A 461,373-nucleotide genomic window follows, 5' to 3' on the forward strand; every position below is an offset into this window, starting at 1 on the left:
GTGCTGTGGAGGCCGTGTGAACGGTAGAGCAGACACCCGCAGAAAGCCAAGCGATCATCGGTTGCCGCGCGTCGGCAGGACGCGGTGTGGCCAAAGAATGGTCGAATGGCAGGCAGAACTGGGCAGTGATGCAGGCAATGTGATTGATGATGGTCGTCAGGTATGGGTGATTGGCGCGAGGGCAACCAATTTGGTACGTGTCGAGGTGGTTGTGCCCCACGCTGCTCCATCCCGAACCAGGCCGTGAACGCGACACACACCGAGGCTACTGCAGCACCCGCTGTGGGAACGTAGGGGGATGCGTACCATTCCACGATAGACTCCGTTGGTTTTCCAACGGAGTCTTCTTTTTGGTTAAGCTAAATCTAAAATATGCTCTAAACCACGTTTCAAGCCTACAAATGTATTAACCTTGCGAATCGCCAATAACGCGCCATCAACATATGGCTCTGCTCCATTGCCTGCTTCATGGCGCAAAATGAGCTTTTGGTCGGGCATGCCAAAAATTGCTTCAATGCTAATCACGTAGCCTGGCAGGCGCACCGAATGTACTTGTTGCTCAGCCATGCGCGCTCCTCGGGTTGCTTGCTCGCCTACAATCTCTTCGGTTGGCACGGTTTGGGCTGAAGCACGCACTTGGCCTAAGCGAAAGGCTAGTTCTCGGGCTGTGCCGCTTGGCGCATCGATTTTCTTGTCGCTGGCGTAATCAATAATTTCGCTATGCGCAATGTAGCGGGCTGCAATCGAGGCAAATTTTTGCAAAAGCACCACGGTGAGCGCAAAATTGCCAACCGCCAACACGCCACGTTGAGCTTTCAAGGCAGCTTCGTTGATTGTGGCATAAGCAGCATCATCTAAGCCCGATGTGCCAATCACCACATGCGCGCCATGGGCCAAGGCTTGCAACACGTTATCGAGCGCCACCACTGGCTTGGTGTATTCAACGAACACATCGCAGAGCTGGCTCAGCGCCTCGCTGGCCGTAGCAAACACTGGACAATCCAGCGCAGGCTGATTCAACACAGCCCCCAATTGCTGGCCTGCATGGCTGCGTGAAACTGCTGCTACCAAGCTTAAATCATTGGTTTTGGCTAGGCCTTGGGCCAACGCCGAGCCAGCCCAGCCGGTTGCTCCTGCTAAACAGACACGAATCGACATAAGCATTCTCCTATTGAATTGGTGTGATTCAATAATACAAGTTAAATGAAAACCCCTGCTGTTCAGTTGAACAACAGGGGTTTTGTGTTGCCGAACGGGCTGGATTAGAAATCCATGCCGCCCATGCCACCCATACCGCCACCAGGAGCTGGGGCAGCTTCCTTTTCAGGAATATCGGCGACCAAGGCATCGGTCGTCAAGATCATCGAGGCAATCGAGACGGCATTTTGCAAGGCCGAACGGGTTACCTTGGCTGGGTCGATGATACCCATTTCAACCATTGAGCCATATTCGCCAGTGATGACGTTGTAGCCAAGGGTTGAGTCGGCTTGATCTTTTTGCAAGCGGCGTACGGTGTCGATAATTACGGCACCATCTTCGCCTGCGTTGCGAGCCAATTGGCGAATTGGTTCTTCCAAGGCGCGGCGCAAGATCAAGATTGCAGCTTTTTCGTCTTGGTTCGCTGGCTCAACGCTATCCAACGCTGGCAATACGCTCAACAAGGCAATCCCGCCACCAGGCACGATACCTTCTTCAACTGCTGCACGAGCGGTTGAGAGCGCATCTTCGACGCGATGCTTGCGTTCTTTCAATTCTGGCTCGGTTGCAGCACCAACCTTGAGCACTGCTACGCCACCGGCCAATTTGGCCAAGCGTTCTTGCAGTTTTTCGCGATCGAAATCGCTGGTGGTGGTTTCAATTTGAGCACGAATTTGTTCGATCCGAGCCTTGATTGCTTCTTCGTCGCCGCGGCCTTCGATAACCGTGGTTTCGTCTTTGTTGGCAATCACGCGGCGAGCGCGGCCCAAATCTTCGACCGTGGCGCTGTCAAGCTTGCGGCCAATTTCTTCGCTGATAACCGTACCACCGGTGAGGATGGCGATGTCTTGCAACATGGCTTTGCGGCGATCGCCGAAGCCAGGAGCTTTGATTGCCAACACGTTGATCGTGCCGCGCAATTTGTTCAACACGAGGGTTGGCAAGGCTTCGCCGTCGATGTCTTCAGCGATAATTACGAAGTTCTTGGTGAATTGCAAGACCTTTTCGAGCACTGGCAAGATTTCTTGGATCGAGCTGATCTTCTTGTCGGTGATCAAAATGTAGGGGTCTTCCAAATCTGATTCCATGCGGTCGCTGTTGGTGACGAAGTAGGCTGAGATGTAGCCACGATCGAATTGCATACCTTCGGTATACTCGGTTTCGTAGCCCAAGCCTTTGCCTTCTTCAACGGTGATAACGCCGTCTTTGCCAACTTTGTCCATCACTTCAGCAATCAAATCGCCAATTGACGAATCGGCAGCTGAGATGGTAGCAACGCTTGAGATGTCGGTGCGATCGTTGACTGGCTTGGCCAAATCGCGGATTGCTTGCAACAACACGGCGGTGCCTTTATCCAAGCCACGCTTGATCATCATCGAGTTAGCGCCAGCAGCCACTTGACGCAAGCCTTCGTGGACAATTGCTTGGGCCAAAACGGTAGCGGTGGTGGTACCGTCACCAGCAACGTCGTTGGTTTTGGTTGCAGCTTCAACCAACAAACGTGCACCCATGTTTTCAAATGGGTCTTTCAATTCGATTTCTTTAGCAACGGTAACGCCGTCGTGGGTTACGGTTGGTGAGCCGAATTTTTTATCGATAGCGACGTTGCGACCGCGTGGGCCCAAGGTCGTCTTAACTGCATCTGCAACCACGTCCACGCCACGTTTGAGGGCGCGGCGGGCATCTTCATTAAAAGCAACTTGCTTTGCCATTGTTAAATAATCCTCCTAAGAAGCGTCGCGAATTAGCCTTAGCCTTGAACGACGGCCAAAATATCTTTTTCAGCCAAAATCAAATAATCTTCGTCGTCCAACTTGATCTCGGTGCCAGCATACTTGGCAAACAACACGCTATCGCCAACTTGCACTGCAACTGGCACACGCTTGCCGTTATCATCCAACTTGCCTTCACCAACAGCCACAACGACACCTTCTTGAGGTTTTTCTTTGCTCGCTGTGTCGGGCAGGAACAAGCCACTCTTGGTTTTTTCTTCTTTGGCTTGAGGCTTGATCACCACACGATCGGCCAAGGGGCGAATCCGGAAATCAGACATGATACTGTGTCCTCCTTAGTTGACCATTTAGCAATCTACTGTGATGAGTGCTAAATCCGAGTGTTAGTGTATGTCGTTCCGTTAAGCTTGTCAAGGCTTGGCTTATCACTCTAACCACGAGAGTGCTAAATCGATTTAGCTCATTCTGAAGCCCAAAAAGCCGATTGCTTGCGCCAAAATGCTCAGTTAAGCGATTGTTAGAATTAAGCAAAATCTTGCTAAAAGTGCTGGTTTCTTGGCCATTTGTTACTTTTCAGCGCTTGCTAACGATATTCTAGGCGTAAGGCCATGGCAATTCAAACCACAAGGAGGCTGACGATATGGCATTGATTCATCGCTTGGTTGCTGAGCGCACGCCATTCGATCAGCAAACGCTGGAGGATCATCGTGATGTGGCGTTGGCGGTGGCGGGCGATCATGAGGCTTTTGTACGCTTGTACCAACGCTATATCACGCCGGTCTATCGCTTTCTTGTGGCACGTTTGCAACAGCACCACGATGCAGAAGAAGTGGCGGCGTTGGCGTTTGAGCGCGCTTGGCAAAGCCTTGGCCAATTCAAGCCCAATGGTCCATTCGTCGGCTGGTTGTTTACGATTGTGCGCCGCTGTTTAGCCGATTTTTATCGGCGCGGCCAACGCCGCCAGCAGCAAACCCCACTATCTGATGACCTTGCCAGCCAGCAATTATCGCCCGAATTGGCCATGTTGGCGCTTGAACAACAAGCCTTGTTGCAGCAAGCTGTGGCCCAACTTAATCCTGAACAGCAGGAGTTGCTTCAACTGCGCTTTTTTGCCCAACTGCCTTATGCAACGATTGCCCAAATTGTCGGCAAACGTGAGGCTGCGGTCAAAATCGCCGCCTATCGCGCGCTTGAACAACTCAAACGGAGGCTCGCCGATGACCAATAATCTCGATCTTGACCAAGCCTTGGCTGAGCTAGAAAACGGCGTGCTTGGTCAACAGCTCAACGGGCAAGCCCAGCGGTTTAGCCCAGCACCAGCAACGATTCAACGAATTCAGGCTGGACTCCAGCCACCAGTAAAGCGAGGAAATAGCATGCAAGCATTCTTTCAACGTCGTCCAGGGCGGGCTTTGGCCATGGCTGTCTGTAGCGTCGCGGTCGGTTTGGGCTTGATTTTTGGCCTGAATCAACCAACCCGTAGCGTTTCAGCAGCCGAGTTGCTGCAACGGGCAGAAACTTTTGCTAGCCAGCCAATTGTGGCCAATGGCAAGGCCCGGCATATTGCAATTGAGATTGCAACCACAAGCAGTGATGGCCAAATTGACGAATATTATCGCGATGAAATTTGGCTGGTGCAAGGCCAATCGCATATATTGCTCTATCAGCCAGCCCGTCAATCATTAAATGGCCAACCAGTCGGATATCAAATGGGGCCAACGATTGTCGATGAAAACTACTTTTGGAATTACAATGCCCAGGATAATACCTCGGTCAAAGCGCCGTTCGATGAATGTTCGTTGAGCTTGGAACAATGGGTAGGCGAAGGAGCTTTTGGCTCTGACAGTAATTTTCCCAATGCTACAATTTTGCGCAGCGAAGAAATTGACGGTCGTCAACTGACGGTAGTTGATCTTGGTGGCGATATGGGGATTGCCTGGATCGATGCCAATACTGGCCAGATTTGGAAATTTACCAGTAGCCAGACCTACGAAGGCATAACAACCGAAACCTTGGTGCAATTTGTGGTCGATGAAACGGTTGAATTGAATGCATTACCTGCTGAATGGCAAACCTACACCGCTCCCGCTGGCAGCCCGATCATCGAGCAAAGCACGCCATACTGTATCTATGGCTAGCTTTCGAGCGATTCTAGGCGTAGCACCGTCGCGCCTTGATCGTTAACTTCGACAATCATCACCGCGCAGCCTGCCTCAATTGCTCGGCCACCAATTGCTCGGGCATTGATGCGGGCTGCGCCTTTTTGATGTTCATAGGCGACCACCCCAAAGCCTTCTGCTGGCAGCGCTTCGACCACTACGCCCAGATGGCCGATTGGCCCAACTTTGCTGGCGGCTGAACCAGCCTGCTGCACAATTCGGCGCTCGATAAGCATGCGATAGAGCAATAAGCCAACTGCCAAGCCACCAGCCAGCGCAATCAGGCCGCTAAGCCACCAATTAACTCCAGCTTCACGCGCGAGCAAGCCCACGCCTGCTGCGCTAATCAGCCAACTGGCCAACACCAACGGCTGAATAAACAACCAGCGCGATGAGCGTTGCATGTGTTCGAGCGAAGGCCAGAGCGCTTGGCGGCGAGCCTTGGTGATGATGATAATCAGCAAACCCAAGCCAAATGCTGCCAGATAAAACCATTGATCAAGCGTCAAAGCGAGCGATCCTTTCCGCAATTAATCAGCAAGTTGTGCCCGACCTGTTGCAAGCCAGCGGGCTAGATTTTCGCGCCCGTTGTGGCGAGCAGTAGCGGCGGCCTCGTGCCACGCATAGCCAATCGCATACTGCTCAACTTGCCAACCATGGGCGTTGCGTTCAACGATCGCATAGCGCGCATGCGGGCTGCCTGCTTGCATAACGTGAGGGTACGGTAGGTCATCATTATACGCGGGAATGCCAACACTGCCTGGATTGACGATCAGCTGGCCATTGCTCAGCTGCACAGTGCGGGCGATATGGCTATGGCCACAGACGATCAGCGATTGGCTAACGCCTTGAATTGCGACGCGAATTGCTGCCTCTGAATGCAACTGCACACCCTGCGGCGTAACATGCTCCAGCAAATAAGCGGTATCACTGCTTGGTGTCCCGTGACAACAAAACATATCATCAACAATTGCCGTGGCTGGCTGGTTGGCAAGCCAATTGCGCTCGTTGGGACCTAAATCGGCCTGCACAAAGCGATAACTGAGGTTTTGTTGCACTATTGGAATTTCTTCGAACAAGATGCGATCTTGGTTGCCGCTAATTGAGATTGTGGCGATTTGCGCCAGTTGTTCAGCGCACCAGCGTGGTTGCAGCACGCTATACACGCTATCGCCAAGATTGATTATCTGATCAACTGTGCGTTGCGCAAGATCAGCCAAAACTGCGGCTAAGGCCAAACGATTGCCATGAACATCGGCCAAAAGTGCCCAACGTGGCATACTCAATACTCCAATTTGATTGGATCGTTTGCTGATAGGCTCTGATTATAGCCGAGATAGGATGTTTGGTTAGCAGCTTGCGGGGCGGGTGTAGCCGCGATTGAGCCAATTGATGATTGTGCCGCTTTGGTAGAGTTCAAGGCACGAAAGGCTGCCGAGGTCGAATTTCCACTGCCAGTAGAGGTTAAGCGGCGTTTGAAATAAGTGGCAGCATAAGACTTGCAGGCTGGTGGCATGGGCAACCAGTAGGACACAGCGTCCAGCGTATTGCGCAATGAGATCATTGGTGGCTGCTTGAACCCGCTCGGCGACAGCTAAGAGGGTTTCGCCTTGGGGGGCGGGAATATGCAGCGGGTCGGCCCAATGCGCGCGAGCTTGCTCAGGATGTTGATCTAAAACTTGGCGATAGGTCAGGCCTTCCCATTCGCCATGATCAATTTCACGCCAACGGGGGTCGCTTTTGGCGTGAACTGTGGGCAGCGCACGCGCCAGCGTTTCAGCTGTACGGCGTGCGCCACTGTGAAGCACAATTTCTGGAGTTTCCTCGTTGAGCCATTGCCCAAGCAGCAATGCTTGAGTGTGGCCGCGCTCGCTAAGCCCTTCATCAGCGCGACCTTGGTAGCGTCCCGCTTCATTCCAGGCGGTCGCACCATGACGGGCAAGCAGCAAACGCAGGCCACGTGGATCGGCCATGTTACTTGACGCGCTCCAAGATTGCACGCATCCGAGGGATACATTGCTCGACATCGGCGACTGAAACTGCGCCAACCGAGAGCCGCATCCAGCCGGTTTCTTGGCGTAAGCCAAAGGCTTGGAATGGCACCAAGGCCACACCTGCTTGCTCCAGCAAAATATCGCCAATTTGGGCGTTGCTGGTAATCGGCACACCATCGAGGCTCTTGCCAACCAAATCGAATTGGGTTGAAAGATAAATTGCGCCTTGGGGTGCAATCGCATCAACTGGCAAGCCCGCAGCCTTCATTTCTTGGACTGCGTTGTAGATCAAATTCAAACGGGCGCGAACTTCGTTATGCATATTGGCATAGAAGTCGTCGAGCACATTGTCTGAATTCAAAATATGCGCCGTGGCTTCTTGCTCTGGGTGAGGAGCCCACGCACCAACGTGATTCAAGAAAGCTTTGATCCGATCGGTGATGTGGGGTGGTGCTACAACCCAGCCAACCCGCAAGCCGGTCGCTGCCCACGATTTAGAAATCCCATCGATGAAAATCGTATAGGCAGCCATTTCGGACATTACTTCGACTGGCGTAACGTGGCGAATATCGCCAAGCTGCAATTCCCAATAAATTTGATCGTAAACCAAATAGAGCAAACGCAAGCCAAGCTCTTTGCGGCGCGTATTTTCATTCACAATCAATTCGCTGATTTTGCGCAATTCCTCTGGCGAGATCATCGTGCCAGCTGGGTTGAGCGGCGAGTTGATCGAGATTAAGCGTGCTTCTTGGATGAATGGCTCAAGCAAGGCAGCGGTTGGCAAAAAGCCATCTTCTGGGCGGGTTGGAACCTCAATCGCCTTTGAGCCACACAAATAGGCATAGTGATTGTTGTTCCACGACGGCACTGGGTAAATCACCGTTTCGCCTGGATCAATCAAGACACCATAAGCGGCGTAGATGCCGGGGCGAGCGCCAGAAATGATCTGAATGCTTTCTAATGGATAGCGCAGCCCCAACCGCTTTTCGTAGTGGGCAAGCACTGCTTTGCGCAATGCCAACACCCCTTCGGCGGGCGGGTAGTTGGTGCGGCCAGCGCTATACGATTCAATCGCTGCATCGCGCAACGCTTCAGGAATAGGAAACTGTGAAGGCGCAAAATCACCGACGGTGAAATTACAGACTGTGCGGCCTTGGGCTTGCAACGTGCGGACATTACCGGCAATTCGCAAAATTTCAGAACCAACCATGCCACGCGCCATTGCGGAGATCGATTGGCTGCTCAGTTCAGTTGATGTTGGCTCGAAATATTCAGCTGCATCAACCGTTTCAATCAGTGTCATTGCTACACTCCTCGATGTTTGGGAGGAACAGTTTGGCTTGCGGGACGATTTCGCGTCCCTAAGTATAGCAGATGTGCTACGGATACAATCAGCGACAACTTTGTGAACTAACATAGGACAAATCGGCGATTGTTCTATGGAGGCTATAGGCTATGGGCTATGGGCTATCGGATTGATCTGCGAAGCGCACGAATTCGCTCTTTCATCCCTCATCTCTCATCCTTCATCCTTAATCCTTCATTGCTCTGCGCCTCTGCGTTAAATGCCGATTCACGCAGATTGAAACCGCGAAGGACGCGAAGGGCCCGAAGGCTATTTTAGCCACAGATTGCACAGATTATTCAGATTATTGTTCCGATAGCCCGCAGCCATGCTTTCTCTGCGCCTCTGCGTTAAATGCCCATCCAGCAAGAACCGCAACGCCCCGATAGCCAAAAGCCCATAGCCTATAGCCTAACCCCCGATCCCCAATCCCCAACCCCAATTCCTACTTATACCGATCGTAATACTTGGCCCGATACGGTGAGCGCAGTAATGCTAAGCCATCTTTGAGCCGAAAACTGATTGCTCGCAAGCCCATTTTGAGGCTGGTTGGCAAGCGGCGACGCAGCGGCGTTGTGAGGCGGCTGACCAACGATGGTCGGCGTGAGCTTATACCAGCCTGCCAAACACTCACATAATCGCTTTGTTGCACTTTGAGGCGTTCGATTGGCGTAGCGCTGATTCGTTTGGCTTGAACCAATAAAAAGGCTGGACGGCGATTTTGCAACGTAACCCGCCCGCCAACTGCCTTGGGGTCGTGCACCCGATACCACGGTGCATGCGGATACATTTCGAAAACATACATTTTTTCCAGCTGATAGCCATTTTCAGGGGTCAGAATGCGCCAAAATAACTCTGGCGAAAATTGATAAAAGCCATGCCCTGCCATATTGTTGCACGGCGCAATCGCCAGAAAATGACCACCTTCAGCAACCATATTTAAGCTATTTTGCAGCGCGATTGGCAGATTGAAGATATGTTCAAGCGTGCCACCATCAATCACGCTGCTAAATCGGCCATGCAACTCAGCAGGAATTGGCTGATTCAGATCGTGCAAAATCGTTGCTGATTCATAAGCGGAAAAATCGATTGAATCGGCGCTGCTGGCCCCAAGATAATGCAGCAGCGGTTCGGCAAAAAGCGGCTCGCCATCAACTGCATCGCGGGTGAGCGTTTGGGCCACAATCAGCGGTAGCGTCTCACCTACTTCGGCAAAAACTTTTTGTAAATCGTACACCCCAAGGTGCATCCCCTGACGACCTAGGGTTAAACTCTGTTTAAACTGGACACCAGTACTTCGGGCTTCCAAAAGGAAGCGAATAGTATTAGTTTCAAATCCCATAAAAGCTCCATAGCCAGGGCGAAAACCATCGCCTATAATGATCCTAATCAGCGGAGGTTGCCTATGTCACAGCTTGCCGATCATACCATGCTCTTGGAAAGTCCGATCGCCAACGACTCATATAGCCAAGTTGCGGTCAAGCTCACTGGCTCGGATACTGATGGCGCGTTTTCCTTAGTTGAATATACCAGCTTGCCGGGAACCGGCGTTATGCAACATATGCATACGCGCGAAGATAAAACCTTTATTATTCAAGCTGGAATTTTTGAGTTTTGGATCAATGGCCAGACAATTATTGCCAAGCAGGGAGCCACGGTTGATCTGCCCATGGGTGTGCGCCATTCGTTTCGCACCCTTGGAACCAGTCCCTGTGTTGCATTAATAGTTGCGGCTCCGGCAGGTTTCGAATACTATTTCCATGATTTCAGCGATGCCATTCAACAATTTGGTTTGCCACTGCCTGCTGCTGCCTTAACGCAGTTGAATCAGGCCTATGGGATTATTTTTGAAGAATAAGGATTCGTCAATATGCCCCAATTGCCAATCCTAGCGCGGGATCGGCGGCGATTGCAGATCGCTGGCTGGTTGCTTGGCGCTGGGTTAACTGTGCCTTTGCTGCTTTGGTGGACGTTTCCTGCAACCTCGCTCGCCCCAATTCCGCCAACCGCAACGCCGCAAATCGTCCGGGTTGGTGCAACCCTCGATGAGCCGATTCCTGCCGATTGGCAAGCGCCGGTGTTGAATCCTGAACTTGAAGCTCAAGCCTTGGCTATTCCCGAAACCTTGCCATTAACCAGCAGTTTGTTGGCTGAGCCAATTTCTGCCGATACAGTTTTTACTACCACGATTGCTGGTTTGGTCGCAAGCGATGAATTGAATTTGCGCGATGGCCCAAGTGTCGATTATTTGCCCATGGCGATTTTGCCCAACACAACGCCGCTAACCGTAGTTGGCCGCTTTGAGGGTTGGCTGCAAGTGGTCACGCCACAACGGGCTTTGGGCTGGGTTGATGATAGTTATGTGGCCTTGGCTAGCTCGGCCCAAGCCTTGCCCCAAATCGCTGAGCACGCCGACCCAAATCCGGCTTTGCTAGCCGAACTGAATGTCGAGCGGGCCAATGTGCGGGTTGCGCCGCAAACCGGCTCGGAGATCATAACCACCTTGGGCGCTGAGCAAGGCCAGGTTAATTTGCTGCAACAACGTGCTGGCTGGTTCAATGTGCGCACCAACACTGGCACTGAGGGCTGGGTTTCGGCTGAACTTTTACAAGCAGATGATTATATTTTGCGCCGCGTGCCAACCTTGAGTGCCTCGCCCAATGCGCTTGAAGCAGTACGCTTGGCGAGCAAATATATTGGCTATCCCTATGTTTGGGGTGGCGAGACTCCGCGCGGCGGCTTCGATTGCTCAGGTTTGGTGTTGTATGTCTATGGCAAATTGGGCATCGATATGCCGCACAGCGCCGCCGAACAATGGACTGGCGGCTATGGTCAAAAAATTACCAGCCAACACGATTTAGTGCCCGGCGATATTGTCTTTTTCAAAAATACCTATAAAAAAGGTGTGAGCCACGTTGGCATTTATGCTGGCAATGGCAACGTCATTCAGGCGCTCTCCGAAAATTTGGGCATTCGGGTTTCCGATTTATCCAATAGCTATTGGAATAGCCGCTTCGTTGGCGCAATTCGGCCATTTCCCTAGTGCATGGCCGATTGCAAATCGCGGTAGATAGCCACATGTTCGAACACAATGCCCAAGTTGACCAAGGCTTGGGCCACTTCAGGCCGCACACCAATCAAGGCCACCTTGGCTCCCAGCAATTGTGCCGAATCAACCAAGCGCAATAAACCAGTTGCCACATCGTTATCAAACCACGAAAGCCCCGTCACATCGAGCAATAAGCGTTGAGCACGCCGCTGTTGAATTTCGCCCAGTGCAATCACCTGTAAATCGCGCAAGCGTTCGCTATCAAGCGTTCCAACAATTGGCAACACCAGCGTATCGCCGCTGACTGGCAGCACTGGCACGCTGAGTTCGCGAATTGTTTGGCGTTGCTGCTCAATTTGGGCCACATAGGCTGCTTGTTCTTGATTCCGTTGTTGTAATTCGATCAGCGTATGTTGCAATTGCTCTGTGCGCTGACCAACTTGTTGCTCTAACGAAGCTCGCGATTCTTCCAGCGAATAATTAATTCGTTTGACTTCGCGTACGGTCAAATTCAAGCGTCGATGAAAACTAAATAATAATGAGATAATCATGGTCACAATCGGCGTTCCCGAGGTAATCATAATCAGCAAGACATTAATTTTGGGATAATTATATTGATCATTGAAAATAAATCCCAAGAATGTGACAATGATAACCGAAATCCATGCCACAATGCTAATTTGTTTGAGATGATGGCTATTGACAAATTGTACAGCAATAATCAACATCAAAAAAACATATAAAACACTGAGTGGCCATTCGATTGGGTTGAAAAAAGTAATGATCATTGGTAATACAGTACAACCAATAATCATCAGATAGATACTTCGCTTAATTTGATTACGCCGGGCAAAAAAGCGTCCAGCAATAAAAAATAAGCCTTGAAAAAGCACTGCAAAGCCACTTAGCGGAATTTTTGACTGCATGATAAAATCCGATGCATCGGGGATGATCACCGTCAGCGTCGCGCCAATCAATAACCCGACATAAATCGCGATGGCAGTTAACCCCAAATAACGGCCTAAACGCAGGTGATCAGGCTGTTGATCGGGATCAACGGTGCGAGTGCTTTGCATAGATTCGGTTCCTTTAGCAACACAGTAGTGCTATTGTATCAAATTTTGGTCACTTGCAGACATAACAAAAAGGCAGCCAAGCTTGGCTGCCTTGCATCACTTTATTCGTGACTGAAATCATTCTTTGTTGCCAAACAGCCCGCCGAGTAAGCCCTTGGCTTTGTCGGCCACATCCATCACGTTTTCGCCAGTCAGAAAGCTTTCGACTTGACCGCGCAAACCTTCTGGCAATTTGTCGCCCAAAAAGCCTTTGACCACTTCAACTGCCTTGTTGGCTTGTTCTTCGCTTAAGTTGGCCTTTTGGACAAGTTGGGCAATTAATTCTTTCATTGGTCACTCCTACGCTTCAAAAATCCTAACACTCAGAGTGTAGGCTCAAAAGTTTACCTCAACGTTAACGAATGGTTAGAAAGCCTTGGCTTTGGCTCGTTCACGGCCATACACCAGAATATCATCAAGAAAGCGCGAAGGATTGCGGGTGTTGCGCTGGCGTTTTTTGGCATGCGAAAGGTACAATTGTTCGCCAGCCCGCGTCAAAGCGACATAACACAAGCGCCGTTCTTCTTCAACGCCGCCTGCCTCAACCAACGAGCGTTCGTGGGGCAGCGTGCCTTCTTCTAAGCCCGCCACATAAACTATTGGCCATTCCAAGCCTTTGGCTCCATGAATCGTTAGCAGTTGTACTGCATCGCGCTCATCTTTATCCTCAACGTTGGTGAGCAAGGCAATTTCTTGCAAAAATGCCGCCAGGTTGGTATGTTCGCCTGCTGCCACCCGCAACTCTTCCAAGTGGGCGAGGGCATCGCTGCGATCAGGATCTTTCCAATCCTTTTCGATCATGGCTTGGTAGCCGCTTTCTTGCAATACTGTTTGTAGCAAGCCCTCTGGCGGGTAGGTTCCGCTAGCCAATTTGCGCCAACGATAGATTTTGCGTGCCCAATCGCTGACTGCTTGGCTCGCCCGATCGCTGAGTCCTTCCCAAGCTTCGCGCTTCAAAATCGCTTCGCCAAGCGGTAAGCCCAAGGCTGCGGCTTTGCTGGTGAGATGAGCAATTGTGTTGGCGCTAATTCCACGGGCTGGCACATTGATAATTCGATTCATGCTCAGGCTGTCGCTGGGATTTGCAATGATGCGCAAGAAGGCCAAGGCATCGCGAATCACCCGCCGATCGTAAAAGCCTGCTTGGCCTTTGAGCGAATAGGGAATGCGTGCTTGGCGCAATGCAGTTTCCAGCCCCCGGCTCATATGCCGCGAGCGATAGAGAATTGCAATATCTTTGCTGCGGCGGCCTGTGCTAAGCAAATTGCCAATTGATTTGGCGATTGCATCGGCTTCGGCGCGGTCGTCGGCGGCTTCGTTAATTACCAAGGCTGGCACTGGCGGCGAACGGCGGGCTGCTTTCAACGTGAGCGCTGGCACAGCCACCGAATGGCGCATCACAGCGTAGGCTGCATCAAGAATCTCTTGGCGCGAACGATAATTGGTCAGCAACTCAACGACCTGCGCTTCGGGAAAATCGCGGGTAAAGCGATTGATAATCGTGTAATCGGCGTTGCGAAAGCCATAGATCGATTGTTGGGCATCGCCGACCGCAAATAATGAGCGCGGACGCTTGCCAACTGGCCGCGAAAGCAACTCAAGCAAGGCATATTGCGCCGAATCAGTATCTTGATATTCGTCGACCAGCACATGCGCCCAGCGCGATTGCACTTCATCGAGCACATCGTGATGTTCAAACAGCAGCTTGTAGGTCATCACAATCATGTCATCGAAATCGACGGCATTCGAGCGCTCAAGCTGGCGTTGATAAGTTCGATAAATCGCCGCTGCATACTGGCTGAGCGGATCGTTAGCCATCTGACGGGCAAGAGTTGGCGGCTGCATGCGGCTTTTGAAGCGCGAAATCAAATTCAGCACTTGCGGCGCTTCAAGATCATGCGGCATACGACCGGTGTAGCTATCCATAGCTTGTTGAACGAGTTGCAACTGCTCGTCGCCAGCATAGATTGTAAAATTGGCGGTGTAATTGCGAATGCGCCCAGTAATATGCTGGCGCAGCAATTTGCCACAGATGGCGTGAAAAGTTCCGGCGGTGAGGCCACGGCTACGTTTGCCCAGCAAATCGCGCAAACGGGTGCGCAGTTCGCTGGCCGCTTTGTTGGTAAACGTCACCGAAACGATCGAATCGGAGCTTGCGCCCTGTTCGATCAGATAGGCGATGCGGTAGGTGAGGACACGGGTTTTACCGCTGCCTGCGCCAGCCTTGACCAAAACAGGCCCCAGCTGCGCCATAACCGCCGCCCGTTGTTCGCTATTGAGAGTATCAAACATAGTTTTTACGGAAGGATGAAGGATGAATTATGAAGGATGAATAGTTGATAACCTTGTTTCATCCCTCATCCCTCATCCCTCATCTTTCGCTATTGAGAGTATCAAACATAGTTTTGGGAAAGGATGAAGGATGAATTATGAAGGATGAGTAATTGATTACCCTTTTCATACTTCATCCCTCATAATTCATCCTTCTATAAAGCGAATGCGGAGGCTATCGCCGATGCCAACGCCGAGCATGCGGGCGGCATTGCCGTTGCGCACCGCCAACTCAAGCCGTTCGCTGGAGCCGAAGAGCGCCATCACCATGCCCCATTCGCTATCGGCATAGGTGCGGCAAATTCGGCCAATTCGCTGATCGAGAATGCCGATTTCAACTTGCTCGATGCTGCCATGCTGGGCAATAAAATCGCGGGTAATGTTGGTAATACAATTACCAAAATTATCAACGTGGATGATTCGACCTTCCCATGCATCATCAAGGCGATGGCGTGGCTCGGCTAGTGGCAATTCGACCAATTCAGCCAATGGATTGCCAAGTTCTTCGGCTTTCAACCCTTTGGAAAGATGGGCCGCAACTGGGGCGAAAATATCGCGGCCATGGAAGGTTGCGCTCACTTTGGGCAACCACCAGCGCTTATCGCTCAGTTCGATCAATTTTAATTGCTCGCGGCCAAATTCTGCTACAAGGTCTTTCCACACATACGAAAGCACCCCGTTATCGGGAGCCACAAAGGCCCAACGTGGCGAACACAACGCCACGGCCTTGCGATCGCCGCCCACCCCTGGATCAACAATTACCAAGTGGACAGTGCCATCGGGAAAATAACGATAGCCTGTATGCAATAAATAGGCTGCTTGGGCAATCCGCTGCGCATCAATTTCATGCGTCACATCGATCAACGTAGCCTGCGGATTAACCGAGAGAATCACTCCTTTAAGCACAGCGCTATACGCATCAACACTGCCAAAATCGGTAGTTAGGGTTAAGATTCCATTCGGTTGCATATACTCCCGCCTATAGTTTGCGTAGGTCAATTGTTGTTAACGCCGTTTAGTATACGAGAATGCGTAGCGAAAGGCAAAGTAAAGGCAAAAGTCAAAGGGCAAAAATCAAAAGCCAAAAATTGAAACCACGAAGCACGCGAAGATCGCGAAGGTTAAGTTTTTAGCCACAGATTATGTTTGATTCTGTTCCCAAAGCCGATAGCCCAAAGCCAGTATTCCTCTGCGCCTCTGCGTTAAAAATTTGATCCAAGAAGGACACGAAGCGCACGAAGGATGGAACCGCGAAGCGCGCGAAGGGAAATTAGTTCTAGGCTTTGGACTTTTGCCTTCTGCCTTCTGACTTTTGCCTTCTGATTTTTGCCTTCTGATTTTTGCCTTTTGACTTTTATGCTATCCTACTCTCCAGAAAGTATGGGCTGGTTGTGACTGAGGATAATCATGACACTACGTGAGCATGTTGCATTAAGTGTTGCGCAATTAGCGCAATGGGCAAGCCGCCAGTTTGGCTTTGGCGGCGGCACAAATTTACCTGGTCGAATTGCGCGCCGGGTTGCGCCCGACGTATTGCGGCATCAGGCGCAGCGGCTCAATGGCGGCGTGATGCTTATTTCCGGTACGAACGGCAAAACTACGACCAGCCGCATGATCGCGGCAATTTGCAGCCAACAAGGCCAGCCTGCATTACATAATCGGGCTGGAGCCAATTTGATCACTGGGCTAACCGCTGCCACCCTCGATCTAGGCATTTGGGGCGCGCCGCAGTATAACCGTGCTTTGTTCGAGGTTGATGAGGCCCATTTGCCTGCCGCAATTGCTGAAACCCAGCCGCGAGTGGTTTTGCTGCTCAATCTCTTTCGCGATCAGCTTGATCGCTATGGCGAGGTTGATACGCTGGCCGCCAAATGGCAAAAAGTGCTTGCAACGCTGCCGAGCACCAGCACCGTCGTGTTGAACGCCGACGATCCGGCAATCGCCGATTTGGCAACTGGCTTGCAAGCCAAGGTGCTTTTTTATGGCCTCGAAGATACGCGCCATGGCAACGATGCGCTGCGCCATGCCGCCGATTCAATTTTCTGTCGCCGTTGTGGCCAGCCCTATAGCTATGATCCTGCCTATTATGGCCATATCGGGCGTTATTATTGCCCAGCCTGCGGTCATCGCCGGCCAGAGCCGCACATTGTGCTGCGCCAATTGGAGCTTGATGGCACGCGCGGCAGTACCTTGCGCGTCGTGTTGAATCAAGCCCAAGGCCAGCAAGCGCTCGAATTAAACTTGCCTTTGCCTGGACTCTACAATGCGCTCAATGCCTTAGCAGCGATTGCCGCCACCAGCGCCTTGGATGTGCCGTTGCCAATTATTCGCGCGGCCTTGGAGCAATTTAGCGCCGCCTTCGGGCGGATCGAACGCTTTGACTATCAGCAAAAACAGGTTTTGATGGCCTTGATTAAAAATCCGATTGGGGCAAGCGAAACTGTGCGCATGATTACCAGCGGGAGCCAAGCACCGCTTAACTTGATGATTGCGATTAACGATAAAATTGCCGATGGTACTGATGTTTCATGGCTTTGGGATGCAGATTTTGAAGCGTTGGCCGGCCATACCCAAAAAATTGTGGTGAGTGGTACGCGGGCGGCAGATATGGCCAATCGCTTGAAATATGCTGGGATTGACCAGCAGCAAATCCATGTCGAGCCAGATTTGGCGCAAGCCTTTGATCTAGCAATTGCCAACGACACAGCTTTGACGATGCTGCCAACCTACACGGCCATGCTCGAAATGCGCGAGGTCTTGGTCGATCGCGGTGTGCTCAAGCCATTTTGGGAAAGCTAATATCTGGGGGAATGCAGATGTCTGAACAAGTTAATTGTGTAATTATCCGGCCCAACGAACAACATGGGTTTGCTGGCAAACAAGGGCTGAACTATTTTGCTGGCATTGCCGCCGAAACCGCAGGCTCGCAGGCGCTGTGTATGCATATGCTGCGCATGCCTGCTGGCGCACGCGCCAAAGCGCATCACCACGAAAGCCACGAAACCGCAATTTATATGCTGAGCGGTACGGTCGAAATGTATTATGGCCAGCAGTTGGAGCGCCATGCGGTCGTGCATGCTGGCGAATATGTCTATATTCCCGCTGGCATGCCGCACTTTCCCTTCAACCCATATGCCGAAGAAGCAGTGGCGATTATTGCGCGCACCGACCCCAACGAGCAAGAAAGCGTCGTGCTACGCCCAGATTTGGATGCGTTGCGGGCGTAGGGTTTCTAACCACGAAGGACACGAAGCGCACGAAGTAAGGCTATACGGTATAGGCTCTAGGTGTAATGATTCATTGGATTGACAACGAGTGGCATTCCCTCACCCCCCAGCCCCTCTCCTTACAAGGGTAGGTTTTGAGCGATTGGTCGGCAGTGGAACGTTCCCTCACCCCCCAACCCCCTCTCCCACTGAACGCGGGCGAGGAGGAGCCGACCATTGTTCGCCAAGGAATTGGGGAAGAACCAGCGCGTTAAAGCCCCTCGCCCGCGCCACGGGAGAGGGGTTGGGGTGAGGGGATCTTAACAACCTACCCTTGTAAGCAGCCCCTCTCCCACTGAACGCGGGCGAGGGGAGCAGCGGTTTTTACCGACGCATTGTGCAAGAACCACGGCATCAAATCCCCTCTCCCACTGAACGCGGGCGAGGAGGAGTATCCGTTTTCACCACGCAGTGCGGCAGAACCACGGGATTAAAGCCCCTCGCCCGCTCCGTGGGAGAGGGGTTGGGGTGAGGGGATCATGCTATAGGAGCTTCCGACCAAAAACCAAAAGCCTCTAATCCCTGATCTCTGATCATTTTACTTTCATCCCTCATCCTTCATCCTTCGTTGCTCTATGCTCTATGCTCTATGCTCTCACTCAGCCTTTAATCATAAACGTGCCATACATATCGCTTTGATCATCGTCTGCTTGGCGGTCGCCTTCGATAATCCATGTGCCATCAATTTCGTTCCATTCGGAGAGCCGCTGAAAGCCTGGCTCAAGCAACGTCCATGGCGCGATAAACTGGTTGATTTGGGCAACGGTGCGGGGATAGATTGGGCTGCCCATGGCCTGATAGCGAGCCAGTAATTCTTGTAATTTGGGGTTGGGATTTGCTGGTAGCGTTAGCCACGAGATGGCGAGTTGCGAGCCAGCACTACACCATTCGTATAAACGTTGTAATGTTTGGCGCAACACCTGATCATCCAAAAAATAGGAAACCCCAATGATACAGATGGCCAACTTGCGTTCGCCAGCAAAATGTTGATCGGCTTGGGCCAAAATCGATTCAAGCTCAGCAATATCGGCGTGATGATAAATAACCCGAGGATTGTTGCCGATAATTTCACGCGCATAGGCGACGGTGGCCTGATCATAATCGTTGTAAAGCACCAAGGCATCGGGGCGAATTTCGTGAATGTAGCCTTGGGTGGGCAAGCCGCTGGCCAAATCAAGATAGCGAGTAAAGCCCACATCAGCCAAGCGATTGATCGCAATATCCAAAAACCAACGATTTAAGCGCGCACCATTTTCAATCGTTGGAATCATCTGCACCAAGCGTTCTGCAGCCACCCGATCAACCGCAAAGTTGTGGCTACCACCCAACAAATAATCGTAAATTCGGCCAGCATTTGGTTGCGATGGATCAAATTCCACGGCCAGCACTCCTCAACCTATAGCCTGTTTTTATTCTTATGGTTTGCTAAACTGATAAACATTAAAAATATTAAATAGATTTTAGTGCGAAATGCTGCGCTTTTCAATAGAATTATTGTACTATTTTGGCCGTATCCGCTTGCTTAATCCGAAAGCTATCGATCATGCCAAAGGCGAGCCATGTGACCATAGCAATGTCGCTGGAGAAATAGCCTTGATCAACCCCGCCATGCAGCCAGCCTGCCAATAAGGCGGCAATCGCGGCGAGTGCCAACCAGCGTTCCGGCTGATCGCTATGCCAAATCTGCCAACTGCGCCGCACGCTGCGCCACGCCAAACTGGCAAAAATAATTAAGCCTCCAATTCCAACCCGCAACCATAGATCGAGCAACAAATTATGTGGATGGGCTGTGTTGCGCTCGGCAAGGTCGTTGGCAAGCGCTGGCTCAATGTAGCCACGATTATATTGGGGGTTGAAATAGAAATAAAATTGATCAAGCCCAATGCCCAAAATTGGATGGTCGGCGATCATCGCTGTTGCTGAACGCCAAATGCTCAAGCGTGCCGAGCTTGAATCGCCTGTTACGCTCAGGCGTTCAGGCCCGCTCAACGACGAATAGAGCAACAACCCACCAAGCACCACGCTCGTGATTAGCGGCAGCCACCAACGCCGTGGCAAGCAACTCAGGCCAATCAGCACCAACGCTACGGCAAAACGCGCGCCCTTGGAATAGGTCAGCATCAGGCTGAGCACCAATAAACTGCTGGCCCCAAGATAGAGCACCGACCACGCCGCCGTTTGCCAGCTGCGCTTGCGCCAAAATTGCCAGAGTGTCCAAGCAGCAGCCACAACCGCCAACATACTCGCGCGATCCATCCAGAGTGCCAAATTGTTGGGGTGGCAATAGACTGATGAGGTACGTTTGGTGCCGCCAGAATCAACGATCAAATCGCTAAAACACATACCCGTGCCATCAATTGGAGTCCAATCGAGGTCGCGCCATTGCAAAATGCCAATTACTGCCACGATTGCGCTGCCAGCAAGCAAGCCCCAAAGTAGCCAGCGCCGCACGGGGTAGCGTGGTTGCCAATAGAGAATCAAGCCATACAACAGCAATGGCTCGACGATCATCCAGCGCCATTCGCGCCATGCCTCTGCTTGGCCTTCGGGCACGGCCAACGTTGCAGCAAATGTCGCAATCAGCAGCCAAGCCAAGGGCAGCAGCAGCATGCGCCAATGTTCGCGCCACCAAACTCGCCATGCACTGCGCCCACGCAGCAAACGCCAACCAAGATCGAGCGCGGTTACACCTAAAACAACCAGCAACAGTAGTTCGTGCAATGGAAAATATTTGCCATTGATAAACGGAAAGTCGCCATCCCAAAAGCCACGCGAGCGATAGTTGAAAGGAATTGTTGCGGCTACGCCAGCCAAGCCAATTTCTGGCCGCAGCCAAGCAAGTGCCGCAAAAAGCGCCAGCAACGCCAGCGCAAAAAGCAAATTGTGCGCAGCAGCTTCATCGATGCCAACCAAGGGCGCAAAGCGTTTTGGTCGATACAAAGCCAAAATTGCTAACGTCGCGATGCCGCTAACCCCGACAGTTGCCAATGGATGCCAACGCCAACGTGCAAGCATCATACAGTTCTCTTTCGTACTAGGACGCTCCAAAAACGCTTCAATGCTAGTAACAAGCCGAGCCAAAGCCCAAATGGAATGCTGGCCCAAAGCCACCACCACGCTCGTTGGCGGCTAATCGTGAGTGTTTGCCACTCGCCGCGAATCCGCAGCTGATGCTGGCCTAGTTCGCCCTCAAAGGATTGGGTTGTAAGCACTTTGCCATCAACTTCTAGCTCAATTGGGCCTGTACTTTCGACGCTCAGCCGTTCGCCCCACCAATTTGCCACATACACGTCGCTGTTTTGCCACAGCAAATCAGTTGGCTGATAGCGGCCAATGCCCAATTGCGGCGCTTGATTCAGATATGATTTAACGGCGCTATAGGCTGGCAGTTCAGTCCAATCGCTCTTGAGCAAGGCAAAATGAATCGTTGGATCTTCGGGCGAGAAGCCAACCCCAGGCCGCAAAAACCAAATATTCATCGCGCCAAGCCATGGCCATTCTTGGCGTGCTCGTTGCAAATATTCAACCAGATATTGGGCTTTTTGTTCTTCACTGACTGGCGCGCCGTATTGGGTCGCTACTGGTGAGCTGTTCCAGCCAAATTCGCTAATCCAAACCGCTTTATGCTCGTCGCCATAGCGCTCCATTACTTCGCGTAGTAACACCACCCGTGTCACATCGGTGCGCGAATCGAGCGGACGTTGCCAAAGCTTATCGCGCTTCAACGAACCATCGGGGTTGAGCACTGGGCGTACATAGCGATTTTCGGTTGCTGGCTGGCCAAGGCCATAGCCCTGAGCACTAAAAATATCAAAATAGGCAGCCCCGCCTCGCTCGTAGATTTGGGCCAAAAATTCGAGATCGTTCTTGGCTTGCCAATCGAAGCCATCAGCAGGCGTAAGGCTCGGGAAAATAATGATTGCATCGGGGTTGGCAGCTTTGGCGCGGGTATAGCCAAGTTTCAATAATTCGATAAATTCAGCAGGATTGGGATCGGCCCAATTCCACTCGTGGCCATAATTTGGCTCGTTCCAAATCTGAAAAAAGCGCACTTTGCCACGATAGCGCTCAACCACGGCATTTACATAATCGCCATAATCTGCATAATTGTCGGGCGGGCCGGTCGAGCCAGGGTCTTGCTCGCGTTTGGCGACGCGAAAACTCTCCATCGGCAGGTTTTGGCGTGCCCAGCTTGGCGGGCGGTCAAGTCGCACGATCAATTGCAAATTGCGGGCTTGGGCCGCTGCCACAATCCCATCGTATTTGGTCCAAGCTGAGATTGCATCGTTTTGATCAACCGTGCCATCGCCATTGTAATCGTGGCGATAATCGCGAAAATCGTTTTTGGCGTGAATCTCAATATCTTCCCAAGGAAACTGGACGCGCAGCCAATAAAAGCCAGCAGCTTTGGCTGTATCGAGGGTGCGCGAAATCACCTCAGGTGCTTCGAGGTGCAAACTGGGCAAATTCACGCCGCCTTGCGGCACATTGGCCCAAGCAATTGGCTGATCAACGTGCGTACTTACGCCGCGCCATTGCTCATTTTCAAGCCACGACCAAGCGGCGAGGCTGCCTGCGCAAACCCCAACGATGAGAAGCCAAAAGAGTGGTTGGAATCGAAAAAATGTGCTTCGTTGCATAGCGCAGGCCATTATCAACCAGCGGTGCAGGCTTGTCAAAAGCCTAAAAACAAAAAATCACCGCCAAAACGGTGATTGGTGGTCGGGGCGAGAGGATTCGAACCTCCGACCTCAGCGTCCCGAACGCTGTGCTCTACCGGGCTGAGCCACGCCCCGACAACGCTAAAATGATACACCATGGCTTGGCTGTTGTCAAAGCTACGCTAGGGCGTTTGTTTCAAAATTGTTACGCTGGTCAGCGAGAACATAGAACATAGAGCATAGAACATACGATCTGCATTGGAGCTGGTTTTGATCCACGAAGCGCACAACGAGTACGAAGGACGAGCAACCACGAAGAACGCGAAGATCGCGAAGATTAATTTTTTGGCACAGATTATGTCGTCATAGCCCATAGCCTATAGCTGTAATGGTTCATCAGGTTAACCGAGGCTTGATCCCCTCACCCCAACCCCTCTCCCACGTGGCGGGCGAGGGGCTTTAACGCCGTGGTTCTGCCGCACTGCATGGTTAAACGGATGCTCCCCCTCGCCCGCGTTCTCGTGGGAGAGGGGGCTGGGGGTGAGGGAACATGGGTGCCAATCCAATGTACCAGTACAGCTATGCTCTATGTTCGATGTTCTGCTTTCATCCCTCATCCTTTGATTCCTCTGCGCCTCTACGTTCTATGCTCTATGTTCTATGTTCTATGTTCTATGTTCTGCCTTCATCCTTTGGTTTCTCTGCGCCTCTGCGTTAAATTTTGACTTCTGACTTTTGATTTTTGCCTTCATCCTTCTATAAAAGTCCTTTGATCTCCTCGGCGGCTTTGCGGGTCATGCCGGGCACGGCGGCTAGTTCCTCGATACTGGCGTTGCGAATCCCATCGAGCGAGCCAAAGGCGTTGATCAAGGCTTTTTTGCGTTTAGGGCCGATGCCTGGAATATCTTCCATCGTCGAGCGCAGCATACCTTTTGTGCGCAATTTGCGGTGATAGCTAATCGCAAACCGGTGGGCTTCTTCGTCGATGCGCTGTACAAGATGCAAGCCAGGATCGTTTTGGGCAAAGGCGATTGGCACGCGCTGGCCGGGTTTGACCAAGCCAAACGGCAAGTGGCCTTTGGTATCACCCTTGACCAAGCCAACCACTGGAATATGCTCGAAGCCCGCTGCGGCCAAGGTTTTGGCGGCGGCATTCACTTGGCCAATCCCACCGTCGATCAAAATCAGATCAGGCAGAATTGTCCAAGTTTCGTCGTTGCTCGCTGGCTCGGCGCTTGGTTGCTCTACTGGCTCTGGATCTTCGCTTTGGCCTGTATCATCGGCGCGAGCAAAGCGGCGTTGCAGCACTTCGCTGAGCGAGGCCACATCGTTTGCACCTTCGACGGTTTTGATTTTGAAGCGGCGATAGTGCTTTTTGGCTGGCTCACCCTGCTCGAACACCACCATACTCCCCACCGAGTTGGTGCCTTGGGTATTCGAAATGTCGTAGCATTCGATGCGTTGCGGCAATTCAGCCAAATTCAAGACATCGCGCAATCGGCTTAATCCAGCTGTCGCTCGTTGTTCGGCGTTGAGCCATTGCAAGCGCAGCTGATCGAGGGTTTGGCTGGCGTTGCGGGCTGCCAAATCGACCAAATCTTTCTTATCGCCACGGCGTGGCACTTGCAAACTGACCTTGTGCCCGCCCTTGCTTTCCAGCCATTGCTCGATAATTTGGGTTTCTTCGGGATAATCGGGCAACAGAATATTGGGCGGAATATCGGCAGCTGCATCATAAAATTGGGTTAAAAATGAACTCATCAAGGCTTCTGGATGTTCTTCCTCGGTGCCTTGCAGGGTAAACGGCTCCGAGCCAATCAGTTTGCCCCCGCGAATATAGAAAACTTGGACGACTGCTTTGCCTTCATCGCGGGCAAAGGCAATTACATCTTGGTCGCTGGCGGCAGTGTTCAGCACCTTTTGGCGCTCCATCACGCGCTCAACCGCCTTAATTTGATCGCGCACATAGGCCGCGCGCTCGAATTGCAAATCTTCGGCGGCTTGGTTCATTTTCACTTTGAGGTCGCGCAAAATTGCTTCGGGCTTGCCGCTTAAAAATAACCGCACTTGATTAATCGCTGTGCTATATTCTTCGCTGGTGCAGTTATTGGCACATGGCCCAAGACAGCGTTTAATATCATAATACATACAAGCTCGGTTCATTCGGGCATGCTTTTTAAACATATCATCGTTACATAAACGAAACGCAAATAATTTATTTAATAATTCAATTGTTGCATAGACGCTGCTAGCTTTGGCAAATGGCCCAAAATAAATTCCGCCATCTTCGAGCACTTTGCGCACGCGCAGCACTCGTGGCCATTCTTCCTTGGTAATTTTAATATAGGGATAGCTTTTATCATCTTTGAGCAACACATTGTAGCGTGGGCGGTGCTTTTTGATCAGATTCATTTCTAAAAGCAAGGCTTCTAGTTCGGTGTCGGTGGTAATAAATTCAAAATCGGCAATATTTTGCACCAAACGGCGGGTTTTGCTGGTCAGGCCGCGCGGCGCACCAAAATACGAACGCACCCGATCGCGCAGGCTTTTGGATTTGCCCACGTAAATGATTGTATTGGCTTGGTCGCGATAGATATACACGCCTGGGGCGAGCGGCAAATTGCGTAAGCGCTCTTCAAACAGCGCATGATTGGCAATATTGGTATGGGATAAATCTGGCATTTTCGCACCTCTGTGCTAATTATACCGCATCTTTGCTGAACATGTTAAAAGCCGACTAGCTTGCTCTGCTAGTCGGCTCGGGCCTGAAAATTTATACCTTTAGCAATTCGCCAAAATCGCCACGGCCATTGCCTAAACCAGAGATCGAATAGCCCGAAACGCCAAATTTGGCCCACGCGCCGCTGGCCGGAAAGAAGGGCCGAATTTTACGGGTGATGCCGACTGTGCCAGCAAAGCGCGCCGGAATTCGATACAGTTCTTGCTCGTGCACAACTAGCACATCGAAATTCATGCCTACATTAAAGCCATTGATTTTCTTGGGAATGCCTTCGAAGCTCAGTAGCAAGCGGCCTTGTTGATCGGCGCTAATCCGGTCGCGGCTGGGATTCGTCCATGAAATGCGGGCTAATTCTTTGGGCAAGTGCCAAATGTTGCGCCCGCCAGCCACCGATTCATCCAAGTCGACGACCAGGCCATGAATCCAAATCGCAGGACGCGGGCCAAGTTTGAGCACCAAACCACAGGCAGCCTCGCCATAATGCAAGGTCGAGCCTGTGCCATATTGACCAACCAACGAAAATCCCAAACTGCGGCCTGCTGGCAGCCAGAGTGGCTTAAGCGGCGCTGGCAGCAAGTCGGCGACGGCGTTGCGTTTGACTGGATGCACACACCAAACCCATGTTCCTTGCATGACCCATGGTGCTGGCGGATAGCTGGTTGTGGCAGCAATACGGTCGGCTTCGACCGTCGAATCGTAGAGGGCGGACACAGTTATACCTCATAATGCGCCAAGCAGCGCAGCAAATGGATTATCGGTATCATCATCGGGATCATCAGCCACAGTTTGACGCTTGATCGGTAGTGGACTGGGCACTTCCTCATCATCATCAAGCGCCCAATCGAGATGCAACGGGCGATCGCCAGCCATCGCAACTAATTGATCGAGGCTAAAACGCCGAATGCTAATCTGATCTGGCCATTGTTGGGCTTGTTCAGGATGTTCAATCAGGTGGAAGCGACTTTGATTGCCAATAATATCAGCGATGGTTGGTGGTGGTGTATGCGGGGCATCGGGGCTACGCATCAACGCTTGCACGGCCTCTGCATCAGGAATGCCAGTATCGACCAATAACAACGTCGTATAGACCCGAGGAATAATTAATTGCAGAGCTGCGCGAATGTCGTGAAGTTGGGTTGCTGCTTTGCGAATGGTATGGGCTGAACGACTGGCCTTGACCTCAAACACATGCACGCTACGCCCAACCTCCACCAAGGCATCAATTTCGCGATATTTACGAATAGTTTGGCGACCACTGCGCTCGTCGTATTCGAGAATTCGGCGCTCGGAAAGCGCTTGACCCTGCGCTGTGAGCCATTCGCGCAGCAACTGTTCGGCCTCGCCACCAAACAAATCGCGCTGGCGCGGTGGCCGAGTTGCCCGCTGATTCTCACGAGCAATCGTCATCTGTTCAACAAACGCCCGATAATGCGGGTCGTCGAAGGTTGTGAGTCGAGCACGTACAAATCGCACAGTTGCAATCCCCCACTAAACTATCTGTATGCTACCACATTAAAGAAGGGATGAAGGATGAAGAATAGAACATAGAGCAAAGAACATAGAACATAGGAACGGATGAAGGATGAGGGATGAACAGCAAAAGTCAAAAAAGAACAGAGAACAGAGGAATTGGGGATTGGGAGCGATGGATTAGGCTATTGGCTCTTGAATTGGGGTAATTTCAACGAATTCCCGGTGCCACATTCCAATAGCCTAATCGTCCTTCGTGCCCTTCGTGGATCAAAACTTAAATAGGCGTGGTTTGCTCTAGGCAGCGTCTGTGTTGAGCGTTGGCCGCACTTCAGGCTCGCGAGTTTCCTCTACGACAACCGGTTTGCTGGCGCTTTTCAACGACATTGGATGTTCAACCAAAACAAACAATAGCGCTCCGCTGACCAGCGTTACCCCAAACATGAGCGGCAAGATCAACCAAAAGAACCAGCCACCAGTCGGCGTAGCGGGCATAAATTTTTGCAACAGCATAAAGCCTGCATGCAAGCTCAAACCATGAACCAAATAGTAGGAATAGCTCATATTGCCCAGCCAGCGCAAGGGAGTCCACGAAAGCGCTTGTTTGAGCCACGATTCAGCTTGGCTGAAACAATGCCAGCATGCCAGCAAAAAGCCGCTGAAAATCAGGCTAAAGCGAATCGCATTGCCAATCATGCCGCTGAGCGGTAGTAATGGTGCGCACGTGCCAACAAGCAACCCAAGCAAGCCAAGCCAGGCTGTAGGAGTATAATTGCGCTTCGATTCCAACAACTCATGTAGCAAAATTCCAGCAATAAACATTGCGAGCTTCAACGGGCCTTGCCAAATAATACAGATGGCGGCCAAGATGACCCCAACAATGCTGAAGAAGCCGATCCTCCATTGGGACGTTTTAGCGCGCAAGCCAATTGCCAGCACGATCAATGGCATAATGAGGTAGTAAAAAACCTCGTAGCTAAGCGACCATGCCACCGTAATCATTGGTTCAATCGGCAGCATTCCAGGCAAAAAGAGTAAGTTTTGAATGAAATAGAGCGTTGCAGCAGCAATTCCGCTTGGAATCTTACTTTCAGCAGGAAAAATAATCGATAAGCCAAGATAAGCCATGAAGATTACGAAAAATGTTGGATAAATGCGCCGGATGCGTCGGCCAATAAAACTACCATACGCTTGCTGGCGTTTCATCAACGAGGCATAGATTAAGTACCCACTGAGCACGAAAAATAAATCTACACCCGTATTGCCAACCATTCCAAAGGCATTATTAACGATTGCGGTTGGGCTATCATTGAACAACCACGCTTGGATTGAACTCCGAAAATGAACTAAGAACACAAGAAAAACTGCAATTCCCCGCAAGCCTTCCATGGAGCGCAGATTGGTGCCGGCTAGGCCACGAGCTAGCTCAAAGCGCTGCCTAAGATATTCCATAAGTCCTCCTCAGCAAAATTCGCCAGCCTTATTATATCCCCACGCTTAAAAACAGTTTACTTAGAATTACTGCCATAGAGTTGCAACAATACTCCAGATTTTAATAGGTAGGTGAGGATCACAAGTTGCGATTGATACGAACCAGTATAGTAGAGTTTAATCAAATTATCAACAAGCTAGTATCAATAAAAAAGCAACTTTATTATCAATAAATAAAGCTGCCTCCTTACACTATTATTGCTAAAATTATATTTAGTATATAAATCATCATTTGGCTGTTTCCAAGCATTAAATCGCAGCAACAATGCTAAGTTTTGTACCAATTATGATTAATTGGCTTGAATAACAATGCTTGTTTGGTTTAAGGGTGTAATAATTAATGATATTTAAGAATTATGGCTGGATTTGATGAACTCAATTCCAAGTGTATACGAAAAGGCAGTTGCAGCAAGCTCCAGCAGCACAAGCACCTGTTTCTTGCCACTTTAGCAGAGTCATAGCAGCGTTGCAATTAAATTACTCTGGTTCTGATAGTACTTTTGGTTGGAATTGCTGGTGAATTTCTTGGGTATGTTGGCCTAGTAATGGTGGAGCCAAACGGATACTTGCGGGGGTTGCTGAGAATTTAAAGGGTATACCCAACAGTTTTAAATCGCCAATCGTTGGGTGATCTACGCGTACCACCATCTCACGAGCCAACACCTGCGGATCGTTCAAAACCTGGCCAACACTGCGCACAGCGCCAACCGGAATGTCTGCTGCTTGAATCAATTTAACCCATTCAGCGCTTGGTTTTTGGCCAAACTGCTGATTAAGTAAGGCTACCAATTCGCTGCGGTGTTGCACGCGCTGCGGGTTGGTGCTAAAACGTGGGTCGTCTGCCCAAGCTGGTTGTTCTAAAACAGCGCACAAACGTTGCCATTGGCGATCGTTGCCAACTGCCAGCGCAAACGCACCATCGCTGGCCTCAAAGCTTTGGTACGGCACAATCGTCGGGTGCGCATTGCCATAGCGGGTTGGCTCCTCGCCCGTGATCAGGTAGGCGCTGCCAACATTTGCTAGCCAAGCTACCTGCGATTCCAACAACGAAATATCAATATGTTGGCCAAGCCCGGTGCGTTCGCGGGCATACAAGGCCGCCAAAATTGCGTTGCTTGCCAACATTCCGGTGGTTAAATCGACGACCGCCACCCCAACTTTGCTAGCCTCACCAGCGGCAGGCCCCGTGATGCTCATCAAGCCTGCGGTTGCTTGCACAATAAAATCGTAGCCCGGTAGCTCCGCTTCAGGGCCAGTTGTGCCCATGCCGCTAATTGTCAGTGTGATTAAACGGGGATTTTGCGCCCGCAAATTGGCTAAGCTCAAGCCAAAGCGTTCGAGCGTGCCCGGGCGAAAATTTTCGACCAATATATCTGCTTGGCTGGCAATGGTGCGAATCAAGGCTGCATCGGCGGCGGTTTTGAGGTCGGCAACCAACGAGCGTTTATTGCGATTGACCGCCAAATAATAGGCGCTTTCGCCAGCAACAAATGGCGGCCCCCAGCGCCGAGTATCATCACCTTGTGGCGCTTCGACTTTGATCACATTCGCCCCAAGATCACCAAGAATCATGGTGCAATACGGGCCTGCCAGCACTCGTGAGAGATCGAGCACTAACAAGCCTTCGAGTGGAGAACTCAGCATTGAGCAGTACCATTAACTAGAGAAAGCAGCAGCTTCCTTAGGCGAATTATGCAGTACAACCATACAATGAGCTGGTATTTTGAGCAAATGCTGGACTTAGAGGGTTGGATTGGCTTGGTTATCGAAATGCTCAGGCAAAAATCATCAATAAACAGCGTGCCAATTCGCGAGAAGCTGGGGTACACTTAATACTGTTTCAACTCTGGATAGGAGTGGTGTGTTATGATCGATTTTACGCCATTGAAGGACGGTACACAAACCTTGGGCGAGCTTGGGGCCAGCCTAAGCAAGCAAGATCTGTGGGATGCAACCGATGAGATGATTGGCGATCTGCTGAGTTTATTAACCGATGCAGTTGACGCTGATATTGTTTTCGTCCCATCCGATCCCAAGGCGAACGATCCTGGGGCTTCTGAGGAAGAACGGGATATGGCTTGGACGTTTGGCCATTTGATTTGCCATATCACCGCTGGCAACGAAGAGGCAGCCTTGACATCTTTGGCGATGGCTTCGGGTATTTTGCCCAACGAACGCTTGCGCTATGAAATGCCATGGCGCGATTTGCAAACCGTTGAGCAAGCCCGCCAACGACTGGAAGAAAGCCGCCGCATGTGCCTCAGTATGCTCGATGCATGGCCCGACCAGCCGCATCTTGAAATTAGCCAAGTGATCTACGAGGGGTGGGGGACGCTCAACGCCCATGGCCGCTACTTCCTTGGCTTAAAACATACCAACGATCACGTTGAGCAGTTTCACGAAACGATGCGCCAAGCCAAAGCCGCCCGCAGCTAGGATTATCTGTTCCCTCACCCCCCAGCCCCCTCTCCCACTGAACGCGGGCGAGGGGGAGCCGAGATTATCTGTTCCCTCACCCCAGCCCCCTCTCCCACTGCACGCGGGCGAGGGGGAGCACCCGTTTTCACCACCAATCATGCAACAACCACAGCATGAAAGCCCCTCGCCCGCCGCAGTGGGAGAGGGGTTGGGGTGAGGGGATCTTAACGACCGACCCTTGTACGAGATTCCTCTCTTACTGCACGCGGGCGAGGGGGAGCCGAAAAACGAACAATCCTGCTTTTATACGCGGGCTGAGGCTAAATCTACGGCGAATTTAGCTCAATAATCACAACAATGCACCAAGGACACATCGCAATTAAGCTGATGTGTCCTTGCTGTTTAACCCCTGAACTGTCCCTTTGGAACATAATCATGCGACCAAAGTCGGATATTGTTATGCACATTTTAGCATATACTATATAGTCTGCTGGTTCGGGATAACCAACACAAAGGAGGCATGCGTGAAGCATCTAGATCAGTATCGACGATTACTGGCCCACTTAAAGCCCTACCCTAGGCAAGTGTTCTATGCCTATGGCTCAACTCTGTTGGCGGTCGGCTTAAACATTGCAATTCCCCAATTGCTCAAACAAGCAATTGACGAAGGGATTGCTAGCGGCTCAAGTCGGGCCTTGTTGATTACTGCGCTCATTATTTTGGGCGTGGCAGTTGTGAGGGTTATTTTCGGCTTTGCTCAACGCTATTATAGCGAGTGGCTGAGCTTTCGCGTGGCCTACGATTTGCGCAATCGTTTTTACGATGCGATTCAACGGCTGCCGTTTTCGTTCCACGATCGCTCACAAACTGGCGATTTGATGAGTCGTGCGACGAGCGATATTACCGAAACTGAGCGCTTTGTCGGGGTTGGGCTACTTGAACTTAGCTCGACTATGCTTTTGCTTTTCGGGATTATCGTGGCCATGATTGTTGAGGATTTAACCTTGACTGGCTTGGCACTTTTGCCCTTGCCCGTGCTGCTCTACGCCACAATTCGCTTTGGCAACACCGTCGAGCCGCTGTTTACCAAAATTCAAGAGCAAATGGGCAAGCTCTCGACGATGATGCAAGAAAGCCTAACGGGCATTCGTGTGGTCAAAGCCTTTGCCCGCGAGCCATATGAACTAGAAAAATTTGATCGTGATAATGGCGAGTGGTATAACCGTCGTTTTGCCGTCATTCGCATTTGGGGCAATAGCTGGCCCTTTTTCAACTTTTTGGTCGCCATCAGCGTGATTATTTTGCTCTGGATTGGCGGCCCGCAAGCAATTGATGGCAAGATTACGGTTGGCTCGTTATTCGCCATGATCAGCTATGTGTTGTTGTTGAACAACCCCGTGCAACGCTTGGGCTTTACGGTCAACTTGGCTGCGACGGCGGTTGCTAGCTCGGCCCGCGTGTTTGAAATTATCGATACCTACGATGAACTGGCCGATAAAACCGCTGCTCAGGGCTTGGAGCATGTGCAAGGCCACGTCAAGTTTGAGCAGGTGTCGTTTGCCTATCGCGAAGGTGGCCGCCCAACTTTGCACGATGTTTCGTTTGAGGCCAAACCGGGCCAAGTGATCGCCTTGATGGGGCCAACTGGCTCTGGCAAGAGCACAATCACCAACCTGATTCCACGCTTCTACGACCCAATTGAAGGTCGGGTGTTGGTCGATGGCCACGATGTGCGCGATTTGGCAATTAAAAGTTTGCGTGAACAAATTGGGATTGTGCTGCAAGATTCATTCTTATTCAGCTCAAGCATTGCCGACAACATTCGCTACGGGCGGCCCGATGCTAGCGACGAAGAGGTGATTGTAGCGGCCAAAGCAGCCCGCGCCCACGATTTTATTCTCAATTTCAGCGAAGGCTACCAAACCAAAGTTGGCGAGCGTGGCGTGACGCTTTCTGGTGGTCAACGCCAGCGCATCGCAATTGCCCGCGCCTTGTTGCTCAACCCACGGATTTTGATTTTGGATGATTCAACATCGAGCGTGGATACCGAAACCGAGCACTTGATTCAACAAGCACTCGACCAATTGATGCAAGGTCGCACGACCTTTGTGATTGCCCAACGCTTGTTGACGCTCAAAAATGCCGACCAAATTTTGGTGCTCGATGCTGGTAAGGTGGTGCAACACGGCACACACGAACAATTATTGGCCCAATCTGGCCTGTATCGCACCATCTACGATCTGCAACTCAAAGATCAAGAGGAAAGCCTTGTCGAAGAACAAAGAGCATAGAACATAGAACATAAGGGTACGTTTTGATCCACGAAGGACACAAAGAGCACGAAGTAGCGATGGCTCAAGGACAAAGAATAATATTTTTAAACCTAGTCCCTGCTGTCTAGCTCTTGATCCCTTTTGATTTTTGACTTCTGCCTTTTGATATTATGGGGTTTTCCATGACAACCAAAGCTTTAGCGCCGTCGCGCAAGCGCGATGATGAAATAGAAAAAAAGGTCGCCGATTTATTGCCCAAGGACGATGAAAATAGCTTGGGCAAGGCTTACGATCCGCGTTTGATGCGTCGGTTATTGGCTTTTATCGTGCCCTACAAACGCACCATGACCGCCGCAATTGTGCTGATGATTATTGGCACAGTGCTGTCGGTCGTTTCGCCGTGGGTGATTGGTCAAGCAATTGACGTGGGCATCAAGGCCAAATCGCTCAATTCGCTCTACACGTGGACAATTATTTTTGCGGTGGTTTCGTTGGGCGAATGGCTCTCGAACCGCTCGCGGATTCACTTGTTGGCGATTGTCGGCACGGGCGTGGTGGCTGATGTCCGTTCAGCGCTGTTTCGCCATTTGCAGCGTTTATCGCTCAATTTCTACAATCGCTACAGCGTTGGTCGCTTGATGAGCCGCCTCATTTCCGATGTTGATGTGTTGCAAGATTTCGTTACCTGGTCGATTACTGGGCTAACCCGCGCAACCTTCTCATTGGTGGGCATTACGCTGGCCATGCTCTGGCTCAACTGGAAATTGGCGCTGGTAACCTTTGCCGTGCTGCCAATTATGGTCATCGTGACCAACTACTGGCGGGTGCGGGTGCGCCAAGCCTATCGCTCAACCCGCGAACGAATCGCCTTGATTAACGGCTATTTGAACGAATCGATCTCAGGCATTCGCGTGACCAAAAGTTTTGTGCGTGAAGAGGCCAACGGCGAGCACTTCGACGATCTCAATCGCTCGTATTTCAATGCCAACACCAGCGCCGCGCGCTTGGCCGCGACCTTCTTCCCTGCCGTCGATTTTATGGGTTCGTTAGCAACAGCCTTGGTGGTGGGCGTTGGTGGTTGGTTAGTGGTCGGCGATGAGCTAACGCCTGGGGTTTTAGTGGCGTTTGTCTTGTATGTCAGCCGCTTTTTCGACCCAATTTTGGAATTGGCGCAACGCTACAACACCTTTCAATCGACCATGGCCTCATCGGAGCGCATGTTTGCCTTGCTTGATACCGAGCCGGATATGCTTGACGCGCCGAATGCCAAAATCTTGCCAGCAGTACGTGGCCATGTGATGTTTGACCATGTATCGTTTGGCTATGCTGATGGCGAGCCAGTGTTGCGTGATGTGACCCTCGAAGCCCAGCCAGGCGAGACGATTGCCTTGGTTGGCGAAACTGGCGCTGGCAAAAGCACAATCATTCGTTTGCTTGGGCGCTTCTTCGATGTAACCGATGGCGCGGTGTTGGTCGATGGCCATGATATTCGCGACGTAACCCAAGCGAGCTTGCGCCAACAATTGGGGATTGTGTTGCAAGATACTTTCCTCTTTGGTGGTAGCATTAGCGACAATATTCGTTATGGCCGCTTGGATGCCAGCGATGAGGCTGTGATTGCCGCCGCCAAAGCAGTTGGTGCCCACGAATTTATCGAGCGCATGCCCGAAGGCTACAACACCGATGTTGGCGAAAATGGGGTGAACTTGAGCGTTGGCCAACGCCAAATTCTCTCATTTGCCCGCGCCTTGTTGGCCGACCCACGCTTGCTGATTTTGGATGAAGCGACCAGCAGCGTTGATACCACGACCGAGCGCCAAATTCAGGCCGCTTTGGATACGCTGATGCGGGGCCGAACCAGCTTTGTGATTGCCCACCGTTTGAGCACCATCACCAGCGCCAACAAAATTGTGGTGCTTGATCGCGGCCAGATTAGCGAAATGGGCACCCATGCCGAGTTGCTAGCCCGCAAAGGCCGTTACTACAACCTTTACACCATGCAATGGAGCAAAGGCAACGGCACGATTGGCGAGTAAGAGCATAGAACATAGAACATAGAGCAGAGAACATAGGGGACGCTAGAGAATTTCGGTTCTCAGTGTCCCTTCTATTGATCCACGAAGCGCACAAAGATCACGAAGAACGGGAACCGCGAAGGACGCGAAGATCACGAAGATGGGTTATTGGCTATTGGAGGTTCCAACTCATCCGCGATAGCCGATAGCCATCAGCCATCGTTTCTCTGCGCCTCTGCGTTAAAATCCTTGCCTCTGAACCACGAAGCGCACGAAGAACGATTTTTTTGCCACAGATTGGCACAGATTATTGAGATTATTATTCTGCTAGCCCATAGCCATCGTTTCTCTGCGCCTCTGCGTTAAATGCCGATTCAAGCAATAACCGCAATGCCCCCGTTAGCCAAAAGCCAAAAGCCTATAGCCATACATGCTCTGCGCCTTTTGAAGTGTGCTACTTGCTGGTTGGTGTAACTGCAACTGGTGTGATTTTGGTGGGCATTGCTGGAATACTTGAATCAGTGGGATCAAGCCATTGGCGGGTTTCAAGGTTGAAGATAAAGCGTTGCGGTGGGCTTGCCCGATTTTTCAAATACACCAATGGCCATGCTGCTGATTCAACCATAATAAGGCCTAGTGGTTGCTCAGTATGGTATTCCTGCCTCCGCAGTTCTGCGATTGTTAATGAAGGGCCAGAGGCAAAGACAAGCAGAATCCCTTGATCCGGTTCCGCACTGAGCGCCCCCGTAAAAAGATAATAATAAATATGCTTCGCAGTGTCATTTACAATCCAACAGTTGCCGCGAATTGTATCTGATCCATGGTTGCATTCAAAAACTTGCCCTTCGACCGGAAGCGGTTCTGGGGTTGGGCTATAGCCTAATGCCATCTCTGTTGCAAATGCGCTTCTGCGAGGTGAAAGCGTTGAAATAATGCTCGATGTTGGGAATTCGCCTCCAGCATACACGGTTGCTAGATCCCATGCCCACTGAGTTTGATCGGCAAAGAATTGCTTCTCTTTGTTATTAAGCGCAGTAATTTGATCGATGTGATATTGGGTTGCAAGCACAGCGCTGGTTGCGGTCTTCCCAGGGCTTAATTGAATTGCTGTGGTTGCACTGCTAGAAAATGCGAATACTGCGGCTCGTGTAATGCTTATAAGATCGGCTGGGCCACCCGAAGATTGAGCCGTACTCTCATCCATCGTCAACTGCGTTCGGCCACAACTGACCGCCGCCAGCGCCACGATCAGTAATCCGATTAATCTGCGATAGGTCATCTTGATCCTCTCCCATACATAGCTTAAAGAACGATTGCAACCACGAAGGGGGATTAGGCTATTGGCTATTGGAGGTTCCAACTCATCCACGATAGCCCATAGCCATCAGCCATACATTTGCTGCGCCTCTGTGTTAAAGTGCTCTTGCTTCTCTTTCCTGAAATCTGACTCCTGAAACATATTTTGACTATTGCTTGCAGGTGCTTATTTTTTGATCGGTCTGGTTTTGGTTTCAAGCGTTGGCGTAATTGGCAGTTTGCTTACCGTAAATTCTATAAGCCTACTATTAATTTTCCATGCGGTTGTATTGCTGGCTGGCGCGCCAATAATCACCAATTCGTGGAAGCCTGCTTGCGGCACCCACTTTTCTCCTGGCTCGATAAAGGTATAGGGTGGCGTATGATCAATTCGATGAGGGGACTCGTTATCAAGCAGAAAGGTGACATGGCCAATCGTCGGAGGATTTGTATGTACTTGAAGATTAAAATGCTTGGTTGGTAATGAATCAAGGATAATAATTGCCGGATTGGGCATGGGATCAAAGCCGGGAATCGGCAGGTTGGTATCGCCGTCAAGCAAACTCACCCCTACAATCTCGATGCTTGGGGCAATTGTCGGAATGATCAGCGTTGGCCAAATAGTGGTGGTTGGATTGAGCATAATTGGCGTGCCATTGAGATCAGTCCATTGATAGGTTTCTAGATTGAAGAGTGCTTCAAAATGCACCCCCACCGAAATCACCAGCGATGGCAGCATTTCCCTCACAATCGTCAAGCCACCTAAATCAACGGGGAAATGAAATTTATTGATATACTCACCATTTTTGTAAACAGTCAGATAGCCAGATACAATCGCATAATTCGCAGGTTTATGAATGACTCCGTTGCCTTCAACGAAAACATCAGTACCATTAACTAAGCCATGCCAGCAATTAATGATAAATCCTGGCGGGCCAGGTTCTGCGATATAGTTCTTGCATTCTTTTTGGGCAAAAAGCCGATATTCTTCGGTTGGCGTGTTTGCGATTGGTTGGTAAGTGACGAATGGCGATGGCGTATTGAGGCTGGTTGGTGTGGTATTTTGGTCTAAACTGGTTTGATTGCGGCTACAACTCACTGCTAGCAATCCAACCAACAGCAATCCAATCAGCAACAGATAGCGCATGGTAAACCCTCTCAACATTGCTCAATCAACAAAGGGGATGGTGTTAGCGATTGAACGTGGTACTAGCCTAAATCGTAGACCCAAGGCCAATCAATGATAATTGGCTGAGAATGAGCTTACAGTGAGCGATGAAGCGCACAAGAATTGCTTTTTTGATCCACGAAGAACGGGAACCGCGAAGGGCGCGAAGATCACGAAGGCTGAGTTTTTTGCCACAGATTGCCCAGATTAGCTTGATTATTGTTCCGATAGCCAATAGCTGTATTGGTACATGAGGTTAACCATGGCCTGATCCCCTCATCCCATCGGATGGGCGAGGGGCTTTAACGTTGTGGTTCTTGCGCAATACGTCGGTAAAAACCCGTGCTCCCCTCGCCCGCGTTCAGTGGGAGAGGGGTTGGGGGTGAGGGCATGACGCTGGTTGCCAACCCAATAAACCATTACATATAGCCCATAGCCATCGTTTCTCTGCGCCGCTGCGTTAAGAAACCCATCTCCAGTCCTAATTACCGATCCCAACACCTATGCTCTATGTTCTATGTTCTATGCTCTATGTTCTTTTTGCCTTCATCCCTCATCCTTTCCTCTGTTCTATACTCTTTTTTGCCTTCTGACTTTTGCCTTTTGACTTTTGACTTCATCCCTCATCCTTCATCCCTAAATTTAAGCTACTATTAGCACCTAAGCTGATTTGCGAGGTAGTATGCGAAATTTGATTCTCAAGCTCATTGCCCAATTCTATTTCATTCGGCCAGCCAAAAACCGTACCTATGGCGATTATGAGAAGCTTTTGACCGAAAGCGGTACAGCGATTGAACAGCGCACGAATAACGCCAGCGATCTGCCTGAAAATCGCCAACAACTGCGACATATTATCGGCATCGAACGCTGGGGCGCGCAGCGGCTCAAGGTCTGTTTTGGCGAGCCATTTAATCGCGATGAATACGAGGCCTATGCGCCAGCAGAAGATCGCTCATGGCCGCAATTGTTGGCCGATTTCAAGGCCACCCGCCAAGAAACGATTGCCTTGGCCAAACGTTTTGCACTTGAACAACCAAGCAGCGATGTGGTTGAACACAACGATTTTGGCCCGCTTAATGCCCGTACATGGCTGCAATATCTCTATTCGCACGCCGATAAAGAGGCCAAACGCTTGCGCTAAACCGTCAGCCTGAAGCCGCTCGCAAAAAACATGCAGATTGCTAAAATCTGCTACCATAAAGCGCCATTGCCTGCGATGGCGTTTTGTTGTGCCAACCAACCCTCATCGCTATGCCGCGTGCGTTTGGCATGGCTCAAGGAGTAGCGTGTGAAATTATTTAAAGCGAAAGCACCAATGCGGATTGGTTTTTTTGGTGGGGGCACTGATGTTAGCCCCTATGCAGAAGAACATGGCGGCAAGGTGCTCAATTGTACGATTGATAAATATGTGCGCTGTATGCTCAAGCCCACTGATCAGCCTGGCATCACGATTCGCTCGCTCGATTTGAGTGCGGTCAGTCGGGCGATGACTGGGCGCGAATGGTCTGGCAAGCTCTCGTTGCCCCAAGCGGTGATCGATGCCCACCCTGAAATCAGCGGCGTTGAAATTACCATGTTCAGCGACGTACCGCCAGGCTCAGGCTTGGGTTCATCATCGGCTTTGGTGGTGAGCATGCTCAAATTGCTCGACACCGCCTATAACCTCAAGCTCGATGCCTATGAAATGGCCGAATTGGCTTATCGGATCGAACGGGTTGATTTGGGGATTCCAGGCGGTCGTCAAGACCAATATACGGCGGTATTTGGTGGCATGGCGGTGCAGCACTTTGGCGGGCCACAGGTTATTATCGAGCGCGTTGCAACCAACGAAGATGCCTTGTTGGAATTAGAATCGTGCTTGATCATTGGCTATGTGCGCGATCGTAAGCTGCTGACCCATAATTTGGTGCAAGACCAAGTGCGGCGCGTGACCGAAGGAGAAACCTTGCGCCTGCACGATGAAACCAAAGCTATGGTTGACGAAGGCGCGAAGCTTTTGCGCCGTGGCCAAATCAAAGAATTTGGCAAATTGCTGCACCACGCTTGGGAAATTAAAAAAGCCTTTTCACCGCATATTGCGCCACCGATTGTCAACGAAATTTACGATCTTGCGCTACGCCAAGGTGCGTGGGGCGGCAAATTGTCGGGCGCTGGTGGCGGTGGCTTTATGTGCTTCTGCGTGCCATTCAGCAAGCGGCTGCAACTTGAGGCGGCCTTGATTGAAGCTGGTGTGACCGTGCGCCCGTTCTCGTTTACCAAGCAAGGCGTGCATGCTTGGAGCGTCGAAGAAGACGATTAATACTTACAGCCCAAGCGACAATGGATTCGTGTTGCTTGGGCTGTAATGAAATAAAAGTTTAGCCTGATCCTCTTTATGTTTTGAACTTCGCTTTGTTCAGTAGGAGGAATGTATGCAGCATGTACGACGTTGGTGTTCGGCGGTCGGCCTGTTGGCTCTAGCACTTTCCCCAATTATTGCCCAAGCCCAAGAACCACAAGCGATTTCCGCGAAGAATCAATTCAACCCGCCCGCCCATGATCCATTCGGCGTAACGACGATCAACCAAACAAATCCCAAAAGCTCGGAAACGCCAGATATTTATGGCGCTTTAGCTAGCGGCAGCGCTGCCCAATGTGGCAGTGGGATTGCCAACTGGACGACAACCTCCGCTGCGTTGATTCCAATCGTTAGTTGTAGTTTGACCTTCTCTGAGCCTGGTTTTGTCTATCTGGCTGCTTCGGCCTCGCTGGGCATTGCGAGCGAGAGTAGCAGTTATGAAGCGCTTTTTCGGCTGGGAGCCGATAGCATTAGCGGCGATCCTGGCACTGATCGTTGGGTCAATATCTATACCGACAGTAGCGATGGCACCGATAAAAACTTAGCGGTTTCCAAGATTGTTGGGGTTACCGCAGGCACCCACACCTTCTACTTTCTTGGCTCGCGCTTCTCAGCCAGCGGTACGGTCAATCTTTATAATCCAATTTTGAGTGTACTCTATTTTCCAAATTCAAGCCCGATTAAAGCCTGTAACGCCAACCTCAATGGCAACTGGACAACCAGCAGCGAGACCTTAACCGAAATTAACAGTTGTAGCTTGAATTTACCTCAAGCTGGCCATGTTTACATGAACGCCAATGCCTCTGCTTCGTTTGTCAATCAAGCTTACGAAGTTGAAACGCGACTCGCGATTGATACGACCAACGTCGCTGGCAGCTATCGCTGGACAAATATTGAGGCCGATACTGGCGATGGGACTGATGAATCGGTGGCTACCAGCCAGCTCATGCCCGTTACCAGCGGTACGCATACGTTTAAGTATTTGGCAGGGCGCAGCACGGGCACAGGCACCGTTAATCTCTTTGATCCTTCATTGAGTATCATTTACTTTCCAGCAGGAGCAGTTACTGCCCTGCGTTGTGGTCAAGGCGGCGCTGGCAGCTGGAGCAGTGCGGTAAGCACATTTTCGCCCTTGGCTTCGTGTAGCATGCAAACTGGTAATGGGGTTGTATTTATGGATGGCAATGCCTCAGCTGGATTAAACGCTCCAACCGATGCTGCTTGGGAAGGCTTGTTCCGCTTCAGTATTGATGGGATTGGCCTAGCCAACACCGATCGCTGGCTTAATGTCTATCCTGATAGTGGCGACGGCACTGATCGGGTGATCAACAGCCAAGGCTTAGCCTTGCTTCCCCAAGGTGTGCATAGTTTCGCCTTTACTGGCCGCCGCTATGCAGGCACTGGTACTGTCCATGTATTTCGGCCAGCGCTGATCGTGCTGGCATCACCAACCAAGATTTTCATCCCAGCGGCAATTAAATAACAAGCGACTAAAAGTAAAACGGCTGAGGTGGTTGCCTCAGCCGTTTTTGTGTGTTTATTCGTCGTCAGCGTCGAAGGTGTTACTATCGCTGCTGGTTTCGTCTTCTGGTGGCGGGAAGTAAATAACTGCCGCTTCCTCGACGAGGAAATCTTGCTCTTCGGCCAATTCGCCCAGCAAATAGCTGCGGGTTGCTGGCCGTTGGACATTGACCCCCAAGAACAGATCATCGATGCTTAGCTCGAAGCCAGCGCGATCGCCTGGACGAGGTTGTCCAACTTGCTCCAACACATAGCCAGCGGTTGTGGCTAAGCGGCGGCGTTCGCCCGAAGTCAAGACCTTCATGTTTTTGAGCCGTGGCAAGCGCTCTTGGCTGGCAATCAAATCGTTATCAGCATCGCAGTAGAAATTGTGCTTAACGAAGGCGTAGCGGCCTTTTTTATCGTCTTGTTGCAACAATTTCACTTCAGCGCCGCTGGTTTCTTCGTATTGCAGCGTCCAAACACTTGGGTCATCGGTTGCCGAAAGCGTAATCAACGCGCCAGGCACCAAATGTTCCTTGAAGAAATCTTCGAGGCCATGCAGCCAGCCACCGCGGTTGGCGGTTGGGTAGCGCAATTCAGCCAAGTAGAAACTATAGTGCTGTGGTGATTCGATCCGCAAAATAGCCGTGCGTTGTTCTGGCAATAATGGTTGTGGCAACAACGCCTTCAAGGCTGCATCGTAGGGCAATACGCCGTATTCCCATTCGAAGAAGCTCAAGAAGCGGCTAAGTTGGCGATTTTGCTTAATATCATCGGCGCTGGTTTGGCTCAAGCTATCATCGAATTGCGGAGTTTCTTCGAGGAAGCTATAGAACTGACCAAGCTCGCTGGTTTTCAAGCGTTTGGTGCCAACTGCTGGCAAGCCTTTGGCGCTCCACAAGCGTGCGCCTTGCACCCCAACAAACTCGAAATCTTTTTCGCGATTCAGCCGATAGTTCAAAGCAAAGCGGAAGGTTACATAATCGTTATCGCGGGGATTTCGATAGTAAACATCGCTCAAAATTGACGTATCGGGCATTGGCTCGCCTTGCTCCACGATATACTCGCGGATGCGGCGCAAATCGCCTTTGCTGAGGGTTGGGATATTTTCTTCAGCAAAATATTCATCGCCAAAGGCCACAATCCGGCGCAATGGGTCATTATCGATTGCTTGCGATAAGGCTGCTTGAATCGTATTGCCATGATCGGCCAAAATTGCTTCGACTGATTGGGCAAAATCAAGCGCCTCGCCGTTTGGCAGCACCAACGAAGTTGCGTTGGCAACCGGAGCTGGAGCTGGCTTTTCAACAACGATTGTTGGCGCAACCGCAACTGGCGCAGCTTCGACTGGTGCAACAACTTCTTCGAAAGCTTCATCCTCATCAGCGTCAACATTGGTGCTAGCCAAAGCTGGGGCGACTGGATTGATAATTTCGCCTTCTTCGCCAGTGGTTGGCGAGCGTTGCTGCCAATAATCCGAGATAAATACTGGCTCAATCGTGGTTAAAGCAGGGCGAGTACGGGTAATCACCACGCTCAAATCATCGATTGGCAAGGGATTTTCTGGCTCGTGCAGCCGTTTGGCAAAGCTATGGCGTGTATCGATTTGAGGCTCGGTGTAGTAGCCGAGGCGGGTCGTGGCATACACCACTTGCTCGCCCTCGTCAATGCGCCGAAAAATTTGGCTATTGGCTTCAAGGGCGGCGCTAATGCTGGCTTCTAAGGCACTGGCATCAACCCCATCTTGGCTCGCGATAAACGCGGCAAGATTGGCTACCGTTTGGCGAACCGGAACATTTTCGGGAAAAAAGGCACTTTGCAGCATCATCACATTGAAGGCACGCTCAGCCAGCGTTTGCTGCTCGCTGCTACCATTCCATGTTGGTTGAGCCGGTGCATTGGTTGGACTACTCATCGCCCTTCCTCCTCAACCACCAGCGAGCGCAAAATTTCGACATATTTCGCGGTGATCGCTTCTAACGTTTGAGGCTGGTTGGATGTCCGCAACCATTGGATCAGACGTTCCAAGCCAGTTTCACCGAGTCGAATTGATTTAACATCAATTGGCATATCGGTCTGTGTTCTCCACCAAGCCCCAAATAGCTAGGGCATGGTTCTAATAAAGAGTCATTACAGTAGGCGCAAATGGTTATGACCCCATCTTGGCGATGCGGTAACGGCTATTATACCATACAACCGCTGATTGCATGCGCAATCAAGCCAATCTCAAGCTTAAGGGTTGATTTTAAGAGCCCCTCACCCCAACCCCTCTCCCACGTCGCGGGCGAGGGGCTTTAAACGCGTGGTTCTGTAGCAACGTGTGGTGCATGCCCTCACCCCAACCCCTCTCCCGTGGCGCGGGCGAGGGGCTTTAAACGCGTGGTTCTGCGGCAACGTGTGGTAAAAACCAGTCGATTCCCCTCACCCCAACCCCTCTCCCACGGCGCGGGCGAGGGGCTTTAACGCCGTGGTTCTTGCACAATACGTCGGTAAAAACCAGTGCTCCCCCTCGCCCGCGTTCAGTGGGAGAGGGGGTTGGGGGGTGAGGGAACGCTCCTCGTTGCTAATCCAATAAACCATTCCATCTATGTCCTTTGCTCTATGCTCTCTGTTCTTTGCTCTCATCCTTGAGGATGGATTGCGCGTAGAATGAAACTGAATCGCATTCAGGAGTTCGCGCTATGAGAATTGTTAAACGGATTGCCCTTGGTTTGCTGACGATCGTTGTACTTTTTGGGCTGGGCTTTGTGTTTTGGGCAAGCATGGCCGCTGAACCAATGCCTACCGCAACTGCGGCATTAGTTTCGGATCAAAATGTCACCGTCACCCAAGGCGATTGGCTGGTTTTTGAGCCAACCACTGCGCCCACAACTGGCTTTGTTTTTTACCCTGGGGCGCGAGTTGAAGCCGCTGCCTATGCGCCAATGGCTCACGAATTGGCGCAAAATGGCTATTTGGTGGTGATTGTGCCAATGCCGCTGAATATGGCAATTTTTGGCGCGAATCGCGCCGATGCGGTGCTTGCAGCCTATCCCCAAATTGAACATTGGGCGATTGGCGGGCATTCGTTGGGCGGGGCGATGGCTGCCAAATATAGCCATGAGCATGGCGAGGCCATCGATGGCCTGATTCTTTTGGCTGCTTACCCCACCGCCTCGAACAATTTGGCTGATCGCCAGCTGGCAAGCACCATGATTTACGCCAGCAACGATGGCTTGGCAACCTTGGCCGATATTGACGCAGCCCGCCCATTAATGCCTGCCACAACCACATGGGTCGAAATTCAGGGCGGTAATCATGCCCAATTTGGTTGGTATGGCGAGCAAGCAGGTGATCTGCCAGCCACAATCGACCATGCGGAGCAGCACAAACAAACCGTGCAAGCTGCGCTAGACGTACTCCAACAACTTGATCAATAATGCTGCACCATCTTGAATAGGTTGGCTGATTGCATGGATGAGCGTTTTCGTTGGTGGCCGACAAGCAGTCGCTATCGACTCATATTAATTCTTTTGCTGGTTGGAGCGGCGGCGGTGCGGTTGGCCTTATGGCTCTTGCCAAGCCATCAACCAGCTAATGACGAAGTTGAATATCTTGCGGTCGCCCGCGATTTGTTGGCTGGCAATGGCTGGCGTTTTTACGATTCGTATCCATGGTTGCGTGCGCCGCTGTACCCATTGTATTTGGCTGCAACCCTCTGGTTGAGCAATAACGATCCCCAAATTGCCCTCTTGTTTAATATCGGGTTGAGCGTATTGCACGTGTGGTTGCTGTGGTTGCTTGGGCGCGAATGGGCTGGCGATCATGCCCACGCCGAAAAAGTGGGCCTTTGGACAGCTGGCTTGGCAAGCGGTTTGCTGACCTTCGCCACCTTTGCCAATTTATGGATGAGCGAAACGCTGTGGAATGTGCTATGGGCCAGCAGTTTGTTGCTGATTTTGCGTTGGCAGCGCAGCAAGCAATTGCGCTTTGCCATGCTCGCAGGCTTGACAATTGGCCTAACAATTTTGACCCGCTCGTTGCCACTGGCCTTTTTGCCAGTACTGATTGGCTGGATGTGGTGGAATTGGCGGGGTTGGCGCAGTGTGCAGCATGGCTTGGCCTTGGGCTTGGTCGCCTGTGCGGTTATTGCGCCATGGTCGCTGCGCAATTGGCTAGCCTATGGTCGCCTGATTACGGTCGAAACCGGCTTTGCCTATAATCTTTGGGCCTTCAGCGAGCCGCCGCTTGAGCTAAGCGAAATCAACACCATCCTTGCTGCCATTCCGAATCCTGCTGAACGCGCCGATTATGCTTCGGCCCGTGGTCGCGAGTTGTTGGCTGCTGACCCGAGTATTTTGGCCCGCAAGCCATGGACAAACACCGTTTATCTATGGCGTATCAAACCAATTGAAGATCGCTTTCTGCAAGCCAATTATTATAGCGATGTGGCCTTGCCCTACCTCCTTGTGGCTTTAATTTTCGATGATTTTTGGTATATCGCTTGTGTAATTTTGGCGCTGTGGGGCTTTGCACGTGCGCCGCGTGATGCGCGTTGGTGGTTGGGATTGCTGTGGGTTGGCTATATCGTTGGTAGCACAATGTTTACCCATGGCGAGGCCCGTTATCGCCAGTTTTTCTGGCCAATTATGCTGATGTATGCAGCGTTTTGCTTGGCAAAATTACGCATCAATACGCCAATTTGGCAGCGTTTGGCTGCAACTGCGCTTGGGTTAATTATTGGTTGGGTGATTATCGATCATTCGCCGTGGCAATTGCTGCAACAACAAGTTCAGCGTGGTTGGTGGGATTGGCGTGCAGATCAAGCGCTGGCTGCTGGCGATTTGCCTCAAGCAGAAGCCGCTAGTTTAAAGGCCCTCAGCATTTTGCCCTCAGCAGATAGTTGGTTGGCTTTTGCCGCAATCAAAGCGCAATTTGGCCAACCAGATGCAGCCCTCGAAGCCTATCTTGCCGCAACCAATCACAATCACGATTATCCCTTGGCCTACTATCGCCTAGGTCAATATTTGCTTGAACGGGGCGATCAAACTGCTGCCAGCGAAGCATGGGCCAATCAATATGTTGATAGCAGCAGCTTGTTGGCGACCGCATGGCAGGCAGCCGATCGGCCAGCAGAGCATTGGATTGATGTGGGCGCTGGTGTGGATATTGGCTTAATTGACGGCTTTTATCCCGCTGAAATCTTGGCCGAAAGCACTGCCCGCTGGTCGATGGCCAAGGCCAAGCTTCGTTTGCCAGCTGGTAAAGCAACAATGTTACGCTTACGCTTGTCTAATCCACGGCCTGTTGAGGCTCCAGCGGCAAAGCTGCAAATTTGTGTTGCAGCGGCCCAATGTGTGCAGGTCGATGGGCTTGGAGCTGAGTGGCGAGTGCTGCAGATACCACTCGCTGCCAGCCAGCATGAACGGCACATTGAAATTTTGGCCCAACCATGGGAACCTGCGAGCGACCAACGTCAGCTTGGGATTGTGCTTGATTGGGTCGAAGTAGTGAGGTAACGATGCGGCGCTTTTGGTTAATTGGGCTTGGCTTGGGGTTGATATTGGTAACGGTACTGTTCGCACGGCCACTGAGCCAACGAGCATTCGTGCCAATCGCCCAGCGCAATGCGTGGTGGCAACCAGCGGTCAATTCGACCATGCAACTGCAATTTAGTGGCATGCCGCTTGATCTTTCGCATGCGGTAACTGTGTATGATCTGGATTTGTTTGATACGAGCAGCGCAACTGTGAGCCAATTGCAGAGCCAAGGTCACAAAGTTGTGTGCTATATCAATGTTGGCGCGTGGGAAGATTGGCGATCTGATGCCAATGCTTTTCCGAGCAGCGTGTTGGGCAACGATTATGAAGGCTGGCTTGGTGAAAAATGGCTTGATATTCGCCAAATTGAGCTGCTTGCGCCGATTATGCGGGCACGAATGGACGAATGCAAAAGCAAAGGCTTTGATGGTATCGAGCCGGATAATATTAATGGCTACCAAAACCCAACTGGCTTTCCCCTGACCGCCAACGATCAATTGGTCTATAATCGCTGGTTGGCCAACGAAGCCCATAGCCATGGCTTATCGATTGGCCTCAAAAACGATTCCGAGCAAGTTGACGAGTTGTTGGCATACTACGATTGGGCCTTAACCGAGGATTGTTTTGATCAAGGTTGGTGTGGCGAATTAAGCCCATTTATTGCTGCTGGCAAGCCAGTTTTTGCGATTGAATATACTGATACTGGGGCGCAAACCAGCCAATTTTGCCCCCAAGCCCGCCAATTGGGCATTAATGCCATGCTCAAACATCGTGAGCTTGATGCCTATCGTGTTGGCTGTGAGCAATAACAACAATGCGGGATGAAGTATGCATCTTCATCCCGCATTATTATTTATTTTAGCCGCGTTCGTCTTTGCCAGTTTCAAGGTCGCCAGTTGCCACCATCAGGCCCAGCCACAGGCCACGGGCAAAGCGATAGAAGATAATATGAAAAATCGACATGACAACCAACAAGGCCAATAAGCCCATCATCAGCTGGTCGCTGGCATAAATCACCAAGAAAATGCCGCCAATAAAGCCCAAAAAGATGGTGAGCACAATATTAATGCCCATTGCGCCAGTGCTTTGGTTACCCGTGGCTTCGTAGCCAACGCCGCAAACGCTACAGTTTGGGTGAATATCGTAATAACTGCGAAACAGCTTACCCTTGCCGCACAACGGGCAACGCCCAATAAACCCACGCAGCATTGCTAAAAGAAAGTTTCCCATGATGTTCCTTACTGATGTGACAACGCTGGCACATCGTCCACTACAAAACTCCAGTTAAGCGCATTATACGCCCCAAACTGCGAGCAAAAACCTAAAAATCTAGTCTAAAACGACTGATCCTATTTAGCATATGTGATTCTTGGGCGTTGTCTATCGAGTTTAGAGCTGAGTTGATCCACGAAGGGCACGAAGGGACACGAAGCACGGAAACCGCGAAGGCCGCGAAGATCACGAAGAACGTTTTTAACCACAGATTGCCCAGATTATTTTTGATTATTTGCTGATAGCCCATAGCCAACCCCAATCCCCAATTACCGATCCCCAGCGCCTATGTTCTATGTGTAATGGTTCATTGCGTTAACTACCGATTTCCCCTCACCCACTAACCCCCTCTCCCGCCCGCGAGGCGAGGGGGAACCACGAAAACAGTGCTCCCCTCGCCCGCGTTCAGTGGGAGAGGGGCTGGGGGTGAGGGCATGAATCTCGTTGCCAATCCCCAGCCCCCAACAGCCGATCCCCAACGCCTATGTTCTATGTTCTGTAACCCGCTGCATCAGCCCAGTAATGCGTTGGATGCTGCGGCGCTGGGCAATGGCAAACTCGACAGCCTGCCAATCGCCAGTCAAAATCACCAATTGGCGGGCGCGGGTAATTGCCGTATATAGCAAAGGTCGATTGAGCAGCACATTGTAATAACGCAACATTGGCACAATCACCACAGGGTATTCCGAACCTTGGGCTTTATGCACGCTAATCGCATAGGCCAAGGCCACTTCATCAAATTCATTCCATTTATAAACCACCGTGCGCGTATCATCAAAATAGACGCTGACGGTGCGTTGATCGTGGTCGATTGTTTGAATTAGCCCTAAATCGCCGTTGCTGACATCGAGATCATAGTTGTTGCGGGTCTGTATCACCCTATCGCCTTCGCGAAATAGCGTTCCCGCAAGGGTTGCTTCGTGGAGATTTGGCTTGGCCGGATTGAGCGCAGCTTGGAGTTGGCTATTGAGTTCGAGCACACCCGCTGCGCCGCGATGGGTTGCCGCCAATACTTGAATATCGCGCAAGGGATCGAATTGGGGAAATTGGCGCGGAATGCGAGTTGTCAACAACTCAACAATCATCGCGCTACATTCGGCGGGGTTGCTGCGCGGAAACCAATAAAAATCGCCGCGATTGACGCTCGGCATTTGACCTTGGTTGATCGCATGGGCATTGGTGATAATTTGGCTATCGGCGGCTTGGCGAAAAATCGTATCCAAATGCACGGTGGTAATGCTGTTGCTCGCCAATAAATCGCGCAACACCGCGCCCGCCCCAACCGCTGGCAATTGATCGGGGTCGCCAACCAAAAGCAAATGCGTGGTTGGAGCCAAGGCCTTAACTACATGATGCGCCAACAAAATGTCAAGCATCGAGGTTTCGTCAATCACCACCAAATCGGCGGCTAAGGGATTGTGCTCATTGCGGCCCCAGCGATCGTTGCCAGCGCCGCCAGCATATTCCAAGGTGCGGTGCAGCGTGGCGGCAGGATGATTGGTTGTTTCGCTGAGGCGGCGGGCAGCGCGACCAGTGGGCGCGGCCAAAATTGTGCGCAAACCTACCTGTTGCAACAAAGCCAAAATCGCCTGCACCGTCGTTGTTTTGCCAGTGCCAGGCCCACCAGTCAGCAACACCACTTTTGAGCGCAACACGGCCAACACTGCTTCTGCTTGGCGTTGGCTCAAATCGAAATTGGCATTATGCAATTGGCGCAGAATAATTGCATCGCTTTGCTGCTTGAAACGCAGTTGAATTGCGCTGGGCAATTCCTGCAAACGCCGTAGGTTGGCGGCCAATTCAGTTTCGGCATGATAATAGGCTGGCAAATAAACCAAATCGCCATCAAGCACCAACAAGACTGATTCAGTTGCGAGCGTCAATTGTTCAGCAATCACGCTCCGCGGTAATTCCAAAATCGCCTGAGTTTGCTCGATTAATGTTGTTTGGGGCAGGGCACAATGGCCTTCGCTATTGGCAACCGTGCCAAGTGTATAGCGCAAGCCAGCAATCACCCGACTTGGCGCATCACGGGCTACGCCCAAGGCTTGGGCAATTTGGTCGGCGGTTGGAAAGCCAATGCCTTCGATCTCCAAGGCTAGCCGATAGGGGTCGTATTGCACGATTTGGCTGGCTTGCTCGCCGTAATGGCGGAAAATCCGCAGCGCCAAACCTGTGGTCAGCCCAACTGCTTGGCCTAATTCCAACAAGGCCTTGATTGAGCGTTGCTCCTGCCACGCGGCGATAATTGCAGCGATTTTCTTGGTGCCCAAGCCTTTGACTTCGCGCAAGCGTTCGGGGGTTTGGTCGAGCACATCGAGGGTTGTTTCGCCAAAGGTATCGGCAATGCGTTGGGCATTAACTGGGCCGATGCCTGGCAACAAGCCAGAGGCCAAGTAGCGCACAATACTTTCGTTGCCGGTTGGGCGGGTGGTCTGATAGCTACTGACTTCAAATTGTCGCCCGTGAGTGCGATGCTCAGTCCATTCGCCTTCGAGTTGTAAACTTTCGCCCACTTGCACATCGGGCAAGCGCCCAACAACCGTGATGACGCTGCGCTGACCCTGGGCTTTCAAACGCGCCACGGTATATCCCGTTTCTTCCGAGCGATAGGTGATGCGTTCTAAGTTGCCAGTTAGTTGCGCCATAGTAAAGTCAAAAGCAAAGATCAAAAGTCAGAAGTCAAAAAGTTGAAACCGCTAAGAGCACGAAGAGCGCGAAGGGTCGTGTGGCTATAGGCTATAGGCTGTAGGCTATTGAATTCAGCAATCATTTATCATCATATGTTCCGATTGCCAATAGCCATCGTTTCTCTGCGCCTCTGCGTTAAATAATCCGACTCCTAAGTCAAAGGTCAACAGTTGAAACCGCGAAGAGCACGAAGGCTGTTTTTAGCCACAGATTGCTTTGATTATGTTCTATGTGTACTGGTACATCAGGTTAACCACCGCCTGATCCCCTCACCCCAACCCCTCTCCCATCCGCTGGGCGAGGGGCTTTCATCCCGCGGTTCTGCCGCACGGCGTGGTGAAAACAGGTGCTCCCCCTCGCCCGCGTCCAGTGGGAGAGGGGGCTGGGGGGTGAGGGGACACGATTGCCAATCCAATGAACCAGTACACATAGCCTATAGCCTGAATCCTGACCCCTCGCCCCCCAGCCCCTCTATCCCAATCCCCAACTCCTATGCTCTATGCTCTTCATCCCTCGTACTTCATCCTTTTCTCTGTATCCCCAACGCCTATGCTCTATGTTCTATGCTCTATGTTCTTACTTCTTCGGTACTTGCACCGTCCACAATTGGCCGCCAAATGGCTCGCTGAGCAATTCGATGGTCAACGTATTGGCATTTGAATTGACTGAGCGTGGAATCGTTGCCGTGCCAGTGCTCATTTTGCCGTTGCGCACGCGGATGGTTTGGCGTTCTTCGCGCAAACGATAGACAATGCCGCTGGTATCGCTGACCGCAATATTATTATTCGTCAGGCCCAATTGCACGATGCCCGGGGTGGTATTGCGCACACTCCAATGCAGCACAATCTGATCGGCGCAAAATTGCACCCGATCAAGGGTTACTGCCACATAAGCCTCTTCGCTGGCACGACTATCGATCGTATACCATTGATAGGAAACCGGATCGCGGGCTTTGCGAATGGTCTGGCCAAAGGTCGTAATACAGCCGCTTGGGGTTGGCGAAGCCGCCGGAACCGGAATCGTACCATAGATCTCGGGCGTTGGCGCATTTGAGATAATCGTAATGTTGCGGCCCTGCACCAGCACCAAAATCAACAAGAGCGAGATAACCGCCCAACCCAACACATTAAAGCGGGTGCGTAGCGAACTATCGCGCACCCGTTGTTGCCATGTTTTGGGCAATGCTGGCTCGACGATTGGCTCGGGCACAACAATTGGCTCGGGCACGACGACTGGCGGCGGCGGATCAGAGGGTGTATCATCCCACGCTGGCATAACCCCAGCCACCAATTGATTAACTTCTTCCCAGATCGAGCAATTCAGCAAGCGTGGAATTTTGAGCATTTCCTCGTCGGTGAAGCTAATTTCGTCGGTGCGCTCAGTGACCAAGTGGGTTGGTAATTCATCCAAGCCTTTAACATTTACCCGCCAATCGAGATTAATTTCCGAGCCGCGCTCCAAAATAGGCGAGATTACGATCAGGCGCTTACACGCCCGAAAATCGGTTTGGCTGGCCTTTTGCTCCGACATAATCTCGTGCTGATGGTCGTGCAAGAAATTCCGCACCGCATAGTAATAGGCAATCACTTGATTGTAGGGATTTTTGCGGCCTTGATTGAGCCATTTGACCGAACCTGAGCTACTGACAACCTTCCAGCGGCCATTGACCGAACCATAAACCTTGCCATCGCAGTGCTTCATTTCGACAATAAAGACTGCATCGTTCTTCAACACCACAAGGTCAATGGTATGGCCACCGACGCTAAAATTCGCCAGCATGACGTATAGGCCTTCCAAGCGGTCGAGACCGTTGGCTAAGGCAATAATTGCTTTGCGCTCATTGGGGTGTTCGGGCTTTTCGCCAATCCAAACTTGAACGGCCACGGGTACGCTCCCTAGCCAAAAAAGAGCTAATTCTGTGCTTATATTATCATTGTTTCGCTGCTGCGTGCATTGACGAATTGTTAAAAATAGTTGAAAAAGCAAAAGTATGCAATAATGGATTGGATTTTTGATTCACGCTGATGTGGAAAAAGCAACATGTTAATTACGATTGATATTGGCAATACGAATAGCAAAATCGCTGCATGGGATGGCGATCAGATGGTGGCGCATTGGCGTTTATCGACCCAACGCCAAAAATTAACCGATGAATATGCGGTTTTGGTGCGCAGTTTGTTTGAACTGCGGGGCATCTCGATTAATCAGATTGAGGGTTGCGCAATTTCGTGCGTTGTGCCGCCATTAACCAGTGTTTTTAGCGAATTGAGCCGCACCTATTTGAATGTTGATCCAGTGGTCATTGGCCCAGGCATCAAAACTGGCATGCGTTTGTTGATCGATACGCCACGCGAATTGGGCGCTGATCGGGTTGCCAACTCGGTCGCAGCCTTTCGCCGCTACGGCGGGCCAGTGATTGCGATTGCCTTTGGCACGGCAACCGCATTTGATGTGATTTCTGCGGAAGGCGATTATATTGGCGGGGCAATTGCACCAGGCATTGGCATCTCTGCTGATGCACTGTTTCGAGCTGCGGCCAAGCTCTATCACGTCGAATTAGCTCGCCCGCCGCGCGTGATTGGCAAAAACACCTCGCACTATATGCAATCGGGGATTGTTTTGGGCTATGCTGGGTTGGTTGAAGGCTTGATCACCCGCATGTGGCAGGAGTTGGGTGCGCGTGGTACGGTGGTGGCAACTGGCGGCCAGGCAGAAGTAATTGCTGATATTATCGCGAGCGAAACCCATGTGATCGACCATGTTGACCCATGGCTGACCCACGAAGGCCTGAAGATGATTCACGCCATGAATCGCCAATAATTGAGGTTCCCTCACCCCCCAGCCCCCTCTCCCACTGAACGCGGGCGAGGGGGAGCACCCGTTTTTACCACCAATCATGCAAAAACCACGGGATTAAAGCCCCTCGCCCGCTCTGTGGGAGAGGGGTTGGGGTGAGGGGATCAGCCTATGGCAGCACCAAAGAACTAAAAGCCCCTCGCCCGCTCTGTGGGAGAGGGGGTTGGGGTGAGGGGATCAGTCTATGGCAGGACGAAAGAACCAAAAGCCCCTCGCCCGCTCAGTGGGAGAGGGGTTGGGGTGAGGGGATCAGCTTATGGTAGAACCACGGCGTTAAAGCCCCTCGCCCGCTCAGTGGGAGAGGGGTTGGGGTGTGGGAATCTTAACCTCTAGCTGTGACGTTCGGCGTAGGCAATGCCTGCTTGCAAGGTTGCCTCAACCACCAAACTATTGAAATTCATGCCGGTGGAAACTAAGGCTTGAGCAACTTCTGGCCGAATGCCAACCAGCATTGGCTCACTACCCAACAGCCGCACGCTATCGATCAGCTCTGAGAAGGCTTGGCTGACCAGATTGTCGATCACTGGCACGCCCGTGACATCGATAATAATCCAGCGTGGGCGGTCGCTTGAGATGCGGCCAAGGACGTTGGTTTGCAAGGTTTTTAGCCGTTGCGGGCCGAGTTCGCCAATCAATGGCACAACCAACATGCGCTTGCCAACAGGCAAAATTGGCACACTCATCGAGCGAATAATTGCCCGTTGATTTTGAATCGTTTCAAGTTGCGCGGCTGCATCGCTGCGGGCTGTTTCGGCCTCGTTGCGCGCTTGATCGACGCGTTCAACCTGATCGCGTAATGCTTGCTGCTCGCTGTTGATACTATCGAGCAAATGGTTGAAGGCCACCACCACATCGCCAATTTCATCGAGGCGCTTGACCTCAGCTCGCTGCTGATAATTGCCAGCAGCGACGGTTTGGGCGGTTTGTTGTAAGGCGCGAATTGGCTTGAACACCATATATTGGAATAAAGCCATCAGCCCAATCAGCGCTAAAACGGCAATTATCCCAAGCACGTTCATATAGCGCAAGGGGTTGTTGGAGATATTGGCGCGGCGTTGAACGCCCTCATCGGTGACTAAATCGCGGTAGGCTTTGAAGCGGGTATCGAAGGATAAATTCAAATCGCGCACTTGGTCGAAGCGGCGCTCGATCACGCGGGGGTCGTCTGTAGAAGCTTTGTCGATAAAGAGTTGGGTATCTTCAATAATTGATTGCACCGAGCGGCGTAGCGCAACATACGATTCTTGAGTTGGCTGGTTGGTATCGCCAGTTAAGCCATCCATTACGCCAATCAGGCGTTCAGTTTCACGCACCCAGCCCGTGCGCGAGAGCAAGTATTGATCGTCGTTGGTTTGTAAAAAGGCAAGCGTATTTTGGGTAACGCCTTGGGCGCTGGTTTGCAAACGCAATAATGAATCGAGCTGCGGAATCGTTTGATCGATCAGCGACTCGACATCAGTTCGATACTTGCCCAGTGACCAGCGCGCAATAACATTGGCACTGCCCACCACAATCACAAGGATGATCAGGCCCAAGCCAAAACGTTGACGAATCGATGAACGCATAATGCCTCAGTGTAAATAGTGTTGATACGATCAATGCGATTATGCTGTTGTTGATTCGTTGAGCGTTGCAATAAATGGCTTATAACACCATTTGGGCAGCCCGCCCCGCAACCAGGAAGCAAAACAGCGCAACGGCGACTGTCCAACCGACCCCACCCAAAACTGCTCCGACGCGTGCACCGACGCTTGGTCGGGCTTCAATTAAGCGTGGAATAATTTCTTTGGTCAGGGTGCGATAGCCTGTCGCTAATAAAACGGCTCCAAGCACAAGATGCGCCAAGCCAAAGCCTAAAATGCCCAGATTGCCAATCAGCTGCATATTGTGTCGTCTCCTTTGTCGATCAAGGATGCTGCCTCTCTATTCTACGGGAGAACTGCCCGACCTGCAACTAATTGAGCAGCAAAAACACGATAAATCCAGCAACTAGGGTCGGTATTACTTGACGGCTATACCAGGCCACAATAATCGCAACTGCCCCAGCAGCCATTTTGGGATTAATCAGATCAATTTGTTTATTGCTGATCGCTAAATCACTAGCAATAATCGCCGCCAACACTGCCGCTGGCACAAAGCGCAGGCCGCGCTGAACGATCGTTGGAAAGTCGGCGTTATTGACTAGCCCAATGAACGAATAGCGAATAGCAAAGGTGATCACGCCAATCACCACAATCGTGAGCCACAGACTCATGCTTGCTTCCCTTCAATCGCTAAGCCAACCCCAATGCCCACGACTGCCGCTGCCATTAAATCGAGTTTGTAAGGCAAGCCGGATGCAAGCACTGCTACGCTTGCTCCAGTTATCGCCGCCGCAATCAGTGCTTTATCACGCAAGATTGGGATCAAAATGCCAATAAATGTTAAGGCTGCGGCAATATCCAAGACTGGCATGGGCGGAAGTTGGCTGCCAACCAAAATGCCAATTGCGGTGCTGACTTGCCATGAGATCCAGAGCATAAAGCCAGCTCCAAAAAAGAACCAATGGCCATGCTCAGGGTCGTTACGTTCTTGATAGTTGGTAATCGCTACCGCATAGGCCTCATCGGTCAGCAAATAGGCCAACAGCACCTTCCACCAACGGCTGAGCGGTTGTACATATGGCGCAAGCGAGGCGCTATACAAGGCATGGCGCAAATTGACCACCGTCGATGTGAGAATAATCGCCAGATTGGGTGCGAATGAGCCAAACATTTGAGCAATAATCATCTGCGAGGAGCCGCCAAATACGATCGTCGACATGGCTTGAATGAACCATGGCGATAAGCCAAGTTTTAATGCAGTAACCCCATAAATAATTCCAAACGGAATTCCGCCCATAATAATTGGTAGCTCGGCTTTGGCTCCGGCCAACCAAGCTCGGTACTTTGGCTGCATGCAGGGTTCCTTAGCTAAAAAAAGAAGCAGGCTGGTCGCACAGCCTGCTCACCAATTGCCTAAACGCTTAGAGACTTTGCAAAAACGCTTTGACTCCTTGGCTGGCTAGCTCTGGCTGCTCGATGAAATAGCAATGACCGCTCCCAGGAATTAACTGGAATTCTGCATGAGGCAGCAAATATGCCAGCAATCGCCCGTTGCCAATCGGTACCAAGGCATCGGCATCGCCATGTTGCACCAGCGTCGGGTGCTGAAGCTTAGGCAGGCGCTCGATTGTGCTGTGGTTCATAATCGCGCTCCATTGGCCCATAAAGCCATGCGCTGGGCCATGATTGCGCATCCCAACCTCAATATATTCCTCGATTAGCTCGGGATGGGCAGCAACAAAGGCAGGAGCGAAATTAAAGCGTACGCTATCTTGCATCACTTGCTCGGCGCTTTTTTGGGTTCCGCTGAGCATCAATTCCAACACCCACGCCTCTGGGGCAAGGTTGCTGGCTTCGGCCTGAAACTCGGCGGGCAGAGTTGGAATCGCGCTTGGGTCGTTGGTGTAATGCGAGAGCGTGCATCCCAACACCAAGCCTTGTACCCGCTCAGGGTAATTCAACGCCACATGTTGGGCAATCATGCCACCCATTGAAACACCCCAAACGTGGGCGCGCTCGATGCCAAGATGATCAAGCAAGCCAATTGCATCGGCGGCAAAATGCTCCATGCTATAGGCGGTGAAATCGGTTGGGGCAGTGGTTTGGCCAACCCCACGATTATCATAATAAATCACTTGAAAATGGTCAGTTAAAAATGGCAATTCTTTGCGCCAGCCGTCGAGCGTGCCGCCCAAACCCATAATTAACAGTAAGGGTGCGCCAGTTCCAGCGACTTCATAATTGAGTGTAATGCCATTAATTGCAGCCTGTGGCATGCCAAGATACCTCCAAAAAATTCACTAAGCCACTGAGCGTTCCATGATGATTCGCAGCCACGCCAATAAGCCAAATTCAATTGCCGTCATGACGCAGGCAACCATGGCTGGGCGGGCCAGTTGGGTCAAGCGCACAACTGTATTTTCGCTGCGGGTAATCATCGCAATAATCATAATATTGACGATAAACATCACGCTGAGAATGCCCACCGTGCTGAAGATTGCCAAAGGATAGGCGATAAATGGCGAGGCCAGTTGGGTCAGCACAAACAGACAAACCGCTACCGCCACCAAAATCGCGTAATCGCGCCAACCACTAATAATTTGTTGGTCGGTACGGGCGTTGGCACGCACGCTAATGTTGAAGGCAAATAAGATCATCGTGCCCATGCTAATGCCCATCGCCAAGCCAGAGAGAATCCGCAAGATTGGCTGCGGCGTGTAGAGATTGTAGTTGCCAATATCAAGCAGCAGCGAGTTAAAGCCATCGCTGCCCATCCAGCCGACGCTCAGAATCAGCACGATGCCAATTGCCAATGGTGGCAATTTGGCGGCTCGGCCACGGCCCATGGCAACCAAGGTGATAATCGTCGCCAAGAAACCGCTATATAAGCCAGTATTGCGCTGACAGAGCGGCATCATCGTGCCGCCGAGGCTCAGCGTATGTTCCTTGGAGCAAACGCCATGCACCACCCAGCTGAGTTTTTCGGTGAAACCGCCTGGAATCAAAAACAGGCCAGCGATGGTCAAGGTCAACAATACGCCGAGCAAGCCCCACAAAGCTGGGCGTTCGTCGCGCTCTGGCAGCGGTTTTGGCTTCCGCGCCTCTTGCACAATGACTTCGCGCTCGGCTTTGTGGGCTTCAACTTGTTGCTTGGCCTTTTCAAGCACTAACCGATTGAGATCACGCTCATTCATGATCGGGCTTACTCCTGCTACTTGGGGTTTGGTTTCAGCGCTTAGGGTTGCCCAAAATCGCTGATCAGCTTATTGGCTTGCGAGCGGCTGATGGCTCCGACATGGATTTTTTGCACCAGCCCATCGCGATCGATAAAGTAGGTTGTGGGCAGATAATTGACATTAAAGGCTTTGCTAATGCTGCCATCGTGATCGAGTGGCAATACATAGCTTACCCCAACTTCGCTGGCAAAACGCTGCACAACCTCGGCATTTTCATCTTTGTTCACACCAATAAAGACCACATCTTGGCGTTCGCGGGCAATTGCCTCGAAATCAGGCATTTCGGTGCGGCATGGCACGCAGGTGGTTTGCCAAAAATTGAGCACCACGACTTTGCCGCGAAAATCGCTAAGCGTGACTTTTTTGCCTGCTTGCTCATAGCTCAGCTCGGGAATTTGCTCGCCAATTTGCACTGTGCCTTCGGCCAAACTTAAATTTTGGGCGAGGCTTACGGCTGAGGCTGGCAGGCTTTGTGCTGTGGAGTTGGTTTGACTGGCACATGCAGCCAGCAAGCATACAATTAATCCAAATGAGGCTAAACGGCCTAGCATGGTTAAACTCCTTGATTTGGGCTAGGTTGGGAGTGAAGTGACGCACGAATTTGGGTCTCATTAAACGGATAGTACCAAAATTGGGCTGCAATTTGCAGCACAGGTATCTTATACTTATAACGCTCATACACCGTTATCTCATCGAGAATATTGATACAGACCAGCCGAGCCTGAAACTCGTGGGCTAGTGGTTCTAGCCAATGCTCGGCTTCGTCGCATAAATGACACCCTGGACGCATATAAAGTTGCCAATCCATAATGACCCTCCTAGCATGCTATTGTACCGCGTCCACGATCAACGAGTGTATTGTTTTGGAAGGAGCTTGCTCATGCCCCCGATTGACGTTCGTGGTCGTAGTTTGATGTACGACGATACTGGTGATGGCGAGGTCGTGCTGTGTATCCATGGCTTCCCGTTCAACCGCTCGATGTGGGATGAAGCCCGCATGGCTTTAGCCAGTCGCTATCGAGTGCTTAGCCCCGACCTGCGCGGCTTTGGCGAATCAAGTGGCAGCGATAGTTGGACGCTCGACGATCAGGCCAACGATTTGATCGAATTATTGGATCGCTTGGGCATCGATCGCGCTGCGGTGCTGGGTTTATCAATGGGTGGCTATATTGCTTTGAATTTGGCGCGGCGCTATCCCGAGCATTTGTGGGCAATGGTGTTGATTGATACCAAAGCCACATCCGACAACTACGAAGCCAAGCAAAATCGGCTTAAAACTGCTGAGACCGCTCTCCGCGAAGGCGCTGCGCCGATTGCTGCCCAAATGTTGCCCAAATTGCTTAGCCCAGCCAACGCCGAAGATCAGCGTTTGGTTGAACGACTCAACAGTATGATGCTCACGACCAATCCCAAAACGATTGCCAACGCCGCCCATGCGATGGCTAGTCGCCCCGACTCAACCCAATATCTTTCGACGATGGCGATGCCAAGCTTAGTGATTGTTGGCAACGACGACCAAATTACCACGCCCCACGATGCCCATGCGATGGTGAATGCCTTGCCTCACGCCAGCTTGGTCACAATTCCCAATGCTGGGCATATGAGCGTGCTGGAGCAACCAGAAATTGCCTATGGCGCAATTCGGGCCTTTTTGGAGCAAGCCCAAAATGCTTGATTGGCAATTTGCTTAGATCTATAATCAACAAATTGGATTATAGCTATCTAAGGAGTTGTGCTCATGGATTTGGGCAAGCTATCGCGCCGCCAATTTTTAGGGGCCTCTGGCATTCTAGCGGTAGGGTTGTTGGCTGGTTGCGGGGCCGAAGAAACGCTGATGCCTGCGGCAACGACTGAGCCAGTTGAATTTAACGCCGATAGTGCATTCCAACTGCTCAAAGATGGCAATGCCCGTTTTGTTGCCAATCGCACAATTGATCCCAATCAAGATGCCAATCGCCGCAGCACCACGGCCAAAGGCCAAAAACCGTTTGCCACGATTGTTGGCTGCGTCGATTCACGGGTTGGGCCAGAAGTGGTGTTCGACCGCGGGATTGGCGACTTGTTGGTGGTGCGTACGGCGGGCCATGTGATTGATGCGGTCGAAATTGGCAGCATCGAGTTTGGGGTTGCCGAGTTGGGCACGCCGCTGGTGCTGGTGTTGGGCCATGAAAAATGTGGCGCAGTCAATGCCACGATCGAATCGATCGAAAGCAACACCCCAGCGCCCGACCAAATTGTTTCGATTGTTGAGCATATTCGCCCAGCGTATGATGCCGTCACCGCCGCCGGCCATGAATCTGGTGATTTGCTTGATGCAGTGGTGCGCGAAAATACCAAATTGACCGTTGCTGCCCTGAAAGCAGCGCCGTTGTTGGCTGAGCTTGAAGCAGCTGGCAACGTACGCATTATCGGCGGTTACTATAGCCTTGATAGCGGCACAGTCGAATTTTTCTAGGAGTTGAGGTTCCCTCCCCTCACCCCAACCCCTCTCCCACGCGGCGGGCGAGGGGCTTTAATATTGTGGTTCTCTCCCAATTCCTTGGCGAAAAATGGTCGGCTCCCCCTCGCCCGCGTCCAGTGGGAGAGGGGGCTGGGGGGTGAGGGAACGCTCCACTGCCGAGCAATCGCTCAAAACCTACCGTTGAAAGGAGCGGGGGCTGGCTTCCAAGGGTAGGAGTTAAGATTCCCTCACCCCAACCCCTCTCCCACGCGGCGGGGGAGGGGCTTTAACGCGCTGGTTCTCCCGCAATTCCTTGGTAAAAACGATCGGCTCCCCCTCGCCCGCATCTAGTGGGAGAGGGGGCTGGGGGGTGAGGGGCGTTTGACCACCGCGCTTTACTAAAAATCTACTCTTGGAAGGAGATGTGATTGCGGGGTGAGGGAACGCCTCAATCAACCCATAGTCTTTAGATATACATCTTGGGTAGCGGAACTATAACTGTGTTGGAGCCACCGCTTGCTATGCTGATAGCAATGCTGCTTTGCATACAAGGAAGGGTTTTTCCATGGCTCCACCAGTTGTTTTACCAGATCTGCAAACATTAACCGTTGATGCGGCGGCGGCGCTGGCCTTTTTGCTTGCTGGCAACGCCCGCTTTGTCGCCAACCATCCCCTCGATCCCCATCACGATAGCCTCTACCGCCAACAATTAACCCAAGCCCAACATCCGTTTGCCATGATCCTCGGTTGCGTCGATTCGCGGGTGATTCCTGAATTGTTGTTTGATTGTGGCTTTGGCGATTTGTTGGTGATTCGCACGGCGGGCCATGCGATCGATGAAGTGACAGTTGGCAGCATCGAATTTGGTGCTGATGTGTTGGAGATTCCGTTGCTGGTGGTGCTTGGTCATGAGCATTGTGGCGCGGTCAAAGCAACAATATCGATGCTTGATAAGCAGCAGACTGCGCCTGATCGGATTGCCGTCTTAGTTGATCATCTGCGGCCAGCAGTTGCTGAAATTGATAGTCATGATCCGAATCGTTTGGATGCGGCGATTCGGGCAAATGTTCTGCATACAGTGGTGGAGTTGCAGCAGATTCCATTATTGGCCCAACGTGAGCACGCTGGGTTGCTGCGAATTGTGGGAGCCTACTACAGTTTGGTCAGTGGCGTAGTCGAATTACTGACTACGCCACATGATTACGTTAAGCGAAATTAATTTAGAAGAGGCATTATAAAAAGCTTAATACAAAAATCAACTGTGCTTGAACTAAGGATTTCCCTACAGCCAGCACAGTTGAGTTTTTCTTGATTTTAAATTAAGATCGAATTTTCAATATTTGATCCATACTTAGGGGATTGCTTTAATCCCAACTTTATTACCCCAAATACTGACTTCTGTGGTGGTAATACTTTGAAAATACGACCCTGTATAGGTTCTTTTGTCATATTTAAGAGTAGTATGACCTGGGCCATTACCTGGACTTTGGCATTCTGCATAGATTTGTGATGGGTTGATTTGAGTGGTTACCACAAAATCAGTAAGGATGCACTCATGATAGACAATGCCGTTCCAGGGCACGACTACATTTGTAGTCGCTGAAGCAGGTTGTACAATAACCAACATCAAAGAAAACATAAACCCAACGGCAAGAACCTTCCGCCATAATTTACTCATTCTTTGAATCCTTTCCTATATTACTCAAGTACAATCATTTGTAAATATACATTAATAGTAAAAAACCTGCAAATTTTTGTTGGAAGGCTCCTTGATTCTTCGAATCAAGGAGCCTTTGAATTAGTGATTAAATGATTTAAGAATGCTAGATTTTATATAAATGATTCATTATTTTTCTTCGATCGTGACGGTCAAAATTGCATCGCCAGGTGCGCCGCCCATATCTGGATCGCGAGGGCTGATTTGATCAACCACATCTTGGCCAGCGGTAACTTGGCCGAAGATCGTATAGGCATCGGGGGTTAAATGCATTGCTGGAGCCAAGGTGATGAAAAATTGTGAGCCATTGCTATTTGGTTGACCAGTATTAGCCATTGCCAAAACCCCAGGTTTATCGAAGAGCAAATTACTAGTGGTATCATTATACTCATTGCCAAAATTGTAGCCTGGGCCACCCATACCCGTGCCGGTTGGGTCGCCACCTTGCGCCATAAAGCCAGGAATCACGCGGTGGAAGGTCACGTTATCGTAGAAACCTTCGCGGGCCAAAAACACAAAGTTATTGACTGTGCGTGGCGCATTTTTGGTATTGAGTTCAATCACAATATCGCCTTTTTGGGTTTTGAGCGTGGCGATATATTGCTTATTGACATCAATCGTCATGGCTGGCTCGCTGGCATATTGCTTGGACGAACCTGGATTTGGATTGCTGCCAGTGTCGTTTGGAGCCGAAGTTGGTCGGCCAGTGCTGGCCTCGGTTGGGGCAACTTCGGCAGTTGGTGCGCTGGTCGGGCGTGGTTCGAGCGTTGGCATTGCGGTTGATTCAGCAGAACCACAGGCGGCTAATACAAGCGCTAAAAGCGCAATCGTGGTTGTTCGGCGCATTCGTTTGATACTCCTCACAGGACATAAAAAATTCACCGTGGGATTATAGCACGGGAGTGAGAACAAAGAACATAGAACTATAGAGCATAGGGACGAAACTGCGAAGAGCGCAAAGATCACGAAGGGCCAGGGATGAAGGATCAGGGGTCAGAAATCGTGAATCATAGTGCTATTGGTTTCTGAGCCCTGATCCCTGAATCCTGACCCCTTTCACACTCTCTGCGCTCAATCACTCGGTTTCTGACCACCTACCCCAATACTTATGTTCTTTGTTCTATGCTCTCATTCCCCCTTGGCAAACACCCCGTCGAGGTGCGCGGCATCGTTGACCCGCAAAACGCGCCATTCATCGCCGTGGGCCACAATTTCGACGAACGCACCGTTATCGAGCCATAAACGGCCAAAATGGCGGAGTGGTGCTGCCAACAGATGGCAAACCAAGGCTCGAATCGCTCCGCCATGCGAAACTGCGACCACAGTTTGGCCGCGATGATGAGCAACAAAATGATCGAAGGCGTTGGCCATGCGCTGTTGCAATTCAGCATACGATTCACCATTGAGCCGTTGGGTGCTGTCGGGATTGAGTTTGATTAATTGCATATGATCAGGAAAGAGATTGTGCAATTCTTCTGGCGTGTGGCCAGCCCAATCACCATCGTTAATCTCGCGTAAATCGCTCAATGCTTGCGGAGCCAAGCCAATGTGTGCGCCAATGATGCTGGCAGTTTCCCAAGCCCGGGCAATATCGCTGGCATAAAGCTGATCAATTGTTAATGTGGCGAGCCGTTGAGCGGCGCGTAACGCTTGTTCGCGTCCACGTGCATTCAAGGGAATGGGCAAATGGCCTTGATAACGACGTTCAGCATTCCAGGCTGTTTCACCATGACGAACCACGATCAACCGCATAAGACGACCTCGCTTGACACTAATGCTAGGCTATTGTATCAAAGCCAAAACTTGGCTTCGTTGTCAAATCAATCTCTCCTCGCTATAATACGCCCTAAAGCGATAACTTTGCATTTTTTAGTAACCCACACTTCGTGGGGGAGGCGAGCCGAATGTCTCAAGTTGCCTTAACACCACGTTCTCAGCCAACGACTGTTTGGCAGTTACGGCGCAAAAAAGTCCCCGATCAACTATCGTTGCCTGCTGACTATGTTCCAACTGACTATACCTCCTTGCCAACCCCCGAAGAACCCAAAAAAGGTGGCGGGCTTGGGATAATTTTAGTCGTCCTTGTGTTGCTCTTGGTGCTTGGCGCTGTGGCCTATGGCATTATTAGCCAAGGTGGTGACGAAGAAATTGTGCCAACTCCCGTGGCCCAAACTGTGCTCGACATTGAACGCGCCAGCATGATTGTAAGCGATGGCAAATTAACGGCTCAAATCAACATTACCACAGATGCACCTGACAACAGCCAAGTGGGCGCGATCTTATTGGAAGATGGCCGGCCATTTGAGTTTTTTGATACCGCCGCGATGACCTCGACTGTGGCCGCTGGCAAAGCTCGGTTAACCATTCCCGAAATCGAAGACCACGAAGATGGCCGCAAATCATCGGAATATACTGTCCAGGTGACGGTTGCTAACGCTGAGGGTGCAGTTTTGGCCACCGCCAACGAACCAATTGAAATCAAGGGCGATGCCCTCGATCGCTTCTTGGGCGATGCAGCAGTGACTCCAGTCGATGTTACGCCAACAGTTGAGTCAACTGAACCAGTTTCTGGAACTGTCGTGCCAACCCCTGCTGATGGGGCTACGCCAGTAACCCAAGTTACCCCACCAGTCGAACCAACTGCTGTTGCTGGTGGCGTGCCAGTGCCATTGGATAATGTGGTGATTAGCCGCCCAGGCATTATTTACACCACCCCATATGGCCCAGCCAACCAACGTGGCAACGTGACCGCTGGCGAAATTGCGCGGATCGTGGTCAAAATGCCAGTCAACGGCGAAGTTTGGTACTTGGTGGCAATTAGCCAAAGCGGTCAATCGGGCTGGCTCAATAGCAGCACGATCGATTTGCCAGCTAGCGAAGTCAACAAAATTACCCCAGTCAGTGGCGATGCGCCATTTGCCGTGACCTTCAATGGTGGCAATGTGCGCTCAGCGCCTGGTGGTGGGGTTGTAACCACGGTCGATGCTGGGATCAACCTGACCTTGACTGGCCGCGATAGCCAAAGTGCTTGGTTCAAAGTCAAGCTTCCCGATGGCACCGAAGGATGGGTCGTTGGTCAGATCTTGACTATCAACCCTGCGGTACTAAATACCATCCCTGTAGCGCCATAAAAAACAGGACTAAGCATCCTTGACTCAGCAAAAACCCGTGGGATACAATAGTCTCACGGGTTTTGCCATGGTTGCCGTATCTGTCTTGGAGGTTAAACGTATGGATGAACAGCAAAAAACACCGATCAGCGGTTCCATGCAACGAGCGGTGCGCGGTGATAAAAACCCACTCGATGCGGTTGAACAAGAATTACGCAGCAGTGTCTTTGGCCAAAATCGGGCGATCGAAAGCTTAATTCGGGCCTTAAATCGCGCCCGCTTTGGCTTTAGCGCTGGTAGCCAGCAACGCCCACGCGCAACTTTGCTTTTTCTGGGGCCAACTGGCGTTGGTAAAAGTGAATGCGCCAAGCGCTTAGCTGCCTTTTTGCATCCGCAAGGTGGTGGTTTCCTCAAGCTCGATTGTTCGCTGTTTAGCCAAGGCCACGAAGTTTCAGCCTTGCTTGGCGCTCCTCCCTCCTACGTCGGACGCGATCAGAAGCCATTGCTCGACCCCGATTTAATCGAGCAAGAAAATGCTGTGATCTTGTTTGACGAAATTGAAAAAGCAACGTCCGAGCTGTGGAATTTGTTGTTGCAAATTATGGAAGATGGCGAGATTACTTTGCTCAACGGTGGGCGCAAAGTTTCGTTCCAACGCGCTATTGTTATCATGACCACGAATGTTGGCGCTCAGGAAATGGCAAATTATGTCTCGCAACGCACGATTGGCTTCCGCACACCCAATCGAGTTGTCGAATCAACCGGCCAACAAATTTATCAAATCGGTTTCGAATCGCTGCAAAAGGTGTTTAGCCCTGAATGGATCAACCGGATCGATGAAATTATCGCCTTCCGTCCATTGAGCAGCGATACCTTGCGCCAAGTGCTCGATCGCATGGTTGCTGAATCGAATGATCAATATCGCCGCCATGGGGTTGAAATTAGCCTCAACGAAGAAGCGCGCGATTATATTTTGCGCCGTGGTTTCGACCCACGCTTTGGGGCACGCCCATTGCGCTCGCGCTTGATGAAGGATATCGATGCCCCATTGGCCGATTTGTTGGCCTCGGGCGGGATTCCCAATGGCGCGAAAGTGCAAATCGTGGTCTCGGAAGAAGAAGCCAAAGATGGCAATAACCTCGATTTCTTCTATGAGCCTGATGCCACTTTGGCCGCATTTGCCGCCGATTATGCAGCCCAACAGCAGCAAGCACCACCATCAGTCCGCGAAGTCGCTGGGCCACCATCCCATACTCCAGGCCCTTCGATTGCCCGCTCGACCGAAAATAACAATCGGCGCTAGTTCGAGTATACCCTCACCCCAACCCCTCTCCCACGAAAACGCGGGAGAGGGGCTTTTTGTTTTGTGGTTTTTGCATAATTTGGGGTGAAAGCAGGTGCTGGCCCTCACCCCAACCCCGCTCCCGTGGCACGGGGCTTTAATGCCATGGTTCTTCGGCAATGCGTTGGTAAAAACGGGTGCTCCCCATCGCCCGCGTTCTCGTGGGAGAGGGAGTTGGGGGTGAGGGAACGCTCCACCGCCGACCAATCGCTCAAAACCGACCCTTGTAAGGAGGGAGCAGGGGATGGCTTACAAGGGTCAGTTTTAAGATCCCCTCACCCCAACCCCGCTCCCGTGGCGCGGGGCTTTAACGCCATGGTTCTTCGGCAATGCGTTGGTAAAAACGGGTGCTCCCCATCGCCCGCGTTCTCGTGGGAGAGGGGGCTGGGGGGTGAGGGAACGCTCCACCGCCGACCAATCGCTCAAAACCTACCCTTGTTAGAGGGTGAAAGGATCTTAAAAGCGTTGGCTGGCGCTTTGCTCAGCAGTTTGGTCACGTAATTTGACATAACTTTGATGGCGGGCGGCGCTAATTTGACCAGCCTCAACCGCTGTTAGGACTGCGCAGTCTGGCTCGTGAGTATGGGTGCAATCGCTAAAGCCACATTGGTCGATAAAGGGGCGGAATTCGCGGAAGCACCATTCGAGTTCGTCTGGCTCCATTTGATACAAGCCAAGCTCACGAATTCCAGGTGTATCGGCCACAAAGCCGCCAGCATGCAAGGGCACCAATTCGCCAGCAACGGTGGTGTGCTGGCCTTTATTGACCGCATCGCTCACATCGCCAGTGCGCAAATTCAGGCCTGGTTGAATGGCGTTGAGCAAACTCGATTTACCAACGCCTGAAGGGCCAGTAAAGGCCGAAATTTTATTATGAATTGCTTCTTGAACTTGCTCGATGCCTTGGCCCGTGGCGACGCTGGTATAAAACACTGGGTAGCCAATTTGCTCGTAGATGTTGAAAACCTCTTGTTTGCTCTCGCTGGCTAAATCGCATTTATTGGCAATAATCGCCACATCGAGATTGTTGGCCTCGGCAATGACCAAAAAGCGATCGATCATGCGCACATGTGGCTCAGGGTGAGCAACCGCAAAGGTAATTAACACAATATCGAGGTTGGCGACAATCACTTGTTCAAAACGGGCACCTTTGATTGCGGTTCGCGCGAGCTTGCTGCGCCGTGGGTAAATCTCTTCGACAGCGCCCTCGCCGGGCATCGTTTGGGTGATGCGCACATAATCGCCGAGCGTCGCGAGGTCGCTATATTGTTTGGTTTTTTTGAGCCGCCCACGCAGGGTACAGCGCAAGGTTTCACCAGTTTCGTCGAGTTTTACCCAGAAAAAGCCACTTTGGGCCCGCATGATTGTTCCGTTCATTCACGCTCCTTCAATGCTTTGTTCAGTATTTTGGTCATGGTTGTGCTCCATATAATCGCTGTCTTCGTCCATAAAATCTTCGTCGGCCAACGAGCGGCCTGTCAGGGTCATAAAAACGTCTTCCATGGTGGCGTTGGGCTTGCCGATTTGCTGGCCGATGCTGGTTTTAAGCCCTTGCGGCGTATCCAAAGCCACAATTTTGCCAGCATCGATAATTGCGATTCGGTCGCAAAGCCGATCGGCTTCGTCCATATCGTGGGTCGTCAAAAAGACGGTTGTGTTTGATTCATCGCGTAAACGGCGCACAAAGCGTTGCACATCCGAGCGCGAACGCGGATCAAGCCCCGTGGTTGGCTCATCGAGCAGCAAAAGCCGTGGTTTGGTGAGCAAGCCACGGGCGATGGCAACTTTTTGCTGCATCCCGCGTGACATATTTTCTAGCGGCTCATATAAGCGTTTTTCTTTCAAGCCGAGCGCTGCCAAAATGCGCACCGATTCAGTGCGGGCATAGGCTGGCTTGAGATCGTACAAACGGGCGGCGTACATTAAGTTTTCTAAGGCGCTCAACTTCTTAAAAAACGCAGCCTCAACACTAACCCGATTGATTAAGCGTTTGACAGCTTTCTCATCGGTGCGTACATCGAGGCCAAACACCTGAATCTGGCCAGCATCGGGGATTAGCAAGGTTGAGATCAAGCGAATCAAGGTTGATTTGCCTGAACCGTTGGCCCCGAGCAAGCCAAAAATTTCGCCTTCGGCCACATCGAGACTGACATGATCAACCGCAACGACCGGAGGCTTAGGGTTGGGACGAGGGCGACGAGTGAGCCAATGTTTGACTTCACTCGTGCCGAATTGTTTATAGATATTTGCCACCACTAAAGCAGGTGCTTGCTGCATTGTTGTACTCCATCCAATGGTTGCACGAACCGGTCAACTGCTAGGGCTGCTAGCAATTCCATGATATGCGATAGATGGGATCGATCAACACTCGCTCGTCGTTGAGGAGAATTATCGACGTTTGCTGGCGTGGTCGTCGCTGACATGCAACTCCAAGCGCCGGAAGCCAAGTTGATCGAAGGCCAAGTCGACCAAACGGCCAATGCGGCTGGTTTGGTCTTGATCTGGCTCGTGGGGCAACTCAGCATACGCCCGTTTCATGGCGTTTGGCTTGGGCTTGGGCTTTTCTACACACAGGACGGTTCCATCGCGGTCGAGCATTAACACTAGGAGCCTCCTAAACAAACGTAATAGACCATGAGTATCTTGCTGAAAAGAATGCTCACGGCCCATCATAGAAAGGCAGGTCCACAGCCGCAGAAAACAAGAGCCGTGAGCGTTGTTAGAATCACGCCCACGGCCCTCGGTGCTTATTAGCGTATCGCTTTAGGAGAGAAGCACGAGGTAGATGGGCGCATGGGTACCTGCATCACTTGCAGTGCGCAGTTGGTTGTTGATCAAGTTGATCATCATGCAGCCTCCATCTAAGAAAATAGCAGAATTGATTTCGAACAGGCCTAGAATAGCATAGCCGCTTGCAGGCCGTCAAGTAGCGATCTCTCAGTCTTTAGGCGGATTATCGAACTAGGACTCTTGGGGGAGCTAGCAATCGTTCGGATTACCCAAAAATATGGTAGCATAGCCTTAATCGCGATCTCAAAGGATACCCCATGGATCACTGGCAAACCTTACACTCGGCAACTCGGCTTGGCGTGCTTGATGCCCCGTACCCGTTACGCTATTTAAGCACCGACGATGGGGTAGATTTGGGTCGGCTGGTGCATGCCGCTGGCATGTCGCTCCCCAACGAGCCTACGCCAACGCTCTCGGCCACCATCGATTGGGCCTTTGCCGTTTTACAAGGCGAGTATGGCCGTTTGCTCGATGCTTGCTCATTTGTGATCGAAACTCGCAGCGGTTTGCTGGGTGCAATTGTTGTGGTCAAACAGGCCAATACGGTCGAAATTCTCCAGCTGGCGGTTGATCAGGCCTTTCAGCAACAACAATTTGAGCAAGCCTTGCTCAGCGCAGCCCTCAATGGTTTAGCCCAAGCGCGCTATCCACGGGTCCAAGTTCGCGTGCTCGCCAATAGTTCACAGGCCCACTTTTTTACCAATCACGGTTTCATGCTAGCAGAGGACGTGAACGATGCATCCACTTCAAACCACGATTGATCAGTATGCAGCCCAATTTGATCGTCGGCGTATGACGATTTTAGCTGCCCACGTCGAAGAAGACAATGGCACGGTGCTCCGTGGTCGGGTGTTGGATCGGAGCCAGCATACCGCGCTCTTGGCCTTGTTGCCGAATGTGCGCGATGAGTTGATTGTGCTGCGCGAGCAGCCCGAACATGGCTTTGCAACGGTTGGGTTTGGAGTGTTGGATGTGCGCTGGCAGGCCACCCGCGATTCTGAATTGGTCACCGAGGCCAGTTTTGGCGAAGGCTTAGAGGTGATCGCCCATGATCAACAATGGTTAAACGTCATCACCAGCGATGGTTATCTTGGTTGGGTGCATCGCAACGGCGTTGTGCTCCACGAGCAGCCTAGCGATTATCGCAACGCTGCCACCCATGTGATTACCAGCCGCTGGCTGCCATTATTTGGCTTAGAAGGCGAGCAAATTGGCTTGTTGCCATGGGGCATTCGGCTTAAAATTGATGAATTTCGCGATGGCAAAGCTTTTATAAGCACCCCAACCGGCGTGCCTGGCTGGCTCGAAGCCGATTCATTAACGCCAGTCGATGATTTCTCTGCTGATCAAGCGGGAATCGACGATATGCTGCGGGCAGTTCGCCAATTGATCGGCGTGCCTTATCTTTGGGGCGGCACAACCAGCTTTGGCTTCGATTGCTCTGGCTTGGCGCAGGCGGCTTACCGTTGGCTGGGCGTGCAATTGCCCCGTGATGCCGATCAGCAATCGCAAATTGGCCATTTGATCAACCGTGAAGAGGTTGCTGCTGGCGATTTGCTGTTTTGGGGCGTGCTGCGCAACATCGAAGATTATCGCCACGAGCGGATTAACCACGTCTCAATTGCACTTGATAATGAGTGGATGATTCATGCCAATCAACGCAATTGGAGCATCTCGCTTGATCGGATTGATGAAGTGCATCAGCAGGTCTATCAGGCTCAAGGTAACCCTGGTTTGGTCGTTATTCGGCGGATTCGCGAGGAGCAATAGCCATGGAATGGGCGCTTTATCCGGTTGAACTTTGTTTACGTAACACCTTTCGGATTGCCCACGGTGCTAGCACCACCCGTCATAATGTGCTGTTGAATTTGGATGATGGCTGGGGCGAAGCCGCTGCGGTGGCCTACCACGGCGAGACTGCGGCCAAAATTCAGGCGTGGCTCGAACGCTATCGCGACACAATCACCAGCAGCTATGATCCTGCGGCAATTAGCTGGCTGTTGGGCAAGCTTGATTTTGAAAGTCGGGCCGCCCGCGCTGCCGTGGATTTGGCCTTGCATGATCGTTTGGGCCAGCAACTTGGCGTGCCCTTGCGCCATTTGCTCGGTTTGAATGGCTTGGAATTGCCCCAAACCTCAGTGACGTTGCCAATTGAAGAAGCCGAAGCCTTGCGCCAACAAGCCTTGGCCGTGGCCCATTATCCCATTCTCAAGGTAAAGTTGGGCGGGCCTGCCGATTTGGTCAGCGTGGCGATTATTCGCGAAGCAGCCCCCAACAGCCGCATTCGGGTTGATGCTAATGCTGGTTGGAGCCGCGAAACTGCTGCTGAATTGATTCCAGCTTTGGCCGAGTTAGGCGTTGAGTTGGTTGAGCAACCGTTGGCAGTTGATGATTTTGCTGGCTATGCACAGCTGAAAGCTGCCAACTATGGCGTGCCAATTTTTGCAGACGAGCCAATTAAAACTGCTGCTGATGTGGCGCGTTGGGCCAGTTTGGTTGATGGCGTGAACCTTAAATTGATGAAAACTGGCGGCATTGTCGGCGCACAAGCAGCGATTGCCACGGCTCGCGCCCATGGCTTGCAGCTGATGCTTGGCTGTATGATTGAATCCAGCATCGGGGTTTCGGCGGCCTGCGCCTTGGCTGGTTTGGTCGATTTAGTTGACCTTGATGGGCCGTTGTTGATTGCTAATGATCTGGCAACTGGGCTTAGCTTTGAAACCGCCAGCATTCAACCCTCAGCAGCGCCAGGTTTAGGCGTGCAAATCGATTGGCCAGCGCTCAACGCTGCTCGGCTTGAAACACGCTAGCATACAGCCTACACCGCCTAGAGAAGCGCTTTTAGGCTCGTACTGCTAGCGAGTTGGCAATAGTACAGGGTATGCGTTGCTAGACTTGTGTACCTACTGTACAATACGCATCGTAGTAGCTTCGGAAGGAGACCACGCATGGCGTTTATCGGGCGTGCGTTACGCATTAACCTCGACACAGCCAGTACTTCCACGTTTGACATCCCATCGCCAATTCGCGAGCTATATTTGGGTGGACGTGGGCTGACAGCGGGCTTGATGTATCATTTTGTTCCCCCCGATACAGCAGTTCGCTCTCCTGATAATCCTTTATTACTGGCTCCTGGGGTGTTGGCTGGCACTCCGGCCTACGCTACTGGCGGCTTTGTCGCGACCACTCGTTCTCCCATCACTGGCAATTTGATTCATAGTTGGGCGGTTGGCGATTGGGGCGCGGCGCTCAAACGGGCTGGCTTCGATGCAATTTGGGTTGTTGGCCAAGCAACTGCGTGGCTTTATGCCGTAATTGATAATGGTCAAGCAGAGCTTTACCCCGCCAATCACCTCAATGGCCTTGACACCCAACAAATCAACGATGCCCTGATGGCCGAACATGGCGCTGATGCGCGAGTCTTGACCCTTGGTCAGGCTGGCGAAAAGATGCTGCCCTATGCTGCTTTGGTGGCCGAAGGTCGCTACATGGCCGAGCCTGCTGGCACAGGTATGGTGATGGCGCTCAAACGGCTCAAGGCGATTGTGGTGCGTGGTACGCGCATGGTCAAACCTGCTGATACCGCCACGTTCCTCTCAGCGTTTAAGCCAATTACCGAGCGGATTGGCCGCGACCCGCTGGCAGCAGCAATTCGTGATTATGGTTCGAGCTACTACGTTGATTTGGCTGCCCATCATGGGGCTATTACTGGGCGCAACGGCCAAGACCCCGAGCCAAGCGTCATGCCAACCACTGGTGATTATGCTGGCGAGATTTATGATCGTGGTTGCCCGCGCTGCCCGCTGCCGTGTTACCACGATTTTGCCACCACCAACCAACCACGGCCTGAGCTAGAAGCAATTGTCAGCTTTGGTGCGCGCTGTGGCTTGCAAACTCCTGCCGCAATTATTGAAGCCAACCAGCGCTGCTTGCGCTATGGGCTTGACCCAAATGCAACCGCGAATGCGATTGGCTTTTTGATGGAATGTCGTCAGCGCGAATTGACCCGCCAATACGATTTGCAATGGGGCGATGAAGCGGCGATTTTGGCGGCAATTGATGCGATTGCCACTAAACAAGGCATTGGGGGCTTGCTCTCGTTGGGCGTGTACGAGATGAGCCAAGTCTTTTATGGCAGCGAGCAATTTGCCCCGCTGGCCAATAATTTGCCACTTAGCCCGCTCGACCCACGTGCTGCCCAAGGCTGGGCCTTGCATTTGGCAACTAGCCCAATTGGCGGCGATGCCCGTGGCGCGATGCCTTGGTACGAATGGCTTGATACGATTCCCCAATGGCTTAAGGGCAGCGATGACCATCAACCAAGCGTGGTCAATGGTAAGCCCGAACGCCTCATTTGGCATGAACGCTTTGTGGCAGGCCTCGATAGCGCCGGAGTTTGTCGGCGTTTGGCCAGTTTAGCCTACCAAATGACCCCCAAAGAATTAGCGACGATTCTGAGCGCCGATATTGGCAAGCAAGTTTCAGCAACCGATTTGGCCAAAGTTGGCGAGCGCATTATTACGGTTGAGCGCTTGTTGGCCTTGCAATGGGGCCATCACGACGAACTCAGCGCGCGCTGGCAACAACAAGCATTAACTGACGGAGTTGCTGCCAATCAAATTCCCACTCTTGACACACTGCTAACGAAATATTATGCTCTGCATGGATGGGACAGTGATGGGATTCCCACAAATGCCCGTCTCGCTGAGCTAAGTATTCCCGAACCCGATACCCGACCATGGGTGACGGAATAGGTCATACCGTATTGATGGCCAAGCGCAGTGCCGCAATCAATCAACGAGAAAATCAATGTGGCTTGCAATTATTCTGACGGTATTGCCAACGCTGCTGTACGTGACCTTTTTATGGTGGCTTGATCGCTATGAAAAAGAGCCATGGCCGCTGCTGTTAGCAGTATTTGTCTGGGGTGCGGTGCCTGCCGTGGCCCTCGCGCTGTTGGCAGAATTGCCCAATACTGCTTCGACCTTGGGCTTTGACCGTGGCAGCCAACCAGTTTGGTATGCACCGTTGGTCGAAGAACCACTCAAAGCCTTGGCCTTGTTTGGCATCTATATGTTCTTTCGCTATGAGTTCGATGGCGTGCTCGATGGCATTATTTATGGCGCATTAATTGGCTTTGGCTTTGCCATGACCGAAAATGCGATTTATTTTGCCAGCCGTGGCGGCTCGATTACCTCGTTGCTTTGGCTGCGGGTGGTGCTTTTTGGCTTTAATCATGCCTTCTACACCAGCATTATTGGCGTGGCCTTGGGCATGATTCGCTACGAACGCCGCCGTTGGGTGGTGATTGTGATGCAGCCACTGAGCCTGGTTTTGGCAGTGGTGTTTCACGCGCTGCACAACATGACGATTAGCTATCGCTTTCCTGGGGTATTGATCGCCTGGTTGATTAGTAGCGGTGGTGTGTTGATTGTGGTGCTGGTGGCGGTCATTGCTTGGCGCAAAGAACGCTATTGGATCGATCTGGAGCTGATCGAGGAAATTCATTGTGGATTTATCGATCAAGCAACCTACCAAACGGTGCGTTCTAGCAGGCGACGAGTGCAAAGCCAATGGCATGCCTTGTTTCGCGGCGGCTGGCGAGCACTCCAAATCGTGCGTACTCGCCATCATTTATTGACCGAATTGGCGTTTTTGAAATATCAATTGCGGATTGGCGATGTGCATTGTCGGCCCGCCGATTTGTACCCCTTGCGCCGCCGCATTTTAGAGGTTCACGAAGATTATTAGGCGTACTAGCTCATTGGGTTGGCAACCAGGTGCATGCCCTCACCCCCAGTCCCTCTCCCACTGAACGCGGGCGAGGGGAGCCCTGATTCAGCGGTTCCTCCTCTCCCGTCTAACGTGAGAGGAGGCTAGGGGGTGAGGGGGAATCGTTGTTAACGCAATGAATCATTACATATTAGGCGCTAACCAAGGTTAATAAGCCAACTTCAGGTGTTGCGCCAAAGCGAATTGGCAAGCCCGCCAACCCGCGACTAACATACAGCCCACACTGGTCGATCATAAAGCGACCGTGTGGGTATTTTTCACCCCAACGTGGCACAACCAGCGGCCCCAACCATGGTGCATTGATATGCCCAGCGTGGGCATGCCCCGAAAGTTGCAAGGCAACCTTGTGTTGGGCAGCAGTATCGGCGAAATCGGGGCCATGCGCCAGCAAGATAATCGGGGCCGCAGGTGCATTGTGCAATGCCAATGCCAAATCTGCGTTAGCTTGCCATGGGTCGGTTACGCCAGCAATCACGATTGCTTGCTCACGCCAATGCACCACCCGATGTTGATTGAGCAGCACATCGACTCCAACCTTGTTGAGGGTGCGCGCAATCAGCTGCGGATCGTCCCAGTAATCGTGGTTGCCGAGGCAGGCGTATACGCCTAATGGTGCATTGATGCCAGTCAACATGCGCTCCAACGTGCCAACATCGCTTGGCCGATTCACAAAATCGCCAGTTAATAAAATAATATCCGGCTGCCAGCGTTTGATGCTGGCTAAGGCTTGGCGGAGTACCCGCTGGCTGTAATTCGGCCCAAGATGCAAATCGCTGAGCTGAGCAATTTTGAAGCCATTCAGCGAGCTTGGCCAAAGCGGTAAGCGCAAGGTATGCTGTTCGACGGCCAAGCGCCAAATATTGGCCACGCCTAGGCCCGCTGCTGCTACACCTGCCGCCAACAAACCGCCAAGCATTGGTTTGGCCCAACGTGGTGGTTGGCTGCTGAGCAATGTCGTGGCACTGCCCAAACCAAGCATGCCTAGCACGCCACCCAAATATTGCCAGCGGCGGGAATAGACCAGATGCGACACATTGGCAATATCTTTGCTGCCGCGTGGCACTGCTTCTAATGAGCTAAAACGATCATCAATCATCAATCATTTTTCCTTGTATGTGTGTGGGTTATGATGCACTTGCTTGAACACACTGCGGCCTGTTATACCACAGCGAGCTTAATCTGCGATGAAAAGCTACTACATGGCTTGACGATCTCACCCTCGCGGTAGGACTAACCTAGGACTAATGGCCATGCATTAATCCAGTTAGTGGCATAACCTATGATATACCAACAGTGACCGCTCGAAACACCACATTCATGCCAAATTTGGAGGCGCTATGGATAGAGAACATCGTAGAGGATTATTGCAAGGTCGGCTCGTGCTAGCCCTAATCCTCGTTGTCAGTTTGCTGGGAATCGCCCAGCCTGCGCCAGCGACCCAACAAGTGTTAGTGCAGGGTGGCTCGCTCAGCCAACAAACCAGTGCAATTCAGGCAGTTGGTGGCACAATCCAACGCCAATTTAGCCGTTTTGAAACCAGTGTGGCGCATTTAACCACGCCACAAATTGAACAACTTCAAGCCCAAGGCTTGCGGGTGTTTGTCGACCAAACGGTCGAGGCTTCGGCCCAAACAACGGTTGCGCAAGCACCTGCTAGCATGGCTGGCCGTGGGCCAAAAGGCAAAAAAACGCCAGCATTGCAATACCCCTCAATTGTGACCGGTGCCGATGCCTTGCAACGGCGTGGTATCGATGGCCGAGGTGTAACGGTCGCGGTAATCGATTCAGGCTTGCCTGGCATCGAACGGCCTGAGCGTTGGCAACGGATCAATAACACGACCGCCCGCTACAGCCAAGGCAGCCGTTTCTTAGTCTATAAAGATATGTTGGCGACTAGCCAAATTTTCAATAGCAGCGACCCCTATGGCCATGGAACTCACGTTTTTTCCACCTTGGGCGATAATCGTGCTTTGCCACCAGAGTATGGCTCTGCCAAGGTCGGGATTGCCCCGGGCGCAAATTATGTGGTTGTCCGCGCCTTAGATTCGCAAGGTAAAGCATCGTATAGCACAATTATTGCAGCAATTGATTGGGTGATTGATAACGCCGATCAATACAACATTCGGGTGCTAAATCTTTCGTTGCAAGCAGAGGTTGTTTCGCCCTACTGGTACGACCCGATGAATCAAGCAGTGATGCATGCTTGGAACGAAGGCATTACGGTGGTTGCAGCAGCAGGCAACACCGGTCCGAATCCAGCTACGATTATGGCTCCTGCCAATGTGCCATATATTGTCAGCGTTGGGGCAATTCGGCCAGCGATTTATAACGATAACGGCAGCGATACGATTGCAGCCTATTCATCTGCTGGGCCAACCGAAAGCCGCTTTGTTAAGCCCGATGTAGTGATTGCTGGATCACGGGTGATTGCTCCATTACCAGCAGATAGTGTGCTTGCCAATTCTGGCGCAGCTGGCTTGGTGAGCGAACGTGCCCAACTCCAATGGGCCGACGTTAAAACGTCACAACACCTTAATTATTATGCCTTGAGCGGTACATCGATGGCAGCCGCCGAGGTCAGCGGCATTGTCGCGCTCTTGTTGCAAGATGAACCAACCCTAACCAATAATCAAATCAAGGCGCGCTTGACTGGCACTGCGCAAGTTGCGACCTTGGATAATGGTCAAGCAGCCTATAGCATGTGGCAACAAGGCGCTGGCAAGGTTATTCCAACTGCTGTGGTCGATGGCAGCAATACTGGCAGCGCCAACGCAGGCATGGATCTTACGACCGACTTGATTGTCAGCAGTAATCCTGACGATACCAGCAACCACTATCAAGGGACGACCGAATACGATTCAACCAGCAATACATTTAGCGATACAGCGACCTATAGCTCAACCCTTGCCACGAGCTATAGCACATGGGCAGGCAGCTACAGCACGTGGGCTGGTAGTTATCTCACCTGGGCAGGGAGCTACAGCACGTGGGCTGGTAGTTACAACACGTGGGCAGGCAGCTACAGCACATGGGCGGGCAGCTACAGCACATGGGCGGGCAGTTACAGCACATGGGCGGGCAATAACGCCGATGCAGGAAGCCTGAACAGCACCATTAATGCAGGGAGTCTCATTAGCGACTAAATTTCAACCATTTCGAGCGGGAAGCGTGGGAGTAGCAATACTTCCACGTTTTGGCATAGCGCAATAAGTAGCGCTGACTTGCAATCACAAGTCAGCGCTACTTTCGATTAAGGGCAGGTTTTTTTGCAAGAACCTTAGTATTGGATGGGCAAACATGGGCAGGCCCTCACCCCCAGCCCCCTCTCCCTCTGAACGCGGGCGAGGGGAGCCGACCATTTTTCGCCAAGGAATTGCGGGAGAACCATAACGTTAAAGCCCCTCGCCCGCGCCACGGGAGAGGGGTTGGGGTGAGGGGATCTTAAAACCAACCCTTAGGGCTTAAACATACTCACGGAGCATAGTTGGGGTATTCATTTGCTCAAATAAAATTTCGGCCCGTTCTTGATGCGCCAAGGCTACCGTGTAATCGCCGTTAAGCCGTTTGATGGTTGCACCAATTGTCAAGCCCAGCGCCAACAAATAGTTATTGTTGAGCGAGAGTTGCAGCAATTGATCAATTGCCTCGCTCGCCTCACGCCGTTGGCCGTTGTAGGCTTGCAAATAGATTTGCAACACTTGGCTACGGAAGAGCGATTGCGGCTCGTCAAGCTGGTTGGCCAGCCGAATCGCACGCTTGGCCATCCGGTTGGCGCAGGTGCGCCGACCCTCGACAAAGGCAATTCGCCCAAGCATTTCGGCAATAATCACCCGCTTGGGATCGTAGTGGTGGATTTCGCAATACAATTTTTCTGCTTGCAAATAGTAGCCGCGTGCCCGTTGATAATCTTGCACATAAAACGAAATCGTGCCTTGTTGAATGAGGGCTGTCGCCATGTGCAGCTTTGCGCCAATTTGGCGGGCCAGACGATAGGCCATCTGCGAGAAGCGCAAGGCATCGTTGAGCGAGCCAAGCATCATCATACAATGCGAACGGTTGTTTATTGCCAGAATCTGGCCATTCAAATCGCCAATCGCTTGGGTCGTTTCGAGGCTTTGTTCGTAGTAACTGGCGGCTGCATGCCAATCGGCAAGCTCCATCGCAATTACGCCAAGGTTGTTGAGCGCCCGACTCATGGCTGGCAAATCGCCAAGATAGCGGCTCACCGCCAAACTCTGATTAACCAAGGCTTGCGCGCCTTTGAGATTGCCACGCTGCCAAAAGATGCCCGCTAGCCGATTGGCCGCCAAAGCTTGCAAGCCGTGGTGGTTATTCAGCTCGCTGATGGTGAGGGCATTGTTGAGCAAACGTTCTGCTTGGTCCAAATGACCACGATGGAAGGCAATCCAGCCTGCATCACAATCGATACGGGCATGATCGAGCAATGCGCCATCGGCCAAAACCAAGCGTGCTTGCTCCAAATGCTGCATAGCTTCGTCGTAGTTGCCCTGTTTTTCGTAGGTGGCGGCAAGTTGACGTAAAATCGTGGCATGGGTGGCTTCGTTTTCTGGCGTAGGCTGAATCATGCCAAGCGCTTGTTGATAGGCGACGCGTGCTTCATCGTAGCGTCCAACAAAGCTCAAAATATCGCCGCGCCCGTGAAATAGGCTTGTGCTATGCTCTGGAACTGGTGGCTCAAGGGCACTCAGCAATGGCAATGCTTGATCATACAACCGCAGCGCATCATCGTTGGCAAAGCGGCTGGCAGCGCGTTGAGCAGCCAACAGCAAATATTCCAAGGCTTTGTGAGTCAATTGTGAATGGCTAAAGTGATAGGCCAAAGCATCGATATACAACTCTGGATGCTCACCAGCTTGGGCTTCGAGCGCTTGCGCTACTTCACCGTGCAGCGTATGGCGTTGCTGTTGCAGCAGGCTAGCGTAAATCGTTTCTTGTAAGAGCAAATGGCTAAATGACCAATCGTCGTGATGATTGGCGATTGGCTGCACAAACCCACGTTGTTGCAATTGCTCAAGATGCTCGCTGATTGGCTGTTCTGGCCGCAATTGGCTGAGCAATTGCTGGCTAAAGCGGCGACCAATTACTGAGGCAATCGCCAAACTCAGGGCCAAATCGGTTGGCAAGCGATCATAGCGCGAACGCATCAACGCTTGCAACGAAAGCGGCATTGTCGGCATTTGCAGGCTATCACTGCTTTGGGCCTGAATATCGAGGCCAGCGTGCAAGGCATGGCGGGCTAATTCTTCCAAGTAAAACGGTACACCATCTGCTTGACGCACCAAATGGTCAATCATCACTGCTGAGGCTTGGGGTAAAATTTGCTTAATCAAAGCTTCGGCAGCTTCTGGGCTGAGCGAATTAAGCTCAAGCACCAAGCCACGTTGGCGAGCCTGAGCTAAAATGCGATTAAAGGTTTGGCGAATTTGTGGGGTTTCGTCGTCGCGGGCGACCATATAAAGCAAGAGCGATGATGCATCGAAGGTTTCGGCAATAAACTCCAACAGCTCCAGCGACAAATCATCGGCCCATTGCACATCGTCGATCACAATCGCCATTGATTGTTGGCGCGTGCAAGCCACAAATAATTCGCGAATTGCCAAAAACACATGGCGCTTCAATTGGGCTGCATCGAGGTGCTGCACCCGTTCAGCCAAACTTTGATCAATAAAATCGAGCGAGAGCAAATATTCGATGTAAGGCATCAAATCGAGCGGCATATTACCCAACTCATGAATCAGCAATTGAATTTTATGATGCATGGTAGCTGCAGAATCGGCATGATCGATTTGAAATAATTGGCGAATCAAGCCCAAAAAGGCACTGTAGGGCACAATTCGCGTGGCACTACTACAATCGTTGACCAGCACTTTCACATCGCGGCTGTGCAAATGTTGAATAATTTCGCCCGTCAGGCGTGTTTTGCCAACGCCAGCCCTGCCAGTCAGGCCAATGACCCCACCCATGCCGTTGTGCAAGAGTTCGGTCGCGCCGATCAAATTGTGTAATTCTGCATCGCGGCCAATCAAGGGTAAGGCAAAGCTGCCATCAATCACCGTTTGCGATAATTGCTTGCCTGCAAGCATCGCCGCCGTGATCGGTTGCTCAAAGCCTTTGAGCGAAACCGTATGTTGCTCGCTAAAGACAAAATTCTGCTGCAAATTTTGGGCTAAATCGTCATCGACCATAATCGTGCCAGCATCGGTTACCTGTTGGAGCCGCGCTGCCAAGTTTACTGGCCCGCCAATAACGGTTAAATCGCTGTAGCGGTCGGAGCCAAGCAACCCGGCAATTACCTCGCCGCTGGCCAAGCCAACCCGAATTTGAAATTGAACGCCTGCGTGGGCAATCGTTTCGTTGTAGGCCGCCAATTCCTCGAACATTGCCAAGGCTGCGTAGGCAGCTTGGGCGGCGTGAGCTTCAAGCGCCACAGGCATGCCAAAAACCGCCATCAAGCCATCACCAGTAAATTTATCGATCGTGCCTTCAAAGCGGCGCACCGTTTCGCCCAACCGACGCAAACATGGGTCGAGCAAACTATACATATGCTCAGCACCCAGCCGATTGGTTAGGTTGGTGTAGTTGCACACATCGGCAAATAAAATTGTTACTACGCGGCGGGTTGTGGCAGCAGGAATATATTCAATTAACGCAGTAGCGCAGGTGCCGCAAAAGCGAAAACCTGGTGGATTAGCCGCGCCACAACTAAAACAGTGCAGCGGCAATGGGCTGGCACAATTGCCACAAAAGCGCGCGCTAGGCGGATTTTCGGCAAAATTGCAGGTTGAGCAGCACGTAGTTGTTTGAACTGTCATAAACCGATTGGTGCTCCATGCGAAACGATAACTTAAGCCTATAGCAAAAATTCGGCCAGCAGAATTGAAGATAAAGGATGAAGGATGAAGGATGAATTATGAAGGCAAAAGTCAGAAGTCAAAATTGTGCTGAGGCTATAGGCTTATGGCTATCGGAACATTGTTCGTGCAATTTGTGGCTAAAAAGCTGAGGATCGGGGATTGGAACCGCGAAGAGCGCGAAGTCCACGAAGGATATTGCTGGGGGAATAGGAAACAGAGCAACAGTCCAACGCGTGAATATTAGCGGGTGTCGGGGGCTGAAAACCCCTGACGTTTCCCGCTGGGGCGGGACGGAAGGGTGGCGAAACGATTGTTTGAGTATCGGGGATCGGTGGTTGGGGATTGGTGACGAGGCTATAGGCTTATGGCTAGCGGAATATTGTTCGTGCAATTCGTGCAATTTGTGGCGAAAAACAGCCTTCGTGTCCTTCGCGGTTCCGAGCCTTCGTGTCACTTCGTGTCCTTCGTGGATCGGAAACCAGCAAATGTTAAGCAATATGCTATAGTTACTGGCGATCAACGGCGATCGTGCGACAACAACTTTACCAATGGACAAGGAACTAAGGCTATGGCGAATCCATTTCTTGAACAACTAGGGCAACGAGCCTTGCTTTGTGATGGCGCGATGGGCACTCAATTGTATAATCGCGGCAACGACTTTGACGAGTGCTTCGATGCCTTGAATCTGACCCAGCCAGATGTCGTGCGTGAAATTCATCAGAGCTATATTGAGGCTGGGGCCGATATTATTGAAACCAATACCTACGGCGCAAATCGCTTTAAATTAGAGCCGTTTGGCCTTGCTGATAAAGTCCGTCAAATTAACCATCGCGGGATGAAGCTGGCCCGCGAAGCCCGCGAAATTGCTGGTACCAATACCTTAATTGCTGGCGCAGTTGGCCCGCTGGGCGTGTTGTTACAACCCTACGGCCCCTTAACCGAACAAGCAGCCCAAGAAGCGTTTGCCGAGCAAATTGGCACGTTGTTGGAGCAGGGCGCTGATCTGTTGATGTTTGAGACATTTAGCGATTTGCGCGAGATGGTGATTGCGGTCAAGGCTGCTAAGCAAGTTGGCGATTTGCCAATTGTGGCCCAAATGACGTTTGCCGAAGATGGCCGCACGGTGCTTGGCAACACGCCCGAAGAAGTTGTACGCAAACTTAGCGAGTTGGGCGTGGCTGTGGTTGGAGTCAATTGTTCGGTTGGCCCGCAACGGGTGTTTCGGGTTGTGCAGAGCATGCGTGCCGTCAATGCTACGATTCCAATTTCGGCCCAACCAAACGCTGGTTGGCCAACCGAGCGCCATAACCGCGTGTTTTATCCTTCATCGCCAGAATATATGGCCGATTACGCGCGGCGCATGGTCGAAGAATTGAATGTGCAGATTGTTGGGGGTTGTTGTGGCACTACGCCGCAGCATATTAACAGCATGCATGCGGCCTTGCAGGATCTGAATCCAGCCAGCACGCTCAATATTACGATTGTTGATGACGAAGCGCCAAGCGTGCAATTGCCTAGCAAAAGTGCCGAAACCACCCAACTTGGCCGCATGTTGGCCGATGGCGCATTTGTTACCAGTGTTGAAATCGACCCGCCCAAAGGCCACAATCCTCGGCGCTGCCTCGAAGGTGCACGCCAAATGCAAGCTGCAGGCGTGAATTTTATTAATGTTGCTGATAGCCCGATGGCGCGCGTGCGGATGAGCGCCTTGCCAATGTGCAACTTGATTCAGCAACAAGTTGGCATGGAAACGATTTTGCACTTCACCACTCGCGACCGCTCATTGATGGGCTTGCAAAGCGATTTGCTTGGCGCGCATGCCTTGGGTGTGCGCAACATTTTGGCCTTGAAAGGCGATCCGCCGTCGTTTGGCGCGTATCCTGGCACCTCTGGCGTGTTCGATGTCGATACGATTGGCTTGGTCAAGGTGATTGCTGGCATGAATAGCGGCGTTGATACCGCTGGTAATGATATTGGCACGCCAACCAACTTCTTAATTGGCGTGGCCCTGAATATCAATGCCGAAGACCCAGATTGGGAAATTGATCGTTTGCATCAAAAAGTGGCTGCTGGCGCGCACTACGCCATGACCCAAATTTCCTACGATGCAGCCGAGCTTGATCGTTTTCTCGATAAACTTGGCCCGTTGCCAATTCCCATTTTGTTGGGTTTGATGCCAGTTCAGAGCTATCGCCATGCCTCATTTTTACATAACGAAGTGCCAGGCATTACCCTGCCCAACGAAGTGCTGGAGCGCATGAAAGAAGCTGGCTCGAATGGGCGGGCGATTGGGGTGCAAGTTTCGCAAGAAATTCTGACCGCTGCCTACGATCGCATCCAAGGGGTCTATATCATGCCATCGTTTGGCCGCTACGAAATGGCAGCCGAAGTGCTGGAAGTGCTCAAGGCAACCAACGCCTAGCTTTATCCGTAGTGCATGGCGAATTCTGGTTTTGTGGAGATTCGCCATGCATTGCCCACGTTGTCAGCAAAACGTCGCTTTGAACGTCAATCGCTGCCCCAACTGCCAACAAGCGCTTAAACCGCTGCTATTCAGCCAACAAATCCCTTTATCATCACCACAACGCCAATCGCTGATTAATAAAATTTTGCTGCCAAGCGCTGGCTTGCTGTTTGTTGCAATCGTGCTGGCTAGTTTGAGTTTGGCGGTTCGGCCTGTGCCAATTTGGACATGGCTGGGCGTTGCGGTTATGGTTGCTTTCACAAGTCTGTATCTGAGCAGGCTTGTAGGTGATCTGCGGAGCGGTTATGTCCAGGTTCAGCTGGATCAATTGACGTTGCTGGGCGAATATAGCAATCGCTCAGGCAAGCATTATTATGCTGAATTTAGCGCAATCGGCACCCAACAATTGCAAAAAGCGCAATATGATTTGGCGATTGAAGGTAATTTTTACAGCATAACCTATAGCCCAAACAGCAAGATTATCTGGGAATTAGCGCCGCTTAGCCGCTCAAGGGAGCTAGCCTAATTGCTGCAAGCATTGAGGGTAATGAAACGCTCGGTTTGTGCGTCTTGCATGCTGAATTCTAGTTTTTTGGAGATCGTCATGCACTGCCCGCGTTGCCAGCAAAAGGTTGATCTGCACATCAACCAATGCCCCAAATGCGATTGTCAGCTCAAGCCACTGATTTTGAGCCAACAAATCCCGTTAACGCCACAGCTACGCCAAGCTTTGCGCCGTGAAATTGTTGTGCTTAGCATGTGGCTTGGCTTGCTGGCTTGTACTGGCACAATCCTGTATGTTGCGATTAGGCATGAGAGCAGAGGTTGGCTGCTCATTTGGCCAATATTTGGCCTGATATTTGCGCTTGTAGGCTTCGCCTTGCTTAGCCGCGGGCGCGACCTGCTTGCTGGCATTGCTCACGTGCAGATTGATCAGTTGCTCAAACTGCACTATGTGCGGCCATCCAGACAAAGGGGCTATTTGCACGGCGATTTTAAGCTCATTGGCAGCCAAAACTTAAAATTGGAGCATCGTGGTGTTGCCCGCGAAGGCAATTATTATGTTGTTACCTACAGCCCGCGGAATAAACATGTGTGGGAATTAGCTAAGCTGCGGCGTGAACTTGCTTAGCGCACGCTGCTCTCGCGCACAATTAACTGGGTTGGCAGGGTTGTGATGACTGCTGGCATGTGCTCATCGCTGGGATTGATTAATTGTAATAATGTTTGGACCGCCAAGCGACCTAATTCGCGCAATGGTTGGCGAATGGTGGTGAGGGCTGGCGAGAAGTAGGCCGATTCAGCTAAATCATCAAAGCCGACGATTGCCAAATCTTCGGGCACACGCAGGCCATGTTTGCTGGCGTAATGCAACGCGCCCAAGGCCATTTGATCGTTGCAGGCAAACACTGCATCCATCTTGGGGTAGCGATTGAACAATTCGCCGCAGGCTTGTTCGCCGCTGGCCGCCGACCAATTGCCGATGCCAATTTGTTGTTGCTGTGGTGTAATGCCTGCCGCCAGCAAGCCATCGTACCAGCCGCTACGGCGTTGGCGGGTTTCAAGCCATTCGATTGGCCCGCAGATAATGCCGATTTCGCGCTTGCCGATGCTTAGCAAATGCTCGACTGCTTGGCGCGCACCGCCATAATTATCGATGCCAATTGTGGTGAAGCGGGGGTTGGGCTGGCTTTTGACAAAGACAATCGGCGGGCAGGTTGCTGGCAATTGGGCTTGCACAATCTCAACATTCTCGTTGAGTTCCGCCGCCGCAAAAATAATCCCATCGACGTGGCGCGCCATGAGTGCTTCGATAATTGGCACAATATTGGTCGCATCAAAACGCGGCAATTCCTTGAGCAACAAGGCATAATTCGAGGCTTCGCTTTCCTCAGCGATGCCATTCAACGTCAGCGACACGCCCATATATTGCAAACCTGCGGTAATCACGCCCAAGGTAAAGCTTTGTTGCTGCACCAAGCTGCGGGCCAAAGCGCTTGGCTGGTAGCCCATTTCGGCAATTGCTTTTTCAACTGCCTCACGGGTTTGCGGTGACACATCAGGCCGATTGTTGAGCACCCGCGAAACGGTTTGGGTCGAAACATTACACAGTTTTGCAATATCTTTGATCGTGACTTTTTGTGGACGTTGAATGGTCATGGCGAACTCCCAATAGCACGCTGCATTTCAAATCGCTGGGATGCAAGGCTGCTTAGTATAGCCGATCTTGCTCCTGCGTTGCTTACGCCACGCCGCAACGCTGCTAAAGGGTTGGCGATTCAGCGCCATTGGTGTGCAGCGTTGCGACGTTGGTTGCTTAGCGTTGGTTTACAACCCTTTGGCCAAGTGATAGTAGAGATCGTTCCAGCGCAGCTCTTGCTTGAATTGGCTGACGTTGGTGTTGCGATCGATTTGCAAATATTCCATGCCAGCAATTTCAGCAAAGTCGGCGAGATGTTCGCTGGTCAGATCAAAGCTAAAGCCAGTGTGATGCGCGCCGCCAGCGTAGATCCAGGCAGCAGCCGCAGTTTTGAGATCTGGCTGCGGCAGCCACAAGGCGCGGGCAACTGGCAAGTTTGGCAATGGCTCGTCGGTTTCAACCGCATCAACCACGCTATTGATCAGGCGTAAACGATTGCCCATTTCAACAATTGAGGCGTTAACCGCTGGGCCAGTTTTGGCATCGAACACCATCCGCACTGGGTCAGCCTTGCCACCAATGCCTAACGGATGGACTTCAAGTTGTGGTTTGGTTGCGGCAATTGAGGGGCAGATTTCGAGCATATGCGCGCCCAGCACTTTCATGCCGTTGCTGCCAAAGTGATAGGTGTAATCTTCCATAAACGAGGTGCCGCCGCTTAGCCCAGCGCTCATCACTTTCATAGCCCGAACCAGCGCAGCGGTTTTCCAATCGCCCTCGCCAGCAAAGCCATAGCCGCGATCCATCAGCCGTTGCGGGCCTAAACCTGGCAATTGCACCAAGCCATGCAAATCTTCGAAGGTGGTGGTAAAGCCTTTGAAGTTGCCATGTTCAAGGAAATAGCGCAAGCCAAGCTCGATGCGGGCAGCATCGCGCAAGGCTTGATGCTGTTCGCCGCCAGCCTTCAGGCCTGCTGCCAAGTCGTAGTGTTCAGCATATTCTTGCAAGGTGCTGTCGATGTCGGCATCGCTGACTTCGTTGACAAAACGCACCAAATCGCCAACGCCATAGCCGCTGACACTGTAGCCAAGCCGCATTTGGGCATTAACTTTATCGCCTTCGGTCACGGCAACTTCGCGCATATTGTCGCCGAAACGGGCGAAGCGTGCGCCTTGGGCATCGTGCCAAGCAGCGGCGGCCCGCGTCCAAGCTGCAATTCGATCGTGCACTTCGCTATCTTGCCAGTGGCCAACAATCACTTTGCGTTCCAAGCGCATGCGGCTGACGATAAAGCCAAATTCACGATCGCCGTGGGCTGCTTGGTTGAGGTTCATAAAATCCATGTCGATTTGCGACCATGGAATTTCGCTGTTGAATTGGGTGTGTAAGTGAGCCAAGGGTTTTTGCAAGCTGCGCAGGCCGGCAATCCACATTTTGGCTGGCGAGAAGGTATGCATCCATGCCACCAAGCCAATGCAGTTTTTGGCAGCGTTGGCTTCGAGCACCAAATTGTAAATTTCGTCTGGTGTTTTGAGCACAGGCTTGAACACTACACGCACCGGAATCACGCTGCTTTGATCAAATCCTTCGGCGATAATTTGCGAGTGTTTGGCAACTTGTTCTAAAGTTTCGGGGCCATACAGATGTTGGCTCCCCGTAATAAACCACACTTCATAGTGTTTCAAATCAAGCATTGATTGGCCTTTCTATAATTGAGGGGGTTGGGCATCCGTTCATTCCCTCACCCCAACCCCTCTCCCGTGGCGCGGGCGAGGGGCTTTAACACCGTGGTTCTTGCGCAATGCGTCGGTGAATACTGGCAGCTCCCCCTCGCCCGCGTTCAGTGGGAGAGAGGGCTAGGGAACTAAGGTTATCTATAACCCGCTCCCCAACAACCGATCCCCGACTTTACTGCCCATACACATTGGTATAGCGATAGTGCAATTTCGCAACGTCGTCGCTGGCGATTTCTTGGGGTTGGCCGATTTGCAAGGCATACCAGGTGGTGCGAGCCACATCTTCGGTCATCACGGCGGCTTTAACGGCGGCTTTGGCCGATTTACCAATCGTGAAAACGCCATGATTTTGCAGCAACACCGCTGGCGATGTGCCAATATGCTCAACCACCTGTTGGCCAATTTCCTCGCCGCCAATTAATGCAAAGCCAGCGCAAGGAATCGGCCCGCCAAATTCGTCGGCCATCGCAGTTAAATAGACTGGAATCGATTTACCGTTGGCCGCAAACGCCGTAGCAAATGGCGAATGGGTATGCACAATCCCATTCACATCAGGACGATGGCGATAGATGTACAAATGGCTGGCGGTATCCGATGATGGCTTGAGTTCGCCTTCGATCACATTGCCGTCTAAATCGAGCACCACATGGTCGGCGGGCCGCAAATCTTCAAACATCACGCCACTTGGCTTGATCACCACCAAATTGGTTTCAGGATCGCGGGCGCTGACGTTGCCCGAAGTCCAAGTTACCAAGCCATTTTTGGGCAATTCAAGGTGCAATTTCCAAAGTTCGTGTTTTAGCGTTTCTAACATCGTTGGCTTCCAATCTGGCTGCAACTAGGCGGTGAGCGCGGCGTGACGGAGCATGCGCAAGCGCTTCATCACATCGTTTTCGCCACGGCCAAAGTAGTTGTACAGCACTTTATATTCAGCATAAAGCTGGTCGTAAATTTCAACATTGGCGGGAATTGGCTTGAAGGTTTCGGCTTTCAAGCGGCCCATCTGGTTGGCGGCGCTGGCAATATCGGCGTAGCCACCTGCTTCAAGGCCTGCGGCAACCGCGCCGTGCATGGCTGCTCCCAAAGCAGGAGCCTGTTTGCTGGCAATGACGCTAATTTCATAGTTGGTGACATCAGCATAAATTTGCATTAGCAGGTGGTTCTTTTCGGGCAAGCCGCCAGCTGCAATCAATTTGCGAATGGGCACGCCCGATTGGTTGAAGGTTTCGATAATTTCGCGTTTGCCAAAGGCCGTTGCTTCGAGCAAAGCGCGATAGATTTCGGGCGCGGTCGTGGCCAAGGTCATACCCAAGACCAAGCCATTGAGTTCAACATCGACCAAGGTTGAGCGATTGCCATTGAACCAATCGAGCGCTAAAAGACCGCTCTCAGCAGGCTTAAGCTTGGCGGCTTCGCGTTCGAGCAAGCTATGAATATTGAGGCCTTCAGCCTCGGCTTGGGCGAAATATTCGCCAGGCACGCCATGCTCAATAAACCAAGCGAAAATATCGCCAACGCCACTTTGGCCTGCTTCGTAGCCAAGCATGCCTGGCACGATGCCGCCATCAACCACGCCGCACATGCCTTCGACAATTGGCAATTGGTCGCGATGTTCGCCGTTCATCACGTCGCAGGTGCTAGTTCCCATAATCATCACCATTGTGCCAATGTCGGTGTTGCCGGTAACTGGCAGGGTGACGTGAGCATCAACATTGGCGACGGCAACCGCCGTGCCTGCCAGCAAGCCTGTCCATTCGGCGGCTTGTTGGCTAAGGCCGCCAGCTTTTGCGCCAAGTGGCAAGAGCGTGCGCGACATTTTCTGATCGACGATCTGCTCCATGCGTTCGTCGAGGGCCTTGAAAAACTCGTTGGGTGGAAAGCCCTCCGATTTTGACCACATGGCTTTGTAGCCTGCGGTACATTCGTTGCGGGTTTCGACTCCAGTCAACTGCCAAACCACCCAGTCGGTTGCTTCGATCAAGCGATCGGCGGCGGCATAGACTTCTGGCGCTTCGTTGAGAATTTGCCAAGCCTTGGGGAAAAACCATTCTGAGCTAATCTTGCCGCCGTAGCGATCAAGGAAGCTATAGCCAAGCTCGCGGGCAATTTGGTTGAGCTGGTTGGCTTCGGGCTGAGCGGCGTGATGTTTCCACAATTTGACCCATGCATGCGGCGTGTTGCGCCACTCTGGCAACATACACAACGGCGTGCCATCGGCTTTGGTTGGCAACATCGTACAGGCAGTAAAATCAACCCCAATCCCAATTACATCAGCAGGGTCAACGCCACTTGCTTTGAGGATGGATGGGATGGTGATTTTGAAGACATCAAGATAATCGTTGGGATCTTGCAAGGCCCAATCTGGCTCAAGCCGAATGTTGGTGCCAGGCAGTTTTTCATCGATAACCCCGTTGGCGTAGGCATGAATTGCGGTGGCGATTTCTTGGCCATTGCGCACATCAACGAGCACAGCACGGCCCGACTCGGTGCCAAAATCGACCCCGATGGCGTAAGTTTGCCGACTCATGGCAACTCCTTGTTATGGGTTTGCAAGGCACGAATCAAGCCTGAGCCATGCCTTGCGCTGCTTCAACTAACTTTTATTTTTGCTCGATACGTCGAAGTAGACGGCGATCAAGAGCACTGCGCCTTTGACCACTTGTTGCCAGTCGACGCTTACGCCAGCGATTGACATGCCATTATTGAGCACGCCCATCACCAAGGCCCCGATGACCACGCCAAAGATTGTGCCGATGCCACCTGAGGCTGATGCGCCGCCAATAAAGACCGCAGCGATTGCATCGAGTTCAAAGCCATCGCCAGCTTTGGGTGTGGCCGAGTTCAAGCGGCCTGTGAAAATCATGCCACCGATAGCTGCCAAAACCCCCATATTGACGAAGGTATAGAACGTCAGGCGATCAGTTGGCACGCCAGAGAGTTTGGCGGCTTTTTCGTTGCCACCCAAGGCATAAATCCGCCGCCCAATCACGGTCTTTTTGGTGACAAAGATATACAAGGCGATCAGCGGAATTAACACCAACAAGACGTTGGGCAAGCCTTTGTAGGAAGCCAAGATATAGCAGAAGGCCATAATAATGGTGACAACTGCTGCATTTTTGACAATAAACAAAGGAGTTGAGATTACTGGGAAGTTGAATGCGCGGCTATTTTTTCGCCCGATAATATCCAAGTAGACGATGATTGCAGCAAACGCTAAGCCAATGATCAGCGTCATTACGTGCAGTTTTGCGTCAGCGCCGCCAAGTGGGTTGCTCATAAAGCCAGTCTTGGCTTCGTTGCCGCTAATGAAACCGCGGCTGATATTGCTGAAACTCTCAGGGAACGGGCCAAGTGAGCTGCCGCCGAGCAGCACCAAAGTCAAGCCGCGAAAGATCAACATCCCGGCGAGGGTCACAATAAAGGCCGGAATTTTGCGGAAGGCCACCCAATAGCCTTGAAACGCGCCGATTGCAGCGCCGATTGCAATACAGGCAGCAATCGAAACGATCACTGGATAATCGTTTTTGACCATCATATAGCCAGCGACTGCCCCGACAAAGGCCGCCACCGAGCCAATCGAAAGATCGATATGGCCTGCCACAATCACCAACAGCATGCCCAGCGCCATCACCACGATATAGCTATTTTGCAAAATCACGTTGGTGATGTTAGTTGGTTGGAGCAACACGCCGCTGGTTTCAAATTGGAAATACAGCACAATCACCACAAGGGCGACTAGCATGCCATATTCGCGCATATGATTTTTCAAGAAATCGAAAATGGTGGCGAGATTGAACCCAGCCGCTTTGCTGGATTCGTTGGTTTGCAGTTCAGCGCTCATGGCTGGTTAACCTCCTGCTGCATAATGCACTTCATGATCTTTTCCTGAGAGGCATCGGCGGCAGGCATTTCGCCAACCAACTGACCTTCGTTCATCACATAAATGCGATCACACATGCCGAGAATTTCGGGTAATTCCGAAGAGATGATGATCACGGCTTTGCCTGCTTGCGCCAATTTGTTGATAATCGTGTAGATTTCGTATTTAGCGCCCACGTCAATCCCACGCGTTGGCTCATCGAGAATCAGAATATCGGGGTTGGCAAACAACCATTTGCTGAGCACAACTTTTTGTTGGTTGCCGCCAGAGAGATTGACGGTTTTTTGCAGCACGCTGGAGCTGCGAATGCCTAAATCGTCGCGATATTGATTGGTGATGCGCAATTCTTTTGGCTCGTTAAGCACCGATTTATTGGCAATCGCTGGCAGATTCGCTAGCGAAATATTATTTTTAATTCCATCGATCAGCACTAAGCCATAGTTTTTGCGATCTTCAGTGACGTAGGCAATGCCGTTGCGAATGGCCTTTTGGATCGTGCGCACATCGATCTCTTGGCCATTTTTATAGACATGGCCACTGATATGTTTGCCATATGCGTGACCAAAAATACTCATTGCTAATTCGGTGCGGCCCGAACCCATCAGGCCAGCAATCCCGACAATTTCGCCTTTGCGCACGTTAAAGCTGACGTTATCGACAACTTTGCGCTCGGCGTGAAGTGGGTGATAGACATTCCAGTTGCGAACTTCAAACATAGTTTCGCCAATCGTGGCCTCGCGGGGCGGAAAACGATGGCTTAAATCGCGGCCAACCATGCCGCGGATAATCCGGTCTTCGCTAATTGTTTCTTTGTGACAATCGAGAGTTTCGATGGTTGCGCCATCACGGAGCACCGTAATCGCATCGGCAACTTTGGAAACTTCATTCAATTTGTGCGAGATCAGAATCGATGAAATGCCCTGTTGTTTGAATTGCAGCAGCAATTCGAGCAAGGCTTGGCTATCGCTTTCGTTTAAGCTGGCGGTTGGTTCATCGAGAATTAATAGTTTGACTTCTTTGGCGAGGGCTTTGGCAATTTCAACCAATTGTTGCTTGCCTACGCCAATATCGGTAATTAATGTATTGGGCGATTCGCTCAGGCCCACTTTTTTGAGCAAGGCTTGGGTTTTGGCAATCGCCGCATTCCAATTGATAACGCCGCGTGAGGCAGTTTCGTGGCCGAGAAAGATATTTTCGGCAATCGAGAGGAACGGAATCAAAGCCAGTTCTTGGTGGATAATCACGATGCCGAGTTTTTCGCTGGCGCTAATATCGTTGAAACGACACTCTTGGCCCTCGAAAATAATCTCGCCGCTGTAGCTGCCATGCGGGTACACGCCGCTGAGCACCTTCATCAAGGTCGATTTGCCTGCGCCATTTTCGCCGACTAGCGCGTGGATTTCTGCTCGGCGCACTTGCAAATTAACATCATTCAGCGCTTTAACCCCAGGAAAGGTTTTGGTGATTCCGCGCATTTCAAGTAGTAGATCAGACATAACCTGTGCCTCGTTTGCTGAGAAGATGGCCAAGTTTCCTATGCAAAGCAGGCCTGAGCATGAGCCTTGCCCACACCCAGACCTGCTGCCAGAACTATTTGGTTATGTCTTCTTTTTTGTAGTAACCACTTTCGACCAACACTTTTTCCCAGTTGGTTACATCGACAACGACCGGAACCAGCAATTGTGAAGGCACAACTTTGACCCCGTTGTTGTAGGTGGTGGTGTCGTTGACTGCCACTTCTTTGCCTGACAATGAGGCTTCGACCATGCCAACGACTGATTTTGCCAATTCGCGGGTATCTTTGAAGATGGTTGAGCTTTGTTCGCCAGCGATGATTGACTTGACCGAAGGTACTTCAGCATCTTGGCCCGAAACAACTGGCATTGGTTGGTCGGCGCTGCCGTAGCCAACACCCTTGAGCGATGAGATGATCCCAATGCTAATGCCGTCGTATGGTGAGAGCACTGCATCAACTCGTTTGTCGCCGTAGAAAGCGCTCAAAATGTTGTCCATGCGTGATTGAGCGGTTGCCCCGTCCCAGCGCAAGGTCGCAACTTTATCCATGCCAGTTTGGCCGCTGACGACCACCAACTTGCCGCTATCGATGTAAGGTTGCAAGACCGACATCGCGCCATCGTAGAAGAAGAAGGCGTTGTTATCATCCGATGAGCCACCGAACAACTCGATATTGAAGGGGCCTTTGCCTTCTTTCAAGCCAAGTTTGGTTTCGATCGATTGGGCTTGCAAGACCCCAACCTTGAAGTTATCGAAGGTTGCGTAGAAATCGACGTTCGGAGTCTTTTTGATCAAGCGGTCGTAGGCGATAACCAGAATTTTCTTATCTTTAGCACTTTGCAGAACATCTGAGAGAGTTTCGCCGTCGATTGCCGCAATCACCAACACATTGACCCCTTTGGTGACCATGTTTTCAATTTGCGAAAGTTGGGTTGGAATATCGTCTTCAGCGTATTGAAGATCGGTTTTGAAGCCTTTTTCTTGGAAATACTTCACCATATTGTCGCCGTCGGCGATCCAACGAGCAGATGATTTGGTGGGCATTGAGATCCCAATGGTGTATTTGCTGTTATCAGCGTTGGCGGTTGTGCCACCGGTGCTACTTGTGCCGCCATCGGTTGGCGCAGGTGTTGGAGTTGCGGCTTCGCCACAGCTTGCCAAAACCATCGTCATGAGCACCATCAAAACCAGCATGAACTTCGCGCGAGGAGACTTCATCGTCATGTCCTTCCTTGGAGTAAGTTTTCGTAGGCGGTGGCTTAAGTTGTGCCACAGCTAGGGTTGCTGCGCTTAAATGGCGCACCCAACGAAGACAGGTTGCGAACACTGAAGCAGTTAAGTTTGGAACGGCAATTAAGGGAGGGTTTGGAGGTGGTACCGACCTCGTTATCGATCCCGTTATCGATCCCGTTATCGATAACGGTCGCATTATAGCAATCCAAATAGTTGCTGTCAAGCACGCAGCTGAGGCTAAAGTACTAGCCTGATCTAGCCCTTGAGTAGGCTATCGAGTAAGCTTGAACGATGAACGCAACCCATGCTGAGTTTCGACGTACATTAGCAATGGAGGACTACCCAGATGAAATGCCCAAATTGTTATAGTAATGTTTCAAATAGGAGTGCTACCTGCCCACGCTGCGATTGGCCGTTACGCACGCCCCCAGCTTCGACCTCCTCAGCAGCGTTTGGCCAATCACCAACCGCCAATGCTTGGGGCCGCGATCAACACAATGATGCTGATGTTTGGGAGCCATCTACTCAAGCCAGATCCGAGTGGGAGGAATCCACTCCTGCTTCAGCCGCTTGGGAGTCATCTGCGCCAGCTGCATCAGCTTGGGAGCAGCCAGCAGCCGAGCCAGCCTCAACCTGGGCTCAAACCCCAATGCAAAGTGTTGCTGCGCCGCCAAACGCCACCATGCTGGGGAATGCCATGCCCACCAGCGTGCCCTTGACTGGCGGCCAAAAATCCAAATTGCTATTCGGTGCTTTGATTCCCTTGGCAATTATTGGGATTATTGTGTGGTCTTTTAGCCGCTCATTAGCCAATAAAGATGCAGGCTTTGTCTGGATTATCATTGTCGCGATGAGTTTGATTTTTGTCTGGCAATCAGTGACCAAGTTGATCGATTTTTTCAGTGGCGTTGCTCAAGTTCAAGTTGATCGCTTAACCAAAACCCAAATTATCAAAAATAAAAATAGTCGCAATTACTATGGCCATTTTGAGCGTCTCGGTCGGCTGAATATTGGTCGCCAACACTACGATACTGCCTTGCAAGGCGCAGTTTATCAAGTGACCTACAGCCCGCGCAGCAAAAGCTTGTGGGCGATGCAACAAGTTGGCTAACCAATAACAAACAATTGAAAGAATCAGAGAGGAATGGTTATGAAATGCCCGAAGTGTCAAAAGCTTGTTCCTGATCGTAGTCGCTGTGTTGAATGTGGCTTTCCGTTTTATGTCCAACTTGATGAGGCTGCGGTTGCACATTTAGCTACCCATCCTGCTGGCAATACTGTTCGCTTGCCAAGTGGTCGCTACATCAGCGTTCCCACTGACCGCAATCTTGAGCCAACGATCATGCCATTGACGCGCGCCCAAAAGAAAAAACACCTTCTGATTGCCTTGGCGAGTTTGGCGGCGCTATTTGTGGCAATGCTGATTGTTGGCTATTTAATTCAGGTTGGCGATTTTGGGTTTATTTTGGCATTTGTTTCAATCATTGGCCTCGCGGCAGGTTGGATGCTCGTTGCCCACTTAATGGATTTCTTCAATGGTGTGGCTGAAGTCTATATTGATCGCTTAATCGAAACTCAACGTTATCGTTTCAAGCATCAACAATCAAATGCCCATTACTTTGGCTATTTCGAGCAGCTTGGTCGAGTCGATATTAGCGCGAATGATCATTATGCCTCGATTCCAGGTGCGCTCTATATATTGAGTTATGGAAAAGCTTCCCAGCGTTTATTGGATATGGTGCAGGTTGATGGATCATTGGATACAGCTCACGTTGCTAGTGCAGCAGAATAGGAATCACGATGCAATGCCCAGAATGTAACGCGACCCTTACGAGTGCTGCTGGTAATTGTGATACTTGTGGGGCAGTAATCGACAAACAATTATTGCAGCTTGTGGTTGCACCGCCTGGTTCGCGGCCCTTAACTGCCAAACAAGCGTGGCAATTCTTTTTGGTTGGGCTCGTGCCATGGTCACTCATGGCACTTTTCTGTTGGTGGTTTTTTCGCTCAGATAGCTGGTCATTTTGGCTGATGGTGATTTTAGGCGTGTATCTAGTAGCTAAAATAGGCCGCTTAATCTTTCATCTTTGGCGGAGTCGATCATTCAAATAATGGATGGGAGCTGTGCGATGCAATGTCCAAATTGTAATACTCAGCTGGTGAATGCTGCCCAGCCATGCCCAATTTGCAATCAGCAAACTCGGCGTTCGATTGCCACTCCACTCTTTGGCGAATTTCCCATGGCCAATGCCTATCAACGCACTGAACCGATGGCCGAGCCTCTCTGGGAGCCAGAAACCGAGCCGGAGTTTGTCGCTAGTACGGCTGATCAAGCATGGTTGGAAAGTTTCGTGCCAACCACAATTAAGCTAACCAGCGATCAAAAAAGCATGCTCTTGGATAGGATCGTATTTTATTTGACCATGCTGATCGCGGTTGCGTGGTTCGTGCTGCGCATCGAGCTAGCTGAGACGATTCCTGGCTTTTTCAAACTTATATTCTTTGGTTGGGTTGGCTGGTATTTAATGAGCTATTTGCTTGATTTGCTGAGTGGCGTTGCTGAAGTCGCTGTCGCTCGACTAGGCTCAAAATCGTACAACAGCAGAAATAGCTTGAACAAATATAATGCTCGGTTTGAGCAAGTCGGCAGTTTCAATATAGGCCCGAAAAGGTATGAATTGGCAGTCAAAGGAGCGATATATCAGATCAGTTATAGCCGCTTCTCTAAACATTTATGGACTATCCATCAAGCGATCCCTAAGCAGTCATTAGATGCTCAACGTGCGCCCGAACGCGAAAATTGGTCTGGGATGCTCTATCTTATTCTTTTTGTGGCCTTTTGGTATCTCTTTCGTTCGCCTACGCTGAATATTTTTACTCCCAGGTTGGAGGATATTGACCCCACTTTCTTTTGGGCGCTAGGCGAGACGCTTGGAATTATCGTGCTTGGGCGACTTTTAAGCGCAGTTTTGGCACTATTGCTACAGAAAACTGCTAAATAGTAGTATGCGGAGAGACGGAGGAGCTATGTATTGCCCAAAATGTTCTATCAAATTTTCCTCAGGCGAGAACTGTTGTCCCAAATGTGGTGGGCCAGGTTTGCCCAGCAACACTCCAGTAAAGGCTTCAACGCATGATCCAAAGCCAGCTCCAAGCATGGCAATGATCAGCAAACAATGCTGGTATCATTTTGTCAAATCAGCACCACCACTATCTTTCAATGAGTAAAGGTGAACGCTATCAAATCGTTTACAGCCGTTGGAGTAAGCTGGTGTGGGATGTGCAGAAAATTACTTAAACGCCCGCTAAAACCTAAAACCGCCACTCAGTTGAGCGGCGGCTTAGCCAAATTAACGTCCGGGTAAGGGATCGTCCATTGGCACAAGGCGTTGGCGCAGGGCATAAATTGCCGCTTGGGTGCGATCTGCCAAGTGCAATTTCGACAAAATATTACTGACGTGGGTTTTGACAGTTTTTTCGCTGATGATCAGTGAATCAGCAATTTCACGGTTGGAATGGCCCCGGGCGATCAAGCGCAGCACATCCATTTCGCGCTCGGTCAGCGCTTCTGCATCGGGATCGTTGTTGCGGGGCGTTGAGAATTCTTGCATCAATTTGGCAGCAACCTCAGGGTGCAAGACGGCCTCGCCACGTTTGGCTGAACGCACGGCGCGGGCTAATTCCAGCGGGCTAACATCTTTCAACAAATATGAAATTGCGCCGGCTTTGATTGCTGGGAAAACTTTTTCATCGTCGGAGAACGAGGTTAGAACGATCACTTGAGTGCTTGGGCTAACCGCCTTGACCCGACGGGTTGCTTCCACGCCATCAATTTCGGGCATCACCAAATCCATAATCACCACATCTGGTAACAGTTGCTTAATTTGGCTAACTGCTTCGACGGGCATGCCCGAATCGCCAACAACCTCAATATCGTCTTGGAGTTCGAGAAAATCACGCAAGCCTTGGCGGACAACCAGATGATCATCGACTAAAAAAACGCTAATACTTTCCATAAGAACCTCATTGTGAGTGAATCGCGCTGTATTGATTGTACACGCAATAGGCAAATCAGCGGCAACTGCTCACCACTTTTTCACTTCCAAGCGGCCAAAGCTGTGATATGCTCTGTACACGTTTGAGAGATCTCGGCCTAGTTTTGAAGGAATATCCATGAATCGAACACGTGTTGCAATAATTGGGCTAGTGGCGTTGCTGCTGGTGGCACTCGGCGCTAGCGGTTGGCTGTGGGTTGAACGGGGCACGCTTATCTCGCGTGATGCCACGACCCAAGCCGAATTTGGCAAATTGAAAGATCAAGTTACTGCTGCTGATGAGGTGCAAGATAAAAACCGCCAGCTGCAAGACCAAGTTAACGATTTACAAGAGCGGCTCAATAATCCGCCAACCAGTGTGGCCGAGCCAACCAGCCCAGCGCTGGAGCCAACCGCCACTCCAGAGGCTGGCCCGACTCCAACCGTTGACCCAGCTGCGCCAACGCCAACCGGCCCAGGCGGGGTTGAGCCACCAGCCGAAATTGTCGCAGTGATGAAGCAAATTGAGCAAGAAGTGATTGCCTTGCGCGGCTTGCCAGAAGAACGGCCTGTAACCCGCCGCATGCTGACCCGCGATGAATTGCGCGATTACATTGTCAAAGAAATGGAAACCGAAAATACCCCAGCAGATTTTCGCCATGAAACCAGCCAAATGTGGATGCTTGGTCTAGCCGAAAAAGATATTGATTTGCAGCAATTGTATATTGATTTGCAAACTGAACAAATTGGCGGTTTCTACGACCCAGAAACCGATACATTTTATATTATTGCTGAAAATAATGATTTTCCTGCCGCAGATCAAATTACCTATGCTCATGAATTTAATCACAACTTACAAGATCAATTGATTAATTTGCAAGATGGCTTGAAAGTTGGTGAATTTGATGCAGACCGCTCATTGGCATTTCGTTCGTTGGTTGAAGGCGATGCAACCAAATTAATGAGCGATTGGCTGCAAACCGATTTAGTGCCGCGTATGTCGCCTGATCAATTGCAAGAATTGTTGCGCACCTTGCAAGAGCAACAAGACAGCAGCGACATTTTAGAAAAAGTACCAGGCGTGTTGCGTGATGGCTTGGTGTTTCCCTATGAAGACGGCTTGACCTTTGTTGAAGAAGTCTATGCAGCAGGCGGTTGGGAAGCAGTGACCAAGGCCTTGCAAGACCCACCAACCTCGACTGAGCAGATTTTGCACCCTGAAAAATATTTGAGTGCGACCCGCGACAACCCAAGCTTGCCCAATCAATTTGATCTCTTGCCAGTGCTTGGCGCAGACTGGACGACAGCCATGACCAACACCATTGGCGAGTTCGACCTGAAATCGCTGCTCAATTACACCGATGCTGCTGGCGATATGGACGCTGCGGCAGCTGGAATTGGCGGCGGTCGCATGAGTTTGTATGAGCACACCAGCGATTTCACCCCAGTGCTGCAATGGACATTGCGCTGGGATACTGCCGCTGATGGCGATGAATTCCTTAATTTGTTCCGGGCTACCTTCAAGTCCAATGGCGATCTGTTGTTGCGCGAGAACGATCTGAACCGTACTGACGACGATGTGCACGTTGGCATTAAAGGCAGCGGCCAAGAATTTGTGGTTATTTTTAGCTCGAATCAAGATAATGTGCGCAATGCATTAAATGCCTTGCCCTAAATGTTGAGTAAATGAAGCTCGCGAGACCCCCTGTGCAACTTCGGTTGGGCAGGGGTTTTAAGATCCCCTCACCCCAACCCTTCGCCCGCCCGCAGGCGAGGGGCTTTAAACTTGTGGTTCTGACACAGTTCTTGGTAAACACTGGTCGGCTCCCCCTCGCCCTTGTTCAGTGGGCCGTTCAGTGAATCAAGCAACCCAGAGAAAGCCAGACGTAAAACGGGTGCTCCCCCTCGCCCGCGTTCAGTGGGAGAGGGGGCTGGGGGGGTGAGGGAATGCTCTACCATGAAAAGCTAGCGCTAAGCTGCGAGACAATGCTATAATCCTTGCGACTGCCCATCGTTTTTGCAGTGGAATTTCGGAGGAGCTATGTCACGGCTCAATCATGAGACAAACGAATGGCATTGCAAGGTCGTGCTATTTGGCCCACCTACCCGCAATGCAGTGAAACTAGCCGCCCAATTGGTTACAGCCATTCCGCTCGCTGAACGCGAAGTAACCTGGGATAGCCCGCCAACGGACGAACCAACCCTCGTAGCTCGTTACCGGCCTGCAAATGCTAGTCTTGGCGATATTAAGCCCGTCTATATGCTGCATGCCTTGCGTTCTGCTGGCTCAACTGCCGCCGACCGCCAGCATGTTTTGCATAATACCGATGGCGTGATTCTGCTGCTTGACCTCGAAAGCGAAGAGCAATCGATTTTTGCCGAGCGCGAGCTTGAACGCTTTTTGAGCACCTACGGCAAAACTATCGCCTCGATGCCTGTGCTGTTGCTTGGCGCTAGCCCGCTTGATGATGGCCAGCAAGCGCGTTTGAATGCTAATAGCCTCTCGTATTTTGCCGCCGAAAACGCGACAACCTTGCAACGGGCCTTGCATACCCTCACCAGCGGCCTCGAAGAAGATTCGGGCTTGGCTGGGATTGGCTTTGACCTTGATGATTTCGATAACGACGGCAGTGCTGTCGATCTCGATGATATAGAGTTTGATGATTTACATGCCTACGACGACGACGAACTCAAATAGACTCACCCTGCGCCTAGCCACCAGTGAAGATCGCGAGCCGATTGTGGCGTGGTGCAATACTTTGTGGAACGGCCAAGCAGATTATATTGGCGATGTGTGGGATTATTGGTTGCCCCAAGGCCATTTGTATGTTGGCGAGATCGCTGGCTGGCAAGAACCAGTGGTTGTGCTGCGCCTGCGGGTGCTTTCGCCAACTCAAGCTTGGTTTGGTGGCTTGCGAATTCATCCTGAGTTGCAGGGCCAAGGCTTGGGCCGCGAATTGGTCGAGTATTCGATCGATTGGGCCAAAAGTTGGGACGCGCACACGCTTGGCTATATGACCGAGCGCAGCAATCATCGCATGCATTCGATGGCCGAAAAGCTCAATTTTGCCAATGTTGGCTTTATTGAATGGTATGGCTTGAACGATCTTGCTGCTGCTCCCGCCAATGTTGTGGCCGATGCTAGCTTGATCGATCTGAGCCAAGCCCAGAATTTGCACGATCATGGCGGGCGCTATGTCTATCAGTGGACGGTGCGCAACCTTGATCAAGCTGAGCTTGAACGCCGTGCTGCCAGCCAAGAATTATATGTGCTGCCTGATCGTAGCGGCTGGATGATTTGCCAACCAGATGGCTTTATTGCCCATATTGAAGGCGATGCGGCAGCACAAACCACGCTTTTGGCCCATGCGCGCACCCTGCCCGAATGCCAAGAGTTGCTCACTCCACAGTGGCGTGACAGTCGCCAAGCTCAATTAATTGCCCAACTCAATTGGCATGATACCAACGAAGCCTATAGTTTGTTTGAATTAGACCTACGCTGAGCGCAAATAGCCCATCAGCATCGTGTATAATCGTGAGAGCACAGAGCATAGAACATAGAACATTAATGGCTTGAGCACAATAATTGGCTTTGTTCTATGCGCTTTGTTCTATGTTCTTAATATCTTGAGGTTTCCCAAATGAAAGGTTCAGAGCTACGGCAGCGTTTCTTAGACTACTTTGCGCGGCAAGGGCACGCCGTCGTGCCAAGTAGCTCGCTGATTCCTGCCGATAATCCCACCCTGTTGTTTACAGTGGCTGGGATGGTTCAGTTTAACGATGTCTTTTTGGGTCGCGAAAGCCGCCCCTACAGCCGTGCGGTTTCATCGCAAAAATGTTTGCGCATTTCGGGCAAGCAAAACGACCTCGAAAATGTTGGGCCATCGCCGCGGCACCATACCTTTTTTGAAATGCTGGGCAATTTTTCGTTTGGCGATTATTTCAAAAAAGATGCAATTCGTTTTGCATGGGAGTTTCTGACCCAAGAAATTGGGCTTGATCCCAAACGAATATGGGTCAGTATTTACGAAGGCGATGAGCAAATTCCCGCCGACGAAGAAGCCCATGATTTATGGCTGGCCTATATGCCTGCCGAGCGGATTTTGCGCTTCGATGCTGCGGATAATCTGTGGTCGGCTGGCGATGTTGGGCCACGCGGGCCATGCTCGGAAATTCACTATTATATCGGCGATGATCCCGATAACCAAGTGCCAGAAGGGGTGAACTCCGAAGACGACACCTATATGGAAATTTGGAACTTGGTGTTTATGCAATACAACCGTGATGAAAACGGCGTATTGACTCCGCTGCCCAAGCCATCAATCGACACTGGTATGAGCCTCGAACGCTTGGCGATTGTCAAACAAGGCGTGTTTCGTTCGTATGAAACCGACTTGTTTACGCCAATTATTCACACGGTGATGGAATTGCTGGGCACTGGCAGCGAACATTATCAAGCCAATAGCTCGGCCTACCACGTGGTGGCCGACCATAGCCGCTCGATCGCTTTTATGATTGCCGACGGCTTGCGGCCTGGCAACGAAGGCCGTTCGTATGTGCTGCGGCGTTTGGTGCGCCGCGCCGCCTATTTTGGCCAAACGATTGGCTTCAAAGCGCCATTCTTGGCCGAAACGATTGCCACCGTCATCGATATGATGGGCGATGCCTACCCTGAGTTGCGCAATAAACAAAGCTATATTGCCGAAGTGGTGACTGGCGAAGAAGAACGCTTCAACAAAACCTTGGCTGGCGGTTTGCGCCAACTTGAAGCAATGTTGCCAAACCAAGCAGATAAAGCAGTATTTAGTGGCGCTGATGCCTTCAAACTCTACGATACCTATGGCTTTCCGCTCGATCTAACCGAACGGATCGTCGCTGAGCGTGGCTTGACAGTCGACTTGGCAGGCTATGAGGCTGAGCTTGAAGCCCAACGTGCCCGTGGCCGTGGGGCTGCTCAATTCAAAAAAGGCGCAGTGACCGAACGCTGGGCTGAGCGCAATTTGGCTCCAACCAGCTTCACTGGCTATCACGAGCTAGAAAGCTGGGGCCATGTGCTGGCGTTAGAGTTCGATGGCGAAGAACTTGGCACAGTCCAACGCGGCCAAGAAGTCGCTTTTGTGCTCGATCGCACCTCGTGTTATGCCGAAAGTGGCGGCCAAATGGGCGATAGCGGCGTGTTGGTCGGGCCGCATGGCAAAATTGTGATCGACGATGTGCAAAAGCCAGTGCCTGGCGTGTTTGTCCATCGCGGGCGGGTCAGCGAAGGCAGCGTGAGCCTTGGCGAGCAAGTAACCGTCACGGTTGATGCAGCTCGTCGCCGCGATATTGTGCGTAATCATACCGCCACCCACTTGTTGCACCGCGCATTGCGCGACAGCTTGGGCGATCATGCCGAGCAAAAAGGCTCGTTGGTTGCGCCAGAGCGCTTGCGATTCGACTTCAACAACCAAAAAGGCTTGAGCAGCGACCAACTGCAGCAAATCGAAGACCAAGTGAATGCTTGGATTCGCGCTGATAGCAAAGTTGAAGCAGCTGAAATGGCCTTGCCGCAAGCGCGCGAGTTAGGCGCAATGGCCTTGTTTGGCGAAAAATATGGCGATGTTGTGCGCGTCGTGACCGTTGGTTGTGGCGATAGCAGCGATCATGTTCACGTCAACAGTGAAGCGCCGGTTTGCTCACGCGAGCTGTGTGGCGGCGTTCACGTTGCCCGCACTGGCGAAATTGGCTTCTTCAAAATCGTCAGCGAAGGCTCAGTGGCCTCAGGTGTGCGCCGGATCGAGGCCGTCACTGGTCGCGCCGCCGCCGAATGGGTCAGCCAACAAGCCCAATTGATTCGTACCTTGGGCGAAAAACTTGGCGCGCAGCCAGGCAAAGTCGAAGAAAAACTCGATGCCTTGTTGCTCGACCAAAAAGCCCGCCGCGATGAAATTGAACGCTTGCGTGGCGAATTAGCTGCTGGCCAAGTTGATAGCTTGCTGGCCCAAAAAATTGAGCAAGCAGGCACGCCATTGGTTGTGGCGCGGGTTGAAGCCAGCGATGCTGATAGCTTCCGCCGACTTGGCGAGCAGCTGCGCGATAAACTAGGCAGCGGTGTCGTTATCCTTGGCACGGTCATCGATGGCAAGCCGTTGTTGCTCGCCGCAGCAACCGCCGATCAAGTTAAAGCTGGTCGCCATGCTGGCAACTTGGTGAAAGCCTTGGCTGCCAAAGTTGGTGGTGGTGGCGGTGGTCGCGCCGATTTTGCTCAGGCAGGCGGTCGCGATGCAGCTGCGCTTGATCAAGCCTTGGCTGAAGCCAGCAGTTTGCTGTAACTAAAGTATCCCTAGCCCCCTCTCCCGCTCAGCGAGGAGAGGGGGAATCATGAGGATTAATCGCCCAATGAGGTAACAAACTGTGGGGTTGTCCTCAGCGGTAGCAGATCGTTGTACAATAAAGCCGAGATTCTGCCAACACCACAATATTCGACGTGTGTTCATTCTGAAAGCTTTGGGGGCAACCCAATGACAACTGGCAAAACTGAACTGATCACCATTGCCCTTGCTGATTCAATTGATAGCATTCTTCAGCAGGTGCGTAATGCCAAAGCAGAGCATGTTGACATCTTCATGCCCGAAGGTTCGATTTCGTTACAAAGCCGTAAAACCTGCGATCGATTGCGCGAAACTGCCAACCGCGAAGGTATCGAACTGACGCTCTATACCAGCGATCCCAAGGTTGTCAAAGCTGCTTTGACCTGCCAAATGATGGTGGTAGAAATTGAGCCAAGCGTAGTCGGCAGCAAGCCTGCGCCAGCTGCCGCAGCTCCAGCCCAGCCAGTTGCTCCTGTTAGCCCCGAAGAAGATTTTTTGGCTTCGCTGGAAGGTTTGCCCACAGCTTCGACGACCGATCGTTTGCAAACCAGCTCTAGCGTGAGCAAGCCAATTGCCAGCCAACCAATTCCTACGCCTGCGCCGCAGCAGCCACGTAGCGAAATCGACGATTGGGCCGATGCCTTGGATAGCCTTTCAGTTGCCTCAACTGCTGGCGAAACTGGCTTGCGCCAACACGAGCAAGCCCGTGGCAACGACAATTGGGATTTTGATGGCTTCAACGATTTTTCGGATACGCTCAGCGGTGATAGCGCGACTGTTACTGCACCGCCAGCTCGCCCACGCATTCGCCCAGAAGATATTGAATTAACCAGCGATGACTTGCATCGCCAAGATGCCAAAGCCCGCCGCGCACGATCTGAGCAAAAACGCGCCGACGAAAAGGCCGAACTCAAGCAACAAAACGCGCCCAAACGCAATTACCCGTTATGGGGTATGCTGATTCTGGCGGCGATAGCTATTTTGGCTTTGCTATGGTTTGTATTTGGCAATAAGGTTGCGAGTGGGGTTACGATTTTGGTGCGGCCAGCGCCAAGCTTGGGTGGCCAAACCTACCAAGATGTGCGGCTCAACTATCAAGCAGACCCAATTAGCGAGCCAAGTTCGGCGGCAATTCAAGGCCGTTTGATTACGGTGCCAATTTCGGTGCCTGTGCGCGGCACGGTCATTACGGCTACTGAGCAACCAGATCAAGCTGCTAGTGGCCGTCTCGAAGTCTATAATCGCAATACCCAAGCCTATCCGATTCCAGCCAATACGCGGGTTAAGGTGCTCAACGCTGCTGGCGAAGAAATTGTTTTCTTGACCCAAGGCGAGGCGACAATTCCCGAAGCGAGCAGCAGCATTACTGGCGTGACCAACGGGGTTGGTGCGATCCAAATTGTGGCCAGCGCTGGTGGCACTCGCTACAACATGCCTGCCAGCGGCGATGTTATTTGGACGATTGAAGGCTATGAAGGCGCACTATTTGCGATCAATTCTGAGCCAGTTCAAGGCGGCACGACTGCCCTGTTAAAATTGCCAACTGAAGCAGATTGGCTGCCACTGTTGCCCCAAGCTGTCGCCCAATTTCGCAGTGCAATTCCTGCCCAAATGCAAACCGTGTTGCAAGAAGGCGAAGTGTTGGCGGATGTAAATTTCTTGCCCAATGTCGATGATTTGACCCAAGACCCCAGCCTGTATGATGTGCAGACTCGCCCAGTAGCTGGCACTGATGGCGATTTTGAGCTGATTGTGACGGCAAATTTTCAAGGTTTGGCAGTGCGCGGTAATTTTGCCGAACAATTGAATCGGGCCTTGCCCAACGCCTTGCGGATCAAAGATCCATCGTTCAGCACCGATACCAGCAGCATCGTCAAAAGTGAAGTTCGCCTCGATGATTCGGGCGCAAGTTTGTTGTTGGCAACGGTTGAAGTTGCGCCAAAAACCAATATTGGCTTGCCCGATAGCACCAAACTGAAGATTGCCGAAAGCATCAAAGGCCTAACCCCAGCTGAGGCAATGGTGCAATTGCAAGCCTTGCGCGAAAGTGGCTTGATTGGCGATATTGTTTCTGTGCCAGAAGTGGAGCGCTTGCCGCTCGACCCTGCCGAAATCAATGTTCAGGTGCAAGAATGAGCGAGCGACCCAGCCGTGGCCGCATTATCGCCTTGGATGTTGGCAATAAACGCATTGGCGTGGCAATGTGCGATCCCGACCGAATTATTGCTAGCGGCCAGCCGACGTTGCCAGCGCAGCCGAGCGATAAAGCCTATGCCCAGCTTCTACAAATGATTGCCGATAATGAGGTGGTTGAGTTGGTGATTGGGCTGCCATTGACCTTGCGTGGCGAGGTTGGCGCTCAGGCCAAGGCGGTGCAAGCTTTTATGCGTGGCCTGCAAAAACGCACCAGCATTCCCATCACCTTGTATGATGAGCGGTTTACCAGCGTTGAAGCTGAGCGCTCGCTCGAAGCGATGGGCATTAAAAAAAGCAAACATCGCGATCATGTCGATGAACTGGCGGCCATTTTAATCTTGCAAGATTATATGAGCTCGATTGCCCCGCCTCGCCCGCTCTACCACGACCCTGATCACGATGATTGGGATTAACGAATAAGCCCCGTTGATTGTACTCAACAGGGCTTGTTTGTTTTAGGCTTGTTGTAGCCAACGAACGCCTAAGCTAGCAATTTCGCAGCTAGCGCTGAATTCCTCGCCACTCAAGCGATCGTGCCACGTGCCTTGTAGATTGATCGTTTGGGCTTGCTCGCCATGGTTGAACCACAGCACGCCATCAGTTAGCTCAATTCGCTCAATATCCTCGGGCAAGCGTTGAGCAGCAGGCCACAAGCGTGGCAAGAGATCGCCCAAAATTTCCTCGCTTGGATAGCAGCCCATCAAAACCGCCAAGCCTTTGCCATAGGTTGCGGCGGTAATCGCTGCTTGCCCAGCAGCATAGCATTGATCCCACGTCGCCAACGTATTGGCATGGCTCACGTTCAGCACTTCCATCCACAGCGGCGCGGTATAGCTGGCATCGCCAACTTTCACCGCCCAAGGCTTCGCCGGATCAAGCGCGCTCCATTCGGCCACATCAGCACCGAACAGATCGGTCAAACCGCTGGGGAAGCCATCGGGAGCTGTGCGATTGTCGCTGCGTTTGGTCAAACTGCGTGGGGTGCAAATCAACGTGCCGCCTGCTTGAACCCACTCGCGCCAGCCAGCAGTTTCAGCAGGGTTATCGAGCATTGGGGCTACAGCAATTGCCAATTGATACTCATCAAGTGGCGTGCCACGTTGCACAATATCTACCCCAACGCCATAGCTGGTGAGTGTGCGATGAATTGTGCGCAGCAGCTGCCAATAGCTCCAGCCTTGGGCGTGCGGATCAAGCTGTTGCGCCCAATGATCGTCGTATGAAACGAGCAGGGCAACTTTGCGCGGGGCCGCTTCTGGTTGGCCATGCTGTTGCCATTCGTCGGCAACAATGCGGGCTTCGACGCTGCCACGGGCTGGCCGATTGGCGTGATCGCGCAGGCCGCTATGATATTGCTCTTGGCCAAGCCAACATGCGCGCCAGCGAAAATATAACACATTGGCTGCGCCATGGGCCGCATCTTGGTAGCTCCACAAACGCACTTGGTTGGGCGGTACTGGCGGATTGGTCGGAGTCCAGTTGATTTGGCCTGGCTGTTGCTCCATCACCCAAAATGGCTGGCGTTTGAGGCCGCGAATGTGGTCGTGATACATCGAGACTGCTTGCCAATTCGGAAAGCCATGGGGATAGTTATCCCAGGCAATCGTATCAACTTGCTTGGCTATGTCAAACCAATTGATCTCATCGTCGCCAGGCGCAATATTGGTCAAAATTGTGCGATTTGGCGAGTGCTGGCGCAAAATGTCTGCTTGCATACCACAATAAGCCACCTGCTGATCCGAGGCAAAGCGCCGATAATCGAGCACTAGCGAAGGATTATGGCCGCCGCCAACTGGCACATTGGGCAAGGGAATTTGTTGCCAATCGCTGTAGGTTTGGCTCCAAAATGCCGTGCCCCAAGCCTCGTTCAAGCCTGCCAAATCGCCATAGCGTTGTTCGAGCCATTGGCGAAATGCTGCGGCGCAATGCTCGCAATAGCAGCGGGCTGAGCCATGATTGCCAATTTCATTATCGATTTGCCAAGCGGCGATTGCAGGATGGTTGCCATAACGCTCAGCCATGGCGCTGACGATTTGGCGGCTATATTCGATGTAATCGGGATTGACCAAACAGGCTTGACGACGACCGCCATGGCCTAAACGCCGACCTTGCGCGTCGATGCGCAACAGGTCTGGTTGGCGATGGGTCAGCCATGCTGGCGGCGTGGCAGTGGGCGTGCCCAGCACAATTTTCAAGCCTTGGCTGGCCAAGGTTTCAATTGCTTGATCAAGCCAAGCCCAATCGTATTGGCCTGCTGCTGGCTCCATCAAGGCCCAAGCAAATTCGCCGATCCGCACATATTCTAAGCCCAAGGCCCGCATTTGCTGGGCATCATCGGCCCACCACGTTTGTGGCCAATGCTCAGGATAATAACAAACACCTAATGGCATAAAAAAACCTCTTTTGAAAGGATGAAGGATGAAACCAAACGGGAGAAGATTAAGTTTTTAACCACGAAGGACACGAAGAGCACTAAGTTTCGATCAATCGGTGACTAAAATTTTGTTGCAATTTAGGCATTTAACAAATCTAACATTCGGGTTCTTCGCGTTCTTAGCGGTTAAATTTCATCCTTCATCCTTCGGATGTTATCCTTTGACTGCGCCTGCGAGTGCGCCGGAAATAAATTGGCGTTGGAAGGCGATAAAAATCATCATAATTGGCAAAGTTGTGAGCGCCGTGCCCATCATCAACTGGCCATAATCGATAATCGACAAGCCAACTAAGGCATTGATCCGCACAGGCAGCGTTTCCATGGCTTTATCACGCATAATAATCAATGGCCAGAAGAAGCTGTTCCATTGAAACATAAACGAATAAATCGCCAAGGCTGCCAAGGTTGGGCGCATGGTTGGCAAGGCCACGCTGGTGAATACCCGCCACTCGCCTGCGCCGTCCATGCGCGCTGCATCAAGCAAATCGTCGGGCAAGGCTTGCATGCTTTGGCGCATCAAGAAAATGCCAAACGGATTGGCCAGCGCTGGCAAAATCACTGCCTGATAGCTGCTGATCCAGGTTGGATTGCCCAAAAAGGTAATTTTGGCCATCAGCTGAAACAGGGGCACAGCGGTGACGTGATAGGGAATCATTAACACCAACAAAAACATGCCAAACAACACTGAGCGCCCGCGAAAACGGAATTTGGCAAAGGCATAGCCAGCCAGCGAGGCAATAAACACGCTCAGGCTGGCATAGACCACCGCAATAAAGGCCGAATTAAACAGCGAGCGGCCAAAGCCATTGGCAAATAGCCCTTGAATATTTGTCCACGCCGAGCCACCAAACCACAAGTGCGGCGGAAAGCGCAGCACTTCGCTTGAAGGCTGCGAAGCCTGGACAAACATATAATAAAAGGGAAACAGCGAGAAGAAGGCCCCAATCACCAACACGATGTAGATCAGAATGCGTTGGAAACGGCTGACCAAGGGCTTCGACATAAAGTCGTCTGAAAGCTTGGTTTTTGCCATCGCTTAGTCCTCCCCGCGCTGAGCAAGCCGAAATTGGAGCAGCGAAAAGGCTGCAATGATCAACACCATCACATAGGCAATTGCCGACGCATAATTAATTTCGGCGCTTTGGAATGCAGTGCGATAGAGCAAGGTTGCCATACTCAGGGTTTCGTTGGATGGCCCGCTGCGGGTCAGCAGATATGGCTCATCAAAAATTTGCAGCGTGCCGATTGTTGAAAGCACGGTGGTTAACAGAATTGTTGGGCGCATCATCGGCACGGTAATCGACCAAAATTTGGCCCATGCCCCAGCGCCATCAAGCTCAGCAGCCTCGTACAACTCATCAGGAATGCTCTGCAAACTGGCGAGATAAATCACCATGTTATAGCCTGTCCAGCGCCAGGTAATCGCGGTAATCAGCGAGAATTTGGCGGGCCACGCATTGCTCAGCCAAGGCACCGATTGAATGCCCAAGCCATTGAGCACATAGTTGACCAAGCCTTTTTCATCGTTCAGCAACAGCCGAAAGATCAAGGCCACGGCAAAGAGCGCGGTGATGGCAGGCAGAAAATAAATTAAGCGAAAGACCGTGCGAAACTTCAAAACGGCGTTATTGAGAATCACCGCCAAAACCATTGCCAAGCCAAGTTGCAATGGTACTTGAAACAGCAATAAAAACACCGTATTGGTCAGCGCTTTGCGAAACACTTTATCGCCCAATAAGCGGCGATAGTTATCAAAGCTAAATCCACTGTTGGGGTTGAGTTGGCTCTCAAAGCTCAATTGCAACGAAGAAACAATTGGATAGAGCATAAAGATGCCAAACACCAACAAGGCTGGCAACAAAAACATGTACGGGGTAAGTCGCCGTCGCCATTGGTGGCGGCGCTCTGCTGGCGTGAGCATCTGCGACCCCATAGAACCCTCCTAGGCATGACCATTCACTGACTAGAGTAACCAGCATTCCCACAGGATTAAGCCAAACTCCCCTCTCCCGCAGGCGAGAGAGGGGCTGGGAATGCGAGCATGAACCTACTGGGCGATTTCCCGGCCAGTTTGGTTGGCTAATTCGTCGGCTGCCTCTTGCAGGGCTTGTTTGGGGTCCATGCCTTGGCTCAAGACCTTGGATTGGGCTGAAGCCAAAACAGCTTGACCTTTAGCATAATCTTTGGTGTAGGTTGCTGGTGGAATATTTTTGATTTCATCAGCAAACATCTTCCAAATTGGTTGGTTGTTGAAGAAGGCGACTGGTTTGCTATACAGATCAGCGCTGTAGGCTGGCTGATAGCTTGGCCAAATACCAAATTTTTCCATCATGAGATTTTGGCCTTCGTTGGTGGCCAAGGCGTGCTCGACGAATGCCCATGCAGCATCGAGATTTTTGGTTGCTGCGGGAATTGCCAAGGTTGAACCACCAAGGTTAGCAGCGCGATTGCCGCCTTTTTCGAAGGCTGGCAACAACATCACATCCCATTTGCCCGAGAGATCAGGCGCTTGGTCGATGATCGTGCCGCTATACCATACGCCGAATGGAACCGTAGCAACATCGCCATTTTTGGTGGCGGCAACCGTGCCATCCCAACCATTGATATTGGCAACTAAGCCCTTATCGTTGATTTCTTTGAGCAAGGTCAGGGCTTGAACTGATTTTTCGTTGGTCAGGTTGATTTTGCCATCGCTGTTGAAGTAGCAGCATACGCCCAATTGGCTGGTCATCATGCGGAAGCCAGCGTCATCGGCCACAATATCAACGGGAATGAGCTTGGTTTTGCCATCGGTAGCGGCCAAAATCTTTTCGCCAGCAGCGATCAAATCGGCCCAAGTTTCAATCGATTTAGGGTCTACGCCAGCTTGTTCGAAGATATCGACGCGATACCACAAGCCAGTTGGGCCTGAATCCCAGGGAATCGAGCGAATTTTATCGTTGATTTTCGATTGGGCCCATTTTGAAGGATCGAAATCTTTTTCGTATTTGCTGGCGCGGCTGGTTAAGTCGGCCAAGCCTTCTGGGAAGGTCGCGGTGTACACATCCATGCGGTCGGATTCGATTGCGACGACATCAGGTAAGCCAGCGCCGCCAGCTTGCATGCCGGTCGTCAGCCGATCATAAACATCTGTGCGCCCAAGGTCTTGGATTGTAACTTTGACGTTGGGATATTTTTGGTTGAACGAAGGTACGGTGGCTTCGAGGCTTTTGGCAGCCACGTTCCAAGCCCAAACCGTAATTTCGCCTTTGACATCTGCAGGGTTGGTTGAGCCAGTGTTACCACTGGTGGTTGTTGCGGTGCTCTCGCTGCCACAGGCAGCCAAAATCAGGGTCAAGACCAATAAACTAATCAGCGAAAGATGCATATTTCGGCGAACCATCAGCGGATCTCCTTGCGCTACATTGCACATATCACCATTACCATCCGACTATCGATAGGAGCGTTCTCCAGCATGGATGCTACGTCTGCCAAGCCTCCTTTGGATGATCAACGAGGGGTGGGAAATTCAACGGATAAAACATATCACGCTATCAGTATCATAGCATATTATTCCTAATGCGTGGGAGCGTTTCCATTGGCCTAATCTGCCTAGCTTTGGGGGTGATTCGGCTGGGGATGAAGTGCGCGGTGGCTTCTTTTAGTACGTAAAGAAATGCTAGGTAAATAAAGAGTTAGATAATGGGTTTTATCGCTATTTGATCGTCAATATTCCCCCATGAAGGTGAAGCATATTAATGATATTTTGACTATACTTTAGCCTGAAGGATGAGTAATCGTATTTGCTCACAATGCTGCCAGAGAGAGCCATCCACAGATCAATCTCATCATTGATTGGAGAAGGTATGCATGCTCCTTTTGTTCAAGTTGAGTACAATCAACTTTTAGCGCTTGCCCGACACTTTAAGCACAACGCTACAATCCTCGCGACGTTACGTCAGCAACTTCAAACCATGGTCGATCAATTACAGCCCACTTGGAACGGCGACGCTGCAACCAAGTTTTTTCATGAATTTGAAACAGTTGTGAATCCAGCAATTGGTCGTTGTCATGATGTCTTCTTAGTTGCTGAGCAAGTTACGCTTCAGATTCGCACGCTCATGCGCACTGCCGAAGAAGAAGCGGCAGCCCTGTTTAATGACCAGTTTGGCAATCTTCAAGCGCAGAATCCAGCTGGATCAGTAACCGTGGCTGTATGGCCACCGAAAAAAGGGCCTACGAAGCTGCCTGGTGGGCCAGTCTTTGATGCTAGGGGTAGGTTGATTCGGTTTGATTTAACCCTTGCTGAATTTGAGATGCTGACTGCCGAGGAGCGAATTCGCTGGGTCGAGGCGCTAGAGGCTCAGGCTGGCACTCCAAATTGGTTTCATAATATTCAAGATATTATTGCCTTTTTTGATGAATCCCATGATATGCGCAATATGCGGCCTGGTTCTTGGTCATCGGTCGCCGATGCGGGGGTACTCGAAGCAATTCAAAATGGCTATCGCCTCCATATCACAAAAGGTGCTGTGCCTGCTGGCTTTAATAATTGTGACGGGGCAGCTGTGGCTTGGCAGAACTTCTTCGATGGCCATGCTGCTGGTAAGCCTGATGCAAAATTATTGCCACTATGGGCAATGGCCGAGCAACGCGGGGTTAATTATGGCTCGCGGGTTGCTAATGGCTGGGCTGGAGTTCCGCCTGCCGGCACCGATGAAGGCGATCTGATTCCGCAATTTGTGGCCTATGGTAATTGGTATCGCTTTATTGCCCGTATGGAGAACGGTGGCAATGATTTTGTTAATCGTTATACTGAGGTGGTTGGTGCTACAGTTGGCTCTAAAGTTGCGGCGAATCCAGCCACTGGCTATTTTACCCGACAGCTGGATTCTTTTGTGGACATCTTTGCTCCTGGTTATTTTCCGATCAAAGAAAATCTCGATTTAGGGTTAATCATCCTTGGTAGTGAGGCGGGGGCCGTTGTTGCCGATTATGCAGTGCCTGATGACGCAGGCAGTTGGTTTTTTGATCCTCGCACTACTGTTGGGACTGATACCTATACGAACTCGCGCTTTACTCACTTTCGTAAGCCAGAATTGGCCCTTACCCAACCTCTGATAATTCATGACACGATTCAAATGACGCACGGCCCAACCTACTACATGGGCAAAGTTCTCGATATGGGGATGATTCCTTCGCTGCCAGGGGTTCATGTTGATCCTTCAGGAGTATTAACCATGGATAATGGAACGATTATTCAGCCCAATGGTGACGCTCAGCTCAGAGATGGAACGCTTATTGGCACTGATGGATTTGTGACCAAGGCAGATGGTTCGCGGATTCGGCTCGATGGGACGAAGTTTAATCCTGATGGCTCGTATACCCTCAGTGATGGAAGTATTGCCAAATGAAACAGCGTTTTATGCTGCTCCTGATCTTACTAGGATTAATAGAGGGATGTGCTACCGTGAAACCAAGTACCACTATTCTGCCTGCCACACCGCAGCCGTTAACCATTCCTACGGTGCAATCTGGCAAATATAACAACTTAGTTTGGCTTGACCAAGGGTTGCTGGCCCAAAAGCAAACGCTTATTCCACCGCTTCTCCAAGAATTATGGTGGATTAATGAACACGGAGAAGCAAGCAGTCAACTGGTATTACCGCTCGATCCTGCGTCGACCTATACCGAATATGTCTTTCCTCAGCGATTGCCGAATAAGCTGCTCGGGGTTCGGCAGCAAATCTCCACGATTCAGGATGCTCAATTTGTTAGCGATGGCTATCAATATGTCCAATTTGACCCGACGACCGATCAATTAACCACGCTGCTGCCCGCCTCATTACCACGTGACGTGATGATGCATAGTGCGGTGGTGTGGTCGCCCGCCATGGATCGGGCCTTAGTTACGGATAGGCAATATCTTGGCTCACAGTATTATTGGTGGACTGCAGCTACTGGCTTGCAACCGCTTGATCTGGGAGTTGCGGTTGCGCAATATTTTGCGTGGTCGCCCGATGGCGCAACGATTGCCTTTTTTGGCAAGCCGAGCGTGGGCAGTGGCTCGGTGCCTGGGGCGCTGACCAAACCAGCCAACTTGTATCTGATGGATGCGGATGGCGGGAATCAACGCATGATTCTGGCCGATGCCTATAGTATCGCGGGCTTGCAATGGTCGCCGAATGGGCGCTGGTTGGTGATTGTGGCGCGCTTCAATGGTAGCCGCGATATTGTGTGGTTGGTCGATTCGCAGAGTGGCGACCGCATGCAATTGACTCCCGAGGGACGCTATCAATGGCCGGTTTGGTCGCCGGATGGCAGCGAACTGGCGGTGATTTGGTATGACCCTAGGGATACCGGCGTAGAAGGCAACGATTATGTGATTCGTTTGGCCGTGCCTGCGATCGCCCGCTAAGCGCATCCACTGTTGAAGGGTTGCAGGCATCCTTCGCAACAACAAACACAAGCCGATGCAGGATTATTGTTAGCGACAAAGATTCCATATTCCTTCATATGGTTTATAGCCATCTGCGGTTATTTTAATTTCATTGTAAGAAAGTCGCATTGTCGTAGTAAAGTTTCCATGGGCATCGATGAAGATTTTATCGTGTGAACCTATGCCGTGCGAGACAGAGACTTGCACGTTTGGAATAGGATCATTTGACCATCCATCAACAACGCGACCCTGATAGATAAAGCGATTGCCTTTCAATTGCGCCGACAATTCGGGTGAGTATTCCATGGTAACTTCCAATGTGGATGTGCAACCGCTAATGCTGATCAGTAGCATGATGGCAAGCATCCAGCGCATGAAAATGGTGGAACGAAGCATCAATGAATCTCCCTAGATTGAATAATCAAACGATAGGAAGAGTATAGCTGGGACATGCTGGCTGATGTTGCAATATCGTTGCAATAATGCAGCAGCATCGCTGCAACGAAGTATATTTGCTGCCCATCCTTGATTTTGCGGATGCTTGGGCTGTGGAGAAATCCCCTCGTTCATTTGTGTGAACGAGGGGATCGGTGGTAAGGAAATCAACTCTACGGGGTGGCAACTTTTTGCTTCAGGCCAGTTTGCAGTTCAGCGCTCAGATTGGTGAAAAAGCTATAGCCGGTTTTTTCCTCGATTGTCGCGACCGAAACAATATACTCGCGCCAATCTTTATCGCGAATGCCGTTGCGGTTGGGCATGCGCAATGCAATTACTTCGGTCTTGGCGTTGATGTCGCTCACTTGGGCATTGGCATCAAGTACCAGCGCAATCTTCCAAACATACTTGGGCACGCGAATTTTGGGATCACCAATGCTGCCTTCTGAGCCTTCGGGGCCAGCGATTAAATACAATTGCTTGCCATCGCGCACCAAATCGCGACAATAATCTTCGAATTCTTTCCATGGGCCTTGGTTGTTGTCGGGCGCTTGGGGCACGATGTTGGTCATATAAAAGACCGAACGATTGATGCTTTCCGAAGCAGTGCGATCGGCTGATGGCAACATATGGCCACGATCATAGCCGCTGTTGGTGTAGTCGCTGGGTTTGACGCGATACCAGCCTTCGGGCAAATCGGGATCGGTGGTGAATTGGCTGCGGTCGGTGTTGCCCAAATCAGCAATATCCAAATGCCAACTGACCCAATTGAGAATGTTGAGCTTGCGATTGTAGGCCAAGCTATATTCCGGTCGCTGCATCAGATAGTTGTTGCTGCTGCTGGTTTCGGGCAACGCTCCACTGGGATTGCCCAACGCCATATGATTAACGTCGGCTTGCGGTTGATTTGAGCCATTGGGCTTGGTTGGCTTGGGGGTTGCCAAAAATTGCTGAGCCTCGCAGCCACTCAGCAGCATCATTAATGTGATGATCGCAATCCAAAAACGGCGCATAGAGTTCCTCTTAGCAAACAGAATGGTTCCTGCTAGGCAGTGTAGCACAATTGGGCGCGTTGGCGATTATTTGAATTGGACATTGGCAAAGCTATGGCTCTAGCTCAATCGTAGAAATTGGCTTGCTACAGGCTTTTAATTGCTAAAAAAACACACGCCCCTGATGGAGCGTGTGCTTGGAAACGAGAATTAGCGCTTATTGAACGCCACAGGCTGTCCATGCTTGGGCGGTTGCGTTGTATTCAGCGCTGCTTGCGCCATACAGGTCGCGGGCTGCGTTAAGGGTTGCGGTGCGTACAGCCTTGAAGTTTGAGCTTGGGGTCAAGTAGACCGTCAAGGCGCGATAGAAGATCGCAGCGGCTTTTGGTCGGCCAATGCCAGTTACTGCTTGGCCTGAGGTGCGGTTGGTGCCACCTTGGGCCAAGAGATAGAAGACTTGGTTTTGAATGCCGCTATTGATGTGAACCCCACCGTTATCGCCAGTGCCAGTGTAGCGCTTGCTGTAGTGGTCGGGGTCGCCCTCGGCAGCTGGGTTCGACATATTGCGCAAGGCATCGCCAGCGGTGGCTGGGGTATAGATGTCTTCACCAATCAGATAATCGCCAGTGCCGCTGCTATATTCCACCATCGTGCCGAAAATATCCGAGAACGATTCGTTGGAAGCGCCCGATTCATTGCTGTAGATCAAACCAGCGGTTTTTTCGGTCAGACCGTGGGTAATTTCGTGGCCTGCAACGTCGAGCGAAACCAATGGGCGGAAGGTGCTACCATCGCCATCGCCATAGGTCATGCTTGATCCATTCCAGAAGGCGTTGTTGTAGCGATTGCCATAGTGAACGCGGCTCAACACACGGAAGCCATTGCCATCGATGCCGCGCCGACCAAAGCTATTCAGATAATAGTCCCAGGTCAGTTGTGCGCCATAGTGAGCATCAACGCCTGCGCTTTGGGTGCTGGCGGTGGTGTTGGTGCCCCAAATGTTATCAGCATCGGTGAAGACGCTGCCGCCGCTGGTGCGATTGTTCATGTTGGTGGTATACATGCCACCGCGTGAGTTATCGCGCAGATTGTAGACCCCGCTCACCAAATCGGTGGTGATTGAGACATTGCCGCTGTACAAGCTCTTGCCTGTGCCAGTAGCGTTTACGCCATCCATATCGTTGTAGTACAACTCGGTTTCGCCGGTTTGGGCGTTGATGAAGAACTCGTGGTGGGCAGTTGCGTCGGTGCCATCTTCGATGTGCAAGCTCACTTGGAAGACGATCACTGAATCTTTGCCTTCGCGAGGCAGAATTTTGAGTTCGCTGCTGGTTTCTACGCCACCAGATCGGGTGGGGCTGAAATCATATTTCACTTGGCTTTGAGCAATTTTGATTGCTTCTGCTGAGCTTAATTTAGCAGTGAGATCAGTCCCTTCAACCGCGAAGAGTTCGCCACTTTCTTGCGTTACATTGCCCTTGGTATCGAGGTGCGAAATCACTTGGCCGCCAAAAACCGGCAAGCCAGCGTAGGTTTGATCGAGGCGCACATTCGTGCCCAAATCATCTTGATCAACGCCACGCAATTTCAAATTGCTACTGTTGGCACCTTTGGCTGAGAAGTGATTCAAACTGGTATCGACGGCGGCGGTTACCCAATCTGGGCGTACGCCCTTGGCTTCGGCTTCACGATAGCTGCGGATCAATTGACCGCGAACATTGGCATAATCTTGAGCGCCAGTACTGGCAACTGAACCAAAAACAGCCCCAACTAAACCGAACAAGGCAGCAAGAGTGATTAAACGTTTGCGAACCATAAAGAATTATAACCTCCGCAATTGTAGGGATTTCGAGAATAACCAGCCCATCAGCCAGCGTTGTAACAGAACAACACCAAAACTGACGAAAATAGTCATATAGTTGGCATGTCGCTAACGAGCGTTATTGGCTGCCAAACACGAAATTGCAGAGCCGCGGCAGGTCTGGCACTGACTTCTCTGATGCGATCGGGCGAGCGCATGCTAGAAGTCATTGGTTGGCCAAAGCTGGAGCATTATCAATGCTCATGGCGCTTATCGAAGGGTCTGAATATTGGTTTGCTGGAATAGTACTATTTGCGCAGGAGAACAATACCACGCACTATTTCAATATGCAAGATTGTTGATACGTTGTTTCAACTAATTTTTAACTATTTTTAGGCCATCACAAAGGGATAAAAACAATTTTACTATTTTTCACCACCATCCAGTGGCAATAGTGACATGGGGGATTTTTAGCAGTTTGCGGCTCTAAAAAACCAGCATTATTTGGAGGTTTGCATATGCGATTTTGCTGTTTTACGCTGGGATGGGCTATCGGACTGTGGTTGGTTGATAGGATTCAAGTAGCGTGGTATCTATATTTTATTGCATCAATACCAATTATTTTAATTTTTGTTTATATCCGCAAATCATGGCGAATTATGCTGATAGCAATATATGTCGGTACTATGCTAGGGGTAGGCCGAATGTTGCTCAGTCAAAATATGGTCAATTCTGACGATATTCGTCAACAGATTGGTTTAACGACCCGTTTGGAGGGGGTGATCGTTGGCGAGCCGCAATGGACTCCGCAACAACAACGAATTGTGCTTGAAGTTCAGGCCTATGAAGCCAATCGGCAACGGGTAGCAACCTCCGGCCAAATTCTGCTTACCCTGCCAGCAGAGCCGCCGCGCAGCAACGGCGAACGCTTGCTGGTGAGTGGCACAATCATCACACCAAGCTCCAGCCCGAACTTCGATTATGCTGCCTATCTGCGTCGCCGCTCGATCTATACCATGCTGGAGCCTGCGCTGCTTGAACAAGCTTTGCCTGCCACCAACTCAGGCTATCAACGCTTATTGGCACTAAAAATTCGCACTCAAACAATTATCAACCAAACCCTGCCTCAACCCCAAGCAGCAGTTTTGGTTGGCATGTTGCTTGGGGTCAAAAGCAGCGTGCCCAAGCCAGTTTGGGAAACCTTCAATCGCACTGGGCTTTCGCATATTCTGGTGATCTCTGGTTGGAATATTACGATTGTTGTGGCCTCGCTCTTGGGCTTGGGCAAGGCACTCAAGCTTAATCAACGCCATGCCACTGGCTTGGCACTAGGGGCAATTGTCGTCTATGTGGCTTTTGTTGGGGCGAGTGGTGCGGTGGTGCGAGCCGCCTTGATGGGCGCGATTGTAGCGCTGGCTCAGCCGCTTGGCCGCAAAGCCGATGCTTGGGCTGCCTTAGCAGCAGCAATTTGGCTGATGACCTTGCTTGATCCGCAGGCATTGTGGGATTTGGGCTTTCAATTATCGGCCTTAGCAACCGCCAGTTTGTTTGCTTGGGGCAAGCCTATTGAAGCCAAATTGCGTTTGTGGCTACGTTGGCGCTGGCTCGAATGGATAATTGAGCCGTTGACTGCAACCTTGGCTGCTCAAGTTTGGGCCTTGCCAATTATTTTGTATCACTTTGGCAATCTCTCGTTGATTGCGCCAGTCGCGAATGTGTTGATTGTGCCAGTTGTGCCCTTGATTATGGCGAGCGGCGCGGTGTTGGCCTGTTTGGGTTTGTTTGGGCGTTGGTTGGCGTTCTTGGCCTTGCCGATTACCTGGGCCGCATTAACCTGGGTGGTGCGCGTCGCCGAATGGCTGTCCGATCTGCCGTGGGCTGCCGTCGAAATCCCCAAATTTAGCGTTATCTGGCTGTTGCTGGCCTATGGGCTGAGCTTTGGCCTATGGCTGTACGGAGAACGGAGAGAGGGGCGAGGATTCAGGGATCAGGAGTCGGGAGTTTAACGCAGAGGCGCAGAGCACCGAAGGATGAAGGATGAAGGATGAAGGATGAAAGGCCTTGGGCTATCGGAACATAATCTGAGCAATCTGTGGCGAACAGAAAGGATAGGGATGAGGGATGAAGGATGAAAGGCTCTTGGCGTTGGGCTAGCATAAACTGAATCACAATAATCTGTGGTAATCTGTGGCTAAAAACACAACCTTCGCGTGCTTCGCGTTCTTCGCGGTTCCGATCCTTCGTGTGCCTTCGTGCGCTTCGTGGATCAATCAAAGCATGGATCGACGTGGCCAGTTTTTTATGCTATAAGTAGAACAAATTTTCTGATTTGATGAGTTTGCAAGTAGGGTTTATGGAAAAAATGGTAACGATGCTGCATGTTCAGGCTGCTCACGGCCAAGCAGAAGCAACGCAACGTGGCGTTATCGAATTGTTGCGCAAACATGTGATTGCCGAGGGCTTTGTAGAAGCGGCCCCCGAAGCAACAACGGCTGATCGGGTTATTCGGGTTGCTGCACCACTAGCAAGTGGCTGGATACCACTTGATGGAAGCCTAACTCGTAGCTTTGATGTAGCCGAATTGCAAGCCTGTGGCCAAACTATTTCCTTGACCCTGATGACGAATGTTGTTATTACCAGAGTTTTTGAGTATGATTCGTTGGAATTATGGTTGTATCGCGATGGAAAACTCATCGATCACTATGCTAGCGATCCAAGTAGTGTTAGTCTACCCTTGCCGCGGCGGCGTTGGAAAGAGGTGAAGGGAAACGTTGAGGCGTGGGCTGATGTTCTTCCTCCAACGGCTGATCGCTCTGCGCTTAAAAAACTATTTCGCACCCGCCCAATTGCCTCGGATGATGCTTTTGCGATTGTCGCCGCCCAGCTTGGCCTCAACCCTGATCACTGGTGTGGCCTTAGCGATGACGAGCCGATTATACGATTGAAATTTCGCTCAACCCAACTTCCGCATCCGCAAACTCCCTTGCATGGTGAGCCACGCTTTCTTTGGGGATCTCATCCTGCAGGAATAGAGAGTATTGTTGGACAGCCCTTCGATTTCACTTGGATGGTGCACCCCGTGGGTGGACCCAGCTCCGGCCTAGTAATCAATTTTCAAGGAACAGCATTAGAGCAGGGTTTATTGCAATTCGAATCACTCTCGACGCATATCAATCATGATCAACTGCGTTTTGAACATAATATGGCCATCGAATCTGATGCATTAGGTTCGATTCACGTGGATTTTCCTGATCATCCGGTGCCAGCAGGACAGGTTGGAGCAATAATGCCGCTTGAAGCGTGGAACTGGCGTGAGACGGTTAAAGCTCGATGGCAAGATGTTATCGTTATGAAACTTACTGGAAGAGTCCGAAGTGCTGGTACGGGAAACCTTAAGATTCGAACCTATCCAAAGGCAGGCTCACCAGCAACAGGCACAACTCTTGATCTTTCATGTACATTGCACCCGATGCCATTAATATCGCCACGAATTCAGGATCTTGTGGCAAAAACGTCAAAAGATACGCTTACCAAGTATATTTTTGATCTCTACACCCCACGGATTTTGCAGGCGCATCTTGTTTTTGATCCAACCCCTGATGTCAATGCGGCTTTTCTGGCTGCATTTGAGCAGTGGCATGGGTTGCTTGAACCATTTTATCCTCATGGCTACTATTCATTAATCACTGCGGCAGAACGCTATCCCTTTTTGCGGCGAACGCGGCTGCGAAGCCAAACAATTCCAACAGGCAAGCGTTGGACTCAGCTTCAAAAGCGCTTGCAATCCACCACCATGATTTTACTGGAGCGTGAAACTCCTTTATCCATTCAGGATACAACCCGCAGCAATCGACGGCTAGGTGAGGGCATGATCGGCGGGACACTTGAACGTGATTCGGTGTTTCTCCACGAAAGCAATGAAGTGATTACGCCCCAAATGAGTTTGTGGGTCGATCTGTATACAATTCCTCAAGAACACCATGCCGAGTTAGTTGCCCAGTTGACTGAGATTGTAGAGACGCTATTTACAAGCCAGCAGGGAATTCAGGCCTATCTCGCTAAGTGGGACACGATACCCGATGGTCTCGATAGCACAGCCTATGAGCTAATCGGCGATGTTGATGGCCAAATCACCATGAGTCAATCATGGTGTAGCCAGTTTTTGCGGGCTGTGACTGAGCGCATGTGGCTAGGGCCAGCGTTGTTATCGCGAATTGAGAATCCTGAGGCGCTTGCTGAACATGGCATTATCCAGCAGTTGAGCAATGGTATTCGGATCGATGTTGAATCAATCCCGCAACTCCATGCCCTCGAAACCATGCTTACACCATTGATTCCAACCAAGGAAGATTGGGATCGAGCCCATGATGCCCTTTATGACTATCTGCGTAGCATAAAGAATATAGAAGGATGAGGGATGAGGTTAAAGTCAAAAGGCAAAAATCAAAAGTCCATAGTCCTTCGCGTTCTTCGCGGTTCCGATCCTTCGTGTGCCTTCGTGTGCTTCGTGGATCAATACTCAACGCAGAGGCGCAGAGCACCGAAGGATGAGGGATGAGGGATGAAGGATGAAAGGCTTTGGGCAAACGGAACATAATCTGAGCAATCTGTGCCAATCTGTGGCAAAAAACTTACCCTTCGCGTGCTTCGCGGTTCCCGTTCTTCGTATCCTTCGTGCGCTTCGTGGATCAATTAAAAAAGCAGGGGCCGAGGATCATCCGATCCCCGACCCCTAACAAGCGATCCCCAATTTAGATTCGGCGTTGCTTGCGATTGCGCGCTGCTTGAATGATCACGATGACTGAAATAATCACCATCAACACCAAGAGTCCAGCGATGGCATATAAGATCCATTGCGGTTTTTCTGGTGGTGTCACTTCGCGATAGATCGGATCATCTTGGTTTTCGCCGAGCGCATCGTTGGCGATGCCAGCTGTATCGCCAGTGACCGTCGGATCTTCGACGCTAATTTGTTGGTCGTTGACGATTGCCAAGCTGCCATTGAGCCGCGTGCGCAAGCGCGAGGTCGTCAAGGCATTGCCCGACCATTGCACGCCTTGATCAGTGCTGCCAAGCACCGCTAAAACACTGCGTTGCTCGTTCCATGGCGAACGCATAAATTCCAAATAGCCAAGGCTAAGTTCGGGCGGAATCCGATAAACTACCCGACTATTGCCAAGGGTTGGGTGCTTGCTGCCTTGAGCAAACGGCGCAGGAATAATCGGCTGCAAGGCGGGATCTTGCAAAATGGCATGGGCTGGTGCTTGACCAACCAACACCAAATCGTGATTAGCCTGCACGCTAGCAACCTGTTCGGGATTGACTGCCCGCAATTCAACAAACGCTGGGTCTAGGCTATCGCCTAAGGCTGTTGCCAACTGACCAGCAACCGTCCAACTTGCTGGATCATCGCTTGGCACTACAAAAGCCACATTCTTCAAGGTATTGCTGATCGTGAGTGGCTCTAGGAATGTGGCCAAATTGCGCAACACAATCGAGCGCCCACGAGTGGCGCGGACTGGAATGCCAATCTTTGAATCGGCGCGCAGCGTGTACCAAATGCCTGCCAAGTTGGGATCAACACATGGTGTATTGGGAATTAAGTTGGCGCTAATCGTGATTCGGTTGCGGCCAACATTCAAATTGCCACGTGGAATCGGCACGCGGCCAACGCCATTTTGCGAGGTGGTGTCATCGAAGCGAATCGAGCCTGCTGGCCGATCGTTGACCCGCACCATCATCGCCGAAACTGAATAATCGAGCAGTGCCGAGTGGGCAAAATGAACTTCGATATAGCCATCGTTGCTCATTTCGTAGCCGCTGGGCATATCGACATTCAGTTCGAAGGTATGCCCGCCGATGCCAAACTCTGAGGCGGTTTCGAAGCCAAGGCTGCGGAAAGTGCGTTCGACGGTCAAGCCAGTGCTTGGCACATCGGTAATTTGCAAATTCAGGGTTTTGGTCAAAACATCTGGCGAATTGACATCGGCGACCACAGCAATCGATGGATCGTTGCTGGCTCGCACGTTGCCAGTGCTAAATGCCTTGGCGGCTTTGATAACGCCTTCGTCGTCGTTACCGCTGAGCGCCAAAACCACCCGTTGTTGGTTCCATGGCGAGGTTGCCATTTGAATAATGCCATCGGCGGCTTGGGCTTCGCTGAGATTAAAGCCCTCTGCTCCGCTGCCCTCGGCAAAATCGACGGCATCTAAATTTTCGAAATTGGCTGCTTGACCCACGAAAATCAAGTGCGATTCGCTGCGCAGGGTTGGCGAAAGCACGCTCTCTGCAATCAACGGCACTTGAATTCTGCTTGACGTAATGCTGCCAACTTTGGCGGCGACAATCAAGCCTGCTTCAAGCTCGGCGGCGCTGGCATTGCTGGGCACAACGATCGTGGCCACATCTGGCTCAAGCGGCGAATCTTGGAATATTGGCCGTGGCAATTGCTTAACATCGGTCGAAAGCGTGCCCAAGCTATGAGGCAATTTGAGCGATGATGTGGCGCGAATGATCACGCTGGTTTGGCTATCGTTGCCACAGTTGAGGCCTGCATCGAGCAAAATGCCCAAGGTGTGTGCACCATCGACACGAGTTGAGGTATAGGCAGTTTGCGAAATTGGGATGGTAACTGAGCGCGGGCCTGAACGATCGAGGAAAATTCGTTCGAGCTGCACGTTGTTGAATTGCACATCCATTGAACCAGCGAAAAATTGGACATTTTCGTCGCTGCTGACCGAGCTGCCAGAAACGAAGGTTTCGAAATCAAGCGTAATTGCTGCGCCTGGCTCCAATTGCCATGTGCTGGGCAAGCGCACGTTGATATAGCGGGCATTGAATGGCCCTTCCATCGAATCTTCGCGCGCGCCAAGCTGGGCAAAGGTCACAGTATCGCTATCGGTAACCACTGGCGTAACCGTTGCTTGGTTAAGCGGGGCTGCCGCGGTTTTGGCAGGAATGGGATTAAGGCTGGTGCGAGCAGCCTGTGAAACCATTGGCAAGCTGGCAAAAAGGCCCAGCGCCACGGAAAAAAGCAGAAAAACGCGCACTAAACGAACCATGCGAACTCCTTGCGAGACAATAGGCCAGCGTAACATCGAGTTACGCTGGCAGTGTTGGTGGCACGTGATTATTTGCCGTAGCGTTCGTACCACATGCTGAACATAAGTAAATTCCAAATTTGGCGACTGTAATCGTGCCGCCCAGCCCAGTGATCACTGAGCATTGTTGCAATATATTGCGGGTTGAAGAACCCTTGTTCGGTCAAGGCTTCAACCGAAAGTTTTTGGTTGACCAATGGCCGCAGGTCGGTTTTGAGCCATTGGGGAATTGGCACGCTAAACCCAGCTTTGCGGCGTTGCAAAATTTCTGCTGGCAGCACTTTGGCGGCCACCCGCTTGAGCAAATACTTAAGCTTCATGCCATTGATCTTGGTGTGGCTGGGCAATTTGGCCATCCACTCGACCAAACGCGTATCAAGCAACGGCACGCGCACTTCGAGCGAATGGGCCATGCTCATGCGGTCGACTTTCACCAGCATATCGTCGGCCAATTGTACTTTGGAATCGACATACAGCAAACGATTGAGCACGTCGTCGGGCGCGTAGGCATCGTAATAGCCTTGCAGCAGATCAACAGTTGGGCGTTGCTTGGTCAAAATCGACGAGCCTGCATATAGCTGCTCTTTCATCGATTCGCTCATAAAGGCTTTCCACGCGGCGTGAGCTGGCAACGGCGCAAGCATCCCGCCCTGCACAAAGCGCTTGGCTTTGAAATCGAAGCTCACTTTGCCATCGGATGTCGGTAGCCGATTGACTACGCTTGGCACTAAGCCGCTGCCAATTGCTTGCGGCAAGCGCCGATAGAGCGCGGCGATTTTGTCTGCTTGATAGGTGGCATAGCCGCCAAATACCTCATCGCCACCATCGCCACTGAGCGCCACTTTGACATGCTGGCTGGCCAATTCGCTGACCGCATACACCGCCACCGACGATGAATCGGCGAATGGCTCGTCAAAATATTTGACCATGGCATCGACTGTAGCCTGGGCATCAGGATTCATGACGATTTCGTGGTGATCGGTGCGGAAGCGTTCGGCGACAATTCGCGCATACGGCGATTCGTCGTAGGATTTTTCGGCAAAACCGACCGAGAAGGTTTTAACTGGCTGGCTGGTGACTTCGCTCATCAAGGCCACTACCAAGCTCGAATCGACCCCACCGCTGAGGAACGCGCCCAAGGGCACATCGCTAACCAACTGATCTTGCACAACAGTGCGCAACAGGTTCAGCAAGTCGGTTTCAACATCGTTGGTAATTTTGAAGTGCGGCGAAACGACGCGTGGAATATCCCAATATTGTTTGATTTCCACAGCGTTGGTTGCTGCTTCGTAGGTCAGCATATGGCCTGGCTGAAGCTTTTTAATTGCCTTGAAAATCGTATTTGGGCCAGGCACATAATTCAACGAAAGATAATCGTGCAAGCCAATTGGGTCGATTTCGCGGCTGATGCCTGTATCGAGCATGGCCTTGATTTCCGAGCCAAAGACCAAGCGATCGCCTAAATTGGCGTAATACACAGGCTTGATGCCAACGTGATCGCGGGCAATCACCAAGCGCTGACGGCGCTCATCCCAAATCGCGCAGGCAAACATGCCGTTGAGATGCTTGGGAAATTCATCGCCAATTTCTTCGTACAAATGCACGATCGTTTCAGTATCGGAGTGGGTTTCGAATTTATGGCCAGCTTTTTCTAGGCGTGGGCGCAACTCAGGGAAGTTGTAGACCTCGCCGTTATAGACGATCCAAATTGAGCCATCTTCGTTGGCGATTGGCATTTTGCCGCCAGCAACGTCGATAATCGACAGCCGCACTGAGCCAAGCCCCACTGGGCCGTTGAGATAAAAGCCATTTTGATCTGGCCCGCGATGATGGATGTTTTCGCATAGCGCTTCGAGCAATGGCCGCTCAGCGGTACGACTTTGATCAAAATAGACAATGCCACAAATACCACACATAGGATCACCTCAGTTTATGCGCAAATACCAGTCGAAGTTAGTTCGTGCGCCGCCCCACTCGCTGCCATAGCGTGGTTTGTCGTCGTCGGACAAAGCGATACAGGCCAATCAAGCCAGCCCAATTGCTATTGACTAGGAAGGTTGGCACGTAAACCACCTTGCCTAGTTTACTATTTGAGTCAACTCGGCCACCAAGCCAAGCCATGGTGTAGAACAATATTTGAAACGCCAGCAACAGCCAATTGAATGGCGCTGCCAGACGGAGTAGTTTATGCGATTTTGCCTTACTTGGCCATAGCACCGCCACAATATTCATCACCAAGGCCCCAACCATATTCACTGCCACCAAGGTGCGCAGGGTTTGGTGCGAGAGCAATTGCCACAAGGCCAGCGGGCGGCGGAAGGGCCACAAACTGCGAGCATAGGTAATTGCTTGATAGCGCCCAGCGAAAATCCGCGCGCGGCGGGCAATTTCATCCTGTGCCGATTGCGAAACTCGTTCGTGTGAGCGAGCTTGCGGCACATAGTGAATGCGAAAGCCACGGGCGATGATCCGCATGCCCATATGGGTGTCGTCGTTAATAATTTCGTCTGGTGGCGATTCGAACAAATCGCTGCGCACGGCCAGCACTTCGCCAGCAACCGCAGTACAGCCAGCCAATTTGCTCTCTTGCTTTTTGACAAACGACTCGTAGCGCCAATACAACCCTTCGGATTCGCCCAGCGCGCCGTCGCCTTTTTCAATGACTTTTGCGCCCGACACTGCGCCCACATCTGCATCAGCAAATGGCGCAACCAGTTCGCGAATTACGTTGGCATCATAGCGATTATTGGCATCGGAAAAGACAATAATGTCGCCGCGCACAAACGGAATCGCCCGATTGATCGCCGCCATTTTGCCGCGCCGTGGGGCTTCGTAGAGCAATTCCACGCCTTGGTCGGCGTATTGCTGCACAATTTCTGGCGTGCGGTCGCTCGATCCATCGGCAATAATCAAAATCTGCAATTGCTCGCGTGGATAATCCAATTCGAGCGAGTTTTCAATTTTGCGGGCAATTTCAGCCTCTTCGTTGTAGGCCGCAATCAGCAAGGTAACTGCTGGCTCGGCATGCGGATACGGCCCGCGTTCACGGCGAAAGCGCGCCAACAACGTCAAGAGCGCCGGATAGCCTGCATATGTGTAGATGACGCTGCCTGCAAACAGCCAAAATAACGCCGCAATCATTGAGTATTCCTTACTATTGATCCGCAAAAGTTGTAACCGCGAAGAACGCGAAGGTCGCTAAGGTTAAGTTTTAGCCACAGATTCCACAGATTATTGGGATTATTGTTCTACTGGCCCAATGCCGAGCGCATTTCATCCTTCATCCCTCATCCTTTGGTCACTCTGCTCCTCTGCGTTAATGAATTGATCGACGAAGCGCACAAAGAGCACGAAAGTTGCAACCGCGAAGCACGCGAAGGTCGAGAAGGTTGATTTTTAGCCACAGATTGCACAGATTATTGTGATGATTGTTCTGCTAGCCCGATCCCCGATCCCTATGCCCTATGTTCTATGTTCTTACATTTCATCCTTCATCCCTCATCCTTCATACTTTCCGTATGCCTTCGTACAAACTGCGCAAGCGCTTGGCGATAACGCTCAAGGCAAATTCTTGCTGCACCCGTTGGCGCGCTGCTTGGCCCATTCGTTGGCGCGAGCTTTGATCGCCCAAGGCTTGCAACAAGGCTTGTTCCAGCGCTGGCTGATCGTCTGGTGGAATAATCAAGCCATTCTGGCCATCGTCGATTGCATCGCGTGCGCCACCAACATCGGTAATGATAACCGCCAATTCGCTGGCCATGGCTTCAAGCATCGCCACCGAAAAACCCTCGGCAATCGATGGCAGCACAAACACATCAGCTGCTTGCAAATAGGGTGGCACGTTATGCACCGCGCCGCCAAAAATCACCCCAGGGCTGCTTTTGGCTTTGAGCGCTGCTTCCTCTGGCCCTTGCCCCAAAATCAATAAGCTTGCATCGGGATGCTTAGCGCGAATCGCAGGCCAAGCCTCGACCAAATAGCGTACCCGTTTTTCCTCGGAGAGCCGCCCTGCATAGAGCGTGATTGGGCCTTCACTGGGCAAATTCAGTTCGCGGCGGAGCGCAACTTTAGCTTCAGCGCTCACCGGATGATATTTCTCAGGATCAACGCCGTTTGGTACATAGTGTCGCCGTTCGGCTTCAATGCCCAAAATCTGCTCAAATTCCTGATCGATTTCGCGGCTGATGGTAAAGAAGGCATCGGCGGTTTTGGTAATCCGCTCCAACCGACCTTTGCCAAACGGGCGTTGTTGCATGCGCAGTACATCGCCAAGCGGCCCCGAACGATGCGCGGTCACGGCGTAGGGTAGGCCCAAGGCTTGTTTGGCCGCAATCGCCGTCGTTGCTGGCGAAAACATCTCGTGGGCATGGACTAAATTGGGCTTTAAGCGCCAAAGTAAAGGAATTGCCGCCGCAGTGAACACTAAGGCCGCAGTTGGCACTGGCCCAGGAATTGGCAAACGATGCACTGGAACATTCTCAATCATCTCGAAGGGCTTGAAGCCAGCGTAACGGCGGGTTAGCACGCTAATTGCCACACCTTCGGCGGCCAAAAAGGGAGCCAAAGCCGCCAGTTGGCGTTCAGCACCGCCGATGCGCGGAAAATAACCTTGGATGATCATCGCTACGTGCAAGCTATCGTTCATGCGGAAACTGCCTCACGCTGGTCAACGCCCTCGTGGGCGGCGGTATACAACGCTAATAATTGATCGACCCATGCGCTTGGGCTGTGATATTGCTCGATAATCGCTTGCGCCGCCTGTTGCATTTGCTGCATGTGGCTTGGCTCGCTCAACAGTTGATTGATGGCTGCTGCCAGCGCTTGATGATCGTGTGGTGGCACAGTGATGCCTGCTTGTTCGCGCACAACCTGCGGAATATCGCCAACTTTGGTTGCGACAATCGGCAAGCCTGCGGCCATCGCTTCGAGCACCGCAATCGGCAAGCCTTCGTTGGCCGATGAGCTAACAAAGACATCAGCGCTGCGCAACAGCACTGGAATATCATCGCGTGCGCCAAGCAAATTAACGACCGCATGCAATTGATGTTCATCAATCTTGGCCTCGATTTTGGGCCGCTGATCGCCTTCGCCAGCCAAAACCAAGCGCGCTTGGGGGTGTTCAGGATGCACCAAGGCAAAAGCATCGATCAGGGTTGGCAAATCTTTGATCGCAGCAAAGCGCCCGACGTTGATCAACATCGTCAAATCAGCATCGCCCAAAATTGCCTCGCGCGTAGCGTGGCGTTGCTCAGCGCTAATTTCTGGCACGGCAACCACCGCATTATGCACTACATGTAAGTTTCGATTGGGCATAATTGGCTGGTAGGCTTCGTTGGTCGTATAGCCAACCGCAATAATTTGTTGGGCCAAAAAGCGCACAATTTGCGCTTCAAATTGCTGTTGGCGATTGGCAATCGACGGGTCGAAGCCCGCCAAGTGCATGGTTGCCACCACCGGAATATTGGCTAAGCGAGCGGCCAAAATCCCCACCACATTGCCATAGGTCAAATGGGTGTGCACCACACTCACCCGATTGCGCCGCAACCAGCGCGTGAGTTGCCAGATGCGCTTGGGAGCCAGCATTTTGGGTGCAGCAAAACGCACAACTTCAACGCCCAAACTATTTAGCCGTTCAACCAAGTTGCTGCCGCGATCTTCATCCTTGAGGCACACAACGCTGGTTTTGATCCCACGGCGTTGGGCTTCGATGGCGAAGGTAACCAGCAATTGTTGCGCTCCACCACGATAGAGCGAATCGATGACCTGAACAACGTGCATATTATCTCCGTGCCACCGCACCACGCAAGGTTTGGCCTGCTTGGGTCAAAACTTCGCGCTGGCCAAACCATAAAGTTCCACCGTAGGAGCCGATGCCAACCACAACCGCTGCCAAGAGTTGCAACCACGATGGCGTGTTTTGCAACGCCAGCAGGGTCAACATCAAACAAATACTCATCACTGCGCCAGCAACAAAAGCTGGTTGAAAGGCGCTCAAAATCCGCCGAATTGGCATGTTGAGCACTTTGGCGGCGACCACCAAGTTGAGTGTACTGCCCAAAAATGCTACCAAGGCGTGGGTGATGCCGACCGCTTGCAACGATTTGAATTGAGCAGCGGCAAACCACAAGGCTGGAACCAACACCACCAAACGTACAATCGAAAGCTTGGTCAAGATGCTGGTGCGATTTTGCGCTTTATACACATCGCCAACGTTGTAGCCAAGCGAAAGAAACAGGGTATAAATTGCAATCGTGCGCATAATCGGCACGGTTTCAACCCACTTCACGCTCAGCAAGGTCAGCACAAACGGCTCAGCCGCGATTGCAATCCCCAGCGAAAGCGGTACAGTGACCAAGGCCACATAGCGCGAGGCAATAAAAAAGCCTTGTTGTAAGCCCGCCGGATCGTCGCGCAAGCGGCTGTACAAGGGATACAACACATTTGCCAAGGCAATACAAATTTGCATTACCATCAAATCGGGAAAGCGAAAGCCATTGGTATACACGCCCAGCTTTTCATCGCCAAGGTAGCGCCCGACCAGCAAATAATCGGTTTGGGCGAGCATCACCGCCAAGCCATTAACCGCTACAATATTGCTGCCAAAGCCTAACAGCGGCTTGATAACCGCGCGATCAAGTTTCAAGCTAGGCCGCCATGGGTTGACCATCCAATAGGCGATCACCCCACATGCCGAGCCACCCAACTGACCCCAAACCAAACTCCAAGCGCCCATACCTGCCAAGGCACAGCCAATCGAAATTGCGCCTTTGCTGCTGACTTGAATCAAGTCGGGGATAAAACGCTTTTTGAATTGCATCCGTTTGCGCAACAAGGCATCGTGAATATTGCGCAAGGCAAACAACGGGAAGCTCAAGCCCAAGGCCCGAATAATCGGAATCACATCAGGATTATTTTGCAAAAAATAGGTGGCGACGATTGGCGCTGCCAGCCATGTGATGCTGAAAAGGGTCAGCGCAATGCCACAGCCAAGCCAAAACGCGGTATTGGCTGCATCCTCATCAGCCTGATAAATCACCGCCGAGCCAATCCCTAGATCTTGCATCACCTCTAAAAAGGCGATGACGGTCAGGCCCATGCCAACCAAGCCATACTCAGCTTTGGTGACAAAATAGGCCAGAATCACCGTGGTGATAAAGATCAGAATTTTGCCGCCATAGGTGGCGGCATACGACCATAACGTATTGCGAGCAGCGCTCTGTACAATCGTCTCAGGCTGTTTCGCCATTTGGTAGCGCCTCGCGATAGTCTTCGTAAGCTTTGTTGGCAACATTGGGAATTGCATAGGCGATGGCAATCAGAATCCAAAAGAAGCGAGGATAGGAGAGTTGCAGGAAAATCCCCGCAATCATATAGCCCACCAAGCCCGCCTGAAAGCCAAAAATCAAGCCATCAAAATCGCCCATGTTAATTTCGCGGAACTTCTTGCGCGCCTTGTTCATATCGCGGAACAGCACCCACATCATGGCCGCGAAGACCGAAAGCCCAAATAAGCCTTTTTCGGTCAGAATTTCGAGGTACATATTGTGTGGAGCTTGGTCCCAGCGGCTATTATCGAGGCCTAAATCGCGGGCATATTCTTGATAATGATTGCCAAAATTGCCCACGCCCAAGCCAAAAACCGGATTGGCCAAGAACATGCGAATGCCTGCTTGTTGGGCGCTCGAACGCCCCCGGAACGAGGCTTCGTTGCGCACGTCTTCTTGGGCTAAGCCAGGAATCGCCTCGGGAATCGTTTCGAGCCGCGCAATATACGAGGCTGGCAAGGTCGGAATAATTACAATGGCCAAGGCCACAATAATAATCACTGACATCAGCTTTGGTGGCCGCCGAATAAACATCAGCAAGCTGGCAAACGCCAGCGAGAGAAACGCGCCACGGCTGAACGAGAAGAAAATCGAGGCCATACAGACGCTCAATTGCCAGATTGCAAACCAGCGCAATTTCTTATTCTTCTCATTCCACAAGCGATCCATGCCCAGCGGAATCAGCGTGAGCAGCACTTGTGAATAGAAGTTAGGGTCACCGATTGGCCCAGCAATTCGGTAATCATCTTCAACGCCGGAAACGATTTGCATTTTGCCAGCTTTGGCAAAGCCCAAATAATCGTTATCGAAGGTGCCAGTTAATTGCTGCCAGGTAGTGATCGAAGCCATGAAAATGCCCGCAAACAAGAGCGCCCACATCGAACGATGCAGCATCTTAGGTGAACGCATCATCATCACCACCACCACCACGATAATTGCATCTTTGAAGTAGCTAACTACGCCATTTTTGACCCGTATGACATCATCTGCATACAAAAACGTGGCCACCCCGACCATGCCATAGATAAAAATCCAGACGGCTGGCTTGAGCCAAGGTTCGGGCTTTTGGTTGTAGAGCATCCAGCGCATGAAAATAATTAAAAAGAGCAGCGCTAAAAACGGTTGAGCAGTTGAGGGCGCACCATTACGCACCATCACATCGGAAAAACGGGTGTAGCTCATAAAAACGAGCGCCAACAATCCCCATTCACTGTTGCGCATCGTGACCATTGCGGCGGCAGCTCCGCCAAACAGCAGCACCAATTTCAACGGATTATCGAAAACTGCCAAGGCGGCAGCAACCCCAGCTCCACCAGCGATCGCCAAACATGCAAAGATGACATTCATCCATTTGCTGTTAAAAAAATCTGGTTGGCTGCTTGGCTCTTCTTGTGGTGTGTTGACCAGCATAAATGACCTCGTTGCTGCACGGCATGCAATTCACGCCGTGCAGGTTGGTTTAAGTTAGGCCGGTTGTTCGACGGCAGAGAAGAGCACATTCTTTTCGCCACTGCGATACGAGCGGGTCAAGGCCGATTCGGCTTCTTCGACTAATTGACCATAGGCCATGTTGTTGCGGCGGGTTGCGCCCCCAGCGTAGGGCGTGAGTTTCACCACTACATCGTCAATGCCAGTTTCGACTGGCTGATCAAGCGCGTTCAAAATGCGATCGAGCGTGCGCGTGGCGGCAATTTCCGGCGTTTCAGGCAGCAAAATCGAGAAGGTCGTGTTATCCCAGCGCCCAATAATATCGTTGCCACGTAATTCGTTGCGCAACACATTTTTGGCGTGGCGTAACACCCGCTGCACCACGGGCGCAGGCATGCTATCAATCACATCTTGCATGCCATCGAGATAAACCAAGCCCAACGAGGCAATCGAACTGCGGCCCAATGCTTCTTTAGCTTGTTGATCGAAGTGTCGCCGCGTGAAGGCTGTCGAAACCGCATCGATTGTGCTGCGGCGGCGCAAGGCTTCCAACGGCGTTTTCAATTGGGCTTGCACAATCGCGATGATTGCGCCAACGACTGCGCCCAAAATCAAGGCCAAGGTGGTGTCGCGCACTGGCTTGGGGCTTTGTGGCACCGATGAAGGTAAGGCTGGGTCAAGCACAGTCAGGCTATAGCTCGGGTATTTTTGGTCAACGAAATCGATGGTGCGTTGGGCCAAACTATTGGCTAACAATGCGGTGGTATTGGCATCAGGCCCATCAACATAGACTTCCAAGACATTGGCTTCGGGAACCGTGACCGCATTGTTTTTGTAGCGCACGACTTCGCTTGGCGGCAAATTCAGGCCGCCGCCAGTCTCCTTGAATGGGCTGCCGCTATTAAGAATTTCGGCAATCGTGTTGACGATTGTGCGATTTTGCAAGGTGGTAACGCTATATAATTCTTGGCCGCTATCAACGCGGGCCAAGTTTGGGCTGAGCAATAGCCGCGTGCGCGTGCGATACTCAGGCTCAGTTACATAAGAGCGGGCAAGCGCCAAGGTTGCCCCAGTTAATGCTGCCAGAGCGATCAGCCACCAGCCGCGCCCTAACATTCGAAGATAATGACGAAATTCCATAGCAACAGTTCCTTTGTTGCAGCGCCGACTGCTGGCTAGGCCATGCGCTGCGTTGGTTGAATAGTTGAAAGAATAGCAGCCCGAATGCGATCGCCAACGCGATCCCAAGTAAATTCACGATGCGCGAGTTGGTAGCCAGCTTCACCAAATTCGCGACAGCGTTCGGGGTGATCCAATAAATCACTTAAATAATTGGTTAGGCTATCAACATCGCCAGGTTCAATCAGATAGCCAGTTTGGCCGTGCAATACGCGGTCGGGCAGGCCGCCACTGTTGGCCGAAATAATCGGTAATTTATACATTGCCGCTTCGGTGAAGGCAATTCCCGCTGGCTCGATTCTGCTGGGCATGCAAAAAATCGTCGCCTCACGGAAGTGTTGCACAACCTCTTCACGCGGCACGCGCCCAATAATCCGGCAATTGGGCAAATCAAGCTCTGGCGTACATCCCACGATGGTTAATGTAGCGTCGGGATGCTGGGCTTGGATGCGCTTGAAGGCTTCGGCTACTTCCGGCCCGCCTTTGCGCTCCCATTCTACTCCAACAAATAAGATTCGTTTGGCGGCGTAATCTTTATCGGTTGGTGGGTCTATTTTAACATTAATACCTGTATAGACACACTCGGCTTTTTCAGCAGGATAGTTGTAATCTTCAATGGCTGAATTGCGGGCAAAATTGCTGGCAAAAAAGATTTTGCTTGCATTGCGATAAATCTCAGGTTCAATCGCCGCGCGCCATTCTGCAGAGTATTGAATTTTGCTCGGGTCAAAAAGTTTGTAGCGCCAGTTGGCTCTTAGTGTGTGGTCGGTGTAGATAAAATGCGGCAATCCAGCCACACTGGCATCAAAAAAGGTTTGGGTCTGAAAAGCAAAGGCATAATCACGCGGATTGAAACGCTGCTGCGCTAGCTTTTTAATGCGCTTGCCAATCCAGCGCGTGACAAATAAATGCGGGTTGGGCTGCTTCTTGCCAGCCAAAATCTCGCGGCCATATTCTTTGTAGACGGCGGCCATTGCCAACAGATACATATGTGGATTATGTTTAAGCCAATCTTTAAAATCGAAAACCTCAAGCGTATATTCAGGAAATACGCGCTTGAATTGAGCGATCAGATTGGGATTAATAAACGAAAAATCGCGAATTTTGAGAAAAGCAATTTTCTGGGGCATTCCTGCTGCTCCTACGCTTAGGCATTGCGTTGAATTGGTCGTTGCAAAGCGGGATTCACGGCGAGTAAGGTTTCGGAAAGTTTCTCGACACAGGTTACCAAATTGAAATCGCTTTGCACCAGTTCGCGGCCACGCGCTGCATAGCGGGCTGCTTCTTCTGGGTTATCGCGCACGTAGAGCAGTTGGTCGGCCAACGCAGCGGCGTTGGCAGGTGGCACGAGGTAGCCAGTTTCGTCGGGGCGCACCAGCTCGGGAATGCCCGACATGCGCGAGGCTACAACTGGTAATTCGCAGGCCAAGGCTTCCATCAACGATACAGGAACGCCTTCCATCTTGCCCGCTGGGGTGATGATGCTTGCTTGCACATAGCAATCAGCAGTGGCTAACAGCTCGCGGACTGCGGTTTCTGGCTGTGGGCCAAGCAATTCGACCATGCCAGTTAATTGCTTTTCGGCGATCAATTGCTCAAGCATTGCTTTATCTTCGCCACCGCCAATAATTCGGCAGCGGAAGTTTACGCCACGATCGCGCAAGAAGCTACAGGCCTGAATCAAGAAGGGATGGCCTTTGTAATCTTGTAGGCTGCCTGTGGTCAAAATCTCGAAGCGTTCGCCAGCTGGCTTGGGTTGGGGTTGATAGCGCTCTGGGCGAATGCCACAATGCACAATATGAATCCGATTGCGTACCCATTCGCCTAATTTTTCAACCAAAAACTCGCGGTGGAACTCAGCGATTGCAATAATTGCGCTGGCCCCGCGCGCTTTGGTTGGCAGCATTGCCCGATTCACAAAAATATCGTGGCCATGCACCGTGAACGAATAGGGAATGCCCGTTAGGCGATTGATAATCCACGCCGCAAAGGCTGGATAGGTCGCATAATGGCAATGAATATGCGCAATCTTTTGTGCTTGCATATGCTTGGCGAGGGTGATTGCCTTGGGAATTAATGCCAATTTGCGCACTAATTCGCCTGGGCTGCTGGCACTTTCGGCCACCGTTTTGGCCACGATGCCACCAGTTTTGAGCGGTTGTTTGGCTAAGCGTTGGGCCAAGCTCAGCGCAACATGCGGCGAGATAAACGGTTGCGCTTGAGCCAGCGGAATCCAACGCTTGGCTTCATCGTGGACAACCGCCTGTTCTTGCAGCATCAACGGAAACAGCTTAACATCCCAGCCCAAGCGCTCCATTTCGAGCATTTCACGCAGAATAAACGTTTCCGACAAATGTGGGAAACGTGACATCATGTAAGCAATAGGTTGTGGCACTAATGCGCACCCCGCTGTTTCAACACGGCTGGGATGGTGCGGAACAGAATCTGAATATCGATCCACAAGCAGCGGCGTTCGATATAGGCAATATCCAAAAGCAAGCGATCATGGAATTCGGTGCTGGCGCGACCGAACAATTGCCAAAGCCCAGTCAAACCTGGTTGTACATCGAGGCGTTCGGTTTGCCACAAATCGTAGGTGTGGGCACCAAACGAGGTTGGGCGTGGGCCGACGAGGCTCATCTCGCCTTTGATCACATTCAGCAACTGAGGCAGTTCATCGAGACTGGTTTTGCGCAAAAACTTACCAACCTTGGTGATGCGCGGATCGTTGCTAATTTTGAAATCGGGCCATTGCAGCTCATTGAGGTGCATCAACTGCTTTTTCATTTCCTCGGCGTTGGGCACCATCGTGCGAAATTTATACATACGGAAAGTGCGCCCGCCCTTGCCAGTGCGTTTTTGAGTAAACATGATCGGCCCATTGGGCGAATCAATTTTAATCAAGATGGCACATAAGAGGAAAAATGGCAGCAAAAATGGCATGGCCAGCAATAAAATCAACAAATCCATCGCTCGTTTATTAATCAAATAGATCTTGCGAGCCATTGGTGAGCGATTGGGTTGAACTTGAAACAGCCAGGCATAGGCTGGATTTTCACGATAATTGAGTGAAGAAGCCATGACGGTTCCTTTCTGCACGATGCATTGGTGGCCTTTAAACTTCAGTCTGAATGGTCGAGCGTGTGTCTTGTGGTTTAACCGCTTTGAGCTGGCGCAATGCCCGAGTATCGGCCTCGCGAATCAACTCATCAAATGTTAGGGCATCGTCGGGAAATGATGCAATTCCACACAACACATCTACACCCAGCCTCTCGGACGCAGCAGCCTTGATGCGTTCCGCGAAAGAAACAGAATTGGCGGCATTGGTTTCGGGACTCATCACGATAAATTGGTTTGAGCTTGGTTGCTCAAAAATCATGTCGGTACGGCGCATCACATCGGCAACAACCCGGGTTAAGCTGGTAACAACATAGCGAGTCATCATTGATTTTTGCACTTCTTCGACGCTGCGATGAATCGCCAAGTTGACTGATTGGGGATCGGGCTTGATCACCAAGACACTCATTGGCCGACGGTGACGGCGACTGCGCACCATCTCGGTTTGAATTTCGTCGTTCGAGTCGTTGAGTGGCCGAATTTGACGATTGACTTGGGGCAAGGTGATGTTGATCACTGCCTGTTCGAAATCGTAGAGGTCAATCGCAACTTGGTGGGCAAAGCGCACCCCGACCAACAAAAAGACCAGTTCGGTGAGTGATAAATAAATATCGACCCCAACAAACGAAACACTATTAAAAAATGCCAAGCGAATAATTGCGTAGATCGCACCCCAATAGGTCATGGCTACCAAAAGCCGCCGTTGGCGAAAATAGGGCAGCATCAGCGTGATAATGATGGCTGCTAACCCGAGAATATACACAAATGAACGTAGGTCAATAACATTCTCGCCCTGGAAGTCCAGCCGCTCGATGTTAAAAAACGCAGCAAGATAGAGAACGAGCGCAATAATTGATCGACGCAGGTACTTCATGGTGGCTTACTTTCTGGCTATATGTGCCACACTACACCAAAAAACAACACGTTGCCAAGCTGCCGCCGCTTTGGATTGCAACCGCAATTCACTCCCAAATTGCCTGCTTAGCGCTACTTACAATAGTACGGTGTCTTTGGCTGTGTGCCAACAGAATATTCTAAAGCGTGGGTACTAAATTTTTAATAGTACCTTAGCTTAACCATATCAAGAGAAAGGACTACCTACCAATGGTCGTCTTCTACTTTGGCCTCTGACACTAAAAGTGTCAAGGGTGACTTTTGTCCTAAAAAAATTTTAAGTATCCAATAAAAAAGCGATGCACTTATTCTGGCATCGCTGCATTCTGACACATCGCTATCTTCTAGGACACCACGGTCTGTAGTTGTTCTGGCAATCGCAAGTATACCATGGCAGGTCAAAAGATCAACATTTTTTGACTTTAAGCCGCTTGTAGACTATAATGGCGAACGGGTCGGGTCCTGTGCGGCATATGTTTGCCAACTCCGCCAGGATTGAAAGATAGCAACGGTACGCTTGCCTCTATGGGTGTCACAGCAAGCCTGGCCCACTCGCTCTTTTTGCAATAGCCGTCATACAGTTGTATGGCGGCTGTTGTTTTTTAGGCCACATAGACGTTGATTGGCACTGCCAATTGCACCACTAAACCACCATCAACTCCATCGTAAACATCCAAACAACCATTTATTTCTTGTGCCCGGTAACGTAGCCAGCGCAAGCCATGGCTGCCAGCTTGGATTGGGCCGTTGAGCAAGCCAATTCCATTATCACGCACAATTAAAGAGAGCTGCTGTTCGTCGCCACGTAGGCTAATTTCGACGAGGCTGGCTTTGGCATGGCGCGCCACATTGCTGAGGGTTTCTTCCAAAGCGCGTACGAATAAGGCTTCGAGGGCTGGGCTAACGTGCTGGGGAATGGTTGTGGTTTGGAGCTGTACTTCAATTAACGTCATGGCTCGCCAGCGTTCAATAATTGGTTTAAAGCGCTCGACTAAGCTTGGTTGGCTGGCTTGGGGCTTGATATCATCAATTAATAAGCCCAAATCACGGACACCATGATGTGCCTGATGATACACAGCCTCAACCATCGCCGAGCGCTGCGCATGATCAATAATTGTTCTGATGAGTTCAAAGCGGCGTTGGGCAGTTTGCAGGCTGCTGAGCATGCGCGCAGCAGGTTGATTGCTGGTTTCGAGCGGGCGCGGCTTAATGCTGATCAATAAAATACTTGGTACGCCAAGCACTAGCATACTAAACAACATCGGGTTGGCTTGACCAAGTTTGTTGCTGGTAAACAGCGCCACACTATAGCCCAACCATACTATACCCAAGGTAGTACTGCTGCGGCGCGAAAGTTGGCTCGCCGTCGCCGCCAAAATAAGCCACGTATCAAATAACCATGGGCTATACCAGCTGGTGGCGATTAAGGGCATAACCAGCGCCAGCCCAAATTCTAGCCATTGATCAAGCCATGGCCAGCGAGGTACTGGCCAACGCCCAGCAGAACGCAAATATTGAGCCAGATAGCCAAAGCTCGCGATGGCTAGGCCTAAGCCCAAAAACTGGGTTTGTCGCCAGGCAGTCCAAAGCAGTAGGCATGGCAAAAGGCCTGTACGTAGCGCATACAGGTTGCCGCTGGCCATCAAAAAATGGCGCAGATTGCGAATGAAACGGTTCATGAGGCTTGCCATCGTTGGCATCGTTGCGGTTGAGCAGCAGGCATGATCGACACCTTTCGTTCAAACTAGTGTAGCAGAAAGCCATGCTTGCGACAAGATTTGAACAAACTATCGACAAAGCATGAACAAAAGGTTTTAACCCATTCCAATCGGCTAAAAGATTAGGTGTAGCAGCAGGTTTTGGCTGAGCTTTGGCTAAATTTGCAATTTTCGCAAAGCTGTGTATAATAGCGTCATAACGCGATGCGGGAATAGCTCAGTTGGTAGAGCATCTCCTTGCCAAGGAGAAGGTCGCGAGTTCGAGTCTCGTTTCCCGCTCCACGAATGACTGCTGGTGAAAACCAGCAGTTTTTTCTTGTAAATTAATCACTGAAAGGGCAAGAATGCTCAGCTTAAATAGCAATCAACGCCAATATTTGCGCCGCTTGGCCCACGATTTCAAGCCAATTGTGCAAGTTGGCAAGCAAGGGCTTTCAAGTACGGTGGTGGCCGCTGTCGCCGCTGCACTTGATGCACATGAACTGATCAAAGTGAAATTTGTTGAATTTAAAGAAGAACGCCGCGAATTGACCGATCAATTGGTGGCTGATACCGAGGCTGCATTGGTGGCGTTGGTTGGTAATGTGGCGATTTTGTATCGGCCCAGCCGCATTCAAGATAAACAAGTGATTGTGTTGCCCCGTTAAGTAGTTTGGTTACTTCCCTCACCCCCTAGCCCCCTCTCCCACTGAACGCGGGCGAGGGGGAGCATGCTTGGGACACCAATCAGGCTACACCGATCAAAAGCCCCTCTCCCGTTGGACGGGAGAGGGGTTGGGGTGAGGGGACAATCCACGGTAGCTTCCATATTCAATGATAGGCTAGCAGAATTAAGGCTTTCTGCTATAATACATAATGTTGGGCCACGGCCCTTGATAATTTGACGCGATAGAATGCGGATGAGGCGCACAATGCAAGGTGCGCCTTTTGTGCGATTAGCCGCCGCGCTTAACGCAGTAAATAGTGATGTGCTATGGAATATCAACCAAATCTTAGTAATATTCGACCAGGCAATGGCGGGGTTATTCAAGCAGTCGCAGCAGGCAGCACTGGTGCGCAACTTGGGCTACAAGCTGGCGACGCGATTCTGCAAGTCAACGGTCGGGTGATGCGCGATGTGATTGATTTTCGCTTTGCCATGACTGAAGATCAGGTTGAGTTGCTGGTGCGCCAAGCTGGCGAAGAACGTAGCATCCAATTAACCAAAAACCCCGATGATATGCTGGGCCTCGATTTTGTCGAGCCACTCTTCGACCGCCTCCGAACCTGCAACAATAAATGCCCGTTCTGCTTTTTAACCCAAATGCCCAAAGGATTCCGCAAAACACTCTACCTTAAGGACGATGACTATCGCTTGTCGTTTTTGTATGGTAACTTTGTAACATTGACGAATCTCAAGGAGGATGACTGGGATCGGATTGCAGAACAGCGCCTAGGCCCGATGTATATTTCAGTCCACGCAACTGATCGCACGCTACGGGCAATTCTCCTCGGCAAACCCGATGTGCCCGATGTGCTAGCGCAAATTCGGCGCTTGGGCGATTTGGGCATCGAGGTGCATACCCAAGTGGTGGCATGCCCACAGTTAAACGATGGCCCGGCTTTGGCCCAAACCATCCATGAATTGGGCCAGTTGTTTCCAATTGTCCAAAGTATTGCGATTGTGCCAGTTGGCCTAACCCGCTATCGCTTTGAAGGCAAGAAGCCGCAAAGTATCAAAGCTGCCATCCGCGTGCACGAAAGCGCCGAATGGATTGATAGCAACTGGGAAGCCCAGCCAATTTGGCAAGAGGAAGCGCCAGTTGCCAACGAGCTGTTTCAAGCTGCCAAAGAAGGCAATCTTGGTTTTTGCGCTCGCTTAGGCGCAGCCACCGAAGTTGAATTGCGGCCATATCGCGGCGATGAAGCCGCTGCGGTAATCGACATTTGCGAGCCGTTTCAAGAATATTACATGGCCGAACATGGCTCGGTCTTGGTCTACCCTTCCGATGAGTTTTATTTGTTAGCTGGCCGCGAACAGCCAGATGGCTCGTTGTACGAAGGCTACGATCAATTAGAAAACGGCGTTGGTTTGGTGCGCCAGTTCCAAGACGAATGGGCCGAAATTGTGCCTTCACTGCCAAAAGCTGTCGATAAACCAACCAAAATGCTGATGGCGTGTGCCACCTTGGCCGCGCCAGTTTTGCAACAAGTCGCCGAGCAACTTAGTCGAATCGAAAACCTGACTGTTGAATTATGCCCTGTCGTCAATCAATTTTTTGGCGATATGGTGACCGTTTCGGGCTTGCTGACAGGCGGCGATGTTGTTGCCGAGTTACAAAAGCATGGCCCGGCTGATATTGTGATGCTGCCGAAAGTGATGTTTGATCACTCCGGAACTCGCACAATTGACGAATGGACTGTTGAACAAATTGCAACCGCACTTGGTGCGCAGGTGACCATGGCCCGCATGCCGCATGAAATTCGGCGGGTCGTGCGCCAACTTAGCCGCCAAGCAAAACCGCGCTCGCAGCGCCGTTTCATGGCTCAGGCTTCAATGCGCTAGCCCACCAACCACCTGCGAGTGCTACCCAACCCAGTGGAGCATGAGTATGACATCGCAGACGGTTGTGCAGGATAGTGCCTTTGAGTTGGAACACGTATTGGCGGTGATTGAACGGGCCGATGCAATTGCTAGTAGCATGACGCTCGACCCATTACTGAATCGCATGTTGGATTTATTAATCGAGATCGCTGGCGGCGAAGCTGGAACGCTCTATCTGGTTGAAGCAGACGAGATTGTGTTTCAGGTTGTCCACGGCGATCCCGCCAGCCAACATTTGATTGGCGTGCGCTTGCCGATAGATGTTGGCTTGGTTGGCGCAACAATTGCCGCCACTCAGCCACTCTGGATCGAAGATATTAACAACGATCCGCGCTGGGATCGGCGTTTGGGCGAGGCCAACAACCTGCAATTGCGCTCGCTCTTGTCGTTGCCGCTCTTGCTCGAAGAACAAGTCGTTGGCGTGATTCAGATTTTCAATCCGCAACGCTCGGAGCCACGCTTGCTTAAATTGTTGGGCAATCGCATGGCCGCCGAGGTGGAAAAAGCGCGCTTGTTGAAAAAAAGCCAGCAACGCGAATCACGCTTGAGCGCCTTGGTCGAGATTGTTGGCCATATTGGCTCGACGCTCGACCGTACAACCTTGCTGAATTTGATTATTGATTATGCACGGATTTTGCTCGATGCTGAAGCCAGTTCGTTATTTTTGACCGAGCCTGAAAGCGGCGATTTGATTTTGCAGCATTCGACTGGCTATATGCACGAACGGGTGCAGGCGGTGCGCTTGGCCAAGGGCCGTGGCATCGCTGGCTATGTTGCTGCCACTGGCGAGACGATCTGCGTTGGCGATGTCAAACGTGATCAACGCCACGATGGCAGCGTTGATGAGATGACAGGCTTTGCTACGCGCTCGATTTTGGCAGTGCCATTGCAGACTCGTTGCATTACCTTTGGCCGCGAACGTGCCCAATCTGAGGAGCATCTGATTGGATGCATCGAGGTTTTGAATAAACGCGCTGGTCGGTTTGATGCCGATGATACCTTGTTGTTGCAAACCTTGGCCCGTCAAGCAGCGACAGTGCTGGAAATTGCCGATTTGTATGCCGATGTTAACGAGCTGTTTTTGGATGTTATTCAAGCGCTGACGGCGGCGATCGATGCCAAAGACCCGTATACCGAAGGCCATTCCATGCGGGTTTCGGAATTTGCGGTGGCAATTGCTGAAGAGTTGGAGCTAGACCCAAGCTTTATTCATCATCTGCGGATTGGCGCAATTTTGCACGATGTTGGTAAAATTGGCATTAGCGATGGGGTGCTGAAAAAGCCTGGGCGTTTGACCGACGCTGAATTTGGCGAGATGAAATCGCATCCTGAAATTGGCGAACGGATTCTGGGCCATATTCGTATGTTGCAAAGCGAGTTGCCGGTGATCATTCAGCATCACGAGCGGCTTGATGGCAGTGGCTACCCGTATGGTTTAGCCCGAGGCCAAATTTCGCTTGGCGGGCGAATTGTAGCCGTCGCCGATGCCTTTGATGCCATGACCTCTGACCGACCGTATCGCAGAGGCTTACCAATTGAAGAAGCGTTTCGGCGTTTGCGCGCAGGAGCCGACACAGAGTTTGATGCAGTCTGTGTTGAAGCGCTCTGGCAAGCAATAAATCGTGGGCGAGTTCGTTCGCAACGCCTGCGTGATGATAGCGGCGAGCATCGAATTATCAACGATGTCGCGCCATTTCGTACTCCCCTAACACCATCGGCTTGAGCAGGCTGGGTCATTCGGGCATTTGCGCGGGCTAATGGTGGGGTTGGTTGTCAGCAGATTGCTGCTTGACATAGATTTAGTCTGATGAAAGGAAAACTCGCATTTTGCGCGAGTTGTAATAGATATGCCATTCCAACGCCCAAAACGCCGTAGCCCAGAGCGCGGCCCGCAATCAAACTCACGCCCTGCACGGCCTGGCCGACCTGGTGCACGCTCCAATCAAGCGCCTGCTCGTGGCCCACGCCATGATTCCGCTGGCCGCCCAACTGGCGCACCAAGCCGTGGCCCACGCCATGATCCTGCTGGCAGCCCAACTGGCGCGCCAACACCTGCCGGCGCACCACGTCGCCGCGCCTTTGTGCACCAGCCAACCGTTGATATGAGCCGCCCGTTGTTTGCGGTGCAAACCCAACCTGGGGTTGGCCAATTGTTGTTGGCTGAAATTAATGCCACCTTGCAAAAACCAATGTTGGTTGCTCAGCGCCATGTCACCCAAAAAGATGATATGTTGCTGTTTCACACCGACACCAACTCTAAAGAATTGTTTAATCTGCGCGCTGCCGAAGATTTATTCGTGGTTGCCGCGCGGGCTTTCAACATCGCTCCTGACCAAGGCGGCTTGAAGCAAATTCACGCTTCGGTCAAAAATAGTATGTTGGTGCCAACTGCGCTGCGGGTTTTCACCCTCAACGGCGGACGCACACCCAAAATCACCACGTTTCGGGTGGTTACGCGGGTAACTGGCAAACAAGATTTTGCCCGTAAAGCCGTGGGTATCGCCGTGGCCGATGCGGTGCGCGATTCGTGGCCAGGCCGCTGGAAATTGGTCGAAGAAGAAGCTGATGTTGAAGTATGGGTTACGCTGTTTGGCAGCGAAATTATTGTAGCGATTCGGCTTTCGACTGGCGGCATGCGCCATCGCATTAACCGCATTGTTGATCGGCCTGCAGCGTTGCGGCCAGCAATTGCGGCGGCGATGGTTCGGCTTTCCAATCCACAGCCCAACGATGTATTTTTGGATGCTATGGCTGGCACGGGTACGATCATTGCTGAACGAGCAGCAGTTGGGCCGTTTGAGCGGCTGATTGCTGGCGATAAAAGCCGTGAAGCCGTCAAAGCCTTGAGCAGAAATCTGGCAAGTGTCGGCGGCGATTTAGCAATTCGCCGTTTAGATGCAACTGACTTACCATTCCAACCAGGCGAAATCAACAAACTCGTCACCAATTTGCCCTTTGGTAAACAAGTCAACAATATCGATGAATTGCATCAATTGTATTCCGGGGTGTGTGCTGAATGGGCGCGAATTGTTGCGCCTGGTGGCATGATCGTCGCGCTAGCCGCCGAAATCGATGTGCTACGCGAAAAAATTAATGCCACCCCTGAATTACGAGTTCGTGGTACCTTCCCAATCGCTGTGTTGGGCCAAACCGCCACGATTGTGCAACTTGAACGTCGTAGAATGTAGCGATGGTTGCCCTTGGGCAGCGATGGCGAAAGAGGTATAGTTATGGAAAAACCAATTGTGGCGATTGTTGGCCGACCGAATGTTGGCAAATCGACCTTGTTTAATAAGCTGATTGGCGAGCGCCGCGCAATTATTGCTGACGAAGCTGGCACAACCCGCGACCGCCAATATGGCGAAACGATTTGGAATGGTCGCGTCTTTACGATTGTCGATACTGCTGGTTTGTTGGTTGGTGATGACGACCCAAACTTGCCGTTGGCCGAAATTGTGCGTCGCACCCACCAACAAGCGCAACTGGCTATCGATGAAGCCGATGTCATTGTCTTTATGGTTGATGTACGCGAAGGCTTGATCGCTGCTGATGAAGAAGTGGCTGCTTTGTTGCGCCGCAGCAGCAAGCCCGTCGTTTTGGGCGTAAACAAAGCCGATACCGAAGATCGCCGCCAAAATGCGGTTGAATTCTACAACCTTGGCTTGGGCGACCCAATTGCGTTGAGCGCCTATCACGGCACTGGCTCAGGCGATTTGCTCGATGAAATTGTGCGCAATTTGCCTGCTGGCCAAGAAGAGGAAGAGGACGACAATTCGCTGAAAATTGCGATTGTCGGGCGGCCAAACGTCGGTAAATCGAGCTTGCTGAATAAATTGGTCGGCGAAGAACGGGTGGTTGTCAGCGATATTCCTGGCACAACCCGCGATTCAATCGATACCAAATTGACCTATAAAGGCACGCCAATTACCTTGATCGATACCGCTGGGATTCGGCGGCGGGGTTCGATTGAGCAAGGGATTGAACGCTACAGCGTGTTGCGCACGATGAAAGCGATCGAGCGTTGCCAAATTGCCTTGCTGTTGATCGATGCCAAAGAAGGCCCAACCGCCCAAGATACCCACGTGGCTGGGATGGTTTTGGAAGCCAACAAAGGCTTGGCGATTATTGTCAACAAATGGGACTTGATCGACAAAGCCAAATTTAGCTACGAAGATGCCAAAACCACAATGTCGGAAGTATTTCACTTTGCGCCATACGCACCAATTGAGTTTATCTCGGCCAAAACTGGTCAGCGTGCAACCAAAGTGCTCGATATTGCCCAAACTATCCAGAGCGAACGCGCCAAACGGATTAGCACCTCGGATATTAACAACCTGTTGCGCGCAGCGGTGCGTGAACACCCACCAACAGCTATGCACAAAGGTGCACACTTACGCTTGTTCTATGCAACCCAAGCGCAAGCCGAGCCACCAGTCTTCTTGTTCTTCTCGAATGCGCCTGAACAAGTGCACTTTGGCTACAAGCGCTATCTTGAAAACCGCATTCGCGAACAATACGGCTTTATTGGCACGCCAATTATTTTGGTGTTCAAAGGCCGCGAAGAAGAGCAAACTGTCTCGGTTTCTGGCAAACGCTAAGTATTTTTTAGCCTAGTCAATTAAAACAGCAGCGCAATCAGCCATGGTTGAGCTGCTGTTTATTTTGGTATTAATTTCCAAATAATGTGCTCAACTATTAACAATCCAAGCATCGAATTAATTAAAATACAGTTGCTGGATAATATATGTGGAGCATGACCACAAATTGCTGATAGCCAAGATACAAACTGAGGCAACTCAGTGCGAGACCCAGCCCAATCCAAGCTGGTTGGATGCGCAGTGGTTCAGCGGTTTTAACCCACATGCACTTTGCCAGATAGCCAAACCAACCCAAGCCCGCTAACCCAAGGCTGGGCAAAATCCATGGAATTGGGTCAGCCCATGCATATAAAAACACATTGGTGCTGGGAATAATTGCCAGCCAACGCAACGGATAAAAGCCCGAAGTAATTGTTCCTTTGACAATATGCGTGTTTAATAGCAGCACAACAATAAAAACATAGAACCAGTAGCCAATTGCGGTTACTAAACCCAACCAATGCTGGTTTCTTAACCATAAAAGCAAGCCAAAGATAGGTAACATACTGAAGAAGCTTTTAATCAGCAGTGCTAGCGGAAAACGCATTTCCATCATAATTGCTTGATTCATATGTGGTAATTGAATTCCGATTTTTCCATTGCCACCAAATAAAAACATAATAAGCGCACAAATAGTAATAATAATCAGGGTTGCAATACTATAGGCTAATAAGCGTCCAAGACTATAATTCACCAGATTATAGCGTGTACTCCATACTATTTCATGCACTTGCCGATTGTGTTTGCTTTCGTGTACAAAAACAATTGCTAAGCATGCACAACATGTTGGAACCATAATATAACTAAGATTGCTATTAAGGCCTAAAAGGATACTAAAACATAATATAAGAGTTAGCATAATCCATAAAAAGCGATTACGGCTGATATTTCGTAACGAGCCAAGACAGAATGTTGAAACCATAAGCCAACGCACTCCTATATTCAATCAATCAATGATAATTATTGGAATTTTTATCGATTTAACCTGATTGATAGAACCGCTTTTGCTGCTGGCAGCGATATAGTGTAAAAACTGCAATGATTGGGGGCAAAATAAAGGTAATCGCATTGGTAAACGATAAGATCGTGGTTGGTTTTAGAATATTTGCAATTGTTTGTTGATTAACCGAGATAATTTGTTCAATTAACGGAGTACGAAATGAGCTTGAAAATAAATTATCAAATACTATAATTATGATAAGATGAATTTCAATTGAAAAGAATAGAATGTAGAGATAATGATATATTTTTATCGATGATAATTTGCGCGTTAAAAACACTAGGATTACTGTATAAATTAACGAAGGTATGCTCAGAAATATACAAATAACAATAAATAATTGAATAAGAATTAAAGTGTGATTGTTAAATGAAACTAGAAATGATATGCTTAAGTAGATGAGAAAGGCAATCAATGCATACAATAAAGCTTTTTTAATCCCAAACCAAACTATTTTGGCTAATGGAATCGATGCTGAAGGTATTGTATACATCAGCCGCTCCTGTTCACTCGGTTCTGGGCAAAATCAGGGCTTCTTCGCGGCCATACAACCACCAAGCCCACAAGGCCGTAATCAGCCCCAAACTGCCAAGCATGAGCACATTCCAATGCCGCTCAGCCAGCAATACCTGAAAAGCAGCATGGCTATCTAAGGGGAAGAAAAGATATTGCTTAATTTGCTCAAGCCGCGTGCGCTGCTTCATAACCATTGGCAGCCACCAAAATGGCGCAACCCATTGGCTCAAGAGAATAAATGAAATCAACATTGCGCCAATCAGGCTGTAGCGGGTGATGCGGGTAATCCAATGGCCAAGGCTGAGCGCGCTAAACATCAACAAATTGCTATAGCCGAAAATCAACCAATCGTTGGCCACAAGCCATGTGCAGAGCATTGCAACCAACCAACTTGGGCCAATGATCAGGCAGCTACGCATCCACCACAAGCGCCGAATGCCAAGGCCGGTCGCAGCACTTAGTTCAATAGTTGGATCGTCGATTAAACAGCCAACACTCAGCCAGGCAATAATGGTTGGCATAATTGCTTGCACAACCAGCATTGCATTGTGATAGCTGGCGGTCAGCGCCCAGACTGCCAAGAGGGCCGTAATGCTTAAACTGCTGATCCAGCGCCAACGCACGATCCGCGCTTGTAAACGCCAAAGCGCCAAGGGTTGGCGCAGGCTAGGGTTGCGATTTAGGCGCTGGCTTGTTGCATCATCCATAGGTAGGCTTCCTCTAGGCCAACGCTGCTGGCTGGTTTGGCGTTGCTGCCTGCTGGCGGCTGGCCGACAATTCGGTAATGGTAACCTTGCTCGTCGTTGCTACTGCTGACAATTGCCAATTGTTGGTCGTAGAGCGGGGTCGGGCTGGTAATTTCCCAACTTACTTGAGCTGCGCGGGCCTGCTCTAACAGCTCATTCAAGCCGCCTGCATATAAAATGGTTTTTTTGAGCATAATTACTTGGCGGCAGGTTTGCACAATATCCTCAACAATGTGGGTCGAGAAAATCACCAAGCGCTGGTTGCCCAGCCCTGCCAAGAGATGGCGAAAGCGCAGCCGCTCCTCTGGGTCTAAGCCAGCGGTTGGCTCATCGACGATCAGCACTTTGGGATCATTCACGATTGCTTGGGCGATACCAAGCCGACGTTGCATGCCGCCTGAGAGTTGGCGGGTTGCTTTATTGGCATGGTCGCTGAGTCCAACATATTGAATGCTACGCTCAACCGCTGCTTTGCGCTCAGCAGCATCGTGCATGCCCTTGAGTTGGGCGATGTAATCGACAAATTCGCTGCATGTCCAAGTTGGGTAAAAGGCTGGATGTTGGGGCACATAGCCAAGTTGTTGGCGCAGTTGAGCCAATTGTTCAGGCTGAGCTAAATCGCAACCTGCGAGGCTGGCGCGGCCTTGTGATGGCTGCAAAAAGCCTGTCAAAACCCGAATTAAGGTCGTTTTGCCTGCCCCATTTGGCCCAAGTAAGCCAATCATGCCACCTTCAAGCTGCACATTTAATTGCTCAAGCGCTTGATACTTGCCATAATGTTTGGAGATATTTTCAAGCTGAATTAAACTCATCGCTCACCTTCCTTAGAACACGCTTGCTGGATTATACATGTGGAGCATGGCCACAAATTGCTGATAGCCAAGATAGAGGCTGACACAACTCAGCGCGAGGCCCAGCCCAATCCAAGCTGGTTGGATGCGCAGTGGTTCAGCGGTTTTAACCCACATGCACTTTGCCAGATAGCCAAACCAACCCAAGCCCGCTAACCCAAGGCTGGGCAAAATCCATGGAATTGGGTCAGCCCATGCATATAAAAAGACATTGGTGCTGGGAATAATTGCCAACCAACGCAACGGATAAAATCCCGGGGTTATTGTTCCTTTGAGAATTTCTGGGCTAAGCAAAATAACAAAGGCAAAAATGTATAACCAATAGCCAATTGCGGTGATTAAACCTAGCCAATGGTTCTGGCGTAAGCAGAATAACAACGCAAAGATTGGTAACATACTCAAGAAGGTTTTGATCCATAATTGCCAGGGAAAGCGCATTGAAATAGTTACATGTTCACCGTTATGCTGCAAAAAAGTACCAATATACCCATTATTGTCATGTAAGAACATTACAATTTCACAGAGTCCAATAATAATCAGGGTAGCAATACTATAGGCTACTAAGCGACCAAGGCTATAACTTACCAGATTATAACGCGTGCTCCATACTATTTCACGCACTTGTAGATCGCGTTTGCTTTCGTGCACAAACACAATAGCTAAACATGCACAAGATTGAGTAAATAGTGTATACATAATATCGCCACTTAAGCCAAGAAAAGCACTAAAAGCTATTAATAACGGCAACATAACCCATAAAAAGCGATTATGGCTGATATTCCGCAATGAACCAAGGCAAAATGTTTGGATTAGATTCATCAATTATTACCTTATCAATTGATACTGCTGCAACATATCTTTAAATAAGATCTCACCGGTAATGAAACAAATGAGACCTCCGATTGCTAATCCTAGCATTAACGGCTTAGAAAATGATACTGGTAAGCGCTTCTTATATCGATAATCAAGCCAAAAGCAATAGCTTGAAAATAATATGAGTACCAACCCAAGGGTTGGTAGTAGCCAATACTGAGTTGCAGCCCAGTAAAATTGATGAACATTAAAACTTGGGATGAAATTTAATATTTTGAGTGGATTACTTGAATTTTCTAATAATAAATTACGTAAATAACCACGTATTGCTATCCCAATGAATGAAAATAACCAATAACTAATAGCAATAAATATACTTAATCTGGGTTTATTTCGTAGCCATACTAAACCAGTTAGTATAATCGAATTTGCTGCAAATACTTTACTCATTAATGGCCAAGGATTTTGGCTAAAAACTCGCAAGTAAAGTCCATTGATCGTAAATCCTGCACTTTGACCATCTGAAAATGGAAAGGTCGCACCCCAACATAATAATAGAATACAGATTGTAGCGATAAGGTAGGCAATTAATTGTCCAGTTATTAATTGAACTGTATTATAATTTGTGCTAACAATTTGTTCTTCAATTTTTTGAATATATCGATTTTCCTGCGCAAATATAACTATGAGACAAGCACTGGTTGAAAACATTAATATTGATAATAGTTCTGCTCCAAAGCGTTTATCAAGAAATCCTCCGAAAGCTATTAAGAGCGGAATCATAATTCGAATAAATCGGCTTTTCCAAATTGTTCTTAATGAACCTTGAATTGTTGGAATTAATTTTTTCATATAGTATTATATGGTCGATGTATGTTTAAATCCATACATCGACCAATTTAAATTCCTATGGATGATTTACCGTGCTATTTGTATTTTTTACTTCATTAGGATTTGACCAAGTATGACTAGCTGATACAGCCGCTGTATGTAATCCATTTGCATCCCATACACTACATTCATCATAGGCTTCGCCATGAGCGGTTGACGTTGAATCATTAAACGAACATGATCCGCCACTTGGCCCAAAAACATTCATATGCCCATTGACTGTAAGACCACGAGCATAATTATAATTTTGAACGCCAGTTCTGCCTCCACCTACTACTCGTGCTGGCCATGCGCGCCATGAGTCGCTACTATGGTGTGTTGACGGGTTAACTGCCGCTGCAAACGCCTCTCCTGCATTAGCCGCACCTAAAACGATTGCTAATGCAATAATCCCTCGACTGATGAACTTAACCATGATTCTTCACTCCTGATAAGATAATCATTGATTTTATAATAGAAATAATTATTTTATTTGTAAATAGTTAAAAATTTACCCCTAAAATATTATAAATTTTGAATTAAATGCAAAATAAATACCTAATTGGCATATAAACAACTACTATTTTAAATTGCAATCGGATATAAATACTTGTGTGTTTGTGTATCCTCTTGGGTGCTGAATTATTGGGAATAACAAAATAAACCAAATAATTATTTGGAATGAGGCGAGGGATTGAATAATGAAGGAGTTTGATGGATGATTATGTGGAATAATCAACGGGCTTCTCTCGCAGCCAACTGTTGCCCACGATTATAACGAAATTAGTTTTCCTGTCAAGCAATTACCGTGCTGCTGATTAATATGGTGTAATCAGCAGCATAATTTAGCTAGCTATTTAGCTTTATTTACGGAAATTTTTTAAGCTATGCCAATTAATTTCTGTTGCTCTCATCTCAACCCCTCACCCGCGCACGGGCGAGGGGCTTCTCGATACTGTAAGGGGAGCTAGGCTAATTCGCCAAGTAGGCCACGCGAGATGACCATGCGTAGAATTTCCGAGGTGCCTTCGCCAATCGTCAGCAAACGGGTATCGCGATAGTAGCGCTCAACCGGATATTCGCTGCTATAGCCGTAGCCTCCAAAGATTTGGACTGCGTTGCGGCAGGCCCGTTCTGAGGCTTCCGAGGCGTAGAGCTTGGCAATCGCTGCTTCGCGAGTGAAGGGCTTGCCGTTTTCTTTGAGCCATGCAGCGCGTAAAATCAGCAAACGAGCAGCTTCCAGCTCGGTATCCATATCGGCCAGCATATTGCTAATCGATTGATAGCTGCCAATCGCATGGCCAAAGGCTTGGCGTTCACGGGCATAGCTGACTGCTGCTTCCATGGCCGCAACGCCTAGGCCAATCGCCATTGCGCCAATCGAAATTCGCCCGCCATCAAGCACTTTGAGGAACTGCACAAAGCCATCGCCCTCGGCTCCAAGCAAGTTTTCGGCTGGCACGCGCACATTATCAAAGGTGATGGCGTGGGTATTCGAGCCACGCAAACCCATTTTATGCTCTGGGCTGCCAAAATGTACGCCAGCTGTGCCTTGAGGAATGATGATTGCGCTAATGCCACGTTTGCCACGATCTTTATTGGTGATTGCAGTAACAATCAAGTGGCCAGCTTCAGCAGCGTTGGTGATCCACATTTTTGCGCCGTTGATCACCCATTCGTTGCCTTCGCGCACGGCGGTGGTGCGGGTCGAGCCTGCATCTGAGCCTGCATGTGGCTCGGTTAGGCCAAACGCGCCAAGGTAGCGACCTTCGGCGGCAGGCCGTAAAAATTGTTCTTTTTGTTGATCGTTGCCAAACATGGCAATTGGGGCGCTGCCTAAACCAACGTGAGCCGCATACGAAAGTGCGGTCGAGCCACAACAGCGGGCAATCTCCTCGACGGCGAGGGCTGCACTAATCGCATCGGCTCCTGCGCCGCCTAATTCTTCGGCAAAAGGCAAGCCCATCAGGCCAGTATCGGCCATTTTTTTCCATGTCGAGGCCGGAATTTGGGCTTTTTCGTCAACCTCTTTGGCTTTGGGCAATAACTCACGCTCAGCAAATTCACGTACCGTTTGACGCAGTTCTTGCTGTTCTTGGGTTAACTGGAAATCCATCGAGCATATCTCCTATGATGTTGGTCGGCTTCGTTGCCTCCCTGTAGTATACCAAGAAGTTAGTAGAAGGATGAAGGATGAGGGATGAAGGATGAAATTTAACCACGAAGGACACGAAGAGCACGAAGGTTTCTAAACCTTGTATTCTTACAATATCCCCAAACTTGTTTTTGATTTCTGACTTTTGATTTTTACTTTCATCCTTCTAATTAGGTTTCCTCATCGATAAAAGCCACATGGCGGAAGGTGGTTTGGTCTTCGATGCTGGCCCCGAGTGCCCCGACGATCAGGCCAATCACGGTGACGGTGCCAGCTAAGGCCAGATTACGCTCAAGCGAAAGCGTGGCAAAATCGGTCCAGCGCTCTGCTAGCTCGTTGGGTACAACCCAAATCACCAGCATTGCCGCGCTGATCAGCAGCAGCACCATTGAAAGCATTGCGCCTAAAATCGTCAGGATAATTGCAAAATCGGTGACGACGACTTGCTCGGTTAGCCGAAAACGGGTGCGCCGCGTCAGCAAGCGTTGGCGAGTAACGACGAAGGTTGTGGTGGCGGCAATCGTAATTGCCAATGCTCCAGCAACTTCATCGAACGGCAAGCGCACCCCAACATCCCAGACCTCGGCGGTAAACAGCAAAATCAGTAAGGTTGATAAGGCTGCGCCAGTGAATTTGGTCAGGTGCCAGACCAAAATCCATGGCCGATTGCGCACGACTGCTGCAAGAATTTCGCGACCTGAACGGGCCAGCACGCGCAAGGTAAAAAAGAAGGGATTGCGCGATGATTCGCCGGTTTCTTCCACCCGCAAATCAGCAACTTCGGTCAGCGATTCGAGCATCCATTCGCGCTCCTCGCTGCTAAAATCCTGTACCGTATCGAGATCTTCGGGCACGCGCGGCACGCTCATTGGGCTACTTGGCTCGTCGCTATGTGGCAAGGCCAATAAATCGCCAAGCAAATGTAAAAACAACGCCCAAATCCGCTTACTGAGCACCAATTCGCGCTCAGCTTTGCGTACCATCGAACGCTGGGCGGTTGGATCGAGCCGCGCCGTTGAAATGGCGGCTGCATCAAGGCCGCTGGCTGGCGTGCCGAGCGTATATTGCTTGCTCAAGGCATGCAAATCGGTGGCGGTGAAGGCGACAGCAAAATCCCAGCCTTTGGTCAAGCGCTCGGTCACCGCCATATCGATTAAGCGAATTGGTTCGGCCAAAACATCGCCAGGGTCGGGGTCGGGGCGCACGACGATTGGCAAACGCCACGAAAATTCGGGCCAGCATTGGCGCAAATAATCGCGGGTTTGCTCGCGGGCAGTCCGAATTGCGCCCTCGTCGATTTTTTCGAAGGTGCCGATCAGCACCCAGCCAATTTCGACCAACGGGCGCTTGGGAGCTTGAGCTTCGCGCGGTGAGTTCCACAGATATTCAGCTTGATCAACTGGCTCGATCTGCGGTTCACTCATTCAGCACGCTCCCATGCTTGGGCCATCGCAATTTTGCTCAGCCGATCTTTATACACCAGCCAGAGCAATACATCACCAGATTTGGCATTGTTGGTTAATTCGGCGAAGGCGTTATCGTCGCCTTCAAGCTCGGTGATTGCGCTTGGATCTAGGCCCGCAGCGCTGGCAGCGGCGATCATCAATGGCTCTAACGTGCCTGGTTCGCGCCCACGCAAAAACCACGGATCACGTTTGAGTACCAAGCGATCGACGTGCTGCGCGATGATTGTCATTTGCTCTTGAATTTGCTGGTCGGTGCGATCACCGGTGCCACTAAAGACCATTGCAATCTGGCCAGCGGCTGCGCGCAATGGCTCGGCACTGGCCAACAACACGCGCAGGCCATCGCTGTTGTGGGCGTAATCGATCAACAAGGTAATGCCATCACGCTGAAATTGGTTCAAACGGCCTGGGTTGTGCTCAGCATTTGGTTGAAATCCAGCAAGGCCAAGCGCAATCTGGCCTGCACTTAATCCAAATGCGTGCAAGGCTGCTGCTGCTGCCAAGGCGTTGGCAATATTGTGCTGAGCCACGCCACCGAAGCTTAATGGCAATTCAGCCACAGCAATTAATGGTTGAATGTGGCCTGCACTGGCAAGCATCAATTGATCTGCTGCCAGAAACACACAGCTATGTTGGACTTGCTGCGCTTGGAGAATCAACGGATTGTTGGCCTGCAAACTAAACCAAATAATTGGCGCAGGAGCTTGCGGCGCAACCACCTCAATCAACACCAGATCATCAGCATTCAAAATGACAGCTTTTTGGGCAGCGCGCACAATCGTAGCTTTGAAATGGGCCATTTCGGCGACTGTCGCCAAGCCACGATCGGGCAAATGATCGTCGGCAACATTGGTCAAAACCGCAATATCACAGTGATCGAAAGCAATGCCACGGCGCAATAAACCACCACGTGCGGTTTCGAGCACCGCCACCTCAACTGTTGGCTGACTGAGTACCAGTTGCGCCCCGCCAAAGCCCGTCCAATCGCCATGCTCAATTGCGTGATTATTGATCCACACGCCGTCAGTATCGGTGCGTCCAGTATGATAGCCAGCGGTGCGCAAGGTAAAATCGATTAAGCGAGTGGTGGTAGTTTTGCCGTTGGTGCCGCTAATGGCGATAATCGGCAAAGCTTGATAGGTCGTTTGGTCAAATTGGACGGCGTTTTGGCTATGCACGCCATAGCCAACTAGCCAGCGATCGTCAGCGCGCCAAAGTGGCAAATGTTGTTCACGCAAAGGTTGCAAGTTACTTGACACTTGTTCTTTGGCAAGCATGGCCTGAATCTCGGCGGTACTGGCGGCCTCGGTAGTGCCCGCGACTTGTTCAAGCAGCAGCGCCAAACTTTCAGGCGTTGTGGTTGCCCACGTGATGGCAAACTCACCAAGGCTTGGGTGTTGTTGGATGTTTGGCTCAGCAGCCTTGATGCCAGCGCTGCTCAGCGCATGGGCTACCTGATCGAGCCAAACCTGAATTTCAGCCAGATTTCCGACAAGCCGAACTAAAGCTACCTGGGCATGGGCATAGCCATTTGGCCCTTCAAGGGCGCGAATATCACGAAATTCCAGCATAGGCCACCAACCTTAATCCAGCACGAATGTAGGCTTAATGGTACATGGACAGCCCAAAAAAGCAATTGCGCTTGTTACTCGCCGCCAAGCTCGCGCGCCCGCCGATAGGCTGCCCAAACCCCATCGGCCAAGACCGTGCGCAACCGACCTTTTTCAAGCTCGTAGAGCGCGGCGGCGGTTGTACCACCAGGCGAGGTAACCATATTGCGCAATTCGGCAACGTGCTTGCCCGATTGCACCGAGTAGCGCACCGCGCCAATCACGGTTTGCTCCACCAGTTGGGCGGCGATGCGGCGCGGAAAGCCCATATGCACCCCTGCATCAATTAAGGCTTCCATCACCATAAAGACGTAGGCTGGGCCAGTGCCAGATAGCGCTGTGGCCATATCCATAAATTTTTCATCTTCGACCTCAACTTCTTCCCCAATTGCGCTGAGCACAATTTTGGCCCAGCCCCGGCGAGCCTGATCGAGGCCTTTGCTAGCGGTCCAAACCGTAATGCCCTCGGCAATTTGGGCTGGAGTGTTGGGCATCGAACGAGCAATGGCGCTATGGCCAGTGGCTTCGGCAATTTGGCGCATTTTCACGCCCGCTAGTACCGAAACAATCAGATCATCGCTTTGAAACGCTCCATTAAGTTGGGGCAGCACTTGTTCGGTCATTTGGGGCTTGATGCCTAAAATCACGACGTTACCCCAGGTTGCGGCCTCACGGTTATCGCCGGTGGTGGCAATGCCCCAGCGTTGCGATAATTCGCGCCGCCGCTCAGGGCGTGGCGTGGCAGCTAAAACTTGGCTTGGTTGTACCAATTCTGCTTGCAATAAACCGCCGATAACGGCCTCGCCCATTGTGCCTGTGCCAATAACTGCAATATTGAGGTTGGTTAACATGGTCGGTTATTCTCCATGAGTAGTTGATTGTTCACAGGCTGCATTGCCTAGCCGCCACACTGCGGCAATGTTCGTTTTGATCCCAGAAGCGGACGAAGGATGGAAACCGCGAAGAACGCAAAGGACACGAAGGTTAAGTTTTTTAGCCACAGATTTTTAGGATTGGGTTCTTGCTAGCCCAAAGCCATGAACATTTTTAGCCACGAATTCCACGAATGCTCACTATTCATCCTTCATCCTTCATCCTTCATCCTTTTCAACTCTGCGCCGCTGCGTTAAAAATTGATCCAAGAAGGAGTCGAAAACCGCAAAGAACGCGAAGGCCACGAAGGTTAAGTTTTTTGGCCACAGATTGGCACAGATTTTTAGGATTGGATTCTTGCTAGCCCAAAGCCTAGAGCCTGGCCCCTGAACCCTAGCCCCTTCATCCCTCATCCTGCTTTTGATTTTTGCCTTCTGCCTTTTGCCTTCATCCCTCATCCTTTGTTCTATGCTCTCTGTTCTATGTTCTTAATCGTCGTTACCGCCTGATCAAGCCCAATCGTATCGACCACGCCCGTTGCGCGGTTGCGCAGCTCGACGGTATTTTGCTTGAGGCCGCGTTCGCCAACCGTGAGCCGCCATGGCATACCGAGCAAATCTGCGTCGTTAAATTTCACGCCCGCCGATTCGTTGCGGTCGTCGTAGAGCACGCTCACGCCAGCAGCATGCAATTGTTGATAAAGCTGATTGGCGGCATCGCTGACCGTGGCACTTGCCCCAAGTTGTACCAAATGCAGATCAAACGGCGCGACGCTGGCTGGCCAAACGATGCCTTTTTCGTCGTGATGTTGCTCGATAATCACCTGTAACAATCGTTCGAGACCAATACCATACGAACCCATGACGATTGGCTGAGCCTGACCTTGTGGATCAAGATAGGTTGCGCCAAGCGCTTCAGTGTAGCGCGTGCCTAATTTGAAAATATGGCCAATTTCGATCCCGCGCTCCAAACTTAGGCTTGCGCCACAGCTTGGGCAGGCATCGCCAGCCTCAACATTGGCAATATCGGCGACGATTGTTGCTTGCCAATCGCGGCCATACACCACGTTTTGCAAGTGATAGCCGCTGCGATTTGCGCCTGCAACCAAGCCACCAACCCCAACGACCGAATGATCGGCGATCACGGTGACGTTGCTTAGTCCAACAGGTGAGGCGTAGCCTGCGACCGCTCCAACGGCGCTAATTTGCTCAAGCGTGGCTGCTTCCAATACCGAAACGCCTGCTGCCGCGCGCAATTTAATTTCGTTGACTTCGCGATCGCCGCGCACGACCACGAAGATCAAGCCTTTTTCTGAGTTGAAAAAGACAGCTTTGGCAGTTTGGGCTTCGCTAACCTGCAAAAATGTCGCTAGCTCCGCAATTGTGGTGCAGGCTGGCGTAGCAATTTCGCTCATGGCTGGCAAAATTTCGTTGGTTGCAGCAGCTTGGCCGCGCACCGCGACCTCGCTATTGGCGGCATAATTGCAGCTTTGGCAAACTGCGAGCGTATCTTCGCCGCTGCCTGAAAAGGCCATATATTCGCGTGGTTCGCGTCCGCCCATCTCGCCGCCATCGGCTTCAACTGCGGTGAAGCGCACGCCGCAGCGTTCGAAGATCGTTTCGAAGGCCAAGGCAACCCGGTCATACACTGCGTCCAAGCCAGCCCAATCTGCATCGAGCGAGTAGGCATCGAGCATAGTGAATTCGCGCAGCCGCAATAAACCGCCGCGCACGCGTAATTCGTCGCGATATTTGGTGTGAATTTGATAGAGCAAGCTTGGCAATTGACGATACGAATCGACCTCACGGCGGGCTAGCTCAGCCACAGCTTCTTCATGGGTTGGCGCAAACAATAAGGCTTGCTGATTTCGATTCTCGAAGCGCAACATCGCCTCGCCATATTGGGCATAACGTCCGGTTTGTTGCCATAAACTGGCGGCATGCACGACTGGCGTGCGAAATTCGCCAGCGCCAATTGCTGCCAATTCGGCGTGCATCAGCGCTTCGATGCGGCGAAAAACCCGCATGCCGAGTGGCAACAGCGCCATGCCACCAGCTAATAATTGACGGGCCAAGCCAGCGCGCAAAATTAATTGATGGGCCGTTAATTCAGCTTCGCTTGGAGCCTCGCGCAATGTGCGCCCGAAACCACTACTCATTCGCATAACCGACCTCCTTGCAGCAATAAAAAAACCGTCCCCAGATGCAACAGCATCTAGGGACGGCTAAAAAACCGCGGTACCACCCTAGTTGAAGCTCAGATGAGCCTCCCCTTGGTCGTCAACCAGTGAATTGACGTGTCGTGATCTCGGCGACAAACCCGACCAACCTTGTTTGGGTGTGGCGTGCACACTTGGTTCGGCGGTAACTCTGGGGTGGGTTTGCGTAGCCTAGTCCATTTCGAGCTTGCACCATCCTCGAATCGCTGGTTGGCTATTGCTGCGCTACTAATCCCCATCAACGTTTGCTATCAACTTTGTGGCTGCAACTCTATCATAGCTTATGCAAACCTGTCAATCGACCAATCATAGCTTCGGATGCTCAAAAATCACCCTTGTAATAACGAGCTATGCGGTTATAATCAAGCAGATTGAGTAGAATTGAGGGCGACACTCCTAACTTCCCCCTGCATTTTAGCCAGAGTTCCCCTCCTCGTTAGATCATTCGTTTGCAATGGCTTGAATTGAGTGCTATGACCACACCAATTTACAGGGCTTACTGGCGAATAGCCCCATTGGATACGTCATTTCACAATCGTAGTTCTATAGCGTTTTCGCCCTAAGCAGCTAGAATAAGCATTCCTGAGTTGAATTGAGGGTTTTCCTTCCACTGTCCCCAGCGTTCTTGCCCGAAGCTCCCTCCACGTTGAGAGGTTTATAAGTATGCCCGCTTCCATTGTGCAGATCAAGTACGATGTTGTTGATGCGATTATCGTTCGTTTCCAAAAACTGCATGAGCAGAGCCAAACCATTCAAGCCAGCGTATGCCAGACGATAAACTCGTTACAAGCTGGTCAATGGCAAGGCAGCGCTGCCAACGCCTGTTTTCAAGAATTTGAGCATGTGGTTAATCCGGCTTTTCAGCGCTTGTTACATGCGTTGCAAGGCAGTGTTGAAACTACCAAGGCCATTCGGCAAATCATGGCCGATGCTGAGGCTGAAGCCGCCGCCCTATTTCGCGACGATTTTGGCCCAATTGTCTTAGGTGGTAATCGGGCGATGTTTGTTCAAGAAGCTGGTGGCGCAACCCCAACCCCAACTCCGCCAGAACCACCCTTGAAACTACCATTCTTGCAAAAATTGATTGATTTTATACTCAAAGCTACTGAGGCTTGGCGCAACGATCGTGCTGATGGAGTGCAAGTCAATGCTGATGGATCGGTCAGTTATGCCGATGCAACTCTGATTTTCGAGGATATGGCCAATGAACCCGACATTCCGTTTCAGTTTCCTGATGATGGTTGTTACGCTCGTGCTCATTTCATGGCCTACCGAATCTCAGAACGCTATGGAATTGATATTAATGATGTCGATAAAGTATTTATCTATGGCGATTTAGAAGCGCAAACTAGCTTTATTTATGACCAAGTGACGATAGGCGGTACTACCGATACATCATCAACTGCCGATGGTACGGTTAATTGGGCTTGGCACGTTGCGCCCATTATTAATGTACGTCAAGGTGATATAAATGTCCCAATGGTTATAGATCCTTCGTTATCAAACCGACCTCTAACCATTGAACAATGGAAAGCGATTATGAATGATCCTGATGCTATTACAGAAATTACCGAACATACAACGTATGGTCCAAATTATTCCTATGATCAGGCTCAACGAGAACAAATTGATGGAGAAGCACAAGCTATACTTGAAGATTATAAACAACAATGTGTCGATGCTGGATATTGCCAGCCATAATCACAATAAGGGATTCTAATGAAGAATATAATTGAAAAGATTGTTATTCTAATTCTTCTTGTAACGATGATTAGTTGTAGCAATCAATCAAGACCATCGAATAACTCAATACTCCCCTCTAGCGAGGTAACTCCCATGAATGATGCAGGTTTTTTTGTGTATATTTTCGACCAAACTGCCGTGCCAGGCCTTGGGAAAACCGCCGAAACTGCATGGCCAATTTTACAAGCTGTGCCGTTAGAACAGGCAGCATTCACCGTAACTGAGCAGCTATTGCTCAACTACCATTGGCCTACCCAAACGATTACCTTTACCAATCCATGGGGGCAAACCGATCGTGATGCGCCAAGTTATATGTGGAATGGCGGAGGTTCGTTTGTCGTCGTCTATAACAGGCAGCGCTTGTTTGGGGGCAAGGTCGTGGCCGCAATCAGCCCTCGACGCTTTGACTATCCAGCGATGGCTTTATCAAATGACTATATTCTGATGGAGAATCCTGAATTACAAGGCAAGTTGGTCTATTCGTTTCATCCAAAATCGGCAGTTATGTATCCGCCACAATCGCAGTTTTTAGCGGATGATCCGGCAATAGCCGAAGCGGTTAAAAACCATTTGCGTCAACTTGGCAAGTTGGTTGAGTAACGGAGGTTGGTGATGCGTTGGTTGACCTATTGTTGGCTGCTGATTGTGCTATTTGGCTGCACGCAAGCAGATCAAGCGCCACCCACAGCGCAGCAATTTGCGATTTATATTTTTGATCGGACTGCAATCAATCAGTTTGAGGTGACAAATCATAATCCCACAGCAGCACTTCAAACAATTGATTTAGCCGCAGCATCGATCGTGATTACTGAAACTGATCTGCTTGCTTATGATTGGCCACAGCAACAACTGCGCATTCGCAATCCTCAAGGGTTGAGTGCCAAAGAGCGTCCAGCGGAGATGGATATTGAAGGCTTTTTTGTGATCGTCTTTAATCAACAACGGATTGTGATGGGCCGTGTTCGTTCAAATTCAACCGCGCTGGCCGCTGATTATCCATTGTTGCTGGATACAATCGAATCGTATAGCAATCAAGAGGCTATCTCGGTTTATCAACTGCGCTCGAATAGCGCAACGATTCGGAGTGCTGCACCCCATTCGTTTCCCAATGCTGATCCGGCAATTGCTGAGGCAGTTAAAAATCATTTGCGCCAGCTTGGCAAGTTGGTTGAGTAACGGAGGTTGGCGATGCGTTGGTTGAGCTATTGCTGGCTGCTGATAATGCTGCTTGGCTGCACGCAAGCAGATCAAACTCCGCCGGCAACGAAGCAATTTGCGATCTATATTTTTGATCAAGATGCGGTGCCAGGGCTTGGGCCAACCGCCGAAACTGCATGGCAGATCTTACAAGTCGTGCCGTTAGAACAGGCAGCATTTACCATAACCGAAGATCTATTGCTCAGCTATCATTGGCCCTCCCAAACAATGACCTTTACCAATCCATGGGGCCAAACCAGCATGGATGCACCTTTTTATATGGTTGGCGGTGATGGTGCATTTGTGGTGGTCTATACTGGCCAACGCTTGTTTGGGGGAAAAGTAGTTTTCGCAGGCAGCCCGCGCCGCTTCGACTATCCCGCCATGGCCTTATCTCAAGAGTTTATCCTTATGCGAAACCCTGAATTACAAGGCAAGTTGGTCTATTCCTTTCACACTCGTCCATCAGTGCTGTATGAGCCACAATCGCAGTTTTTAGCGGATGATCCGGCAATTGCAGAGGCGGTCAAAGAGCATTTGCGTCAACTTGGCAAGTTGGTTGAGTAACGGAGGGTGGTGATGCGTTGGTTGAGCTATTGCTGGCTGTTGATCGTGCTGTTTGGCTGCACGCAAGCAGATCAAACTCCGCCGGCAACGAAGCAGGTTGCAAGCTATGAATTATATTTTTTTGAAAATAACGTCCTCAGCAAGCAGCAAGCTGAGCGGATTGCGGCCAATCAGGAATGGAATCTCTTGCGTGATCCTGATCTTTCACAAGCTAGCTATGTGATTTCTGCTACTGCTATCGTTGAATACAACTGGCCACACCAAACGCTGATTGTGCAAAATCCATGGGTTAAAGCCAATCAAAAAACTCCATTCTTTATCTCCGAAGGCACAACCTTAGTTGTATTCAATGGGCAGATTATTAGAGCCTACCAGCGTGAGCTAAGCATTAGCAGCAAATATATTGGGCCCGAAACTGCCGTGATGTATCACGAACTGCAAGCAAATGTGGCTGATACAACGCTTAAATATCGTTTGACCCAAGCAAATGCAATTTCGCCAGCTGCGATTGTCAGTAACGATCCAGTAATTGCTGAGGCAGTTAAGCAGCATTTTCGCCAGCTTGGTAAGTTGGTTGAATAACGAAATGTTGCTTCTCTCATCAGCAAAATCACTTCTAGAAATGGTGGGTGAAGTTCGAAATATGCATTGCCAGCTTGCGCTCTGCCGCTTAGCCAACACCAGCATTTCTATCACGATGAATTGCTAACCACCCAATAAAAAGCCCCTCTCCTGCTAGGCAAGAGAGGGGTTGGGGTGAGGGGAATTCTAGCCTGGGAAGCGGCTGAGATGTTCTTCGAGTTTGACGTGGCAGGCGGCTTCTTCGCTGCGTAGCGTCGTTTCTTCTTCGCGGAGGGCATTCAATTGGTCTTCGGTTTCTGCAAGCGTGGTGATATAGCGGGTGCGCAATTCGCCCTCGCCACCTTCGTTTTTGAGCACATCAAGGTTGCCACGAATTTGGGTTTGTTGATTGTAGATTTTTTGGCGTGCGGCCTCAATTTCGTTGAAGCGCTGGGCAATGCTGTCGAGCCGTGCATAGAGGGTAAGCACTTCGCGCAATTCGCTAACGGTGTTTTGATCGAGCATGCGATCGTGCAAATAGCGGCGTAATTGGTCGAAATTGATCGAGCGAATATGTTCGCGACGTTCGATTAAGCGCCGTTCGCGCACTCGCAAAGCTGCCTCGCCACGCGCCGGAATCGGCAAGAGCCAACTGGCCAATTGACTAGTGGTTTCTGCTGGCTGCACGGTATCAAACAGCTCATAGGGGTGGCGCAATGGATGCTCAATTTTGATTACGCGGGCCTCGCCAGCAGTGTTGGTGGCGGTGTAAATTGTGGTCAGCGATTCCTCAACTTCGTGAATCAAGACATCGCGACCAAGCCGCAAGCGCCGTGTTTGATGGGCTGAGCTTTGATTTTCCTTGACTGAAACTTCCAAGGCTTGGGCATAGCGAATCGTCACCAAACCGCCTTCGGCTGTCCAATTCAGCACAGCTTCGCCGCCATAGGAGCGACTTTCCATAATCGTGATTGGGCCACGCTCCAAGGTTAGGCCGCTACTATTTTCAAAGCGTACCGTCACCATTGGGTTTTGCTCGCCAGCAGCACCGCGGTAGATCAACTCGCGGCGACAGGAGGTGCGCAAATTGAGCAACGGTACTAACGCTGAGCGCCCACGCCCAACGCTAACCGGCTCGCGTACATCGTAGCGAAACAATGCGCCTTGCGATGCACCTTCGGCAACTGGGGCAATTGAGGCCATCTCATCGATTCCTAAACTTAAGGCATCAAAATCTGCGCCACCAAATGCTTCTTCTTGCATTGCCATGGCGCGCATCATTTTGCCACGTGGAGCCGCTGCTGGAGCAGGCGCGGCCAAGGTATAGGCTGGCGGTGCTGCTGGCCGAATTGTATCTTCAATCAAGGGCCGTTCTGGTTGTTGTGGCTCGTAGAGCGGGTAGCGGAACGAAACTGGTCGGCCTGCAACCAACGAAATTCGCACATCTTCGAGATCTTCGTCGAGCACATTATCGAACAAGCCCCAACCTTGCAGCAGCACATCGGGCACTTCAGTTTCAATATTATCGACAATAATTCGATATGAAACCCGCCAACTTGGGGCTGGTGCAAGGTAAGCTACCAGCAAATCGTGCTTGCCCTCGTCGAGCTGAATCGTGGCGGTACGTGAATCTTGTTTGTCGCTGTTGGCGCGTAACGACCAAAGCACCTCATCGGCGGCTGCATCGAGCAATTGCACGCCGCGAATATCATTCAAACGGTGCAAGGTGATTTGACGTACATCGCTGCGGTAAATTGTGACTAAGGCCTGCGAGATTGGCTCTTCTGGTGGTGGCTCGTCGATGCCGACAATCAAGCCTTCGGCGGCGGCTTCATCGCGCAAGGCGAGCCGAATTCGTCGCCCGCGCAGTTCGGTTAATAAATCGCGTAGCGGGCGGCCAGCGCCAAGCTCAATCCGCCGATTGCTCCATGATTCAGGCCGTTCGTAATCGATGCCCTTGACATGGCCCTCGCCTTTTTCCAACACGACCAAACTTTTCAGCACATCGTCCATGGCTTCGCGACTGAAGGCTAGGGTGAGCTTCGTACCTTCAAACTGACCCCGCCGCTCGAAATAGCCAACGCCATGCTTGTACAAAATCAATCGTCGCAGTGGAAGTTCAGTCATTATTCGGTACTCCTCGGCTGAATCGGCTGAAATTTTGGTGGGTTTTGGTGCGTTTTTGGGTGTGATGTCGGTTTGTAGCTAGCGCTATTGTACACGATTTGGCCCTGAGTAACACGCGCGTTGCCAAGCCCCAAGCTTGGCAGTACAATCATTTCATTGGCTCGATAGGGAGATTCAGCAGATGATTACGAATTTGCGGTTTCAACATTTCAAATCGTGGAATGACACAGGCGAGTTGCGTTTTGCTCCGTTAACTGGCTTTTTTGGTAGCAATAGCTCTGGTAAAACCGCAATTTTGCGCTTCCTTTTGATGTTGAAGCAAACGGTCGAGTCAAATGATCAGCAATTAGTGCTTAATCTCAATGGTGGCTATGTCGAGCTTGGTAGTTTTGAGGATGTAATTTATCAGCATAACGTAGAACAAAAATTAGATTTCGATATTTCTATGGATATAGAAAATCTTCAAGTAAATTTTTCAGAGATTTTTGGAATCAATTTAGAGTCGGCTATTCGTTATAAAAATGAAAGCCCATCGATCACTAGAAATATTTATACATTCTTTAAAAAAGATAAATCAGTTTATCAAAATTATGAAATTGTAGAATTTGATGAAAATTATACGTACACAGATAAACAAGAAAATATATTAATAGAAAAAAAGAAACCTTATTTTACAAGTAAATTCTATACACTTCCTCATGATTTTGTGCATCCCTCTATACTTTCAGCAGGGAAAATAAGTATTATAGCTTTACAATATTTTATCCAAAACTTTGAAGAGCACTTTCGCGATATGCAATACCTTGGGCCAATTCGCGAAGATCCTAAGCGATTTTATCAATGGACTGGTGAAATTCGTAGTTTGGGTAATCGTGGTGAGCATGCAGTTTTAGTTTTGTTAGCTGATCAAAAGCGTTATTCAGAGTCACGATTGGCTAAACAAGTAGCAATTTGGTTGAAGCAATTAGGCCTGATCGCTGATTTTCGCTTACATCAGATTGCACCGAATGTTGATTTACACGAAGTGCGGGTGAAAATCAAACCAAATGCAGCTGAGGTATTACTGACTGATGTTGGCTTTGGGGTTGCTCAAATTCTGCCTGTGCTGGTGTTGTGTGCTTCGGCTAAACCTGGCTCGACGATTATTCTAGAGCAGCCTGAAATTTACCTGCATCCAGCGGTGCAATCAAATTTGGCTGATATTTTGATTGAAACAATTAAACGCGGCGTGCAAATTGTGCTCGAAAGTCATAGCGAACACCTGCTGCACCGATTGCAACGCCGAATTGCCGAAGAAGTTTTGAGCAATACTGATACTGCACTCTATTTTTGTGATATGGATGATACTGGTACATCGCATGCTGTGCCGCTTGATGTGGATCAATATGGCAACATTCGCAACTGGCCCAAAGATTTCTTTGGTGATGAAATGGCCGATTTGGCTGCACTCTCACGCGAGACAATTCGCCGTAAAAAGGCCGAGGCTGGGCGATGAAACGCATCATTGATACGAATGTTTTATTAACAGCTAATGGTGCGGCAGACCATAGAGAATTCGATTGTATGGAAGCGTGTATTGATTTTCTGGAAATAATTAAGCAACAAGGTATTGTTGTTATTGATGATGGCTATTTTATTATGGGTGAGTATCGCCAAGATGTTCATGATAGTGGACAACCTGGTTTGGGTGATAAATTTTTAAAATGGCTCTTAATTAATGAATGGAGTGATCAATGCGAACACGTGAGCATAAATGCGATTGAGATTGACTCAAAAGCAAGCTTCAGTGAATTTCCCAACGCTGATGGACGCTTAGCTAAATTCGACCTTAAAGATCGTAAATTTGTGGCAGTTGCATTAACCCATCCTGAACATCCGCCAATCGTTAATGCAACTGATAGTGATTGGACTGAGATTGAACACATTCTGCGTGATGATTATCAAGTACAAGTGATTCAATTATGCTCATAAACGGTGAAATTTGGCTATGCTTAGCCTAAATTTTGAATCCTCGATCATTGAGAGAAACGAGAACTTTTATGAATGCATCAATTATTCACTTGCGCGTTTTGCGGCGCTTATTAATTTTGGTTAGCTTGGTTTGGCCGCTAGGTTTAATATTTGGCCTAGGAGCTTTGAGTCATTTTGCGTTTTGGGCAAAGCTCTGTTTTCTTGGCTGGTATCTGGCGATCTTTGTGCGTTTTGCTTTATTAACGTGGCAGCATTTCTATTTGAATGATCAGGGTATTCGCATCCAGACCTATCGCGCTGATTATACGTTTGCTTGGGCTACAATTCAGGCAATTGAATATGTTACGGAGCCAGTAAAACCACAGTTTATGGATCGCGATCTCCGCTATCTAGCTGGCAAATATCAAATCCGCTTTTCTGATGCCACACAATCAATGATTGTGCATACGCGCTTTACTGAGCAACAGAGACAGGTATTTAAAACCAAGTTAGCTCATTATAGCCAGCAGTATGCAATTCCCACCAAAACGATTGAAACTGTGCTTTATCCAGCGATTTACCCTGAGCGATTAAGCCTATGGCAAAAAATCCTGCGCTTGCATCAGCCACCATTAACTAAAATTCCCGCTGCTTTGTGTGGGCTCGGCTTGATGCTTTTAATCGTGACGCTTGGCTATCTGGCTTTCTCAAATCTGCCTTTTCTGTTCGCATCAGCAGCTTTTGCATTCTATCAAGCGTTCAAATTGAGCTTGGCGCTGTTACCAAATGCCATCAACCAACCTGAAGTATTGATTCACCCGTATGAGCAGCAATTATATATACCAAAGTTGGTTAATAAAATGCTGTTTGGGCGATTGTTCGTATTTTATTTGGTGATCCTAATAGGTATCTTAATTTACTACCAATTTTTAGGTATTTAATAATGTATAAACATCGAAAAACTAGCTATTTTCAATTAATCGTTGGTGTAATTTTGCTTAGCATTACCCTAATTCTATTGATTAATGGAATATCAAGTTTTGCAATATTTATAGGATTTATTACAATCATATGTTTGTATCTATTTTATATGCAAAAACGGTCATTTATTACGATTGATGCTGAATATATTCGGTTTCGATCATTATTCAAGGTCGTGACAATCCAATGGCAATGGGTACGCTTAGTGACGATTGAATCGTACAATTATCATGAGCAATCAATACCTCAAGCTGCAAATTATTTGAAATTTAAATTTATCTACAATAATGGCTCGATTATTGAAGCAGGAATCTCTGGGATGCTCTTTCCCCAAGCTTATTGCATTGCGATTGAGCAAAAATTGTATCAATACTGTCAACGATACAATATTAAATTATGCAAACAATATTATAAACATGTTGGCAGAAATCAATTTAGCTTCGAGCGAGAAGAATTTTTAATTGGCAGTGACGAATAATTAACTGAATTTACTGGCTGATGAACGCTTTAACCTTGTTTCATAGAGCAAAAAGCTTGGTTATGCACCTGTGTGTTTGGCAAATTGCTGCTCGCCATGCTATGGTTTGGTGTTGATTTTGAGCTGCTCAAATCACATTGCTTCAATTGGTAGAGTAAGGGAGTTTCTGCGATGATCAAACGTGGCTTGATCGCTTTGGCGTGGCTTGGGGTGTTGCCATGTAGTTTGTGGTCGCTATTGCGCTGGACTAATCTTGCAACTACGCCGCAAGGCATGCTGCTGTTAGTCTTTGATGCCTGGGTTTATGCCAGTTTGTTGCCTGTTGCGCTTTTCGCAAGCCTTGCCCGCCGCGGTCGTTTGTTGCTGGTGGTTGGCTTGAATTTATTAGTGGTTTTGGGCATTTATGGCGGGCGTTGGTGGCCCCAATCTACTAATCCAGCTCCACAAGATGTGCGAATTATGACTTGGAATGTGTATTACGATACTCGCGATATTGGTGGCTTGGTGGCTACAATTCGCGCGCAACAAGCAGATATTGTTGTGTTGCAGGAATATAATTTTCAGCTTGACCCGCAACTGCCCGAAGCTTTGGCCGATTTGTATCCCTATGCTGCGCTGAATCCGCATTCGGGGGCTGGTGGTTTGGCGACGCTGAGCCGTTGGCCAGTGACCGAATTGGCTCCAGTGGCGCGTGGCGTTGATAGTTGTGGCTGCCAATATTTGGAAATTGCTACACCAACTGGCCCAACTCGCTTGATCAACACCCATCCGCATATTCCGTTGGCCAGTTTCAAGGGCGTTTATACCAAAACCCAACAAGACCCAACCTTTGAGCAGTTGCTAAAATTGATTGCCGACCAAAGCCAGCCCTTAATTTTGGCAGGCGATTTGAATACGACCGAACGCCAGCCCAATTATCTGCGTTTGCGCCAACAGCTTGGCGATGCCTATCAGCAAAAAGGTTGGGGCTTGGGCTATACCTTTCCAAGTAACTATCCTATTCCCAAGGCAGTGCGTTTGGATTATATTATGCCTAACCTGCATTGGCAGCCTTTGCGAGCATGGAATGGCACGGCTAATTTGTCGGATCATGGTTTTGTTGTCGCCGATTTGCAGCGTTCGCGCCAATAGTTTGAGGAGTACAGAGTATGACGGTTTATAAGTCGCCTGTTGGCAAATATGGAATTCCATTTATCATTATTCTCCTTATTGTTACTGTTATAGCTGCCACTGATTCAATTATTGCTGCAATGGTTTGTCTATTGCTGGCTTTAATTCCAATTGGCTTTACGTGGTTAGCTTATAAGTGGAAATTTGTTGCAGCTGATGATTATATGCAGATTGATTCGATTGTAGATGGTAAAAAAATTAACTGGAATGATATTATTGCGGTTGAAGATATGACCCATAATAATGGTATGTATCAAATTAGAGCTGTAAGCAAAACTCAAATATTTGCAATATCTCGTTCAATGTTAAAACCAAAAGATTTTCAATCGATTGTTACCTATATGATCCAAAAAGCTGAAGAATATAAGATTCCATTTAATCGCAATGTTCCAGCTTTACAATCAATCTATTATCGCTACAATCCTAATATAGTATCTAAATTTGGCTCGTTTTCGCCACCATTGCAGCAAAAAGCATCGATGTGGGCATATGCGTTGTTTGTTGGATTAATGATTGGTTGCCACTTTTTCATCCAACAGATTGATAATCACAATCCCGCTAATAGTATGAATCCATTATTTTTAATTGCACCGGCAGCCCTAGCTGCTTTTCACTGGGCTTTTTTATTGATGGCTCAATTTCCACAAAACTTACGAGCAATTGAGCATAATCAGCGTGAACAACACGATCAGATGTTTGTGCCAACTGTAACATCAGCACAACCCTATCGTTTGCCGTTTGCCCTCGTTTCATTAATTTTGCTGGCTGTGCTTGGCTGGATTTATTGGTATTTGACCAATTGAGGGAATGCAGCGCCAGCTTAATTTAACTTGGCGCTGCTGGTTATTTTAGCCGCGAATCCTGGCAAAAGCAGCTTGGGCCGCGTTGATGGTTTGGGCGACAAGCTCATCGCTATGCGCAATCGAGACAAAGGCAGCCTCGAATTGCGATGGCGCAAGATACACGCCTTGCTCAAGCATGGCATGGAAGAATTTGCCAAACATGACGGTATCGGCCCGTTTCGCCGACGTGAAATCGTAAACTTCATCGCCAGCGAAGAAGAAGCCCCACATGCTGCCAGCTTTATGCGCTTGGAAGGGAATGCCATTTTTGAAGGCTGCTTTCCAGAAGCCTTGGCAGAGCGTCGAGGTTACGCCAGTCAAGCGCTCGAAAACTTCGGGCTTGGCAATTTCGCGCAGCGTTTGAATGCCTGCAACCATCGCCAATGGGTTGCCCGAAAGCGTACCAGCTTGATACATGTTGCCTGCTGGCGCGACCATTTGCATAATTTCACGTCGCCCGCCATAGGCCGCCGCTGGCAAACCACCACCAACCACCTTGCCCAAACAGGTCAAATCGGGCATGACGTTGAAATAGGCTTGTGCGCCGCCATAGGCTACACGAAAGCCCGTCATCACTTCGTCGAAAATTAATAACGCGCCATGCTGATCGCAAAGTTGGCGTAAGCCTGCCAGATAGCCTTCGCGTGGCAGCACAAAGCCCATATTGCCTGCGACTGGTTCGATTACCAAAGCGGCAACTTGACCAGCATTGGCTTTAAACAAGGCCTCAACCGCATCAAGATCGTTAAATGGCGCAGTTAATGTGTTGCTGGTGGCGCTTTTCAACACGCCCGGGCTATCGGGCAAGCCCAGCGTTGCCACACCTGAGCCAGCTTGAACCAAAAATGGATCGGCATGGCCGTGATAGCAACCCTCGAATTTGATAATTTTTTCGCGTTGGGTGTAGGCGCGGGCCAAGCGAATTGCGCTCATCGTGGCCTCTGTGCCCGACGAAACAAAGCGCACCATTTCGACGCTTGGCACGGCAGCAATCACCAACTCGGCCAATTCGCTTTCAAGCTCGGTTGGTGCGCCAAAGCTGGTGCCGCGTTGGGCTTGAGCACAAATTGCTTCGACCACCGCTGGGTAGGCGTGGCCAAGAATCAACGGCCCCCACGACAAGACATAATCGATATATTGATTACCATCGATGTCGTAGAGATAAGCTCCTGCGCCTCGATCGATAAAGCGTGGCACGCCGCCAACGCCGCGAAAAGCCCGCACTGGGCTATTAACGCCGCCTGGTAAAAGTGCTTGGGCGCGTTCAAAAGCCGCGCTGGAAGCATCGTTGATCACGTTTTGTATCTCCATATGTCTTGAGGATCGGGGATCGGGGGCTGGGGATCGGTTTTGAAACCACGAAGCCACGAGATTGTAACCACGAAGGACACGAAGAGCACGAAGGATGTTTGTATATTCTATGCTATGCCTGCTATGCTCAATCCGATCCCCAATCCCCAACAGCCGATCCCCAGCCCTATGTTCTATGCTCTATGGTCTTACTCTGCGTCTCTGCGTTAAATAATTTCTGATCCCTCGTCCCTGAATCCTGACCCCTATTCTTTCAACCACTTGGCTACGTCTTTGGCATAGTAGGTGATGATCATGGTTGCGCCAGCGCGACGAATTGCCAACAAGCTTTCGAGCGCCACTCGTTGCTCGTCGATCCAGCCATTGGCGGCGGCAGCTTTGATCATGGCGTATTCGCCACTGACTTGATAGGCGGCCAAGGGCAGATTGAATTCGTCGTAGACTGCGCGAATAATATCCAAATAGGCTCCTGCTGGCTTGACCATGAGCCAATCGGCTCCCTCGGCCACATCGAGCGCAACTTCGGCGATTGCCTCGCGCGCATTGGCCGCATCCATTTGGTAGGAACGACGGTCGCCAAATTGAGGTGTTGATTCGGCTGCTTCGCGAAAGGGGCCGTAAAAAGCCGAGGCAAATTTAGCAGCATACGACAGAATAATTGTGTCGTGATAGCCTGCTTGGTCAAGGCCATGGCGAATTGCAGCAATTTGGCCATCCATCATAGCGCTTGGTGCAACCACATCGGCTCCTGCTGCTGCATAGGCAACTGAAGCGCGGGCTAATAATTCCAAGGTTGGGTCATTATCAACCGTGATTGTTTCTGGCTCGCCGCTGGTCAAAATGCCACAATGACCGTGGTCGGTATATTCGCACATACAGACATCGGCAATCACTACCAAATGCGGCGCTTGTTGCTTGATTGCCCGAATTGCGCTGGGCACAGGGCCGTTCGCATCCCAAGCTGCGCTGCCTTGGGCATCTTTGTGCAAGGGAATGCCAAACAGCAGCACTGAAGGAATGTGGGCTGCAACCAATTCATCAATTTCAGCGCCAAGCTGATCGAGCGAAAGCTGAAATTGACCAGCCATCGAGCTAATTGGCTTGCGAATGTTCTGGCCTTCAACAATAAACAATGGCGCAATTAAGTTATCGACGGTTAATTGGGTTTCGCGCACCATGCGCCGTAATGTGGCGTTGCGTCGCCCGCGGCGTAACCGTCGCTTGGGGATTGGCCCAGCTTCAAATGGACTCATGCCAGTTCCTTTTCGGCGTTGGCCCACTCAACCAGAGCTTCGACTAAGCCTTGAGTTGAATGTTCCGCTGCCTCAATATCAACATGCAAGCCCAAATCAAGCGCAGTTTGGCTCGTAATTGGGCCGATGCTTGCAATAATCGTTTGGTTCAAAAATTCTTGCGAATTGCGCATACCTGCCGCATGCAACGCTTCGATGGTGTAGCGCACGGTTGAGCTTGAGGTGAAGGTTACAACATCAACGTGCTGTTGACGCAGCAACTCAGCCAATTCAACTACCTGTGGATCAGGCACTGTTCGATAGGCGACTAGCGCCGTAACTTCAGCACCACGCGCAGTTAATGCCTCGCGCAACAGTGGGCGGGCAATATCGGCCTGTGGCAAAAAGATCCGTTGACCTGCAACGTCTTGAAATTCGGCCAAAAATTGCTCGGCAACATAGGCATGCGGCACAAAATTGGGCGCATGACCAAAATCGGTCAAAAGTTTGGCCGTTGCTTTGCCAATTGCAGCAATTTTCAATTGATCTAAGGCGTTGCATGGCAATCCCAAAACGCCATAGCGCTCGAACACTGCACGAACTGCATTGGTGCTGGTGGCAAGCAGCCAATCAAAGCGTTCGATTTGGCTCAGCGCCCGATCAAACGCTTGCCAATCGTCTGGTGGCAGCGTTTGAATTGCCGAACAATACAGAACTTCAGCTCCGTTGGCTTCCAAGAGGTGGGCGAACTCGGTCATCTGTTCACGGGCACGGGTCAACACAATTCGCTTGCCCGCTAAAGGTGTGCGCATCGTCATCGTTGCAATCCACAATCTGTTGCTAGCACGTGGCTATGGGCGAGTATTCAATCTGCAATTAATCAATTGTCGGCCTTGGTAGTATACAAGATTATGGCCTGCATGGCCGAAATTCAAGCGTAATCGGCTATGCCAAAAGCGCTGCAAATCGCAACCGATTTAGAGCAATTCGCGCCCACCTTGCTCAAGCAATTGTTGGGCTAAGCTGGCTCCAAGCGCTTGGGCTTGGCTGGCAGCGCCAGTTAATTCGCCACGGACTAAGCGGCCATCAAGCGCGCCAATCATACCGATTAAGTGCAATTGACCAGCTTGATAGGTGGCAAACGCCCCGACGGCAACTTGGCAACCACCGCCAATCGTGGCCAAAAAGGCTTTTTCGGCTTCGGCAGTGGCCCGCGATTCAGCGTGATCGAGCACTTTGAGCAACTCTGCCACCCGTTGATCGCCCGCGCGAGCTTCGATGCCCAAAATGCCCTGCGAAACCGCCGGAGTCATTTCGTAGGGATCGAAAAATTGGCTCACGCGATCCAATAATCCCAAGCGTTGCAAGCCTGCTGCTGCCAACACAATTGCGTCGTATTGGCCTTCATCGAGCTTGCGCAACCGTGTATCAACATTGCCGCGAATATCAATAATTGTCAGATCGGGGCGTAAGTTGCGCAATTGTGCGGCGCGGCGTGGGCTGCTGGTGCCAACTTTGGCCCCATGGGCTAAATCTGCCAGCGTGTGCCCTTCTGCTCCAACCAAGACATCGCGCGGGTCAGCCCGTTCAGGGTAAGCCGCAATCGTCATATCGGGAGCCAAAATTGAAGGCAGATCTTTGGCGCTATGAACCGCCAAATCGACCTTGCCACTGCGCATGGCATCTTCAATTTCGCTGACAAACAAGCCCTTATCGCCAATCGCCGCCAATGGTCGATCCAAAATCGCATCGCCTTTGGTCGTGATATGCTCAAGCTCAATCGTCAAGTGCGGATGCGCTGCCAACAACGCATCGCGCATGGCGTGAGTTTGCACCAAGGCCAATTGGCTTTTGCGAGTTCCAATGGTTAATCTATTCATGCTGTTCATTCTTGCTAGCGTAAGCGACGAATCAAACTTCCCCTCACCCCAACCCCTCTCCCACTGCGGCGGGCGAGGGGCTTTTGGTTTGGTGGTTCCCCCTCGTCTGCTGGGCGGGAGACGCAGAGGGCTTTAATCCCCCTGTGCCTCCTCAATGACGATTGGTGGTTTGCAACCGATGTTTGATGAACCTTAAAATCAGGAGTTTTCAGCCGAAACTGTTCTTTCCCCCTTCGTGATCTTCGCGCTCTTCGCGGTTGCCGAACCCTGACCCCTAATCCCTGACACCTTTTTTATTGGCCAGTCACGACGGTTTTGAGCAAATCGACGAAGGCAGGATCATCGTTGAGCAACTGAATGCGCTCAAGTTGCAAGCCTAGTTCATTGGCTTTGTGCTTGCCCTCAATATCAATATCGTACAGAATTTCGAGGTGGTCGCAGACAAAGCCAAATGGCACTTGTAGCACATACTTTTTGCCTTCAGCAGCCAGTTCGGCCAAGGTATCGAGCACATCAGGCCCCAGCCATGGCTCGCCGGTTTCGCCTTGGCTTTGATAGGTAAAGCGCCAATCAGGCAATTCGAGCATTTCGGCAATGCCTTTGGCGCTGCCCAACAACTCCTCTGGATAGGGATCTCCCCAAGCCAAAACGCGTTGCGGCAAGCTGTGGGCGCTAAACAGCACCGTCACTTGATCGCGCACCTCGGCAGGAAATAACGCCAGGGCTTCGCTGATGCGGCTGGCAATCAAATTGCGAAATTTTGGCTGTTCCTGCCAGCTATTGATCATCTGCAACTCGATGTTGGTATTAAATTCTTCGTTGGCGCGATCAACTTGTTTTTGATAGCCGCCAATGCTGATTTTTGAATAATGGGGGGCAAGCGCCAGCCCAATCACTTTGCTAATGCCATCAGCATGAATTTGCTTGACCACATCGGGAATCAATGGATGCCAATATTTCATACCAAAATAGACCTGATATTGACCAGGAAATTCGGCATCAAGTTGGGCTTGCAGTTGGTCGGTTACCGATTTGGTTAGGGTGGTCAGTGGCGTATGGCCCCCAACTGCCCGATAGCGAGCTGAAAGATTTTCGACTTGCTCAGGCGTTGGCATGCGCCCACCACGCACATTGATGTAGTATTGCTCAACTTCATCGATAGCGTTGGGCGTGCCATAGGCCATCAGCAAGACCGCTGTTTTTGCTGACATAATGTTCCTCATTCTTTAGTTATGATCCACGAAGCGCACGAAGGACATGAAGGCTTGAAACCGCGAAGATCACGAAGATCGCGAAGCTTTCTCTTTCCAAAGCCTTACGCTTCATCCTTCGATACTCTGCGCCTCTGCGTTAAAGCACGATTACGAAGGCTTGAAACCGCGAAGAACACGAAAAGCACGAAAAATTATTTATGTTCTATGCTCTATGCTCTATGTTCTCCAATTTCCTGACCCCTAGCCCCTATCCCCCGACCCCTATGTTCTATGCTCTATGTTCATGAACAAACGCCACCAAGCGTTCGAGATTCGCCACCGGAGTTTGCGGGTGAATGCCATGGCCAAGGTTGAAAATATGGCCTGGGCGACCGTCGATTCGGCGCAAAATATCGGCAGCTTGTTCGCGCACATATTCCCAAGGCCCGAGTAAGACTGCTGGGTCAAGATTGCCTTGGATTGCTTTATCGTCGCCAATTAATTGCCAAGCTTCGTCGATTGGAATCCGCCAATCGGCCCCGAGCACTGAGCCACCATCGTTGCGCATCAAAGGCAACAAATTGGTGGTGTTGGTGCCAAAGTGAATCAACGGAATGTTAGTTTCTTCACGCAAGGTTTTGAGAATGCGGGCGGTGTAAGGTTGCACGAAGGTTGCATAATCGTGGGGGCTTAAACAACCAACCCAGCTATCGAACAGCTGCAATGCATCAACCCCAGCCGCAAGTTTTACCCGCAAATAGCTAATTGTCAGGTCGGCCAAGCGTTCCATGAGCGCATGCCACACGTTGGGGCTGCCATACATCATGGCTTTGGTATTCAGAAAATTCTTCGAGCCTTTACCTTCGACCAAGTAGGCGGCCAAGGTAAATGGTGCGCCAGCAAAGCCAATTAACGGGATTTGGCCCAATTCTGCTTTGAGCAAATGAATCGATTTGCTAATGTAGGGCACATCAACTTCTGGCTCGATTGGCCGAATCCGATTAACATCGGCCATGGTGCGAATCGGGTTGGCAACCACAGGGCCGATACTTTCGACCAAATCAACGCCCACGCCAGTCGCAATCAATGGAGTCATAATGTCGGCAAACATAATCGCTGCATCAACGCCCAAGCGGCGCACTGGCTGCAAGGTTACTTCAGCACACAATTCTGGCTGATAGCAAATATCCATAAAGCCATATTGCTCGCGGATGGCACGATATTCGGGCAGCGCACGGCCTGCCTGTCGCATAAACCAAACTGGGGTCGTATCCACAGCTTCACGGCGACAAGCCCGTAAAAATCGATCTTGCATAGTGATTGTTCTATCCTTTGATGGTTGATGAATCGTTGCGATCAAAAAGCCGAGCCAGCATTGCGCATTGCACGCCAAATCTGGCTCGGCTGACAAACTAAATCATTGCCAAAGCTTCACGAATTGGCCGATTGACCCCGGTGATGATTGGCGTGTCGTTGAGCGTATAGCGGCGCGCTTCGGTCGAGCGCAGCGCAATCACCAATTCTTCAAAGCGGGGCAAGCTATCGGTTTCATAGGCCACAATAAATTCATGGTCATCGATGCCGGTGGTGTAGAGCAACACTTGGCGCACATCTGCATACTCGTGGCCAACCCGAATGTGCTCATTCATCATGCCTTGGCGGGCATCGCGACTCATCAAATACCATTCTTTGGTTTTGCTGAAGGGATAAACAATCAAATATGGTTCGCGATCTTCGAGGTCGATCGCTTGCTCTTGGGTGGTTGGGCGCTTGGTGTAGTTGGAAGTACGAGTAAAGCCATAGTAAAGGTTGGTTTGCTCAAAATAGGCTCCGATGCCAGTTTGCAGTAAGCGGCTGGTCATCTCTTGCATCGCCACTGGCGAGGTGCCTTTGCGCCATAGCAACAAATCGGAATTGAGCTTAAAGCCAATCGTGCTATACGAATAGGTCACAATTGAAGGATAGGCCTCTTCGACCACTTGGGCAAATTGTTCGCGCAAGTCTTCGCGGGCTGCTGCTGGCAAGCGTCGCCATTCGGGAGCGGCCTTGAAGGTGGTGTATTGAACAAACAATTGGCCTTCGGTTGAATTTGGCAATTTAACGTCTTCCATGGAAGTTTAATTCCTTTATAACAGTGATGGCCCTAACCATCTGAGCTTATGCGATTGCCTCAAAATCGAGGCGAAACAATTGCTGTGCGGCGTGCGCCAGCTGTGGGCTGGCAGCAGTATCTTTAATCGCCCGCATCGGCTGATGTAATAATTTATTGATAATCGCGCTGGTCAAAGCTGAAACCGCAGCCTGTTCTTGCTCGGAAAGATTCAAGCGCGCCAAGGCTCGTTCAAGCTCAGCCAGCCGAATTGCTTCGGCATGGGCGCGTAAGGCGCGAATCGTTGGCAAGACGGCTTGGGTTGACCACCACTCCTGCCATTTGACCAATTCGCGTTCGACGATCGTTTCGGCTCCGGCTACTTCGGCTGCTTTGCTGGCGCGATTGCGTTCGCAGATTGCCTGCATATCGTCAACATCGTAGAGCCACACATCGGCCAGCGCGCCAATATGGCGATCAATATCGCGAGGCACGGCCAAATCGAGCAATACCCATGGGCGTTGACGTTGCGCTTGCAAGGCTTGAGCCTGTTCCAAATCAAGCATCAACTCAGGCGATGAAGTACAGCTAATCACCACATCGCTGGCTTGTAAGGTCGCCAGTAGCTCGCTCATGGGCTTGGCAACAACCTTGTGATGCTCGGCCAAACGGGCGGCGCGTTCAAAAGTTCGGCTCAGCACCGTGATGTTGCTGGTATGTTCGAGATAGTGTTTGAGCGCCAATTCGCCAGTGCGGCCAGCCCCAATAATCACCACCGAACGATTGCTAAGCTCGATATGTTGGCGCGCTAGGCTAAGGCCAACCGAAACCACTGATAATTGAGCATGGGCCAATTGGGTTTCGGTGCGTACTAGCTTGCCCGTGGTTAGCGCTGCCTGAATCAAACGATGCATGGTTGTTCCTAACAGCTCGGTTTGTTGGGCGGCAGTATAGGCAGTTTTGATTTGGCTTAAAATTTGGGCCTCACCCAACGCCATTGAATCCAAGCCCGAAGCCACCCGAAACAGGTGGCGCACTGCATCATCATCGATATAGGTATACAAATGGGGCATCAATTCATCAAGATCGATGAAGCGTTGCTGGGCTAAAAATTGGCGCAACGAACGCCCGCCATCAGCCTCAGCCACCAGCGCATACAATTCCACCCGATTGCAGGTTGAAAGGATAAAGCCCTCAACGGCAATCTGGCCAAGATTATGCAGAGCTTGAGCTAACTCGGCCTCGGCAAAGGCGATTCGCTCGCGAATTGAAATTGGGGCCGTGCGTTGATGTGCCCCCACAACCACCAGTTGCACAGTAAACTCCCAGTAAAAAGCAAAGCGCTATTTGCATCGAGCGCAAGAATCATGAAGCGCGAAAGTTTGGTCGATGCCAATTGAGGTTTGCACTTACGAGCCTGCTTGTTCAAAACCTTCGATTGTTCCGAGCAACGTTGCATCCATAAACAAATCGAGGCGTGTCCGCAGTTCTACGACGGTTGCCACATCGATTGGACGGGTCGATTGTGGCTTGGCCAACTGGGCAAACGCCCGCCGAAAAAACAGAAAGGCCTCAACCGTATCGTGCATCGAGACTCCCATTTCGCGAGCTTCGCGCCCATAGGTGGCCCCAACCGCCTTGGCTTCAGCCAAAATCCGTTCATCAAGCTCATTACTGTTGACATATTGCATCAACATCCCAAATAAGCGTTGGCCTAAGCCACGCATGCGCTCGGTGGTTGGGTTGGTGTCAAAGCGGGCATGCCAGCCTTGGCCCATCAACTCGCGCGTATCAAGATGCCAATGGCGGGTTTGGCCCAATTCGGGCACTGGCTGATGATCAGGCTGTTGCTGATTGACCATGCGTTCAACTGCTGCCCGCTGAAAGCGGCGATGGCCGCCAAGCGTGCGTTTGGTTGGCACTAAACCAGCATCGCCCCAACGGCGAACCGTTGAAGGCGCAACCCCCAGCAAATCGCTGGCCTCGCTCAGTGAGATCCATTCTGGATCGATGTCGATGCTTAATTCTGTCATGAATCTATAAAATCTACCAAATCTACCATTGAAAATCTATCACTGGTATTGTATCTAAAAGCTGCTTAAGTGTCTAGTTGACAAAACACGCAATTAACGACACGTCACAATTGCTAACAATTGCTGCAACCTTCGGCCACGTAGTGCGTAAGGCTCTCAGCAATTGGGATGAGTGGGGTACTAGTAGAAGCTATAAATTTGGCATATTGTCGATTTAGTAGGCCTGCTGGTATAATAGACCCTTGTAGAGGAGAACCGACTCTCCCCACTTTTAACTGAAATGAGTGAGGCACCGTATGCAACGAACCGTTCGCATGGGGTTGCTGTTGCTGTTAGCGTTTGGATTCATGCCCTTGATTCAACGCCCAGCCCAAGCAGCATCCTTCGATGATCAGATTATTGCCGATGAGATTCTGGTAACGTTTAATAATGGCTATCGCGTCAGTGCGAATGGTGCATTCTTTGAAGGTTCGAAGGCTTTGGAAAATGGCCTCGGCATTGGCCCGTTGCTGGCAGCCAACCAACTCGATGGCATTGGCCAAGTTGCGATGCTAAAACTGCCTGCTGGCAGCAATGGCGATGCCAAAATCGCTCAATTGCTCAAAAATCCAGCCGTGCGCTATGCTGAATACAACGCAGTGCGCAAAACCCTTGTCGATCCTAACGATGAATATTATGCAGAGCAATGGGGCTTACCCAAAATTGGAGCCAATGGCGCTTGGGATATGACCCAAGGCAATGGCTTGGTGATTGCAATTATTGATACTGGGGTTTCAATCACCCACCCCGACTTGGCAGGGCACGTATTGCCTGGCTACAACGCCTTAGAAAATAATGGCAATAGCCACGATGATGAAGGCCACGGTACGGCCATGGCTGGGATTGCCGCCGCTGTGACCAATAACGGTCAAGGCGTGGCAGGTCTCTGCTGGAACTGTCAGATCTTGCCAGTGAAAGTGCTCAACAGCGAAGGCGAAGGTACCGCAGCCGATATTATCGAAGGCATGTATTGGGCTGCTGATAATGGGGCGCGGATCATTAGCATGAGTTTAGGCGGCCCACGGGCTGTACGAGCCGAACAAGATGCTGTGAATTATATTTACAATAAAAATATTCCGCTGTTTGCCTCAGCTGGCAATTCAGGCAACAAAGGCAATCCAACCATCTATCCTGCTGCTTTTGACCATGTGATTGCGGTTGGAGCAAGTAACTACAAAGATGAGATTGCTAATTTCTCATCCTATGGCAATTATGTTGATATTGCTGCTCCCGGGGTCGATATTGCCACAACCAATTGGGATGGTGGCGATGGCTATGCTATTGGCAGCGGCACCTCGCCTGCTTGTCCGTTTGTAGCTGGTACGGCTGCGCTTGCCTTGAGCGTTTGGCCTGAATTGACCGTTGATCAAATTGAAAAATTGATTACTGGTAGCTCAGTTGATATTATGACTCCTGGCAAGGATGTTTATAGCGGCTATGGACGGCTTGATACTTACAAGACCGTACAAAATGCTGTGTTGCGCACCATTCCTGGTGAACCACAACCACAGCCACCAACCCCGCCAGCTCCGCAGCCGCCAACGCCCGAGCCACAACCAGGCAATCATGCATTTGTGCCTGTTGGTGCGCCACCGTTGCCAGCTCCAGTTGGCGAAGTATACTTCCCTGAAACTGGCCACAATTTGCGTGGCGAATTCAAAAACTATTGGGATCGCAACGGCGGTTTGGCCGTATTCGGCTACCCAATCAGCGAAGAATTTGTTGAACAAACGCCCGAAGGCTCGTTTACCGTGCAATATTTCGAGCGCCAACGCTTTGAGTTTCACCCTGAAAAAGCTGCCCCATACAACGTATTGTTGGGCCGCTTAGGTGATTCAGTTTTGCGGGATCGCGGCGATGATTGGTTCACTTTCCCCAAAGGCCAACCAGAAGCTGGCTGTCTCTACTTTGAGCAAACTCAACACAAAGTTTGTGGCGAGTTCCGCAAATATTGGGAAAACAATGGGCTGAACGATCCTGCCTTGAGCAAATATGATCGCAGCTTGCAATTGTTTGGCTTGCCATTATCAGAGCCAACCACCGAAACCAACCGCGATGGCGCAACTGTCACCACCCAGTGGTTTGAACGCGGGCGCTTCGAATATCACGAAGGTAGCGGTGTACTGCTTGGGTTGTTGGCCAAAGAATATGCCAACAATCGTAATTGGCGCTAAAAAAGCATAGGACGGCTGAAGCCGGCAAATCTCTTGGGCTGGCTTCAGCATCTCATACATGGGAAACGCCGCTCGATTCGGTTGTGAGAGAACAACCGCCAATGGCATCCAACTTGATGAAGAGTTGCGTTAAGTAGGTTTTAGGCTGCCGAAAGCAGCATATTTGGATGACTTTGTGGTTTTACGTCGGATTTTAGGAATCGTGACTGCAGCCCTTGCGGTGGTTACTCTCTCTGTTCAACCTCGCTCAACCACCGCTGCCGAACCAATTAAGCTTGATACCCAATGCTTTGATGTACCCGGCATCACCAACTGTCTCGATGACAAATTTTTGACCTATTGGAATGGCAATGGTAGATTGCCAGTATTTGGCTATCCAATCACCGCTGCTGCTAATGAAGTTAATCCTGATACGCAGCAAAGATATTTGACCCAATGGCTCGAACGCAATCGCTTTGAGTTGCACCCAGAAAATGCAGGCACGCCTTACGAAGTGTTGTTGGGCTTGTTGGGCAAAGAACGGCTGGCCCAATTGAATCGCCAAGTCGAGCCACGCGAAGCTGGCCCGGTTGATGGCTGTTTGTGGTTTGAGCAAACTGGCCATAACGTCTGTAATCAAGCAGGCGATTTGGGCTTCAAGAGCTACTGGCAATCGCATGGCTTGAAGATCGATGGCTTGGATACCTACGCTCGTTCGTTGCAATTATTTGGCTTGCCGTTGACCAGCGCCCAAACTGAAACCAACGCCAACGGCGATACCGTGGTAACCCAATGGTTCGAGCGCGCTCGTCTCGAATGGCACCCAAGCAACCCTGACGAGTTCAAGGTGCTTTTGGGCTTGTTGGGCAAAGAAATCATTGATGGCCGCAGCCAACCAATTCCAACCCCAACCCCAGCGCCAATTCCAAGCCCAACCCCAACTGATCCTTGTGCTAGCACGCCTGATCCAGTTTCAGCACGGATCAGCCCAGCCCAATGTGGCCCTGCTGGAACCGTCTTCAGCTTCGATGTCTATGGCTTCCAGGCAAACGAAGAGGTTGGCTTCTGGATCACCGATCCAAATGGTAACATTGTTGGAACAGCAGACACCCTGAATATTGGACCACGAGGTGCAATTAGTGTACTTGATTTCAACACCCGTGGTCTCTACCCTGGTACATGGCAATTTACCATGCAAGGTGTATCGAGTGGCCATGCTGCAGTCGTCTACTTTACGATTACGCAATAAGTTTAGTTGATTGAACTGCTTAGTTGGTTTAGAATCCCAGCCAATTGCTTGTAGCAATTGGCTGGGATTTTGTTATGATGAGGCAATCCCATCAGTCTAGATGCTGTTCGCAGCATGTTTGGAGGAATTCGTGAGTGTACTCCGTCGAATGTTTGGTTTGGCGACTGCAACCCTCGCCGTAGCAGCCTTGGCTGTTCAGCCCCGCCCAACCGCCGCCGCCGAACCAATCGTGCTTGAAACCCAATGTTTCGATGTGCCTGGCATTACCGCATGTTTGGCCGATGATTTCTTGGCCTATTGGAAGAACAATGGTGGTTTGCCAGTGTTCGGCTATCCCATCGCTGAAGCAGGTGATGAATATAATGTCGATAGCGATGCTAATTATTGGACTCAATGGCTCGAACGCAATCGCTTTGAGTTGCACCCAGAAAATGCGGGCACGCCTTACGAAGTCTTGCTAGGTTTGTTGGGCAAAGAACGACTTAGCCAACTTGGCCGCGACGCTGAGCCACGCGAAGCTGGCCCGGTTGATGGCTGTTTGTGGTTTGAAGAAACTGGCCACAACGTCTGTAATCAAGCAGGCAATTTGGGCTTCAAGAGCTACTGGCAATCACATGGCTTGAAGATTGATGGCTTGGATACCTACGCTCGTTCGTTGCAATTGTTTGGTTTGCCCTTGACCAGCGCCCAAACCGAAACCAATGCGAACGGCGATACGGTGGTAACCCAATGGTTCGAGCGTGCTCGTCTCGAATGGCACCCAAACAACCCTGACGAGTTCAAGGTGCTTTTGGGCTTGCTCGGCAAAGAAATCATTGATGAATGGTCGCAGCCAGTGCCACCAGAACAACAATGTGAGAATACACCTGATCCACGATCGGCCAATATTCGGCCTAGCAAATGTGTTCAAGCTGGCACGGTCTTATTCTTTGATTTTTATGGCTTCCAACCAAACGAAGAAGTTATTTTGTGGATTACTGATCCAGCAGGTGAAACCTATAAATTCGATGAAGGTGATACGATTGGCGCAAACGGCTCGCTCGAAAATGCTGAGTGGGTAACCGATGGCTCAGAAACTGGGCTGTGGTTGATTTCGTTGGAAGGCAAAACCAGCAAGCATATTGCTGATGTCTATTTCACGGTTCTGCCATAATCTGACCTCTTAGCCTCAAAAAGCTCCACAGCTACCGAAAGCTGTGGAGCTTTTTTTATTAGGCTGCGTAGTACTAAGGTAGGCTAGCATTCGAGGCTCGTTGCTGCTAGGCTATCGAATACGGCCTAAAGCTACTCAACCACGCCTCAGCCCATTTTGCCACGTGAGTGCCAATTTTTCAAGCATTGGGTTACCATCCTTCGGTATGTAATCTGCGTAGAACGGCTAGCGGTAGCTAAATCGACAGCGGAATGAGAGGTTTTGACAGCTTTTTGACTAGGTTTGCCATGCGTCACATGCTACACTTCAGCCGTCTACAACATGCTGACCCAATTTTTGGCGACAGAGGAGCTTCGTTCTGATGAAAGCAAAAAATAGCCGTTTACAAGGATTTTACCAACTTTCGCCGCTTGATCGTTTGCAAGCCGTAGGGGCTTTTGATGGCTTGAACAACGATGATTTGCGGGCGCTGCATGGCGCTGGCAGCTTAACGATTGAACGCGCCGATAAGATGATTGAAAATGTGGTTGGTACTTATAGCTTACCTTTGGGCATTGCGACCAACTTTCAAATTAATGGCAAAGATACCTTAGTTCCAATGGTTGTCGAAGAGCCATCGATTGTGGCTGGCGCTTCGTTTGCGGCCAAACTGGCCCGCGAAGGCGGCGGTTTTTCGACCAGCAGCACCGAATCGTTGATGATTGGCCAAATTCAATTGGTGCATATCGCCGATCATGCTACTGCTAGCGAAATTATTTTGCAGCACAAGGCCGATTTGCTGGCAATTGCCAATCGCCAAAGCACCTCGTTGGTTGGCTTAGGTGGCGGGGCCAAGGATGTCGAAGTACACTCGTTTCCTGCTAGCCCAATGGGGCCAATGTTGGTGGTGCACCTGATTGTCGATTGTTTGGATGCCATGGGTGCTAACGCGATTAATGCGATGGCTGAAGCTGTTGCGCCGCGCTTAGAGGCCTTAACTGGTGGACGTGCTTATTTGCGAATTCTCTCTAACTTGAGCGATCGGCGTTTGGCAACTGCGCGCTGTGTGATTCCAGCCCGCGCGTTGGATCGCTCGGATCTGCGTGGCGAAGATGTGATCGAAGGGATTTTGTGGGCTTATGCCTTCGCCGCCGTCGATCCCTATCGCGCAACGACCCACAACAAAGGCATTTTGAATGGCATTGACCCAGTTTTGTTGGCAACCGGCCAAGATTGGCGGGCGATTGAGTCGGGAGCGCATGCCTATGCCGCCCGCGATGGCCGCTATACCTCGTTGACCACCTGGGAACAAGATGCTGAAGGTAATTTGGTTGGCACATTGACCATGCCATTGGCTGTTGGGATTGTTGGGGGCGCAGTCAAGGTGCATCCAACAGCGGCAGCTGCCTTAAAATTGTTGAATGTTAGCTCAGCCCGCGAATTGGCGGAGGTCTGTGTGTGTGCTGGTTTGGCTTCAAACTTGGCTGCAATGCGGGCTTTGGCAACCGAAGGCATTCAACGCGGCCATATGAGTTTGCACGCCCGCCAGATTGCCATGAGTGCTGGCGCTCCACCAGCCTTGGTCGAGGAAGTTGCCGAGCGTTTGATTGCTGAACGTTGCATTAAACCAGCTCGTGCCGCCGAAATTGTGCGCGAAATGCACGAAACCTATGCCTTGCAACGCATCGAGGTTGGGGTTCCCTGCTAAAACCAACAAGTTCCTTAAGCCAAAAAGGCCAGCACCTCGTAGACAAGGTGCTGGCCAGACTTTTTTAAGCCTCGACAATTTCGCTTTGAGCTTGGCGAAAACGCCCAATGGCACGATATTTGGCATAGCGTTGGTCAAGCAATTGGTCAAGCGTGAGTTCGCTCAGCGTGCTAAGTTGCTCACGCAGGGCATTGCCAACCGCATGCACAATTGCTGGCACATCCATATGCGCGCCACCCTCTGGCTCAGGAATAATCAGATCGGCAATCCCAAAACTGTGCAAATCTTGGGCGGTGATTTTCATGGCTTTGGCTGCTTCCGAGGCTTTGCTCGAATCGCGCCAGAGAATTGCCGCACTCGCTTCTGGCGAGGCAACTGAATAAACAGCATGCTCAAGCATCAACAAACGGTCGGCAACCCCGATTGCCAAAGCGCCCCCAGAGCCACCTTCGCCAATGACCGTCGCAATAATTGGCACTGGCAAATCGGCCATAACCAACAAATTACGGGCGATGGCTTCTGCTTGACCGCGCTCTTCGGCGGCCATGCTTGGGTGCGCGCCAGCAGTATCAATCAGGGTCAAGATCGGCATATTGAATTTTTTGGCATGCTCCATCACCCGCAAGGCCTTTCGATAGCCCTCTGGATGTGGCGATCCGAAGTTACGCCGCACATTTTCTTTGGTATCGCTGCCCTTTTGATGGCCGATAATCGCGACGCTGCGACCATCGATTTTGCTAATACCACAGACCAGCGCTTGATCGTCGCCATGATGGCGATCGCCACGGAGTTCAAAAAAATCTTCACACAGCACTCGAATATAATCAAGTGTGCGTGGGCGTTGGGGATTACGGGCGATTTGCACCTTATCCCAAGGCAATAATTCAGTTAACGTTGTCACGTTTTGACCTCTGCGTGGGGCTTATTGGTGGCCCGCTACGACATGTTCGCGATGATCAGCCGATGATGTGGGTCGTTCATACAAGCGCAGCAAGCGCCCAATGGTGGCCCGCATGTCCGAGCGTGGCACGACTGCATCGATCATGCCATGTTCAAGGAAAAATTCTGCGGTTTGGAAGTGTGGCGGTAATTTCTGGCGAATGGTTTGCTCGATGACCCGTCGCCCAGCAAAGCCAATATTCGCGCCTGGCTCAGCCAAAATAATATCGGCAACCGAGGCATACGAGGCCGAAACGCCACCATAGCATGGGTCAACCAACAACGAGATATGGGGTTGGCGGACGCGGGCCAAACGAGTCAGCGCCACCGAAACTTTGGCCATTTGCATTAACGCAAAAATGCCTTCGTGCATGCGCGCCCCGCCTGAAGCGTTGATCGTCAAGACTGGCACACCGCGATCGGCGGCACGTTCAACAGCGCGAGCGACCTTTTCGCCAAAGACGCTGCCCATCGAACCGCCCATGAAATCGAAGTTACAGGCTGCAATTTCAAAGGGCAAGCCTTCAATGCTGGCGCTGCCGCTCATCACCACGTCGTTGGTGCCGGTGCGTTCGCTGGTAGCGGCCAATTTGGCTTCGTAATTATCTTTGGGGCTAACAAAGCCCAAAATATCGATGCCTTGCAAATCTGCATCATGCTCAACGAACGAATCAGCATCGGCCAAAATTTCGATCCATTCGCGTGAGCTAATCCGCGAGTGATAGCCACATTTTGGACAAACTTTTAATGCATCATTGAATTGTTTTTGATAAGTCAATTCGCCACAGTTGGCGCATTTGGTCCAGACATTATCTGGTATCTGTTGCTCACGCCGCGAAGACGTGAAGGGTAACGGCGCACGCCGAAAAAAATCTTTCAAATCATGAACCTCCACGGTCATTGTTGAGCCGTATTGGGATTATAGCATAGCACGCAGTGCGTCATAGCCGGATATTTTTGAAGCGTTTCAGTTTTTGCCAAGGCTGCATAAAAACGAACAATGTTAACCCAAAAGCGCCTAGCGGTCGATAGATTAACCAGATCGCTAGCACAACGTTGTGTTCCCAACCAACAAGCTGATTAACTGGAATCGAGCCTTGATTGGCAAAAATACAGCTTTCAGGGCTATAGCGACTGGCTGGGCTGTACCAGCTGTCGCCAAGCTGGTTGGCTTGGGCATGCACAGTGCAAATGCGCTCAAAATAGAAGTGCTGCATGAGCAAGGCGGGAATCAGTAATAGTGCCACAAACACGCTACAAAATCCAATCAGCAATATGATGATCCGTTTATTGGAATGCTGTTGCATAGCTGCTCCTTGATCGGGCTTGTTGCCGATGTGCGCTTGCCCGTTTTGCGCCACAATCGCTAGGCTCTCGTTTTGAAAGGAGGCTCGAATGCAGCCTAACCGAATTAATCACCCTGAGCTTGAAGCTGTTTTGGCCATTTTGGTTACAGAGTTACAAAACCTGCTTGGCGATCAGCTCTTAGCGGTCTATCTGAGCGGCTCGATTGCGCTCGGCGATTGGGATGACGCGAGTGACGTAGATTTTATGGTTGTATTAAAAGACGAGCTTGATTCGGCCCAACTTCCTCCATTACAAGCGTTGCACGCCGCGATTTATGGGTTGCCTTCGGTCTGGGCGCAACATCTCGAAGGCTCGTATATTTCTCAAGCCTTGGTACGCCGCGCCGACCCCAACAAAACCCAGTTGTGGTATTTGGATAATGGCAGTTCGCAGTTAATCCTATCGACCCATGATAATGAATTGGTGATGCGCTGGACGGTGCGCGAATATGGCATTGCCTTGTTTGGGCCGCCGCCAACCAGCTTGATTGAGCCGATTGATCCAGCTGAGCTGCGCCAAGAAATTCGCAATACAATGCACGATTGGGCCGCCGAGATGCAGGCTGGAAAATATCCAATCAACAATCAATGGGCGCAAGCGTTTACTGTGATTAGTTATTGTCGCATGTTGCAGAGTTTAGCAACAGGCCGGATTCACTCAAAACGGGCTGGGGTTGCATGGGCGCTCGCCAATCTTGCCCCCAAATGGCATCCTTTAATTGAAGCAGCATGGGCCAATCGGCCAAATCCCAGTCTCAAATATCGTACAGCTGCTGATCCTGCCTTGGCTGCTGAAACCATGAATTTTGTGCGCGCTTGTTTGGAGCGTGCGCCACGTTAGCAAAAGCTGCCGATGCAGAAATTTTACTTAATTTAACATAATTGTTAACAATTCAATCGCAATTGATTAAAGCAAGCAGCCTAGGCTAGCGCTGTGACCCATCATCACAAAGGAGCCAACGCTATGACGCTTGCAACGATCAGCAGCACGACCCCACGTCTGACGGTTAAGTGTGCCACGACGAGCGCCGAAATTGAGCAAGCCTTGCGCTTGCGCTACCGCGTTTTTGTTGAAGAAGCCAATAATTCGCGGCTTTGGAACGAACATGGGCTTGAATTCGATGTTTTCGACCAATGGTGCGACCATTTGTTGGTGATCGACCAAAATTCTGAGCAAGTTGTTGGCACTTACCGTTTGCTGCCTGGCGAACGAGCCTTGGCCCATCAGGGGTTTTACTCGCAAACCGAATTTGAGCTTACGCGCTTTGCCCATTTGCGCAACGCCTTGGAGCTTGGCCGCAGTTGCATTGCCGCCGATTATCGCGGCACGCGGGCAATTCAAATGCTCTGGGGCGGAATTGCCAATTATCTGGCTGAGCGGCCACATAGTCATTTGATTGGCTGCGCCAGCATGAACCACGATGAATTGCCTGATGTCAGTGCCTTGTATAGCATGCTGCGTCAACATAACGTAATTACCGATCGTTATAACATTCAGCCCTTGGCCAGCCACCGCATGCCTGATTTGCGCTGCTTGCCAATGACCTGTAGCGAGCGCGAAATGGTGCGCCGCTTGCCGTCATTGATCAAAGGTTATCGTTGGATGGGTGCTGAATTGGCGGGCGAGCCAGCCTACGATCCTCTATTTCACACCACCGATTTCTTTGTGGTTTTTGAAACCAACCAAATGACCAAGCGCTACCAACGCCATTTTGCCAGCTCGTATCAAGCAACGGCCTGAGGCGACGATGTATCAACTGCTTGCTCAATTGACCACCAATCCGCAGCGTTTGGCGCGCGTTCGGCGTATTGGCGGCTGGTTGCCACAACGCTTGGTTATTGGCCTTAGCTGGATGTTGGCCGTTGGTTTGTATTGGTTTATGCCGCGTTTGCGCCGTCATTTGCATGCTAACCTGGCCTATGTGCTGCTTGATAGCTCGTGGCTAGGGCGGACTGGGATTGGCGTGCGCTATCTCCAGCATATGCTGTTGTTGCTGTATGAAGTGCTGATTGGTATTGAGCGTTTGACTAGCGAGCATGTGCTGCTGGAAGGAACAAAGCATATTGAGGCTGCCTTGGCCCAAGGGCGCGGTGTGATTCTCTACACGCCCCATCAAGGCAATTTCTTTTATAGCTACTGGCGTTTGGCGCAGCGCTACAATTGCTTGACGGTTGGCACGGCTGGTAGCCCTGAGTTGCGGCCACTCTACGAGCAGTTTCATCAGCTTGGCTGTGCTGGCTTTGATTACGATGCGACCTCGCCGCGCGAGTTAATTCGGGGGTTGCGCCAGCATCTACAAGCCAATGGCGTGGTGTTTTTGTTGGGTGATTTTTGGCGACCGAATTTCCCTGAGGCCAGCTTTTTTGGCTTGCAATCGCGTACACCCCAAGGCGCAGCAACCTTTGCGCTCGAAGATAATGTGCCGATTGTACCGTGTTATAGCCTGCGCGAAGGCAAGCGCCATCGGCTGATTTGCCAAGAGCCGTTGCATTTGGGCCGCAGCTTTGGCCGCAAACAACGCCGCGAGGCCACCGACGAACTCAACGAGTGGATGGCCTCAATTATTAGCGAAAACCCCAGCCAATGGCTGTATTGGTTCAATTGTCAAGAACGTTGGGAAGGCGACGACCAGCGTTTGCACCAGCAAAGTGTTGGCCAAGCCCTAGCGGCTTAGCGCAAAATATAGTAGGTTGCGCGTTTTTGGCCAATCTTCAAAATCAAACCCCGATCAACCAGATCCGAGAGATCGCGGCGAATCGTTTCGGGCGAAACATCGGGGCTGAGGTCTTGCAGATCGCGATTGGTAATTCGGCGATTCTCAGTTAAAAAGACCAAGGCTCCGATTTGGCGTTCGTTCAAGCCCAAGGCTTCCCATTTAGCGGTATCGATAATCGACGTGTTGGCGACATTCATGCCTTTGTTGCGCAGCGTTACCAAAAAGCCAGCGGCAGTTTCGCGAAATTCTGGTGGTGGCAAGCCTGCATCGGCCATTTGGCGCTGCATGCGGTCGATGCCATAACCAAGCCGTTCGATCAAGCCCAAATCGGCCAGCACTTGAACCAACGTTTCGTTGCGGCTAAAACGTTCGGCGGCAATATTATCGATCGTGACGTGGCCCGGCAAGCGGCCTGGGCTATACACTTCCAGCCGATCGACAAACATTGCGATTCGAATTCCCTCGCCGCGCACGGTATAATCGCGGTGGGCCACAGCGTTAACCAACGCTTCGCGCACAGCAGCAGGTGGATATTCTGTCCAATCTTCACGTTCAAGGCCAACCATGCGCGAGCCACGGCGCATATGCTCGCCAAGCCAAAGCTCTGCTCGTCGCACTTGATCGGGCAAGGTGGTTCGAATATCAACCCGCTCAAATTCATCGCTCATTTCGTTGCCAGTGTAGCGCACCAAGGTCAACTCGCATTGCGGGTAATCGCGCTCGGTGGTGATGCTAAACAGCAACATTCCAGCATTAGTTGGTTGATAAACCGCTTGATTATCGCGGGTAAGGCAACCGCGGCGATACAGCCAACCCAAGGGATCGCCATCGGCGGGCGGGCCAATGCGCGCCACATACGATTGAATTTTCATCTCGCTTAGATCGCCCATTGCGACATTTTCTGGGCGAACCCGTTCCCAGCCAACCTCGCCGCGCTCAATCAGCAATTGGCGCAAGGCATTGGGTGGAATGGGCGCATTGCTTGGGCCTTCACGGCGCAAATATTTGCCATGCAAGCTATACACATTCGGCAAGCCTGGCGGAACTTCGATCAACAACACCGTTTGTTGGTTGCTAGTAAGTTGTTGGGGCAATGGGAGCACTAATGGCGGAGTACAGGCCAATGCTGCCTCTAGCGCTGCTTCTTCTGCTGCCTGAATATCTTGAACACCCTCGACTTTGGGCCTAACCCGCCCACTGATGCCAATGACTGCGCTACCGCCGTTGCCATTAGCAAAAGCCACTAACGTTTCAGCCAAATCCTCAGGCCGAAAGCGTTCGCGGAAACAGGCTAGCATCTCACTTTCGCCGTTTTCAAGTAACTGTTCAAGCATACACAACCCCAAACATTCAATAGGGCTGCAATTATAGCATAGGGCTTGGTTCTTTGTCCGATCAATTGGCTAAAGGAAAGTTATGGGTTAGAAACGCTTAAAACCCTTTCTTAGTTATTGCAGATCTAACTTTTTCAGGGTATAACAATGCTTGGGTATTTGTAAAAATGGATATTTGCTGGGAGGTCGATTTTGCTCAAAGAACTACAGGCGATTGCGAGTGATTTAACTCAAAAATGGCAAACCGTAGCCCAATTTAATCCTGAAGATCAATTGAAGTCAAGTGTTGAAAAGATTATTAAAGAGATCTGCCAAACTATGCTTGGCAATTCGCAAATTAATGTTGTGACTGAAGTTCAAGAGCGATCTATCGCTGGTAGGCCGGATATGGGCGTTTCTCAGGCGGGCTTAATTATTGGCCATATTGAATTAAAAGCGCCTGATAAAAAGGCTGACCCGCGCAAATTTGCCGCTAAAAGTGCCGATGCCAAACAATGGCAAAAATTCCAACAATTGCCAAATCTGATTTATACCAATGGCAACGATTGGTTGTTGTTTCGTTCTGGCGTTCTTGTTGAGAATCGACGAGTTAGTTTCATTGGTGATGTTACGAGCGACGGTGCAAGGGCAATCAACAAGGCGAATGTTGATAACTTGATCGAGCTTATTCGTGATTTTATGTTGTGGCAGCCCACTGTACCGCGTAACCCTAAAGAATTGGCCCAACTATTAGCACCGCTGTGCCTTTTGTTGCGCAGCGATGTTTTAGAAGCTTTACCAGACCCCGAATCTCCTTTAAGCATTTTGTTCAAAAATTGGCAAACATATCTGTTCGCTGATGCCAGTGACTTTGAATTTGCTGATGCCTATGCCCAAACTATGGTTTATGCCTTATTGTTAGCGCGGCAAAATGGCTTGGCATCAATCACGATCGATCAGGCGGTTAGTAATTTGCGTACAGGCCATCGCTTGCTGTCCGATACGCTCAAGCTATTAGGAGATTTGGATGCCCGTGAGGTAATTGCTACCTCGATTGATGTGATTGAACGAATTATTCAGGCAGTTGATTCGTCGATTTTTGCTAGTGGCGGTGATCCATGGCTCTATTTTTATGAAGAGTTTTTGGCTGCCTATGATAACAATTTGCGCAAACAGCGTGGGGTTTACTACACCCCGATTGAGATTATTCAGGCCCAAGTTGGCTTAGTTAATCAGTTGTTGACTCAGTATTTCAAAGCACCTTACGGAATGGTTGATCCTAAGGTCGTCACGCTTGACCCAGCCACTGGTACTGGAACCTATCTCTTAACTGCCTTGCAAGAAAGCCTCAATCTGGTTGATCGTGATCGCGGCAAGGGTTTACGCACCCAGTATGCTAGTTTTGCTGCCCAAAATATGCATGCCTTTGAATTACTGGTTGGACCATATGCGGTTGCCCATTTGCGGTTTTCGCAGGCAATTGCCGCCGAAAAGGCTCAATTGCCCGCCGATGGGGTGCATGTGTATTTGTCCGATACCCTTGATTCACCTAATAATGCCCCGCCCCAGCAATTAACTTTAGTGCTAAAAAGCCTGAGCCAGGAACAAAAACGTGTAGCAAAGGTAAAGCAATCAACCGAAGTATTGGTATGTATTGGCAATCCACCCTACAATCGCCAAATCATTGATGAAGAGCAACAAGATAAGGTTGAACGTAAGGGTGGCTGGGTACGGTTTGGAAGCAAACACGAACCTCCAATTTTTAATAGCTTCACTCAGCCAGTTATAGATGCAGGAAAAGGTGGTCATCTTAAAAATATCTATAACGATTATGTGTATTTTTGGCGTTGGGCAATGTGGAAGGTTTTTGAACAACCCCAATCGCAACAAGGTGGAGTGATTAGTTTTATCACGGCCTCATCGTATTTGCGTGGCCCAGGTTTTGCAGGGATGCGCCAACACATGCGCCAAATCTTCGATGAGTTGTGGCTAATCGATCTAGGAGGCGATAATATAGGCGCACGTAAAACAGAAAATGTGTTTGCAATTGAAACACCAGTGGTCATTGCAGTAGGTGTACGCTACACTTCACCAAAACCAACTCAACCTGCAACTGTCCACTATTGTTGTATAGAAGGTACAACAGAAGAAAAATTAGCCCAAATAGCCAAGGTCAAACAATTTAGCGACCTCGTCTGGGAAGCTTGTGGCACAGGATGGTTTGATCCATTTATTCCTGCAGCAAGCGGAGCTTATGCAACATGGCCTAAAATAACCGATTTGTTTCCATGGCAAATTAGTGGCATGCAATATAAACGGACATGGCCAATTGCGGCAAATCAATCAACCATACAGCGCCGTTGGGAGTATTTTATTAAAGCAGAAAATAAAGCAGAACTATTTAGCGAAACCCGTGATCGCAAGGTTGATAAGCTGTATGGTACATTAACCGATAAAACAACCCGCTTGCCAGCGCTCAGACGCTTAACCGATCCTAAAATACCTATTACAATTGAACAAATTGGCTATCGCAGTTTTGATCGCCAATGGGCAATTGTTGATAATCGGGTTGGCGATTTTTTACGGCCCGATTTGCATACCGCCAATAGCGAACATCAAATCTATCTTACCAGTCTACTTACAGATGTACTTGGTTCAGGTAGTGCAGCAGTTATTAGCCATCTAATCCCAGACATGCATTATTTCCGCAATCGCGGGGGCAAAGATGTTATTCCCTTATGGCGTGATGCGGCGGCGAGCCAAGCCAACGTGCCAGCAGGGTTATTAGACCACCTTGCTAGTGAGCTTGGCTTCGAGCTGAATGCGCTTGATCTCATGGCCTATTGCTATACCCTATTGGCAAGCCCAACCTATACTGCACGTTTTGAAAGCGAGCTACGCACGCCGGGGCCGCGTATTCCAATCACCAGCAATGGCGAACTTTTTCGCACAGCAGTAAGTTTGGGTAAACGCCTGATTTGGCTGCACAGCTATGGCCAACGCTGTGTGCCAAGCGATCAACCAAAGGGTATCGTGCCACGAGGGCAGGTGCGATGCGATGTTGGCACAAGCCAAAGCGAATATCCTAACGTCTATCATTACGATGAACAACAGCAACAACTTACCATCGGCACAAGCGGTGTATTTAGCCATGTTCGGCCCGAGGTATTTAATTTCAGCGTTTCGGGCTTGAAAGTTGTACAATCTTGGTTGGGCTATCGGATGTCCGACCCAGCTGGGCGCAGTTCATCGCCGCTTGACAAAATCTTGCCCGAACGCTGGGAATTTGATGATGAATTGCTAGAACTGCTGTGGCTGCTTGATCACACAATTGATCTGCAACCTCAACTCGCTGAACTGCTTGAGCATGTACTGAATTCGCCGTTGTTGCTTGCTGATGATTTGCCAGAACCTAGCGATCTAGAACGAGCCGCGCCCAAACCAATTAAACAAACTCAGACCAAAATGCCGCTTCAATAATCCAGCGTTGTGTTGAGTGTATGATTTGGTTGTGGCCTAGCGCCTCGCCCGCGCGTGGGGGAGCAGTCTACCGAAAGACCATGGGTTTGCCGCGATTCGCGGCGCTGCCACCAAACTAAAAGCCCCTCGCCCGCGCCACGGGAGAGGGGTTGGGGTGAGGGAACCACTTCATTTATTCGACCAACTTGCCCAGTTGGCGCAGATGGTTTTTGACCGCCTCGGCAATTGCCGGATCGGCGTTGAGAAATGGGAATGGTGCTCGGCTTACCCCTAAACTAGCATTCCGCAAGGCATATTGGATTGGCTGGTTGGGTTGATACGAATCAGCCTGAATTGATAAAACGGGATATGCATATGAGGTTGGTGCAAATTCTAGAATCCGTTTGCCTACAATAATCCGTTGTTGATTAAACACGATCACAAAATAAGCATCGCTGAATAAGAGTTGTTGATCGGCATCGCTGAATATCGTTTTGTCAATATTAATCTGTTGATTATTCCAATCATAGGCAAGCAGATTCGTTTCGTCGAGCACAATTGATGCCTTATCTAAATCAATTGTTTGCAGCGCAATCGTTGGATCATTGGTTGCCGTTTCAAACTGTTTAATTGCAGCTTGATCGAAGATGTAGAGCGTAAACGGGCTAGCTGTGGGCGATGGTTGCTTAGTTTGGGTACAACCAACAAGCACCAGCAGCAGCCAACAATATCCTATCCAACGCATGGTCAACCTCCGTTACTCAATCAACTTGCCCATTTGGCGCAGATGGTTTTTGACCGCCTCGGCAATCGCCGGATCGGTGTTGAGAAATGGGAATGGTGGTTGGGACGTTTGAAGCAATGACCCATAGCGAAAACTATAGACGATGTGGTCTTGCTGAATACTCGAATACAAAGCTGTTTCGTCAGAAGAGATAAATCGAGCGGTATCTTCTGAATGTAATGACGTGAGGATAATGCGTTGCTGTTGAAATACCACGATTACCTTACTGCCTTCTTGCATAAAAAAGGGCATTTCTCGCAGCCGGTCATGCCACGGATTGGTAATCTTTAATGTTTGTTGTGGCCAATCATAGGCGATAATAGCGGATTCAGGAATGACATAGGCAGCACGTTCCAAATCAATCGTTGCTAAGAGTGTGGTTGGATCATAGGTTGACGTTTCAAACTGTTTAATTGCAGCTTGATCGAAGATGTAGAGCGTAAACAGGCTAGCTGTGGATGGTGGTTGATCGGTTTGGGTACAACCAACAAGCACCATTATGAGCCAACAATACCCTATCCAGCGCATGGTCAACCTCCGTTATTCGACCAACTTGCCCAGTTGGCGCAAATGGGTTTTGACCGCTTCGGCAACCGCTGGATCGGCTGCCAAAAACTGCGATTCTGTGTCGTACATCACCGATGAACGGGAATGAAATGAATAGACGAGTTTACCTTGAAGCTCAGGATTTTCCATCAGCATAAAATCTTGGGATAAGGCCATAGCCGGGTAGTCGAAACGGCGTGGACTTTCCGCTGCCACAACCTTGCCGCCAAACAAACGCTGCTCTTGGAAAACTACGATAAATGCGCCATCACCACCCCACATATAGCTAGGTGTATCGAGATCAGTTTGGCCCCAAGGATTAGTGAAGGTAATGGTTTGGGTTGACCAATGATAGCTGAGCAAGAGATCCTCGGTCACGGTGAAAGCAGCCTGCGCTAATGGCCACAGCCTGCAAAATTTGCCATGCGGTATCAGCAGTCGGGCCAAGCCCTGGTACAGCCTCTTGATCAAAAATGTATATCGCAAAATGGTTGGCCGTGGGTGGTGGTTGATCGGTTTGGGTACAACCAACAAGCACCATTATGAGCCAACAATACCCTATCCAGCGCATGGTCAACCTCCGTTATTCGACCAACTTGCCCAGTTGACGCAAATGGTTTTTGACCGCCTCGGCGATTGATGGATCGGTGGCTAAAAACTGTGATTGTGGGTCGTACATCACCGATGAGCGTGGATGGAATGAGTAGACGAGTTTACCTTGAAGCTCAGGATTTTCCATCAGAATAAAATCGGTAGGGAGTGCCATGGCGGGATAATCAAAACGGCGTGGGCTTTCAGCTGAAACAACTTTGCCGCCAAATAAGCGCTGCCCTTGAAAAACCACGATAAATGCGCCATCACCACCCCACATATAACTTGGAGCGTCGAGATCAGTTTGACCCCAAGGATTGGTAAAGGTAATCGTTTGGGTTGACCAATGATAGCTGAGCAATAACTCCTCGGTCACGGTGAAAGCAGCCTGCGCTAATGGTACAGCCTGCAAAATTTGCCATGCGGTATCAGCAGTCGGACCAAGCCCTGGCACAGCATCTTGATCAAAAATGTATATCGCAAACTGGTTGGCCGTGGGTGGTGGTTGATCGGTTTGGGTACAACTACCAATCAACACGAGCAGCCAGCAATATCCTATCCAGCGCATAACGCTGCTCCTTTCCCCCTACTCAACCAGTTTGCCCAGCTGACGCAAATGGTTTTTGACCGCCTCGGCGATTGTAGGATCGGTGGCTAAGAACTGGGATTGCGGTGGATACATTCCGCCTGAGTGTGGATGAAACGAATAGACGAGTTTGCCTTGGAGTTCGGGATTTTCCATCAGAATAAAATCTTGCGATAAGGCCATAGCTGGATAATCAAAACGGCGAGGGCTAATTGCTGAAACGACCTTGCCGCCAAATAAACGTTGTTCTTGAAAAACCACAATAAATGCGCCATCACCGCCCCACATATAGCTAGGTGTATCCATACTGGTTTGGCCCCAAGGGTTGGTAAAGGTGATCGTTTGAGTTGACCAATGATAGCTGAGCAAGAGATCCTCGGTCACGGTGAAAGCAGCCTGCGCTAATGGCACAGCCTGCAAAATTTGCCACGCGGTATCAGCCGTGGGGCCAAGCCCTGGCACAGCATCTTGATCGAAGATATAGACGAGAAATCCTGTAGGATTCATAGAAGGCACCTCACTGGCTAGCGGTGTTAAATTGTTAGTAGGGATTTGCTGTTTACTACAACTTATCATTGAGATAACAAAAATGATCATGATCATATTATTTAGTATATTTTTCATTCGTAAAACCTTTGTTATAATTATGGTTGACAATAATCGGCATTAATGCATTGTTGTAAATATGTATCAAGTGTACTACGTGCAATACCATCAATCTGACTTTTTTGATATTCTTTATAAGAATAATTACGACTATAAGCATTATGATCGGTGATTTTTGTAACAGCATGAGGATCAGTCATGATACCTTTCCATTGTTCAATGGTTAAGGGACGATCTGCTAGCGAAGGATCAATAACCATGGGAATAATTGTATTTTCTTGGCGTACATAGATAATTGGTGCAACATGCCAATCCTAATTAACTGTTCCATCAGTGGTTGATGAAGGATAGGTTGATCCATCTGGTAGGGTAATTTGTTTTTAAATAAACTTGGTTTCAGCCTCTAAGTTGCCATCAATAAACACTTTATCGACACTATTAATATCGATACCATAGCGTTCTGAAATTCGATAGGCCATAACATGCGCCCTCGCATAGCAACCATCATCGGGAAACTGGAAGGGAATATCTGACTCATTAGCCATATCATTAAAAATAACTGCCGCTTCGGCCTCGCTGACAGACCCATCAGGATAGGGATTAACCTTAGAGCCATAATTCGCGTGCCACTCAGCAAATAATTGTAGTGCCCTCTCGATAAACTGCTGGATAAATGGTAGTTTCAAGGGTGGTTCTGACAGAGTTGCTGGCTCGCCATTTTCTTGCCTAAACAGTAGCTTGTTGCCACCCAAGCCGATTGTTGCAAAATCGTCGCGAAATAGCGCGGCAGCTTCGGCTTCGGCAGTGGCCATGGTCTGCCGAATGGCCTTGGTGGTTTCAGTACTGCTCTGCAAAACCTGTAACAAACGCTGAAATGCGGGATTAACGACATGCTCAAACTCTTGAAAACATGCATTGGCGGCAGGGCCTTGCCATTTGCCAGCTTGTAACAAGGCCATTGTTTGACAGAGCGTTGCTTGAATAGTTTGGCTTTGATCGTGGAGGTTTTGAAAACGTTGGATGATCGTGTCTACCACTTCGTACTTGATCTGCACAAATGGAGCAGGCATCGCCTGAATCCTCGCAACGAGGAGGGCGCGTTGGGCTAGAATGTTGGAGACGATGGAAGCAGAACCCTCAATTCAACTCAGTGCAGCGGATTATAGCAAACTAGCGGTATGTTGGTATATAGCTCAATTGGTATTAAACAGCTTACCAATAGGCCTAGCTGCGATTAATATCCATAAAATGGGCTGGTCATCCATCGCAGCTAATACCAGCTTTTATTTTTTAAACAGCAATTAAGCCCTTCGCGCCAGCGCTGTGAGCAGGGGTGTGAGAGAATTTCTCGATACTTAGTAGCCTTCTGGTTGGCGATAGGTCTCTAAATTGGCGAATTTGGTTGTTGAGCGGAAAAAGCGCAAGGGTACAATCCCGGTTGGGCCGTTGCGGTGCTTGGCGAGGTGAATTTCGGCGATCCCTTTCTTATCAGTTTCGGGATCATACAACTCTTCGCGATAAATGAACATCACAATATCCGCATCTTGCTCGATGCTGTTATGCACAATAATGTTATTTGCGACGAAATTATGCAGCGTATCGACTGTCAAATCATACACAGGCTCGACCCCATCTGGTTCAATGCTAACGATTGTTTCCCATTCAATTGTTGTTTGGGGATTGTTGCTGCCAAGTTCTAGGGTAAGTTCCTGTGGAATGGCAATTTGGCTGGCATGATGGAGTTCATCAAGTCGCTTCCAGCCATCAATGGTTAAGAATTTATGGTTAGCCGTGGCGCGAATGCTACGGCCCAGTTTTGTGCGTAGTTTGAAAACGGGTTTTGTGCCTGTCGTAAAGGCATTCGTAACAGGCCGTGATTCGAGTTTCCATGTTGCTTGATTGAGTGCTAGAACATTAAACCCTTGTTGACCAACCAATTGATCGATGCGAACATAATGACCTTGATCTGGTAAATAGATTTGGGTATCGCCTGTTAGACAGCCCGATTCGCGCAAGTCGGAGAGCATGGGAACGTGAGTGGTACGGCTTTCGACGGCCCGCGAAAGCTGCGAGAGCGCGATAACTGGCACGTTGATTTCACGCGCCAAGGCTTTGAGACCACGGCTAATTTCACTAATTTCCTGCACACGGTTGCCATCGCGCTTGCCGCCGCCCTGCATCAACTGCAAATAATCGATGATAATCAGATCGATGCCTGCTTCTGCTTGCAAGCGCCGACATTTGGAGCGCACATCCATAATGCTGGCTCCAGGCGAATCATCAATATAAATTGACATGGTGGAGAGCTTGCCAAGCGCCTCGGTGAGCAACTGCAGATCGCTATCGCGAATTTGGCCGGTGCGCAGCTTTTGCATATCTACGCCAGTTTCGGTGGCCAAAATCCGCTGCATCAACTGATCGCGGCTCATTTCGAGGCTAAAAATCGCCACGCAGGCTTCCGATTCTTTGGCAGCATTGTAGGCAATATTCAAGGCCAAACTGGTTTTGCCGGTTGCAGGCCGCGCCGCCAAAATCAACAAGTCGGAGCGTTGCAAGCCACCAGTTAATTTATCAAAATCGTTAAAGCCAGTTTTGAGGCCAACAACCTCGCCGCCGCGCTCTTGCATCTGACTAATTTGGTCGAAGAAACTATCGACGACCGCGCCGATGTGAATAAAGCCATCAGTGGTGCGGCGCTGTGAAACCGCGAACAACTCCGATTCGGCCTGATCGAGTGCTGCTTCAAGCTCTTGAGTTTCGTCGTAACCGAGGGCTGCAATCTTACCGCCAGCGATGATCAAACGGCGCAAGAGGGCAGTACGTTCGACGATGCGAGCATAGTATTCAACGTGCACCGAGGTGGGAACACTATTCGAAAGCTCAAGCAAATAGGGCACGCCGCCGACAGCTTCTAATTCATCTTTGCGGCGCAATTCATCGGTAACATTAACCAAATCGGGGGGCACACGGCGATTGTAGCACGCCACTTGGGCATTAAAAATCAAGCCATGTTTTTCAAGATAAAAATAGTCGCTAGCCAGCCAAGGCGCAACCGGAATAATTGCATCACGATCAAGCAAAATCGAACCAAGCGTGGCACGTTCGGCATTAATATCGGCAGGTAACGACTTATCCATAGCGACCTCGATGTGGAAAATGTTGGGATAACGGGTGGATTCACAGTCGAAAAGCTGTGGATACCAGCGGCTAAAGCACTGATGCCGCGCTCATTGGCGCGGCATCAGCGGTTGGACAAAACGAATGAACTAGGCTTCGGTGCTCGCAACTTCGGCAGCTTCGGCTGCGGGCTGAACACTACCTTCACCATTTTCACCTTCGACCACGACATTGATGTGTGGCTCAAGCCCGGCGAGCAAACGAACGCCAATTGAATACACACCAGTGCGCTTGATTGGCTCGTCGAGTTGAATTTTGCGGCGATCAACTTCTTGACCGATGGCTGCTTGCAGTTTTTCAGCAATGTCTGAGCTGGTTACTGAACCATACAAGCGATCTTGTTCGCCAACTTTGGTAACGAACTTCAAGGTCACGCCATTGATGCTGTCGGCCAAACCGCGTAATTCTTCGCGTTGTTTAGCTTCAAGTTTGCGTTGTTTGGCCAAGCGTTCTTCAGCTTGCTTGATCAAACCAGGTGTTGCAAACACAGCCAGCTTCTTGGGCAATAAATAGTTGCGACCGTAGCCACCAGATACTTCTTTGATGTCGCCCGCAGTACCAAGGTGTTCGACATCTTGAATCAACAGAACCTTCACGGAATAGCTCCTTTAGTTTAGCGGTGCTGGTGCCCGCCACATCTGCGGGCTTGTATTTACAACCCTCATCATGTGAGGGAGCATACCATGAGAATAGCCCCAAATTTGGGGCTGCGCGTTATCTTACCATAGATCATAAATTCTCGTCAAAATCTTTTAGAAGGATGAATTATGAATTATGAGGGATGAATTACCCTTTGGAAAGGATGAATTATGAGGGATGAAATCCTGCATAATTCATAAATTAACTGCATCCTTGATAGTTTTCTTCATCCTTCATCCTTCATCCTTCATCCTTTCGACTATTCCCTAGCCCAAACGTCTATGGTAAAATTAACTGACTTCCACGTTTTCGCCCATCGCCAAAGGATTTTAGGAGTGCAGCTATGGCACACGATCCATCTTCACCTGTCGATTTAGCTGCTCGGGTTGCTCAGCTTGAACAAGAAAATCGTATTTTGCAGGCTATGCTCGATACGGTGCCTGATGCGATTGTATATAAAAACGCTGATCTAACGATTGAGTATGCCAATCGCGCCTTTCGCGAATGGTTTGGCCTGCCACTTGAGCAGTTTCGGGTTACTGAGGATCGTTCGAGTGATGATGTTTATGCCGCGGAATATCAAAGCCACGACCGCCAAGTGCTGCGCAGTGGCCTTGGCAGCGAGTTTGAAGAACGCTCGAATGCTCCCGATGGCTCGTTAATTACGACTCGCAGCATCAAGCAACCAGTTCGTGATGCCAATCAGGTGATCGGTTTGGTTGCCGTCTTGCGCGATGTAACCAGCGCTGCCCAAGCCTCACGCTCGCTCTCCGAAACCCAAGCTCGGCTTTCGCGAATTATTTCGAATGTGCCAGGCATGGTCTTTCAGTTTGTGCTGCATCCCGATGGCTCGAGCGAATTTCCCTACGTCAGCGAAGGTATTCGCCAAGCTTTTGGTATCGAGCCAGAACGCCTCACCTCGGAGCGCGATGCGCTCTACAATTGGGTTCACCCCGAAGATCAGCCAGAATTTATTCGCTCGTTTGTCGAATCGGGACAATTGCTCGAAGCATGGCAATGGGAAGGCCGCGTAGTCTACGATGGGGTCGTGCGTTGGGTGCGCGGGGCTTCGCGGCCAACTCGCACCGAGGCTGGCGATATTCTGTGGGATGGCGTGTTGATGGATATTACGGCGCAACGCGAAAACGAAGCTGCCCTGCGCCGCTTGCAAAATCGCTTGCAACAGTTTCTCGATGCAACACCGGTTGGCTTATATGTGATCGATCCTGAAGGCAAGCCCTATTATGCCAACGCCAAAGCCCAAGAGTTGCTTGGCCAAAATGTCATGCTGCCAGTCAGCGAACAAACTGAAACCTATCGCACCTATAAAGTTGGCAGCGAAACGATTTATCCCCGCGAGGAATTGCCAACCCAACGTGCGCTTAGGGGAGAAATGGTGCACCTTGATGATTTGGAATTTCGCTATACTGGCAAGCCTGCAATTTCGATTGAAGTCTTTGCGCGCCCGATCTACGACACCAACAACGAAATTGAATATGCGATTGCGACCTTTTTCGATATTACCGAGCGCCGTAAGATTGCCCAAGAGCTTTTAGATTGGCAACAACGCTTCGATTTGATCATGTCGACCGTCGAATTGGTGATGTACGATTACGATGTGATCAACAATCGCATCGAATGGAGCGATTCGGTTAGCAATATTTTGGGCTATCCCAAGGCCGAATTTAGCTTAAGCGTCGATGCATGGGCAGCTGGCATTCACCCAGAAGATGCTCCCGAAGCCTTGCGCTTGCTCGACGTTGCCCAAAATACCTGTAGCAGCTATGCGGTTGAATATCGCTTTTTGCACCAGGCTGGCCATTACATTTGGCTTTTGGATCGCGGCTTCTTTATTCCAAATAAAGAGGGTGTGGCGGTGCGCATGTTGGGTTTGATGCAAGATATGACCGAGCGTAAACAGGCCGAAGTGATGCGCGACCAAATGCAGGGTCAAATTATCGAAGCCCAAGCAGCTGCCTTGCGCGAACTTTCAACCCCGTTAATTCCAATCAACGAGCGCACGGTGATTATGCCGCTAATTGGCTCAATTGATTCGGCGCGCGCCAGCCAAATCGTCGAATCGCTGTTGCAAGGCGTGAGCCAAATGAACGCTGGAGTCGTTATTTTGGATCTAACGGGCGTGCCTGTGGTCGATACGCAAGTGGCCGGAGCCTTGCTACAAGCGGCGCGGGCGGTGCGCTTGCTCGGAGCCGAAGTCGTACTGACCGGAATTCGCCCAGAAATTGCCCAGACCTTGGTCAGCTTGGGCATCAACCTGAACGATGTTGTGACCTTAAGCAATTTGCAAAGTGGGATTGAACGGGCGTTGAATCGCCGTTTAGCCTAAGCGAGGTGGCTTATCAACGCCGAAACTGAAGCCTGGGCAACTGAATTAGGTGCAGCCATCGCCCACACCATCCATGCACATACCTTTCAAGCGCGTAACCCGCACAACCAAGTTCGCTTGTGGGATGGCCGTACGCCCTATGCCATGCACCCGATTTGGTGCGCTATGACAATTTTGGCCGAGCCTTTGCTGCCCGAAACGACGCGGCGGGTTGGCTCGATTGTGCTGCTTTGGCATGATTTACTTGAGGATACCAGCGCCGATTTGCTGGAAAACACACCGCAACAGGTGCGCCAATTGGTGCAAGAAATGACCTTCGATAGCTTTGATCATGAAATGCGCGAGCTTTGGCAACGCAGCGATTTGACCAAATTATTTAAACTCTACGATAAAACCTCGCAATTTTTTGATGCTGTCTGGCTGCGCGATGCCCGCTATGCCCAATTGCTCAAGCATACCCAGCAATTAATCACATTTGTGCAACAAAGCTATGGCGAATTAAATATCGTGAAATTAGCTCAGGCTTTGGCTGTACCACGCAGCAAAAGCTAATGTTTGATGAACTGTCGCCAACGCCATAATAAATGCAGCGTGAAGAGGGTTATAGGACTTCGCGATAAGTACAATTGGGCAAAATCTGCGCCAAAAATAAACCAAAACAGCCGATCATTACCAACAAGAATCAAAATCAAATAGCTTGCGCTATACAAACGATAGCGTTGTGATGTTGGCCTAATCAGGCTCAGTATAATCAAATTAACGAAAAATAAGCTATTGCCAAACACGATCATTATTGCATAGATAATATTAAATTTTTGATAGTCGAAACTCCAGAAAATACCTTCGTGATGCTTCACCCAAAGTGCGATATTGGCAATTGATCCATTAATAAGTGCTACTAGTATTATTTTTAACCACAAATGCCTGATTAATAATCGATTTTTGTGATATGTTGGTGGTGATTGATACATTGAACCTCACAATACTATATGTTTCCTCTTCAATTAAAGCATAAACCTTGTATTTGGAAGGTAACAAATGAGTAACAAGCAGAAAGTTTGGCTATGCAGCAGCCTTTGAGTGAATTGCTTGAATATTTGGCAACTGAATCGTTAATTGCGCCAACCCAATGGCGGGGCTGGCAATTAACGCCAATTGCTGGCGGAGCAAATAATCGGGTCTATCGCGCTCAATCGGGCGATAGCGATTATGCAATTAAATGGACAATTCGCGATGAGCGTCGCCGAGCGTGGCGCGAATATCAAGCGCTTCAGGCCTTAGCCAAAGCTGATCGGGTGCTGGCACCGCAGGCGGTTTGGCTCGACGAAGCCAGTTTTGCTCAGCCAGTCGTTGTGCAAACGTGGCTCGATTATCCTGCATTAACCAACGTGCCGCAGGCTGCTGCTCAATGGCAAGGCTTGGTTGAACATTATTGGGCGTTGCGCCAAATCAGCCAAGCTACAAGCAAGCTCGAATTGCCGCTTGCAACGTTGAATATGCACAGCGTCGCTGTTGGCAAGCACTTGATTGCCGAGCATTGCGCGAAATTGCCCGCCGCCCAACTGCCCGCTGAACTTGAAGCCTTATTGGTTTGGCTAGAAACGTGGGCTGCACCTGAGTTTTCAAGCGTGCCACTCAGCTTGTGTCGGGTCGATAGCAACTGGCGCAATTTCCTGCAAACACCAACTGGGTTTGTTTCAGTCGATTGGGAAAATGCTGGCTGGGGCGATCCTGCCTTTGAAATTGTCGATTTGATGACCCATCCAGCCTATGCAACGGTTACGCTGCAACAGTGGCAAGCCTTCGTAACGGCCTACTGTCGCTTTGGCGACGATCCGAGTGCTAGCCAAAGGATTGAAATCTATCGCACCTTGATGCTCATTTGGTGGGTGGTACGTTGGCAGCGCTATCTGTATGAAGTGCCACGTGGCCTTGATGCGCGGCTGGTCGAGCGCCCACCAGCGTGGCTGACCACCGCCCAAGCCAATTATCAACGCTATTTGGATTTAGCCCAACAGGCTATCAAGCAATGGAGGTAGCTGATGAAAAGTAATGCCACGACGGTTGAAGCATATCTAGCCGAACTCACGCCCGAACAGCGTAGCGTCATCGAGCCAGTGCGCCAAACGATTCTCCAGCATTTGCCAGCGGGCTTTGTAGAAACCCTTGCTTGGGGCATGCTAAGCTACGAAGTGCCACTCGCCCGTTTTCCCAAGACCTACAATCAGCAGCCTTTGAGCTATGCGGCTTTGGCGGCCCAGAAAAAGCACTATAGCTTGTATTTGATGTGCATTGCCTACGACGAGCCAGCGGTCGCTTGGCTCCAGGAGCAATTTAGCCAAGCAGGCAAAAAATTCGATATGGGCAAATCGTGTTTGCGCTTCCGTACCCTCGACGATCTGCCGCTCGCGGTGGTTGCCGAGGTTATTCAACGCTATTCGGTCGATGAATATATTGGCTACTATCAGGCGATGCGTGGGTAAGGATGAGAGATGAAAATAAAATCAAAAGGCAGAAGTCAAAAATCAAAAGTTAAAAAGAGCATAGAACAGAGAGCATAGAGCATAAGCATTGGGGATCGGGGTTTAGGGGCTGGGGATCGGGTACACGAAGGGTGATTTTTAACGCAGAGGATGGGTGGCTATTGGCTGCGGGCTATAGGCTATGGGAAAATAATCCGTGGAATCTGTGTCAATCTGTGGCTAAAATAATTCTTCCCGTTCTTCGTGTCCTTCGCGGTTTCGCACCTTCGTGCTCTTCGTGCGCTTCGTGGATCAGATTCGCTCGCTCAATTGGCCGCCCAGCCAGCCTGCCAGCACAATTAACCCAATGCCAACCAGATGCCGCCGTTTTTGGGCTGCGGCAGGCAGTGGCTTGCCCAACACCAAACGCCAATAAACTGCCACCAAACTCAGACTAACCACCGCATGACTATTGATCCAAGTTAATTGCTGGCGAATTTGCTCGAAGGCTAAGGCTACGGCTAAAATGCCAGTCATCACCGCCAGCAAGCTGCTCCACCAGCCGATTTTTAAACACCAACGGGCAGTAATTGCTAGCTCGTGATGCGGGCTGCGCTCGTTCCACAAGGTCAAAATTGAGCTAACCAGCAAGAGTGCAATTGGAAAATGGACTGCTTGAGGATGCAAACTCATGCTTAGTTCTCCATATTATTGGCCAATTTGGTGCGATTATTCAGCAAAAAGCCGATTGTTTCGCCCAAAACTTGCGATTCAAATGGTTTTGGTAGCACCGCATCGAACACATGGCGGCGCGTATCAAGATCAGGCGCATTCCAGACGGTCAGCAACATTGCCACTAACAACGGGTCACGAGTTTTAAGCAATTCGGTCAAATCCCAAGCATTGATGTCGGTCAGGCCGCTATCGGCAATCAAGGCATCAAAATCGCGGGCATAGGCTAAATCCAAGGCCAGCGTGCCGCTATCGGCGCAAACCACGGTATGGCCCAAGCTTTCGAGCAATCCCGCCAAAGCCGATTGCACCCGCGTATCGCTTTCGACCACCAGAATTGTGCCGCGTTGCAAGGCTTGCGCACCGCCTACTTGCATTGGGTCGTTCGATGTTTCAGGGCGCGGAATTGGAAAGACCAGCGAAATGGTGCTGCCAACGCCGACCTCGCTTTGCACCGCAACCCGTCCACCATGATGTTGCACCACGATTGCGTGGGTCATCGAAAGCCCAAGCCCCGTACCATGCTCGCCTTTGGTGCTGAAAAATGGCTCCCACATGCGTACTTGGGTTTCTTCATTCATGCCAATGCCTGTATCGCTGATTTCCATAATCACGTCGTCGTCAACTTGCTCGGTGCGAATCGTCAAAATGCCGCCTGTGGGCATGGCATCGGTGGCGTTCAGCACCACGTTGGTCAGCACTTCGCGCAAGGCAAACGGCGACCCATAGATTAACGGAATTTGGCCTTTTTCGATTCGGGTTTGAATCATGGTGCTGGCTGGGCGGCTGCGCCAACGTGGCCGAATCAGCTTAATCACATCATTGATAATCGTGTTCAAATCGACCATTTCGTGATCTTCTGGCTGCTGAGCGCGGGTAAATTGCTGAATTCGCTCAACCATATGCCGACCATCACGGGCGGCTTGCTCAATCACAACCAAGCCTTCGCGTTGCTCTTCTGGCGCTTCGATCAACAATAATTGGGTATGGCCCAAAATCCCTGCAATCAAATTGTTGAAATCGTGGGCGATGCCGCTCGACAATTCACCCAAAGCCCGCAAACGCTCGGTCTGCAGCAGCACATCTTGGGCCTCTTGTTTGGCGCGGTAGGCTTGCTCCAGCTCTTGATACAACTGGGCGTTGGAGATTGCCAAGGCCATGTGGCGCGCCAGAATTTGCAACAAATGTTGGTGCGCTGGCGGAAACGCAGCAGGATCGAAGCTGGAAAGCACCAGCACGCCAAGCCAGCGATCATCGCGGCGCAATGGCACGAGCAGAGCCACCGCCAAGCCAATTTGGCGTAGTTCAGCAGCGCGGCTAATTGGCGAACTATTCATAATCATGCGATAGGGCGGTGCATCGATTGGCCCAAAATCTTGCCAAATTTCTGGCGAAAGCACCAAGGTTTTATCAAGCAGGTCAACTTCGGCGCGGCCTGTTTTCATGAGCACGCTAAAGAAACGAGTTTGCTCGGTTGCCAAGGCCACACAGGCCCAATCGTAGGGCACAACCCGCTCGATTTGCTGGGCGATGCGATGGCAGACGACTTCGAGGTTGAGCGTGGCGTTGAGCGTGGCGGTGATATTTGAAACGGCGCTGAGTTGTTCGGTCTGCTGTTGCAACGTGGTAATTAGGTCGCGTTGTTCGAGCGCAATTGCCGCTTGCGAACAAATTGCTTCGGCAAAGTTGATATTGCTGCGGCCAAAATGGCGCTCAGGCCGTTGATCAAATAGCGCCATCAAGCCCAACGTGCCGTTGCGCCCGACCAATGGCACTAAGAGCGCTGCGACCAGACCAGTTTCGAGCCAAAAAGCGCTGGTGGTGGTGGCTGCATCGCGATCATTATGATGATAGGTGCTCGCCGTGGTTTGGGCCATGTGCTGCACATCGGGGAAGTAGGTCAGCAGTGCATGCGAAATAACCTCAATCGAACAATTTTTGGGCATTTGCCAAGCAAGCGGCTTGAGGGTTTGGCTGTGGGCATCATAATGAAACATAATGCCAACATTGGTTTGTAATGCTTCGCAGACCGTTTGCACCAATTGATCAAGCAAATCTTCTTGTTGCGCTTGATTGAAAATCCGATTGACATGGCTCAACATGGCGAGCCGCTGTTTTTCGGCGCGCTGAATATCAATTAACAAGCCGCCGATCATGCTGATCAGGTAATACACGCCGAGTTCAAAGACGATGCTGGCAAAGGCGACCCGGTCGTTGCCCATTGTGCCAACCCGGCGCATGCGGCTGGTTTCATCGAGGAAAAATGAGAGTGCGATTAACATACTGCCCGTGGCCGAGAGCAACGCGCCATCGAAGCCATGGCGGGCGGTGAAGGCCACAATTGGCAAGAGGAACAAAACATTTAAAAATTGCACCGGAATATAGGCAACCCGATCGATGCCCCAGCCGATGAGGCCAACAATTGTCAGCATAAAGATTAATTGTAAGACATCGCTGCGGGTAATGGTTGTGCGATGAATGCTACGTTGCAAAGCGGCAGGCGTGCCAAAAAGACCGCGCGTCGAAAGCCACGGCGTGCCTAAGCGCAACATTGGCAGCGTGATGATCAACGAACCCAAACTATTGGTCAGCCAAATTAAGGCAGTTGTGACCAATACTGCATGTTCTTCGATCCAACCAACTTGCCAACCAACGGCGCTCATACAAAAGGCGCTAATCGCGGTGTTGAACAGCACCCCGCTGGCCAAAAAGCCATTCAGGGCCGATTCGCGCGACATATCGTAAGGATACCGATACAGGCGAAAAATGAGGGCTGGTAAGCCGCCTTGAGCCACCCACCCACCCACCAATAGGGCTAGCCACCCAACCTGATTAATGCCAGCAAACCATGCGATGAGCGCCATGCTGATGGCACTGCCAACAGCCCATGGAAGCCGCCACCACATAATGCCTGCTTGCACAACCCCTAAGGCCAAAATCCAAGGCATCGGAAGCTGGGCCAGCCAACCCAATCCAAACAAGAGCGCGGTTATGGTCGCACTGCAAAAACTCAGCAAGAGCGGCCTGGTCATGGTGAGCCTCGTCTCAGGAAGATGCTCCCTCATTCTATAGCGATGAGCATGCTAGCGTCAAGCGCAAAATCGGGCTTTGGCTTGCTACTTCACCTCTATTTTAGCGCAGATTAAGCCATGCTTCGTCAAGCCTTTTGGCTTGGTTTTTGTTAGCGTTTTGTCATGTTGCGCCATGGCCTGCGGTTGAAAAAACATAATCCATGGCCTATAATGGCGATGGAAGTGGGGCAAAGTGGGGAAATGTGGGGCAATTGCCAGGCGAACATCTGAGCGTAAAAGCCTTGACAGTGGGAGCAAGCCATGTTTTTGGGCGAATATGAACATACGGTCGACGATAAAGGGCGCTTGGCGATTCCAGCCAAATTTCGGGCTGGCCTAGCCGATGGTCTGGTGTTGACCCGTGGTTTCGACCAAAACTTGCTGCTTTATCCAATGCCAGTCTGGCGCGAATTGGCTGCTCGGATCAATGCTCTGCCGATTAGCCAACCTTCGGCGCGTAATTTACGCCGTTTGATGTTTGCTGGCGCAAGCGATTTGGGCCTCGATAAACAGGGCCGCATCGTGTTGCCACCCAACCTACGCCAGTATGCCACAATTACGAGCCAAGCGCTCATTACCGGTATGGATAGTTTTATTGAAATTTGGTCGGCTGAGCGCTGGCAAACGGTGCTCGATAGTTTTGCCGACGAAGCGCCGCTCTTGGCCGAGCACGTCGCGGCCTTTGGGATCTAGTATGGTGAGTAATGCATATTCCAGTTTTGTATGATGCCACGCTGGCAGCGCTTAATTTACGCCCTGCTGGGCGCTATATCGATGGCACCCTCGGTTGGGGCGGCCATAGCAGTGGCATCCTTGCTGGTAGCGGCCCATCTGGCCAATTACTCGCAATCGATCAAGACCCAATGGCTTTGGCTGCCGCTCGCGAACGCCTCGCCAGTTATGGCGAGCGTGTGACCTTGATGCATGGCAATTATCGCCAGATGGCGAGCCTTGCAGCCCAACACGGCTGGCAGCAAGTCGATGGCATTCTGCTCGATATTGGGGTTTCATCGCCGCAACTCGATTTGCCTGAACGTGGTTTTTCGTTTCAGTACGATGCGCCGCTGGATATGCGTATGAATCCAACTCAGGGCGAAAGTGCCGCCGATTTGATTGCGCGGCTGAATGAAACTGATTTGGCGAATGTGATTTATGAATATGGCGAGGAACGGCTTTCACGCCGGATTGCCCGCCGAATCGTTGAGCAACGGGCCAAAAGCCCAATTACCAGCACCGCGCAATTGGCAAGTTTGGTGCGTAGCGCCGTGGGTGGCCAAGCAGGTAAGACCCATCCAGCAACGCGAACCTTTCAAGCCTTGCGGATTGCGGTCAACGATGAATTGGGGGCGTTGCGCGAAGGCTTAGCCGCCGCAACCAAACTCTTAGCTCCAGGTGGGCGTTTAGCGGTCATCACCTTCCATTCCCTAGAAGATCGGATCGTCAAGGAATGGATGCGCGATCAAGCAAGCGAATGTTTGATTCCTGCCAAACTTGAAATTTTGGCCTGCCCGCATAGTTGTGCCGCGAAAAGCGGTCCACGGGCATGCATTTATCCAGTTGGGCGCGATTGCGATTATGTGCCAACGCTTGACGTGTTGAGCCGTAAGCCAATCGAGGCCACACCAGAAGAACTCAAGGCCAACCCACGCGCCCGCTCAGCCAAATTGCGGGTTGCCCAACGACGCTTAACGACGGCGATTGCGCCCGAAGCATAGATACACCTGTCGGAGGATTCTTGATGGCGGTTCAATCTCAACCAATTGGTGGCCTGAGTGCCATCCGTAATCGCAGCACCAGCCAACCAACCAGCCAACGCCGCGCCAGCGTGTTAATTGCGCTCGCGGTTGTGGTGGCCTTGATGTGTATGCTGTATTTGGCCCAAACTGGCCGAATTGCCGCGCTTGGCTTTCGGCTCGAGCAACTTGAAGTGCAGCAAACTAAATTGGTGCGCGCCAATAACCAGTTGCTGTATGAGATTGAACAATCGCAATCGCTTGAGGTGATTCGCCAACGAGCAACCGCCTTGGGCTTTGCCCCCATTGTATCCAGCCAAGCAGAATATTTGATTATTGAACTACCACACCATCGTTGGACGGTTCAGGCTCGTTAGCGCCCGTTCCCGCTCTTGCACTTTGGAGGAACTTGCATGGCCGCGCGTACCGCTCCAACTCCCCAGCATCAACCCTTGCTCTCACGCTGGCGCATCAACGCCATTTTGTTGATCTGTGTGGTATTTGCCTTGGCAAATGCCCATAAATTATTTGAAGTTCAAGTCCAACGCCATGATCAGCTTTCGGGCTTAGCGCAAAGTGAATTTCGCCAAAATCGTACAATTCAGCCAGCCCGCGGCATTATTCGCGATAGCACTGGCGGGGTTTTGGCGATGAATGTTGATCGCGATGTGCTGGGCGTGGCTCCACCGTTGATTGATGATGATGTAGCTGACCCAAGTGAATCTGATCGCTTGGCCTTGTTGCTTTCGCCCTTGATCGGCAAAGCTCCCAGCGAAATCAAACAATTGTTGCAAACCAAAGATCGCGAGTATGTGGTGCTGGCACGCCGCTTAACGCCTGAAGTGAGCGAGCAAATTCGCGCGCTCAAAAATACGGCGCTTTCGCTCACGCCGGAGCCGGTGCGGGTTTATCCCAAAGGCATGTTTGCTGCCAATATCGTTGGTGTAGCCAATTACGAAAATGTGGGCATTAGCGGGGTTGAGGGCTATAACAATTCGCTGTTGGCTGGGGTTGCTGGCTCGCTCGAAGCCGAAATCGACTCAGCTGCCAACTCGATTTGGATCGATCCGCCAACCGTGCAAGAGCCACGCGATGGCGCAGATATTACCCTGACAATCGACCCAACCGCCCAGCATATTGCCGAAGAAGAATTGCAAAATGCGTTGATCAACCATGGCGCAAGTGGTGGCTCAATCACAGTGATGGATTCCAAAACTGGCGCGATTCTGGCCATGGCAACGTCCAACAAATTTGATCCCAATCGCTATACCGAATATCAGCCAGAAATCTACAACAAAAATGGTGCAATTACCGACCAGTATGAGCCAGGCTCAACCTTCAAGCCGATTAACTTGGCAATTGGCTTGCAAGCTAAGGCCTTTACGGTCAATAGCGTGGTTGATGACCCAGGCTTTATTGCCCGCGCCCCTGGTTGCTGCGCCAACTTCGATTCCAACGGCCACTCGCCGATGACTCCCGAAAATGTCATTTTGTATTCATCGAATGTTGGCGCGTTGCAATACGCCGAAATGGCGGGCGAAGAAGGTTTCTATCAAGGCTTGCGCGATTTTGGCTATGGCCAGCCAACCGGAATTGAGTTGGGTGGCGAAGAGGCTGGGATTGTGCAATGGCCTGATACCACCGTCGATTGGCGGCCAATTGTGCTTTCGACCAATGGCTACGGCCAAGGCATCGCAGTCACGCCGCTGCAACACTTGCGGGCGATGTCGGCGATTGCCAATGGTGGCAATTTGATGAAGCCCTACATCATTCAAGAATGGTGTGAGCGCGGCGAGTGCCACAAGGTGGAGCCAAAGGTATTGCGTACCGTAATTGATAATGATGTGGCTATGGATGTGGCCAAGATGATGGTACGCGCTGCCAACAACAATTACGCTTTTCAAGAAGATATGTGGTGGAAGCAATGTAGCGCCTATTATGACCGCCAAGGTAATGGCGGCGTGCCCTTGGTGCCTGGCTACAACATTGCAGCCAAAACTGGCACTAGCTCAATTCCCGATGGTCGTGGTGGCTACGAAAACGCTACGATTGGCTCGGTGATGGGCTTTGGCCCAATTGAAGATTCGCGCTTTACGGTCTTGGTCAAGCTTGATCGCACCCAAGAAATTTGGGGCACCAAGGCGATTCCGGTGTATGCCGCTGTGTTCAAGCGCTTGCTGACCCATTATCAAGTTCCGCCCAACCCAGAGTTGGTGCATGAATGTCAAATTGAACAATAACGAAATCTACTAGCGCCATGGGTTCATGGCTTTGAGATAGTGCCTATGCTAAGCTTACAAACGGTGGTTGATGGAGTGCGAATTGCCCGCGAAACAAGCTTGCAATTGCCCGCAGCGTTGGCCAATTTACCAATAACGAGTGCTTGCATCGATTCGCGCGAAGCTGTCGATGATGGTTTGTTTGTGGCCTTGCAAGGCGAACGGGTCGATGGTCATGAGTTTATTGCTGCGGTCGCGGCGCGCGGCGTTCGCGCGGCCTTGGTGCAACGCGGTCGTTTGACCGATCCAAGCCAACTGGGCTTGGATCGGCCTTTTGTTGAGCTTGATCCCGATTTGGGCCAAATTCCTGAAACTGCACCAGCCAATGCGTTTTTTTTGATTAGCGTTGATCAGCCGTTGCTGGCATTGCAACGCTTGGCTACTCGCCATCGTCAGCAACGCGATTTGGTGGTGGTTGGAATTACCGGCAGCGTTGGCAAAACCTCGACCAAAGAGGTTCTGGCGGCCATGCTTGCGCCAACCATGCGTACGCATAAAAGCCCACGCTCCTACAACAGCGAAAATACTTTGCCCTTGGTGGTGCTTGGCATTGAGCCAAAACATCAGATTGCAGTGCTCGAAATGGGCATCTACAACAAAGGCGATTTGGCCTTGCTCACGACGATTGCTCAGCCCCAAATTGGCATCGTGACCAACGTTGGTTTATCGCACTTGGAGCGCATGCACACAATTGAAAATGTGGCCGAAGCCAAAAGCGAATTAGTCCAAGCCTTGCCAGAAGATGGTTGGGCGATTCTCAACTACGACGATCAGCGGGTGCTGGCGATGCGCAATCGTACCAAAGCCCAAGTCTTTACCTATGGCCTCGACCCGCAAGCAGATTTGTGGGCCGATAACATCGAAAGTCGTGGCTTAGATGGCATTGGCTTTGATGCCCATTATCGTGGCGAAAAATGGCATATCAAATTGCCCTTGATTGGTTTGCACAGCGTGCATACGGCCTTGGCGGCGGCAGCGGTCGGGATTGTGCTGGGGCTTTCGTGGGATTCGCTGATTCAAGGGTTGCGCAGCAGCGCTCAATTGCGCTTGCTCTCGTATCCGGCGGTTGGCGGCGCAACCTTGATTGACGATACCTACAATGCTTCGCCAGTTTCATGTATTGCGGCGTTGAATCTTTTGGCAGAGCTGCAAGGCCGCCGCATTGCCGTATTTGGCGATATGGCCGAGCTTGGGCCGCAAGATGAAATTGGCCATCGTTCGGTTGGCGTGCGGGCCGCCGATGTGGTCGATGAATTATATGTTGTGGGCGAAAAAGCCCATTGGATTGGCAAAGGAGCCATTGAATCAGGGCTGGCAGCAGAGCATGTGCATGTGTTACCCGACAAAGCTACGGTGATTGCGGCGTTGCAATCGACCCTCCAAGCGAACGATTACGTCCTTGTCAAAGGATCACGTGCTGCCGCTATGGAAGATGTTGCGAATGCTTTGCAAGTTAGGCCGGAGGCTAAGGCGTGAATAACGAACAGGTCGTCGTCGAACTTCAGCGAGCGCTGGTGCTCAAGCTGGCTGAAGCATTGTTATTAGCTGGAGCCGCTTTTGTTTTGACGTTAGTTCTTGGCCGCTGGTGGATTCGCTGGCTCAAGGCCCATAATATTGGCAAAGCAATTCGGGTTGACGGCCCGCAAAGCCATATGATCAAAATTGGCACGCCAACCATGGGCGGAGTCATGATCATTGCCTCAGTTGTAATCATCACGGTGATTTTCAATTTGGTTAATCGCTGGTCGATGCTCTTGCCGTTGGCAGCTTTGGTTGGCTATGGCATTCTTGGCGCGTTCGATGATTATCTTTCGTTGACCAAAGTGCGCTCGAAAACCTTCGGCCTGACCGAGCGCTTCAAAATGGTTTGGCTGGTGATGATTGCCTTTCTGGCTTCGCTGGCCTTGTATCTGCCCAAGCCGTTTGGTTTGGCCAACGGTGGCGATGTGGTTGTACCGTTTGTCGGCGTAATCGATATTGGCTACTGGTACATTCCGGTTGCGACATTTTTGATTGTGGCGATGGCCAATGCCGTTAATTTCTCCGATGGCATGGATGGACTAGCAGGCTGGACTTCGGCGATTGCCTTTGCCGCCTTTGGCGTAATTGCCTTCGTCTATCGCTTCGATTACTTGGTGACCTACTCGTTTACGGTTTCGGGCGCGTGCGTGGCCTTCTTGTGGTTCAACGCCCATCCAGCTCAAGTGTTTATGGGCGATACTGGCTCGTTGGCCTTGGGCGCAACCTTGGCGATTGTGGCGCTGATTTCCAAAGCATGGTTGTTGCTGCCCATCGTGGGGATTATTTATGTGCTCGAAGCTGCTTCGGTGGTGATTCAGCGCTACTATTTCAAATATACGCGGATCACGACTGGCACTGGCAAGCGGGTTTTCAAAATGACTCCAATCCACCATCACTTCGAGTTGACTGGCTGGTCGGAGATGCAAGTCGTCCAGCGCTTTGTGATGATTGGGATTATTGCGGCGATGATTGGGATTTCGCTGGCTTTGAATCCAGCCTTGCCCCAGCAAGTCAGCACAAGCTCAACCCAGCCGACGATTCCTGATAATCCTTTTACCACGACCGACGATCCGACCGCCACGCCGTATCCATCGCCATTGGAAAACTAGGCATTGGCTTGGCAACGAGCGGCATGCCCTCACCCCCAGCCCCTCGCCCACTGAACGCGGGCGAGGGGAGCATGGAATCGGTGGTTCGTTCTCGCCCATTGGGCGGGAGCGAAGGTGAGGGCAAAGCAGAGTTAACGTGATGAATCACTGAATCGCAGGGCATTTAGCAAAGTAAGGCATGGCATGCTCGATTTACGCAACAAACGAATAACCGTGATGGGCTTGGGTGTTCATGGTGGCGGCTTAGGCGTTACCCGCTTTTTGCTGGAGCAAGGCGCACATGTGATTGTGACCGATCTGCGTAGCGCCGAAGTGTTGCAGCCTTCATTAGCAGCTTTGGCAGGCTTGCCCGTTGAGTTTGTGCTCGGCGAACATCGCGACCAAGATTTTGAGCTGGTTGATATGGTGATTCGCAACCCAGGCGTGCCGCGTGAATCGCGCTATTTGCAATTGGCTCGCGCCGCTGGCGTAGCAATTGAAATGGAGATGACGCTGTTCTTCCGGCTTTGCCCAGCGCCAATTATTGGCATTACTGGAACCAAGGGCAAAACCACCACCACCACTTTGACAGGGGCGATGTTGCGTGAGGTTTATCCCGATACAGTGGTTGCTGGCAATTTGCGGGTTTCGGCCTTGGAGCAATTGCCGCGCATCACCGCCCAAACGCCGGTGGTGCTTGAGCTATCGTCGTGGCAGTTGGAAGGGCTAGGCGAAGCCGGATTAAGCCCAGAGTATGCTTGTGTCACCAATTTGTCACCTGACCATCTCGACCGCTATGGCTCGATGGCCGATTATGGATTAGCCAAGCAACAAATTTTTCTGTATCAAAACCCTGATGATGTGGTGGTCTTGCCCAAGCACGATTTGATTGTCAATACTTGGGTGAGTGAAGCACCGGGGCGGGTGATTTGGTTTGATGGCAACGAAGGCTGGCCGCTGGGCCAATTGCAAGGCCAACATAATGCCTTGAATATTGCCGCCGCTGCGGCCTTGGCCCAAGCCTATGGTATTCCCGATGCGGCGATTCGCACGGCAATCGAGCACTTTGCTGGCGTTGAACATCGCATGGAGTTGGTGCGCGAAATCAATGGCGTGCGTTTCGTCAACGATACGGCAGCAACCACGCCAACTGCTGCCGCCGCTGCGCTCAATTCGATGAGTAGCCCAGTGATTTTAATTGCTGGCGGTGCTGATAAAAAGCTAGCTTGGACTCCGTTGGTTGAGGCAATTCAACAATCAAGCCAATTAAAACAGCTCATTATTTTGGATGGCACTGGTTCGCCTGGGCTGACTGCGGCGCTTGGCACTGAGCATGAGCGCTATCAATCGTTTGAGCAAGCAATTCGGGCGGCTTTTAACTTGGCTGAGGCTGGCGATACAGTTTTGCTCTCGCCTGGGGCGGCGAGCTTTGGTATGTTTCGCAACGAATTTCATCGTGGCGAAGAATTCCGACGAATTGTCGGCCTATTGGCGGAAGATTAAAAATTATTTAGGAAGATTGGGCTATAGCCAACATTAACGAAACCAGCCACGATAGTGAAGGTTCTGCAATTGAGGTTATTGCCAAAGGCCTAAGTTCTTGTTTCGTCGCTATTGAGCTTGATTGCTACAATTGGCTCAGAAATTGGCAAACTATGCAAGATCCCTATTCAGGTTATGAGCCTGAGCGTGTTGAATATTCTCCCAGCCAGCCTGTAATGGTGCAATTACCCAATGCGCCAGTACGGGCTACGTGGGTGTTTATGGCGATCAACGTCATCATGTTTGTGGTTTGTATCCTCAAAGGCATGAACGTGATGGGCAGCAGCGAAGGTGATGCGCTGGTATTGATCGAATTGGGAGCCAAATGGTCGCCGTTGATGGATATTGGCGGTGAGTGGTGGCGCTTGCTGACCGCAACTGTGCTCCATGGCGGGCTGGTGCATATTGGCTTCAATATGTATGCGCTGTATGCGCTTGGCCCAACTGTTGAGCGCTTTTATGGCAGCCTGAGCTTTAGCATCATTTACCTGATTGCCGGCATTGGCGGGGCTTGGGCTTCGTATACATTTGGTAAGTTGCCTAGCCCTTCGATTGGGGCATCGGGCGCAATCTTCGGCCTGATTGGCTGTTTGATTGGCTTCTTCCTGACCGCCCGTAGCGTGCTCGGCGATTTTGCCCGCCAGAACTTGCGCCAAATGGTTGGCACGGCGGCAATTAACCTGATTATTGGCTTATCGCTCTCATCGGTGATCGATAACTATGCCCACATTGGTGGCATGGTGATGGGCTTGGCGCTGGGCTTTACATTGGCCCCACGCTTGGCCTATATTGCCGATTGGTTTAAGCCGCGCATTGAGGCCCGAGCGCCTGCGCCAATTCGTTGGCTGAGTGTGGTTGCGGCCTTAATTTTTGTGGTTGGCGCAACCTGGTTTGTACATAACCAGCGCATGGCTGATGCAAGCAGCAGGGCGCTGCTCGAAGATTTCTATGCAGCATGGATATTAAGTGCCCGTTAGACGGTTGGAGGTCGGCATGAACGATCGAGTTCCGCGAAAACCTGATGGAATGTTGCTAGCCCTTGTGGTTGGCCTAGTTGCGTTTGGGCTAGTGATGGTCTATAGCTCATCGTTTTATGTGGCCTATGCCGAGTATGATTCTTCGGTCTATTGGGTGTTGCGCCAAACCATGTGGGCAATTGCTGGCGTTGTGGCAATGTTTATCACAATGCAGTTCGATTATCGCAAGTTACGGCGGTTTTCCTTGCCCTTGATGGCGCTGACGCTCTTTTTGCTGTTGCTGGTATTGCTGTTGCCCGAACATATTACCAAGGTCAACGGAGCCAGCCGCTGGATTAACATTGGGCCAATTGGGATGCAGCCAAGCGAGGTTGCCAAGTTTGCGGCAATTATTTATTTTGCCGACTGGCTTTCGCGGCGTGGCTCGAAAATTCGCCAATTTGTCACTGGGCTATTGCCATTTGGGATTATGCTTGGGCTGTTGGCAGGCTTGGTGCTGTTGCAACCAAATATGAGTACCACGATTGTGATTGTGGTGATCAGTGCCGCGATTTTGTTTACCTCTGGGGCCAGCTTGACCCACTTGGGAATTGCCGCCAGCATTACCACGCTGGTTGGTTGGATGGCAATTCAATCGGCGGGCTATCGTGCGTTGCGGGTTTTGGTTTGGCAAGATCCATTTAGCTACCCACGCGACGGTGGCTACCAACCAATTCACGCTTTGTATGCGCTTGGCTCTGGTGGTTGGACTGGGGTTGGCTTGGGCCAAAGCCGCCAGAAATTTTTCTGGTTGCCCTTCGCTCATACCGATGCCATTTATGCGGTGATTGGTGAAGAATTGGGCATGATTGGCGCAGGCTTGGTGCTGGCAGCATTTATTGTGCTGGCAGTGCGCGGCTTCCGGATTGCCTCACGCTCGCTCGACCCATTTGGGGCGTTGATTGCAGTTGGCGTGACGACATGGCTCGTCGTGCAAGCGCTAATTAATATTGCCGTGGTAACCACCGTGATTCCGTTTACTGGGATTACGCTGCCATTCATTTCCTATGGTGGCTCATCGTTGATGATGACCATGATTGCAGCGGGCTTGCTGCTGAGTGTTACCCGTTATGCGCCGTTGAAACGGGCTGAGGAACAAACCAATGAACTCTCCATCCCCACAATTGGCCAACTCCGACCACGAGTGGTCGCCGCTGCTGATGCTGTGCGGCGGTGGCACGGGCGGCCACGTGTACCCGGCTTTGGCCGTAGCCAGCGCCCTGAAGAAGCTCAGCGAGCAAGCAGCTTTGCCATCGGCAACTCCCTCGGCGGCACATGGCGCAAACCAGCAGACGAATCCAAGCGCCTCATCGCTTGGCGCAAGCCCAAACAGCGCAAAACCTTGGTCAGCCAGCCAATCAACGGCAGCACCGCCCGCGAAAGGATTGAGCAGCGGCGGCGTAATCAACGCCAACGTTAAACCGCAACTGCGCTATATTGGCTCAGTTGATGGCATGGAAGGCGATTTGGTCAAGCGCGAGAGCACAATTCCGTTTGTTGGCTTGCCTGCTGCTGCCATGCGTGGGCGCAACCCAATTCAGATGCTGAAAAATGCTGGCGTGTTGATAAAAGGTGTGCTTGCTGCCCGTAGCTTATTGCGGCGCGAACGGCCAGCAGCAATTTTGGGCACTGGTGGCTATGTGTGTGTGCCGCTGTTTGTGGCGGCGGCGCTCGAACGAGTGCCAACGTTGCTCTATTTGCCCGATATTGTGCCTGGTTGGGCGGGGCGGGTTTTGGCCCGTTTAGCCACCCGCATTGCTGTAACCTTTGATGATTCTAAGCGCTATTTGCCAGCGCACAAGGTGGTCGAAACTGGCTATCCGGTGCGCGGCGAGGTGTTTAATCAAGATAAAGCTGCCTGTCGGGCCTTGTTTGGGCTGAATGATCAATTGCCAGTGCTCTTGGTCTATGGTGGCAGCCGAGGCGCAAGGTCGATTAATCAGGCTGTTGCCGCGCTCTTAAGCGATCTGTTAGAATTAGCGCAGGTCGTGCATGTTTGCGGACGGAATGGCGATGAACCATGGTTGCGTGAGGCTCAGGCCAAGCTCAGCCCTGAACAGGCCAGCCGTTATCACCTTTACCCCTATCTGCATGCCGATGCTGAACGCTCGATGAGCGCAGCATTTGGCGCAGCAGATTTTGCGTTAAGTCGGGCTGGTGCTTCGACGATGGCTGAACTCCCCGCCGCAGGCATTGGTTCGATTTTGGTGCCTTTGACGATGGTGAAGCAAGAATACAACGCTGCTGCCCTGGCCGACCGTGGCGCAGCAATTAGCATTCCCGATGAGGCAATGCTAGGCTCTGGAGAGCCAACCCAAGGCCGTTTGTGGCGCGAACTCTCAGCAGTGCTGAGTAGCCCTGCGCGTTTGCAAACGATGGCGCAACGCAGTGCCAGCCTTGCCCAACCAGACGCAGGGGCGCGGCTTGCCAGCGAATGGCTGGCGCTTGCCCGAGGAGGCTAAAGCGTATGTCGTTTCGAGTGATCCTCTTGCAACAATCGATCCAGTTTAGCTTTTTGCAGCTTTTGATGCTTGTGATTTTTCCAATCGCAGGCTTCTTTGGCTGGCGGCGCGGCTGGAAGGAAGAGGCGATTACCACGGTCGGGCTCATTTTCTCATTGGTGTTGTTTGCCAACCCAACGGTTGCCGAAAACATGGCTGGGCTGCTGAATCGGATTATCAATGCCTTTGCAGTGTTTATTAATGCCCTGTTTGGCAGCGAAAGCGGCGAACGGTCGCCCTTTATTGATAGCGATAATTTTGAGAATTTTCGGGCAATTTCGTTTATCATCGGGGTCATTCTTTCGTATGTGATTGGCTCGGCGATTGGCAGTCGCGATGAAGTCAGTCGCGGTGGGCGGGTGATTGGGGTCGGCGTGGGCGTGTTGAATTCGTATCTTGTGCTTTCACGCTTGCTCGATTTTTGGATTGCCTACGACAAAGAGGGCGCTAATTTGCCCTTTGATGAGGGCGTTGGCATCACCGTCTCGTCAATTTCGCAGCAAAATGCCTTGAAGGACAATTTGCCAACGATCTTTGCCTTGCTCTTTTTGGTCGTGTTGATTGTCACATTCTTCCGCCTCCCCAGAATGCGGGAGTAACAAGGAGAGCATAGAGCAAAGAACATAGAACATAGCAACGTTTATTGATCGATTATGCTCTATGCTCTATGTTCTATGTTCTGAAAAATGCTTGGGGACGCTGGGAATCGTCGATCTCAGCGTTTCTGCTGTTTTTATCTGGTTTTTTTAAGGAGTCGCTGGTGCATACGCACATTGTTGGAATTGGTGGTTCAGGGATGAGTTCGATTGCGACGATCCTTGTGGAACGTGGCGATCAGGTTTCAGGCTGCGATCGCGCTGCCAATGCCGCAACCAAGCGGCTTGCAGACCAAGGGGTTGCCATTGCGATCGGCCATGATGCGAGCCATATCGTCGGCATCGATCGCTTGCTGGTTACCTCGGCCTTGCCACTCGACCATGTTGAGATCGTGTCCGCCCAGCAAGCAGCGATTCCGGTGCTCACGCGCCACGATCTTTGGCGCGAATGGAGTGCAGCGCGCCCAACGCTGGCGGTTACTGGAACCCATGGCAAAACCACCACTACCGCAATGTTGGCAGTTATTTTCAAGCATGCTGGCTATACGCCTGGCTTTTTGATTGGAGCCGATGTTCCTGCCTTGGGAGCAAGCGCCGCGTGGGGCCAAGGGCCGTTGGTGCTTGAAGCCGATGAATATGCCCGCACTTTTTTGGCGCTTGACCCAACGATTGGCATTATCACCAACCTCGATTGGGATCATGTTGATATTTACCCGAGCCAAGCTGAGTACGATGTGGCCTTTCTTGAGTTTGCCAGCAAGCCCAGCCTGCAAGCCTTGGTGCTTTGCGGCGATGATGCTGGCACGCAACGGGTTCTGGCCGATTTGCCAGCGATTCGTTGCGGCTTGACTGAGCACAATGCTTGGCGCGCAACGGCGATTCAAGCCACGCCCGATGGCATGCTTTTTGATCTGATTAGTCCCGTGGCCGAGCCAATCGCCGTTCAGTTGGCGGTTGCTGGCTTGCACAATGTGCAAAATGCCTTATTGGCCTTGGCTGCGGCCCACACCTACGGGGTTGATCTCGCGGCGGCGGTCGCGGCAATTGTGCACTATCAAGGGGCGGCACGGCGCTTCGAGCCAAAAGGCAAGGTAGGCAATGTGCGGGTGTTTGATGATTATGCGCATCATCCAGCCGAAATTCGAGCCACGCTTGCCGCAGCCCGCGCGCGCTTCCCAGAACAACGAATTGTGGCCTATTTTCAGCCGCATACCTTCAGTCGTTTGGAAGCGTTTTTGGCTGAATTTCAGACAGCTTTTGAACAAGCAGATGTGGTGCGGATTGGCGCAGTGTATGGCGCACGTGAAACCAGCAAGGGCGATCCAACCACGCAAATTGTGGCTGGGATGCAACATCCAAATGCTTTGGCAGTGGGCGATTTGAACCAAGCTTTTGAACAATTGTTACACGATGTGCAGGCTGGTGATGTGGTATTGACCTTGGGCGCAGGTGACGGAGTTTCGGTTGGCGAGCGGTTAGTGGCGGCGCTGAGGTGATTCGATGATTGCTGATGCTGCGTATCGCCAATTTCATCGTGATGCAGCAGATCGGTTGCGTCAACTTTACGCCGAGCAAATTGGTCGGCCTGAAGGCTTGGATGGAATTATGGCATGGCATTTAGCATTGGCCTGCGAATGGCCCGACGCAATCAACGCAGCTCTTGATCAGGCTGAAAGCGTGATTGCACAACATAATATTGCCGATGCTCGCGTTTGGTGCGAGCGGGCCTTGGATTATCTGAGCCGCTTGGCCGAGGAGCAACGGGCCAATTTTGCCCTGCGCGCCTACAGTTTGGCGTGGACGGTGCTCGATTGGGCGGGCAATCACGATGATGCTTTGTATTACGCGCAGCAGCTATTGACCTTGGCTCGCGCCGCCCAATCGGTGCAGATTGAAGGCGGTTCGTTGGTAGCGTTGGGTCGCTCGCAACGAGCTATGCGCGATTTTGCCAACGCCGAGCAAACGCTCAAACGCGCACTCGATTTGGCTCGCACGACCAATAATTTGCCACTCGAAGCAGAAGCCTTGTTGCATCTTGGCAAAACTGAGCAACTCCAAGGCCGTCATACCGAGGCAATTCACCTGTATAACGCGGCCCAAGCACGCGGAGCGGTGATTGACGATCGGCTAACAATCGCTAAAATTATCACAAGTATTGGCGATGTCTATCGCTTGATTGGCTCAGGCCAACAAGCCGCCGATTATTACACCCGCGCCTTGGAAATTGAGGAGCATCTGCCTGGTACGTTGGGCGTGGCGATTGTGCACGAGAAATTAGCACTTTCGTATCTCGAATTAAACGATTTGGATCAAGCGCTACGTTGCCAAGCAGAAAGTCTGATGCTGCGCGAAAAATTGCACGATGCAGTGGGTACAGCCCGCGCCTACACGGTGATGGGCGTGATTCACCATGCACGTGGCGATTATCAGACCGCAGTTGACTCGTTTTTGAAGGCCTTGCAATACGAAGATCGGCGTTCGCAGGGCGTTGGCCAAATTATGTTGCACAATCGTTTGGGCGATGCCTATCGCGCGCAAGCAGATTATGGCTCGGCCAGCACCAGCTACAATGTTGCACTGACCAATGCTCAGCAATTGGGCGATACGGTTGGAATTGCCTTGGCCAGCGAGCGTTTGGGCGATTTGGCCTACGAATGGAACGATCGCCATGACGCGGGCAAACATTGGCATACAGCATTTTTATTGCGCCAAGGGCTTGGCCACTACGATGAACAAAAACGCTTGCGCGAACGCTTGCGCAGTTTAGGAATGCAGGTTTAAGCATGATCGACCTTCGCGAAAACGAGCCACTTGCGCCATATACCGCGTGGCGGATTGGTGGCCCAGCGCGTTATTTTGTTAATGTCAGCAGCCCTGAGCAACAAATTGAGGCTGTGCAATGGGCTGAACAGCAGCAATTGCCGATTTTTATGCTTGGCGGCGGCTCGAATTTGTTGATGAGCGATGCAGGCTGGAATGGCTTGGTGATTCGCAATCGATCGACTGGCTTTGAGATTCAGGAGCATGGCGAGCAGCTGACGATTCATGTGCAAGCTGGCGCGCCAACTGCTGGCACGGTACGGCGCTTGGCGGCGCAGGGCATTGCTGGCCTCGAATGGGCCGAAGGTTTGCCTGGCACAATCGGCGGGGCCATCTATGGCAACGCTGGCTGTTATGGCGGCGAAACTGCGAAACACCTGCAATCGGCGCGGCTCTTAATGCCCGATAATCAAATTGTCGAGTGGTCGGCGGCTGATTTTCAGTTCGATTATCGCACCAGCCAACTCAAGCGCCTGGCAGCTAATCGGCCAACCACGCGCATTCCGTATGTGCTTGATGTGGTATTAACTGCTTGGCGCGACGATCCAGCGCGCATTGCCAGCACAATGGCCGAGATTGCCGAAGGCCGCAAGCAACGCACGCCTGCTGGTTCCTCGTGTGGCTCAGTGTTTAAAAACCCGGCCAACACGACCGCAGGCCGCTTGATCGATGCTGCTGGCTTGAAAGGTTTTCGCATGGGCGCGGCCCAAATTGCCGAAAAACATGCCAACTACATTTTGAACCTTGGCGGGGCAACCGCGAGCGATATTTTGCGAGTGGCCGAGTATGCCCAAACTGAAGTGCTCAAACAATTTGGCATCGAACTTGAATTAGAAGTTCGCGTGATCTCCAGTGAGGATCAATCGTTATGACAAAACGACGAGTTGGAATTGTCTTTGGCGGGAAATCGGGCGAGCACGAAGTCTCGTTAAAATCGGCGCGGGCGGTGATGAATGCGCTTGATCCTGAAAAATATACGGTTGTGCCAATTGGCATCAGCCGCAACGGCCAATGGCTCAGCGGTGGCGATCCATTGTTGGCTTTAGAGCAACAGGCCGACCAAAAGATGCTTGGCCGTGCGCCGCAAGCTGGTTTGGTCAGCGAAACTGCCATTGTGCAAAGTGCTGGCAGCTTGCCCGAACACACCAACATGGCCGCGCTCGATGTGATTATTCCGGTCTTACACGGCCCGTTTGGCGAGGATGGCACGATTCAAGGCGTGTTTGAATTAGCCAATCTGCCCTACGTTGGCTGTGGCGTGTTGGCGGCCTCGGTGGGCATGGATAAAGGCTTGATGAAATCGGCATTTGCGGCGGCTGGCTTGCCCCAAGTGCCGTGGCAATTGGTGTTGCGCCGCGATTGGCAACAACAGCCCGAAGCGATCTATGAGCGGCTTGAAGCTGCTTTGAACTATCCAATGTTCGTCAAGCCAGCCAACCTTGGCAGCAGCGTTGGGATTAGCAAAGTCAGCAATCGGGCTGAACTGGTGGCTGGCATGGCCGAGGCTGCTGGCTACGACCGCCGGATTGTGGTTGAGCAAGGCATCAATGCCCGCGAAATCGAAGTCGCAATTTTGGGCAACGATGATCCAGCGCCTTCAGTGCCAGGCGAAGTGCTGCCAGCCAACGATTTTTACGATTACGCCGACAAATATCTTGAAGGCCAAACCCAATTTGCGATTCCGGCGGAGCTTGAAGCTGCGACCAGCGAGCAATTGCGGGCGATGGCCGTGACCGCCTTCAAAGCAATTGATGGCGCTGGCTTGGCGCGAGTCGATTTCTTTGTCGAGCGCGAAACTGGCGCAATCTATATCAACGAAATTAATACCTTCCCCGGCTTCACGGCGATGAGCCAATATCCCAAATTATGGGAAGCCACGGGAGTCAGCTATAGCGAATTGCTTGATCGTTTGATCGACTTGGCAATTGAGCGCTATCACGAGCGAGGACGATGAGTAATCCACGTCGGACAGGCCGGATAATCAGTCGCAAGCCACGCGGGCGGACTGCGCTTGGGGTGCGTACCAGCACGCCCATGGTGCGGCCAACCGCGCGCACGATTTTGCGCAGCATGCTCATGAACGGCAAATTGCTGGCTTTGGCTTTATTGTTGGCGAGCATTGGCTGCTTGATTTTTGTCTTTCGTTCGCCAGCCTTTGTGGTTGGCAACTTAGAGATCGAAGGCAATCGCTCAGTCGATGCGACCACAATTAGCCAATTGGCCAACCTGCAAGGCCGCTCGATTTGGGATATTGATCCGGCGGCGGTGGCTGCGCGGATTGGCCAAAATCCCTATGTTGCCACCGCCACAGTGCAATTACGGATTCCGGCGCGGGTCTTGGTGCGGGTGCAAGAGCGGCAGGCGGCGGTTGTGTGGAATGTTGGTGGCACCAATTACGAAGTGACTGCTGGCGGCGAAGTGTTGGGCTTGGCCACTTCGATAACCACCGCAACCTTAATTATTTACGATACCCGCACCATTCCAATTTCGGCGGGCAGCTATATTGACACCGATGCCTTGAATTTGGCCCAAACCCTGTATCTGCGTATACCCAAAGAGCTTGGTTGGCAACCGACGCGCTACGAGTGGGACCCATACTACGGGCTTTCGGTTTACAATGACACCAAGCAAGCTGTGTTTGGGCGTTTGGCAGGCGAACCGATTAGCCTTGATCGCAAACTTGCAACCTTGCAACAAGTCCAAACCAGCGATGCAGCTTGGATATTTATTGATTTACGACCGGAAAAACCCTACTATCGACCGCAGGCGACTCCAACGCCAACTGAAGGGTCGCAATAAGGAGCACATGGGTGGAGCAGCGACAAGCTATGTGGATTCCGCTGGCGGGGCTGGGAGTTGGGGTGGCGATTGGGCTTGTTTCCGGCCTAACGATTCCCTCGCAATTTGCCCGTTACACAGCGGTGGCAGTTTTATCGGCGCTTGATTCGATTGTTGGCGCAACGCGGGCCACGATCGAAAAACGCTATCGGAATCGGATTTTTATCTCGGGATTAATTGGCAACACTGTATTGGCGGTTGTGTTGGCGTTTCTTGGCGAACGTTTAGGCATCGACCTCTATTTGGCGGCAGTGGTGGCCTTTGGTGTCCGTTTGTTTGAAAATGCCAGTCGCATTCGCCAACATCTGGTTGGCTAGGCGCAAAGAGCGAAACCAAGGCGAAGCTACGCTTGATGGATGCACTTTTTTGCAATGTCGCGCTCTCATCATTCGTTATTTCGAGCAACCCGACATTGATCATTGTTCCCGCCTTGATAAACCAGCTTCTTCTGCGACCTAGTGTAGGTTGTTGACGCAATGCAGCGTGGTTGCAAAGCGATCTGCTATCTCGTATAATCGCCAGCAACCCTGCTTGACAGGCAACATTTTAGCCTAACACAAGGGGTTTTCCATGAATCGCACCATTGTCGGTATTGATGTCGGTACAACCAAAATCTGTACTTTGGTTGCTGAAGTTCACGATACAGGCAAAGTCAATATTTTAGGGGTTGGCCTCACGCCTTCCAAAGGGCTTGATCGCGGGGTTGTTGTCAATATCGATGAAGCGGTGAGCGCGATTGCAACTTCGGTCGAAAAGGCCGAGCGGCTTTCTGGCTACCGCATTGGCACAGCCTTCGTGGGGATTGCTGGTCGCCACATTTCCTCGGTCAATAGTCGCGGGGTTGTAGCAATTTCACGGCCCGACCATGAAATTTCGCGCACTGACGTGGCCCGAGCCGTTGAAGCAGCCCAAGCGATTGCTATTCCCACCCAACGCGAAGTAATCCACGTGATTCCACGAGCTTATATTGTCGATGGTCACGAAGGCATTCGCGACCCAGTTGGCATGGCGGGCTATCGGCTTGAAGTTGAAACGCATATTGTCACTGGTGAAGTGATGGCGATTCAAAATTTAATCAAGAGTGTTGAACGGGCTGGGGTTGGCATCGACGACCTTGTGCTGCAACCCTTGGCTTCGGGCGAGGCTGTGCTCAGTGAAGAAGATAAAAGCCGTGGGGTGGTGCTGGTTGATATTGGCGGCGGCACGACCGACATTGCAATTTTTATTGGTGGTGGCATCTGGCACACCGTTGTGTTGCCGATTGGTGGCGCACATTTCACCAACGATTTGGTCTATGTATTGCACACCCCACATAACACCGCTGAATATCTTAAACTGCGCTATGGTAAAGTGAGCGATATTGAAAGCCATGATCCTGAAGAGGATTTGATTGATACTGATGGCTTCTCACCAGGTGAACATCAACAAGTTTCGCGGCTTGAACTTAACGAAATTCTGCAAGCTCGCGCCGAACAACTGATCGACATGATTGGCAATGAAATCCGTCGTTCTGGCTATGAAGGCCTGTTGCCTGCGGGAATTGTTCTGACAGGTGGCTCGGCTCAATTGCCTGGCTTAGATGAGATGGCTCGCCAACTTTTAGGCATGCCAGTGCGCATTGGCATCCCAACGAATTTGACTGGATTAGCTGAAGCAATTGATGCACCACCCTATGCCACGGCTGTGGGGCTTGTCCGTTGGGGCTTGCGTCATGGAATGGGCAGCGTTGGCGGCCACACTGCAAGCCAACCAGCAACAACCAACTGGAAACAAACCTACGACCGCTTCAAAATGTGGTTACGGGAGTTTTTACCCTAAACAGGCATCTGGCTACAGTCGATCCACGCCATTGCTGAGCTTTGGTGCTGATCTGGAGGCAACTTAACTATGGATTTCAATAACAACTTAATTGAAAATTTCGCCCAAATCAAAGTGATTGGGGTTGGTGGCGGTGGCTCAAATGCAGTTGATCGCATGGTCGAATCGGGCCTGCAAGGGGTCGAATTTATTACGGTCAACACCGATGCTCAAGCCTTGATCCACTCGCCGGCGACGATTCGGGTGCGGATCGGCGATAAATTGACCCGTGGGCTTGGCTCTGGTGGCAACCCAGTAATTGGCCAAAAAGCTGCTGAAGAAACCCACGACGAGCTGCACGATGTGTTGCGTGGCTCGGACATGGTTTTCATCACCGCTGGTATGGGCGGTGGCACCGGTACTGGCGCTTCGCCAGTGATTGCCTCGATTGCCCAAGAAATTGGCGCTTTGACAGTTGGGGTTGTTACGCGGCCCTTCTTGTTTGAAGGCAACCATCGCCGCAAAGTTGCCGAATCGGGGATTGACCAACTAAAGCCAACCGTTGATGCTTTGATTGTGGTGCCAAACGATCGCTTGCTGCAAATCGCTTCGAAAAATACCAAAATGAACGAAGCCTTCCGCATGGCCGACGATGTGCTGCGCCAAGGTATTCAAGGGATCTCCGATTTGATTACCAGCCGCGGTTTGATTAACCTCGACTTTGCCGACGTAAAAACGATTATGTCGCAACAAGGCACGGCGTTAATGGCGATTGGCCATGGCATTGGCGATAATCGCATGGTCGATGCAGCCAATATGGCAATTTCATCACCGTTGCTCGAAATTTCGATCGACGGAGCCAAAGGTGTGCTGTTCAACGTCACTGGTGGCGAAGATTTAGGCTTGCTGGAAGTCAACGAAGCTGCTGAGATTATTTCTAAAGCTGCTGATCCCGATGCCAACATCATTTTCGGGGCGCGAATTGACCCCAACTTGCCAGCTGATGAAGTGAAAATTACGATTATTGCGACCGGCTTTGACCAAACGCGGCCTCAAGGCAACAATCGTTCGCGCTCGTATCCATCGGCGCAAAGCCAACCAAGCAGCCAACCACAATCAAACTATCAGCCATCAACCCAACAACCAGTACGGCCAGCGGCTCAACCGCAACAACCACAACAACCGCAACGGCCTACGCCACCAACCACGTTTGGTAGCAATGATGATTTAGATATTCCACCATTCTTGCGCAACCGCGAACGCCGCAAATAACCAAGCCTGCTCGCTCCAGCGCGGTGGTACTACCCCGTGTGGAGCGAGCAAACTGCCCAAATTGAGCGTAAATATTTTTAGCTAACTACTTAGGTCGTTGGGCAAACTGCCCAAAGCTTAGGCAAAAAGTACTACAAATTTTGACATCAGCTTTTTAATCGTTATAATGAAGCTCTGAATACCGATCACATCTGTGCTACCTATGAGAATACCCCAAAATCCATAGATGGATGTGGTTGTGTACCAACCTTGTTGGCCCTGTGTCCCTCTGATGCAGGAATGTTCGATTCTACGAATCGGGTTTTGGACTCATTGATTTAGGAGGCAAGAATGCTTCGATCAAAGCGCCAATTGATGAGCTTTGCGCTCATGTTGGTCCTTGTTGTTCCGATCTTGGCTGCTTGTGGTGGCGATGCTACTCCAACCACGGCTCCAGCAACAACAGTCCCTGCAACCGCAACTACAGATAGCGCAGCAGTAGCTACGACTGAACCAACCGCTGCTGCAACCGAAACGGATGCAACTGTTGAACCAACTGCTGAAGCTGAAGCAACCGCAGAACCAACCGCTGGTACCGGCACCACGGGCGAAGGCCCTGGCACCGACCCAGAAAAAACCATCATCATTGGTATGACCCAATCGCCAGACACCTTGTTCGGCATTGAATCACAATCAAGCGCCACCACCCAAGTGTTGTCAGCGATTCAGCCAGCCTGTTTCACCACCTTGGACTATGAATACCAACCAGTTTGTTTCACCAAATTGCCAAGCTTCGAAGATGGCGATGCAGTGACCCAAACCGTTTCGGTTGACAGCAGCTACGAAGGCAACATCGTCATCAACGACGAGTTGATCACCGACACCGCTAGCTTGACCGAAGCTATGGACATGGAACAAGTTGTTGTAACTTGGACCTTGATCGACGGCTTGACTTGGGAAGATGGCACCGCCATCACCGCTGCTGACTTCGTGTTTGCTGCTGAATTGTACCAAGATCCAGGCATCAAGAACGCTAGCCGCTTTGTACTTGATCGTACCCAAAAATACGAAGCCAAGGACGACAAAACCTTGGTATGGTACGCAGCTCCTGGTTACACCGATGCAACCTACTTCTTGAACACCTTTGGTCCTGAACCAAAGCACGTTTTGGAAGGTGAAGACCCAGCAACCATTGGTGGTAGCGACTACGCTGCTAAGCCATTGGCATATGGCCCATATAAGATTGCTGAAAACACCCCTCAAGAAAGCACCAAATTGGTTGCTAACGAAACCTACTGGAAAAAAGGCTACCCAATCATTGGCAATGTTACCTTCAAGTATCTGACCAGTGAAGATCAAGTCTTGCAACAATTGGAAAGCGGCGAAATTGACGTCGTTGGTTCAATTGGTTTGACCTTGGCGAACGCTCCTAAGCTCGACGAACTCGAAGCTGCTGGCACGCTCAAAGGTCAATATGTTCCAGCAACCGTGTGGGAACACATGGACTTTGGCGTAGAACGCAATGATGGTCAACCATCAATCTTCGCCGATGTGAAATTGCGCCAAGCTGTTGCTTTCGCAATCAACCGCAAGCAAATCATCGATAACGTCTTGTTCGGCAAGACCGTTGTGATGAACACCTTCTTGCCAGCCGACCACTGGGCTTACCCACCAAACGGCGAAGGCTTGGAAGCATACGAATACGATGTTGAAAAAGCTAAGGCTCTCTTGACCGAAGCTGGTTGGACCGCTGGCGCTGATGGCATTCTTGAAAAAGATGGTGCTAAGCTCACGATTCAATTCTTCACCACCGAAAACAACCAAACCCGCGAAGCCGTTGCTCAATTGATCCAAGAAGACTTGAAAGCTGTCGGTATCGATGTTCAATTGAACTTCGTTCCAGCAACCGATGTTTTGTTCAAGAACGGCGCAGAAGGTATCTTGGCTGGCCGCCGCTTCGACTTGGGCTTGTACGCTTGGGTCAGTGGCCCAGAGCCATCGACCGCTCTGTACCTCTGTGATCAAATTCCAACCGAAGAAAACAGCTACGGCGGTCAGAACAACACTGGCTGGTGTAGCCCTGAATACGATGCAGCTGCGTTGGCTTCACAAGCTGAAACCGACCGCGCTAAGCGCATTCCTTTGGTCATCGAAGCTCAAAAAGTCTTCAATGCCGAATTGCCAACCTTCCCATTGTACCAACGCGTCAATGTTGGTGCATATAACGTCAAGGTTAGCGGCTTGGACTTGAATCCAACCAGCCAAGTTGACTTCTGGAACATCGAAACCTGGGACATTACCAAGTAATTGGTAAGCTCCTCTCTACGGAGCTGCGTGCTTGCACGTAGCTCCGTAGTTGTATCCCTCGCCTTCCCACAGCTTTTTGTGAGCGCACCATAAACAGTTAAATCAAGACAATGTTGTCACGCCCGGATTTTAACCACCAGACAGTGATTGTCGTGCTTGTGTGGTTTTTTTTGTAATGCGAGATAAATGGTACAATAGGCCAGTTTTCCAAACCGATAAAATTCAATGCTCTTTTTTTGAACGTAATTTGCCGTAACAGAGTGTACTAGTTAAGAACCATTTATCTTATCGGCAATTAACCATTTCAAGCATCTTTAGAGGTACCGCATGACTGTATATCTCATTCGGCGCTTGTTTCAAGCGATTCTCGTTCTCCTGTTCTCATCGGCAGTGATCTACTCGCTGTTTGCCTTGGCTCCTGGTGGCCCCCTTGATGAGTTACGCCAAAATACTGACCCTAAGAGCCGTCCGAGTGAGGCGGATATTCAGCGTCAAGCAAAATTGCTCGGGGCTGATAAACCGTGGTACTTGTGGTATCCCACATGGCTTGCTGGTGATACATGGCTCGATAAAGTTGGGCTTGAACAATATGTCGGCGAGCGCAAAGGTATTTTACGCTGGGATTGGGGTACCTCATGGAAGTTCCAGCGCAATGCTCCCGTCTTAGACATTATTAAAGATAAGCTGCCCGATACGCTCTGGCTGATGATTACCTCAACGATCATTTCGTTGGTCTTGGGGATTCCGCTCGGCGTTTTCTCGGCAGTGCGCCAATATTCGTTCTTTGATTATATTTTGACCACATTTAGCTTTATCGGCTTATCATTGCCTTCCTTCTGGTTTGGGCTTTTGATTATTGCGGTATCGCTGTGGTTTAAACGCAATGGCTGGTTCTATTTCCCTGCTGGCGATATTTTGGCCTTGCGCAACTACGAAGTGCCAGTCCTCGGTACGGTTGTCGCTGGCTCGTTCCTTGATCGGGTCATGCACTTGGTGATGCCAGTTACCGTGCTTTCGATGCTCAACTTGGCCAACTGGAGCCGCTTTATGCGCGCGAGTATGCTCGAAGTGCTCAGCCAAGATTATGTGCGGACTGCCCGCGCTAAAGGGGTCAAGGAACGGGTCGTGATCTACAAGCACGCCTTCCGCAATGCGTTGATTCCCTTGATTACAATCATCGTGTTTGCGATTCCTGGGGTTTTTGGCGGTGCATTGTTTACCGAAACAGTGTTTAACTACAAGGCACTTGGTTTTACCTTTATTAGTGCCCTCAACCTCAAAGATTATCCCTTGGCAATGGCCTTCTTGCTGATCTCATCGATCTTGCTGGTGTTTGCTACTTTGCTGGCTGATGTGCTCTATACCATTGTTGACCCACGAATTCGACTTGACTAGTTGAGGCTCGTAGTGTTCGATTGGTTTAGCGACCCGTGTGAAAGGAAAATCCATGGCTGTTTCAACAACTCAAGTCGAGGCCCGTGAGGCGAAAAAAGACGAATATGAGCGCCCGTGGCTTGAGATTCTCAAACGCTTTTCACGCCACCGCTTTGCGGTTGCAAGCGTAGTGGTTTTGTTTTTGATGATTGTGGCGGTTACCTTTGGGCCATTGTTTATGCCCTTTGGCGAAACTGATACCGCAGTTACTAAAAAAGATCAACCACCAGGCACCGAATATGTCGTCCCTAAAAATCTTTACTATAATAGTATTGGTGGCGAGGTCCGAACTGCGGCCGGCACGACCCTGACCTTCTGGCTTGGCTCAGATGGGATTGGCCGCGATTTGCTGACCCGTTTGTTATATGCAGGCCGGGTGTCGCTGTATATTGCGGTTGCGGTTACCTTGCTCAGCGAATTGATTGGGATTATCATTGGTGTGATGAGTGGCTACTTTGGTGGGTTTGTCGATGCCTTTGCAATGCGCTTTGTCGACTTCCTCAACACCTTGCCGTTGCTGCCAATTCTGTTGATTATCTCGACAATTCTTGAGCCAACGGTCAACCTACTGATTTTGATCTTGGTGTTCTTTAGTTGGACTGGCGGCGCACGCTTGATGCGTGGCCAAATCTTGAGCTTACGCGAGCAAGAATATGTTTCTGCTTCGCGGGCCTTGGGTGCGTCCAACTTGCGGATTATGTTCCGCCACCTTGTGCCAAACGCCTTGGCTCCGAACATCGTTAATGCCTCGTTGGCCTTGAGCGGTGTGATGATTACCGAAGCAGCCTTGAGCTTCTTAGGCTTCGGGGTCAAGTTGCCAGCTGCCTCATGGGGCAATATGCTCAAAGGTGTCAACACCACGATTCTGGAAAAATATACCTGGCAAGCCTTCTTCCCGGGGCTGGCGATCTTTATTTGTTCATTGTGCTTCAATTTTATTGGCGATGGCTTGCGCGACGCTCTTGACCCACGCGCCAAACGCTAACCTGTAATTCTTGCTAGATAGGGGCATGCTTGTGGCTCAATCCGATGTTTTGTTGAAACTCAAGGGTGTCAAAACCTACTTTTTCACCGATGAAGGCACTGTCCATGCCGTCGATGGCCTCGATTTTCAGGTGCGTCGTGGCGAAACCCTAGGGATTGTCGGTGAATCAGGCTGTGGCAAAAGCGTAACCTCCATGTCGATTTTACGCTTGCTGGGCAAAACTGGTAAAGTCATCGAAGGCGAAATCATGTTCGATGGCGAAAATTTGCTCGACTTGAGTGAAGAAGAAATGCGCAAAATCCGGGGTAATCGGATTTCAATGATTTTTCAACAGCCAACGACCTGTCTGAATCCTGTTTTCCGCATTGGTGAACAGATTATCGAGGCCTTGCAAATTCACCAAGGGCTTTCGGGCGAGGAAGCCAATAAACGCACGATTGAGCTTTTGACCTTAGTCGGTTTGCCCGACCCCGTGCGTCGCATGCGCTCGTTCCCCCACGAAATTTCTGGTGGTCAGGCCCAACGGGTGATGATCGCCATGGCGTTGGCATGTAACCCAGAATTGTTGATTGCTGACGAACCAACCACCGCACTTGACGTAACGATTCAAGCGCAAATCTTGGATCTGATGCGCGAGTTGCGCGAAAAAGTCAATACTGCAATTATTTTGATTACCCACGATTTAGGGGTTGTGGCCGAAATGGCCGAAAATGTGATGGTTATGTATGCAGGCAGGGCCGTCGAATACGCCCCTGTTCATGCGCTGTTTGAAGCACCCAAACACCCCTATACCCAAGGCTTGATCGCTTCAACCCCGGTTTTGGGCAATGTGCGTGACGAATTAGAAACCATTCCTGGCCAGGTTCCAAGCTTGTTGAACCCGCCTGCTGGTTGTCGTTTTGCTTCACGCTGCGCCCATCGGATGGATCAATGTACCCAAGAAGAACCCCCGTTGATCAAGCTCGAAGGTGATCGACTGGTACGTTGCTGGTTGTACTAGAAGAGGTTTTACATGACTGTTTCCAACAGTACCAGTGAGCATTTGCTTGAGGTACGCAATCTCAAGAAATATTTTCCAATTAAAGGTGGCTTGCTGCGCCGCACTGTCGCCGAAGTTAAGGCACTTGATGGCGTTAGTTTTAGCATCAAGAAGGGCGAAACGCTTGGTTTAGTCGGTGAATCTGGCTGTGGCAAAACGACTACTGGCCGCACAGTTCTGCGCTTGATTCCACCTTCTGGTGGTCAAGTGTTGTTTGAAGGCCAAGATGTGCTCAAGGCAAGCGCTGGCCAAATGCGCGTCCTGCGGCGTAATATGCAAATTGTGTTTCAAGACCCTTATGCCTCGCTCAACCCACGGATTCCAGTAGGCCAAAGTATTGCCGAGGGCTTGAAAATTCACAATATTGGCACGCCCAAGGAGCGGCTTGACCAAGTTGCCCAGGTGCTGGAACGGGTCGGCTTGAATTCAAGCCACATGCGCCGTTTCCCCCACGAGTTTTCTGGCGGCCAACGCCAACGGATCGGGATTGCCCGCGCCTTGGTGATGCAGCCAAAACTGATCGTCTGCGATGAGCCAGTTTCGGCCTTGGACGTGTCGATTCAAGCCCAAGTGCTTAACTTGTTGAACGACTTGCAAAAAGATTTGGGCCTGACTTATCTGTTTATCGCCCACAACTTAAGCGTTGTCGAGCATATCAGCAATCGGGTAGGCGTGATGTACTTAGGGCGCATGGTCGAGCTTTCAAGCCGTGACCAATTGTTCCGCAAGCCAATGCACCCCTATACCAAAGCCTTGATGTCGGCAATTCCCTTGCCCGATCCAACCATCAAGCGCGATCGGATTATCTTGGAAGGCGACGTGCCAAGCCCGGTTAATCCACCAAGCGGCTGTCGCTTCCACCCACGTTGCTGGTTGGCGCAAGATATTTGTAAACACGACGACCCAGCCTTTGAGGAAAAAGAGCCAGGCCACTTTGTTGCTTGTCACTTTGCTCAGGGTTAAACAGCTTGTTGGGATTACGCATCAGAACCGAGGCGGCTTTGCTACCTCGGTTCGTTGTTTAACCAGCTAAAGATCTGATGAGAAACCCCATGTGTGGCCTAAATATGGCTTGGCTGCATTCGACAAAAATGGCTGGCTGCGCTACACTGCCTGTTGCTTAAAAGTGATCGAACGTTGCGGTTTGAATAAATTAGAGCGTCAACGATCGGCAAGTTTTTTGGGCTTGTACGATGGTTCGCCTTGGATTGATGCTGATGAAATTGCGTTTTAGCCTTGCGCTTTTGCTGTGTTTTAGTTTGGTTGGTTGTAGTGTTGAGGGTGGCGCACCAGTCGGTCAGCCAACGGTGCAGGTTCAAACTCCTCTGCCAACAACCAATCCCGCCACAAGCAATCTCTGGACATTGGGTCTGACTGAAGAACCAGTCGATCTCTATCCCTATAGTTATGCGTTTCGGGGCGCTGCGCCCTTGATTGAATTGCTCTACCCAGCTCCATTGACGGTGGTGAACGAAGCCTATACCACAACGGGAGTTTTGGAGCGTGTGCCATCATTTGAAAATGGCGATGTGCAATATATTACAACCACAGTTAATCTTGATTCGAATGGTGTGATTACCACGACCCAAACCGAAACGATTACCAGCGTGCGCCAGTTGACGGTGACCTATCGCTGGAATAAAAATCTGCAATGGGACGATGGCCAGCCATTAACCGCTGCTGATTCGGTCTTTGCTTATAAGTTGTTGCGTGGCAGCGCCTCGACCGCTCAATTGGCCACCCAAAGCGACCTAACCGCCGATTATGTGGCGCTTGACGAATATACGACACGCGCTTATTTGCCACCAGAGCGCGATGATCCGAATTATTTGATTACGGTTTGGACTCCGCTGCCAGCCCATCTTTTTGAAGGCGAACCAAGCGCTAAACAAGTGAGCGATCGCTTAGGCCAATCGCCGCTTGGCTATGGCCCGTATAAGCTCAAAGCTTGGACTGCTGGCACTCAATTGGAGTTTGTGCGCCGTGAAGGTCAAGCTGAACAATTGCCAAGCACAATCGTTGCCCGACTATACCCCGATATTGCCATGATGCGCGATGATGTGCTGAGCGGGCGGGTTGATGTGGCTTGGACTGAAGGCTCGTTGGAACAATTAGCGCCTGAGCTTAAAACCGACGTGCAATCCAAAACCTTGCAACTCTTGCAAGCACCCAACCCAATTTGGGAACATATTGATATGAACTTGGCGGTTGTGGCCTTGCAAGATATTCGCATGCGCCAAGCGATTGCCCATGGCTTCGACCGCGAGGCAATTAGCACGACCTTGTATGGCTCGCCCAAGGCCGTTTTGCATAGCTGGTTGGCTGCTGAATCATGGGCCTTTGATCCAACCACCGCCGTCAGCTATACCTTTGATCCCGCTTACTCGCGCGAATTGCTTGATCAGATGAATTATCTTGATACCAATAGCGATGGTTTGCGCGAGCGCCCTGATGGCTCGCCATTCCAATTAACCTTGACGACATCGACTCAAACCCCAATTCGCCAACGGCTGAGCGAGCAATTTGTTAGCGATATGCGAGCGATTGGGATTGATATAAAGATTGAAGCCTTGTCAACGACCGACCTGTATAGCCAGCAAGGGCCGTTGTTTGGTCGGCGTTTTGAGCTGGCCCTGTTTGGTTGGTTGCGCAGCGTCGATCCCGATGGCGCGGTGCTATGGAGTTGCGCTGCAATTCCCAATCAAATTAATGGTTACTCCGGCGATAACTTTACTGGCTGGTGTATGGATACTGCTGATAAGGCAATTCGTACCGCCACTAGTTCGCTTGATCCCGCAGTGCGTAAAGCAGCCTATAGCCAACAGCAGGAAATTTTTACCCGCGAATTGCCAGTGTTGCCAGTAATTACGCGCCAAACCACGGTGCTGCTTGCGCCCACCATTCGCGGTGTTCGGCCCCAGCCTTTGGCTCCAATTACTTGGAACTTGAGTGCTTGGCAACGCTAACGGCGTGAATTATGCTTAATCAATGGAACTGAACGAATGACAATCAACGTGGATTAAGCTAAATCTATGCGCTTATTAATTGGCATTGTGCTGTTAAACCTCGTCTGGTGTAGCTTCCGCCCCCAAGAACGCCAAATTCTCTGGGGGTGGTTTTTGCGTATTTGGCCCCGTTTGCGGCCAATTTTGGGCTGGTTTTTTATTTTCATTGGCATTTTGGGTGTCATTTTGCCCATTCTGCAAGGCTTGATTTTCTTGGTGCTTGGCTCGGCGCTGATTGGCCCACGCCATCGCTTGATTCGCTTGACGAGAGTGCTGTATAAACGTTTTTTACGCTGGCTGGCAACGCGGCGCAATCGGGTGCTCGCTTGGGTCGGACGCTTTGGCATCCGTTCGTTGCGCACCCTGAATCAGCAAATTCAACGCCTGAAGGATTATCGGGCGCGCTATTATCGTAAGCATCGATTAATTCGCTTGGCGATTGTGCCACCAGCAGCGGTTATCAGCGAGCTTAATCACTATCGACTGCGCTACGATCCAAGTTATCGCCATGGCTTGCCGCCGCATATTGTGTTGGTGCCAAGTAGCCTGCCGCTTGATCGCGGTGCATTTGAAGCGCAGATTGTGACAGCACTTCAGCAGTATCCTGCGTTTGAAGTGACGCTTGATCAGCTACAAATTGCTCCAATTCAGCATCGCTTGGTGGTTACGCCGAGCCAAGGCCAAGCAGCACTTGAACACCTTCAAGCCGTTTTGCCTACAACCAGGCCAATCGAACGCCGGCCATGGCCAGCACTGACGCTTGGCAAATTGCTGCAATACAGTAGTTTGGAAAGTGCCCAAGCGTGGGTGGCCGAAAGCTGGCAACCCCAAACATGGCAGGTAACTGAAGTCGTATTGTTTGAAGAACGTTTTGGCCACATGTGGCACGAAGTGCGGCGTTTTCGCCTAGCCCAAGCACCCATGAAGCAGACGGAGTATGTTAAGATAGATGATATTAACTATTCTCGCTAAAGCAATGCTGCTTATACTCACTGCCGAGGAGTTTTACGATGATTGAAACCACAATGGCAACCGCCCAGCGCCAATTTGATATTGCCGCTGAATTGCTGGACTTGGAACCGGAAGTTCGGGATTTGTTGCGCTCGCCCCGGCGTGAGTTGATCGTCCATTTTCCGGTCAAGTTGGATAACGGTCGGGTGCGCAATTTAACTGGCTATCGCGTGCACCACAATATTACTCGTGGCCCAACCCTTGGTGGCTTGCGCTTGCAATCGGCAGCGACGCTCGAAGAAATGCAAGCCCTCGCCATGTGGATGACTTGGAGTTGTGCAATTGTGCAAATTCCCTATGGCGGAGCCAAAGGGGCGATTGTTTGTGACCATCGCGAGCTAAGCAGCGGCGAATTAGAGCGGATTATTCGGCGTTATGTGACCGAAATTACCCCCTTGATTGGTGCTGAACGCGATGTGATGATGCCTGATCTCAACACCAACGAGCAAACCATGGCCTGGGTGATGGATACCTATTCCATGCATCATGGCTATACCATGCCCTCGGTGGCAACGGGCAAGCCGGTTCAAGTTGGTGGCTCGCAAGGCCATGGCCAAGGAACCGCCCGTGGTTTGTGCTATACCGTGCGTCAAGCAGCCAGCAAAATTGGCCTCGATTTGGCAGGCGCGCGGGTGGTGATGCAAGGTTCTGGCACAACTGGGCGCTTGGTCTTGCAATTTTTGGCTGAAATGGGCTGCCAGATTATCGCTGCTAGCGACGATAACACCGGCGTGGTTGCCGAAACTGAGGCTGGAATTGATGTTGCAGCGTTGATTGAGCATCGGCGCACAACCGATGGCGTGGCCAATTTGGCTGGCACAAAGCCAATTAGCCACAACGAATTGCTCGAATTGCCATGCGATATTCTGGTGCTGGCAGCAGGCCAAAATGACATTAGCGGGGCCAATGCAGGCCGCGTGCAAGCCAAAATTGTGGTTGAGCTGGCTAATGGCCCAATTACGCCAACTGGCGACTCGATTCTAGCCAACAAAAATATTATGGTTGTGCCCGATATTCTGGCCAACGCAGGCGGGATTGTCGTTTCGTACTTCGAATGGGTCCAAGGCTTGCAAGAGTTTTTCTGGACTGAGCGCGAGGTGCATGGCGAATTATCAACGACCATGGAACGCGCCTTTAACGAGGTCTTTACGGTTGCCCAAGAGCGCTTTGTGCCCTTGCGCACGGCAGCCTACTTGCTCGCCGTTGATCGGGTCGTGCGCGCGATGGCGATGCGTGGGATTTATCCGTAGTAGTTGGGGATTGGGGATCTTTCAAGGGTATGCTATAAAGTTCCCTCACCCCCCAGCCCCCTCTCCCGTGGCGCGGGCGAGGGGCTTTAACGGTGGTTTTCTCATAATTCGTGAGCATTCTACTGGTGCTCCCCCTCTCCCGCGTTCAGTAGGAGAGGGGGCTGGGGGGTGAGGGAATGCCACCAGTTTTCAAGCTACTCAACCATTAGATCTATGTTTTCTGTACTATCATGAGCGATAAGTAATGAATTCATCCTTCATCCCTCATCGCTCATCCTTACAACGATGCCATTAGCAAGCCACCACCCATATACGTTGCAACTGCCCGAATTTGCTGGCCCGTTGGATCTGCTGTTGCGCTTGATTGAGCGCGAAGAATTGGCGATCACGGCGATTTCGTTGGCGACGGTAGCCGACCAATATTTGGCTCATGTGCGGGCGATGAGCGACCCCGACCCGCTGACAGTTGCCGATTTTTTGGCTTTGGCAGCCCAATTATTGTTGATTAAATCGCGGGCTTTGTTGCCCCGCCGCGAGCCGCCGCCAGCCCCACCAGAAGAAGATGTAGCCGAACAATTGGCTCAACGCTTGCGCGAATATCAACAATTTAAGCAAGCTGCAAGCAAATTGCGCGAATGGGAAAGCGCTGGTTTGCGAGTTTGGGAACGAGTGGCACTACCGCCGCAGCCAGATTTGCCAGCACCTCAGTTGGCAGTGCATAAATTGAGCGCCTTAGTCAATGCTTTATCGCGCCGTTTAAGCCTGATTGAGCGCGAAACACCACCAATTCCTATTCCCAAAGCCAAAGTTATTACAATTGCCGAAATGGCCGAATTGATTGGCGAGCGTTTGCAACGCCAACGCTATGTGGCGTTTGATGATTTGCTGAGCCTTGCAACGACCCGTAGCGAAGTGATTGTTGCTCTGTGGACTGTTTTGGAGCTTGCCAAGCGCGAAATTATCAATGTTGAACAAGACGAACTGTTCGATTTGATCAATCTCTCGCGCGGCGCATGCTTCGGCGAACGGTTGACCGAAAGTATGCAGGACGAAGAGCATAGAACATAGAGCATAGAACATAGATAGAATCGAAGTCAGAAATCAAAAGTCAAAAGTCAAAAGTCAGAAGTCAAAAATCAAAAGCCAAAAGCCAATAGCCCTTCGTGCAATTCGTGTAATTCGTGGCTAACATGCTCTTCGTGCGCTTTGCGGTTTCATTTTTTAACGCAGAGGCGCAGAGAAATGAGGATGAAAATCAAAATTCAGAAATCAAAAACCAATAGCCAATAGCCCTTCGTGTCCCTTCGCGTTCTTCGCGGTTATTGACACCTGACCCCTCGCAATACCGCCTGCTTGCAAGCATCGTGTATAATAGGCCGCAGTACTTGTTAATGGTTTTTTGAGCCTTGCTGCTGGCTTGCGGCTTAACTGCATGGGAGGCCAACGATGAGCCGGTTATCGCCCTCTGTCCTCGTGATTATCCTGCTGGTAAGCTGTTTATTTATTTATATCGGGCCAGCTCAATCGCAAGCAAATCAAGGTCTGGTTGGGATCATTCTGCTCTTGATTGTCCTAATTGGGCTTTTTTTGGCGTTTAGTCGTGGCACGATTGCTCAACGCGAATCGGCGCGCAATATGCTAGGCACCTTAACTGGCATTGCGGCAGTTTCGTGTGCTGCCTTGCTTGGCCAACAAGCCTTGAATGGCAATTTGTTGGGGTTGATGTGTGCTCCGGTGTTGCTTGCTGGCGTGTATATGGTCTTTTTGGCCTTGACTGCGCGAATTGGCCAACACGTTGAAGAAGGCGAAGTGCTGCTGATTCAACGCCGCATGGATCATCAACATATTATTCGCCCGCCTGGCTTGCATTCGCCAATTGTGCCCGCCCTCGAAGTTGGGGTGGCGGTGATGCCAACCTACAATATTCAAACTGACGTTGAAGTTGATATGGTTGATACTGCGTCGCTGCATAAAGTCGATAAAATTATTGTCGATACCCAATCGCGCATTATTCAGCGCTTTCCCGATGAGGGCGAAAGCATGCCCGTGGAAATGCGTTATGAAGGCTTTTTGAAATTACCCTACAACTATCCCAACCGTGACCATATTTTTAAAGAAATTGCCGACCGCCGCAATATCGATGTAATGCAAGTGCGCATGAGTGCCGATTTTTGGATCGAAGCGATTCAATCGCAATTGCGCCGCGACGTTGAGGAAGATTTACGGGCAATTATCCACGATAACACTTTTTATAACCCCGAGAAACGCAGTTATGGCAAGCTTGGGCCTGCCGATATTTCTGCGCGCCGAGCTGAAATTGCTGCCCAATTAAAAAATCGCTTGCAAGAAAAAGTGCAGCAATGGGGCATCGAAGTGCTCGATATTGGGATTACCCAAGTTATCTTGAATGCTGATCGAATTAAGGCCTTTTATCGTACTATTACCGCTGATCTCGAAATTCAGGCCGCCAATCGCTTGGCTGAGCAAGAAATTAAGCGCACGATGGCTTTGGCCGATGCTGAAGCCTATCAACTCAAGAAATTGGCCGAAACCGAGCTGGAAATTCAACGCCAACGTAACGAAATAGAAAATGCCGCCAGCTTGCAAATGTTGCAAGATTGGATGAATACAATTATTGCCGATAATCCAGATATGAAACCTGATGATTTGAAACACTTGCTCACCTTGGCGCTCGATGAGCACGAAAAACGCAAGGTCTACCGCGAACACAATCTGATTGACCAAGAATAATGCTATAACAGGGAGTTGGCTGGCATGCAACATTTTGATACAGATTGGCGCGTGGTAGTTATTGGCGGGGCTGGGCTGGATATTAAAGGGCGCTTGCTTGAGCCAATGCTCGAAAAAACCTCAAATCCAGGGCGGCTGACGATTAGTGTTGGCGGTGTGGCCCGCAATATTGCCGAAAACATCGCTCGTTTGGGGGCGCATAGCAGCCTGATTGCCGCTGTGGGCAACGATGAATTTGGGCGCTTGATCATTCAGCAAACTGAAGATGCTGGGGTCGATACCGATGCCATGATGATTTTGGAAGATCAACATTCGGCGGCTTATTTGGCGCTGCTTGATCGCAATGGCTTGTTGTATACGGCGCTTGACGATAGCCACTGTGCTCGCGCCGTTACGCCAGAATATATTCAGGATAATATTCAGCTTTTGCGTTCAGCAGATGCAGTGTTTATTGATGCTAATTTATCGCGTGCTACCGCCGATGTGATTCTGCAAATCTGTGCCGAGGAAGATATTCCGGTCTGCTTCGAGCCAGTGGCCTATGGCTTGGCGGGCCGCTACCGCGATCGTTTGCGTGGCATGTATTTGATTACGCCCAACGAGCGTGAAGCCGAGGCCTTAACCGGCTTGCCAGTAACCTCGCCAGCAGAAGCGACCGCTGCGGCCAAAGAGTTGGTGCGGCTTGGCGTGGAAATTGCGATCATCACCTTGGCTCGCGAAGGCTTAGTCTATGCTACCGTCGATGGCCATGGCCATATTCCGACCTTGGTGCGCGATTTGGTCGATGCAACTGGAGCAGGCGATGCCTTGGCAGCGGCGGTTTTGTTTGGCCTGATGAACGAATTGCCCTTGGATGAGGCTGTGCGCTTGGGAGCAAGCGCCGCAGCGCTGACCGTTGCCTCGCCCGATACCGTGCGCCGCGACCTGAGCCTAGAGAGCTTGTACGCCCAGTTGTTAATCTGAGCCTAGCGTTTTTGCTAGGTGCTGCCTTGGGAACAGTATGCCTGAACGTATTCTCGTTGCTGACGATAATGAAGCGCTAAGCCAATTGCTCGAACTTATTTTAGTTGAGCATGGCTATGAGGTTACTCTGGCCAACGATGGCAGCGACCTGTTAGCCAAGGCCCAACTGCATATTCCCGATTTGATGATCGTTGATATTTTGATGCCCCGGATCGATGGTTACGAGGCGATTCGCCAATTGCGCAACGATACGCGGCTGGCGCATATTCCGATTATTGTTTTGACGGCGCGCACAGCAATTGAAGATGTGGTAACGGGCTTTGAATTGGGTGCTGATGATTATATCGTCAAGCCGTTTCAAATGCCCGAATTGCTGGCGCGGGTGCGTGCCCAATTGCTGCGGGCGACGCGGCGGCCAGTGCTCAATCCACTAACCGGCTTGCCTGGCAATATTTTAATCGAAGAAGAAGTGAACCATCGTTTGCGCCAAGGCCAAGCTTTTGCCCTGTTATACCTCGATTTGGATAATTTCAAGGCCTATAACGATAGCTATGGCTTTGCCCGTGGCGATTTGGTAATTAAGCTTTTGGCCACTATTTTGAGCGAAATCAAGGCCGAACACAACGACGAAGGCTTGTTTATTGGCCATATTGGTGGCGATGATTTTGCAATTATTACGCTTGCAGAGCAGGTTAATGCTCTCTGCGAAGATGTAATTCGACGCTTTGATCAACGGATTTTAACCTTGTACGACCCAAGTAACAGCAATAAACCGGTGCCAATCCAGACCCTTTCAGTTGGGGTGGTTTTGCATCGGGGCGATGTGCCACAAAGCTATCACGATCTCAGCCGAATTGCTGCCGAAATGAAACGGGTTGCCAAACAACAAACTGGCAGCGTATATGTGGTTGATCGGCGCTCAAACGCACAGAGCATTGAGCAAGATCGGCGCAAACGTGGCCCAACCATTGGCTTGCTGGCCCAAGATGCGAGCTTGATTGATATGCTAAGCGATTTGCTTCAGCAACAATCGTTATTTGTGGTTACCGCCGAAAGCGAGCTGATGCCAGATGCAATCGTGCTTGGCTATCGTGATCGCTTGCCGAAAGTACCTAAACATTGGCAAGGCTTGCCGCAAATTAGCCTCAAAATTGCTCAATCACACGATGAGCAACGCTTTGCCCAGCTTCAAATTCAGACCAATTTGAAGCCGACCATTCCTATTCACGAGTATCTTTCGTTGGCTTTGCACTTGGTGCGGCTGGAGGCTCGATGATCGGATGGATTTTCGTTCTGTTGTTATGCGGGCTTTTTGCCTATAACCTTTATCGAACTGGCCATGTGCAACGCTTGATTGCAATTCGCCAACGCCGCCAAACGCCGCGGCCTAGTGGTGCTATTGCTCCAACACTGCGTGCCCGCGATTTGCGTACCCAACGTTCTTGGGCGGTGCGCGTTCGTGATGAAGTCCAAGCTCGTGGCAGCATGGGCGTTGTTATTTTCTTCCTGATTCTTTTAGTTGCTTTTTTTGTTAGCTTGAATCTGTTGGGCTTTTTTGGCAGCCAGCCAGTTGCAAGCAGTCGGGCGCGCGTGATTCTCTCGCCATTTACCAATAATGCTGGCCAGCCCGCCCAAGAAGGTTTTGCTGCCGCCACCACGATGGCCCAAGCGTGGCAGGCGCGTTCAGCCAATTTGCAATTTGCGGTGCTCAAAACGCCAATTGCTGATGCCCAAAGTGCTTGGAGCTTGCCCGATCGCCCCCAATACGATGTGGTAATTTGGGGTTCAATTGTGGCTGGCGGCGATGCCAATAGCGCCAGCATCGAGCCGCAATTGCTTTGGACTCCGCGCCAACCTTTGCCGCACGATCGTGCTTTGGGCCTGCGCGAACGCCTGATTTTGCCGCTCGTTTATAGCTTGGCTGATCAGCCGTTTAATGCCCAAGCTCTGCTTGGCGAAATTTTGGTTGTGCTCGATCTCTATCAAGTTGGCGATTACGATCAAACGGTGCAAGCGATTAACAGTTTGCTCGATCGCTATGCTGTCGATGGGCCGTTGCGACCTGATTTGCTCTTGGGTATTCGGGGCTCGATTGCCGCCTTGCAAGAGCAATGGAGCCTTGCCGAAGGCGATTTTCGCCGCGCCTTAGAAACCGCTGATAAAGCAGAATACTGGAATAATCTTGGGGTTACATTGCTTGAGCAAGGCCGTTTTTCCGAGGCCACTCAAGCCTTCAATAATGCACAAGATCGACTTAAAGGCACCAATAGCGACCTTACCGCGCTGCATCTGAATCGTGGTATTTTGGCCTTGCGTGGCGTTGATCCAGCAGTAGCGGTCGGCGAATTGGCCTTGGCAGTCAAGCTTAATCCCAACGGCATTAGTAATAAATTGGCCTTGGTTGAGGCCCAATTGCAGGCCAATCAACTGGCCGAGGCGATCGAAACCATCAACAATCTCAATGGCTATGCTAGCGACGATCCGTTGGTACAATTGATGACCGCGCGGGTTCAGATGGCTCAATTGGTCAACAATGGTGATCAGCCGTTGTGGGAATTGGAGATTGTGCCGCCTTTAGCGCGCGAAACCTTGACGATTGTGCGCCAACGGCTCGATGCTGCGGTGATTACGCTTGAAACGATTTCGACCCAACAACGCCAAATTGCTGCCCGCGATGATGCTGCAGGCTTGCCGGAATCGGGGCGAGTGCACGAAGCTCATTCGCGCCAAGCCTTTGAATTGCTCAACCAAGTGCGCTATTGGCAAGCAGTAGCCATGACCGAAGAAGGCATTTCGGCTTCGGTTGAGCCAAAAGGCCGTTTGCGTGGCATGTGGGATGGCATGTTTGGCGATGATCCACCACTTGAGCTTGCCCAAGCAGTGATTGATCCACTCGCTAAAACCCAAGACCAGAATTATGCAATTTTGATTCAAGCAGGCCGCGTACACCGGATTTTGGGCGAGCCAAAAACTGCCATGGATTATTACACCCAAGCCACGACCTTGAACCCCAATCGTCCTGAGGGTTGGTATGGCTTGGCGATTACCCGTTTCAACACCGAAGGCCCAAGCCCGGAGCGCAATCAGGCGGTACGCGATTATTTGCAAAAAACCTTGGCTGCCGCGCCAAACTTCACGCCAGGCTATATTTTGGCTGCACGCTTGGAAACGCGCGATAAACAATGGGCCGCAGCCTTGCCCTATCTACAATGGATTGTGGCCAATCGCCCAGATAATCTTGGGGCACGGATTACGCTTGGTACAACCCAACGCGAGCTTGGAGCCTTGGCAGAGGCCGAAGTCACTTTATTGCCCTTGGCCAATGCCAACAACAGCATAGCCTTGGTCGAATTAGGCAAGGTTTACGCCCAAGCTGGCCAAGATCAGGCTGCTGAAGATATTTTCTTGCGGGCCTTGAATGTTGATGCTGGCAATGCCAGCGCTGCCTACGAAATTGGGCGTTTGCGCCAAAATCGTGGCGATTATGCTGGAGCCGAAAAAGCCTATCAAGTTGCGACCGAAATCAATACCGGCTATGTTGAAGCGCATTTGGCCTTGGGCCAGCTTTATGCTCGCTATCTCGACCAGCCAGATAATGCGGTCGCTGCCTATCAGCGGGCGATTGATGCTGGCGGCGAAGATCCGCGCAACTTCGAAGATATGGGCCGCGAATTTTTGGAGATTGGGCGGTATAGCGAGGCCGCCGATGCCTTGGAGCAATCGGTGCGCTTGAATCCGAATGTGCCTGAATCGCGCCATTATTTGGCCCAAGCTTACCTTGAGCAAGGTCGTTTTGAGGCTGCCCGCGAGCAAGAACGAGCAGCGATTGCCCGCGATGCTGATGGCGTGTATATCGAGGCTCAGCTTGGCATTGCCGAGAGTTTTCGCCGCGAACGCCGCTTCGACGAGGCCATTAGCGCCTATAACGAAATTCTGGATAACGATTCGACGATTATTCCTGCCTATATTGGTTTAGGCCGCACTGCCGCCGATCGCGGCGAATGGCAAGGAGCAATTGGCTACTACAATCAAGCCCTTGCCCGCGAGCCAAATAGCACGAATGCTCATTTTTGGCTTGGCCAAGCCTTGGTTGAGCAAGGATTCTACGAGCGGGCGCTTGATGAATTTAATCTTGTGCTCGCAACCGACCAGAATAATGTTGAGGCGTTGTTTGGAGCTGGGCGCGCCTATAGCAATATGGCGATTAATAATTATGCCTATGATCCAGATCAAGCTGCCAAATACGATGCTGAAGCGCGGCGCTTGCTTGATCGGGCCTTGAGCTATCGGCCCAACGATGGTCGCGCCTTATTTGAACGTGGCAAGCTCAACGAGCGCCAAAATCAACTAGCGGCAGCGATTAGCGACTATGGGCGGGCAGCGCAAATTGATACTCAAAATAGCGAAGCGCTCTATTTGCAAGGCAAACTCTATTTGAGCCAGAACAACCTGCAAGCAGCAGAAGAGGCGCTTGATCAATCAGTGCGGCGCAATCAAAATGACCCAATGGCCTTATATTGGCTTGGTCGAACCTATCGCGCTCAAAATCGCACCAACGATGCGATTAAGGCCTTTGAGCGAGCATTAGCGGCTAATGGCAATTTCCACGAAGCTCGCTATTATCAAGGCTTGACCGCCGAAGAATCCAACCAGCTTGATCTGGCGCGTGAGGCCTATAAGCTGATTAGCCAACAAGCCAGCCCCGATGATCGTTGGCGCTTGCAAGCAGAGGAACGGCTGCGCGATTTGGGGCAGTAAGACTGGCTATAGGCTATGGGCTATGGGAACCGCTAAGGACGCGAAGAGCGCGAAGTTTAGATTTTTTGGCCACGAATTGCACGAATTCCACGAATTAGCGTTATTTTGGCCACAGATTTCACAGATTTGGCCGAAAGGCTGTTGGCTGTTGGCTATGGGAACCGCGAAGGACGCGAAGAGCGCGAAGGGCTATTGGCTATATGTACTGGTAGATTGGATTGGCAATGAAGTGCATGCCCTCACCCCCAGCCCCTCTCCCACTGAACGCGAGCGAGGGGAGCGCTAATTCCGTGGTTCCCCTCGCCCGTCCCACGGGAGCTTTGCAGGCATGTCCATTGGAACGCTGCCAAGCCTAATTCTGTGCTTCCCCCTCGCCCGTCGGACGGGAGAGGGGGCTAGGGGGTGAGGGGATCAATTCCATAGTTAACGTAATGAACCAAAGCCAATCGCCCGTAGCCCATAGCCAAATTCCCTCTGCGCCGCTGTGTTAAAGCCTTTCTTCGTGTCCTTCGTGTTCTTCGTGGTTAAAACAGCTTTTTGATTTCTGCCTTTTGCCTTTTGATTTTCCCTTCATCCCTCATAATTCATCCTTCATCCTTCTCAAAACTGTGGTATAGTAATAACGCAGTGCGTCATCCTCGATCCGACGCAAAATCATAGAAGGAGATCCATCAATGACGATGCAAGAGCATACCAACGATCCCGCCTTGGACTTCTACCAATTTGATTTGCTGTTAACGCCTGAAGAGCGCGAAGTCCGTGATCGGGTGCGCAGCTTTATGCAACGTGAAGTTAAGCCAATCATCAACGAATATTGGGAGAAGGGCGAATTTCCGTTCGAATTGATTCCCAAATTGGCTGAACTCAAGGTCTGTGGCGGCACGATTCAGGGCTATGGCTGCCCCGGTTTATCGAGTGTGGCAACTGGCTTGGTTGCTGCCGAAATGGCCAAGGTCGATGGCTCGGTCTGTACCTTTTTTGGCGTAACCAGTGGCTTGGCAATGTCGAGCATCTACTACTGCGGCTCGGAAGCCCAAAAAGAATATTGGTTGCCCAAATTGGCCTCGATGGAAAAAATTGGCGCATTTGCCCTCACCGAGCCACATAACGGCTCAGATGCTTCGCATATTCAAACCACGGCACGGCTTGAAGGCGACCACTATGTGCTCAACGGCGAGAAACGCTGGATTGGCAATGCCTCGTTTGCCGATGTGATTATTGTTTGGGCACGCGATGAAGCAACCAACCAAGTCAGCGGCTTTTTGGTCGAAAAAGATACGCCTGGTTTTGAAGCGACGGTGATGCACGGCAAAATTGCCAAGCGCGCGCTTTGGAATGCAGAAATCAAACTCGACAATTGTCGTATTCCTGCCAGCAATCGGCTTGAAAAAGCCCGCTCCTTCAAAGATACCGCCGTTGTGCTGGCCAATACCCGCTTTGGTGTCGCATGGGAAGGCGTTGGCCATGCCCAAGCAGCCTACGAAATGGCTTTGCGTTACAGTCAAGAACGCAAGCAATTTGGCAAGCCAATTGCTGGCTATCAACTCATTCAAGAAAAATTGGTCAAGATGTTGGCCGAAGTTGTGGCCATGGAATTGACCACCTGGCGCTTGAGCGTGCTGCGCGACCAAGGTTTGATGACCGATGGTCAATCGTCGCTGGCCAAGATGAACAATTCGGCCAAGGCCCGTCAAATTGTGGCGCTGGGACGCGAAATCTTTGGCGGCAACGGCCTGTTGCTCGAAAACCATATTGCGCGCCATTTTGCCGATATGGAAGCGGTCTATACCTATGAGGGCAGTAACGAGATCAATACGCTCGTCGTTGGCCGCGAAATTACTGGTGTGGCCGCCTTCGTCTAAATCGCAATCAATTCGGGTTTTCAATCGCAGGCCGCTTGGTCTGCGATTGGGCGTTAAAGTGCATCAAATGGCCGATGTTGGCTTGGCTGTGGCTTGCTATCCTCAAGGCTTGATAGATTACAGGAGCAGCCAATGTCGATTCAAAACGCCTATAATCAATGGGCTACGAGCTATGATAGCGACCATAACCGCACCCGCGACCTTGATCAGCAATTGATGCGCGAGCTGTTGCAGGGCCAAGAGTATCAAGCAATTTTGGAGTTGGGCTGTGGCACGGGCAAAAATACGCAGTTTTTTAGCACGCTTGGGGCTGAAGTTGTGGCGCTGGATTTTTCAGCAGGCATGCTTGAACAAGCCCGCAGCAAAATCAATGCAGCCCATGTGCACTTTCAGCAGGCAGATTTAACTCAAGCATGGCCAGTCGCTAGCGGCCATTTCGCTTTGGTGGTGACAAATTTGGTGCTTGAGCATCTGGCTGATCTCGATCATTTTTTCGCTCAAGCCAGCCAAGCTATGAGTGCCAACGGGCAATTAGTCGTTTCCGAATTACACCCGTTTCGCCAGTATCAAGGCTCGCAAGCTCGCTTCCAAGGCCAAGAAGGTATCATTCAGGTTCCGGCTTTTACCCATCATATCAGCGATTTTTTGCTGGCGGCGGCCAAGGCTGGCTTGCAGTTGAGCCAATTGCACGAACATTGGCATAACGATGATCTGAATCAACCGCCGCGTTTGCTCACGTTGCGCTGGCACAAATAGGCGAACGCTGGCAGAGATTGTGCTAACAATCACCATTAATTGCAGCGCTTGAAACACCACTCCAACCAAGTGCGTAGAAGCGCCAACATACTCTCAGCAGAATCTCAGCTTACTCGCCCCTGCAACTATTCACAAAAGCCCTGAGATCGTCTAGACTGAGCCGACACAATGAATTATTGTGAGGTCTTTTTATATGCAAGATCCCCAGTTGATTGGGCGCATGCTCAATCATTTCAAAATTGTTGATAAACTTGGTCAGGGTGGGATGGCGATGGTCTATCGTGCCTACCAAGAAAACCTCAATCGCACGGTGGCGCTTAAATTGTTGCCCCCAGAGATGACCTTTGACCAAAGTTATATTGCGCGCTTTCAGCAAGAGGCGCGGGCAGCAGCTGGGCTTGAACATACCCATATTGTGCCTATCTACGAAACTGGCCAAGCTGAAGGCTTTCACTACATCGTGATGAAATACATTGAGGGCAATACGCTCAAGGAAAATATTGAGCAAGAAGCCCCAATGTCGGTCAATCGCGTGTTGGAGTTGCTTGAGCCAATTGGCAAGGCGCTCGATTATGCCCATAGAAAGGGTGTCATTCACCGTGACATCAAGCCCTCGAATGTGATGATTACGCCAGAAGGTTGGGTCTATTTGACCGACTTTGGCTTGGCGCGTGGCGGCAGCAGCGACTCTGGGCTAACCCAAATTGGCACGGTGATGGGCACGCCTGAATATATGTCGCCGGAGCAGGCCCAAGGTTTGGCAGTAGGCGCGGCGAGCGATTTGTATTCGTTGGCAATTATGGCCTATGAAATGCTGACTAAGCAAATGCCATTTGTGGCCAATAATCCCCAAGCAGTGCTGTTGGCGCGGGTTATTCGGGCACCGCGAGCGCCAAGTGATTTGGTGCCAACGATGCGTTCGGCGGTTGAAGATGTATTGATGAAAGCTTTGGCGCGCACGCCCGAAGCACGTTATGCAACCGCTGCTGATTTTTTTGAGGCCTTGCGCCAAGCCAACAATGGGGCGCAGCCAAACATTCCTGCAACGCCAGCCTTTGTGCCAAACCAACAACCACAGTATGCGCCAACGCCAAGTTACCCAGCAACTCCGATGAGTAACCAACAGGCGGCTGTGCCACCGTATCAGCCAACGCCGCTGAGTAATCAGCAGGTTCGGCCTAGCTATCCAAGCAATCCAAGCAATCAACAAGTGCCAATGTACAACCAATCGCCGTATGATGGCTATGTAGCGGCTAATACCCAAGCCACCAAGCCAGCGATTATGCCTGTCACTGGCCAAACCATGCAGTACCATCAGCAGCCAATTAGCCAACCAAGCCCGGCGGCCTATGCGCCAACAGCAACCGCTTCTTCCCAGCGCAACAAGCAAAAAATGACGATCTGGATTGGCGTAGGCGTTTTGTTGTTAATTGCGGCAGTCGTAGGCATTATTTTGGCCAATAGCAGCGATGCCGAAGATATTATTGCCCAAGGCGACGTAGCATTTGAACGGCGTGGCGGCTTGATCGAAGCGATCAATCTTTACAAAGAAGCAACCGCTGCCGATGATGAAAGCTTCGAAGCGCACGAAAAACTGGCGATTGCTTATCTGATGCGGGGCCAAACGCCTGATGCAAATGAGGCTATTCGCAAAGCAATTGCGCTCGATGCGAATCAAGCAAGCGGTCATGCGTGGCTCAGCCAAGTGCATTCAGATAATCGCCAGCATAACGAAGCCTTGGCCGAGGCCGAAGAAGCAGTGCGTTTGGATGGTAATAATCCTTTGGCTTATGTAGCGCGGGCCACTGCTCGCTCTGATGTTGGCAACGAACTTGGCGATAGCGATTTGCTCAAGCAAGCCTTGGCCGATGCCGATAAATCGATTGAGCTGGCAGCCAATCGGTCGCGCTTTGAACAAGCCATGGCCTATAGTGCCAAGGGCTATGTGCAGTGGGTCGTCTATCAGGACGAAACCAGTCGCGACGCTGGAGCTGGCAAAGAATATGTCGTCGATGGGATTGATAATTTCAATCGGGCGATTGGTTTACAAGAACAATTGCCGTTGCTGCGCAATAATATTGGCTATTTTTATGCTGAACAAGGACGAGTTGCGCTCTACTTAGGCGAATCGGATACTGCCGAGCAGCGTTTTGCCAAAGCCTATCAATCATTCGACGATGCTTTAGCGCTCGACCCGAATTATGGCCTGGCCTTTGCAGGCAAGGGCTGGACGCAAATTTACGAACGTAAATATGAAGAAGCGCAGCAATTCTTTGATCAGGCGCTTGAGCGCAACCCCAAAGATGCCAACGCATTAAATGGCCGCGCGCTGACCAACTGGTGGCTTGGCCGCAACAATTCGAGCGACCCGCAGAGCGATTATGAGGCGGCGATTCGCGATTATGAGGCAGCTTTGGCAGGCGCGCCATCGTGGCTTTCGGTCTATGTTGATTTAGGCTATGTCTATCTCTACGATACCAAAGATACCGATAAAGCGCTTGCAACCTTCAAAAAGGCTTTAGAGCGCGATCCCGATTACCCAAATGCGATTGCTGGGCTAGCTGATACCTACTACGAAACGCGCTATTATGACGAGGCCTTGAAACTCTACGAGCAAACAATTGACCTAAAGCCCGATTTTGCAACCGCCTACCTCGGCAAAGCCAATGTCTTGTACAATAGGAAAGATTACGATGCGGCAATTGATCAATACAGTACCGCACTCGAATACGATTCTTCGCTTAAAAACGCCTATATCGGCAAAGCCTATTGCTACCAAGGCAAAGGCAATATCGAAGAGGCGCGCAAAGTGCTCGACGATGGAATCGATTCGGTGTCGTATAATGATCAATCCGAATTAAAAGCTATATTGGATAAACTAAAATAATGCGAGCATTGATTCTCACACTTCCAGCAGTTATCATGTGCTGCGGCATCATTTGGATGGCCGCAGCAACCACGTTTTTCGCCAATCGTTCTGGTCGGGTGGCCGACCTGCGCAAATTATTTAGCCAGATGAGCCTCGGGATTGGGGCGGCGTTTTTAGTTTGGGCAGGGATCGTGATTATGCTCGATATTGTTAAAATTGCTTATCCAACGGTTTTTGCAATTGTTGGCGCGATTTTTCTGTTCCAAGGTTGGGCATTTAGCCGTTTCAAGCTATTCTAAAACACCAAGGAGCCTGCTATGGCGGTTGTACCACTGATCGAGCTTGGAAACCCATTGTTACGCCAGCCAGCAACTCCCTTCGTCGACCCAACCAGCCCTGAAGTAGCGCGAATTTTGAATGACATGCGCGATACCTTGGCCGATATGCGCCAACGCATTGGCTATGGCCGAGGTATTGCCGCTCCGCAAATTGGTGTGCTCAAACGCCTGATTTTGATCGATACCCCTGAAGCAAATTTGGTCTTGGTCAACCCCCGTTTTGAGCGCTGGAGCCGCGAGGAAGACGAGCGCTATGAATCGTGTTTTAGTTTTCCTGGCATTTGGGGGCTGGTGCAACGCCCGCTTGGCGTAACGGTCGTCGCCTATACCTTGGCTGGCGAGGAGCAACGGATTGAAGCCACAGGCAGCCTCTCGCGCATCATCCAGCACGAAATGGATCATCTTGATGGCTTTGTCTGGCTCGATCGTAATCCCGATTTGCATAGCCTCTGTACCACTCAAGAATATGAAAAACGCTACGTTAGTCGCGAATCACATTAATTGCTTGAGCATGGTTTGGGCTGCCTGAGCCGCAAGCTGGGCATGGCGATCATCAATGCCATAGACTGCAATGTAGATTGTAATCTCGGCCTTGGTTGCAGTAGCCAATGGCTTCGGTGCATTGCTCCACGAATTATGGCCATTAGCTTCGGTGCGCGAAACATAACACACCTGATCGCCTGTATCCAGCATTAATTTACAATGGCCAAGCCACTCAGGCGCGGCGGTGCAAATGCACTCGTCGGCGGTTTGCAAGGCGGCTTCAAACAGCGCTTGAAGCTGGTTGGTTGCTGCAAGTTCGAGTTGCTCAACAATCGTTGCTGCGCCAATTTCTAGCATGTGGTTGCTCCTTTAGCGCAATGGCTCACTAAATGCCCGTAGCATCAAGGTGGTTGCCGCCGGATCGTCGGCAGTAAACGGAATCACTGGCACATCGGGGCGCAAACTGCGAATCTCGGCGGCGACATGCTCAAGCACGCTTGGCTCTACTAAATCGCTTTTGGGCAATACAATCACATCGGCGAGATTAATTTGGCCGCGCAGCAAATCACCTAAGCCATAGCTATCGTGCCACATTTTGCCAAAGCGCACCGGATCGACCAAAGCAATAAAGCGCCAATTGATCTGGCTAATCATTGGGTGTTGCAAGCTGGCTTTGAGCAATTCAGGTTTGGCAATGCCGCTGGCTTCGAGCAGCAGCCAATCTGGCTCATAATGCTCGCTCAAGCGCTGCACCGTAATTTGCAAAGGCAAGGCCAAATCGCAACAGACGCAGCCAGCCCGCAATTCGCGCACGGTCATGCCCTGCGATTGCAAATAGCGACCATCGATGCCGACGCTCCCGCGCTCGTTTTCGATAATCGCCACATACTCGCCCCGATCAGCCAAGGCATTGGCGACCGCCAAGAGCAAGGTTGTTTTGCCTGTTCCCAAAAAGCCAGTTAATACCGCCGCGCGCATAGCCGTGCCCTCCGCTGAATCACCTTGGTATTATAGACCATGTGCTTGGCGAAATGCCGCCTCAGTCGCCGCCAATAATGCCTCGCGCTGCTCCAAGGACAGGTGATATTCGTGGTGCTTTAATGTATCAGGGTAGATTTGAATTGATTGGGCCTTGCTTTGGGCAATAATTTCAGTGAAAAAATTAAATGCTTGATTTTGATCACTATTGAATAAATTAGTTTTAATTGCATCCCACGCAGCTGCATAATCCACAATTGGTAAGGTTACTTGTTGATCAACGAGTTGCTGATATTGGTTAAAATCATAGCCATAGTGGTGCAAGCGCCAGCCAGGCCAAGGATGCGGCAATAATTGCAGATTTGGATTAATGTCAGCACTCCAGACATGCACAACCTGCTGTTGCAGATCAAGATGCAAACAATCAACTAACTCTTTATGCATTAGACTTAAATCAAATGTTTGATAGATTAAGTGCGGGTGCAAACCATCAAAAGCTTGCAGCGGAGTATAGAGCAAATTAAACACATCTTCGTGTAAAGGAAAGAAATACACTTGGCCATCATTAAACCGGATACTGAGCAAGGTCAACACCCTCGCATCAGCAGCAAGCACCTGAAACTGAGGTGGTTCTACTTGAGCCATCCGCTCTTTTCGATCATATATTAGCGGAAAGCGTTGGCAAAAATCATCGAATATCCCAAGATACAGCGCAAAATCATACATTTTGCGATACGCCCATTGAATCTTCCAACTAGGCCATTGGTAGCCCATACACTCAACCAAAATAGCTTGCTTGCTGAGATCTAATGGCTCATTCTCGCAACCAAAGAGCAGCACAACCTGCTTGAAGGGATCGATTAAGATTCCAGCCTCAATGCTATAGGGATCTGTCCATTGATCTGGCTCGTGTTGGGCTTGCAGGCGAATAAGTTTGAGGGCGTGTTCCGGCCCCCAAAAAACCTGAAACGGCAAAGTATTGGCGATCCAATGATCGTAATACAGCTCATAGCTGGTTTCAGTCACGATAACTAAATTGGCGCGATGCCCCATAGTGTTCTCCCTACACTCATTATTTTGATTGGTTAATGCAATAAACCTTCGTCGCGGGCGATTGCCACTGCTTCGGTGCGGCTGCGCGCATTCAACTTGCCGAGCAAATTATTGACATGGCGTTTAACTGTACCGATCGCAATGATTAAACGTTCAGCAATTTCGGCATTACTATGGCCCAACGCCAATAATTTCAGCACTTCGATTTCGCGTTCGCTGAGCGGCTCGTTGAGGCTTTGGGCGGCGCTGGCAGTGCTACTGTGTTGCAACATTGCGGCTACAATCGCTGCTCGTTGGGCGGCATAGCTCGTGCCTTCGCGCAGCAATTGGGCCAGCACTGGGCCTGCATCAAGAAAGCATCGCAACGCGCCTTCATGCTCGCTGATTGCTAAAGCTTGTTCGAGTTGGGTTTGGGCAGGCTTGGGGTTATTTTGGGCGGCATAGGCCAATGCTAAGCTCAACAGCCATTCCAACCGATTGCCGCCATATTTGAGCGTTTGTTGCAGCAATGGTTGAACGAGTTGAATCGCTTGGGCCGGCTCGTTATTGGCAATTAGCCAGCGGGCATAGGTATTGGCCGCGCCGACCTGCTGCCATTGCCAAACTGTTTGTTGAACGCTTTGCGCCCAACGTCGCACCGTAGCCAGATCGCCGAGAATCAAGGCCATGCGGGCTTGAGTGGCTTGCACTTCGTTGACAAAGCGCCCAACATTATTGCGTTGGGCAAAATGCAGCGCTTGCTCAATTGAGGCTTGGCTATTGCGCCGCTCGTTGTTGGCATGCTCAACTCGTGCCCGCAAACGATAGCCATCGGTGGCAATATCCAAATAGCCATTAATTTGGGCAATTGCAATTGCCTGCTCGGCGTGGGTTTGGGCTTGCTCAAGCTGGTTCCATTCGTAACAGACTTCGCCCAAGCCAACGTGAATTAAGCCCAAGGCTGGGACTTGATGCCAACCACGCTCGCTGGCTAGCTCAATGCCACGGCGATAGGTTGCGGCTGCCTTGCGCAAATCGCCTTGTTGCGCTTGAATCTGGCCAAGATCGGCAATCGCCAAGAGCATGGCAAAGGTGTTGCCACTGCGTTGATTGATCGTCACTGCATCGCTGGCCGCCGCCACGGCAATGGTTAAATTGCCAGTTAAGCGCGCCGAAACGGTTAAGTTGCCCAGCAAAATGCCGCGTAGCACCAAATCGTCGTGTTCGACGAGTTCAAGCGCTGCCTGCGAATGGCGCATCGAATGCTCGATATTATCGCCAAAGCGCAACAACACCGCTTCAATCGTGGCAATTTCGGCTTTGGCGCGGGCTTGCTCGGCTTGGGGCAAGGCTGCAAGCTGGGCGCTGGCTTGGTTCAGATGTTCTTCGATGCCCAAAATATCGACGGTTAGCAATTGCGACCAAGCTGCAATTAAGGCCAAATGGCTGGATTGGCTGAGTTGGCTGGCTGGCAAGCGCGCCAACCAATTGCGCACACTCAAAGCCTCGCCACGCATCAAGGCATCGCGGCCAAATTGGGCAATCAAATTGGTCGCTTGTTGATGATCGTTGGCTGCTAAACTGTAGCTAATCGCCGTGTTCAAATCGTTGTTGGCTGCATGCCAAGCGCTGGCGCGTTGCAAATATTCGGTTGGCGCTTGCGGATCGAGCTGCTGGAGCCGAAAACGCAAAAATTCGGCAAACAAATGATGATAGCGATACCAGCGCCGTTCATCATCGAGCGCGACCAAAAAGAGTTGGGCTGCCTCCAATTGCACCAGCATTTGCGCACCTGTGCCTGGCTGCCAATCTAAAAGCTGGTCGCATAAAGCTCCGGTCAAGCGTTCGGCTACGCTGGTAGCAAGCAAAAATTCAACCGTCGCTGGGTCAAGCCGATCGAGCACTTCTTCGGCCAAGTAATCGAAAATATAGCGATGGCTGCCGCTAAAGCCACTTAATAACTGTTGGACATTGGCCCGATCTTTGGCCGAAAGCGCTGCCAATTGTAGCCCAGCAACCCAGCCTTCGGTGCGTTCGGTCAGCCAATCGATCGTTGCTTGATCGGGCAAATCGCTGAGGGTTTGGCGCAGCAATTGGGTCGTTTCAGCAGAATTAAATCGCAGCACGTTGGCATCGATTTCGCTGAGGTAGCCGCGTCCGCGCCAGCGCCCCAACGGCAATGGCGGCACAGTTCGGCTGGCGATAATCAGGTGCAATTGGGTTGGTAGCTGATCGATGAACCAAGCCAGCGCCGTATGCACCACTGGTGTATCGATCCAATGATAATCATCGAGCACCAGCACAATTGGCGCGAGCTGAGCGACGCTAATTTCATTGATCAATAAGGTTAACACTGCTTCGATTGCTGGTTGCTGCAAGCCATTCAATAAGGCCAAGGCATTGCTGCCTAAGGCTGGTTCAAGCGTTTGCAGGGCGGCAATCAGATAGCGGGCGAAGCGAATTGCATCATTATCATTACTATCTAAGGTGAGCCAGGCAACGCGCTGGCGCTCAGCGGCCATTGCACTGAGCAAGGTGGTTTTGCCGCTGCCTGCGCTCGCGGTAATCAGGGTTACGCGCCCGCGAACGGCTAGGCGCTCAAGCACATGCTGGCGCTCAACCAGCGTACTTGGGGTGTGCGGAGCTGCCAATTTGGTCAACAAAACTAATTGATGCAAATCGCTCATAGTGCTCATTTGGCAACATAGACCACCGTAATTTGGTGGTCTATACTCCTGCTAGAATGGGTTTGATTCGGTCAGACAGTTATTCCCATTCGATAGTGGCTGGTGGTTTTGAGGAAATATCATAGACCACCCGATTGACCCCAGTGACTTCGTTAACGATCCGACTGGAGACTTTCGCTAACAGTTCGTAGGGCAAGCGCGCCCAATCGGCGGTCATAAAGTCCTCGGTGCTGACTGCGCGAATCGCAATCGTATCGGCGTAAGTGCGATAATCGCCCATTACGCCAACACTCTGAACTGGCAACAAGACCGCAAAGGCCTGTTGGGTAGCGCGATACAAGCCCGCCGCGCGCAATTCTTCAAGGAAAATCGCATCGGCATGGCGCAAGGTTTCCAAGCGCTCGAAGCTAATTGCGCCCAGCAAACGCACGGCCAAACCAGGGCCAGGGAAGGGATGTCGCCAAACCCAATCTTCGGGCAAGCCCAACGCCAAGCCTGCCGCGCGCACTTCATCCTTAAACAACATGCGCAATGGCTCGATGACCTTCAATTTCATATCAGCGGGCAAGCCGCCAACGTTATGATGGGTTTTGATCTTAACCGCCACGTTGCGATCTGGCGCTGTCGATTCGATCACGTCAGGATAGAGCGTGCCTTGCACTAAGTAGGCTGCATCGTCGAGGTTGCGGGCTTCACGTTCGAAAATTCGAATAAACTTCTCGCCAATGATTTTGCGCTTTTGCTCTGGGTCAGTTACGCCAGCCAGCGCGCCCAAAAATTCGTCGGCAGCATCAACCGTAATCAATTCAATTTGGAAGTGATCGCGGAAGGTGTGCGAAACTTGCTCGGCCTCGCCGCGCCGCAACAAGCCGTTATCCACAAAAATACAGGTCAAGCGCTCGCCGATGGCTTGATGCGCCAATAAGGCCGCCACCGCCGAATCGACTCCACCGCTCAGTGCACAAATCACTTGGCCACTTGGCGCTTGCTGCTGTATTCGCTCAACTGCTTCTTGGATAAACTGGCTTGGCTGCCAGCTACCAGCGCATTCGCAAATCCGGTAGATAAAATTGTGCAGCACTTGCTTGCCATAGGGCGAATGCACGACCTCGGGGTGAAATTGCAGCCCATACCAGCGCCGCGCTTCATCGGCAGCCGCTGCATAGGGCGAATTGGGGCTAACCGCAATTGGATGCCAGCCAGCAGGCAGGGTTTCCAAGCGATCGCCGTGGCTCATCCAGACCGAATGTTCGCTAGGAATATCGGCCAAGAGCGGCGATTCAGCAGTAATCGTGATCACGGCATGGCCAAATTCGCGATCGTTGGATGGCGCAACTTTGCCGCCTAAATGATGCGCCTGCAACTGCAAGCCATAGCAAATGCCCAAAACTGGCAAATTGCTGGCCAAAACCCAGTCTGGCAGCTGCGGTGCGCCTTCAGCATAGACGCTATTTGGCCCGCCCGAAAGAATCACGCCCTTGGGCTTGAGCGCGGCAATCGTCGCCTCATCGGCATCGAAGCGCACTAATTCGCTATAAACGCCCGCCTCACGAACCCGCCGCACAATCAACTGACTATATTGTGAGCCATAATCAAGCACCACAATTGCTTCATTCTGTGTCATTGTTTCCTCAGTTTGGCACAACAACGGCGTTGTTATTCTGGTTGAGCATACGATGCGGTTAGTTTAACATAGGAATGCAGAAGGTAGAACATAGAACATAGAGCATAGAACATAGATGTACTGGTACATCAGGTTAACCACGGCTTGATCCTCACCCCCCAACCCCTCTCCCACGTGGCGGGCGAGGGGCTTTCATCGCGTGGTTCTCCCGCACGGCGTGGTGAAAATGGGTGCTCCCCCTCGCCCGCGTTTTCGTGGGAGAGGGGGCTGGGGGGTGAGGGGACACGGTTGCCAATCCAATGAACTATTACACATAGAGCATAGGGATGGGGGATTAGGAGATTGGGCTTATGTTGATCCACGAAGGACATAAATTATATAGCCTTCGTGTCCTTCGTGTCCTTCGTGGATTAAAAATAGTTATTCAACGAGCCTTCCAGCCACACTGTATTCTTGTTGGTTCAAAGCTGCTTGCACTTCCGCGCTGGCGGTTGGAATTAACTCGGTTGTAAGCTCAAGCCGTAGCTGTTCAGTTTGATCGCGATACGGCTTGATGACGATTGTGCGTTGCCATAATGGATCAGTTGCCGGAAAATCGCTGCGTTGGTGTGCGCCACGGCTTTCTGGTCGCATCAAGGCTGCCAAAATCGTGGCTTCTGCGGTCAACAACATTGATTGTAAATCTAAGCTGGCGGCCAAATCGGCTGCTCCAACTGAGCGTTGTTGGGCTTGCGAGCGCAGCGTATGCAGTTGATCAAGGCTGGCTTCGAGCGTTTGTTCGTTGCGAACCACGCCTGCGCCGTGCCAAACCAGCTGCTGCAATTGATCGATCAGGCTGCGCTGGAAATCGCCTGCTTGCTGGCTAGCCCACGCCAAGCGTTCAGCTGCTTGCTGAATTTGCGCCGCTTGGACTGGCTGCTCGCTGTGTTGGCGCACATATTCGGCAGCATGCTGAGCTGCAATCCGCCCAAAGACTAAAATTTCGGCCAAACTATTGCCGCCCAAGCGATTGGCTCCATGCACGCCAGCGGTTACCTCGCCAGCAGCATACAAGCCAGCAACATTGGTCGCATGGCTAAATGGATCGACCTTCAAGCCACCCATCGAATAATGGGCGGTGGGCGCAATTTGCATGGCCTCGCGGGTAATATCAACGCCCACAGCTTGAAATTGCTCAACCATCCGTGGTAAGCGTTCGTGAATTAAGCTTGCTGGCATGTGGCTAATATCGAGCCAAACCCCGCCATGCTCGCTGCCGCGACCCTCAATAATTTCCGTGTAATTGGCCAAGGCCACGCGGTCGCGGGTCGATAATTCCATGCGTTCGGCATCGTAGCGCTGCATAAACCGCTCGCCATGGCGGTTGTAGAGTCGCCCGCCTTCGCCGCGCACTGCTTCGGTTACCAAGGTTCCGGCCAATTCATGCGGGAAAATCATGCCCGATGGGTGGAATTGCACTAATTCCATATCAGCCAAGTGTGCGCCAACGTGCAAGCCCAAAGCCATGCCATCGCCAGTATTTTCGCGTCGCCGCGACGAGGAGCGTTGGTAAATATGAATATGGCCGCCCGTTGCCAAAATGACAGCGTTGCTTTCAATCACAAATTGGCGTTGATCGGCCAGCCAAAAGCCATATGCGCCATTGACCCGATTGCCAGTGTGCAGCAAATCGCTGATATACGCTCGTTCGAGAATTGGAATTTGGCGGCGCTCAACTTCGCGCATCAAGGCATTAATAATCTCAAGTCCCGTGTAATCGCCAACAAAGCTGGTGCGGCGATAACGATGCGCGCCAAAATAGCGCTGATCGATCATGCCAGTGCTTGTGCGGGCAAATGGCATGCCCCAAGCTTCCAATTCGGCAATGGCCTGCGGCGCTTGTTGGCAGAGCAATTCGACCATGCGTGGGTCGCCGAGCATTCTGCCCTCTTGCAAAGTGTCGGCGGCGTGAATCGCCCATGTATCTTCAGGATCGACCGTCGCCAAGGCAGCGTTGATGCCGCCAGCAGCCAAAACCGTGTGGGCATCGGCTTTTGGCCGCTTGCCAACCAACAAAACCTTCAAGCCTTGGTCGTGCAACTCAATTGCTGCCCGTAAACCAGCCCCGCCTGTGCCAATCACCAAAACATCGCTTGTGTAATGCTGCCGCATAACATACCTCGTTGTATAGCATGAAGCCTTAGCGCAATCAATCAACGATTGCCCCGTATTGCGCCAAGGCATGTAGTTGTTGCTTACTCTACCGTTAACAAATCGCTACGTCTAAGATATGATTGCTTTATAAATCATAGTCTGAGGCTATCAAATATTAATCAAGGAGCGACGATGGAATTTAGTCAATTACGCTATTTTGAAGCGGTGGCGCGCTTGGGCAACGTGACCAAAGCTGCCCACGAACAGCATATTGCCCAGCCTTCGATGAGCAAAGCGTTGCAAGCTTTGGAACAAGAAGTTGGGGTGCAGTTGTTTGATCGGGTTGGGCGTGGGGTTGAGTTGAGCGATGCTGGCCATGTGCTATTACCCTATGCGCGGCGGATCTTGGCCGAAATTCAGGCAGCGCGCCAAGCCTTGCAAGCCCGCGCCGATCTGACGGTTGGCCATGTTTCGTTGGGGGTTACGCCAACGGTCGGAACGCGGCTAATTCCGCAGGCCTTGGCCGCTTTCAATCGGCGCTATCAGGGCATTCAACTCGAATTGCACGAGGCTGGAGCCAGCGAGTTGGTCGAATTGCTCAATGCAGGCGTGGTTGATCTAGCGATTGTTTCAGCGCTTGTGCATGGCGTAGAATCGACAACCTTGCTGAGCGAGCCGCTGGTCGTGGCGGTTAGTCAGCAGCATCGCTTTGCTCAGCGCCAGAGTGTTGTGGCTAGCGAGTTACGCGATGAAGGTTTTATTTTATTTCCGCAGGGCTACGAATTGCGCAATTATACCTTGCAACTCTGCGAGCAGGCTGGCTTTGCGCCGCAGATTGTGCTCGATGGCGGCGAGATGGATACAGTGGTAAGTTTGGTGGCAGCAGGTTTGGGCGTGGCGGTTGTGCCGCAATTGGCCATCGATCAGCGCATCGGCTTGCATGCCTTGACGATTGCTGATGGCGGCTTGCAACGCACCTTGCGGCTAATTCGCCATAGCCAACGCCAACCTTCACCTGCCGCGGCGGCGCTGCATCAGGTATTGCATGAATGGGTCAGCCAGCATTATGCCCAAGCATCAATTGGATAGTTGCTCACCCCGCGCCCATAGAGTGAGCAACTATTATTTAATCAAATTGGCGTGAAAGCGCTTTAGCTCCTTGGCTCATCCATGGCTTAACCGGCGTGAACTTGAGCACTTCGAGCGGCGCAGGAATATAGCCGCCACACAGGCGGTTGATAATCGCTTCGGCAATAATGCGGGTCGGAAACTGCTTGGCATCCGATGAGCGTTGCCACAGCACGCCTAAAGTTTGCTCGCACAAAAAGGCTGCAAATGTATTTAACACCAACAATTGATAATGGGGATCGTCGCCATAACGACTTGGCCGATTGAACCATGTTTCAAAGTCTACATAATCGCTTTCGAGGCCGCCAAAGCGTTGCAGGCAAATTTCAGTAATTCCAGCCTTCGGGCGCAGCCATGCAGGCGTGCTGGTGCTGGCAAACCATTGCTCAAGGCTTGGCACTATGCCAGCAAAATCTTCTTGAATATGCTGGATGGCGATTAACTCGGTTGGCACAGTTTGTTGATCGGATGGGCGTTGCCAAACCTCGCCAAAGATTGCTAGACATAATTCGATGCCATAGGGTTGATGCAACAACATACGATGGCGTGGATCGATACAATAGCTTTTGCTGCTATCAAACCAATGTTCAATTGGCCAATAATCTTGCCAAATGCCGCCCCAGCGCTGGGCCGCACTGCGCGCGTGATAATAGGGATGCGACATCAATAACTCCGCCGTTGGCCATGCCAAAAAGCCACATCAATGGTTTGGTGTTGTTCTTTCGGCAAAGACATCACATACAAGTCAGGATCGGTAGGATGCGGCGTGAGCGAATAATTGTCATTAAGCAAGCCTTGGGCTTCCATTTCGTCGTAATCGTAGCTCGTCCAAATCTCGCCTATATGGTTGACAACCGCCTTCGCAACATCCAGCCGATAAATTCCATATTGTTGATATTGGGAGATTGCCTGAAACCAATCAAAATTCATGATGTCCCACACCAAGCGCTCTAATTCTTGGTTGACAAAGCCTGCCCCAAACGATTTGGTTGTGCCATCGGCAAGGGTATAGCTTTGATAGCCAATTTCGCCCTCATCTTCATTATTGTAGGTTGCCCATTCAACGGCAACAACTTGTTCGGCATGGCATAGCTCAAGCAAGCGTTGGCTCGGGTTGCTGGCTGGCGCAATCAAGGCTGTATCGAGTTGGAGCGGTGGGTCGAGCAAGCCACAGCAAATTTCATAGAGATCCCAATAATTCAGCAGCCAATCATCCCATGGTTCAAGTAATTCGGTACGAATTTCTTGAGCGAAGCGCTGAGCCATTGCCAAGGCTAGTTGCTGGTTACGAGTTAAGCGGGCTTCAGCAATTTGGGCGATTAAACTCAATAATGGCCATTCTTGAAGGCTTGCTTCGCGTTGATAGAGCTGGATACATTCGCGATCGTTGCCGAGCCAAAAGTGGGCTTCGAAGATTTGCACTTGATAATCAGCATAAGCGCGGCGGTCTGCTTTGGCTGCTTTGTGTAATAATTGCTGATAGAGAGTTTGCATCGCTGCCTGATCGCCTGCTAGCCGATACCAATTGATCCGCGCTGCTTCATAATTTTGCAGATTAGGCTGTTTCTGCGCGACTTGGCGCAAATAATCAGCGGCCTGTGGTTTACGCAAATAATATAAACAGCGAGCAAAATCTGGTCGGTTCAAGCCATAAATTTCGCTCTCGGCTTGGGATTGCTTGTATATTCGTTGCGCGGTATCGAGCAAACGTTGGCGATTCAAGCGCAGGGTCGGATATGCTAATTGCATAGGTTCTCCACTCAAAGCTAATAACTCCGTTGCTCGCCATTCCAATGCGCCAGATCGACCGCTGGGCGCAGTTCATCGGGCAAATACATCACATACAAATCTTGGTTAACTGGGTGTTGGATGACGGGATGCGGGATTGCGCTTGGCTCAAATTCAGCAAACGCCCGTAAATCTTCATACTCGTAGCTGCTCCAAATCATGCCTAAATAGCTGATTTGGGCGGTTTGCACATCAAGCCGATACACTCCATATGGTTGCTGGCCCGCAAAGGCGTTCGACCAATCCTCATTAACTACATTCCAGACCAAGCGCTCTAATTCTTGGTTGGCGAGGCCTTGATGAAACGGCGCATTGCTGCCATCGGCAAAGTGATAGTTACAAAAACCCTCATCAGCTTCATCATTGTTGTTGTAGATTGACCATTCGAGCGCGACGATCTGGTGAGCTTGCAATAGCTCGATCAAGCGCTGCGCGGGATTTGGGCTTGGTTCAAGCACGGGTGCATCGATGCTCAGTGGCGGGTCGAGCAACTGACAACTAAGCTCATACAGATCCCAATAATTCAGGGGCGAATTGTGCCATGGTTCGCTCTGCTCTTTACGAATTGCCATGGCTAAACGTTGAGCAACTTTCAAGGCATGTTGGGCATTGCTGGTTAATCGCGCTTCCGCCAATTGACTGATCATGTTAGCGCGGGGCATGGCTTGTAACAAGGCCTGTTGTTGAAAGCGTTTGATACATTCACGATAATCGCCTATCCAAAATAAGGCTTGAAAATAAATCCAGGCATAGTTTTTTTGCTCCCATTGACTTACATTAACTGGCATGGGTGGCAGTTTTTGAAAGCATGCGTGCATGGATTCCCAATCCCCAGCCATGCGATAGAAATTTAGGCTGACAATCTGCTGATTGATCGTGATTGGTTGTTGTTGGGCTGCTTGGCGCAAATAGCTCGCTGCCTGCGGATCACGCAAATAGTACGTGGTTCGGGCTAGGCCAACAAGCTGATATGTTGCAAGCTGATGCGTGGCTTTCGCTGAGATTTGCTGAAAATGATTGCGTAAACTAAGCGTATCAATACGCAGGGTGGGATATTCAGGCATAGGCCGTTGCTCTCGCTAAATCAATCGGCCTAGCTATACCACATACTTGTGTCAAATACTGTCACATTGTATGCTAGCTGCTTAATTGCTGAGAATTTAGGGAGGACTATGCAATGCAACGAATTTTAGTTATTTTCGGCTGTTGGCTTTTGTTGAGTGCTTGTGGCAGCAGCCAGCCAACGGCGGTGGTTGCTAATGCCACCCATCAAACTGCCCAACAAGCACCAGAAAGCGTGGTGCATTTGTTGGGCGAGTTGAGCGTTAATCAGCGTTATGCTGAAATTGAGCCATTGTATACGCCCAAAGCACGGACTGGCTTTACGATCAATAATCAACAATCTTTTGCTGCTGGCTATGGCGGGCCATTTCGAGTCCATGGGCCAATTTATTCAATGACTCATGAAGCACCTCGCTATATACAGGCCGATTATGCCGCGATCGAAGTTCACTATTTTTTTGATCTTAGTAACACTGTCTCGCAGACGAGCCAGTTGCTGCTGCAAAAAATCGATGGGCTTTGGTATATTTGCCAACACATTGATCGTGAGCAAGCGATTCCAGCGCGTTGTGAATAGCTGTAATGGTTTATTGGGTTAACGATCCCCTCACCCCAACCCCTCTCCCACGTGGCGGGCGAGGGGCTTTAACACCCTGGTTTTACCGCCATTCGTTATCTATACGGGTTGCTCCCCCTCGCCCGCCACGTGGGAGGCACTGCATAGATAGCGCCCTGCCCAGCAAACCCGATATGGAGCGCTCCCCCTCGCCCGCGTTCAGTGGGAGAGGGGGCTGGGGGGTGAGGGAACATGGTTGCCAATCTCATGTATCAGTACAAGTAGCAGCGCGGCTTAGTCGATTGCCGCGCTGCGCTGTAAGCGTTATTGGATCTTGATGCTTGGCAAATACACGCGATTTGGCGTACAGCTATCGCTGGCTAAAAAGGCGATTGCCGATGTGCCTAAAACTGTGCCTTGGCTATTTCGCGCCCGCACTTGGACAAAGCAGTGAGCATTATTAACCACACTCGTGCTGGTTTCAAAACTGGTTTTGGGGGTGGTATTTTGCAAACTCAAGCTTGCACTGGTTGGCCCAGTATAAACCAGATAATCGGCAACTTCGGTCGCGCCATTCCAGCTGTAGTACAAGGTTGTGCTGTTGCCATGGCTTTCGGGCACGAGGGTTGGCGGCCACGTCGGTTGGCCCTGCCATTCGTAGCGTTTGGCTCGATAGCTGACGATTGGCTCGACTGTGGTTAACTCGAAAACTGGCTGGCCAAGCGCATTAAACTCGGTATAGAGGGTGCTTGTGCTGCCCCAACCAACGCCTGTATTGCCGTTATCAAGCCGTTGAGCGCTGCCCATGGCTACGCCATATTGATCGGGATTGGTGCGAAAACTCTTGACTAAGCGAGCTGTTTTGTTAATTTCATCGAGCTTATATTCCATAGCCATTGAGAAGGCATTGGCGCTTGGTGGCAAGCTATTCCAATTGTTGTAGAGCATAATATTGCCATTGGCTAAGCGCCGAATATCGTGCTGATGAAAGAAGCGTGGACTATTATCGAGAAATTGAAATTGATTGCCCTCGCCACCGAAGCGCCAAATAACCGCTCCCGTTTGGCGATTGATTTTGGTAATTTCATCAGTGTGGCGGCTGGAGATCAACCAATGGCCATCAGTATCAACCTCAATCGCATTGCCATGAATATAATCAACCGGCGCGCTGCCCGCCAAACTATGGCTACTATCGCCAACTGGAATATGCTCAGATGAGCGCCACTGAAAAACGACATTGCCCGCCGCATCCAACTCCTGCAGCACTAATTCAGTCAGGATTGCATTTTGCTCGCCGCCATACGGGCTTAAATCATAGGGAATATTGGCGTAAATCATAAAAATGGCATGATTATCGGGGGTCAATAACAATTCATGGTAATCAATTTGATAGCCATTGCCAGCTTGATAGCTTGCAACTTCTTGATAGTGTTGATTGAGCACGTGGTATTTGAGGGTTGAGCTATCGTAATAGGTGAGCCGATTTGGGCCAATTTTGCGAAAATCGAGCAAGAAATCGCCAGCTCCCGCTCCATGATGATAAATCGGCGCGCCAGTGTTATCCAGCATCAGCAAATAGCGATTGGGCGTAACATCACTGACCCAATCAAATGGGCTAACGAAAATATAGCCAGGCGTATTGCTGATGGCTAAAGTGACGGTTACTGGCGGAATATTGAAAGGCACGGTGCGCAGCATTTGCATGCCGCCTGTTGGCTGGGCTGAGCTAGTTGGTTTGCTAGCTTGTTCGGCGCGCAGTTGTTGGCTAGGTTTTGGTTGTGCGACCAAGCGCTCCACGATGCTAAACGACCATTGTTGTTGATCAAGGGCTTCGATTGTCGGGCTTGTGATGCTGACCTGCACCGTTTCGCCAAACGCAAAAGCTGTGGTTGGTTGAAAAATGATGGTGCGTTGATCTTCGGCGAGCACGACTTTGCCTTGATGCAAGCCGCTCTGCGAGCCAAGCACCTGAAAATCAAGCGTTGCTGCTGCGGCTTTGGTTAAACGCGGCCCGAGCCGAATTGCAATCGTCGTGCTTGGGTTGACCGCCTTGGCAGATGGTGCAGGGTCGCGATACTCAATCCTGGGAGCCGCTTGGGCTGGTTGGCGCGGGGGGAAACTGAAACTCAGCATCACGATTAGGACGCAGGCGCATCCAAAAAATTGTCGCATTGCTTGCTTCCTCCTTAGGCTAAGCAACCCACAATTGGGTTGCCGTAAGGTTTAAGCGAGCATCAAAGGGGCGATGCTCATAAAAAACAGGGCAGGTTGGGCTGCCCTGTTTGAATTTATTTATGTTGGGGAAGGTAGACGTTAAAGATTGTGCCTTGGCCAATTGCGCTTTGCACCTCGATTGTGCCGCCATGCTCATCGACAATGCTTTTGGTAATTGCTAGCCCAAGGCCCGTGCCCTCAACTGGCGAATCAATATCGCGCTTGACACGATAGAAGCGCTCGAAAATATGCGGCAATGAGTCTTCGGGAATGCCCAAGCCACTATCTTGAATTTGCACATGCACTTTGGTATCGCCATTGCTCGCTTTGACCAACACCTTGCCACCTGCTGGGGTGTATTTGATCGCATTCGAGAGAATGTTGGTAAATACTTGGCGCATCCGCGATGGATCAGCTAATAATGGCAAGCTTGGCGGAATTTCTGGCTGGACGCTAATTTGGCCTTGCTTGGCCCTCAGCTTCAATTCATCGATTACTTCGCGCAGCACCACCGACAAATCGGTTTCTTGCGGCGAAATGCCGATGCCTGCCTCGATTTTGCCCAAATCCAGCAAATCGCTAATCAAGGCGGTCATTGCGCCAGTGTTGCGCACAACTGCTTGCAAGGCATCGCGCTGCATCTCGTTGACTGTACCCATATGGCCATCTGCGACCAATTGGGCATAGCCTTGAATTGCGGTCAATGGCGATTTAAGGTCGTGCGAAACCATCGAAACAAAGCGGCTCTTGATTTGGTCTAGCTCTTTGAAATGGGTAATATCTTGCAGCACAATCACTTGGCCGCCTAACGAGCTGTTTTGCAAGGGCGCGGTGTTCACCGCATAATAGCGATTGTTGATTGCGATTTCTTTGCTCTCCTGATCTTCGCGGCGGGCCAAGATTGCCAACATAGGGAAGAAGGTGAGCAACGGTTGGTTGACCAAGCGATTATGCGAAACCCCAGCAATCGCGCCAGCAGCAGGGTTGGCAACCACAATTTGGCCTTCATCAGTCAGTAAAATGCCGTCGCTGACCGATTCAATCACTGCTGCCAAGAGCGTGCGCTCCTCGGAAGCTGTCACATACAGCCGCGCGCTTTCCATGGCAACTGCTGCTTGGCCCGCCAAGGCGGTCAATAGTTGGCGTTCGTAGGCATCGAAGGCATCGCGGCGCTCATCGGCGGCAATCAACAAGCCGTTAATGCCATCGCCAAGCATCAGCGGCACGCCAATCCAGCTTTCGCCCAATGGCTCTTCGTTATTGACCAAAAGCTCAATTTGGCTGCCAGCAGAGGTCAACAGCACAGGCTCCTGATCGTTCAGCGCAGCACTAATTGGCCCAAGCTTCAACAGCGGTTGCTCTTGGCCATTAATCAACGAAACCAAGGGCAAGGTTCCGCCTTTATCATCAACATGCAACAGCGCAACCATCGGCGCGGCCAGCATTTCTGCACAGCGATAGGCCACTTTGCGCGCCACTTCCAGCGGATCAAGCGAGCTAGCCAATTCGCGGCTGGTCGAATTCAAGCCCTCTAAATCAAACACCCGTTGCTCAAGCTCGGCAAACAAATTGGCATTTTCAATTGCCACTGCTGCCTGAGCCGAAACCGAGCGCACCAACTCCAAATCGGCAGCGCTGAAATGATCGATCCGTGGGTGGGTCAAGGTCATCACGCCCAGCACTTGATCTTCGCGCAGCAACGGCACCGCCAAAGCCGAACGCACGCGGCCACGAGTTGAGGGCAATTCAACCCAGCGTTTATCAACTCGCACATCGGCGATGCGCGCGGCTTCGCGCTGGCGAAACACCCAGCCCGAAAGCCCAGCTTGCAACAAGGCTGCCGCCACCGATTCAGTCACCGATTGATCCATGCCATAGCGGGCGACGATGCGCTGAGTGGTGCGGCCATCTTGCGATGAAATGATGATGCTGCCGCGCTCTGCATTAACTGCGGCCACTGTGTGTTGAATAATCCGCGAAAGCAATTGGTCGGGGTCGAGCGAGCTAGCCAATTCGCGGCTAATGCCATAGAGCAAGCGCAAACGGTCGCGCTCTTCGCGCACTGCATTAAACAGCCGCGTATTGACCAAGGCCATGCTCAAGGCATTGCCCAAGGAAATTAAAAATGGTGGCGACCAGGCTTGGGTTTTGCGACTCGAACCAACCAGCACCAGCGACATTAAGGCTTGCGGGCCTGCATCGAGCGGCAATGCGCCCCAAGCAACTTTGCCGCCGACGCTACTACAAATGCCTTGTAGCAATTCGTAGGGCATCTCAGCCAGCCAAGGCGGGCGATCTTCCCACACAATCGTTGCTTTGCTCAACGGGCTGGGTGGAAACAATTCGGCTAATTGTTGAATAAGTTGCTCATTCAAGCCAACGTGTCGCCATAAATGCCAGCGCATGCCATTTTCGGCAGCGGTGTAGAGCAAGGCCACTTGAGCGCCTGTCGATTCGGCAATTGCGCTGAGCGTGGCATCGGCCATCGCGACCGGCTCCAACGAACGGCCCATTTGGCGGGCAATCGCTGCAATCGCGGAAAGCTCAGCGGTGCGTTGACCATCGGCGCGGCGTTTGGCAACCGCTGCCGAAGCGCGGTTTAAGGCAGCCTGCACGGTTGGCAGCGAAAAGGGCTTCAAAATATAATCGTAAGCCCCAAGGCGCAGCGCCCGAGTGGCACTTTCCAGCGAACCATAGCCAGTCATGACGATAATCGGCATGTCTGGGCGATTTTCGCGCACCCATTGCAACACCGTATAGCCATCAACATCAGGCATTGTGACATCAGTCAGCACGACATCAACGTCGCTTGCTTGGAGCGTGGCAATTCCGGCAGCACCCCCAACCGCGGTGGTAACGCTGTAGCCTTGCCCTTCCAATAACAACCGCAACTGGCCACTTAAACGTGGTTCGTCATCGACCACCAAGATCTGTAATGGCAACTCATTCATCGGATTAACCAATCAACAATTCATCGGAATCAAGATCGGGCGATTGGCTGCGTTGGGCGGCAACTGGAATGCGCAAGGTAAAGTTCGAGCCTTTATCCACGGTGCTTTCGACCGAAATTGCGCCGCCAACTTGTTGCAAAATTCCATACACAACTGAAAGCCCAAGCCCAGTTCCCGTCACACCTTTAGTGCTAAAGAATGGCTCAAAAATACGTTCGCGATGTTCAGGCGGAATCCCAATGCCTGTATCTTCAACATTGATAAAAATTTGGCCTTTTTGATGCGCCGAGCGAATGGTCAATTTGCCGCCATCGGGCATCGCATCAATCGCATTGCGCACCAAATTGATCAGCACTTGCTTACAGGCATCGCTGCTAATATTTGGCGCTGGCAAATCGGTTGCCAATTCTTGATAGAGTTTAACATTGGCTTTATCAAGTTGCGGCTTGGTAATGTGCATCAATGAAATAATCAAATGATTGAGATCAGGCGGCACACCATCATTATTGGGCTGGTAAAAATTAACCAAGGTATAGAGCAAGCGCGCAATCCGCGCCACTTCTTCATCAAGCCCTTGCACCAAATCGCCAAGCGCGCTGCCAGGCGTGTGTTGCTGCGCCACCAACTCTAAGCCCGAGCGAATAATCGCCAATGGATTGTTGATTTCGTGGGCTAGTGAAGCCGCCATGCGGCCCATGCCCGACAATTTTTCGGCCTCGACCAAGCGGCCTTGGGTTTCGCGCAGCGTGCTGTAGGTGCGGGCATTGTGCAAGGCAATCGAGGCATAGTCGGCCAGCATTTGCATCAAACGCTCATCGCCTTCGTCGAAGTTGCGCCGATGGGTGGTCGCGGCAACCGTCAACACGCCCAAGGCTTCGGTGCCAACCAACAACGGCACCATCAGCACAGCTTGGGCCAAATAATTGGCTTGCACGCGAATCCCATCGCGCTCGGAGTTAATTCGAATTGGCTTGTTGGTTTTGATGGTGCGGTTTGCCAACTCATAATCGGTATGTTTGCTCAGCTCGCGCAAGTGCAAGGGATTAATATTATGCGAAGCCCGCACAACCAACTGATTATCATCAATTAATTGCACAAAACCTTCGTCTGCATTCGAAAGAAAAACCGAGGCTTCAACAATTCGTTCCAATAAATTGCTGGCATCGAGTTGAGCGGTCACAGCCTTACCCACGCGATGCAATACGGTTAATTGGCGCACTTGGCCTTGTAATTGGCCCAGCAAAATTTCTTTTTCACGTTGCAAACGCCACTCACGTAGCGCCCGATCAATTGCCTGAGCAACATCTTGCGGCTCGAAAGGCTTGATCAAATAATCGCGCACGCCCATTTTGAAGGCCGTCACGGCAATCCGTTCCGAGCCTTCAGCGGTCATGAGCAAAATTGGCACAGTGTTACCATCGGTGCGCAGCTTGCGCAGTAAATCCAACCCTGTGGTATCAGGCAGTTGATAATCGAGCAAAATGAGGTGCGGATGATGCTGGCTGATTGCGTTCAGCCCATTTCGCCCAGTTTCAGCCAACACGACCTGATAGCCCAGCGAACGCAATTGAGCCTGAAGTTTCACCCGAATTGCTTCACTATCGTCGATTACTAGAATCGTTTCTTGACCACTTGCCATAGGCTCGCCGTTCTACAATGCTCAACAAGGAGATTCTCGCCAAAATCATACGACAGAGAAGCGTAGAACGCAAGGACGGATTGGCCGAAGGATGAAGGATGAGGGATGAGGGATGAAGCCAAAGGCGAAAATCAGAAGGCAAAAGGCTACAGGCTCTTGGCTATCGGCCATGGGTTGGTATAGCAAAAGTCAGAAGTCAAAGAGCAGAAAGAATATAGAACAGAGAGCATAGAACATATGGAGTTAAATTTAACACAGAGGCGCAGAGTCAAAATGGCTTTGGGCTTTGGGCTATCGGCCATGAGTTGGCAACGCGGGTAGGCCCTCACCCCAGCCCCTCTCCCACTGAACGCGGGCGAGGGGAGTCCCCGTTTTACTGACCAATTGCGCAAGAACCATGGCATGAAAGCCCCTCGCCCGCGCCACGGGAGAGGGGTTGGGGTGAGGGGATCAGGCGGTGGTTAACGCAATGAACCAGTACAACTTTGGGCTATCGGAGATTGGTTTGCAATTCCAACCCATGTTCCGATATCCAAGAGCCTTCAGATTCTAGCCCTTACTTCGTGTTCTTCGTGCCCTTCGCGGTTTCGAAACTTCCTGACCCCTAGCCTCTGACCCCTGACCCCTCGCACTTACTCAAAATTGCGTGTGCCGCCAAAGACCCGTCCAACCGGCATTGTCACAATAAAGCCTGTATTCGGTTTATTCAGCGAGCCAGTGATTTGCTCGGTGACTGCGACCAAATGCTCAACTTGGCTGCTTTGTACCACGCTGAGCAGCGTAAAATGGTGCATCTCATCGTCCTCAAGCAATTCGCGCAACGAGGGAAACAAGGGCGCATCATCACGATACAGCGCATTGCCAATTCGGCCAAGCCCAGTGCTACGCAGCACCGTCACGCCGCGCACCCCTTGTTCTTCCCACGCTCGCAACACCTCATTTAAGAGATCAACATCATTTAAAATAAAGATCAATGTTTCTAATTGGCCTTGATTCATGGCAATTGCTCCTTTGATATAACACTGACGAGAATTTTAGTTGGGTTGCGGGCTTGGCGTTTCGGTTTTGGGCGTTTGATCGTTGCCAAACGACCAACGTAAGACCAATGGCGTAACTAAGGTTGTTACGAGCACCATCAGCACGGTCATAGCAAACACATCTTCGCCAATAATTCCTTGGCGAATGCCGACGCTAGCGACAATTAAGCCAACCTCGCCGCGCGAAATCATGCCCAAGCCAACCTGCAACGATTCTTTATTATTCATGCCGCCAAGTTTTGCGCCCAAGCCACAACCAACAATTTTGGTAGCGATTGCAATCAGGCAAAGCAAGGCTGCAAAGACCACCAAATCGCTTGGTAAAGCAAAAATATTGGCGTGCAGGCCGATGCTGGCAAAGAAGATCGGCACAAAGAAGGCGTAGGTCAAGGTTTGCATGCCATCCTCAATGCGGTTGTGATATGGCGTGCGGCCAATAAATACACCAATTAAAAATGCCCCAGTAATGGCGGCAACGCCACCCAAAGCTTCTGCACTCCAGGCTGCAAGCAGCACCAACACAATCGCGCTGCTCACCAGCGGTTGGCTAATGGGTAATTTGGTAGCTTTGCGGATGAGCCATGGCAACGCGCGCAGCCCAAAAATGCTCATCACCACAAAGTAGAGCAGCATTACACCCACGATGCTCAGCACCGTCATAATGCCGCCGCCACTGTTAGCAGTCAAGGCCACAAAAGTCGAGAGCAGCACAATCACCAAAACATCATCGACAATTGCCGCGCCAAGCAGCGATAAACCAACCCGCGAACGCAATTTGCCAAGCTCCAGCAAGGTTTGCGCCGAAATTGAAACGCTGGTGGCGGTCAGCAAAATGCCAATAAATAGGCTTTTAGTAAATGAATAGTTGTTGGGCCAGAACCAAGCCAGCGCAAAACCACCAAGCAACGGGCTGATCACGCCCAGCACGCCTGCGATCGTCGAAACTTTGCCCGCTGCCAAGAGATCAGGCAATTTGACTTCGAGTCCAGCCACAAACATCAAGAAAATCACGCCAATTTCGGCAATTTCAAAGACGGTTGTTTGTAAGTGTGGGCTGGTAAAAAAGCCCAGTTGTAAAAAATTCAGCACACTGGGGCCAAGCAAAATTCCCACTAAAAGCTCGCCTAAAACTGCTGGCTGTTTGAGCTTGGTGCTGATAAGCCCGCCAATTTTGGCAGCGGCGATCAACACCGCCAACGCTAGCACCAACTGCAATAGCGGCGACATGCCATCCCCAGCAGCAGCGGCTGGCGCTGGGGCAGCATTGGCGTGAACCACGATCAGCGACATGCGCATCTCCTTTTTTGGTTAATTTGGGCTAGTGCCAGCAAATATAACCAAAACTAAACTAAAAAAGCCGCATTACTGCGACTGACTCCACCATGGTTGTCTCGGCGACGAGACAGTATTGACTTTGGGCATGGCCCTCTGAGCAAGCACTGTACCCGAAAAAATTGGTCTGGTCAAACGGCGAAGCTTGATCCACGAAGGACACGAAGGGCACGAAGAACGAAACCGCGAAGATCGCGAAGAGCGCGAAGATAGGGTTTTTAGCCACGAATTGCACGAATGATTATTTTTTTTCGCCACAGATTGACACAGATTTGCTTGATTATATTTTGCTAACCCAACGCCGCGAGCCAATAGCCCATAGCCATCGGTTCTCTGCGCCGCTGCGTTAACACATTGATCCACGAAGGACACGAAGAGAGGGTTTTTCGCCACGAATTGCACGAATTCCACGAAGACTGATTTTTTTTGCCACCGATTGCCAGAGATGCTTAGGATTATGTTCTATGCTCTTCATGGCGTGCCCCTGAACCCTCACGCCCAAGTATGATATGATCTAGCGGATACTGCAATTAGCTCAATTTTAGTAAGGATGTTGCCCTATGAGCGATGCACCTGAAATGCTGCCCGACGAGCAGCCAGATGCTGCGCCAGTTTTCGATAAAGAAGCTGCCCGCGCCCGCTACCGCGCCATGATGCGCAGTTGGCCTATGCGTTTGATGTTTGCCATGACAGGCTTGGTGATTGTTGCAACCTGGGTTTTTGCCTTTGGTGCTGCCTATGGCCCCGATGTCAAAGAATTGCCCGGCCACGATGTTACGGTGGCGGTTGATGATTGTAAGACTTGTCATAATGCTGGCTTGCCAACCGCGCCCAGTTTTAACCATAGCTTTGCGCCAACCTGTGGCTTTTGCCATGTGCAGGGCATGCCGCCAACCACGCCATTAACCAGCACATCGAGGTTGCGCTAATGCTCTATGCCGATACGATTGCCGCTTTGGCTACCCCGCCCGGGGTTGGTGGGGTTGGCATTATTCGGGTCAGCGGCCCGCAAAGCCTGACAATTGCCCAAGCCATAATCAAACCACGCCGCAAAGGCGCTTGGCGCTCCTACCAAATGCGCTATGGCCATGTGATCGACGAGCAAGGCATGGTTGTCGATGAAGTGTTGGCGGTTTTTTTCAAAGGCCCACGTTCGTTCACTGGCGAAGATATTTTAGAAATTCATTGCCATGGCGGCCCGCTGCCGTTGCGCCGAACCCTTAGTTTGGCTTTGGCCCATGGCGCGCGCTTGGCGAACCCAGGCGAATTTAGCCTACGCGCCTTTGCTAATGGCCGGATTGATTTGGCCCAAGCAGAAGCAACCCTCGATGTGATCGAAGCCCAAACCAATTTGGGCCTGAGCTTAGCGCTCGATCAGCTTGGCGGCGGGCTTTCGCGCGATTTGCGCAGCCTGCGCGAGCAGTTGATGTATCCACTGGCCTATGTCACTGCCCTAACCGATTTTCCCGAGGATGATGTGCCAAGCGAGGAATTGCTGCCGCCGTTGCGTCAAGCCCACAGCTTGCTCAGCCAATTATTGGCCGGAGCCGATCAAGGTGTGGTTGTGCGCGAAGGGGCGCGGGCGGCGCTGGTTGGTCGGCCAAATGCTGGCAAATCGAGTTTGATGAATGCCTTGTTGCGCACCGAACGCGCGATCGTCACCGCAATTCCAGGCACAACCCGAGATACCTTGGAAGAAACTGCCAATCTTGGCGGCATTCCGGTGGTGCTAATCGATACCGCAGGAATTACCGAAACCGACGATGTGGTTGAGCGAATTGGGGTCGAACGTTCGCGCGCCGCCTTGAGCAAAGCCGATTTGGTGTTGCTGTTGATTGATGGTTCGCAGCCATTGAGCGCTGAAGATCTGGCGATTGCTCAATTAACCCACGAACGACCAACTATTGTGATTGCGACCAAGGCCGATTTGGGCCAGCACGCCGATTTAACCCCGCTTAATCAAGCCCATCCTGCGCTCCGCGGCAGCATCGCTATTTCGTCGCAGGCTGGCACGGGCTTGGATTATTTAGGTACAATGGTCGCTGAGCAATTGCTTGGCGGTTTGCCGCTCAGCGATGCCCGCTTAGTAACTAATCCACGCCATCGCGATGCTCTGCGTCGTGCCAACGCCGCCCTTGAGCAAGCCATCCAAGGCTTTCAAGAAGGTCGTCCAGTCGATCTGATTGCGATCGATTTGCACGAGGCAATTGCCAGCCTTGGCGAAATTACAGGCGAAACGGTCGAGCATGATTTATTGAATATGATCTTTAGTCGCTTCTGTATTGGCAAATAACAGCCCAACCCACAAGGAGCAAGCCCGTGCTAGATTCAAAGCAGCTACCCGTCGAACGCGCCAAACTTTACGCTCGAATTATGCTCGGCATTACAGCGCTATTTATGCCAATTCCGATTATTGATTGGGAGAACGTGCATTCGCAGATTAATTTTTATGTGGCGATTGTGCATGGCTTGCTCATCGTTGGCTATATTTTTCTGGTCAAGCCCAATAACCTGTATCCATTAACGTTATTGTTGCATTTTGCTAGTTCGGTTACCGTCGCCATGATCAATCATAATGTTGGTGGATTTGTCTCGTATCATTTCGCCACAATCTGTATTGAATTGGTTGGTGCAGGCTTTATTTTGGCGCGTGGGCGTTGGATTTTTGCAGCGGTGGCAATTAGTGTTTTTACTCATCTGCTTGCCATAAGTATCGAAATGAATCGTACATGGGGCTTTAACGATGCCGATTCGTTACTGATGATGAGTGTCAGTGATAATTACAAATATCTAGCCATGGTTTCGCAAACGATTTTGCTGATTGGCACTGGGGTGATTATTGCTGCCCTGATGCACGTGATTAATCAGCGTGAACAAGCCTTAGAAGAATCACGTCAAGCGATGCAGCAACGATCCGATGAACTCGCTGCCTTGGCAATTCGCTTAGAAACCTCAAATCAACAATTGGTTTCAACCGAAACCACCTTGCGCCAAACCGTTGATGCGTTGACTGTGGCCGCTTTGCCGGTTGGCGACGATGTGGTAGTGCTGCCATTAGTTGGTGGCTTCGATGCCCAACGCGCCAAAGCGGTGGAAGCGTCCTTGCTTAGCTATTTGCACGAACAACGCGCCAACACCTTGATTCTTGATCTGACGAGCGTGCCAGCAGCCTCGGAAACCTTGTTGATCATGCTCGAACGGATTATCCAAGGAACCCGCTTGTTGGGCGCACGCGTAATTTTGGCTGGATTGCAACCAGAAGTCGCGCCAATGATGGTACAGTTAAAGCTCAATCGCCAAAATGTGCTTTCGGCACCAACTTTGGCGGCAGCCTTAGAACTTCGTTCAACCTAAGCATAAGGGGGATTGTGTGGAAACAACCCGCGCCCATGTGATCGTGACCGGAACCGTGCAGGGAGTAAATTTTCGCGCTAATTGCCGCGATCAAGCACGTTTGGCCAAAGTTGGCGGTTGGGTCAAAAATCTGCCCGACGGCAGCGTCGAAGCGATCTTCGAGGGCAGCCAAGCAGGCGTGCAGCGCATGATTAGCTGGTGCTATAGCGGCCCCGTGCATGCCAAAGTGCAACACGTTGAAGTCACCTGGGAAGAACCAACCCATCGCGAGCCAACTTTTGATATTGCGTGGTAACCAACAATGACAATTAAATCAATTGGCATCTTGCTGTTCAACGATGCAGAGGAATTGGATTTTATCGGGCCACTGGAAGTGTTTGGTATGGCTAGTAATTGGGTTGATCTGAAGGTCAACACGGTTGCTGAGCAAGCTCAAACCGTCAAAGCCCGTTATGGCCTGAAAATTCAACCAGATTATGGCTTTGCTGATGCGCCAGCTTTTGATGTGGTGTTGGTTCCAGGCGGGCTTGGCGCACGGACGCATGCCCGTCACAACAACCTGATTCTCGATTATTTGCGCCACCAGCGCGATCGGGGCTGGGTGGTTTCGGTTTGCACTGGGGCCTTGGTGCTTTCGGCTGCTGGCTTGCTCGATGGGCAACGGGCCACAACCCACTACACTGCCTTTGACCTCTTGGCCGAAAATAGCCAAATTACGGTCGAGCGTGAACAGCGCTATATCATCGCGCCGCCAATTGCCAGCTCGGCGGGCGTTTCGGCAGGGATCGATTTGGCACTCGCCTTACTAGAAACCTGGTTTACGCCAGAATTGCGCGCCCAAGTTGCCGAGCGCATCGAATGGCGCTAGGGTCGTTCCTCGCTTGCTAGCTGAGAAATAGCTATGTCAAACAGTAACCAGCGGCGCATTCAATGGCTGTATTGGCTTTTGGCCTTGCCAGCGCTCGCTTTTTTTATGCTCTTTTTTGGAGTGCCACTGTGGGCCATTATGCAACGCGCCTTTGCAGAAAAGGGCTTGTTGGTTGCCATCAAATCAGTAGTGAGCAACCGGAGCTTGCTGCATGTCGTGGCTTGGAGTGCGTGGCAAGCCAGCCTTTCAACTTTTTTTACGCTGCTGCTCGGCGTGCCAACTGCCTATATTCTGGCGCATTATCGCTTTCCCGGGCGGGCATTAATTCGCTCGTTGATTGCAGTGCCATTTGTATTGCCAACGGTGGTCGTGGCTTTGGCTTTTCGGGCCTTGCTTGGCGAGCGTGGCTTGGTCAATCGCTGGTTGATGGCGTGGTTTGAGCTTACGCACGCGCCGTTGGAGCTTGAACAAAGCCTTGGCATGATTTTGCTGGCCCATGTTTTTTTCAATTTGACGGTGGTGGTGCGTTTGCTCAGCGCCTATTGGAGCAACCACGACCCTCGTTTGGAGGCTTCGGCCAATGTGCTGGGCGCGCCACGCTGGCGGGTTTGGCTCGAAGTGACCTTACCATTAGCAATGCCAGCCTTGTTAGCAGCAGCATTGTTGGTCTTTACCTTTACCTTTTCGGCCTTTGGCACAGTGCTATTACTGGGTAGCAGTCAACAACGCACCATCGAAGTCGAAATTTATGATCAAGCAATTCGTCAATTTAATTTGCCAGTTGCAGCAACCCTCTCACTATTGCAAATGCTCACCAGCTTGGGCTTAACCTTGGCCTATACGCGGCTTGTGCGGCGGAGCAGCGTGGCCCAAGAAGCGCAGCAATTGCCGTTACGCCGGGCTCAGCGTTGGCTAACACGCTTGGCCATTGGCTTGGTGATGTTGCTGGTGGGAAGTTTGATCGTTTTGCCGTTGGGCAGTTTGCTGCTTGGTGCATTGCGGCTTGACGGCCAGTGGAGCCTTGAATATTTTCGCATGCTAGGCATCAATCAGCGTGGCAGTTATGCCTATGTGCCGCCAACCCAAGCTATGCTCAACTCGCTGCGTTATGCAGGCATTACGACTGTTTTGGCGTTGGCGTTTGGCTTGCCCTGTGCCTATTTATTGGATCAGCCCCAAGGCCGCCTCACCAAGCTGCTCGATGGCGTGCTGATGCTGCCATTGGGCACGTCGGCGGTAACCATCGGCTTGGGCTATATTATCGCTTTTCGTTCGTATGAACTTTGGGGCTGGGAAACTCCTGATCTGCGGCGTTGGTCGGGCTTACTGCCGCTCGCCCATACCTTGCTGGCCTTGCCATTTGTGATTCGCACAATGTTGCCAGCCTTGCGACGCTTAAACCCACGTTTACGCGAGGCTGCGCGCATGTTGGGTGCAAAATCATGGCAGGCTTGGCGCGAAGTTGATTTGGGCTTGCTCCTGCCAAGTATCATGGCTTCGGCACTCTTTGCCTTTACTGTTTCGTTAGGCGATTTTGGGGCGGCGCTGGTTGTGAGCGTCACCAGCCCCGATACCGCCACCATGCCGGTGATGATTTTTCGCTTTTTGGGCCAACCTGGCGCGAGCAACTATGGCCAAGCCTTGGCTATGAGCAGCCTGTTAATGCTGGTTACCTTTGTGAGTTTTGGGCTGTTGGAGCGCTTCCGCGACCAAGGCAGCGAATGGTGATAACTAGACAGAATGGAGTATAATAGCATTGGAATCAGTTGGCTTGGCGAAGGAAGGTTGCATGAAACGAGGGTCGGTACGCCGGACAATGATCATCATTGCAACCGTGCTTTTGAGCCTAATGACTGGGTTAAATATCGTTGGGATTATTGAGCGCAATTGGCTCAATGATGATATTGAATATGTGATTGATCTCGAAGATGCAGAACGCTTAGCCCGCGAAATTAGCCTCTATACCCAATATCAAGCTCATGCGCTCGATGCCTATGCCTTGGGCTATGCAGATGAGCGCGAACACTATACCCGTTATCGCCAAGCCTTCGATGATAAACGCCTCGAACTTGAACAATTCTTCCAGCACATGCAACCAAGCCCCGAAACCCAAGCCGCCTTCGATCAGGTGCAAAAGCTCAGCGCCGATTACCAAGATGCAGGCGTTGCCTACCTTGCTCAAATCGATTTGCGAGTGCAAAATTCCAGCAACGACCGTTCGCCGGATGAGCTTTCGGTTTGGAAAATCGTCCATGAGCGTGCCGACCAACTCGACGATGCCAGCCAAGTCTTATCCGATATTATTGACGATCAATCTGAAGCGCTCGAAGCCTCGATTACTAAGCAAAATGGCCGCATGATTGTTGCCTTAACTGGGCGCAGCATGGCGATTTTTGTGCTACTGATTTTATTCGTTTACTATCTGCTGGGGCGGGTTGGTGGCCAATTTAACCTTGTGCGCGATGGAGCGCAACGCTTTTCCGATGGTGATTTCTCCAGCGATATTCCGATTCGGCGCTATGATGAAGTTGGCCAGCTTGCCGCTAGTTTCAACACTATGGCCCAAACAATTCGCGGCCAAATCGAGCGGCTTGAGCAAGCTAAGGATCACGCCCAACGCTTGCAATTTGTGGCCGAAGAAGCCAACCGCGCCAAAAGTAATTTCTTGGCCAATATGAGCCACGAACTGCGCACGCCACTCAATGCAATCATCGGCTATAGCGAAATTCTGCAAGAAGAATGCGAAGACCTCGGCCAAACCGCCATGATCGAAGATCTCGACCGAATTCGGCTTTCAGGTCGCCATTTGCTGACCTTGATCAACGATATTTTGGATTTGGCCAAGATTGAGTCGGGCAAGGTTGAAATTTTGCCTGAGGAAATTTCGCTGCCCCAATTGTTGCACGATGTGCGCTCTACCGTCGATCCAATGATCATCAAAAATGAAAATCGCTTGGTGATCGAATCGGCGGCGGGCTTGCTGACGATGATTAGCGATGAAACGCGCTTGCGCCAGATTTTGGTCAATTTGCTGAGCAACGCTGCCAAATTTACCGAGCATGGCCGTATTACGCTGCGGGTGCAGCCCAGCGAGGAAGCTGGCTGGATTAATTTTAGCGTGCATGATAATGGCATTGGCATGAGCAACGCCCAATTAGCCCGCTTATTTCAGCCATTTACCCAAGCCGACGCTTCAACGACGCGCAAATATGGCGGTACTGGCCTTGGTTTGGCCTTAAGTCGGCGTTTGGCGCAGCTGCTTGGCGGCGATATTCGCGTTCAAAGCGAGTTGGGCGTTGGCTCGACCTTCAGCGTGCATCTGCCGCAATCGGTGATCGATATGACTCCAGTTTCGCTGCTTGATGAAGCGCCAGTGATTATTAGCGATGCCAACAATAATCAACCCAAAGTGCTGATTATCGATGATGATCGCAATGTGCATCATATGCTTTCGCGCACCCTCAAGCGTGAAGGTTGGAGCGTTTTGAGCGCGCTCAATGGTGAAGATGGTTTGACGATGGTGCGCAGCTATCATCCGACCGCAATTTTGCTTGATGTTTTGCTACCAGGCCATATCAACGGCTGGGAAATTCTGGCAGAAATCAAGGCCGATCCGGTGATTGCCGAAATTCCGGTGATTATGCATACAATTGTGGCCGAGCCGAATCAAGGCGTTTCATTTGGGGTATACGATTATTTGATCAAGCCCGTTGATCGCGGTCAATTATTGCGCACCCTGCGCAGTTGTATCGACCCGCAAAACGATAAAACCCAATTAGTGCTGGTCGTTGATGATGATCAGGATAGTCGGGCAATGTTGCGGCGTATGCTCGAAGGCGCTGGCTGGAAGGTTTACGAGGCCGCTAATGGCCGCGAAGCCTTGGGCGCATTGCATAGCCGCCCATTTGGGGCCATGATTCTCGATTTGATGATGCCCGAAATGGATGGCTTTGAAATGATTGCTGCCTTGCAAGAGCTTGAGCAATTCCGCGATTTGCCAATTATTGTGGTTTCGGCCAAAGAGCTAACCGAAGAAGAACGACAGCAACTTGAGGAAACCGTTGAACGGGTGGTTAGTAAGGGGAATGTGCGGCGTGAAGAGATTTTGGCCTTGGTTCGCGAGCAAGTTCGGCGGCGGGTGGAGCAACCACCTACAACCACGTAAACTGCTGCGCTGGAGCGTGCGTTTAATGCTTGCGCTGGCAATTGCTTTATTGCTGGTCAATAGTTGGGTGCGTTGGGCAACTGCCGATTATCGTTTTGATGATCTGGCCAGCATTCCAAGCCAACAGGTTGCAATTGTATTTGGGGCTGGCATTCGCAACAATCAACCAAGCGCAGCGCTACGTGAGCGGCTTGATGGCGCAATTCGCTTATATCAAGCAGGCAAAGTGCAACACTTGCTGATGAGTGGCGATAATAGCCAAGTTAATTATGATGAAGTGAGCGTGATGCGCGAGTATGCGCTAGCCCACGGCGTGCCTGCTAGCGCAATTACCCGCGATTACGCTGGTTTCAGCACCTACGAAACCTGTTATCGGGCCAAAGCGATTTTTGGCCTCGACCAAGCCATCCTCGTGACCCAAGACTATCATTTGCCGCGGGCAATCTATACCTGTCGCGAGTTGGGTTTGGCGGCGATTGGCCTGAGCATTCCCGATTGGAGCCATCAGCCAGAACAGGCCACGACCTACTATCCGCCAATGACCCAAGTGCGCTACACCACTCGCGAATGGTTGGCGCGTTGCAAAGCCTTGTTTGAAGTGCATATTAGCCAGCCGCAACCAACCTTTTTGGGGCCAACCGTCGGTTTGGGCGAAACCACCAGCGCCCAACAATAACGCGCCAACCGCCGAAATTGGCTACAACTTCGGCGGTTGTAGAATTGTTATTCGACCACGGTTGGCTCGGTTTGGGCGATAAATGGCAGCTCGACCACGGTTGCTTGCTGCTGGCCAACGCTGAGTTGGCTGCCAAGCTCGTGGCCGGTGCGCACATAGCCCAAGCCAATATACTGCTTCAAATCTGGCGACCAAACCACGCTGGTCAGTGTGCCAGCATCTTTGCCATTGCTCATCAATTGAGCAGGCACTTCAACTGCACCGCTCAGTTGCAAGCCTTGGAGCTTTTTGGCCAAGCGCCCGCGACTATCCATGCGGGCAATAATTTCTTGGCCGATGTAGCAACCCTTGTTGAAGCTGACTGCATCCCACAAGTTGGCTTCCAGCGGAATGAATTCTTCGTTGAGTTCATTCAAGGCTGGATAGCCTGCTTCAACCCGCAAAGTATGGTAGGTTTCGCGGTCAAGCAAGCTAGCTTTAGCATCGTCGAAGGCTTCACATAAGGCATCTGCTGCTGCCAGATCGGCAAAAATTGCCCAGCCAGCGCCGCGCATTGGGCGAATGCGGGCCAAGCGCACCGGACAGCCATCGATTTCCGCGCTGACATGCTGCCACAACCCAACCTGCTCCAAGGCTTGGTTGGTCAATTGCTCTAAGATTGCGGTGGCTTGGCTGCCATACACCCGCATCTGATGCACGCTTTCGGTGACATCGCGCACCTTAAATTGATCGCCATAAAACTTATTGCGGCCAAAATAGGTGGTTAATTGTCCGCCGCGATTGGCACTGGTAATCGCCCAAATCGTATCATCATCAATCGCCAAGATCGTAATTAAATCAATAATTCGCCCAATGTTGGTGGTCAGGACGGTAATTTGGCCAGTGCCAGGGGCTAAATTGAGCACTGCATTGGTCGAAAGTCGATTAATCAACACCAAACGGTCACGGCCTGTAATTTCCACACAGCCAGCCGACGAGCGATCCAGATAGACTGCTTGCTCGCTGGCAGCTCGATACGCCTGTTCATTCATAACCAACGGCCTCCTCTAGTTGCTTGGTTGTTGTGGTTCAAGGGCTTGTTGCAAAACATCGGCAAACACTTCGTAGGGTTGTGCGCCCACAACCAAGTAGCGTTTGGCAAAAACACTGGCGGGCACGCCACTCAAGCGTAGTTGTTGGGCCAAGGTAATATCTTCTTCAACTGCTTCATCGTAAAGCGGCTCAGCCAAGCTGGCTTGCAAATTGCTGGCATCAAGCCCAACCGATTCAGCGCACGCGGCCAAAACTTCAATTTGGCTAATATCTTGGCCTTGCAACCAATAGGCGGCCAATACAGCTTTGGCAAAACCATTGCCAGCGCCTTGTTGTTCGGCCCATTTGGTCGCCCGATGCGCCCAACGGCTATCAATGCCAAACGGCCCTTGTTGAATATCAACCCCATATTGGGCTTTGGCCATTGCTACCATAGCTGGGGTTTTTTCGGCAATAAATTGGCGATATTGCGCATCTGGTGGCGGCGAGCCAAAGGGCCGCAACTCAAAAGCGTGCCATGTCAATTCAATATCGTGAGTTTCTTCCAAGCGTTTTAAGCTGGTTGAAACAAGAAAACAAAAGGGACAAACAAAATCCGACCATACATCAACGCTAACCGACATACTAGCTTTCCTTTCCGCGCAAGAACAGCCGCAAGCAATCGTAAACTTGGATTAACGAGCGACCTTTTCAGTCTACCACGAGCCGCCGATTGTGGTAGACTAACCAAACACATGAGCTATTAAAGGGATTGGGCAATGAAAATTCTCCACCTCGCAGATATTCACATTGGCATGGAAAATTATGGCCGCCTCGATAATGCAACTGGCCTCAACACGCGGTTAATCGATTATCTTGATCGCTTTGCAGAAGCCTTGCAGATTGGCATCGAGCAAGATGTTGATTTGGTGCTGATTGCTGGCGATATTTACAAAAACCGCACGCCCAACCCAACCCATCAACGCGAATTTGCCCGCCGCCTACGCAGCGTTTTGGATCGGGGCATTCCGGTGTTTATTTTGGTTGGCAACCACGATGTTTCTGCCGCTGCTGGCAAGGCCCACTCGGTCGAAATTTTCGATACACTGGCGATTGAAGGCGTGACGATTGCCGATCGGCTTGGAATTCATACGATCGAAACCCGCGCTGGCAGTATTCAAATTGTGGCTGTGCCTTGGATTAGCCGCCACGCCATTTTAACCAAAGATGATATTCGTGAATTGCCATTTGCTGAACTTGAAGCCGAATTGCTGCGCCGAGTTGGGGCTTGGCTCGAACAAGTGCCTGAGCGTTTGCGCGGCGATTTACCAGCTATTTTAACCTTTCATGGCACAGTTTCCAATGCCACCTATGGCGCTGAACGCTCGGTGATGTTGGGCAATGATCTGATTTTACCACCATCACTTTTGGCGCAGCCTGGCATTCAATATGTGGCGTTGGGCCATATTCATCGCTATCAAGTGCTCAGCCAAAATCCCCCGATGATCTACCCTGGCTCAATTGAACGGATCGATTTTAGCGAAGAAACCGAGCAAAAACAGGTGGTGATTGTTGAAATTGAAAATAATTGGGAAGATGCGACCTTCCAGCCAATTGCGGTCCATCCACGGCCTTTCGTCACGATTAAAGTTGATGTAACTGGCAGCAGCGACCCCATGGAGCGGGTAGCCCAAGCAATTAGCAAACGCGATTTAGAAGGTGCTGTAGTGCGCCTTTTGATTAGTGCTGCCGCTGAGCAACGCCCGCAACTTGATGAAGCAGAGCTGCGGCGGTTGCTTGAAGCCGCCGAAACCCATGTGATTGCCAGCATCGCAATTGATGCCAAACGCAGCGAACGCACGCGCTATGCAGCAGTTGCTAGCGAATTGAACGAAGGGCTTACACCACGCCGCGCGCTTGAAATCTACCTTGAGAGCAGCAATATCAGCACTACGCGCCGCGAGCACATGCTCAAAGCCGCCGATGCTCTGATCAAAGCCGAGCAAGCCAGCGAGCATGCATAATGAGAAGGATGAAGGATGAGGGATGAAGGATGAAAATAAGAACATAGAGCATAGGAGTTGAGGTTAGGGTTCAGGGGCTAGGTGTCAGAGATTATGCTGCTTGATCTAAGCTATGGGCTATCGGAAGCATCATCAGGAAAATCTGTGCCAATCTGTGGCTAAAAACTTAACCTTCGTGTTCTTCGTGCTCTTCGCGGTTAAAAATAATCTTCATGCTCTTCGTGCGCTTCGTGGATCAACCAAGGGTAGGAACAAAATCTGCTATCCTAACGTTGATCTCGCAGTGAGGTTGGCACAACGCCAATTCTAATTAAGGAGTTTTACCGAATGCGTAAGGGAATTTTGCTGCTCGTATTGACCTCCGTTTTAGCAGCATGCGGCACCGCACAAAGCACACCAACGACTGCGCCAACTGCGACAGTTGCGGTAACCCCCACAACCGATAGCGCGAGCTATCCAACCCCTGATCTAGCCCAAAGCGAAATTGGCCTGATGATGATTGAGAGTGTATCAGTTACGGTCAAGGAATCGATGCCGCCCCAAGTAATGGTTGAAATTAACGGCATGCTCAACGATGGCTGCACCGCATTCCACGAAGCCAAGCAAGCGGTTGAAGGCAACACGATTAAAATCGAAGTAACCACAATTCGGCCAAAAGATGCAATGTGTACCCAAGAAATCTCACCGTTTAGCACCACAATTCAAGTTGATGCACAACTCCAACCAGGCGAATACACCATTCTGGTGAATGATGTTGCTGAAGCGCTTAAATTGTAAATTTGCCGCGAGTTTTTGATTTCAGCGGGGAGCTTCGGCTCTCCGTTGGTTGTTTAATTGGGGATGTTGATCGAGGCGTGCTGGTGAATTGTGACCCAATTCGCTATTAATTTTGACAGATCGCCAAGCTGTTCTAAAATATCGAACATACATCACACATGGAAGATGGTTATGAAACAATTTCGGTTTATTGACTTGTTTGCTGGCATTGGCGGTTTTCGACTTGGCCTTGAGGCGGCTGGTGGTATTTGTGTTGCCTCAGCTGAAATCGATCAACAGGCGATTAAGGTTTATCGCCAAAACTGGCCTGTTGATAGTGCAGAGCATAATTTAGGAGATATTAAGGCAATTCAGCAATTACCTGCTCACGATGTGCTTGTTGGTGGAGTACCATGTCAACCATGGTCAATTGCAGGTAAAAATCAAGCGTTTGATGACCCACGTGGGCAATTATGGGCTGATGTTATTCGTTTAGTGCGAATTAATCAACCAAAAGCTTTTATTTTTGAAAATGTCAAAGGCTTAGTTGATCCACGTAATCGCTTATGTTTAGAAAGTATTCTTGATAGTTTCAAAGAGTTAGGTTATAGCATTTACTATAAGCTATTAAATTCATTTGATTATGGCGTTGCCCAAAATCGTGATCGAGTTTTTATTATCGGTGTTCATCAAAAACTAGGTATATTTGATTTTTCATTTCCAGAATATGCTGAGTCTGATAAAAAGCTTTATCAGATTTTGGATAATCTTCAAGCACCATCAATGACTGCATCATCAATTCCAATTCAGCGCAATTTATTTGGTGAACGAATTGAGGTCGGTTTTAATAAACTAACACCACGTGGTGCAGTAAACGATTTTTTTATTCTTAATGATATTCGTAATGGACCAACAAGTATTCATAGCTGGGAAATATACCCCACAACCGAGCGTGAAAAACAGATTTGTACGATCATTATGCGTAATCGACGCAATCAACGCTATGGCGATTGCGATGGTAACCCGATGAGCTATCAGGATATAGCTGAATTGGTTGCTGGTTTAGCTGAATCAGAGCTACAAGCATTGGTAGGAAAACGGATTTTACGTCAGTATGCTGATGGTAAATACGAGTTTTTCAATCGGCGCTTATCTGGCGGAATTGACGGAACATACCGAATTTTTTTGCCGAATGCGCGTTTTTTTGGTACTTTAACTGCACGTGGTATGCACGATGAAATTGCTGAAATTAGCGTTAGTGGCGCTAATGCAGAGGAATATAAACATAATTTTATTCAGCAAGTGTTAATTCCTAAACGCTATCGAAAAATTACCGTAAATGAAGCCGCTCGTTTGCAAGGCTTTCCTGCCACGTTTAAGTTTCATTCCAATCAAGCGGCGAATTTCCGCTTAATTGGTAATAGCGTTGCTCCACCAGTTATTGTTGCTCTTGGTAAAGCTTTGCAAAGTATAAAATTATTTGATCAAGAATTGTGTGAGGTTTAGACTATGGCAATTAATCCGATTACGCGCGATAAAATTAAAGCTTATCTCAATAGTTTTATCGAACAGCAATTAGCAGTGTATACCCGACGAAACGTGCGTGAGTTTCATGATGTTGATAGTTATTTGGCCTCTCTATCATCAGATGGTGATCTGAAGCCGTTTCATGCATCGATCATACCATCAGCAATTATGCGCTTAAATCGTTTTGAGCGCAGTTTAAGTACGGGGCTTGGCTCAACATTTGAGGAATGAGCTCGCTTAATTGCGCTTGATCATCATGCAATTGCGCTGCGTAGCTATGATATTCAAGCATCGCTTGATCAAGCACTATGGGCCACAATCGATGTCTTGATTTCAAATATCGATCGTAATCAACAGCGTCAAATTCCATCAATTAATCAAATGCTTGAGCAGCTTCAATCAACACGATTGAATGGTATAGCCGAAAACCATATTGTTCGAGCAGATCTCTATATTCAACGCCACGATGGTAGCGAATTGTTCTTCGAAATAAAATCACCAAAACCAAATAAAGGTCAATGCCTTGAAGTTATGCAACGGTTATTACGAATTTATGCGATAAAACAAAACGCTCCTTCACCAAGCCATGCCTTTTATGCAATGGCCTACAATCCTTGGGGCGCTACTCGTGCTAGCTACACCTATAGTATTGTCAAAAAATATACTGACTTTACGAATGCCGTTGTGATTGGACAGGAATTTTGGTCGTTAATCGGCGAGCCATCAACCTATGGCGAATTGCTTGAAATTTATCGCGAAGTAGGGCTATCAAAATCATCAGAGATAACGCAACAACTCTTGTAGTAAGCTCATAATGGCTCGCAAAAATGGTAGATGCGGCGAAGTTGGCCAACGATATTGCGGCTCCACGGCCAGCTAAACCAAACTGGATACAACATATCCATCCTCTTTCACAAGAAAGTTAGCGGCAAGCCCAACGCTTCGAGGCAAAATGCAACATCCACTGGCGATTTGGGCTTGCTTGAGCTGTATTCTAGCAACTGGCTATGAAAAAGTTGTGGAGAATGTTTGAACAATATTGACAAAATGCTGGATTTGGGGCTTGCCGGGTAGCATTCAAGGTTGTAAGGTAGAGCTTAGGAGCAATGCTGCTCCACTCGCTAAGGGTTGTTGGTATGATTGTTGATATTTCTACGCGCTTGGATTGTGCTGCCAGCACCGCGATTGAGCATGTCACGACATCACGCCTTTTAGAATATGTGGCCAAACCATTGGTTACGTTTGTGCCCAAACACCCAAGCCAGCTGCCAACGATTTGGCACGATGGCACGTATTGGGTCGAGCTACGCTTATTTGGCCTGATTCCCTGCGGCAAACAGGCAATTGTGATTTCGCATCCGCAGCAGCATCCATTTACGTTGCGCGATAATGGCCATAGCCGCCTGATCAAACGCTGGGATCATACGATTGAGGTTGCGGTTGAAGGCACAAGCACGCGCTATCGTGACCATGTGGTGGTTGAGGCGGGCTGGCTAACTCCAATCATTTGGCTCTTTGCTCAAGTTTTTTATCGCCACCGGCAGCGGCGTTGGCGACGCTTAGCCGCCAAACGCTTTCGCTATGAGTAATATTTTGCTTGACCAAACGAACCCAATCGTGCAATTGTGTATTCGCGGGGTACAGGCCGAAATGCACGATCAGATTGCTACCGCCCAAGCAGCCTATCAACAAGCTTGGAGCATCCGCCAAACTGCCTTGGATGGCTGCATCGCGGCCCATTATTGTGCCCGCCATCAACCACCAATGATTATGCTCGAATGGAACCAAATTGCGCTCGAACAGGCACGTTTGGTTGAACATGCAGCAATCAGCGATTTTCTGCCATCGCTGTATTTGAATTTGGCTTGGTCGTATGAACAAACTGGTCAGCTGGCCCTCGCGGTGCAACATTATCAACTGTGCTTGACTAGCCTCATTGGCTTGGAAGCTAGCCTCTATCACACCATGATTCAGGAAAGTGCATTGGCCGCGTTGCAACGCCTAGATCGGTAGCGTCCAATCGTAGCGCACTGCTCCCAAGCGCATTGCAGCAGTAATGCCAGTACATACCAATACCGCCAACGCATCAAAATTAAGATAGGTACACAACAGATAGCCACATGCGCCAACAAAAGCGCAGGTTACATACAATTGGGTGCTGCGCTGAAACACCAAGGGAATTTCATTGCACAAAATATCGCGCAGCATACCCCCAACCGAGGCCGTAATCACGCCCATCAAGGCGGCGATGAAGGCTGGCATTGAGGCTTCGAGGCCATAGGCCACGCCAACCGCCGTAAACAAGCCCAAGCCAAAGGCATCGGGAATCATAATTGCCTTTTCGGTCAGCGCAACCCAATCGGCTTTGGCCACAAAAAACGAGCCAATTGCCAACGCCAACATCAACATTGGGTAAATCGGCTGTTGCACCCAATAGAATGGGCGACGATCAAGCAAAATATCCCGTACTGTCCCACCGCCAAAGGTGGTTACAAATGCCACCGTATACACACCGATTAAATCGAATGAACGGCGGCGAGCAGTAATAATGCCCGAAATGGCAAAGGCAATCGTGGCACAAATTTCAATAATCGAGAGCAGCGTTTCCACAACATCCTCTGAGTTTTAAGCTAATACAAAACCGCGCCGAAAAATCAGGCGCGGTTCATGTCGCGATTGTCTATCACTATACCACGAAGTTGCCATTGGTCTATAGCTATTTAGGGCATGGTTGGGCTAGCTGGATAAGCGCCATGAGTAGCCAAATATTCGTCCTGCAACAAGTCCATCACAATGTCGTCGTGCCAACGCCCATTACGAAAATTGATTTGGCGCAAACGCCCAGCCACTTGGAAGCCAACTTTGCTATACACGTGCTGAGCACGTTGGTTGTAATCGCGCACGGTCAATTGCAAGCGATGAAAATTAAGCTCAGCAAAGACATAGCGCACCACCAAGTGCATTGCCTCGGTGCCATAGCCATTATCCCAAAACGCTCGATCGAGCATAATGCCCAATTCTGCCGAGCGATTTTTCAATTGCGCGCCCCAAACATTGGTGAAGCCAATCAATTGACCAGTGGCTGTCAGTTCAATCGAGAAGCCAACATCGCTGCCACCATCGCGAAACCAATGGTCAAACATCATCACATTAGTTGGTTCATGGCGCAACCGAATATCACCATCAGTCTGCAAGGCCATAATCTCAGGATCACCCCACCATTGATGAAAGATTGGCAGATCTTCTTGGCCAACAGAGCGCAGGGTCAAGCGACTTGAGCTAAACATGGGGTATACTCCATCGTAATTAAGCAACCCTGATTGTAGCACGTTCTTCGTAAATTTGGCACGAGAGGAGCGATTATGCTCGATTTGACCCAGTTTGATCAACCAGCCATGCTCACGCTTGCCCTCGATCGTACCTCCACTCCCGCGCAACTGCAGGCGCTCGCCGAATGGCTTAAGCTTGTTCAAGCATCGCATTCGATTCAACCTAGCACAAGCTTGCATTATCTTACGACGCTTGCACCGCAAGGCCCGCTAGCGATTTTCCTAGAGCGGGGCAATGCCTCGCCTGTAGTCGAAGCCTTGGTTGCCAACCCCAATACTCCAGCGCTGATCGCTTTGGAATTTGCTACCGCTGTTCCTGTTGCCTTCTTTGCTAATCCAGCGTTGGATTCGTGGCTTTTGGCCGAGCCCGACTTGTTCCACCAGATTGAGCCGCTGCACGTATTGCAGTTGCTACGCTACGCCAACATTCCAGCGCATCGTTTGGCCTTGATTCGCACCATTAGCCCAGCAATTGCGCAAACTGTGGAATTGCATATTGGCTCGAATCCAGGGTTGGCTGCTGATTGGTATGCTCAGTATCAAACCCATAAGCAGCAGGTTACGTTGCCAGCAGCCGAAGCAACTATCCTATTGCACGAATTGCTGCGTTTGAACGCCATCAACGAGCCAATGTTAGGCTGGCTGCGCCAATCGAGCCTTGAGCAGCATCAACGCCTCTTTATGCAAGTTTCGGCCAGCAGCACGCCAGCATTTGAGCCACAAACACTTGATTTCAGCCCAAAATATGCCACCCTGCTTGATGCGCCATTTGCTCAGCGCCTGCAAGTTGCGCATTCCAATGATGTTAAAGGCCTCGCAATTTTGGCCGAAGACAATGAGCCAAAAATTCGGCTTGTCGTAGCGCAGAATCCAGCAACCCCGCGGACTGTTCATCAACTATTGGAGCTTGATGATTCGCAGCATGTTCGGGCGGCATTGGCCAGCAACCCCAGCATTACGCCAAAATTATTGTTGACGCTGGCTCGCGATCACAGCTGGTCGGGGTTGCCAATTCGCTTGGCCGCAGCCCGTAATCCGGTTGCAACTCCTGAAATTTTAGCGCTTTTGGCCCAAGATCAGGCTTCGCTTGCGCGCCAAACCGTGCTTCAGAACCAGCACATTGCGCCAGAAATTGGCCAACAAGTTCGCCAACGGGCATTAATCGAAGCCTTGTATGCGCTTGACCCATGGTTGCATCTGCTGGCATGCGGTCATCCTGCTACGCCAATTGAGCATTTGGCCAAGGCGGTTAACTCGCCATGGTGGCTTGGACGAGCTACCTTGGCAGAAAACCCGAGTTGCCCACGCGCTGTGCTCGAGCAACTCGCCAACGATGGCAATTGCTATGTACGACTGCTTGCCCAACAGCAACTCCAGCAAACTTAAAGGTGAATGAGCCGCGATTGTTTTCGATTGCGGTTCGTTGCTGTCAGCTGAGTTATTGCCAATAGCCTGTCATCAAATCGCCGCCACGGGTTGGAATCCCGCCGCCACCTGGGACTGCCCCACCTTGGGCATTGTAGACCGTGAAGGTCACTTCTTGGCTGGCCGCCAATCCACAGACATTCGTATTGCCAGCGCCGTCGACGTTGCCGCGATTGCCCAGCCCATCGACAGCAACAAACCAGCCATTGGTACTCAGGCCGCGAATATGCACCGCAAAACAGGTTGGGTCAACCGCGTTTTCTGCGTACTTTTGGAAGTACAAACGTTGTGTTTTTGCGGTAGTTGGCACGGCAGTTGGTGGTGCTGGCCGCGTTGGTGTGGCTGGCACTGCGGTAGGCGAAATTGCGCGTAAACGAGCACGCAAGTCGCCTACATCGATATTCGGTGCATCCTGTGCTAACTCTAAGGCCAAACTATAGACTTCACGAGCTTTGGCTAGTTGGCCAGTTTCTTCAAAATTCTGGCCCTTCGCGAGATAGGCCTTGAGCATTACATCGATCACCGCTAAATCGTTTTTTAATCGTGCGAATTCCTGCGTCGAATTAATTTGGGCCAAGCTTTGATCCAACTGATCGATTGCACTATCCCACTCACCGGCGCTGAATGCTTGTTTACCCGCTTGATAACTGCCGAGCAATTGATCAAGCTGTTTGGCCAACGCATGATTAGGCTCAAAACGAAAGGCCTCGGCGAGATATTGCTTGCTCATGTCAACAGCATCTGGATTCGTCAACGTGCTGAGTGCCCAATTAAAATAGGTAGCCGAGCCAATACTTTTAAGCTCAAGATAGTCTTTATCAATCTCCCAGACCTGATTAAACGCCTGGGCTGCTTTTGGCCAATCTTGCTGGGCATAGGCTTCTTGGCCAACCACATATTCTAAGCGCTTGGCTTCTTGTGGGTCGCTTCGTTCTTCAGCGCCAATTGAGGTTGGCTGACTACCTACCGCTGGGGGTGTTGCTTGGACCTCAAGGGTTATTGTTGCTTGGGCTTGCGGTGATCCTTCTTCAATGCCATCTGGACTGGGATTTTTGGGGTTTGGCTTAGCCGATGTATCGCCAACAAAATTCGTAATGATGAAAAAGATGAGTATTAATCCAACTACGCTAGCGCCAATCAGCGTCCAACGTTTCTTGGTTTGCCATGGGTTTGGCGTTGATAGCACATAGCCTGATGGCATGAAATTTGTCTGCGAATTTGGAACTGAATGTGGGTTGAAATTGACTTGGCTCGATGGCTGGTAAGATTGCTGAACTGCTTGATTTGGCATTGAGTGTGGCCCATGGTTGAAATTGGGCTGGCTGGCTGGCTGGTAAGGTTGCTGAATTGCTTGGTTTGGCGTTGAATGTGGCCCATGGTTGAAGTTGGGCTGGCTGGCTGGCTGATAAACAGTCGCAATGGCATTTTCATTGGTTGCTGGTTTGTGCAAGGCTACATTTGAGTGGCTCGGCCCACGTTGCATAACCGTAACATGGTCGGCCACGGGAATATTGGTTTGCGAATTTGTATAGCGGGTTTTTTCAAGGACTTCAAGAAACTCGCCCATAGTTGCAAAGCGCTCATTAGGGTTACTCGCAACCGCTTGATGGATCACGTTGACAATTGCTGGAGGAATATGGGGTGCAAATTGCCGTAATGATGGTAATTCTGCCTGTTGAATCCGATTAATTGTTATCCGTTCATTGCTATCGGTTTCATACCAATATGGGTGTTTGCCAGCCAACATCTCATACAAAATCAAGCCCAAGGCATAAATATCAGCCCGATGATCAGGCGTAGTGCCAGCAAATACCTCGGGCGCACTATAGGCAACCGTGCCCACAAAGCCACCAACTCTGGTCATGCGAGCCTGATTTTGGGCCAGCGCAATCCCAAAATCGGTCAATACGGCATCACCATTGTTACGAAATAAAATATTGGCTGGCTTAATATCGCGGTGAATAAAGCCCTTGCCATGGGCATAATCAAGGGCCGAACCAATTTGTTTGACGACTTGCAGTGCTGTTTTCAAAAGCTGTTGTGGTTGTTGCTGCAAGCGCGCGGTTAGGGTGCCATTGGGAATATGCTCCATGGCGATAAAGGGAATATATTGCTGAACCGGAGCAAACCAGGTTTGGTTGGTAGCGTAAATTGCCACAATATGCGGGTGATGGAGTTGACGTACCAGCTTGGCTTCATGAAAAAAACGATGCACCATCTCGTCATCGCTGAGGGCCAATGGTCGCAACACTTTGAAGGCCACAGTTTGATAGACTGGATGGAAGGCTTGATAGACCTCGGCCATGCCACCGGTGCCAATTTTGTGCTGCACCTGAAATTCTTCAAAATTGTGATTGGAATATATTCCCGCTTCTTGATTGGTGTGTGCTGAGTTACTCATACTGGCCCCTTAACCGTAACGTTGAATAACTGGAAATCATCACAAGCAATTAGCCCTAAAAGACAGCTAACGCCGCTTGTAAGTGCTCAAGAACCTGTTCGTTTGAACTATAGACTGATTGAATGATTGAAGTATTATCACATTATTTTTCCTACCATGCAAGCTTGATTTTGATTTTGCTAGGTTTCCATAGCACTGTATGTTGGATCTATTTTCTATTTAGATACATTTTGATGCGAAATTTAGCGTCTTATGAGTACCAATTTTAAAATTTGCCTAAATTTTGAAATAGCTCATTTTCAAAAAACATGCTATGGGTTGTGATGAATAATTGAGTCGCAAAAATCCCCTAGGCTATCAACATAGCACTAGGGGATTTTGCAAGGTACTTTTGGTCTATATAAAAATGGTATAGATGGTTATTGCCAATAGCCAGTCATCAAGTCGCCGCCACGGGTTGGAATCCCGCCGCCACCTGGGACTGCCCCACCTTGGGCATTGTAGACCGTGAAGGTCACTTCTTGGCTGGCCGCTAGCCCACAGACATTGGTGTTGCCTGCGCCGTCGACGTTGCCGCGATTACCCAAACCATCAACCGCGACAAACCAACCATTGGTACCCACGCCGCGAATGTGCACCGCAAAACAGGTTGGATCAACCGCGTTTTCTGCATACTTTTGGAAGTACAGGCGTTGGGCCACTGGCACGGCGGTTGGTGGTGCTGGTCGCGTTGGCGTGGCTGGAACCTCGGTTGGAGCCGTCGCGCGAATGCGGCTATTGGCTGTGGCTACATCTAAATTGCCATCAAGCGCTTGCAGGCCAGCAGCCTCGCGATAGATCGCATTGGCTCCCTCGATATTGCCTGCTTCTTCAAGCTGGCGACCACGGCCAAGATAGGCTTCATACAGCTGTTTGACGGTTTGTAGCTTGCCCATCAGATCGCCAAATTCGCCGCTGCCAGCATTTTGGGCTTCGCGATAGGCGTTGATTGCTGCTTGCCAATCTTGTTGTTCGGCAGCCGTCTGGCCATTGCGATACAGATTCAGCACTTTGGCTAAGTTGGTGCCTGGTTGGTGGTCGGGCTTAAAGCTAAAGGTTTTATTCAAAATCTCAAGCCCACTCGCCACTTTGTCAGGGCCAGTCAATTCGTTGATCGTCCAGTTATAGTAGGTTGCCGAGCCAATATTGCTCAAATCAAGATAGGCTGGGTCGATTGCAAGCACTTTATCGAAGGCGGCGGCAGCTTTTGGCCAATCTTGTTGGGCATAGGCTTCTTGGCCAACCACATATTCTAGGCGTTTGGCTTCTTGCGGATCGCTAGTTTGCTCGGCAGTTGGCGTTGCCGCAGCAGTGGTTGTGGTCGTTGCAGTTGGTGTAACATCGCCACCAGCAACGCTGGCATCCGAGGTTGCAGTTGCAACGCTCGCAATATTCGGATCGTCTTTGCCGCGACCAAAGCTCAAAAATGCAATCACAAGCAACGCTAAAAGTGCACTACCCAAAGCTACAAGAACTTTTGGTGAACGGAAGAAATCTTTGGCTTTGCCAACTGGCGAGGCCTTCGGTGGCATTGCATATGGCGGTGGCGCATCAGCATAATCTGCTTCAAACGATTGGGCGACTGGCGCAGCAGCAGGCCGCGCTAGCTCAATCCGTTGGGCATTAATTGGCCGCGCTGGACCTTTCTTCGGCATCGGCTCATTCGATAGCGAAGCCCCACCCATGGCTGGATAGGCCTGATTACCCGTTTGTGGATAGGCCTGATTACCCGTTTGTGGATAAGCCTGATTACCGGTTTGTGGGTAGGCTTGGTTCCCCGTTTGCGGATAGGCTTGGTTCCCCGTTTGTGGATAGGCTTGGTTCCCCGTTTGCGGGTAAGCCTGATTGCCGGTTGCTGGATAGGCCGGATACATAACCGTGCTTTCATTATCGACCGGTTGATTGGTTTGACTTGGAATCGGTCGATTGGGCACACTATGCGGCGTATACATCATGGTGCTTTGATCATCAAGCGGCACGGTTGGCGCTACTGGCACAGGCTGATTGGCCTGCGAGGGCGCGCGTGGAATTTCTTGATCTGGCTTGGTGGTTGGGGCTTGACGCAACTGCGCTTGAGCCGCTGTTGATTGTTGATTAACCACCGGATTTGGCTGAGCTGGCGTGTAAATTTGAGTTGCATCAACTGGTGGTTGAGCGAGCGGCGCAGCAGGTGGTTGATTGACCACCGGATTTGGCTGAGCTGGCGTGTAGATTTGGGTCGCCTCAACTGGCGCAGCAGGTGGTTGATTGACCACCGGATTTGGCTGAGCCGGCGTGTAGATTTGGGTCGCCTCAACTGGCGCAGCAGGTGGTTGATTGACCACCGGATTGGCCGCTGGTGGCGTATAAATCATGGTGCCTTCGCCTGCATCGGGCAACGCCGAGGCTGCTGCTGAGGCTGCTACTCCAGCACCAAAGGCTTGGTTTTGATTATTGCCTGCCTGCGGATTGCGTTGTGGTGGGCGATTTGGCGCACCAGGTCGATTGGCAATCGGAATCATCGGGCGACCGCTGGCGTTCAATTGTTGCGCTGGGCGATCACTGACCCGATTGAATTTAGCCTGCTTCAAGGCCTCGACAAAATCCGACATGGTTGCAAAGCGGCGAATCGGATCTTTGGCAGTTGCTTGGGCCAAGATTTCAGCAGTTAACGGCGGCACATGCGGCGCTACATCTTGCAATGGTGGCAATGGCGTAGTCAGAATCTTGCTCATTGCAATTTGCGCATTGGTGCTGATATTGGCATAGGGGTTATGCCCGGCCAATGATTCATACAAAATCAAGCCAAGCGCATAAATATCCGAGCGCATATCGGCAGTTTCGCCCTCGAAGATTTCCGGGGCGGTGTAAGCAACTGTGCCAGCAAAGCCACCAGCTTTGGTCATGCGCGCTTCATTATTGGCCAAGGCAATCCCAAAGTCGGCGAGCACGGCATGGCCATTGCTGCGAAACAGAATATTGCTTGGTTTAATATCGCGGTGAATAAAGCCTTTGCCGTGAGCGTAGTCGAGTGCAGAGCCAATTTGCTCGCCCATTTCGAGGGTCACATTGAGCGGCTGTTGTGGCTGTTGGCGTAAGCGATCAGCTAGCGTTCCCCCAGCAATATATTCCATCGCAATATAATGGATTGGCTGGTAGGGATTTTGGGCTTGGGCAATATCGCTGGCTTCGTAGAGCTGCACGATATGCGGGTGATGCAAGGTGCGATTGGCGCGGGCTTCGCGCATAAAGCGCTGAAGCGTATCGTTGTCGTGAGCAAAATAGGGTGGTAATACTTTGAAGGCAACCTGACCATAGGCTTGGTGCTGCGCGCGATAGACTTGCGCCATCCCACCACGGCCAATCTCTTCTTGCAATGTATACTCACCCAGTTGGGTATGTTCAAACGATTTCATTGCTGTAATCCTACAACGTCAACTGCGGAGTATCCCGCTTCTAGTATCAAGTGCCAAAAATTGCAGGCTGGGTTGTTGCCCCATTATCACATCATTCGGCAACATTGACAAGCACGAAATTGAAGATTTAAAAAATTCATTAATTAAGCGCTTGAGCGCTTGCTATTGCGCTAAATTTAATCAGCTTGGCTCCAAAGGGGTTGCTAGCTATGTGGATACGCTCTGCAAACGATCATTAACTAGCAGGTTTCGTGCCGCTACGATTAAATGTTGGTTGTATTCATATGTTGGGAAACGCTAATTTGCTGTGCCCGAAGGCCTAAAATCCTACTTGCAAGCGGCGGAGAGTGCGGTATGCTAAGACAACCACCAGAGGTTCCCACCTTCATTTTTAAGGACAATCCATGAACCCGAATATTCGTTTGCTGTCGCTGGCTTGTGAACGGCTCGGTTTGACGTATGAACATTTGCATTCGACCGAAAATATCCTGCGGATTGTTGGCCCTACCCGCAATTGGCTGTTTGTTAATTGGAAGGCTCCGCTCAACGACAACACGCTGAGCGAGATTTGCCGTGATAAAGATTATTTTTATACTCTGACCCACACTGCTATTAAACAACCGCAAACCGAATCCTATTTTCACCCGCTTGGGCCAGAGCGCTTTGCCAAATATCGCGCCTTTGATAGCTTCGAGGCAATTGCCGACGATGTGTTGGCCAAATTTGCCTTGCCTGTGATGATTAAACGCAATCGTGGCTCTGGTGGCCTGAATGTGTTTCGTTGCCACGACCGCGAGGCTATTATTCGTGCGTTGGGCAAAATTTTCGATGGCGCAAGCAAAGATTTTGATTATATTGCCTTGGCTCAGGGCACAATTGACATTGCCCACGAATATCGGGCGGTTTTTTTGGATGGCCAGTTAATTTTGCTCTATGAAAAAAATATCGACCAAGCCTTGTTTGAAGGCAATCTTAGCCCGCTGCACTGGAATGGTGGTAAGGCGGTGGTAATTGATGATCAGGCATTACACACGACGATCAGCAATTTTGCTGCATCATTATTTGCAGCGCTGCCGTTACGCTGGACGGGCTTGGATATTGCCCAAGATCGCAATGGCGAATGGTGGTTGATTGAGGCCAACGCCTCGCCTGGCTTCGAATATATTGCCCGCGATGCTGGCGATGATGTGATTGTCGAGGTTTATTGCAAAGTCTTAGCAACCTTAGGGGTTACCAGCCCAACGCTAGCAGGAGTAGAAGCATGAGCGCCCAACGCGACCAATGGATTGCCCAAATTGAGCAATTACCAGCTCAATTGACCGAACTTGTTCGCCCACTTAGCCCAAGCCAATTGACCACCCCATTTCTCGCCAATGAATGGAGCGTGGCCCAAAATATTCATCATCTGGCCGATTCACATATGAATAGCTACATTCGCTGCAAATTGATCGCTACCGAGCAAAACCCAACCCTCAAACCATACGATCAAGAGCTATGGGCCAATTTTGGTGATTCGCAGCAAGCTGATGTTGAAATTTCGTTGCAATTGTTGCGTTCGTTGCATGCCCGTTGGGTGCAGTTTTGGCGCGAATTGCCTGAGGATGCCTGGCAGCGAACTGGCTTTCACCCAGAAAATGGCCCAGTCAGTTTGCTCAATTTGGTTGAAACCTATGCCGACCATGGGCTTGGCCATATCGACCAAATTCAACGCACTTTAGCTGCTGAGCCGCAATAATGAGCACGCTCCAAGCTGTATTGTTTGATGTTGATGGCGTGTTGTGTGTGCCAAGCTTGCGGTTTGCTGCCTACTTGGAGCGCGAACATGGCATCACCAGCGCCCACACTCGTGAGTTTTTTCAGGGCGTGTTTTTGGAGTGTATCGATGGCAAGGCCGATCTGCGCGAGGTTTTGCCTACCTACCTTGCCCAATGGCCTTGGCCGCATGATCTCGATAGCTTTTTAGCGCGTTGGTTTGGCGAAGAAAGCCTGATCGATGCTCGCGTGTTGAATGCCATGCAACAGCTGCGCGATCGCGGAATAAAGTGCTATTTAGCGACCAACCAAGAGCAGCATCGTAGCAACTATCTTTGGCACGATTTGGGCATGTGGCGTTGGTGCGATGGCATTTTAGCTTCATCAAGCCTTGGCGTGCGCAAACCAGAGCCTTGCTATTTCGCGCTGGCAACGCAACAATTAGGGCTAGCGCCTGCGAGCATCGCCTTTTGGGATGATACCCAAGCCAATGTTGTTGCGGCCCAAAGCCATGGCTGGCAAGCACAGCATTATCGTGATTACAGCGATTTAGCTGTTTGGCTCAACACCAACTCAATTAACTAATTGCCTGAACATAAACAGAGACTGATGGATCAATATTGATTAATCGGTCTCTGTTTATTTTGGCTCGAAAAATAATATTCTCGTAGTTTGTATTTTGCAAGCGAAATATCAGAATTATATCATTGACATAGTATTTGATTATTTGCTACCATAGCAATGCAGAGAACGAAGCCGCCAAATCACTAAGCACTATCCTTCACAGCTTCAATAATGTGATTCAAATTTGCTGCAAATTTCTTTTCATCACCATATATTTCTCACATCCAACTATTACTTTTTCTGGCACTCTATCTATATAGGAATGGCAGGATTATATGTTGAATTCATTACGCAAAATATGTTGGGTAACGATCGTGAGTCTCTTGCTGGTTGCTAGCTTAAAGCCGCAGCCTAGCTCAGCCAATGCCTTTGAGCAAGCTGCTTTCAAAGCTATTTGGCAGCGTAGCGATGGTTTAGTTCAACAAGGTTTGGTTGGTCGCACCTGGCTTTGGGGGCCAGAAGCAGCAATGAACCATTACGAAGCCTATGCAGAAAGCCCAAATGGCGCGCGCCTAGTTCAATATTTCGATAAAAGTCGCATGGAAATAAGCTATCCCGATGCGCCACATGATCAATGGTTTGTTACCAATGGCTTAATTGTCAAAGAAATGGTTACGAGCAAGCTGCAAATTGGCGATGATGCATTTCTCGATTATCAACCAGCAGTAATTCCCGTGGCGGGCGATTTGAATAGCGCAAATACACCACCAACCTATCGGCCCCCAACCTATGCTGGCTTTGGGCTGTGCGAGCCGCAGCTTGTGACTGGCAAGCCAGCAACGAAGCAACTTGGCCAGCCAATTACCGCTTTGTGGCAACAAGATTGTGGCGGCGGCACTGATTCGAGCAAAGCAACCCAATATCCTGAAACTGCAATTGCCGCCTACGACGATGTAACGGGAATCAATATTCCAGCGGTTTTTTGGGACTATCTGCACCAAGCGGGGCCAATCATTGATCAAACAGGCGCGCAGGTGAATGCCAAACCATTATTTGATTGGTTGTATGTTTTGGGTCATCCAATTACCGAAAGTTATTGGGCGCGAATTATGGTTGCTGACGTTGAGCGTGATGTGCTGGTGCAGTTGTATGAGCGTCGAGTATTGACCTACACTCCAGCCAATCCGCTTGGTTGGCAAGTTGAAATGGGCAATGTTGGTCAGCACTATTATCAATGGCGCTATATGATGTTGCCTTCAACAACACCAGTTGATTGCAATGGGCTGGAAACGATTTATCCTGCATCAAATCAAGCAACAAGTATTAAAAATCAAGCCTTAGTGGCAATTTCCCAAAAACTTGAACAAGAAGTGGGTAGCTTTGAGCAGATTTGGTCAATCGAGCGTAGCGGCGCTTGGATTAGCCTTCAAGCACAAATAGAAGGAGTTGAACCAGCGATCATTATCTTAAATCAGACCACCGCTTCAAGTATGCAGGTTCAAGCAGTCTGGAGTGGGCAGGCAAGTGAAGCTCAAATCATTCGCGAATATTTGCTGGAACAAGCGCCAAGAGCAGCGCCAGCACTAATTAACTGTCTGGCACCGTATGGCTTCGTTAATCCACATCTAGGAGACTAGTTAAGGGGTGTTAAATGCGTTTACGTTTTGTATTACTAGCGATCAGCGTGATCGGCATCATCGGTTTTGTGGTTGTGCAACGCAGTAGGCAAGCGCAAACGTCTGAACCCAATCAAATCGCTATTCAAGCGCCAGTTATTAATTGTTATGCCAATGTTCAGCCAATGATCAATCGGCAAAATAGTTCGAGAGTAACGAATGCTGGTTGTGAAGTTATTCCAGCAGCAATAAATGGAGATAGTTTGCATCATTCACCAAATGATCATTGTGTTTTGAATATCGAGCCAATCAGTAAAAGCAAGGATTCCAAAAACTCCGATATAACTGATACTCGTTGTTTTGCTAGCTTTCATGAGGCAATTGAATATGCAACCGATGGCTTTGTTACGCTTTCAGCTGATATGTCACCAGAGATGCTGACCCAGACCATGCTTGCACCTGCGGTTACCGCCAAGAACCTGATTATCGGAATTCAGTTTTCAGCTGAGCATGGCGGGCTGAGCCAAATTTGGGCGACCAGCCAACTCGCTGGATGCAATGGCTATAGTTATGGTTTTGCGACAATGCTAGCTGGCTGGGATGAACAGATTAGCGTGGCCAAAGCGTTTAGCAATTGTAGCGACTTTGAGCATTACGAGCATGCTAATTGGACCGGATTGCGCATCGATTGCACCCAAGCCTGTCCAGGAATGGGCGCGATGAATAATCAAACTTCGTCATGGCGTTTGGATAATGTGCTGCCCTAATTCGATTAATCGTAGATGCATTAAACGGAAAGCGCGATCAATTAATTGATCGCGCTTTCTTTAATGGAGCTTGATGCTTAATCGAGTTGTTCGCTCCAGCCGCGTTCTTGCAAATCTTCGCGCAGGCGTTCGGTCAAGCGCTCGGCATCGGCGCGCCACGTATGAGTAGCTGGCGCTAGCTTCAAAAATTGATCAAAATCGGCAATTGCTCGCGCCGCCGATTGCAAGCCATGAAAACTATGCAAAATGCCGCGTTGCAAATATGGCTCGGCCCACTCAGGATCTTGCTTAATTAAATCGCTGAAATCGCGGACTGCGCCTGCATAATCATCAAGCTCGCGGCCACGAATGACCGCGCGGCGCAAAACTGGCATGCTCCACCATGGCGCGTAGCTTTGGGCACGGGTATAGGCATCAAAGGCCCAGCGATAGATTTGCTTGGAAAGCGTGCGATTGCCCCAATAGGTGCAACTTTGACCCCAAGCAAACCATAGTTTGGCAGTCAACGGAATTTTTGCTTCGCTCATGCATGCTCCTTGTGGGCAATCGTCCTGACCCATGGCGGATTATTGGGCAAATCGGCCTCAACCACCCATTGATCAAGCACGGTTAATCCAACCCCAGCCAAGGCTTTGGTGACTGCTGCTGGTTGATGAAAGGCAAATAAGCGGCCATCGGCATGCCATTGTTCGCCGTCGCCAACTTTGAGGCTCAGGTAGCAAACCCCGTGCGGCTGCAAAACCCGCGTAATCTCGCTTAATGCCAGCGAGAATTCGAGGTGCGGCAGGTGCAGCAGCGAGGCTTGCGCCCAAACGCCTTGTACACTAGCCGCAGCAATTGGCAAACTCCGCGAATCGCCAGCAACCAACGGCACTTTTGCTTGCTTAGCGAGTTGTAACATCGCCCAAGTTGGGTCAAGCGCAACCACGTGGTAGCCAGTCTCGCGTAATAAACGGGCATCGCGGCCCGGCCCACAGCCAACTTCGAGAATTTTGGCTGGTGCTGCAAGCTGCTGCTTAAATCGATCAAGCGATTCTAAAACCCAAGGGCCAACTGCGCCACGGCGTTGCTGATAATCCTCGGCCATTATTTCGTAGGTGGCCACGGTTTGATTGAGCTTGCGATCAGTTGGCTTATGCAGGATGGCGTAAAAATTTCCAGGTGCGCTGGTCATTTCGCGCCGTTCGTGGTAGCGATAGCCCCAACGCTCGTACATAGCCTGATTTTCGGGCGAAACTTCGAGCGCACCCAACGAAATGCTTTGATAGCCTTGAGCGCTGGCCCATTGTTCAACTGTTTGGACCAAAAGCTTGCCATAGCCACGGCCTTGGGCTTCAGGCTTGACACTCAAACGCCAAAGATGCAAATCGGTGTCGGTTGGTTTGAAGGTTCCAACCCGTACCGCTGCCACAATCTGCTCTGCCTCTTCAACGACCAAAATTTGCCAATTGGGATGCTTGGCCTGTGATGCCGTCAGGCTCTCGACCGTTTCCGTGTAGACATAGGCATAGAGTTCGCTTTTGGCGCGCTGAGCAGCATAAGCGGCATAGGTTACCTCAATAACCGCCGGATAATCGGCGTGGCTGGCCAAACGAACTTGGATTGGTTGACGTTCCATTGTGCTCCGACCTCAACAGCAAAATGCTCCGCTTTGTACTATACACCAGAAGTTTAATCCTCGGCTTTGCCAACCGCCGACACAACTTTAAGGTGGCTTTCGCCATACGCTGCGGGGTAATCCAAGGGTGAGGCGGGATAATTGGCTTCAATCATTCCTCGCCATCGCCCTTGCTGCATGCCGCGCTCGACCTGGCCGCGAAATTGCCGCCGCGATAAGCCAACGTGGTTGCAGCAGGCGATTAAATGGCCATTGGCTGGCAATAATTGCACTGCCAAGGCTACCAGTTCGGCGTAATGTTCTTCAGCGCGCCAACGCTTGCCCCGATTGCGCGCAAACGAAGGCGGGTCAAGAATCACCAGATCAAATTGGCGACCTTGGCGCACCCAACGGCTGAGCCAATCGAACACATCGCCAAACACAAACTGACGATCTTCAACCGCCAAATCGTTCAAGCCATAATTAATTTTGCCCCAATCCAACGAGCGGCGCGAAAGATCGAGATTGGTGACGATTGATTGGGGCGCAGCTGCCACCGCCGCCACACCAAAGCCACAGGTATAGGCAAAGGTGTTGAGCACCCGCAATTGGCTGTTGGCAACCAAATTATGTACTCGTTGGCGGGTCTCGCGCATATCTGCATACAAGCCAACGCTCAGGCCGTCGTTTGGCCGTAATTCGTAGCGTAAGCCTGCTTCTTGCACCACTACTTGCTCAATTGGCGTGCCCCAAACTGGTGTAGTTGGGGCTAGCTCGGCCATTGCCGCCTCATCCACATTGGCGGCAGTGCGCGGGCGATATTTGGCATAGATTGCCTGCGGCTGCCATTGCGCAACCAAGGCATTGATCAGGCTCTGGGGCACTTGGCGCACCTGCTCGTTGTAGCACGACGCAATCAACACCTGATCAACTTTATCGACCGTCCAATCCTTTAACCATGGATGGGTTATGCCATCGCTGGGGCCATGGAATACCCGAAAGATTGTGGTGGAAGGGTCAGCAACCAACGGTGCTCGCCGTTCAGCAGCCAATTCGATTAAGCCATTGAGTTCTGCTGGCTCGTTGCTGTGCTGTAATTCGGGCAAGCCTTGGGCAACGCGGGCGAATAAGGCTGGCGCTGGCGCTTGAACATGCAGTGTTGCTTGGCTAATTGGGTGGGTGAAACGCAATTCGCTGGCGTGCAACATCAGCCGTGGAGCAGCTCGCGCCACATCATATAGCTGGTCGCCAACAATCGGATGGCCCAATGCTTCGCAATGCACCCGCAGTTGATGGGTGCGTCCAGTTTTGGGTTGCAATTCGAGCAAACTAAACCGCCGATCAGGGCTGCTCGCCACAACGCGATAATGGGTGATTGCTGTTTGGCCCCGCCGATCATGGGCTGGCGCGACCTGCATCAGGCCATCGCCAGCAGGCGCGATTGCTGCATCGATCACACCTTGGGCTTGGTTGGGCACGCCATAGACCACAGCTTGATAGGTTTTTTCAATCGTGTGTTCCGCAAAAGCTATGGCCAAATTGGCGTTGGCAGCGGGATCAATCGCGAACAACATCACGCCAGAGGTATCGCGATCAAGTCGCTGATGAATTGCCAAATAGTCAAGTTGCAACTGAGCACGCAATGCCCGTTCAACATCGGTTAAGGCCAAATCACCTTGGGGTGCGTGGGTTGCCACGCCAGTTGGTTTATTAATCACCACGATCTGCTCATCGCGGTAGAGAATTTCGAGTTGCATTGGTTGTTTCCTTCAGTTAATTGCTGCTTAGTGTACCGTATAACCGAAGGATGAAGGATGAAAATCAAAAGGCAAAAGGCAAAAACCGAAAGAATGAGCGATGAAGTCAGAAGGCAAAAAGCTGTTTTAACCACGAAGCGCACGAAGAGCACGAAGAAATGGGGCTATTGGCTTTGGTCAGAAGGCTATCGGACATGGGTTGGCATAGCAAAAGTCCATAGCCAAAAGCCAATTGCCTATGGTCTATCGTCCTTCGCGCTCTTCGCGTTCTTCGCGGTTTCGGCGCTTCGTGACCTTCGTGACCTTCGTGGATCAAACAAAAGCCCCCTCGATTGTCAATCAAGGGGGCAATCCACTGCTTACATTCGGAACACACCATATTTTACATCGGCCAATGGTGCGTTGGCTGCTGCCGATAAGCCTAGTGCCAAGCTCATCCGCGTATCAACCGGATCGATAATCCCATCATCCCACAAGCGAGCGCTGGAATAATACGGATTGCCCTCGGCCTCGTATTTATCGAGAATTGGCTGCATAAAGGCTTGTTGCTCGGCCAAACTCAAATCTTGGCCTTTGGCTTGCAACCCGTCGCGGCGCACGGTGAGCAACACATTGGCCGCCTGTGAGCCACCCATCACCGAAATTCGGCTATTTGGCCACATCCAGAGTTGGCGCGGGCTATAGGCTCGGCCACACATGCCATAGTTGCCAGCCCCAAACGAGCCACCAATTACTACGGTGAATTTTGGCACGCGAGCATTCGAAACAGCCATCACCATTTTGGCTCCGTCTTTGGCAATCCCGCGTTGCTCGTATTCGCGGCCAACCATAAAGCCAGTGATATTTTGCAAAAACAGCAGCGGAATCGCCCGTTCGTTGCATAATTCAATAAAATGGGCTGCTTTCAAGGCACTTTCGGAGAATAAAATGCCGTTATTGGCCAAAATGCCAACTGGATGGCCATAGATGTGCGAGAATCCCGTCACCAAGGTTGTGCCATAGCGCGCCTTGAATTCATCCAAGCGCGAGCCATCGACGATCCGTGCAATAATTTCACGTACATCAAATTGCTTGCGGGTATCGGCGGGAATAATTCCATACAATTCTTGGGGATCGTAGCGCGGCGCTTCCGGCGTGCGCAGCGGCCATGGGTTGGCTTTGCGATGCTGCAAATTGGCCACGATCGAGCGTGTAATCGCCAAGGCATGCTCATCGTCGTCGGCAAAATGGTCGGCAACGCCCGAAAGGCGGGTATGCACATCAGCTCCGCCTAAATCCTCGGCGCTGACAATCTCGCCGGTTGCTGCTTTGACCAAGGGCGGGCCACCAAGAAAGATCGTGCCTTGCTCGCGCACAATCACAACTTCGTCGCTCATGGCTGGTACATACGCGCCGCCAGCGGTACAACTGCCCATCACGACGGCAATTTGCGGAATTCCCAAGGCCGACATTTGGGCTTGATTGTAGAAAATACGCCCGAAATGCTCGCGGTCGGGGAAAACTTCTGCTTGCAAAGGCAAAAATGCCCCGCCGCTATCGACCAAATAAATACAGGGTAAATGATTTTGCAGCGCAATTTCTTGGGCGCGCAAGTGTTTTTTGACCGTGAGTGGATAGTAGGTGCCACCTTTGACCGTCGCATCGTTGGCGACGATCAGCACCTCAACGCCCGATACCCGCCCAATTCCCGTAATTACGCCTGCTGCTGGCACATCGTCTTCGTAGACTTGCCAGGCTGCTAAAGTGCCAATTTCGAGCCAAGCGCTGCCCGGGTCAAGCAAACGCTCGATCCGATCGCGGACAAGCAATTTGCCGCGACGTTCGTGACGGGCGCGAGCTTCAGCACTGCCACCTTGGGCAATCTGCTTGGTTTGTTGACGTAATTCTGCCGCCAATTGACGATGAAAATCGGCGTTTTGGCGAAATTCAGGGCTATGAATATCGAGCGTACTCTGAATGATCGACATTGATCGTTCCTTATCACTAGACGTTCGCTGCGAACATGATACCGATGATTGCGCTTAAAACAAACCAACCCGAATTGTTTGCTCGCCATAGGGAAAATCCGGGTCGTCGGGATACATGCCATAGCGCGAGAAAACCCAAGCTTTCAAGGCATGTTCGTTATCAATCACTGCCTCGTAATGTGGTGGCTGATGGCGCTCGCAGGTGGCAACTTCATACTCAACACAGACATTCGGGCGCTGCATATAAATGCCACAGCGGCTATCTTCCTGCAAATGCTCGCATGGCAGGCCAATTTCTATTTCCCACACCGATTGTTTGACCAAGCATTTTACGCCGCGATGCAGCACCAGCCAGCGCAACACATCAAAATCTTCACGAGTTTCTGGGGTGTCAATTGGCAAAATAAATGAGCGACAACACAAACCACCACAACCAGCACAACTCGGCTGATTCTGATTAATCACATTTAAGGCAAGCGACATAGTTCTGTTCCTTGTGGATGAAGTAAACACTGGACAAATCTATTTTAATCCAAAAGTGCTTATTTAACCACGAAGGACACGAAGAACCACGAAGAATGATTAATTCAAACTTCGTGCGCTTCGTGTCCTTCGTGGATCTTTAATCAGTATGTTCTATGTTCTTTGCTCTATGTTCTACGCAATCAATTCAAATGTTGCTTGCAAACCGCCAAGACTACTTGGCGCGATCCAAACATGAAACTCGCCTGGCTCAGCGATTTTTTGCATGGCAGTATTGTGGAAACTGAGGTCGGTGCTGCGCAGCTCGAACGTCACTTCTTGGCTTTGGCCTGGCTCCAAATGGATGCGCTGAAAGCCTTTGAGTTCTTTGATTGGGCGCGTCATGCTGCCCACCAAATCGCGAATATACAGCTGCACAACCTCGGAGCCTGCATACTTGCCAGTGTTGGTGATGGTGGCGCTAATGCTGAGGGTTTGATCGAAGCCTATTTTTTGGTTGGATAAGCGTAAATCGCTATAGTCGAATGTTGTATAGCTCAAGCCATAGCCAAAGGCAAACAAAGGCCGATGGTCAACATCAAGATAACTTGACGTAAAGCCGCTGGGGTCAAGCGGCGTACCAGTTGGAATGCTGGGCGCATCTTCGCTTGGTGGGCGACCAGTGTTTTTGCGATTGTAATAGACTGGCACTTGGCCAACCGTGCGCGGGAAGCTAATTGGCAAGCGGCCCGAGGGATTATCCAAGCCAAACAATAAATCGGCAATAGCTGGGCCTGCCATCGTGCCAGGATGCCATGCATACAACATGGCTTGCACTTTATCCTGCAATTCTCCCAACACCAACGAACGCCCAGCCATTACCACGGCAACCACGGGCTTGCCAGTTGCCACCAAGGCATCGACCAAGGCCAATTGAGCGCCAGGCAAATCGATAAAGGCGCGGCTGTGGGCTTCGCCACTCAAGCCTGCATCTTCACCCAAAAAGGCCAGCACCACATCGGCTGCTTGCGCGGCAGCAACCGCTTCGTCAAACAAGCTGTGATCAGTGCTGCGAGCCTCGGCCAAGCCTTGGGCAAACACAACCTGCTCGTTGCCAAGCAACCCACGAATCGCTTGCAACGGGGTTTGGCTATCTTCGGGCTTGCCATCAAATACCCAACAGCCAAGTTGATCAGCGGCATGATCGGCCAATGGGCCAACGATTGCGACCTTGGTTTGGTTTTGGCTGAGTGGCAAGATTTGCTTATTGCTCAGCAGCACGCAGCTTTCTTTGGCAATTTGGCGGGCCAAATCCAAATGCTCGGCGGCAACCAAGCTTTCACTGGCGGCAGCGTTGGCGTAGGGTTGATTGAATAAGCCCAAGCGGAACTTGATGCGCAGCACCCGCCGCACAGCATCGTCAATTAAATCGAGGCTGAGCGCGCCACTTTCGACTAATTCAGCCAGATATTCGGCGTAGCTGGTGCTGGCCATTTCCATATCAACCCCAGCCGTTACGCCCTTCAAGGCTGCATCACGGGCATCGGCGGCATAGCCATGGGGAATCATTTCGACAATCGAGGCCCAATCGCTCACGACCATGCCATCGTAGGCCCATTCGCCCTTCAAAATCTGGCGTAAGGTAAATTCGTTGCCCGAGGTTGGCACGCCATTCAAATCGTTGAAGGCGCTCATAAAGGTGGCTGCGCCAGCTTCAGCAGCAGCTTGGAATGGTGCTAAATAGACATCGCGTAGCAAAACCTCTGGAATCCAAGCGGTGTTGTAATCGCGACCATTTTCACTCGCGCCATAGCCAACATAATGCTTGGCGCAGGCAGCAATCGCCTCGGGAGCAGTTAAATCGTCGCCCTGAAAACCCTCGACCATCGCCACGCCCATCAAGCTGGCAAGATAGGCATCCTCGCCACAGCTTTCGGCAATTCGGCCCCAACGTGGGTCGCGCGCAATATCGATCATCGGCGCGAATGTCCAGTTGATGCCAGCACCTGAGGCTTCGCGGGCAGCAACCCGAGCTGCTTCGCGCACTAAATCTGGGTTAAACGAGGCTGCTTGGCCAAGCGGAATTGGGAAAATCGTACGAAAGCCGTGAATCACGTCGCGGCCAATTAACAACGGAATGCCCAAGCGCGATTCTTCGACCGCGATGCGCTGAATTTCATAGGCCTCAGCATCGATCACGTTCAACACCGAGCCTAAGTTGCCTTCACGAACGAGGTTTTTTTGGTTCTCGCCAGTGCCATGAAGTTGGCGCATTTGGCCAATTTTTTCGGCTAGCGTCATTTGGGCCAACAAGGCTTCGATTTGTTGCTCATACTGCATATCTGTTTGTCCTCATTGAGCACGCTGACTGTCATAGTCAAGTTGGCAATCACCATTCGACAGCCTAGAATCGGCCATTGCCGCCCATGCAGGTTGGATTTTTAGCTGGAGGATGGGTTTTGAATCAAGCTGAAATTCTTGATTCGGTTGATATCTAAATTTCTGCAAGCGCTTGCAATTGTGCCGCTAAGCCTGTGCGCTGTCAAGTTGGGCCAAAAACATGAAGAGTGATCCCCTCACCCCAACCCCTCGCCCGTGGCGCGGGCGAGGGGCTTTAACGCCAATGGTTCTTCGACAATGCATTGGGAAACAAGGTCGGCTCCCCCTCGCTCGCGTTTTCGTGGGAGAGGGGGCTGGGGGGTGAGGGCATGGTTGATCACCATGCTTTTTAAAAAACCTACCCTTGAAAGAGGCTAGGGTTGAGGGAACGACCTCTTAAAATTGCCAAGGCCGAGTAAATTCCTCGGCCTTGGCTAATTCGAAGCCAAAATAGTTTAGCGCAGGTATATATTTGGTTGGGGTGGATTGCTCATGCCATCGCCCAAGAAAAAGCTAGGATGTGGTGGCTGATTGTAGGCGGTGTTTTGCCAAGCAATCGCAACCCGATATTGGGCATCGTGCATCAGCGTAAAGAGCCGGCGGTTGGTCGAGGTGCTAGTTGAATAGATTCGCAGCGCCCGATTATCGCTGGTGCGCCAAATTACTTCTTCGCGCCAATCGCCCAAAATATCGCCACTCAACGCGGGAGTTGATTTGGTGCTGTTGTTGGAACTGACATTGCTGCCATTCAGCAAGCGCGTATCGCCTGATGGGCCATATTTGTCGATGCGCGTGGCATCGAGCAATTCGCGCACTGGGTCGCCATCCCACCAAATTAAGAAGTTGGTTGATGATGGTTTGCGGCCAAGCGTCGCCCCGCTGACGCTGCGCAAATTACTGTCCATCGATGACCACGATTCAGCGCCCGGGCTGCCAGCCCAAATATCGCTCGAAACGCCGCGCCCATTATCGCCACCAGCAGCTGTTTGCCACAAGATTTGGCCAGTGCGTGCATCGGCAAACCACGAGCCAGGCTTCGATGAATCTTCGCTGACTTTGAAAATTTCCAAGCCAGGCCGATTTGGATTGAGATCGCCAACATGCATGGCATCGCCGTGGCCGTTGCGGGTGTTCCACAGCGGTTGGCCATTATCATTGATCGTCATGGAACCAAAGATAATCTCATCTTTACCATCTTGGTCGACATCGGCAACCGAGAGGCTATGATTGCCTTGGCCAGCATATTGGCCGCCTGCAACGTTGCTATCGAAGGTCCAACGCTTGGTCAGGCTGCCATTGCGGAAATCCCACGCCGCAATCACGCTGCGGGTGTAGTAGCCACGGCTCATAATCAAGCTTGGGCGTTGGCCATCGAGGTAGGCAATCCCGCCCAAAAAGCGATCAACCCGATTGCCATAATTATCGCCCCAGCTTGAAACCGTGCCGCGTGGTGGATCATAATTAACGGTTGAGCGAATTGCTCCGGTTTGGCCATTGAATACGGTCAGATATTCGGGGCCGGAAAGAATATAGCCGCCCGAATTGCGATGGTCGGCGCTGGCGTTGCCAATCACCGTGCCAGCATTATCGCGCGTGCCATCGGCGGTTTTGGCAGCAACTTCGGCCTTGCCATCGCCATCCAAATCGTAGACCATAAATTGGGTATAGTGAGCGCCAGCCCGAATATTGCGGCCCAAATCGATGCGCCACAAGCGCGTACCATTCAATTTGTAGCCATCAAGGTAGACATTGCCCGTATAGCCAGATTGCGAATTATCTTTGGCGTTGCTTGGGTCCCACTTGAGCACAATTTCATACTGGCCATCGCCGTCGAGATCGCCCACGCTGGCATCGTTGGCGCTGTAGGTGTAGGCCACGCCATCGGGGGTTGTGCCGCCAGCAGGAATTTGCAACGGCACATCAAGGTAGCCATTGGCAAAACTCAGCGAGTTTTCCGAGGCGGTTTGCTCAACGCCATCGAGCACAGGCCGCACGCTGTAGACGCTGTTGGCCGCCGCGCCGCTATCCAAATAGCTGGTGGCGTTGGTAATTGGGCTAGCATTAACTTTGGTTGTGCCGCGATAGAGATTAAAGCCAATCGAGCTTGGGTCGGTACCAAGCATGCGCCAGCTCACAAAATTGTTGCTCCCTTGGCGCACGCTGATAATCCCGCGATTGAGTTTTTCCATTTGGCGGCCCGTGGTTGGGCTTGGCGTGGCGGTTGGCACGCTGGTTGGCACGCGAGTGGCGGTTGGCACGCTGGTTGGAACACGCGTGGCCGTCGGCACATTGGTTGGGCCGTTGGTTGCGGTTGCGATTGCAGTAGGTTGGTTCGTGGCTGTGGCAACTGGCATGGTCGCGGTTGGGCTAATCCCGCCGCCACAGACTACGCCATTGACCGTAAAACTGCTTGGTACAGCCAAACTGCCAGTCGTTGTAGCAGTAAAACCAAAGCCTTGGCTACCACCAGCAGCAATGTTGGCGTTCCAATCGACGTTTTTGGCGCTGACTTGGCTGCCATTTTGGCTCACGGTCGCATTCCAGATTTGGCCAATTTGCTGGCCGCTGGGCGCGCTCCAAGCCACTGTCCAGCCGTTGATCGCACTGGTTCCGGTGTTGTTGATCAGCACATCTGCTTGAAAGCCGCTGCCCCATTGATTGGTAATTGCGTAATTGACTTGGCAGCTCAGGCCAGCTTGGGCTTTGGTGTTGGTGTAGCTAAACGTACTTACCAAAATTGCAATTAATAATAGACAAACTCGCCAACGCTTGTTCATGGTATTGGTACTCCTTGTAATTTGGGTGTCGGCGGCTGAGGATCGGATAATTGGAACCACGAAGAACACGAAGAGCACGAAGAATGAAGCTAGTTCTATGCTCTTTGTTCTATGCTCTTTGTTCTATGCTCTAAATGCTGACCCCTGAATACTAGCTGTAATGGTTCATTGGATTGGCAACGAGTGGCATTCCCTCACCCCCAGCCCCTCGCCCACTGAACGTGGGCGAGGGGAGCGCTGTTCTCGTGGTTCCCCCTCGCCCGCAGGCGGGAGAGGGGGCGAGGGGGTGAGGGGATCAAGCCGTGGTTAACATGATGAACCATTAGATCTTTGTTCTATGCTCTTTGTTCTATGCTCTAAATGCCGACCCCCAATCAACTACTTCGCGCCAGCGCCTGCTTGGACAGAACTATTAACCGAGTTAGCCGATTCGGCGTTATAGCTGTATGGTGGGGTGAACGCTACGCCTGTGCTGATGCGATCGCCAGTTGTATTTTGGTAGAGGTTATCGACCGCCTTAAGATCGCCTTCGTGCAAGCGATGTGGCGTGTTGACCCCGATAAAGGCATTCTTTTCGAGCAACAATTTGGATTGATAGCCTGAGCTAACACAATAATCGTTGCCAGTGGCGGTATATAAATTATTGAAGACGTGAATTTTGCCAAAGCGCGTGCGTGGCATACGTTGCATTGCGCCTGCAAACCACCAGTTATGATGGAAAGTTACGTTCAATTTGCCGCTATCAGTTGAGGCCGAATCATCAGAGCTGCCAATCAAATTCGAGAAGCGATGTTCTTTGTTGGTGGTATAACCAAATTTGCTCCACGAAACCGTGATGAAATCCGAGCCATTATTGATGTCGAAGTTGCCATCTTGGCCGTTGGTGATGGTCAGATGATCGACCCAAACGTGGTGCGAATTGCTAATCCCCAAGGCATCGTTGCCAGCGCGGCATTCGTCGTAGCTAGCACAGCTATTGCCGTTGATCGTGAAGTTTTGCAAAATGATGTTTTGTGAATTTGAAACTTTTACATTGCCTTGAATCAAGGCCTTGTTATTGCCGATGATGGTCTTATTCGAGGCTACCGTAAGCGTGCCTTGCATCGTGCCAGAGAATTTAATAATCATCGGCGAGCTTGATTTGGCGTAATTTTGCAATTCAGTAAAGTTGGCTGCCGTGACCGTGCTGCCGCCTGCGCCACCAGTCGTTGTGCTCAAGCCAGCCCCCGAAACTGTGGCCCAGCCAATCAGTCCATTGCTGACAGGCGGATTGGTTGGCACAACCGTAGCCGTGGCGACAGGGGTACGAGTTGCAGTTGGCGCTGGCGTGCGGGTTGCAGTTGGGCCTGGAGTACGCGTGGCGGTTGGGCCAGGTGTACGGGTTGCAGTGGCAACTGGCGAGGTCGCGGTTGGGCTAACGCCACCACCACAAACTACGCCATTAACCGTAAAACTGCTTGGCACGGCCAAACTGCCAGTGGTTGTGGCGGTAAAACCAAAGCTTTGGTTGCCACCAGCAGCGATGCTGGCATTCCAATCGACGTTTTTGGCGCTGACTTGGCTGCCATTTTGGCTCACGGTCGCATTCCAAGCTTGGTTAATCTGCTGGCCGCTGGGTGTGCTCCAAGCCACTGTCCAGCCATTAATCACGCTGGTTCCAGTGTTGCGCACCACCACATCTGCTTGAAAGCCGCTGCCCCATTGATTGGTAATTGCATAATTAACTTGGCAGCTCAGGCCAGCTTGGGCGTTGGTAATTGGGCTTTTGATTGTGCCAATTAGAGCCGTCACTAATCCAGTTGCAAGCATCCAACGTCGGGCGGTTGTTAATTTCATTGGTCAAACTCCTTGTTGAGGGATGAGTTGTCAGGGATAAGTTGTCAGGGATTGGGATGATTGAAACCACGAAGAACGCGAAGAGCACGAAGAATGGATGTATGTTCTATGCTCTTTGTTCTATGTTCTGCCCTCTGAACCCTAGCCCCTACTTACTATGCTCTATGCTCTTTGTTCTATGCTCTAACTACTGACCCCTGAATCCTAGCTGCTGGCCCCTACTCATATGTTCTATGCTTTTAAATCGCAATCAATTGCCATTGCTGCCACGCGCCGCCTGCATAGCCCCATTGCTGCACGTTTGCTCCATCTGCGCCGGAGCCAGCTGCTACATCAAGCGCTTGTTGGCTATTGCGATTGACAACATAGATATAGCCGCCACCTGCATCGAGCACTTGCCATTGCTGATGGGCCGTGCCGCCATAACTCCATTGCTGCACGTTTGCGCCACTAGCTTTTGATCCAGCTGCAACTTCCAGTGCCAAACCACTATGGCGATTAATGATTTTTTTGAAACCGCTCCCAACATCAACGATTTGCCATTGTTGATTCGCGCCACCGTTATCGGCCCATTGCTGCACATTGCCGCCATTGCTGGTCGATTTGGCGGCGACATCGAGCGCCTTGCCACTTTGGCGATTGATTAGCTTGAAATAGCCAGTTGGGGCTGGGGTTGGATTTGGGGTTGTGCTAGGAAAGCCAGTTTGAATCAAGCCACTCAGATATTGCTCAGAGGTGGTCAGCCAGCCATCGTTATTCAGAAATGTGGCGGTGCTGAAGCTTTGGGCTTGTTGGCTGCTGAGTTTTTTCATCCAACCAACCCGATTGTTGAGGCTTGCGCCACCGCCAGTATTGCCTTGCTCGCCGTAATAGGCGGTTGCTTCGTTGACGCTATTGCCCCAATTATCCCAACCTGCTGGCCGAACATGCGAGCCAAGATTGCTGTTGAGGAAAATCACCCGCGCATAAGGCCGCCACGGTCGGCCAAGGTAGGTCAAGGTATTGCTGGAGCCACTAACCGTGCAGTTGGTAAACACATAGCCTGTCGTTTGGTCGCTGGCGGTACGAGAGTGGGCGGTGATATAGCCTTGGCCGTTGCTCACAATTTGGCACGTATCAAACACTGCCGTGGCATTGCCAAAAATAAAATCAACCGCGCCTTGAATTAAGCAATTGTTGTAATACTGCCGCCCTGCGTTTGCATACAACGTATCTTGATAGCCCAACATGCGCACATTGCGAAAATTCAGGCGGTTGCCGCTGGCATACAGGGCTACAGCTTGGCCAACATTGCCAGAACTATTTTGAATCGTTAGGTTAGTGGCGTTGCAATCGTTAGCGTAGAAATAGCAACTGGCGCTGCCGCTTGTGCCATAGGTTGTGCCATCGGGCTTGGTTTTGCTGGCGTAGTTGTCATACGTCAAAACAGTGCCATCGCGGCTTTGGCCATACAGCGTAATTTTTGGCTTGTTATTGGGAATCGTAATGACTTCTTTGTAGGTGCCGTTTTTGATGAAAATCACCACCCGATTGGGGTTGTTGGTTGGCACAGCGTTGATTGCTGCTTGGATAGTGGTATGCGCGCCGCTGCCATCTTTGGCAACAACGATGCTTGTGGTTTGCCCAGCGACGGGCGCAAGATCCAATTGGCTGGCAGCAATGCCGGTGGCAACGAAGCCTAAACGTCGTAAAAAATCACGGCGATTAAATTGATTCATCGGAGAATCCTTAATAAAGATTAAAAACAGTGCCTAAAAAAAGAGCCGGTAGTTGAGGCGTGCTGCTACGCAACAAATGCGATAATGTAGAATTATAGCAGCTAAAAATATACAGGTTTAGTATATTTCAGTCTATGGGATCGGTCTCAATATAATTAGGCTATAATCATGCATAAATTATTCAATCGAATCATCTGGATGTAAATAAGCAAAGCTTGATAGAATTTAATTAAGCAATAGGCTCAATTAAACATATAAGCAGGCTAAATATTCAATTATTGCTTGTGCATGATTAAACAAATTACATGCATGGAAACTTACTTCAATCAATGGAATATATCTGCACCCATGCAAAATTGTTCATATGATCATGATACTAGCATATTCAAATAATTAAAGCAACTTAATTTTTTAGATTTCTTTAATAAAATGACTAAATCTATATCATATTTAACATACTATTATCGAAAAATGCAGCTTATATGTTGGCTTGAATTTATTCGATTGATAGGCTATTTTCTGTTAAAAATATTCTATTTGGCACTTTGCAAGTGCTTGAATTAAGATAGTTGCTAGCCCATGTTCTAGCTATGAGGAATGATGTATGCAGGTTGTAACCACAATTGAGCAAGTTCGGGCAGCCCGTCGCCAATGGAATACTGTTGGTTTTGTGCCAACTATGGGGTTTTTGCATGCTGGACACCTGAGTTTAGTGCAACAAGCCAAGGCTGAAAATGGCGTGGCGATTGTCTCGATTTTCGTTAATCCAACCCAATTTGGCCCCAACGAAGATTTTGCGAGCTACCCGCGGGATACCCAACGCGACCTTGATTTATTAACCGAAGCTGGCTGCGATTTGGTTTGGATGCCAAGCGTTGAAGAAATGTATCCTGCTGGATTTAGCAGCTATGTCGATGTAGAAGGCGTGACTGCACCCTTGGAAGGCGCGCGCCGACCTGGCCATTTTCGGGGCGTAGCGACAGTTGTAACCAAATTATTTAATGTTGTGCAACCAACCAAGGCCTATTTTGGCCAAAAAGATGCCCAACAAACTGTGGTTATTCGCCAATTTGTACGCGATTTGGCCTTGCCAGTTGAAGTGGTAATTGCGCCAACCGTTCGTGAGGCTGATGGCTTGGCGCTGAGCAGCCGCAATAGCTATCTCACGCCTGAGCAACGGGCAGCAGCCCCAGTGCTCTATCGCGCTTTGAGTGCAGCCCAAACCGCCTATGCAGAAGGCCAAACCGATGCAGAAGCAGTGCGCCAATTAATGCTTGCAACCCTCAACCAAGAACCATTGGCCCAAGTCGATTATGTGAGCATTGCCGATCCGCAAAGCTTGCAAGAATTGACTACTATCGATCAGCGTGGTGGATTGGTTTCGTTAGCAGTGCGCATTGGCAAAACTCGGCTCATTGATAATTTGATATTGTAAGTGCTTGGGCTATAGGAGCTTGGCTCTAGGCTTTGGGCTATAGGCTATTGGATTAACAACTATCCCTCACCCCCAGCCCCTCTCCCACTAAACGCGGGCGAGGGGAGTATCGACTTCGTGGTTCCCCCTCGCCCGTTCGACGGGCGAGGGGGCTAGGGGTGAGGGGAAAATCGTCTTTAACGCAATGAACCTCTACACTTAGCCTAGAGCCTCATATTCTCTGCGCCTCTGCGTTAAAACTCTGCTCGTTGATCGTGGCTTAAAACCCTAGACGTTCAATCCGATCGTCGACCAAACTGCTCACTTCTGGGTGTTGCTCAGCCACATCGCGCAACAAGGTGCGCAATTGGCCTGCCTCAAGCTCATCGAGCGTAACTTTGGATGTTGTTGCTTCTGGCAGAACTTGGTCGGAGCAATAGCTCAAAAAGAGCAGCACCGCCACGCCATGAGCGCAACACTCACTAGCCTGCGCTACGCATGTGCATTGAATTGTAATCTGCTGAGCAGAGTGAGTTTGGATACTAACCAAATAATGGCGATTGTTACGATCAACAACCGAGGCCTGAACGCTTGCACCATGGGCTTGGACAGCTTCGACCATGCCTTGCTCGAAATATTCTAAGCCCTGTTCAAAGTTCACTACGCCTGCGATTGCCTGAATCTGCGCCTCAGAAACCACTGGAAACTCCATACGTACCTCGTGTTATGCGGCTAACTTATTCTAACCCGAGAATCCATTGCTGAATACTCCCAACCAGCGTGTTTGGTTCAGCATCAACGTTAAGAGTTAGGGCATTGCTGGGCATTTCCAAGGTTGCCAATTGGCTGGTTAATAAGCTACTCGGCATAAAATGATTGCTGCGTTGTTGCAAACGGGCCTGAATTAAGCTTGGATCGCCAACCAAATGTACAAAATGCACCTGTTGATTAATATGCAAATAGGCCCGATATTCGGCGCGTAAGGCTGAGCATGCCAACACCAAACTCTGATTTTGGCTACACGCCGCCTCAATTTGTTGGTGCACCAAAGCTAGCCATGGCCAACGATCGGCATCGGTTAATGGCTGGCCGCTGGCCATTTTTTGGCGATTGGCCTCGGGATGCAGATCGTCTGCATCGATAAAGTGCCAAGCTTGAGCTGCCGCCAACTGCTGGCCAATTGTTGTTTTGCCAACTCCGCTCACGCCCATAACCACAATCACCATAACAACTCCATTTAAGCCAAAAGAGAGAGTTGGTGCAAACCAACCCTCTCAAATGATAATCGGTTGTGGATGTATTCAGAACTGGAGGCTATGGCGTTGAACAACCGTTGATCGTAGCAAGAACATGCCGCCAATGCCGACCCCAGAGCTAAGATAGAACCAGACAAACGCGGCGGGCAAGCTGATTGCTGCCAAGCCAATTGCTGGGAGCACAATTGCTAGGCTGCCAACCAAAACTGCTGCTGGGCCATGTAATTTGAGCCGTTGGCCAATCACCATCGCGATTGCTGCCAGCCCAATCAAATAGGGCACTTGGGCAATCAGCAACAAGACTGGCAAGACCGCCAAGCCAACCAACGAGAAGATCAAGAGCAAGGCGATGCCGCCAACGACTACTACCGAAAGCACCGACCACACGAGGCCCAAGCCCAAAGCGCGTTGCGTGGCCAAGCGAATAATTTGAGCGCCGCTGGCAAATGAACGTGGCCAAATCAAGCTCAACAAGCTAGCGATAATTGTGGCCAAAATTGCCAAAACAACTGCCAGAATGACCCGCGTTGAAGTGTTCAGCGTTTGATTGCCTTCGACTGGTAAGAGCGCTGCTGCGCCGCTATCGCTGAGATTGCCATTGAAAACGGCTCCAGCTTGGGCAACATCAGCGCCCGATTGCATCTGAACTTCGCCCGTTGCAGCCATCACATTGCCTTGGGCAATCGAATCTGCTTCGAAGGTAACATTGCCAAACAAACTAACTACATCGCCTTCGACTGAGCCACGGACGATAATCGAGCCAGTGACCGAAGTTACATCGCCTTCAACCACACCATCGATCACGATTGGTTGGCTGATGGTTGCGATGTCGCCACCTTCAGTTGAGCCAGCGCGAACTACCAACGCATCACCATCGGTTCGCAGCGCTTGCGCAAACACAAACGTTGGTGAGGCAATAATAATCAGGGCTAGAATGATCCAGCCAAATAAGAACGCTCGTGGATTGCGTTTCATTGTTCTACCTCCACAAGCAGCGCCGGTGAAGGGGTCAACAAACGTCGCCAGATCATCAGTGCTGCACCTGCAAGCACAAGCACCCCAAGGAGCAAGGGGATGCCAATTAATCCAAGGGTTGCCGCCATCGGCTTGCCTGCTAAGGTCAAGGCCATAACCCCGCGGCCTGCGCTTGAATCAACCCCGCCAAAGGTGGCGGCAGGCAAGGAACTATCGAACAAGACCCCATAACCGCCCCAGAGGACGATTAATGTGACGAAGCCCAGAACCACACCCCACAGCACACGTTGACGTAAGGCACGGCTACGGGCTTGAGTTGCTGCAAGCGCAGGAGTCGCTGGTAATTTTGCCATTAAGCTGGCGGCAAAATTTGGCGGTGGAATAGCCGATTTGGGAGCGGCTAAGGCGGCGGGCAATTGCCCAAGTTCATCGAGGCACATTGGGCACTCCTGTACATGGCGAGAAATCAGTTGTTGGTCGTCAGGGTCATCTGGTTGTTGAGCGCGTAGCTCGCGAATCGAACGGCATGTCATAGCTCTGCTCCTTGTTTATCCAACGCAGCGGCCACCATATTGCGAGCACGATGGAGCCGGGTTTTAACCGCACTTTCTGATAGCCCCGTAATATTTTCGATCTCTTGATAGGAGAGATCGTTCCAGTAGCGTAGCACTGCCACCAGCCGATAATGATCGGGCAGCGTGGCTAAGGCACGCTGGACGGCATCGCGCAACTCACCACGCAATGCTGAGCGTTCAGGGCCATCATCGGTACTTGGTAGGGCAAATGCCAAATCATCAAGTGGCACTATCGGTCGCCGTCGCCGTAAGCGATCAATGCAGTAGTTCGATGCGACTGAAAAGAGCCATGTAGAAAATTTGCGGCTTTGATCGAACGTTTCAAGCTTGGTATAGGCCCGGATGAAAATTTCTTGGGCTGCATCTTCGGCCTCATGGCCATCGTGCAACATCCGGTAGGCCAAGTTGAAAATTGGCCCCTGGTACAATTCGACAATCCGTTGAAATGCAATTTGGTCGCCACGAATTGTCGCCCGCACCAGCGTCAATTCTTCACTATTGATCTCTGTCACGCGGTTCTACCTCGCACCACTATACTCGGTACGCGCTGAGCAAGGGTAATGTTTCATTGTCAAGAGGGGATTTTGGGTTCCCATCGGTGTGATGCTCGCTATGGTACCTAAGGATGGCCTAAATGGCAAAAGTGACGCTTACTACGGGCAGCTAAAACTCTATCTATGCAATAAAGTACGCCAATCTAACAGCCTACGAATAGTATTCTGCTGCAACCTCGCGTATAATGCATAGTGGCTTTTAATCGTGTTCGTTGAAAGGAATCACTCAATGACCAATCCACCACAAGGGCTGGACGAAACCACCCAAGGTGGCCCGCAGCGGCCTGTCGTGCCGCCACAGCGGGTTCAGATTCGCTGTCAAAATTGCCAAACGCCGTTTGTGGTGGCACTTTGGACATACGTTGATGTTGGGGTGCAGCCCGAATTAAAAGGTGCGATGCTTTCCGGTCAATTAAATGTCGCTGTCTGCCCCAATTGTGGCGCTGGCGGCATGTTGGCCTCACCGTTGATTTACCACGATCCAGAAAAGAAATTTTTCTGGACGCTCTTTCCGCAAGAATTAAACTTGCCACCAGAAGAACAAGAACGCTTCGTTGGCGAGGCTTCCAAAGTGGCCATGCAATTGTTGCCACCAGATGCTCCTCGCGGCTATTTGCTCACGCCACGGCGCTTTATGACGATGCAAACGCTGATTGAAACGCTGTTGGAAAGCGAAGGCATTACCAAAGAAGCGATGCAAGCCCAACGCCAACGGGTCGAGTTGCTGAGCCAACTGGCCGAAGCGCTCGAAGCCGATCGGGCCGAGAATTTGCTCGATTCAGCAGAAGGTAAATTGGCGCAAGTAGTGGCCGATAACAAAGCTGCACTTGATGGCGAATTTTTCTTGACCCTCAATTCGTATATTGAAGCAGCCTTGCAACAAGGCCGCGAAGATAGCGCCGAAATGATTGGCGAGCTGAGCCAACGAGTGATGCAGTTGAGTGGTTTTGATCCGGTTGCCGCAGGCTTGCAAGAGCCAGCGGTCGAAGATGTGGTTGCTGCCTTGCGCGATGCAGATGATGCAAGCCTCGAAGATGTGATTAGCAATTATCGTCCTTTGATCGATGATGAAACCTTCGAAGCTTGGGATGCGCAAATTGCTGCCTTGCCTGAGGCAGAGCAAGCTGCTGCCCAAGCTCGCCGTGAGCATATTTACAGCACGCTCGAACGCATGGATGCTGAAGCACAAGCAATTTTTGAAACAGCCAATGGCCTGTTGCGCGATGCCTTGCAAGCAGAAGATCCGCGTGCCTTGTTGAGCGAGCGGAATAAAGAGCTGAGCGAAGCCTTCTTTGTGGTGATCGATGCCAACTTAAATGCAGCGATGCGCACTAATCAGCAAATTATTGCCGAGCAATTGATTCTGTTGCGCCAAACCGCTGCCGAAGTGCTGCAAGAGGCCATGACCCCCCAAGAACGCTTGATCAATCAATTGTTGAGCGCTGAAACTGCTGGCGATGCTACCAAGTTGCTGCGCAAAAACATGGCCTTGGTCAACGGCGATTTCGTCAAGGAAGTCAACGAATTGGCCGAACAAATGGAAAAAGCAGGTCGCAAAGAAGTCGTTGATCGTTTGCGCCAAGTCGCCCGCGAATCGGCAAGCCTGCTGTTTTAAGGGATGAAGGATGAGGGATGAATTATGAATATGATCATCGCTCATCCTTCACATTTCTGCATAAAAGTGGCCTATGCTGGGAGCTTTATGATGCTGTGATGGCGGTTTTCATCCCTCATCCTTCATCCTTCATCCTTCTATGAAAGCTTTACTTCGTTCGACAATTGTGCGCAGTTTGGCGCTGGCCTTAGGTGTTTTTACCCGGCCAGCGCCAGCTCAACCGCAGCGCATTTTGGTGATTAAGCCCGACCATTTGGGCGATATTTTATTGTTGACCCCCGCCTTACGTGCTTTGCGCCAAAGCCAACCGCAAGCCCATGTCAGCGTGTTGATTGGTTCGTGGGCCGAGCGGCTTTTGGCAGATAACCCCGATCTTGATGCAATTGAAATTTGTGAATTTCCTGGCTTTGTGCGTGGTGCTCAGCCCTCGGCTTTGGCTCCCTATCGCTTGCTCTGGCAGGAAGCTGCCCGTTTGCGCCAAATGAAGTTTGATACAGCCTTGGTTATGCGCGATGACCATTGGTGGGGCGGCTTGTTGGCGCTGGGATCTGGTGCTGGCCGCCGGATTGGGTTTGCGCATCCCTTGGTTGCGCCAAGCTTAACCACCGCCTTGGCTTGGAACCCAAATGCCCATGTAACCCAACAAGCCTTAGATTTGGTTGCTGCACTTGGCTCTGTTGACACGCAAAAGTATAGGTTGCGCTTTGTGCCAAGTGACGAGGAACATGCTTGGGCAGCTGCTTGGCTGGCCCAACATCAGATTCAAAAACCCTTGGTGGCGATTCAGGCAGGCAGCGGTGGCGCGGCGAAATTATGGCCAGCTGAGCGTTGGGCTCAGGTTGCTGCCCAATTAGCTGATCAGGCGCAAATTGTGTTGACTGGCGGGCCTGCCGATGCTGCTGATGTGGCAGCAATTAGCCAGCAGCTGACGATTCCGCATCTGAATGCGGTTGGGCAGGCCAATTTAGGCCAATTAGCAGCTTTATTTGGGCGCTGCGCTGTGGTTTTGGGGGTTGATACTGGCCCGTTGCATTTGGCGGTAAGCCAAGCCACGCCCACGATCCACCTCTTTGGGCCTGGTGATAAGCGGCGTTTTGGGCCTTGGGGTGATCCGCAGCGCCATGTGGTGCTTGATGCAGCAATAGCGTGCTCGCCATGTGGCGTGTTAACCCATTGCCCACGCCAAACCAAGCCTAGCGAATGTATGACCGCAATTGCGGTGCACCAAGTTGTGCAGCAGGCTAAACGCTTGCTGGCGCAGGCTGGAACATCGAGCTAACTTGCTACGTACCATCGCTACAATCAAATTTTTTTGAGGAACTACGTCATGCAACAATGGGAATATCATGTTGAACTTGTCGATGTTAGTGGCTTTTGGGGACCCAATGTTGACCCAGCTGCAATTAGTTTGATGCTGAATAAAGCTGGCAAAGATGGCTGGGAGCTGGTCAATCTCGTTGATCTCAACCATGGCCAAGGCCAGAGTTCACGACTCCTCGTAACGTTTAAACGTCAGCTCCGCACCAATCAATAATCGGTTTAATGCCTGATTGAGCGGCATGCGGGCTATGGTATAGTAGCCCTATCATGAATGCATTGAAGCAACAGCACGCGCGGCATTGGCCTCGGCATATTCAAACAGTCAGTTGGATCATTCTGATTCAACTGGCTTTGTTTTGCCCGATTGCCTGTATTGCCCATTGCTGGTGGTGGGGCATGCAAAGCCAAACTGGCGCTGCTTCGAATCATGCGACGATGTTGGTTTGCGATTTGCACGCACAGCATAGCGATTCTGCACCGCAACCAATGCCTCCGCTGCCTGATGGCTTGGCAGCAGTCTATCCAATGGTGTTGCTCCTGCTTACTAGCTGGATGCTTGCGCCGCGTGTATGGCGACGCTTAGGTCAAGTGCAGCGCGTTTGGCCGAGCTATCATCCACAAATTATCACGCCCCCGCCAAGAATCCTCGTGCTTGGTTGATAACTATATTCCTGCAATTGTAAATTTCTAAAATCCGAAGGATGGGTGCTATGAAATACGCTCATTGGCTTTTGGCCTGTGTGCTGCTTGGGCTTGGTTTGAGTTTAAGCGGTTGTGGCACGGCTAGCTATCAGATTATTCGTCCAATTGAAAACCCAACCGCTGCGCCCGATTTTAGCCTGATTGATCAGCATGGCGCTGAATTCCATTTGGCTGAGCAACGCGGCAAAATCGTAATTCTCTTTTTTGGTTTTACTGCTTGCCCTGATGTTTGCCCCTTGGCTTTGGGGCTTTCATCACAGGCTCGCAAACAGCTTGGCGCTGATGGCGACAAGGTGCAAATTGCCTTTGTAACGGTCGATCCGGAGCGCGATAATCCAGCGACGATCGATCGCTATGTTTCGTTGTTCGATTCAACGATTCTGGGCTTAAATGGCGAAACGGCGGCGGTCGAAGCGGTGAAAAAAGAGTATGGGGTGCATGCTCAGCGGCGCGAATTGCCCGACTCGGCCTTGCAATACACCATCGATCATACTGCTGGCTTATATATTATCGATCAACAAGGGCGCTGGTTTGCCATGGCCAACCACGATGTTGATCCAACTCTTTTAGCGACTGATCTTAAAACGATGTTGCAATACATCGCTGTTGAATAAGTGGAGAAACGCTTCATGAAACGCTTTATGCTTGGTTTATTGGTTTTGTTTTTGGCTGGGTGTGGTGCTACAACCGATAACGCAGCTAGCCCATTAACGATCGAAGGTTCGTTTGCGCGACCTGCCTTTGCGCCGGCAACGCTTATGCAAACCCCAACTATGGCAACCACGCCGATCAGCCCAACCATGGGTGGCGGCATGGGCGGTGGTGCGATGATGGGTAGCAATAGCGCCGCGTATATGACGATTCGCAATACTGGCGCTGCCGATAACTTGATTGCTGCTGCAACTGATGTTGCTGGCAAAGTCGAGTTGCACACAGTTACTGCCGATGGCGATGTGATGAAGATGGAGCAAGTTGAGAAAATCGAAGTGCCAGCCAATGGTGAAGCAGTATTAAAACCAGGTGGCTTCCATATTATGTTGCTGGAAATCAAACAGGATCTCAAAGTTGGCGATACGCTTGATCTTACGTTGACCTTTGAAAAGGCTGGCAAGATTACGGTTAAAGTGCCAGTTCAAATGCCAAGTGCCCAATAAGAGCAGAGAACATAGAGCATAGAGCATAGTTGAATAGACGTTGTGCCATGCATCTAAACCATAATTCAAATCCCTCGTCTAGTTGAATGCTGGACGAGGGATTTTGCTTAACTTCATTTTAGGCGGCCATCGCTTGATCATTTGGAGCTTGGCGAACCTGTTCGGCGGCGCTGATCCAGCCTTCGATGGTGCTGGGTTTTTTATCCTTGCGCCCAAGGTAGCGCTGTACGGCGTTCCAATTGTTGCCGCCAACGACCGAGGAATAGCGCGCAAAGAAGCGGCGTTCTGCTTCATTGGCATCGACGGGGCGGCCTGTGCGCTCAGGGCTGTTGCCAAAGGCTTCGTCAAGCGCTAGCTCAGGATAAAGCGTGCCAAGTTTAGCGGGATAATTTGCGCCCAATTTGAGGTGCAATGGCCGTGGTGGCTTGATGATTGGCCGCATTTGGCGTTGTTCGCCATCGCGCTCAACCAGGATAATTGCATCGGCCTCGTAGGTAATGTGTTCATCGGCCAGCACGCGCAAGCCCACATCGGTATGGTTGCGATCTTCGCTTTGTTCGCTATATTGTTTGGCCAAGTGGCCGATGATAATCACATGGAAGCCATGTTGTTTTAGCTCGGTCAGGCCAGTATAAATCGCTTGCAGGTTGCGATTGAAAGAGGCATATTCATCAAACTCAATTTGGGTTTTGCGATCGGTTTCTGCGCCAGCCCGTTGCTGAGCATGAGCGCGCATCGCTTGCAGCACTTTGGAAACTGAGTCGAGCACAACGGTATCGCCAGCCTTGCCAATGCGCAAAATCTCTTGCATTGCGGCCAAAATTTGTTGGAGTGAAAGCGTTTGAACCGCTTGGATCGATTTATGCACGCCTGGCTTGCCCAAAAGATTCTTGGCAGCGCCCTCGGTATCCAAGATCCAGACCGTGCCGCTGCGGCGGGTGCTGGCGGCTAAGTGCGATTTCCCTGCGCCAGATTGGCCGGTTAATATAAATAAACTGCCTGTTTCAAGTTGTTCGAGCGACTGAAACATTGTGCTATTCCTTTCGTGAACTCGGTTACCCATAGCCATTGCTGGCCCGTATCCAATCAATATACATAAAAAATATAGAACAAATGTTTCAATGTGTCAAGCAGCAAAAAGCCACAGGTTTTCGGCCTGTGGCTAAATCGGTTGTTTTTCATCGGCTACTTATGGTTGAATATCGCCGCCTTCGATGCGTTTTTTGGCTTCGCGGCGGTTGCGACGGCCTTCGCGGCGCTCGGTAGCTGCTGGTTTCTCAAGCAGCTTTTCCTCTTGCTCAACTAAATCGGCTTGAGGATTGGGCGAATCGACCAGCTTGCTATGCAGATAGGCCAAGATAATCCGTGCGACAGCGGCCATTGGGATGGATAATAGGAGGCCCAAGCCGCCAGCTACCGCTCCCCCTGCCAGAATTGCAAAGATCACAAAGACTGGGTGCACATTGACGATGTGGCCGACCAAGTTGGGAATAATAAAGTGATCTTCGAATTGGCGCAGGGCAAAGTAGGTGATGACAATTACCAAGGCCAGCAACCATGGCTCCCAGCCAAATGGGGTTGTGCCTTGGAACAAACCAACTAAGGCGGCGATGGCGGTGGCCAAGTATGGCCCAATGATGGGAATAATTTCCAAGAAGCCTGTGGCAATGGCAATGATCAAAGCATATTTGACTTGCAAAATCGAGAGCGCAATATAGCTCAGCACCGACATAATGATAATCAGCAAAAACTGACCGCGAATGTAGGCCGAGAGCACGCGATCGATCGAGCTAACCAATTGGCGAATTTCATCGCGATGACGTTCGGGAATCAAGCGATAGAAATTATTAGGGATAGTTTCTGCTTGCAGCAGCAAATAGAACGTCACCACAAAATAGACCAAGGTGAGAATGAAGCCTTCGGCAATCCCAAATAAAAACTTGGGTGCAGCACTTGGCAAATCTTTGGCAAAGGCAGCGATTGCGCCAGAGATTTCACGTTCAGCCTCGCGCAAATTAATAATTTCGACCCCACGAATTGTGAGCGATTCATGTTTCTCGACATAATTACTTGCGTCCTCAAGCCATTCGGGAATGGCCTTGGCAAGATCGTTAATTTGGGTCGTGATGATGGGGATGACATTACTTACCAGCAGCGTTAACAGCGTAAAGCCGATGATATAGAGCACAATCACCCACCAAAAACGCGGGGTTTTGGTCCGCCGTTGCATCCATGTAACAACTGGGTTAAAAATATAGGCTGTGATGATTGCCCAGATAAAGGGAATCATAATATGCCAGGCTTGGTTGACCAAGTACAGGCTAATAATAACAATCGAAAGGACTGTTACAAACTTTGCGCGCGGCGAGAAACGAATCGGGCTAGTAGGCTGAACGTGCATAAAATCTCCTCCACATGGCCATAGCGTTATTGTTGACGCGAGCGACCAAGGGGAATATCGGCCTTGAGGTGGTCGGTAGCTTCGCCACGGGTCAAGGTTACTTCAATGGCCTCTGGGTTGGTTACTTCAACGTAACGCTCGATTACTGCAATGATCTCACGTTTCATCTCATCCATATCATGCGGCGAGAGATGAACTCGATCATGGACTAAAACCGTCAACAAACGCTCTTTGGCAACCGACGAACTGGTCGGTTGCTTGCGACCAAAAAGATTATCTAAAAAACCCATAGATCCGCTCCATGTGGAAGATAAGGTTGGCTAGGTAGCGCCATTTTAGCGGCGTGTCCGAAACATATTGACCAATTGGGCCCATAAGCCTTGTTTTTCATCGAGCACAAGGAAGGGAATATCGTGGCCAAGTAAACGGTTGGCGATATTATTATAGGCTTTTCCGGCCATTGAGTCGCGATCTAAGACCGCTACTTCGCCACGGTTGGTCGAGACCACAATGCTCTCGTCGTCGGGCACAATCCCAACCAAGTCGATTGCCAAAATTTCTACCACATCGGGCGTATCCATCATGTCGCCGCGAGCAACCATGCGCGCCTTGATCCGATTGATAATGAGCTTTGGGTTGCTTTTTTCATACGCTTCGACCAAGCCCACAATCCGGTCGGCATCGCGGACGGCTGACATTTCAGGAGTTGTGACGATCAAAATGTGGTCTGCGGGTGCAATGGCATTTTTAAAGCCGCCCTCAATGCCTGCTGGCGAGTCGATCAGAATAAAATCGAATTCGCGGCGTAGCTCGTTGCAGAGGGCAATCATATCATCAGGCGTTACCGCATCTTTATCGCGGGTTTGGGCTGCTGGCAACAAGAATAAATTATCAGGAAAGCGCTTGTCTTTAATGAGCGCTTGGCGAGTCCGACAGCGGCCTTCGACCACATCGACCAAATCGTAGACGATGCGATTTTCGAGGCCCATCACAACATCGAGATTGCGCAAGCCAATATCGGCATCGATAGCAACAACCCGTTGGCCTTGCATAGCTAACGAGGTCGCGAGATTAGCGGTGGTGGTGGTTTTGCCAACCCCCCCTTTACCAGAGGTGATTGTAATTACTTGTGCCATACATGATCCTCAAAGGCCCACTAGCGGCGTGGGGCATCCCATGGTACTACTACAATGTTGTCGCCATCAAGGCTGGCTTGTTCAGGGCCAGTTGGGCGATGATTATCGGGTGTGCGGGCAAGGTTCTCGGCAATCCGCAAGAGGGTTGGGCTCAATTCGAGCGCACAGACAATCGCTTGTTGATTGCCGCCAACTCCTGCATGGACGGAGCCGCGTAAGCGCCCCCAAATGATGATGCTGCCGTGCGCGCTAATTTCGGCCCCAGCATTGACATCGCCGACCACAACAACATGGCCTTGATGCTTAATTGCTTGGCCTGAACGCACGGTGCGCCATAAAAACAAGCCTTCGCCTTGCACCACGGGTGGAGGAGTAGACCGTAGGCTGTCGGGGTGGCGGGTTTCCACGCCAGCGTGCCGACCAGTAGTTCGATTGGTTGGTGCGATGGTGATTAATGCAGCTGGCTCAATATCATGTTCGGCCATGATTGCCAAGATTGCCTGTAGCTCTACATCGGTGATCGACCGTTCGCCAACATCGATCATTAATTTTGCGCCATGATAAAACGATGATCCTTGGGCTAGCTGCTTGCGCAGGGCTTCAAGGACTTCTTCCCACGCTGCGGTGGGGTGTAAAATCAAGCGCAGCCCGTCACGGCTGCCTTTTAACGTGATGCGCTCTTCCATATCGCGCATTATACCGTCTCCGTCAAGAAAACGAAAATAAGAGCAAAGAGCATAGAACATAGAGCATAGTAGCCGTAATTGATGCCTAATTTAGCAAAAACCACAAGCATAGTGCTTGCATATGTTCTATGCTCTTTGGGTCATGGTTCATTGCGCTAACATGGCCAGATCCCCTCACCCCAACCCCTCTCCCGTGGCGCGGGCGAGGGGCTTTAACGCTGTGGTTCTTGTGCAATTGGTCGGTGAAAACGACGGCTCCCCCTCGCCCGCGTTCAGTGGGAGAGGGGGTTGGGGGGTAAGGGAATATGGTTGCCAATCCAATGAACCATGACATCTATGTTCTATGTTCTATTGCAGTCCCATGACTAAACCTGCATACTTTTCAGTCAAAACGCGGGCTTGATCTTCGTTGACTCCCTCGGCAATTACGTGAATAAACGGGCCATCAGGGTCGGGCAGAATCAGCACCCATTCTGGCCCAAGCTCAATCTTGATGCCATCGATATTTTCTTGTGAGCGTTCAGCATATTGTTCGTTGAGAATCCGCATGACTTTGCCTTTGGATTCCCAGCGACATGGCACTTTGTGGTTGGCCATGGCCGAGCGCGGCAACGAGCGCCTAATTTCCGAGAGCGGAATATTGGCCCGCGCCAGTAATTCCATCAATTTTACAATCGCAAACAGTCCGTCGGCCACCGGAAAGAACGATGGGAAAATCAGGCTACCAGCACCATCGCCCAATACACATAACTCGTTGCATTTGGCTGCTTGTTGCATCAACGCGCCCAAGGCGGTTTTGGTGCGCTGAATTCGCCCGCCGTAGCGCTCGGCCAATTTATCGAAGAGGCGCGGTGCAGTAACTGGCACGGCAACCGTGCCGCCACTGTTGGCTTCCATGGTGAGCGCGGTCACAGCCGCCAGCAATTCAATATCGCTCAAGCGATGGCCCGTATCATCGACCACATACATTCGTTCGCCGCCAGAATCGAGCCGCACGCCAATATCGGCGTTCATCACGGGTACAATCGCCGCCAGCCGTTGCATGCCAGCATTGAATTGATCGGCGGTTTGGAACAAGCGATCTTCATCGATTTGGGCATTCAGCTCAACTAAATCAACATTCAAGCGTCGCATAATCGTGCCAAGAATTTGGGCCGCATTCGATGAAGCATAATCGATCACAATGCTCCATGGTTGTTCTAGCTCTGGCAAAATCTTGGGGTCGAGCGATTCCATAAATTTATCGATATAGACCGAGTTGTAATCGCTGTTTTCAGTAATGCGACCAATTTCATCGAGATAGACGCGGCGATAATCTTCGCGAAAGTAGGTATTTTCGATCTTGCGCTCCATATCGCTGCCAAGATCCAGCCCACGATGATCGAAGAATTTAATATCAACAACCCGATTATCGAACGGCGAAAGCCGCACATGCATGCCGCCCGCTGCTTTTAGGGCATAGGTCAAATAGCGTGCGGTTGGAATTGGCACCGAATGTAAATCAAGCACATCGATGCCCGCCGATGGAATGCCCGCAATCAAGCCGCGTTTGAGCATGCGTGGCGTATAATGCGCATCGCGGTTCATCGTAACCATGGTATTTTTGGGCAAAATTGCGCCGTAGGCAGCGCCTAATTTGGCACAAAATTCTGGCGTAAGGTCGATATTGACCAAGCCGGTAATGCCGTAGCGCCCAAATAAAACCCGCCGCCCTTGCGCCCCCCAAATAATCGAGGCACTGACGGTTGCGCCTTCTTCGACTTCTTTTGAGGGCCAAATTTTGACGTTTGGCTGAATGACCGCGCCAGCATTAATAATTGTGCTGTCGGCGACGACCACGCCCTCGAAGAGCAACGAACGACTTTTGATATTGCACTGCTTGCAGACAATCGCACCCCGCAGCTCGGCCCGCTCGCCAACATATGAGTTGCGCCACATCACCGAGCGATCAATTGTCGCTCGCGAATCAATAATCGTGTAATCGCGGATGACCGATGGGCCAAAGACCATCGCCCCACCTTTGATTTTGACCCCGTGGCCAAAAAAGACTGGGCCATGAATTTGAGCATCAGGAGCAATTTCAACTTCGCCTTCGATCCAAACATTATCACCACGATCTTGGCCCAATCGCGGCAAATTAACCATGCCCATCAAATAATCCGAGCAAGCCCGCATATAGGCATCGATGGTGCCAACATCGGTCCAATAGCCCTCAGCAATATAGCCATAGAGCAGCTCGCCGCGTCGCAACAAGGCTGGAAACAAATCTTTGGAGAAATCGAAGGCATCGCCCAGCGGAATATCGTCGAGCACACTGGGATCGATCACATAAATGCCAGTATTGACGGTATCAGAAAAAACCTCGCCCCAGCTGGGTTTTTCGAGGAACTGGCGAATTCGGCCAGCATCATCGGTGATCACCACGCCATATTCAAGCGGATTGGGCACGCGGGTCAGGGTAATGGTGGCCTTCGCATTCGAGCGTTTATGGGCTTCGATCAGCGCTGTCAGGTCGAAATCGGTCAGGGCATCGCCCGAAATCACGATAATTGGCTCGCTATCATCGTCGATCAAACGCGAGGCATATTTGACGGCTCCTGCTGTGCCAAGCGGCACTTCCTCGACCGAATACGAAATATCAACATCAAAGGCCGAGCCATCGCCATAAAAATCTTGAATAATATTGGCTAGATACTGAACGGTAATAATAATATCGGTAATGCCGTGACGTTTTAGCAGCTCAATAATATGCCCCATCACTGGTCGATCAACCAGGGGAACCATTGGTTTTGGCCGACTAATCGTGAGTGGACGGAGCCGAGAGCCTTCACCCCCAGCCATTAAAACTGCTTTCATGGTCTGCAACCCTCGCAGTGTCAACAATGCAGCACTCAGCGCGGTGGCCAGCACGGGCATTCGAGGGCCGCGCCGTTGTTCAGTATACCAGAAGAACCTGGCAGAATTGGAGTGCTTTGGGGCATCGCTGAACGGATATAGCTGTGGTCAATGCCGATCAAGCCACGCTGATCAGTCGGCTTTTGGTTTGCATAAGTTGTGCCAGTAGTTAAGTTCCCTCACCCCCAGCCCCTCTCCCACTGCACGCGGGCGAGGGGAGCAACCGTGTATGCCGACACATTGCGCAAGAACCACAGCGTTAAAGCCCCTCGCCCGCGCCACGGGAGAGGTTGGGGGGAGTGCATCATGCTATTACCAATCCAGTTGCATCCCAACATAGCTAGGAATCCCTAGCAGCGAAGTTCGACAATTAATGCTATCCAGCATTGCTGAATCGCGTATACTTTGGTGAATCCTAAGGCTTCTTAATAAACGTCGCCCAGTTGCACAAACTCTAGCCGATTGCCAAACGGGTCGGCAGCGTAAAAGCGCCGCACATGGGGCAAGCTGCTATCCTCAACGATTGCAATGCCGACGGCCTGCAACTCAGCGCGGGCCTGCGCAAGGTCGGCGACGCGGAAGGCAGGGTGGGCTTTGCGCGCAGGCCGAAAATCGGCTTCGACTCCGAGGTGGAGTTCGATGTTGGAGCCACGAAACCAGCAGCCGCCGCGGGCTTGTAACGGCGCTGGCTTGGCAACTTCGTCAAGGCCAAGGATTGTGCTATAAAACCAACGCGCTTGGGCTTCTTGCTCGGCGGGCATTGCCAGTTGGATGTGGTCAAGTGCGATAAGTTGCATAACCGCTCCACTACAGAATGATTCTTTTGCTATGATACAGTGGATACAGCAAGAATCAATCTAGAAATAGCCTAGGACGTGCATAGATGTGCTCTATAGCTCGGTATATCCTATTGAACATAGGTAACGAATTGGCACAACCTAGCCTCTCAACGCTTGAGCACACTGGCGCTGTGCTGCTTAATGGTTGGTGGGGTAGCATCGTACCAAACATCTTGAGGAAACTGCTATGAGTTTTTATCCGACCTATGTTGAACGCCCACGTTTACTTCGCTTGACCCAACATGAGCCACGGGTAGTCTTAATCATTGGCTTGCCAAGTAGTGGCAAGTCGACCGTATTAGAGGCACTTAAGCATTCCATCAATGCCCCCTATGCTATGCTTCGGCTTGCGCCAGCGCCCAACGATTCGCAGGCAATGCTGCAAGCAATTGGCCAGCAACTTGGTTTAGCCAGCGAGCAGCAGCTTGAGCAACTTTTAGCTATCCGCCAGCCAACCTGGATTTTGATCGACGACCTTGACCAGCTTTTGGATGCCTGGGGCGCGTTTTTGCCTGAGCATGCATGGCTAGCCGATTTGTTGAAAAATCCGGTACTGCATGTTGTCGCCACTTCACTTTCAATTCCGCAACACCCGATGATCCAACAATGGATCATTCGGCAGCAACTGCTGGTGATTGGCATGAAAGAGCTGGCTTTCAGCAGCGCTGAATTAATCGAATTGGCCCAAAAACGCCAACTTAGCCTAAGCCAAGCCCAAGCTGATCAGCTGATCGGCTTAACTGAGGGTTGGGTTGCGCCCTGTATTTTTGCGCTCAATCGCTCGGGCACGCTTCAGCCTTCATCGCTTGAATGGGTGATGCAAGATGTAATGGGGCGGCTGCCAGCGCAACTGCGTAATCTGCTCGAAGCATGGCTTTGGCTCATCAGCGATTCGCTTGATCTGCTGCAAAGTTTGTTGCCAAATGATGATTTAGCGCGTTTATTGCTTAGCTGGGAAGCGGCGGGCTTGATGTTTGAAGCTAACCTGCGTTTGCAACCCTTGGCTGAACTTGGTTTGCGCAAGCGCTCGCATGCCTCGGCTGGCTATTTGACCCCGTTGTTTGAACAAGCTGGTGAATGGTATCTTTCGCAGCAGCAATTGCTCCCATTTGTGCAACAGATGCACCGCTTGCAACGCTGGGATGTGATTAACCATACGCTGATTCAACAGCTACAGCTCGTTAACAACCAGCGCTTTTTTGGCGAGCTGGTGAAAGCCTTGCATGAGGTTCCTGTGCAGCAGCTTGCGCCGAAAGTTGGCTGGTTGCTGGTGCGGAGTTACCACCTTGGCGAGCGCAACGCCGAAAAAGCCTTGATCTTGGTCAATCAGCTTTTGGGCATTCATCAACAGCCAGATGATCAACGCATGTTGCGCTTGCTGAAGGCCGATATGTTGCGGGCACAAGGATCAATTCGTGAAGCTGATAGCTTAATTCAGCCCTATTTGAACGATCCTGATTTAGCAGATGCTGATCACGCACGGGTTTTGCGTATCCATGCAATTTATTTGGCCTCTTTAGGCCAAGATGATGCAGCAATTGCCAACTTTGAGCGGGCCTACACCTATATTGAAGGGTCGGGCATCAATCGGTTGCTGGGCTTGATTTTGGGCGATTATGCCAATGCTGCGGCCCGCGCCGGACGCTATTCGCTGGCAGATCGGCTTTTGCGCCAAGCAACCTCATTGTGGGAAGAAATGGCTGCGCCAGCAGGCTTATCGCAAACGCTCAATTTGCGGGCGTTGGTGGCACTGCATCAAGGCCAAATTAGCGATGCAGCGCGCTATGCCCAACAAGCCTATGACAACGGCATGCTTGCCGATCAGCGGGCGGCAAATGGCGCGTTGGTCACGCTTGGCGATGTGGCGCTAGCTGAGCGCGATTGGACGAGTGCGATTGGGCGTTATCGCTTGGCGCGTGAGCAATTACGCAATAGCAATATGGTCGATTATCATATTTTGACCTATGCCTTGGCCCTAGAATCACAAGCAACTCGCCATAGTTCGCGGGATCAGCTGCAGCGCTTGTTGCTTGAGATCGATACTACGACCGCCCAAAATCCGCTTGATCAGGCATGGTTGGCGGTGGCGCGCAGTGCGGCCAACTTAAGCCTCAAAATCGATGGCACGATTCCGCTATTGCAACGGGCCTTGGCCGGGCTGGATAACGAAGGATCATTAGCCAAAGGCTTGCTCTATCTGTTATTGAGCGAGGCGTTTTGGCAGCGCCACGAGCTTGGCGAGGCTCGCCAAGCTTGGAAATCGCTTGATGAATTGATTATTGAGGGCCGCAGTGGCCTGCCAATTTTGCTTTCGGCACTTACCAGCCATTTGCCAGAATTGGTGCAGGAAGCGTATACCGAATGGAATTCGCCGTTTGCGGCGCAGGTGCTGCACGATAATTTGCCAGTTATCCAAGCACCAAAATTGGTTATTCGCTTGATGGGGCAAGCGCAGGTTGAAATGCATGGCACGGCTGTGAAGATTCCCAAGCAAGGTATTTTATTAATTGCCTTATTGCTGTTGAATCCCAGCGGTATGACTGCTGATGAATTGCGCGAAAAAATTTGGGGCTTTGATAGCAGCGATGATGGCTGGCGCAAAATGTTGCAGCGTACCCGTAAAAAACTGCCCGATTGTGTAGTTTATGATGGATCACTGTATCGCTTATGCTTTCCGCTCTCTGAGATCGATGCTGATATTTCGGTAATTAAACATACCTATTTGCAAGGCTCCGAAACCAACCTTGATCGCTTGCAAGTTGCTGCTGATTATGCCACCCAAGTCTTTTTGCCTGGCTATTATGCACCATGGATTGAAGGTGAGCGCAAGCTGCTTGCCCAACGTGGCGCTGAAATTTGGATCGCGATTGGCGTTCAATGGTATGATGGACAGCGTTTTGACCAAGCACGGGAAGCATTTGAACATGCTATGAAACTAGACCTCTTAAATGAGCGAACTATTGTGCTAGCTATGAACCTTGAGATTAATCAAGGTCGGCGACCTGAAGCATTAGCAATTTACGAACGGCATCGTAAAGCTCTGGCCGAATATGGGCTTGATCCGTCGGCTGAGTTGCAAGCCTTACAAAAACGCGCTTTGGACTAAGGAGTTAATGTTGGCGAAATCGGCTCGGTCGGGCTAACTGGCTCGGTCGGGCTGATTGGCTCGGTTACGGTTGGCGTGCTGACTGGCGTAGCTTCTGGTGCACTTGGTTCGGTTGGATTGATTGGGTTGGTTGGGCTAGCTAGCTCGTTAGTTGGAATGCTAATCGTGCTGATCGTAACCTGAATCACGCTCAGCGGCTTGGCTAGGGTTACGCCGCTTGGGAGATTGAGGCTTGGTTGGATGCTATAGCTGCCAGCAGTCCGCCCTGCCAGATCAAGCACTAAGGCCAAATCGGTGAGGTTTTGTAAATTTTGGGCATTGCCCCGTAACGTTACCTCAACTTGGCGTGGTTGGTAACTTAGTTCTAAGCCACCAGCTAGATTACGCGGCACTAAGGGCAGCGTCAGCACAATTTCGGTGTTAATTGGCACAAAGCGCACGGTGGCAATTGTGCTATCGGCGGCTTGAGCATCGCGCGGTGTAACCCCAATTGGAAAGCGCAATTTGATGGTTGCGGTGTAACTTTGGGTTGCATTCGGCAGGTTAAGTGGTTGGGTTTCGACAAATTCGACCTCAGTTAAGCGCTGAGCACTGCCAATTAATGTGACGAAAGCTGGTTCAAGCACCACATCGGCGCGATAGCCTGCTGGTGGCCCATTGAGCGTTGTGTAGATAATTGGCACCCGTTTGATGCCGCTGCTCGATAAAATCCGCACTTCAATATCTGCAAGTTCAGGGCTAACCGTCACGCCTTCAACATCGCGCCCAGCAATATCCACCGCCGTAATATTGCGCCGCGTGCGCAAATTGCTGGTTTGCGATGAAAGATCAAGCGTAATTTCGCCACCAACGACCTTATTGACTTGGCTAGCTGGCCCAGTAATGGTGACCTGCTTGATCATCTCTCCATTGACGCTGGCAATGGGCAAACTGGCCTCGTAGCTGGTTGGCGGCTGGCCTTCGGTGGTAATCGTGAGCGGTAGCGAGGCAGTAATAATTTGCTCGATTTGCACCAACACCGTCGCCGGCTGAAAGCTTTGGAAATCGAGATCGGAGCGGCTGGGAATGCTGCGCGCTTGCACAGCAACTTCATGCGAGCCAGGCTCTAGGCCTGCAACATTAATAAAGGGCTGCACATTTTGCTTGGTAATGCGGGTGATCGTATCTTGTGGCCCAGAAACATTCAAGTTGACCACAGCATCGGGCACAGGAATTGGCCGCCCTTCGCCATCGACCAAAGTTAAGGAACTGTTCAGGCCTTCGGCGCGAATTGGCAAATTGGTAAATGGCGTAACTTGTTGCGGATTTTCGGTGAAACTCACGAAAACCCAAATAATGCTGGCCAACACTGCGGCCACGAAGGCGCGTAATGGGCTGCCTGCAAGCTTATTCATGCCTCTTCCTCCTCGCTTAGTTCGACGCGCAATAAGCCTGCTAACAGTTTGCGTAAGCGGCCTTCGGTTAAATGGCGCACCATACGGCCATCGTGGGTAATCGAAATGCTACCTGTCTCTTCTGAAACGATCACCGAAATGGCATCGGATTGTTCGCTGATGCCCAAGGCGGCGCGGTGGCGCGTGCCATAGCGAGTGCTACCAACCACATTTTCGCTCAGTGGCAATACACAGTTGGCGGCCAAAATGCGGTTGCGCCGAAAAAGCACCGCCATATCGTGGAGCGGCGCGTTGGGAAAGAAAATATTGACCAGCAAGGGCACCGAAATCCGCGAATCGACGATCACGCCACGGTCGGCGTATTCTTGCAAGCCCGTGTCGCGCTCAATCACCATCAATGCGCCAATGCCCTGTTGGGATAATTGCTTGGCTGCGCGCGAAATCGTGTTGATCATCTCCTCGACTTCGGAGCGATTGGTGCTGCCAAAGCGATTAAACCATTCGCCAGTGCGGCCTAATGATTCTAAAGCGCGGCGTAATTCAGGTTGGAATAAAATTGGAATTGCCACAAAAAGAGCGGGGCTGAGGGCTTCGCGAATAATCCAACGCAAGGTGGTGAGCGGTAAGGTCGAGCCTGCAAGCAGAGCCACCACCACCAAAATGCCAACCCCGCGCAACAATTGTACCGCCCGCGTGCCTCGAATCACCCCGAGCAGCCAAAATATCAAGGCAGCAACAAGCAGAATATCGAGTACAGCTAAGAAAGAAACACGTTCCCAAATCTGCTGGAAGCTTGGCACGATCATACCCTCGAAACTGCCAGCCTCCCACTCGTGCTGGACATCGCGCCTGTACCTTACACCGATCAGGCTATCTATGCAAGTTTTAATCTTCGTTGCATAAGGCTTCTGCAACCCGCTTAACCAAGGCCCTTGCTGGCTCGCTGCTTGACGAAATAACACCAGCTTCGGTACTATCTGCAAGGAGCACGCTATGCCCGCTGTCGCCCCTTTTCGTCAGGATCAGTTCGAAACTGCTTACGCTGGGTTGTTGCTTGGCCCAAACAGGCTGCGCCCACACTATCACTTGCTTGCAGAACGCTTGCGTGAGTTGCCGCCCGATGAGTTGGCTCAATTATCGATTGCCCAATCCGATTAAAGTCCTATACAGCATTCGAAGCCTATTGTAATGTGTACACTGCTGATATTCGGCCAGAACGAATTGCTGAGTTCTTGTTGTTGAATGCCGAATCACCGCGATCGCTGAGATGTTGGCCTGAGCGGCTATTTGGCGAGCATTCAACAACAATGCCAACAAATTCATCCCAACGTCTATCAGACCTTTATTCGGTATTCGGTTGAGACAGCATTGGTATAAGGATGATCATGACAGCAGCACAACAGCGCATGCTGGCGGCATTAAAGGGCTTATCGGTTGGTGAAGCCTATGGCCAGCAACTTTGGCAACAGGTGCAAACCGGCCTTGCCGTCGCCGAGCAACCAAGCCTTTTGCCAGCACCATGGCTGTGGACAGATGCAACCCTGATGGCTTGTTCGTTGGTTGATCACTTGTGGCATTATGGCACAGTGCATAGCGCGGCCTTGGCTGCCGATTTTGCCCTGCGCTACACGCCAATTCGCGATTACGGCACCGCCATGCACAATCTTTTGGCCAAACCGCGCGATGGTGCGGCGGTAATGAGCGATGCCCAAAATTTGTTTGATGGCCAAGGCTCGTTTGGGGTTGGCGCGGCGATGCGGGCGGCTCCGTTGGGGCTGTTTTTTGCCGAAGCGCCGCTTAGCCAGGTTGCCCAACAAGCTCAACTTTCGGCCTTAACTACCCACACCAATCCAGAAGCAGTGGCTGGCGCGGTGGCGGTGGCAGTGGCTGGGGCAATTCTCTGGCGCGAGCGTGATCAACCGTTGCGCCAGCCCTCGGCAATCTTGAATGAAATTGTGCAATATCTGCCAAGCAGCAGCCTTGAGCATCGCGTGGCTTTAGCTGCCGCCATGAACGATCGCCAAATGTGGCATCATATTGCCTTGCGTTTGAGCAATGGCTACCAACATAGTGCCCAAGCAAGTGTGCCGTGGTGTTTATGGTGTGCCGTGCATTATCGTGATGATTATGCGGCGGCGATCGAGCAAGTGTGTGCTGCTGGTGGCAACTTTACCTCAATGGCGGCAATTGTTGGCGGGCTTTTGGCTGGAACTTTAGGCCGCGATTGTATTCCGCCGCCTTGGTTGCGCGCCCGTGAACCCTTGCCCCACTGGTTTTTGGCCAGCCTTGGGATTGAAACCGATTGATTGCTTGAATAGTGGCAGTTGCTATGGAATCCACCATTCGCTACGTTCCTCACTTTCGCCGCAAATCAACAAATGCAACAACAGCAATGAACTTAATTCAAAACAGCATGGGTGATTTTTGCCCATGCTTTTGCTTTAAGTTGGCAGTTTATAGCTCACTTTTGTATTCTCGACCTGAATAATTCCACGGTTTTTTAGCTGGTTGATTAGCGATGCTATTTCTGGCTCGGATAGTGTTTTTGCAAAGATTGCATTGATCGTGCTACTTAGAGTTTTTATAGTACCTGGCTTTGAACTCCCACGCTGTTGAAGATTAGTAATAATGACCTCAATTTGTTTTGATGGTGTTGTCGCTAGAGCTACTTTTACCGTGGGAATCTCGCTAACAGCTTGAACCCGCTTGGCCAAAATCTTTTTCGTTTTGAGGTGCTGAATCAAAGGGTCGAAGCCAGTATCTTTGGAAACAATATGAAAATAGGCGTTCGGTTCTTGGGCAGCTAATTGGCCAATATAAAAGGCAATATGAAAATCAAGCGCATTGTTGCCGTTGCTCGATATTTTTACGTAGCTGGCACGTTCGCCGAGCTGCTGTAACGCCACCGCAATCTCAATTGGCACTTTTGTCTGATTCGCGCCCACGAAGATCAGCAGTCTAACATGTTCGTAATTAAGCGTTTCGATTGTGGCTGGTTGCACATTTTCGTAGTCGATCAGCACGAAATTGGTTCTCAAATATGCCCCCTTGGATGATCAGCAACGCTCCACACTTGTTGCTCATTCACGTTTAAACTAGCTGCATCCTCATGATAATCGATTTGGCGCATTTAACCAATGGGTTTGGCCAATTCCTCAGCAAATGCCCAAGCTGGCAAGGGTTCTCTGGCTGCACGCCATGCGCTAGGGATGCCTTCAAGGCCCACATAACTGGCCACGATTCCCCCAACGATTGCGCAGGTTGTATCGCAATCGCCTAAGCCTTCCAAGGTCAGCCAAATTGCTTGCTCAAAATTGTTTAGGTGTTGGGCGGCACACCACAAAGCAAATGGCACAGTATCTTGGGCTGAAATCTGGCTGCCATTGCCCAAATGTGCGGCAACTGTGGCAATTGGGGTTGTCGAATCAAGCTGAATCGCGATTGCCAAGCCCTCAGCTACCTGGCTTGCTGGAACCCATGGCTGAATTAATTGTAAAAATCTGTTTGGGCTTGGTAGCGTGGTTTGGCGCGCTTGCCATGCCAATGCTGCTGCAATCGCCACCGCAATCGCTCCTGCAATTGCTTCAGGATGTGTATGAGTAATTTCGGCTGAAGCGGCTGCTTGCTGGGCAACGGTTGACAGATCAGCCGCCCAAAATGCGCCAATTGGCGCAACTCGCATCGCCCCGCCATTGCCAAACGAGCCTTGGCCTTGATGCAAACTTGGGGCTTCCTCGCGCCAATTTTTGCCGCGCTGAATGCGCCCCAAAATCGCTCTGGTAGCTGGGCCATAGCCGCGCGAACGTTCGTAGTGCAGGGCAAAACTTTGGGCCAACAAATCTTGATCGATGCTTGCAGTTTGGCGCAGCACCGAAAAAACCGAAGCCGCCATTTGGCTGTCATCAGTCCAATGCCATGGGCCTTGGGGAACTTGGCGCAAACGCACGCGCGCAGGCACTGTCGACTGGACAAATTCAAAAAAACCACCCAATGCATCGCCGACTGCCAAGCCTTCGAGCGCAATTTGCGCACGATTTAGGGCGCTATCAGGGTTCATTCAATCAACCTCAACTGCTGATTCGTTTTATTTTAACCTAGGTATGCCAAATAAAAAGCATCAGTTTGGGCAGTTTTGGCTGTGACTGCGAATGTCACAGGCGCTTGCTATGCTAGGCTTGCGCTTGAAGTAAGAGTTGATACAGTATTAAGCGAGTGTTTCATAGCGCAAAGGAGGCTTGATGATTCCATCATCGCTTAACTCACCCCAAGTTTTCCAAAAATCCGCGAAGCGCGATGTCAAGGAAGTGCCGTTTGTCGAGCTAGCCGATGGTCGGCTGCAAGGCGTTATTTCCAGCGGCTCGGATATTCAGCGGGTCTATGTGGCCTATTTCGAGGCGCGCAGCCTGAACTTCTACTGTAGCACCAACAATAATCGCCCGTGTGGTGGCTTGCGTGGTAGCCCATGCAACCATCTAATCAATTTGCTTGGCGAGGGCATCAAGCAATTTGGCATCCCTGGCATTTTGAAATATCTGCAATCTGCCCACGACCCAACCACCATCACCACGATTGGCGATTTTCTCAAAGTTGCTGGCCATATAACCCACCAAGCTCATGGCGCTATTTTCAGCCGCTTTCTTGGCTCACTCCAGTTGCTTGAACTTCCGCTCAGCGCATTGCCATTGCCAGAGATGGATTGGTTTGCAGGGGGCGTGTGATGCTTGCAGCGGAATTTAGCGCCAGCAATGAATTAATTCAAGCCATCGATCAGCTGTTGCTGACGGGCTTTACCAATCTCAATCATACGCATCAAACGACCTTACAACGACTGGCTCAAGTTTATCAGGGCACGCCGCTCGAAGCAGCAATGCTCAGCAGCGTAACCGATTTGAGCAATGGCGTGTTGCAACCAGCTTCGTTTCGGCTGCTTGCGGTTGCGCGGGCAGCGCTCCAAACCGCCCAATATGATCAACTTTCCCAGCAACTACGGGCGCAACTTGGCCGCCCAAATCTTGATCAGCCGCTGCCAACCAGCGCAGCGCTTGAATCGACCCCGCCCTTGTTGAGCAGTGTTCAGCATTGGCTGAGCGATTTGGCGGTGATGGGCTTTGCGCGACTTGATCAAGCGATGATCAACGCCTTTACTCCAACCCTCACCCAACTCCAAGCCAACCCTGACTATCTGCGTACCGCAGCACTTTTGGCGGGCTGGATGCACGAACTGGTGCTGCAACCAGAGCAATTGCCGCTCTTTCGTTGGGCCGATTTGTGGACGCGGGCAATGCTTTCAACCCTCAGCATCAGCGTAACTCCTGCAACTCAAGCTATCAGCGGCACGCTGTATCCTTTGGGCTTCGAATGGCGACAACATTCCACGCTGGTCAGTTGGGTGCTCTACGCAGTGCTTGAATCTGAAGCAGCGCCACGCATGGTCAGCATCACCCAATCGGCCTATAAAGTCGCGGCCATTCAGGACGATCAACTGTGGTTGCTCTTTCCCGAGGCTAGTGTGTTGTTTGAAAGCCTGAGCACTGGCAAGGCGTTGGAGTTGAATAATCAGCAGTTGTTGCAGGGCGGGCAATTGCTGTGGGATGCGGCGGCAGCGAGTTTGGGTGATAAATATGATCTGCTTGCAGTTGCTGAGCGCCATTTTGGCCTCAATGCCAAGCAGCCAATTGCCCAAGCCCAACTTGCGCCTGAACAACGCCACCCAGTCCATTTGGCCGAGCCAATTGTGCTGAGCAACTATCAATTGGCGCAAACTGCCGAAGGTTCCAGTTTGAGTGTTGGCGAACAGCGTTTCAAGCTCGATTTGGACGCAATCAATGGAACAGAAATCGATGTTGATGTGCTTGAATCGGCCCAACGCTTGTTTGGTTTGCTGCGCTTCGACGCTGGCGAATGGTTTGTACGGCCATTGGCAACCAGCCTCAAAAAAGGTAAGCCATTGTTTGTTGGGCTTGAAAACGGCAAGGTCTTCAAGAAAGCGCCCAAAAATAATGCTGTTGGCATTCTCAAAGAACGCGCCAGCCGCTTGCTCAGGGAGAAATCATGAACCAATCCGAGCTATTAAATCGTCGCCAAGTGCTCTATTGGCGCATGCTCAGCACCATGTTTGGCTACGACCAACAAGCTGAAAATCTTGAGGGCATGAGCCAGCAAATTGCCAGCGATTTGGAGTTGCCTGAGTCGATTTTGCACCCAACGCTTTCGCTGGATCAGCTGTTTCAACGCTATCCTGAGCTTGAGCCGGAGTTCAATCTGACTGATCTCGATGATCGCCAAGATGAAACAATCTTGCGCCGCTCGCTGATCGTCTCGAAATTGATGTTGAATGTCTTTGGGCCGCAAACCCAAAAGCGCTCGATCAGCGCTGCTGAGTTTGCCCAATGGCTTAAGGATGTTGCCCATCTTGAGCGCTGTTTGGGCTTTCAGCCTGGAGCGTTGCGCCAAAGCCAGCCTGGTCAAGGCCAAGCTAGCCAACCTGGTGGGCTGCAAGGCGGCCAAGGCATTGGCTCAGGCTTCAATTTTTCCGAAGAAGATTTGCGCCAAGTTATCCAAGGCTTGGAAAAAGATTTGATCAAGCGTATGGCCTTGCGCGAAGTGCTGCAAGATAATCGGCTTGCTGCCCAAATTACGCCATCGATGGCGGTCGTCGAGCAATTGCTGCGCGATAAAAGCCATCTTTCGGGCAATGCCTTGAATAACGCCAAACGTCTGATCAAGCAATATGTTGATGAATTGGCCGATGTGTTGCGCTTGCAAGTGATGCAGGCTGTTTCGGCCAAAATCGATCGTTCGGTGCCACCCAAACGGGTGTTTCGCAACCTCGATTTGAAACGCACAATTTGGCGCAATCTGACCAATTGGAATCCCAACGAAGGCCGCTTGTATGTTGATCGGCTGTATTATCGCCAAACTGCCAAAAAACGCACCCCAATGCGCATGATCGTCGTCGTTGATCAATCTGGCTCGATGGTCGATGCGATGGTGCAATGTACAATTTTGGCCTCGATTTTTGCTGGCTTGCCCCATGTCGATATGCATTTGATTGCCTTCGACACCCGCATGCTCGACCTTACGCCGTGGGTGCACGACCCGTTTGAGGTTTTGCTGCGCACTCAGCTTGGCGGCGGCACAAGCATCAACGAAGCCTTGCAATTTGCCAGCGAGAAAATTCTTGAGCCACGCAAAACCGCAGTGGTCTTGATTACCGATTTTTATGAAGGCGGCTCGCAGCAAGTGCTGCTGGATTCGATCAAAGCCATGATTGAATCGGGCGTGCATTTTATTCCGGTTGGTGCAGTCACCAGTTCTGGCTATTTCAGCGTCAACGATTGGTTCCGCACTAAGCTCAAAGAGATGGGTCGGCCAATTTTTGCTGGCAGCCCCAAAAAGCTAATCGAACAAATTAAGCATTTTATTACGCTTTAGTAAGGAGTTTTGCTCATGTCAGATACATTATTGCGCTTGCCCGCTGAACTCAAATATGCCGACGAATTGCGCTATTTGGCCGAACGCGATACTGGCCAACGCCCAGCGCGCTGGTTGCTTTCGCCGCAAATGGTGCGCACTTTTGTCTTGGGCAGCACGCCTGGCCAAAAGCTCGACCGCGAGATTGCCCAAAAATGGTATGGCGACCCCAGCATTGCCGAACGGGCGATTGTCACCCTCGCTTCAGATCGCGGTTTGCTCTTGATTGGCGATCCTGGCACTGGCAAAAGCTGGCTGGCCGAATTATTGGCGGCAGCAGTCAGTGGCAATTCAACCTATGTGGTGCAAGGCACGGCAGGCACAACCGAAGATCAAATTAAATATTCGTGGAATATTGCGATGGTGATTGCCGCAGGCCAATCGCGTGATTCGATGATTGCCTCGCCAATTATGACCAGCATGCAGCTTGGAGCGATGGGGCGCTTTGAAGAATTGACCCGCTGTACCAGCGATGTGCAAGATGCACTAATTTCGATTTTGAGCGAAAAATACATTTCGATTCCTGAGTTGCGCGAGCAAAATGTGGTCTTTGCCCAACAAGGCTTTAACATTATTGCCACCGCCAACAGCCGCGACCGTGGGGTCAACGATCTGTCATCGGCGCTCAAACGGCGCTTCAATTTTGTACATATTCCAGTTGTTACCAACAAAAAACAAGAGCGCGAAATTATTCTGTTCCGCACCGCCGAAGTGCTGGAGCGCCAACAAGTGCGCGTCGACGTGCCACCAACCTTGATCGATGTGCTGTTGCAAACCTTCGCCGATTTGCGCGAAGCCAGCGCCAGTGCTAGCTCCGACGATGCCAAGCTTGAATCGGCACTCTCGACCGCTGAGCAAATTGGCGTGTTGGAAGATGCTGTGCTCTATTCAACCTACTTTGGCGAACAACGCCTAACGCCCGAAATTCTTGGCCGCTCGTTGGTTGGTACGCTGATTCGCCGCCGCCCAGAAGATATTTCGGTGATGAACAAATTTTGGCATAGTGTGGTGGCCAAGCACAGCGAAAAACATCAAGGCGAATGGCGCGATTTCATGGCTGGCGGTCAGGATGCAATGAAGGTCATCGAGGGGTAACCCAATGCTTGATTCACTTACCCAGCAATTAAATGCTACGGCGGCGGCCTTTACCGAGGATGCAGCCGCCTTGCAACGCTTGCTTCAGCGCATGGCCCACGATGTTGAGCGCGCCGAAGATGAAGCACTTGATCTCTTTCCTGTGGCGCATCACTCGCCTGCTTCGGCCTTGCAACTGGTGCGGCGTTTGCACCAAAAGCAGCCCAAAGTCATTTATATCGAGCTGTGCGAAGATATGCTTGAACTGGTTGGCCATTTGCGCGATTGTAAATTGCCGGTGGCGTTTCAGGCCTTTGCGGCCGAAAGCGAGTTGGTGCCAGCCGAGGCGCTGCCAATTAGCGTGATTGCGCCTTTAACCGAATCGTCAGCAGAATATCAAGCGATTGCCTATGCCTTGACCCATCCAGAAACGCAGTTGGTTTTTGTCGATCGTCCAGTTGATTATGTGTTTCAATGGCAACCAGTGCCGATTATCAGCGAAGATGAATCTGACGACGATGATGAGGCCGCTCAGCTTCATGGCAAATCAATTGGGGTGACGATTGGCACGCTGGAGCCGACCTTCGACGACTTTTTGCATTATTTGCTGCAAAACTCCAACTCGCGCCATTTTACCGAATGGTGGGAGCAATATGTCGAGCGAGTGATTTTACACGCTGATTATTCAACCTATCGCCAAGTGATGACCTTGGTTGGCAGCTTAATTCACCAACTTGGCCGCAAACCGCAGGATGTGATCAACGATCGTTTGCGTGAACGCTATATGTGGACGCGGATCAAGCAACATTTGGCTGAGCATGCAATCGATCCTGCCGATGCCTTGTATATTTGTGGCGCGGCCCACTTGGCCAGTGATGTGGCCGAATTTGGCACCAACAATGCTGAGCAATGGGCCGATATGCCTGCCAAAAGCGCTACCCAATGGCTGTTTGGCCTGATTCCATCGAGTTTTGTGGCGATTGAACAACAGTTCAATCATCCAGCAGGCACGATTGCTTTGGCCGAAGCAACATGGCGCAAAAGCCTGAAAGCTGGCCAAGTTAAGGCATTCCAGCTGAGCAAAGATCAAAAAGCTGCCAAGCCAAGCCGCACCAAAGCGCCAGTTGGCGCAACCCAACCTCACAATCCGCAGGCTTTGGCTAACTTCTTGCAACAGCCGCCCGAAGTTGCCGAAGCCGACCACGAGCAATTGCTCGATTGGTGTGCTCGGATTGTGGCCTTGGCACGCGAAAATGGCTATTTGGCCAGCACCGCCGATTCGATTGCAATTTATGAAACGGCTTATCTGTTGGCCAATATTCGCAATCGCTATCAGCCTTCGCCCTACGATTTTCAAGATGCGGCGATTACCTGCTTGGAGAAAGATCGCACGCCGCGCAAACGCAATATCAGCCAATTGTGCCGCATGTTGTTGGGTGGCGATCGGGTTGGCACGGTTGGCTATGAATCGCTGCCGCCGTTGGCCAAAAATATCTATGACCGCTTGGCTCCGTTGAATGTCAACCTGTATGCCAAAACCAACCAACGGGCCTTGATGGATTTTAGCCAAAGCCCCGATTTGCTCGATAGCTCAGAGTTATTGTGGCGCTTAAATTATTTGTTGGGCGATTATGTGGTTCAGCCAATTATTGGCGAGCGCAAACTTGGCAGCAAGCCAGTCCAAGAATCGTGGGAGATTCGGATTGGCAAATACCAACGCGACGTAATTCAACTTGGCTACGAGGGCATTACGCTGGAACAAGTGCTTGAGCAGCGCATGCGCCAACGCGCCTTTGGCGATGATGCGACCGCCGCCAAAGCCTTGCACACCGCCGAAGCCAGTTTGATGTATTTGCGCAGCCCGCGTTTCACCGAAGAATTGGGCTTTCACAGCCGCGCCTTGCTCATCCAAGAAACTGGCGTGCAAGATGCGCCCGATATTTTCGACCGCGCGCGCCATTTGGTGCAATATTATCGCACCATGCCACAGGGCTTGGCGACTTGGCTCGAATCGTTTGTAGCAACTGGTTATAGCCATTATGCCTCGTTGCTGCCACAGGCCATCGCCGATCGTGGCACAACTCCAGAAGCGGTTGCTGGCATGTTGGGCTTTATCTTCTCGCTCGAAAGTTTGGCCCTTTCGGTTGGCTGCCAACGCAGCGAATTGCTGATTAGCGTTGAGCTGGCTGGCAAGGGCGACGTTGCCCCCGATAAACTTGGCTTGTTGTGGGTGGCTGAGTGGCTGCTCAATCGGCGCACAATTCAATCAATGCGCGAATTTTTCGAGCATCTCACCGAAGACCCGCTAAGCTTGCAAGGTTTGCCCGCCTACTTGAATGGTTTTATTTTGGCCTTGAAGTTTGCCCCACGGATTGCCTTGTTTGTGGTTGAGTTGTTGAGCCATATCTTCCGTGTTGTGCCCGATTCGGCACTCATTCCGTGGTTGCCTGGCTTTATTCTGCAATTACGGCGCAACGCAACGATTTTGGAGCCGCTGATCAAAGAAGCCGCCTTGGTCTTTCCGCCAAATGTGGCTGGGCTGGGCAACTGGCAACCAAATTGGATGCACGATCAACAACGCTTGCCAGAAGGTGAAGTGACAATCAGCGCCGATCTAAGCCCTGACGATCAATTGGCCCATGAGCTATTGCTCGCCCATCCTGCTGGCATGCAAGCGCTGGCTGCGTTGCTGAATATTGGCTAGATTCCCTCACCTCCCAGCCCTCTCCCACTGAACGCCGGCGAGCGGCAGCATCCGAAGATCATGCGAAAATCACAGAATGAGAAAGCCCCTCGCCCGCGCCACGGGAGAGGGGTTGGGGTGAGGGGGTCAGTAACCCACACGAAGGGGGATTTTGCAGAAAAATAACAATCCACACAATGAATTTTAGGGGGTGCAATGGTTGATCATTCCCTCACCCCCAGCCCCCTCTCCCACGAAAACGCGGGCGAGGGGGAGCATCCGAAGATCATGCGAAAATCACAGAATGAGAAAGCCCCTCGCCCGTGCCACGGGAGAGGGGTTGGGGTGAGGAGATATAGCCGTGGTTAACGTGATGTACCCTTAGTAAGGAAGGGCTAGAGCCTCTAGGCGATTGGCAATAGTGTGGTATCCCAAAAAACTTCGATAGCCAAAAGCCAATAGTCCCTCTTTTGGGCGCTATAATAGCTGCATTCGTTGGTTTTAATAGCTAGGAGTTGCAACGATGCCACCCTTTAATCAACCAGCCCCACAGCTCAACAATCAATATACAAGCGATCGCTTGCTGCAATTGTATCTGCGCCGCCGTTTACCTGCCGAGGTCTTAGCCCAAATCAGCTCCGCACTGCACGAAATGGGCGATTTAGCTGCCAATGAACTGTATCAATTGCAATTGGCTGATCGGCTCAATGAACCTGAATTGACCCAGTGGAATGCCTGGGGCGAACGCATCGATCAGATTGTGTTGACTCCGCTTTGGCAGCGGGCCGAGCAGATCGCGGCCCAATCTGGCTTGATTGCAACTGGCTACGAACAAACTTTCCACGAATATTCGCGCACCTGCCAATTTGCCTTGGCCTATCTCTTTCATCCGTCGAGCGATGTTTATAGTTGCCCCTTGGCGATGACCGATGGTGCTGCCCGCACCGTGCTTCAATCGGGCAATCAGGCCTTGATTGAACGCGCCATGCCCCATTTGACCAGCCGCGATCCCAAGCAGTTTTGGACAAGTGGCCAGTGGATGACTGAATCGACAGGTGGCTCCGATGTTGGGCTTTCAGAAACGATTGCCCGCCAAGATACCGATGGCACATGGCGCTTGTATGGCCGCAAATGGTTTAGCTCGGCCACAACCTCGCAAATGGCCTTGACCTTGGCTCGACCAGAGGGCAACTCTGCTGGCGGGCGTGGTTTGGCCTTGTTCTATGTCGAGACCCGCGACCAAAACGGACGGCTCAGTCAGATTGAAGTCAATCGGCTGAAGGATAAATTGGGCACGCGCAAAGTACCCACAGCTGAGCTAAATCTGCTTGGCACGCCAGCAATTCCTGTCGCAGGCTTGCAGGATGGCGTGCGGGCGATTGTGCCAATGTTGCAAATAACCCGCACCTGGAACAGCGTTTCAGCGGTCGGCTTTATGCGGCGCGGCATGGCGCTGGCCCAAGATTATGCCCAAAAACGCTTCGCTTTTGGCTCGCTACTCAATCAAAAACCGCTGCACATCGATACTTTGGCAGGCTTGCAGGCTGAGTATGCTGGCGCATTTATGCTGACGTTTTATTTAATCGAATTGCTGGGCTTGGATGAAGTTGGCAAGAGCACACCCCAACAACGCCAATTATTAAGATTATTAACATCGATTACTAAATTAACCACCGCTCGCCAAGCAGTGCAGCATACCAGCGAAATTGTTGAGAGCTTTGGTGGCGCTGGCTATGTCGAAGATACTGGCTTGCCAAGCCTCGTACGCGATGCGCAGGTGCTTTCGATTTGGGAAGGTACGACCAATGTTTTGGCGCTCGATAGTTTACGGGCGATCAGCGAAGATCCAAGCATTTGGCCCAGTTTGCGTCAGCAAGTCAACCTGTGGTTGAGCAACGTCCATGATCCGAGCCTTAGCCAAGCAATTGAAGTGGACCAAACCACGCTTGATCATTGTGAACGCTGGCTAGCTGAGAGCACCCTTGATCGGGCTGCAGCTGAAATGGGCGCACGCCGTTGGGCATTGACGGTTGGCCGAGCACTTGAATTAGCATTATTACTTGAGCATGCCCAAGCAGCTTTGAGCGAGCATGCTGATCGGTGGTTGGCGGCGGCAGCACGGCGGTTTAGTTGTAGCCAGATTAATCTGATTGTGGCGATCGATGCCGACGATAATCAACTGTTGCTGAGTTAATTTTTACAATTACATAGCTGAAAATTCCTAACATGCAAGTGTATTCAACTATTAATAATTACACCAGGGTACTATGAAAAAGCGGTTGAGCCTAGTACCGTTGTCTGTTTGCGTGCATGAATAGCCTAGGGTATAGTAGGGCAACTTGTTATTCTTCCAACGAGATAATAATTAATAGCTTAGCCGATTGAGCCAAAAAGGGTTTTTTCATGAAAGCACTACTAGCGTGGTTAGCTCAGGTTGATCATCCGCTTGAAGATGTGCGGCGACGTGGCCAAATTATCATCAGCGTGATGTGTGCGATTTTTGTGATTGCAGTAATTGCCCTCCCATCATTAATCTTTAATCCCAAGCCATTAACCTCTGGTGCGGCCTTAGGCTTAGGTATTATCTTGGCGTTGATCGTGGTTCCATTAGCGCGGCGCGGCAAAGTGGCGTTTGCTGGTTGGGTTGTTGTGATCTCAACAGCTTTTATCGTCTCGATTCCTATGATTTTGCGCGGCGAAAGTGGCTATACCTTGGCCTATTTGCTGATTCCAGTGTTGATTGCTGGGGTTGTGCTGCGGCCATGGCAAATTCTGGTTGTCTTGGCTGGCATCTGGGTGATGATCACCGTTTTGGAATTGAGTTTTCCTACGACGCAGCAAGTAGCCACAACTGGTGGTGTATTAACCCACGCCCTCCTCATGACGTTTATCGGCGCAATCATTAGCTTTGTAAATAGCCGAATTACGGTTGGAGCCTTTGATGCGGTTTCTGCTGGCCAGCGTACAATCGAGCAAAATGCTCGTCAATTGGCCGAACTTAACGCCTCGCTCGAACAACAGGTGCAGCAGCGCACAGCAGACCTTGAAACTGCACTCGTAAAGTTACAAGAGCGAGCCAGTACCCAAGAACGCTTGATTGATGAGATTGAGCAGCAGCGCGAGGTGATTCGCGAAATGAGCGTGCCAGTCTTGCCAGTGGCTGCCAAAGTGTTGGTGATGCCACTGGTTGGGGCGCTTGATAGCGAACGGCTTAGCCGCCTGCAAGAGAATGCCTTACAAGCGGTGCAGCGTCAATCGATCAAACATTTGGTGCTGGATATTACCGGGGTTGTGGTGGTCGATAGCCAAGTGGCCCAAGGGTTTATTAGTGTGGTGCGAGCGGTGCGCTTGCTTGGCGCAGAAACCATGCTAGTTGGCGTGCGCCCAGAAGTCGCCCAAGCCATGGTTTCGTTGGGGCTAGAATTGGATACAATCAGCACCTCGGCGACCTTGCAAGAAGGCTTGCAACGGATTCATAACTACAATTAAGCCTCGTTTGTTGGCTCAAATGGTTCGTCCCAACGATTGGCATAGGCCAAAGCTGCGGTGCGTTTGCGCTGCGATGAGGTCCAATCGATCGTTGGGCGATCGGCGCTTTGCGGAATGTAGCCCAACCGATACAGCACCATCAAACTGTGCTCCTCGGGAATCTGCAATAGCTTGTTAATTTTCTCCCACTGACCCTCAACTTCCATCGGAGTCGAGATAAACTGCATGCCAATGCCAAGTGATGTGGCGGTTAGCCAAATCGTTTGCATCACTGCGCCTAACGAAAGCAGCGAGTACATGCCCGATAGGTCGTCTGGCTTGTATTCACTTTTATCCAGCGTAATACCCAAAATCAAGGGCGAACCAGCCACCAACTTGCGGGCATCTTTGCCAAGCACTTTGGGCACTTGAAATTTGGCCATCAACTCGCCGCCGCGCTCGGTAAAAATATATTTGGCAAAGGGTTTGAGCACTGCTGGCAGATTGTCGATCAAAATGCCATCGCCACGTTGATCAACTTCCTTCTTGGAGAAGCGAAAATATTTGCGATAGCGTTGCCAGAAGCGACCACCAGCCATTAATTTCTGCATCGATTCGCCAGCAATATCAGCTAGTTGCATGCGCGTCGCCTGATCTTGGATGACGACGAAACGCCATGGCTGCGAATTAAAGTGCGAGGGTGCACAAGCCGCCATCTCCAAAATAGTCCGCACATGGGCTGGATCGAGCGGGCGATCTTCAAATGGGCCATTGGTGGTGCGGCGCGAACGAATCGCATCGAGCAAATCCATAAATGGACATCCTTGTCTACACGGGCGGCCACGGAATTGAGCGCTGCCCATACGAAGCGGGGAATTTGGCATTGCTGATCAGGCGGCTGAGCCGTTGGCGCATGGCTTTGATTTCACGTGGATAGAGCATGGTGTTGAGTGCTTCGGTCAGGCTCGTTTCTGGCTCCAAATCTTGGGCCAGTTGCTTGAGGTCGGCTAAATCTTCTGCGGGAATATCCTCGCCCACCCAATCCCAAATTACCGTGCGCAACTTATATTCATCGTGAAAGCAGATGCCATGATCAATCGCCCAAATCCGTTGATCATCATCGACGAGCACATGGCCACCCTTGCGATCTGCATTGTTAATCACAATATCAAACAAGGCCATACGCTGAAAATCGCGTTCGTGGCCTTCTTTCAAAGTAAAAAAATGCTGCTCATAATCGGCGTGAATCAGCAATTGCACCGAGCCAACGCCGTGCGGGCCTTGGCGGGTAACGGTTGGCGGCACCAAATGCCAGCCCAAGGCATGGCTAATCATAAACGCCGCTGCCTCGCGTTTGTATAATGTGCCCTGCGGAAAATCCCAGAGCGGGTTCTCGCCACGTTGGGGTTTATAGACGGCCCCTAGCACCAGCTCGCTTGGGTCATCGGCATGGACTTCAACTAAAAAGGTATAGTTACTGCTCCATGGCAATAAGCCCTGCAATTCGATCCGGCCATCGCGCAGCACTTGCAAGATCGTTGCCAGCTCAAGCGCTAGGGGTTGCTCTGATTCGTTATCGCTCATGGGCTACCTCAGTATTGGGCAAATGGGGTCGGAGTTCAGGGGTCGGGGATCAGGACGTTGCTCAATCCCAAATTAGGCTAAACCTGATCCCCAACCACCGATCTCTACTTTATTGGAGGTCGGGGTTCAGGGGTCGGCGATCAGGACATTGCTCAATCCCAAATTAGGCTAAACCTGATCCCTCATCCACAGCCCCCGACCCCTACTTCTACATTTCGGAAGCTTTTTTATTGCCGTGGCCGTTTTTCTTGACGCACATATGGCCTTCATCTTCCATTGGTTGCAAACATTGAGGGCAAATTGGCCGCCCGCCAGTGGTGATGATGTCCATCGCGTTGCGACTTAGCGCTTGCATTTTGGCGCGGGTTGCCGAAATACGAACGCGACGTGGCTCGTTTTTGGCTTCTTCATCATCGTCGCTGCGTTGCTGCAAAATTGGGTCAATATCTTCATCTTCATCATCGTCGCCCAACTGCAATTCATCAGCCTCGATGACCAACAGATCGCTGGTTGGGTCGTAGGCAAGCGCCATTTGGGCAATGCGGAAGAAGGGATTCAACGGTGGCCGCAGCAATAATTCGGCTGGGGTTGGCTCCTCGGATGCATCGGGCCGCGCCACGCCACGCTTATCCAATTCTTCGAGAATATCGTCGATTCGTAAGCATAAGGCCCGAACCAACTCTTTTTCGGTGATCAACGAAACCAGATCGTTGCCTTTTTGGGCTTGAAGATAGAACGTTCGCTGGCCTGGCTGGCCAACTGCTGCTGCCGTAATATGGCTGACGCGGCGTAAATCGTAGACGAAATCTGACATACCGAACCTTTCAATTCAGTGTAAGCGAGAGCTTAGCTTAACCCACAGGCCGTTCAGTTTCCGGCGTAACCTCGTTTGTATCGTTCGAAGCAGGCTTGGCTTCAGGAAAGCTGGGCATTTCGCTGGTTTGATTGACACACAGCACATGCGGCCCGCTATCGTTGACCGTAACCACCGTTACTGAGGCTGGGCTAATGACAATTCGTTGGAACAAATCTAAATGTACGCCCAAATAATGCGCAATCATGGCTTTAACCACATCGGCATGGGCAAAAACGGCAATAACCTCATTAGGATGTTGCTGACGCAGCGCTTCGAGCGCATCGACAACCCGATTTTGCATCTCGCGCAAGGTTTCGCCGCCTGGAATCCGCGTGCCCGATGGAAAGCGCTGGATATTAGTCCAAGTTGGGGTGTCGGCTAATTCCTTAATCGTGCGGCCTGTCCACTCGCCAAATTGAATCTCGCCAACGCCAGCCAAGATTTGAACCTCAAGGCCAAGCTGTTGCGCGATTGGTTGGGCGGTTTCGACAGCGCGCTCAAGCGGGCTGCTATAGATCGCTTTGATCGGGGCGTTGGCCAAATGTTCAGCCAAGCGTTGAGCTTGGGCCTGACCTTCGGCGTTGAGGTGGACGTTGGGTGTCCAACCAGCCAAGGCTTTACCAACCATATCGTTGGTAGCATGGCGAATTAATAAAAACGTCGTCATTGGTCTTGATTTCCTCCGCTACGACGCACAATACATCGTATTATACGGCGATTTTACTGCCAATGGTGAATTAAGTTTAGGCTGCTGGCCGCTATTCGTGTTGTTGGCTGTAATGGTTCATTGGATTGGCAACCGTGTCCCCTCACCCCCCAACCCCCTCTCCCACGAAAACGCGAGCGAGGGGAGTATCCGTTTTCACCACGCCGTGCGGTAGAACCAGGGGATGAAAGCCCCTCGCCCGCCACGTGGGAGAGGGGTTGGGGTGAGGGGATCAGACGGTGGTTAACCTGATGTTCCATTACAGCTAGCTACTTAGCGCTGAACAAGCGTAGCCCAAGCCCCAAGCGGCCAACCAATGCCAATTTGCAACCAGAATTTCTAAAGAAGCTTAATAAATCGCCCAAATCTAGGGCTGATGGCACTGCATTTGCTCTTTGCTAGGCCAAAAACCTACTCCCTGAGCCAAAAAGCACTTGCATTCTTGGCAAGGGTGATATAAGGTAGGTGCTATCGCGAATGCTTGAGGTATTACGAGGATACTAAAGCCATGCGGCTGTCTTTCAATTTTGGTGAAGACAGGTAGTGTAAGGAGTAACTCCAAATGCATCAATCGGATTTGATCAAGGCCATTGCGGAAAAATCAGGTTTGAACCAAGCCCAAGCTGGAAAAGCAGTTAACGCCTTGCTCGAAAGCATTACCGAAGCGTTGGCAGCTGGCGATCGGGTCGTCTTGACTGGCTTTGGCACGTTTGAAGTCCGCGAACGCCAAGCGCGCACTGGCTTCAACCCTAAAACCCGCGAGCCATTGGAAATTCCTGCTACCCGCGCCCCAGCATTCTCGGCTGGTAGCAACTTGAAAAAAGCTGTCACCGAGAAATAATGCTCGGTTGGCCCAACCACGGCTAGGCAATGGGCTTGGCCGTGGTTTTTTGTGGCTTGAAAAGAGCACATTTGTTTTGTATAATTGCTTGGTTGTGTTGTATGAGGATTTTCTATGCAGGTCTATGAACGGGCTGGCGTAACAATTGCAGGTTTGGCTACTCGCACTACCAATCAGGCGGAAGGCGACCCCAACACTGGCTTAATCGGCCCATTGTATCAACGCTTTTTTAGCGAGAATATCAGCCAGCAAATTTCCACTGCTGATCTTACCAGTCGCTATGCGGTCTATACCCACTATGCCAGCGATCATCGCGGCGAGTACGATTTGATTGTTGGCCATGCGGTCAGCGGCGAGCAACCAGTTGCTGCTGGCTTAACTCAAATTACTATTCCTGCCCAGCGTTATTTGCGTTGGCAAGCAACCATTGCTCAACCAAGCGATGTATTTGGGCTGTGGGTGCAGATTTGGGACTATTTTAGCCAGCCCCAAGCCTATCAACGCAGCTATACTGCCGATTTTGAATACTACGATTTTGCCCAGCCAGAGCAGGTCGAAATTTGGATTGCAATTCAGTAAGTTTTGAGTAGATCGCCTCACCCCAACCCCTCTCCCGTGGCGCGGGCGAGGGGCTTTAACGCGCTGGTTCTCCCCCAATTCCTTGGCGAAAAATGGTCGGCTCCCCCTCGCCCGCATTTTTGTGGGAGAGGGGGCTGGGGGGTGGTCGAAATTTGGATTGCAATTCAGTAAGTTTTGAGTAGATCGCCTCACCCCAACCCCTCTCCCGTGGCGCGGGCGAGGGGCTTTAACGCGCTGGTTCTCCCGCAATTCCTTGGCGAAAAATGGTCGGCTCCCCCTCGCCCGCATTTTTGTGGGAGAGGGGGCTGGGGGGTGAGGGAATTTATTTGGCATCAAGCGTTTGTTTTTTCCAATCGATGCTATAGCCAGCTGCCGACTTGTCGATGACCTGCTCAACTGCCCCCAACACGTGGCCAATAAATTCAGGATTTTCATGAACGAACACAATTGCCTCATTCTGCCCAGTGCTTGGTACCACTAACAAGCCATGTTGGTCGCGCCAACTGAGATAATCCACAAAGAGATAAATGATCCACAAGGCGAGGACGGCTGATAACACATTTTGGGCTTGCTCAATTAAGATGTCTGATAAGATGCGTAAGATGCGTGGTTTTAGGCCCATGAAAATTGTTAAGCCCGTGGCTAAAATCAATACTTGGGTGGTCGGAAAGGCCTTGTAGATTTTTACTTGGGCAACTTTGGCAAGGTTTGCGATTGGAATAAGCGTCTGATCAATCCTCAGCCGCGTGGCATCAATCTGCATGTGTTCGGGGTGAACGCTGGTAACGCGGTGTTTGGCGATCGGTTCGATTGCTGATTGGCTTGGCATAATTCCGCTCAATTCACTCCGATGCGGAGTATAATGCAATACGGTATTAGGATGAGTGTGTACATTAAGGAGCAATTCACGTGGATAGTACCACCCTTAAAGTTGGCGATAAAGCCCCCGATTGGACATTAAGTGGCACTGATGGCGACGTGCATTTGGCCGACTTCCAAGGCCAAAAAAACGTTGTGCTACTGTTTTATCCCTTAGATTTTAGCCCTGTCTGTTCGTTGCAATTGCCCAGTTATCAAGCCCGCAAGCCTGAATTCGATCAACGTGATACTGAGATTTTTGGCATTAGCACTGATAGTAAATGGTCGCACAAAGCATTTTCCGATCAGTTAGGGCTGGAATATCAACTACTCAGCGATTATCAACGCCATGTTTCCGAAGCCTATGGCGTGTTGCGGCCAGAAGGCTTTACCAATCGCGCCGTATTTGTGATTGATAAAGCTGGGATCGTGCGCCACGTTTCGGTAACCAACCCTGGCCAACAGCCCGACCAAAACGAAGTGATGAACGTGCTCGAAACCTTGTAAATTGCAATGGCGCGGTACTGCCCTGTATCGCGCTAGCTGATGATTGCCAGCACGATGATCAAACCACCTTGCAGCAATGCCAAGCCTGCCAAGCTTTTAAATGCGCCATCAGGCAGCCAATCGGGCCAAAGCCCAGCAGTTTGCCTAATTGGCTGACGGTCTTGGCGATAGCGCGGGTGATAACGGCCATTCACATAGCTGGCAAGCATCAGCATCACCCCTGGAATGCTATCGATCAGCATGCGCAACCCATTGCCTAGCCCACCAGTTTGCCAAAATGGGCTGCTAGTAAAGGCTAAAGTTAGGCCGAAAAATCCAATCAGGCCAAATAGAATGTGCTTTGCATACTTCATCGTTCTCTCCGATTATCCGTTTAAAAAAACCATTTGCTCAATAGCCACAATCCGCCAGATCCAACCAAACTAACCTGTAATCCAGTCAGCACCCGTTGCTGGCTTGGGCTGAGCCACGCATTAAATTGGCCTAGGGTGGGCTGTTGGTTTGGCGCTGCATTTTCATAGCCATATTGGCGCATAAAAAGCCAGTAGTAGCCAACATGGCTCGCAACCCATAAACCCCATGCAATTGTAACGAAGGCTTTGAAGGTTGCTTCAAGCGATGTGCTATTGACCAAGCTACTGGCTTGATCAAGGCTCATACCCACGCCGCCAAGCCCGACCACAGCATACAACAGGTTATATTTGCGTTTCATTGTTGGCTCCAACTATTCCGTAAGGCTGTACGCAGCGTTGCTGATTTTGATGCAACTTAATTTGCCCCGTTGGGCTGCAAAATATAGCCAACACTAGGAATCGTCACCAAATATTGTGGCTCGGCGGGGTTTGGCTCGATTTTTTGGCGCAAACGATGCACCAGTTGTTTCAATAAGGTGCGATCGCCAATGCCATGCTGGCCCCAAACATGGATTGTAACCTGTTCGTTGCTGACGACGCGGCCTGCATTGGCCAACAAATATTGCAGCAAGCGAAATTCACGATTAGTCAACGAGACAAAGCCCAAGCCTTCGCGGCTCACACTTTGGCGCTCGGTATCCAGCACCAAATCGCCTTGTTGCAAGGGCGTTGGGCGTTCGCCGCCACCGCGTCGTAGCAGGGCGCGCACTCGTGCGGTAAGCGTGCGTGGGCTAAATGGCTTGTTGAGATAATCGTCAGCGCCGCCATCCAAGCCCCGAATCAAATCATCTTCGCTGTTGCGCACGGTCAGCAACATCACTGGTACAGCTGATTGGGCGCGAATTCGGCGACACACTTCAAAGCCATCTAAACCTGGCATATTCACATCGAGAATCACCAATTCTGGTTGTTCGCTGGCAAATTGGGTTAAGGCTTGGGTTCCATCGGCTGCTTGCACCACGGTGTAGCCTGCTTGGCTCAGGGCAAAGCCAATTAAGCCACGTAATTCAGCATCATCATCAACGACTAAAATTTTCATCGCTTCCTCTGGGTAATTCAATCACAATCCGCGTGCCAAGGCTGCGAGCTGGCACATGAATGCGGCCATCGTGGCGCTCAATAATTGATTGAACGATCCACAAGCCCAAGCCTGCGCCGCTTTGCTCTGGCTCGTTGCGTCCGCGCACAAACAAGCGAAACGGCGATTCGCTGGGTGATGGCGGCATGCCTGGGCCTTCATCTTCGACCCAAACTTGCAAATGCTCGGCGCTTACCTGGCCACCAATGCCAATGGTGCTATCGGGCGGCGAAAATTTGCTGGCATTGGCAAGCAGATTGACAAAGACTTGGGTTAATCTGGTGGCATCGCCAGCCACATTCGGCAGTGGATAGGGCAAATCGACCTCGACTTGCTGGCGGCGTTGTTGAATTAATGGCAACATCAATTCAACTGCGGCCTCGACGACCGAATCTAAGGCGATTTCGCTGCGCCGAATTGTCAATTGGCCCGCTTCGATGCGCGCACTTTCCAATAAATTATCGATCAAATAGGTTAAGCGCAAGGCTCCACGCTGTAATGATACGATCAGTTGGCGAATTTGGGCAGTCGAAAGTTGCGGCAATTGATCAAGCAACAGCTCCAACGAAGCTAATTGGGCTGAGAGCGGGGTGCGAAACTCATGTGAAATGGTTGCCAAAATCGTATCGCGCAAACGGCGTGAAGTTTCAATATCAGTTTCATCACGCATTACCTGCACATGATTGTGCTCAAGATCACCCGAGCTGGTGATAATCACGGTGCGGTGGCGACCATCGCGCAATTGTAAATGCTCGGTAGCTTGGGCTTGGCCGCGAAAGCGGGCATGAATAATCGGACAAGCTTGCTCACAAGGCCGCACGCCAGCGATGAACTGTGGCTGCAACACATCGCCACAAAACCGCCCAATTGCTTGCTCTGGCTCGATGCCAAGCATGCTGGCTGCTTGTTGATTCAAATAGCGAATCCGGCGATCGCGATCGACGGTAAATACACCTTCGACAATTCCCGCCAAAATAGCGTTGGCCTCAGATTGTTGGCGCTGAAGATCGGCGGTTAGGCCGCGCAGGCGTTGGCGCATATCTTCCAAGGTTCCGGCGAGCGTGCCGACCTCAACGCCTTTGGCCGGAGCGACAGGCGTAGTTAAATCGCCGCGACCAATTTGGGCGGCGGCTTTGGTCAAACGTCGCAACGGCCCACCAACATAGCGCCCAACCAACAAATTTAAGCCAAAGGCCAAAACCCCGCCAACCAGGGCAATCGTGAGCAACACTTCGCTGAGCCGCTGCGCCGAATTGCGAATTTGGGTATCGGGCAAGGTCACGCTGACAACGCCAATTGGCTGGCCGGTGATGGAGAGCAGTGGGGCGCTCGCGATGTAGTGATGTTGCTCGCGCAAATAGCTATCGGTGGTTGAGTTTGTGTTGAGCGCCGCAGTTTGGGTTTGGCTTAATGGATCATTGGCGTTGCTTAGGCGTTGTTGCGGCACAATCGCCACGGGCAAACTCAGAATAGTCGATAACTCAGCTTGATACTGTTGGTCAAGCTCGATCCAGACTGCGACAATGACGCTAGGATCGGTGGCAAGTGGCACGCGGGCAGCCAAGCGTAACAAAGGGCCATCAAGCAATAATGCCCGATCTGCGAGGGCTGGCATGGCCGGAACCTCAGCTCCAACCGCGATTAATAGCTGACCATTTTGATAGATTGCACAGCCCGCGAGATCGCTGGTGGCTTGAAATTGGCTTAAAAATGTGCTGAGTGCAGCTTGATCGTTGGTTTGCAACAGGCGGGCGAGGGTTGGGCGTTCGGCCAATAGTTGGGCGGTTGTCAATACCTCGTTGCCCGAACGCTGGACATCGTTTTGAGCGATTGCAACGCCTTGGCGCACTCGGGCTAAGCCTTGATCATCGCCCAATTCCAACAACAAGCTAATTGCCACCGTCGCAATTCCGACGATGGCAATGATTAACACAGCTAAGTTTACGCCGATCAGCAGCGTTGGGAGGCGAATTTTAGGCCGTAATTGCATCTCGACACCGCTGCAATAAATGTTGATCCACGAAGAGCACGAAGGATACGAAGGATTGGAACCGCGAAGATCGCGAAGAGCACGAAGGTCTATAGCTACAGGCTATTGGCTAGCGGACGATCGGTGTGATTTCCTGCCAATCATTCATCCAAAAGCCAAGAGCTTATAGCCCTGGATTTTTGCCACAGATTGGCACAGATTAGTCAGATTATGATCTTTTTCGCCACGAATTGCACGAATTGCACGAACAAGGTTTCGATAGCCCATAGCCATCTTCTCTCTGCGCCTCTGCGTTAAAAACGGAACTCGATCCCTCGCCCCTATTTTGACTTTTGATTTCTGACTTTTGATTTTCCCTTCATCCTTCATCCTTCATCCTTTAGCTATGTTCTATGTTCTTTAAACGCTTGGGTTGCACTTGCAAGGGCTAAACCCTCAACCCAACGCTCGCGAATCGGGTCGCATCCGGCCAGCGCGGCCCCAACGATTTGCAGATTTTCGGCAATTGGCTGGTGCTGTGCATCGATTGGCTGAAGCTCTTGATTAACTGCGATGCCTGCTTGAAAGAGCTGATGTTGCTGGTGAAGATTGGGTTCGAACCACTGATCACGCTCGGCTGGTTGTTGAACTGGCAAATTGAGCGCGGTTTCACGTAGCAGGTTGGGATAATCGGCGCGTAATCCACCGCCGCCAATGCCGCCAGTTGCCAAAATATAGTGCTTGGCACTGTGGCGTTGTTCGCGGGCGGCGGCAGCGCTATACACCGCAACCAGCCGTTGGTGCTGAAACTCGCCGCGAATAACTTCTGCACTCAGTTGGATGCGGCCATTCAACTGCTCAAAATGGCTGATTAACATGCGTTGCAAGCGTAACCCGGCCACATTGGTTGGCAAGGTTGGCACTTCGGCCACCAAACATCCCAATTTACTTTGCAGTTCATTAACGATGCTTGCGCTCTGGTCGAGGCCAAGAATTGCGGGAAACAGTAGGAGTTGTGCATCGCCGCGAATCTGATCGATTTGCTTAATGAGCGCTTGGCGAAAACTGGCTTGCTCGCATAAACGGGCCAAATTGACGCTATTGAAATCGCGGCTGCGCTCGCTTGGCGGCATCGTCAAATATGCGCCACGCGCGGCAATCCCTTGCTCGGCGAGTCGTGCTGCCAACAACGGGGAAAAGAAATCGCGTAATTCGTGAAAACCAAGCACCAAGACCCGATAATTGCTGATGATCGAGCGTTCAGCGTTGATCATCGTTAAGGGAACGGCGTTGGTTGGCCGCCACGTGCCAATTGCAGTTGGCAACCACGCATGCTGGCGCTTAGCCACAAAGCGATAGCTCTGCTGCTCGCTGAATTTCAGCCAAGCTTGGGTTGCTGGTTCCAACGCTGATTGCAGCGTCGCAAAGGGATGGTGGGTGCTTTGTTCGGCTGGTGGTTGGTGCGGCCAAAGATCAAGGCAGCCGCTGCTCCACGGCAATGTGCCATGGCCTTTGGCCAACAACGTGACGCTTCGGCCAGCTTGGGCATGCAGAATCGCGCTCCACAAGCCTGCGAGGCCTGCGCCAATTACCAACACATCAGCTTGCACGCTTAGGCTCCTAGAATAATATCGCGGCGTTCAAAGGCAAAAAAGCCAAAGGCGCTGACCGCAATTAACAGGGCCATTTGGCCTCCCAAAATTGCCAAGGCTTGATTGATGTTGCTCTCGTAGGCTTGGCGGGTAACTGCTAGCTCAAAGCCTGCGAAAAGCGGGGTTAATGGAATGCCAACGATGGTGCGAATGGCGGCCAAAATTTTGCCCAAGCTGCCATTCGGGGCAAAGGTATTGGTAAAAATATCGCTGGTGCTCAACGAAGCCAAGGCAATTACGCCCAAAATGCTCAAGCGCCAGCCTTGCGATAAGACCAAACTGGAAAGCAACAGTACCAATGCCGTCACCAAGGCAATATCTAAAATCAACGGCAACGCGCCAGCGCCCCAAATCACTGCATCCCACAAAACAGGCTTATTGATCAGCGTGACGATCAGCGTGCAGAGCAACAGATTGGTTAGGCTAATTAAAAAAGCGACTAAAAATAAGCCAACCAAATAGCCTTTGCGCCCAAGCGAGCGCGCTAAAACGACATAGCCCTGGGGCCGATTGCCCATGCCTGCCATCATCGTCGTGGTGAAAATTGTTTGACATAATACGAAAATGGCGGTCATGCTAAAAAACTGGGTGGCGGTGAGTTGCGCGGCTGTATTTGGTTTGCGCAGAAACACATACGCAAAAATAATTAATGCGCCAAACTCAATTAAGAAACGCCCAGAGCGTTTATATTCGCTCCAGATAAAGCCTGTCCAAGCCCAAATTTGCCGAAGCTTTGCCATTATTGCTGTTCCTCGTTCGCTAACAAACTATCAAGAATTGCCAGCGGTGCTTGGGGCTGCATTTCTGCTGGTGGTTCTTTGCCCGATACAACGTGCAGATACAGATCGCGCAGATTGCCAAGCGTCGGTTGTAAGCTCGACACCGTGTAGCCTTCATCAAGCAGCAATTGCAACAACCGCCCTTGCAAGGCTGGGTTATTTTCGGGCACGGTGATAAAGCGATCATCGCGCACAATGCTGGGGTCAATCGAGCGCAGGGCAAAATCGAGCGCAGCGGTTGGAGTTTCTTTCAGCGTCAGCACGATGCCATTGGTTCCCGTTAGTTGGGCTAAATCGGTTTCGGCGGCCAGCGCACCTTGCACCAAAATGCCTACCCGATTGCAAACCGCCTCGATCTCATCAAGCTGGTGCGAGCAAATCAAAATCGTATGGCCTTGACTGCGTAGATCGAGCAGGAGATCGCGCATTTCAAGTTGGCCTTGGGGGTCGAGGCCCGATGATGGCTCGTCGATCAGCAAGAGTTGCGGGTCGGCAAGCAAGGCTTGGGCAATCCCAACCCGCTGGGTCATCCCCTTGGAATAGGTGCGCATGCGCTTATCGGCAGCTTCGGTCATGCCCACCAATTCGAGCAAATCGTTGATCCGACTGGCGAGGCTTGGGCCACGTTGGCCGCCAAAGTGGCCCATGTAGGTCAAATATTCGCGGGCGCTGCAATGGGTGTGGTAGCGCAAGCGTTCGGGCAAATAGCCAATTTGGCCGTGCATGGCGGCAGGTGTTTTGCCAAAAACCTCAATTCGTCCACTGTCGGGGTATAAAAATCCCATAATCAAATGAATGAGGGTCGATTTGCCAGCGCCATTTGCCCCCAGCAAGCCATAGACTTGGCCTTCTTGGACCATCAAATTCAACTGGCGCAAGATCGTTGTTGTATCAAACCGTTTGACAATATTTTCAAGCAAGAGTGCTGTCATACCTTCTCCCTACATCCAATGCTGCATGACAACCAAGACAATGCCGCTGAGCAAGGCCACTGGCAAGGCGCGCGTATAGCACCAACGCAAGCTTTCGTTCAACGGCTGGCGCACTGTTGAGCCGTTGATGTAGCGGCCTACCCCAGCCAAAGCCAAGGTAGTGGCAACGGTCAAGGCTATGTGCAGCGACCAATGCAAGCCCGCCGTAATCGGAAAGCCCAACAGGGGGATTAATGTGAGCAGGACTGTTGCACGAATTGCCCGCCCCCACTGGGCTAGCTCGGCGCTAGCACGATTCAATTCTGCTTCGGGGCCGCCGGGCGTTAAGCTCCAATCATGGGCAAATGGCCCCCAACCGAGCGCAACCGGCAAGGCCATGGCGGCGGCAATCAAGGCCAAAACCCGCGCTGGCACAATGTTCCATTGCCAATTATCGCCTGTCCAGAGCGCAACGCCCAAGGCCAACCACAAGACAATCCGGCCTGCGCTACTCAATTGGGCCTCACGCATGGCTGCGCGCACACTTGAAGCCGCCAAACTTTGCAAGCCCGGCATCAGTGCCAGCATAAATGAGGTTTCGAGCAAGGCCCAAGCCAGCCACAATTGGCCTAAACGTGAGGTTGCTAGTGGCGAGCCAGCCCATGGCAAAAATGCAGGTGCAATTAAGCCCAAGAGCGCTGCGATTGCCAGACTAAGCGAGGTTTTGCCCCGCAATGCCGCCAATAGCCCGCGGCTCAAGCCACCCCCAGGCGCGTGCAATTTGGTAATCCCAATCACGGCGAGGGTCAAGAGCATTGTGGTAAGCATGCCTGGGTAGAGCAACGCAGCAATCAATTGTTCAATTAATGTATTCATAAGCGACCTTTAGTGTTTGGCGGTACGGGCGTTGAGCGCCTGAACGATGCCAGCCTGAATTGCCGTTACTGTCGGCGGATCGCCATCGATTTTCGCAGCAACCTGAATTTCTGGCAGTTCGGCCAAGCCACCGCGCCCAAACGGATGCCCATCGATGCTGGCGCGACCTAAGGCAATCAGCGGCGCACGATCAACGATAAAATCGCGCCAAACATTCATAAGTGCTGGGCGCAACAACAGTGGAATTGGCCCGGTCAGCACAAAAATATCAGCATGGGCCGGAGTGGCTGCCCAGGTTAGGTTGCGCGCGCTGCGGATAGCCTCGGCTAAAATGCGAACTTCGATGCCAGTTGAGCCAGCATTTAGATGATAAACCGCAATCACGCTGACCTCCATTTCGTATGAAACCGCGTGCTAGTATACCAGAGTCTGGGGGGCTATTGCGTGAGGAGTTTGATTCGGCATACAGCGTGTGCTCTATGCCGAATCAATCGTTTAGCGGCCTTCTTCGGTCTTGACGGCATTAACAAAGCCTTGAATTTTTTCAAAGACTGGCCGTGGACTCCAATCGGGGTTGAGAATCCCAAATGAGGCCGTTTGATCAAGCGGGTCGGGCGAGGTTACCGCGAAGTTGAGGTTCCACACAAACATCGTGGCGACCCATGGATAATCGCGGCGGGTCATTTGCAGCGCATCGAGCACATATTGGCCTTGTTGTTCAAGGCTAATTTCGTTGCCATACTCGTAGCCTGGGCTGGTATTTTGGGTTGCCCAGCCAAACTCTGTCACCCACACCTGATACTCGCTCATGCCATATTTATCCATCAAAATTTTGAGGTTTTCGATATGGCGGAAGTAGTGGGTTGGGCTTTCGAGCCAACCTGGGCCTGGGCCTGGCATATCGGGCCACAGGGTTGCAGGCGGGTTGTACGATGGTGAGGGATGGAAACCCACGCCATCGATGTGATCTTTGAAAATGCCATCTTTGTAGCTGAACATTTGCTCAAAGTAGGTCATATCATCGACTGCTGCTGGCGAATCGCCGGTTGAAGTCAACGCCCCTGAGATCACAAACGCTTCAGGATCAATCGGTTTGATCCGATTGTAGGCTTCAACTAAGAGATCGACATATTTGGTTGCGTCGATCGACTCACGTGAGCCACCATTTTCGTGATCAAGATTTTGCTCGTTCCAAATTTCGTAGGCTTGGACTTTGCCTTTGTATCGCACAACCAAGGCCTCGACGAAATCGCCAAAATCTTTGATGTTATCGGGCATGCCGTTGGTGCCATCGGCGCGTGCCCACGATGGCGAACGCACAATGCTCAACAGCACTTTGATATTTTTGGCGTTGGCATCGGCGACAATCGCATCAAGCTCGCCCCAGCCAAAGTTGCCCTTGGGGCCTTCAATATCTTTCCATTGAATTTGTTGGCGTACCCAATCGAAACTTGCGTTGTTCATCAAGGTTAAGGCGCGATTGCGATCGGTATAGTAGAGTTGGGCAGCTGCGCCATATTGCAAATAGGGCAAGGTTAATGGGTTGCCGCTGGTAACTGCTGGGTTCGTGCCCGTGGTTGGGGCCGCAGTTTCCGGCGTTGCTGTTGCTGCCTCAGGATTCGTTGGTTGGGCGGTAGGAGCGCTATCGCCACCACAGGCCGCCAAGATATTAACTGCGAGTAAGCAGCCCATGGCGGCACTTAACCAGCGTAATTTTCGCATATCAAACTCCTCGTCAGACAACAAACACGAAGATCAAACACTGGCTTCAGAGCGTGATCTTCGTGTTGTGTAAACCGACCTCGGTTAATTATTTATGGGTTGCTGCAAATTGTTGTAAGCGGGTATAGGCTGGGCGTGGGCTCCAATCAGGGTTCAATACCCCGAACGAAGCGGTTTCGTGCAGCGGATCAAATGAAGTCACCGCGAAGTTTAAGTTCCACACGAACATTGCGCCAACCCATGGAGCGTAATCGTAGCGAGCCATGTACATTGCTCGTTCGAGGTACGCGCCTTGTTCTTCGAGGGTGTTCGAGTTGCCATATTCAAAGCCTGGGCTGGTGTTGGCGGTTGCCCAGCCAATTTCGGTTACCCAAATTTGGCGGTCGCCGTTGCCACTGTTGGCCAGCACTTGATAGACATCTTCGATCCGTCGCCAGTAGAATTCTGAGTTGTCGCGCCAGCCTGGGCCTGGGCCTGGATTGTCTGGCCACTTGGTATCTGGTGGATTGTAGGTGCCACCAAAGTGCGCCCCAATTACGTCGACGTTGCTCCAGAATTTAGGAATTGCAAACATTTGGCTGAAGTAAATCAGCTCGTCAATTGCAATATCACTGCGATTGGTTGCGGTTGGCGTTGGCGAGCCAGAAACCACAATCGCTTCTGGGTCGGCAGCTTTCACGCCTTTGTAGGCATATTCAAGCATATCGACATAATATGAAGCGGTTGCAACTACGCCACCATTTTCAATCGCGTAATTTTGCTCATTCCAAATTTCGTAGGCTTGAACTTTGCCTTTGTAGCGTTGTGCCATGCGCTGCATGAAATCGCCAAATTTGGGGAAGTTGCGGCGTGATGGTAAGCCATGGGTGCCATTTTCGCTGGCCCATTCAGGCGAACGCACGACACTCAGCAGCACTTTAATCCCTTTGGCGTGTGCTTCGTTGACCACTTTATCCAACTCGCCCCAGTAGATTGTACCGTCGGCAGCTTGGAGATCTTCCCATGGTGCTTGTTGGCGAATCCAGCCGAAAGCTGCATTGTTGACCAATTGATACAAGCGATCGCGTTCTTGGTAGAAAGCTTGGACATTATAGCCATAGACAAAATCGGCTGGAATGGCTTCGGCGCGAGTGTGATAGCGGAAGAACCATTCTTTGACTGCCAATTTTGGCTCGTCTTTGTGTTCGTTGTAATATTGTTTGCCCAACAAACCAAGCAACACTTGATATTCAGGCTTTTCTTCTGGGTGATATTCGAAGCGGTTGCGTTCGAAATATTGGACCCAATAGACTTTGCCCGTATCGGGGTTCAGCTCTTGGAATGGCTCCGACAAAGGATAGCCAAACACCGACAAGCCACCATAATTGCGCCAGAAGGTCAAGAATGGGCCAGGGGTGTTGGTCAAGGTGTGTTCGGTTTCAGGGAACCAAACCGTGCCATTGTTGGGGTTAGCAACTGGCTTGAAGGCTGGCTCGTTTTCGCGACCCTTGGCCAATTCTTTGCCTAACAAGCGCCCAAGCACAAAGTATTTGTTGCCATTGGTTGGGTGATTGAAGTTTTCAGGGTGCTCTTCTAAGATGGCGCGTTCGAAATATTGCACCAAATAGAATTTACCAGGCTCGGTAAAGCTTTCTTGGACAAATGGCAAAGAAATAGGATAGCCCAAGACGCGCATAGCGTTTGGCGTATTCTTCCAAAATTGCCAAAAATAGTTGACCGCTGATTGCCCGGTTTCGGGGAAATACTGGGCTAAAGGCGGCGGCGGTGTAGCCTCGGCCTTGGTTCCAGGTAGCACTACGCCCATGGCAATAAGCATGAGCAGGCCAAGACGAACCCATCGTCGTCGCATGGCATTCTCCTTTTATCGAAGCACTAAATCGTTCGCAAGCAATTGCTTAGGTCTGACTGCGTAATAGTAGCATGCCCAACCTGATAAATTGCTTATAGCCTACTGATGAGCACGTTACGAATTGATTGCAATGTCCAAGCTGATGTCGAGCGCAACCGCTGAGTGGGTAATCGCGCCGCACGAAATGAGGTTCACTCCCGTTTCGGCAACGGCCCGAATCCGCTCAAGCGTAATGCCACCAGAAGCCTCAACCAAAGCCCGTCCAGCAATTAACTGCACCGCTTCGCTCATGGCTTCAATTGACATATTATCAAGCATGATAATGTCGGCTCCGCCATCAAGCGCTGCTTGTACCCCCGCCAAATCTTCAACTTCAACCTCGATTTTGGTGGTGTGCGGCGCGACAGCCCGTGCTCGCTGCACTGCGCCAACAATATCGTGGCCACCAAGCGCCAGATGATTGTCTTTGATCAACACGCCATCGCCCAAATTGAAGCGATGATTGGCTCCGCCGCCCGCCCGCACTGCAGCTTTTTCCAAAGCGCGCCAGCCGGGCGTGGTTTTGCGCGTATCAACCAATTTGGCTTGGGTTCCGGCGATTTTGGCAACATACAATGCCGTTTTGCTGGCAATGCCCGAAAGCCGCTGCAAAAAGTTAAGCATGGTGCGTTCGGCCATCAGCACCGAGCGCGCTGGCCCGCTGAGATAGGCCACAATCGTGCCATACTCAACTGTTGCGCCATCGTTCAGCATTGCTTGCCACTCTAAGGCTGGGTCGACCAAACGGCAAACTGCCGCCGCAACTTCCATGCCCGCGAGCACACCTTGATCTTTAACTAAAACATGGGCTTTGGCTGTTAAATCAGCCGGAATTGTGGCTAATGATGTTAAGTCGCCACCATCGAGGTCTTCTGCTAACGCCAATTCAATCAGGCGTTGAGTTGCTTGAGGAAGGTACATTGCACAAACACCATTGTCCTTGTACATTGGGTTTCGATTGTCAATCATAGCATAAAAATCCTTGTTGCGGGGATCAATCTGCCCAAGCGACCACGAATCCTGCAAACAACCCATGCTCAATGGTATTGCTCACAGGATTCTCTGGCAGTATCGATTTGGCTGATTGAATAATAAATTTATTAAAAATCTTTATAAATAAGCCATCAAATACGCATCTGCTCATTAATATGATCAGATTTAGCTTTTGCGCATCTCTTTAATTAAGTTCTGTTTCAATTCCCATAAGCGTTGGCTCAGCGAAACGTGATAGATGTGGGGATTGACCAAGCGCAACACGCCAGGATCAAGCCGCGCCAAATCGCGCACGCGGCGTTCGCGCAACTCGGCCAAATCGGGCACATCAACGACGCGCCGCCCAGAATCGAGCACAGTGGCATACAAGGCTTCAATGGTGTGGTCGGCAGGCGTGAGCGTGCGTTGTTTGCCTGCATCAGTTGGGTGATACAAATTCAGCGCTTCGCTTTGCTGGGGATGTTCGTCATCCAAGGTCAGCACATCGGCGCTAGCGCGGCCACGGCTATCATAGACCCGCCATGCTGCTTTACGGCCTGGCGTTGGGGTTTTCTGGGGGTTTTCCGAAAGCTTGATTGCAGGCTTCCATGTATCGCGATCAAATAATGAAACCAATTTGTACACGCCACCCAATGCTGGCTCGCCCCACGATGTGACCAAATGCGTGCCAACCCCAAAGACCAAGCGCTTAATCACAGCATCGGCTTCGAGGCCATAGCGCGGCGCTTCGGCGCGAATTTGGGTCAGAATTTGCCAAATCACCAGCTCATCGAGATTGTTTGAAAGCACAATTGCCACATCGGGAAAGCCAGCGCTATTGAGCATTTTGGCCGATTGAATACTGAGATAGGCCAAGTCGCCAGAATCAAGCCGAATGCCAACGGGTTTGTGGCCTTGGCGGCGCAGTTTTTCAAACACCTTGATTGCGTTCGGCACGCCACTTTCCAAGGTATTGATTGTATCGACGAGCAGCAATGTGTCGTCGGGGTAGGCTTCGGCGTAGGCTTCGAATGCGCCTAATTCGCCCATGCCCAAGGCCATGGCGGTTTGGACCAAGCTATGAGCATGCGTGCCGCTTGGTTGCACGCCCATATCGAGCGCTGCGCCGACATTCGACGAGGTATCAGCGCCGCCGATTAATGCAGCGCGGGTGGCCAAATTAGCTCCCCAGCCTTGGGCGCGGCGCAAGCCAAATTCCAAAAACAAGCCATCGCCAGCGCTTTCGCGCACCCGCGCCGCTTTGGTGGCAATCAAAGTGCTGAAGTTGAGCATATTCAGCAACGGCGTTTCGAGAATTTGGGCCAATACCAGCGGGCCTTCGACAATCGTCATTGGCACGGTATGGTGCACCACACGGCCTTCGGGAATTGCGCGAATCGTCAGATTGCGCAGATCGCCATATTTGCGCAGCCAGCCCAAGAAATCGCTGCTAAACAAAGGTTGGCCGGTGCGACCTTTCATGGTCGAAAGTGCGCCAATTTCGCCCTCGCCAAAGCGCGCCGTATCCATCCATTCGAGCAATGGTTGCATGCCTGCGGCTACTGCATAGCCCGCTGCATGCGCGCCATAATTGGGATAGGCCCGGAAATAGTGGTCGAACAAGGCTGGTCGCTCGTGCAGCCCCAAACGATAATAAACCTGCGACATGGTTAGCTGATATTGATCGGTGAAGAGAATGCCATGTTGAAAGCGCGTTGTCATCTATCACGTCCTTTACAATTGTAAATTGACTTAGTGTCTATAATACACTAATTAACAAGAATTGCAATATGATCCACGAAGGACACGAAGAGCACGAAGGATGGAACCGCGAAGAGCACGAAGGACACGAAGGTTAAGTTTTTCGCCACAGATTGGCACAGATTTGTTTGATTATGCTTTCCCAAAGCCTAGCGCCAATGGCCCATAGCCTGATCCCTTTTGATTTCTGATTTCTGCCTTCTGACTTTCTTTGCTACAATGGATGCATATCGCATGAACGTTGAGATTTTTCATAACCCAAGGGGGAAACGACGATGTTTAGTCCCGATCAGTTAGCTCAAATGCGGGCGGCGCAGGAGCGCTGGAACGATGAAACGCTGGCTCCGACGCTCCAGAAAACTCCTGAACGTCCGGCGTTATTTAGCACCGTCTCAAGCGAGCCGATTCAGCGGTTGTATACGCCGCTCGATATTGCCGATACCGATTATGCCAAGGATATTAGCTTCCCTGGCGAGTTTCCCTATACCCGTGGGATTCACCCAACTGGCTATCGTGGCAAGCTCTGGACAATGCGCATGTTTGCTGGTTTTGGCACTGCTGAAGAAACCAATGCTCGCTTTAAATATCTGTTGAGCCAAGGCCAAACTGGGCTTTCGACCGCCTTCGATATGCCAACCCTCTATGGTCGCGACACCGATCATCCCTTGGTTGAAGGCGAATTTGGCAAGTGTGGCGTGGCCGTCACTTCGTTGGCCGATATGGAAATTTTGTTCGATGGCATTCCATTGGATCAAGTGACCACATCGATGACGATTAACTCGCCAGCGGCGATTGTTTGGGCGATGTATATTGCGGCGGCTGAAAAACGCGGCTTTCCGCGCGCCAAATTGGGTGGCACACTCCAAAACGACATCCTCAAAGAATATGCAGCCCAAAACGAATATATTTTCCCAATTGCCCCATCAATGCGCTTGGTCGTCGATACGATTGAATTTGCTGCGCAACACATGCCCAAGTGGAATCCAGTCTCAGTTAGTGGCTATCACATTCGCGAAGCTGGCTCAACTGCGGCCCAAGAATTAGCCTTTACGCTTGGTGATGGCTTGGCCTATGTCAAAGCCTGTATCAAACGCGGCATGAATATTGATGATTTTGCGCCACGAATTTCCTACTTCTTCAATGCCCACAACGATTTCTTCGAAGAAATTGCCAAATATCGCGCTGCACGGCGGGTTTGGGCACGCCAAATGCGCGATGTCTATGGCGCGAAAAATCCCCGTTCGTGGTGGATGCGTTTTCACACTCAGACCGCTGGCGTTTCGCTTACCGCCCAACAACCAGAAAACAACATTGTGCGGGTCGCAATTCAAGCGCTGGCAGCGGTCATCGGCGGCACGCAATCGTTGCACACCGATGCCATGGACGAAGCGTTGGCCTTGCCATCGGAAAAAGCGGTGACAATTGCGCTGCGTACCCAGCAAATCATTGCTGAAGAAAGCGGTGTGATCAACACCGTCGATCCGTTGGCTGGCTCGTACTTTGTTGAAGCCTTGACCAACCGCATGGAAGCAGAATGTCTCGATTACTTCCGCCGCATCGAAGAGCAAGGTGGCATGGAAGCTGCATTGGAAAAAGGCTGGATTCAACAACAAATTGCCGATTCGTCGTATCGTTTCCAGCAAGAGGTTGATAGCGGCCAGCGCGGCTTTGTTGGGGTCAACAAATACACCGTTGATGACCCAATTGAAATTCCAATTTTGCAAATGGACCCCAACGGCGAGAGCAAACACATGGCACGTTTGAACAAAGTGCGCAATGAACGTGATCAAGCGCGTTGGGCGGCAGCTATGAATGATTTGCGCCAAGCAGCGCAAGGCGATCACAATCTGATGGAACCAATTTTGGCAGCGGTCAATGCCTATGCCACCTTGGGCGAAATGTGCGATGTGCTGCGCGAAGTCTTTGGTGTGTATCAAGAAGTGATGATTGTCTAATTTGAACAAAGAGCATAGAACATAGCTGTACTGGTTCATTACGTTAACGACGATTCCTCCTCACCCCCGAGCCTCCGCTCCTGCCTGCGAGGCGAGGGGAACCACGAAACCCGTGCTCCCCTCGCCCGCGTTCAGTGGGAGAGGGGCTGGGGGTGAGGGCATGTTCTTGATTGCCAATCCAATGAACTAGTACACATAGCTCTTTGGAACTTGCTAAGTTTCGAGTATCATAGACGTATGCTCAACTAACGCTTTATTATGTTCTATGCTCTTTGTTCTATGCTCTAATTTATGAAACAACGCTATTTTTCCACAACACCCATCCACGATCCGCGCGACTTTGTTGGGCGTGAGCGTGAAATTGTTCAAATTAACGAAGCCTTGGCGGCTGGTCGCTCGTGTGCAGTGATCGGCCCCCAAGGCAGCGGCAAAACCTCGTTGCTGCATCATATTGGCCAAGCAGTGGCCATGGTGCTCGACGAGCCTCCCCAAGTTGTTTTTCTCAGCCTAACGCGGGTTAATGATGCCCGTGATTTGTATTCGCCAATGTTGCGGGCTTTGCGCGCCAACGGCGACGATGAGCTAAGCCTAACCCAAGCCTTTAACGAAACCAATACCCCACCAATGTTGCTGTTGCTCGACGATTTGGAATCAGCGGGCTTGGGCTGGATTGGCGTTGTGCGCAGTGCGTTGCGTGGTTGGGTTAACCAAGGCTTTTTGCAAATTGTAGCGGCCAGCAGTCGGGCGCTTGATCACGTTGCGCCTGATTTGCAAAGCACGCTCAGCCAAATCACACTGCCACCAATGCCTGAGCGCGAAGTGCGCAGTTTAATTGATACCCTGACCCAAAGTGCCAAGCTTGAGCCTGATCCCGCCACGATCAATCAAGTCATCAATCTGGCTGGTGGCTATCCCGCTGCAATCAAATTGGCCTTGGAAACGTGGGCACAGTCGCAAGCGACAACGGGCTTCGATTGGCAGCAAGTCTTTCGTGAGCAGCAACAGCAAGCAGCCCATGCCAGCAACGGCTTGGGCGGCTATAGCACAATGATTGAAAGCGAAGCCCTGCCAACCAAGGTCAAGCAACATCCTGCTCAGCAGAGCAAACCACAAACCAAAGCCGAAGAACCGCAACGCCCGCGCACCTACAAAGCCGACGACCCAAGCGAATTTTTGATTATGCTGATTTTATTTTCGCTGGCGGTGTTGCTTGGCTATTTGGTTGGCTCGTGGTTGGGCCTTGTGGTTGGGCTGGCGGTTTTGGGCATGTGGGTTGGCTTGGCGCATGCGATGGTGCGCTGGCGTGGCAATGGCGCGCTGAGCCATATCTATGTGCGAGCCACACGCTGGCTGCCCTTGGTGGGCCGTTTTGCACCCAAATAGTTCCCACATATGCTGATTGACACTAGGACTAAGAACCTACTACGTTGTGGTAAAAAACTATGGTATTATCAGCCGCAGTTAGGCGAACCAAAGGCTCACACGCTTAATTCAACATCCTACAAAATTGATTGTGCTCGTTAGCAATCATCAATTGCTGCCGACTTTGCGAAATATGGTACAATCGCATTTTTAGAATAATCGTAAAGCTCGCAAGCGATGATATTGCGCAACAAGGAGGTTGGCATGAAGCTGGAGCGTAATTTGGGGTTTGATCTCCAACGGGCAACGGAAGCGGCTGCGTTACGGTCAGCCCGCTGGATGGGTCGGGGCGATAAGAACGAAGCCGATGGTGCGGCGGTCGATGCCATGCGTTTTGCGCTCAATGCCACCGATATGGATGGGATTGTGGTGATTGGCGAGGGCGAAAAAGACGAAGCACCAATGCTCTACATTGGCGAGCAAATCGGCAACGGCAACGAGCCAAAGGTTGATATTGCGGTCGATCCGGTTGAAGGCACGACTTTGCTGGCGCAAGGGATGCCGGGGGCAATTGCGGTCGTCGCAGCAGCCGAACGTGGCAGTCTTTTCAACCCGCCTGGGATCGTCTACATGGATAAAATTGCCGTTGGCGAATCGGCCAAGGGTAGTATTGATATCAATGCTTCGGTCGAGGACAATATCCGAAGCGTTGCCAAAGCACTTAAAAAACGGGTCGAAGATGTAACCGTGATTGTGCTTGATCGGCCCCGCCATCACGACGTTATTGCGCGGATACGTGAAATGGGTGCGCGGATTAAACTGATTTTGCATGGTGACGTTGCAGCGAGCCTCATGCCGAGTATGCTTGAGGCCCCCGCAGATATTCTGATGGGCATTGGCGGAGCACCAGAGTCGGTGATTTCGGCCTGTGCCATGAAGTGTACTGGTGGCGAGATTCAATGTAAGCTCTGGCCTCGCAATGATGGTGAGCGCGACCTAGCCCGTCAGAATGGCTTGGATCTCGAAAAAGTGTACACGACCAACGATTTGGTACAAGGAGACAATATTTTTTGGGCGGCGACGGGAATTACGACCGGAGACTTTCTCAAAGGCGTACAATTTTTTGGGTGGGGTGCTACCACTCACTCGTTGGTTATGCGTTCGGCCTCTGGCACAGTGCGCTACATCGAGTCTCGTCACCGTTGGGATAAATTGATGCGGATCTCAGATTTGCCGTTTGCTGAGCACTAAATCTATCATTGCTGCATAAGTTAGAAATTGCTTAAAATTGAGCAACGTCATGCGAAAAATGGCGTTGCTTGCTTTTGTCAGTCGTGGTATACTGCGTGCGACGCATTTGGGAATCCCCTTCCAGCGTCACATTCACACATCTCCAAACAGCAGCCAACTATTTAAAACACAACTCATTGTTACATCCCCTCACAAGATCGCTTCCCATTGTGGGCACGTCCGTGAACGCATGGTAGTGCGGCATATTGGTTGAACTATGCTATTTAGTTCGCCACGCAACGCCATTGATTTTTTGAAGAGGTCGGATGATGCACGCCCGCTGTAAGAATTCATCGTAGGAGGATAGCACGGTGGTCAACCTTGCTGATTTAGAAAACAAAACGTTGAGCGACCTCCAAGAAATGGCTCGGGAGTTAGATATCTCTGGCTATAGTCGCCTCAAGAAACAAGACCTCATTTACAAATTAATTCAGGCTCAAACTGAACAAGCAGGCAATATTTTCAACACGGGGATTCTCGACATCGTTTCTGATGGTTTCGGGTTTCTGCGGAGCGATCGGATGCTGCCTGGCCCCGATGATGTGTATGTCTCGCAAACCCAAATTCGTCGCTTTGGCCTGCGCACTGGCGACCGCATCTCCGGCCAAATTCGCCCACCCAAGGAAAGTGAACGCTACTATAGTTTGCTGCGGGTTGAATTAGTGAATGGTATGGACCCTGAGCAAGCTCGTAAGCGACCCCATTTTGAAAAATTGACCCCGATTTTTCCCAATGAACGCTTTATTTTGGAAACCGAGCCGCAAATTCTCTCAACTCGTTTGGTTGATTTGATTGCGCCAATCGGTCGTGGCCAGCGTGGTTTGTTGGTTTCGCCACCCAAAGCTGGTAAAACGATGTTGATGAAGGCGATTGCCAATGGCATCACCACCAATTATCAAGATGCCCACTTGATGGTTTTGTTAATTGGCGAGCGCCCAGAAGAAGTAACTGATATGCGGCGCTCAGTGCGTGGCGAAGTCATTGCCTCGACTTTCGATGAGCCAGTCGAAGACCACACCAAGGTTTCAGAAATGACCCTCGAACGAGCCAAGCGCTTGGTCGAAGGCGGCCAAGATGTGGTGATTTTGATGGACTCGATCACTCGTTTGGCTCGCGCCTACAACTTGGATATGCCGCCATCAGGCCGGACGTTGACTGGTGGTATCGATCCGGTTGCGCTCTATCCCCCGAAGCGTTTCTTTGGTGCTGCCCGTAACATCGAAGGCGGCGGCTCCTTGACGATCATCGCTACCTGTTTGGTTGATACTGGTAGCCGCATGGACGACGTGATTTACGAAGAATTCAAGGGTACTGGCAACATGGAATTGCACTTGGAACGGCGCTTAGCTGAACGCCGCACCTATCCTGCAGTTGATATTGCCCGCTCTTCAACGCGGCGCGATGAATTGTTGCTCTTGCCTGAGCAATTGCGCCAAGTTTGGACCTTGCGGCGGATGGTGAGTATGTTGGGCGAAAACGAAGGCACTGAATTGGTGCTGACGCGCATGTCCAAAACCCGCACCAACGATGAGTTCTTGCTGACGCTCAACAAGAGCCTCTAGGATTCGCTTGAGTGATCCCCTCACCCCAACCCCTCGCCCGGGCGCGGGCGAGGGGCTTTTTGATCCACGCAGGGTTGAAACCGCGAAGAGCGCGAAGGACGCGAAGGTTAAGTTTTTAGCCACAGATTGCACGAATTACACGAATAATTTTTTTAGCCACAGATTCCTCGGATTGATTTTCCATAGCCTCTAGCCAAAAGCCAACAGCCCAAAGTCATCGTTTCTCTGCGCCTCTGCGTTAACGAATTGATCCACGCAGGGTTGAAACCGCGAAGAGCGCGAAGGACGCGAAGGTTAAGTTTTTAGCCACAGATTGGCACAGATTTATTTGATTCTAATTTCTCCTAGCCCAATGCCAAGCACATGATCCCCAACCCTCAACTCCTATGTTCTATGCTCTATGTTCTATGTTCTCACTTCATCCTTTCGCTATGTTCTATGCTCTATGCTCTATGTTCTCACTTCATCCTTCATCCCTCATCCTTCATCCTTATACTATGCTACTCTGTGGCATGCGAATTGCCGCATACTTCGGCAAAACATTTAGCAGAGGAACCCTATGTTCGATTGGCTTCAACCCTATTTACCACCAGCAAATAGCATTGCATACTACCTTCTTCGTGGCACAATTACCTTTTTAGTGGTTGCTGTAGCCGCTCGAACAATTAGCATCGTTATTCGGCGGGCTTTTCTCTCGAATGCCCAACTTTTGCGGCATAACCTGAGCGAGCGCCGCCGCACCACCTTGCGGGCCTTGGTTTCATCGTTGACCAATGGCTTGGCGATATTAATTTCATTGTTTTTGATTTTGGGCATGTTTGTGCAGCCGAGCGCCTTATTTACCTTTTTAGGCTTGTTTAGCGCTGGCTTGGGCTTTAGCGCCCGCCCATATGTGAGCGATTTTTTGGGCGGCATTACCTTGCTGTTCGAGGATCAATTTGCTTTAGGCGATAAAGTGGAGATTGGCGATCGCCAAGTGGTGGGTTGCGTTGAACGGATCAGTTTGCGCATGACCTATATTCGCGGCGAGTCGGGCGAGCTTTGGCTGGTGCCAAATGGTGATATTCGCACGATTCGCAATTTTACCCGTGGCAAATGGTCGCCAGCTAGCATTAAATTAACCGTACCAACCACCAAACTTGATGAAACGATGGTCGTTCTGCACCAAATCATCAGCGATCCCGGCGATGATGTGATCGAAACCCCTGAAATCATCAGCGAAGATGGCGAGATTGGTGCAGTAACGACGACGATTACATTAAAAGTTAAGGCGCGCTATAGTATGGCTCCGGCGGTGCGTGAGCGCTTGATTACTCAGCTGCAAGCGGCGTTAACGGAGCACCATGTGTTGGCTGCGGATGAAAATCGGGAATAGCGTCGCCGGTCAAGGCATCGTAAGAAACTGCATCGGCAGGCTCGCGCAACAACGATTTGACCCGTGGCCAAAAACCACGGAAAAACTCCGAGCGGCGATAGCGTTGCAAGTCACGGCCTGATTCCCAGGTGCTCCAGGTTGCAAAGGCGGTTGGGTCGCCAGTTTCACGTAAAAGCGATAAGGCTAAACAGCCTTCTTGATGGCGAATTGTTGGCTCGCATTCAGCATAAAATGCAAGAAATTCTGCTACATGTTCGGGTGCAAATTTTAACCGAACTAAGCGCACAACCATTGGCGTAGCTCCTTATTGGGAAGTGACACAAAAAGAGGTGGCCGTAACCACAACGCTATCTTAGCATGCTTATGCCTCGCTCAATGCAAAAACAGCACCATCATGAGCGATCAAAACTTCGCCTTGGAAAATTTTGGCGACCCGAGCCAACACTTCGGCCTCGGGCGCTGTATTGATTGGGCTATAGTGGGTCAGAATCAGCCGTTGCACGCCAGCGTTTTGGGCAGCAGTTGCGGCCTGTTCTGGGGTTGAATGGGTTTCGAAGGGAGTCGATACCGTGCATTCATGAATTAATGTATGCGCATTTCGACTTAGTTCAACCAAGGCCTCGCATGGCCCACTATCCGCCCCATAGACCAAACTGCGCTTGCCAGGCTGATCGATCCGTAAGGCCAAGGTTGGGCGGCTGTGATAGGTTGGTGCGCTGCTGAAGCTTGCACCGAGATCGAATGGCAAATCGATTGGGCCGCCAGCATCGGCCACCGTTTGAAAGCTGGGCACGATTGCATGAATTCCCAAATCGGCTGCTTGAATCACTGCCTCGGCGGTAGCGATTGTGCGTTGATTGCCAAAAACCAGCAATTCGCCGTTATGTTGCGCCAGCCACAGGTGTAACAACAAACTTGGCAAGCCCATCAGATGGTCGGGGTGATTATGCGAGATGAAGATTGCCCGCAGTTGGCGTGGATCAAGCCCATATTTGAGCATGCGGCGATACGGGCTGCCGCCGCAATCGAGCAAGACCAAACCAGCCTCGCTTTGCCAAACATAGCCACTATTTTCACGCTCAGCATCGGGAAGTGCCGTGCCAGAACCAAGCACAATTAAATTGTTCACGATGATCTCCTTTGGTCGTGAAAGATGCGCACAAAGCGCAGCAATTAGTATAATAGGCCACAAAAGACCAGACAAGGGTGCAAAATTACTATTTTGTAGCCACTATAGGAGCCAGTATGGACGCACTCTCCGGCCCGATGCAGCTTTGGTTGGCTGGATTATTGATCGCTTGGGCACTTGTGTTGGTTGGTGGATTTGTGCTTGGGCGGCCCAATCCAGAGGGCACGCGTCGCATGACGCTTTGGGGTCGTTTAGGCTCATCGGCAATCTTGGTTGTGGCGGCTTGGAGTTGGTGGTGGCAATTGCGCCAAACCCACAATCTGACGGCCTTATTGCTCGCCGTTGGCATGAGTTTGGGCTTTTTAGGCGATTTATTTATGGCCAAAGTCTTTCCAATTAAGAATTATGTGCTTGGTGGAATGAGCGCATTTGGCTTGGGCCACGTTGCTTATATTAGTGCTGGCTTGCGCATCGATCACTTTGATTGGCTGAGTTGGCTGATTTGGATGATTGTTGGCGCGATTGGCTGGTATATGATCGTGTGGCACGATAGCTCGCGCAGCCGTTTGCATCAAGTTGCCTTGCCCTATGCGCTTTTGCTGGCGAGCACAACTGGGGTTGCAACCGGCGTGGCCTTGGAGCAATTGCCAATGGCGACCTTTGCGGTTGGGGCAGCGCTCTTTTTGCTCAGCGATTTAGTGTTGGCCACCCAATTGTTCAATAATGCTCATTGGCGCGGAATTGGCGATGTGGTTTGGTTTACCTATGGCCCAGCCCAAGCCTTGATTGTCTATAGCATGGCGTGGTTGGTGTAAGTTGGGAATCGGAACCGCGAAAGGATCACTAGTCAGCCCATAGTAATCAGGCAAAATGGAACCGCGAAGATCACGAAGAACACGAAGATGGAGCTAAATCCATGACCAACCGCAGATTTTCAAGTTCATTATGCAAGCAATGCTTTCTACAACATGTCAGCGAGGCGATGAAGATCAACGTGTGAGAATCGATGGCTAAGATTCCCTCACCCCAACCCCTCTCCCGTGGCGCGGGCGAGGGGCTTCAACGCCGTGGTTCTTGCGCAATTTATCGGTAAAGACTGGTGCTTCCCCTCGCTCGCGTTCGGTAGTTAGGGTTTTTATCCGCCTGTTCCCCCCTCGCCCGCGTTCAGTGGGAGAGGGGGCTGGGGGTGAGGGAACAAAAAACAGCCGATTATTTGAAGCTTATTGACATTTAACAGAACGTGCTACAATGATCATGCTCTCGACCATTGTTGGCGGGAAGCACTGGTTCGTTTTCTGGTTTCAAACACCACTTGGATCGCACCCGACCGAGATGGTAAGTACACAGTGATGTGCTTCGTTCTCCTCGGCTGACGCGATTCGGCGTTGCGGAGGTTTTTTTATGGCTTTTTCCGCTCGACCGACGGTCGGCATGTTTGGCGCAGGCAAGGTTGGCACTGCTTTGGCTTTGGCTTTAAAGCGGGCTGGCTATTCGATTGCTGGCGTTTCCTCACGTTCAGCAACGTCGGCCCAGGCTTTGGCCCAGCAGCTTGAATGCTCGGTGCTGGCACCTACTGCGTTATTTACCCAAACCCAACTCATTTTCCTGACAATCCCCGACGATCAATTGGCCCCGTTGGCTCAATCACTCGCCACAACCCTGCCGCAGGGTCATGGTATTGTGGCCCATTGTTCGGGAGCTTTGACCAGCAGCGTGTTGCAACCCTTACAATTGCGTGGTTGGCAGGTTGCCAGTTGCCATCCATTGGCTCCATTTGCCAGCCGCACAACTCCCTTGCCGCAAGCAATTACTTGGGCCATCGAGGCCGAACCAGCGCTTTATGCTGTGCTGGACGAGCTTGTGCATGCCGTTGGCGGAATTCCACGCCCAATACAGACCGAGCATAAAGTGCTGTATCACAGTGCTGCCGTGCTCTCGGCCAATTATGCAATTACCCTTGCGGCACGGGCCGTCGATTTGCTGCAACTTTGCGGTTGGTCGGGGCCAGAAGCCTTGCAAGCACTCGTACCGCTCCTGCGCGATAACGTCGAAAATTTGGCGCGGCTTGGCTTGCCGCAAGCATTAACCGGCCCCTTGGCTCGCGGCGATTATGGTACAGTCGAACGCCATCTTCAGGCGCTCGATGCCAATGCTCCCGAGATTGCACGCTTGTATCGAGCCTGCATTGAGGCAACTCAACCCTTGTTAGAACCGAAGAAAGTATGAAGTATGAGGGATGAAATCAAAAGTCAAAAGTCAAAATAGGGGCGAGATAGCGGGGTTTCGTTTTTAATGCAGAGGCGCAGAGGGTGTGAGGGGTCAGGATTTAGGGGCAAGGGGTCAGCAGTTTGAAACACGCTGCATTAACCTGATCTCTGACCGCTGATCCCTCATCCCGTGTCCTTCGTGCTCTTCGTGCCCTTCGTGGTTTCAGGAATTTAAACAACAATTCTTTATCAACCAAGCAAAGGAGCTACCCATGCGAACCCAATTGAGCGATATTCAACGGATGAAAGATCGAGCCGAACGCTTGGTGATGGTTACTGCTTACGACTACACCAGCGCCCAATTGATCGATCGCACCGATATTCCCTTGATTTTGGTGGGCGATTCGTTGGGCATGGTTGTGCAGGGCAATAGCTCAACCGTGCCCGTCACCATCGATGAAATTGTCTATCACACCAAAGCGGTGATGCGCGGCAGCAGCAAAGCCCTCGTGGTCAGCGATTTGCCATTTTTGAGCTATACCAGCCCTGAGCAGGCCATCCAAAATGCTGGCAAATTGATGCAGCTTGGCGGCTGTGGCGCGGTTAAGCTGGAAGGTGGCGTAAATATGGCTCCGACCGTGCGCCGCTTGGTCGATTTGGGCATTCCGGTGATGGGCCACTTGGGCTTTACGCCGCAATCGGTCAATCAAATTGGCATGCGGGTACAGGGCAAAACCGTGGCTCATGCTCGTCAGTTGCTCGAAGATGCCTTGGCCTTGGAAGCTGCTGGGGCGTTTGCAATTGTGTTGGAGCTAATTCCTGCTGCCTTGGCCAAAGCCATCACTGAGCGGCTGCATATTCCAACGATTGGAATTGGCGCAGGGGTTGGTTGCGATGGCGAGGTCCAAGTTTGGCACGATATTTTGGGCTTGTATAGCGATCATCTGCCTCGGCACACCAAGCGTTACGCCGATTTGGGCAGCACAATTGAGCAAGCGCTGAATCAATATGCCCATGAAGTGCGCGAGCGGAGTTTTCCAACTGCCGCCAATAGCAGCGTGATCGATGCTAAAACCTTAGCCGAAGCACTCGGTGAACAGGCAGTCAGCCTCGGCTCAAATGCCAAATTGAGCGTCTAAATTATTGATTGAAACAAACGTCCGCTGCTAATACACAGCGGACGTTTGTTGTTTAATTGAACAATTCAGCAACTGATTCAATAATTGCGGTTGGGCGATAGGGATAGCGCTCTGCATCCAAGCGGGTCATCATGCCCGAAAGCACGAGGGCGGTGCGCATACCGGCCTCGGTGCCGCCAATAATATCGGTGTCCATGCGGTCGCCAATCATCATTGCTTCGGCTGCGTGGGCATCGATAGTGCGCAAGGCGGTGCGCATCATCACTGGGTTGGGCTTGCCCACAAAATAGGCCTCGGCATTGGTTGCAGCTTGAATTAATGCGACAACTGCACCACATGCTGGCAAAATCCCTCGCTCCGATGGCCCCGAAACATCAGGGTTAGTGCCGATCAGACGCGAGCCAGCGGCAACCAAACGCACAGCTTGGGTGATCCGTTCAAAGCTGTAGGATGTCGTTTCGCCAATCACCACATAATCAGGATCATGCTCGGTCATGGTGTAGCCAACATCATAGAGCGCATTGGTCAGCCCAGCCTCGCCAATTACGAAAGCTGTGCCATTGGGCCGTTGCGAATCGAGAAATTTGGCGGTGGCCAAGGCCGAGGTATAAATATCTTCGATTTCTAAGGGCAAGCCAATTCGTGCCAAACGCGCCTGCAAATCGCGCGGCGTATAAATTGAATTGTTGGTCAAGACTAAAAATTTGCGGCCTGAAGCCCGAAGCCGACCCAAAAACTCCGGTGCGCCAGGAATAATTTGTGCGCCGTGGACTAATACGCCATCCATATCGCATAACACGGCACGTACATCATCAAACTGATTCATCACAAGCCTCCCAAAACAAAGTGCGGGACGATAGGCCTATTATAATCCGAAAGGATGAAGGATGAAGGATGAGGGATGAAGGATGAATGGGTCGAGGGCTATCGGCTATGGGCTTTTGGCTAGCGGAACAATGGTTGGAATTATCTGCTTATAAAAGGGGTTGGGGATCGTTTGTTGGGGGTCAGGGATCAGGTTTAACGCAGCGGCGCAGAGGAAGCATGGCTTTGGGCTATATGTACTGATACATTAGATTGGCAACCATGTTCCCTCACCCCCCAGCCCCCTCTCCCACTGAACGCGGGCGAGGGGGAGCGCCCCGTGTATAACCAATGGCGGTCAAACCAAGGTGTTAAAGCCCCTCGCCCGCCACGTGGGAGAGGGGTTGGGGTGAGGGGATCAAGCCGTGGCTAACCCAATGAACCAATACAGCTATCGACTATCGGAACAATTGTTGGAATTGCCAAATAATCCCTGATCGCCAAAAGCCTAGAGCCTCATCCCTTTTGCCTTTTGATTTTTGACTTCTGATTTGCGTAGCTACTCGTGAATTTCCGTGCCATCATTGGGTGGTGAGCGGCGGGCGACCTCGACTTCAAGGTTGCGCAAGCGATACAGAATTTCTTCGTTGATCCGGCGATTGTTGCCGCTTAAGTCGGCCAGAATCCCAATGAAGAAGGTCAAAATTCCGACAATCATAAATACGCCGCCAATAAAAACCGATTGTAAATAGCGGGTATAGGTCTGATTTGGATCAAGCAGGTAGTAGATCATAAAGCGCAGCAGCAAGCCACCACCAATTAGCAAAAACGGCAGCGCAAAGTAGGTAAAGGTTTTTAGCGGCTCATATTGGGCATAGGTTCGAATAATTGTCGCGCCTTGGCGCTTCACAAAATTGAAATTACCACGATGCAAGCGCGATGGTCTGGTTGGCTTTGTGGTAATCGCCACATGGTCAACATTTAGGCGACGCTTGCCAGCTTGAATCAAATTTTCAATCGTGTAGGAAAATTCGCTGGTGACATACAAGCGCAAGCCAGCTTCTTTGGAGTAGGCGCGAAAACCACTGGGTGCGTCGGGCACATCGGTATCTGAGGCAACCCGCACGACCCAACTGCCAACCCGTTGCAGTAATTTCTTTTGGGTTGAAAAATGCTCGACGTTTTGGGTTTGGCGGTCGCCAATCACAATATCGGCCTTGCCCTCTAAAATTGGCTTGATCAGCTCGGGAATCGCCGAGCCTGGATATTGATGATCGCCATCGGTGTTGACGATAATATCAGCACCAAGTTTGAGCGCTGCATCCATGCCCGATTGAAAAGCCGCTGGCAGACCTTTGCGCCCACGATGACGCACAATGTAGTTAACCCCAAGCTCACGCGCTACCTCAACCGTGCGATCAGTCGAGCCATCGTCGATGACGAGGGTTTCAAAATGCACATTGGGTAAATCCAAGGGAATATCATTCAACACCGCTGGCAAGGTTTCTTCTTCGTTCAAACAGGGAATTTGAATAATTACCCGCCATGGATGGCTGCGTGTCGGTTCGCTTGGTTGAATATAGGTTTCACTCATTGGCATCGTGGCCATGGGCGTGGCCTTCCTTTGTATGCTAGTTATTCAGCGAATCAGCAGATTGCCTGTATCGGCCCAATAGTAGCACGAAATTCAATCGTTGGTGCGCTCAGGCCAAACTGGTTGCAACACCCCCCAACTTTCGGGCCACTTTACAATCCATGTTTCCAAATAGCTCAGCATTTCACGCGCTACCCGTTCTGCTGCTTGGTCAGTGTTTTCATCGGGCAAGGCCTGAAAATGGCGAATGGGATCGACGCGAAAGAATGGCTCATTTGCGCCAAACCATGCGCAGCTGCCAAGCGCCACTGGCCAACCGCGTAACGCCAAGCGCGCTGGGCCAATTGGCACATCAGCCAACTCGCCAAAGAAGGGAATTTTGATCGCTTGCGAAGCCAAATCGCGATCGCCTGCTAAAACGACAATTTTCTTAGCTCGCAGCGCTTTGAGCACTTCGCGGCCTGCATTTGGCCCCAGCACAATCAACTCGCCGCCATGGGCTTCACGCAATTCTTTGACCAATTGCAAAAATTCTGGTGGCTCGATGGCCTCGACAACCAGCACCACGGGCAAACCATGAGCCGCCAACACCGAAAGCCCAGTGCTAAACGCGCCAGTGTGGGCAACCACCAACAAGCCGCCAGTTTCGGCCAGCGCCTGCAAATGCTCTAGGCCAGAGTAATCGAAGCGTTGGCGCATGTGCTCAAGGCTCCAAGCTGGCAAGCGCACAAGATCGGCATAATGGCGCAAAACATTGGCAACCACCCGCGATTGCATATACAAGCGGGCGATGCCTTTGGTTTTGGGGGCAACCCGAGCCAGATTCGAGCTGGTGTTACGGCGGAGTTTGGGGCTAAACAGCGCCAAGAGAGCGCAAACATCGCAGGCTGCATACACCAGCCAATTGGGGAAGCGCGGCAACCAACGCATTGCCAAACGATACAGTTTTAGTGTGTTCATAATGCTTGAGAACATAGAACATAGAACATAGAGCATAAATGTACTGATACATCAGGTTAACCACCGCATGATCCCCTCACCCCAACCCCTCGCCCACGTGGTGGGCAAGGGGCTTTCATCCCGTGGTTCTTGCGCAATACGTCGGTAAAAACCAGCGCTCCCCTCGCCCGCGTTCAGTGGGAGAGGGGCTGGGGGTGAGGGAATGAACCATTGTTGCCAACCGAATGAACCATTACACATAAAAGCTTGGAATTGGATTTTGCTGATCTGTGATCATTGGTTAATCCGACCATATCCCGATAGCCAGTAGCCATCAGCCAACTCTGTTCTATGCTCTATGCTCTATGTTCTCCCTCAACTATTCGCCAGCAATAAATTGTTCGGTGCGGCGATGAGCTTCGTCATCGGTGTATTGTTCTGGTGGGGTTTTCATAAAGTACGATGAAGGTGCGTACAAAGCCCCGCCAACGCCGCGATCAAGTGCCAATTTGGCACAGCGAATTGCATCGAGCACCACGCCAGCAGAGTTTGGCGAATCCCACACTTCAAGCTTAACTTCGGCGTTCAATGGCACATTGCCAAAGGTTGTGCCTTCCATGCGGATATAGCACCATTTGCGGTCGGTCAACCATGGAACATAATCGCTTGGGCCAACGTGGACGTTTTGGTCAGGCAAGCCATAGGGCAATTGGCTGGTAACGGCGTTGGTCTTGGAGATCTTTTTCGATTCCAAGCGTTCGCGTTCGAGCATGTTGTAGAAGTCGGTGTTGCCACCAAAATTCAATTGATAGGTGCGATCCAAATGCACGCCCCGTTGCTCGAACAAGTTGGTCAGCACACGGTGGACAATGGTTGCGCCAACTTGCGACTTAATGTCGTCGCCAATAATTGGCAAATTCTTTTCTTCGAAGCGTTTGCGCCAGTATTCTTGGCTAGCAATAAAGACTGGCACACAGTTGATGAAGGCACAGCCAGCTTCGAGAATTTGCTCAACATACCACTTGGTGGCCATTTCCGAGCCAACTGGCAGATAGCTAATCACCACATCGGTTTTGGTATCGCGCAGAATTTTAACAATATCTGCGGTTGAGCCAGGTGCTTTTTCAATCACTTGGCTCAGATATTTGCCCAAACCATCGTGGGTCATGCCGCGATAGACTGGCACATTCAAGTGGGGCACTTCGGAAAATTTATAGGTGTTGTTTGGTTCGGCGAAAATCGCCTCAGACAAATCCTTGCCGACCTTCGTAATATTAATATCGAAGCCAGCGGTAAATTCAATATCACTGACGTGATAGCCACCAAGATTGACGTGCATCAAACCAGGAATGCGGTCGTTCTCGTTGGCATTTTTGTAAAATTCAATCCCTTGAACGAGTGACGAGGCACAGTTGCCCACGCCGATAATGGCTACGCGAATTTTCTTACTCAAAACGACACAACTCCTTAAATGGCTGAACGGAAGCTCTATCCAAGGAAAAATTGTACTCCAGTTAAAATCCATTGGCAAGCAACCATAGCAAATTGCACAGCTTAATCAAGCTGTGCACATGCTAGACCACTTTTTGGCCTATTTTTGCTTAACTTACAGCCAAATTGGCTAAAATTTGGTAGTTAAACAAGCGTTGTAATCGATACCATTTGCCATTTATCGCATCGCGGCGTTGACACACCACAAAGAATGATTGCTGATCAGAAGGATGGGCTTCGATTGCCATTGACTTGCGACGAATCGCTGGAAATTGCGGTGGTTGCAACGAGTCGCCATCAAGAATTCCATAACCTTGAGGTGGCACAAAATCATGCCAGAAGTTTTCAACATGTTGGCAAAACAACCTGACTGCCTGGCGTTCTAAAACGGTTCGTTGTTGGGCATTGAACATACAATGCTCCTTCCTGTGATTGCGCTAGCCGTAGCTAGGCAGATCAGTTATCGATGGATGTTGAAACCGCTAGGGGGTAAATGCTGTGGCATGAATATGCTACAATTCAAACACACTGAGTACTCCATAGGTTGCAATCGCTGCAACAGCGCTTCGTGACGACAGCTATAACGTCGGTCAAAGCTTGCTAGGCGATGATTCGGTAGAACTGCTTGCATCTCATGGGTATTAAACGTGGGGTCGGAATGTGTTGAGATGGTCTACAATGAAAACAGTAGGATCACACAAGTTAACTCGTTGGTTCATGCTAGCAGCATTTATCATTATCGTCAATGGCCTTCTGTCATGGCAATATCTGTTAACCATTCAAGCCAATAATGCGAATGTAATTGAATCGGAAACGATGACCAATCGCTTAAATCGGCTTTTAGCCTTGTTGACTGATGCAGAAACCGCTCAACGTGGCTTTATTATTACTGGCAGCGAGCAATATTTAGAACCCTACAAAATTGCCCAAATTGAGCTACCTGGATTAATTGCTGAGATTGAAGCTAATAGTACGACTCGTCCAATTTTTTATTCGCGGCTTCCAGATTTAAAAAACTTGATTCAACAGCAACAACAAGAGCTCATTACAACAATCGAGTTGCGGCGCACGCAAGGCTTTGAAGCAGCCCAAATTATTGTGCTGGAAAATCAAGGCAAAGAACATATGGATACAATTCGTCAAATTGTCAATGGCTTGTTGATCCGTGAAAATAATCGGGCGCTTGAACGAGCTGCCCAAACCAAGCTCAACGTGCAACGAGCTGGGTTTGCTTTGGCCTTCGCCACCTTAATCGCCAGTGCTTTTGTGATTGGCACCATGGTGTTAACTAAGCGCGATGCACGCCAGCGCGACGCAGCCGCCAATGAGTTGCGCAATCAACGCGAATGGTTTGCCGTCACCCTCGCTAGCATCGGTGATGCAGTATTAACCACCGATACCGCTGGCCAAATTACCTTTATGAACCATATCGCCAGCACGATCACTGGCTGGCCCGAAGATCAAGCGCTGGGCAAATCAATCAATGAGGTGGCGGAGATTTTCGACCCCATCAGCAAACAAGTGCTTGCTCATCCAGTGAATACCGCCTTAGAGCAAGAAGAAATTGTTACCTTGAGCAATTCGGTGGTGATGCGCCAAGGCAATGATTATGTTGCAATTGAGGATAGCGCTGCGCCAATTTACGATCGCGAGCAACAGGTGATTGGCGCGGTGATGGTGTTTCGCGATGTAACCGAGCGTTATCGCGATGAATTTGGCCAACGTTTGCTGCGCACATTACATAATCAATTAGCTTCGACAATCGATTTGAGCCAGGTTTTAGCAACTAGCGCTGCGGTGCCAACCCCCAACTTTAGCACCGCCTGCGGCTTGTATCTCATGCTCGATCCCGATGATGAGCCAATGACCAGTTATAGCAGCGCTGAGCAACCATTGATTGATTGGCACCAACACCCAGCTTTTGCCTCAGCAATTGCCAGTGGCCAAGCCCAAATCATCGATCATGCCTTGCCACAGGGCTATCAATCAGCAATTATCATCCCTTTTAAAGATCAACATCAATTAAGTGGGGCGATTGTCTTTTTGCATGCTGAACGTGATTTTGACCAGATTGATTTTGAATTGGCCGAGGAACTTGGTCAACGCATGATTTTGGCGCTTGAGCAGGCCCATTTGTATCGCCAAGCTCAAGATGCAGTCCGTCTGCGCGATGTATTTTTATCAATTGCCTCACACGAGTTGAAAAACCCACTGACGACCTTGCTTGGCCAATCGCAATTAAGCTTGCGCCGTCTCGAACGGCTCAACTATGAAGATGAACGGCTTCAACGTTCGTTGCAAGCAATCGAAGCCCAAGCCAATCGCATGAACAAGATGGTCACGGCCTTGCTCGATGTTTCGCGAATTGAAATGGGCCAGCTTGATATGCAGCACGATCAGATTGATCTTGCTCAACTGGTGCACAATTTGGTCAATGATTTGGCGCTGACAACCGACCATCATCAGATTCGCTACCAATGCCTGACTAGCCAGCCAATTCAAGTCACGGGCGACTCAATGCGCTTGGAGCAAGTCTTTATCAATTTGATCAACAATGCGCTCAAATATAGCCCCGAACAAACCGAAGTGCTGGTGCGAGTTGATCGCAATGCGCAGCAAGCGATTGTCGAGATACGCGATCATGGGATTGGCATTCCTGCTGAAGCCTTGCCAAATTTATTTACCCGCTTCTATCGCGCCAGTAATGCAGCCCGCAGCCATGTTGCTGGGCTGGGCATTGGCCTCTTTGTCGTCAAAGAAATTGTCGATCTCCACGGCGGCACGATCGACGTGACAAGCCAAATTGGTCAAGGCAGTGTTTTTACGATTTATTTGCCTCTGCAAGTCTAAAATACCCCAAACTTCCTCAATTTATTAACAAATGTTGATAATATGTCCTAGGGTACAATGCAGAATTGTCACTCTACAATATGGCAACTAAATGGTACATTAGTTTCAGACAATAGTTACAACAAAAAGGAACTAATGCAATGTATAAGCAAGAATCAACCAATATATTTAGCCCAGCAAGTCAACAATCATGGATGCCAATTGATACAGAAGCTCACTGGACGATCAAAAACCCGCTGAATGTCTTCATTGTCCTACCAATTGTCCTGCTTATCTTTTCACTTGTCATGGCCTAAATGACAATAATGGCGTAGGGCTGGTACAATAGAGCTCTACGTCATTGTCTTTAATTGCCAATCCTTCCACAGAAAGGCCAACCATGGAATTTCAGCTTGATCGCCAACATGCCAAGCCACTCTACATTCAATTGTCCGAACAATTACAAGAACGGATTCGGAGTGGCTCTTTGCCAGCTGGCACCAAATTGCCACCAGTGCGCGATTTAGCCGAATCCCTTGGTCTTACTCGCTTGACTGTCCACAATGCCTATAGTGAATTGCAAGCTAGTGGTTGGGTTGAGGCCTACGTTGGCCGCGGCACTTTCGTCGCCGAACGCTCGAAGCCAATTATTCCCGAATATGAGCTACGCCAACGCGCTGTCGACGAGCTACAAACCCCATGGATTAGCCAAGGCATGCTGGCTGATATGCTGCGCTTGGCCCAGCAGCCCAACCTGATCTCCTTTGCCCAAGCCTCGCCAGCAGAAGAAACCTTTCCGGTGCGCGAAATTGGGCGGGCTATTCAGCAAGCGCTGCGCGACCCAAGTGCCTTAGGCTATGGCCCAACCCAAGGCGAATTATGTTTGCGTGAAGCGATTGCAACGTGGCTGCTTGATCGCAACGTCGTGACCTCGCCCGACCATGTGCTGGTTACGACAGGTGCGCAGCAAGGTGTGGCTTTGGCATTAAAGGCCTTTGTGCGTCAAGGCGATGTGGTGTTGGTTGAAGAACCAACCTACTTAGGCTTTATCGAACAAGCGACAGCCTTGGGCGTACGCCTAATCGGCATTCCCTTGGATGACCAAGGCTTGCGGCTGGATATTTTGCAACGGGTGTTGTGCGAATACAAACCACGCTTGCTCTACACCGTGCCAACCTTTCACAATCCGACCGGTGTTTGCCTTTCACCAGAACGTCAAGCAGCGCTATTACACTTGGCCGAAGAGCATAATCTGATTATTTTAGAAGATGATGTGTATGGGCCGTTGAGCTATGATACCCAGCCACCGCACCCAATCAAAGCCCGCGATACCAATGGGCGGGTGGTGTATCTTGGCAGTTTCTCCAAAATTTTGACTCCTGGCTTGCGTTTGGGCTATTTGGTTGCCCGCGATGAGCTGTTGCACCCATTGCTTGCTGCCAAGCGTGGCAACGATTTGCACTGCTCGCCGTTGCTGCAACGGGCCTTGGCCGATTACCTTGGGCGCGGTCAGTTGGCAGCCCATCTGCGCTATGTGCGCGAACTCTATCGCGAGCGTCGCGATGCCATGGAACGGGCGCTCAACCGCTATTGTCCCCGTGATATTCAATGGACGCATCCACGCGGCGGGTTATGCTATTGGCTGACCTTGCCTGCTGGATTGAATGGCACCGATATTTATACCGAGGCGATCGAAGCAGGCGTTGGTGTAACGCTCGGCAATGTCTTCTTTCCCCAACCGCCGCGCAATGCACACCTACGGCTTTGTTTTGCCACCCAATCACCAGAATTAATTGATCGTGGAATTCGCCTATTGGGCGATGTTTTGACCCGCCATGTCTTGCGTTGCGGCCAACTTGCTGCGCGGGCTTGGCGCGAAACCACACCACTCATGTAAGCTGGTGAATTCCAAAACAATGCTGGAACAGCACTGCTCCGCCTCGGTTCCATCGATAGATTGCTGGCTTGCAAGGAAGGAAATTGTGGTATGACACTGCGGCAAATGGGCGTATTGATGATTTTAGCGTTAGTTTGGGGAGCATCGTTTTTATTTATTCGGCTGGGCGTAGAAACAATTCCGCCAATTAGCTTTGTGTTTCTGCGGCTGGCAATTGCTGCGGTGTTGATTTATGCAGTGTTGCGCTGGCAAAAAATTAGTTTGCCCCGTGAGCGCAAGCTTTGGTATTCGCTGGGCTTTGTTGGCTTTATCAACGCCGCCTTGCCCTACTGCCTCTTTGCTTGGGGCGAGCACAAAATGGGCGCAAATGCCAGTGGGCTGGCTTCGATCTATAATGCGACGACACCGTTATGGACAGTGATTCTGGCGTTTAGCTTTGTACGCTCAGAACGCCTGACCGGAGTGCGCACCTTTGGCATTTTGCTGGGCTTCGCTGGGGTCGTCTATTTATTTTCGCGCTCGATTGGCAACATTGATAGCTTGGATACGTGGGGCCAAATTGCCTGTATTATTGCTTCAGCGATGTATGGGATTGGCACATTGTATGTGCGCCGTACTTTTGGCGGCTTGCCAGCCCTGATTCCAGCCTTTGGCCAGATGGTGAGTGGCGCGCTAATGCTCTTGCCAATCGCAATTGTGGTTGACCATAACAGCTGGCAAACGCCGAGTTTAGTTTCGCTTGGCTCGCTGTTTGGCTTGGCTATTTTAGGCACTGCAATTGCCCAGATTCTCTATTTCTGGTTGGTTAAACAGGTTGGGGCAGCGCGTACCTCGCAAGTGACCTATATTTTGCCAATCTTCGCGATTTTTTGGGGCTGGCTGTTTTTGAATGAAGCCATTCGCAGTGATATGCTAATTGGTTTATGTTTGATTTTGCTGGGTGTGATCATTGTCAATGGCAAATGGCCATTTCGTCGTCAGAGCGTGGCCGCTTCCAGCAGCTAATTAATTCTTGCCTACAATTAAGGAGTAGCTATGTCAACCAATCGTTTTGCCTTTTTCAAAGGGGAAATTGTGCCGATTGCTGATGCCAAAGTCAGTGTTATGAACCATGCCTTGAATTATGGCACTGGCTGTTTTGAAGGCATTCGGGCCTATTGGAACGAAGCCGATGAGCAATTGTATGTGTTTCATTTGCAAGCCCACTACGAACGCTTGTTGCGCTCGTGCAAAGTGTTGCAAATTCGCTTGCCCTACACGGTGGAGCAACTGGTTGAAACCACGCTCGAATTATTGCGGCGCGAAGAATTTCGCAGCGATGTCTATATTCGTCCCTTAGCCTACAAATCGTTTGAAGGCATTGGGGTACGCTTGCACGACATCAGCGACGATTTTACGATTTGGGCGATTCCATTCGGCAAATATATTGAAAAAGAAGCTGGCTTGAAAGTTGGTATTAGCTCATGGCGACGAATTGATGATAATGCGATTCCAGCGCGACTGAAAGCTACTGGATCGTATGTTAATTCAGCGCTGGTTAAGAGCGAAGCCATGCAAAATGGCTTTGATGAAGGCATTGTTTTGACCCAAGATGGCCATGTTTGCGAAGGTAGCGCCGAAAACATTTATGTGGTTCGCAATGGCGTATTGTATACCCCAGGCATTACCGATAACATTCTGGAAGGCATTACCCGCCATGTCATCAAGCAACTGGCGACTGAGGAGCTTGGCTTGCAGGTCGTTGAGCGCACGATCGATCGTACCGAACTCTATGCAGCCGATGAAATATTCTTCTGTGGTACTGGTGTTGAAGTTACGCCGGTGGTAGAGGTTGATCATCGCGCGGTTGGCAATGGCGAGATTGGCCCCATCTTCACGCAGCTTCGCAGCTTGTATTATGCAGCAACCCATGGCCAAGATGCCAAGCGCCGCGAATGGTGCAGCCCTGTCTATAGTTCTGTCTTGGCATAAACTCAGCTACCTACGGACAAACGCCAGTTCATGTGAACTGGCGTTTTTAGATGCACAAAAAAGCCTGCTCCATTGCTGGAGCAGGCCCAAGGGAATCCTCAAAGGTTTTAGCCTAGTTGAAAGGAATACCGTTGTAGTCTTCGCCGGTGGTGCCAGTACCAACAGGAGTTTGGACACGAGCAACGACGATCAAGCTAGCGCCTGCGCCTTCAACCACCGCTGAACCACCACCAACACCCATGCCAGCAGCGCTTGGAGTTGCGCTGGTTGGGTTTGAGCTAGCCTTAGCGCCTGGTGCAATGTTTGCAATGGTGTGGGTACCAATCAATCCACCGGTTGCGTTGTAGTACTTAACGGTGACGTTGGTTGCAGCAGTCGTGCCAACATTTTGGATGGCGATGAAGGTTTGTTGGCCACCTTGAGCTGGGGTCAACCAGCGAACGTATGGCAATGCAGTCTTAGCGCTACCAGCGGTTGCACCTTCGAATGCGGTGTACAAGCCAGCGCCGTTAACCTTACCAATAGCCAAGATTGGTTGGTTTGAGTTGATGGTTGCTGAGCCATTGAAGTTCACTGGAGTCACACCACAAGGGTTAAAGCTTGCTTTAGCACCTGGGGCAATGGTGACTTGTGGTGACATTATTGGTGCACCACCTGCGCTACTAACATAGGTAACGCTAACTGTAGCTGGTGAAGTGCTAGCATTTTGCACTGCATAGAACGTGGTAGCTTTACCACTTGGAATTACTAAGTCGCAGAGGGCGCTTGCCATGTAGACTTTGGTTGCAGCAGCGGTTGATGGGAATGCTTGTGAAGCATATGCACCAGCACCGTTGGTTTGCAATTCAAGGGCGGTACCAACAGCGCTACCTGCGTTGCTGGTGCCATTCTTGGTGGCGGTTACACGAACTGAACCATTGAAGCTTGCGCCCAATTCAGCAATCGTGCCAGCATCATAGTAGACTGAAGCATTTGGCAAAACGTTGGTTGGGTTGGCGGTGTACGTAACGCCAGTTGGGGTGACGAATTCAATCTTGAAATCGTTCGCAACTGAGTCGGTGTTTTGAACGACAAATTTGCTGGTGTAGTTAGCAAATGACTTCAAAACGGTTGGAATCAAAACGGTTGGTGAACCGCTTGAGAAACCATTCGACAATGGGCGGTTTTTCACAACTGAGGCTGCTGCTGGAATTTGGACCAAGGTTGCAGCGATTGGTTGATCAGCTGAGATAACTGCTGAACCATTGAAGCTGGTGCCAAAGCTGCTAACTGAGCCAACGAAGAACGAGCCAGCGCCATTTTGGGCCAAGGTTGATGATGGAGCAGGTGATGCAACACCGGTTGAGCTGTAAACAACCAAGTTAATGTTTGCTGCACCAGCACCAATGTTTTGGTAGGTGATTGAGGTAGTGAAGGCGGTTGCATAGGCATTGGTTTGAGCTGATACGCCCCGACCGCCTACTGCAAAGATTGAAAGCAACAAGGCAACCATCATTGCCCGGACACGCAGCTTCGCAAACGTCATGGATGAACTCCTTTATACGACCGTTAATTTACCTAGACACTTCGTAGGTATTCCCTTGGATGCTCGCTATAGTATCACAAGATCATAGGTTCATGACAATACTCCATCTTGGCTAATAGCAGGATTATTGTGCCTATGGATGCTTCTTTGCTAGATTTGATCTGATGTATTCAGCGTGGTATGCTTGGCTAGCTTTTGACCCGATTTCGTTGGGCTAGCGCCTATTTCAATCATCGATCAAGCATTAATTCGCACAACTATTGGTCTATTTGTTCTTTAATCCCTTGCGAAGCGGCTAATCCTTTTGGGTTAATAAGCTATTTTTATCCTTGTTTAGCGGGGTTAATTCGATCGATTAAAGAGGAGTTATCCGATTTGGGAATCAAAACACGATTTAAGAATAGTTGGTCAACCTTGGCCAACACATGGCGCTTGAGTTCGCTCAATCGCATGCACCCAAAGCTGGTAAATACGATCAAACATGTCCAGAAACAGCACTTAACCTACCTTGATCCACTAGCCTTAATCGATTTGGGCTTGGCCGTGCGTCAGCTTGAACAACAGGGCATAGCTGGCCAAATGCTTGAATTGGGCTGTGCTGCTGGCGGCTCGGCGATTGTGATTACCAGTGTCAAAGCCAAACAACGTCCATTTGCAATTTACGATGTTTTTGGCATGATTCCGCCACCTTCAGAACGTGATGGCCAGGATGTGCATCAACGCTACGAAGTGATTAGCACTGGTAAATCGCCCGGTTTGGGCAATCGTCGCTACTATGGCTATGAAGAGGAGCTTGATCAAAAGGTTATCGCCGCCTTTACCGAAGCAGGCTACCCAATTGAGCAACATCATGTACACCTAGTTAAGGGCTTATATGAAGATAGCCTCCAGATCGATCAGCCAGTCGCTTTCGCCCATATTGATTGCGATTGGTACGATTCAGTGATGGTTTGTCTTGAACGAATTGTGCCGCATCTGGTTCAAGGCGGTATCTTGGTCATCGACGACTATACTAGTTGGTCTGGTTGTCGCCATGCTATCGATGATTTCTTCCGTAATCGCCAAGCTGAATTTCGCTTTGAGCATAAAAGTCGTTTGCATATTACTCGGCGCTAATGTTATGTTTTAGGAAAGAGGTACATTGTCTATGCGCAAAATTCTTTTGACAGGCTTAATCCTGGGAGCATTGGCTGGCTGTAGCGATAGTAGTTTGCCTGCTACAACCAACCCATTGCCAACTGTTAACAGTTCCTTGCCAACGGTTGGAACCTTGCCAACCCCAACCCTCATGACCGTCGAAGATCACGATTTGAGCCAAATTAAAGATCCTGAAAGTGGCCGGACAACGGTTTTTGGCAATGTTAGCAACCCAACCAATAATCAGCCCTATAGCCAAGTTCCAGTTCAATTGGCTGAAGCCTTCGATAACGATCAGGGCGAAACCAATTTTGTGCTGAATACTGCCCAAAGCCCAATTACTATTGCTGATGATCAAGGCGATTTTGTGTTTGAAAATATTCCACCCCATCGCTATGTTGTGGTAGTCGGCGATGTTTTTGGCAATTATAAGGTGTTACTTGGCCCTGATCAGATAACAATGGTGATTGATGCTAAAAGCGATCAAAAACTCGATTTAGGCGAACTCAAGGTCGATATTTTTGCTCCCTAAGCATCCCTTCGTAGATTGCCTCATACTGGGCAGCAGTGCGTTCCATCGTGAACTGCTGCCCCCACTCGTAGCCGCGCTGGCCCATGATTGCTGCTTCGCTGGGATGTTCCAGCATCCAAAGCATAGCTGCGGCCACAGCGCTCGGATTTTCGGCCTCGACTAATAGCCCAGTCTCACCATCGATGACTTGCTCCTTATTGCCCCCAATATTGCTAGCAATAATTGGGGTACGGGCCGCCATTGCTTCCAAAATAACTGTTGCAAAGCCTTCCCAGCGCGAGGTTGAGACAAGCACATCAACCTGGCTCAAAACTTCGGGAATATCGCCGCGTGGACCAAGGAATGTTATTGCATGCTCGATTGCTAAATGGGCTACCAGTTGACGCAAATTAGCTTCTTGCGTGCCCTCGCCTGCGAGCCAAAATTCTGCATCTGGGATATGTTGTAGCACCAATGCCGCCGCTTGAATAAAAATATCTTGGGCTTTTTGAATTTCTAGCCGGCCAATTAATAAGAAGCGTGGTGGGCTAAATGGCGCGTGTTGTTTTGGCAAATCGAATTTTTGCACGCGCGCCAAAGGGAGGCTATTTTGAATGAGTGTCGCTGAACGGCCAAAAAACCGTGCTGCCATACGCTGATCAAGCATCGTTTTCGTGGCTTGCGAAATCGCAATTTCTTCGCTAAACAATTGGGTGTAGACAATATTCATCAAGCGTCGCACCAACGGCCTCGTTACCCACATGGAGTTGATATGCAGGGTGCGCACTAATTTGGGATAGTAGCTTGGGTGCAATAGTTTTTGCACACTAATGAAAAATTCAATTCGTTCGACATGGGTATGAATAATATCAACTGCTTGTTCTTGAATGAGTTGATTGAATAAGGCACTAAAGCGCACCATATCATAGCGCAATTTTCTGCGTTCTGGCACCATAATTCTGGTTTCGATGCCTTCTGCAGCCAAGGTTTCGAGCCAGCGCTGCTCGGATGGCGTATTATAGCGGTGAATGCCACACAAAATCGGTCGAAATCGGCTTTTATCTAAAGTGCGGGCCACTTCGATGCCAAAGAGTGCCGAGCCACCAGCACCCTCGGCGCTAGCAAAACCAGGAATCACATGAGCGACAGTTATTTTATCCATATAATTTGCTACTTTGCTCCTCTTAACCAATCGCCAACCGCTGCCCGAATTTGGCTGGGCAAGCACTCTAGTTGGCTTTGCAGGCTGGGAATTGTGCTGCGCATCAAGCTTTTAATCAAGCTGCGCGCAGCAACGGTTTGGTCGAATGCGCTGATAAGGTTGGCACTATCAATCGATTCGATTGGAATTTGATAATCAGCTAAGCCGAGCATCTGCATGACTCCCGCCGATTTGTGCAAATAGCCAATCACAAAACTTGGTGTGTTGCTGCTCAAGGCAAAAATCGCCGAATGCAAGCGGGTTGCCACCAGCAAGTCAAGCTGGCTATACAACTGTTTGAGCATTGCTGGTTGCAAGCGATCATCAATAAAGGTAATTGGGGTTTCAGCAGGCAGTTGGGCTAGCAAACGCCGCGCCACAACCCGATCATTCTCGGCCTCGCTTGCGCCCACACATTGGGCAAACACTAAGATATGCACATCGTCGCGCTGACTGATATGCTGAATCAAATCAAGCAAGGCTTGTTCGTAGCGCTGGCCATGGCTAAACCCAGAGCCTGGATGCTGAATGCCAAAATCCATGGCCGTAATGCCAACCAACAAGGCTGGGCGTTTGGCTGGCTGCCACCATTCTGCCAAATAGGCTTCTGCATGGGCTGGCTCGACAGTTGGGCAATTGAAGGCCACATCGGGCACAACATGGACTGGTTGATTAACTCCGATGCTATACAAATATTGCTGCGAGCGCTCCTCGCGGGCATAAGCCAGCACCGAGCGATTGACTAACCAAGCTAAGAGCAATTGGTTGATCTTGCCAGTAACTGGCCCAAACGATTGCGGCAGCATTACCAGCGGCTTGCCCATCAGCACCGGCAAGGCCACGCCCAACCAAACCCAAATATAGTTGAGGTCGAAGGCTTTGGTGGTGTACAAATAGCCCCCGCCAATAGCCGCAGTTACGTCGGCCTCAAAATAATGCTCAACTAATTCGCGCCAAGCACTCGTTGCCCGTGGCTTGAGTTTGAGGCCTGTCCAGCGATAGATTAAGCTGATGCTGACCAACCAGATTGCCAAACCCAGCATCAACCATTTACGGCGTGGCTTGGGTACATCTTTAATCAAGTTGGTTTTATGCTCGTGAATCGAACGAATATATGGCACATCAGCTGGTAGCCAGGCTACTGGATCGGGCTGATTGATCACATAACTCAAATTGGCGTGAGGAAACGCTGTCTGTAAATGGGCCAATGATTGCTCAAGCAAGGCCAAATCGCCAGCATTTTGCGGCGAATGAGCGTTTAACAACAAAACCTTCATCGCATCACTTTCTGATAGGTTAGCCAAGCACCATATCCATACGAAATAAAGAGGGCAATTTCAGTGATCATATTGATAATCGCCACGCCCTGCAAGCCATACAACGGAATTACGACAAAATTACCCAGAATACTAACTGTTGCGCCGATTGTTTGCAATTTGACCCGCAATGGCTGCTGATCGTTGGAAACCATAAAGGTCGCCCAGCAAAAATTGAGGCTCTTGAGCAAGGGAATTATCGCCATAATTTGCAACAACGGAATTGCATCGGCATATTGCGCTCCATACATCAGGTTGATAATCCAATCGGAATACCATGTGAGCAGGGCGAACCATGCCAAACCATACAGCATGCTCAAGCCAATTGCCAAGCGGATAACCCGTCGATACAGTGGCGACTTTGGCGAATGCTTGACGATCATCGGCAGCAAAATTTGGGCGGTAATGCTGGGCACTAAAAATGTGTTGTTGATAATTGCCAGCGGCGGCGCATAAATGCCTGAATTGATCGTTGGTAAGAGCAAGGCCACCAAAAAGAGATCGACGCGCAAGGTCAGGTAGGCCATAACTTCGGAAACAAAATAGAAACGAGCCTCGCGAATCGTATTAATCCATTGGCGTGGCTGCCAAACCCAGCGCAAAATGCCATGTAAATAGTACACGCTGAGGCCAAAACCCAGCGCTACCGCAATACAGCGATAGATCACCACGGTTGAGAATGGCAATTGCGGCGTAAACCAAATTGGCACAAATAAACTCAGTGCGACCACAATTTGCAGGCTAGAGGCTTTGAGCACCTGAATCGAAGCCCGCAACGCGGTATCGGCGGTGCCAACCAATAAATCGCCAATAATACCTGCGCAGGCCAAGGCGATCAAGTGCGGGGTAAAGGCAGGGTTGCGCATGCTCACAAACGGCGCTGCGGCCAATAACAGCCCAGCCAGCACAAAGCCACGCAAGGCAAAAACCCGACTTACCGATTTATTCAGCAGCACCCGATCGGAGCTTTGGCGTAGCAGCCAATTATCCAAACCCAAATTGGCCAGAATAATTAATGGGTTTAGCAAGGCGTAGAGCGAGTTGAACAAGCCATATTGCTCGGCACCTAAACGGCGGGCCAAAATAATTTGGGTGAAAATTCCCAATAGCCGCGCCAACATAACGCCGCCAACCCCAAAGCTAATCTGAAAAAGCCGCGCTCGGGGTAATTTGGCCGTGGCTTGGGTTTCGGTCGGCGTGGTTTGGGTTGAAGTGGAATCCTTAATCATGACGCTGCTCGCTCATTGGTTGGGGCCAGATCATGCGGCTCGTTTGCATATTATTCCTCGTAGCCTGTGCGCCAACGTAGCGCTAAAGCAGACCATGCATAGTCAGCAGCGCGCTCAACACATGCCTGGCGATCTGCATCGCTCCAGCTGGCAAGCACGCTTTGCAGGGTTTGGGCTAAACCCAAGCCATCGCCAGCAGGTGCAATCAAGCGATCAGCGACAAAATTCAAAATCAAGCGCCGATCGCCGACATCACCAGTGACCGCGGGAATGCCCAAGGCCAAGCTTTCAAACAGCTTCAACGGCGAACGGGCTTGCGCCACCGCATCATCATAAACGGGATCAACCGTAACATCGGCAAGCGCCATCCAGGTCGGAATCGTGCGCCGATCTTGATGGCCAAGGCAGATAATCCGATCGTGATAGCCATGTTCACGAATCCAGTTTTGGACATAGCCCAAATCTTCGCCGCTGCCAATCAGCAGCACGCGAATCAGGGGATCGTGCTTTAGTTGCAGGTCGAAGGCTTCGAGCAACAAATTGATTGGGTGATTGTGGAGGGCAATTGTGCCAACATAGGCAATCACTTTTTTGCCATCAAGGCCCAAACTGCTGCGCAAACCAGCCAAAACTATTGGTTCTGGCGCTTGAAACAAGCTATGATCAACGCCGTTGGGCACATAAACGATTTTGGGCACGCGCGCTTGCAGCATGCGCGCCGCCAAGGCTTGGGTATTGACCGTTACGCCCTTGGCCAAGCGCGGCAAAAGCCATTGCCAAAAAGCAAAGACCATGCGCTGAGCCTGATTGGTGAGCCGATTACTGCCAACTTCATCATCATCGCAATCGACCCAAAACTGCTGGCCGCGCCCAAGCATTACGCCTAAAATTGCGGCCAATCCATTTACCGGTTGCGGCTTGCCAAGGTGATAAATGGCTGCTGGCGAGCAGAAAATGCCCCAAAGCATGCCCAAAGTTGCGGTGATTAAGACCCAGAGCAATTGCAAGGGCGAAAATGGCAGCACCTCGCCATGGCGTTTGCGCGAGTGCATCTGACCAACATACCAAATTTCAACGCCATCTTGCACAAAGCGGCGCTGTTGGCACTGGGCTAAATCGGGGTGCAAGGCTAAAATGCGCACCTGATCGCCATTGCGCACCAACTCGCGGGCCAGATTGAAGTAGCGCTGGCCCGACGGTCGCTCAATGCCCATCGTTATCAGAAACACGATCCGCCGCATTATTTGGCCCCAATTTGTTCAATGCAGCTGATCAGATTTTCCCAGCCATGCAATTGTTGGCCGCGTTCAGCCTGAACCGCAGCGGTCATCGGCGCTTTAAGTTCTTCCTGAAAATAGCGCACAATCGCCTTGGCTAGCGCTACTTCATCTTGCGGCGGCACGACTAAGCCATTTACGCCATCGCGCACCACTTCGTGCAAACCGCCTACGCGGGTGGTGATGACTGGCTTGCCAAGCCCAAAGGCCAATTGGACGACGGCGCTTTGGGTGGCCGAAATATAAGGCAAGACGACGACATCGGCCAGATCAAAATACGGGCCAAGCTCTTCGTTGGGCACATAGCGATTCACAAAGGTCACATTGGCTTCAACGCCATACTCGCGGGTGTAGCGCTGATAAAATTCGGGCGAAGCCCAAAACTCACCAACCACCAGCAAATGCACAGGCCGCTCCTTGACCACCAACGGCAAGGCTTGAATCAAATATTCGAGGCCTTTGTAGGGCCGTACAAAGCCAAAAAACAGCAAAATATCGTGCTCGCTGGCGATGCCAAGCTGGCTACGCAAACCTTCAATTGCTGCCGCATCGGTGTGCTTGGCAACTTCTTCAAAGGTTGGCAGCTGCGATTTAAGCACAGCTGCTTGAGGCAACAGCGCTTGGGCACGATGCAAATCTTGGTCGCTATGCACAATTAATGCATCGCCCTGCTTGAGCACTGTCGAAGCCATGCGCCGATCCAAAAAGCCACCGCCATCATGCGGCATCACATTGTGGCAAATATACACAACTTTGGCTTTGGTATGTTTTTTCAGCCAGCGCGAAATATAGCTCAGCGATGGTGTCCAGTAGGGAACCCACCATTGCAACACCACCAAATCGGGATTATCGGCGCGAATTTTGCGGCATAAGCGCCACCAAGTAATTGGGTTGGTTGGGTCGAGCACATATTCGCATTCAACCCGCAACGGCGTTGCACTTGGGTCTTTATCGGTTTTGCCTGGAAAAAGCCAGCGCGGATATTGGCGGGTATACGAATAAAATCGCACCTGATGGCCAACCTCGCGCAAGTGTTTGACCAAAAGCGTGGTGTAATGAGCAATCCCCCCACGGTAGGGATAGGTTGGTCCAACCACACACAGTTTCATTGTTGCGCCTTTACTGCAAAGATCACCACTCCATCACGCTCGTAGACAATTGGAAATTGCTCTGGCCGATAACGAAGGGCTTGAATGTTCAGCTGGGTATTTTGAGCATTCTGGCCCATATGCGGGCCAGTATAAATATAATCAACCTGATTTTTGTGAAGCAAGGCGATGCCTTCGGCGCTTTCTAAGGCGGTCGAACGCAACGCGTCATACAGCATATACACATCGCGATCAAGGTTTGGATCGCTGGATTTTTCCGAGCCATAGGTTAATGGCGGAATAGTGGTTTGGCGGCCAGTCAGGAAGGGAATCCACATGCCACCATCATCGGCAATAATCAAGGCATCGCCATAGCTCGATAGCCCATTGATCAAAAAGCGTGCATCTGGCTCGGTTGTTGTGCGAATCCAATTCATCGCTTGCTCATCGGCGCTGGTTAGTAGCCGATTTTGTTGATTCACAATCGCTGTTTGCCATGGTGTCGACCACACGATCAAGCCATACAAACCAACCACAGCCACAGCTTTGAGATACCAGTTGCTGCTAAAGCGATCGAGCAACAGACCCAGCGGGTAGGCAGCTAAGGGAATGATCGGGATGTACAACATAATTGAGACCGCGAAGCCACTAATAATCCCGCTAATTGGCAGATTAAAGACATAGGGAACCGCTAAAATCTGGATTCCAAGGCTCCAAACTACCAGCAACAGCATACGCCAAGCACGTTGAGCAAAAGCCAGCCAAATGCCGATAACCGCCAACAGCATAATTGGTGCTTTAATATAGGTTGGCACAATTTGGTCAAGCGTGGCAACGGTTGAGGCATAGCCCGAACTATAGCCAGTCACATAGTTGCGGGCAATCGCCGTGAGTTTGCTCTGAATAATCGTATACAGCCACGGCGCAGCAATCAGCGCGCTGGCAATTGTAATTATGCTGGCGCGTAAGCTCAGCTGCTTTAACTGCTCAAATGTTGGGCGCAGGGCTAATAATGCCAAAATGAGCATCGCAACCATTACTACTGCAAACAGGGTTACCAAATAATGGGTCAATAGTAAGCCTGTGGTCAGAATGGTGGCTAAACCAAGCAACTTCCACGAAAAGCGCGGGTATTCCAAGGCCATAAACCAAACCAGCACCAAGCCCACCAAAATAATTTGGCCTGTTAATTGGGTAAAGCGGCTCCAATTGACATAAAAAGCGGGCATCAGATTGTAGAAGCTGGTGAGCGCAAAGGCGATCAAGCCCACGCTAGGCCGTCCGCTGAGTCGTCGCCCAAGCAGGTAGGCCATAACTGTCGTGGCAACGCCATGGAGTTGGCCAGTATACAACACGCTGGTTGTGGCGGCGAGCTGGCTCCACCAGGCCAAAAAGGCACTATTGGCATGAAAGCCGTAGTGGTAGCTGAAGGTATTTAACGCGGCATAGGGTTGCCACGTCTCGAAAATGCCACCATTATTCAAAAAGAGCTGGGTGATGAGCGTATGGTGATAGGCATCGTTCCATTGGGCGACGCTTAAATTGCGCACTGCCAGCATGCGTTGCAGCAAGCTCACCAAGGCAATGCTCAAAAGCAGCCAGCCATGGCCGCTGATCCTGATGGTTTTAAGCTGGTTAAGCCGCAGATTCCAGCTTGTGCGTGGCGCTGGCCAGATTGCAGCAAGCAGCCCAGCCAAGGCATAGCCGATAATCACCCAGCGATTAAGCGATAGCCCAAGAATTGCAAAGAGGTTTAAGCTGATTGGCGGCAGGGCAATGCCAACGCACCAACTTAAGGCCCAGCGTTCGCTTCTGCTGAGCAATTGGGCAGGGCTAAGCCAGCGAATGACGGCCCAGCCAGGAATTAACATCACAAAGAGCAAAAAGCTGCTAACCCCAACCATCGGCGTGAGATTAAGCGCAAACCAATCGATGCTGCGCCCAAAGCCAAAGCTAAACAATGCTAAGATGATGGCTAGCACGGCGCTGGCAATCGTTAAGTATGGCTGATAGCGTTGCCAACCTGATTGCTTCGCCTGAGTTGAAGGATGGGATTCGATCTGCATGCATCGTGGCCTTTAATTCATGTGACAGGTGTCACAACGTGGCGAGTATAACAATAGCCTAAAACGCTGTCAAACCTTAAGGCTTGGCCAGCGCTAGGCTATTGTGGGGTTTTAGCGTGGTTAGGCTTGGGCTAAAGGCCGCACTTTAACATTGCCTGCATAGACGGTTTGCAGTTGGCCGGTGCTGTCGCGCACCTGCAAGCCACCATGCTGATCAACAGCTTCAGCCACGCCAACAAAGCTATGCGTGCTTAGTTCAACCTCGACCGCTTTGCCCAAGGTGGTTAAGCGATCCAGCCATGCTTGCCGTAATGCTTCGCGGCGACCACTGCGCAAATTGAGATAATGGCGATCGTAGCTGTGCAAAATGGCGCGTAGCAAGCCAGCCCGATCAACTTCATGGCCACATTCGCTGGCCAACGAGGTTGCTGCTTGGTTAATTGTTGGATCATCGGTCGGCTGCCAGTTGACATTGATTCCGCTGCCAATCACTGCCCAGCGTAGCCGCTCGGGGCCTGCGGTTTCTAGCTCAACCAAAATTCCTGCTAATTTGCGCCCATTAATCAGCAGGTCGTTAGGCCATTTGAGTTCAACTGTGCAACTGGTTTCGCGTTCGATGGCCTCGCTGATGGCGACGGCTGCCAACATTGTTAATAAGAAGCTCTCGCTCGGCACCAGCCAAGTGGGCCGCAACAATAGCGAAAGCAACAAACTGCTGCCAGCGGGAGCGCTCCAGCTGCGCCCACGTCGCCCACGGCCTGCGGTTTGCTCGTTGGCCACAATCACCAAGCCTTCGGCCACGCCAGCAAAGGCCCGTTCGCGAATTAGGCTGTTGGTCGAAGCCGTTTGTTCAAGGCCGAGCAATTCTTGGCCAATAATCAAGGTTTCTAGTTGATAACGGGCTGGTTCAATGATTGTTTGTTCAAATGATGTCAACATAGGCGCGTTAACCGTCCCTCGTGTAAGTGCCAAATCTCGCCAGCAAATTGCTGGATAAAGCGCCGATCATGCGAAACGGCAATGATCGGCCCAGCAAATTGGTTGATCGCCGCCTCGAATTGCTCTAAAACATCAAAACTGAGGTGGTTGGTCGGTTCGTCGAGCAAGAGCACATTGGCGCGCAAGGCAATCAAGCGGGCTAATTGTAACTTATGCAACTGGCCTGTGCTAATGCCACCAACCGGACGGTTAACCTCGGCGTAGCGAAACAGGCCCGACCACACTAGTTCGTTGATCAAGTCTTTGTTGAAGCCAATTAAGCCCTCGCGATAGGCTTCAAACAGGGTTTGCTCAGGCTTGGGGCGCTGATATTCTTGGCGTAAATAGCCAATTTGCACATTTGGGCCAGAGCGAATTTGACCACTACTGGGTTGCAAATCGCCTGCGATCAGATCGAGCAATGTGGTTTTGCCGCTGCCATTGGCTCCAGTAATCAGAATCCGTTGGCGGGGCCGTAATTCCAAATCGATCTGCTCAAGGATGGTTTGCTGCTCACGTTGATAGCGTAGGCCTTCGATTGAGAGCAGTTGTTGGCTGCCATCGGAGCTTGGGTTAAACGTTGGATTGATTGTGAGTGGTTTGGGTGGCTCGGCAATTGGATCAGCCAAAATTCGCTCAAGCGCTTGCTGGGCTGAACGCACATTGCGCGAAATCGCCGTTGCCACATTTTCGCCCTTGGCATGGTAAATAAAGCCATCGTTATCGCGTGGCGCTCGATTATGCGCAACTTGTTGATTTTGGGCTTTGGCGCGCTGTTGCAATTGGCGAATTTCGGCCTGCTGACGCTCATAATCAGCTTCCCAACGCTCGCGTTCTGCTTGTTTGGCGGCAAAATAAGCGCTGTAATTGCCAGGATACGTTTTGAGTTGATGGGTATGTTCGTCAAGCTCAAGAATGGTCGTCGCCACTTGATCGAGAAAGGCTCGATCGTGCGAAACCACCAAAATTGCGCCAGTATGCGCTTGGAGCCAGGTTTCCAGCCATGCACTGGCCTGATGATCAAGGTGATTGGTTGGTTCATCGAGCAACAACAAATCGGGGTTGCTAATCAGCAGTGCAGCTAAACCAAGCCGCGTTTTCTCGCCGCCAGATAGCTCTTGCACCGAGCGTTCACGTGGAATATGGCTCAATCCAAGGCCTTGCAGCACTTGATCGATGCGATGATCAAGCTCGTAGCCGCCACGCAGTTCAAAGCGTTGGGCCACATCACCATAGTGTTCTAAAATCGCTGAAAGTTGATCGGGGTCGGCGCTTGCCATTTGGGCACTTAATTGCTCAAGCTCTTGGCTTAGCGCGCTCAGCTGTTGTTGGCTGGCTGCCAGTAATTGCTCAACATTGACATCAGCGGGCGTGGTTAATTGCTGGGTTAAATAGCCATATTCGCAGCCTTCGCCCCAGCGAATGGAGCCAGTATCTGCTTGCTCTTGGCCAATAATTAAGCGCAGTAAGGTCGATTTGCCAACGCCATTGGCTCCAACTAAGCCAATTCGTTCGCCGCGATTGATGATTAGCGCAATGTCGCTGAGGATTTGATGTGGGCCATAGGCTTTGTTGAGGTTGTTGATCTGCAATAACATATGTTCGATGATCTCCCGGGTAGTCTATTTTGGGCCGAATTGCGATTCAGGATCATCAAACTGGTGATTTTCATTGGTGTAACTCCATAAAAGAATCAATAAGTTCAGTGTAGCACAGCTTCAACCACCCCAAGATCGGGCTTGCGAAGGATGCAGGCCAAGTCAAAAGTCAAAAATCAAAAGGCAGAAAAGAACAGAGATCATAGAACATAGGGAAAAGTATGAAGTATGAAGGATAAGGGATGAATTATTGATCCACGAAGGACACGAAGAGCACGAAAGCAGCTAATGCTTCGTGTTTCTTCGTGTCCTTCGCGGTTAAAACTAGCCCCTAATCCCTGACCCCTGACCCCTACTCCCTATTACAATTTTCGCATACTTGCATAGCGCAGCACATCGCAGTAGAATGAGCGCTAATTGAATCTGGTACGGCAGCTCCGTACAGCAGCAAATGTTCGGGAACAATAGGGTTCTTGGGCGTTTTTTTGTAAGTAGCGGGAAACGGCCCGTTGCGAAGGACAAACGTGCTATGCAATGGAAATTAGCACTTCATCGGCCAATTGCTCCCCGAGCGAGCAATGAAGAAACTTTGCGCCGCAACATGCGCTTAGGAGTGGCCAATGGAGTTTTATTTATTTTAGCCGACGCATTTAGCGATGCGAATTTGGTTTTGACCGTGTTTGTGCGGGAATTGGGTGCTGCGCCGTGGGTTGTTGGCCTATTGCCATCGCTCAAATCTGGCGGTTGGTTATTGCCCCAATTGTTAAGCGCTGGGCGTTTGCAAGGCATGACCTACAAATTGCCAGTGTATCGCCAAGTTGGCATTGTGCGCTTCTTTATTTGGTTGGCAATGGTGCTCGTGGTGTGGAATGCCACCAGTCTGCCGGTTTTGGTGCTGTTGCCGTTGTTTTTGCTGGGCTACGCCATGTACAACTTTACTGGCGGTTCTGGCTCGGTGGCGTTTCAAGAAGTGGTGGCCAAAACGATTCCAGCCCGGCAGCGTGGCAAATTTTTTGGCGCGCGCAATTTGATTGGCGGTTTGCTTTCGTTTGCCTTGGTTAGCCCCTTGGTTGGTTGGCTGCTGAGCCGCACTAGCCCGTTGGTTTTTCCGCACAACTACGGCATTTTGCTGTTTATTTCGTTTGTGCTAATTGGCTTTGGCATTATTTCGTTTAGCTTATTTGCCGAGCCGCCAACGACCAACCCGCCTGCGGCAATCTCGGCTAGACAGATGTTTGCCAAAATTCCGGTGCTACTCAAGCACGACCGCAATTTTCGCCAATATGTGCTTTCGCGCATGGTCACGCGCTTGGGTGGCTTGGCCGACCCATTTTATATTTTGTATGCTCGCGAAGTGCTGCACGTCTCGCCGCGCATGATTGGGGTTTATTTGGCGGTGCGGGTATTCGCCGCAGCCTTATCCAACCTGTTTTGGTCACGGATTGGCGATCAGCGTGGCAATCGCTTGTTGATTGTATTAACTGGCGCGTTGATTATTACTGTGCCAACGTGGGCGTTGCTGATTATGCCATTTGCCAGCGTTTTAGGCCCAGAAGCCTTGGGCTGGCTGTTTGGCGTAATCTTTTTGCTGATTGGCTTGAGCGTCGATGGCTCGAATACCGCCAGTTTGACCTATGTGATGGAGCTGGCTCCAGCCGAGCAACGGCCTGTTTATGTTGGCGTTTGCAATACGCTGATGGGCGTGGCAACCTTCTTTCCAGTTTTGGGTGGCTTACTACTGGCCCAATTCGGCTATTTGCCATTGTTTTGGATTAGCGCCGCCAGTGCTTTTGGGGGCTGGGTGCTCTCGCGCCGTCTGCCTGAGCCACGAACATAGAACATAGAACATAGAGCATAGAACATAGAACATAGAACATAGAACATAGAACATAGAGTATAGGAACACGATTTAACGCAGAGGCGCAGAGGATTAAGCTGTAACTGATCATCAGTCGTAGTTTGGTTGCTCTGTGTCTCTGCGTTAAAGCAAGATTACGAAGGATCGTAACCGCGAAGAGCACGAAGGACACGAAGGATTATTTTCGCCACAGATTCCACAGATTTTTAGGATTGGGCTTTTGACTTCATCCTTCATCCCTCATCCTTCATACTTTCCCCCTATGTTCTATGCTCTTTGTTCTATGTTCTACCAATATGGTATGATGGCGCAAATCTATAGCTGAGAGCCAGACCCGTTTCGGAGTGCAAGGAGGCATTTGCATGCTACGTGGCCTGATGATGGACTATCCGCTGACCGTTGATCGGTTGCTCGACCACGCTTATAAGCTCTACCCCCACAAACGTGTGACAACCAAGCAACCAGATGGTTCACTCCACCGCTATTCGTTCGCCGATTTATACCACCGCGTCAAACGCTTAGGGAATGTGCTCCACAAACTTGGCATCAACCAAGGTGATCGGGTCGGTACGTTTGCATGGAACAACTACCAACATCTTGAACTCTACTATGCAATTCCTTGTGCTGGCGCTGTCTGCCATACGCTCAACATTCGGCTTTCGGCTGAGCAATTGGCCTATATCATCAATCATGCCGAAGATAAGGTAATTTTTGTTGATGCCACCTTGCTGCCGTTGTTCTCCAAGCTGGCCGATAACATTCCTGCAGTCGAAACCATTGTCTTGATCAATGGCCAACCTGGCATCGAACTCCCCTTCCCCAATGTTGTGCACTATGAAGATTTGATGGCCGCCGCTGAGGCAGAATTCGCTTGGCCCGTGACTGACGAACGCCAAGCAATGGGCTTGTGCTACACTAGCGGCACGACTGGCAATCCTAAAGGCGTGTTATATAGCCATCGCTCGCTCTATTTGCATACGATGGGCGAAAATCAGGCCACCGCTTTGGCGTTTACCCCCGATGATATTGTGATGCCGGTTGTACCCCAGTTTCATGCCATGGCATGGGGCTTGCCGTATTCAGCCATGTTTGCAGGCGCAGATTTGGTGATGCCTGGCTTGCACTTAAATCCGGTAGCCTTGGCCGATTTGATTGCTGACGAAAAAATTACCTTTCCTGCTGGCGTGCCCACGATTTGGACGGCGATGTACCAAGAAATGCGCGCGCGACCACGCGATTTTTCGCATGTGCGCTGTTTGGCTGTGGGCGGCGCGGCCATGCCACGCGGCTTGATCGAAGCCTACGAACGCGATTTTGGCGTGCCAGTGCTGCATGCGTGGGGCATGACCGAGCTTTCGCCGCTAGGCACAATTTCTAGTTTGCAACCGCAACATCGCAATTTGAGCAACCAAGAGCGCTGGGATTTACGCGCCAAACAAGGCTATCCAATTGGTGGAGTCGAGCTGCGCATCGTCAACGATGCAGGCGAGGAATTGCCGTGGGATGGCACAACAGTGGGTGAGTTACAAGCGCGTGGCCCGTGGGTTACTGCTGGCTATTACAAAGTTGAACCAACTGCCGAGCATTTTACCGCCGATGGCTGGTTTCGCACTGGCGACGTGGCGACAATCAACCACGAAGGCTATTTGGGCATTACCGACCGCACCAAAGATTTGGTTAAGAGCGGCGGCGAATGGATCTCGTCGGTCGAGCTGGAAAATGCCTTGATGGGCCATGCCAAAGTGACCGAAGCGGCAGTGATTGCAATTCCTGATGAGCGTTGGAGCGAGCGCCCGCTGGCCTGTGTGGTCTTAACCAACGACGCTGGCGAGGTTGCGCCAGATGAATTATTAGCTTATTTGGAGCCGTTGGTGGCTAAATTCTGGCTACCTGAGCGAGTTGTTTTTCTGAGCGAAATTCCTAAAACCAGCGTTGGCAAGTTTGATAAAAAAGTTTTGCGTGCCCGCTATGCCAACGGTGAACTAGGCTAATTAAATAAAAACAGGGCGGATGTTGCATCCGCCCTGTTTGATCTATAGCTTGGAGTTTAACAGACTGTTTCCCCAAAGCAGGCTTCGAGCAGGTTGCGAATTTGGATTTGGTGTTGTTGCCACCAGCCGCGCCCGCCGAGCACTTCGACAACGGTTATGACTTCGTTAAGTTGGTAACATGTAGCCTCGATGCCATCAGAGCGCACGATTGAAATGCTTTGCTCATCTGCATTAGGCGAAATTTTGATTGTATATGTTTGGGTTTCAATCACCATGCTCATTTGTGTGCTACTACCCTTTCGTTTCTACTATGCACCAATAGCCTCGCCTGATGGTTGGAAACGTTTTCTCCAGCAAGCGAACTATGGTTTCAGCCTACAATTTCAAGTTAACCAACTAATTTACCCAATTTGCTTTCGATGTAAGTAGAACGTTTGAAAACGCCGAACGTTCCTAGAAAAATTCCTTTTGGCTACCCTTTAACATTGCGCTAACAGTAGTTACTCGTTGGGCTAGGCTTAACGTTGACGCTTACCAGGATAAATCTCTTCCGCAGTTTTCCCACAATCGTGGGGCGCATCGACCACAGCCTCGCAGCGCGAACGTGCTTAGGCCATTGCTGGCAAAGGTGAGAGAATTTGAGCCTGCTTTGCCAACATACTGGAACGATTTGCCCCAAGCATAATGGTTATGTCGCCTGCGAACACTATCATCTAGGTTGGATTGGCCAGCAATTTAGGTTTAAATGCTGAGTGTTTTGGTCAATTGGGCCAGAATTTAGCCCAACAGTAAGCGCGATTAACCAAGCTGAGCTAGGTATTTGTCGGCACTTCCTTGAGGGCTTCTGCTAAGCAAATATCGAGCCATGGCTATATATGTATAGTTGTAGGTTTAAGAATGAAAGGCAGAGGTCAAAAGGCAAAAGGCAAAATAGAAGAATGAAAGGCAGAGGTCAAAAGGCAAAAGGCAAAATAGAAGGATGAGGAATGAAACGTAACAGCTTTAACTTAAGGCAGCGGCGCAGAGGGATCATGGCTATAGGCTATCGGATTAGCAACCATGTTCCCTCACCCCCCAACCCCCTCGCCCACGAAAACGCGGGCGAGGGGGAGCCAATCGTTCTTGTCATGATGGAGGTAAAACCACTATGGAAAAGCCCCTCTCCCGCCACGTGGGAGAGGGGTTGGGGTGAGGTGATCAGTGCGTGGTTAAACACAATGAACCAATACATCTATGCTCTGTTATTGCCCCAAAATTAAGGCAAACATCAACGGAGCCACGATTGAAGCATCCGATTCGACAATAAACTTCGGCGTGGTTGGCTCCAACTTGCCCCAGGTAATTTTTTCGTTGGGCACAGCGCCTGAGTACGAGCCATAGCTGGTGGTCGAATCGCTGATTTGGCAGAAGTAGCCCCAGACTGGCACATTGCCCATCTGCATGTCTTGGTGCAACATTGGCACAACACAAATTGGGAAGTCGCCAGCAATGCCACCGCCAATTTGATAGAAGCCAACTGAATGGGTTTTGCTGGTTTCGATATACCAGTCGGCCAAATAGGTCATGTATTCGATGCCCGTGCGCACGGTGTGCACATTCTTGACTTCGCCTTGCATAACGTGGGCTGCAAACATATTCCCAGTTGTCGAATCTTCCCAGCCTGGCACGATGATTGGCAGGTTTTTCTCCATTGCGGCGTACATCCACGAATCTTTAATATCGATTTGGAAGAATTCTTCTAACACGCCTTTGCGCAAGATCCGATATAAAAACTCGTGGGGGAAATAGCGCTCGCCAGCGGCATCTGCTGCCGTCCATTCATCGACCAAGGCTCGTTCCAAGCGGCGCATGGCTTCTTCTTCTGGAATACAGGTGTCGGTGACGCGATTCATGTGGCGGGCCAAGAGTTCTGCTTCATCATCGGGCGTTAAATCGCGATAATGTGGGACACGCTCGTAGTAATCGTGGGCCACCAAGTTAAACAAATCTTCTTCGAGATTGGCTCCGGTACACGAAATAATCTGCACTTTATCTTGGCGAATCATTTCGGCCAACGAGAGGCCCAATTCGGCGGTGCTCATCGCGCCTGCAAGCGTAATCATCATTTTGCCATTGTTGGCAAGGTGCTGCACATAGGCATCGCTGGCATCGATTAAGGCTGCCGCATTGAAGTGGCGAAAGTTATGGCGCAAAAAATCGCTGATAGGAGTTGTGCTCACAAGCTACCTCTTTATTGATAATGCAAAGATTAAGGCACTAGATTGCGCTAGCGCCGCCGTCTATTGTACCGCAGGCTGCCCCGATTATTGTGCTAAAACGAGGGCAATCCGCTTGCGTTCTGGATCGATCGATTGAATGCTGACATCCAAAATATCGCCAACGCTCAAACTCAGGCCACGAGGAATTTGCGAACGGTGCAATAAGCCATCGTGTTTGACCCCTAGATCGATAAATGCGCCCCAATCGACGACATTGCGCACGGTGCCTTTGAGCTGCATGCCTGGCTGCAAATCTTCAAAAGCCAGCACATCGCTGCGCAAAATTGGCGCTGGCACATCCTCGCGTGGGTCGCGGCCTGGCCGGAGCAATTGATCGATAATATCACTCAGGGTTGGCACGCCGGTGCCTAATTCTTCTGCAAGGCCATGCAATGGTTGATTCTTCAGATCTTCCAAGCGTTTGATGCGTTCGTTGCGGCCTGTTTTGGCATTGATATTGAGCTTGGCTAGCAAATTTCGTGCTACAGCATAGCTTTCTGGGTGAATGGCGCTGGCATCCAAGGCCTCATCGCCATCGCGAATACGCAAGAAGCCTGCTGCTTGTTCAAAGGCTTTTGGCCCTAGCCCTTTGACTTTTTTGAGTGCGATGCGTGAACGAAATGGCCCATGTTCCTCGCGATGGCTGACAATTTGGGCTGAAAGTTTGGGGCCAATGCCCGCAACGTAGCGCAAGAGCGCAGGCGAGGCGGTGTTGACATCAACACCAACATTATTAACCGCGCTTTCAACCACGCCATCGAGTGCATTGCCCAACGCTGTTTGATCAACATCGTGTTGATACATGCCCACGCCAATCGCTTTTGGCTCGATTTTGACCAACTCGGCGAGTGGGTCTTGGACGCGGCGGGCAATCGAAACTGCGCCGCGCAAACTAACATCGAGATCGGGCAATTCGTTGCGGGCAAGCGTGCTGGCGCTGTAAACGCTGGCTCCGGCTTCGCTGACAATCAAATATTTCAAGCCAGCATTTTGGCGAATCACATCGGCAACCAATTGCTCAGTTTCGCGCGAGGCTGTGCCATTGCCAATGGCGATTAAACTTACGGCATAGCGTTTGATCAAGCCCTGCAATTCTTGAAATGCTCGTTCGCGAGCTGCCGCGCCACTGTGGGGATAAATTGTGGCGGTGGTCAGCACATTGCCAGTTTGGCCGATAATTGCCACTTTGCAGCCAGTGCGAAAGCCTGGGTCAAGCCCAAGCACGACGTTATTGGCAATTGGCGCTTGCAACAACAACGAATGCACGTTTTTGGCAAACACAGTGATCGCATGGCTTTCTGCTTGTTCGGTTAGGGCGCGGCGTACATCGCGCTCAATCGCTGGCAGCAGCAAACGTTCAGCGCCATCCTGAACCGCCAAACGCAGCTGTTCAGCCCATTGCGAACGTTGATCGAGTGGGAAATATTTGGCGGCAACATCGGCCCAATCGCGTTCGCTGACCTGAATTTTGAAGCGCAAAATATGTTCGGCCTCGCCGCGATTGAGCGCCAGCACTTGGTAGGGCTTGAGCCGATTGGCGATGGCTTCGAATTGATAGTAGGTCTGGTAAACGCCTTTGCTATCCTCGGCATCGGCGATCAACTCGCTGCGGGCAACCCCCCAGCGCAAGGCTCGTTCGCGAGTTTGGCGGCGCACTTCAGGATGCTCGCTCAGCTGCTCGGCCACAATATCGCGCGCTCCAGCCAAGGCATCTTCAACGCTCGCAACGTGGTCGTTGAGAAACTGGCGGGCAGTGGCTTCGATTGCGTCGTTGGGCTGCATCTGGATAATCTCGGCCAAGCCTTCGAGGCCACGTTCGCGGGCAATGCTGGCGCGGGTGCGGCGTTTGGGCTTGAAGGGTGCATACAAATCTTCGAGCGTCGTTTTATCGCTGGCTGCGGCCAAGGCTTGGGCCAGCGCATCAGTCAAGGTGCCTTGTTCGCGCAGGGCATTTAAGATTGCCTCGCGACGTTCATCAAGCTCGCGCAAGCGGGCAATTTGGCTTTGGATGCTGCGCAATTGTTCTTCATCCAAGCCGCCAGTTTGCTCCTTGCGATAGCGAGCGACAAAAGGCAAGGTATTGCCTGCATCAAACAATTGAATTGCGGCGGTAACTTGGTCGGCACGCACCGTCAAGCTTTTGGCAATTAAATGAGCATAATCCATACAAGTTCCCAATCTAGCTAAACCAATAGCTTCATTTTAACATAGCAGGTTTGATCGACGCAGGGGAAGTGGTATGAGGGATAAGGATTCAGGGTCTAGGGAGACGGAAACCACGAAGAGTTTTTAACCACGAAGAACACGAAGAGCACGAAGTTTAGATTTATTGGATTAGCCACCGTGTCCCCTCACCCCCTAGCCCCCTCTCCCACGAAAACGCGGGCGAGGGGGAGCACTGGTTTTTACCGCTGTATTGCGCAAGAACCACGGTGGTAAAGCCCCTCGCCCGCCCCGTGGGAGAGGGGTTGGGGTGAGGGGATCAGGCGGTGGTTAACCTCATGTACCAGTACAAATATAGGCTGTCGGAATTTCATTCTTCATCCCTCATACTTCATACTTCATACATCGGTTCTCTGCGCCGCTGCGTTAAAGTAATTCACGCATTACCTGATGACCAATCTCCAACATCTAATACCCTAATCCCTGACCCCTAGCCCCTGAACCCTACTAATTTTATTCAGGATTGAGTTGAGGGCGCGTAAATGGATTGCTCAATGATTCGCCCCAAATAGCGCTGAGTGGCTGGCCTTCGATCGTAATCAAGACCTGTTGAACGCTGCTGAACGAGGTTAATGCTAATACCAACGCATCAACGGCTGCGCGGGGATTACTGGTTTGGTTGAATTCAGCGCTGAGATCGAGCTGGGCAACGCCATCGATAATAACCAAGCGCCGAACTTGGCTCGTACTAGGAATTGCGCTGCTGACCAAATTACTATAGCGGCCCGCACCCCGAATAAGCTCATCGACAGTCGCTCGCGCCTCGGTTTTGGTGCTGGGTACGAGGCGCATCACGCGCACCCAACGGCCAGTGCTGGCTTGGAAATACAACGGTAAGAACGAAGTTGTGTTAAACTGGCCATTTAAACCCTGCGGATTATCGGGGTTGACGTTGGGTCGGTAACGCAAGCCCCCAAGATTCTGGCCTTGGACTTGAAGCTGCACTTGGCTAACGTCTGGTTGTTCAGTCAAGGCCAAAACGATCGAACGCAAGCCCAAATCTTCCACGCCTGAATTGCCAAACGTCGGGATACGGTTAAAATTAGCCGTAGCGATGCCACTGTTCAGCCGTAGACCAAGCAATTGGGTATCGCTGGGCAACAAACTGCGCAAATCGCTGCGTGCTCCAGCAATCAACTCGTGGATCGCAGCAGTGCGTGGCTGGCGGGTCATGGCAATTTGGCGCGACACTGGCACCAACACTTGACCACTGCTATCGGCATAAAACAGCGTCACTTGATTAACCTCACGGCCACCAGTTTCCTCGGTTGGCTGGGCAGTTGGTTCTGGCAGCGGTTCGGTGGTTGGCTCGATTGTTGGCTCGACCGTTGGTTCTACGGTTGGCTCGACCGTTGGTTCGATGGTTGGCTCAATTGTTGGTTCCACGGTTGGTACGGCGGTGGTGGCAATTGGCGATAAGGTTGGTTCGAAGGTCGGCAGATCGGTGGCAAACGGAATGCTAGGAGTTGGACTAGCAACAATCACATCTTCAGTTGGCGGTACAATAACAAATGTAGGCGATGCAAGAATCACCTGAGTGGTTGCAGAAGCCGATGGCGTAGCAGAGACCGAGGGAGTGGCGGTAGTGGTTAGAGCGATGGCTTCGGCTGTTTGAGTTTGACGAACCGCTGCTGTGGCAAAGGCATTTGGCGATGGTGAAACGGTTAATGTTGGGCCAGCGTTGGTTGGTTGCACGACCAACGATGTGGTGCTCGGTGTTGTAGGGCTGGAGTTGTTGCTAAATAACACAACCCCACTAATGGCATAGGCCACAATAATTAAGCAGAGCAAGCCAACTAAGGTGGCATAAATGCGGCGATCGCGGGTTGATAAGCCAGCGAGCCAACCGCGCCAACCACCAACCCCAACCGGCGTAGGCGGGCTAACCGCCTGCTCAATCGGCAGATCTTCACCAGTATATAATGGGCAACGCACATGATTGCTACTTAAACAAAACGCGGCTTGGGGCACTGGAATATCGTGGGCCTCACCAGTTATGTAGCAGCGGTGCTCCGACGTAGGACTCGCGAAACGAATCGCACGATTTTGTTTAAGGCCCACATATGGGCAGTGATGCACTGGTTCCACGACGTTCCTCGTTCAAGCTCAAAAGGCTTCTGACCGCCATTATACTCTACCAACCCTTGCCACAGAAACAGCGCTTGATTGCAGAAAGGTAACACATGCGGGTTCTGGTTCTTGCTGATATTCATGCTAACTTAGCCGCACTGGAAGCTGTTCTTGGAGCAGCAGGCGAGGTCGATTCGGTTTGGTGTTTGGGTGATACGGTTGGTTATGGGCCTCAACCAAATGAATGTGTAGCGCTCATGCGTGAACGCCAGCAAGCGATGTTGGTCGGGAATCACGACCTTGGTTGCCTTGGCTCTATTTCGTTGAACAATTTTAATCGTGATGCTCGGATTGCCAACGAATGGAATGGGTCGCAATTAACCGAGGACAATCGCGAGTTTTTGCTTAGCCTTAGCCCCATGCAACAGGTGAATGATACAGTTACGTTGGCGCATGGCAGCCCACGCGACCCAGTTTGGGAATATTTACTTGATACGGTGGGGGCAACCTATTCGTTTGATCATTTTAGCACACCTATTTGCTTTGTTGGCCATACGCATCAGCCAGTTATTTTTACTGCCGATATGCTTGGCGACCATTGCACCGCCACGATTCCCACCGATAACTTGGTGCTGAAGCTGCAACCAGATAAACGCTATATCATCAATGCTGGGGGCGTAGGCCAACCCCGCGATGGGGATGCCCGCTCTGGCTGGGCGATTTACGACGATGAGCAACAAACGGTCACCTTCCATCGCACAACTTACAATATTCGGCGCACCCAAACCTTGATGCTTGAACATGGCTTGCCCAATATTTTGGCTGCCCGTTTGAGCTTTGGGATGTAGCTATCGGCCCACACCAGGCAAAAAGATGTTGGTAATTGGTGTCCAGCTGCGAGTTTCAGCGAGCGCATTCGTGCCATTCCACCCACCAATGCTATAAATATCCCGAGCATTTGAAAGCACGAGGTGTTCGCTGAGGGCATGGCCAGTGCGTAAATCGGTTGTCGTCCACAGGTTGTTTTGCAACACCAGCACCGGCTGATCGCCTTCTGCGCCACCAACCAGATAGATTTGATTGGTAATAAAGACTGCGCCTGCATCAATTCGCGGAGCTGGCAAATCAGCCAAGGCCTGCCACTCACCAGTTTGCAAACGCCAGGTTTTGAGGTTTGGTCCAGTGGTGGTTTGGCCACCGATTAACACCACATCGCTGCCGTTTTGAGCAAGCGCCGCATCGCGTAATGGCAATGGGATGGGCGCACCTTGGCTCCAGCTTTTGCTATCGGGGCTATAAATAAAGCTGGTTGCGGCAATCACGCTTTCGCTTTCGCCGCCAAATACATACACTTTGCCATCGATTGCTGCAACCATGGCATTGGCGCGCGCTTCGGGCATGGCTGGCCCACTTTGCCAACGATTTTGCGCCAGATCAAAAATCTCAAAGCTCTTGCTTGCATTGCCATTTTTATCGCGACCCCCAGCCACATAAATTTGGCCGGCAATCTGCACTGCGCCACTGGCTGCGACTGCGGTTGGCTTGGGTGCAAGTTCACGCCATGCTCCGGTCGCAAGGTTGAGTTGCCAGGTTTGCGCTACCACGCCCGTCTCGGTATTGCCGCCAATCACAATCAAGCTATCGGCCAAAAAGACCCCAGTATGCTGGTAGGTCGGTTGGGGCAAGGCAGTCAGTGGTTGCCACACATTGCTTACAACGGTGGTTGGCGCAGGTTGGGTTGTGGGCGTGATGTTGTTGCGCACAACAAACCAGCCAATCGCCATTACCGCTACAATCAGCCCACCCAACACCCCCAAAATCGCCAACGCATAGCCGCGCGGAATCGTAATTTGATTGGTTGGTTGGGTCAGCACAGGGGTAATGGGATCGGGCGTTGGCGTTATTGTTGGTTGCCCAATCGTGGTTGCTTGAACTAGTTCTGCTGGGGTTGGCTCGCTGCTTGGGGGCGTAACAATCGGTTCTGGCTCTGCTGGCACAATTTCTGGCTCAGGGGCGAGGGTTGGGTTAACTGCAACCTCAATTAATCCCCGACGCACTGCTTCGAGCGTTGCCTCTGTTCGTGATAACACCCCTAACTTAGCATAGATATTGCGGATATGTACTTTAACCGTGTTGGGGCTGATGACGAGCGTATTGGCGATTTCGTTATTGCTTGCCCCCAGCGCTAGCTGCTGCAAGACTTCAATTTCACGCTCGCTAAGTGGTGATTGTTCAGACATATTCCTCAATTCCTGAGCCAATTCTCGATCGCTTGTATGGTAGCTGAACGCAGGAGCAAAGTCAAAGGGTTAATCAATAATCAGGGGCGGAATCAAAGCCTGATTCCTACCCCTGATCGATTCGTTAACGCTGTTTATTTGGCTGGCTGTTCGCTCGAATCGGCTGCTTGATCAGCATCGTCGTCGCTCTCAGCTTCGTCAGCTTGATCAGCATCGCTATCAGCGTCGCTGTCATCAAAATCGTCATCATCACTGTTGTCGAAATCGTCATCAGCGTCGCTATCAGCATCGTCGTCGCCATCCTTGCCCAAACCCAACGATTGTTTGGTCATCAACAAGGCTGCGCGGCCACGCAACATCAAATCGTCAAACTTCGATGGCTCTTTTTCCTCGCGTGGCAAGACCGAGATAAAATGATTGAACAAGTGGCTATTTTCGCGCACAAACTGGTTCAAATCTGCCTCAGGATTGCGCAATTGCCAATCTTCCAAGCTGACGGCCAAGAACTCGTGTAGTTTTTCCACCGTGTCGGGGGTGGTTTGGGCCGCAGCGCCAGCAATGTAATATTCATCGCCAACTGGTACAAGGTGGGCAAAAATCAACTCGTTTTCTTCCAAGCGCTTGGCCGCAGCATGGTCGCGCAGGGTAAAGGTTTCTTTGGTCAAAACCTCTTCAATCAGCGCGCCTTTGCCTTTGATAATTTCGACAATCAGGTATGGCCGCAAGCGAATGCCCGACCACGTTGGCAGCAAATTAAGTTCATGTTCGTCAAGCTCAAGCTCCGCTGGCGGATTGGCGGCGATGCGTTCGACCAAGGTTGAGCCGTCGTCGCCACTTTGGGCATCGAAGGCCAGCCAAGTCAAGAAGCGCTCTGAGCCGCGATCTTCCTTCTCGTCAAGGTCGATCATATCGGCGGCAGTGTAGCGGCCACCCCAATATTGCTCAAACAAGGCTGGGGTTTTGGGCGCTAAATCGTCGTTTTGGCTGGCATCGATCAATTTGGGAAACAAGCGATCTTGGGCACGGCGCAATAAGCGCAACTGGTCTTCTTGTGCTCGATCAGCTGCTTCATGACATTGTTTATATTTTTTGCCACTGCCACATGGGCATGGATCGTTGCGGCCTACTTTTGCCATGGAACTACTCCTAGATTATGCTGCTGAGGGCATGCTAAAGATAAAGGTACTGCCTTTGCCAGGCGTGCTATCGACCCAAATTCGGCCACCGTGGGCCTCTATCACTTGCTTGCAATAGGCCAAGCCAACCCCGCCGATGCGTTGCTCGCCAACCTGTTTGCTGAAGCGGTCGAAAATGCGGCCTGCAAGCTCGACCGGAATACTTGGGCCTTGGTCGGCGATCCGTACTTGGGCATTGCCGCCAGTATTGCTAACCTGCACCCGCACTGTGCTATAAGCTGGGCTACGGCGCAAGGCATTATCCAACAGATGGCTCATCACGCGCCGCATCTTATCGGCATCAAACGCCAGCCCACCACTATCAGCGCCATATTCCAACACAAGGTTGATTGCACGTTGTTGGGCTTGGGGCGTGGCTTGGGCAATGCTGCCTTCGATGAGTGGCCGTAATGGATTAGCCAAACGGTGCAAGCTGTTGGCATCGCCATGCAAACGGCTCATTTCCATCAAGGTATTGGTCAATTCAACCAAGCGCGAGGTTGTGCGGCGGGCGGTTGATAGCACTCGCTCGTTGCCATCGCCCAAATCGCCAGCCAACAAGGTATCTTGGGCCGCTAACACTGAATTGAGCGGATCATGCATATCTTGCACCAAGAAATCGAGCAATTGCGAGCGCATTTCCTCAACTTCCAATTCGGTGGTTTTATCGTGAAACACCCCAACATAGCCCAAAACGCTGCCAGCGCTACTGCGAATTGGCACTTGGTTTAGGCCAATGACGGGCTTGCGCGTACCTTGTTGTTGCTCAAAAACCACTCGTTGGCGTTCGCCTTCGCGTTCGTTGCTGATCACGCGCAGGCGGCCTGTATTTTCTTGGCTCCATTGGTTGAGCGCTTGGCCTTCGAGCGTGCCGCCAAAGGTTTCATTCAACAATTGGCGAGCAGCAGCATTGGCCTGCACAATCACGCCATTGCTATCCGCCAAAACCACGCCATCGCTGGCTGCGCCAAGCACCGCCGCCAGCCGATCGCGCTCTTGCACCAACATTTGGGCAGCGCGTTCGACCCGCTCTTGTTCTTCGCCAAGCTGTTTGTTGAGTTGGGTCGTCGATTCGTGGCCAACGGTTTGCTGGCGATCAAAGGCGCGCAAGGCTGCGCTACATACCAAGCCAAAAATGCTAATCACCAGCACAAAGGCACTTAGCACGCCCCATTGAATTAATTGGTTGCTGCTTGGCTCGGCAGCGGCAAAATAGGCTGCTGCCCACAAACTAGCTAAACTAACAACCGTAACAATAGCAGTGTGCAAGGGGCGCAAGGTTAAAGCAGCGCATAACACCGGCAAGGCCGCGCTGATAATCGCCAATTCGCGCTGGTCGGGAAAGACCATGGTTGCGCCGAGGGCAATGCTCAGGGTTCCAACGACCAAGGCCCAACCACTCAAGGGCAAACGGCGACGCAGGCCAGCAATCAAGCCAACCAAGGCGGCAAGTGCGCCAACCCCGCCAGCAATTGCGCCAATTAGCATGGGTTGCGAACCAAAATTAAGCCCACTCCACGCTGCAAGCCCTGCGCCAAGCGCCAAGACAACCAAGGCAATTGGCAATAACAACCGACTTAAGGGCGAACGAGGGATGGTTATGGCAGCCGTTTGGCTAGGCTGCTCGGCAATTGCGACGCTTTCAGTCATGAGCCAATCCTCAATCCATCTAAGCTAGGGCTGCCCAATTATACTACGGTGTGACGTTATAGCTGTAATCGGCTGCTTCGGTTGTGCCTTGGGTGGTTGCATTGACCACCAAAACCGCTCGCTGATTGGCCGGAATGACCCAGCGGGCCTTGCCGTTATCAGTTGGAATTGACATAATTTTGATTGCCCCAGTTTGATCATACAGCACTGCCGTGAGCATCCAGCGTTGGGCTAGTTGATTGCGTATTGGCACAAAGCCCGCACCTTGCCATTGTGGCGTTAGGCCAGCGATTGTGAGATCGCTCAAAGCCAAACCAGGAGCATTATAGGCTTCGTCGTTGATAACCCAAAAGCGTAATTGAATGCTTTGGCCCGCCCACGGCGTGAGATCGACGCTTTCTGCTTGCCAGCTGGTTTGTTGGCCTGTCCAGCCAGCACCAATATTCAAGCCAACTCGATTAGCGCCCGTGCTGGCTGAGGTGGCGATGGCCTGCCAGGTTTGGCCTTGATCAATCGAGACACTCAGATAGGCATAATCGTAATCTTGCTCTAAATCAAACCAGCGTTGATAGCTTAATGTGCTGCCTGCGCTTGGAACCTCAAGCGCTGTAGTTAATGTGCTAACTCGCGCATCGCCACGGCCACTCCACCATGTGGCGCTATTTGTCACAGCGGCGGCGAAAATAGGCACAGTGTTGTTGCCCTGCCATTCAACTGTTCGTTCGAAGGCTGCTGGCTCAAAGGCCAAATAATCGCTGCCAAATTGCTGAATGCTGAGGTTTTGTTCGCTACTTTGGGCTGGTTCTGGCATCACAGCACGCGGCAGATCATAGCCATAGCGGCCATCAGCCAAACTGTCATCATTAACCAAATTGGCCACCGACCAAGCAGCAAACACGTGGTCAAAGCTGCTCATCTCAGGGTAGCGGGTGGCCATCAGGCTGGTAATGCTGGTCAAATTATCGCCAGCATCGGCAGCGGCCAAGGTTCCCATCGGCAAGCCAGCCAGCTGCTGATCGAGGTAGCTCAGAAAAAGCTGGGCCGCGCCATAGTGCTTGAGGGCAGTGCCTGGGCTGCTGGCCCATGCAGTCAGTTGGGTATCGGGCGAGGTCAGAAAATCGAGCGCCAAGCTATCGTTGCCATAGCCTGAGCGCTGTTCGCTGAGCATCGAAGCGCCTTCGTTGATCCATGTTGCTGGGTGGCTCAGCACATTGCGCTGCAATAAATGCTGCATCTCGTGGATGACGGTGGCGACATAACTTGGATCGTTGGGTGGCGTGGCCGCAGCGTTAATCACCACCATCTCGCGTTCATTCGAAAAGGGGTTGATCGCCTGTGGCAATTCGTTATCGCTGGCATAGTAGCCGCCCGCCCCGCTAATATTGGTATTGAGCACGGTTACGGGAACTTTGGGCCAAGCTGCTGGCGGATACCATTTGGCGAGTAATGGCCAGCCAGCTTGCTCAAATTGCTGGGCAGCATTACTCAGCGCTGCTTGGTCAACTGGCAAATCATCAGCCACATAGATTAACAAGTGGGTTGTGCTGAGTTGAAGGGTGGCACTGATATTGCGCTGTTGATTGCTCGTCAAGTCGGTAACCCAAAAGCTGCGTCGCTCGTATGGAGGTGGCATTTTGGGAATTAAGGCTGCTGGCTTGGACTCAATCAAGCGCCAATCAACCGCCAATTGGGCTAAATCGCGCTCAAGCCCCTGTTGGTTGGCTTGTTCCACAGCTGCTTCATCAGCAATTATTGGAAATGTTGTGGCGACAACCTGCGTCGGATTGAGAGATTGAGTTGGCGTTAACACGCTCGCAGTTGGTGGTTCGGTGGGCTTTGCAACTGTGGTTGGGCTACAACCGGCCAACATCAAAAGCAAAAGGCAGATTCGCCAGCAACGCATACCATTGATCCTTATCGCAATTTTGCTATCAGGATAGCACAGAACTTCGGTAGACATGGCATGGTTTGCCATCTATAATCGCAGTATCCTCCGGTAGAATAGTTATTGAAGGAGCGAAACCCATGAAACAATGGATGAGCCGTATTTTAGTCGGCGTTTTAGCACTTTCCTTGAGCGGCTGTGTTGCCTCACAAATCGAAACTTCGATTAAAGATGATGGCACTGGCACAAACACTTTTAAAGCGGGCTTGGGCGAAAAAGGTTTGGCCATGCTCCAAGAGCTTGGTGGCGACGATGCTCAAGAACCATTCGCTGATGTTAAAGAAGGTGTAGCTGCCTATCCCGCCGAATGGGGCGCAACTGCCGCTGATTGGCAAGAAACCATCAATGGAACGACCTTCAAAGGCGTGAAGGTTGACATGAAGTTTGATAACCTTGCTATGCTCAATGAGCAACTGAACAAATTTATGAGCGATTCGGATAGCGAAGAAATTCCAGCTACCCAATCATTATCAAATTTGAAAGTGACTGATGATGGCGATAGCTATACGGTTACTGGCAATGCAACCGCTACCGACTTGGCCGCTGACCTTGCAGCCCAAAGTGGCGGCGAAATGGGCGAATTACCCAGCGAAGTTGAAGATCCAAAAAGTGCTGTGATTGTTTGGCAAATCACCTTGCCTGGCGAAATTACCGAATCAGGCCCACCTGAAATTACGACCGTCAATGGCAATACCGTAACTTGGAAGATTCCTGCCGACAAGGTTGCAACCTATAGCTTGAAGGCTGTTTCATCGAAGGGTGGCGGGAGTAACTTGCCATTGATTATTGGTGGCATTGGCTTGTTGGTGGTTTTGGCAGGTGTCGGCTTATTTGTGATGAATCGCCGCAAAGCAGCTCCGGTCGCCGCTGGCTATCAACAATATGGTGGCCAAACCTACGACCCGAACGCCCAACAAAACTATTCAGATCCCAATGACCCTAACCGCAAACCATAACCAAACTTGAAACCTTTTGGCCAACACTCCGTCTTTAGGGCGGAGTGTTGGCGTTTTAGCTGGCAAAATTGCGGTACGATTAGAGTGAGCGATTTTTGATTAATGGAGGCTTGTGTATGCGCGCTTGGTTGTTGCTTCTCGGTCTGGTGTTGTTGAGTGGGTGTGTGAGTCAGCAACAACGAACTGAATTTAATCCCGATGGCAGTGGTTCGTATGAAATTCGCATTGGCTTTTCGCAGCAAATGCTCGATTTTGCCATGATGGGCAGTTCTGGAGTAAGTGATGATGCGCTTGATGATGCACTGAATGAGTTAGGCTCAATCGCCGATGGCTTGCCTACTGAATGGCAAGCGAGCAACGAAGCTTGGAAAAGTGATGATGGTAAATATCGCGGCACCTTGATTCGGATGCAATTTCGCGATGCGGCGATGTTGCGTGATCAATTGACGAATAGCGACTTGAACGAATTGTATAGTTTGGTGCGTTTTGAGGATGTTGAAGTTATCCAAGATGGCCGCGAAATTCGCATGCTCGCAACGGTCAAAAATGGCGAAAATAGCATGTTCGATAGCCAAGAAAGCGCTGATATGCTAGGCTCTGGGTTGATCGCTAGCCCAACTACAAGCTGGACAATTCGCTTCCCTGAAAGTATCGATTCGTGGAGCGAACGCGAAATTGCCTCAATCAGCGAAGATAAAAAGACCTTGACCTATGATTTTCCCTACCCGCTTACCCGTGATTATCAGCTTGAGATCGTTGGGACATTAAGCCCTGCTGTGCCACAATGGGCGCTTTGGGTTGTTGGCGGTTTAGTTGGAGTTGGTTTGATTTTGGTTGGGGTTGGCTTTGGGTTGAGCCGCCGCAAGTCGACCACGAGCTATCAGCCCTATGATCCAGCAACTGCTGGCCCGAGCACTGCGCCCTATCCAGCAGCTAGCCAAACTACACCGCTATCTCCGCCAAGCTACACACCCAAGCCTGCTGAATATCAACCAAGCGATAGCGTTGCGCCGTATATAGCTAAGCCTGCTGAATATCAACCAAGCGATAGCGTTGCGCCGTATGTGCCCAAGCCTGCTGAGTATCAACCAAGCACCAGCTACGAACAGCCAACCAGTTTTGGCTCAACGCCTACCGAGTATGGTGGACGCACGCCAACCCGCTCCTTGGGCACGTGGCAAGATCCCAATGATCAAGCCTAAAGCCGATAGGGCGAGTGCGGCGCTGCATTTGGTTTATTGAGTGCTTGAATATGATTAATTGCTGCCAGCGGCCCAATAATCACCAGTTGATCGCCGCTGGTCAAGCGTTCATCACCACGTGGGCGTAAATCTTCGCCATTACGCCCACGCCGATAGAGCACCGAAATATCATGTTGATTTTCGACTGTCTGAATCAAGCGGCCATCAAAAATGCCATCACGTTCAACCACAATTTCCACCGTCGAAAGCAATTTTCCTGCAACATATAAGGCGTTGGTAATGCCGCGACCCAAGGCTGCTGCGGCCAAGGTTGGCGCTGCCAAGGCCGAGGTGCTAAATGCGGTCTGAATGTTAAACGCCGAGCTAAGTTTGCCCGCCAACGAATCGTTGAACACCCGCATCACAATATGAATATCGGGGTGTTGTTCGCGCGCGGTCAGCGCAATATCAAGGTTGGTCAAATCGTCGCCAGTGACGACGGTTAGCGAGGTGGCATGATGCAGCCCTGCTTGTTGCAACAGCTCTGGCTGGCGCGCATCGCCAATAATCACCGGCACATGCTGGCCCATCACCAATTCATGAAACGGCCCATCGCTATGGGCATCGATCACCACAATATCGCAGCCGCTGGCCAGCAATTGGCCTACAACCCGATAGCCAATCTTGCCCAAACCACACACAATAATGTGATCACGATAGGTTGATGCTAACGCCATTTGCCATGCCTCCCGTCGATTGCGTTTATCGAACAGCAAAATGCCCATGTTGAGCGCGCCGCGTGCCAGCAAAATAATATTCAAGGCTGGTGCCAGATAAAACAAAAGCTGCAACCACCATGGCTCGGGCAATGGCACAGGGTTCAGGGTCATTTGGCTAAATGCTTGATACAGCGCTTCGTTAAATGCCAGTACTGGGCGCGTACCAGCCCAAATTGCCATCGTAAAGCCCAGCCAGAGTAAGAGCCACAAACCCAACCAGACCCACGAATCGCGAAACACAATCCAGCCGTCGCGCAACGAGGCAGCGACCAAGCGTTTCCAACGGGCTTTGCGGCTAGGGGTTCTGGCTCGTTTCATGAAGCTTACTCTCTGAGGTTAGTTGCTGCTGACAGTAGTAGATTGCGCCGGAGATGTCAAGCCATCAAAAACCGCAGAAGTAGCGCGATTATCCCAAACCCAATTAAATAAAGATTAAATGTTGACAGTAACCTAAGCTATGCTACTATTATTGTTAGGTTTGTCGTTTAACTTAGTTAACAAAAGGACCCAAACGATGGCGCGGATTTACGAAAACATTACCCAACTTGTCGGCAACACGCCGCTGGTGCGCTTGGGCAAAGTTAATACCACGGGGGCGACGGTATTAGCAAAGCTTGAGTTTTTCAACCCAGCGAGCAGCGTCAAAGATCGCATTGGCTTGGCGATGATCGAGGCAGCGGAGGCCGACGGTCTGATCAATCCAACCGAAACTACGATTATCGAGCCAACCAGTGGCAATACTGGCATCGGCTTGGCCTTCGTGGCAGCAGCCAAAGGCTACCGCATTGTGCTGGTTATGCCAGAAACCATGAGCTTGGAGCGGCGCAAATTGCTCAAAGGCTTTGGCGCTGAATTAGTGCTGACTCCTGGGCCAGAAGGCATGACCGGAGCGATTCGCAAGGCCGAAGAAATAGCCGCCGAACGACCTGGGAGCTTTATTCCGCAACAATTCAAAAATAAAGCCAATCCAGCAGTACACCAACGCACAACCGCCGAAGAAATTTGGAATGATACTGATGGCGCGGTTGATATTTTGGTTTCTGGCGTTGGCACTGGCGGCACACTTACCGGGGTTGCCTCGGTGCTCAAAGCACGCAATCCGAATTTCAAGGCCATTGCAGTTGAGCCAACTGCCTCGCCGGTGCTTTCTGGTGGCAAAATGGGGCCACATAAAATCCAAGGCATTGGCGCTGGCTTTATCCCCGATGTGCTTGATACCAGCTTGATCGATGAAGTTATTCAGGTGACCAACGAACATGCCTTTGAATGGGCGCGCAAATTGGCTCAAGAAGAAGGCTTGATGGTGGGTATTAGCTCTGGGGCTGCCGCTTGGGCCGCTTTGCAAGTAGCTGCTCGCCCAGAAAATGCTGGCAAAACGATTGTCTTTATTGTGCCAAGCAACGGCGAACGCTACCTCAGCACGCCATTATTTGATGCTGAGTAGGCTTGAGGGGTCAGGGGCTAGTTCTTAGGAATCAGAAGTTGGGATTTTACGCTTCGTGAGTGTTTTGACTAAAAAACCTGACCCCTAAACAAAACCACCCCCAGCATATTTAGGTGCTGAGGGTGGTTTTTTTGTGTTTGAGCGCAACTTAGGCAGCTGGAGGAGCTTCGTCGCCGTCGATGCCCAATTTATCTTTGGCGGCTTCATAGACATCGCTAGCTTTATCGCCAACGACTTCAGCAGCATCGCTAATTTTTTCTGCTGCTTGTTCTGCAAGGTCGCCAGCTTTTTCAGCGGCATCGCCTAAAAATTCACCAACCGACTCGGCAACATCCTTGGCTTTATCAACCAAATTTTCGAAAAACCCTGGTTCATTATCAGTCATTGGGGTTTCCTCCAAAATGCCACGTGGTAGCTACCACGATCCGATGCTTCGCTCTATTGTAGTGGATTCATGCCAAGTTACAAGTAGCAATTTGGTTCCATTCTGCTAGATTCAGCACTGATCCATGAAGGCTATTGGCTTTGGGCTTTGGGCTATCGGGGGCATGATTGAAATTACCCATGCAGGCTGAAACCGCGAAGAACACGAAGGACATGAAGGATAAGACTATAGGCTACAGGCGTTAGGCTATGGAAACAGAATGTTTATAATATTCGGGGATTAGATTTTTAACGCAGAGGCGCAGAGCATAAATGCATCAAGGATGCGGAACAATTTTTTGGGTTTTAATGATCGCTCCATCCAATAGCCATCAGCCTATAGCCAAATTCCCTCTGGATTAAACGTGAGCAATGAAGTTTTTAGCCACAGATTGCCACAGATTTGTTTGACTCTTTCTACCAAAAGCCCAGAGCCTATAGCCATCAGCCTATAGCCCAACTAATGGAATGTTTGATTTTTACTTATAATGATGAGCGCTACATAGCAAGGAGTGAAGAATGAAAGTAATTTGGAGTTTTCATTGCGATTATTGTTTAGCATGGCAAGAGTTTCACGATGATGATTGGGAATTGCCAGATGATTATTATTGCCCCAAAGGCCATGAACTTGTAACTGCTTCGAAGCAATTGCTATCCGATAAACCAATTATTTGTTTGTATCCAACCAATACCTATGATCCGGTTAAAAAACAAACCAGCGAAGACAAGAATTTTTGGGTGATGATTCAACATATTCATACAGGCGAGCAAGTTTTTTCACAAAACTTCTATCTCTTGGCCGATGCGCTGAAAATTGTTGAAAATTTACATCTGTTGACCTGGGAGCGAGCACTGTGGTATTTGCAATTGAAAAAGATTTAATCATTGGATGAGGCTACAGGCTCTGGGCTATCGGGGGCATGGTTGAAATTACCCATGTAGGCTGAAACCGTGAAGAACACGAAGGACACGAAGGTTCAGTTTTTTCTCCATAGATTGGCACAGATTATCGAGATGAATTTTTTTGGCCACGAATTGCACGAATTTCACCAATTGATGAGCTAAAAGCCCATAGCCTCTAGCTAAGAGCATCATCCCTCATAATTCATCCTTCATCCTTCGGTTTCTCTGCGCCTCTGCGCCAAGAAAATTAATCCACGAAGGTTATAAGCTTTTGACTTCTGACTTTTGACTTCTGACTTTTGCTCTTCATCCTTCATCCCTCATCCTTCATCCTTCGCCGTTTGCTCTCTGTTCTCTGTTTTTATTCTGGTACAATATACGCACAGTTGAGCGACTAGATTTGAACATAGAAATTTCTATGTTCGTTGTTTTGATGGCTATGCAAGCAAATCAGCATATTATTGACCTTGGCAAAACCTTGGCTGCCGAGGAAAAAGCCGGTTGTGACGATACCGCAACCACCGAGGGAATTAGCGTTTTTCTGCGCGAATGGCAAGCGCAGCATCCCCAAGCCTTGCACGAACCAGTGGTGCAGGGCGTGCTTGATGCGCTCGACGGCTATTCCGATTTGAGCCATGCCGAACGTGAGGCTCGTTTGAGCGTTGCGCTTGATCGGCTGCGCAATTTGTTTCGTAAACAGCCCAAAGCTCCGACTGAACCGGTTGGAGCCGTGCCGCCGCTCGATACCTTGCTGAAAAATTTGGCGGGCATCGGGCCAAGTACCGCGCGATCGTTTGCCAAGCTGGGCGTGCATACCCTCGAAGATTTGCTTTATCACGTGCCGCATCGCTACGATGATTTTAGCAAACGCAAGCAGATTTGCGATTTGGTGGTGGGCGAAACTGATACCGTGATTGTGACCGTCGATGCGATTAAAAGCTTCAATGCCAAAGGTCGCCAAGGGGTTGAAATTACGGTCGGCGACGATACTGGTGTGCTCAAGGCTTCGTGGTTTCGCGGCACGTGGATGGCCAAGCAATTTCGTGAAGGCATGCGCATTGTGCTCAGCGGCAAAGTAAGTATGTTTCGCGAAATGAAATCGATGAGCAACCCACAGTGGGAGCCATTTGTCGAGGACGATTTGGTGCATACTGGCCGACTTGTGCCAGTTCACCCGCTAACCAAAGGCCTGCAAGATCGCAATGCTCGCCAAGTGATCAAACGAGTGGTCGATGTGCTTACGCCAACCTTGCCCGATCCATTGCCAATTGAGCTACGCGAACGCGCTAGTTTGTTGCCTTTGGGCGTTGCAGTCAGCCAAATACATTTTCCTGATAGCTGGGCGATGGTGCAACGAGCGCGCCAACGTTTGGGCTTTGATGAATTTTTGTACATTCAGCTGGGCGTGTTGCAGCGCAAACGGCTCTATCAAGGCGTGCAAGGCCAGCCGATTGCTTTTAATCAAGCAATTCACGATGCCTATTTGGCTTCGTTGCCCTTTGCTTTGACCAATGCCCAAGCCCGCACCTTTACTGAAATTTGCCGCGATTTGGAGCGACCCGTACCAATGACGCGCTTGGTGCAGGGCGATGTCGGTTCGGGCAAGACGGCGGTTGCAGCAGCAGCCTTGGTGCAAGCAGTCGCGGCGGGCTTTCAAGGCGCGATGATGGCTCCAACTGAAATCTTGGCCGAGCAACATTATCGTGGCCTGAAAAAACTGCTAGCCAATGTTAAAATTCCTGGCCGCGAAACGCCGACCAATGGCGATTGGCGCAGCGATCTTGACCAAGAAAAACGCAATCGGCTGGCGCAAATTAAGCAATTGCTGATGCTCGCCGATGAGCCAGAGCCAGAGCCGGGTGGCATTCGGGTGGCACTGTTGACTGGCAGTCTCAAGGCTCGCCAACGTCGCGAAGCACTGAAACTGATTGCCGATGGCGAGGTTGACATTATCATTGGCACTCATTCGCTGATTCAAGCCAATGTCGATTATCAGGCGCTTGGCTTGGCGGTGGTCGATGAACAGCATCGCTTTGGGGTTGAGCAACGTGAGGCACTTAAACGCAAGGGCTTTAATCCGCATCTCTTGGTGATGACGGCCACGCCAATTCCACGCTCGTTGGCCTTGACGATTTATGGCGATCTTGATGTTTCGGTGATTGATGAGCGCCCACCAGGCCGCCAGCCGATTCGCACCAAATGGATTAGTTCAGGCGAACGCAGCAAAGCCTACAAGCATATGCGCAAAGAGATTGCTGCTGGTCGTCAAGCCTTTGTAATTTGCCCGTTGGTTGAGGAAAGCGAAAAACTCGAAGATGTAAAATCGGCGATTGTTGAGCAAGAGCATTTGCAGCACGAGATTTTCCCTGAGCTGAAAGTGGGCTTGATTCATGGCCGCATGACGGCGAGCGAAAAAGACACAATTATGGCGCAGTTTCGCGACCGTGAATTTGATATTTTGGTGGCGACGGCGGTAGTTGAAGTAGGGATCGACATTCCCAACGCCACCACGATTATGATCGAAGGTGCTGAGCGCTTTGGCTTGGCCCAATTGCACCAATTTCGCGGGCGGGTTGGGCGCGGCAGCCATCAATCATTCTGCATTTTGGTCAGCGACAAAGAAGATAACGATGTAACGGTAGCGCGGCTTTCATCGATGGAAGAAAGCGAAGATGGCTTTCGCTTGGCCGAAGTTGACCTTGAATTGCGTGGGCCAGGCGAGTTTTTTGGTATTCGTCAAAGTGGCACGCCCGATCTCAAAGTGGCGCAACTGACCGATACGCGCTTGTTGCATGCGGCACGAATCGAGGCCGAACGTATCTTGAAGATTGACCCTGAGCTAGAATTGCCTGAGCATGCCAAGGTGCGCGAAAAGCTCCAAGCCTTTTGGGCTGGCATGGAAACCCAAAGCAACTAGCTATACTGGTTCTTTGGATTGGCAATCAGGATCATTCCCTCACCCCCAGCCCCTCTCCCACTACATGCGGGCGAGGGGAGCGTGGTTCCCCCTCGCCTCGCGGGCGGGAGAGGGGGCTAGGGGGTGAGGGGACTTGCCATTGTTAACGCAATAAACCATTACAACTAGCTACTACAAAGGTTGCGAAAATTGCTCAACTAAAACACCAAAGACCCTCTTGACAGAGAGTGATTGGTGGTGTACTATATATTCAAACCTTCTCCTCTCTCTTCTCTCCCACAAGCGGCTCCATTATGCGAGCCGTTTGTGGTTTAAAACGCTTTTTTATTTTCCTCAAGCCAAAACTCTTTGCTTTTGCGCTTAAAAATTTTTGATTTATCTCCAACGGTAGCGAAACTGTAACATTCTGTCACTTGGCGCATGCTATGCTCAAAGCCTAAACCGCGATCGCCCAAGCGTGATGGTTTAGGTACTTTAAGGATTAAGCTTGCCGTTCGCTCGCGACGGCGCTATAATCGACAGACAATCAACCCTCACATTGATTCCGTCGTCGTTTCAAGTAACTCCAAAGGAGGAGTCTCTATGAAAGAGTACGGTCCGGATCGTATCCACACAATTGGCCTGTTTGGCCATGGCGGTGCTGGCAAAACAACCCTCGCTGAAGCCCTGCTTTTCGCCAGCAAAGCCCTACCACGCATGGGGCGCGTCGAAGATGGCTCAACCGTGAGCGATTACGACCCCGATGAAGTCAAACGCCACGCCTCAATCAACCTCTCGGTGATTCCAATCGAATGGAACGGCAACAAGTTCAATTTTATCGATGTGCCTGGCTATGCCGATTTTCGCGGCGAAGCTGCTGCGGCGCTCAGGGTTATCGATGGCATGGTGCTGGTGCTCGATGCCGCTGGCGGGGTCGAAGTTGGCGCAGAATTGCTTTGGCAAATGGCTCGTGAGGCGAATATCCCACGAGTTGTTTTTATTAACAAGCTTGATCGCGAAAATGCCAACTTTCAACGGACCGTCGAACAAGCCAAAGGCCTGCTGAGCGAAGCAATCACGCCGATGCATATGCCAATCGGCAGCGGAGCCAACTTCAAGGGCATTGTCTCGTTGCGCAAACGCAAAGCCTGGCTGCATCATAATGGCAAAGATGGAGCCTATGAGATCGCCGAAATTCCTGCTGAGATTCGCCCAGCAGCGCTGCAAATGGCCGATGGCTTGATTGAAAAAATCGCCATGACCAACGACCACTTGATCGAGGAATATTTGGAAGGCGGCGCGGAATCGCTTAGCGATGAAGAGCTTCGCCAAGGTTTTCAGGCTGCAATCAATGCGCATACGATTATGCCGCTGTTTATCGGCTCGGCAACCACGCTTTCGGGCATTCCCCAGTTGCTCGATGGCATTCTCGATGCGATTCCCTCTGCTGCCAAGCGTTTGACCACCGCCCACGATTTGCGCAACGATGATGATTATTTTCTCGAAGGCAAATCAGACGAGCCACTGAGTGCGCTGGTTTTCAAAACCCACGTCGATCACTATGTTGGCCGTTTGAGCTGCTTCCGCGTATTTAGCGGCGAGCTGCACTCAAACTCAGTGGTGCGTAATGCGCGTACAGGCCGCGACGAACGCATTGGCCAACTCTTCCAGCTGCGCGGCAAGGAGCAAACGCCAGTCTCGGTGGTGCATGCAGGCGATTTGGGAGCTGTGGCCAAGCTCGCCGACACGCTGAGCGGCGATACACTTTATAGCTCCGACAATCCCTTGCGTTTGCGCGGCATTAGCTACCCCGAAGCCGCCTTTACCGCCAAAGTCACGCCGCACTCCAAAAACGACCTCGACAAGCTGGGCAATGCACTGCATCGAATTATTGAAGAAGACCCGATTTTGCAGCTTGGGCGCGACATCCAAACTGGCGAAACTTTGCTTTCGGGCTTGAGCGAAACGCACTTAAATTTTGTCGCCGAACGAGTGAAGCGCAAATTCGATGTGCATTTTGATTTGGCAATTCCCAGCGTGCCCTACCGCGAACGCATCAGCAGCACAGCTAGCTCAACCTATCGCCATAAAAAGCAAACTGGTGGGGCTGGCCAATTTGCCGAAATTTCGCTGCGGCTTGAGCCATTGCCCGCCGATCCTGATCGCGCTGATCCACTTGAATTTGCCAGCGAGATTGTGGGTGGAGTGGTTTCGCGCTCGTTTTGGCCAGCGATTGAAAAAGGCATTCGCGAATCGATGGCCTTAGGCGTGCTTTCTGGCCACCCAGTGATTGACGTGAAGGCGGTGATTTACGATGGCAAGGAACACCCAGTTGATAGCAAAGAAATTGCCTTCAAAACTGCTGGTAAATTTGCCTTCCGCGAGGCTGCCCGCAAAGCCAATCCGGTAATTATCGAGCCAATTTATGCGCTTAATATCAATGTTCCCGATGAATATGTTGGCGATATTTTAAGCGATTTGAATGGCAACAAACGGGGGCGGGTTCAAGGCATGGAGCAAATTGGCCATAGCCGTACCTTGATTACCGCCCATGTGCCTTTGGCCGAATGCCAACGCTACTCGACCGATCTGCGTTCGATTACCCAAGGCCGTGGCGATTTTGTGATGCGGCTTGACCATTATGATGATGTACCGCACAGCGTCGCCCAAACCATCATCGCCAATGCCAAACAGCACCACGACGATGATGAATAGAGCTGATGAAGGATGAAGTATGAAGGATGAGGGATGAAGGCGGAAATCAAAAGTCAAAAGTCAAAAATTTAACGCAGCGGCGCAGAGAACCAAAGGATGAAGGCAGAAATCAAAAGTCAAAAGTCAAAAGAAGAGAGGAATGGCTATAGGCTATTGGCTTTGGGAACGTAATCAATAAATTTGTGGCGAAAAGAAGGGATGAAGGATGAAAATTCGGGCTATAGGCTTTGGGCACAATTCCTATAGCCTATATGTACTGGTATATTGCATTAACCACCGCATGATCCTCTCACCCCAACCCCTCTCCCATCCGATGGGCGAGGGGCTTTAACCATATGGTTCTGCCGCAATGCGTGGTAAAAAAAGGTCTGCTCCCCTCGCCCGCGTTTAGTGGGAGAGGGGCTGGGGGTGAGGGATAGTTGCTCCTCCAATGTACCAGTACACCTATAGCCTATAGCCCATAGCCCATAGCCATCCGTCTCTCTGCGCCGCTGCGTTAAACCCCCAATCTCTTATCCCCTATGCTCTATGCTCTATGTTCTTACTTCCCGATCCCCAACCCCCAACAACCAATCCCCAAAGTTAAAGCAAAAAAGCCCACAGATGGGGCTTTCATTGCAGAACAGTGCTAAAAATGGCAGGGCTTATTGCACGGTGGTGCGGGTACCGATGCCGTTAGCAATGTTGAAGCGGCGAACCAACCGTGATTTGCGGCGGGCTGCTTGGTTTTTGTGAATGATGCCTTTAGCGGCTGCTTGGTCCAAGGCTTTCAACGCTGCTGCCAACGATTCTTTGCTAGCTTCGTTTTTAGCATTGACGCTTTGAGCTGATTTCTTGACCAAGGTTTTGAGTTGTGAGCGCACCATAACGTTGCGTGCATGGCGGCGAGCAGTTGTCCGAATGCGTTTGCGGGCTGAAGCTGTATTAGCCAACGTGACCTCCTCGAAGGTTTGGTATCATAAGAAAACGCCGAGGCCACGCAGCCTGCGGCTAATTTGGATTCGCGACGATGGATTATACCAGAAAGAATCAAAATGAGCAACGAGTCATTATCGCCGACTCCCACGCCCACTTCCAGCCCGTTACGCAAGCGCTCGATGAGTGCAGTACTCAATAGCGCAATTGTGATGTTGGGCTATTTGTTGAGCCGCGTGATTGGGATTGTGCGCCAAACGGTCTTGTCGAGCTACTTTGGCACCAATATTGTCAGCGATATCTATACCACCGCCTTTCAAATTCCCGATTTGTTGTATTTGGTGATTATTGGCGGCGCGTTGGGCACAGCCTTTATTCCAATTTTTATCGAGGCCTATACCAACCAAACCCATGAACGAGCGTGGCAAGTTGCCAATTTGGTGATCAATGCTGCCTTGGCTGTTTTGAGTGTGGTTTCATTAGCAATTTTGCTGCTGGCCGCCCCGCTGCTGCGTTGGCTTAACCCCACCTATACCCCTGAACAACTAGGTTTGGCGATTTATTTGGTGCGCTTGTTTATGCTCTCGCCATTGCTGCTTGGGCTGGGGGGCTTGGCAATGGCAATGTTGAATGCGCTTGATCATTTCACCATGCCAGCCTTAGTTCCTGTGATTTATAACGTGGCTATTATTGCGGGAATTGTGCTTATTGGGCCGTTGCTGGTGCGCTTTGGCTTAGTACAACATCCGATCAGCGTGGTTGAGCATAATGGCCAAGCGGTCTCGATTGAAGGCGCTGCATGGGGCGTGGTGCTGGGTGCATTACTCTATTTGGTTTGTCAATTGCCGGTGCTCTATCGGGTGGGCTTTCGCTATCAAGTTCTCTTCAATTGGCGCGATGCTGCCTTGCGCCGGATTGGCCTGTTGATGGGGCCGCGGGTGTTTGGCCAAGCAGCGATGCAAATCAACACCATTGCGATTTTCAGCTTTGCCAAATTGCTTGGCGATGGCCGCGCTACGGCGTTGAGCAACGCATTAACCTTGATGTTGCTGCCGCATGGCATTTTTGCCCTCAGCTTAGCAACCGTGATGTTTCCCCAACTCAGCCGCTTGTATGCGGCAGGCGATGAGGAAGGCTTTAATCAAACAACGCGCAGCACCTTGGGCACAGTGTTATGGGCAATTATTCCCGCCGCTGTTGGCTTGATGCTGCTGGCCACGCCGATTGTTCAGGTGCTGTTCCAACGCGGCAACTTCGATAGCCAATCGACCTTGTGGGTGGTGCAAGCCTTGATGATGTATGCCACGGCGCTACCAGCCTTTGGCGCTGCCGAAATCTTGATTCGCGGCTTTTATGCCCGCCAAGAAACCACGATTCCGGTGGTGATTGGGATTGTAACCGTGGTGTTGAATATTGGTCTGTGTTGGATACTGACTCGGTATAGCACCAGCCATATCGTGCTGGCTGGCGCATTTAGCGTTACCAACAACCTTGAATTATTGTTGCTGCTGGTAATGTGGCGGCGGCGCAATGGCAATCTTGATGGTGCTGGCCAATTGCAGCGCTCGTTGCTCATTACGCTGCTTAGCTCGTTGGCGATGGCGTTGGTGTTGCAAGCGCCGATATTTAGCCTGTTGATTGTTGGCTTGCTTGGCTTAAATTATACGTGGCGACGTTTGAATGCCGAGCCACTGCCCCAATGGCTGGGCTTTGCGATTGCAGCGGTCGCTGGCTTGAGCTTGGCATGGCAGACCAACTTATTCGATCTATCGGCTTGGGTGCAAATTGCGCCGCAAACCCAAAGTTTGGCGAGCTTGTTTGGCTCGTTGCTTTTTAACGGCTTATTGGCGATTGCAATCTATTTTGCTTGCTCAAGCGCCTTGGGAGCGCCCGAAGCAGCAGTTTGGCAACAACGCATTTTGGGGCGGCTGAAACGACGCTAAATCAGCTGTGAGCTAATTCACGCTAAAATTGCTCCATTCGTGACAGAATATGACACATAAGCCAATTATAGTACCTACATCAACAGATAGTTGTTTATGGAGAAACGTAATCATGGCTACACGACGGATTTCAACGCTGGTAATGGCAGTTTTGGGTTTGATTATGCTGGTTGGTTTATTCTTGCCCTACATTCAAAGCACAAGCTCGCCAGATTTAAAGATTAGCGTGTTTCAAGTGCTTGGTGGCGAAATTAGCGATTTGATTCCAGCAAAAAATAAAACAATTTACTTGGTTATCGGGGCTGCTGTCGCAATTGGTGGTTTATTCGCATTACTGAGCCTGACTGGCAAAAAAGTGTTTGGGGTTTTCACCATTATTGCAAGCTTCTTGATTGCAGCATTCCATGGCTTGCTTACAATTGGCTTCTCGGAAAAACGTGATATTGTGGCAGGCTTAGGGTTTTGGTTGCTCTTAGCAGCAAGCTTGGTTTTGTTTGTTACAAGCATTGTCTTTGTTGCGCGCAAACCAAAACTTGTCTAATTGATTGTGGCGGACGGCGGCAGTTCCACCCAACTGCCGCCGTTTTGTATTTAATTAGCGATTAGATTTAGCAAATGGTAGATACATACGATAATTTAAATTTGGCACCAGCGTTGGTGTGCGGCTTGGAGTTGCAGTTGGCGTGCGACTTGGGGTGATAGTAATCGTCGCAGGCGTTGTGGTGCTGGTTGTAGGCGTGCCTGTCGCCGTTCTGGTTGGCGTGTTGCTTGGTGTCGTCGTTGCGGTGCTAGTTGCAGTTACGGTTGGGGTGGCCGTGCCGCCATTGCCTGCCAAGCCCATTTCATACAAATTGGGAAAATTGCCAGTCAGCAACAACATATTCAGCAAGCGCCAAGCGTTGGGATAATAGCTGTTGGGCGTGTCTTTGGTGCTCAGCACGGCGTTGTAGGCTTGTTGGGGAGTGGTTTTGAGGCTGGCAGTTGCAGCGCCACAATTGACAGCTTGCGGTGCTGGCGCGGCCCAAATCGCGGCAGCAGCATTGGCCACGAAGAACACGCCACGATAATTATCAACCGAGGTGCCATCGAGCCGATAGCGGGCTTGCAGGTTGTCGATGCCGACGCTACTGAAAAAACCACCAATTTCGTTCATGGTTTCGCGCGAGCTAGCGGTGTTGTACCAGGCTTTATCGATTGCGACCCGCCATGCAAAGCGCGCTGCATCGTAGCTCCACCACGCCGATTCCTCAGGCTGCCACGAAACATACTGCACATCACCATCATATTGATTCCAATTTGGCACCAGCTTCGAGCAATTGCCAGCTTTGGCTTGCACCAAATTGGTGATGGCGTAGTTGCGGCTATTGACGGCGGCCCATTCGCTATTTTTATTGGTAAATTTGCCAAAGACCGTGCTATAGCCAGGTGAAAAATATGAGAGATTAACAATACCTTGCGTATATTCGGTCGCAGTCGACCAAGAATCACCTGGGAGAAGCTCGTTGCCTTGGTTGTTGGGCAGGCCAGCAGGTGGGTTGCTGCCAGCATGATCAACCTCGTAAGTATAAATATTGTTGATCATTGTTGTGGCTAAGCTGCAATAATTGAGACCATTGCTGCTGGCGGGCCAAACCCCCTGTTGCACTTTGACACAGGCATTGACAAGTCCCAAGGCCATATCTTCATCGCCATCGGTGGCAGCGCCACTGCCATTAATTTGGCCGGGATTGCCGATGTGCCAGTGCATCAGGCCACGGCTGGTAAAGTAGTCGCGGGTAAACAGCCACAACCCATCAAAGGTCGTTTGATCGTCAAATAACGAGGCAAACAGCATGCCATAGCCTTGACCTTCGGAAACCGTCGTGCTATTGCTGACCCCACCCAGCACCCGCAAGCGATTGCCGCCAGCGTTATTGCTGGTAATTTGGGCGCTTTTCCATTCGTTCCATGCTTGCGTGAGATCGGTCACATTGTAGTTAATGCCTGAAGCTTGATTATAGGGAAAAGTAAAGCCTTGCGGGCTAGCCTTGGCTGCTTGCTCACGTGGCAACGTGAAGCCGAGGCCGACTAAAATTGCCAAAATAAGCCAACGCGCGTGGAATGCTTGCTTCATCGAAGTTGCTCCTAGACACAAAAACAAGGATGCAGTTGTGGGCTGCATCCTTGCAATAAACCGACGGCTAGTATACCAAGAATCTTATGGCGCGACGCTACAAGCAGTGCCGTTCAAGCTAATGCTGCTTGGCTTGGGGTTGCTGCCGCTGTAGGTTCCTTGGAAGCCAAAGCTGGCAGTGCCGCCACTGGCGATCGAGCCATTCCAGCCAGCGCTAGTGACGCTGACGTTTTGGCCAGTTTGGCTGACAACGCCATTCCAGAGATTGGTAATTTGTTGATTGCCTGCGAATGTCCAAGCCACATTCCAGCCATTAATCGCTGCCCCGTTGTTGCGAATGCTGACATCGGCGGTGAAGCCACTGCCCCAATCGTTGTTAATGGTGTAGCTGATTTGGCATGCGCCAGCAACTGGCGTATTGGTTGGCGGCGCGCTGGTTGGCACTGGCGTGTTGGTTGGGCGAATCGTTGGCACGGTGGTATTGGTTGGCAACACGTTAGTTGGCACCGGCGTGTTGGTTGCTGGCACGGTGGTATTGGTTGGCAATACGTTGGTTGGGCGTGGTGTGCTGGTTGCAGGTACGGTGGTGTTGGTTGGCAATGGCGTGCTGGTTGGCGTAACGCCGTTGGCTAATTCATAAATATTGGGGAAGTTGCCAGTCAGCAGCAACATGCTCATCAAACGCCAAGCGTTGACATAATATGAATTAGGTGAATCTTTTGTTGCCAAAACCATATTGTAAGCTTGTTGCGGCGTGGTTTTGAGCTGGCCCGTGGCCGCGCCACAATTGACAGCTTGCGCAGCAGGAGCAGCCCAAATCGCAGCAGCAGCATTAGCCACAAAGAACACGCCGCGATAATTATCGACCGAGGTGCCGTTCATTCGGTAGCGCGCTTGCACATTTTCGATGCCAACGCTGCTGAAGAAACCACCAACTTCGTTCATGGTTTCGCGTGAGCTGGCGGTGTTGTACCAGGCTTTATCGACGGCAACGCGCCATGCAAAGCGCGCTGCGTCGTAGCTCCACCATGCGTATTCTTCTGGTTGCCACGAAACGAGTTGGGCATCGCCATCATATTGGTTCCAGTTGGGCACGAGCTTCGAGCAGTTGCCTGGACGTGATTGAGCTAAGTTGGTAATTTCATAATTGCGGCTGTTGACTGCTTCCCATTCGCTGGTTTTGCCAGTGAATTTACCAAACACGGTGAAATAACCAGGCGAGAAATAGGAAAGATTGACGATCCCTTCTGGATAATCGCGGGTCAGATTCCAGCCATCGCCGGGCAATAATTCGTTGCCGGGGTTGTTGGGCAAGCCAGCGATTGGGCTTGAGCCTGGGTGATCAACTTCATAAGTATAAATATTGTTGATCATTGTTGTTGCCAAGCCACAATAATCGAGGCCATTGCTGCTTGGTTGCCAAACGCCCTTGCGCACCTTGACACAAGCGTTGACGAGGCCCAAGGCAATATCTTCGTCGCCATCGGTGGCGGCGTAGCTGCCGCGCAATTGGCCTGGATTGCCAATGTGCCAGTGCATCAAGCCGTTGGGGTCGAGGTGATCGCGGGTGAACAACCACAACCCGTCAAGCGTGTTTTGGTCGTCGAAAATCGAGGCGAACAAAATGCCATAGCCTTGGCCTTCGGAAACCGTCGAGGAGCTATCGACCCCACCCATCACGCGTAGGCGATTGCCGCCACCAGCATTGTTGGCGGTGATCATATTGCTTTTCCACTCGTTCCAAGCCTGCGTGAGATCGGTCACATTGTAGTTAATGCCTGAGGGTTGGTTATAGGGAAACAACAATGGGCTAACATTATTGCCTTGAGCAGATTTAGATTGCAGCCATGGCACGCTAATCAGCGCGAGTAATGCCACGAGCAGCAGCATTTTGCGATGCTTTAACATCAAACAACCTCCGAAAAGAACAATTCAGAAAAAAGAGGGCAGACAATTAACTGCCGCCCTCAGTTTACTCTTTATTAAGATATTTAATGGATAGGCTAAAAGTCCTGCAATTTAAGTTTTATTAACCGATGCTCGTCAGCAAGCGCTAGCGAGCATCGATAACGCTTATTGGAACAAGCGATCGTATTCGGCGTACGCCATTGCGATGTCTGCTTGGGCCCAGAAGCGGTGGTAGGTGAAGGTTGGTGCTGGGCCACCGTTGAGGTAGGCTTGCACTGCTGGGAAGGCTGGATCATCTTCATACTTGGTGCGAATGCTCAAGAACGTCGATGAATTGTTGATTGGATCACCATTGGCCATCGTGCCAGTCCAGCCGTTTGGCACAGACACTGGATCATCGAAGCGGTTGTAGTCGCGGCGGGTTTCTGGGTTAGCAACGCCCTTATCATCGCGATACTCCGTCCACATGCGGTCGATCAGCTCTTTGGCCATGGTTTGTGAAGCAACGTGTTGGGTGCCATAGCGCTTGGTCGCAGCGCTGTAGTACATCAAGGTTTTGGCATAAGCGGCGGCAACACCCACGTCTTGGGTTTTATCAACAACCGTGACGTGCAAGTTGGTGTTGGCAGCTGGGTTGCTGGCGTTCCAAGTCGCTGGTTGGCCAGTCCATGCCAAGGTTGATGGAATTTCGTAGCTGCCATTGCTGGTCAAGGTGGTGTTGGCCAAAGCCCAGGTTACCCACTTATCGAGCACGTTTTTGGCTTTGACATCGCCTGAAGCGTAGTAGTATTCGGCGACCCGTTCCATCGACCAAGCTTGGAAACCAAACCAGGTGTTGCTCGCAGGATCGTGGTAGACCGGTTTTTCGTCGTAGGCCATGTTGTAGAAGGTGCTAGTGCCTGCTGGCGGGGCTTCGTAGCGACCATTCCAGCTGTTGGTAGCACCACCTGCGATTGCGCCTTCGCTTGATTGCAACCAGGTATAGAACTCAATTTGGCGGGTCAAACTGGTGTTCCAGTCGCGAGCGCCGTTGGGTGAAGCTGGTTTGAAGGCTGGTTGGCTGCCCAAGATCCAGGCTGCCATTGGGTTTTGGTAGCCGAAGTGATTGTGGCTGCTACCGATGCGCCATGCCCAGCCGCCGCCGTTGCCAATCGAGCCGCCCCAAGCGTAGTACCACGACAACAGATAGTGAGCGCTGTTGTAGCCTGAGCCTGCTGGGCACGAGGTGGATTTACAGCCAATTTGCTTGAAGTACTTGTCGAAGAAGGCGTAGCGCAGGTAGTCGCCCATCTTGGAGGCTTTGGTTACCAAGCCATTGACGATGGGTGAGCCGCCTTGCTCGTCGGCCCATACTTTAGCCCAGTAGATTGCTTGGACAGCACGGGCATCAGCATCGGGAGCATTGGTGTAGCGCCATTGGCGGGCATAGCTTGCATCGCCAGTGAACAAATCTAAGAAGCCGTTGGGGCCGCCATCATTGAAGCTTTCCCACGATGGATGGGGCACAGTTTCCCACACTGATTCTTGTGCGCCACGTTGGAAGGTATTGATATATGATGGTTTGCTGGTGCCATCGCCACGGCGGCCATAGCCATACCAGTTATCAACATCGAGCAACCAGTGCATGCCATAGACATCGCTGGTGCCATAGGCCGAGCGCAATTCGGCGGCAATTGGGTCTTGGCCAACTGAAACGTTGGTTTGCAATTGTGATGGATAAAGATTTGGTTGTTCCCATTCGCCAGCGTAGGTGGCTGGGCTGTTGGCGTTGTATGAACCACTGCTTGGTTGATCTTGGCTGGTTGGAATGATGTACATTTCCATGTTGCGCCAAGCATCGGCCAATGGTTGCCAGTTGCCAGTTGCTTCGCCATACATGGCTTCGAGCCACAACCAGTAGCTATAGGCTTCGGATGTGGTTTCGTGGCCATAATCTGGGGCTTCAACAATCAGGGTTTCGATTGAGTGGTAGGGCACGCCTTCTGGGCTGAAGTAGCCATTGGCTGGGTTTTTCAGCTCAGCGTATAGCTCTAAGAAGCGTTGATCATACGTATCGTCGCCTGGA

General features: G+C 51.0%; 376 protein-coding genes, 2 tRNA genes, 1 other RNA gene and 3 pseudogenes (1 of these 382 only partly in view). 181 read left to right on the forward strand and 201 right to left on the reverse strand.

Annotation, left to right across the window (positions count from 1 at the left end):
* Nucleotides 1-354: 354 nt before the first annotated feature.
* The 3 genes from dapB to groES all read right to left on the reverse strand — a co-directional run bounded on the left by dapB (nucleotide 355) and on the right by groES (nucleotide 3,250).
* Nucleotides 355-1,158 carry a 4-hydroxy-tetrahydrodipicolinate reductase gene (dapB, locus tag ACFMKP_RS00005; protein ID WP_382287885.1) on the reverse strand — a complete coding sequence of 268 codons (804 nt, stop codon included), beginning with the start codon at nucleotides 1,156-1,158 and terminating at the stop codon, nucleotides 355-357.
* 104 nt (nucleotides 1,159-1,262) lie between these two features.
* Nucleotides 1,263-2,909: a chaperonin GroEL gene (gene groL / locus ACFMKP_RS00010; protein WP_382287887.1), complete on the reverse strand. Its 1,647-nt coding sequence runs from the start codon at nucleotides 2,907-2,909 to the stop codon at nucleotides 1,263-1,265.
* 38 nt (nucleotides 2,910-2,947) lie between these two features.
* Entirely contained in the window at nucleotides 2,948-3,250 is a 303-nt protein-coding gene (groES, locus tag ACFMKP_RS00015; protein WP_382287889.1) for a co-chaperone GroES, read from the reverse strand.
* A 320-nt stretch (nucleotides 3,251-3,570) separates the two neighbouring features.
* Here groES and ACFMKP_RS00020 point away from each other — a divergent pair, with 320 nt between their 5' ends.
* Both ACFMKP_RS00020 and ACFMKP_RS00025 read left to right on the forward strand, forming a co-directional pair.
* Nucleotides 3,571-4,158, forward strand: coding sequence for an RNA polymerase sigma factor (locus ACFMKP_RS00020; protein ID WP_382287891.1), 588 nt, complete (start codon nucleotides 3,571-3,573; stop codon nucleotides 4,156-4,158).
* On the forward strand, nucleotides 4,148-5,068 hold the full coding sequence (locus ACFMKP_RS00025) for an outer membrane lipoprotein carrier protein LolA (protein ID WP_382287893.1): 921 nt from the start codon (nucleotides 4,148-4,150) through the stop codon (nucleotides 5,066-5,068). The genes ACFMKP_RS00020 and ACFMKP_RS00025 overlap by 11 nt, the downstream gene beginning before the upstream one ends.
* Here the strand turns inward: ACFMKP_RS00025 and ACFMKP_RS00030 are convergent.
* The 5 genes from ACFMKP_RS00030 to ACFMKP_RS00050 all read right to left on the reverse strand — a co-directional run bounded on the left by ACFMKP_RS00030 (nucleotide 5,065) and on the right by ACFMKP_RS00050 (nucleotide 9,770).
* A complete protein-coding gene (locus ACFMKP_RS00030; protein WP_382287895.1) occupies nucleotides 5,065-5,598 on the reverse strand; it encodes a hypothetical protein in 534 nt (177 codons plus the stop codon). The two genes, ACFMKP_RS00025 and ACFMKP_RS00030, sit on opposite strands and share 4 nt — an antisense overlap.
* A gap of 21 nt (nucleotides 5,599-5,619) precedes the next feature.
* On the reverse strand, nucleotides 5,620-6,369 hold the full coding sequence (locus tag ACFMKP_RS00035) for a metallophosphoesterase family protein (protein ID WP_382287897.1): 750 nt from the start codon (nucleotides 6,367-6,369) through the stop codon (nucleotides 5,620-5,622).
* Nucleotides 6,370-6,438: 69 nt separating this feature from the next.
* Entirely contained in the window at nucleotides 6,439-7,062 is a 624-nt protein-coding gene (locus tag ACFMKP_RS00040; RefSeq protein WP_382287899.1) for a histidine phosphatase family protein, read from the reverse strand.
* Nucleotide 7,063: 1 nt separating this feature from the next.
* Nucleotides 7,064-8,386 carry a pyridoxal phosphate-dependent aminotransferase gene (locus tag ACFMKP_RS00045; RefSeq protein WP_382287901.1) on the reverse strand — a complete coding sequence of 441 codons (1,323 nt, stop codon included), beginning with the start codon at nucleotides 8,384-8,386 and terminating at the stop codon, nucleotides 7,064-7,066.
* 487 nt (nucleotides 8,387-8,873) lie between these two features.
* Nucleotides 8,874-9,770, reverse strand: a complete 897-nt coding sequence (locus ACFMKP_RS00050) for a hypothetical protein (protein WP_382287903.1) — start codon at nucleotides 9,768-9,770, stop codon at nucleotides 8,874-8,876.
* Nucleotides 9,771-9,833: 63 nt separating this feature from the next.
* On the opposite strand from ACFMKP_RS00050, the gene ACFMKP_RS00055 reads away from it, so the two are divergent.
* Together ACFMKP_RS00055 and ACFMKP_RS00060 are read left to right on the forward strand one after the other, a co-directional pair.
* Entirely contained in the window at nucleotides 9,834-10,286 is a 453-nt protein-coding gene (locus ACFMKP_RS00055) for a cupin domain-containing protein (protein WP_382287905.1), read from the forward strand.
* Nucleotides 10,287-10,298: 12 nt separating this feature from the next.
* The gene (locus ACFMKP_RS00060) at nucleotides 10,299-11,471 is read left to right on the forward strand and encodes an NlpC/P60 family protein (RefSeq protein WP_382287907.1); all 1,173 of its coding nucleotides are present in this window, start codon (nucleotides 10,299-10,301) and stop codon (nucleotides 11,469-11,471) included.
* Here ACFMKP_RS00060 and ACFMKP_RS00065 read toward each other — a convergent pair.
* The 4 genes from ACFMKP_RS00065 to ACFMKP_RS00080 form a co-directional block, all read right to left on the reverse strand.
* Complete coding sequence (locus tag ACFMKP_RS00065) at nucleotides 11,468-12,553, reverse strand: STAS domain-containing protein (protein WP_382287909.1); 1,086 nt, start codon at nucleotides 12,551-12,553, stop codon at nucleotides 11,468-11,470. The two genes, ACFMKP_RS00060 and ACFMKP_RS00065, sit on opposite strands and share 4 nt — an antisense overlap.
* A 117-nt stretch (nucleotides 12,554-12,670) precedes the next feature.
* Complete coding sequence (locus tag ACFMKP_RS00070; protein WP_110514783.1) at nucleotides 12,671-12,883, reverse strand: DUF2267 domain-containing protein; 213 nt, start codon at nucleotides 12,881-12,883, stop codon at nucleotides 12,671-12,673.
* Nucleotides 12,884-12,958: 75 nt separating this feature from the next.
* Complete coding sequence (locus tag ACFMKP_RS00075; RefSeq protein WP_382287912.1) at nucleotides 12,959-14,884, reverse strand: ATP-dependent helicase; 1,926 nt, start codon at nucleotides 14,882-14,884, stop codon at nucleotides 12,959-12,961.
* A 186-nt stretch (nucleotides 14,885-15,070) separates the two neighbouring features.
* A complete protein-coding gene (locus ACFMKP_RS00080; protein ID WP_382287914.1) occupies nucleotides 15,071-15,892 on the reverse strand; it encodes an S-adenosyl-l-methionine hydroxide adenosyltransferase family protein in 822 nt (273 codons plus the stop codon).
* 438 nt (nucleotides 15,893-16,330) lie between these two features.
* On the opposite strand from ACFMKP_RS00080, the gene ACFMKP_RS00085 reads away from it, so the two are divergent.
* Entirely contained in the window at nucleotides 16,331-17,722 is a 1,392-nt protein-coding gene (locus ACFMKP_RS00085; protein ID WP_382287916.1) for a MurT ligase domain-containing protein, read from the forward strand.
* An 11-nt stretch (nucleotides 17,723-17,733) separates the two neighbouring features.
* The gene (locus ACFMKP_RS00090) at nucleotides 17,734-18,150 is read left to right on the forward strand and encodes a cupin domain-containing protein (protein ID WP_382287918.1); all 417 of its coding nucleotides are present in this window, start codon (nucleotides 17,734-17,736) and stop codon (nucleotides 18,148-18,150) included.
* 638 nt (nucleotides 18,151-18,788) lie between these two features.
* Here ACFMKP_RS00090 and ACFMKP_RS00095 read toward each other — a convergent pair.
* The 9 genes from ACFMKP_RS00095 to ACFMKP_RS00135 form a co-directional block, all read right to left on the reverse strand.
* The gene (locus ACFMKP_RS00095) at nucleotides 18,789-19,568 is read right to left on the reverse strand and encodes an SAM-dependent methyltransferase (protein WP_382287920.1); all 780 of its coding nucleotides are present in this window, start codon (nucleotides 19,566-19,568) and stop codon (nucleotides 18,789-18,791) included.
* A 112-nt stretch (nucleotides 19,569-19,680) separates the two neighbouring features.
* Nucleotides 19,681-21,207, reverse strand: coding sequence for an O-antigen ligase family protein (locus tag ACFMKP_RS00100; protein WP_382287922.1), 1,527 nt, complete (start codon nucleotides 21,205-21,207; stop codon nucleotides 19,681-19,683).
* Nucleotides 21,204-22,829, reverse strand: coding sequence for a cellulase family glycosylhydrolase (locus ACFMKP_RS00105; RefSeq protein ID WP_382287924.1), 1,626 nt, complete (start codon nucleotides 22,827-22,829; stop codon nucleotides 21,204-21,206). The genes ACFMKP_RS00100 and ACFMKP_RS00105 overlap by 4 nt, the downstream gene beginning before the upstream one ends.
* Nucleotides 22,830-22,908: 79 nt before the next feature.
* Nucleotides 22,909-22,985, reverse strand: a tRNA-Pro gene (locus ACFMKP_RS00110).
* A 621-nt stretch (nucleotides 22,986-23,606) separates the two neighbouring features.
* Entirely contained in the window at nucleotides 23,607-25,532 is a 1,926-nt protein-coding gene (uvrC, locus tag ACFMKP_RS00115; RefSeq protein WP_382287926.1) for an excinuclease ABC subunit UvrC, read from the reverse strand.
* Between the two features lie 91 nt (nucleotides 25,533-25,623).
* A complete protein-coding gene (locus ACFMKP_RS00120; protein WP_054536229.1) occupies nucleotides 25,624-26,301 on the reverse strand; it encodes an acetoacetate decarboxylase family protein in 678 nt (225 codons plus the stop codon).
* A gap of 9 nt (nucleotides 26,302-26,310) precedes the next feature.
* Nucleotides 26,311-27,063 carry a hypothetical protein gene (locus ACFMKP_RS00125; protein ID WP_382287929.1) on the reverse strand — a complete coding sequence of 251 codons (753 nt, stop codon included), beginning with the start codon at nucleotides 27,061-27,063 and terminating at the stop codon, nucleotides 26,311-26,313.
* A 294-nt stretch (nucleotides 27,064-27,357) separates the two neighbouring features.
* Nucleotides 27,358-28,512: an acyltransferase family protein gene (locus ACFMKP_RS00130; RefSeq protein WP_382287930.1), complete on the reverse strand. Its 1,155-nt coding sequence runs from the start codon at nucleotides 28,510-28,512 to the stop codon at nucleotides 27,358-27,360.
* A gap of 516 nt (nucleotides 28,513-29,028) precedes the next feature.
* On the reverse strand, nucleotides 29,029-30,195 hold the full coding sequence (locus tag ACFMKP_RS00135; protein ID WP_382287932.1) for a CaiB/BaiF CoA transferase family protein: 1,167 nt from the start codon (nucleotides 30,193-30,195) through the stop codon (nucleotides 29,029-29,031).
* A 222-nt stretch (nucleotides 30,196-30,417) separates the two neighbouring features.
* On the opposite strand from ACFMKP_RS00135, the gene ACFMKP_RS00140 reads away from it, so the two are divergent.
* The 3 genes from ACFMKP_RS00140 (at nucleotide 30,418) to ACFMKP_RS00150 (ending at nucleotide 35,278) form a co-directional block, all read left to right on the forward strand.
* Nucleotides 30,418-30,987, forward strand: coding sequence for a DinB family protein (locus ACFMKP_RS00140; protein WP_382287934.1), 570 nt, complete (start codon nucleotides 30,418-30,420; stop codon nucleotides 30,985-30,987).
* Between the two features lie 506 nt (nucleotides 30,988-31,493).
* Nucleotides 31,494-33,260 carry an ABC transporter ATP-binding protein gene (locus ACFMKP_RS00145; RefSeq protein ID WP_382287936.1) on the forward strand — a complete coding sequence of 589 codons (1,767 nt, stop codon included), beginning with the start codon at nucleotides 31,494-31,496 and terminating at the stop codon, nucleotides 33,258-33,260.
* Nucleotides 33,261-33,424: 164 nt separating this feature from the next.
* Nucleotides 33,425-35,278 carry an ABC transporter ATP-binding protein gene (locus tag ACFMKP_RS00150; RefSeq protein WP_382287938.1) on the forward strand — a complete coding sequence of 618 codons (1,854 nt, stop codon included), beginning with the start codon at nucleotides 33,425-33,427 and terminating at the stop codon, nucleotides 35,276-35,278.
* A 433-nt stretch (nucleotides 35,279-35,711) separates the two neighbouring features.
* Here the strand turns inward: ACFMKP_RS00150 and ACFMKP_RS00155 are convergent, their stop codons facing one another.
* Both ACFMKP_RS00155 and ACFMKP_RS00160 read right to left on the reverse strand, forming a co-directional pair.
* Nucleotides 35,712-36,626, reverse strand: coding sequence for a hypothetical protein (locus ACFMKP_RS00155; RefSeq protein WP_382287940.1), 915 nt, complete (start codon nucleotides 36,624-36,626; stop codon nucleotides 35,712-35,714).
* Between the two features lie 114 nt (nucleotides 36,627-36,740).
* The gene (locus ACFMKP_RS00160) at nucleotides 36,741-37,700 is read right to left on the reverse strand and encodes a hypothetical protein (RefSeq protein ID WP_382287942.1); all 960 of its coding nucleotides are present in this window, start codon (nucleotides 37,698-37,700) and stop codon (nucleotides 36,741-36,743) included.
* A 703-nt stretch (nucleotides 37,701-38,403) separates the two neighbouring features.
* Between ACFMKP_RS00160 and ACFMKP_RS00165 the strand changes: the two genes are divergently transcribed.
* From ACFMKP_RS00165 to ACFMKP_RS00175, 3 genes are all read left to right on the forward strand, one after another.
* A complete protein-coding gene (locus ACFMKP_RS00165; RefSeq protein ID WP_382287944.1) occupies nucleotides 38,404-38,862 on the forward strand; it encodes a DinB family protein in 459 nt (152 codons plus the stop codon).
* 147 nt (nucleotides 38,863-39,009) lie between these two features.
* A complete protein-coding gene (locus ACFMKP_RS00170) occupies nucleotides 39,010-40,020 on the forward strand; it encodes a GHMP kinase (protein ID WP_054536238.1) in 1,011 nt (336 codons plus the stop codon).
* Nucleotides 40,021-40,132: 112 nt separating this feature from the next.
* Nucleotides 40,133-41,542 carry a hypothetical protein gene (locus ACFMKP_RS00175; protein ID WP_382287946.1) on the forward strand — a complete coding sequence of 470 codons (1,410 nt, stop codon included), beginning with the start codon at nucleotides 40,133-40,135 and terminating at the stop codon, nucleotides 41,540-41,542.
* A gap of 54 nt (nucleotides 41,543-41,596) precedes the next feature.
* Here ACFMKP_RS00175 and ACFMKP_RS00180 read toward each other — a convergent pair whose 3' ends face one another.
* A complete protein-coding gene (locus tag ACFMKP_RS00180) occupies nucleotides 41,597-43,477 on the reverse strand; it encodes a hypothetical protein (RefSeq protein WP_382287948.1) in 1,881 nt (626 codons plus the stop codon).
* 766 nt (nucleotides 43,478-44,243) lie between these two features.
* Here ACFMKP_RS00180 and ACFMKP_RS00185 point away from each other — a divergent pair.
* The 3 genes from ACFMKP_RS00185 to ACFMKP_RS00195 are packed head-to-tail and all read left to right on the forward strand — an operon-like array spanning nucleotide 44,244 to nucleotide 47,890.
* Nucleotides 44,244-44,981 carry an alpha/beta fold hydrolase gene (locus tag ACFMKP_RS00185; protein ID WP_382287950.1) on the forward strand — a complete coding sequence of 246 codons (738 nt, stop codon included), beginning with the start codon at nucleotides 44,244-44,246 and terminating at the stop codon, nucleotides 44,979-44,981.
* Between the two features lie 33 nt (nucleotides 44,982-45,014).
* Nucleotides 45,015-47,060: a hypothetical protein gene (locus tag ACFMKP_RS00190; RefSeq protein WP_382287952.1), complete on the forward strand. Its 2,046-nt coding sequence runs from the start codon at nucleotides 45,015-45,017 to the stop codon at nucleotides 47,058-47,060.
* Between the two features lie 2 nt (nucleotides 47,061-47,062).
* Complete coding sequence (locus ACFMKP_RS00195; protein ID WP_382287954.1) at nucleotides 47,063-47,890, forward strand: endo alpha-1,4 polygalactosaminidase; 828 nt, start codon at nucleotides 47,063-47,065, stop codon at nucleotides 47,888-47,890.
* A 49-nt stretch (nucleotides 47,891-47,939) separates the two neighbouring features.
* Here ACFMKP_RS00195 and ACFMKP_RS00200 read toward each other — a convergent pair whose 3' ends face one another.
* From ACFMKP_RS00200 to ACFMKP_RS00210, 3 genes are all read right to left on the reverse strand, one after another.
* A complete protein-coding gene (locus ACFMKP_RS00200; RefSeq protein WP_054536244.1) occupies nucleotides 47,940-48,311 on the reverse strand; it encodes a DUF983 domain-containing protein in 372 nt (123 codons plus the stop codon).
* A 524-nt stretch (nucleotides 48,312-48,835) separates the two neighbouring features.
* Nucleotides 48,836-51,001 (reverse strand): ATP-dependent RecD-like DNA helicase, encoded by a 2,166-nt coding sequence (locus ACFMKP_RS00205; protein WP_382287957.1) that lies wholly within the window; start codon nucleotides 50,999-51,001, stop codon nucleotides 48,836-48,838.
* Nucleotides 51,002-51,620: 619 nt separating this feature from the next.
* A complete protein-coding gene (locus tag ACFMKP_RS00210) occupies nucleotides 51,621-52,928 on the reverse strand; it encodes a nuclease-related domain-containing protein (protein WP_382287959.1) in 1,308 nt (435 codons plus the stop codon).
* Between the two features lie 156 nt (nucleotides 52,929-53,084).
* On the opposite strand from ACFMKP_RS00210, the gene ACFMKP_RS00215 reads away from it, so the two are divergent.
* Nucleotides 53,085-53,864, forward strand: a complete 780-nt coding sequence (locus tag ACFMKP_RS00215) for a type III pantothenate kinase (RefSeq protein ID WP_382287961.1) — start codon at nucleotides 53,085-53,087, stop codon at nucleotides 53,862-53,864.
* Between the two features lie 365 nt (nucleotides 53,865-54,229).
* Here ACFMKP_RS00215 and ACFMKP_RS00220 read toward each other — a convergent pair whose 3' ends face one another.
* The 8 genes from ACFMKP_RS00220 to ACFMKP_RS00255 all read right to left on the reverse strand — a co-directional run bounded on the left by ACFMKP_RS00220 (nucleotide 54,230) and on the right by ACFMKP_RS00255 (nucleotide 59,527).
* Nucleotides 54,230-55,465 (reverse strand): HAMP domain-containing protein, encoded by a 1,236-nt coding sequence (locus tag ACFMKP_RS00220; protein ID WP_382287963.1) that lies wholly within the window; start codon nucleotides 55,463-55,465, stop codon nucleotides 54,230-54,232.
* A gap of 79 nt (nucleotides 55,466-55,544) precedes the next feature.
* Nucleotides 55,545-55,784: a hypothetical protein gene (locus ACFMKP_RS00225; RefSeq protein ID WP_054536249.1), complete on the reverse strand. Its 240-nt coding sequence runs from the start codon at nucleotides 55,782-55,784 to the stop codon at nucleotides 55,545-55,547.
* Between the two features lie 70 nt (nucleotides 55,785-55,854).
* On the reverse strand, nucleotides 55,855-56,154 hold the full coding sequence (locus ACFMKP_RS00230; protein WP_382287965.1) for an AzlD domain-containing protein: 300 nt from the start codon (nucleotides 56,152-56,154) through the stop codon (nucleotides 55,855-55,857).
* Nucleotides 56,151-56,837 (reverse strand): AzlC family ABC transporter permease, encoded by a 687-nt coding sequence (locus tag ACFMKP_RS00235; protein ID WP_382287967.1) that lies wholly within the window; start codon nucleotides 56,835-56,837, stop codon nucleotides 56,151-56,153. The genes ACFMKP_RS00230 and ACFMKP_RS00235 overlap by 4 nt, the downstream gene beginning before the upstream one ends.
* 67 nt (nucleotides 56,838-56,904) lie before the next feature.
* On the reverse strand, nucleotides 56,905-57,759 hold the full coding sequence (locus ACFMKP_RS00240) for an alpha/beta fold hydrolase (protein WP_382287969.1): 855 nt from the start codon (nucleotides 57,757-57,759) through the stop codon (nucleotides 56,905-56,907).
* Between the two features lie 24 nt (nucleotides 57,760-57,783).
* Nucleotides 57,784-58,677 (reverse strand): DUF2085 domain-containing protein, encoded by an 894-nt coding sequence (locus ACFMKP_RS00245; RefSeq protein ID WP_382287971.1) that lies wholly within the window; start codon nucleotides 58,675-58,677, stop codon nucleotides 57,784-57,786.
* Between the two features lie 41 nt (nucleotides 58,678-58,718).
* On the reverse strand, nucleotides 58,719-59,270 hold the full coding sequence (locus ACFMKP_RS00250; protein ID WP_382287973.1) for a redoxin family protein: 552 nt from the start codon (nucleotides 59,268-59,270) through the stop codon (nucleotides 58,719-58,721).
* Nucleotides 59,271-59,272: 2 nt separating this feature from the next.
* A complete protein-coding gene (locus tag ACFMKP_RS00255; protein ID WP_204757349.1) occupies nucleotides 59,273-59,527 on the reverse strand; it encodes a glutaredoxin family protein in 255 nt (84 codons plus the stop codon).
* A gap of 72 nt (nucleotides 59,528-59,599) precedes the next feature.
* On the opposite strand from ACFMKP_RS00255, the gene ACFMKP_RS00260 reads away from it, so the two are divergent.
* The 3 genes from ACFMKP_RS00260 (at nucleotide 59,600) to ACFMKP_RS00270 (ending at nucleotide 62,378) form a co-directional block, all read left to right on the forward strand.
* Nucleotides 59,600-60,394 (forward strand): alpha/beta fold hydrolase, encoded by a 795-nt coding sequence (locus tag ACFMKP_RS00260; protein ID WP_204757348.1) that lies wholly within the window; start codon nucleotides 59,600-59,602, stop codon nucleotides 60,392-60,394.
* Between the two features lie 63 nt (nucleotides 60,395-60,457).
* A complete protein-coding gene (locus ACFMKP_RS00265; protein WP_382287976.1) occupies nucleotides 60,458-61,174 on the forward strand; it encodes a carbonic anhydrase in 717 nt (238 codons plus the stop codon).
* A gap of 550 nt (nucleotides 61,175-61,724) precedes the next feature.
* Nucleotides 61,725-62,378: a carbonic anhydrase gene (locus ACFMKP_RS00270; protein ID WP_382287978.1), complete on the forward strand. Its 654-nt coding sequence runs from the start codon at nucleotides 61,725-61,727 to the stop codon at nucleotides 62,376-62,378.
* Between the two features lie 132 nt (nucleotides 62,379-62,510).
* Here ACFMKP_RS00270 and ACFMKP_RS00275 read toward each other — a convergent pair whose 3' ends face one another.
* The 3 genes from ACFMKP_RS00275 to ACFMKP_RS00285 form a co-directional block, all read right to left on the reverse strand.
* Nucleotides 62,511-62,837: a hypothetical protein gene (locus ACFMKP_RS00275; RefSeq protein WP_204757345.1), complete on the reverse strand. Its 327-nt coding sequence runs from the start codon at nucleotides 62,835-62,837 to the stop codon at nucleotides 62,511-62,513.
* A gap of 168 nt (nucleotides 62,838-63,005) precedes the next feature.
* Complete coding sequence (locus tag ACFMKP_RS00280) at nucleotides 63,006-63,722, reverse strand: peptidylprolyl isomerase (RefSeq protein ID WP_275580659.1); 717 nt, start codon at nucleotides 63,720-63,722, stop codon at nucleotides 63,006-63,008.
* A gap of 282 nt (nucleotides 63,723-64,004) precedes the next feature.
* Nucleotides 64,005-64,628 carry a histidine phosphatase family protein gene (locus ACFMKP_RS00285; protein WP_382287981.1) on the reverse strand — a complete coding sequence of 208 codons (624 nt, stop codon included), beginning with the start codon at nucleotides 64,626-64,628 and terminating at the stop codon, nucleotides 64,005-64,007.
* A gap of 152 nt (nucleotides 64,629-64,780) precedes the next feature.
* Here ACFMKP_RS00285 and ACFMKP_RS00290 point away from each other — a divergent pair, with 152 nt between their 5' ends.
* Both ACFMKP_RS00290 and ACFMKP_RS00295 read left to right on the forward strand, forming a co-directional pair.
* A complete protein-coding gene (locus ACFMKP_RS00290) occupies nucleotides 64,781-66,007 on the forward strand; it encodes an SH3 domain-containing protein (RefSeq protein ID WP_382287983.1) in 1,227 nt (408 codons plus the stop codon).
* A gap of 100 nt (nucleotides 66,008-66,107) precedes the next feature.
* A complete protein-coding gene (locus ACFMKP_RS00295; protein WP_054536261.1) occupies nucleotides 66,108-67,289 on the forward strand; it encodes an AAA family ATPase in 1,182 nt (393 codons plus the stop codon).
* A gap of 495 nt (nucleotides 67,290-67,784) precedes the next feature.
* Here the strand turns inward: ACFMKP_RS00295 and rsgA are convergent, their stop codons facing one another.
* The 3 genes from rsgA to ACFMKP_RS00310 all read right to left on the reverse strand — a co-directional run bounded on the left by rsgA (nucleotide 67,785) and on the right by ACFMKP_RS00310 (nucleotide 69,932).
* Nucleotides 67,785-68,705 (reverse strand): ribosome small subunit-dependent GTPase A, encoded by a 921-nt coding sequence (gene rsgA, locus ACFMKP_RS00300; RefSeq protein ID WP_382287985.1) that lies wholly within the window; start codon nucleotides 68,703-68,705, stop codon nucleotides 67,785-67,787.
* Complete coding sequence (locus tag ACFMKP_RS00305) at nucleotides 68,706-69,605, reverse strand: ABC transporter ATP-binding protein (RefSeq protein WP_382287987.1); 900 nt, start codon at nucleotides 69,603-69,605, stop codon at nucleotides 68,706-68,708.
* A 111-nt stretch (nucleotides 69,606-69,716) separates the two neighbouring features.
* Nucleotides 69,717-69,932 carry a hypothetical protein gene (locus ACFMKP_RS00310; RefSeq protein ID WP_054536264.1) on the reverse strand — a complete coding sequence of 72 codons (216 nt, stop codon included), beginning with the start codon at nucleotides 69,930-69,932 and terminating at the stop codon, nucleotides 69,717-69,719.
* A gap of 443 nt (nucleotides 69,933-70,375) precedes the next feature.
* Between ACFMKP_RS00310 and ACFMKP_RS00315 the strand changes: the two genes are divergently transcribed.
* From ACFMKP_RS00315 to ACFMKP_RS00335, 5 genes are all read left to right on the forward strand, one after another.
* Complete coding sequence (locus ACFMKP_RS00315; protein WP_382287988.1) at nucleotides 70,376-70,879, forward strand: GNAT family N-acetyltransferase; 504 nt, start codon at nucleotides 70,376-70,378, stop codon at nucleotides 70,877-70,879.
* Entirely contained in the window at nucleotides 70,854-71,888 is a 1,035-nt protein-coding gene (locus tag ACFMKP_RS00320; protein ID WP_382287989.1) for a C40 family peptidase, read from the forward strand. Before ACFMKP_RS00315 ends, ACFMKP_RS00320 begins: the two co-directional genes overlap by 26 nt.
* 2 nt (nucleotides 71,889-71,890) lie before the next feature.
* On the forward strand, nucleotides 71,891-72,928 hold the full coding sequence (locus ACFMKP_RS00325; protein ID WP_382287991.1) for a dipeptide epimerase: 1,038 nt from the start codon (nucleotides 71,891-71,893) through the stop codon (nucleotides 72,926-72,928).
* Between the two features lie 138 nt (nucleotides 72,929-73,066).
* Nucleotides 73,067-74,872 (forward strand): aldehyde ferredoxin oxidoreductase family protein, encoded by a 1,806-nt coding sequence (locus ACFMKP_RS00330; protein ID WP_382287993.1) that lies wholly within the window; start codon nucleotides 73,067-73,069, stop codon nucleotides 74,870-74,872.
* A gap of 55 nt (nucleotides 74,873-74,927) precedes the next feature.
* Nucleotides 74,928-75,869: a PrsW family intramembrane metalloprotease gene (locus tag ACFMKP_RS00335; RefSeq protein ID WP_382287995.1), complete on the forward strand. Its 942-nt coding sequence runs from the start codon at nucleotides 74,928-74,930 to the stop codon at nucleotides 75,867-75,869.
* 172 nt (nucleotides 75,870-76,041) lie between these two features.
* Here the strand turns inward: ACFMKP_RS00335 and ACFMKP_RS00340 are convergent, their stop codons facing one another.
* Nucleotides 76,042-77,007, reverse strand: a complete 966-nt coding sequence (locus ACFMKP_RS00340) for a metallophosphoesterase (protein ID WP_382287997.1) — start codon at nucleotides 77,005-77,007, stop codon at nucleotides 76,042-76,044.
* A gap of 241 nt (nucleotides 77,008-77,248) precedes the next feature.
* Here ACFMKP_RS00340 and ACFMKP_RS00345 point away from each other — a divergent pair, with 241 nt between their 5' ends.
* Nucleotides 77,249-79,054 carry a S8 family peptidase gene (locus tag ACFMKP_RS00345; protein ID WP_382287998.1) on the forward strand — a complete coding sequence of 602 codons (1,806 nt, stop codon included), beginning with the start codon at nucleotides 77,249-77,251 and terminating at the stop codon, nucleotides 79,052-79,054.
* A gap of 318 nt (nucleotides 79,055-79,372) precedes the next feature.
* Here ACFMKP_RS00345 and ACFMKP_RS00350 read toward each other — a convergent pair whose 3' ends face one another.
* On the reverse strand, nucleotides 79,373-82,744 hold the full coding sequence (locus tag ACFMKP_RS00350; RefSeq protein WP_382288000.1) for a tetratricopeptide repeat protein: 3,372 nt from the start codon (nucleotides 82,742-82,744) through the stop codon (nucleotides 79,373-79,375).
* A gap of 610 nt (nucleotides 82,745-83,354) precedes the next feature.
* On the opposite strand from ACFMKP_RS00350, the gene ACFMKP_RS00355 reads away from it, so the two are divergent.
* The 3 genes from ACFMKP_RS00355 to ACFMKP_RS00365 all read left to right on the forward strand — a co-directional run bounded on the left by ACFMKP_RS00355 (nucleotide 83,355) and on the right by ACFMKP_RS00365 (nucleotide 86,382).
* A complete protein-coding gene (locus ACFMKP_RS00355) occupies nucleotides 83,355-85,208 on the forward strand; it encodes a bifunctional homocysteine S-methyltransferase/methylenetetrahydrofolate reductase (protein WP_382288002.1) in 1,854 nt (617 codons plus the stop codon).
* A gap of 46 nt (nucleotides 85,209-85,254) precedes the next feature.
* Nucleotides 85,255-85,776 (forward strand): hypothetical protein, encoded by a 522-nt coding sequence (locus ACFMKP_RS00360; RefSeq protein ID WP_382288004.1) that lies wholly within the window; start codon nucleotides 85,255-85,257, stop codon nucleotides 85,774-85,776.
* Nucleotides 85,777-85,854: 78 nt separating this feature from the next.
* Nucleotides 85,855-86,382, forward strand: coding sequence for a hypothetical protein (locus ACFMKP_RS00365; protein WP_382288006.1), 528 nt, complete (start codon nucleotides 85,855-85,857; stop codon nucleotides 86,380-86,382).
* Here the strand turns inward: ACFMKP_RS00365 and ACFMKP_RS00370 are convergent.
* From ACFMKP_RS00370 to chvE, 7 genes are all read right to left on the reverse strand, one after another.
* Nucleotides 86,379-87,410 (reverse strand): LacI family DNA-binding transcriptional regulator, encoded by a 1,032-nt coding sequence (locus ACFMKP_RS00370; RefSeq protein ID WP_382288008.1) that lies wholly within the window; start codon nucleotides 87,408-87,410, stop codon nucleotides 86,379-86,381. The two genes, ACFMKP_RS00365 and ACFMKP_RS00370, sit on opposite strands and share 4 nt — an antisense overlap.
* A gap of 168 nt (nucleotides 87,411-87,578) precedes the next feature.
* On the reverse strand, nucleotides 87,579-89,084 hold the full coding sequence (gene araA / locus ACFMKP_RS00375; protein ID WP_382288010.1) for an L-arabinose isomerase: 1,506 nt from the start codon (nucleotides 89,082-89,084) through the stop codon (nucleotides 87,579-87,581).
* A 214-nt stretch (nucleotides 89,085-89,298) separates the two neighbouring features.
* Nucleotides 89,299-89,940: an L-ribulose-5-phosphate 4-epimerase gene (locus tag ACFMKP_RS00380; RefSeq protein ID WP_204757327.1), complete on the reverse strand. Its 642-nt coding sequence runs from the start codon at nucleotides 89,938-89,940 to the stop codon at nucleotides 89,299-89,301.
* Nucleotides 89,941-89,964: 24 nt separating this feature from the next.
* Entirely contained in the window at nucleotides 89,965-91,653 is a 1,689-nt protein-coding gene (gene araB / locus ACFMKP_RS00385; protein WP_382288012.1) for a ribulokinase, read from the reverse strand.
* 66 nt (nucleotides 91,654-91,719) lie between these two features.
* Nucleotides 91,720-92,967: a multiple monosaccharide ABC transporter permease gene (gene mmsB / locus ACFMKP_RS00390; protein ID WP_382288014.1), complete on the reverse strand. Its 1,248-nt coding sequence runs from the start codon at nucleotides 92,965-92,967 to the stop codon at nucleotides 91,720-91,722.
* On the reverse strand, nucleotides 92,964-94,502 hold the full coding sequence (gene mmsA / locus ACFMKP_RS00395; protein WP_382288016.1) for a multiple monosaccharide ABC transporter ATP-binding protein: 1,539 nt from the start codon (nucleotides 94,500-94,502) through the stop codon (nucleotides 92,964-92,966). The genes mmsB and mmsA overlap by 4 nt, the downstream gene beginning before the upstream one ends.
* Nucleotides 94,503-94,596: 94 nt before the next feature.
* Nucleotides 94,597-95,745 carry a multiple monosaccharide ABC transporter substrate-binding protein gene (chvE, locus tag ACFMKP_RS00400; protein ID WP_382288018.1) on the reverse strand — a complete coding sequence of 383 codons (1,149 nt, stop codon included), beginning with the start codon at nucleotides 95,743-95,745 and terminating at the stop codon, nucleotides 94,597-94,599.
* A 355-nt stretch (nucleotides 95,746-96,100) separates the two neighbouring features.
* Here chvE and ACFMKP_RS00405 point away from each other — a divergent pair, with 355 nt between their 5' ends.
* Genes ACFMKP_RS00405 through ACFMKP_RS00420 form a run of 4 tightly spaced genes read left to right on the forward strand, consistent with a single transcriptional unit; the run spans nucleotide 96,101 to nucleotide 98,756 of the window.
* Nucleotides 96,101-96,865: a hypothetical protein gene (locus tag ACFMKP_RS00405; RefSeq protein ID WP_382288020.1), complete on the forward strand. Its 765-nt coding sequence runs from the start codon at nucleotides 96,101-96,103 to the stop codon at nucleotides 96,863-96,865.
* Nucleotides 96,866-96,904: 39 nt separating this feature from the next.
* Complete coding sequence (locus ACFMKP_RS00410; RefSeq protein ID WP_382288022.1) at nucleotides 96,905-97,546, forward strand: hypothetical protein; 642 nt, start codon at nucleotides 96,905-96,907, stop codon at nucleotides 97,544-97,546.
* An 8-nt stretch (nucleotides 97,547-97,554) separates the two neighbouring features.
* Nucleotides 97,555-97,866 carry a hypothetical protein gene (locus tag ACFMKP_RS00415; RefSeq protein WP_382288024.1) on the forward strand — a complete coding sequence of 104 codons (312 nt, stop codon included), beginning with the start codon at nucleotides 97,555-97,557 and terminating at the stop codon, nucleotides 97,864-97,866.
* Between the two features lie 17 nt (nucleotides 97,867-97,883).
* The gene (locus ACFMKP_RS00420) at nucleotides 97,884-98,756 is read left to right on the forward strand and encodes a hypothetical protein (protein WP_382288026.1); all 873 of its coding nucleotides are present in this window, start codon (nucleotides 97,884-97,886) and stop codon (nucleotides 98,754-98,756) included.
* Nucleotides 98,757-99,104: 348 nt separating this feature from the next.
* On the opposite strand, the gene ACFMKP_RS00425 is transcribed toward ACFMKP_RS00420, so the two are convergent.
* Nucleotides 99,105-99,770, reverse strand: coding sequence for a response regulator (locus ACFMKP_RS00425; protein WP_382288028.1), 666 nt, complete (start codon nucleotides 99,768-99,770; stop codon nucleotides 99,105-99,107).
* Nucleotides 99,771-99,927: 157 nt separating this feature from the next.
* On the opposite strand from ACFMKP_RS00425, the gene ACFMKP_RS00430 reads away from it, so the two are divergent.
* From ACFMKP_RS00430 to ruvX, 6 genes are all read left to right on the forward strand, one after another.
* Nucleotides 99,928-101,463 (forward strand): hypothetical protein, encoded by a 1,536-nt coding sequence (locus ACFMKP_RS00430; RefSeq protein WP_382288030.1) that lies wholly within the window; start codon nucleotides 99,928-99,930, stop codon nucleotides 101,461-101,463.
* Nucleotides 101,464-101,829: 366 nt separating this feature from the next.
* The gene (locus ACFMKP_RS00435; RefSeq protein WP_054536290.1) at nucleotides 101,830-102,486 is read left to right on the forward strand and encodes a hypothetical protein; all 657 of its coding nucleotides are present in this window, start codon (nucleotides 101,830-101,832) and stop codon (nucleotides 102,484-102,486) included.
* Entirely contained in the window at nucleotides 102,458-103,291 is an 834-nt protein-coding gene (locus tag ACFMKP_RS00440) for a GNAT family N-acetyltransferase (protein ID WP_382288032.1), read from the forward strand. The genes ACFMKP_RS00435 and ACFMKP_RS00440 overlap by 29 nt, the downstream gene beginning before the upstream one ends.
* 138 nt (nucleotides 103,292-103,429) lie before the next feature.
* Entirely contained in the window at nucleotides 103,430-106,099 is a 2,670-nt protein-coding gene (alaS, locus tag ACFMKP_RS00445) for an alanine--tRNA ligase (RefSeq protein ID WP_382288034.1), read from the forward strand.
* Nucleotides 106,100-106,288: 189 nt separating this feature from the next.
* On the forward strand, nucleotides 106,289-108,274 hold the full coding sequence (locus ACFMKP_RS00450) for a hypothetical protein (protein ID WP_382288036.1): 1,986 nt from the start codon (nucleotides 106,289-106,291) through the stop codon (nucleotides 108,272-108,274).
* A complete protein-coding gene (ruvX, locus tag ACFMKP_RS00455) occupies nucleotides 108,271-108,747 on the forward strand; it encodes a Holliday junction resolvase RuvX (protein WP_110514091.1) in 477 nt (158 codons plus the stop codon). Before ACFMKP_RS00450 ends, ruvX begins: the two co-directional genes overlap by 4 nt.
* Nucleotides 108,748-108,789: 42 nt before the next feature.
* Here ruvX and ACFMKP_RS00460 read toward each other — a convergent pair whose 3' ends face one another.
* The 4 genes from ACFMKP_RS00460 to ACFMKP_RS00475 form a co-directional block, all read right to left on the reverse strand.
* The gene (locus tag ACFMKP_RS00460; protein WP_382288038.1) at nucleotides 108,790-110,724 is read right to left on the reverse strand and encodes a beta-galactosidase; all 1,935 of its coding nucleotides are present in this window, start codon (nucleotides 110,722-110,724) and stop codon (nucleotides 108,790-108,792) included.
* Between the two features lie 198 nt (nucleotides 110,725-110,922).
* Nucleotides 110,923-111,801 (reverse strand): carbohydrate ABC transporter permease, encoded by an 879-nt coding sequence (locus ACFMKP_RS00465; RefSeq protein WP_382288040.1) that lies wholly within the window; start codon nucleotides 111,799-111,801, stop codon nucleotides 110,923-110,925.
* Between the two features lie 3 nt (nucleotides 111,802-111,804).
* Nucleotides 111,805-112,701: a carbohydrate ABC transporter permease gene (locus ACFMKP_RS00470; protein WP_382288042.1), complete on the reverse strand. Its 897-nt coding sequence runs from the start codon at nucleotides 112,699-112,701 to the stop codon at nucleotides 111,805-111,807.
* A 114-nt stretch (nucleotides 112,702-112,815) separates the two neighbouring features.
* Nucleotides 112,816-114,150 (reverse strand): sugar ABC transporter substrate-binding protein, encoded by a 1,335-nt coding sequence (locus ACFMKP_RS00475; protein ID WP_204754775.1) that lies wholly within the window; start codon nucleotides 114,148-114,150, stop codon nucleotides 112,816-112,818.
* A gap of 463 nt (nucleotides 114,151-114,613) precedes the next feature.
* Here ACFMKP_RS00475 and ACFMKP_RS00480 point away from each other — a divergent pair, with 463 nt between their 5' ends.
* Nucleotides 114,614-116,161: a WXG100 family type VII secretion target gene (locus tag ACFMKP_RS00480; protein ID WP_382288044.1), complete on the forward strand. Its 1,548-nt coding sequence runs from the start codon at nucleotides 114,614-114,616 to the stop codon at nucleotides 116,159-116,161.
* A gap of 56 nt (nucleotides 116,162-116,217) precedes the next feature.
* Nucleotides 116,218-117,165, forward strand: a complete 948-nt coding sequence (locus ACFMKP_RS00485) for a TolB family protein (RefSeq protein WP_382288046.1) — start codon at nucleotides 116,218-116,220, stop codon at nucleotides 117,163-117,165.
* A gap of 69 nt (nucleotides 117,166-117,234) precedes the next feature.
* Here the strand turns inward: ACFMKP_RS00485 and ACFMKP_RS00490 are convergent, their stop codons facing one another.
* The 3 genes from ACFMKP_RS00490 to ACFMKP_RS00500 form a co-directional block, all read right to left on the reverse strand.
* Nucleotides 117,235-117,582 (reverse strand): carboxypeptidase-like regulatory domain-containing protein, encoded by a 348-nt coding sequence (locus ACFMKP_RS00490; RefSeq protein ID WP_382288048.1) that lies wholly within the window; start codon nucleotides 117,580-117,582, stop codon nucleotides 117,235-117,237.
* 212 nt (nucleotides 117,583-117,794) lie between these two features.
* The gene (locus ACFMKP_RS00495; protein WP_382288050.1) at nucleotides 117,795-118,634 is read right to left on the reverse strand and encodes a DNA/RNA non-specific endonuclease; all 840 of its coding nucleotides are present in this window, start codon (nucleotides 118,632-118,634) and stop codon (nucleotides 117,795-117,797) included.
* Nucleotides 118,635-118,830: 196 nt separating this feature from the next.
* Nucleotides 118,831-120,429, reverse strand: a complete 1,599-nt coding sequence (locus tag ACFMKP_RS00500; RefSeq protein WP_382288052.1) for a M4 family metallopeptidase — start codon at nucleotides 120,427-120,429, stop codon at nucleotides 118,831-118,833.
* Between the two features lie 503 nt (nucleotides 120,430-120,932).
* Here ACFMKP_RS00500 and ACFMKP_RS00505 point away from each other — a divergent pair.
* Both ACFMKP_RS00505 and ACFMKP_RS00510 read left to right on the forward strand, forming a co-directional pair.
* Nucleotides 120,933-122,420: a ComEC/Rec2 family competence protein gene (locus ACFMKP_RS00505; protein WP_382288054.1), complete on the forward strand. Its 1,488-nt coding sequence runs from the start codon at nucleotides 120,933-120,935 to the stop codon at nucleotides 122,418-122,420.
* 347 nt (nucleotides 122,421-122,767) lie between these two features.
* A complete protein-coding gene (locus tag ACFMKP_RS00510) occupies nucleotides 122,768-124,828 on the forward strand; it encodes a hypothetical protein (RefSeq protein WP_382288056.1) in 2,061 nt (686 codons plus the stop codon).
* A gap of 337 nt (nucleotides 124,829-125,165) precedes the next feature.
* Here the strand turns inward: ACFMKP_RS00510 and ACFMKP_RS00515 are convergent, their stop codons facing one another.
* The 12 genes from ACFMKP_RS00515 to ACFMKP_RS00570 all read right to left on the reverse strand — a co-directional run bounded on the left by ACFMKP_RS00515 (nucleotide 125,166) and on the right by ACFMKP_RS00570 (nucleotide 141,437).
* Nucleotides 125,166-127,475 (reverse strand): cellulose biosynthesis cyclic di-GMP-binding regulatory protein BcsB, encoded by a 2,310-nt coding sequence (locus ACFMKP_RS00515; protein WP_382288058.1) that lies wholly within the window; start codon nucleotides 127,473-127,475, stop codon nucleotides 125,166-125,168.
* Between the two features lie 68 nt (nucleotides 127,476-127,543).
* A complete protein-coding gene (gene asnB / locus ACFMKP_RS00520) occupies nucleotides 127,544-129,430 on the reverse strand; it encodes an asparagine synthase (glutamine-hydrolyzing) (protein WP_382288060.1) in 1,887 nt (628 codons plus the stop codon).
* Nucleotides 129,431-129,467: 37 nt separating this feature from the next.
* On the reverse strand, nucleotides 129,468-130,655 hold the full coding sequence (locus ACFMKP_RS00525; protein ID WP_382288062.1) for a glycosyltransferase family 2 protein: 1,188 nt from the start codon (nucleotides 130,653-130,655) through the stop codon (nucleotides 129,468-129,470).
* Nucleotides 130,656-131,019: 364 nt separating this feature from the next.
* Nucleotides 131,020-132,159 (reverse strand): glycosyltransferase family 4 protein, encoded by a 1,140-nt coding sequence (locus ACFMKP_RS00530; protein WP_382288064.1) that lies wholly within the window; start codon nucleotides 132,157-132,159, stop codon nucleotides 131,020-131,022.
* Nucleotides 132,156-133,292: a glycosyltransferase gene (locus ACFMKP_RS00535; protein WP_382288066.1), complete on the reverse strand. Its 1,137-nt coding sequence runs from the start codon at nucleotides 133,290-133,292 to the stop codon at nucleotides 132,156-132,158. Before ACFMKP_RS00535 ends, ACFMKP_RS00530 begins: the two co-directional genes overlap by 4 nt.
* A gap of 1 nt (nucleotide 133,293) precedes the next feature.
* A complete protein-coding gene (locus tag ACFMKP_RS00540; RefSeq protein ID WP_382288068.1) occupies nucleotides 133,294-134,760 on the reverse strand; it encodes a lipopolysaccharide biosynthesis protein in 1,467 nt (488 codons plus the stop codon).
* On the reverse strand, nucleotides 134,744-136,249 hold the full coding sequence (locus ACFMKP_RS00545) for an O-antigen ligase family protein (protein WP_382288070.1): 1,506 nt from the start codon (nucleotides 136,247-136,249) through the stop codon (nucleotides 134,744-134,746). The genes ACFMKP_RS00540 and ACFMKP_RS00545 overlap by 17 nt, the downstream gene beginning before the upstream one ends.
* Before the next feature lie 54 nt (nucleotides 136,250-136,303).
* Nucleotides 136,304-137,407: a YveK family protein gene (locus ACFMKP_RS00550; protein ID WP_382288072.1), complete on the reverse strand. Its 1,104-nt coding sequence runs from the start codon at nucleotides 137,405-137,407 to the stop codon at nucleotides 136,304-136,306.
* Between the two features lie 35 nt (nucleotides 137,408-137,442).
* Nucleotides 137,443-138,576, reverse strand: a complete 1,134-nt coding sequence (locus ACFMKP_RS00555) for a glycosyltransferase family 4 protein (protein ID WP_382288074.1) — start codon at nucleotides 138,574-138,576, stop codon at nucleotides 137,443-137,445.
* A 17-nt stretch (nucleotides 138,577-138,593) separates the two neighbouring features.
* Nucleotides 138,594-139,841, reverse strand: coding sequence for a glycosyltransferase (locus ACFMKP_RS00560; protein ID WP_382288076.1), 1,248 nt, complete (start codon nucleotides 139,839-139,841; stop codon nucleotides 138,594-138,596).
* Nucleotides 139,841-140,527, reverse strand: coding sequence for a sugar transferase (locus ACFMKP_RS00565; RefSeq protein WP_054536317.1), 687 nt, complete (start codon nucleotides 140,525-140,527; stop codon nucleotides 139,841-139,843). The genes ACFMKP_RS00560 and ACFMKP_RS00565 overlap by 1 nt, the downstream gene beginning before the upstream one ends.
* A 34-nt stretch (nucleotides 140,528-140,561) precedes the next feature.
* Entirely contained in the window at nucleotides 140,562-141,437 is an 876-nt protein-coding gene (locus tag ACFMKP_RS00570; protein ID WP_382288078.1) for a hypothetical protein, read from the reverse strand.
* Nucleotides 141,438-141,910: 473 nt separating this feature from the next.
* Between ACFMKP_RS00570 and ffs the strand changes: the two genes are divergently transcribed.
* An RNA gene (ffs, locus tag ACFMKP_RS00575) (signal recognition particle sRNA small type) lies at nucleotides 141,911-142,009 on the forward strand.
* A 50-nt stretch (nucleotides 142,010-142,059) separates the two neighbouring features.
* Here ffs and ACFMKP_RS00580 read toward each other — a convergent pair.
* Nucleotides 142,060-143,136: a sensor histidine kinase gene (locus ACFMKP_RS00580; protein WP_382288080.1), complete on the reverse strand. Its 1,077-nt coding sequence runs from the start codon at nucleotides 143,134-143,136 to the stop codon at nucleotides 142,060-142,062.
* Nucleotides 143,137-143,381: 245 nt separating this feature from the next.
* On the opposite strand from ACFMKP_RS00580, the gene ACFMKP_RS00585 reads away from it, so the two are divergent.
* From ACFMKP_RS00585 to der, 6 genes are all read left to right on the forward strand, one after another.
* A tRNA-Gly gene (locus ACFMKP_RS00585) sits at nucleotides 143,382-143,457 on the forward strand.
* A gap of 62 nt (nucleotides 143,458-143,519) precedes the next feature.
* Nucleotides 143,520-143,822 carry a ribosome assembly RNA-binding protein YhbY gene (yhbY, locus tag ACFMKP_RS00590; RefSeq protein ID WP_110514066.1) on the forward strand — a complete coding sequence of 101 codons (303 nt, stop codon included), beginning with the start codon at nucleotides 143,520-143,522 and terminating at the stop codon, nucleotides 143,820-143,822.
* Nucleotides 143,823-144,148: 326 nt separating this feature from the next.
* Nucleotides 144,149-145,720, forward strand: coding sequence for a DUF512 domain-containing protein (locus tag ACFMKP_RS00595; protein WP_382288083.1), 1,572 nt, complete (start codon nucleotides 144,149-144,151; stop codon nucleotides 145,718-145,720).
* 46 nt (nucleotides 145,721-145,766) lie between these two features.
* Nucleotides 145,767-147,482: an HD domain-containing phosphohydrolase gene (locus tag ACFMKP_RS00600; RefSeq protein WP_382288085.1), complete on the forward strand. Its 1,716-nt coding sequence runs from the start codon at nucleotides 145,767-145,769 to the stop codon at nucleotides 147,480-147,482.
* 124 nt (nucleotides 147,483-147,606) lie between these two features.
* The gene (locus ACFMKP_RS00605; RefSeq protein ID WP_382288087.1) at nucleotides 147,607-148,947 is read left to right on the forward strand and encodes a THUMP domain-containing protein; all 1,341 of its coding nucleotides are present in this window, start codon (nucleotides 147,607-147,609) and stop codon (nucleotides 148,945-148,947) included.
* Nucleotides 148,948-148,989: 42 nt separating this feature from the next.
* A complete protein-coding gene (gene der / locus ACFMKP_RS00610) occupies nucleotides 148,990-150,357 on the forward strand; it encodes a ribosome biogenesis GTPase Der (RefSeq protein WP_382288089.1) in 1,368 nt (455 codons plus the stop codon).
* A 121-nt stretch (nucleotides 150,358-150,478) separates the two neighbouring features.
* On the opposite strand, the gene ACFMKP_RS00615 is transcribed toward der, so the two are convergent.
* The 11 genes from ACFMKP_RS00615 to ACFMKP_RS00665 form a co-directional block, all read right to left on the reverse strand.
* Nucleotides 150,479-151,090, reverse strand: a complete 612-nt coding sequence (locus tag ACFMKP_RS00615; protein WP_382288091.1) for a hypothetical protein — start codon at nucleotides 151,088-151,090, stop codon at nucleotides 150,479-150,481.
* Nucleotides 151,091-151,902: 812 nt separating this feature from the next.
* On the reverse strand, nucleotides 151,903-152,619 hold the full coding sequence (locus ACFMKP_RS00620; RefSeq protein WP_382288093.1) for a hypothetical protein: 717 nt from the start codon (nucleotides 152,617-152,619) through the stop codon (nucleotides 151,903-151,905).
* Nucleotides 152,592-153,470: an ATP-binding cassette domain-containing protein gene (locus ACFMKP_RS00625; protein ID WP_382288095.1), complete on the reverse strand. Its 879-nt coding sequence runs from the start codon at nucleotides 153,468-153,470 to the stop codon at nucleotides 152,592-152,594. Before ACFMKP_RS00625 ends, ACFMKP_RS00620 begins: the two co-directional genes overlap by 28 nt.
* 12 nt (nucleotides 153,471-153,482) lie before the next feature.
* Complete coding sequence (locus ACFMKP_RS00630; protein ID WP_382288097.1) at nucleotides 153,483-154,328, reverse strand: hypothetical protein; 846 nt, start codon at nucleotides 154,326-154,328, stop codon at nucleotides 153,483-153,485.
* Nucleotides 154,329-154,334: 6 nt separating this feature from the next.
* Nucleotides 154,335-155,174, reverse strand: coding sequence for a hypothetical protein (locus ACFMKP_RS00635; RefSeq protein ID WP_382288099.1), 840 nt, complete (start codon nucleotides 155,172-155,174; stop codon nucleotides 154,335-154,337).
* 55 nt (nucleotides 155,175-155,229) lie between these two features.
* Nucleotides 155,230-155,628, reverse strand: a complete 399-nt coding sequence (locus ACFMKP_RS00640; protein WP_382288101.1) for a hypothetical protein — start codon at nucleotides 155,626-155,628, stop codon at nucleotides 155,230-155,232.
* A gap of 531 nt (nucleotides 155,629-156,159) precedes the next feature.
* Entirely contained in the window at nucleotides 156,160-157,308 is a 1,149-nt protein-coding gene (locus ACFMKP_RS00645) for an acyl-CoA dehydrogenase (protein ID WP_382288103.1), read from the reverse strand.
* A 209-nt stretch (nucleotides 157,309-157,517) separates the two neighbouring features.
* Entirely contained in the window at nucleotides 157,518-158,771 is a 1,254-nt protein-coding gene (locus ACFMKP_RS00650; RefSeq protein ID WP_382288105.1) for a hypothetical protein, read from the reverse strand.
* Nucleotides 158,768-160,384: a Mur ligase family protein gene (locus tag ACFMKP_RS00655; RefSeq protein WP_382288106.1), complete on the reverse strand. Its 1,617-nt coding sequence runs from the start codon at nucleotides 160,382-160,384 to the stop codon at nucleotides 158,768-158,770. The genes ACFMKP_RS00650 and ACFMKP_RS00655 overlap by 4 nt, the downstream gene beginning before the upstream one ends.
* Before the next feature lie 74 nt (nucleotides 160,385-160,458).
* The gene (proC, locus tag ACFMKP_RS00660; protein WP_382288108.1) at nucleotides 160,459-161,274 is read right to left on the reverse strand and encodes a pyrroline-5-carboxylate reductase; all 816 of its coding nucleotides are present in this window, start codon (nucleotides 161,272-161,274) and stop codon (nucleotides 160,459-160,461) included.
* A 488-nt stretch (nucleotides 161,275-161,762) separates the two neighbouring features.
* A complete protein-coding gene (locus ACFMKP_RS00665) occupies nucleotides 161,763-163,460 on the reverse strand; it encodes a proline--tRNA ligase (protein ID WP_382288110.1) in 1,698 nt (565 codons plus the stop codon).
* 717 nt (nucleotides 163,461-164,177) lie between these two features.
* Here ACFMKP_RS00665 and ACFMKP_RS00670 point away from each other — a divergent pair.
* From ACFMKP_RS00670 to ACFMKP_RS00690, 5 genes are all read left to right on the forward strand, one after another.
* The gene (locus ACFMKP_RS00670; protein ID WP_382288112.1) at nucleotides 164,178-165,215 is read left to right on the forward strand and encodes a WXG100 family type VII secretion target; all 1,038 of its coding nucleotides are present in this window, start codon (nucleotides 164,178-164,180) and stop codon (nucleotides 165,213-165,215) included.
* Nucleotides 165,216-165,350: 135 nt separating this feature from the next.
* Nucleotides 165,351-165,857: a hypothetical protein gene (locus ACFMKP_RS00675; RefSeq protein ID WP_382288114.1), complete on the forward strand. Its 507-nt coding sequence runs from the start codon at nucleotides 165,351-165,353 to the stop codon at nucleotides 165,855-165,857.
* 12 nt (nucleotides 165,858-165,869) lie between these two features.
* Nucleotides 165,870-166,433, forward strand: coding sequence for a hypothetical protein (locus tag ACFMKP_RS00680; RefSeq protein ID WP_382288116.1), 564 nt, complete (start codon nucleotides 165,870-165,872; stop codon nucleotides 166,431-166,433).
* Nucleotides 166,434-166,445: 12 nt separating this feature from the next.
* Entirely contained in the window at nucleotides 166,446-167,021 is a 576-nt protein-coding gene (locus ACFMKP_RS00685) for a hypothetical protein (RefSeq protein WP_382288118.1), read from the forward strand.
* Between the two features lie 12 nt (nucleotides 167,022-167,033).
* Nucleotides 167,034-167,603 carry a hypothetical protein gene (locus ACFMKP_RS00690; RefSeq protein ID WP_382288120.1) on the forward strand — a complete coding sequence of 190 codons (570 nt, stop codon included), beginning with the start codon at nucleotides 167,034-167,036 and terminating at the stop codon, nucleotides 167,601-167,603.
* 186 nt (nucleotides 167,604-167,789) lie between these two features.
* Here ACFMKP_RS00690 and ACFMKP_RS00695 read toward each other — a convergent pair whose 3' ends face one another.
* Nucleotides 167,790-169,709, reverse strand: coding sequence for a hypothetical protein (locus tag ACFMKP_RS00695; protein WP_382288122.1), 1,920 nt, complete (start codon nucleotides 169,707-169,709; stop codon nucleotides 167,790-167,792).
* Nucleotides 169,710-169,890: 181 nt separating this feature from the next.
* Here ACFMKP_RS00695 and ACFMKP_RS00700 point away from each other — a divergent pair, with 181 nt between their 5' ends.
* The 6 genes from ACFMKP_RS00700 to ACFMKP_RS00725 all read left to right on the forward strand — a co-directional run bounded on the left by ACFMKP_RS00700 (nucleotide 169,891) and on the right by ACFMKP_RS00725 (nucleotide 175,091).
* Complete coding sequence (locus tag ACFMKP_RS00700; RefSeq protein ID WP_382288124.1) at nucleotides 169,891-171,204, forward strand: DUF3696 domain-containing protein; 1,314 nt, start codon at nucleotides 169,891-169,893, stop codon at nucleotides 171,202-171,204.
* A complete protein-coding gene (locus ACFMKP_RS00705; RefSeq protein WP_382288126.1) occupies nucleotides 171,201-171,680 on the forward strand; it encodes a hypothetical protein in 480 nt (159 codons plus the stop codon). The genes ACFMKP_RS00700 and ACFMKP_RS00705 overlap by 4 nt, the downstream gene beginning before the upstream one ends.
* Nucleotides 171,681-171,796: 116 nt before the next feature.
* Nucleotides 171,797-172,600 (forward strand): hypothetical protein, encoded by an 804-nt coding sequence (locus tag ACFMKP_RS00710; protein WP_382288128.1) that lies wholly within the window; start codon nucleotides 171,797-171,799, stop codon nucleotides 172,598-172,600.
* Between the two features lie 149 nt (nucleotides 172,601-172,749).
* Nucleotides 172,750-173,118 carry a hypothetical protein gene (locus tag ACFMKP_RS00715; protein WP_382288130.1) on the forward strand — a complete coding sequence of 123 codons (369 nt, stop codon included), beginning with the start codon at nucleotides 172,750-172,752 and terminating at the stop codon, nucleotides 173,116-173,118.
* A 171-nt stretch (nucleotides 173,119-173,289) separates the two neighbouring features.
* Nucleotides 173,290-174,249, forward strand: coding sequence for an endonuclease/exonuclease/phosphatase family protein (locus tag ACFMKP_RS00720; protein ID WP_382288132.1), 960 nt, complete (start codon nucleotides 173,290-173,292; stop codon nucleotides 174,247-174,249).
* A gap of 17 nt (nucleotides 174,250-174,266) precedes the next feature.
* Complete coding sequence (locus tag ACFMKP_RS00725; protein WP_382288133.1) at nucleotides 174,267-175,091, forward strand: hypothetical protein; 825 nt, start codon at nucleotides 174,267-174,269, stop codon at nucleotides 175,089-175,091.
* Nucleotides 175,092-175,136: 45 nt separating this feature from the next.
* On the opposite strand, the gene hemL is transcribed toward ACFMKP_RS00725, so the two are convergent.
* The 9 genes from hemL to ACFMKP_RS00770 form a co-directional block, all read right to left on the reverse strand.
* Nucleotides 175,137-176,441 carry a glutamate-1-semialdehyde 2,1-aminomutase gene (gene hemL / locus ACFMKP_RS00730; RefSeq protein WP_382288134.1) on the reverse strand — a complete coding sequence of 435 codons (1,305 nt, stop codon included), beginning with the start codon at nucleotides 176,439-176,441 and terminating at the stop codon, nucleotides 175,137-175,139.
* A gap of 245 nt (nucleotides 176,442-176,686) precedes the next feature.
* Nucleotides 176,687-177,694 carry a porphobilinogen synthase gene (gene hemB, locus ACFMKP_RS00735; protein ID WP_382288136.1) on the reverse strand — a complete coding sequence of 336 codons (1,008 nt, stop codon included), beginning with the start codon at nucleotides 177,692-177,694 and terminating at the stop codon, nucleotides 176,687-176,689.
* Nucleotides 177,691-178,491, reverse strand: a complete 801-nt coding sequence (locus tag ACFMKP_RS00740; protein ID WP_382288138.1) for a uroporphyrinogen-III synthase — start codon at nucleotides 178,489-178,491, stop codon at nucleotides 177,691-177,693. Before ACFMKP_RS00740 ends, hemB begins: the two co-directional genes overlap by 4 nt.
* Before the next feature lie 159 nt (nucleotides 178,492-178,650).
* On the reverse strand, nucleotides 178,651-179,553 hold the full coding sequence (hemC, locus tag ACFMKP_RS00745) for a hydroxymethylbilane synthase (protein WP_382288140.1): 903 nt from the start codon (nucleotides 179,551-179,553) through the stop codon (nucleotides 178,651-178,653).
* Nucleotides 179,554-179,846: 293 nt separating this feature from the next.
* Nucleotides 179,847-180,764 (reverse strand): ferrochelatase, encoded by a 918-nt coding sequence (gene hemH, locus ACFMKP_RS00750; RefSeq protein WP_382288142.1) that lies wholly within the window; start codon nucleotides 180,762-180,764, stop codon nucleotides 179,847-179,849.
* Nucleotides 180,765-181,035: 271 nt separating this feature from the next.
* Nucleotides 181,036-182,061, reverse strand: coding sequence for a uroporphyrinogen decarboxylase (gene hemE, locus ACFMKP_RS00755; RefSeq protein WP_382288144.1), 1,026 nt, complete (start codon nucleotides 182,059-182,061; stop codon nucleotides 181,036-181,038).
* Between the two features lie 97 nt (nucleotides 182,062-182,158).
* Nucleotides 182,159-182,857 carry a chlorite dismutase family protein gene (locus tag ACFMKP_RS00760; RefSeq protein WP_110514033.1) on the reverse strand — a complete coding sequence of 233 codons (699 nt, stop codon included), beginning with the start codon at nucleotides 182,855-182,857 and terminating at the stop codon, nucleotides 182,159-182,161.
* Between the two features lie 46 nt (nucleotides 182,858-182,903).
* Complete coding sequence (gene hemA / locus ACFMKP_RS00765) at nucleotides 182,904-184,151, reverse strand: glutamyl-tRNA reductase (RefSeq protein WP_382288146.1); 1,248 nt, start codon at nucleotides 184,149-184,151, stop codon at nucleotides 182,904-182,906.
* Between the two features lie 93 nt (nucleotides 184,152-184,244).
* Nucleotides 184,245-184,868, reverse strand: a complete 624-nt coding sequence (locus ACFMKP_RS00770; protein ID WP_054534885.1) for a helix-turn-helix domain-containing protein — start codon at nucleotides 184,866-184,868, stop codon at nucleotides 184,245-184,247.
* Between the two features lie 296 nt (nucleotides 184,869-185,164).
* Between ACFMKP_RS00770 and ACFMKP_RS00775 the strand changes: the two genes are divergently transcribed.
* The 4 genes from ACFMKP_RS00775 to ACFMKP_RS00790 all read left to right on the forward strand — a co-directional run bounded on the left by ACFMKP_RS00775 (nucleotide 185,165) and on the right by ACFMKP_RS00790 (nucleotide 191,149).
* On the forward strand, nucleotides 185,165-187,081 hold the full coding sequence (locus ACFMKP_RS00775; protein ID WP_382288148.1) for a S8 family peptidase: 1,917 nt from the start codon (nucleotides 185,165-185,167) through the stop codon (nucleotides 187,079-187,081).
* A 163-nt stretch (nucleotides 187,082-187,244) separates the two neighbouring features.
* Nucleotides 187,245-188,309 (forward strand): hypothetical protein, encoded by a 1,065-nt coding sequence (locus tag ACFMKP_RS00780; protein WP_382288150.1) that lies wholly within the window; start codon nucleotides 187,245-187,247, stop codon nucleotides 188,307-188,309.
* A 130-nt stretch (nucleotides 188,310-188,439) separates the two neighbouring features.
* Nucleotides 188,440-189,462: a hypothetical protein gene (locus tag ACFMKP_RS00785; protein WP_382288152.1), complete on the forward strand. Its 1,023-nt coding sequence runs from the start codon at nucleotides 188,440-188,442 to the stop codon at nucleotides 189,460-189,462.
* A 361-nt stretch (nucleotides 189,463-189,823) separates the two neighbouring features.
* On the forward strand, nucleotides 189,824-191,149 hold the full coding sequence (locus ACFMKP_RS00790) for a hydroxymethylglutaryl-CoA reductase, degradative (protein WP_382288154.1): 1,326 nt from the start codon (nucleotides 189,824-189,826) through the stop codon (nucleotides 191,147-191,149).
* A gap of 64 nt (nucleotides 191,150-191,213) precedes the next feature.
* Here ACFMKP_RS00790 and ACFMKP_RS00795 read toward each other — a convergent pair whose 3' ends face one another.
* The 3 genes from ACFMKP_RS00795 to ACFMKP_RS00805 all read right to left on the reverse strand — a co-directional run bounded on the left by ACFMKP_RS00795 (nucleotide 191,214) and on the right by ACFMKP_RS00805 (nucleotide 193,395).
* The gene (locus tag ACFMKP_RS00795; protein ID WP_382288156.1) at nucleotides 191,214-192,050 is read right to left on the reverse strand and encodes an acetyl-CoA carboxylase carboxyltransferase subunit alpha; all 837 of its coding nucleotides are present in this window, start codon (nucleotides 192,048-192,050) and stop codon (nucleotides 191,214-191,216) included.
* Between the two features lie 21 nt (nucleotides 192,051-192,071).
* Nucleotides 192,072-192,968, reverse strand: coding sequence for an acetyl-CoA carboxylase, carboxyltransferase subunit beta (accD, locus tag ACFMKP_RS00800; RefSeq protein ID WP_382288158.1), 897 nt, complete (start codon nucleotides 192,966-192,968; stop codon nucleotides 192,072-192,074).
* Nucleotides 192,969-193,029: 61 nt separating this feature from the next.
* Entirely contained in the window at nucleotides 193,030-193,395 is a 366-nt protein-coding gene (locus ACFMKP_RS00805; protein WP_382288160.1) for a hypothetical protein, read from the reverse strand.
* An 88-nt stretch (nucleotides 193,396-193,483) separates the two neighbouring features.
* Between ACFMKP_RS00805 and ACFMKP_RS00810 the strand changes: the two genes are divergently transcribed.
* From ACFMKP_RS00810 to ACFMKP_RS00820, 3 genes are all read left to right on the forward strand, one after another.
* A complete protein-coding gene (locus ACFMKP_RS00810) occupies nucleotides 193,484-194,275 on the forward strand; it encodes an aminoglycoside adenylyltransferase domain-containing protein (protein WP_382288162.1) in 792 nt (263 codons plus the stop codon).
* Nucleotides 194,276-194,398: 123 nt separating this feature from the next.
* Nucleotides 194,399-195,175, forward strand: a complete 777-nt coding sequence (locus ACFMKP_RS00815; RefSeq protein ID WP_382288164.1) for a GNAT family N-acetyltransferase — start codon at nucleotides 194,399-194,401, stop codon at nucleotides 195,173-195,175.
* 7 nt (nucleotides 195,176-195,182) lie between these two features.
* The gene (locus ACFMKP_RS00820; protein ID WP_382288166.1) at nucleotides 195,183-196,109 is read left to right on the forward strand and encodes a lysophospholipid acyltransferase family protein; all 927 of its coding nucleotides are present in this window, start codon (nucleotides 195,183-195,185) and stop codon (nucleotides 196,107-196,109) included.
* Here the strand turns inward: ACFMKP_RS00820 and ACFMKP_RS00825 are convergent.
* Nucleotides 196,106-197,485 carry an ATP-binding protein gene (locus ACFMKP_RS00825; protein ID WP_382288168.1) on the reverse strand — a complete coding sequence of 460 codons (1,380 nt, stop codon included), beginning with the start codon at nucleotides 197,483-197,485 and terminating at the stop codon, nucleotides 196,106-196,108. The two genes, ACFMKP_RS00820 and ACFMKP_RS00825, sit on opposite strands and share 4 nt — an antisense overlap.
* 192 nt (nucleotides 197,486-197,677) lie before the next feature.
* Here ACFMKP_RS00825 and ACFMKP_RS00830 point away from each other — a divergent pair, with 192 nt between their 5' ends.
* Nucleotides 197,678-200,944 (forward strand): type ISP restriction/modification enzyme, encoded by a 3,267-nt coding sequence (locus ACFMKP_RS00830; RefSeq protein ID WP_382288170.1) that lies wholly within the window; start codon nucleotides 197,678-197,680, stop codon nucleotides 200,942-200,944.
* A 172-nt stretch (nucleotides 200,945-201,116) separates the two neighbouring features.
* Here the strand turns inward: ACFMKP_RS00830 and ACFMKP_RS00835 are convergent, their stop codons facing one another.
* The 9 genes and pseudogenes from ACFMKP_RS00835 to rplI all read right to left on the reverse strand — a co-directional run bounded on the left by ACFMKP_RS00835 (nucleotide 201,117) and on the right by rplI (nucleotide 207,809).
* Nucleotides 201,117-201,668 (reverse strand): hypothetical protein, encoded by a 552-nt coding sequence (locus tag ACFMKP_RS00835; RefSeq protein ID WP_382288172.1) that lies wholly within the window; start codon nucleotides 201,666-201,668, stop codon nucleotides 201,117-201,119.
* A 12-nt stretch (nucleotides 201,669-201,680) separates the two neighbouring features.
* Entirely contained in the window at nucleotides 201,681-202,235 is a 555-nt protein-coding gene (locus tag ACFMKP_RS00840) for a hypothetical protein (RefSeq protein ID WP_382288174.1), read from the reverse strand.
* A 12-nt stretch (nucleotides 202,236-202,247) separates the two neighbouring features.
* Entirely contained in the window at nucleotides 202,248-202,700 is a 453-nt protein-coding gene (locus ACFMKP_RS00845) for a hypothetical protein (protein ID WP_382288176.1), read from the reverse strand.
* Between the two features lie 136 nt (nucleotides 202,701-202,836).
* On the reverse strand, nucleotides 202,837-203,412 hold the full coding sequence (locus ACFMKP_RS00850; RefSeq protein ID WP_382288178.1) for a hypothetical protein: 576 nt from the start codon (nucleotides 203,410-203,412) through the stop codon (nucleotides 202,837-202,839).
* 18 nt (nucleotides 203,413-203,430) lie between these two features.
* Nucleotides 203,431-203,937 (reverse strand): hypothetical protein, encoded by a 507-nt coding sequence (locus ACFMKP_RS00855; protein WP_382288180.1) that lies wholly within the window; start codon nucleotides 203,935-203,937, stop codon nucleotides 203,431-203,433.
* A 137-nt stretch (nucleotides 203,938-204,074) separates the two neighbouring features.
* Nucleotides 204,075-204,236: a hypothetical protein gene (locus tag ACFMKP_RS00860; RefSeq protein WP_382289437.1), complete on the reverse strand. Its 162-nt coding sequence runs from the start codon at nucleotides 204,234-204,236 to the stop codon at nucleotides 204,075-204,077.
* A gap of 15 nt (nucleotides 204,237-204,251) precedes the next feature.
* Nucleotides 204,252-205,106 (reverse strand): annotated as a pseudogene (locus ACFMKP_RS00865) (WXG100 family type VII secretion target); the annotation flags it as partial.
* Between the two features lie 285 nt (nucleotides 205,107-205,391).
* Nucleotides 205,392-207,173, reverse strand: coding sequence for a replicative DNA helicase (dnaB, locus tag ACFMKP_RS00870; protein WP_382288182.1), 1,782 nt, complete (start codon nucleotides 207,171-207,173; stop codon nucleotides 205,392-205,394).
* A gap of 129 nt (nucleotides 207,174-207,302) precedes the next feature.
* Nucleotides 207,303-207,809 carry a 50S ribosomal protein L9 gene (gene rplI, locus ACFMKP_RS00875; RefSeq protein WP_012191060.1) on the reverse strand — a complete coding sequence of 169 codons (507 nt, stop codon included), beginning with the start codon at nucleotides 207,807-207,809 and terminating at the stop codon, nucleotides 207,303-207,305.
* A 386-nt stretch (nucleotides 207,810-208,195) separates the two neighbouring features.
* Between rplI and ACFMKP_RS00880 the strand changes: the two genes are divergently transcribed.
* From ACFMKP_RS00880 to ACFMKP_RS00895, 4 genes are all read left to right on the forward strand, one after another.
* A complete protein-coding gene (locus tag ACFMKP_RS00880; protein ID WP_382288184.1) occupies nucleotides 208,196-210,199 on the forward strand; it encodes a PAS domain S-box protein in 2,004 nt (667 codons plus the stop codon).
* Between the two features lie 165 nt (nucleotides 210,200-210,364).
* Nucleotides 210,365-210,751 carry a hypothetical protein gene (locus tag ACFMKP_RS00885; protein WP_382288186.1) on the forward strand — a complete coding sequence of 129 codons (387 nt, stop codon included), beginning with the start codon at nucleotides 210,365-210,367 and terminating at the stop codon, nucleotides 210,749-210,751.
* A 512-nt stretch (nucleotides 210,752-211,263) separates the two neighbouring features.
* Nucleotides 211,264-212,238 carry a phosphotransferase gene (locus ACFMKP_RS00890; RefSeq protein ID WP_382288188.1) on the forward strand — a complete coding sequence of 325 codons (975 nt, stop codon included), beginning with the start codon at nucleotides 211,264-211,266 and terminating at the stop codon, nucleotides 212,236-212,238.
* Nucleotides 212,239-212,241: 3 nt separating this feature from the next.
* Nucleotides 212,242-212,682 (forward strand): DUF1801 domain-containing protein, encoded by a 441-nt coding sequence (locus ACFMKP_RS00895; RefSeq protein WP_382288190.1) that lies wholly within the window; start codon nucleotides 212,242-212,244, stop codon nucleotides 212,680-212,682.
* 291 nt (nucleotides 212,683-212,973) lie between these two features.
* On the opposite strand, the gene ACFMKP_RS00900 is transcribed toward ACFMKP_RS00895, so the two are convergent.
* Both ACFMKP_RS00900 and ACFMKP_RS00905 read right to left on the reverse strand, forming a co-directional pair.
* A complete protein-coding gene (locus tag ACFMKP_RS00900; protein ID WP_382288192.1) occupies nucleotides 212,974-213,354 on the reverse strand; it encodes a DUF2231 domain-containing protein in 381 nt (126 codons plus the stop codon).
* A gap of 2 nt (nucleotides 213,355-213,356) precedes the next feature.
* Nucleotides 213,357-216,425: a GAF domain-containing protein gene (locus ACFMKP_RS00905; RefSeq protein WP_382288194.1), complete on the reverse strand. Its 3,069-nt coding sequence runs from the start codon at nucleotides 216,423-216,425 to the stop codon at nucleotides 213,357-213,359.
* A 300-nt stretch (nucleotides 216,426-216,725) separates the two neighbouring features.
* Here ACFMKP_RS00905 and mraZ point away from each other — a divergent pair, with 300 nt between their 5' ends.
* From mraZ to ACFMKP_RS01095, 38 genes and pseudogenes are all read left to right on the forward strand, one after another.
* The gene (gene mraZ, locus ACFMKP_RS00910; protein ID WP_204754854.1) at nucleotides 216,726-217,157 is read left to right on the forward strand and encodes a division/cell wall cluster transcriptional repressor MraZ; all 432 of its coding nucleotides are present in this window, start codon (nucleotides 216,726-216,728) and stop codon (nucleotides 217,155-217,157) included.
* A gap of 11 nt (nucleotides 217,158-217,168) precedes the next feature.
* Complete coding sequence (rsmH, locus tag ACFMKP_RS00915; protein ID WP_382288197.1) at nucleotides 217,169-218,179, forward strand: 16S rRNA (cytosine(1402)-N(4))-methyltransferase RsmH; 1,011 nt, start codon at nucleotides 217,169-217,171, stop codon at nucleotides 218,177-218,179.
* A 23-nt stretch (nucleotides 218,180-218,202) separates the two neighbouring features.
* The gene (locus ACFMKP_RS00920; protein WP_110514643.1) at nucleotides 218,203-218,574 is read left to right on the forward strand and encodes a hypothetical protein; all 372 of its coding nucleotides are present in this window, start codon (nucleotides 218,203-218,205) and stop codon (nucleotides 218,572-218,574) included.
* Between the two features lie 36 nt (nucleotides 218,575-218,610).
* Nucleotides 218,611-220,437 carry a peptidoglycan D,D-transpeptidase FtsI family protein gene (locus ACFMKP_RS00925; RefSeq protein ID WP_382288200.1) on the forward strand — a complete coding sequence of 609 codons (1,827 nt, stop codon included), beginning with the start codon at nucleotides 218,611-218,613 and terminating at the stop codon, nucleotides 220,435-220,437.
* Nucleotides 220,438-220,482: 45 nt separating this feature from the next.
* Complete coding sequence (murF, locus tag ACFMKP_RS00930) at nucleotides 220,483-221,952, forward strand: UDP-N-acetylmuramoyl-tripeptide--D-alanyl-D-alanine ligase (protein WP_382288202.1); 1,470 nt, start codon at nucleotides 220,483-220,485, stop codon at nucleotides 221,950-221,952.
* Complete coding sequence (gene mraY, locus ACFMKP_RS00935) at nucleotides 221,949-223,106, forward strand: phospho-N-acetylmuramoyl-pentapeptide-transferase (RefSeq protein WP_204754858.1); 1,158 nt, start codon at nucleotides 221,949-221,951, stop codon at nucleotides 223,104-223,106. The genes murF and mraY overlap by 4 nt, the downstream gene beginning before the upstream one ends.
* Before the next feature lie 183 nt (nucleotides 223,107-223,289).
* The gene (gene murD / locus ACFMKP_RS00940) at nucleotides 223,290-224,588 is read left to right on the forward strand and encodes a UDP-N-acetylmuramoyl-L-alanine--D-glutamate ligase (RefSeq protein ID WP_382288204.1); all 1,299 of its coding nucleotides are present in this window, start codon (nucleotides 223,290-223,292) and stop codon (nucleotides 224,586-224,588) included.
* Nucleotides 224,589-224,740: 152 nt separating this feature from the next.
* Nucleotides 224,741-225,604 carry a rhomboid family intramembrane serine protease gene (locus ACFMKP_RS00945; protein WP_382288206.1) on the forward strand — a complete coding sequence of 288 codons (864 nt, stop codon included), beginning with the start codon at nucleotides 224,741-224,743 and terminating at the stop codon, nucleotides 225,602-225,604.
* Between the two features lie 49 nt (nucleotides 225,605-225,653).
* A pseudogene (gene ftsW / locus ACFMKP_RS00950) lies at nucleotides 225,654-226,703 on the forward strand (putative lipid II flippase FtsW); the annotation flags it as partial.
* Between the two features lie 100 nt (nucleotides 226,704-226,803).
* Nucleotides 226,804-228,105: a glycosyltransferase gene (locus ACFMKP_RS00955; RefSeq protein ID WP_382288208.1), complete on the forward strand. Its 1,302-nt coding sequence runs from the start codon at nucleotides 226,804-226,806 to the stop codon at nucleotides 228,103-228,105.
* A gap of 5 nt (nucleotides 228,106-228,110) precedes the next feature.
* On the forward strand, nucleotides 228,111-228,743 hold the full coding sequence (locus ACFMKP_RS00960; RefSeq protein WP_382288210.1) for a hypothetical protein: 633 nt from the start codon (nucleotides 228,111-228,113) through the stop codon (nucleotides 228,741-228,743).
* Nucleotides 228,744-228,904: 161 nt separating this feature from the next.
* Complete coding sequence (gene murC, locus ACFMKP_RS00965; protein WP_382288212.1) at nucleotides 228,905-230,236, forward strand: UDP-N-acetylmuramate--L-alanine ligase; 1,332 nt, start codon at nucleotides 228,905-228,907, stop codon at nucleotides 230,234-230,236.
* Nucleotides 230,237-230,240: 4 nt separating this feature from the next.
* A complete protein-coding gene (locus tag ACFMKP_RS00970) occupies nucleotides 230,241-231,521 on the forward strand; it encodes a lipopolysaccharide assembly protein LapB (RefSeq protein WP_204754865.1) in 1,281 nt (426 codons plus the stop codon).
* A 2-nt stretch (nucleotides 231,522-231,523) separates the two neighbouring features.
* Complete coding sequence (murB, locus tag ACFMKP_RS00975; protein WP_382288214.1) at nucleotides 231,524-232,432, forward strand: UDP-N-acetylmuramate dehydrogenase; 909 nt, start codon at nucleotides 231,524-231,526, stop codon at nucleotides 232,430-232,432.
* A complete protein-coding gene (locus tag ACFMKP_RS00980; RefSeq protein WP_382288217.1) occupies nucleotides 232,429-233,514 on the forward strand; it encodes a D-alanine--D-alanine ligase in 1,086 nt (361 codons plus the stop codon). The genes murB and ACFMKP_RS00980 overlap by 4 nt, the downstream gene beginning before the upstream one ends.
* Nucleotides 233,511-234,359 (forward strand): cell division protein FtsQ/DivIB, encoded by an 849-nt coding sequence (locus ACFMKP_RS00985; protein ID WP_382288219.1) that lies wholly within the window; start codon nucleotides 233,511-233,513, stop codon nucleotides 234,357-234,359. The genes ACFMKP_RS00980 and ACFMKP_RS00985 overlap by 4 nt, the downstream gene beginning before the upstream one ends.
* A gap of 11 nt (nucleotides 234,360-234,370) precedes the next feature.
* On the forward strand, nucleotides 234,371-234,715 hold the full coding sequence (locus ACFMKP_RS00990; RefSeq protein ID WP_201783493.1) for a small basic family protein: 345 nt from the start codon (nucleotides 234,371-234,373) through the stop codon (nucleotides 234,713-234,715).
* Nucleotides 234,716-234,968: 253 nt separating this feature from the next.
* Nucleotides 234,969-236,216, forward strand: a complete 1,248-nt coding sequence (gene ftsA / locus ACFMKP_RS00995) for a cell division protein FtsA (RefSeq protein WP_204754869.1) — start codon at nucleotides 234,969-234,971, stop codon at nucleotides 236,214-236,216.
* A gap of 69 nt (nucleotides 236,217-236,285) precedes the next feature.
* The gene (ftsZ, locus tag ACFMKP_RS01000) at nucleotides 236,286-237,467 is read left to right on the forward strand and encodes a cell division protein FtsZ (protein WP_382288223.1); all 1,182 of its coding nucleotides are present in this window, start codon (nucleotides 236,286-236,288) and stop codon (nucleotides 237,465-237,467) included.
* A gap of 330 nt (nucleotides 237,468-237,797) precedes the next feature.
* Nucleotides 237,798-239,753 carry a peptide ABC transporter substrate-binding protein gene (locus tag ACFMKP_RS01005; protein ID WP_382288225.1) on the forward strand — a complete coding sequence of 652 codons (1,956 nt, stop codon included), beginning with the start codon at nucleotides 237,798-237,800 and terminating at the stop codon, nucleotides 239,751-239,753.
* Between the two features lie 327 nt (nucleotides 239,754-240,080).
* Entirely contained in the window at nucleotides 240,081-241,148 is a 1,068-nt protein-coding gene (locus tag ACFMKP_RS01010; protein WP_110514626.1) for an ABC transporter permease, read from the forward strand.
* A gap of 52 nt (nucleotides 241,149-241,200) precedes the next feature.
* Nucleotides 241,201-242,172, forward strand: coding sequence for an ABC transporter permease (locus tag ACFMKP_RS01015; protein WP_382288229.1), 972 nt, complete (start codon nucleotides 241,201-241,203; stop codon nucleotides 242,170-242,172).
* Nucleotides 242,173-242,197: 25 nt separating this feature from the next.
* Nucleotides 242,198-243,172 carry an ABC transporter ATP-binding protein gene (locus ACFMKP_RS01020; protein ID WP_054534926.1) on the forward strand — a complete coding sequence of 325 codons (975 nt, stop codon included), beginning with the start codon at nucleotides 242,198-242,200 and terminating at the stop codon, nucleotides 243,170-243,172.
* Between the two features lie 12 nt (nucleotides 243,173-243,184).
* Entirely contained in the window at nucleotides 243,185-244,174 is a 990-nt protein-coding gene (locus ACFMKP_RS01025) for an ABC transporter ATP-binding protein (RefSeq protein WP_382288232.1), read from the forward strand.
* A 91-nt stretch (nucleotides 244,175-244,265) separates the two neighbouring features.
* Entirely contained in the window at nucleotides 244,266-244,445 is a 180-nt protein-coding gene (locus tag ACFMKP_RS01030; protein ID WP_382288234.1) for a hypothetical protein, read from the forward strand.
* The gene (locus ACFMKP_RS01035; protein WP_382288236.1) at nucleotides 244,429-246,177 is read left to right on the forward strand and encodes a peptide ABC transporter substrate-binding protein; all 1,749 of its coding nucleotides are present in this window, start codon (nucleotides 244,429-244,431) and stop codon (nucleotides 246,175-246,177) included. The genes ACFMKP_RS01030 and ACFMKP_RS01035 overlap by 17 nt, the downstream gene beginning before the upstream one ends.
* A gap of 66 nt (nucleotides 246,178-246,243) precedes the next feature.
* Complete coding sequence (locus ACFMKP_RS01040; RefSeq protein WP_382288239.1) at nucleotides 246,244-247,188, forward strand: 2'-5' RNA ligase family protein; 945 nt, start codon at nucleotides 246,244-246,246, stop codon at nucleotides 247,186-247,188.
* A 38-nt stretch (nucleotides 247,189-247,226) separates the two neighbouring features.
* Nucleotides 247,227-248,477, forward strand: coding sequence for a Glu/Leu/Phe/Val dehydrogenase (locus tag ACFMKP_RS01045; protein WP_382288241.1), 1,251 nt, complete (start codon nucleotides 247,227-247,229; stop codon nucleotides 248,475-248,477).
* Nucleotides 248,478-248,762: 285 nt separating this feature from the next.
* Complete coding sequence (locus ACFMKP_RS01050; protein WP_382288243.1) at nucleotides 248,763-249,545, forward strand: segregation and condensation protein A; 783 nt, start codon at nucleotides 248,763-248,765, stop codon at nucleotides 249,543-249,545.
* A gap of 378 nt (nucleotides 249,546-249,923) precedes the next feature.
* The gene (locus ACFMKP_RS01055; RefSeq protein WP_382288245.1) at nucleotides 249,924-251,228 is read left to right on the forward strand and encodes an SPFH domain-containing protein; all 1,305 of its coding nucleotides are present in this window, start codon (nucleotides 249,924-249,926) and stop codon (nucleotides 251,226-251,228) included.
* Between the two features lie 24 nt (nucleotides 251,229-251,252).
* A complete protein-coding gene (locus ACFMKP_RS01060; RefSeq protein ID WP_204754879.1) occupies nucleotides 251,253-252,191 on the forward strand; it encodes a carbohydrate kinase family protein in 939 nt (312 codons plus the stop codon).
* Between the two features lie 37 nt (nucleotides 252,192-252,228).
* On the forward strand, nucleotides 252,229-253,467 hold the full coding sequence (locus ACFMKP_RS01065; protein WP_382288248.1) for a response regulator: 1,239 nt from the start codon (nucleotides 252,229-252,231) through the stop codon (nucleotides 253,465-253,467).
* On the forward strand, nucleotides 253,464-256,949 hold the full coding sequence (locus ACFMKP_RS01070) for a tetratricopeptide repeat protein (protein WP_382288250.1): 3,486 nt from the start codon (nucleotides 253,464-253,466) through the stop codon (nucleotides 256,947-256,949). Before ACFMKP_RS01065 ends, ACFMKP_RS01070 begins: the two co-directional genes overlap by 4 nt.
* A 674-nt stretch (nucleotides 256,950-257,623) precedes the next feature.
* Entirely contained in the window at nucleotides 257,624-258,811 is a 1,188-nt protein-coding gene (locus ACFMKP_RS01075) for an acyl-CoA dehydrogenase family protein (RefSeq protein ID WP_382288253.1), read from the forward strand.
* 132 nt (nucleotides 258,812-258,943) lie between these two features.
* Nucleotides 258,944-259,567, forward strand: a complete 624-nt coding sequence (locus ACFMKP_RS01080) for a class I SAM-dependent methyltransferase (protein ID WP_382288256.1) — start codon at nucleotides 258,944-258,946, stop codon at nucleotides 259,565-259,567.
* A gap of 193 nt (nucleotides 259,568-259,760) precedes the next feature.
* Nucleotides 259,761-262,454 carry a protein kinase gene (locus ACFMKP_RS01085; protein WP_382288258.1) on the forward strand — a complete coding sequence of 898 codons (2,694 nt, stop codon included), beginning with the start codon at nucleotides 259,761-259,763 and terminating at the stop codon, nucleotides 262,452-262,454.
* Nucleotides 262,454-262,735, forward strand: coding sequence for a hypothetical protein (locus tag ACFMKP_RS01090; RefSeq protein ID WP_204754886.1), 282 nt, complete (start codon nucleotides 262,454-262,456; stop codon nucleotides 262,733-262,735). Before ACFMKP_RS01085 ends, ACFMKP_RS01090 begins: the two co-directional genes overlap by 1 nt.
* Before the next feature lie 18 nt (nucleotides 262,736-262,753).
* Nucleotides 262,754-263,275 (forward strand): peptide deformylase, encoded by a 522-nt coding sequence (locus ACFMKP_RS01095; protein WP_382288261.1) that lies wholly within the window; start codon nucleotides 262,754-262,756, stop codon nucleotides 263,273-263,275.
* Here the strand turns inward: ACFMKP_RS01095 and ACFMKP_RS01100 are convergent.
* From ACFMKP_RS01100 to ACFMKP_RS01125, 6 genes are all read right to left on the reverse strand, one after another.
* Nucleotides 263,267-263,614, reverse strand: a complete 348-nt coding sequence (locus ACFMKP_RS01100) for a hypothetical protein (protein ID WP_382288263.1) — start codon at nucleotides 263,612-263,614, stop codon at nucleotides 263,267-263,269. The genes ACFMKP_RS01095 and ACFMKP_RS01100 overlap by 9 nt on opposite strands.
* Before the next feature lie 12 nt (nucleotides 263,615-263,626).
* The gene (locus tag ACFMKP_RS01105) at nucleotides 263,627-264,235 is read right to left on the reverse strand and encodes a CobW family GTP-binding protein (protein ID WP_382288266.1); all 609 of its coding nucleotides are present in this window, start codon (nucleotides 264,233-264,235) and stop codon (nucleotides 263,627-263,629) included.
* Between the two features lie 30 nt (nucleotides 264,236-264,265).
* Nucleotides 264,266-265,288: a hypothetical protein gene (locus tag ACFMKP_RS01110; RefSeq protein WP_382288269.1), complete on the reverse strand. Its 1,023-nt coding sequence runs from the start codon at nucleotides 265,286-265,288 to the stop codon at nucleotides 264,266-264,268.
* A gap of 32 nt (nucleotides 265,289-265,320) precedes the next feature.
* Complete coding sequence (locus ACFMKP_RS01115; protein ID WP_382288271.1) at nucleotides 265,321-267,954, reverse strand: LuxR C-terminal-related transcriptional regulator; 2,634 nt, start codon at nucleotides 267,952-267,954, stop codon at nucleotides 265,321-265,323.
* A gap of 79 nt (nucleotides 267,955-268,033) precedes the next feature.
* On the reverse strand, nucleotides 268,034-269,578 hold the full coding sequence (gene guaA, locus ACFMKP_RS01120; RefSeq protein ID WP_382288274.1) for a glutamine-hydrolyzing GMP synthase: 1,545 nt from the start codon (nucleotides 269,576-269,578) through the stop codon (nucleotides 268,034-268,036).
* Between the two features lie 420 nt (nucleotides 269,579-269,998).
* Entirely contained in the window at nucleotides 269,999-271,729 is a 1,731-nt protein-coding gene (locus ACFMKP_RS01125; RefSeq protein WP_382288276.1) for an FAD-dependent oxidoreductase, read from the reverse strand.
* 174 nt (nucleotides 271,730-271,903) lie between these two features.
* Here ACFMKP_RS01125 and ACFMKP_RS01130 point away from each other — a divergent pair, with 174 nt between their 5' ends.
* Nucleotides 271,904-272,800, forward strand: coding sequence for a LysR family transcriptional regulator (locus ACFMKP_RS01130; protein WP_382288279.1), 897 nt, complete (start codon nucleotides 271,904-271,906; stop codon nucleotides 272,798-272,800).
* A gap of 37 nt (nucleotides 272,801-272,837) precedes the next feature.
* Here ACFMKP_RS01130 and ACFMKP_RS01135 read toward each other — a convergent pair whose 3' ends face one another.
* Genes ACFMKP_RS01135 through ACFMKP_RS01145 form a run of 3 tightly spaced genes read right to left on the reverse strand, consistent with a single transcriptional unit; the run spans nucleotide 272,838 to nucleotide 275,691 of the window.
* Nucleotides 272,838-273,503: a DUF6915 family protein gene (locus ACFMKP_RS01135; protein WP_382288281.1), complete on the reverse strand. Its 666-nt coding sequence runs from the start codon at nucleotides 273,501-273,503 to the stop codon at nucleotides 272,838-272,840.
* Nucleotides 273,503-274,588 (reverse strand): hypothetical protein, encoded by a 1,086-nt coding sequence (locus ACFMKP_RS01140; RefSeq protein ID WP_382288283.1) that lies wholly within the window; start codon nucleotides 274,586-274,588, stop codon nucleotides 273,503-273,505. The genes ACFMKP_RS01135 and ACFMKP_RS01140 overlap by 1 nt, the downstream gene beginning before the upstream one ends.
* Before the next feature lie 17 nt (nucleotides 274,589-274,605).
* A complete protein-coding gene (locus ACFMKP_RS01145; RefSeq protein ID WP_382288285.1) occupies nucleotides 274,606-275,691 on the reverse strand; it encodes a hypothetical protein in 1,086 nt (361 codons plus the stop codon).
* Nucleotides 275,692-275,804: 113 nt separating this feature from the next.
* On the opposite strand from ACFMKP_RS01145, the gene ACFMKP_RS01150 reads away from it, so the two are divergent.
* On the forward strand, nucleotides 275,805-276,266 hold the full coding sequence (locus ACFMKP_RS01150) for a hypothetical protein (RefSeq protein ID WP_382288287.1): 462 nt from the start codon (nucleotides 275,805-275,807) through the stop codon (nucleotides 276,264-276,266).
* Between the two features lie 303 nt (nucleotides 276,267-276,569).
* On the opposite strand, the gene ACFMKP_RS01155 is transcribed toward ACFMKP_RS01150, so the two are convergent.
* The 5 genes from ACFMKP_RS01155 to ACFMKP_RS01175 all read right to left on the reverse strand — a co-directional run bounded on the left by ACFMKP_RS01155 (nucleotide 276,570) and on the right by ACFMKP_RS01175 (nucleotide 285,376).
* The gene (locus tag ACFMKP_RS01155) at nucleotides 276,570-278,417 is read right to left on the reverse strand and encodes an arylsulfotransferase family protein (protein ID WP_382288288.1); all 1,848 of its coding nucleotides are present in this window, start codon (nucleotides 278,415-278,417) and stop codon (nucleotides 276,570-276,572) included.
* Between the two features lie 116 nt (nucleotides 278,418-278,533).
* Nucleotides 278,534-281,410 carry a GAF domain-containing protein gene (locus tag ACFMKP_RS01160; RefSeq protein WP_382288290.1) on the reverse strand — a complete coding sequence of 959 codons (2,877 nt, stop codon included), beginning with the start codon at nucleotides 281,408-281,410 and terminating at the stop codon, nucleotides 278,534-278,536.
* A gap of 4 nt (nucleotides 281,411-281,414) precedes the next feature.
* Nucleotides 281,415-283,049, reverse strand: a complete 1,635-nt coding sequence (locus ACFMKP_RS01165) for a response regulator (RefSeq protein WP_204754900.1) — start codon at nucleotides 283,047-283,049, stop codon at nucleotides 281,415-281,417.
* A 632-nt stretch (nucleotides 283,050-283,681) separates the two neighbouring features.
* Nucleotides 283,682-284,047, reverse strand: coding sequence for a hypothetical protein (locus tag ACFMKP_RS01170; RefSeq protein WP_382288292.1), 366 nt, complete (start codon nucleotides 284,045-284,047; stop codon nucleotides 283,682-283,684).
* 36 nt (nucleotides 284,048-284,083) lie between these two features.
* Nucleotides 284,084-285,376, reverse strand: a complete 1,293-nt coding sequence (locus tag ACFMKP_RS01175) for a cation:proton antiporter (RefSeq protein ID WP_382288294.1) — start codon at nucleotides 285,374-285,376, stop codon at nucleotides 284,084-284,086.
* A gap of 602 nt (nucleotides 285,377-285,978) precedes the next feature.
* Here ACFMKP_RS01175 and ACFMKP_RS01180 point away from each other — a divergent pair.
* From ACFMKP_RS01180 to ACFMKP_RS01215, 8 genes are all read left to right on the forward strand, one after another.
* On the forward strand, nucleotides 285,979-286,347 hold the full coding sequence (locus tag ACFMKP_RS01180; protein ID WP_382288296.1) for a hypothetical protein: 369 nt from the start codon (nucleotides 285,979-285,981) through the stop codon (nucleotides 286,345-286,347).
* Nucleotides 286,347-287,711, forward strand: coding sequence for a tRNA uridine-5-carboxymethylaminomethyl(34) synthesis GTPase MnmE (gene mnmE / locus ACFMKP_RS01185; protein WP_382288302.1), 1,365 nt, complete (start codon nucleotides 286,347-286,349; stop codon nucleotides 287,709-287,711). The genes ACFMKP_RS01180 and mnmE overlap by 1 nt, the downstream gene beginning before the upstream one ends.
* A gap of 26 nt (nucleotides 287,712-287,737) precedes the next feature.
* Nucleotides 287,738-288,772 carry an STAS domain-containing protein gene (locus tag ACFMKP_RS01190; RefSeq protein ID WP_382288304.1) on the forward strand — a complete coding sequence of 345 codons (1,035 nt, stop codon included), beginning with the start codon at nucleotides 287,738-287,740 and terminating at the stop codon, nucleotides 288,770-288,772.
* A 16-nt stretch (nucleotides 288,773-288,788) separates the two neighbouring features.
* Complete coding sequence (locus ACFMKP_RS01195; RefSeq protein WP_382288306.1) at nucleotides 288,789-289,067, forward strand: acylphosphatase; 279 nt, start codon at nucleotides 288,789-288,791, stop codon at nucleotides 289,065-289,067.
* Nucleotides 289,068-289,073: 6 nt separating this feature from the next.
* Nucleotides 289,074-289,640, forward strand: coding sequence for a DJ-1/PfpI family protein (locus ACFMKP_RS01200; RefSeq protein WP_382288308.1), 567 nt, complete (start codon nucleotides 289,074-289,076; stop codon nucleotides 289,638-289,640).
* 33 nt (nucleotides 289,641-289,673) lie between these two features.
* Nucleotides 289,674-291,368 carry an ABC transporter permease gene (locus ACFMKP_RS01205; RefSeq protein WP_382288311.1) on the forward strand — a complete coding sequence of 565 codons (1,695 nt, stop codon included), beginning with the start codon at nucleotides 289,674-289,676 and terminating at the stop codon, nucleotides 291,366-291,368.
* Nucleotides 291,369-291,429: 61 nt separating this feature from the next.
* Nucleotides 291,430-293,805: a response regulator gene (locus ACFMKP_RS01210; RefSeq protein ID WP_382288313.1), complete on the forward strand. Its 2,376-nt coding sequence runs from the start codon at nucleotides 291,430-291,432 to the stop codon at nucleotides 293,803-293,805.
* 25 nt (nucleotides 293,806-293,830) lie between these two features.
* Nucleotides 293,831-294,481 carry a vancomycin high temperature exclusion protein gene (locus ACFMKP_RS01215; protein ID WP_382289429.1) on the forward strand — a complete coding sequence of 217 codons (651 nt, stop codon included), beginning with the start codon at nucleotides 293,831-293,833 and terminating at the stop codon, nucleotides 294,479-294,481.
* Nucleotides 294,482-294,528: 47 nt separating this feature from the next.
* Here ACFMKP_RS01215 and ACFMKP_RS01220 read toward each other — a convergent pair whose 3' ends face one another.
* Both ACFMKP_RS01220 and ACFMKP_RS01225 read right to left on the reverse strand, forming a co-directional pair.
* Nucleotides 294,529-295,512: a YgfZ/GcvT domain-containing protein gene (locus ACFMKP_RS01220; protein ID WP_382288315.1), complete on the reverse strand. Its 984-nt coding sequence runs from the start codon at nucleotides 295,510-295,512 to the stop codon at nucleotides 294,529-294,531.
* Between the two features lie 15 nt (nucleotides 295,513-295,527).
* Complete coding sequence (locus ACFMKP_RS01225) at nucleotides 295,528-296,136, reverse strand: DsbA family protein (protein ID WP_382288318.1); 609 nt, start codon at nucleotides 296,134-296,136, stop codon at nucleotides 295,528-295,530.
* 135 nt (nucleotides 296,137-296,271) lie between these two features.
* Between ACFMKP_RS01225 and ACFMKP_RS01230 the strand changes: the two genes are divergently transcribed.
* From ACFMKP_RS01230 to ACFMKP_RS01255, 6 genes and pseudogenes are all read left to right on the forward strand, one after another.
* The gene (locus ACFMKP_RS01230; RefSeq protein WP_382288321.1) at nucleotides 296,272-297,516 is read left to right on the forward strand and encodes an exonuclease SbcCD subunit D; all 1,245 of its coding nucleotides are present in this window, start codon (nucleotides 296,272-296,274) and stop codon (nucleotides 297,514-297,516) included.
* Between the two features lie 327 nt (nucleotides 297,517-297,843).
* The gene (locus tag ACFMKP_RS01235; RefSeq protein WP_382288323.1) at nucleotides 297,844-298,293 is read left to right on the forward strand and encodes a hypothetical protein; all 450 of its coding nucleotides are present in this window, start codon (nucleotides 297,844-297,846) and stop codon (nucleotides 298,291-298,293) included.
* Nucleotides 298,294-298,464: 171 nt separating this feature from the next.
* Nucleotides 298,465-299,778, forward strand: coding sequence for a DNA cytosine methyltransferase (locus ACFMKP_RS01240; protein WP_382288326.1), 1,314 nt, complete (start codon nucleotides 298,465-298,467; stop codon nucleotides 299,776-299,778).
* Between the two features lie 3 nt (nucleotides 299,779-299,781).
* Nucleotides 299,782-300,603: pseudogene (locus ACFMKP_RS01245) on the forward strand (TdeIII family type II restriction endonuclease).
* Nucleotides 300,604-300,935: 332 nt separating this feature from the next.
* Nucleotides 300,936-301,388, forward strand: a complete 453-nt coding sequence (locus ACFMKP_RS01250) for a hypothetical protein (RefSeq protein WP_382288328.1) — start codon at nucleotides 300,936-300,938, stop codon at nucleotides 301,386-301,388.
* The gene (locus tag ACFMKP_RS01255) at nucleotides 301,381-301,812 is read left to right on the forward strand and encodes an rRNA adenine methyltransferase (RefSeq protein ID WP_382288330.1); all 432 of its coding nucleotides are present in this window, start codon (nucleotides 301,381-301,383) and stop codon (nucleotides 301,810-301,812) included. The genes ACFMKP_RS01250 and ACFMKP_RS01255 overlap by 8 nt, the downstream gene beginning before the upstream one ends.
* Here the strand turns inward: ACFMKP_RS01255 and ACFMKP_RS01260 are convergent.
* Together ACFMKP_RS01260 and ACFMKP_RS01265 are read right to left on the reverse strand one after the other, a co-directional pair.
* Nucleotides 301,801-302,409 carry a trimeric intracellular cation channel family protein gene (locus ACFMKP_RS01260; RefSeq protein WP_204754919.1) on the reverse strand — a complete coding sequence of 203 codons (609 nt, stop codon included), beginning with the start codon at nucleotides 302,407-302,409 and terminating at the stop codon, nucleotides 301,801-301,803. The two genes, ACFMKP_RS01255 and ACFMKP_RS01260, sit on opposite strands and share 12 nt — an antisense overlap.
* Before the next feature lie 110 nt (nucleotides 302,410-302,519).
* Nucleotides 302,520-303,086 (reverse strand): GNAT family N-acetyltransferase, encoded by a 567-nt coding sequence (locus tag ACFMKP_RS01265; RefSeq protein ID WP_382288333.1) that lies wholly within the window; start codon nucleotides 303,084-303,086, stop codon nucleotides 302,520-302,522.
* A 75-nt stretch (nucleotides 303,087-303,161) separates the two neighbouring features.
* Between ACFMKP_RS01265 and ACFMKP_RS01270 the strand changes: the two genes are divergently transcribed.
* The gene (locus tag ACFMKP_RS01270) at nucleotides 303,162-304,514 is read left to right on the forward strand and encodes a hypothetical protein (protein WP_382288336.1); all 1,353 of its coding nucleotides are present in this window, start codon (nucleotides 303,162-303,164) and stop codon (nucleotides 304,512-304,514) included.
* Between the two features lie 52 nt (nucleotides 304,515-304,566).
* Here the strand turns inward: ACFMKP_RS01270 and ACFMKP_RS01275 are convergent, their stop codons facing one another.
* The gene (locus ACFMKP_RS01275; protein ID WP_382288338.1) at nucleotides 304,567-306,954 is read right to left on the reverse strand and encodes a protein kinase; all 2,388 of its coding nucleotides are present in this window, start codon (nucleotides 306,952-306,954) and stop codon (nucleotides 304,567-304,569) included.
* A 419-nt stretch (nucleotides 306,955-307,373) separates the two neighbouring features.
* The gene (locus tag ACFMKP_RS01280) at nucleotides 307,374-310,388 is read right to left on the reverse strand and encodes a protein kinase (RefSeq protein WP_382288340.1); all 3,015 of its coding nucleotides are present in this window, start codon (nucleotides 310,386-310,388) and stop codon (nucleotides 307,374-307,376) included.
* A 404-nt stretch (nucleotides 310,389-310,792) separates the two neighbouring features.
* Between ACFMKP_RS01280 and ACFMKP_RS01285 the strand changes: the two genes are divergently transcribed.
* The 5 genes from ACFMKP_RS01285 to ACFMKP_RS01305 all read left to right on the forward strand — a co-directional run bounded on the left by ACFMKP_RS01285 (nucleotide 310,793) and on the right by ACFMKP_RS01305 (nucleotide 315,087).
* A complete protein-coding gene (locus tag ACFMKP_RS01285; protein ID WP_382288342.1) occupies nucleotides 310,793-311,653 on the forward strand; it encodes a RimK family alpha-L-glutamate ligase in 861 nt (286 codons plus the stop codon).
* On the forward strand, nucleotides 311,650-312,123 hold the full coding sequence (locus tag ACFMKP_RS01290) for a YfiT family bacillithiol transferase (protein WP_382288345.1): 474 nt from the start codon (nucleotides 311,650-311,652) through the stop codon (nucleotides 312,121-312,123). The genes ACFMKP_RS01285 and ACFMKP_RS01290 overlap by 4 nt, the downstream gene beginning before the upstream one ends.
* Nucleotides 312,123-312,725 carry an HAD-IA family hydrolase gene (locus tag ACFMKP_RS01295; RefSeq protein WP_382288347.1) on the forward strand — a complete coding sequence of 201 codons (603 nt, stop codon included), beginning with the start codon at nucleotides 312,123-312,125 and terminating at the stop codon, nucleotides 312,723-312,725. The genes ACFMKP_RS01290 and ACFMKP_RS01295 overlap by 1 nt, the downstream gene beginning before the upstream one ends.
* Nucleotides 312,726-313,078: 353 nt before the next feature.
* Nucleotides 313,079-314,341, forward strand: a complete 1,263-nt coding sequence (locus ACFMKP_RS01300; protein ID WP_382288349.1) for a hypothetical protein — start codon at nucleotides 313,079-313,081, stop codon at nucleotides 314,339-314,341.
* Between the two features lie 14 nt (nucleotides 314,342-314,355).
* Nucleotides 314,356-315,087, forward strand: a complete 732-nt coding sequence (locus ACFMKP_RS01305) for a hypothetical protein (protein ID WP_382288350.1) — start codon at nucleotides 314,356-314,358, stop codon at nucleotides 315,085-315,087.
* A 77-nt stretch (nucleotides 315,088-315,164) separates the two neighbouring features.
* Here the strand turns inward: ACFMKP_RS01305 and ACFMKP_RS01310 are convergent, their stop codons facing one another.
* The 9 genes from ACFMKP_RS01310 to ACFMKP_RS01350 form a co-directional block, all read right to left on the reverse strand.
* Entirely contained in the window at nucleotides 315,165-315,614 is a 450-nt protein-coding gene (locus ACFMKP_RS01310) for a hypothetical protein (RefSeq protein ID WP_382288352.1), read from the reverse strand.
* Nucleotides 315,611-316,705: a GNAT family N-acetyltransferase gene (locus ACFMKP_RS01315; RefSeq protein ID WP_382288354.1), complete on the reverse strand. Its 1,095-nt coding sequence runs from the start codon at nucleotides 316,703-316,705 to the stop codon at nucleotides 315,611-315,613. Before ACFMKP_RS01315 ends, ACFMKP_RS01310 begins: the two co-directional genes overlap by 4 nt.
* Before the next feature lie 53 nt (nucleotides 316,706-316,758).
* Nucleotides 316,759-318,441, reverse strand: a complete 1,683-nt coding sequence (locus tag ACFMKP_RS01320; protein WP_382288356.1) for an RluA family pseudouridine synthase — start codon at nucleotides 318,439-318,441, stop codon at nucleotides 316,759-316,761.
* Between the two features lie 359 nt (nucleotides 318,442-318,800).
* Nucleotides 318,801-320,408, reverse strand: coding sequence for a carboxyl transferase domain-containing protein (locus tag ACFMKP_RS01325; RefSeq protein WP_382288358.1), 1,608 nt, complete (start codon nucleotides 320,406-320,408; stop codon nucleotides 318,801-318,803).
* A 54-nt stretch (nucleotides 320,409-320,462) separates the two neighbouring features.
* Nucleotides 320,463-320,891 (reverse strand): YkgJ family cysteine cluster protein, encoded by a 429-nt coding sequence (locus tag ACFMKP_RS01330; protein ID WP_382288360.1) that lies wholly within the window; start codon nucleotides 320,889-320,891, stop codon nucleotides 320,463-320,465.
* Between the two features lie 174 nt (nucleotides 320,892-321,065).
* Complete coding sequence (gene bglX, locus ACFMKP_RS01335) at nucleotides 321,066-323,210, reverse strand: beta-glucosidase BglX (protein WP_382288362.1); 2,145 nt, start codon at nucleotides 323,208-323,210, stop codon at nucleotides 321,066-321,068.
* A 494-nt stretch (nucleotides 323,211-323,704) separates the two neighbouring features.
* Complete coding sequence (locus ACFMKP_RS01340) at nucleotides 323,705-326,026, reverse strand: cellulose binding domain-containing protein (protein WP_382288365.1); 2,322 nt, start codon at nucleotides 326,024-326,026, stop codon at nucleotides 323,705-323,707.
* A 378-nt stretch (nucleotides 326,027-326,404) separates the two neighbouring features.
* Nucleotides 326,405-327,862 (reverse strand): cellulose binding domain-containing protein, encoded by a 1,458-nt coding sequence (locus ACFMKP_RS01345; RefSeq protein WP_382288367.1) that lies wholly within the window; start codon nucleotides 327,860-327,862, stop codon nucleotides 326,405-326,407.
* Between the two features lie 239 nt (nucleotides 327,863-328,101).
* Nucleotides 328,102-329,580, reverse strand: a complete 1,479-nt coding sequence (locus ACFMKP_RS01350; RefSeq protein ID WP_382288369.1) for a pectinesterase family protein — start codon at nucleotides 329,578-329,580, stop codon at nucleotides 328,102-328,104.
* A gap of 604 nt (nucleotides 329,581-330,184) precedes the next feature.
* Here ACFMKP_RS01350 and panC point away from each other — a divergent pair.
* Nucleotides 330,185-331,015 (forward strand): pantoate--beta-alanine ligase, encoded by an 831-nt coding sequence (gene panC / locus ACFMKP_RS01355; RefSeq protein WP_382288371.1) that lies wholly within the window; start codon nucleotides 330,185-330,187, stop codon nucleotides 331,013-331,015.
* Between the two features lie 259 nt (nucleotides 331,016-331,274).
* Here panC and ACFMKP_RS01360 read toward each other — a convergent pair whose 3' ends face one another.
* The 5 genes from ACFMKP_RS01360 to ACFMKP_RS01380 form a co-directional block, all read right to left on the reverse strand.
* Nucleotides 331,275-331,706, reverse strand: coding sequence for an SWIM zinc finger domain-containing protein (locus ACFMKP_RS01360; RefSeq protein ID WP_382288373.1), 432 nt, complete (start codon nucleotides 331,704-331,706; stop codon nucleotides 331,275-331,277).
* A 25-nt stretch (nucleotides 331,707-331,731) separates the two neighbouring features.
* Nucleotides 331,732-332,220, reverse strand: coding sequence for a gluconokinase (locus ACFMKP_RS01365; RefSeq protein ID WP_382288375.1), 489 nt, complete (start codon nucleotides 332,218-332,220; stop codon nucleotides 331,732-331,734).
* Between the two features lie 75 nt (nucleotides 332,221-332,295).
* Nucleotides 332,296-333,225: a hypothetical protein gene (locus tag ACFMKP_RS01370; RefSeq protein WP_382288377.1), complete on the reverse strand. Its 930-nt coding sequence runs from the start codon at nucleotides 333,223-333,225 to the stop codon at nucleotides 332,296-332,298.
* Nucleotides 333,222-333,758 (reverse strand): hypothetical protein, encoded by a 537-nt coding sequence (locus tag ACFMKP_RS01375; protein ID WP_204754940.1) that lies wholly within the window; start codon nucleotides 333,756-333,758, stop codon nucleotides 333,222-333,224. The genes ACFMKP_RS01370 and ACFMKP_RS01375 overlap by 4 nt, the downstream gene beginning before the upstream one ends.
* Entirely contained in the window at nucleotides 333,755-334,312 is a 558-nt protein-coding gene (locus tag ACFMKP_RS01380) for a sigma-70 family RNA polymerase sigma factor (RefSeq protein ID WP_054534994.1), read from the reverse strand. The genes ACFMKP_RS01375 and ACFMKP_RS01380 overlap by 4 nt, the downstream gene beginning before the upstream one ends.
* Before the next feature lie 271 nt (nucleotides 334,313-334,583).
* Here ACFMKP_RS01380 and ACFMKP_RS01385 point away from each other — a divergent pair, with 271 nt between their 5' ends.
* From ACFMKP_RS01385 to ACFMKP_RS01410, 6 genes are all read left to right on the forward strand, one after another.
* The gene (locus tag ACFMKP_RS01385) at nucleotides 334,584-335,969 is read left to right on the forward strand and encodes a CpXC domain-containing protein (protein WP_382288381.1); all 1,386 of its coding nucleotides are present in this window, start codon (nucleotides 334,584-334,586) and stop codon (nucleotides 335,967-335,969) included.
* Nucleotides 335,970-336,108: 139 nt separating this feature from the next.
* Nucleotides 336,109-337,248 (forward strand): glycosyltransferase family 9 protein, encoded by a 1,140-nt coding sequence (locus tag ACFMKP_RS01390; protein WP_382288383.1) that lies wholly within the window; start codon nucleotides 336,109-336,111, stop codon nucleotides 337,246-337,248.
* 48 nt (nucleotides 337,249-337,296) lie between these two features.
* A complete protein-coding gene (locus ACFMKP_RS01395) occupies nucleotides 337,297-337,503 on the forward strand; it encodes a DUF4177 domain-containing protein (RefSeq protein ID WP_382288386.1) in 207 nt (68 codons plus the stop codon).
* Between the two features lie 53 nt (nucleotides 337,504-337,556).
* On the forward strand, nucleotides 337,557-337,949 hold the full coding sequence (locus ACFMKP_RS01400) for a hypothetical protein (RefSeq protein WP_382288388.1): 393 nt from the start codon (nucleotides 337,557-337,559) through the stop codon (nucleotides 337,947-337,949).
* Nucleotides 337,950-337,999: 50 nt separating this feature from the next.
* Nucleotides 338,000-338,605, forward strand: a complete 606-nt coding sequence (locus ACFMKP_RS01405) for an SCO family protein (protein ID WP_382288389.1) — start codon at nucleotides 338,000-338,002, stop codon at nucleotides 338,603-338,605.
* 15 nt (nucleotides 338,606-338,620) lie between these two features.
* A complete protein-coding gene (locus ACFMKP_RS01410) occupies nucleotides 338,621-339,145 on the forward strand; it encodes a copper chaperone PCu(A)C (RefSeq protein WP_382288391.1) in 525 nt (174 codons plus the stop codon).
* A gap of 118 nt (nucleotides 339,146-339,263) precedes the next feature.
* On the opposite strand, the gene ACFMKP_RS01415 is transcribed toward ACFMKP_RS01410, so the two are convergent.
* From ACFMKP_RS01415 to ACFMKP_RS01445, 7 genes are all read right to left on the reverse strand, one after another.
* Nucleotides 339,264-340,175 (reverse strand): AAA family ATPase, encoded by a 912-nt coding sequence (locus ACFMKP_RS01415; RefSeq protein ID WP_204754948.1) that lies wholly within the window; start codon nucleotides 340,173-340,175, stop codon nucleotides 339,264-339,266.
* A 159-nt stretch (nucleotides 340,176-340,334) separates the two neighbouring features.
* Nucleotides 340,335-341,546 (reverse strand): AI-2E family transporter, encoded by a 1,212-nt coding sequence (locus tag ACFMKP_RS01420; RefSeq protein WP_382288394.1) that lies wholly within the window; start codon nucleotides 341,544-341,546, stop codon nucleotides 340,335-340,337.
* 26 nt (nucleotides 341,547-341,572) lie between these two features.
* On the reverse strand, nucleotides 341,573-341,836 hold the full coding sequence (gene minE, locus ACFMKP_RS01425; protein WP_054535003.1) for a cell division topological specificity factor MinE: 264 nt from the start codon (nucleotides 341,834-341,836) through the stop codon (nucleotides 341,573-341,575).
* A 45-nt stretch (nucleotides 341,837-341,881) separates the two neighbouring features.
* The gene (gene minD, locus ACFMKP_RS01430) at nucleotides 341,882-342,682 is read right to left on the reverse strand and encodes a septum site-determining protein MinD (protein WP_110516411.1); all 801 of its coding nucleotides are present in this window, start codon (nucleotides 342,680-342,682) and stop codon (nucleotides 341,882-341,884) included.
* 20 nt (nucleotides 342,683-342,702) lie between these two features.
* On the reverse strand, nucleotides 342,703-343,377 hold the full coding sequence (gene minC, locus ACFMKP_RS01435; protein ID WP_382288398.1) for a septum site-determining protein MinC: 675 nt from the start codon (nucleotides 343,375-343,377) through the stop codon (nucleotides 342,703-342,705).
* Between the two features lie 339 nt (nucleotides 343,378-343,716).
* Nucleotides 343,717-346,224, reverse strand: a complete 2,508-nt coding sequence (locus ACFMKP_RS01440) for a sugar phosphate nucleotidyltransferase (RefSeq protein ID WP_382288400.1) — start codon at nucleotides 346,222-346,224, stop codon at nucleotides 343,717-343,719.
* Nucleotides 346,225-346,688: 464 nt separating this feature from the next.
* Nucleotides 346,689-347,060, reverse strand: a complete 372-nt coding sequence (locus ACFMKP_RS01445; RefSeq protein WP_382288402.1) for a VOC family protein — start codon at nucleotides 347,058-347,060, stop codon at nucleotides 346,689-346,691.
* A 229-nt stretch (nucleotides 347,061-347,289) separates the two neighbouring features.
* On the opposite strand from ACFMKP_RS01445, the gene ACFMKP_RS01450 reads away from it, so the two are divergent.
* Complete coding sequence (locus ACFMKP_RS01450) at nucleotides 347,290-350,208, forward strand: BTAD domain-containing putative transcriptional regulator (protein ID WP_382288404.1); 2,919 nt, start codon at nucleotides 347,290-347,292, stop codon at nucleotides 350,206-350,208.
* On the opposite strand, the gene ACFMKP_RS01455 is transcribed toward ACFMKP_RS01450, so the two are convergent.
* Together ACFMKP_RS01455 and cdaA are read right to left on the reverse strand one after the other, a co-directional pair.
* A complete protein-coding gene (locus tag ACFMKP_RS01455) occupies nucleotides 350,205-351,602 on the reverse strand; it encodes a CdaR family protein (protein ID WP_382288406.1) in 1,398 nt (465 codons plus the stop codon). The genes ACFMKP_RS01450 and ACFMKP_RS01455 overlap by 4 nt on opposite strands.
* Complete coding sequence (cdaA, locus tag ACFMKP_RS01460) at nucleotides 351,599-352,402, reverse strand: diadenylate cyclase CdaA (protein ID WP_110516443.1); 804 nt, start codon at nucleotides 352,400-352,402, stop codon at nucleotides 351,599-351,601. Before cdaA ends, ACFMKP_RS01455 begins: the two co-directional genes overlap by 4 nt.
* Before the next feature lie 193 nt (nucleotides 352,403-352,595).
* Between cdaA and ACFMKP_RS01465 the strand changes: the two genes are divergently transcribed.
* Genes ACFMKP_RS01465 through ACFMKP_RS01475 form a run of 3 tightly spaced genes read left to right on the forward strand, consistent with a single transcriptional unit; the run spans nucleotide 352,596 to nucleotide 353,908 of the window.
* Nucleotides 352,596-352,760: a hypothetical protein gene (locus ACFMKP_RS01465; protein WP_382288409.1), complete on the forward strand. Its 165-nt coding sequence runs from the start codon at nucleotides 352,596-352,598 to the stop codon at nucleotides 352,758-352,760.
* A gap of 32 nt (nucleotides 352,761-352,792) precedes the next feature.
* Nucleotides 352,793-352,963 carry an alpha-E domain-containing protein gene (locus ACFMKP_RS01470; protein ID WP_382288411.1) on the forward strand — a complete coding sequence of 57 codons (171 nt, stop codon included), beginning with the start codon at nucleotides 352,793-352,795 and terminating at the stop codon, nucleotides 352,961-352,963.
* A 24-nt stretch (nucleotides 352,964-352,987) separates the two neighbouring features.
* Nucleotides 352,988-353,908, forward strand: a complete 921-nt coding sequence (locus ACFMKP_RS01475) for an ADP-ribosylglycohydrolase family protein (protein WP_382288413.1) — start codon at nucleotides 352,988-352,990, stop codon at nucleotides 353,906-353,908.
* Nucleotides 353,909-354,043: 135 nt separating this feature from the next.
* On the opposite strand, the gene ACFMKP_RS01480 is transcribed toward ACFMKP_RS01475, so the two are convergent.
* Nucleotides 354,044-354,640 carry a PIN domain-containing protein gene (locus tag ACFMKP_RS01480; protein WP_382288416.1) on the reverse strand — a complete coding sequence of 199 codons (597 nt, stop codon included), beginning with the start codon at nucleotides 354,638-354,640 and terminating at the stop codon, nucleotides 354,044-354,046.
* 92 nt (nucleotides 354,641-354,732) lie between these two features.
* Nucleotides 354,733-355,659, reverse strand: coding sequence for an ADP-ribosylglycohydrolase family protein (locus tag ACFMKP_RS01485; RefSeq protein WP_382288418.1), 927 nt, complete (start codon nucleotides 355,657-355,659; stop codon nucleotides 354,733-354,735).
* A 181-nt stretch (nucleotides 355,660-355,840) separates the two neighbouring features.
* On the opposite strand from ACFMKP_RS01485, the gene ACFMKP_RS01490 reads away from it, so the two are divergent.
* The 7 genes from ACFMKP_RS01490 to ACFMKP_RS01520 all read left to right on the forward strand — a co-directional run bounded on the left by ACFMKP_RS01490 (nucleotide 355,841) and on the right by ACFMKP_RS01520 (nucleotide 366,321).
* On the forward strand, nucleotides 355,841-356,320 hold the full coding sequence (locus ACFMKP_RS01490; RefSeq protein ID WP_382288421.1) for a hypothetical protein: 480 nt from the start codon (nucleotides 355,841-355,843) through the stop codon (nucleotides 356,318-356,320).
* On the forward strand, nucleotides 356,320-357,657 hold the full coding sequence (locus ACFMKP_RS01495; protein ID WP_382288423.1) for a hypothetical protein: 1,338 nt from the start codon (nucleotides 356,320-356,322) through the stop codon (nucleotides 357,655-357,657). Before ACFMKP_RS01490 ends, ACFMKP_RS01495 begins: the two co-directional genes overlap by 1 nt.
* The gene (locus ACFMKP_RS01500) at nucleotides 357,654-359,036 is read left to right on the forward strand and encodes a VWA domain-containing protein (RefSeq protein ID WP_382288426.1); all 1,383 of its coding nucleotides are present in this window, start codon (nucleotides 357,654-357,656) and stop codon (nucleotides 359,034-359,036) included. The genes ACFMKP_RS01495 and ACFMKP_RS01500 overlap by 4 nt, the downstream gene beginning before the upstream one ends.
* Before the next feature lie 15 nt (nucleotides 359,037-359,051).
* Nucleotides 359,052-360,170: an AAA family ATPase gene (locus tag ACFMKP_RS01505; RefSeq protein WP_204754962.1), complete on the forward strand. Its 1,119-nt coding sequence runs from the start codon at nucleotides 359,052-359,054 to the stop codon at nucleotides 360,168-360,170.
* Nucleotides 360,171-360,174: 4 nt separating this feature from the next.
* Nucleotides 360,175-362,853: a DUF5682 family protein gene (locus ACFMKP_RS01510; RefSeq protein WP_382288429.1), complete on the forward strand. Its 2,679-nt coding sequence runs from the start codon at nucleotides 360,175-360,177 to the stop codon at nucleotides 362,851-362,853.
* A gap of 502 nt (nucleotides 362,854-363,355) precedes the next feature.
* Nucleotides 363,356-365,026, forward strand: a complete 1,671-nt coding sequence (locus ACFMKP_RS01515; protein ID WP_382288432.1) for an acyl-CoA dehydrogenase family protein — start codon at nucleotides 363,356-363,358, stop codon at nucleotides 365,024-365,026.
* 209 nt (nucleotides 365,027-365,235) lie between these two features.
* Complete coding sequence (locus ACFMKP_RS01520; RefSeq protein ID WP_382288434.1) at nucleotides 365,236-366,321, forward strand: STAS domain-containing protein; 1,086 nt, start codon at nucleotides 365,236-365,238, stop codon at nucleotides 366,319-366,321.
* On the opposite strand, the gene ACFMKP_RS01525 is transcribed toward ACFMKP_RS01520, so the two are convergent.
* The 4 genes from ACFMKP_RS01525 to ACFMKP_RS01540 form a co-directional block, all read right to left on the reverse strand.
* Complete coding sequence (locus ACFMKP_RS01525) at nucleotides 366,318-367,112, reverse strand: nitroreductase family protein (RefSeq protein ID WP_204755827.1); 795 nt, start codon at nucleotides 367,110-367,112, stop codon at nucleotides 366,318-366,320. The two genes, ACFMKP_RS01520 and ACFMKP_RS01525, sit on opposite strands and share 4 nt — an antisense overlap.
* 16 nt (nucleotides 367,113-367,128) lie before the next feature.
* Nucleotides 367,129-367,884 carry an SCO1664 family protein gene (locus ACFMKP_RS01530; RefSeq protein WP_382288437.1) on the reverse strand — a complete coding sequence of 252 codons (756 nt, stop codon included), beginning with the start codon at nucleotides 367,882-367,884 and terminating at the stop codon, nucleotides 367,129-367,131.
* Nucleotides 367,885-368,092: 208 nt separating this feature from the next.
* Complete coding sequence (locus ACFMKP_RS01535) at nucleotides 368,093-368,698, reverse strand: DUF3090 domain-containing protein (protein WP_382288439.1); 606 nt, start codon at nucleotides 368,696-368,698, stop codon at nucleotides 368,093-368,095.
* A gap of 37 nt (nucleotides 368,699-368,735) precedes the next feature.
* Complete coding sequence (locus tag ACFMKP_RS01540; RefSeq protein WP_382288442.1) at nucleotides 368,736-369,407, reverse strand: MSMEG_4193 family putative phosphomutase; 672 nt, start codon at nucleotides 369,405-369,407, stop codon at nucleotides 368,736-368,738.
* 601 nt (nucleotides 369,408-370,008) lie between these two features.
* On the opposite strand from ACFMKP_RS01540, the gene ACFMKP_RS01545 reads away from it, so the two are divergent.
* The gene (locus ACFMKP_RS01545; RefSeq protein WP_054535028.1) at nucleotides 370,009-370,287 is read left to right on the forward strand and encodes an HU family DNA-binding protein; all 279 of its coding nucleotides are present in this window, start codon (nucleotides 370,009-370,011) and stop codon (nucleotides 370,285-370,287) included.
* Between the two features lie 114 nt (nucleotides 370,288-370,401).
* The gene (locus ACFMKP_RS01550) at nucleotides 370,402-370,866 is read left to right on the forward strand and encodes a GyrI-like domain-containing protein (protein WP_382288445.1); all 465 of its coding nucleotides are present in this window, start codon (nucleotides 370,402-370,404) and stop codon (nucleotides 370,864-370,866) included.
* 322 nt (nucleotides 370,867-371,188) lie between these two features.
* Here the strand turns inward: ACFMKP_RS01550 and ACFMKP_RS01555 are convergent, their stop codons facing one another.
* On the reverse strand, nucleotides 371,189-371,695 hold the full coding sequence (locus ACFMKP_RS01555; protein ID WP_382288447.1) for a hypothetical protein: 507 nt from the start codon (nucleotides 371,693-371,695) through the stop codon (nucleotides 371,189-371,191).
* Nucleotides 371,696-371,775: 80 nt separating this feature from the next.
* On the opposite strand from ACFMKP_RS01555, the gene ACFMKP_RS01560 reads away from it, so the two are divergent.
* On the forward strand, nucleotides 371,776-372,231 hold the full coding sequence (locus ACFMKP_RS01560) for a peroxiredoxin (protein WP_382288450.1): 456 nt from the start codon (nucleotides 371,776-371,778) through the stop codon (nucleotides 372,229-372,231).
* 32 nt (nucleotides 372,232-372,263) lie between these two features.
* Here ACFMKP_RS01560 and ACFMKP_RS01565 read toward each other — a convergent pair whose 3' ends face one another.
* The 14 genes from ACFMKP_RS01565 to ACFMKP_RS01630 form a co-directional block, all read right to left on the reverse strand.
* Nucleotides 372,264-372,584: a hypothetical protein gene (locus ACFMKP_RS01565; RefSeq protein WP_382289439.1), complete on the reverse strand. Its 321-nt coding sequence runs from the start codon at nucleotides 372,582-372,584 to the stop codon at nucleotides 372,264-372,266.
* Nucleotides 372,585-372,604: 20 nt separating this feature from the next.
* Complete coding sequence (locus ACFMKP_RS01570) at nucleotides 372,605-372,943, reverse strand: hypothetical protein (protein WP_382288451.1); 339 nt, start codon at nucleotides 372,941-372,943, stop codon at nucleotides 372,605-372,607.
* 56 nt (nucleotides 372,944-372,999) lie between these two features.
* Nucleotides 373,000-373,683: a response regulator transcription factor gene (locus tag ACFMKP_RS01575; protein WP_110519387.1), complete on the reverse strand. Its 684-nt coding sequence runs from the start codon at nucleotides 373,681-373,683 to the stop codon at nucleotides 373,000-373,002.
* On the reverse strand, nucleotides 373,664-375,712 hold the full coding sequence (locus ACFMKP_RS01580; RefSeq protein ID WP_382288453.1) for an ATP-binding protein: 2,049 nt from the start codon (nucleotides 375,710-375,712) through the stop codon (nucleotides 373,664-373,666). Before ACFMKP_RS01580 ends, ACFMKP_RS01575 begins: the two co-directional genes overlap by 20 nt.
* A 144-nt stretch (nucleotides 375,713-375,856) precedes the next feature.
* A complete protein-coding gene (locus tag ACFMKP_RS01585; protein WP_382288455.1) occupies nucleotides 375,857-376,081 on the reverse strand; it encodes a hypothetical protein in 225 nt (74 codons plus the stop codon).
* A gap of 14 nt (nucleotides 376,082-376,095) precedes the next feature.
* Nucleotides 376,096-377,301, reverse strand: coding sequence for a glycerol-3-phosphate dehydrogenase subunit GlpB (gene glpB, locus ACFMKP_RS01590; RefSeq protein ID WP_382288457.1), 1,206 nt, complete (start codon nucleotides 377,299-377,301; stop codon nucleotides 376,096-376,098).
* A 2-nt stretch (nucleotides 377,302-377,303) separates the two neighbouring features.
* Nucleotides 377,304-378,083, reverse strand: a complete 780-nt coding sequence (locus tag ACFMKP_RS01595) for a hypothetical protein (protein ID WP_382288458.1) — start codon at nucleotides 378,081-378,083, stop codon at nucleotides 377,304-377,306.
* Complete coding sequence (locus ACFMKP_RS01600; protein ID WP_382288460.1) at nucleotides 378,083-379,054, reverse strand: ABC transporter ATP-binding protein; 972 nt, start codon at nucleotides 379,052-379,054, stop codon at nucleotides 378,083-378,085. The genes ACFMKP_RS01595 and ACFMKP_RS01600 overlap by 1 nt, the downstream gene beginning before the upstream one ends.
* 9 nt (nucleotides 379,055-379,063) lie before the next feature.
* Nucleotides 379,064-379,909, reverse strand: a complete 846-nt coding sequence (locus tag ACFMKP_RS01605; RefSeq protein WP_382288462.1) for a hypothetical protein — start codon at nucleotides 379,907-379,909, stop codon at nucleotides 379,064-379,066.
* Between the two features lie 9 nt (nucleotides 379,910-379,918).
* The gene (locus ACFMKP_RS01610) at nucleotides 379,919-380,293 is read right to left on the reverse strand and encodes a hypothetical protein (protein WP_054535040.1); all 375 of its coding nucleotides are present in this window, start codon (nucleotides 380,291-380,293) and stop codon (nucleotides 379,919-379,921) included.
* A 111-nt stretch (nucleotides 380,294-380,404) separates the two neighbouring features.
* Nucleotides 380,405-381,631, reverse strand: coding sequence for an endo-1,4-beta-xylanase (locus ACFMKP_RS01615; RefSeq protein WP_110519374.1), 1,227 nt, complete (start codon nucleotides 381,629-381,631; stop codon nucleotides 380,405-380,407).
* An 88-nt stretch (nucleotides 381,632-381,719) separates the two neighbouring features.
* Complete coding sequence (locus ACFMKP_RS01620; RefSeq protein ID WP_382288465.1) at nucleotides 381,720-383,480, reverse strand: cellulase family glycosylhydrolase; 1,761 nt, start codon at nucleotides 383,478-383,480, stop codon at nucleotides 381,720-381,722.
* 114 nt (nucleotides 383,481-383,594) lie between these two features.
* Nucleotides 383,595-384,440 (reverse strand): carboxylating nicotinate-nucleotide diphosphorylase, encoded by an 846-nt coding sequence (gene nadC, locus ACFMKP_RS01625; RefSeq protein ID WP_382288467.1) that lies wholly within the window; start codon nucleotides 384,438-384,440, stop codon nucleotides 383,595-383,597.
* Between the two features lie 237 nt (nucleotides 384,441-384,677).
* Nucleotides 384,678-386,213: a nicotinate phosphoribosyltransferase gene (locus tag ACFMKP_RS01630; RefSeq protein WP_382288469.1), complete on the reverse strand. Its 1,536-nt coding sequence runs from the start codon at nucleotides 386,211-386,213 to the stop codon at nucleotides 384,678-384,680.
* Nucleotides 386,214-386,527: 314 nt separating this feature from the next.
* Here ACFMKP_RS01630 and ACFMKP_RS01635 point away from each other — a divergent pair, with 314 nt between their 5' ends.
* The 5 genes from ACFMKP_RS01635 (at nucleotide 386,528) to ACFMKP_RS01655 (ending at nucleotide 393,796) form a co-directional block, all read left to right on the forward strand.
* A complete protein-coding gene (locus ACFMKP_RS01635; protein WP_382288471.1) occupies nucleotides 386,528-388,207 on the forward strand; it encodes a methylmalonyl-CoA mutase in 1,680 nt (559 codons plus the stop codon).
* Between the two features lie 291 nt (nucleotides 388,208-388,498).
* Nucleotides 388,499-389,590, forward strand: a complete 1,092-nt coding sequence (locus ACFMKP_RS01640; RefSeq protein ID WP_382288473.1) for an AAA family ATPase — start codon at nucleotides 388,499-388,501, stop codon at nucleotides 389,588-389,590.
* A gap of 243 nt (nucleotides 389,591-389,833) precedes the next feature.
* Nucleotides 389,834-390,820, forward strand: coding sequence for a class II fructose-bisphosphatase (glpX, locus tag ACFMKP_RS01645; protein ID WP_338034188.1), 987 nt, complete (start codon nucleotides 389,834-389,836; stop codon nucleotides 390,818-390,820).
* Between the two features lie 350 nt (nucleotides 390,821-391,170).
* Nucleotides 391,171-392,421, forward strand: a complete 1,251-nt coding sequence (gene rho / locus ACFMKP_RS01650; RefSeq protein WP_083469902.1) for a transcription termination factor Rho — start codon at nucleotides 391,171-391,173, stop codon at nucleotides 392,419-392,421.
* Between the two features lie 559 nt (nucleotides 392,422-392,980).
* Entirely contained in the window at nucleotides 392,981-393,796 is an 816-nt protein-coding gene (locus tag ACFMKP_RS01655) for a mechanosensitive ion channel family protein (RefSeq protein ID WP_382288477.1), read from the forward strand.
* On the opposite strand, the gene ACFMKP_RS01660 is transcribed toward ACFMKP_RS01655, so the two are convergent.
* Both ACFMKP_RS01660 and ACFMKP_RS01665 read right to left on the reverse strand, forming a co-directional pair.
* Nucleotides 393,732-394,088, reverse strand: coding sequence for a putative quinol monooxygenase (locus tag ACFMKP_RS01660; RefSeq protein ID WP_204755847.1), 357 nt, complete (start codon nucleotides 394,086-394,088; stop codon nucleotides 393,732-393,734). The genes ACFMKP_RS01655 and ACFMKP_RS01660 overlap by 65 nt on opposite strands.
* A 69-nt stretch (nucleotides 394,089-394,157) precedes the next feature.
* Nucleotides 394,158-394,925, reverse strand: a complete 768-nt coding sequence (locus ACFMKP_RS01665) for an MBL fold metallo-hydrolase (RefSeq protein ID WP_382288479.1) — start codon at nucleotides 394,923-394,925, stop codon at nucleotides 394,158-394,160.
* Between the two features lie 116 nt (nucleotides 394,926-395,041).
* On the opposite strand from ACFMKP_RS01665, the gene ACFMKP_RS01670 reads away from it, so the two are divergent.
* The 3 genes from ACFMKP_RS01670 (at nucleotide 395,042) to panB (ending at nucleotide 398,271) form a co-directional block, all read left to right on the forward strand.
* On the forward strand, nucleotides 395,042-395,740 hold the full coding sequence (locus tag ACFMKP_RS01670) for a lysoplasmalogenase (protein WP_382288481.1): 699 nt from the start codon (nucleotides 395,042-395,044) through the stop codon (nucleotides 395,738-395,740).
* A gap of 586 nt (nucleotides 395,741-396,326) precedes the next feature.
* The gene (locus tag ACFMKP_RS01675; RefSeq protein ID WP_382288482.1) at nucleotides 396,327-397,151 is read left to right on the forward strand and encodes a Rossmann-like and DUF2520 domain-containing protein; all 825 of its coding nucleotides are present in this window, start codon (nucleotides 396,327-396,329) and stop codon (nucleotides 397,149-397,151) included.
* A gap of 253 nt (nucleotides 397,152-397,404) precedes the next feature.
* The gene (panB, locus tag ACFMKP_RS01680; protein WP_382288484.1) at nucleotides 397,405-398,271 is read left to right on the forward strand and encodes a 3-methyl-2-oxobutanoate hydroxymethyltransferase; all 867 of its coding nucleotides are present in this window, start codon (nucleotides 397,405-397,407) and stop codon (nucleotides 398,269-398,271) included.
* A 52-nt stretch (nucleotides 398,272-398,323) separates the two neighbouring features.
* On the opposite strand, the gene ACFMKP_RS01685 is transcribed toward panB, so the two are convergent.
* The 5 genes from ACFMKP_RS01685 to ACFMKP_RS01705 form a co-directional block, all read right to left on the reverse strand.
* On the reverse strand, nucleotides 398,324-399,097 hold the full coding sequence (locus tag ACFMKP_RS01685; protein WP_204755852.1) for an HAD-IIA family hydrolase: 774 nt from the start codon (nucleotides 399,095-399,097) through the stop codon (nucleotides 398,324-398,326).
* 537 nt (nucleotides 399,098-399,634) lie between these two features.
* Nucleotides 399,635-400,684 (reverse strand): glycosyltransferase family 2 protein, encoded by a 1,050-nt coding sequence (locus ACFMKP_RS01690; protein WP_382288487.1) that lies wholly within the window; start codon nucleotides 400,682-400,684, stop codon nucleotides 399,635-399,637.
* Nucleotides 400,685-400,762: 78 nt separating this feature from the next.
* Nucleotides 400,763-401,629: a lysophospholipid acyltransferase family protein gene (locus tag ACFMKP_RS01695; RefSeq protein ID WP_382288490.1), complete on the reverse strand. Its 867-nt coding sequence runs from the start codon at nucleotides 401,627-401,629 to the stop codon at nucleotides 400,763-400,765.
* 358 nt (nucleotides 401,630-401,987) lie between these two features.
* Nucleotides 401,988-403,061, reverse strand: a complete 1,074-nt coding sequence (locus tag ACFMKP_RS01700; protein WP_054535056.1) for an inositol-3-phosphate synthase — start codon at nucleotides 403,059-403,061, stop codon at nucleotides 401,988-401,990.
* Between the two features lie 148 nt (nucleotides 403,062-403,209).
* Nucleotides 403,210-403,512: a hypothetical protein gene (locus tag ACFMKP_RS01705; RefSeq protein WP_382288492.1), complete on the reverse strand. Its 303-nt coding sequence runs from the start codon at nucleotides 403,510-403,512 to the stop codon at nucleotides 403,210-403,212.
* 304 nt (nucleotides 403,513-403,816) lie between these two features.
* Here ACFMKP_RS01705 and ACFMKP_RS01710 point away from each other — a divergent pair, with 304 nt between their 5' ends.
* The 5 genes from ACFMKP_RS01710 to ACFMKP_RS01730 all read left to right on the forward strand — a co-directional run bounded on the left by ACFMKP_RS01710 (nucleotide 403,817) and on the right by ACFMKP_RS01730 (nucleotide 409,796).
* Nucleotides 403,817-405,949: an ATP-binding protein gene (locus tag ACFMKP_RS01710; protein ID WP_382288495.1), complete on the forward strand. Its 2,133-nt coding sequence runs from the start codon at nucleotides 403,817-403,819 to the stop codon at nucleotides 405,947-405,949.
* 140 nt (nucleotides 405,950-406,089) lie between these two features.
* Entirely contained in the window at nucleotides 406,090-406,245 is a 156-nt protein-coding gene (locus ACFMKP_RS01715) for a hypothetical protein (protein ID WP_382288498.1), read from the forward strand.
* A gap of 83 nt (nucleotides 406,246-406,328) precedes the next feature.
* Complete coding sequence (locus ACFMKP_RS01720) at nucleotides 406,329-407,825, forward strand: PLP-dependent aminotransferase family protein (RefSeq protein WP_382288500.1); 1,497 nt, start codon at nucleotides 406,329-406,331, stop codon at nucleotides 407,823-407,825.
* A gap of 90 nt (nucleotides 407,826-407,915) precedes the next feature.
* Nucleotides 407,916-408,830 carry a DMT family transporter gene (locus ACFMKP_RS01725; protein ID WP_382288502.1) on the forward strand — a complete coding sequence of 305 codons (915 nt, stop codon included), beginning with the start codon at nucleotides 407,916-407,918 and terminating at the stop codon, nucleotides 408,828-408,830.
* 30 nt (nucleotides 408,831-408,860) lie between these two features.
* On the forward strand, nucleotides 408,861-409,796 hold the full coding sequence (locus ACFMKP_RS01730; RefSeq protein ID WP_204755860.1) for a branched-chain amino acid transaminase: 936 nt from the start codon (nucleotides 408,861-408,863) through the stop codon (nucleotides 409,794-409,796).
* A 112-nt stretch (nucleotides 409,797-409,908) separates the two neighbouring features.
* Here the strand turns inward: ACFMKP_RS01730 and ACFMKP_RS01735 are convergent, their stop codons facing one another.
* Nucleotides 409,909-411,321, reverse strand: coding sequence for a hypothetical protein (locus ACFMKP_RS01735; protein ID WP_382288505.1), 1,413 nt, complete (start codon nucleotides 411,319-411,321; stop codon nucleotides 409,909-409,911).
* Nucleotides 411,322-411,696: 375 nt separating this feature from the next.
* On the opposite strand from ACFMKP_RS01735, the gene ACFMKP_RS01740 reads away from it, so the two are divergent.
* Together ACFMKP_RS01740 and ACFMKP_RS01745 are read left to right on the forward strand one after the other, a co-directional pair.
* A complete protein-coding gene (locus ACFMKP_RS01740; protein ID WP_382288508.1) occupies nucleotides 411,697-412,437 on the forward strand; it encodes a TylF/MycF/NovP-related O-methyltransferase in 741 nt (246 codons plus the stop codon).
* A 31-nt stretch (nucleotides 412,438-412,468) separates the two neighbouring features.
* Nucleotides 412,469-412,990, forward strand: a complete 522-nt coding sequence (locus tag ACFMKP_RS01745; protein ID WP_382288510.1) for a hypothetical protein — start codon at nucleotides 412,469-412,471, stop codon at nucleotides 412,988-412,990.
* On the opposite strand, the gene ACFMKP_RS01750 is transcribed toward ACFMKP_RS01745, so the two are convergent.
* From ACFMKP_RS01750 to abc-f, 8 genes are all read right to left on the reverse strand, one after another.
* Nucleotides 412,965-414,131 carry a glycosyltransferase family 4 protein gene (locus tag ACFMKP_RS01750; protein WP_382288512.1) on the reverse strand — a complete coding sequence of 389 codons (1,167 nt, stop codon included), beginning with the start codon at nucleotides 414,129-414,131 and terminating at the stop codon, nucleotides 412,965-412,967. The genes ACFMKP_RS01745 and ACFMKP_RS01750 overlap by 26 nt on opposite strands.
* 8 nt (nucleotides 414,132-414,139) lie before the next feature.
* Complete coding sequence (locus tag ACFMKP_RS01755) at nucleotides 414,140-415,447, reverse strand: polysaccharide pyruvyl transferase family protein (RefSeq protein ID WP_382288513.1); 1,308 nt, start codon at nucleotides 415,445-415,447, stop codon at nucleotides 414,140-414,142.
* A complete protein-coding gene (locus tag ACFMKP_RS01760) occupies nucleotides 415,444-416,715 on the reverse strand; it encodes a lipopolysaccharide biosynthesis protein (RefSeq protein ID WP_382288515.1) in 1,272 nt (423 codons plus the stop codon). Before ACFMKP_RS01760 ends, ACFMKP_RS01755 begins: the two co-directional genes overlap by 4 nt.
* 50 nt (nucleotides 416,716-416,765) lie before the next feature.
* Nucleotides 416,766-417,956: a glycosyltransferase gene (locus ACFMKP_RS01765; RefSeq protein WP_382288517.1), complete on the reverse strand. Its 1,191-nt coding sequence runs from the start codon at nucleotides 417,954-417,956 to the stop codon at nucleotides 416,766-416,768.
* A complete protein-coding gene (locus ACFMKP_RS01770) occupies nucleotides 417,956-419,101 on the reverse strand; it encodes a glycosyltransferase (RefSeq protein ID WP_382288519.1) in 1,146 nt (381 codons plus the stop codon). Before ACFMKP_RS01770 ends, ACFMKP_RS01765 begins: the two co-directional genes overlap by 1 nt.
* A complete protein-coding gene (locus ACFMKP_RS01775) occupies nucleotides 419,098-421,146 on the reverse strand; it encodes a hypothetical protein (RefSeq protein ID WP_382288521.1) in 2,049 nt (682 codons plus the stop codon). The genes ACFMKP_RS01770 and ACFMKP_RS01775 overlap by 4 nt, the downstream gene beginning before the upstream one ends.
* Before the next feature lie 120 nt (nucleotides 421,147-421,266).
* On the reverse strand, nucleotides 421,267-422,085 hold the full coding sequence (locus ACFMKP_RS01780; protein ID WP_382288523.1) for a biotin--[acetyl-CoA-carboxylase] ligase: 819 nt from the start codon (nucleotides 422,083-422,085) through the stop codon (nucleotides 421,267-421,269).
* Nucleotides 422,079-423,722 carry a ribosomal protection-like ABC-F family protein gene (gene abc-f / locus ACFMKP_RS01785; RefSeq protein ID WP_382288525.1) on the reverse strand — a complete coding sequence of 548 codons (1,644 nt, stop codon included), beginning with the start codon at nucleotides 423,720-423,722 and terminating at the stop codon, nucleotides 422,079-422,081. The genes ACFMKP_RS01780 and abc-f overlap by 7 nt, the downstream gene beginning before the upstream one ends.
* 529 nt (nucleotides 423,723-424,251) lie before the next feature.
* On the opposite strand from abc-f, the gene ACFMKP_RS01790 reads away from it, so the two are divergent.
* Both ACFMKP_RS01790 and ACFMKP_RS01795 read left to right on the forward strand, forming a co-directional pair.
* Nucleotides 424,252-425,559: an MFS transporter gene (locus ACFMKP_RS01790; RefSeq protein WP_382288527.1), complete on the forward strand. Its 1,308-nt coding sequence runs from the start codon at nucleotides 424,252-424,254 to the stop codon at nucleotides 425,557-425,559.
* A 383-nt stretch (nucleotides 425,560-425,942) separates the two neighbouring features.
* Nucleotides 425,943-427,571 carry a long-chain fatty acid--CoA ligase gene (locus ACFMKP_RS01795; protein ID WP_382288529.1) on the forward strand — a complete coding sequence of 543 codons (1,629 nt, stop codon included), beginning with the start codon at nucleotides 425,943-425,945 and terminating at the stop codon, nucleotides 427,569-427,571.
* 56 nt (nucleotides 427,572-427,627) lie between these two features.
* On the opposite strand, the gene ACFMKP_RS01800 is transcribed toward ACFMKP_RS01795, so the two are convergent.
* The 4 genes from ACFMKP_RS01800 to ACFMKP_RS01815 form a co-directional block, all read right to left on the reverse strand.
* Nucleotides 427,628-427,852 carry a hypothetical protein gene (locus ACFMKP_RS01800; protein ID WP_382288531.1) on the reverse strand — a complete coding sequence of 75 codons (225 nt, stop codon included), beginning with the start codon at nucleotides 427,850-427,852 and terminating at the stop codon, nucleotides 427,628-427,630.
* A 960-nt stretch (nucleotides 427,853-428,812) separates the two neighbouring features.
* The gene (locus ACFMKP_RS01805) at nucleotides 428,813-429,790 is read right to left on the reverse strand and encodes a deoxyhypusine synthase family protein (protein WP_382288533.1); all 978 of its coding nucleotides are present in this window, start codon (nucleotides 429,788-429,790) and stop codon (nucleotides 428,813-428,815) included.
* Between the two features lie 84 nt (nucleotides 429,791-429,874).
* On the reverse strand, nucleotides 429,875-431,995 hold the full coding sequence (locus ACFMKP_RS01810) for a Tex family protein (RefSeq protein ID WP_382288535.1): 2,121 nt from the start codon (nucleotides 431,993-431,995) through the stop codon (nucleotides 429,875-429,877).
* 510 nt (nucleotides 431,996-432,505) lie between these two features.
* Entirely contained in the window at nucleotides 432,506-433,987 is a 1,482-nt protein-coding gene (locus ACFMKP_RS01815) for a GerMN domain-containing protein (protein ID WP_382288537.1), read from the reverse strand.
* Between the two features lie 248 nt (nucleotides 433,988-434,235).
* Here ACFMKP_RS01815 and ACFMKP_RS01820 point away from each other — a divergent pair, with 248 nt between their 5' ends.
* A complete protein-coding gene (locus ACFMKP_RS01820) occupies nucleotides 434,236-434,970 on the forward strand; it encodes a metallophosphoesterase (RefSeq protein ID WP_204755879.1) in 735 nt (244 codons plus the stop codon).
* On the opposite strand, the gene ACFMKP_RS01825 is transcribed toward ACFMKP_RS01820, so the two are convergent.
* The 4 genes from ACFMKP_RS01825 to ACFMKP_RS01840 form a co-directional block, all read right to left on the reverse strand.
* Nucleotides 434,971-436,362 (reverse strand): kelch repeat-containing protein, encoded by a 1,392-nt coding sequence (locus ACFMKP_RS01825; RefSeq protein WP_382288539.1) that lies wholly within the window; start codon nucleotides 436,360-436,362, stop codon nucleotides 434,971-434,973.
* Nucleotides 436,363-436,496: 134 nt separating this feature from the next.
* Nucleotides 436,497-437,498: a YecA family protein gene (locus ACFMKP_RS01830; RefSeq protein ID WP_382288541.1), complete on the reverse strand. Its 1,002-nt coding sequence runs from the start codon at nucleotides 437,496-437,498 to the stop codon at nucleotides 436,497-436,499.
* A gap of 15 nt (nucleotides 437,499-437,513) precedes the next feature.
* Nucleotides 437,514-439,187: an ATP-binding protein gene (locus tag ACFMKP_RS01835; RefSeq protein WP_382288543.1), complete on the reverse strand. Its 1,674-nt coding sequence runs from the start codon at nucleotides 439,185-439,187 to the stop codon at nucleotides 437,514-437,516.
* Between the two features lie 43 nt (nucleotides 439,188-439,230).
* Nucleotides 439,231-441,090 carry a hypothetical protein gene (locus tag ACFMKP_RS01840; RefSeq protein ID WP_382288545.1) on the reverse strand — a complete coding sequence of 620 codons (1,860 nt, stop codon included), beginning with the start codon at nucleotides 441,088-441,090 and terminating at the stop codon, nucleotides 439,231-439,233.
* Between the two features lie 122 nt (nucleotides 441,091-441,212).
* Here ACFMKP_RS01840 and ACFMKP_RS01845 point away from each other — a divergent pair, with 122 nt between their 5' ends.
* Both ACFMKP_RS01845 and ACFMKP_RS01850 read left to right on the forward strand, forming a co-directional pair.
* The gene (locus ACFMKP_RS01845) at nucleotides 441,213-442,088 is read left to right on the forward strand and encodes an LppM family (lipo)protein (RefSeq protein WP_382288547.1); all 876 of its coding nucleotides are present in this window, start codon (nucleotides 441,213-441,215) and stop codon (nucleotides 442,086-442,088) included.
* A gap of 116 nt (nucleotides 442,089-442,204) precedes the next feature.
* Nucleotides 442,205-443,290, forward strand: coding sequence for a hypothetical protein (locus tag ACFMKP_RS01850; RefSeq protein WP_382288549.1), 1,086 nt, complete (start codon nucleotides 442,205-442,207; stop codon nucleotides 443,288-443,290).
* Here ACFMKP_RS01850 and ACFMKP_RS01855 read toward each other — a convergent pair.
* On the reverse strand, nucleotides 443,287-444,366 hold the full coding sequence (locus ACFMKP_RS01855; RefSeq protein ID WP_382288550.1) for a potassium channel family protein: 1,080 nt from the start codon (nucleotides 444,364-444,366) through the stop codon (nucleotides 443,287-443,289). The genes ACFMKP_RS01850 and ACFMKP_RS01855 overlap by 4 nt on opposite strands.
* Nucleotides 444,367-444,562: 196 nt before the next feature.
* Here ACFMKP_RS01855 and cysK point away from each other — a divergent pair, with 196 nt between their 5' ends.
* On the forward strand, nucleotides 444,563-445,492 hold the full coding sequence (gene cysK, locus ACFMKP_RS01860; RefSeq protein ID WP_382288552.1) for a cysteine synthase A: 930 nt from the start codon (nucleotides 444,563-444,565) through the stop codon (nucleotides 445,490-445,492).
* A gap of 148 nt (nucleotides 445,493-445,640) precedes the next feature.
* Here cysK and ACFMKP_RS01865 read toward each other — a convergent pair whose 3' ends face one another.
* Entirely contained in the window at nucleotides 445,641-445,877 is a 237-nt protein-coding gene (locus ACFMKP_RS01865; protein ID WP_110516188.1) for a hypothetical protein, read from the reverse strand.
* Nucleotides 445,878-446,434: 557 nt separating this feature from the next.
* Between ACFMKP_RS01865 and ACFMKP_RS01870 the strand changes: the two genes are divergently transcribed.
* The 3 genes from ACFMKP_RS01870 (at nucleotide 446,435) to ACFMKP_RS01880 (ending at nucleotide 452,429) form a co-directional block, all read left to right on the forward strand.
* Nucleotides 446,435-446,797: a hypothetical protein gene (locus tag ACFMKP_RS01870; RefSeq protein ID WP_382288554.1), complete on the forward strand. Its 363-nt coding sequence runs from the start codon at nucleotides 446,435-446,437 to the stop codon at nucleotides 446,795-446,797.
* Nucleotides 446,798-447,236: 439 nt separating this feature from the next.
* On the forward strand, nucleotides 447,237-449,735 hold the full coding sequence (gene recG / locus ACFMKP_RS01875; protein ID WP_382288556.1) for an ATP-dependent DNA helicase RecG: 2,499 nt from the start codon (nucleotides 447,237-447,239) through the stop codon (nucleotides 449,733-449,735).
* Between the two features lie 582 nt (nucleotides 449,736-450,317).
* Nucleotides 450,318-452,429 (forward strand): elongation factor G, encoded by a 2,112-nt coding sequence (locus ACFMKP_RS01880; RefSeq protein WP_382288558.1) that lies wholly within the window; start codon nucleotides 450,318-450,320, stop codon nucleotides 452,427-452,429.
* 644 nt (nucleotides 452,430-453,073) lie between these two features.
* Here ACFMKP_RS01880 and rpsT read toward each other — a convergent pair.
* Nucleotides 453,074-453,361, reverse strand: a complete 288-nt coding sequence (gene rpsT / locus ACFMKP_RS01885) for a 30S ribosomal protein S20 (protein ID WP_054535094.1) — start codon at nucleotides 453,359-453,361, stop codon at nucleotides 453,074-453,076.
* Between the two features lie 102 nt (nucleotides 453,362-453,463).
* Here rpsT and murJ point away from each other — a divergent pair, with 102 nt between their 5' ends.
* Complete coding sequence (gene murJ, locus ACFMKP_RS01890; RefSeq protein WP_382288560.1) at nucleotides 453,464-455,287, forward strand: murein biosynthesis integral membrane protein MurJ; 1,824 nt, start codon at nucleotides 453,464-453,466, stop codon at nucleotides 455,285-455,287.
* Nucleotides 455,288-455,399: 112 nt separating this feature from the next.
* Nucleotides 455,400-455,828 carry a hypothetical protein gene (locus tag ACFMKP_RS01895; protein WP_382288562.1) on the forward strand — a complete coding sequence of 143 codons (429 nt, stop codon included), beginning with the start codon at nucleotides 455,400-455,402 and terminating at the stop codon, nucleotides 455,826-455,828.
* A gap of 54 nt (nucleotides 455,829-455,882) precedes the next feature.
* Here the strand turns inward: ACFMKP_RS01895 and ACFMKP_RS01900 are convergent, their stop codons facing one another.
* The 3 genes from ACFMKP_RS01900 to ACFMKP_RS01910 all read right to left on the reverse strand — a co-directional run.
* On the reverse strand, nucleotides 455,883-457,400 hold the full coding sequence (locus ACFMKP_RS01900; protein ID WP_382288564.1) for a glycosyl hydrolase family 8: 1,518 nt from the start codon (nucleotides 457,398-457,400) through the stop codon (nucleotides 455,883-455,885).
* 84 nt (nucleotides 457,401-457,484) lie between these two features.
* Nucleotides 457,485-459,308, reverse strand: a complete 1,824-nt coding sequence (locus tag ACFMKP_RS01905; protein ID WP_382288566.1) for a glycosyl hydrolase family 8 — start codon at nucleotides 459,306-459,308, stop codon at nucleotides 457,485-457,487.
* 165 nt (nucleotides 459,309-459,473) lie between these two features.
* On the reverse strand, nucleotides 459,474-461,373 hold the 3' portion of the coding sequence (locus ACFMKP_RS01910) for a glycoside hydrolase family 48 protein (protein WP_382288568.1). It continues 632 nt past the right edge of the window; only the last 1,900 of its 2,532 coding nucleotides appear in the window; the start codon falls outside the window, past its right edge; its stop codon occupies nucleotides 459,474-459,476.

Source organism: Herpetosiphon sp. NSE202, assembly GCF_042688385.1.
Taxonomy (GTDB): domain Bacteria; phylum Chloroflexota; class Chloroflexia; order Chloroflexales; family Herpetosiphonaceae; genus Herpetosiphon.

What these genes read in the sequence shown, in the direction of transcription:
- dapB (WP_382287885.1), bottom strand. Translation starts at nt 1,158, where the DNA reads ATGTCGATTCGTGTCTGTTTAGCAGGAGCAACCGGCTGGGCTGGCTCG.
- groL (WP_382287887.1), bottom strand. Translation starts at nt 2,909, where the DNA reads ATGGCAAAGCAAGTTGCTTTTAATGAAGATGCCCGCCGCGCCCTCAAA.
- groES (WP_382287889.1), bottom strand. Translation starts at nt 3,250, where the DNA reads ATGTCTGATTTCCGGATTCGCCCCTTGGCCGATCGTGTGGTGATCAAG.
- ACFMKP_RS00020 (WP_382287891.1), top strand. Translation starts at nt 3,571, where the DNA reads ATGGCATTGATTCATCGCTTGGTTGCTGAGCGCACGCCATTCGATCAG.
- ACFMKP_RS00025 (WP_382287893.1), top strand. Translation starts at nt 4,148, where the DNA reads ATGACCAATAATCTCGATCTTGACCAAGCCTTGGCTGAGCTAGAAAAC.
- ACFMKP_RS00035 (WP_382287897.1), bottom strand. Translation starts at nt 6,369, where the DNA reads ATGCCACGTTGGGCACTTTTGGCCGATGTTCATGGCAATCGTTTGGCC.
- ACFMKP_RS00040 (WP_382287899.1), bottom strand. Translation starts at nt 7,062, where the DNA reads ATGGCCGATCCACGTGGCCTGCGTTTGCTGCTTGCCCGTCATGGTGCG.
- ACFMKP_RS00045 (WP_382287901.1), bottom strand. Translation starts at nt 8,386, where the DNA reads ATGACACTGATTGAAACGGTTGATGCAGCTGAATATTTCGAGCCAACA.
- ACFMKP_RS00050 (WP_382287903.1), bottom strand. Translation starts at nt 9,770, where the DNA reads ATGGGATTTGAAACTAATACTATTCGCTTCCTTTTGGAAGCCCGAAGT.
- ACFMKP_RS00055 (WP_382287905.1), top strand. Translation starts at nt 9,834, where the DNA reads ATGTCACAGCTTGCCGATCATACCATGCTCTTGGAAAGTCCGATCGCC.
- ACFMKP_RS00060 (WP_382287907.1), top strand. Translation starts at nt 10,299, where the DNA reads ATGCCCCAATTGCCAATCCTAGCGCGGGATCGGCGGCGATTGCAGATC.
- ACFMKP_RS00065 (WP_382287909.1), bottom strand. Translation starts at nt 12,553, where the DNA reads ATGCAAAGCACTCGCACCGTTGATCCCGATCAACAGCCTGATCACCTG.
- ACFMKP_RS00070 (WP_110514783.1), bottom strand. Translation starts at nt 12,883, where the DNA reads ATGAAAGAATTAATTGCCCAACTTGTCCAAAAGGCCAACTTAAGCGAA.
- ACFMKP_RS00075 (WP_382287912.1), bottom strand. Translation starts at nt 14,884, where the DNA reads ATGTTTGATACTCTCAATAGCGAACAACGGGCGGCGGTTATGGCGCAG.
- ACFMKP_RS00080 (WP_382287914.1), bottom strand. Translation starts at nt 15,892, where the DNA reads ATGCAACCGAATGGAATCTTAACCCTAACTACCGATTTTGGCAGTGTT.
- ACFMKP_RS00085 (WP_382287916.1), top strand. Translation starts at nt 16,331, where the DNA reads ATGACACTACGTGAGCATGTTGCATTAAGTGTTGCGCAATTAGCGCAA.
- ACFMKP_RS00090 (WP_382287918.1), top strand. Translation starts at nt 17,734, where the DNA reads ATGCAGATGTCTGAACAAGTTAATTGTGTAATTATCCGGCCCAACGAA.
- ACFMKP_RS00100 (WP_382287922.1), bottom strand. Translation starts at nt 21,207, where the DNA reads ATGATGCTTGCACGTTGGCGTTGGCATCCATTGGCAACTGTCGGGGTT.
- ACFMKP_RS00105 (WP_382287924.1), bottom strand. Translation starts at nt 22,829, where the DNA reads ATGCAACGAAGCACATTTTTTCGATTCCAACCACTCTTTTGGCTTCTC.
- uvrC (WP_382287926.1), bottom strand. Translation starts at nt 25,532, where the DNA reads ATGCCAGATTTATCCCATACCAATATTGCCAATCATGCGCTGTTTGAA.
- ACFMKP_RS00130 (WP_382287930.1), bottom strand. Translation starts at nt 28,512, where the DNA reads ATGGAATATCTTAGGCAGCGCTTTGAGCTAGCTCGTGGCCTAGCCGGC.
- ACFMKP_RS00135 (WP_382287932.1), bottom strand. Translation starts at nt 30,195, where the DNA reads ATGCTGAGTTCTCCACTCGAAGGCTTGTTAGTGCTCGATCTCTCACGA.
- ACFMKP_RS00140 (WP_382287934.1), top strand. Translation starts at nt 30,418, where the DNA reads ATGATCGATTTTACGCCATTGAAGGACGGTACACAAACCTTGGGCGAG.
- ACFMKP_RS00150 (WP_382287938.1), top strand. Translation starts at nt 33,425, where the DNA reads ATGACAACCAAAGCTTTAGCGCCGTCGCGCAAGCGCGATGATGAAATA.
- ACFMKP_RS00160 (WP_382287942.1), bottom strand. Translation starts at nt 37,700, where the DNA reads ATGCGCTATCTGTTGCTGATTGGATTGCTGTTGGTTGGATTGCTAGCA.
- ACFMKP_RS00165 (WP_382287944.1), top strand. Translation starts at nt 38,404, where the DNA reads ATGCGAAATTTGATTCTCAAGCTCATTGCCCAATTCTATTTCATTCGG.
- ACFMKP_RS00175 (WP_382287946.1), top strand. Translation starts at nt 40,133, where the DNA reads ATGCAGCATGTACGACGTTGGTGTTCGGCGGTCGGCCTGTTGGCTCTA.
- ACFMKP_RS00180 (WP_382287948.1), bottom strand. Translation starts at nt 43,477, where the DNA reads ATGAGTAGTCCAACCAATGCACCGGCTCAACCAACATGGAATGGTAGC.
- ACFMKP_RS00185 (WP_382287950.1), top strand. Translation starts at nt 44,244, where the DNA reads ATGAGAATTGTTAAACGGATTGCCCTTGGTTTGCTGACGATCGTTGTA.
- ACFMKP_RS00190 (WP_382287952.1), top strand. Translation starts at nt 45,015, where the DNA reads ATGGATGAGCGTTTTCGTTGGTGGCCGACAAGCAGTCGCTATCGACTC.
- ACFMKP_RS00195 (WP_382287954.1), top strand. Translation starts at nt 47,063, where the DNA reads ATGCGGCGCTTTTGGTTAATTGGGCTTGGCTTGGGGTTGATATTGGTA.
- ACFMKP_RS00200 (WP_054536244.1), bottom strand. Translation starts at nt 48,311, where the DNA reads ATGGGAAACTTTCTTTTAGCAATGCTGCGTGGGTTTATTGGGCGTTGC.
- ACFMKP_RS00205 (WP_382287957.1), bottom strand. Translation starts at nt 51,001, where the DNA reads ATGGCGCAACTAACTGGCAACTTAGAACGCATCACCTATCGCTCGGAA.
- ACFMKP_RS00215 (WP_382287961.1), top strand. Translation starts at nt 53,085, where the DNA reads ATGTTAATTACGATTGATATTGGCAATACGAATAGCAAAATCGCTGCA.
- ACFMKP_RS00220 (WP_382287963.1), bottom strand. Translation starts at nt 55,465, where the DNA reads ATGCGTTCATCGATTCGTCAACGTTTTGGCTTGGGCCTGATCATCCTT.
- ACFMKP_RS00225 (WP_054536249.1), bottom strand. Translation starts at nt 55,784, where the DNA reads ATGCAGCTGATTGGCAATCTGGGCATTTTAGGCTTTGGCTTGGCGCAT.
- ACFMKP_RS00230 (WP_382287965.1), bottom strand. Translation starts at nt 56,154, where the DNA reads ATGAGTCTGTGGCTCACGATTGTGGTGATTGGCGTGATCACCTTTGCT.
- ACFMKP_RS00235 (WP_382287967.1), bottom strand. Translation starts at nt 56,837, where the DNA reads ATGCAGCCAAAGTACCGAGCTTGGTTGGCCGGAGCCAAAGCCGAGCTA.
- ACFMKP_RS00240 (WP_382287969.1), bottom strand. Translation starts at nt 57,759, where the DNA reads ATGCCACAGGCTGCAATTAATGGCATTACACTCAATTATGAAGTCGCT.
- ACFMKP_RS00245 (WP_382287971.1), bottom strand. Translation starts at nt 58,677, where the DNA reads ATGAATGAGCGTGATCTCAATCGGTTAGTGCTTGAAAAGGCCAAGCAA.
- ACFMKP_RS00250 (WP_382287973.1), bottom strand. Translation starts at nt 59,270, where the DNA reads ATGCTAGGCCGTTTAGCCTCATTTGGATTAATTGTATGCTTGCTGGCT.
- ACFMKP_RS00255 (WP_204757349.1), bottom strand. Translation starts at nt 59,527, where the DNA reads ATGGATTGGCAACTTTATATGCGTCCAGGGTGTCATTTATGCGACGAA.
- ACFMKP_RS00260 (WP_204757348.1), top strand. Translation starts at nt 59,600, where the DNA reads ATGCCCCCGATTGACGTTCGTGGTCGTAGTTTGATGTACGACGATACT.
- ACFMKP_RS00265 (WP_382287976.1), top strand. Translation starts at nt 60,458, where the DNA reads ATGGATTTGGGCAAGCTATCGCGCCGCCAATTTTTAGGGGCCTCTGGC.
- ACFMKP_RS00270 (WP_382287978.1), top strand. Translation starts at nt 61,725, where the DNA reads ATGGCTCCACCAGTTGTTTTACCAGATCTGCAAACATTAACCGTTGAT.
- ACFMKP_RS00275 (WP_204757345.1), bottom strand. Translation starts at nt 62,837, where the DNA reads ATGAGTAAATTATGGCGGAAGGTTCTTGCCGTTGGGTTTATGTTTTCT.
- ACFMKP_RS00280 (WP_275580659.1), bottom strand. Translation starts at nt 63,722, where the DNA reads ATGCGCCGAACAACCACGATTGCGCTTTTAGCGCTTGTATTAGCCGCC.
- ACFMKP_RS00285 (WP_382287981.1), bottom strand. Translation starts at nt 64,628, where the DNA reads ATGCGGTTGATCGTGGTTCGTCATGGTGAAACAGCCTGGAATGCTGAA.
- ACFMKP_RS00290 (WP_382287983.1), top strand. Translation starts at nt 64,781, where the DNA reads ATGTCTCAAGTTGCCTTAACACCACGTTCTCAGCCAACGACTGTTTGG.
- ACFMKP_RS00295 (WP_054536261.1), top strand. Translation starts at nt 66,108, where the DNA reads ATGGATGAACAGCAAAAAACACCGATCAGCGGTTCCATGCAACGAGCG.
- rsgA (WP_382287985.1), bottom strand. Translation starts at nt 68,705, where the DNA reads ATGAACGGAACAATCATGCGGGCCCAAAGTGGCTTTTTCTGGGTAAAA.
- ACFMKP_RS00305 (WP_382287987.1), bottom strand. Translation starts at nt 69,605, where the DNA reads ATGCAGCAAGCACCTGCTTTAGTGGTGGCAAATATCTATAAACAATTC.
- ACFMKP_RS00315 (WP_382287988.1), top strand. Translation starts at nt 70,376, where the DNA reads ATGGATCACTGGCAAACCTTACACTCGGCAACTCGGCTTGGCGTGCTT.
- ACFMKP_RS00320 (WP_382287989.1), top strand. Translation starts at nt 70,854, where the DNA reads ATGCATCCACTTCAAACCACGATTGATCAGTATGCAGCCCAATTTGAT.
- ACFMKP_RS00325 (WP_382287991.1), top strand. Translation starts at nt 71,891, where the DNA reads ATGGAATGGGCGCTTTATCCGGTTGAACTTTGTTTACGTAACACCTTT.
- ACFMKP_RS00330 (WP_382287993.1), top strand. Translation starts at nt 73,067, where the DNA reads ATGGCGTTTATCGGGCGTGCGTTACGCATTAACCTCGACACAGCCAGT.
- ACFMKP_RS00335 (WP_382287995.1), top strand. Translation starts at nt 74,928, where the DNA reads ATGTGGCTTGCAATTATTCTGACGGTATTGCCAACGCTGCTGTACGTG.
- ACFMKP_RS00340 (WP_382287997.1), bottom strand. Translation starts at nt 77,007, where the DNA reads ATGATTGATGATCGTTTTAGCTCATTAGAAGCAGTGCCACGCGGCAGC.
- ACFMKP_RS00345 (WP_382287998.1), top strand. Translation starts at nt 77,249, where the DNA reads ATGGATAGAGAACATCGTAGAGGATTATTGCAAGGTCGGCTCGTGCTA.
- ACFMKP_RS00350 (WP_382288000.1), bottom strand. Translation starts at nt 82,744, where the DNA reads ATGACAGTTCAAACAACTACGTGCTGCTCAACCTGCAATTTTGCCGAA.
- ACFMKP_RS00355 (WP_382288002.1), top strand. Translation starts at nt 83,355, where the DNA reads ATGGCGAATCCATTTCTTGAACAACTAGGGCAACGAGCCTTGCTTTGT.
- ACFMKP_RS00360 (WP_382288004.1), top strand. Translation starts at nt 85,255, where the DNA reads ATGCATTGCCCACGTTGTCAGCAAAACGTCGCTTTGAACGTCAATCGC.
- ACFMKP_RS00365 (WP_382288006.1), top strand. Translation starts at nt 85,855, where the DNA reads ATGCACTGCCCGCGTTGCCAGCAAAAGGTTGATCTGCACATCAACCAA.
- ACFMKP_RS00370 (WP_382288008.1), bottom strand. Translation starts at nt 87,410, where the DNA reads ATGACCATTCAACGTCCACAAAAAGTCACGATCAAAGATATTGCAAAA.
- araA (WP_382288010.1), bottom strand. Translation starts at nt 89,084, where the DNA reads ATGCTTGATTTGAAACACTATGAAGTGTGGTTTATTACGGGGAGCCAA.
- ACFMKP_RS00380 (WP_204757327.1), bottom strand. Translation starts at nt 89,940, where the DNA reads ATGTTAGAAACGCTAAAACACGAACTTTGGAAATTGCACCTTGAATTG.
- araB (WP_382288012.1), bottom strand. Translation starts at nt 91,653, where the DNA reads ATGAGTCGGCAAACTTACGCCATCGGGGTCGATTTTGGCACCGAGTCG.
- mmsB (WP_382288014.1), bottom strand. Translation starts at nt 92,967, where the DNA reads ATGAGCGCTGAACTGCAAACCAACGAATCCAGCAAAGCGGCTGGGTTC.
- mmsA (WP_382288016.1), bottom strand. Translation starts at nt 94,502, where the DNA reads ATGTCTGATCTACTACTTGAAATGCGCGGAATCACCAAAACCTTTCCT.
- chvE (WP_382288018.1), bottom strand. Translation starts at nt 95,745, where the DNA reads ATGACGATGAAGTCTCCTCGCGCGAAGTTCATGCTGGTTTTGATGGTG.
- ACFMKP_RS00405 (WP_382288020.1), top strand. Translation starts at nt 96,101, where the DNA reads ATGAAATGCCCAAATTGTTATAGTAATGTTTCAAATAGGAGTGCTACC.
- ACFMKP_RS00410 (WP_382288022.1), top strand. Translation starts at nt 96,905, where the DNA reads ATGAAATGCCCGAAGTGTCAAAAGCTTGTTCCTGATCGTAGTCGCTGT.
- ACFMKP_RS00415 (WP_382288024.1), top strand. Translation starts at nt 97,555, where the DNA reads ATGCAATGCCCAGAATGTAACGCGACCCTTACGAGTGCTGCTGGTAAT.
- ACFMKP_RS00420 (WP_382288026.1), top strand. Translation starts at nt 97,884, where the DNA reads ATGCAATGTCCAAATTGTAATACTCAGCTGGTGAATGCTGCCCAGCCA.
- ACFMKP_RS00425 (WP_382288028.1), bottom strand. Translation starts at nt 99,770, where the DNA reads ATGGAAAGTATTAGCGTTTTTTTAGTCGATGATCATCTGGTTGTCCGC.
- ACFMKP_RS00430 (WP_382288030.1), top strand. Translation starts at nt 99,928, where the DNA reads ATGAATCGAACACGTGTTGCAATAATTGGGCTAGTGGCGTTGCTGCTG.
- ACFMKP_RS00435 (WP_054536290.1), top strand. Translation starts at nt 101,830, where the DNA reads ATGTCACGGCTCAATCATGAGACAAACGAATGGCATTGCAAGGTCGTG.
- ACFMKP_RS00440 (WP_382288032.1), top strand. Translation starts at nt 102,458, where the DNA reads ATGCCTACGACGACGACGAACTCAAATAGACTCACCCTGCGCCTAGCC.
- alaS (WP_382288034.1), top strand. Translation starts at nt 103,430, where the DNA reads ATGAAAGGTTCAGAGCTACGGCAGCGTTTCTTAGACTACTTTGCGCGG.
- ACFMKP_RS00450 (WP_382288036.1), top strand. Translation starts at nt 106,289, where the DNA reads ATGACAACTGGCAAAACTGAACTGATCACCATTGCCCTTGCTGATTCA.
- ruvX (WP_110514091.1), top strand. Translation starts at nt 108,271, where the DNA reads ATGAGCGAGCGACCCAGCCGTGGCCGCATTATCGCCTTGGATGTTGGC.
- ACFMKP_RS00460 (WP_382288038.1), bottom strand. Translation starts at nt 110,724, where the DNA reads ATGCCATTAGGTGTTTGTTATTATCCTGAGCATTGGCCACAAACGTGG.
- ACFMKP_RS00465 (WP_382288040.1), bottom strand. Translation starts at nt 111,801, where the DNA reads ATGGCAAAAACCAAGCTTTCAGACGACTTTATGTCGAAGCCCTTGGTC.
- ACFMKP_RS00470 (WP_382288042.1), bottom strand. Translation starts at nt 112,701, where the DNA reads ATGGGGTCGCAGATGCTCACGCCAGCAGAGCGCCGCCACCAATGGCGA.
- ACFMKP_RS00475 (WP_204754775.1), bottom strand. Translation starts at nt 114,150, where the DNA reads ATGGTTCGCCGAAATATGCATCTTTCGCTGATTAGTTTATTGGTCTTG.
- ACFMKP_RS00480 (WP_382288044.1), top strand. Translation starts at nt 114,614, where the DNA reads ATGCATGCTCCTTTTGTTCAAGTTGAGTACAATCAACTTTTAGCGCTT.
- ACFMKP_RS00490 (WP_382288048.1), bottom strand. Translation starts at nt 117,582, where the DNA reads ATGCTTCGTTCCACCATTTTCATGCGCTGGATGCTTGCCATCATGCTA.
- ACFMKP_RS00495 (WP_382288050.1), bottom strand. Translation starts at nt 118,634, where the DNA reads ATGCGCCGTTTTTGGATTGCGATCATCACATTAATGATGCTGCTGAGT.
- ACFMKP_RS00500 (WP_382288052.1), bottom strand. Translation starts at nt 120,429, where the DNA reads ATGGTTCGCAAACGTTTAATCACTCTTGCTGCCTTGTTCGGTTTAGTT.
- ACFMKP_RS00505 (WP_382288054.1), top strand. Translation starts at nt 120,933, where the DNA reads ATGCGATTTTGCTGTTTTACGCTGGGATGGGCTATCGGACTGTGGTTG.
- ACFMKP_RS00510 (WP_382288056.1), top strand. Translation starts at nt 122,768, where the DNA reads ATGGAAAAAATGGTAACGATGCTGCATGTTCAGGCTGCTCACGGCCAA.
- ACFMKP_RS00515 (WP_382288058.1), bottom strand. Translation starts at nt 127,475, where the DNA reads ATGGTTCGTTTAGTGCGCGTTTTTCTGCTTTTTTCCGTGGCGCTGGGC.
- asnB (WP_382288060.1), bottom strand. Translation starts at nt 129,430, where the DNA reads ATGTGTGGTATTTGTGGCATTGTCTATTTTGATCAAAGTCGTACCGCT.
- ACFMKP_RS00525 (WP_382288062.1), bottom strand. Translation starts at nt 130,655, where the DNA reads ATGATTGCGGCGTTATTTTGGCTGTTTGCAGGCAGCGTCATCTACACA.
- ACFMKP_RS00530 (WP_382288064.1), bottom strand. Translation starts at nt 132,159, where the DNA reads ATGAACGATAGCTTGCACGTAGCGATGATCATCCAAGGTTATTTTCCG.
- ACFMKP_RS00535 (WP_382288066.1), bottom strand. Translation starts at nt 133,292, where the DNA reads ATGCACGTTGTTCAGGTCATCGATTCGCTCTATCGTGGTGGAGCGCAA.
- ACFMKP_RS00540 (WP_382288068.1), bottom strand. Translation starts at nt 134,760, where the DNA reads ATGGCGAAACAGCCTGAGACGATTGTACAGAGCGCTGCTCGCAATACG.
- ACFMKP_RS00545 (WP_382288070.1), bottom strand. Translation starts at nt 136,249, where the DNA reads ATGCTGGTCAACACACCACAAGAAGAGCCAAGCAGCCAACCAGATTTT.
- ACFMKP_RS00550 (WP_382288072.1), bottom strand. Translation starts at nt 137,407, where the DNA reads ATGGAATTTCGTCATTATCTTCGAATGTTAGGGCGCGGCTGGTGGCTG.
- ACFMKP_RS00555 (WP_382288074.1), bottom strand. Translation starts at nt 138,576, where the DNA reads ATGCCCCAGAAAATTGCTTTTCTCAAAATTCGCGATTTTTCGTTTATT.
- ACFMKP_RS00565 (WP_054536317.1), bottom strand. Translation starts at nt 140,527, where the DNA reads ATGGCTTCTTCACTCAATTATCGTGAAAATCCAGCCTATGCCTGGCTG.
- ACFMKP_RS00570 (WP_382288078.1), bottom strand. Translation starts at nt 141,437, where the DNA reads ATGAAGTACCTGCGTCGATCAATTATTGCGCTCGTTCTCTATCTTGCT.
- ACFMKP_RS00580 (WP_382288080.1), bottom strand. Translation starts at nt 143,136, where the DNA reads ATGAACCGTTTCATTCGCAATCTGCGCCATTTTTTGATGGCCAGCGGC.
- yhbY (WP_110514066.1), top strand. Translation starts at nt 143,520, where the DNA reads ATGCTCAGCTTAAATAGCAATCAACGCCAATATTTGCGCCGCTTGGCC.
- ACFMKP_RS00595 (WP_382288083.1), top strand. Translation starts at nt 144,149, where the DNA reads ATGGAATATCAACCAAATCTTAGTAATATTCGACCAGGCAATGGCGGG.
- ACFMKP_RS00600 (WP_382288085.1), top strand. Translation starts at nt 145,767, where the DNA reads ATGACATCGCAGACGGTTGTGCAGGATAGTGCCTTTGAGTTGGAACAC.
- ACFMKP_RS00605 (WP_382288087.1), top strand. Translation starts at nt 147,607, where the DNA reads ATGCCATTCCAACGCCCAAAACGCCGTAGCCCAGAGCGCGGCCCGCAA.
- der (WP_382288089.1), top strand. Translation starts at nt 148,990, where the DNA reads ATGGAAAAACCAATTGTGGCGATTGTTGGCCGACCGAATGTTGGCAAA.
- ACFMKP_RS00620 (WP_382288093.1), bottom strand. Translation starts at nt 152,619, where the DNA reads ATGGATGATGCAACAAGCCAGCGCCTAAATCGCAACCCTAGCCTGCGC.
- ACFMKP_RS00625 (WP_382288095.1), bottom strand. Translation starts at nt 153,470, where the DNA reads ATGAGTTTAATTCAGCTTGAAAATATCTCCAAACATTATGGCAAGTAT.
- ACFMKP_RS00630 (WP_382288097.1), bottom strand. Translation starts at nt 154,328, where the DNA reads ATGAATCTAATCCAAACATTTTGCCTTGGTTCATTGCGGAATATCAGC.
- ACFMKP_RS00635 (WP_382288099.1), bottom strand. Translation starts at nt 155,174, where the DNA reads ATGAAAAAATTAATTCCAACAATTCAAGGTTCATTAAGAACAATTTGG.
- ACFMKP_RS00640 (WP_382288101.1), bottom strand. Translation starts at nt 155,628, where the DNA reads ATGGTTAAGTTCATCAGTCGAGGGATTATTGCATTAGCAATCGTTTTA.
- ACFMKP_RS00645 (WP_382288103.1), bottom strand. Translation starts at nt 157,308, where the DNA reads ATGGATTTCCAGTTAACCCAAGAACAGCAAGAACTGCGTCAAACGGTA.
- ACFMKP_RS00650 (WP_382288105.1), bottom strand. Translation starts at nt 158,771, where the DNA reads ATGAGTGAACCGCAGATCGAGCCAGTTGATCAAGCTGAATATCTGTGG.
- ACFMKP_RS00655 (WP_382288106.1), bottom strand. Translation starts at nt 160,384, where the DNA reads ATGCTGGAATTTCGTGATATTCGCGCCCTTGAAGGGCCAAATGGCTAT.
- proC (WP_382288108.1), bottom strand. Translation starts at nt 161,274, where the DNA reads ATGTTAACCAACCTCAATATTGCAGTTATTGGCACAGGCACAATGGGC.
- ACFMKP_RS00665 (WP_382288110.1), bottom strand. Translation starts at nt 163,460, where the DNA reads ATGCGAATGAGTAGTGGTTTCGGGCGCACATTGCGCGAGGCTCCAAGC.
- ACFMKP_RS00670 (WP_382288112.1), top strand. Translation starts at nt 164,178, where the DNA reads ATGCCCGCTTCCATTGTGCAGATCAAGTACGATGTTGTTGATGCGATT.
- ACFMKP_RS00675 (WP_382288114.1), top strand. Translation starts at nt 165,351, where the DNA reads ATGAATGATGCAGGTTTTTTTGTGTATATTTTCGACCAAACTGCCGTG.
- ACFMKP_RS00680 (WP_382288116.1), top strand. Translation starts at nt 165,870, where the DNA reads ATGCGTTGGTTGACCTATTGTTGGCTGCTGATTGTGCTATTTGGCTGC.
- ACFMKP_RS00685 (WP_382288118.1), top strand. Translation starts at nt 166,446, where the DNA reads ATGCGTTGGTTGAGCTATTGCTGGCTGCTGATAATGCTGCTTGGCTGC.
- ACFMKP_RS00690 (WP_382288120.1), top strand. Translation starts at nt 167,034, where the DNA reads ATGCGTTGGTTGAGCTATTGCTGGCTGTTGATCGTGCTGTTTGGCTGC.
- ACFMKP_RS00695 (WP_382288122.1), bottom strand. Translation starts at nt 169,709, where the DNA reads ATGACTGAACTTCCACTGCGACGATTGATTTTGTACAAGCATGGCGTT.
- ACFMKP_RS00700 (WP_382288124.1), top strand. Translation starts at nt 169,891, where the DNA reads ATGATTACGAATTTGCGGTTTCAACATTTCAAATCGTGGAATGACACA.
- ACFMKP_RS00705 (WP_382288126.1), top strand. Translation starts at nt 171,201, where the DNA reads ATGAAACGCATCATTGATACGAATGTTTTATTAACAGCTAATGGTGCG.
- ACFMKP_RS00715 (WP_382288130.1), top strand. Translation starts at nt 172,750, where the DNA reads ATGCAAAAACGGTCATTTATTACGATTGATGCTGAATATATTCGGTTT.
- ACFMKP_RS00720 (WP_382288132.1), top strand. Translation starts at nt 173,290, where the DNA reads ATGATCAAACGTGGCTTGATCGCTTTGGCGTGGCTTGGGGTGTTGCCA.
- ACFMKP_RS00725 (WP_382288133.1), top strand. Translation starts at nt 174,267, where the DNA reads ATGACGGTTTATAAGTCGCCTGTTGGCAAATATGGAATTCCATTTATC.
- hemL (WP_382288134.1), bottom strand. Translation starts at nt 176,441, where the DNA reads ATGGAGATACAAAACGTGATCAACGATGCTTCCAGCGCGGCTTTTGAA.
- hemB (WP_382288136.1), bottom strand. Translation starts at nt 177,694, where the DNA reads ATGAGTCCATTTGAAGCTGGGCCAATCCCCAAGCGACGGTTACGCCGC.
- ACFMKP_RS00740 (WP_382288138.1), bottom strand. Translation starts at nt 178,491, where the DNA reads ATGACGATGCGCACACCTTTAGCGGGCAAGCGAATTGTGTTGACCCGT.
- hemC (WP_382288140.1), bottom strand. Translation starts at nt 179,553, where the DNA reads ATGAATAGATTAACCATTGGAACTCGCAAAAGCCAATTGGCCTTGGTG.
- hemH (WP_382288142.1), bottom strand. Translation starts at nt 180,764, where the DNA reads ATGTCAGCAAAAACAGCGGTCTTGCTGATGGCCTATGGCACGCCCAAC.
- hemE (WP_382288144.1), bottom strand. Translation starts at nt 182,061, where the DNA reads ATGCAAGATCGATTTTTACGGGCTTGTCGCCGTGAAGCTGTGGATACG.
- ACFMKP_RS00760 (WP_110514033.1), bottom strand. Translation starts at nt 182,857, where the DNA reads ATGGAAGACGTTAAATTGCCAAATTCAACCGAAGGCCAATTGTTTGTT.
- ACFMKP_RS00770 (WP_054534885.1), bottom strand. Translation starts at nt 184,868, where the DNA reads ATGACAGAATTAAGCATCGACATCGATCCAGAATGGATCTCACTGAGC.
- ACFMKP_RS00775 (WP_382288148.1), top strand. Translation starts at nt 185,165, where the DNA reads ATGCAACGAACCGTTCGCATGGGGTTGCTGTTGCTGTTAGCGTTTGGA.
- ACFMKP_RS00790 (WP_382288154.1), top strand. Translation starts at nt 189,824, where the DNA reads ATGAAAGCAAAAAATAGCCGTTTACAAGGATTTTACCAACTTTCGCCG.
- ACFMKP_RS00805 (WP_382288160.1), bottom strand. Translation starts at nt 193,395, where the DNA reads ATGCAACAGCATTCCAATAAACGGATCATCATATTGCTGATTGGATTT.
- ACFMKP_RS00810 (WP_382288162.1), top strand. Translation starts at nt 193,484, where the DNA reads ATGCAGCCTAACCGAATTAATCACCCTGAGCTTGAAGCTGTTTTGGCC.
- ACFMKP_RS00815 (WP_382288164.1), top strand. Translation starts at nt 194,399, where the DNA reads ATGACGCTTGCAACGATCAGCAGCACGACCCCACGTCTGACGGTTAAG.
- ACFMKP_RS00820 (WP_382288166.1), top strand. Translation starts at nt 195,183, where the DNA reads ATGTATCAACTGCTTGCTCAATTGACCACCAATCCGCAGCGTTTGGCG.
- ACFMKP_RS00825 (WP_382288168.1), bottom strand. Translation starts at nt 197,485, where the DNA reads ATGCTTGAACAGTTACTTGAAAACGGCGAAAGTGAGATGCTAGCCTGT.
- ACFMKP_RS00835 (WP_382288172.1), bottom strand. Translation starts at nt 201,668, where the DNA reads ATGCGTTGGATAGGATATTGTTGGCTGCTGCTGGTGCTTGTTGGTTGT.
- ACFMKP_RS00840 (WP_382288174.1), bottom strand. Translation starts at nt 202,235, where the DNA reads ATGCGCTGGATAGGGTATTGTTGGCTCATAATGGTGCTTGTTGGTTGT.
- ACFMKP_RS00850 (WP_382288178.1), bottom strand. Translation starts at nt 203,412, where the DNA reads ATGCGCTGGATAGGATATTGCTGGCTGCTCGTGTTGATTGGTAGTTGT.
- ACFMKP_RS00855 (WP_382288180.1), bottom strand. Translation starts at nt 203,937, where the DNA reads ATGAATCCTACAGGATTTCTCGTCTATATCTTCGATCAAGATGCTGTG.
- ACFMKP_RS00860 (WP_382289437.1), bottom strand. Translation starts at nt 204,236, where the DNA reads ATGACTGATCCTCATGCTGTTACAAAAATCACCGATCATAATGCTTAT.
- dnaB (WP_382288182.1), bottom strand. Translation starts at nt 207,173, where the DNA reads ATGGATAAGTCGTTACCTGCCGATATTAATGCCGAACGTGCCACGCTT.
- ACFMKP_RS00880 (WP_382288184.1), top strand. Translation starts at nt 208,196, where the DNA reads ATGGCACACGATCCATCTTCACCTGTCGATTTAGCTGCTCGGGTTGCT.
- ACFMKP_RS00885 (WP_382288186.1), top strand. Translation starts at nt 210,365, where the DNA reads ATGACAATTTTGGCCGAGCCTTTGCTGCCCGAAACGACGCGGCGGGTT.
- ACFMKP_RS00890 (WP_382288188.1), top strand. Translation starts at nt 211,264, where the DNA reads ATGCAGCAGCCTTTGAGTGAATTGCTTGAATATTTGGCAACTGAATCG.
- ACFMKP_RS00895 (WP_382288190.1), top strand. Translation starts at nt 212,242, where the DNA reads ATGAAAAGTAATGCCACGACGGTTGAAGCATATCTAGCCGAACTCACG.
- ACFMKP_RS00900 (WP_382288192.1), bottom strand. Translation starts at nt 213,354, where the DNA reads ATGAGTTTGCATCCTCAAGCAGTCCATTTTCCAATTGCACTCTTGCTG.
- ACFMKP_RS00905 (WP_382288194.1), bottom strand. Translation starts at nt 216,425, where the DNA reads ATGACCAGGCCGCTCTTGCTGAGTTTTTGCAGTGCGACCATAACCGCG.
- mraZ (WP_204754854.1), top strand. Translation starts at nt 216,726, where the DNA reads ATGTTTTTGGGCGAATATGAACATACGGTCGACGATAAAGGGCGCTTG.
- rsmH (WP_382288197.1), top strand. Translation starts at nt 217,169, where the DNA reads ATGCATATTCCAGTTTTGTATGATGCCACGCTGGCAGCGCTTAATTTA.
- ACFMKP_RS00920 (WP_110514643.1), top strand. Translation starts at nt 218,203, where the DNA reads ATGGCGGTTCAATCTCAACCAATTGGTGGCCTGAGTGCCATCCGTAAT.
- ACFMKP_RS00925 (WP_382288200.1), top strand. Translation starts at nt 218,611, where the DNA reads ATGGCCGCGCGTACCGCTCCAACTCCCCAGCATCAACCCTTGCTCTCA.
- murF (WP_382288202.1), top strand. Translation starts at nt 220,483, where the DNA reads ATGCTAAGCTTACAAACGGTGGTTGATGGAGTGCGAATTGCCCGCGAA.
- murD (WP_382288204.1), top strand. Translation starts at nt 223,290, where the DNA reads ATGCTCGATTTACGCAACAAACGAATAACCGTGATGGGCTTGGGTGTT.
- ACFMKP_RS00945 (WP_382288206.1), top strand. Translation starts at nt 224,741, where the DNA reads ATGCAAGATCCCTATTCAGGTTATGAGCCTGAGCGTGTTGAATATTCT.
- ACFMKP_RS00955 (WP_382288208.1), top strand. Translation starts at nt 226,804, where the DNA reads ATGCTGTGCGGCGGTGGCACGGGCGGCCACGTGTACCCGGCTTTGGCC.
- ACFMKP_RS00960 (WP_382288210.1), top strand. Translation starts at nt 228,111, where the DNA reads ATGTCGTTTCGAGTGATCCTCTTGCAACAATCGATCCAGTTTAGCTTT.
- ACFMKP_RS00970 (WP_204754865.1), top strand. Translation starts at nt 230,241, where the DNA reads ATGATTGCTGATGCTGCGTATCGCCAATTTCATCGTGATGCAGCAGAT.
- murB (WP_382288214.1), top strand. Translation starts at nt 231,524, where the DNA reads ATGATCGACCTTCGCGAAAACGAGCCACTTGCGCCATATACCGCGTGG.
- ACFMKP_RS00980 (WP_382288217.1), top strand. Translation starts at nt 232,429, where the DNA reads ATGACAAAACGACGAGTTGGAATTGTCTTTGGCGGGAAATCGGGCGAG.
- ACFMKP_RS00985 (WP_382288219.1), top strand. Translation starts at nt 233,511, where the DNA reads ATGAGTAATCCACGTCGGACAGGCCGGATAATCAGTCGCAAGCCACGC.
- ftsA (WP_204754869.1), top strand. Translation starts at nt 234,969, where the DNA reads ATGAATCGCACCATTGTCGGTATTGATGTCGGTACAACCAAAATCTGT.
- ftsZ (WP_382288223.1), top strand. Translation starts at nt 236,286, where the DNA reads ATGGATTTCAATAACAACTTAATTGAAAATTTCGCCCAAATCAAAGTG.
- ACFMKP_RS01005 (WP_382288225.1), top strand. Translation starts at nt 237,798, where the DNA reads ATGCTTCGATCAAAGCGCCAATTGATGAGCTTTGCGCTCATGTTGGTC.
- ACFMKP_RS01010 (WP_110514626.1), top strand. Translation starts at nt 240,081, where the DNA reads ATGACTGTATATCTCATTCGGCGCTTGTTTCAAGCGATTCTCGTTCTC.
- ACFMKP_RS01015 (WP_382288229.1), top strand. Translation starts at nt 241,201, where the DNA reads ATGGCTGTTTCAACAACTCAAGTCGAGGCCCGTGAGGCGAAAAAAGAC.
- ACFMKP_RS01020 (WP_054534926.1), top strand. Translation starts at nt 242,198, where the DNA reads ATGCTTGTGGCTCAATCCGATGTTTTGTTGAAACTCAAGGGTGTCAAA.
- ACFMKP_RS01025 (WP_382288232.1), top strand. Translation starts at nt 243,185, where the DNA reads ATGACTGTTTCCAACAGTACCAGTGAGCATTTGCTTGAGGTACGCAAT.
- ACFMKP_RS01035 (WP_382288236.1), top strand. Translation starts at nt 244,429, where the DNA reads ATGAAATTGCGTTTTAGCCTTGCGCTTTTGCTGTGTTTTAGTTTGGTT.
- ACFMKP_RS01040 (WP_382288239.1), top strand. Translation starts at nt 246,244, where the DNA reads ATGCGCTTATTAATTGGCATTGTGCTGTTAAACCTCGTCTGGTGTAGC.
- ACFMKP_RS01045 (WP_382288241.1), top strand. Translation starts at nt 247,227, where the DNA reads ATGATTGAAACCACAATGGCAACCGCCCAGCGCCAATTTGATATTGCC.
- ACFMKP_RS01050 (WP_382288243.1), top strand. Translation starts at nt 248,763, where the DNA reads ATGCCATTAGCAAGCCACCACCCATATACGTTGCAACTGCCCGAATTT.
- ACFMKP_RS01055 (WP_382288245.1), top strand. Translation starts at nt 249,924, where the DNA reads ATGAGCCGGTTATCGCCCTCTGTCCTCGTGATTATCCTGCTGGTAAGC.
- ACFMKP_RS01060 (WP_204754879.1), top strand. Translation starts at nt 251,253, where the DNA reads ATGCAACATTTTGATACAGATTGGCGCGTGGTAGTTATTGGCGGGGCT.
- ACFMKP_RS01065 (WP_382288248.1), top strand. Translation starts at nt 252,229, where the DNA reads ATGCCTGAACGTATTCTCGTTGCTGACGATAATGAAGCGCTAAGCCAA.
- ACFMKP_RS01070 (WP_382288250.1), top strand. Translation starts at nt 253,464, where the DNA reads ATGATCGGATGGATTTTCGTTCTGTTGTTATGCGGGCTTTTTGCCTAT.
- ACFMKP_RS01075 (WP_382288253.1), top strand. Translation starts at nt 257,624, where the DNA reads ATGACGATGCAAGAGCATACCAACGATCCCGCCTTGGACTTCTACCAA.
- ACFMKP_RS01080 (WP_382288256.1), top strand. Translation starts at nt 258,944, where the DNA reads ATGTCGATTCAAAACGCCTATAATCAATGGGCTACGAGCTATGATAGC.
- ACFMKP_RS01085 (WP_382288258.1), top strand. Translation starts at nt 259,761, where the DNA reads ATGCAAGATCCCCAGTTGATTGGGCGCATGCTCAATCATTTCAAAATT.
- ACFMKP_RS01090 (WP_204754886.1), top strand. Translation starts at nt 262,454, where the DNA reads ATGCGAGCATTGATTCTCACACTTCCAGCAGTTATCATGTGCTGCGGC.
- ACFMKP_RS01095 (WP_382288261.1), top strand. Translation starts at nt 262,754, where the DNA reads ATGGCGGTTGTACCACTGATCGAGCTTGGAAACCCATTGTTACGCCAG.
- ACFMKP_RS01100 (WP_382288263.1), bottom strand. Translation starts at nt 263,614, where the DNA reads ATGCTAGAAATTGGCGCAGCAACGATTGTTGAGCAACTCGAACTTGCA.
- ACFMKP_RS01105 (WP_382288266.1), bottom strand. Translation starts at nt 264,235, where the DNA reads ATGCGCGCGGCGGTATTAACTGGCTTTTTGGGAACAGGCAAAACAACC.
- ACFMKP_RS01110 (WP_382288269.1), bottom strand. Translation starts at nt 265,288, where the DNA reads ATGGGGCATCGCGCCAATTTAGTTATCGTGACTGAAACCAGCTATGAG.
- ACFMKP_RS01115 (WP_382288271.1), bottom strand. Translation starts at nt 267,954, where the DNA reads ATGAGCGATTTGCATCAATTAGTTTTGTTGACCAAATTGGCAGCTCCG.
- guaA (WP_382288274.1), bottom strand. Translation starts at nt 269,578, where the DNA reads ATGACACAGAATGAAGCAATTGTGGTGCTTGATTATGGCTCACAATAT.
- ACFMKP_RS01125 (WP_382288276.1), bottom strand. Translation starts at nt 271,729, where the DNA reads ATGCGGCAGCATTACACAAGCGATGTTTTGGTGATTGGCACAGGCGGG.
- ACFMKP_RS01130 (WP_382288279.1), top strand. Translation starts at nt 271,904, where the DNA reads ATGGAATTTAGTCAATTACGCTATTTTGAAGCGGTGGCGCGCTTGGGC.
- ACFMKP_RS01135 (WP_382288281.1), bottom strand. Translation starts at nt 273,503, where the DNA reads ATGTCGCATCCCTATTATCACGCGCGCAGTGCGGCCCAGCGCTGGGGC.
- ACFMKP_RS01140 (WP_382288283.1), bottom strand. Translation starts at nt 274,588, where the DNA reads ATGCAATTAGCATATCCGACCCTGCGCTTGAATCGCCAACGTTTGCTC.
- ACFMKP_RS01145 (WP_382288285.1), bottom strand. Translation starts at nt 275,691, where the DNA reads ATGCCTGAATATCCCACCCTGCGTATTGATACGCTTAGTTTACGCAAT.
- ACFMKP_RS01150 (WP_382288287.1), top strand. Translation starts at nt 275,805, where the DNA reads ATGCAACGAATTTTAGTTATTTTCGGCTGTTGGCTTTTGTTGAGTGCT.
- ACFMKP_RS01155 (WP_382288288.1), bottom strand. Translation starts at nt 278,417, where the DNA reads ATGCGACAATTTTTTGGATGCGCCTGCGTCCTAATCGTGATGCTGAGT.
- ACFMKP_RS01160 (WP_382288290.1), bottom strand. Translation starts at nt 281,410, where the DNA reads ATGAATGAGTTGCCATTACAGATCTTGGTGGTCGATGACGAACCACGT.
- ACFMKP_RS01165 (WP_204754900.1), bottom strand. Translation starts at nt 283,049, where the DNA reads ATGGCAAGTGGTCAAGAAACGATTCTAGTAATCGACGATAGTGAAGCA.
- ACFMKP_RS01170 (WP_382288292.1), bottom strand. Translation starts at nt 284,047, where the DNA reads ATGAATCAAGGCCAATTAGAAACATTGATCTTTATTTTAAATGATGTT.
- ACFMKP_RS01175 (WP_382288294.1), bottom strand. Translation starts at nt 285,376, where the DNA reads ATGTCGCTGATCGTGGTTCACGCCAATGCTGCCCCAGCGCCAGCCGCT.
- ACFMKP_RS01180 (WP_382288296.1), top strand. Translation starts at nt 285,979, where the DNA reads ATGAGCGATGCACCTGAAATGCTGCCCGACGAGCAGCCAGATGCTGCG.
- mnmE (WP_382288302.1), top strand. Translation starts at nt 286,347, where the DNA reads ATGCTCTATGCCGATACGATTGCCGCTTTGGCTACCCCGCCCGGGGTT.
- ACFMKP_RS01200 (WP_382288308.1), top strand. Translation starts at nt 289,074, where the DNA reads ATGACAATTAAATCAATTGGCATCTTGCTGTTCAACGATGCAGAGGAA.
- ACFMKP_RS01205 (WP_382288311.1), top strand. Translation starts at nt 289,674, where the DNA reads ATGTCAAACAGTAACCAGCGGCGCATTCAATGGCTGTATTGGCTTTTG.
- ACFMKP_RS01210 (WP_382288313.1), top strand. Translation starts at nt 291,430, where the DNA reads ATGAAACGAGGGTCGGTACGCCGGACAATGATCATCATTGCAACCGTG.
- ACFMKP_RS01215 (WP_382289429.1), top strand. Translation starts at nt 293,831, where the DNA reads ATGCTTGCGCTGGCAATTGCTTTATTGCTGGTCAATAGTTGGGTGCGT.
- ACFMKP_RS01220 (WP_382288315.1), bottom strand. Translation starts at nt 295,512, where the DNA reads ATGAATGAACAGGCGTATCGAGCTGCCAGCGAGCAAGCAGTCTATCTG.
- ACFMKP_RS01225 (WP_382288318.1), bottom strand. Translation starts at nt 296,136, where the DNA reads ATGTCGGTTAGCGTTGATGTATGGTCGGATTTTGTTTGTCCCTTTTGT.
- ACFMKP_RS01230 (WP_382288321.1), top strand. Translation starts at nt 296,272, where the DNA reads ATGAAAATTCTCCACCTCGCAGATATTCACATTGGCATGGAAAATTAT.
- ACFMKP_RS01235 (WP_382288323.1), top strand. Translation starts at nt 297,844, where the DNA reads ATGCGTAAGGGAATTTTGCTGCTCGTATTGACCTCCGTTTTAGCAGCA.
- ACFMKP_RS01240 (WP_382288326.1), top strand. Translation starts at nt 298,465, where the DNA reads ATGAAACAATTTCGGTTTATTGACTTGTTTGCTGGCATTGGCGGTTTT.
- ACFMKP_RS01250 (WP_382288328.1), top strand. Translation starts at nt 300,936, where the DNA reads ATGATTGTTGATATTTCTACGCGCTTGGATTGTGCTGCCAGCACCGCG.
- ACFMKP_RS01255 (WP_382288330.1), top strand. Translation starts at nt 301,381, where the DNA reads ATGAGTAATATTTTGCTTGACCAAACGAACCCAATCGTGCAATTGTGT.
- ACFMKP_RS01265 (WP_382288333.1), bottom strand. Translation starts at nt 303,086, where the DNA reads ATGTTTAGCTCAAGTCGCTTGACCCTGCGCTCTGTTGGCCAAGAAGAT.
- ACFMKP_RS01270 (WP_382288336.1), top strand. Translation starts at nt 303,162, where the DNA reads ATGCTCGATTTGACCCAGTTTGATCAACCAGCCATGCTCACGCTTGCC.
- ACFMKP_RS01275 (WP_382288338.1), bottom strand. Translation starts at nt 306,954, where the DNA reads ATGAGTAACTCAGCACACACCAATCAAGAAGCGGGAATATATTCCAAT.
- ACFMKP_RS01280 (WP_382288340.1), bottom strand. Translation starts at nt 310,388, where the DNA reads ATGAAATCGTTTGAACATACCCAACTGGGTGAGTATACATTGCAAGAA.
- ACFMKP_RS01285 (WP_382288342.1), top strand. Translation starts at nt 310,793, where the DNA reads ATGAACCCGAATATTCGTTTGCTGTCGCTGGCTTGTGAACGGCTCGGT.
- ACFMKP_RS01290 (WP_382288345.1), top strand. Translation starts at nt 311,650, where the DNA reads ATGAGCGCCCAACGCGACCAATGGATTGCCCAAATTGAGCAATTACCA.
- ACFMKP_RS01295 (WP_382288347.1), top strand. Translation starts at nt 312,123, where the DNA reads ATGAGCACGCTCCAAGCTGTATTGTTTGATGTTGATGGCGTGTTGTGT.
- ACFMKP_RS01305 (WP_382288350.1), top strand. Translation starts at nt 314,356, where the DNA reads ATGCGTTTACGTTTTGTATTACTAGCGATCAGCGTGATCGGCATCATC.
- ACFMKP_RS01310 (WP_382288352.1), bottom strand. Translation starts at nt 315,614, where the DNA reads ATGAGCGAAGCAAAAATTCCGTTGACTGCCAAACTATGGTTTGCTTGG.
- ACFMKP_RS01315 (WP_382288354.1), bottom strand. Translation starts at nt 316,705, where the DNA reads ATGGAACGTCAACCAATCCAAGTTCGTTTGGCCAGCCACGCCGATTAT.
- ACFMKP_RS01320 (WP_382288356.1), bottom strand. Translation starts at nt 318,441, where the DNA reads ATGCAACTCGAAATTCTCTACCGCGATGAGCAGATCGTGGTGATTAAT.
- ACFMKP_RS01325 (WP_382288358.1), bottom strand. Translation starts at nt 320,408, where the DNA reads ATGTCGATCATTCAGAGTACGCTCGATATTCATAGCCCTGAATTTCGC.
- ACFMKP_RS01330 (WP_382288360.1), bottom strand. Translation starts at nt 320,891, where the DNA reads ATGTCGCTTGCCTTAAATGTGATTAATCAGAATCAGCCGAGTTGTGCT.
- bglX (WP_382288362.1), bottom strand. Translation starts at nt 323,210, where the DNA reads ATGCAGTATGAGCAACAAATCGAAGCCTTGTTGGCCCAAATGACGCTA.
- ACFMKP_RS01340 (WP_382288365.1), bottom strand. Translation starts at nt 326,026, where the DNA reads ATGAACAAGCGTTGGCGAGTTTGTCTATTATTAATTGCAATTTTGGTA.
- ACFMKP_RS01345 (WP_382288367.1), bottom strand. Translation starts at nt 327,862, where the DNA reads ATGAAATTAACAACCGCCCGACGTTGGATGCTTGCAACTGGATTAGTG.
- ACFMKP_RS01350 (WP_382288369.1), bottom strand. Translation starts at nt 329,580, where the DNA reads ATGAATCAATTTAATCGCCGTGATTTTTTACGACGTTTAGGCTTCGTT.
- panC (WP_382288371.1), top strand. Translation starts at nt 330,185, where the DNA reads ATGCAGGTTGTAACCACAATTGAGCAAGTTCGGGCAGCCCGTCGCCAA.
- ACFMKP_RS01360 (WP_382288373.1), bottom strand. Translation starts at nt 331,706, where the DNA reads ATGGAGTTTCCAGTGGTTTCTGAGGCGCAGATTCAGGCAATCGCAGGC.
- ACFMKP_RS01365 (WP_382288375.1), bottom strand. Translation starts at nt 332,220, where the DNA reads ATGGTGATTGTGGTTATGGGCGTGAGCGGAGTTGGCAAAACAACAATT.
- ACFMKP_RS01370 (WP_382288377.1), bottom strand. Translation starts at nt 333,225, where the DNA reads ATGAAACGCAATCCACGAGCGTTCTTATTTGGCTGGATCATTCTAGCC.
- ACFMKP_RS01375 (WP_204754940.1), bottom strand. Translation starts at nt 333,758, where the DNA reads ATGACATGCCGTTCGATTCGCGAGCTACGCGCTCAACAACCAGATGAC.
- ACFMKP_RS01385 (WP_382288381.1), top strand. Translation starts at nt 334,584, where the DNA reads ATGACCAATCCACCACAAGGGCTGGACGAAACCACCCAAGGTGGCCCG.
- ACFMKP_RS01390 (WP_382288383.1), top strand. Translation starts at nt 336,109, where the DNA reads ATGAAAGCTTTACTTCGTTCGACAATTGTGCGCAGTTTGGCGCTGGCC.
- ACFMKP_RS01395 (WP_382288386.1), top strand. Translation starts at nt 337,297, where the DNA reads ATGCAACAATGGGAATATCATGTTGAACTTGTCGATGTTAGTGGCTTT.
- ACFMKP_RS01400 (WP_382288388.1), top strand. Translation starts at nt 337,557, where the DNA reads ATGAATGCATTGAAGCAACAGCACGCGCGGCATTGGCCTCGGCATATT.
- ACFMKP_RS01405 (WP_382288389.1), top strand. Translation starts at nt 338,000, where the DNA reads ATGAAATACGCTCATTGGCTTTTGGCCTGTGTGCTGCTTGGGCTTGGT.
- ACFMKP_RS01410 (WP_382288391.1), top strand. Translation starts at nt 338,621, where the DNA reads ATGAAACGCTTTATGCTTGGTTTATTGGTTTTGTTTTTGGCTGGGTGT.
- ACFMKP_RS01415 (WP_204754948.1), bottom strand. Translation starts at nt 340,175, where the DNA reads ATGTTTCAGTCGCTCGAACAACTTGAAACAGGCAGTTTATTTATATTA.
- ACFMKP_RS01420 (WP_382288394.1), bottom strand. Translation starts at nt 341,546, where the DNA reads ATGCACGTTCAGCCTACTAGCCCGATTCGTTTCTCGCCGCGCGCAAAG.
- minE (WP_054535003.1), bottom strand. Translation starts at nt 341,836, where the DNA reads ATGGGTTTTTTAGATAATCTTTTTGGTCGCAAGCAACCGACCAGTTCG.
- minD (WP_110516411.1), bottom strand. Translation starts at nt 342,682, where the DNA reads ATGGCACAAGTAATTACAATCACCTCTGGTAAAGGGGGGGTTGGCAAA.
- minC (WP_382288398.1), bottom strand. Translation starts at nt 343,377, where the DNA reads ATGCGCGATATGGAAGAGCGCATCACGTTAAAAGGCAGCCGTGACGGG.
- ACFMKP_RS01440 (WP_382288400.1), bottom strand. Translation starts at nt 346,224, where the DNA reads ATGAAAGCAGTTTTAATGGCTGGGGGTGAAGGCTCTCGGCTCCGTCCA.
- ACFMKP_RS01445 (WP_382288402.1), bottom strand. Translation starts at nt 347,060, where the DNA reads ATGCAACTTATCGCACTTGACCACATCCAACTGGCAATGCCCGCCGAG.
- ACFMKP_RS01450 (WP_382288404.1), top strand. Translation starts at nt 347,290, where the DNA reads ATGAGTTTTTATCCGACCTATGTTGAACGCCCACGTTTACTTCGCTTG.
- ACFMKP_RS01455 (WP_382288406.1), bottom strand. Translation starts at nt 351,602, where the DNA reads ATGAATAAGCTTGCAGGCAGCCCATTACGCGCCTTCGTGGCCGCAGTG.
- ACFMKP_RS01465 (WP_382288409.1), top strand. Translation starts at nt 352,596, where the DNA reads ATGCCCGCTGTCGCCCCTTTTCGTCAGGATCAGTTCGAAACTGCTTAC.
- ACFMKP_RS01475 (WP_382288413.1), top strand. Translation starts at nt 352,988, where the DNA reads ATGACAGCAGCACAACAGCGCATGCTGGCGGCATTAAAGGGCTTATCG.
- ACFMKP_RS01485 (WP_382288418.1), bottom strand. Translation starts at nt 355,659, where the DNA reads ATGAACCCTGATAGCGCCCTAAATCGTGCGCAAATTGCGCTCGAAGGC.
- ACFMKP_RS01490 (WP_382288421.1), top strand. Translation starts at nt 355,841, where the DNA reads ATGATTCCATCATCGCTTAACTCACCCCAAGTTTTCCAAAAATCCGCG.
- ACFMKP_RS01495 (WP_382288423.1), top strand. Translation starts at nt 356,320, where the DNA reads ATGCTTGCAGCGGAATTTAGCGCCAGCAATGAATTAATTCAAGCCATC.
- ACFMKP_RS01500 (WP_382288426.1), top strand. Translation starts at nt 357,654, where the DNA reads ATGAACCAATCCGAGCTATTAAATCGTCGCCAAGTGCTCTATTGGCGC.
- ACFMKP_RS01505 (WP_204754962.1), top strand. Translation starts at nt 359,052, where the DNA reads ATGTCAGATACATTATTGCGCTTGCCCGCTGAACTCAAATATGCCGAC.
- ACFMKP_RS01510 (WP_382288429.1), top strand. Translation starts at nt 360,175, where the DNA reads ATGCTTGATTCACTTACCCAGCAATTAAATGCTACGGCGGCGGCCTTT.
- ACFMKP_RS01515 (WP_382288432.1), top strand. Translation starts at nt 363,356, where the DNA reads ATGCCACCCTTTAATCAACCAGCCCCACAGCTCAACAATCAATATACA.
- ACFMKP_RS01520 (WP_382288434.1), top strand. Translation starts at nt 365,236, where the DNA reads ATGAAAGCACTACTAGCGTGGTTAGCTCAGGTTGATCATCCGCTTGAA.
- ACFMKP_RS01525 (WP_204755827.1), bottom strand. Translation starts at nt 367,112, where the DNA reads ATGGATTTGCTCGATGCGATTCGTTCGCGCCGCACCACCAATGGCCCA.
- ACFMKP_RS01530 (WP_382288437.1), bottom strand. Translation starts at nt 367,884, where the DNA reads ATGAGCGATAACGAATCAGAGCAACCCCTAGCGCTTGAGCTGGCAACG.
- ACFMKP_RS01535 (WP_382288439.1), bottom strand. Translation starts at nt 368,698, where the DNA reads ATGTCAGATTTCGTCTACGATTTACGCCGCGTCAGCCATATTACGGCA.
- ACFMKP_RS01540 (WP_382288442.1), bottom strand. Translation starts at nt 369,407, where the DNA reads ATGACGACGTTTTTATTAATTCGCCATGCTACCAACGATATGGTTGGT.
- ACFMKP_RS01545 (WP_054535028.1), top strand. Translation starts at nt 370,009, where the DNA reads ATGCATCAATCGGATTTGATCAAGGCCATTGCGGAAAAATCAGGTTTG.
- ACFMKP_RS01550 (WP_382288445.1), top strand. Translation starts at nt 370,402, where the DNA reads ATGCAGGTCTATGAACGGGCTGGCGTAACAATTGCAGGTTTGGCTACT.
- ACFMKP_RS01555 (WP_382288447.1), bottom strand. Translation starts at nt 371,695, where the DNA reads ATGCCAAGCCAATCAGCAATCGAACCGATCGCCAAACACCGCGTTACC.
- ACFMKP_RS01565 (WP_382289439.1), bottom strand. Translation starts at nt 372,584, where the DNA reads ATGAAGTATGCAAAGCACATTCTATTTGGCCTGATTGGATTTTTCGGC.
- ACFMKP_RS01570 (WP_382288451.1), bottom strand. Translation starts at nt 372,943, where the DNA reads ATGAAACGCAAATATAACCTGTTGTATGCTGTGGTCGGGCTTGGCGGC.
- ACFMKP_RS01575 (WP_110519387.1), bottom strand. Translation starts at nt 373,683, where the DNA reads ATGAAAATTTTAGTCGTTGATGATGATGCTGAATTACGTGGCTTAATT.
- ACFMKP_RS01580 (WP_382288453.1), bottom strand. Translation starts at nt 375,712, where the DNA reads ATGCAATTACGGCCTAAAATTCGCCTCCCAACGCTGCTGATCGGCGTA.
- ACFMKP_RS01585 (WP_382288455.1), bottom strand. Translation starts at nt 376,081, where the DNA reads ATGAAGGATGAAGGGAAAATCAAAAGTCAGAAATCAAAAGTCAAAATA.
- ACFMKP_RS01595 (WP_382288458.1), bottom strand. Translation starts at nt 378,083, where the DNA reads ATGGCAAAGCTTCGGCAAATTTGGGCTTGGACAGGCTTTATCTGGAGC.
- ACFMKP_RS01600 (WP_382288460.1), bottom strand. Translation starts at nt 379,054, where the DNA reads ATGACAGCACTCTTGCTTGAAAATATTGTCAAACGGTTTGATACAACA.
- ACFMKP_RS01605 (WP_382288462.1), bottom strand. Translation starts at nt 379,909, where the DNA reads ATGAATACATTAATTGAACAATTGATTGCTGCGTTGCTCTACCCAGGC.
- ACFMKP_RS01615 (WP_110519374.1), bottom strand. Translation starts at nt 381,631, where the DNA reads ATGCGAAAATTACGCTGGTTAAGTGCCGCCATGGGCTGCTTACTCGCA.
- ACFMKP_RS01620 (WP_382288465.1), bottom strand. Translation starts at nt 383,480, where the DNA reads ATGCGACGACGATGGGTTCGTCTTGGCCTGCTCATGCTTATTGCCATG.
- nadC (WP_382288467.1), bottom strand. Translation starts at nt 384,440, where the DNA reads ATGTACCTTCCTCAAGCAACTCAACGCCTGATTGAATTGGCGTTAGCA.
- ACFMKP_RS01630 (WP_382288469.1), bottom strand. Translation starts at nt 386,213, where the DNA reads ATGACAACGCGCTTTCAACATGGCATTCTCTTCACCGATCAATATCAG.
- ACFMKP_RS01635 (WP_382288471.1), top strand. Translation starts at nt 386,528, where the DNA reads ATGTTTAGTCCCGATCAGTTAGCTCAAATGCGGGCGGCGCAGGAGCGC.
- ACFMKP_RS01640 (WP_382288473.1), top strand. Translation starts at nt 388,499, where the DNA reads ATGAAACAACGCTATTTTTCCACAACACCCATCCACGATCCGCGCGAC.
- glpX (WP_338034188.1), top strand. Translation starts at nt 389,834, where the DNA reads ATGAAGCTGGAGCGTAATTTGGGGTTTGATCTCCAACGGGCAACGGAA.
- ACFMKP_RS01655 (WP_382288477.1), top strand. Translation starts at nt 392,981, where the DNA reads ATGTTCGATTGGCTTCAACCCTATTTACCACCAGCAAATAGCATTGCA.
- ACFMKP_RS01660 (WP_204755847.1), bottom strand. Translation starts at nt 394,088, where the DNA reads ATGGTTGTGCGCTTAGTTCGGTTAAAATTTGCACCCGAACATGTAGCA.
- ACFMKP_RS01670 (WP_382288481.1), top strand. Translation starts at nt 395,042, where the DNA reads ATGGACGCACTCTCCGGCCCGATGCAGCTTTGGTTGGCTGGATTATTG.
- ACFMKP_RS01675 (WP_382288482.1), top strand. Translation starts at nt 396,327, where the DNA reads ATGGCTTTTTCCGCTCGACCGACGGTCGGCATGTTTGGCGCAGGCAAG.
- panB (WP_382288484.1), top strand. Translation starts at nt 397,405, where the DNA reads ATGCGAACCCAATTGAGCGATATTCAACGGATGAAAGATCGAGCCGAA.
- ACFMKP_RS01685 (WP_204755852.1), bottom strand. Translation starts at nt 399,097, where the DNA reads ATGAATCAGTTTGATGATGTACGTGCCGTGTTATGCGATATGGATGGC.
- ACFMKP_RS01690 (WP_382288487.1), bottom strand. Translation starts at nt 400,684, where the DNA reads ATGGCCACGATGCCAATGAGTGAAACCTATATTCAACCAAGCGAACCG.
- ACFMKP_RS01695 (WP_382288490.1), bottom strand. Translation starts at nt 401,629, where the DNA reads ATGAACACACTAAAACTGTATCGTTTGGCAATGCGTTGGTTGCCGCGC.
- ACFMKP_RS01705 (WP_382288492.1), bottom strand. Translation starts at nt 403,512, where the DNA reads ATGTTCAATGCCCAACAACGAACCGTTTTAGAACGCCAGGCAGTCAGG.
- ACFMKP_RS01710 (WP_382288495.1), top strand. Translation starts at nt 403,817, where the DNA reads ATGCTAGCAGCATTTATCATTATCGTCAATGGCCTTCTGTCATGGCAA.
- ACFMKP_RS01715 (WP_382288498.1), top strand. Translation starts at nt 406,090, where the DNA reads ATGTATAAGCAAGAATCAACCAATATATTTAGCCCAGCAAGTCAACAA.
- ACFMKP_RS01720 (WP_382288500.1), top strand. Translation starts at nt 406,329, where the DNA reads ATGGAATTTCAGCTTGATCGCCAACATGCCAAGCCACTCTACATTCAA.
- ACFMKP_RS01725 (WP_382288502.1), top strand. Translation starts at nt 407,916, where the DNA reads ATGACACTGCGGCAAATGGGCGTATTGATGATTTTAGCGTTAGTTTGG.
- ACFMKP_RS01730 (WP_204755860.1), top strand. Translation starts at nt 408,861, where the DNA reads ATGTCAACCAATCGTTTTGCCTTTTTCAAAGGGGAAATTGTGCCGATT.
- ACFMKP_RS01735 (WP_382288505.1), bottom strand. Translation starts at nt 411,321, where the DNA reads ATGACGTTTGCGAAGCTGCGTGTCCGGGCAATGATGGTTGCCTTGTTG.
- ACFMKP_RS01745 (WP_382288510.1), top strand. Translation starts at nt 412,469, where the DNA reads ATGCGCAAAATTCTTTTGACAGGCTTAATCCTGGGAGCATTGGCTGGC.
- ACFMKP_RS01750 (WP_382288512.1), bottom strand. Translation starts at nt 414,131, where the DNA reads ATGGATAAAATAACTGTCGCTCATGTGATTCCTGGTTTTGCTAGCGCC.
- ACFMKP_RS01755 (WP_382288513.1), bottom strand. Translation starts at nt 415,447, where the DNA reads ATGAAGGTTTTGTTGTTAAACGCTCATTCGCCGCAAAATGCTGGCGAT.
- ACFMKP_RS01760 (WP_382288515.1), bottom strand. Translation starts at nt 416,715, where the DNA reads ATGATTAAGGATTCCACTTCAACCCAAACCACGCCGACCGAAACCCAA.
- ACFMKP_RS01765 (WP_382288517.1), bottom strand. Translation starts at nt 417,956, where the DNA reads ATGCGGCGGATCGTGTTTCTGATAACGATGGGCATTGAGCGACCGTCG.
- ACFMKP_RS01770 (WP_382288519.1), bottom strand. Translation starts at nt 419,101, where the DNA reads ATGAAACTGTGTGTGGTTGGACCAACCTATCCCTACCGTGGGGGGATT.
- ACFMKP_RS01775 (WP_382288521.1), bottom strand. Translation starts at nt 421,146, where the DNA reads ATGCAGATCGAATCCCATCCTTCAACTCAGGCGAAGCAATCAGGTTGG.
- ACFMKP_RS01780 (WP_382288523.1), bottom strand. Translation starts at nt 422,085, where the DNA reads ATGTTGACATCATTTGAACAAACAATCATTGAACCAGCCCGTTATCAA.
- abc-f (WP_382288525.1), bottom strand. Translation starts at nt 423,722, where the DNA reads ATGTTATTGCAGATCAACAACCTCAACAAAGCCTATGGCCCACATCAA.
- ACFMKP_RS01790 (WP_382288527.1), top strand. Translation starts at nt 424,252, where the DNA reads ATGCAATGGAAATTAGCACTTCATCGGCCAATTGCTCCCCGAGCGAGC.
- ACFMKP_RS01795 (WP_382288529.1), top strand. Translation starts at nt 425,943, where the DNA reads ATGCTACGTGGCCTGATGATGGACTATCCGCTGACCGTTGATCGGTTG.
- ACFMKP_RS01800 (WP_382288531.1), bottom strand. Translation starts at nt 427,852, where the DNA reads ATGAGCATGGTGATTGAAACCCAAACATATACAATCAAAATTTCGCCT.
- ACFMKP_RS01810 (WP_382288535.1), bottom strand. Translation starts at nt 431,995, where the DNA reads ATGGATTATGCTCATTTAATTGCCAAAAGCTTGACGGTGCGTGCCGAC.
- ACFMKP_RS01820 (WP_204755879.1), top strand. Translation starts at nt 434,236, where the DNA reads ATGCGGGTTCTGGTTCTTGCTGATATTCATGCTAACTTAGCCGCACTG.
- ACFMKP_RS01825 (WP_382288539.1), bottom strand. Translation starts at nt 436,362, where the DNA reads ATGTCTGAACAATCACCACTTAGCGAGCGTGAAATTGAAGTCTTGCAG.
- ACFMKP_RS01830 (WP_382288541.1), bottom strand. Translation starts at nt 437,498, where the DNA reads ATGGCAAAAGTAGGCCGCAACGATCCATGCCCATGTGGCAGTGGCAAA.
- ACFMKP_RS01835 (WP_382288543.1), bottom strand. Translation starts at nt 439,187, where the DNA reads ATGACTGAAAGCGTCGCAATTGCCGAGCAGCCTAGCCAAACGGCTGCC.
- ACFMKP_RS01840 (WP_382288545.1), bottom strand. Translation starts at nt 441,090, where the DNA reads ATGCGTTGCTGGCGAATCTGCCTTTTGCTTTTGATGTTGGCCGGTTGT.
- ACFMKP_RS01845 (WP_382288547.1), top strand. Translation starts at nt 441,213, where the DNA reads ATGAAACAATGGATGAGCCGTATTTTAGTCGGCGTTTTAGCACTTTCC.
- ACFMKP_RS01850 (WP_382288549.1), top strand. Translation starts at nt 442,205, where the DNA reads ATGCGCGCTTGGTTGTTGCTTCTCGGTCTGGTGTTGTTGAGTGGGTGT.
- ACFMKP_RS01855 (WP_382288550.1), bottom strand. Translation starts at nt 444,366, where the DNA reads ATGAAACGAGCCAGAACCCCTAGCCGCAAAGCCCGTTGGAAACGCTTG.
- cysK (WP_382288552.1), top strand. Translation starts at nt 444,563, where the DNA reads ATGGCGCGGATTTACGAAAACATTACCCAACTTGTCGGCAACACGCCG.
- ACFMKP_RS01865 (WP_110516188.1), bottom strand. Translation starts at nt 445,877, where the DNA reads ATGACTGATAATGAACCAGGGTTTTTCGAAAATTTGGTTGATAAAGCC.
- ACFMKP_RS01870 (WP_382288554.1), top strand. Translation starts at nt 446,435, where the DNA reads ATGAAAGTAATTTGGAGTTTTCATTGCGATTATTGTTTAGCATGGCAA.
- recG (WP_382288556.1), top strand. Translation starts at nt 447,237, where the DNA reads ATGTTCGTTGTTTTGATGGCTATGCAAGCAAATCAGCATATTATTGAC.
- ACFMKP_RS01880 (WP_382288558.1), top strand. Translation starts at nt 450,318, where the DNA reads ATGAAAGAGTACGGTCCGGATCGTATCCACACAATTGGCCTGTTTGGC.
- murJ (WP_382288560.1), top strand. Translation starts at nt 453,464, where the DNA reads ATGAGCAACGAGTCATTATCGCCGACTCCCACGCCCACTTCCAGCCCG.
- ACFMKP_RS01895 (WP_382288562.1), top strand. Translation starts at nt 455,400, where the DNA reads ATGGCTACACGACGGATTTCAACGCTGGTAATGGCAGTTTTGGGTTTG.
- ACFMKP_RS01900 (WP_382288564.1), bottom strand. Translation starts at nt 457,400, where the DNA reads ATGAAGCAAGCATTCCACGCGCGTTGGCTTATTTTGGCAATTTTAGTC.
- ACFMKP_RS01905 (WP_382288566.1), bottom strand. Translation starts at nt 459,308, where the DNA reads ATGTTAAAGCATCGCAAAATGCTGCTGCTCGTGGCATTACTCGCGCTG.